Genomic DNA, 455929 nt, shown 5'->3' with positions numbered 1-455929 from the left:
GTCGCCGAGCTCGGCGACGGCCGCGGCCAGGGCCGCGGCCTCCCGCTCCCGGACCTCCGCCGTCAGGGCCTTGCGCGCCGCGAGGATCTCCGCGCGCCACGCCTGCTTGTCCCGCTCGCCGACCGTCACGCTCCCACGATAGGGAGCGGGCTCAGCGGTCCGAACGCGGGCGGGTGAGGGTGAAGGTGTCGACCGCCTTCAGCTCGCTGGTCGGCCCGGTGAGCGCGTAATAGGTGCCGGTGATGGTGGTATTGCTGCCCGGCTGCCCCGGATCCACGTCGAAAGAGCAGAAACCGTAGGGATGTTCGGCGTCCTTGAACGCCGACCAGGGCGCGTCCTCGAGGACGTACACCGGGGCCTTCTTGCCGGTCGCCGGGTCCACCTCGCCGACGGCGGTGATGACCCGGCACCTGTCGCCGGGAAAGAACAGCTGATTCGACGGCGCGGAGGTGCCGCCGCCGCCGATCACCAGGTGCACGGTGCCCTTGGAGGTGTCCACGACGTCCTTGCGGGTGTCGACGGGCTTGGGGGTGAGGGTCTCCGAGCCGGTCACCCCGCGCACGGGATGTGAACGCTCGTAATGATGTTCGTGCCCGCACAGCACCAGATCGACCTGGTACTTGTCGAACAGCGGCAGCCAGTCCTGTCGGATGCCGAGGTCCGCGCCATTGAACTTGTCGGCCGAGGAGATGGCGACCTGGTGCATGAACACCACCACCCAGTCGATGCCGCGATCGGCCCGCGCCTTGGCCAGTTCGCTTTCCAGCCAACGCTTCTGGGCCCCGCCGGAATACCCCTTGACGTAGGTGTTGCCGCCGTCCTGCAGGCAGATGTCGTCATTGGCGACCGCGATCACCCGCACCCCGCCGACGGTGAACGAGTACCACAGCCCCTTGGCGTGGTCCTCGGCCCCGGCGTCGGGCACCGTGAAATAGGTCTGGAACGCCTGGTAGCCGATGGGCCCGTTGCCCGCCTCGTTCTCGTGATTGCCGGGTGCGGGCATCCACGGCCGGTAGCGGGCCGAGCGGGAGTTGTTGGCCCACCAGTCGTTCCAGGTGCGAATGCGGTCGGTGGCGATATTGGCGTAGCAGAGGTCGCCGTTGACCAGATTGAACAGCGGGGCCAGCGATTCCACCGCGGAGGTGACGTCGCCCGCGTACTGGGAGCCCAGATTGTCGTTGAGGGCCTTGCCGTCGACGATCTTCCCGACGGTCGGGGTGCCCTGGTCGCCGAAGCTGGTGAACCGGAACTTGGCGCGGCCGACGGGCGCGGTGCGAATGGTGCCGAGTTCGGGCGGCGCGCCGTCGTGCCCGGCGGCGTAGACGTAGTCGGTGTCGGGGGACAGGCCGGTGATGCGTGCATGGTGGGCCTGAATCTCGATGCCGGACTTGCCATCCCGATAGGTGCGCGTCTCGGCCTGAACGCTCTGGCCGAAGCCCGAATCGGCGGTGCCGTAGCGCACGGTGGGCTTGGTGACCGAGCCGACGGTGTGCCAGCTGACCACGACCTCGCGCCCGGCGTCGGCCCCGAACTGCAGGTGCAGACCCGAAACCCGCGGCGCGGCAGCGCGATCCGGGCTGGTCACCAATTCGGCCGAGCGCGGCCAGACCGGACCCGAGGAGCCGTTGCCGCGCAGCGCCACCGCGCCGCCCGCGCCGACCGCGAGCCCCGCCAGTCCGGCCACGGCCGACGCGCCGAACAACCGGCGGCGGCTGAGCCCGCGCCCCGGGTCCGGGGAGCTCACCGGCGCCGGATCGGGCGAGTTCGAGGCGGGTGTGGCGGAATCCTGGGTGGAATCGGGGCTGTGGGGATCCTCACGGTCGGTCATGGGTGTCAGCTAACAACCGTTGGGTACGACGGAGGTCACGGCGCGGCGAACATGAAATGAAATGAACAGGTCGGTCTCCCAAGATGGCCCTCGGTCCGGCGTTCGATGCGCCCTCGCGGCTCCGGACCCTTAGGCTCTCGGGGATATCGAGGCGGCCCACGAGCCACTTCGGGGGCAGATGACGGATGGATAGGGTGAATTCCATGACAGCTAATGGCGGCGGAACCGAGGCTTGCTTCCGCACCGCGGTGGTTCCCGCGGCGGGGCTCGGCACCAGGTTCCTGCCCGCGACCAAGACGGTGCCCAAGGAGCTGCTACCGGTGGTCGACACCCCGGGCATCGAATTGGTCGCCGCCGAGGCCGCGGAGTCCGGCGCCAATCGGCTGGTGATCGTGACCTCGCCCGGAAAAGACGGCGTGGTCGCGCATTTCGTCGAGGACCTGGTGCTGGAGAGCACCCTCGCCGAGCGCGGCAAGTTCCATCTGCTGGAGAAGGTGCGCAAGGCCCCGGCACTGCTGGACGTGACCTCGGTGGTGCAGGAGGAGCCGCTGGGCCTGGGTCACGCGGTGGCACAGGCGGAATCGGCGCTGGACGACGACGAGACCGCCATCGCGGTGCTGCTGCCCGACGACCTGGTGCTGCCCTCGGGTGTGCTGGAGCTGATGGCCAAGGTGCGCTCCACCCACGGCGGTTCGGTGCTGTGCGCCATCGACGTGCCCAAGGAACAGGTCAGCGCCTACGGCGTTTTCGACGTCGAGGAATTGCCCGACGGCCCCAAGGACGTGCTGAAGGTCAAGGGCATGGTGGAGAAGCCCGCAGTCGAGGAGGCGCCCTCCACCTTCACCGCCGCGGGCCGATACCTGTTGGACCGCGCCATCTTCGACGCGCTGCGCCGCATCACGCCGGGCGCGGGCGGCGAACTGCAGCTGACCGACGCCATCGCGCTGCTCATCGCGGAGGGCCATCCGGTGCACGTGGTCGTGCATCGTGGGTCGCGCCACGATCTGGGCAACCCGGGCGGTTATCTTCGTGCTGCGGTCGATTTCGCTTTGGAACGCGAGGAATACGGACCCGCCCTGCGCGAGTGGCTCGAGCAGCGGCTCGGGCCGAGCTGGAACCCACAGCTGACCTCGTACGAATAGACCTCGTACGGATAGAACAACCCCAACGGACGAACAGCGGTGGGCGAGACATACGGAAGGGCGGCATGCGCTCGGTTGAGGATCAGCAGATCAAGGTGACCGCTGCGGCTGTCGCGCCGCGGCCGGTTCGGGTCGCGATCAGCGAGGCCCAGGGACTGCTGTGCGCCGAAGACGTGGTGACCGAACGACCGCTGCCGGGCTTCGATCAGGCCGCCATCGACGGATACGCCGTCCGCAGTGTGGATGTCGCGGGCGCGGGCGCGAACATCCGCGACGAGGACGGCAATTCGGTGGACCTGAGCCTGCCCGTGGTGGGCGAGGTGGCCGCCGGTTCCCGGCAGCCCATTCGCCTGCAGCCCCGCCAGACCGTGCGGGTGGACACCGGCGCGCCGCTGCCCACCCTCGCCGATGCCGTACTGCCGCTGGAGAACACCGACGGCGGCCGGGCCCGGGTGAAGGTCTACGAGGCCGTGCGTTCGGGCGATTACGTGCGCCGCATCGGCGACGACGTGCAGCCCGGCGATCTGGCCGTGCGCGCGGGCACCATCATCGGCCCGGCCCAGGTGGGCCTGCTGGCCGCGGTCGGCAAGGACAAGGTGCTGGTGCATCCGCGCCCGCGGCTGTCGGTGCTGTCGGTGGGCGGCGAGCTGGTCGATATCGACCGCACCCCCGGACCGGGCCAGGTCTACGACGTGAACTCCTACTCGCTGGCCGCCGCCGCGCGCGACGCGGGCGCGGACGTGAACCGGGTCGGCATCGTCAGCTCCGATCCCAAGCGGCTGCGCGATGTGGTGGAGGGCCAACTGGTGCGCTCGGAGGTGGTCGTGATCGCGGGCGCGGTCGGCGGCTGGGCCTCCGAGCAGGTGCGCGAGGCCCTCGAGGGCCTGGGCGATCTGGAGATCACCCGGGTGGCCATGCATCCCGGGTCGGTGCAGGGCTTCGGCCTGCTGGGCCGCGACGAGGTGCCGACCTTCCTGCTGCCCTCGAATCCGGTTGGCGCGCTGGTGGTTTTCGAGGTCATGGTGCGTCCGCTCATTCGGATCGCGCTGGGCCGCCGCCATCCCATGCGCCGGGTGGTGCGGGCGCGCACCATCCTGCCCATCGCCTCGATCCCGGGTCGTCGCGGCTATCTGCGCGCGCAGCTCATGCGCGACGAGCAGACCGGCGACTATCTGGTGCAGCCGCTGGGCGGTCCGAACGGCGCGTCCTCGCATCTGCTGGCCACCATGGCCGAGGCCAACAGCCTGATCGTGATCGATCCCGATGTCACCGAGGTGCGCACCGGCGACGAGGTGCGGGTCGCCTTCCTGGCCCAGCGAGGGTAAGGCGTGGACATGAACGTCTTCCGGAGTGCGCAGCACCCGGGGTGGCCAGCGCATCTGGGGCCGGTGCGGGTGGCGGCGGGCACGGTGACCCTGCGGCCGATCCGGCTGCGCGATGCCTCGGCGTGGAGCCGGATTCGCATCCGCGACAAGGACTATCTGGAGAAGTGGGAGCCGACCGGCCGCGGTCCGTGGGAGGCCCGCAACCACTCCAGCAACTGGCCCGCGCTGTGGTCCTCGCTCAAGGCCGAGGCCCGGCGCGGGGCCATGATCCCGTTCGTCATCGAGGTGGACGGCGCGTTCAGCGGTCAGCTCACGGTGGGCAATATCGTGCGCGGGGCACTGCGTTCGGCGTGGATCGGCTACTGGGTGTCGAGCGAGCTGAGCGGGCAGGGCGTGGCCACCGCCGCGCTGGCGCTGGGGCTCGATCACTGCTTCGGTGAGGTGGGCCTGCATCGCGTGGAGGCCACCGTGCGCCCGGAAAACCTTGCCAGTCAGGCGGTTCTGCGCAATGTCGGCTTCCGCGAGGAAGGTTTGCTGCAGCGTTACCTGGATGTGGACGGGGCCTGGCGCGACCATCTGCTGGTCGGCATGACCGTGGAAGAGGTCTCGGGAACCGTGGTGGACAGGCTGATTCGCGCGGGGCGCGCCGCGAAAGCCTGATAACTCGCTGTGCACTGTACAAGCGCGGTTTCCTGTCCGAAATCGTGTGACTAGTGTTGCGGGTGTGGTCGGCGCGCCTTGGGGGAATATCCCTGCGGTGGAATTAACCTACGGACGTCGGTGGTGCGTCCGCCTACCAACGGGTAGGTGCTGCGGGGCACGTCGAAAGGACAACGATCTGGGCTGGACGGAGGTGTGACGGCAATGCCGAATTCGATCTTGTGGATCGGTTTGGTGGTGCTGTGGGTGTTCGTCCTGTTCCCGATGCTCGCCAACCGTCATCCCCGAATCCGTCAGCACACGGACGCCGCCCTGTCCACGCGGGTGTTGCATCGTGGTGGTGCCAAGCGACGCACCAGGAAAGGTCCGGCGACCGGACACGAGACCGACCCGGACTACGTGCCGGTTCGTAGGAAGCTTCAGCACCCGAGCGAGGATCCGGAGGATCGGATGACCAGATCGGACGATAGCCCCGCCGCATCGGACGAGAAGGAAGTCGAGACCGAGGGGTTCAGTGACGAAGCCCAGGTAAGTGCCGCGAGTGCCGAAGCGCCCGAGTCCGAGGCGGATTCGGTCGAGAGTACCGACGAGACACCGGAGGACACCGAATCCGATTCCGCGGCAGTGGAATCCGAGTCAGAATCCGAAACCGTCACCGCCGAGGACGAAGCCGAGCCCGAGGAGATCGAGGAGGAGCCCGAGCCGGTCGCCGCCAAAGCGGAGCCGGTCGCCGCCAAGGCGAAGCCCACCGCCGCGAAGACCGAGGCTCCCCGGCGCGCCAGCGTCCCCGCCCTGCGTGAACCCGACCCCGAGCCCGCGCCGGAACCCGAATCCGATTCCGAGGACGAGGATTTCGTGCCGTCCCGCCGCGGCCGCGGCGGATTCGACCCCGAGGCCGACGCCGCCGCCCGCGCGGCCCGCTACACCTTCCGTCAGCGCGCGAGCCTGGGCTTGGTGCTGGCCACCCTGATCCTGGCCGCCGCCGGTTTCGCCATCGCCCCCGTGCTGTGGTGGGCGTGCGCGGTGTCCGGCACGGTCCTGGTCGCCTATCTGGTCTACCTACGCAGGCAGGTTCGGATCGAGGAGGACATTCGCCGCCGCCGGGCCGCCCGGACGGTACGGAAGCGTACCGACCAGGCCGGTGCGGCGGCTCCCGCCCGCGAACGCCAGCGCCCGGATCGGGAGCAGACCCGCACCCAGTTGCGCCGCGCGGTGCTGGTGGAGCCCGACGACGAGGATCCGCTCTTCGAGCATCTGGAACTGTTCGACGCGGCCGAGGCCCGCGCGACCCGCCAGCGTGCCACGGGCGCTCGCGAACGCCGGGCGGTCGGCGAGTAGGACCCAACCGGTAAGGGACACACAAGGAGAGGGGCCCCGATTCGGATCGGGGCCCCTCTCCTTTGCCGCTGTCGGGCCGCGTGCCTCAGCCGGGAATCTGCCGTTCGATGAGTTCGGCGAGAGTGCGGAGTTTGGCGGCGAATTCGCGCGCCGCCGCCGGATGGTCGGTGGAGCCCTTCACCACCTTCTGGGTGAGCGCGGCCAGCCGCGTCTCGACCGAGCTGAACACGTCGGGGGTGTGCGACTGCTCCTCGACCAGATCGCCGCGCAGCCACGCCTGCAGCCGCCGCACGACCTCGCTCTCGTCGTAGTCCGCGGGCAGTACCGCGACCGCCTCGCGGAGCTTGCCCGCGGTGACCTTCACATCGGCGGCCAGCGTGGTGTACACGGTGACCGCCGCCTCCTCGCCGTGGGCGGCGGCCACCGGCAGCAGCTCCCGGATCTGTCCCTCATTGATGGCGGGCGCGACCGGATGCAGGCGCGCCGCCAGCGGCCAGGCCCGAATCAGCTTGTGCGCGTAGGACCGCTGCATGTCCCACCGCTTCTCCACGTACTCGTCGAAGGTGGCGTGGTCGGCGCGGTAGAGCCGTCCGTCGCGGACGATCTGCAAGGCCCGCCCGGCGGTCCAGAAGGCGATTCGCAGGGCATCGATGGAGGATTCGCAGACCGCGAGCTGATCGGCCTCCGAGCGGCTCAGCGGCCCCTCGCCCCCGGCGGTGGGCAGTGGCAGGTCGAGCACGGACGCTACCGACTCGGGTGCGGCGGGCTCGGGCGTGTCCGGAACCGAGGCGACCGGAACGGCTTTCACCGTCGGCGCCGCCGGGGCGTCGTCCTCCTCCGGCGGTTCCGCGACCGCCACCGATGTCGCGGGCGTCATGAGGACCGCGGTCGCGGCCTTCGACAGTTGCGGCGTGCGCGGCCATTTGGCGTCGCGCAGCGGCGACACCGGGGGAGTGTGCTCGGCCTCGTCGGAGAGCGGATTGCGGCCCAGGCCGCCGCCACCGATGGAACTCTTGCGGCGCTGCGGCGGCATCAGGCGGACACCTCCATCGCGACCCGGTCCTCGGCAATCGAATCCAGGTAGGGCTGGATCAATTCGTCGCCGACCGCCCGATATTCGCCGAGATCCTCGATCGGATTCTCGGCCCCGTCGCCGACCTCACCGTCGGCGGCCTCGCGATACCACTTCCACGCGCTGACGCAGGCTTCGAACACGTCGTATCCCGCGTCCTCCAGATTGCCGCGCTGCGTGCGGTATTCGGTGGAGACATTGACGCCGTTCTTCATGGTGACCGGGACCTTGGTCATGAGCACGCGCACGCGAATGGCGCGATCATTCTCGGCGGCCGCTTCCTCGGCGGCCCGATAGGTACTCGGCACGCGCTTGACTTCCGACGGGCTGACGCTGGTGACGAGAATCAATTCGTCGCTCACCGGCACCGCGGCCTTGAAGATGTCGGCGGATTCGCCACCGGCGTCGACAATGATCACATCGTAATTCCCGGAATTGTCGGCAATGCAGTCGTTCACGTGCCGGGACGGGAAGGCGAGCAGCTCGAAGGGGATCTCCACCCCGGCCTTCTGCAGCCGCCGATACCAGGAATAGCCGGTCTGACTGAGTGGATCGGCGTCGATCACCAGCACCCGAAGCTTGTGCACGCTGGCGAAATACGAGGCAAGGAAGAAGGCGGAGGTTGTTTTTCCCACGCCGCCTTTGAGATTCCCCAATGTCACCACGAGTGGCTCGGGGAGATTCGGTAGCACACCGGATTCGGTCATTGTTCATCCTCCTGATGATGGGGAGGGCAGGTTTTTCCGTCGGTCAGTCTCACACGTGCGTATGCCCGCGCGCGTGACGGCGCGCGCGAAGTCGTGGAATTCCATCGAAATCGGCTGTGTCCAATTGGACACAGCCGTCAATGGTTACCGTTTCGTAATGAATAACACGCATGTCATTCGTTGCACACCATGCACTTCGAGCGAAATATGCAATTTCGGATCTGCTGGCAGTACCGAGCTTCACGTGTGATGGACGGAAACCGAATAGCTTTCACGGCTTGATCGGAGGACGACCGCTCATGGAATCGATCGGTGATAGACAGAAGGTTCGAGTTCTACCGCGGCTGAGCCTGCGGGCCCTGGTGACAGGAGTCCTCGGTGCGGCGGCCATCGGAGCCGCCCTGCTGTTCACGGCGGGTGAGGCGCACGCGGCGCCGGTGACGGTCCCCGGGATCGGCGAGATCCAGATCCCGAACGAGATCGCCACCCAACTCGGAATTCCGGTTCCGGCACAGGAATCCACGGCTGGGGAAGCCGGGGATTTCCGTCCCGTGACGAATCCCGAGGCGGACGACCGGATCCCGGGTGTGGGCGAGGCGGACGCCTCGCGCATGGTCGCCATTCCGGAACGGGTCGCCATTCCGGAACGGGTTGCCATCGCCCCGGCCGACGCGACCCAGGATTCCCTTCCGGTGCAATCCCTTTCGCCGGAGCCCCTGCGTCCCGCCACCCCGGCCCCCGCGCCGGAGGTGCGTTCGGTCGTGGTGGCCGGGCTCGGCAGCTTCTCGATCCCGTCGGCGCTGCCCCCGCTGGTCGGCATCCCGGGCGTGACCGACACCTCGGCCGTGCCCGCGCCCATGCCCGCGGCCATGCCGAAGCGGACGACCGGACAGCGCGCGCTCGACGCGGCGCGCAGCAAGCTCGGCGCGTACTACCGCGCGGGCGGCAATGGACCGGACTCGTTCGACTGCTCGGGTTTCGTGCAATGGTCCTATCGCGAGGCCGGAGTCGAGTTGCCGCGCACCAGCTATTCGCAACTGGCCGCCGGAACCCCGGTGCCCCTGGACGATCTGCAGCCGGGCGATCTGGTCTCCTACTACGGCGGCGGCCATTCGGCCATGTACCTCGGCGACGGGAAGATCATTCACGCCAGCGATTACGGCTCGGGTGTGAAGATCTCGCCGCTGAACAATATGCCGGTGACCGGAGCTCGGCGCTTTTGACCGGATCGCCTCGATCGCTCAGGGCCACTCTGTTGCTCAAGGCCAGGAGACGTTGGCCAGGCGGGTGAGGAACTCCGCATACGAGATGCCGCCGGTGCCGGTCCACAAATGCTGGGCCATGATCGGCAAGCGGGCTCGCAAGGGAGTGACGATCTGCTCGGGAGTCAGGGCCGTCGGGTCATCGCACCAGACGAACACCAGGGATCCGCGCAGCAGGGATCGATCGGATTCGGGCAGACGCTGCCCGTTGACGAAGACCCTGGGGTCCCAGACCCACAGCAGTTCGGGCGGTGCGTTCAGGGCCGCCGCCGCACCACCGGTTGCGAAATACGTGGGCGTGAAGGCGGCATTGAGAATGGGATGTCCGGCCCGGGTGTACTCGTCCGGGGTGCGACCGCCGGGGAACCACGGCAGTCCACCGGCGCTCGAGGACCAATACTGCACCACCAGTTCGGGTTTCGGTGACAGCACGCCCGCGTGATCGAAGCCGTCGTTCCAGGCGCGCGGGGTCTTGCCGAAGGATTCGACAATATCGGCGGCCCAGTTGGCGAACCCGACGATGACGTCGCCCGGCACCGCGTCGGGGCCGAAAGTCTTTGTGGCGTAGTCGCTCAACTGCGGATACCGGGTGTAGTCGGAGACGTACTCGTCGCAGCCCAGATGCCAGTAGCGGCCCGGGAACTGGGGCACGAACTCGTGCAAGATATCGCTGATCAGTTGGTAGGCAGCGGGATTGGTGAGATCGATCTTGCCGCCCACGCCACCGGCGATCGTATTGTCGCTGGCCGCATCCTGTGCCGTGGTGCGCGCCGGGCGGAGCACCAGCTCCGGATGCTCGGCGAGAATCGCGTTCATATGGCTGGGCATATCGATCTCGGGCACGATCTCGATGCCGTAGGACCGGGCGTAGTCGAGGATCTCGCGCAGGTCCGCGGCGCTGTAGTGCTCGGGTGAGGTGATCTCGGGATGTGTGGTGCTCGCGAGCCGGAACCCCTGGGTGTCCGACAGGTGCAACTGCAGCATGTTCATGCGCAGGTACGCGGCATCGCGGATGCGCGCCTTCACCCAGTCGACCGGAAAGAACTCGCGACCGGTGTCGAGCATGAGCCCGCGTTCGGCGTAGTCCGGCCAGTCCTCGACCGTGCCGCCGGGTAGGGCGATGCGCTGGCGCAACCACTGCAGCGCGGTCTGGGTGCCGTGCACCAGACCCGCCGGGCTGTCGGCGGTGATCGTGAGCCGATCGGTAATCGCGATGTGATAGGACTCCGCGACCGGTATCGCGGTTTCGCCCCGGCGCAGCACGATATCGCCGGGTCGATCGCCGGTATCGGCCGTGGAAATGGGTTTTCCGGCCCGCGTCAGATCCGCGGCGAATCGTTGTGCGACCTCGCTCGAATTGCCGTCGGCGACAATGCGGGATTCCGTTCCGAGGGTGAATCCTGCCGTCCCCGTATCGGGTGTCCAGCGTTGAATACTCGGTACGGTAACCGGAAGTTGTTGTGCCGCAACAGGATTGGCATGCGCGATCGAAATATGGACAATCGCCCAACTAGCCGTGAGGGTGAGGCAGGCCGCCACCCGACGCGCATGCCGACCGAAACGCTGTGAATATCCGGGCACGGCGACCATTGAACCCGTCAAGCCCCGAAAACGTCATACGATAGCCAGAATCATCGGCCGATATTTCGAGGTGTGTCATGGGGATCAGGAAATCGGCGGCGGTCGCGTTCGCGACGCTCACCTTCGCCGCGCTGTCGCTATTCACCGCCTCTCCGGCCTCGGCCGCACCGGTCTGTCCGGGTGCGGGCCAGCCGACCTTCGTGGTCGCCTCCGTGCCGGGCGCGGCCTTCGAGGGCCTGACCTTCGACCCCGCCGGGCGGGCCTTCGTCACGGATCTGGTGAGCGGTCAGGTCTTCCGCATCGACGCCCCCGGCGCGCCAGCGATCCCGATCGCGCGCGTGCCCAGCGGCGGCGCGGGCGCCCTGGCCTGGCTGCCGGACGGCCGCCTGCTGGTCGGCTACGGCGCGGACGCGCGGGCCCTGTTCGGTGACGCCATTCGCTCGGCCGGGATCGTGACCGTCGATCCGGACACCGGTGCGGTCGCGCCCTTCGCCGCCGGACTCTCCGCCGCCGACGGCATGGACGTGGCCCACGACGGAACCGTCTACGCCACCAACGATTTCGGCTCCCTGGTGGGTCGGGTCTACCCGAACAGCGTGGTCCAGGCGGACTGGGCGAACTTCCCCAGCGCCAATGGCGCGGTGCTGAACCAGGATGACTCGTTCCTGTACGTGTCGCGCACCTTCGTCAATCCGGGCGTGAGCCGGATTCCCACCAATGCCCCGTGGGCCCCGCAGTCGCTGCTGGACCTGTCCGGCGGTGAGTTCTTCTCCGCACCCGACGGCCTGACCCTGGATTCGGTGGAGCGCCCGGTGGTTCCGTTCAACCCGTCCGGCCAAGTCGTGCGCATCGACGCCCCGGGTCAGTACTGCGTGCTGGGTTTCGGACCGCAGTTGACCAGTGAGGTGCAGTACGGCCGTGGCGGCCAAGGCTTCTCGGCCGGTCGGCTCTTCGGCATCACCTTCACCGGCGTGGTCTACGAGATCCCGGGCGGCTTCGACCCCGACGCCCGCACCGCCGCGCCCTGACGCGCGACCGGTTCGGTCAGCAGGCCTACGATCATGGCGATGATGTTGTCCTGCACGTCGTTTCGCTCCGCGGCGGTGCTCAGCTCCTGCCGCTCGTAGTCGGCGAGCAGGGCGAACATGACGGTGCTCATGGCCAGCAGCCGATACCGGCGCAGCGCCGGGGTGAGGTCGGGCATCGCCCGGTACAACCGCGCCACGATGACTCGCGTTGCGTGCCAGCGCTTCTCGTGCAGATCGGGTCCGCTCACCGCCGGATGCGAGCGCGCCTGCTCCAGGAATCGGGCGTAGTGGGTGGACCCCTCGGCATAGGGCACGTCGAACATGGGCCGCACCAGAATCGTCACCAGCGCGGCCACGCTGTCGGGCGCGCCCGAGGCCTCGTGGTCGGCCAGCAGTTCGGTGCGCCGATTCTCCAGGGCGGGCTGATGCCGTTCCAGGATCGCGGTGATGAGACCGTCGCGGGAGCCGAAGTGGTAGTGCACCGCGGAGTTGTTGCGTTGTCCCGCCGCCACCGCGATATCGCGCAGGGCCACATCCGGCCCCCGTTCGGCGATGGTGCGCTCACCGGCGAGCAGAATCAACTCGCGCGCGTCAGGACTGTTCACCGTGGTCACTATAGGGCCGGGTCGAATTCGCCTCGGAACGGTACTATCCTGCCCCTTCGGATGTACCGCGCCGTACCGGCGGGCGCGGCCGGACCCGACGGTGGTGATGATCGTGACGCCACGACCCTTCCGGTCCCGCCGGTCCACGGTGGACCTGGCCCTGGTGGTGCCGTCGAGCGGGCCTGCGGGCATCTTCGGGCCGTCGTGTGAGGCGTGCGCGACGCTGGCCGTCGAGGACATCAACGCCATGGGCGGCATTCTCGGCCGCCCGGTCCGGCTGCACACCGTGGACGCCGGGGCCCCGCTGCCGGTGCTGTCCGCGCAGATCGACCGCATGGTCGGCCTCGGCATGATCGACGGGGTGGTGGGCTGGCATCTGTCCAACGCCCGCAAGGTGATCACCCCGCATACCGCCGGGCGGGTGCCCTACATCTACACCACCTTCTACGAGGGCGGCGAGGACGCCGACGGGGTCTACATGGTGGGCGAGACCCCCGATCAGCAGCTGTTCCCCGCCCTGCGCTGGTTTCGCTCGGAGCTGGGTGTGCGGCGCTGGTGCGTGATCGGCAACGACTACGTCTGGCCGCGCGAAACCGCCAGGGCCACCGCGGAATTCGCGGCGCGAACGGACATCGACGTGGTCGGCGAGGTCTTCGTGCCGCTGGGCGGCCGCGATTTCGGTCCGGCCCTTGACCTGATCCGCCGCTCGCCCGCCCAGGGCGTGCTGGTCTTCATGGTCGGCGCGGACTGCGCGGCCTTCAATCGGGCGTTCGCGGCGGCCGGACTGGACGACGGCCGGGTGCGCCTGAGCATGATGATCGGCGAGGACGTGCTCTTGGCGGGTGGTCCCGACAGCGCGCGCGGATTGTTCACGGCCTGTGGCTATTTCGAGAGCCTGGTGTCGAACGAGGGCATGGCGTTCGGCAGCCGCTACACCGCCCGCTTCGGCCAGCTGGCTCCGGCGCTGAACAATATCGGCGAATCCTGTTACGAGGGTTTGCTGTTGTTCGCGTCCCTGGCCGAGGCGGCCCGCAGCCTGGATGTGCGTGCGATCGAGCGGGGCGCGGCACGAGTCAGTTACGGCGGCCCGCGTGGGGAAGTGCGGGTGCGTGGAGTGCACACCACCCAGCCGGTGTTCTTGGCCGGGGCCGACATCATGGACTTCAGTGTGATCGCCGATCTCTCACAGTCCCGGTCGTCTCGCTGAGCCGAAGCGGAACGTCCGCAATCGGTTCGAGGCGAACGCTACGTTGCGTTCACAAGATGGGTAATGAACGAATGCCGTGGGAAACGCGATAACGCCTGTTGGGCAAGGTGATTCGCAAGCTGGCAAGGCCGAAGCCTACTGCAATCACGCAGGTCGTGTGTTGCAATAGGTGGGAGCCTTGCCGCCGCGGCGGCACTCTGATGAAGGAGCCGCACAGGTGCCCGGAGGACGACTCAGCCAGGAGGATCGCCGTCTCATTGCCGCGGGTCTGTCCCACGGGCTCGGCTATGCCGATATCGCGCGACAGCTCAATCGGCCCACCTCGACCGTGAGTCGGGAGGTGACTCGCAATGGCGGGCCCGGCCGCTACCGCGCCGAGGTCGCGCAGGCCGCCACCGTCGTGCGCTCGCGGCGCCGCGCGCCCCGGCCCAAACGGGTCGAAAGTCCGTCCACCGCAGACGAATACGGCCGCAGCCCGGAACTGCTGTCGGATTTCAGCACCCGGATCGCGGAATTGTTCACGGTGACCGGCATGCCCAAAATGGCCGCGGCCGTGCTCGCCCGGCTCTACGCCGCGGATTCGGGCAGCCTGACGGCCGCGGAATTGGTGGCCCAGTTGCGGGTGAGTCCCGCGACCGTGTCGTCGGCGGTCGGCCACCTCGAAAAGCGGGCCCTCATTCGCCGGGATCGGGATCCGGGCACCCGCCGCGACCGCTATGTCATCGACGAATCCGCCTGGTATAGAGCAACTCTCGAGAACGCGCGCGCCAATGAGCGGCTCGCCGCCAGGGCTCGCGACGGCGCGGAGGCGCTGGGTTCGGACACGCCCGCCGGGGTGCGGCTGCTGGGCATGAGCGAATATCTCGAGCGGGTGGGCCTGGATATGCTGCGCTCCGCCGAGCGCTGGCGCGACCGGCTCGCCCGCTGAAAATCCCGCTCGCGTTCGGGAACTAGAGCGCGGGTGCCCCGGGCTGCGCGCCGCGGAATGGATTCGCGACGGCAATTCCGGGGAATCTGCGGTGTATGCGATCGACGTACCGGCGCACCGTGGAGAGTTCGGCATTGATGGTCTGCCGGGCGTCCGCGGTGGGCGCGGTCTGCAATCGCCGAGTCAGTTTGACTACATGCCTTTCCAATTCATCCAGGAAGATGCGAGCCTGTGCTAACTCGGGATCCTCGCCGGTGTCGGGATCGTCGAATCCCCTGTACTGCATAACGCGGAAGTATTCCACGCAGCCGGGTTCCGCGCCGCGCAAATCGATTGCGTCCAGGTGGAATTCACCGGACGCCCGAATGCGTGCGCCCCATTGAAAGCCACCTCGCGCACGGGCCGCGGATTTGTTCGAAAGCGACCGACCGGATTGACCAACCGGCCGCCGGGCCGGTCCGACCGCGTGTGAGCGGACCCCCGACCGATCGAGTAGCCTCGCGAAGCGAGCAGCCCGGCCCGGCCGGGTGTTCGGATCCCCCGCACCGCCCCCTCGACAGGAATTCGAATGGCCATCAGTTACCTGGAATCGATCGTCGTCGGCGCACTCCAAGGGGTGAGTGAGCTCTTCCCGGTCTCCAGCCTGGGCCACAGCATCCTGCTGCCCGCCTGGGTGGGCGGCAAGTGGGCCGATGATCTGAGCATGTCCGCCAAGGACTCCCCGTACCTGGCGCTGCTGGTGGCCATGCACGTCGCCACCGCGCTGGCCCTGGTCATCTTCTTCTGGCGCGATTGGGTGCGCATTCTGCGCGGCCTGTGGGATGTCGTACTGACCCGGCAGATCCGCACGCCGGAGGCCCGCCTCGGCGTGCTGCTGGTGATCGCCACCATCCCGGTGGGCCTGGCCGGATTGCTCCTGGAGAAGGCCGTCCGCAACTACCTCGGCACGCCCGTCCCGACCTCGATTTTCCTGGCCATCAATGGGTTCGTGCTGCTGTCGGCGGAGATCATGCGCAAGCGCGAGCACGAACCCGAGTACAGCCTCACCAGCCCGACCGGCCGCACCGGCGACCTCTCCATGGAGGACACCATCGTGCTGCCCATGACCGATCCGGACCGCGCCTCCGATGTGCGCCTGTCCCGCCTGAGCATTCGCGACGCCACCCTGATCGGCGCGGCCCAGATCGCCGCGCTCTTCCCCGGCATCAGCCGTTCGGGCAGCACCATCGTGGCGGGCCTGTTCAAGGGCATGCGCCACGAGGATGCCGCCCGCTTCGCCTTCCTGCTGGCCACGCCCGTCATTCTCGCGGCGGGCGTGCTCAAGATGCCCGAGCTGTTCAAGCACGAGAACCACGCCATTCTCGGTCCGGCCTTCGCGGGCAGCGTGGTCGCGGGCATCCTGTCCTATATCTCGGTCAAGTTCCTCACGGCCTACTTCGAGACCAAGACCCTGACCCCCTTCGCCATCTACTGCCTGGTCGCCGGGCTGGGCAGCCTGGTCTGGTTCACCATTCGCTGAGCGCCCCATAAAGAAATGCGCTGGCGCGCACCCCGGAAAAAGGGTGACGCGCCAGCGCATTTCTCGTGCTGTCAGTGACCCGCGGTGGTGGTCACCGGCGTCGTGGTGGTGGTCGGCGGAGTGGTGGTCGTGGGCGGCACCGTCGTCGTGGTCACCGGGGGAGTGGTGGTGACGGGCGACGTGGTCGTCGTCGGATCCGGGGTGACCGTGGTCGTCGTCGGCGGCACCGTGGTGGTGGTCGGCGGCGTCGTGGTCGTGGTGGTCGGCGTGGTCGATCCGGTCACCGTGGTGGAAGTGGTTGGGGGAGTGGTGGTTCCGGACGCGCTCGCCCGCGCCGCGGCCAGCACGTTGGGTGTCGTGGTGGTGGGCTTCGGCGTGGAGGTCAGCGTGTGCGGGTCCAGCTTCCCGGCCTGCGCCTCCTTGGCCAGTTCGGTCAGCCACGCGGCGGCGTAGTCGGCGGAGCTCACCGGCTTGCCATTGTCCGGATTCTGGTCGTGCCAGTAGTCGAAGTGGTGTCCGGTGCCATTGGGTCCGAGGGTCAGGTTGTACGGGTCGTTCAGCAGCACCGGAATCGTGTTCTGATTGCTGGTGATCAGCCCGATGACCTCGTTGAACACCTTCTGCGGCAGGTAGGCCAGCGGCGACATGTTCTCGGCCTGAATCGAATCCGCCGCGACCGGGGTCGGGTTGTCCTGATTCGGCTTGTAATCCGGCGCCGAGACCTTGAGCAGCACGTCGAGGAAGGTCTCCTTGCTGGTCCACCAGCCCGGATTGTGCGCGATATCGGCGAAGGCGTCGCCCGCGATCTTGCCCAGCACCTCGGCCACCTGGATGCCGGTGGTCGGGGTGAGGTTGTTGTCGTTCTGGATCTGATCGATATTGATCTGGCGGCCGACATTGATGGCCAGCTGCAGCAGCGAGATGTTCTTCGGCGCGGCGCAGGTGAGGTCGCCGTCGGAGCAGAAGGACGCGATCCGGCCGTTCAGCGCGCCGAAGTCACCCTGCTGATCGACCAGCGCGCCCTGACCACCGGCGACATCCTTGCCGGTCTGGTAGCTCTGACCGAAGTTGTCGGGGTGGCTGGGATCCTTGGCCCCGATGAACGGACCGTCCCCGGCCGAGCGGCCCGCGTCGGCGAGAATCACCACACCGGCCACATTGCCCGGATCCACGATCGCGTACTTGCCGTCCGCGCCCGCGGTCTGGTGGCCGATCTCCATGGCGACCTTGCGCGTGACGCTCGCGCCCTCGCTGTAGCCGACAATGGCGAACTTGGTGTTCGGGCAGGCCGCGGAGATATCGCGCATGACCTGCTCGGTATTGGCGACGCCCTGGTTGACCGAGTCCTCGTAGCTGTTCAGATTCGCCGGGTAGGAGACGTACACGGCCCAGTACGAATTGGAGTCGACCGATCCGCCGGGGGCGTTCACCACCGGATCCACCCAGTGGCTCTGGTAGTCGTCGGACAGCGCGGCGGGCAGCTCGTTGCCATTGGCGTCGACCAGCATCTTCGTGGTGCCCGGCTGCGGCGAGTCATTGCGCCCGGCGACCGAGATGGTCACCATGTCATGGCATTCCGTGACCGAGGCCTTCAGGGCCGGATCGGCCTGTTTCGAGTCCGGTGACGACGTGAGTGCGAAGGTTGCCGCGACCGCCGCCGCCACGCCCAGCACCGCGGGTGCCGCAACCGCAGAAGCAATGCGATGTCGCTTCATGAAGTCGCGAATATCCATGCCCGAATCCCCATTTCACCCCGACAGTGAATTGTCAGGCCCCCTTACGGTCGGGCCATCTACCACCGGAGACGTCGTCGCGGGAGATCCGAGCGTTACTTTCGCGAATGAGTCGTTATCGCAGCATGACTCGAGTGCGCCGCGCCGAAGTGGGCTGGGTCACAACGACGCGGCATTGCTATGAGTACCCGGGAGTGCGGTCGTCACGCTCCGATGGGCTTGCCGAAGAACGAGGCCAGGGTCTCCCCGATGGTGTCGCCGAGGGTCTGCAGTTCACCCGGCGTGCCGAGCATCGACGGCGAGTCGGTCGTCGAGCAACCCGCTTGCGCGGGAACGCCATTGAGCCGGTCGAACAGCCACATCAGGGCGGCCGGACCGCCGACGACCTCGGCGACAATGTGCTCGCTCGCCCAGTCCCGGGTGTAGGTCACCTGGGCCTTCGGGTCCTGGCAATAGGTGTCGACGAGCTGATCGGCCGAAGCGAGCGGCAGGATCTCGTCCCACCGGGAATGCCACATGAACACCGGCATGTCCGGCAGGCTCTTGCCCAGCCGGGTGTCTTCGAGCATGGCCCGCACCGCCGGTTCCCGCAGCGGGTCAGGGGAATTGATCATGCCGGTGATATTGAGGAACGGCAGCAGCGCCGACTGGTACTGCACGCAGAACGGGGCCTTCACGGCGCGCAGCACCTGGCCCACCGGATCGAGCTTCCGATCCAGCAGCGCGTTGAAGTCCGGATACTCGCGCGCGAGGCCGAGCACCGCGGCGAACACCAGCCCGGAGGTGGCCTGATTATTGGCCATGAGCAGGGCCGCGCCCAGATCCGCGCCGGTGCCGCCGGAGGCCGCGCCGACGATATTCAGTTCCGGCGCATAGGTTTTGCGCAATTCGGCGGCGTGCATGGTGGGCATGGACCCGCCCGAATAGCCGTACATGGCCACCGGCGCGCCCGCCCCGACGCCGAGCGGCGCGAAGGAGGTGGCGGCGCGAATGCCGTCGAGGGTGATCCGCCCGGCCAGCGGGCCCGCCGCATACGCCGAATTCGGGCCCTCGTGATCGGGAATCACTACCGCGTCGCCCTTCTGCAGGGCGGCCTGCGCGAACAGGAATTCGATGGGCGCGACGATCTGGCCGACGAACGGCGCGACCGAGAACTGTTGCAGCGCATAGGAAGGACTGCAATAGCCCGCGGTGGAATCCTCGGCGATCTGCACCGACAGCAGCTTGCGCGGGGTAGGGGAGACGCCGCGGGGTTTGAGCAGCGTGGCCACCGCCGCAATCGCCTCGTCGCGACTGTTGTTGGAGCGGTAGGAGACCTGCCACGCGTCCACGTTCAGCGGAATCAGGCCGAAATTGGCGATATTCACCTGCCGGGCGGCAAGGATCTCGCCGGGTGCGGCGGCCGCCACCACCTCGGCGGGCGGGTTGTAGAAGCCCGGATCGAGCTCCGGCGGCAGCGGCAGGATCCGCGCGGGCTGGATGGGCGGCAGCGCCGGATCCGCCGGATCGCCCTGCGCCGGGCTCGCGGTGAGTGTCGCGACCGTTACGGCGCTGAGGGATAAGAGTCCGAGCCGCACGATCCGGCCGGTCAACCGCCTGGTCCCCATTGACCTTCTTCCTCGCCTGAATTTGTGAGACTAGTCAGTCTCAATATTTGCCGTAACACTATGTCACGCGTGTGACCTGGCTCGCAATATCCATTCGTGGCGGAAAATGTTCATCCCGATGAGGGTAGATCGCGCTCTTGCTTGGAGCGCACTCCAACTCGCTAGGGTGGGAGAACATGAGCAAAGTGTGGTTCATTACCGGCGTATCAAGGGGTTTCGGGCGGGAATGGACGCTCGCCGCACTCGAGCGCGGCGACCGCGTGGCGGGCACCGCGCGCGACCTGAGCACCCTCGATGACCTGGTCGCCAAGTACCCGGACACCTTCCTCCCGATCCGGCTCGACGTCACCGACCGCGCCGCCGACTTCGCCGCCGTCCAGCAGGCCGCCGACCACTTCGGCCGCCTCGACGTCGTCGTCAACAACGCGGGCTACGGCCAGTTCGGCATGATCGAGGAACTCACCGAGCAGGAATTCCGAAACCAGTTGGAGACCAACGTCTTCGGCGCGCTCTGGGTCACCCAGGCCGCCCTGCCCATCCTGCGCGGCCAGGGCAGCGGCCACATCATCCAGGTCTCCAGCATCGGCGGCATCTCCGCCTTCCTGAACCTCGGCGCCTACCACGCCTCGAAGTGGGCCCTGGAGGGCTTCTCCCAGTCCCTCGCCCAGGAGGTCGCCCCCTTCGGCATTCACGTCACCCTCGTCGAGCCCGGCGGCTTCGACACCGACTGGGCGGGCCCCTCGGCCTTGCACGCCACCCCGATTCCGGCCTACGACGCCGCTCGCGCGGCCCGCGCCGCCCAGCGCAACAGCGTCAAGCGCGGCGACCCGACGGCCACCGCCCCGGCCATCTTCGCCATCGTCGACGCCGACGAGCCCCCGCTGCGCATCTTCCTCGGCGAGGTCCCCCTGGCCATCGCCACCGCCGACTACGAGTCGCGCCTGGAAACCTGGCGCAAATGGCAGCCGATTTCCGCTGCCGCCCAGGGCAACTGAGCGGTAGCGACACGGGCGGATGCCCTCGACCGAATGCGGTCGAGGGCATCGTTGTTTTCGAATCCCGCGGGTCCGCAATCAGACCCGACGGCGTCCCCAGCGGCTGCGTGAGCCCCATTGACGCGGAGACGAGACCCGCGCGCTGAATCCGGCCATGTGCAGGGCCAGGCCCAGCAGTCCGGCGATGACGAAAACACTCACTCCCACACCGGTGGTCCGGTCGGCGAGCTCGAGCAGGAGCGCGATCGCGAAGAGGATCGCGGCGATGATGGCGAACATGATGGTCGGATACCCGCATCCGTAGGCGGAACACACAAACGCGTGAGCGCTTTCGGATCGATTCTTCGTAGCTTCTGACAAAAGCATGTTTATTTGTGCGATAAACCGATTCGTTCGAAGGTCGCCGAAGCGGCGATCAGAGGTTCCTGCAAACTCTTGCGGAGCACCCCGGATCAGCTTGACCGATGTGCCGCACGCCACGTACTTTCGGGCGTACCGACACATGTGAGCTGCTTGGAAGGAGGCGAGTCGGATGTCGATCACTGTCCTGGCCGCCACCCCCGACCTGCGGCACCTGGCTCACCGGACCGCCTGGGTCCCGGGTCGTGTAGCGCACGGCTTCTGAGCAGCCAATTCCCGGCGCGCCCGCTAGCGGCCCCGGCGTCATCGCTCTCTGTCACCGCCTGCGGCATGTCTCCTGCGTGCTGATTCGCGCTCCGGGTTCTCGGGCTGCGTCACCGAAATAGAAAGCTCCTGAAATGGCGACTAGGATTATCAGATCGACCGCGCACCGAAATGAGGATGTGCCATGGTAGAAGCGCGGATCACGGTCAACGGGAAAGTCACCCCGATTTCCCCGGCGGCCCCTCACACGACCGTCCTGGATTTCCTGCGTGATCGCGGTTTCACCGGGAGCAAGGAAGGCTGTGCCGAGGGCGAATGCGGCGCCTGTTCGATCATGGTCGCCCGCCCGGGCGTGGAGGCGAAGACCGACTGGGTCGCCGTCAACGCCTGCCTGGTTCCGGTCGCCGCCCTCGATGGTCAGGAGATCGTCACCGCCGAGGGCCTCGCGACCCTCGACGGTTCCGGCACCCCCACCGAACTGCACCCCGTGCAGCAGGAGATGGCGGTGCGCGGTGGCTCCCAGTGTGGTTACTGCACACCGGGATTCATCTGCAGCATGGCCTCGGAGTACTACCGTCCCGGCCGCTGCGGCGGTGCCGCCGCGCAGACCAATGGTGCCGAGACCAATGGCGCGGCCAACGGTGCCGAGCCGCACTCGCACGAGGGCGATCACGAGCACGGCCCCAATGGCTTCGATCTGCACTCGCTGAGCGGAAACCTGTGCCGCTGCACCGGTTACCGCCCGATCCGGGACGCCGCCTTCGCGCTCGGCGCGCCCGCGGCCGACGACCCGTTCGCGCAGCGCCGCGATCAGGACGCGCCCGCGCCCGTCGCCACCGAGTACAGCCAGGACGGCCGCACCTTCCGTCGTCCCGAGACCCTCGCCGAGGCCGTGCAGCTGCTGCGCGAGCGCCCGGACGCGGTGCTCGTGGCCGGTTCCACCGACTGGGGCGTCGAGGTCAATATTCGTTCGCGCCGTGCGGACTACGCCATCGGCATCGATCGCCTGCCCGAACTGCGCGGCCTGAAGATCGAGTCCGATCACATCGAGATCGGCGCGGCCGTGCCGCTGACCGAGATCGAGCGTCGCCTCGACGGCAGCGTGCCGCTGCTGGCGCAGCTGTTCCCGCAGTTCGCCTCCCGGCTCATTCGCAACAACGCCACCTTCGGCGGCAACCTGGGTACCGGTTCCCCGATCGGTGACTCGCCGCCCGCGCTGCTCGCGCTGGGTGCGTCGGTGGTGCTCGCCTCCGCCGACGGTGAGCGCGAGGTCGAGCTGGCCGACTACTTCACCGGCTACCGGCAGAGCGTGCGTCGCCCCGACGAGCTGATCCGCGCCGTGCGCATCCCGCTGCCGCTGGCCAAGGTCACCGCGTTCCACAAGATCGCCAAGCGGCGCTTCGACGACATCTCCAGTGTCGCGGTCGCTTTCGCGCTCGACATCGAGGACGGCGTCGTGACCCGGGCCCGCATCGGCCTGGGCGGTGTGGCCGCCACCCCGATCCGCGCCCGCGACACCGAGGCCGCGCTGATCGGCAAGCCGTGGTCCACCGAGACCGTCGAGGCCGCCGCCGCCATCCTGCAGGGCGAGGGCACGCCGATGAACGATCACCGCGCCAGCTCCGAGTACCGCGCCGCGATGCTCGGACAGAGCCTGAAGAAGCTGTACGCGCAGACCACCGAGGCGGTGCTGTCATGAGCCATTTGTCCGAACGCCCCGAGAAGCCGGTTGTCGGCGTCCCGATGCCGCACGAGAGCGCGTCGCTGCACGTGACCGGCACCGCGCTCTACACCGACGACCTGGTGTACCGCACCAAGGACTGCCTGCACGCCTACCCGGTGCAGGTGTTCAAGGCGCACGGGAAGATCAAGTCGCTGAACACCGATGCCGCCTACGCGGTGCCGGGCGTCGTGCGGGTGCTCACCATCGCCGACGTGCCCGGCGTCAATGACGCGGGCATGAAGCACGACGAGCCGCTGTTCCCCGAAGAGGTCATGTTCCACGGCCACGCGGTCGCGTGGGTGCTGGGCGACACCCTGGAGGCGGCCCGGCTGGGCGCGGCGGCCGTCGAGGTGGAGCTCGAGGAGCTGCCCTCGCTCATCACCGTGCGCGAGGCGATCGAGGCCGAGAGCTTCCACGGCGCGCGCCCGACCATGATCCGTGGCGATATCGATGAGGGTTTCGCCAACTCGGTGCATGTGTTCGAGGGTGAGTTCGAGTTCAAGGGCCAGGAGCACTTCTACCTCGAGACCCACTGCGCGCTGGCCCAGATCGACGAGGCCGGACAGGTTTTCATCCAGTCCAGCACCCAGCACCCGTCCGAGACCCAGGAAATCGTGGCGCACGTGCTCGGTCTGCACAGCCACGAGGTGACCGTGCAGTGCCTGCGCATGGGCGGCGGCTTCGGCGGCAAGGAAATGCAGCCGCACGGGTTCGCGGCCGTCGCCGCGCTCGGCGCCAAGCTCACTGGTCGCCCGGTTCGCCTGCGGCTCAACCGGACTCAGGACCTCACCATGTCCGGCAAGCGGCACGGCTTCCACGCCTCGTGGAAGATCGGCTTCGACGCGCAGGGCCGCATCCAGGCCCTCGATGCCACGCTGACCGCCGACGGCGGCTGGAGCCTGGACCTCTCGGAGCCGGTGCTGGCCCGCGCGCTGTGCCACATCGACAACACCTACTGGATCCCGAACGCGCACGTCGCGGGTCGCATCGCCAAGACGAATACGGTCTCCAACACCGCTTTCCGCGGTTTCGGTGGCCCGCAGGGCATGATCGTGATCGAGGACATCATGGGCCGCTGCGCCCCGCTGTTGGGCCTGGATCCGGCGGAGCTGCGCGAGCGCAACTTCTACGCGCCCAACCAGACCACCCCGTACGGTCAGCCGGTCGGGCAGACCGATCGCATCGGCAAGATCTGGCACCAGACCCAGGACAACGCGGACTGGGCGCAGCGGCAGCGCGAGATCGCGGCCTTCAACGCCGCGCACCCGAACACCAAGCGCGCCTTGGCGATCACGAACATCAAGTTCGGCATCTCGTTCAACCTCACCGCCTTCAACCAGGGCGGTTCGCTGGTGCTGATCTACAAGGACGGCTCCGTCCTGATCAACCACGGCGGCACCGAGATGGGCCAGGGCCTGCACACCAAGATGATGCAGGTCGCCGCGACCACGCTGGGCATCCCGCTGCACAAGGTGCGGCTGGCCCCGACGCGAACCGACAAGGTGCCCAACACCTCCGCCACCGCCGCGTCCTCCGGCGCGGATCTCAATGGCGGCGCGATCAAGAACGCCTGTGAGCAGTTGCGGGCGCGCCTGGTCCAGGTCGCCGCGACCCAGTTGGGCGGCAATGCCTCCGACATCCGCATCATCGACGGTGTCGCAACACTTTTGGGCAGCGACAAGACCCTCGACTGGGACACGCTGGTGCACACCGCGTACTTCCAGCGCGTGCAGCTGTCGGCCTCGGGCTACTACCGCACCGAGGGTCTGCACTGGGACGCCAAGATCTTCCAGGGTTCGCCGTTCAAGTACTTCGCCTACGGCGCGGCCGCGACCGAGGTCGAGGTGGACGGCTTCACCGGCGCCTACAAGATCCGCCGCGTGGACATCGTTCACGATGTGGGCGACAGCCTTTCGCCGCTGATCGACATCGGTCAGGTCGAGGGCGGCTTCGTGCAGGGCGCGGGCTGGCTGACGCTCGAGGACCTGCGCTGGGACACCAGCGACGGCCCCAACCGCGGCCGGTTCCTGACCCAGGCGGCGAGCACCTACAAGCTGCCGAGCTTCTCGGAAATGCCCGAGGAGTTCAATGTGACGCTGCTCGAGGATGCCACCGAGGAGGGCGCGGTCTACGGCTCCAAGGCCGTCGGCGAGCCGCCGCTCATGCTGGCGTTCTCGGTGCGCGAGGCATTGCGGCAGGCCGCCGCGGCGTTCGGTGCCGAGGGCACCAGCGTCGATTTGGCCTCGCCCGCCACGCCGGAGTCGGTGTACTGGGCGATCCAGGCCGCGCGCCAGGGCGCACCGTCGGTGGCCGCGTACACCACCAACGGCCACGCCGCGAACGGTCACGCCGTGAACGGCAACGGCCACAACGGCAATGGCGTCAACGGCACCAATGGCAGCAACGGCAATGGCAGCAACGGTCACGCCGTCACCGGTGCGACCGCGTTGAGCGGAGTCTGACATGACCTGGATCGCCGCGGTCGAGCGGTTGCGAGCCCGTCGGGAACCCGGCGTGCTGGTGACCGTCGCGACCGTGCGCGGCCACGCGCCCCGCAAGGCGGGCGCGAAACTGGTTGTGGGACGGACGGAGTCCTGGGGTTCGATCGGCGGCGGCAATATCGAGGCCGTCGCCATCGACCGGGCGCGCGAACTGCTCGCCCAGCCCGATCCGGAGACGGAGATCATGGACTTCGCCCTCAACGACAAGGTCACCAACCGGCACGGCGTGCAGTGCTGCGGCGGCGCGGTCAGCGTGTTGCTGGAGCCGCTGCCGGTGGTGCCCGCGGTGGCCATCTTCGGGGTCGGGCATGTGGGCTACGAGCTGGCCCGCATCCTGGCCCGCCAGGAGCTCGATCTGCACCTGATCGATACCCGCCCGGAGCAGCTCGCGCCGGAACGGCTCACCGTCCTCGACGACGCGGTGGCGCAGGTGCACGTGCATCGGCCGCTGATGCTGCCGGAGGAAGTGATCGCCGAGCTGCCGCCGGGCACCCACGTGCTGATCATGACCCATGATCACGCCGAGGACGCGGCGCTGTGCGACACCGCCTTGCGCACACCGGAACTCGGGTCGATCGGACTGATCGGGTCGTCCGCCAAATGGGCGCGGTTCCAGAAGAAGCTGGCCACCGAGGGCGGGTTCGACGCGGCCACCATCGCGCGGATCAAGACCCCCATCGGGCTCACCGAGATCACGGGCAAGGAACCGGCGATCATCGCGGTCAGCGTCGCGGCGGATCTGATCATGACCTTCGAGCACGAGCGCCACGCGAAAAACACCGTGGCACCGGTGCATTCGATCGCGGACAGCGCCTAAGGCAAATCGGACAGCGCCTAGGGCAACACGGCGAGGCCCCGGTTCTCTGGAGAACCGGGGCCTCGTCCTATTGCGGGGGAGGGTGATTCAGCGCAGGTGTGAGGTGTCGTTGAACCAGCGCACCGAGGCGGACCCGTCGCCGTAGTACGACACCGCCGAAATCGACGCCGCCGCCAACTCCATGCGGAACAGCGACTCCGGGGGAGCGCCCAACGCCAATCGGATCAGGGTGCGCAGCGGCGCGACATGCGACACGACGAGCACCGTCTGGCCCGTATGCCGCGCCAGCAGCTGATCGCGGGACCACTCCACCCGGCGCGTCACCGAATCCAGCGATTCGCCCGTGCCGCCCGGCACCGCCGACGGCGACGCCAGCCAGGCCGTCCACTCCTCCGGGTAACGGTCCCGGACCTCGGCGAACGTCAGGCCGTCCCAGCTGCCGAAATCCGCCTCGCGCAGTCCCGCCGCGAGGCGGATGTCCAGGCCCAGCTTCCGGGCCGCGGGTTCGGCGGTCTCCCGGCACCGGCGCAGCGGCGAGGACACCACCGCGTGCACCGGGCCGAGCTCCGCGAGCAGGCGGGCGGCGGCCTCGGCCTGCCGCCGCCCGGTCTCCGACAGCGCCGGATCGGAACCGCCGCTGCCGGAGAATCGCTTCTCCGGCGTCAGCGCCGTCTCGCCGTGCCGCATCAGCAGCAGCGTTGTTGGCTCTCCCGCGGCGAATGTCATTGGTCCGTGGCGGCTTTCGTGACGAGATAGTTGCCGAGCACGACATAGTCGATCTCGGTGCCGAGGAAGCAGCGCAGCGCGTCGGCCGGGGTGCACACGATCGGTTCGCCCGCGACATTGAACGAGGTGTTGATCAGGCACGGCACGTCGGTGAGCGCGGTGAAGCGGCTCAGCAGCGCCGCCAGGCGCGGGGTGTCACGTTCGGTGATCGTCTGCACCCGCGACGTGCCGTCCACGTGGGTCGCGCCGGGAATCACGTCCCGGAACTCCGGCCGCACGGGAAACACGAAAGTCATGTACGGCGAACGAGTTTTGCGGCCCATCTCGAAGACCCGCGGCGCATCCGACTCCAGCACCAGCGGTGCGAACGGGCGGAACGGTTCGCGATGCTTGACCCGGGTGTTGATGACGTCCTTGATATCCGGGAACTTCGGGTTCGCCAGAATGCTGCGGTGCCCCAAAGCCCGTGGGCCGTGCTCGATCCGGCCCTCGAACCAGCCGATGACGACCTTCTCGGTGAGCAGTTTCGACACCTGGTCGACGATCTCGTCATCGCCGAGCCGGGTCCAGCCGACTCGATCGCCGAACTCGCGCAGGGCCTGCTCGATCGCGGCATCATCGTATTCCGGTCCGAGGTACGGGGTTACGCGCGGAGCGGGCCGATCCGTTCCGGCGCTGTCGGGGTGGTCGAGCCAGGCGCGCACCGCCGCCCCGATCGTGATGCCGGTATCGCTCGCGCCGAAGCTCACGTCCATCTCGGCGAAGCGTGACCCCTCGAACAGCGGGGTGTTGTTGAGGCAGTTCAATGCGACGCCGCCCTCGAACAACAGATGGTCGAGATCCGTTTTCGATTCCAGCGCGCGCAGTTGATGATTGGTGACCACGCCCAGCATCTCCTGCGCTGCCGCCGCGACCCGCGCCTGATACTCGAGGGTGCTCTCGAACGGGCCGAAGTATTGCTCGAACAGCGGATCCAGGCCGCGTGGGTTGTCTGTCTCCAGGGGCCTGCGGAAGGCGTACCGGCCGTCGGCGTGCAGTTCGAGCAGGTCCTCGACGAACGGATTCGGCACCGGCGGCTCGGCGTAGCCGGACAGTCCCATCACCTTGTATTCGTCATTGTTGGGAACGAATCCGAGGAAGCGGGTGATCGCGCTGAACAGAATGCCGATCGAGTACTCCGCACCGATCGTGGATTCCTCGAAGATGCGGACGCGGCCCTGCCGGATCTCGCCGAGCACCGTCGAGAACCGTTCCGCGCGACCGTCACTGACCAGGAACGCGCTGTCGGGCATCCCTGCCAGGTAGTAGCCGGTCATGGCGTGCGCGATGTGGTGCGGGACGAACACCACCTTGGCCGGGTCGGGGGTGAAGCCGGTGCGCGCCGCGAAATCGGCCAGGATCGCCTCGGGGCCGACGACTTCGGCTGCCAGCCCGCGGATTCCACGCAGCAGCTGCTGCCGCGCCACCTCGTCCATGGGTGCGGCGGAGATGTCGGCCAGCACCTCGTTCACGACCTCGGGTGACCAATTCCAGGGAATCGCAAGCAGATCGACGTCGGCGAAGTCGATTCCCGCGTGATCCAGGCACCAGCGCACCGAGTTGATCGGGAAGTCGGTGGTCTTCTTGTCCCGGTTGAGTCGCTCCTCCTCCACGGCCGCGACGAGTTCGCCGTCGATCAGCAGCGACGCGCCCGCATCGTGGCCCATGAGGTAGTGCTTGTCGATGCCGACCGCACCGAAGTTCTCAGCGAAGAATTCCGAGACTCGGCTGAAACCGTTGCACCCCAAGACGATCATTTTGATTTCCTTCTTTGCCGAGGACGAGATCGCGGACGAGCTCCCCGGCGGCGGGCGCCTGGCACAGCCCCTGGCCGGAGAATCCCGCCGCGTACAGGAATGGGCGGGCGGGATCGCGGCCGATGACGGCCATGCCATCGGGGCTGACATCGAGATCCCCGCTCCAGCCGTGGTCGACGCGCTGCCCCGCGAGCTCCGGGAAGGCGGAGCCGAGCTGATCCGACACCCGCCGCCGCCACTCGTCGTGCGATTCATCGGGTCCCGGGCGGCCCATGCCGATGAGAATGCGGTCTCCCCAGGAACGGATGCGCAGGCTCGACGGGTGCAGGGTCATGGGCAGCGTGTGCGGAGCGCCCGCGGGCGCGTCGGTCAGGAGCATGTCGACCGGATAGGTCGTGACCGGCAGCTCCACGTCGGCCATGGCGGCCACGGTGTCGGCCCAGGGACCGGCCGCGCAGACAATGGTTCCGGCCAGGATACTGCCGGAGGGCGTGTGCACCCGGCCGTCGGGATCGATTGCGGTGACCGGGGTTTGGGTGCGCAACACGGCCCCGGCCCGCTCGGCCGTCGCCGCGTAGGCGTGCACGATCGCGGCCGGATCGCACGCGTACGCCTCGGGCGACCAGGCGGCCGCCACGATGGTGCGCGGATCCAGCAGCGGGTTGTATCGTGCCGCCTCGGCGGCGGAAATCAACTCGACCTCTACGCCTGCAGCTCGCTGGGCCTCTTGCTCCCGGTGGAAGTCCGCCACCTGCCGCTGTTCGGTGAACAACACCAGGAAACCGACCCGCTGCGGCAGCAGGTCGGTTCCGGTGCGTTCGGCCAGCGCGTGATACGCGGCGAGACTGCGCACCGCGAGACCGCCGATCAGGGGATTGCCGGGGAAGTAGGTGCGCACGATCCCGGCGGTGGTGCCCGACGACCCGGACCCGAGATCGCCGCGCTCGAGCAGCACGACCCCGACCCCGGCCTCGGCCAGCTGACACGCGATCGAGGTGCCGATGACACCGCCGCCGATGACCAGGACCTCGGTGCGTTCCACCGTATCCGTGCGGTGCTCGCTCACGACTGCGAGCCCACTTCGGCCGGGCGGTGCTGACGCAGGTGATCACCGGTGTCCCACGGGTACAGGTGCAGGTTCCACGCGCCCAATGTGTTGACGTAGAGCGCGATTTGGCTCGTCACCGCCAGGAAGTCGTCGCGATCGAGGTGGTCGAGGCAGGCCAGGAAGCGCTGGGTGAACGCCCACAGCGGCTCCAGGCCGCAGTAGCCCAGGAACTCGGCCGGGACGCCGACCAGCAGGCGCGTCATGTGGCGCAGGGACTCCATCGGCATGCCCTGGACCGCGCCGCGCACCAGTCCGCCGTAGGAGGCGTACCCGAGTGGGCGGGTCTCGCCATTGACGAACAGCAGGGTGGGCAGCACCGTATCGAAACTGCCTGCCCCCGAGGCGATGACACCACGATGCAGCTCGGCCAGCTCAACCGGCTCGGTCAGCCAGATGCGCTCGGTCTCGGCGTGGACATCGTGGATCAGCCGGTTCGCATCGGCGTCGACGGCGGTCAGGTGTGGAATGCGATGGCCGCCTGCGGTTCCCGCCTTGCGGACCTCGACCAGGATCGGCTGCTTCGTCGAGTAGACCGAATCCCACACCGCCCGACCGGCTTCCAGCAGCGCGGGCAGATCCTCGGACCGGATCCGGCCCACCGGTGCGGCGGGCATGGGCTCGGTCAGCGTGCCGTACTTGATGCCCAAATGCTGCAGCGCGGACAGGAATACGGTGCCGTCGGGCGCGTCCCGCCGGTCCGGGATCTTGGTCTCGGCGGGCGTGTGCAGCAGCGAGGGGATCGGCGCGACGTGGTACAGATGCTCACCCGCGACCAGCGCGTGGCCCTGCAGGCTGCGGTAGGGCAGCGCCTCCCAGAGCGCGTCGGCCAGCTCCGGATTGCGGCCGTCGAGTTCCGCGGTGACGGTGATTCCCAGTTCGGGCCAATCGATTTCGATATGTCGGCCCGACAACGACTCTGACACGGTTGTTCTCCTTCGATGCGAGGTCGGCGGGCGTTACCGCTGGGCGAAGTGGTCGCGCACGGCGTCGACCTGCTTGGCCATCATGTCGATGATCGTTTCGACGACCTCGAGATCGGCGCCGGGCTCGATCGTCAGCTCGCGCTCCCAGTCGAAGAAGCAGCGAGTGGGATCATTGGTGATCTCCCGGACGCGAATGGTGGCGACATAGCGCTCCACACCCATGGTCGGCTCGATGGAGCGGTAGGTCTGCGACCGCTGCAGCTCGTCGCGACCCGCGATCTCCTGCTGCACCAGGCCGTCGCTGAACACCAGCGTGAAGTTGTAGAGCGCCGGAACCCGTTCCGGCCCGGCGTCTCCGACCCAGTGCACATCCTTGGCCGCGGGACCCGAGACGATCGACACCAGCTGCAACGCGTCGCGGACCACGGCCCACACGGCGGCCGGATCGGCATCGATGACACTCGAGTGATACATGGTGTGCTTGCGCTGAACAGCCACGAAAAATCCTTGTCCGGCAAGGTAATTGCCTCGAGATTGCGAACTTCGTAATGAAGTACACAGGCGGGCGAGTCGCGGCGGCCAGGCCAGGAAGCCACGAACTGTGCCCGGGGTCACAGGCGGGATTTCGTAGACTCCTACGAACGCATGTCCGCTCCGAAAGATGTTGTGCTGCAACGCGATAAATAGGGCATCGGAGGGACTTTCCATGACACGGCAAAGCAATGGCGAATTCGTTCGGGAGATGATGCGCTGGCACTTCGACCCCGAGACGGGATCGCCGTTCTGGCTGGAGCGCGCCAAGGCATTCGACTTCGATCCGCTCACCGACATCCGGGATTTCGACGATCTCTCGAAGTTCCCGAATATGGTCGACGAGCTGCGCGATGTCGCCGTCCGCGACCTGATTCCGCGCGGCTTCGGCGATGATCACCGCGCCAGCGTCTACGAAAGCGGCGGCACCACCGGGGCACCCAAGCGTGTGATGTTCACCGCGGAGTGGCAGCGCCGCAGCGTCGAATGGTTCAGCGAACGTCTGGACGCGCACGGCGTCCCCCGAAACATCGACTGGCTCAGCGCCGTTCCGACCGGGCCGCACAATGTCGGAGCCATGGCGGTCGACACCGCCGCGCTGCGCGGTGGACTGAACTACGCCATCGATCTGGACCCGCGCTGGGTCAAGAAGCTCATTGCCGACGGGCGGATGGACATGGTCGCCGCGTACACCGACCACCTGATCGAGCAGATCGGATTCATTCTGGCCAATCAGGAAGTGGGCCTGCTCTTCGCGACCCCGCCCATGCTGGAACGTCTCGCGGAACACGACGGCCTGGTCGAGCTGGTGAACCGGAAGATCCGCGTGATCATCTGGGGCGGAACGAGTTTGGACCCCGACACCCGAGACCTGCTGCGGGACGAGGTGTTCCCGGGCGTCAAGCTGGTCGGCGGCTACGGCAGCACCATGATGCTGGGCACCTCCGTGGAACGCCCCGGCCTCGGTCCCGACGAACCGTGCGTCTTCGACTCGTTCGCGCCGTACACCACCTTCCGGGTGATCGACCCCGACACCGGCACGGTCGTTCCCTACGGTGAGCGCGGCCAAATCGTCGTCAACCACCTGAGCCGAACGGCCCTGCTGGTCAACAATGTCGAGCGCGACTACGCCACGCGCATCGCGCCGCCGGAGGGCGGCCTCGGTGATTCCGTCGCCGATATCGCGCCCGTCGAATCCTTCAGCGGCGCGACGGTGATCGAGGGCGTGTACTGATGCTCGCCCTCGATACGCTCGGCCCCGGCGGCACCTATCGGTCCCGTCGGCTGGAAACCCTCCGCGACGTGACCGGAAACCCGGTCGCGACACTGAGTCTCGCGCCCTCGCTCTACGTCACCCGGGCCATGAAGGCGCTGCGCCGGGCACCCGAGCTGCCCCTCGACGCACGGATCGAAGCCATCGCGGCGGCGGGCTGGGCCTTCGCCACCGAACGGGTCGCGGGGCTCACGGTGCAGGAGTATCAGCACACCGTCAGCGTCAGCACCGGATTGCCGATCACCGTGGTACGCACCGCCACCGAGGACATCGCGCGGGCCGCCGAACGAATCCACCACAGCGTCGGGAACGCTCGCCCCACCGGTGCGGTCGGCTCCTGGCACGATCCGCTCACCCGGTCCGGCCGGGCGGTGTGGACCCGTCGCGGTGACGTCTTCGCGGTCCACGCCGCGGGCAATCACCCTGCGGTGCACCAGGGTTGGCTGGATGTGCTCGCGCTCGGCTACCGGGTAGCCGTTCGTCCCTCCCGGCGCGAGCCGTTCACCCCGTATCGCCTGATCACCGCCCTGCGCGAGGCCGGATTCGGAGAAGACCGAATAGTCCTGCTGCCCACCGATCACCGCGCGGCCGACGACATTCTGCGCCACGCCGACCTCGGGATGGTCTACGGCGGTGCCGACGTGGTGCGCAAATACGCGGGCGATCCGCGCATCCTGCCGCAGGGCCCGGGGCGTTCCAAGATCCTCATTACCGCCGAGGTCGACTGGGAACCGATCCTCGACACCCTGGTGGAATCGATCGCCGGTGGCGCGGGAGTCGGCTGCGTCAATGCCACCGGCGTCCTCGTCGAGGGCGATCCGGCACCCGTCGCGGCGGCGCTGGCCGAACGCCTGGCCGCGCTGCCCAGCCTGCCCCCGACCGACGACCGCGCCGTGCTGCCCGTCATGCCCCTCGAGCCCGCCCGGCGCTGGGACGAGCACCTGCGAAAACTCGCCGCGGGCACCAAGGCGTGGCTCGGCGGTGACGGCATCGTCGACGACCTCGGTGACGGCAGTGCCGTCCTGCGCCCGGCAATCCATCAGCTCGACAGCCCGTTCGCCGACCAGCTCGGCCGCGAATTGGGTTTCCCGTGCGCCTGGATCGCCCCGTGGGAGCCCTCTGCAGGGATCGCACCCCTGCGCGACAGCCTGGTCCTCACGGCCGTGACGAGCGATTCCGCCCTGGTCGACGCGCTGGTGGCCGAACCGAGCATTGCCAACGTCTATATCGGCGACCATCCGACCCCGTGGATGGCGCCCGGCCTGCCGCACGACGGATATATCGCTGAATTCGTCATGCGTACAAAGACCGTTCTGCGCTGATAGCCCATGGTCAGCAACCCGGAATAGCGGGCGCTTTGTGAGTCCCTACGAAAAGGGGGTCCTGCCCCCTACACGGGTTCATGTCTTCTTCCGTAGCTGATTCCCCTCATTTGGATGTGTACTGCTTCACACAAGTTGCACGAACGCAAGGGATGGGTGTCGCGACGTCCTCCCGACCGCCACACGGGCGGCGGCGCCGGTACGAAATCCGGCAGCCGGGATGTCCCCACCGTCGAACAAGGAGTGACCATGACCTCTACGCAGGAGATCGACGTTCAGGCGCTGGAGCGCGCCTGGATGGAAGAGGCGATCCGCCTGGCCACCACCAGCGTGGCGAACGGCGGCGGTCCGTTCGGCGCCCTGATCGCCAAGGGCAGCGACATCGTTGCGGTCGGCCACAACAAGGTCACCTCGACCCTGGACCCCACCGCCCACGGTGAGGTGACCGCCATGCGCAACGCCTGCAAGGAGCTCGGCACCTTCTCCCTCGAGGGCTGCGTCCTCGTCACCTCGTGCGAACCCTGCCCGATGTGCCTGTCCTCGGCGCTGTGGGCGCGCGTGGACCGCATCATCTACTCGGCGGATCGCCACGACGCCGCCACCGCGGGCTTCGACGATCGCGTCTTCTACGAGCTGTTCGAGGTGCGTCCGGAGGGCAACTGGCCGACCACCATCGAGCACCTCGACCTGCCGAACCGCACCGAGCCGTTCGAGGCGTGGCTGGCCAAGACCGACCGCATCGACTACTGAGTCGGCGAAAGTTTCACTCCCACAAGTGAATGCGCCGCTGGGCGGTGGACGACGATCGGGTCGTCCACCGCCCAGCGGTTTTTCGTGCGTGCGTCAGTAGGTGTAGAAGCCGCGGCCGGTCTTGCGGCCCAGGTAACCGGCATCGACCATGCGGCGCAACAGCACCGGCGGCGCGTACTGCGGCTCACCGAATTCCGCGTACAGGGATTCGGCCACCGCGAGGGTCACATCGAGGCCGACGGTGTCGGTCAGGCGCAGCGGACCCATCGGGTGGGCGCAGCCGCTGACCATGCCCTCGTCGATGTCCTCGGCGCTGGCGAAACCGGTCTCGAACATGCGAATCGCATTGCACAGGTACGGGATCAGCAGCGCGTTGACAATGAATCCGGCCTGATCCTTGGATTCGATGGTGCGCTTGCCCAGCACGTCGCGGGCGTAAGCGGTGACCTTGTCCACCACCTCGCGCTCGGTCTTGAGCGTCACCACGATCTCGACCAGCGGCAGCACCGGCACCGGGTTGAAGAAGTGCACGCCCACCACGCGGCCCGGATTGGCGGTGGCATTGGCCAGACGGATCACCGGGATCGAGGAGGTGTTGGTGGCCAGGATGGTCTCGGGGGAGACGATGGCGTCCAGCTTCGCGAAGAAATCGGTCTTGAGCGCCTCGATCTCCGGGGCCGCCTCGATGACGAGCTCGCGATCGGCGAAATCGTCGATGGAGGTGGTGAGGGTGACCCGGGCGCGGGCCGCGTCGGCGTCGGCCTGTTCGAGCCGACCGGACTTCACCGCCCGGGCCAGCGACTTCTCGATCCGCGCCACGGCCGCGTCGGCCGCCTCCTTGTCGCGCTCGAGGACCAGGACCGACCCGCCCGCGCGGGCAGCCACCTCGGCAATACCGGCACCCATGGTGCCGCCGCCGATCACGCCGATGCGTTGCACTTGCTTCTCCTTGTACTGGGATTATTCGCCCCCTATCTTGCTCGACGCCCCACCCGCCGAAGTCGGCGGCCAGCGGTTCCGCAAACGGCGAGCGAAGGAAACGAGAACGCGTTACAGTCCGCCCGTGAAATATCTTGTGGGATGCGCCATGGTGCTGTCGTTCGCGGCGGCCGGTTCACCGGTGGCGCAGGCGGATTCCGCACCGACCTGCACCGACACCCCGAATTCGTACACCCCGGGCTGGCAGGTCGGTTGGGCCGAATATCAGGCCGCGATGAAGAGTCCGTCGTCCGGCCAGTCCGGCTTCACGACGCGCACGGTCGATCTCCCGATCACCATCAACGCGCCCTTGGCAAAGGTGTGGACGGTCTACTCCAACCTCCGCAACGACATCGGCCGACATCCGTTCCTGCAGGACATCATCACCCACCGCACCTGCAATGACGGCGTCGTCGAGACCATCGACTTCACCGCCTTGGAAAACGTCCCCATGGGCTCGGTCGACTACCCCGCGAAAACCCAAGCCGAACAACGCCTCTACCCGGCCGACCACTACTACCTCACCGACAGCTACGACCAACCCGACGTCATCACCCACCAGAAAATCACCTTCACCGACAACGGCAACAACACCACCACGGTGAACGAACACATCACCTTCACCGCCGACCCCGCCCTGATTGGCTTCACCGCCGACAACGGCACCTCCTCCCACCGCGCCTACCAGGCCGCCCTCAAACGCGACATAGAAAACGGCACGCTCTGACGGCGGATATCGGGAAGCGGTGCCGATGCTAATGATCTTGAAAAGGAATGTCGCGCCCACGCTTTCTGTGGCCTGCCCGGTGGCGGTGGCGTCCGCAAGATTGCGGGGTGGGTAATCGTTCTGATCGGCTTGGCCTGATCGGTGGAATCGTGTTGACCGCAGGTCTTTTCGCGATCGGTGGGTGGGAGCGGCGGTGGATGGCCGACGACGGCTTGACCGTGTTGCGGACGGTGCGAAATCTGTTGGCGGGCAACGGCCCGGTATTCAATGTGGGGGAGCGCGTCGAGGTCAATACCAGCACGGCTTGGACGTATCTCATTTGGTTCGGCAGCTGGGTAACTCGGGCGCGGCTGGAGTACGTGGCGCTGGGCCTCGGGTTGATCCTGTCGGTCGTGGCCATGGTCGTCGCCATGCTGGGAACGGCCCGGCTGTGGGGTGGGGGCCGCGCCGGATTGCTGCTTCCGGCAGGCGCTCTCGTCTATATCGCGTTGCCTCCGGCCCGCGACTACGTCACCTCGGGGCTGGAATCCAGTCTGGTCGTCTGCTGGCTCGCGGTGTTGTGGTGGGGGCTGATCAGCTGGAGTCGATCGGAAAAGCCAAGGATGACAAGTTCTCGGTCTGGCATTCTTCGCGGGCCTGGCACCTTTGATTCGACCCGAGCTGGTAATGGTCGGTGCGCCAGCGGTTTTCATGATCTGCTGTGCGCGGATTTCGGAGGTTCGGTTGCGGCCGTGGATATTCCGTGCGTCGACTGTGCTGGCGGCGGGTCTCGTGCCGGTGGGCTATCAGATCTGGCGGATGGGCTACTACGCCCTGCCCTACCCGAATACGGCCGTCGCCAAGGATGCGGGCGGCGCGAAATGGCGACAGGGACTCGTCTACCTCTGGAATTTGGTCGGCCCCTACTGGTTGTGGGTTCCGTTGCTCATGCTGAGCGTGGCTTCCGCGTTCGCGCTGCGCTCCCGGCTCTCGGGTGGTGGCATCGCCTTTTCGCTCCGGTCCCCATCCGCTGTGGTCACCCTCATGCTCGGTGCCGGTCTTCTGTTGACCGTCTACGAGATTCGCGTCGGCGGCGATTTCATGCACGGCCGCATGCTGCTGCCGCCCCTTTTCTGCCTGCTCCTGCCCGTCCTGGTGCTACCGCTGAAATCGGCTGTCGAGCGGTCGAATTCGCATAAGCACCGTATGGTGGCGGCGGCTCTGTTCGGCATCGCGGGCTGGGCGCTGGCCGCATCGACCGTGACCGCCATCGAATCCGACAATGCGATAACCGCCTCCGGCATAGCGGACGAACGCCTCTACTACATCCGCACAACCGGCCACGCCCACCCCCTCCGCGCCGAGGACTACCTGGACTACCCCCGCATCCGCGCCATGCTCCACGAGGTCGCCAGCACCCCCAACGGCGGCCTCCTCATCAACACCCCGTCCTTCCAAGAGTGGCAAACCGTCCCGCCCCAAACCCCCGACGGCACCGCCCCGAACACCGTCTTCTTCGTGAATCTAGGCATGATCAGCATGAACCTGCCCCTCGAAGTTCGCGTCCTCGACCCCATGGGCCTGGCCTACCCCCTAGCCGCCCACACCTTCCGATTCCCCAACGCCCGCATAGGCCACGACAAAAACCTCGACTCCGACTGGGCCGTCGTAGACACCGGCATGCAAACCCGCCACCCCCACCTCCCTGCCTTCCTGGACGAAGGCTGGACCACCCGCATCCAAACAGCCCTAACCTGCCCCCAAACCCAAGACCTCCTCTCCTCCACCCGCTCCCCCCTGACCTTCACCCTCTTCCGCCACAACCTCCACCAATCCCTCACCTACGCCCACTACCGCATAGACCGAGTCCCCGAATTCGAACTAGCCCGCTGCCACCTCCCCATCCCCAACTAACCAACCCCACCCAGCCCCCGACATACGAAAAGAGCCCCGGACCATTCAGATCCGAGGCTCTTCGACTGTGGAGCTAAGGGGAATCGAACCCCTGACCTTCTCGATGCGAACGAGACGCGCTACCAACTGCGCTATAGCCCCGCGGGGTCGTTTCCGGCCCGCGCTGGAGAACTTTAGCAGGTGGAAGGGGGAGGGGACGAATCGGCTGGTTATGGGGGGTTTTGGGGGTCAGGTGGGTTCGCTGTAGGACTCGAGGACGCGGAGGAAGAGGTCCAGGCGGTGGGAGAGGACGGCGGGGTTGGCCGGTTCCAGCAGGCATTGGGCCATGGTGCCGTCGTGAACGGCGACGAGGGCGCGGCTCAGGGCGGCGGGGTCGGGGACGCGGCGGCCGTTGCGGCGCATGAGGGTCACCACGACCGGGATGAGGGCCGCACCGATTGCCTCCTCGCGGGCCACCATGACCTGCCGCAGGTCGGGGTTGCGCAGGGCGTGGGCGGTGAATTCGGAGGTGATTCGAAACCATTTGTCGTCCATGGGGACCGCGGCCAGGACCTGCTCGACGGCGCGCCGGGGGTCGCCCGCGACGGCGTCGGGAGTATCGAGAATGGCGGCGGCGTCGGTCAGCATGGCGGCCGAGCGCTGCTCCCACATGGCCAGGAACAGCTCCTCCAGGGAGGTGAAGTTCGAGTAGAAGGCTCCGCGCGTGAATCCGGCCCGCTCACAGACCTGTTCGACCGAGCACCGGCCGAACCCCTCCTCGGCGAACGCGTCGAACGCGGCGTCGAGCAGCCGCTGTCGAGTCTCGGCCCGGCGCGGCCGCGTCTTGACGCCGTTCACCCCGGCCCCGTTGTCCCCCGCTAGTCCGGACTCATCATCGCCCCTGCTCACGCCCGCATCGTAACCGGTCCACGCACTACCGACCGGCGCTCGCAACGCTATATATCCCTGCTCAATGCGGCAGGGGGAGTCCAGCGGCATGGGCGGCGGTGGTGAGGACTTGCTCGAGCATGGCGGGGGTGAGACGTCCGGTGAAGGTGTTCTGCTGCGACGGGTGATAGGTCCCGAACAGGTGTAGGGGAGACCGGTCGGCGTGGGCGGGAGCGAGTTCGACGTGTGCGCCGTGGCCGAACTTGGGTCTGGGTTTCGGTATCTCCCAGCCGGATTCGGCCAGCGCGGGGAGCAGCGCCTGCCAGCCCCAGCCGCCCAGGACGACGATCGAGCGGATCGTCGGTTCGAGCAGGTTCAGCTCGGCGATCAGCCAGTGACGGCAGTTGTCGCGCTCGGACGGGAGCGGTTTGTTGTCGGGTGGCGCGCAGTGCACTGGAGCGGTCATGCGCGCGCCGATCAACCGCAGCCCGTCGTCGGCGGACACGCTGGTCGGTTGGTTGGCGAGTCCGGCGGCGTACATGCAGGCGATGAGCAGGTCCCCGCTGCGGTCGCCGGTGAACATGCGCCCGGTGCGATTGCCCCCGTGCGCCGCGGGGGCCAGGCCGACGATCAGCAGCCGCGCGTCCCCGGGACCCAGGCTGGGAACCGGCCTACCCCAGTAATTTTCGTCACTGAACGCCGCCCGTTTCTCCCGTGCGACCCGCTCCCGCCAGGCCACCAGCCGAGGGCAGGCGCGGCACGCGGTAAGTTCCGCGTCGAGCTGGGCAATTGTGCGGCACACGGACAGATTCAAACGCATCGTGGCTCGATCCGTGCGGCGACGCGGCTGTGTCATGTGTCGGACATACCCAGACCGCGCGCCGGGCATACTGAGCGCCGGTAGCCGAGAGTTAGCGATCAGGAAGGGAACCGGCCACGCATGAGTGATCTCGTCGAGCTCGGCAACGCGGTGGACGCGGCGCAGAGCGCGGGAAACCTGCTGGGCGTGTTCGCATTCGGGCTGTCGGGTGCGCTGCTCGCGGTGCGGCGGCGCTTCGACGTGGTCGGCATCGCGGTGCTGGCCGTCGCCACGGCCACCGGCGGCGGCGTGATCCGCGATGTGATCATCGGCCGCACCCCGCCCGCGGCCTTCGTCGACGTCTCCTACGCGGGGGTCGCGCTGCTCTCGGCGGTGCTCATCTTCTTCTGGCATCCCCCGGTGCGCGTGGTCCGCACGCCGCTGAACATCGCCGACGCCATCGGCCTCGGCATCTTCTGCGTGACCGGCACCGTCACCGCCTTCCAGCACGGCATGTCGGCCACCTCGTCGGCAGCGCTGGGCCTGGTCACGGCGGTGGGCGGCGGTGTCATCCGCGACGTGCTGGCCGGTGTCACCCCGAGTGTCCTCAGCGACGGCGAGCTCTACGCGGTCCCCGCACTGCTCGGTTCGGCGGCCACCGCGATCCTGCTGCGCTACGGTCAATACACGTACTGGACAGGCGGTTTCGCCGGTGCCGGTGCGGTGGCGCTGCGTCTGATCGCCCTGTTCCGGCACTGGCACGCCCCGATGGCCCGCCCGCATCGCCGCCGCCGCGACGACGCCCCCTCCGCCTAGTCCGCGCTCCCGCCGACCGGAATCCCTCGGCCGCGCGGATGGGAGAGGTCGGCCTCTGTCGTGTCGCCGAGCACGGTCCGGGGTGATTGATAGCATGGCGAAGGCTTGGCCGACCGGCTGTGAATCACACCTCCGAAAGAGTTCCTTCCAATGCAGTTCGAGATCGTCGAGCGGGACGAGACGTGGGTGGCCGGGTTGCCGGTACGCAGCCCGAAACGTGCCCTCGGTGAACTGCGCGACCACGATCTGGAAGTGGCCTGGGCGGCCGTTCTGCACCAGGAGCTCGGTGGTCCGCTCGCCTCGGCCTACACCGACTACGCGGCCGAACTCGGCACCTACAACACCCAGATCGTGGGCTACCAGTGCGCCTCGCTGGACGAGGTGACCCGCGGCCACATCGTGGCCCGCCTCCCGCGCGGCACCTACGCCCGCTTCTCCTCGGTCGGCAACTTTCCGCAGGTCATGACCGATCTGTGGACCCAGATCGCGTACGCGGAAGAGCACAAGCAGATCCGGCGCATCCACACCGGCGACTTCGAGACCTACCCGCACGCCTACAAGATCGACCTCTACCTGGCGGTCGAGCCCTCATGACCTATTCGATCGTCGTCCGCCCCGGCGGCGTCTACGGCGGCCTCGTGGTTCCCCGCGTGCGCCCCAGCTTCAAGGTCTCCAACAGCGAGCTCATCGAGTTCCTGCGCGATCGTCTGCGCGACCGCGAAGGCGCCGAACGCCCCCTGGCCACGGTCTATGTCCCCGACCCCGCGGGCAACTACAACGTCCTGGTCTCCTACGAATACGCGGGCCCCGACGACGTCCCCGTCGGCGACGTCCTCATCCGCGTCCCCAAGGGCGTCTACGCCCGCTTCCGCCCCAACGGCGACTACCACGATCCCGCCGAAGACGTCTGGGCCCAGGTCGACGACGCGACCGCCTCCGCCGAGATCACCCGCGCCTACCGTGAAGAGATCGAGATCTGGTCCGGCCCAGCCGAACTGGAACTTTTCATCTCCATCCTGGTGTGATTGCTGAAAGATAACTGAGCGAAAACAGACCAGTCTTTAGGTTGTATTTGATAACTGATAGCAATGGTCTGACCTGGGTGAGTTTCTACACTCGCATCCGGGTTTCAGGCGGTTTGCCAGATGCCTGGACAATTCAGATTGGTTGACTGATACTCCTCTAGGTGCCTGCGCCGGGCCGGTCTAAGCATGGCCGTATCGGGTTAGGACTCGGGTAGTCGCGCGAATCTCGCGCAGCAACGGAGTAGGAACTTGTATGGCAGTCGAAGCGACCACGACGGTCCAAAATGGGCAGTGGGCGGGAGGCGGCCCCGTATACCGTGATGAGCGGTCCGGATGCTCGTTCCTCATCTGTACGCCACGGTCGCACCCTGAGCTCTGGCGCCAATTCATGGATGGGGCGCTGCGGTCCTACCGGCGGTTCGATGTCGAAGAGGCGCTGGCCTACGACGCGACGATTGATGGCAGCTCCACGACGGTTTTCGTGGTCGCGCTCGATGAAACCGGCCGGATGCTTGGCGGCACCCGCATTCAGGGTCCGTACCAGCATGTGGACGAGGCGCATGCCGTTACCGAGTGGGAGGGCCGCGTCGGTGAGGCGGCGATCCGGAAGTTGATCGCCGACCGAATCCCCGAGGGCCTGCTCGAATTCAAATCGGCGTGGGTCGAACACGATTCCGAGCACCGCATCGCGGTACGGGAGGGATTGGCCCGCAGCGCGATACACATCCCGCACCTGCTCGGTGCCCGGTATGCGTTGAGCACCGCCGCCGACAGCGTCGCGGAAGGCTGGCGAGTCAGCGGCGGCAGCGTGGTCTGGTGGATCCCGGCGGTGCCCTATCCGAACGATCGGTACCGCACCGTCGCGCTGCTGTGGGATACGTGCACCTTCCGCAGGCACGCTGTGGAGTCCCAGCTTCCGTTGCTCGAGGCGGAACTGGCGGAGTTGGCGGCCCAGGTAGGTATGCCGCCGCATGCGGGAGGGCTGGCATAGAGATGGGCGGGGAGTCTGTCGTGCCCGGCGTGTATCGGCCACAACTGCTGAACGAATCCGATCCGGACGATGCCGCCGTGCTGGCACGGTTGCGGGCCGACTCGCGGATCGAGTTCCGCGACCTGCGTGCGGTTTTACGCGCTGAGTTCGCCACGCTGCTCGCGCCGCCGGAATCGGTGGAGGGCCCCGAGGCGGATCGCTGGGTGTACTACCCGTGGCGGGCGTCGGTTGTCGGGCTCCCCGGGCCGGAGCTTTTTCGCGCAGTTCGCTTGGACCGCAATCGCAACAAGTTGACCCGCGACGAACAAAACATTCTGGCAAATCAGACAATTGGCGTTATCGGGCAAAGTGTCGGTCATGCGATCGCGCATACGCTTGCGTTGGAGGGCATCTGCGGCCGCATTCGTCTGGCCGATTTCGACGAGGTCGAGCTCAGCAATCTGAATCGATTGCCCGGCACCGTATTCGATATCGGGATCAACAAGGCGGTCGTCAGCGCGCGCCGGATTGCTGAGCTAGATCCGTATTTACCCGTAGAGGTTTTCGCCGACGGCCTGACCGACACCAACATGGATCGATTCCTGGACGGGATGTCGATCATCGTCGAAGTGTGTGATTCGCTCGATATCAAGCTCGCGGTACGCGAGGCCGCCCAGCGTCGCCGGGTGCCGCTGATGATGGAAACCAGCGATCGCGGGCTCCTGGACGTGGAGCGATACGACCTCGAACCGGAGCGACAGCCGTTCCACGGGCTCATGGGGGATGTCAGCGCGGCCGAACTGCGTGAACTCTCCACCCGGGAGAAGTCGGCCTACGGTGTTCGAATCGTGGACGGCACCAAGCTTTCCGGGAGCATGGCGGCCAGTTTGTTGGAGGTTGGCCGCACCCTGAACAGTTGGCCTCAACTGGGTGGCGATGTGCAGCTGGGCGGTGCGACGGTGGCGGCGGCGGTCCGCCGACTCGGGCTCGGGCGCAAACTCCCATCCGGTCAAACCCGCGTCGACCTCGAAGAACGATTGGACGCGTTGGCGGAGCCGGTTTCGTCGGCACCGGTGTGGCCTGCCGAACCGACCGTGGAGCCCGAGCCGGACGGTGACCTGGCGAAAATCCTGACGGCAGCGCAGCGGGCTCCCTCGGGTGGCAATGCGCAACCGTGGACACTGCGCGCGGATCCGGACGCGGTCACGATCGCGCTCGCGCCGGAGCGCAGTTCGCTCATGGATATCGGCTACCGCGCGAGCGCGCTGTCGGTCGGCGCCGCGCTCTACAACGCGCGGTCTGCAGCCGCCGCGCTGGGCCTGCTCGGTGCGAGCGAGCTGCACGCCGATGGCGACGCGCCGTTGACCGCGGTGCTGCGCCTCGGTACCGGCCGGGATGACGTCCTGGCGGCCGACTATCCAGCGCTGCTGGACCGGCACACGAACCGTCACTTCGGGGATGGCACACCATTGTCCGCCGAGGTCCTGGATGCGCTCGACTCGGCGGCGCTCGGCTCGGGCGGAACGTTGCGCACGATCACCGGCCGTGCCGATATCGATGCGGCGGCGGCGATTTTCGCGGAATCCGATCGGGTGCGTTACTTGACACCCGGCCTGCACGCCGAGATGTTCGCCGAATTACGTTGGCCCGGTTCCGATTTGCGGAGCGGACTAGATCTGCGGACACTCGGGTTGATGCCACCGCAACTGAGCACGCTGCTCGTGGTTCGCCGTCCCGAAGTAATGGAACGCATTCGTGCCTTCGATGGCGGGTCCGCGCTGGGGGACCCGACCCGCGCGCAACTGCAGTCGTCTTCGGCGCTGGTCGCGGTGACCTTCCCGGCCCCGGAGTCGGAGTCCTCGGAACTCACCGCCTACGCGCGCGCCGGTGCACCATTGCAGCGGGTATGGATCGAGGCGCAGCGGCACGGCCTCGCGGTTCATCCCATTTCTCCGGTATTCCTGTTCGCTCGACACCACGAGGAGCTGAAGAAGGTTTCCCCGGAGTTCGCCGATACACTAACGTCACTTCAGGGTCGACTACTGAACCTGCTGGGAGTGCCCGCCGACGAAACCGTGGCCCTGGTGCTGCGTTTGAGTCACGCGCCGGACGCGACGTATCGGAGTGGGCGGCTCCCGGTGCCGGAAGTCGCCCCGCGCGGCTAGTGCGATCGGAGACAGAGTGCCTCGTCGAACACTCGACTCGCTGGTGACTCAGGTCGCCGCCGAGTTGATGGGGGTCGACGCCACCACGATGGTGGCGGCGAGCGAGCGAGTGCTGTCCTGGTTGGTCGAGCACTTCGATGTCGATTTCTGCTATCTCCGACACACGGATTTCGAACGGCGAGCGTCGGTCCTGGTGGCGGAGTGGCCGCATCGCCCGCCGCTCGATCCCGATCCGCTGCGTGTCATCTATTTCGACGACCAGTCAGACAGCGTGTTCGCCCAGTTGGAGCACCGTATCGAGCCGATGATCGTGCGCCCCAACCCGGATAATGCCGACTATCAGCGCTCCATCGAGCGGTCGGCGGGCATTTCAGAGGTCTCCATGGCCGCTGTCCCGCTGGTCTCCCGCGACGTGCCGACCGGTGTGCTCGGCTTCATCAAGAAGGGCGACCGCGAGTGGAGCACGCGGGAGCTCAACGTGCTCAAGGCGATTGCCGCACTGTTCGCGCAATTGCAGGCGCGTGTGGTGGCCGAGGAGCGGCTGCGTTTCATTGCCATGCACGACGACCTGACCGGGCTGGCGAACCGGCGGGCCCTGCTCGAACATATGGAAGATCGGCTCAAGCCGGGGTGCGCGGGCCCGGTGGCGACGTTCTTTCTGGATTTGGACCGGCTCAAGGCGCTCAATGACTTTCTAGGGCATACGGCCGGGGACAACTTCATTCGCATGCTCGCCACTCGGATGCGCGAGAATCTGGACCCAGCCGACGTCATCGCTCGTCTCGGCGGGGACGAGTTTGTGATCGTGCCTGCCAAGCCGATGGATGCTGCCGCGGCGGAGCGGGAGGCCATGCGGATTCAGCAGCTTATTGCGCGGCGGGTGACCGTGGGGGAGGAGACGGTCAGTCGCGGGGCGAGTGTGGGTGTGGCGCTGGGGATTCCGGGGGAGACGACCGTGGCGGATGTGCTGCGGCGGGCGGATCATGCGCTGTTGAGTGCGAAGAGTAGTGGGGGGAATGGGGTTGCGGTTTTCACCGATGCCATGCGGGCGCAGTTCGAGTTGCAGGATGATGTCGAGCTGAATTTGCGTGGGGCCGTGTCGGATGGGTCGCTGCTGCTGCACTATCAGCCCGAGGTGGATTTGCGCACGGGGCGGGTGGTGGCGCTGGAAGCGCTTGTGCGGTGGCAACATCCGACGCGCGGGTTGCTGCCGCCCGGCGCGTTCGTCGGGGTGGCGGAGGCGACGAATCTCGCGGGTGAGTTGGGGCGCTGGGTGATTCGGTCGGCGGCCGAGCAGTTCGCGAGTTGGCGGCGGCGGGGGCTGGCGTCGAATGTGGTTATTCGCATCAATGTGTCGCCCGTGCAGTTGGTGAGCCTCGATTTCGTGGAGACCATGGAGGGGATTCTGCGGCGGTACGGGATCGACGGGTCGTCGGTGTGTCTGGAGATCACCGAACACGTTGTGGTGCAAGATCTCGCGCGCACCCAGGTGACCCTGCGTGGGCTCAAGCGGATGGGTGTGCAGATCGCCATCGACGACTTCGGGACCGGGTACTCCTCGCTGTCGCACCTGAAGGCGCTGCCGGTGGACGCGGTGAAGATCGACCGCGGTTTCGTACAGCGGCTGGGCGCCAGCGCCGACGATCTCGCGATCGTGAAATCCATTGTGGGCCTGGCAGGTTCGTTCGGACTCGGGGTGGTCGGCGAGGGTGTCGAGACGACCGTGGCCGCGCGCACGCTGGTGGCGCTGGGTTGCTATCGCGCACAGGGCTTCCTGATCGCCCGCCCGATGCCCGCCGAGGAGGTCGAGGAGCATCTGGCGGCCGGTCGCATCGCGCTGGATCTGGACCTACCGGGGACCAGCCGGTCGGTCATGCCCGGGTCGAATTGAGCCGCCGGGCCGAATTGAGCCGCGATCCGGCGACCGTCCGGGCACGACTCCCTAACGTTCCCGCACCCGGCGTGGAATCCCGGCCCAGGGCCCACATGCCCAGGAAAATGGGGGCGTAACGGGTACTCACCCGACTCGCGAACACTACTGTTCGCGTAGTAGCGTGCGGTCTGACAAGGCTGTCAATTTGAGGATGGTTCGGCGTGCGTAATCGTGGCCTGAGCGGCAAGAAGACCTTGATAACCGGCGCGGCGAGCGGCATCGGCCGGGCCACGGCGCTGGCCGCCGCCCGCAAGGGCGCGCGGCTGGTGCTCACCGACGTGAACGCCGACGGCCTGGACGCCACCGTCGAATCCATTCGCTCCGGCGGCGGCATCGTGGAGGTGGCCGCGGCCCTCGATATCAGCGACTACGACGCCGTCACCGCCTTCGCCGAGAAGGTGCACGACCAGCTCGGCGCGCTGGACGTGGTCATGAACATCGCGGGCATCTCCACCTGGGGCACGGTGGAGAATCTCGAGCATCGCCACTGGAAGCGCATGGTGGATGTGAACCTCATGGGCCCGATCCACGTCATCGAGAATTTCATCCCGCCCATGATCGAGGCGAAAAACGGTGGCGCGCTGGTCAATGTCTCCTCCGCGGCCGGTCTGCTCGCCTTCCCGTGGCATGCCGCGTACAGCGCCAGCAAGTTCGGCCTGCGCGGCGTCTCGGAGGTCTTGCGCTTCGATCTGAAGCGGCACGGCATCGACGTCCACCTGGTGGTCCCGGGTGCGGTCGACACCCCGCTGGTGCAGACCGTGGACATTGTCGGCGTGGACCGCGACGATCCGCGAATCCAGGCCTGGATCAAGCGTTTCCGCCGTCACGCCAAGTCGCCCGACGAGGTGGCCGAGACCATTCTGAAGGGTGTGGAGAAGGGCACCTACCTCATCCACACCCAGTTCGACATTCGCTTCGGCTACTGGTGGGCGCGCAAGTTCGCCTGGCCCTACGAGTTCGTCATGCAGCGCGCCAACGACCTGTTCACCACCTTCCTGCCCAGGGAGAAGGCGATTCCGGCCAACAGCACGCCGGAATGACGGGACCGACCCTGGACCGCTAGGCGGGATCGCTGCCCGCGGAGGCGCAGACCTCCGGTTTGGCGCACTTCTCGGCCGCGTGGGTATCGAGAACGCGCGCGCCCGGCCCCTCGTCGCCCAGGTGGTCGTGGGCATTGAAGATCTTGCACACCCCCAGCGAGAGACAGCCGCACCCGATGCAGCCGGTGAGGTTGTCGCGCAGCCGGATCAGCTGTTCGATGCGGTCGTCGAGATCCGCACGCCAGGTGGTGGACAGGGTTTCCCAGTCCCGGCGGGTCGGGTTGCGGCCGTCGGGCAGATTGTCGAGGGCGCGGCGGATTTCGGCGAGTGGAATGCCGACACGCTGTGAGATGCGGATGAAGGCCACCCGGCGCAGGGTTTCCCGGGGGTAGCGGCGTTGATTGCCGCTGGTTCGACGGGCTGTGATCAAGCCCTCACGTTCGTAGAAATGCAAGGCGGACACCGAAACTCCGGCTCGTTGCGCGAGCTGACCGGGGGTCAGCTCCTTCGCCTGCCACGACGCGGTCTGCATACCTGAACATTACTCCAGGTTTTTCGCGGGTGCGAATTGCATGCCATCCGTGCCGAAGGGAACTACCGTCGTGTCATGGGAACCAAGGCCGCACCCACGGCGCGACCGTTTTCCGTGACCTCGGAGGTCGGCGCGCTGCGCACGGTGCTGTTGCACCGTCCTGGCGACGAGCTGCGCCGACTCACCCCGCGCAATAACGACCAGCTGCTCTTCGACGCCATTCCCTGGGTCGAGCGCGCGCAGCAGGAGCACGACATCTTCGCCGAGGTGTTGCGCGGTCGGGGGGTGGAGGTGTTGCTGCTGGCGGATGTGCTCACCGAGACCATCCAGGCCAGCGGGGCGGCACGGATTCAGGGCATTTCGGGCGCGGTCGACGCGCGAAGACTCGGGCATGTGCTGGCCGACGAGCTGGCCGCGCATCTGAGACGGGTGCCCGCGCCGGAGCTGGCGCAGATCCTCATGTCCGGCATGACATTCGACGAACTGCCCTTCGATCCGGACGCCACCTCGCTGGTACGGCGCATGCACCACGGACACGACTTCGTCATCGACCCGCTCCCGAATCTGCTGTTCACCCGCGATTCCTCGTTCTGGATCGGCCCGCGCGTGGCCATCACCTCCCTGGCCCTGCCCGCCCGGGCCCGCGAAACCTCGCTCACCGACCTCATTTACGCCTTCCACCCCCGCTTCCTGGGCGTGCGCCGGGCCTACGAATCGCACCAGGCCCCCATCGAGGGCGGCGATGTGCTGCTGCTCGCGCCGGGCGTGGTCGCGGTCGGGGTGGGCGAGCGCACCACGGCCGCGGGCGCGGAAGCCTTGGCGCGCAGCCTCTTCGAGGACGATCTCGCCCACACCGTGCTCGTGGTGCCGATCGAGCAGACCCGTGCGACCATGCATCTGGACACCGTCTGCACCATGGTGGACGTCGACGCGGTGGTCATGTACCCGGCCATCCAGGATGAGCTGTGCGCCTTCACCATTCGCAAGGAGGAGGGCGGCGTGAGCATCTCCGGACCCGACCCCTTCCTGCGGGTGGTCGCGGAGGCCATGGGCATCGGCAAGTTGCGTGTGGTCGACACGGGTCTGGATGGCGTCACCGCCGAGCGGGAGCAATGGGACGACGGCAACAACACCCTGGCTCTGGCGCCCGGCGTCGTGGTGGCGTACGAACGCAATGAGAACACCAATGCGCGGCTCGAAGACGCCGGAATCGAGGTGCTGCGCATCCCCGGCTCCGAGTTGGGTTCCGGCCGTGGCGGTCCGCGCTGCCTGTCCTGCCCGCTGTCGCGTGACGAGGTGTGATGAAGCCATGCTGGACATCCCGGTCGACCACCACTCGACGGTCCCGCCGTACGAGCAACTGCGCCAGGGCATCATCGCCCGGGTCCGCTCGGGCGAGCTCGCCGCGGGAACCAAGATTCCCACGGTGCGGGCCCTGGCGGCGACGCTGAAGCTGGCTCCCAACACGGTGGCGCGCGCCTACCGTGAGCTGGAGCAGGACGGCGTCCTCGAAACCCGCGGGCGGCTCGGCTCTTTCATCGCCTCCTCCGGCGACCCGACCCGGGATCTCGCGGGTCGCGCGGCAACGGAGTACGTCGCGGTGATCCGCCGCCTCGGCCTCGACGACGACGCCGCCGTCCGCTACCTCCACGCGGCGCTCGGCGAAGTCAGTCTCTAACGCCAGCTGGGCAGCCACAGGTGGTCGTGCCAGCTGCCCGGGGTGATGGGCATGGCGGTCAGAATCGGCCACAGCCAGATGAAATTCGCTATGACCAGGGCCAGGTAGAGGCAGACCAGCAAGAGCCCCAAGCCTTGTCGCTCGCTCGGTGGCGCGAAGTATTGCCAGCCCGGTGCTCCGGACAGCCGTCGCCCGCTGGGCGGCGCGTGGCCGAGGATGTCGCCGAGTACCAGTGCCATGCCCATGGCCAGGAACGGCGCGAGCGGGACGGCGTAGAAGAAGTACATCTGCCGATCGAGCTCCAGGAACCAGGGCAGGATGCCCGCCCCGTAGCCGACCAGGACGGCCGCGTAGCGCCAGTCGCGGCGCACCGCGCTGCGCCAGATGGCCCAGGCGAGCATGGGGAAGCACAGCCACCACAGCGCGGGGGTGCCGATGGCCATCACGGCCTTCACGCACGTGGCTTGGCCGCAGCCGGTCACATTGGTGTCGGCGTAGTAGTAGAGCATGGGCCGCAGCCCCATGAACCAGGTCCACGGCTTGGATTCCCACGGATGGTGATTGCCCGCGGAGTTGGTGAGTTCCTTGTGGAAGGTGAGCACCTCATCGCCGTAGTACCAGAGCCCGCGCAGTGCGCTCGGCACCCACGAGAAGTCGCCGCCGCGCCCGACCTTCACCCCGACCGCGTACCGGTCGTAGCTGGTCTCGCTGGCGAACCAGCCCCAGAAGGAGGCCAGGTAGACCAGGACCGAAATCACGCACAGCGCGTAGACGGTCGGACCGAGGTCGCGGACCGCGAGGCCCGCCCACGGTCGCCGCACCTTGTAGCCGCGCCGCGCCGAGAGGTCGAAGGCCAGGGACAGGGCCGTGAATCCGATGATCCAGTACGCGCCGGACCATTTGGTGCCGCAGGCCAATCCGAGCAGGACACCCGCCCCGAACCGCCACCAGCGCACCCCGAACCGCGGCCCGTACTCGCTGTCGTCGATGCGGCCCTCGGCGGCGACCAGGGCGATGCGCGCGCGGATATCGTCGCGATCCACCACGAGACAGCCGAATGCCGCCGTCACGAAGAGCGCTTGGAAGATGTCGAGCATCCCGATTCGCGAGGACACGAAGGTGAGCCCGTCGCAGATCAACAGGATTCCCGCGAACGCCCCGATGAGCGTGGATCGCGTCATGCGCCGCACAATGCGAATCACCAAGAGCACCAGCAGCGTTCCCGAGACCGCGGCGGTGAACCGCCAGCCCCACGGCGAATACCCGAAGATCGCCTCCCCGAGGGCGATCATCTGCTTCCCGACCGGCGGGTGCACTACCAGCCCGTACCCGGGGTTGTCCTCGACGCCGCCGTTGGTGAGTACCTGCCACCCCTGCGGCGCGTAATGCTTCTCGTCGAAGACGGGCGTGTGCAGATCGGTCGGATAGTTCAGCAGCAGGAACCGGGTGATGGCCGCGATCGCGGTCAGGAATACCGTGACCACCCACCCCCGAGCCCAATCCGTGGGCCCGAAATCGGGTGAGGGCAACAGCGGCGCAGGACTGGACAGCGCCGCCGTCTCCGCCCCCGCCGCCGCCGGTCGCACGTCGGTCACCTGGGTCACGCCCCCGATCGTAAGCGCTCCCCGCCCCCGAGTCCCGCCCCGGTTGAGCGGCCCGCCGCCGGGAAGTCCTCCCCGCCGACATGTCCGGCCTCGCCCGCGCTCGGGAGCGCGCCCCCGCGGCCGAACCCGGCCCCACCTCCGCTCGCAACCGCCGAGTCCGATCGCGACCTGCGAATTGTGTTGCGCCGACCGGGCGCATCGCGCTGCCGCGCCGGTGGCGAGGGGCGGGGACAGGTGGTGGCGAAGTCTGGACCGGCGTCATCGATAGAGTCAGGGTGCGAGTTGGTCGTCTCTTCGGGCGATCGTCCATCCCCAGGCGAAGGAGTCACAGTGAGCGCGCAGCCGAGTACTGGCGGGCGGCTGGTCTTGGCGGCGACGCCGATGGGGGACATCGGGGACGCCTCGCAGCGGCTGCGGGATGCGCTGGGGACGGCGGATGTGGTGGCCGCCGAGGACACGCGGCGGACTCGGGCGCTGGCCAAGGCGCTGGAGATCGAGGTTTCCGGGCGGGTCGTCAGTTTCTACGACCACGTGGAGACGGCTCGGATTCCGATGCTGCTCGAGGAGATCCAGCTGGGGAAGACCGTGCTGCTCGTGACCGATGCCGGAATGCCGTCGGTCAGCGATCCCGGGTATCGCATGGTGGCGGCGTGTGTGGAGGCCGGGTTGCCGATCACCTGTCTGCCGGGGCCGTCGGCGGTGACCACGGCATTGGCATTGTCGGGGCTGCCGGTGGAGCGGTTCTGTTTCGACGGGTTCCCGCCGCGGAAGTCGGGGCAGCGCAAGGAGTGGCTGCGGACGCTGACCGCGGAACCGCGCGCGGTGGTGTTCTTCGAGGCACCGCATCGGCTGGCGGACTGTCTGGCCGACGCGGTCGAGGTGCTGGGGCCGAATCGGCGGGCGGCGGTGTGCAGGGAGCTCACCAAGACCTATGAGGAGGTCGTGCGCGGGACCCTGTCCGAGTTGGCGGGGTGGGCGGTCGAGGGGGCGCGCGGGGAGATCACCGTGGTTCTCGAAGGCGCGCAGCCGGTTTCGGCGGAGCCCGCCGACCTGGTCGGACAGGTGGAGGCGTTGATCGCCTCCGGGCTGCGGCTCAAGGACGCGTGCGCCGAGGTGTCGGCGGCCACCGGGGCCTCGCGACGTGAGCTGTACGACGCGGTGCTGGCCGCGCGTTCCGGCGACGGGGATTAGTTCTCGCACATGGTCGTTGGGCTTCGCGCTGTTAGAGTCCCGACCATGGTTCATGAGACCGCCGTCACGGCAAGCGAATTGGCGAGCTCGCCGTTCGAGTTGACCGAGGACTTCTATCAGCACCCCCACGCCGCCTACGACCGTCTGCGCGATCGTGGCCCGGCGCATTTCGTGCGCTTCCCGGACGGCGGAACCGGTTGGCTGATCACCGATTACGAGGCCGCCAAGGCCGCGTTCCTGAACCCGACCATCAGCAAGGCCCTGAAGTCGGCGGGCGCGCGGGCCGCGCTGGCCGGTGACGCCGCGGGCGCGCAGGTGGCCAGCGCCATGTTCGGCGACATGATGGTCTTCTACGACCCGCCGGAGCACACCAGGCTGCGCACCCTGGTGAACCGGGCCTTCTCCAGCCGCGCGGTGCGCGAGCTGGCCCCGCGCATCAGCGAATTGGCCGATACGCTGCTCGCCGAGCTGTCCGCGGACGCGACGCACGAGCTGGATCTGTTGGACCGCTACGCTTTTCCGCTGCCCATGCTCGTCATCTGCGAGCTGCTCGGCGTCCCGAACTCCGAGCGCGACAACTTCCGCGCCTGGTCCACCACGCTGGTCTCCAACGACGAGACCGTCGAGGCGCGCGGACTGGCGGTGCAGCGGTTCGTCGCCTACATCGATCAGCTGATCCGGACGAAGGCCGACGCGCCGTCCGAAGATTTGCTGTCCGAACTCATTTCGGTCAGCGAGGACGGCGACCGGCTCTCGCACCGCGAGCTGATCAGCATGGTGTTCCTGCTGCTGGTCGCCGGTTTCGAGACCACGGTCAATCTCATCTCCAACGCGGTCGCGATCCTGTTGCGCGACACGGAGGTTCGCGCGAAGCTGGCGCGCGACCCCGGGTGCGTGCCGGACTTCATCGAGGAGGTGCTGCGCTACGAGTCGCCCGCGAGCGAGGCCACCTTCCGCTACACCACCGCCCCGGTCACCCTGGGCGGCGTCGAAATCCCGGCCGGGCAACGCGTTCTGGTGTCGATGGCCGCCGCCGACCGCGACCCGGCCCGCTTTCCCGATCCGCACACCGTCGACCTGGACCGCGCCGACAAGAACCATCTGGCCTTCGGCCACGGCATCCATCGCTGTGTCGGAGCGCCTTTGGCGCGCATGGAGGCAGGGGTCGCGTTGACCCGTCTGCTGGCGACCTACCCGGATCTGGAACTGGCCGCGAATGCCGAACTGTTCTGGCGCAAATCCCTGATCGTGCGGGGTCTGACCGGATTGCCGGTGCGACTTCGCCCTTGAGCGCGGTTGCCGGGTCGGCCGCGCCACCGGAAGGTCACGGCGTGGCGGGCACCGGCTTCCGGAGGAAGTTTCCGATCTGTCGGACGGCCTCGGCCGCCTCGGGGTGGAACGACCAGTGGATCTGGAAGCAGTGCCCGTCCACGGCGAAGCTGTCGTGCTGGACCGCGACCTCGGCCGCCCGGAGCGTTGCGACCAGCCGATCTGTGTTGCGGCCGATCCCGTCGAACTCGCCGGATTGCACAAGGACGGGCGGTAGACCGGTGAGGTTCGCGAACATCGGATTCGCCTCCGGATCGCTCGCCGGGCGACCCGCCAGATACGCGTTCTGAAACCGCATGTGCTGCTCCACATCCGCGGGCGGGTCGTCCTCCGGCGCGTAGAAGTCGACGGCGGGGCAGATCAGGACGGCGGCGCTCGGCATGGGTAGACCGAGGTCGCGGGCGCGGACCAGTGCCGAGAGCACCAGCATGCCGCCGGTCGAGTCACCGACCAGCGCAACATGGTCTGGATTGCGGCCGTTACCCAGCAGCCAGCGGTACGCGATGACCACGTCGTCGAGTGCGGCAGGAAACGGGTGTTCCGGAGCGAGCCGGTATTCGGGAACCAAGACGCGGGTCCGTCCGGACTGCGCGACCGCGCCCGCCATGCCGCGGTAACCGTAGGCCGACCCCATCATGAAGCCGCCGCCGTGCACGTAGATCGCCGTGGTATCCGCGTCGCCGGTGGGGACGAGTTGAATCCCGGGAACGCCACCGGCATTCACCGGCTCCAGCGAAACACCCTCGGGCATGGGGCACTCCGCGTGCATCAGTTCGAAGGCCGCTCGCATCGGCGCGAGTTCGCCATTGAAGGTTTCCTCCACGGGACTCCACATCCGGTCCATCCGGGCGCTGAGCTCACCGCCCGCCGCGCGGGCGGCGGTCAGCGCGGAATCCAGATCGTTGAGCACGTCGCGGGTCCGATCCAGCAGTGCCACGCCTGCCGCGGTGAGGGTGACGCTGCGAGTGTTGCGATGGAACAGGTCGCAGCCAACCTGCTTCTCCAGTCCCCGAATGGTCCGGCTGAGCGCGGGCTGGGTGAGGTACAGCCGTTGCGCCGCACGCCCGAAGTTCAATTCCTCGGCCACCGCGACGAAGGCGCGCAGGTGCCGCAGTTCCACGCCCTCGGGAGTCTGAGGTAGCGGGTCGACCATGCGCAGAGTATGCCCCGCGCTCATTTATTCCGCAGCGGCATCGCTGTGTTGCCGACCCGGCAATTCCCTGGGCCTTCGGAAACTGCGACCGTATTCATATGGGAAAAATCATTGCAGGACAGTACCTTTCATTGGACGGCGTGACCGAGAGCGGCTGGACCGGGCTGAGCCCGGCGATTTCGCCGATGGACCCGATCACCGCCCCGTATTTCAACGACGCGCAGGTGCAGCAGGCCGTGGGCGAACTCATGGCCGGAAACGACGCCATGCTCCTGGGCCGCACCACCTACGAGAACCTGAAGGGTTTCTTCACCAGCCAGTCCGGCCCGTACTTCGACGCGGTCAACGCCATGCCCAAGTACGTGGTCTCCACCACCCTGGAGTCCTCGGACTGGAACAACACCACGGTGCTCAGTGACAACCTGGTCAAGGAGATCGCCGCCCTCAAGGATCGACACCGGCAGATCGGCATCGGCGGCAGCGGCACCCTGGTGCGCTGGCTGATCGCCGAAAACCTCCTGGACGAAATGCAATTGCTGGTGTTCCCGCTCATTCTGGGCGGCCCCGGCGCGCGGTTCTACGCCCCTGACCAGACCCCCGCCACCTTCACCCTCACCGACTGCCGCGCTCTGGACTGCGGTGTGGCGGCCCTGACCTACACCCGGCAGGAGGCGAACTGATGGAACCCACCAAAGGCTTCGTGGACTCCAAGGACGGCACCCGCATCGCCTACACCCGCTACGGGTCGGGCCCGGCGGTCGTGCTGGTCGATGGCGGGCTCGCCGCCCAGGACTTCGGGCCGAACAAGTCGCTGGCCGAGGCTCTTTCGAGCCGCTACACCGTCTACACCTATGACCGGCGCGGCCGGGGCGGCAGCGGCGAGACCCTGCCGGTCGATGTGGAACGCGAATTCGAGGATCTCGACGCGGTGGCCGATCTGGCCGGTGAACCCGTGATGCTGTACGGCATTTCCTCGGGCGGCGCGCTGATCCTGGATTACCTGCGCAGTGGCCGCACGGTCCGTAAGGTCGCGCTCTACGAGGTGCCGTTCGTGGTCGACGACGGCACCCGGCCACCGGCTCCGGACGACTACGTCGAGCACATCCATGCCCTGCTGGCGCAGGGGAAGAACGGTGAGGTGGTCAAGTACTTCATGCGTCAGGGCGTGCGCCTGCCCGCCCTCATGGTCGCCGCGTTTCCGTTGTTCCCGGGCTGGAGCCACCTCAAGAAGGTGGCCCCGACCATGGCCTACGACATCCAGTACGTGGAGCAGTTCCAGCGTGGCCGCAAGCTGCCCACCGATCGGTGGACCGACCTCGGTGCGCCGGTCACCGTCATTGCCGGGAGCAAGAGCCCGGCGTGGATGCGCAATGCCAATGCCGCACTGGCCCAGGCGATTCCGGGTGCGACGCACCAGGTCCTGCCCGGCCAGACTCACCTGGTCAAGGCCGCGGCACTGGCTCCGGCGCTCATCGAGTTCTTCGGCTGATTCTTGTTCCGATTGCCCGGGGCCCACCAGTTGGCGGGCCCCATCAGCTTGACCAGGGCCGGAACCAGCAGCATGCGGACCAGGGTGGCGTCGATGACCAGCGCGATCACCATGCCCAGGCCGAGGAACCGCATGGGTGTCAGCGGGGACAGGGTGAACGCGCCGGTGATGAGCACGAGAAGCGTTGCGGCGGCGGTGATCACGCGCGCGGTCTGCACCGTGCCGACGCGGACGGATTCCTCGGTGTCGGCACCGGCATTGTGTGCCTCCACCATGCGAGACAACAGGAACACCTCGTAGTCCGTGGAGAGCCCGAACACCACGGCGATGATGAGCACCATCATTCCGGCCGAGAGTGGGCCGACGCTGATATGCAGCACGCTGGCCAGATGTCCCTGATCGAAGATCCAGGTCAGCACGCCGAAGGTGGCGGTCAGGCTCAGGAACGCCATGAGAACGGCCTTGAGCGGCAGCACGATCGAGCGGAAGGCCACGGCCAGCATGAGCAGGGTCACCGCCACCATGACCACGATCATGAGCGGGAGCCGATCCAGGACGGCCGCGATGCTGTCGACGGTCGAGGCGCTCTCGCCGCCGACCCGCAAGTCGAGTCCGTCCAGGCGCAGGTCACGCAGATCGCGCACGATGTCCTGGGCGCGCGGGGAGCGGTCCGGGGCGGCCAGGGCGGCGTGAATGATGGTGGTGTTGTCCTTGGTGTCCAGGGCCGTGGCCTGGCGCACGCCGTGCAGGGCGCTGATTTCTCGCAGTGCCGTGCTGATGGCGGCCGGAGTCGGTGCGCTGCCGTCGCTTTCGCGGACGAGAATGGTCGCACCGCTGTTCGCGGCGGGGAAGTGGGCGCTCAATTCCTCGACGGCGACGCGGGTTTCATTACCGGCGGGCAAAGCTGTGTGGTCGATATCCCCGAGCCGTACGCCGCTCAGGGGTGCCGCCAACACCAGGAGGACGGCGCCGACCGCAAGGGCGACCGTGCCAGGACGGCGCATGACGGCGGTGACCACGCGACCCCAGAACCGTTGCGCCCGTTGCTCCGAGCGCTCGAACGCGTCCGCGCGCCAGCTCCACTTACCAATGCGATGACCGAGCAGGGCGAGAATCGCCGGGAGCGCGGTCACCGACAGTGCCGCGGCCAAGCCCACGGCCGCGATGGCCCCGAACCCCAGCGAGCGCAAGACCGACAGCGGGAAGACGAAGGTGCCCGCGAACGCGCACATGAGCAGTAGCGCCGAGAACATCACCGTGCGCCCGGCGGTCCGCAGGGTTCGGGTCACCGCCTCCTCGACGGACCGCCCCTGCCCGAGTTCCTCTCGGAATCGCCCGACGATGAATAGCCCGTAGTCGATGGCCAATCCGAGCCCCAGCAGCGACACCACATTCATGGCGAACACGCTGACCTCGGTGATCCGCGCGATGATTCCCACCGCGCCGAGCGCACCGACCACCGCCAGTGTCCCGATGAGTACCGGCAGCGAGGCGGCCACCACCCCGCCGAACACCAGCACCAACACAATGGCGGTCAGGGGAATCGAGATCGATTCGGCCAGCACCAGATCGTGCCGCGACTGATCGCTGATCGTGTCCGCGAGCGCGCTGTAACCGGTCAGCTTGGTATCGAGACCCGGAATGCGCAGTGCGGAAGCGATTTTCGGATACTCCGCGACCCGCTGATTGTCATTCCCGGCCGAGAAGACGACGGCCACCGCCTGCCGCCCGTCCGAGGAGCGCAAGTAGTTCGATCGCGGGCTGTTCCAATAGCTTTCGACCGGCCGATCCAACAGCGCCGCATCGATCTTCGCGATCGCCTCCGTCACCCGCGGCCCGATATCGGTCAGCGACTGCCCCTCGGGCGCGGTGTAAATGGCGATCACATCCGGATTCTGCGGCCCCAGTCGCTCGGTGACCCAGGCATCCACCGACGCCGACTCACCCTTGGGCACAACGAATCCCGCCGAACTCACCCGCTGCTGCAGCCCCGCCGCGAACAGCCCGCACCCCAGCGCGAACAGCACCGCCACCACGAGCACCGTCTTGGGTCGAGCCACGACGATCCCGGCCCATGCCGCGATGGGCCCGCGCGATTCCACCGCGGGGGTCGTCTCTTCGGAATTCTCGACGATGGTCACGGTTGCGCTCCGATCATTGTGTGCGCTGCGCGGTGGATGGTCAGCGAGCCGCGTCGGAATTGGTCGGCGTCAGTTCGGCTTCCAGCGTCCGAACGATCCGGTCCAGGAGCGCGTCCAGGCGTTCCGGAATGCCGCGTCCGCTGCGGGCGGAGACGGTGAGTTCGGTGCGGCCGCCGCATTCGGTCATGCCCAGCAGTAGCGGCATGGCGACGCTGTGCTGGGGCATCACCTTGATGGCGGTGGGTGTGAAGCCGGGCACCGCCAGCGCATCCAGGTCGTAGCGGCCCATGTGGGACACGGTGGCGGAGGCCAGATTCAGGCCGGTGCGCGCGCCGAGCACGTTCAGGGTGCGCAGGAGTCCGCGTCCGGCGGCCTGCGGCAGGTACTTCAGGCCGCCATTGTCCATCTGGTTGAGCTCGCGGTTCTCCTTCAGACCCGCGCGCTTGATCTCGTTGAGCTGCCGCCAGTCCATCCCGGGCTTGACGTCCAGGAACAGCGGCAGCGCGAGATTGGCGGTGGACCGCAATTCCGGGTCGTGCCGCCGGATGTCGACCGGAATCATGATGCGCGACACCGGCCCGCCCTCCTCGGCCAGTAGTGCCGCGACCCGCATGAGCGCGCCGGGCCCGGTCGCGTGAATGGTGCGGGTGCGCAACAGGTGTCGATGCTCGCCGGGCATTTGGCGGCCGTGCCCGGTCGCCGAGCGGAAGCGCGGCAGCATCAGCGTCGGCCGCCCGGGCGCGCCGACCTTGCGCACCAGTTCGGCATCCGCGATCGGATCGGGCGCGCCGAGGGGTTCCTCGCCGCGCAGCGCCCGCAGCACGTCGGTCGCCCACATGATCATGCCCATGCCGTCCATGACCCCGTGGAAGACCCGGAAGACCAGCGTGGTCGGTGCCGCCGTCAACAGCAGCACCTCCACGGTCGACTCCGGGGTCGGCCCGATCGGGCTGGTCAGCACCGGATCCGCCTCCAGCGCCGGGTATTGCAGCGCGTGGTCGACCACCCGCACGCGCGGCGCGACCCCGCTGTCCACCCAGTCCTTGCCGTCGCGGACCAGCCGCGCACCCGGATTCGCCTCGGCGGCGGTCTTCACCGCGCGCCGCAGCGCCTCCGCGTCGAGGGTGCCCGTACCCTCCACCACCAGCTGCATGAGGAACGGCGGAGCCAGATCCCGCATGGGGAAGTAGATGAGCTCGGTGGGGGAGATGGGACGGCGGAACATGGTTACAGCCCTTCGGTCAATGTCACTACGCCGCCCTGGGTTTCGAGCCAGGCCAGGAAGTCGGCCAGGCCGTCGTCGCGGGTGACGATCGGCCGATACCCGAAATCGCGGGTGGCGGCGGAGGTGTCGTAGGTGGCGGTGCGGGTCATGAGCGCGACCACGTACCGCGACAGCGGCGGCGACCAGCGGGTGGCCACGAACGGTATGCGCCACACGGTTTCGATGGCGGCCACCGCGGCGGCCAGCACCCGCGGATTCGGCTGCCGGGTGGGCTTGGCGTAGCCGAGGTCGGTGGCGACCTCGCCGAGGAAGCCCCACACGTCGGTCTGCTCGGCATCGGCGATGAAATACGCCTTGCCGCCGACATTTTCGGACCGGGCCGCCAGCACGCACGCCTCGACAATGTTCTCGACATGACACAGCGAGGCCCGGACCTGCTTGCCATAGGACAGGTCCGGCAGCGTGCCCGCCGCCGCCCGGCTCAACAGCCGCACGATCGGCCCGGACCGGTCACCCGCGCCCCAAATGGCCCGGGGTCGCAGCGCGCAGGCGCTGAAATCGGCTGTGTTCGAGGACAAGACGAACCGCTCGGCCGCCGCCTTGGTTTCCGAGTAGAGGTTCAGGTAGCGGGTCGGGTACGGCACCGATTCGTCGACATTCACCTGATCGCCGCCGTCACGATCCATGAGTGCGCTGGGGCTGGAGATGAAGACGAAGCGGCCGGTGCCATTGCGCTTGGCCGCGCGCACCAGATTCTCGGTGGCCGTGACGTTCTCGGCCACGAACTGTGCGCGGGTGCCGCGGTCGTCCACCCGGGCCGCGCTGTGGAACACCACGTCCACGCCCTTGGTGGCGCGTTCCAATGACACCTGATCGGTGAGGTCGCCGGTAATGACCTCGACCTGGTCGATCACCTCGGACAGGTCGCGCAGGTTGCTGGTGGCCCGGGCCAGAATCGCCACCTCGTAGTCGCCGTCGCGGACCAGGCGGCGTACCAATGCGCCGCCCAGGAATCCGGACGCGCCCGTGACCAGTGCCTTCACGCCGCCTCCTGAGTTTTCCACCAGGTGATTCCGAAAATCTGGGTCATCGCGGCCGTCTTCACCGCCGAATGTTCCGTGCCCGCCGTCGCTTTCAAGGCCGCCGGGATCTGCGCCGCGTGTACCACCAGGCTGAGGAACGCGTCGATCCAGAACACCGCGCGCAGCAGCCGATTGGCGGGTGCGCGATCCCCGGCCGCCAGCAGCAGACCCAAAGCCAGATACAGCCAGCCCAACACCGGAATCGCCCGCAGCACAGTCACCTTCATCGTCGATCACCCTTTCCGAGCCGCTCCGCCGCCCAGACCGCGAGCTGTTCGCGGCCGATCTTGGCATTGTGTCGGATATCGACCGGGAACTTCGGATGGAACAGGAAGGTGGAAACCGGTGCGGTGACCTCGAATTCGGCCGCGCGCTCCCGCAATTGCGTCGCGAGCTTGGTCGTGTCGACCCCGGATTCGGCCTCCACACACAGCACCGGCAACTGCGTGCCGCGCGTGCCCACACCGACCAGCGCGGTCCGCACCACACCGGGCACGGTATTGAAGACCTGCTCCACCTGCACCGAGAACATGGGCCCGTCGGAGGTCTGCACGCGCTGACTCTTGCGTCCGCAGAACCAGATTCGGCCCTCGTCGTCGATCCAGGCCAGATCCCCGGTGCGATGCCAGACGACCTCGCCCTCGTGGATCTTGCCCGCCAGGTTCGCCGACTCCGGCCAGTAGTAGCGGGTGCTCACATTCGGCCCCGACACCACGAGCTCGCCGATGCCGCGCGTGCCCACCAGTTCGCCCTCCCGTGCCTGCGCCTGTGCCCAGGTCGGAATCGGGTCATCGGTAATGGCGACCAGCCGCGCCCGCACACCCTCGGCGGGGCGTCCCACACAGGTACCGTCGCCGAGATGCGCCCGCTCCACCAAACCGTCGAGCAGTTCCCGCGATTCGATGGTGGACATGGGCAGCGCCTCGGTGGAGCCGTAGCCCGCGTACACCTCGGCGTCCTCGGCCAGCACCTGCCGCAGCCCGGCAATGCACCAGTCCGGGACGGGCGCGCCGCCGGAGTAGATGCTGTGCAGGGTGGGGATCGGCGTCCGGTGCCGCTCCAGATGTCGCAGCAGTGGGATCAGGACGGCGGGGGAGGCGAACATGGTCTTCACCCCGAACCGGTTGATGGCGTCCACCACGTGCGCCGGTTCGGTCGACCCGACCTTGCTCGGTACCAAAGGCGGTAGCACACAACGCGATCCGAGCAGCATGTCGAGAATCCCGACCAGCGGCAGGGTGATCAGCGAGGTGCCCGGCTCCACCCGGCCGCGCGCGGCGTGCACCTGCTCGACCATCGCGCTGAGATTCCCGTGGGTCATCTCCACGGCCTTGGCGGGCCCGGTGCTGCCGGTGGTGTACGCGATGAGCAGCGTCTCGTCGGCGGGCGCGGGCACCCGATCCTTCAGGGTGAACGCGTCGAAAGGCGCGCGGTGCTCGGTCTTTCGTGAGTCGGCCAGGGTCGTCAACAGCTCGTCGAGCCGCGCGGCCACCTTGGCGCTGACCGGACCGGCCGCGTCCAGATTGTTGCGAAGCCGGTTGCCGAGACGGCCCGACGTCACCGGTGCGCCCCAAGCGCGCAGTGTCGGACCGCCCCAGAACCAGCGCGGGCCGACGGTGAGAGTCACCCGCACATCCCGGAAGTATTTACCGAACAACACCCGCGCCGCATGCGCCTGCGGAATGCCGATGAAGGCCTCGGCATTGGCGGCGCGCAGGCAGTTGAGCATCTTGCGCAACCCCATGCCCGGGTCGATGACCACCGGGATCGCGCCGATCTTCAACAGCCCCAGCATGATCGCGTACAGCTCCGGGCTGGGCAGCACCAGCACGATGGTGCGGGTGCCCCGGCCCACCCCGGCGGCGGCCAGGTGCAGGCCGATGGTGTCGGACCACTCGTCGAGCTCACGGTAGGTGAGATGGCGGTAGTCCGGCAGGCCGGAGGCGGTCTGCCCGGCGGGGTAGATCACCGCCTCACGGTCCGGATCGGCGGCCACGACCGCGCGGAAGCGGTCGATGGCCTGCCAATAGGTCGCGGTGGTCACGCCGCGGCTCCCGCGAGGGCCGGAAGCCGGTAGACCACGGCGGCGGCCGACGGGCCCGCGCCCGCCGCCACGAACAGCACGTCGCGGTAGGCCGCGAGGGAATCCGACTCGGCGGCAGCGTGATACGCCAGCGGCAACGACGCGGTGTGCGGGTCGCCCTGGGACAGGTCCGGGGTGAACACGGCCTCGGGGGCGAGTCCCAGTTCGGCGGCCAGCAGCGCCGGGAACTCGCCGCTGGGCGTGGAGGCGATGAGGGCCGTGGTGGCCTCGTCGATATCGCTGCCCGCCAGCGCGGTGCGCGCGGCCTCGACGGCCACCGCCAGCAGCCGCTGCAGGTAGTCCGGATCGCGATCCACGGTCATGAGCCCGCGACCGCGGTTGCCCATGGTCTCGATGTCCACGTAGGACTCCAGGCCCGGCGCGCCCTCGGCGGCCCGGGTGACCACCCGGCCGAACCCCTCCGGCTCGTCGGTCTGCTCCAGCAGCAGCGCGGCACCCGCTGTGGCATAGGGGAATTCGTCGTCGGCGGCCGAGCGGGTGAGCGACGGGTGGGTGTCGCCCGACACGATCAGCACGTGCTCGGCGGTTCCGGTGGCCAGCACCGCCTGCGCCACCTGCACCGCGTTGAGCACGCCCGTGCCCGCGTTCATCAGATCGAAGGAGAACGACCGCGGGTCCTCCTTCACGTAGTCCAGGCCGATGCCCGCGGCCTTCTGGATGAGCGCCGAGACGGCGGGCTCGACGGTATTGCTGTCGCGGAAGATGCCCGCGTTGATCATGACCCCGACCTGCCCGGGCTCGATGCCCGCGCTCGCCATGGCCCGCTTCGCGGCCCGGCCGCTGAGCTCGACAATGCTGAAAGTGTCGGTGTCCCGGCTGATTCCGGTGGATTTGATGCGCACGCCCATGTTCGAGACCTCAGACCTTCAGCGACGAGATGGTGGTGGACAGGAAGCCGCCGACGACGCCGGAGGCGGCCGGGATCATCAGCAGCTTGGATCCGGCGGGAATGGCCTGCTGGCTGAGCTGATCGTGCAGCACGATGAAATGCGAAGTGCTGGAGGTGTTTCCGTACTTCTCGATCACATTCAGGTCCGGCGGCATCGGGTGGCCGAACTCGCGCTCGGCGATGGCGTTCATGAACGGAATCGCCGCCGCGCCGAACTGGTGGTGAATGATGTAGTCGAAACCCTCTTCGCCGAAGGTGATTCCGCGTTCCTCCATGAAGTTGCGCTGAGTGTCGGTCCACAGCAGGAACCGCGCCTCGTTGTGCATCTTCCGGTTGTCGGTGTAGAGCGCCACGCCATTGGTCTTGTCGCTGGGCATGCCCAGGCACAGGTGCGAGAACTCCGACGCGGTGGTCAGCTCGATGTAGTGGATCTTGTCGGCGTCGTCGACGGCCTCGTCGAGGACGACGGCGGCACCGGAATCGCCGACTGTCAGGGACGCGAATTGCAAATCATATTTGCTGGAAATCTCGTTCACGGCCGTTTCCGCAATGGGCGTAATGGCCTCACCGCTGACCACGATGCCGCGTTTCACGGCGCCACTGCGAATCATGCGGTCGAGAATGTAGACGCCACTCATCATGCCCGCGCAGGCATTCGAGAGATCGAATGCGATGACATCCTCGCGCGCCCCGATGGCGCGGCCGATGGCACCGGCGAAGGACGGCTCCATGTACATGCGGGTGCCGTGCTTGCTGCGGGTGATGGAGGTGGAGATGATGACGTCGAGATCGCCTGCGGCATAGGATGACCTGGACAGACTGTCCTCGACGGCCTTCATCGCCAGCACGAAGGAGTCTTCGCGGCTCTCCGGGCGGGTATCGCGGAAACGGCGTTCCTTGACGCCCGTGATCCGCTCGAGATCGAACTCCGGAACTTCCCGCAATTGGGAAAGCAATTCAGCTGTGGTAACGCGCTTCTCGGGTAGGTAAGCGCCAATAGACTCGAAACGAGATTGCGGCACGGGGACTCCTGAAGGGGGAACCGAAACATTGGAAGAACGTCATCGTCAAGCTCGGATGAACCGAGGCTACCCGAGAGTAACTAGCTTGGGGAACTAGAGCGTTCCGTGTATCTGTCTGAGACGAATCCTGCACGGAGGCTTGGTGTTACGTACGGTGCCGCACAGATTTCCGGCCCAGCCTGTCGCCCGACAGGTGAGCTGACATGGAGGTACGCCGATGGCCGGGCGTGGTGGTCAATACCTGGCTATCTGACGCTATGTGTCATTGATATGGCTCGGGGGTGACGAACAGCGGTCCTCGCTGTGAGTGAGTTCACCCCTGTACTGGGACGTACCGGCGCTCGGCGGACCCTCGGCGCAAACTGTCTGGGCGACAGGTGTTTTCGCTTGTCGATCAGGGCTGTTCGGGCAGGCCCAGCACCGCGACCACGAATTCCACGAACAGCGGGGCCAATTCGGGCACCCGGTGCGCGCCGTCGGCCACGATCACCCGGCGGGTGCGCTCGCCGATGGCGTCGGGGATCAGGGCGAACAGCGCGTCGGCGATCACCGGCAAGCTCGGATCGGTCGCGCGGGCCTGGGCGTAGAAGGCCCGGTACAGATCCGCGAACCGGTCCACCGCGAGATCGCGCAGCGCCACCGACTCCTGATCCACCTTGAACGCCTCGACGAGCATCAGCCGCGCGAAATCCGGTTCGGAGGCGACGGTTTCGCAGAAGGTCACCACGATGGACTCGATGCGCTCGTACGCCCCGGCGTCGAGCGGCAGCTGCGCGAGCTCCTCGGCGATGCGCTGCGCGATGATGTCGGATCCGGTGCGCACCGCCTCGACGAAACAGTGCTCCTTATTGCTGAAGTGCTCGTAGAACGTACTGCGCGAAACCCGCGCCCGCGCCACGATATCGGTCAGCGTGGTGGAGTGATACCCCTTGGCCTCCACGCATTCCACCATCGCCTCGATCAGCCGCCCCCGCTGCGAGGTGAGCACGGCCTCCCGCGCCGCCCGATGCCGCTCGTCGAAATTGGTGCGCTGCAACGCCGTCGATCGGACCTGCTTGTCGCGCATCCATTCCCTCTCTCACTGAACCGCGGGCACTTCAGATAGCCATTATCGATGGCCGGTCGAAGTCTGCACGGGGCGGGATTGCAGGCATGTGACTTCAGTCGACCGTCGACGGGCGCGGACTCGGGATCCGGCATGCCTTCGATTCCAGTGCGGCCGTAGTGTTGCCTGCCTGGAACTTGGATCCTCGCGAGAACATCATTGAAAGATTGCGGGAGGATAGCGGTATGGATGGGCGGTCAGGTGGTCGACGAGGTCAATGCGATTCCGGAGCAGCCGGTACTCGGGATGTACATGCGATACCGGCGTGAGATTCTGGGCCTGACGCAGGAAGAGGCCGCCAGGCGCATGTACGTCAGCGTCTCGCTCTACCGCAAGCTCGAGAACGGCGAGCGTGTGCTGTCCGGCGCCCGGCTCGAGGATTGGTGTGCCGCCGTCGGTGCCCCGATCTGGATGCTGGAAAAGATGGTCTCCCTGGCGATGCCGAAGATCTCGACCTTGGCCCGGGGCGCTTGGCCGCCGAGACTGCGCAAGGAAGATCTCGACCACCTGAACGCCCTGCCCTTCCCGGCCTACTTCCATCGCTTTCCCGAATACGAAGTGCTCGCAGCGAATCCGGCCGCCAACGCGGCGATGCCCTGGCTCGCCCCTGCGGCGCCCGATGCCGAGCGCCCGGTGAACGTTATCGAGCAGATGATGACCGTGCCCGAGGCTCGCGAAGTCCTGGTCAATTGGGACACCATCGTGCACCGCTTGCTGTTCAGCCTGCGCATACTCTCGCCCGGTGTCGTGGCTCCGGAACGGCTCGCACAGATCATCGAGACGTGCAGTGCGCATCCGGAATTCGAGCGCATGTGGAACACCCCGGTGGATGAGGATCTGTACAACGACTCCGCCATCCAGGTCCGGATTCCGGGAACCGGCGAGTTGATCACCCAGACCATGCGTGTCTACAACGTCTACCATCCATCGGTCGCGTCATACCAGCTGTTCATGCTCACGCCGCGTGCGCCCGGCACCCCTACCGTGGATCCGTTCGTGGTGACCTGACCGGATCGGTCTTCGCTGAATGATTGCTGGAGAGGTAGGTGGATAGTGGTCGGAGCGCTCGACCTGATTCCCGAACAGCCACTGGTCGGGATGTACATGCGATACCGGCGGGAAACCCTGGGCTTCACCCAGGAGGAGGCCGCCCGGCGCATGTTCATCAGCGTGTCGCTGTACCGGAAGCTGGAGAACGGTGAACGCGCGCTGTCGGTGGAGCGGCTCGAGGACTGGTGTGCGGCAATGGACGCGCCGCTCTGGCTGCTCGAGAAAATGATCTCCCTGGCCATGCCGAAGGTCGCGCGGTTCGCCAGGGGCGCCTGGCCACCCCAGCTGCGAGAGGAGGACCTGGAACACCTGGAGGCGCTGCCGTTCCCGGCCTACTTCCACAGCTTTCCCGAGCTCGATGTGCTCGGTGCCAACGCGGCTGCGCGGCAGGCGTTTCCGTGGCTGATTCCGGCCAGTCCGGGGGCCGAGCGTCCCGTGAACCTGCTCGAGACCTTCATGACCGTCCCCGAAGTCCAGGAACTGGTGGTGAATTGGGAGACGGTGGTTGGCCGACTGCTGTTCACCCTGCGCGTCATGTCGCCCGGTGTGGTCGCGGCCGAGCGGCTCGCGCAGATCCTCGATACCTGCCGAACCAACCCCGAGTTCGAACGGCTCTGGTCATCCGGCATCAGCCAGGAGCTCTTCAACGATTCGCTGGTGCTCGTTCGCCATCCCCTCACCGGTGAGCGGATGTCCTTCACCATCCGCTCCTACAACGCATTTCACCCGCAGGACTGCGATTACCAGCTGTTCATGCTCACGCCACGAGCGCCGACCACACCGACCATCGATCCCTGCGCGGACTAGTTGATCATGCTTGCCCGCATCGCGACCGCCCCAATTCGTGCCACCTCTCCGGGTTGACCGGGCCGCGACCGGATCGGATGCTGGATCGGCGAGATCACCCGCTGCCCGATCCGATCTGCGGATCGGGCAGTCGTGTGTTCGCTGCATTCCCGTTCCGATGGTGGAGTTCGGAGGGGAATCTCTACCCGCGGTAGGCGGGGTGTCGGTGGCCGCCCGCCGAAGGGGGGCGGGCGGCACCGGGTTTCAGTTCTTCGGAGCGACGTACTTCGGGAAGACCACTTCCGGCTCGGGGAGAGCCGTGCCCGCGGTGAGCGGGGTGGCCAGGTCGGCGAAGGTGCGGGCGGGGACGCCGAGCAGGTCGAGGATCTTGGCGGCCGAGGCGGGGATGACCGGCTGGACCAGGATCGAGACGATGCGCAGGACCTCCATGGTGACGTAGAGGATGGTGCCCTCGCGCGCGGTGTCCTCGGGCGTGCCCGACTTCGCCAGGGTCCACGGGGCCTGGGCGGAGAAGTAGCGATTGGTCTCGCCGAGGGTGAGCCAGAGCTGCTCCAGGCCGAGATGGATTTGCTGCTGGTCGAATTCGGCCCGCACCGCCGTCAGCAGACCGTTCGCGCGCTCGAGCAGCGCGGTGTCCTCCGCGGTGAACTCGCCCGGCGTCGGGACCACGCCGCCGAAGTCGCGGCCCACCATCTTCAGGCAGCGCTGGGCCAGATTGCCGTACTCGTTGGCGAGATCGGAGTTGATCCGGCCGATGATGGCCTCTTCGCTGTAGGAGCCGTCCTGGCCGTAGGAGATCTCCCGCAGCAGGAAGAAGCGCACGGCGTCCAGACCGAAGGTCTCGACGAGGTCCATCGGGTCCACGACATTGCCGACCGACTTGGACATCTTCTCGCCCTTGTAGTTCACGAAGCCGTGCACGAAAACCCGCTTGGGCAGCTCGATTCCGGCGCTCATCAGGAACGCGGGCCAGTACACGGTGTGGAACCGCGAGATGTCCTTGCCGATGATGTGCAGATCCGCGGGCCAGTACTTCTGGAACGCCGCCGAATCCGTGTTCGGGAAGCCCGCGCCGGTGAGGTAGTTGGTGAGCGCGTCCACCCACACGTACATCACGTGCTCGGGATGCCCCGGCACCGGCACACCCCAGTCGAAGGTGGTGCGGGAGATGGACAGATCCTTCAGCCCGGCCTTCACGTACGAGACGATCTCATTGCGCCGGGTCGCGGGCGCGATGAATTCCGGATGCGTTTCATACAGTTCGAGCAGCTTGTCCTGGTACTTGGACAGCCGGAAGAAATAGTTCGACTCCTCGGTCCACTCGACGGGGGTCTTGGTGTCGGTGGAGATGCGGGTGCCGTCGTCGAGGACGGTGGTCTCCTCCTCGGTGTAGAAGGCCTCGTCGCGCACCGAGTACCAACCCGAGTAGGTGTCGAGGTAGATGTCGCCCGCCTCGACCATCCGATTCCAGATGGCGACCGACGCGGCCAGATGGTCCTCGTCGGTGGTGCGAATGAAGCGGTCGAAGGAGATGTCGAGCGCCTTGTCCATGGCCTCGAAGACATCGGAGTTGCGCGAGGCGTACTCCTGCTCCGGCAGACCGGCGGCCTTCGCGGCCTGCTGCACCTTCTGACCGTGCTCGTCGGTGCCGGTCATATAGAACACGTCGAAGCCGTCCAGCCGTTTGAAGCGGGCCAGGGCATCGGAGGAGATGTACTCGTACGCGTGCCCGATGTGGGGTGCGCCATTCGGGTACGCGATGGCCGTGGTGAGGTAAAAGGCGGGGCGTTCGGATGCGCTCATGGTGTGTCTACTCTATCTGCGTGTCCTTCGTCGCTCGCGTGAATATCCCCGTGGCGGGTAGCGCCCATGAGTAGCCGTCGACCTGCGCCCGAGCCGCCGCAGCCGCTCTCGCCGCTCATCGACGCGCACACCCACGTCGACGCCTGCGGCGCCACGGACCCGGAATCGGTTGCGGCGCTGGTGGAGCGGGCCCGCGCGGTGGGCGTGCGCGAACTGGTGACCGTCGCCGACGATCTGGCGGCCGCGCGGTTCGCGGTCCAGGCGGCGAACTGGAACGACCGCGTCTACGCGGCGGTCGCGCTGCACCCGACGCGCGCCAACGCGCTCGACGATGCCGCCAAGGCCGAACTGGAACAGCTGGCCGCCGACCCGCGCGTGGTCGCGGTGGGGGAGACCGGTCTGGATTACTACTGGCCCGGCAAGCTCGACGGCTGCGCCGAGATCGAGGAGCAGATCGAGGGCTTCCGCTGGCACATCGATCTGGCCAAGCGCCTGGGCAAGCCGCTCATGATCCACAATCGTGAGGCCGATCACGACCTGCTCACCGTGCTGCTGGACGAGGGCGCGCCGGAAACCGTGATCTTCCACTGCTTCTCCTCCGACGCGAACATGGCGATGGCCTGCGTCGAGGAGGGCTATGTGCTGAGTTTCTCCGGAACGGTCAGTTTCAAGAATGCGCATGAATTGCGCGAGGCCGCGAAACTCGTGCCGGACGAACTGATTCTGGTCGAAACGGATGCGCCTTTCTTGACGCCGCATCCCTTCCGCGGCGCGCCGAACGAGTCGTACATGCTGCCGTTCACCGTCCGTGCGCTGGCCGAACTGCGCGAACAGGATCCGGCGCAACTCGCCAAGATCACCACGGCCAACGCCCGCCGCGTCTACGGAATCTGATCTACCGCACCTTTTTTCGTGTTCGCACCATAACTGCGTGTCGGGCGACACGAGTTGAAACGGTGTGGCTTGGCTCACTATGATCTGCCGCGATCGTGATTTACCAGCGGTTCGATATCGGGTCGTGATTTACGTCCGCGCAGTTCCGCCGGTAGTGGTTGTCAATCCCTGACCCCCTCGTTATCGTACTGTGACCATGCCGGGATTTCCGATGCACGCTTTGGCGAAGATCAACTCGTCGCGTTCCCCGATGCTGTACGGGGCCATCGCGGCGATGCTCGTCACGCTCATCGTCGGCGCGGGCGTGGCGATCATGAGCAAGAAGCAGGTCACCCTGGTCATCGACGGCAGCAAGATCGTCGAGAGCACCATGCGCGGTGATGTGCGCGGCGCGCTCAAGGACGCGGGGTACGCCCTCACCGGCCGCGACGACGTATCCCCTTCGGCCGGAGCGCAGATCAGCGACGGCAGCACCATCACCCTGAACCGGGCCCGCGAGGTCTCGCTCATCATCGACGGCACCCCGTCCAAGGCGTGGACCACGGCACTCAATGTGGCCGAGGCGATCACCAAGCTGAATCTGCCCAACGACGTCTTCACCTCGCCCGCGCGGCCCACCCCGCTGCCCCTCGAGGGCGCGCAGTTGCTGATCACCAACCCGCGCACCGTCGAACTCTCCGACAATGGCGCCCCCGCTTCGCTGGTTCGCCTGGCCGCCCCGACCATTGGCGAACTGCTCGAGGTGCAGGGGCATCCGCTGGTGAATCAGGACTTCGTGGAACCGGCGGCGAACACCCCGCTGCGCGACGGCATGAAGATCACCGTCACCCGCAAGATCGTTCAGAACCGCACCGAGCGGGTGCCGTTGGATCCGCCGGAGAACATCATCGAGGATCAGACGCTCAATATGAGCCGCACGATCGTCGAGAATCCGGGCGTACCCGGAACGCAGGACGTGACTTTCGCGGTATCCATCGTGAACGGCAAAGAGGCGGGCAAGGATCCACTCAAGTCGACGGTCATCGTGCCCGCCCAGCCCAAGACCATTCGCAAGGGCGCGAAGCCGGGCACCGAGGTCCCCGAGGTGCAGAACGGCGCGACCTGGGATGCGTTGGCCAAGTGCGAATCCGGCGGCAACTGGGCCATCAATACCGGCAACGGCTTCTACGGCGGCATCCAATTCGACCAGGGCACCTGGGAACGCCAGGGCGGCACCCGCTACGCGCCGCGCGCCGATCTGGCGACCCGCGAGGAGCAGATCGCCATCGCCGAGGTGACCCGCGCCCGCCAGGGATGGAACGCGTGGCCCGCCTGCACCGCGCGGCTGGGTATCAGCTGACGAATTCCCAACTCTCGGGAGCTCTCAGGGGTAAACCCCTGAAACCCCCTTCGCGGTGACGATTACATCAATGCGCCGCCTACATCAATGCGCCGCCGTCGACGCGTAGTTCGGTGCCGGTCATATAGCGGCCGTCGTCGGAGGCGGCCATGGCCACCACACCCGCGATGTCCTCGGGCTTGCCGAGCGCGCCGCCCTCGATCCAGCCGGGCAGTCGAGCCATGAGCGACCAGTCGGCATCCGCCGGAAGCGCCAGGCCGGAGGTGATGCCGGTGCTGATGCCACCGGGCACGATATTGACCGCGCGCAGACCCTTTTTCACGTACTCGAGGGCAATCGAGTGGGTCAGCGCGTTGACGCCCGCCTTGGACGCCGAGTATGCGGCCATGTACGGGTTGGAGCCGAAGGCCGCCGTGGAGGAGAAGTTCACGACCACGCCGTGACCCGATTCGACGAGCGCGGGCAGGTTGGCCTGGATCATGAGGAAGGTGCCGGTCAGGTTGACCGCGATGACCCGGTTCCAGTCCTCCAGCGGCATGTCGTGGGTGTGCGCGGCGCGCAGGATGCCCGCGGCGTTCACGAGAACGTCCAGGCCGCCGAGGAATTCGTGGGCCTGGGTGGTGGTCGTGCGAACGGCGTCCTGATCGGAGATGTCGAGGGTCAGCGTGCGCAGCCGATCCCGTTGCTCGGCGGGCACCGCGTCCACGGTCGCGGCGAGCCCGGCTTCGTTGACATCCGCGGCGACCAGCCGCGCTCCTTCGTCGAGCAGGCGCACGGCTACCGCCTGCCCGATACCCGATCCCGCTCCGGTGACTATGACGCGACGGCCTTCGAATCTGCTCGACATGGCGAGAAATTAGAACAAGTTTCAGAGAACGTCAACGGGTCGCCTTCCATTGCTCATGGCAGCTAATTGCCAGAGTCTTCTCATACCGGTCCGTCGGCTTAATGGATAAGCTTCAAAACCGTGCGCGGCTCGGATTTCGGGTCGGGAAGAAACCTGATGGAGGATTCATGCGGCTGGTTGGTTGGCGGGCGCGGATTTTCACCGCGGCCGTGGCGTCGACGGGTGCGTTGCTGGTGCTGCCGGGGATCCCGGCGCAGGCCGATCCGGCGGGCACCACCATCGCGACCACCGCGCTGCCGGATGGTTTCCGCGGCCTGAGCAACGGCACCATCATCGACTACTGGACCACGCGATCCAATGGCGAACCGGTGAAAGCCAGTGGCGCGCTGTTCGTTCCGTCCGGTCCGGCACCCGCGGGCGGCTGGCCGATCATGGCCTACGACCACGGCACCTCCGGCATGGGGCCCGGCTGCGGCGGGCAGACCGATGACACCAAGCTGCACCGGCCCGCCGAGGACCAGGTCATTCAGTACTTCGTGAACAAGGGCTTCGCCGTGGTCGCCCCGGACTACCTGGGACTGGGGCGTTTCGAGACCGGGCCGCATCCGTACCTGGAGATCGGCACCGAGGCCTCCGCGACGGTCGACCTGCTCGAGGCGGCCCGCGCGAGCCATCCGGAATTGGGCCGCACCTGGGCGGTCACCGGATTCTCGCAGGGTGGTCAGGCCGCGCTGGGCACCGCGCACCTGCAGTCCTCGAGCGCACCGGATCTCGACTTCCGCGGAACCATCGCGGTCGATCCGGAATCGGATCTGGAGAAGATCACGCCGTTCGTCGGACCGTGGGTGCCCGAAATTCCGGGACAGGCCGGAACCGCGGTGAACGGCTTCGTGGTCAGCATGCTGGCCGGGTTGCGCGCCACCCACCCGGAGGTGGATGTGGACAGCTACCTCACCCCGCGCGGCAAGCAGGCCGTGGACGCGTCGCAGAGCCTGTGCTTCGCCGACATCATGAAGGTGGTCGACGGGATGGGCATCGGCGACATGCTGTCCCGTCCGCTCAACGACCCGGTCTTCCAGAAGGCCATGACCGAGTACATGGCGGTGCCCACCAGCGGCTACGACGCGCCGATCCTGTTGCTGCTCAACACCAATGACACCACCGTGCCGTCCCCGCTGCACGCCGCGCTGGCCGCGCAGTTCGCCGCCAATGGCGTGGACTTTCAGACCGTGGTCGGCACCGGCACCCACACCCAGGTCAGCCCGCAGATGTGGGATGCCATCGGCGCGTTCACCGATCGGGTCCTCGCGGCCGCGAAGTAGCGCGAATTACTGAGGGAACCAGGAGAAGTCGGGTTCGCAGGTGACGTCCTGCGTGGGCCGCGCACCGGTGTCGAGGTAGGTGTTCACGATGCCGATCAGGCACGGGCTCAGCCCCGGCCGGAAGGCGCCGTGAACCCTGGTGTCCGCCAGGGTGACCAGTCGTGAGTCGGTCAGATCCCGGTGCAGCGCAAGCCCTTCCTGGTAGGCGGTGCGGGTGTCGTGGACGTTCGCCAGCATGAGCACCGGTGTGGCGTTGTGGATCTCGGCGGGCGGCTCCACCGGGTCGGGCCAGAACGCGCAGGCGGTGATGTTGTTGGCGAACGCGCCGAACACCGGCTGGGTCTTGCGCGCGGCATCGACATTGGCGTAGTACCAGGCGGGATCGCGCGGCGCGGCCTTGTCGCCGCACATGATCGCGGCCATGCTCGCGGCGTCCAGCGGCACCGCGGCGACGATCTTGGCCTTGAGCGCGGCCATATCGATGGGCCCGCCGGAAACCCCGACGTCGACCATGTGGACCACGTCGGCGAGATTGGTGTTCAGCTGCGGATTCGGCAGCAGGGCCAGCAGCATCATGGGGATGGTGTGCTCGTCGACAAGATAACCGCTGCCGTAGATTTCGTGCCCGGCGGAGCGGCGGATGAGGTCCTCGACGAAGCCGCGCACCTGCTCGGCGGTCGCGCCGAAGTGGTACTCGTCGTCGTGGCGGGCGGCCCAGGCCGCCCAGTCGTCGAGCGCGTACTCGTTGATCGGTCCCATGTCCTGGTACAGGCCGACGTAGTAGCGGTCCGGATCGATGGGGCTGTCCAGGATGACGCGGTCGGCGTGGTCGCCGAACATCTGCGTGTAGACCGAGCCCAGATAGGTGCCGTAGGACGCGCCGTAATAGTTGAGCTTCGCCTCGCCGAAAACGCTTCGGATGACATCCATATCGCGCGCGGTATTGCGAGTCGTGATGTGCCGGGCCTTCTCCGGGTCGGTGCCCACGCACGCGGTGGCCAGCGCCGCGGCCACCGCGGTGTCGCGCGCATAGCCGAAGATGTCGAATCCGGCCGAGAACAGCATGGTGGGCACGGGAATCGTGCAATTGACCGCGTCCGAACGGCCCACGCCGCGCGGGTCCATGCCGATCAGGTCGTACTGGGCGCGCACATCCGGGGTGAACATCTGGGCGATGGCATTGGTGTAGCGCAGGCCTTGCCCGCCCGGGCCGCCCGGATTGGACAGCAGGATGCCGCGGCGGCGGCTCGGGTCGGTGGCGGCAATGCGGGAGATGGCGACGGTCAGGGTGCGGCCGTTCGGATTGTCGTAGTCGAGCGGCACCAGCACGCCCGCGCACTGCGCGCCCGCGGCGTCGAGGGTGGCGTCGTCGCAGGGCTTCCAGTCCAGGCTCTGGTGATAGAACCGGTCCAACTCCGGAGCGGGATCCGCGCTCGTGGGCCCCGCGGGCAGCGCGACCGCGGCGGCGGTCAGCAGCGTCGCTCCCAGGACGAGCCGTCGAATCCGCTGGGCCGCCATGCGATCTCCTCCTCGGTCGGGGTTCCCGAGGGGCGACGCTACCGGCACCGCGCGTGAAAATTCGTGCGAGCTGGCGGATTTGGTCGGCGACGCGCGGATCCGCCACGCCCGACGGGGGCCTAGCAAATATCTGGCGATTCCAAGTCGATAGACTTGCCGACCATCGAAGGCCGCCGTCGCTGGAGGAACCATGCGGATCGTAGGAGCGTTTGGACTGACCGTCGCGACGGTGGCGGCCGGTGTGCTGCTGAGCGTTCCGGGCCCGGCAACCGCCGAGCCCGCGGGGGCCTTGATCACCGAAACCGCTCAGCCGGACGGGTGGCACAACCTGTGGGGCGGATCCTCGGTGACGTACTGGACCACCCGGTCCAATGGGGAGCCGGTCCAGGCCAGCGGCGCGCTGTTCATGCCGTCCGGTCAACCGCCCGCGGGCGGCTGGCCGATCATGGCCTGGGATCACGGCACCACCGGACTCGGTCCCGGCTGCGGCTGCCAGTCCGACCCGGAGCGCGAGGTGTTGCCGTACCGACGCCGCGAAGAGGACGCGGTCATGCGGTTGTTCCTCTCGAAGGGCTTCGCCGTGGTCGCCCCGGACTATCTGGGGCTGGGCGAGTTCGACACCGGGCCGCATCCCTATCTCGAGTTGCGTACCGAGGCCGGTGCGACGATCGATCTGGTCAAGGCCGTACGCAGCGCCCGACCGGAACTGTCGCGCACCTGGGCGGTGAGCGGACCCTCGCAGGGCGGTCACGCCGCCTTGGGCACCTCCAGTTATCAGGCCCGGCTCGCACCCGATTTGGACTTCCGCGGCACCATCGCCATCGACCCGGCCTCGGACGTGGAGAAGGTGCTGCCCATTGCCGGTCCCTGGGTTCCGGCGCTGCCCGGCCCCTCGGGGCAGGACACCGACGCCTTCTTCGTCTCCATCCTCATCGGCATGCGCGCGGCCCGGCCCGACGCGCAGGTCGACAGCTATCTCACCGACTACGGGCGGCAGCTGCTCGACAGCGTCCGGTACGACTGCCTCGGCGAGCTCACCGACAAGATGAAGGGCGTGGTCCCCGGGGCGATCCTGTCCCGCCCGCTCTCGGAGGGTCCGTTCTCGGCGGTGCTGCGCGACTACATGACCGTGGCGACCAGCGGGTACACCGCGCCGATCCTCTTGCTGCTCAATACGACCGACACCACCGTCCCGTCGCCGCTGCACGCCGCCCTGGCCGCGCAGTTCGCCGCCAATGGCGTGGACTTCAGCACCGTGCTCGGCACCGGCGACCACACCGAGCTCAACCCCGCCATGTGGGCCGCCATCGACGCCTTCACCGATCGCATCCTCGCGGTGCCGACCGTATCCTGAGCAGCCACCCCGACCGTGTCCTGAGCACGCGGGTTGATAGGTTTTCCAGAATGTCCGAACCCGAATCCGCCGGTCGAGGTAAAGCCGCCCTGCTGGGCCCCGCCGAAGTGCGCGAGCTGGCCGAGCGCTTCGGCATTCGCCCGACCAAGCAGCTCGGACAGAACTTCGTCCACGACGCCAACACCATGCGCCGCATTGTCGCCACCGCGGGTGTGGGCCGCGACGACACGGTGCTCGAGGTCGGACCGGGACTCGGGTCGCTGACCCTGGCCCTGCTCGATGTGGTCGACCGCGTGATCGCCGTGGAGATCGATCCGAGCCTGGCGCGGCACCTGCCCGAGACCGTCGGCGTGCGCGCGCCCGAACTGGCCGATCGGCTCACCGTCGTCCCCATGGATGCCATGAAGGTCACGCACGCGGACCTGCCCGCCGAGCCGACCGCGCTGGTGGCCAACCTGCCCTACAACGTGGCCGTCCCGGTGCTGCTCAACCTGTTGGCCGAATTCCCCAGCATCCGAACGACTCTCGTCATGGTGCAGCTGGAGGTGGCCGACCGGCTGTCCGCGACGCCCGGCGGCCGCATCTACGGGGTCCCGAGCGTGAAGGCGGGCTTCTTCGGCACCGTCCGGCGCGCGGGAACCGTTGGCCGCCAGATCTTCTGGCCGGTGCCGCAGGTGGAATCCGGTCTGGTCCGCATCGACCGGTTCACCGAAGCGCCTTGGCCGCAGGACGATTCGTTCCGCCGCCGCGTCTACGACGTGGTCGACGCCGCGTTCGCGCAGCGCCGCAAGACACTGCGTGCGGCGCTGGCGGGGTGGGCGGGCTCGGCCGCGGAAGCCGAGAAGCGCCTCGTGGCAGCCGGAATCGATCCGACCGCGCGCGGCGAGACCCTCGATACCGCGGCCTTCGTTCGCTTGGCGAGCGTGGACTGATTCGCTATCCCGGTGCCGCCATTCCGGATTGCTCGATGAGATGCAGCAGTCGATCGAGGGCGGCCAGCGAGGAATGCGGATCGCGGGTACGTAGATCGGGTTGTTGGGGTAGCCAGGCCAGATACGCGCCTTCGGTTTGGGACCAGCGGACTCGGATGCGCGAGAGCGGGAATCGATTGCGGGTCAGGGTCATCGCGAGTCCTTTCTCTGGGTGCCATCGCGTTTCTGGGTGCCCTTGCGGGTGGCGATCATCGCCTGGGTGACCTCGCCGATATCGACGCCGAGTTCGGCGGCGATCTCCGAGGCGGTCGGCATGCGCGAGAGGCGGCGTTCCAGCGCGTCGATGGTCGGATCGAGCCGCCGCGCGATCCGCTCCAGGCGCTGCGGAACCCGTTTCGACCAGTCCCGGCCGTGTAGGTAGCGGCGGGTCTGGCCCATGATGGCCGGTACCGCGAAGCAGAGGAACGTGCCGTCGCGGACGGGTTCGAAGCTGTCGACCGCGTCGATCAGGCCCAGGTACGCGACCCGGTACAGATCGTCGTAGTTCTCCCCGCGCCCGCAGTAGCAGCGGGCGATGTGCCGGGCCAGCGGCGAACAGCGACGCAGAATGTCCGCACGGAGGCGGGCGCGTTCGTCGCCGTCCGATTTCAGCCCCGCCAGCACCTTCAGTTCGGTGTCGATCGCGTCGTAGAGATCGGGGCGCGCGCGGCGTTCCGGATCAGGTGCGGTGGTGGTGAGGTCGTTCATGAGGAACCTCTCGCGGTACCTCTCGACGGGGCAAATGCTCGTGGTATGAACCGCCCGTTCGCTCTCGGGTACCGATACCAGTCCAGCGTGCCAGGCCGGTCCCGGGGGTGTCAGTACGGAAAGCGAAGCCGACGTTCCGGTTTCGGTACCCGAAGCGAATGCACGGACATACTCACCCGTTGAGCGTCGTGCTGGGCGCTTGTCCGTACGCGCGGCGGTACTCGATGGCGAAGCGGCCGGGGTGGGCGAAGCCCCAGCGCTGGGCGATCGAGGTGACCGTGTGCCCGTCCGCCGGGGAGGCCGCCCGCAGTTCCTCGTGGGCGGCGTGCAGGCGCAGTCGTCTCAGGTAGGCCGTCGGGGTGGTATTGAGGTGGCGGCGGAAGGCGAGCTGCACCGAGCGCGTGGTCACGAAGCAGGCCGCAGCGATGTCGGCGACCGAAATGTCCTGGTGTATATGGGTTTCGATATAGGCGATGGCACGGCGGGCCGTTTCGCCGTGCGCGTCGCAGCGGTCGGCGGCGGTCGGGTCGGTCTGCGCGTTGGTGGGCATGGTGTCGAGGACGATAGCGGCCAGATAGTCGGCGGCGGTGGTGGCGACCAGGCTGTTGGGTGTGACGTCCGGGTCGGCGGCGAGTTGATCCAGATGCGCCAGGGCCCGCGCCAGGCGTTTCGCGGCCGCGGTGTTCACGGGTCGATGCCCGGTGAATTCGATCTTCGCGTGCTCGCGGGCCGGGTCGCCGACTCGGTCCAGCAGTTCGGGATCGAACAGGGCGAGGCGGTATCGGGAGGATCGAATCATCCCTTGGTAGGGCAGATCCGGCGGTGTCAGCAACCCGACGTCGCCGGGCAGAAAGACATCGACGCCGGTGTCGCGGTAGGTCTCCTCGATCGCGCCGGTTTCCACCGCGCACAGGCACACCTTTTCCAGCGGGTCGGCGTCGTAGCGCATGGAAAATCCGAGATTCAGCCGGTCCATGTTCACCACGCCGAGCGTGTTGCGGCGGATGCGGGTGGACACGTCGCTTTCGCTGTCGTTGCCGATGGACATCTTCGTATAGACGCGATTGAGGAACTCCTCGGTCACGCCCAGGTCATCGCTGTCGAATATCAGGCTTCGCATGGATTCACCCCACTTCACGTCGTCGTTTCCTTGTCGCACTGCTTTGACGTATACCCAATTTGCGACCGAGTTTTCTTGGCGCGGTTAACTACCGACCGGATGGTTTTGTGTTAGCAATAGCTCTGCAATCGCTCTGAATGTATGTCCCCAATTCACGGATTTGTCGGGTCCTCATGGGGCCTGCGCATCCACACCGAATGAGAGGCGTGCACATGCAGTTCAGGAAATTTGCCGCGACCGCGATGCTGGCCATCGCCGCCACCGTCGTCGCGACAGCCACCGCCCACGGCGAAGCCGAACAGCCGTTGGTGGTGGGTGGCCAGGACCACGGTCTGGCCTACACCTCCACGCTGGCCGACGATCACCTCGGCGTGGTCACGCACTTGAACGAGGGCAGGTTCGCCTTCTCACCGGAGCGCGCGGTGGTCACCGTCTCCGCGCCCGACGGCACCGTGGTCGAGGAGATCCCCACCGAGTACACGCTCGCGGGCCAGCCCGTCAGCCTGCGCGTCGAGGTCGCCGAGGACGGCACCACCATGACCGCCTGGCCGACCCAGGACCACGCCGCGATCTCCACCGGCGACTACAACACCGGCGTCCGCGATGTCGCCCAGACGGCCCTCAAGGACATCGGCGTCCTCGGCTGCATCGCCGGTGGCGCGGTCGGCGTCGCCCTCTTCGGCGCCATCGGCACCGTGATCGGCCTGATCGCCCTCATCATCGGCGCGATCCCCGGCCTCTTCATCGGCATGGTGGCCGGAGCCGTAATCGGCTGCGTCGTAGGCTTCTTCGTCATCTGACGCCGCCCCACCCGAGGCCGCCGCGAACTCCCCGCGGCGGCCTCGGCCGTCGGTCAAGTAGCCGCTCAGCAGGGCCACCGTCTCGTCCTCGAGCTGTTGGGCGGGAACAGGATTCGTCGCCGTCATGAGGCGGTGGACCAGTGACTCGACGGTGGCTACCACCACGCGGGCGCTCAGTGCGTGGTCCGGGACCGAGACTTGGGGATGGTGTGCGAGCAGGTGCGTCACCATTGCGACCGCGAACTGTTCGGACTCGTGGAGGCGGGCGAGGAGGGCAGGGGCGCGCGGTGCCTCTTCGAAGAGGACGCGATGCAGGCGAGGGTTGTCCTGGTGGTTGTCGATGGTGGCTTTGATGATCAGCCGAAGGCAATCGTCCAGGGCCGGAGGCAAACCCGAGGACAGGCGTTCCTGATACAGGGCTGTTCCCGCGTCGAGGTGCTCGTCCATCAGTGCTCGCAGGATCGCGTCCTTGTTCGGGAAGTAGCGGTACAAAGAGCCGATCGAGATGCCCGCGCGCTCGGCAATGCGGTTGGTCGTGCCTGCGCCGTAGCCGAATTCGCCGAAAACCTGAGCAGCCGCGTCGAGGATCCAGCGGCGGGTGTCGGTGGATCGCTCTTGTTTGGGCTGTCTACGTGGTCGAAAGCGATCGGTGGGAGCCATGGCGGCCTCCTGGCGAATGCGAGTAGTCGGCTCGCTCATCCTTTCACAGAATTAGGTGACCCTAATTGCTCGAGGATGGGGAAATGTTGTGCGCACCATTGAGATTCATACGGACCTACCGGCTGACGCGCCGCGGGTATGGGCGGCGATGCAGTCACCGGCGACCTTTGTCTACGTCTGTCGCGGGTTGATCGGGATACCGGCGCTGCGCGGACGGGTCGAACCGTTCCAGGTCGGAGATCGCGGGACCGCGTGGCTGTTCGCCTTCCATGTCTTTCCGGCCTATCGCCACACCATCGAGGTCGTCGATGTCGACGAGTCCACCATGACGATCCGGACCCATGAGTACGGTGGCGTGATCAATTCGTGGGACCACACGCTGCACGTGGAAGCCTTGTCGCCCAGTCGGTCCCGCTACACCGACACGGTGGAGATCGATGCCGGTCGTTTCACCCCACTGGTCGCACTGCTGGCGAACGGCATCTACCGCTACCGGCACCGTCGTTGGCACAAGCTGGTCGGATGAGGCGGTCAGGCGGTGATGGAGAGGCCTTCGAGGAGGGTGGTGGGGGCGGTGCCGTCGCTGTCGGTGCGGGTGGTGATGGTGAGTTGGACGAGGTATTGGGCGGTGGGGGAGTCGACGATGATGTAGCGGTTGTAGGCCCAGAGGGTGAGGGGGTCGACGGTGTAGGTGCCCGTGATGCCTGCGGAGGGGTGGCCGTCGAAGTCTTCGGTGTCGGTTTCGAGGTCTTGCCAACCCGGGAGTTGGCGGGCGTCGGCGAAGGCGTGGGTGAGGAGTTCTCGGGCGTCGACCTTCGGGGTGAAGGTGGCCACGAGGAGGACGGCGTTGTCGGCCCAGCCGTTGACCGGGGGCTGGGTCCAGACGCCGTAGGAGCCGGGGAACATGCCCGCGGGAACCTGTTGCCAGCCTTCGGGGATGCCCACGGTGACCTTCGGCGCGCCGGGGGCCGAGGCGTCGACCGGGGTGGCCTGGATCTGGGCGTTGGCCAGGTATTCGGCGATCGTCGTCAACGTGGCTCCTGGGGAAGGGGGCGGAGGGTCAGCCGTCATTCAACACGATGGGTAAACGAGAAAGGGCCGCCCGGTCGTGTCGATCCGGGCGGCCCTACGCCGTGATGCGGTGTCGCTCATCCTTTGAAGCCGCGCAGGCGCAGGCTGTTGCTGACCACGAAGACGCTGGACAGCGCCATGGCGGCACCGGCGAGCATGGGGTTCAGGAGTCCGGCGGCGGCCAGGGGGATGGCCGCCACGTTGTAGCCGAAGGCCCAGAACAGGTTGCCCTTGATGGTGCGCAGTGTCGCGCGGGACAGCTTGATCGAGGTCGGCACGGCACGCAGGTCGTCGCGGACCAGGGTGATGTCGGCGGCCTGGATGGCCACGTCGGTGCCGGTGCCCATGGCCAGACCCAGATCGGCCTGGGCCAGGGCGGCGGCGTCGTTGACACCGTCGCCGACCATGGCGACGACCTTGCCCTCGTCCTGCAACTTCTTGACCACGTCCAGCTTGTCGCTGGGCAGCACCTCGGCGATGACCTCCTCGATGCCGACCTGATCCGCCACGGTGCGGGCGGTAGCGGCGTTGTCGCCGGTCAGCAGCACGGGGGTGAGGCCGAGGGCCTTCATCTCCGAGATCGCCTGGGCACTGGTGGTTTTCACCGCGTCCGCGATGACCAGCACCCCGCGCGCCCGGCCGTCCCAGGCCACCACGATGGCCGTCTTGCCCGCCTGCTCGGCACGAGTCTTGGCCTCCGCCAACGACTCCGGCAGCCGGATCGACCAATCCTCCAGCAGCTCGGTGCGTCCGATGACGACCGCCCGCTCACCGACCAGACCCTGCACGCCCTTGCCGCCGTGGCTGACGAACTGCTCCACCTGCTCGGTGTCGAGTCCGCGCTCGGCCGCACCGAGAACCACGGCCTTGGCGACCGGGTGTTCGGACCCGTGCTCGACCGCCGCCGCGACCGACAGCAGCTCGTCGACCTGAACGCCCGCGGCCGGAATCGCCTCGGCCAGCGTCATCTTGCCGGTGGTGACCGTGCCGGTCTTGTCCAGCACGACGGTGTCGATGCGCCGGGTCGACTCCAGCACCTGCGGGCCCTTGATCAGGATCCCCAGCTGCGCGCCGCGACCGGTACCCACCAGCAGCGCCGTGGGCGTGGCCAGGCCGAGCGCGCACGGGCAGGCGATGATCAGCACCGCCACGGCCGCGCCGAAGGCGGTCGCCACCGCCGCGCCGGTGCCGAGCCAGAAGCCCAGCGCCGCCACCGCGATCGCGATGACGATCGGAACGAACACGCCCGCAACCCGATCCGCGAGCCGCTGCACCGGAGCCTTGCCGTTCTGCGCCTCCTCGACCAGCGAAGCCATCTGCGCCAGTTGGGTATCCGCACCGACCCGGGTGGCGCGCACGGTCAGCAGCCCGCCCGCGTTCACGGTCGCGCCGACGACCGAATCGCCCGCCCCGACCTCGACCGGGACGGACTCACCGGTCAGCATGCTCATATCGAGCGCCGAATTGCCGCTCACCACAATGCCGTCGGTGGCGACCTTCTCACCGGGACGGACCAGGAACTCCTCACCGACCCGCAGATCGGCGGTGGGGATCCGGGTTTCGACGCCGCCCCGCAGCACCGACACCTCCTTCGCGCCCAGTTCCAGCAGCGCGCGCAGGGCCGATCCGGCCTTCTCCTTGGAGCGCACCTCGAAGTACCTGCCCGCCAGAATCGCCGTCACCAGGGTGGCCGCGACCTCGAAGTACAGCGCCGAGGACGAATCACCGCGCTCGATGGCGAAACTGAACGGGTGCTTCATGCCCGGCATTCCGGCATTGCCCCAGAACAGCGCGTACACCGACCAGCCGAACGCGGCCAGCGTGCCCAGCGAGATCAGCGTGTCCATGGTCGCCGCGCCGTGCTTGGCGTTCACCCACGCGGCCCGGTGGAACTGCGCGGCGCTCCACACCACGATGGGCGCGGTCAATGTCAGCGAAAGCCACTGCCAGTTGGTGAACTGGAACACCGGGAACATGCCCATGGCGACCACGGGCACGGCCAGGGCGAGCGTCACCAATAGCTTGTGCCGCAACAGATCCGCGGCCGACGGCCCCGAATCACCCTCCGCCACCTCGGTTTTCACCGGTTCGCTGTGGTGCACGGTGGCCGTGTAGCCGGTGTCGACCACTTTGGCGATCAACTCGTCCGGCGTCACCGACTCCGGGAAACTGACCTTCGCCTTCTCGGTGGCGTAGTTGACCGACGCGGTCACGCCGTCGATCCGATTGAGCTTCTTCTCGATTCGCGACGCGCAGGAGGCGCAGGTCATCCCACCGATATCGAGTTCGATCGAACGCTCGGGTGCCAGATTGTCTCCGAAGCTGACCGGGGCGCTCATGAGTGACCTCCTCCGTGGTGGGCGGGCGCGTCCGAATCGGATGCGGCGGTGAGTGCTTGGTCGGTGAACTCCGCGGTGTGCACCGCGCCGCCGTGCTGGAAGTCCAGATACAGGCGGTAGTCGCCGCCGCTCGGCGCTTGCGCGGCGAAGACGACCTCGGGGCCGGGTGCGGTCTTGCCGACCTCGCCCTCGGGATGAACGTGCAGGTAGGCCAGATCCGTTGCCCGCAGTGCCACCAGGTGAGCGTACGCGCCGAGGTAGGGCTGCAGGTCGGTCACGGGCTTGCCGTCCCGGGTGACGGTGAATGTGAGTTCGCTACCCGCGGTATTCAGATCGCCGGTGAGAGTGACACGGTAGCCGTCGACCTCGGCGGTCTTGGACGCCGACGGCAGGGGCTTGTCCGACACATTGCCCGCGACCACGAAGGTGCGGCTCAGGACCAGCTCGCCGGAACCGTCGGCGGGGGAGAAGTCGGCGAACACCCGGTAGCTGCCGGGCTCGGCCCAGTTCCAGTCGATGGACCAGGTGCCGTCGGCGGCCCGGGTGGGATGCACGTGCCGGTACTGGCTCGTGTCGTCGCGGACCACGATCAGGTGCAGGTCCTTCTCGTGCAAGTCGTTGTATCGGGTGACGGTGCCCTGTGGTCCGGTGATCCGGAACCGCAGTGCGCCTTGCTGATTCGGGACGGTGGGTGCGGTGATGTCGCCGAGGGTGTAACCGGATTCGGTGTCGCGCAACCCGGTCGCGGCGGCGCGGTGTTCGCTGTGGTCGGCCGCGGCCGGGGCCGCGCCGGACCGGTCCCCGACCAGGGCACCGATACCGAGCGCGGCTCCGAACAAGACGACCAGTCCGCCACCGAAGGCGGCGAACCGCAGTCGGTCGTTCACACCGCCACCTCGTAGCCCGCTTCGTCGACGGCCGCGATCACATCGGCATCGGCCAGCGGGCCGGCCGAGGTGACCTTGACCAGGCCGCTGGCGAGATCCACATCCACGGAGGTGACGCCGTCGATCTTGCCGATCTCCTTCTGCACCGAACCGACGCAGTGGCCGCAGGTCATGCCGGTGACGGTGTAGGTGCTGGTGGCCATGGCGGTCTCCTTAGTTCGTTGAACCATACGGTGTGGGGGTATCCCCGACATCCGGAAACATACCCCCCATGGGTACCTCGCGCAAGTACTCGAACGGGAAATCCGTCGACTAGGCTGTGCCCGTGCTCTCAGTTGTGCCCAGCCCCGTCGTGGTGCGCGCGCCAGCCAAGGTGAACCTGCACCTCGGGGTCGGCGATCTGCGCGAGGACGGCTACCACGACCTCACCACGGTGTTCCAGGCGTTGTCGCTCAGCGACGACGTCCAGCTCGCGCCGTCCTCGGCCCTGCGCGTGAAGGTCACCGGCGAGGGCGCCGACGAGGTACCCACCGACCGCGGCAATCTGGTCTGGCAGGCCGCCGTGAAGCTGGCCGACCTGGGTGGACGCGCGCCGCTGGTGGAAATCGCCATCAGCAAGGGCATTCCGGTGGCGGGTGGCATGGCGGGCGGCAGCGCCGACGCGGCCGCGGCGCTCATCGGGCTCAACGACCTGTGGGAACTCGGCCTCGGCCGGACCGAATTGTCCGAAATCGCAGCGGAACTCGGCAGCGACGTCCCCTTTTCCCTGCACGGCGGCACCGCCCTGGGCCGGGGGCGCGGCGAGAAGCTGCTTCCGGTGCTGTCCCGCAATACCTTTCACTGGGTGCTGGCACTGGCCAAGGACGGCCTGTCGACCCCGGCGGTCTTCCGCGAACTCGACCGACTGCGCGAGCTGGGTCAACCGCCCCGACTCGGCAGCCCCGAGGAGCTGCTGCAGGCCCTGGCCTCGGGCGAGGCCAAGCAACTCGCTCCGCTGCTCGGCAACGACCTGCAGGCCGCGGCGCTCTCGCTCAAACCCGAACTGCGCCGCACCCTGCGCGCGGGCGTCACCGCCGGAGCACTCGCGGGCATCGTCTCCGGATCGGGTCCGACCTGCGCCTTCCTCTGCGAGGACGAGGAATCCGCGGTCACCGTCGCCGCCGAACTCGCGGGCGCGGGGGTATGCCGCAGCGTGCGGACCGCCCACGGCCCGGTGCCCGGCGCGCGTCGAATCGTAAGCGACAGCTGATCTGGTAGCGGTGGGGGTAACTCGTCGGGTACGGGCTAAGTCTCGCCGTACGCGACCGCCGGTCCGCGACGCGGAGTGAGTAGGCTCCTACGGTTCGGCAAATGGCGCGGAGAGGCGGGCAGTTCATGGCCAACCTGATCAATCTGGAAGCTGTCTCCAAGAGCTTCGGCATCAAGCCGCTGCTCGACAATGTGTCCCTCGGGGTGCAGGAGGGGGAGCGGATCGGTGTCGTCGGTCTCAACGGTGGCGGTAAGACCACGCTGCTCGAAGTCCTGACCGGGATCGAGGACCCGGACTCCGGTCGCGTGAGCCGCCGCGGTGATCTGCGCATGGCCGTGGTCACCCAGCGCGGCGTGCTGCCCGAGGGCGCGACCGTCGGTGAAGTCGTGCTCGCGGGCCTGGCCGAGGATCAGCGCACCGACGGTGTGGCCGAGCACGAATGGGCCTCGAACCCGCGCATTCGTTCCGTGGTCGAGGGCATCGGCATCGCCGACCTCGGCATGGACACCCCCGTCGCCAATCTCTCCGGTGGTGAGCGCCGCCGCACCGCGCTGGCCGCCGCGCTGGTCCGCGATCTGGATCTGCTGGTGCTCGACGAGCCCACCAACCACCTCGATGTCGAGGGCGTGCAGTGGCTGGCCGAGCATCTGCTGAACCGCCGCAGCGCGCTCGTGGTCGTCACCCACGACCGCTGGTTCCTCGACACCGTCGCCACCCGCACCTGGGAAGTCCAGGGCGGCAAGGTCGAGACCTATGAGGGCGGCTACAACGACTGGATCTTCGCCCGCGCCGAGCGCTCCCGCCAGGCCGACGCCAGCGAGGCGCGCCGCCAGAACCTGGCCCGCAAGGAACTGGCCTGGCTGCGCCGCGGCGCACCGGCGCGCACCTCCAAGCCGAAGTACCGCATCGAGGCGGCCGAGGCGCTGATCGCCAATGTGCCGCCGCCGCGCGACACCGTCGAGCTGGCCTCCTTCGCGCGAAAGCGATTGGGCCGCGTGGTGATCGAGCTCGAGGACGCCACCCTGGCCACCCCCGACGGCCGCGAACTGGTGACCGATCTGACCTGGCGGCTCGCGCCCGGCGAGCGGGTCGGTCTGGTCGGCGTGAACGGCTCCGGCAAGACGACTCTCCTACGCGCGCTCGCGGGCGACGTGGAATTGCGGTCCGGCAAGCGAATTCAAGGTCAGACCGTCAAGATCGGCTGGCTGCGGCAGGAACTCGACGACCTGCCGCTGAACATGCGTGTGCTGGAGGCGGTCCAGGATGTCGCGCAGCGAATGATGCTGGGCGACAAGGAGATCTCCGCCGGTCAACTCGCCGAGCGCCTCGGCTTCAGCCCGGCCAAGCAGCGCACCCCCGTCGGCGACCTCTCCGGTGGTGAGCGCCGCCGCCTGCAGCTGACCCGAATCCTCATGGCCGAGCCCAATGTGCTGCTGCTCGACGAGCCCACCAACGACCTCGACATCGATACCCTGCAGCAGCTCGAGGACATGCTCGACGGCTGGGCGGGCACCATGGTCGTCATCTCCCACGACCGCTACCTGATCGAGCGCATCTGCGACACCACCTGGGCCCTGTTCGGCGACCGCAAACTCACCAACCTCCCCGGCGGCATCGACGAATACCTCCGCAAACGCGCCGCTCTCACCGCACCCCCGACCAAGGCCGCCGCACCCGCCGCGTCGAATACCACTGCCCCGGCGACGGATTCGGCCGCCTACCGCGCCGCCCGCAAGGAACTGGCCAAGCTGGAACGCACCCTGGAAAAGCTCACCGAGCGTGAGTCCAAGCTGCACGCCGCCCTCGCCGAGGCCGCCACCAACCCGGACAAGCTGGTCACCCTCGGAGCCGAACTCAAGCAGGTGCAGGCCGAGAAGGAAGCCACCGAGGAGCGCTGGCTGGAACTGGCGGACAGCTGACCCGTGGTCAGCCGTGCTGTTCGAGGTCGAGCGACGGCACCGGCAGACAGGTGCGGACGAAACCCGCGCCGAAGGAGCTCAATTCGATGGTGCGGTGCAGGATCTTGGTGCCGAAGGTGGCGCGCTTGAGCAGGCGGCGCACTTCGGGCTGGGCTTCGAGCAACTGGTAGCGGTTGGGGTTGCCGAGGGCTTCGCGCGTGATGTGGATGAGGCCGACCCGGTCGAGGTTGGCCAGGTACTCGCCGATCTGGTTCGGGTAGCGCAGTGCGGCGTCCTCGCCCAGCAGATTGAACGTGCCGCGGTAGGAGGTTCTTCCGGTGCGGACCTCCACCGCGGGCTGCGGCCCGTCCAGGTACAGGTGTCGCACGATGCGCGCCTCGTCCGGGGTGATCTCACCCAGGATGCGGGCGTAGGCGGTGTGGTGGTGGTCGACCTCGTCGGCGTGGAAATCGGCCGAGCGGCGGAGTAATTCGGCCCCGCGGGCGCGTAAGGCGGTGATCGGACTGGGCTCGACGGCCTCTTCGAGGGCCTCGGGCGCGGTGACACCCAGCGCCTGGCGCACCGAATGCCGCACCTGCGCACCGGCTTCGGAGAGGATCGCCCGCGGCGGCTGCCCGGCCATGCTGCCGCGCACCACCACCGAGGTCACCCCCAACGCGGTGTGCAGACCCCAGAAACTCGCCTCCACCGCCGCGGACACCGCCACCGCGACCACCCCGGCGGTCGCGCGCACCGGCCCGGCGGAGCCTCGACTCGCACTGTGGGACACCGGCACCGGCAGCCGCGCGGGTTCGCGAACAGCGATTTCGCCTTCGCGACCAGCGATTTCGCCCTCGACCCCGGCGGGATCGTCCGCGCTGCTGCCGGATTCGGTTATAGCCATGCGCTCGCCACTCCTGTTCCGAAGATCAGGAGATGAGCGTATCCGGCAATGAGCCCCAGCACACCGCCATGGACGAACAAAAGCCATTCGTCTTGTTTGATGGCCGATCGCAGCATGTCCACGAACTCCGGCGGCGGCAGCGCCGACATTTGTTTGGCGATGTACTCCTGCACCTGCTTGCCCTGGCGCACATTGAAGGCCGGGTCGGCGAAGGCGATGGGCGCGATGGTCATGGCCTCGGAGGTGAAAGAGTCCTGCAGCGAGTCGTATTCGCGACTGCCGAGGGCGAACTTGACCACCGAGCGCGCGGGCCCGAGCGCCCGATCGGCCGCGGGTTTGAGGGTGTCCTGCAGCATCTGCATGGTCCGATCCGCGCGCGGGCCGTTGAGCAGTTCGTCACCGATATTGGCCACGGTCATGATCTCGCTGGCCACCAGATCCGCGTAGCCCTCGGTGATCTCGTCCTGCCGCTTGATGAGCAGACCCTGCCGCCACGGGCACCACCACTTCGGATACGCCGGTTCGAAGATCAGATTGATGCCGATCCAGTTGACCACCCAGCCGATGATCACCCCGCCGATCGGCAGCACCACCAGCGACGACCACCCGGTCAGATGCAGAATGGCGACCAGCACCAGACCCATGGGCGCGCCGAAGTAGAAGCCGAAGTTCTGCATGAACCGCAGCTCCTTGGCCCCGAGCACCTGGAACACCGAGTTCAGCATCTGCGGGCGGGCCTGGAAGTAGCGGATCGTCATCGACTTCACGTCGAGCAGTTGATCGATGTTGTTGCCGAGTTCATCGGTCAGCTCGCGCAGAATGTCGGGCAGCTGCTCGCGCACCCGGGTGTGGATCATCTCCTTGACCCCGCCCGGCAGGTTGTACCAGAGCTGCGGATGCTCGCGTTTGAGGATGTCCTCGACAATGTCGCGGATCTGCAGGTCCGCGATTTCGACGAAATGTTCGGCCAGCTTGTCGGGCTCCAGCTCGCGATAGAAGTCGGCGACATTCCCGAGTTTCGCCAACCCCTTGTCCACCGCGATGCTGGCCATCTTGTCCGCGCGCGACGGCACGATCCCCTGCCAGCCGACGCGCCCGTCGTACTGCAGCAGCGGCAGCACCTGAATCCGCTTGGGCAGCAACGGAAACACCGCGGCCAGCCCCGGCAGTCGGAAGCCGTGGAACCGGATCGGTTTGAACAGCATGAGCACGCCGGTCCAGTTCGTGATGTAACCGATCACGCCCGTGAACAACGGGATGGTGATCAATTCCAAGAGGATTGTCGGATGTACCCCAAAGACACTCTCTAGCACGACACCCTCCTGCCGATCCCGCAACGCACCGCCGTCGGCGTTGACTACCCCATCGGCGATTCGGACCTTACTGGCTCTTTAGGAATCGAGTCCAGCCATGGAGTGTCTGAGTCGGAGATCTCGGTCACAGTGGATGGGCTCGATGTTCCTCTCTCTCGATGGGACCACGAGAATGGCCGGGACCACATCCATATGCCGCCCTGTGCGGGTTGTGTTGGGGGTCATGCGTGTCGCAGGGGCGCGCGGTGACTGGGGTAACCTTCGTCTGGCTTGCGGGTTCAACGTGCCCGAAGGTCCGTCGGGGGCAATAATCTTGTGGACGATTGGGTTCACCTGGCGATATTCGGAGATGGACGTGGCGGAAGACAGGATCCCGGGGCAGGACGTGGCCCGTCCGGGACCTCGTGCCGTGGAACGCAGTTCGGATGTGGAGAAGCGGCAGATCAGCAATGAGGCCCGCCTGATCCGCGGGGTCTTCCGGGCGGCGGGGTTGGCCGCGGGCACCGCGGTGCGGGGGACCGAGTGGGCGGTCGGCACCAGCTTCGAGATCACCAAACAGCTGACCCAGGCCGCGCTCGACGGCGAATCCTCGGCCGATATCGCGGAGCGCACGGGGGCGGCGCTGCGATCCATCGCCCGCAGCGCGCTCGGCGTCACCGAGGGCTCGGTGCGCGAGATCGTCAGCTACGTACCGACTCCCATGGGCGCGCCGCAGCAGGCCATCACCACCGGGCTCATGCGCTCGGCCACCACCGAGGAGCTGCGCCGCCGCGGTGACGCGCTGCTGGCGCGCTCGGCCGACGTCTACTTCACCGAGGACGTGCACCCGGCTTACGACCGCATCCTCGATCAGCTCGCGCCGGACGAGGCCCGCATCCTGCGCTTCATGGCCCTGCAGGGCCCGCAGCCCGCGGTGGACGTGCGCACCAACCGGCCGCTGGGCATCGGCTCCGAGCTGGTCGCGGGCGATCTGACCTCGGTGCCCGAGCAGTCCGGCGTCCGCTACCCCGACCGCGCGCGCCACTACCTGATCAACCTCAACCGCCTGGGCCTGACCATGACCTCGGAGGATCCGGTGGTGCTCTCGCGCTACATGGTGCTCGAGGTGCAGCCGGTGGTCGAGCAGGCGCTCAAGAAGGCCGGCCGCGTGCCCAAGATCGTTCGAAAGAGCCTGCGGCTGACCGAATTCGGCGAGGACTTCTGCAACACCTGCTTCACCATCAACGGGTAACCGGCGAACTTTCGGGTACTCCGGGTGCGTTCACCCTCGAGTCGTCATGCCTCTGTACCGGGCTGATAGCGATCCGGTACAGATCTGTGCCGATCTCTGAAGCTTTCCTACACCTGATGGGATTGTGGACGGTATGGATCCCGATGCGGTCGCGGCGATCAGCAGGCTCAAGTTCCGCTATCTGCGCGCCTTGGACACCAAGGCGTGGGACGAGTTCGCCGACACCATGATTCCCGAGGCCACCGCCACCTACAGCGAGTACCTCCAGTTCGAATCGCGCGACGCGTTCCTGGCCTTCATGCGCAACACCCTCGGCCCGCACGTCATCACCGAACACCGTTGCGACCACCCGGAAATCGACGTGGACGGCGACACCGCCACCGGCACCTGGTACCTGGCCGACACCGTCCTGATTCCGGGCCACAACATGCTGCTGCGCGGCGCGGCCTTCTACTCCGACCGCTACGTGCTCTGCGACGACGGCCGCTGGCGAATCGCCCACACCGGCTACGAACGCACCTACGAAGTGGTGTTGTCCCTCTCGGACCTACCCAGCCTGCGCCTGACCTCGAGCCGCTGGGGCCTCATCGCCCGCGACCCGGCCGACTCACCCCGCATCGAACCCAGCAGCCAGGACGGCACGGGCACGCTGGGGTGAACGCGTTTGAATGCGGCCGAATGCGCTTGCGCGTCAGTGCAGCTGATTCTGCGCGGTTTCCAGACCCACGCGCAGCAGGAGCTCGACCGCGTCCGCGGCCTGCTCGACGATCACCGGAACTTCTTTGCGCTCCGGCGCGGAGAAGGGTTTCAGGACGAAATCGGCGGGGTCCTGGCGGCCCGGCGGGCGGCCGATGCCGAAGCGGACGCGCAGATAGTCCTTGGTGGTGAGGGCCTGCGAAATCGACCGCAGCCCATTGTGTCCGCCCTCGCCGCCGCCGCGCTTGAGCCGCACGGCACCGAACGGGAGGTCGAGTTCGTCGTGGACGACGATCACCTCGGTGGCGGGGACGGAGAAGAATTTCGCCAGTGCGGCGATGGGCCGCCCGGACAGGTTCATGTAGGTGCGCGGCTTGGCCAGCAGCACCTTGCGCCCGTCCAGGCGAGCCTCGAGCAGATCCGCGCCGGACTTCTTGTGCACGGTGAAACGGCCGCCGACGCGCTCCGCGAGCACATCGGCGACCATGAAACCGACATTGTGCCGGGTGCGCTCGTATTCGGATCCGGGGTTACCCAGACCGACCACCAGCGCGGGCCCGGCCGTCATCTCTGTCATGGAGAGATTGCCTCGGTTGTCGAGAACCGTTGCCGTGGTGGGGAATTACTCCGCGGCGGCTTCCTCGGAAGCGGCCTCTTCGGTGGCCTCTTCCTCGGCGGCGGCGGCCGGGGCGGCGATGATGTTGACGATCAGGGTCTCGGTGTCGCCCGCCAGGGTGACACCCTTCGGCAGCGCGATCTGGCCCGCGAGGATCTGGGTACCGGCCTCGATGCCCTCGATGGAGACCTCGATGGACTCGGGGATGTGCAGCGCCTCGGCCTCGATGGAGAGGGTGGTGGTGTCCTGCTGGACCAGGGTGCCAGCGGCGGCCTCACCGACGAGGGCGACGTGCACGTCGGCGGTGACCTTCTCGCCACGACGCACGATCAGCAGGTCGGCGTGCTCGATGTAGCGGCGGATCGGGTGGACGACGACCGACTTGGTCAGCGCCAGCTGCTTCTTGCCGTTGATGTCCAGGTTCAGCACGGCGTTGGTGCCGTGCTCACGCAGGATGGCGGCGAAGGCCTGGGCGTTGACGGCCAGGTGCTGCGGCTCCTCGTTGTGGCCGTACAGCACGGCGGGAACATTGCCGTCGCGACGGGTACGGCGGGCAGCGCCCTTGCCGAACTCGGTGCGAACAGTGGCTTCGAGAAGGCTGGCGTCGGACATGTCTGTCTACTCCTACGGCTCGTCCGGGCTGTAATGTCAGCGGGTCGCCAGGCGACGGGGCCGCCCTGGCTGAGGTTGGTCTGCTCGTCGGCGAAGACCCACATGGACGGCCGAATAGGCCGAGCCGCGTCGATCACGGTGGGCAGCTGGGTGCCACACCCTCGCCGAGACAACCTGAAGACTCTAACATGCCGCCCGAAGGGCTCCGCGGCACCCCCCGGTTCGCGTTCCGCGGGCGCGCACTCCCAGAAATTACACAGGAATTATTCGCGGTCTTGTTCGAAAGATACTGACACACTAGCGTTCCGAACGATTCCCGAAACCCGCGGGAAAGTAAAAGGAACAGTATTTATGAACAACATTCGCCGGTTCGGCCTGAGCGCCGCGGGCATTGCCGCCATCTCCGCCACCGTCGCCCTCACCGCCCCGTTCGCCGCCGCGGACACCGCCAGCAATGGCATGACGGTGGTCGGCAGCAACTTCACGACCGGAAACGCGTACACCATCAACATTCTGACCGGTGTCACCGGCGTCACCGCGAATGTGTACGACACCGTCAATGGCAGCAATGCGCTCGTGGGCTCGGCCACCTCCACCGACACCGCGCAGGCCTCGGTCCAGTGGACCCCGACCACCGCCGGGTCGCACCACCTGTGGGTCGTGCTGACCGGTGGCTCGCAGTCGGTGCCGACCTCCGGCCCGGTCGACATCACCGTCGCCGACTCCTCGACCTCCACCACCGGAACCGGCAGCGCGAGCACCCTGTTCCCGCTGATCGCCAACCTGCTGGGCAGCCTGGCGGGCGGCAACGGCGCCAGCGTCGGCTGACGGATCGACGACGCGCGGCCGGTTGCCCGGATCCCCAAAGGGTTCGGCGCAACCGGCCGTTGCCGTTTCAGGGTCTTGAATCCTTCAGTCTGAAGCACTACCGTTTCGCATCATTCCCCGCCCCCAGGGAATGCCTTGCACCATAAGGACACTGCTTCATGAAGAGCATTCGCCGACTCGGCCTCAGCGCCGCGGGCATAGCCGCCATCTCCACCGCCGTCACCTTCGCCGCCCCGTTCGCCAGCGCGGACACCGTCTCGGGTAGCCCGCAGTTCGTCACCAACGCCAACGACTGCCCGCCGACCCCGACTCCGACGCCGACCCCCACTCCCACCCCGAAGCCCGGGGGGACCGGGACCGGTAGCTCGACCTCCGGGCTCACCTCCGTCATCGACGGCCTGCTGAAGGGCCTCGGCGGCGCGGGCGGCGGCGCTACCTCCAGCGGTACCGCCTCGAACGTCGGCTGAAAACCGACGGCCGGTTATTCGGATTCGCGCGGGATACCGAATAACCGGCCTTTCGGCTTACGCGGCCGTTTCCTTGAAAGTGGCCGCGTAGCAATCGACATAGGGACGACCCGAGCGACGCACGATATCGGCCATCAGGTCATCGGTGGCGCGACGCACCGCCTGTTGATCGGCGGGCGGGAAATAGCGGGGGTGTCCGAAGGAAATGCGCACCTTGGCCGGGCGCAGGAAACGCCGATTGCGCGGATTGACCCGATCGGTGCCGGACAGCACGACCGGAATCACCGGTGCGCCGGTCCGCATGGCCACTCGAATCACGCCGGTGCGTCCGCGATAGACCCGACCGTCGGGCGAGCGGGTGCCCTCGGGATGGATGCCCCAGACGCCACCCGACTCCAGAATCCGCACGGCCGCCGCCAGCGAATCGGATCCGGCGCTGCCGCCCGTGCGATCGACCGGGACCTGGCCCGTGGCATTCATGACGAAGCGATTGACGCGCCCCCGCATGCCGCCCTCGGTGAAGTACTCCTGCTTGGCCAGGAAGGTGACCTTGCGTCGCAGCACCAGGCACAGGTAGAGCGAATCCACCACGGCCAGATGATTGGCGGCGATGATCACCGGCCCCTCGGCCGGAACATGGTGCAGCCCTTCGACCTTCGGTCGGCCCAGCAGCCGCAGCACCGGCCCGACCAGCACTCGCTTGAGCAGCCAGTACCACATGAAACATCCCCTCCCGAGGGCCGCGTAGACACTGTCTACGTGTTTACCGCACCCCGGTAGACACTGTCTACCCCTGCCGGTGAGAATGTGAGGCATGACTTCGGTTGAGCCACTGCGGGAACGGTTGGTGACGGCGGGCGTCGCCATGCTCGAGGGCACCGGAGCCGCGCAATTGGGCCTGCGCGCGATCGCCCGCGAGGCGGGTGTCTCCCACGGCGCGCCGCGCCGGTACTTCCCCACCCACACCGCGCTGCTCGCCGCCATCGCCGCCGCCGGATATCGCGATCTGCGCGCCGAAATCGAAGCGGTGCAAGCGGATTCACCCCGCCGCCGAGTGGATCGTACCGGCCTGGCCTACGTGGAGTTCGCCGTCCGTCGCCCCGAGATGTTCACCCTCATGTTCCGCCATGACCTGCTCGAGGGCGCGGGCGAGAATCTGCGCGAGACGGTGACTTTGCCGCTGTTCCGGTATTGGCGCGAGTTGGTCGCCAGCGCTGTCCCCGATCCGACGGGCGAACGCGCCATGTGCCTGTGGACGAATCTGCACGGGCTCGCGGTGCTCGCCGCCAACCGCAGTCTCGAGGCGGTCGCGCCGGAGGCCGACCTGCGCGCGCTGGTCGTCCGATCCATCGCCCAGTACCTCGGGTCTCCCTCCTGACCTGGACCGGCCGGTCGGGCGACGGGGCCCGTCGCGTACCCTGGTCCGGTTGCCTCGTCCGCACAAAAGGAGTCCCCCGTGAGTTCCCCGACCGCCAGCGCGACCCCTGCTACCTCCGGGCGGCTGGCCGACGAGGCGGCGCGGCGGCGCACCTTCGCGGTGATCTCCCACCCGGACGCCGGTAAGTCGACGCTGACCGAAGCGCTGGCGCTGCACGCGAAGAAGATCTCCGAGGCCGGTGCCATTCACGGCAAGGCCGGACGCAAGTCCACCGTCTCCGACTGGATGGAGATGGAGAAGGCGCGCGGCATCTCGGTCAGCTCCACGGCGCTGCAGTTCGAATACGGCGACTGCGTCATCAATCTGGTGGACACCCCGGGTCACTCCGATTTCTCCGAGGACACCTACCGCGTGCTCACCGCGGTGGACGCCGCGGTCATGCTCATCGACGCCGCCAAGGGTCTGGAACCGCAGACGCTCAAGCTCTTTCAGGTCGCGCGCGATCGCGGCATCCCGGTCATCACCGTCATCAACAAGTGGGACCGGCCGGGTCAGGCGCCGCTGGAACTGCTCGACGAGATCGTCGAGCGCATCGGCCTGACCCCGACCCCGCTGTTCCTGCCGGTCGGCATCGCCGGTGACTTCCGCGGCCTGCTGCGCCGCGGCGCGGAGGGCGCGCCCGTCGAGTACATCCACTTCACCCGCACCGCGGGTGGCGCGACCATCGCCCCCGAGGAGCACTACACGCCCGAGCAGGCCGCCGAGCGCGAGGGCGAGGCGTGGTCCACCGCCGTCGAGGAGAGCGAACTGCTCTCGGCCGCCGGGCAGGACCACGATCAGGAGATGTTCCTGGCCGGGCAGACCTCGCCGGTCATCTACGCCTCCGCCATGCTGAATTTCGGTGTGCGCCAACTGCTCGACACCCTCGTCGAGCTCGCGCCGCCGCCGCGCGCCCGCAAGGACGTCAAGGGTGAACCGCGCGAGACCACCGCGCCGTTCAGCGCCGTCATCTTCAAGGTGCAGGCGGGCATGGACACCGCGCACCGCGACCGGCTGGCGTTCATGCGCATCGTCTCCGGCGAGTTCGAGCGCGGCATGGTGGTGACCCACGCCCAGACCGGGCGGCCCTTCGCCACCAAGTACGCGCTGACCGTGTTCGGCCGCGAGCGCACCACCGTCGACACCGCCTATCCGGGCGATGTGGTCGGTCTGGTGAACGCCACCGCCCTGGCCCCCGGCCACACCCTGTACGTGGACAAGAAGGTCGAGTTCCCGCCCATCCCGTCCTTCGCGCCCGAGCACTTCGCCACCCTGCGCGCCCAGAGCGCGGGCAAGTACAAGCAGTTCCGCAAGGCCATCGACCAGCTCGACTCCGAGGGCGTGGTGCAGGTGCTGCGCAATGACGCGCGCGGCGACCAGTCGCCGGTGCTGGCCGCGGTCGGCCCCATGCAGTTCGAAGTCGTCACCGCGCGAATGCAATCCGAGTTCAATGTCGAGACGCAGTTGGATCACCTGCCGTACCAGCTGGCCCGGCGCACCGACGCGGAATCGGCGGAGGAACTCAACCGTCAGCGCGGCGTCGAGGTCTTCACCCGCACCGACGGCGCGATCCTGGCCCTGTTCAGCGACAAGTGGCGACTGCAGTACATCGCCAAGGAAATGCCGAAGCTGACCCTCGAACTCCTGGTCGCCGGAACGGAATAGTCGCGGGTTCAGCGAGACAGCTTGCCGAGATCGATTTCGATCGGGAACGGGACACTCGAGGTGAGCTTGTTGCGGTGAATGCCGGTGGGGACGTATGTCTTTGTGACTTCATCCAGCTCATACGAGTGCACAACCGGCATCAGGTCCTCGTCCTCGATGCGCCAGAAATGGCGGATGCCTGCACCGGCGTACTTGAACGGCTTGATCTGACGATCGCGTTCTAGGGACTCGTCCGAGACGACCTCGACCACCAACGAGACTTGGTCTGCGAGAAAGCAGGTCCGTTCCGGGTCGTAGAGAACAGTGCCGACGATTACATCAGGCTCGGGTCGGCTTCTTCTGTCCAGCTTGACCGACATCCGTGTTCCGACGCTCTGTCCGGCGGGTGCCTGATCCTCCAATGCGGTGGCCAGGCGACGTATGACACTGCCGTGCCAGGATCGCTGCGGGGACACCATGAAAATCAGCGCTCCGTCGATCAGTTCGGTGTGGCGGGGCAGATCAGGAACTAGATCGAGGTCGTCCGCCTCCCAGCCGCTCGGCCTGGGCGGATACATCCACTCGGGCAGCGTGGCGTTCATCCGACGTCCTGTCTTCGTTGTTCGCGCTGATCGTCACCCGGGGTCAGTTTAGGTGAGGTGGGTAGCGGTGGCCGAGCGGCGCAGCTTTCCCGACGAGGTCTTGGGAAGCGCTCCTGGGCCCAGCACGGTGACGGAGCGGGGGCGTACTCCCACCTCCGAGAAGACCGCGTGGACGATGTCGTGTTCGATGCGGTGGACTTCTTCGGGGTTTTGGAAGTCGTTGGATTCGACTACGACGGCGAAGCTTTCGCGTTTCTGGCCCGCGTCTAGGCGGACCGCTACCGCGTTGCCGGGGCGAACGCCCTTGACGCGCAGGGCGGCTCGTTCGATATCGGTGGGGAAGATATTGCGGCCCGCCATGATGATGACGTCCTTGATGCGGCCGCAGACCACGACCAGGCCGTCCTCGGTGAAGTAGCCGATGTCGCCGGTGTCGAGCCAGCCGTCGGGGTCTTGGGCGGGGCGGAAGCCGTCGACGGTGACATAGCCGGAAGTGACCGCGGGGCCGCGCAATTCGATGACGCCGACACTGCGGACGGGCAGCGGCTGGCGTTCGGCGTCGACCACCCGGCCCTCGAGATTGTCGACCAGGTAGCCGAGGGTGGGCAGGCGGCGGACATTGCCGTGATGGTGTTCGGGATGGCGGACGGGGACCGCCTTGCCGAGGGCCTCGAGCAGGTCGGCGTCGACGACATCGAGAACCTGGCCCAGGCCCGGGTCGGGAATGCTCACCGCGAGCGTGGTTTCGGCCATGCCGTAGACGGGGGTCAGGGCCATCGGGTTGAGCCCGAAGCGTTTTCCCGCCTCGGCGAGAGCGTCCATGGTGTCGGCGTCGACGGGCTCCGCGCCGTTCCACATGTAGCGCACGCTGCTCAGGTCCACCGCGCCGTCGGCGGCGTTGCGCAAGCGGCGGGCCAGCAGGGAATAGGCGAAATTCGGTGCGGCGGTGACTGTTCCGCGATACTTCGAGATGAGTTCGGCCCACAGGATGGGTCGGGTCAGGAAGTCCAGCGGGGTCACGCAGACGACCTCCGCGCCGAATTGCATGGGGACACTGAGAAATCCGACCATGCCCATGTCATGGAACAGCGGCAGCCAACTGATCATCACGTCATCGTCGAGCTGGAACTTCACCCGATCGAACATGGCGTAGGCGTTGACGTAGAAGTTGCCGTGCGTGATCCGCACCGCCTTGGGTGAGCCGGTGGAGCCGGATGTCAACTGCTGCAGGGCGATATCTTCCTCGCCGGTCGGCACCGGATCGATCGGCGCGCCCGCCCGCATGGCGTCGATGGTGATGACCGCGATCCCGCGTTCGCGCAGCAGCGGTTCCGCGATCTCGAACGGCGCGCCCAGGATCACCGCTCGCGCCTCGATCATGCCCAGCACCGTTTCGGTGTCGCGCGTCCACACCGCGAGATCGGTGCGCGGTGTCGGCTGATGCAGCATGGTGATCGAGGCCCCGCGCATCCACACCCCCTGGCAGGCGGGCGCGATATCGACCGGCATGCCCGCCAGTACACCTACCGCGTCACCCGGTCCGATTCCGGCCGCGGCCAGACCACCCGCCATCCGCCGCGCGATCTCGTGAATCTCACCCCATCCCTGCCGCAGTGGCGCGTCCGGTTCCCCGGTCACCAGCCCCCGCCGGGAGACACGGGCGGTGGCATACATTTCCTCGGTGAAGCGGCTCACGGTGACTCCTCGAACGCGGCACCAGCACCACAAATATCCCGCGTCGGATGAAGGCTGTTAACCGTTTTCGCCAGTTCGCGTCGGCGAGGGGCGCCGCCGCTAGGTGAGCGCGCCGACCGCCCGCACGAACGTGTCGAGGTCCTCGAAGCTCACGAAGCAGTGCGGGGAGGCGCGCACCACCGAGTTCAGTTCGCGCGCGGACATATCCAGCAGTGTCGAGCCGCGGAAGCTGACCGTCACGGTAATGGCCTCGGCGGCCAGGCGGTCGCGAACCTGGACCGGTTCCAGGCCGTCGACGGTGAAGGACACGATGCCCGCGTGCTGGGTGCCGCGGTCGCGCACATCCACGCCCGGAATCTCCTGCAGCGCCTTGCGCAGGTATTCGGCGCGCTCGGCAATGGCCGCGTAGACCTGCGCCGGGCCGTGGTCGAGCAGATAGCGCACGGCCGCGCCGAGGCCGAGGCGGGCGGCCACGCCGCACTCCCAGAATTCGAAGCGGCTGGCGTCGGGGGCGAGGACGTAGTCGTCGGCGGCGGTCCATTCGGCGCCGTGCAGGTCCAGGCGGGTGGGTTCGAGGCTGAGCGCCAGCTCCGGGCGGACGTAGAGAAAGCCCGTGCCGCGCGGGCCGCGCAGCCACTTGCGGCCGGTCGCCGAGAGGGCGTCCACCTCGAGTTCGGCGACGTCGAGCGGCAGTTGACCGGCCGATTGGCAGGCGTCCAGCAGCACCAGCGCACCCACGCGATGCGCGATGCGGGCGGCCTCGGCGACCGGGTTGACCAGACCGCCATTGGTCGGAACATGAACCAGCGACACCAGTTTCACGCGCTCGTCCAGCATGGCCTCGAGCGCGTCCAGATCGAGCTGCCCGCTCGAGTCGCTGGGAATCGCCTCCACCGTCGCGCCGGACTGCCGGGCGCGTTGCAGGGCGGCGATGGCATTGCTGCCGTAGTCCACGCCGGAGATCAGGATGCGGTCGCCCGGGGACAGGGGCACCGAGTAGAAGAAGTCGCTCCACGAGCGGCTCGCGCTGTCGCTCAGGGCCAGGGCCGCCGGGTCGGCGTTGATCAGCTCGCCCAGTGCCGTCTTGACGCCGTGCAGGTCGTCGATGCGTTCGTTGGCCGCACGATAGCCGCCGATCTCGGCCTCGCGTCGCAGGTGGGCGATGGTGGTGTCGACGACGACCCGGGGCGGTAGCGAGGAGCCCGCACTATCGAGAAATACCAGATTTTCACAACCCGGTGTGTCGGCCCGTAACCCCGCGATATCCAGCATGGCATCGACCATATCGGTTGCGGTGTTCTCCATTTCGTCAGATTTGTTGTCATACGCCCTCGCTACTCTGGTTTGGGTCGCCGTCGAGCCCCTGGCGGTGACCGCATCAGACGGAGGTTGGCAATGGCTGTCACGGCGTCACCGACCGATGTGCTGCACAGTGGCCTGGCCGAATCGGAGCCCGGCGGCGAGTTCTCCTCACGCGCCGCCGCCGAGGCTTACGTCGGAAAAGTGTGTTTCAAACAGGGTCCACCGCTGCTCATCGGTGCCGAACTGGAGTGGCTCACCGCGCAGGGCGAGCCGTCGGCATCACATTCGCGTCCGGGCCTGCGGGCTCTCGCGGACGCACTCGGACCGCATGCGCCGCGGTCCATTTCCCCCGATTCCCCGGCCGTTCCGTTGCCGGGAGGCAGCCGGGTCACTCTCGAACCCGGCGGTCAGATCGAACTGTCCAGTGCCCCGTTCGGCACCGCCGCCGAACTGTGTGAGCGCTTGCGGGCAGACACGATCCGCCTGCGGGAATTGCTCGAATCCCGCGGTATCCGAACCTTTTCCGCCGCCGCCGACGCGGGTCGGCGACCGCTGCGTGTGCTGCAGCTGCCGCGGTACCGGGCCATGGAGCGATCCTTCGCCGGTATCGGGCCCTTCGGCGCGCTCATGATGTGCAATACGGCCGCCACCCAGGTCAGCGTGGACGCGGGCGCCGATCCCGCCGAGATCGCGGCCCGGTGGAATGTCCTGTACACCATGGGCCCGGCCCTGCTGGCCGCCTTCGCCTGCTCGCCCGACCTGCATTCCGCCCCGCCCGGTGACTGGGCGTCCCAGCGCATGCGGGCCTGGCAGCGGCTCGATCAGCTGCGGACCCGTCCGCCGGTGCGCGACTGGGCCGATCCCATTGCCGGATACGCACGCTGGGTGCTGGACGTGCCGCTGCTGTGCGTGCGTTCCCGTCTCCCCGACGGCGAGGCAGCCGCCGCCGATTGGACGGCCCCGCCCGGGGCCACCTTCGCCGATTGGCTGTGCGGGGCGCTGGACGCGGAGATCGGACGGCGGCCGGATCGCGAGGATCTGGATTACCACCTGACCACGGTCTTTCCGCCGGTCCGCGCGGCCGGGCACCTCGAGGTCCGCTACCTCGACGCGCAGCCGGGGGATGGGTGGACCGTGCCGGTGCATGCCTTCGACGCGCTGCTGTCCGATCCCGGAATCATCGCCGAGGCACAGGGTTTGGCCGCACCCACCGCGGCCGCCTGGTCCGAGGCGGCCCGGCACGGGCTGGCCGATCCTCAGCTGCGCGCCACCGCGGTCGCGCTGCTCGAGCTGGCCACCGCACACGCCGCCACACCGGAGGCCGCCAAGGAATTGGCCGCCGCCGCCGACCGATGTCGCAGCGGTCGGCCGCCCGCGCAGGGCGAACACGAATCGGGAGTTCTGTCATGACAATTCAGCACCTGCCCGGCACCGACCGGGCCGAGACCGAGCGGCTGCGCGAACACATCGCGGACACGCTCGAGCGGGCGCGGCGACGGACCATCGGTTTGACCGATTGCGTCGACGAGGCCGAACTGGTCGCCCAGCATTCGCGCATCATGAGTCCCCTGGTCTGGGACCTCGCGCACATTGGAAATCAGGAAGAACTGTGGCTGGTCCGCGATGTCGGCGGGCGGGAACCCGTGCGGCAGGACATCGACCATCTCTACGACGCCTTCAAACACGCCCGCGCGGATCGGCCCGCGCTGCCGCTGCTGAATCCGGGGCAGGCCCGCGAGTACGTCGGCACCGTGCGCGAGAAGGTGTGGGATGTGCTCGAGCACAGTCCATTACGCGGCAACGGGCTGGTCGAGGGTGGTTTCGCCTTCGGCATGATCGCCCAGCACGAACAGCAGCACGACGAGACCATGCTGGCCACCCATCAGCTTCGGGTCGGAAAGGCCGTGCTGTCCGCACCGCCGACGCCGCCCGCACAAGTGGCGGTCACGGGCGAAGTCGTCATTCCCGCAGGGGAATTCATCATGGGCACCGACGGTGACCCGTGGGCGCTGGACAATGAACGGCCCGCGCACCCGGTGCACGTCGACGGTTTCGCGATCGACGCCGCGCCCATCACCAATGAGCAGTACCTCGCCTTCCTCGACGACGGCGGCTACGAGCGCCCGGAACTCTGGTCCGAGCGCGGCTGGGCCCACCGCCTCGAGGCCGGGCTGACCGCACCCCAGTTCTGGGAGCAGGATGCCGGAGGCCGTTGGTGGCGGCGGGTTTTCGGCACCATGCGGCCGCTGCGCGCGCACCAGCCGGTGGTCCACGTGTGCTGGTTCGAGGCTGAGGCCTACGCGACCTGGGCGGGCAAACGCCTGCCCACCGAGGCCGAATGGGAGAAGGCCGCCCGCTTCGACCCCTTGACGGGCCGCTCGCGCCGATACCCTTGGGGCGATTCGGATCCCACCGAGGACCTCGCGAATCTCGGCCAGCAGCACCTGGAACCGGCCGATGTCGGCGCGTATCCGGCGGGTGCATCTCCGGCGGGCGTGCATCAGCTGATCGGCGACGTCTGGGAATGGACCGCTTCGGGTTTCGACCCCTACCCGGGTTTCCGCGCCTTCCCCTACCGCGAATACTCCGAGGTCTTCTACGGCGGCGACTACCGGGTTCTGCGCGGCGGCTCCTTCGGTGCCGATCAGGTCGCCGCCCGCGGCACCTTCCGCAACTGGGACCATCCCATCCGCCGCCAGATCTTCTCCGGCTTCCGCCTGGCCAGAGACCTGACCCCGGACGAGCGCTGATGTGCCGCCACCTCGCCTACCTGGGACCGCCGGTCCCGGTGGGCGAACTCCTGACCCGTGGCCCGCATTCGCTGCGCACCCAATCCTGGGCACCGCGCGACATGCGCGGCGGCGGCACGATCAACGCCGACGGCTTCGGCGTCGCCTGGTGGCACCACCCCGACGCCGCGTCCCCGGACCACGGCCCCGGCGTCATCTGGCACGGCGGCGCGACCCCGGACATCCGCGCCTCCGCCGACGCGGCCGAGACGGATTCCACCGCAGGCGATCTGGTGGTCAGCCGCTACCGCAATGCCGCCCCCATCTGGACGGACCCCGCCGTCGACGAGGTGCTACCCCAGATCCGCTCCACCGCGGTCCTCGCCGCAATCCGTTCCGCCACGGTCGGAATGCCGGTGGAGCGCGCCGCCTGCGCCCCCTTCACCCACGGCCGCTGGGCCTTCAGCCACAACGGCGCGATCCCCGACTGGCGACGCGTGCTGGCCGAGGTGGCAGCCGAATTCGGCTCGCCCTCACTGCTCGAGGCCGAGTCCCTCACCGACTCGGCCGCCCTCTGGGTGATCCTGCGCGGGCTGCTCGACGCTACGACAGCGCCACCGTCGCAGTCCGCGGGCCGGTCGGATGCCGAGGGGGCCGAATCGCGGAGCTTCGGGGCGGCGGTGGCGTTCGGGTCGTCGGTCAGCGTCACCTCGACTTCCGGTGCGCCACCGGATGTTCGGGCCTGGGGGTGGGCTACCACCGCCGAAGGAACCGACGCCCGGGCGAGTTCGTCGGCGGCGACCGCGCGGGCGGGGGAGCCGGGGGAGGCGTTGCGGCTGGTCATGGCCGCGGTGTTGCGGCGGTCGCCGAAGGCGCGGTTGAACCTGTTGGTGGGGGATGGGGTGGGGATTTGGGCCACTACGTGGCATCACTCTTTGTCGGTCCTGGCGGCCGACGGGTTCGTGGTGGTGGCCTCGGAACCGTTCGATGACGATCCGCGGTGGCGGCCGATCGGTGATCGGCAGTTGGTGCGGGTGCGGGGTGGACGGGTTTCGGTGGAGCCACTGGATATCGAGATCGGAAGGGCTGGTTCATGAATACGGCTACGGTGGAGATTCATCTCACCGATGAAGACCTGACCGCCGCGCTGCGGGACGACGTGCGGCGCGGGTTGACGGCGGAGCCGAAGTGGCTGCCGCCCAAGTGGTTCTACGACGCGCGGGGCAGCGAGCTGTTCGAGAAGATCACCGAGCTGCCCGAGTACTACCCGACGCGGACCGAGCGGGCGCTGCTGGAGCGGGTGGTGGCCGAGATCGCCCGGATCGCGCGGGCCGAGGTGCTGGTCGAACTGGGTGCGGGATCGGCGGCCAAGACGCGGCTGATCCTCAATGCCATGCAGGCCGAAGGGCCGTTGAAGAGCTATGTGCCGCAGGATGTCTCGGTGTCCGCACTGCGCATGGCGGCCGACGAGGTGGCCTCGGAGTTCCCGGGTCTGGGTGTGCACGGCGTGGTCAGCGACTTCACCGGCACGCTGGACAATCTGCCCGGGGGCGGGCGGCGCATGGTCGCGTTCCTGGGCGGCACCATCGGCAATCTGGTCCCGGCCGAGCGCGCCGAATTCCTCGGCGGCATCCGGGACGTCCTGGAACCGGGCGAACAGCTGCTGCTGGGTGCGGGCCTGGTCATCGACCCGGCGGTGCTGGTGCCCGCCTACGACGACGCCGCCGGTGTCACCGCGGAGTTCAATCGCAATGTCCTGCACGTGCTCAACACCCGGCTGGGCGCGAACTTCGAACCGGAGAAGTTCGCGCACGTCGCCATCTGGGATGCCGAGCGCGAGTGGATCGAAATGCGCCTGGAGGCCACCGAACCCATGACGGTCCACATCCAGGACCTCGACCTCACCGTCGAATTCGCCGAGGGCGAGCAACTACGCACCGAGATCTCCGCCAAATTCCGCCGCGAGACCCTCGAAACCGAGTTGGACGCCGCCGGTTTCACCACCGAACACATCTGGACCGACCCCGACGACCGCTTCGCCCTGATCCTGGCCGAGCGGCGGTAGCGCTACTTCTGGTCGGTGACCGCGGCCAGCCATTCGATCAGCGGCCGCATCTGCTCCCACGCCGCCCGGATCTCCCGGGCGGCGCGGGGCGTGGTCAGCCACTTGGGTGCGCCGAAATCCTTTCCGGCGGTGAGGGATTTGTGGCGGAGTAGCTCGATGCGAGGGTGGTCGATGTCGTAGCCCTTGGGCTTGGTGGCCAGTTTGTCGCCGCCGATGGTGTATCCGGCCGAAACCAGCTGGGCGATCAGGCCTTCCAGTTCGCCGCCGCGCACCTCGTCGTCGATGGCCGCCCGCAGCGCGGTCAGCTGCGCGGGGGAGGCGGCGTACATGCCGCCCGCCACCCGCAGCCCGGCCGCGCCGATCTGCACGTACCACCCGGAGTACTGCGCGCTGTACACCACCGCGCCCTGGTGGTTCTTGTAGGGCGACTTGTCCTTGGCGAAGCGCACATCGCGGTACGGCCGGAAGATCTTGGCCGCGCCGAAGTCCGGCTCCAGCTCGGCCACAAGGGCTTTCATCGGGTCCCGCACGGACTCTTCCCATACCTGCTTGTGGGCGTTCCAGAAGGCCTTGGAGTTATCGGCTTCCAGGTCCTCGTAGAAATCGAGTCCGGCGAGCGGGAACCCGGTGAATGCGGTCATGGCTAGCCATTATTCATCGCGACGAACCGACGACCGCCAGCCCTATCCCGATGCCGATGATCATGCACACGCCAGCCGCGATGGCCGCCCACTTGCCCAGCGGTTCGCCCTTGTTGTTGCCGACCACGCCCAGCACGATGCCGACGATCCCGAGGATCGGGCACAGCAGCAGGGCCAGGGCCGCGCAGACGAAGCCGATGATGGAGAAGGTCTGGGCACCGGTGCGCGGTGGCGCGCCGTATTCCGCGCCCCCGGGATATGGCTGGTACGGCTGGCCGTAGGGCTGCCCGTACTGCTGATCGCCGGGTCCGAACTGCTGTGGGTACGGCGGCGGGGAGCCCTGCGGATAGGGCTGGTGCGCGCCACCCGGTGGGGCCGCGTAGCCGCCGCCCGGTGGATACGCCGGTGGGGTGAGCGGGGGGAACGGTGTGGAGTCGCCCTGTGGGGGGTTGTCGGCGGCCGCCGCCTCGTCGTCCTGCTTGGACAGCTCGATCGGCTTCGCGTCGTCCTTACCGTGTGGTGTGCCTGATTCGTGTGGCGTACCGGGTTCGTGCGGCGTACCTGATTCGTGCGGTGGCGTGCTCATGTCGCGCCCTCCTCGGTCGTGGTGTGACGACTCTTCTAAGGTTTCCCGCTACCGGACTCGCTATGCAACTGTCCTAATCGCCTGGTTCGTCCACGATTTCCATGGCGGCCAACTCGGCGGGCCGATCGTCCTCGGCCACGTACTCCTCGCGCTGCCGTCGCCGCGTCCACTCCTGGTCCAGCTCGGCTCCTATACCGAGCCGACCGGTGTCGTCGTTCTCGCGATTGCGAATGACCAGATCCTCGGGCGGATCGGCGATGTACCGCTCGTATTCGCGGATGTCGTCTTCCTGATCGTCGTCGCCGAGGTCGTAGTCGAGGTTGTCGACGTCACTGTCGAAGACCTGATCGGTTTCGAAGACCTCGTCCATGAGTCGGGCGTCGTCCTCGTCGGGCCGGTCGGCCATTCGGCACCACCTCTCCGCGCGATCAGCGCACAAGTAGCAAACACCGAGTCCGCGTCCAACGCTACCGCTTGCGGGCCGAATCGGACATCCATTGCCACCCCCATTTCATACGACAGCGCCCCCTCCGAAACCCGGAAGGGGCGCTGTCGTGAGAGCGGTTACGCGTTGCCGTTGAAAAGCCCTGTGACGGAGCCGTTCTCGAAGACCTCGCGGATGGTCTGCGCCAGCAGCGGGGCGATCGAGAGCACGGTCAGCGTGGGGAACTTCTTCGACTCGTCGATCGGCAGGGTGTTGGTCACCACGACCTCCTTGGCACCGCAGCTCGCGAGCCGCTCGGCGGCCGGGGCCGACAGGATGCCGTGGGTGGCGGCGATGACCACGTCACCCGCACCCGCCTCCTTGAGCACCTTCACGGCTCCGGCGATGGTGCCGCCGGTGTCGATCATGTCGTCGATCAGGATGCAGGTCCGGCCTTCGACCTCACCGACCACGCGGTTGGAGACGGTCTGGTTGGGGACCAGCGGGTCGCGGGTCTTGTGGATGAACGCCATCGGCGCGTCAGCGAGGGAGTTGGCCCACTTCTCGGCGACCTTCACACGACCGGCGTCGGGGGAGACGACGGTGATGTTGGACAGGTCGTAGTTGTTGCGGATGTGCTCGGCCAGCTGCACCTGCGCGTGCATGTGATCGACCGGGCCGTCGAAGAAGCCCTGGATCTGATCGGTGTGCAGGTCGATGGTGATGATCCGGTCCGCGCCCGCGGTCTTGAGCAGGTCGGCGATCAGGCGGGCCGAGATGGGCTCGCGGCCGCGGTGCTTCTTGTCCTGACGGGCGTAGGGGTAGAACGGCAGCACCGAGGTGATCCGCTTGGCCGAACCGCGCTTGAGCGCGTCGATCATGATCAGGTGCTCCATGACCCACTGGTTCAGCGGCGCCGGGAAGCTCTGCAACACGAAAGCGTCGGAGCCACGCACCGATTCCTCGAACCGGACGAAGGTCTCGCCGTTCGCGAAGTCGCGCGCGGTCTGGGGGGTGACGTGGACATTGAGTTCCTTGGCCACCGCCTCGGCGAGCTCGGGATGAGCGCGTCCGGAGAACAGCATCAGGTTCTTCTGGTTATCGGTAGAGAACGCGGTCACTGACGTTCGCCATCCTTTTGCTCGGTGGATATCTCGGTGGTTCCCGGCTGATCCGGGAGAGCCGCGAGGGCCGCTTCGGCCGCGCGGGCTGCATCGGTGCCGGGGCGATTGCGCTGCACCCAGCCTTCGAGGTTGCGCTGTGCACCACCCGAGACCGCGAGCGCTCCCGGTGGAACATTTCTGCGCAGTACAGTACCCGCCCCCGAGTACGCACCGTCACCCACCGTGACCGGCGCGACGAACATATTGTCGCTGCCCGTGCGAACATGCGAACCCACGGTCGTGTGGTGCTTCTTGACCCCGTCGTAATTGACGAAAACGCTGGCCGCCCCGATATTGCTGTATTCGCCAATGGTGGCGTCGCCAACGTACGACAGGTGCGGGACCTTGGAGCCGGTGCCGATGGTCGCGTTCTTGGTCTCGACGAAGGTGCCGATCTTGCCGTTCTCGCCCAGCGAGGTGCCGGGCCGCAGGTAGGCGAAGGGGCCGACGCTCGCGCCCGGGCCGATCTTGGCCTTCTCGCCGTGCGTGCGCACCACCTTCGCGCCGTCGCCGACGGTGACGTCGGTGAGCGTGCAGTCCGGTCCGATCTCGGCGTCCTCGCCGATCACGGTGTCGCCCAACAGTTGTACGCCCGGGCGGATGATCGCGTCGCGGCCGATCACCACATTGCCGTCGATCCAGGTGGAGCCCGGATCGATGATGGTGACCCCGGCGCGCATGTGCCGTTCCAGGATGTAGCGGTTGAGGGTGCGCGCGGCCCCGGCCAGCTGCACCCGGTCGTTCACGCCGGTGACCTTGGCGGAATCGATCAGTCGCGCGCCGTGTACCGGATGCCCGGCCTCGCGGGCCAGTTTGAGCACATCGGTGAGATACAGCTCGTGGCGGGCGTTGGCGGTATCGATGCGCGAGATCATGACGCGCAACACGGCCGCGTCGAAGACGTAGACGCCGGAGTTGACCTCGGTGATGGCCGCCTGCTCGGGGGTGGCGTCGGCGTGCTCGACGATCTCCATCACCCGGTGCTGGGCGTCGCGCACGATGCGGCCGTAGCCGTTGGGGTCCTCGGGCTCGAAAGTCAGGACGGTGACCGCGGATCCGTCGGAGTAGCTGTTGTGCTCGTCGAGCAGCGCGTTGAGGGTGTGCCCGTCCAGCAGCGGCACATCGGCGTAGGTGACGAGCACATTGCCCGTGAAGTCCTCGGGCATCACCGCGAGTGCGCACTGCACGGCGTGCCCGGTGCCGCGCTGCTCCTCCTGCACCGCCAGGGTGATCTGGCGGCCCAGTTCCGCGCCCACCTTGCCGACCGCGTCGCCGACCGCTTCGCGGTCGTGGCCGATCACGGTGATGAGCGACGTCGGGTCGATCTCGTGCGCGGCATGCAGCGCGTGGGCGAGCATGCTCCGACCGGCGAGCGGGTGCAACACCTTGGGTGTCTTGGACCGCATTCGGGTTCCGGCTCCGGCGGCGAGAACGACGACGGCGGTCTGCTGTGGCATGGATCTCCCTCGGCTGCCGGTCATCGTGTGCTGAGTCAGTTCTTGCTGGGCCACAGGTGGTCAGCGATTCTGTGCGGGGCCAACCATATCGACCCTGCTCGCGAGCTCCGCCGCCAGGACTCGAACCTGGACAAACTGAACCAAAATCAGTTGTGCTGCCATTACACCACGGCGGATTGCAGCGTCATGCGGGTCTGATCCTCGCATGAAGTACCCCCGAACGTCGAACCGCTTACCGAGATTCGATCGTGTCTGTCGATAGGCTACTCATGACGGCGCGGCGGCCACCGGCCCCGCACCCCGGGCAACGGTGCCCGGGGTCAGGGCGAAAGGGCAGGTAAGCAATGACGGCTGGCGAGGGTAGACCGGCGCGGGCGCGCATGACCGGGACCCAGCGCCGTCAGCAGCTCATCGAGATCGGGCGGGCGCTGTTCGCGGAGCGGGGGTACGACGCGACCTCGATAGAGGAGATCGCGGCGCGGGCGCAGGTGTCGAAACCGGTGGTGTACGAGCACTTCGGCGGCAAGGAGGGGTTGTACGCGGTCGTGGTCGATCGCGAGATGTCGACCCTGCTCGAGATGATCACCGCCTCGCTCACCCAGAACCGGTCGCGGGTGCGGCTCGAGCAGGTGGCGCTGGCGTTGCTCACCTATATGGAGGAGCGCACCGACGGCTTCCGAATCCTCATGCGCGATCAGCCGGTGTCGGCCGCGGAGGGCACGTACTCGTCTCTGCTCAACGAGGCCGTGAATCAGGTGGCGCACATTCTCGCCGGGGATTTCGAGCGCCGCGGGCTGGACCCGAATCTGGCGACGCTCTACGGGCAGGCGCTGGTGGGAATGGTTGCGACGGCGGCGACCTGGTGGCTCGACGAGCGTCAGCCGTCCAAGGAAGTGGTGGCCGCGCACCTGGTGAATCTGTGCTGGAACGGGCTCACGCATTTGGAGGCGGACCCCAAGCTGGCGTCGGAATGGCCGAGCGGCAAAGGGTTATCGAACCCTGCAGTCTGAATTTTGGTCTGATATGTCTGTCCTAGCGGGGCAGAACTGGACAGTTAACCAGCGAATTGCGAAGGAGGACGGGTCGAATGCTCGAATCGGCTGGCAGCGCGCAGCCGGGTGGTACGGTTCACCCATCCTTCGAGTGCTGTTCGAACTGTGATGTCGGTCAACTTCGGGATGTCGGTCTACTTCAGGATGGCTGGTTTGATGACAGGCGGATCTGATGGCTAGGCAAGCGCGTGCGGAGATCACTCGCGATTCCGTGCTCGCGGGCGCGGCCGATGTCTTTCTTCGGCTGGGCTACGCGAACGCGTCTCTCTCGGAGATCATCGCGCAGTCGAATGTGACCAAGGGCGCCTTGTACTTTCACTTCGGCTCCAAGGAAGAACTGGCCCGCGCCGTCGTCGATCAGGGCAACGAGCGACTGGTCAGCGCCTGCCAGGGATTCTTCGATCCGCGGGTGCCCGCGCTGGAGGCGTGCATCGGGATCACCTATGTGGTCGCCGATCTCACCATGAACGATCCGATGGTCGGGGCGATGCTCAAGCTCACCCACCAGATCGGCGACTACCGCGGCGCGACCGGCGACAATATCGCCAAGACGTGGGGCGAGACGCATCGTTTGCTCGCCGAACGCGCCATTACCCAGGGCGATTTGAAGCCCGACCTGGATCCCGACACCATCGGCCTGCTGCTGCAGGAGATGACCACCGGCGTCCATATCGTCGCGGTCAGCACGGAATCCATCGACCAGATGGCCACCCGCATGGAACGCGCCTGGTACTTCCTGCTGCCCTCGATCGTCCCGGACGAGAAGGTGGCCTACTTCCGCGAATTCGCCGCCCGCCGCCTGCGCCGCTACGTGCAGTAGGACGGTTCGCCCGCCTGTCGGATCGGGTGATTAGACTCGGTTGGCCGTCTGAAACGCTGATCTGCGCCTAGGAGTCTGCCCCATGTCCACCCAACGTCCACCTTTGGCGGGCCTGGCTGCGGTGGCCGGTGCCGACGCGGCCTTGGCGCAGGTCAGGAGCCTGATCGGGCGGGACTCGGCCATGCTGATCGCGCCCTCGGCGGTGCGGCCGTTCGTGGCCTCGACGATTGCCGAGCAGCGGCCGCTGCTGGTGGTGACGGCGACCGGGCGCGAGGCCGATGATCTGACCGTCGAGCTCACGGAGATGCTGGGCGACTCCGTCGCGGTGTTCCCGTCCTGGGAGACGCTGCCGCACGAGCGGCTCTCGCCGGGTGCGGACACCGTGGGTCGCCGGTTGCAGGTGCTGCGGCGTTTGGCGCATCCGGAGGATCCGGGCTTCGCCGGGCCGCTGCGCGTGGTGGTGACCACGGTGCGCTCGCTCATGCAGCCGATGGCGGCGGGGCTGGGGGAGATCGAGCCCATCGTCTTGCGCAAGGGCGCGGAGTTCGATTTCGACGAATTGCTCACGCGGCTGGTGGAATTCGCCTACGAGCGGGTCGACATGGTCGGCAAGCGCGGCGAGTTCGCGGTGCGCGGCGGCATTCTGGACCTCTTCCCGCCGACGGCGGATCATCCGGTGCGCGTGGAGTTCTGGGGCGACGAGGTCGCCGAGCTGCGGGCGTTCTCGGTGCAGGATCAGCGCTCGATCCACGAGGTGCCGGTCGAGCTGGTGGTCGCGCCGCCGTGCCGGGAACTGTTGCTCACCAACGAACTTCGCGAACGCGCGGCCCGGGTGGCGGCCGAGAATCCGGCCGACGCCGCGCTGGTGGAGATGCTGGAGAAGATCGCCGAGGGCATCCCGGTCGAGGGCATGGAGGCGCTGCTGCCGGTGCTGCAGCCCGGTGAGCTGCAGCTGCTGGTGGATGTGCTGCCCGCGGAAACCCATGTGCTGCTGTGCGATCCGGAGAAGGTGCGCACCCGCGCGGCCGATCTGGTGCGCACCGGTCAGGAGTTCCTGGAGGCGTCGTGGACCGCGGCCTCCTTCGGCGGTGCCGCGCCGCTGGGCGCGTACGGCCTGGATCTGGCCGCCTCGGGTTATCGCAGACTGGATGTCGTGCACGCCGATGCCGAGCGCCGCGGGCTGCCGTGGTGGACGCTGAGCCCGCTGGCGGCCGACGATCCGAACGAGATCGTGCTGCCGGTGGTCGCCGCCGCCTCCGCGCGCGGCTCCGAGGAACTGGTCGCCACCATCTTCGCCTCGCTGCGCGCCCACGTCTCGACCGGCGGACGCGCGGTCATCGTGGTGGCCGGACACGGTACGGCGCAACGCATTCTGGAACGTCTGTCCGATGCCGAGGTGCCCGCGGCCGCCCTGGAGCCCGGTGCCGAGCCGGTGCGCGGGCTGGTCGGCGTGCTGTGCGGTTCGCTGCACGACGGCATCGTGTTCGACGAGTCCAAGCTGGTGGTGATCGCGGAATCCGATCTCACCGGCAACCGGGTCACCGCGCCCGGCGAGGGCAAGAAGCTGCCCGCCAAGCGGCGCAATCAGGTCGATCCGCTGGCGCTCACCGCGGGTGACATGGTCGTGCACGATCAGCACGGCATCGGGCGCTTCGTGGAGATGATCGAGCGGACCATCGCCGGTGCGCGGCGGGAGTACCTGGTCATCGAGTACGCGCCCGGCAAGCGCGGCCAGCCGGGTGATCGCCTGTTCGTGCCCATGGATTCGCTGGATCAACTCTCGCGCTACGTGGGCGGCGAGATGCCGTCGCTGTCCAAGCTCGGCGGCTCGGACTGGGCCAATACGAAACGCAAGGCGCGCAAGGCGGTTCGCGAGATCGCCACCGAGCTGGTGCAGCTCTACGCCGCCCGGCAGGCCGCCCCCGGCCACGCCTTCGCCCCGGACACCCCGTGGCAGCAGGAGATGGAGGACGCCTTCGCGTTCACCGAGACCGTCGACCAGCTCTCGGCCATCGCCGAGGTGAAGGCCGATATGGAGAAGGCGGTCCCGATGGACCGCGTCATCTGCGGCGACGTCGGCTACGGCAAGACCGAGATCGCGGTGCGCGCGGCGTTCAAGGCGGTGCAGGACGGCAAGCAGGTGGCCGTGCTGGTGCCGACAACCCTGCTGGCGCAACAGCATCTGCAGACCTTCACCGAGCGCATGGCCGGATTCCCCGTGGTGGTGAAGGGCCTGTCGCGCTTCACCGATCCGGCCGAATCGCGGGAGATCCTCGAGGGCATGGCGTCCAAGGACGTCGACATCGTGGTCGGCACGCACCGGCTGCTGCAGACCGGTGTGCGGTGGAAGGACCTGGGACTGGTCATCATCGACGAGGAGCAGCGCTTCGGCGTCGAGCACAAGGAGCACATCAAGGCGCTGCGCACGCACGTGGACGTGCTGACCATGTCCGCCACGCCGATTCCGCGCACCCTGGAGATGTCGCTCGCGGGCATTCGCGAGATGTCGACCATCCTCACCCCGCCCGAGGAACGACACCCGGTGCTCACCTACGTGGGCGCGTACAACGACAAGCAGGTGGCCGCGGCCGTGCGGCGTGAGCTGCTGCGCGACGGCCAGGTGTTCTACGTGCACAACCGGGTGGCCTCGATCGACAAGGCGGCCAAGCGGATTCGCGACCTCGTGCCGGAGGCACGCGTGGTGGTGGCGCACGGGCAAATGAACGAGGACATGCTCGAGAAGACCGTGCAGGGCTTCTGGGAGCGGGAATTCGATGTGCTGGTGTGCACCACCATCATCGAGACCGGTCTGGACATCTCCAATGCCAATACCCTGATCGTGGAACGCGCGGACGCCCTGGGTCTTTCGCAGCTGCACCAGCTGCGCGGCCGCGTCGGCCGGTCCCGGGAGCGCGGCTACGCCTACTTCCTGTATCCGCCGGAGAAGCCGCTCACCGAGACCGCCTACGACCGGCTGGCCACCATTTCCCAGAACTCGGATCTGGGCGCCGGTATGGCGGTGGCCATGAAGGACCTCGAGATTCGCGGCGCGGGCAATGTGCTCGGCGCCGAACAGTCCGGTCACGTGGCGGGTGTCGGCTTCGACCTGTACGTGCGTCTGGTCGGTGAGGCGGTGGAGGCCTATCGCGCCGCCGCCGACGGCCGCCCGATCACGGTGGACGAGGAGGTCAAGGAGGTGCGCATCGATCTCCCGGTCGACGCCCACATTCCGCCCGACTACATCGCCTCCGACCGCCTACGCCTGGAGGCCTACCGCAAACTGGCCGCCGCCCAGGACGATTCGGCGCTCTCGGCGGTGGTCGAGGAACTCGTGGACCGCTACGGCCCGCTGCCGGTCGAGGTCGGACGCCTGGTCTCGGTGGCCAAGCTGCGCCTGCTCGCCCGCGAGTACTCGATCGCCGAAATCGGCGTCACCGGAACCACATTGAAGGTCTCGCCGCTGCAGCTGCCCGACTCCAAGCAGCTGCGGCTCAAGCGCCTCTACCCGAACGCCACCTACCGCGCCGCCACGGGCATCGTGCAACTCCCGCTCCCGCGCGTCGAGGACAGCGTCGGTGCGGCCCGAGTCCGCGATGTCCAGGTCCTCCAATTCGTCGCCGACCTCCTCCTGGCCCTCGACGGAAAGGCCCCCGGCGCAGTCGATGTGAAGGTCGCCCCGGAGGTGTTGGCCCCGCGATGAGTTCCGACCGCCCGGTGGGCAATTCGCACGGTGACGCCGCCGACTCACCTCGCCATCCCGGCGGTCCCGCTCGTCAGTCCGGCGTGTCCGTGGCCGGAATCCACGGCGGCGAGGGGGATCCCGGCGAGCGGGCGTGGCCGTCGGGTGGTGAGGCCGGTGATATCGCCGCGATGACTCAGGCCCTGGGTGAGGCGGTCGAGGTGATGGATCGGCTGTGGAATTTCGGCGGGTGGGAGGTCACCCAGACGCATGATTCGTTGCGGCCGTATCTGCTCGAGGAAACCTACGAGCTGCTCGACGCGATTCAGGAGCAGGACGCCGAGACGATCAAGGAGGAGTTGGGGGATCTGCTGCTGCAGGTGCTGTTCCACTCCCGGATCGCCGAGGCGGCAGGGGAATTCACGGTCGCGGAGGTGGCGGCGGCGCTGGTGGCCAAGCTGGTGCACCGCAGTCCGCATCTGATCGACGACGGCATCGATCGCGACGCCGCGGTGGCCGACAAGATCGCGGCGCAGGAAAAGGCTTGGGAGGAGCGCAAATCCGCCGAGAAGGCACGGCGCTCCTGCCTGGACGGCATTGCCATGGCCCAACCCGCGCTGGCCCTCGCGGAGAAGGTTCGCTCACGAGCTATCAAGGCCGGTTTACCGGAGGATTCGATTCCCGACGCGCTGCGGTTCGTCGAACTCGGCGGTCCGGACAGCGCCGAAGAACGGTTGCGCAAGGCCACTCTCGTGTTCGCCGGTCGCATCCGCGCGGCCGAGGACGCCGCCGAAATCGCGCGCGGTGAACGCCGGGCGCTGACGGCGGGGGACTGGTGCGAATTCTGGCCGCGCGACTGACCCAATCCCGCACGGCGGGCCGAATCGGGCATAGCGGAGGCGATGCCGAACGATAACGGCGGTGTTGCCTTCGGCTCGTTTCGGCTAGCGTCTGAGGGGTGCATGCTTCGGGGCGCGAATCGATCACCGAGTACTACCCGCCGAAAGCGGGTGCGGTCGGCGCGCTGGTCTTCTTCCTCGTGATGACCGCGCTGCCCGGTTTCGTGGTGTTCGACGGTGATGAGCACGTATTCCTGCGGGTGCTGGGCGGTTTCGCCATGGCGTTGTTCGGCTTCGGGGTGTACGCCATGCTCGACGACCTGCTGCGCCCGCAGCCCACGCTGGTCATCAGCGATCAAGGCTTCACCTATCGCGGCTACCCGCATGTGGGCTGGGCGGAGGTGGAACGCCTACGCCTGGGCATCGGCCGCCTGCGCAAGGGTGGTCGCGCCGAGCGGTTCGCCGAGGTGGTGCTGCGCGACCCCGTCGAATTCCGCGACCGCGTCCACGCCCTCGGCGATGTCACCGCCCGCAAGAACGTGGACCGCCCCCTGTTCATCGTCCCCGAACGCCTACCGGTCCCGGTCGCCGCCGTCGTCGAGGTCATGCGCGAACACCATCCCGACCTGGTGGTCCGGGCCCTCGAGGACGAATCGTCGGAACCGCCCGCCGCCTCGCATTCCCCCGACCGCGACATGGTCGAGAGCGCCTTGGTCAGCGCCCTCACCGAATCCCTGCCCGACAACTGGAATCTGGCCGTGCTGTGGTTCTGCCTGGTGGGCGACGACGGCCACGCCGGAATCCAACTCGACCTCGCCGACTCCGATCCGGACGACCTGCAGCCCTCCGAGGAGATCCTCATGCTCCTCAACCGCCTCAAGGAGGTCTGCTACGACCAGATGACCGGCACCTGGCTCTCCGGCCAGGTCATGCTCCAATCCGCCTCCACCAAGGCCCAATTCACCCTCTCCTTCAAGGAGATCCCCGACTGGCTCCCCCTCCCCGACCCCGCCGAATGCCGCCGCGAACTCGCCACCTACCCCCGCGCGGGCGACGAAATCCCCACCTGGCTCCGCCAACGCATCTCGTGAGCGACCCGGTCCGCTGTGACCTGGGTCGCGGGTCCGGAAACGTCGAAACCGGTTCAGGCTGGGCCTGAACCGGTTGTGCGGGCGATGAAGAAATGAATCAGTCGATCTGGACGCTCATGCCGTAGTCGATGGTGGCGTGGCTCGGCGAGGTGACCTTCAGCTGGTAGGAACCGTTGACCGGCAGCACGACCCGGCTCCACTGACGCTGCCAGACCAGGGTCCCGGTGGGACCGGTGACGGTGACGACGGCGTCCGACCAGTTCGGGCTGGCCTCCACGATCATGACCTGGCCGCCGCGGGCGTCGACCTGGTAGGTCTCGTGACCGAAGCCCTGGATGTGGCCGTTCACGTACCCGTGGTCGGTGCCGTAGGCGAAGTAGATTTGGTGCACATCGTCGGCGGAGGCGGGGCCGGTGCCGAGGATGGTGGCGGTGGAAGCGGCGGCGAGAATGGCGGCGGCGAGGAATTTCTTCTGCATGGCACCAAGGTTCGGCGGCGCCACCAATCAGATTCCAACAGCGGACTATTGGGCCTCGTCACGACCGCTGTGGCGCCGATTCCGCCGGACCGGGAGGACCGGTCCGGCGGAATCCACCTCAGGCCGCGCCGGATTCGAAGGCCGTCATGGTCGCCGCGGTGGCATCCGGCTTCTCCCACGGGGCGGGTTCGGGGAAATAGGTTTCCAGGAACTCCGAGACGGCACGGACCCGTTCGGCCTCCGGGACCTCCGGGAAACTGCCGTCATTGAGGCAGAAGAAGTCGACGTTGCGGCGCTTGGCCAGGCCGTCGAGCAGGGCCAGACCGGTGTACATGGTGGTGTCCACGTAGCGCATCTTCGCCGCTTCCTGCGGCACCGCGCGGCCGGTGAGCAGCGCGTAGTAGTGGTAGAGCGAATTCGTCACCGAGATATCGGTGGCGGAGCGGAAACGGCTGGCCCGGGTGCGCGCGAAATCCTCCGCGAACACCTGCTCCATTTCCAGCAGGACACTGCGGCGCAAGGGCACCGGGGTGTGTTCCAGATGCCGGGTGATGACATGCCCGAACCGCTTCGCCAGCAGCGCGCGATTCACCCGGGCGGCGTTCTCGAAACCGCTGCGTCGCTCATTGTTCGCTCCGGGACCGATGCGCGTCCCCGCCTCGATGAAACGGCTGATCCCCGCGGGCGTGAAGAACATGGACGGACGCACGGGCCGCGCGAAGAACATGTCGTCGTTGGAGTACAGGAAATGCTCCGACAACCCCTCGATGTGCTGCAATTGGCATTCCACCGCATGGGAATTGAACACCGGCAGCACGCTGATGTCCGAGAAGTGGTCCACCGCACGGACAATGGTCACCTTCGGATCGTCGGCCAGCCAGTCCGGCACCCGGGAATCGGTGCAGATGAAAATGCGCCGAACCCACGGCGCGTTCTTGTGCACCGAGCGCAGGGCGTAGCGCAATTCGTCGATCTGGCGAATGCGGGCATCGGCCTCGTCGCCCTCGCCGACCACCACCTGCGCCATCATTCCCGCACGGCGCGCCCGGAATTCGGGATCGGAGCCGTCCACCCAGGAGAACACCAGATCGATATCGAAGCCGACATCGGTCGGGTTCGGGGTGAACATGCCCGCCAGGGTGGGCCAGCTGGCGTCGTAGAGCAGCACCGTCGTTGGCTCCACGTCCGCGACGTCGAAGACCATGCGGGTCAAGGCATTCGGGCGCGGGCATTCGACGGTGTCACCGTGGTACTCCCACAGCTCGACCTCGACGTGGTGGGCCGGATCCAGGTCCCGCCCGAGACGGAACACGTTGTGCTGCTTCTCATTGCAGGAGAATCCGGCGACCACCGCGGCCCCCAGCACCCGTCTCAGCGCAGCCCGATGACTACTGTCCACCGCCAATATCAGCCGATGGGCGGCGTCGCGAATCAGCAGGTACGGCACCTCGGCGAGGGTCAGCTCACCGCGCAGATAGCGCAGATCCTCGATCACCGCCTGGGATACCACGAGATTCGCCACGGTCGCCCGACCCATCAGCTCATCCACCATCACCGTCTCCGCTCTCTGATCGCACTTCACCTCACGCCTGTTCGCCTCGTGGCCCACGCCCGTCCGTCTCGCGGCCCCACGGCATCGCCGCCGACCCGGATGTTGTCCGTGTCGGCGCGCGCCGTGAATCCGGTTGAAAAACTGTTGCGTTCGTCGACGCCGCCGCGCTCGGGGAGGAGCAGCGTGGGCGGACGAGCTTCACCGGACGGTCATCGGCCGGTTACTCGCATGACCTCGGTTGGACGAGGGACTGTAACGAATGATGCAACCGTTATCGCTTCTCGTCAATCTGTTTCCCCGCAGGTCCGGGTATGTTTTCACGTTCGTAACCGACAAACCGGACACGGCGGCCGCCTCGGGTCCACAATTCTCGGGCCAGCGGGCCAGCGCGGCAACGGCATACACTTGCGGCAGCACAGTCCAGCCCGCTGTGCGCGAGCCGATGGTGAGGGGACGCGGATGGTAGCCGACGCGCGGGAACGTCAGGAGCCCTCGACAGTGAACCACCAGGATCACCCCGAATTGGATGTCCTGCCCGACTGGCCGCTCGACACCATCGCGGTCCTGGTGACCACCGATCCCGCACCGCACGCCATTCCGGTCTCGTGGCCGGTGCGCGCCGGGGACCGCCGAATCCTGCTCAGCCTCAAGTCCGATCGCGGGTCGCTGGCGCGGTTGCGGGAGCGCCCGGAGGTGGCGCTGCTGATTCTGGGCGGCGGCAATGTGGCGCTGTGCGCCCGCGGAAAAGCGGCCGTGCTCGCCGATCCCATGCCGGGCGCGGACGATTACGCGGCGGTGGAATTGACCGTCGAGGTGATCGACGATCACCGCCAATCGGCCTTCGCGGTGGCCACCGGAATTCAGCGCACCGTCCTCGACGACACCGAACTACGCTATCTGGAGAAACGGGTCGCGACGCTCAAAGCCATGGCGGCCGACCGTAACTGAGTATCGAAGGAGATCGCGTGTCTGTCAGCTTGGCCAAGGGCGGAAATGTCTCGCTGTCCAAACAGGCCCCGAACCTCACCAAGGTCGCGGTGGCCCTCGGCTGGGACGTGCGCACGACCACCGGCGCCGATTACGACCTCGACGCCAGTGCCCTGGCCTGCGGACCCAACCAGCGCGTGCTCTCGGACGCGCACTTCATCTTCTACAACAACCTGCGTTCGCCCGAGGGGACCATCGAGCACACCGGTGACAACCTGACCGGCGCGGGCGACGGCGACGACGAGGTCATCAATGTCGATCTCGCCGCCATGCCGCCGACCATCACCAATATCTTCTTCCCGGTCTCCATCCACGAGGCCGACATTCGCCGCCAGTCCTTCGGCCAGGTCCGCAACGCCTACATTCGCGTCATCGACGCGGTGACCGGTTCCGAGCTGGCCCGCTTCGACCTCACCGAGGACGCCTCCACCGAAACCGCCATGGTGTTCGGCGAGCTCTACCGCCACGGCCCCGAATGGAAGTTCCGCGCCATCGGCCAGGGCTACGCCTCCGGCCTGGCCGGTATCGCCCGCGACTACGGGGTGAACGTTTGATCGTCGCCTTCTCGGTCTCCCCGCTCGGCGTCGGCGCGGACGTGGGTCGCGCCGTCGCCGAAGCGGTCCGCGTCGTCCGGGCCAGCGGGCTGCCCAACGAGACCAGCGCCATGTTCACCACGATCGAGGGCGAATGGGACGAGGTCATGGCGGTCGTCAAACAGGCCACCGACGCCATCCTCGCCGTCTCCCCCCGCTGCTCCCTCGTCCTCAAGGCCGATATCCGCCCCGGCGTCACCAACGCCATGAAGTCCAAGGTCGAATCCGTCGAACGCTACCTCGCCGAAGACTGACCTTCTCTGGCGAGAATCATGGTCAGCGGGTGAACCATGATCGATTTCTCAGGCGGCGGAAGCGGATTCGGCTCCCGTCGCAGTACTCCCGACTAGAGGACTGTCTCGCCGTCGGATTCGGGGGCTTCGGTCCGGCGGCGGAGGACGTGTGGGATGCGGCCCGCGGGGGGTATCACGATTCCGGCGTCGGCGAGTTTGTTCGCGGCCTGCTCGGGATCCGACGGGTTGCCCACGGTCGGCCCGGTCCCGATCGGGACCACCGAGTGCACGATGGTGTCGGGGTAGATGTGCACGTAGTTGAAGGCCTGCGCGCCGTCGCGGCCGCGCTGGCCGCCCTCGGCGGCGGCCATGTCCTGGCTGTAGCAGGTGGCCGAGGCCACCGAGACCGGGATTCCGGCGAAGGTGGCGGTGCTCGAAAGGTGCAGGTGCCCGGCCAGAATCGCGCGGACATCGGTGCCGTCGAGGACATCGGCGAGGCGGCGCTGATCGCGGAGCTCGACCAGCACGGCCAGGTCCTGCACGCAGGGGATGGGCGGGTGGTGCATGGCGAGCACCGTGCCGAAGGGGGCGGGCTCGGCGAGAACCTCGCGGAGCCAATCCAATTGGGCGTCGGTGATCTGGCCCCAGTGGTGACCGGGCACCGTGGTGTCGAGGGCGACGATGCGTAGGCCGTCGAACATGTGCACGGCGTCGAACGGTGCGCCGGAAGGCTTTTCGTCGAGTAGGTGCTCGCGCAGGGTGCCGCGCTCGTCGTGGTTGCCCGCGACCCACACCACGGGCGCGCCGATGCGTTCGGCCCACGGCTCCACGAGGTCGCGCAGCTTGCGGTACGCGCCCGGCTCACCCCGGTCGGTGAGGTCGCCGGTGAAGACGATGGCGGTCGGCGCGATCGCGCTGGCCTCGGCCTGCCCCAGCAGGGTGGCCAGACGCGCCTCGGCGTCGACCGCGCCGTAGAGCCCGGTGTCGGCGGCGATCAGGTGGGTGTCGCTGAAGTGGAAAAGCACATGGTCAGGCTTCGGATACTCGGCGACTCGCGTGATGTGCACGGACATCCTCCCCGGCGTTGGTTTGGTGCGCCCTGGCTTTGCCGTTCTGTCGATAGCGCTTGCCGATATCGTCGCCAGAATAGCGAAAGCCGTTTCTTTCAGGTTGCCCGCGGTCAATGACGACATGCTTGCGGGAAGGTGAGTTTTGGGTGTCGGGCTAATGCCCGAGGCTACCGGCCAGCACTCTCGGATCTGCCTGCTCACGCACATGCACAAGGGTGAAGAAGCGACGCAGCATCAGAACAGCGGTGGTCGCGAGCCCGGCCGTGAGACCCCACCACACGCCCGCCGCGCCCATATGTGCCGGGAATGCAAGCAGCAATGCCGTGGGCAATCCCACAATCCAATAGCCAACCAAGGAGAGCCGGAATCCGGCCTTCGTGTCCTTGAGCCCACGCAACAATCCGACCGCTATGTTCTGGGCGGCATCGCAGAACTGCAGCACGATGGCGATCAACAACAGGGTGTGCGCGAGCGACTCCGTCGCGGCATCGCTGTCGACCAGGAACGGCCGCAGCACCCAATCCGGTGCGACCACATAGGCGATGCCGGTGACCCCCGCGACCAGTCCCGCGCAGCGCAGTGCCAGCCACGCCACCGACCGCGCGTGCGCGAACTCCTCGCGCGCCACCGCCCGGCTCACCAGGATCGACGCCCCGTGCGAGAGCCCGATCGCCACCTGGAACACGATGTAGACGATCTGATAAACGACATTGTGGGCGGCCAGCGCGGCGGCCCCGATGCCGCCCATGACCAGCGCCAGCACCGAGAACATGCCCGCCTCGGACCCGTAGGTGAGCGCGATCGGGGTACCCAGCCGCAGCTCCTCGCGCACCGTCGCCGCGTGCACCGGCCACGGGCGAAGCGGCAGTGTCGCACCGAGTTTCGTATCCCGGCGGACCATCGCCCAGAACACCCCGAAGGTGAGCAGGAAGACCAGCGAGGTGGCCACGCCGATCCCGGTCAGGCCGAGCGCGGGCAGACCCAGCCAGCCGTGCATGAAGGCCAGCGCCAGAACGAGATTCAGCACCACCGACCCCAGCGTCACCAGCAGCAGCGCCTGCGGTCGGCGCATCCCGACGGTGTACTGCCGCAGCACCTGAAACCACAGGCACGGCACCAATCCCGGGGCGAGCGCCACCATCATCGGCCGCGCCTGCGCCAGCACCGCCGCGTCCTGCCCGAGCCAGCGCAGCGCCCAGCCCAATCCGATGAGCAGTGCGCCACCGAGGATTCCGGCCACCGTCGCGATCAGGAAGCTGGACCGCACCACCGCCCGCACCTCGGCGTCGGCGCGCCGCCCGCGCTTCTCGGCCCGGCTCACCACGGTCGCCACCTGATTGCCGGTCCCGGTGATCAGGCCCACGCACATGGTGCGAATCTGGTTGAACAGCACCAGCGCGAGCCCGCCCGCGGCCACCTGCCGCACGCCGAGTGTCCCCATCAACGCGATATTGGTGGTGGACACCGCGACCTGGGCGAGCTGGGTCACCGCGATGGGTGTGGCGAGCGAAGTCAGCTGCCGCCCATCGGATTGGCGATCGCGCCGACCGGATTCCGGGTGCGCCCCGATCATTTCGCGGCAGCCCCGTCCATTTCCCTGGTGGCCCCGCTGATTTCCGGGCCCAGGTCCGGCATGAGAATGGCGTGCGTGTGCTCCCGCGCCCGCATACCCGCCAGCGCCTGCGCGACCAGCGTGGCCTGATCGGCCAGCCGCTGCCTATGCTTCTCCAGCGCGAGGTACACGTGATCCTCCCCGCCCGCCAGCAGTTCGCCGATCTCGTGCAGCGGCATGTCCACCAGATGCAGCAGATGGATCAGCTTGGCCTGCGGCACTTGCTCATCGGCGTAATCCTCGAGCGTCGCCCCGGTGAGCCCGTTCTCGATGGCGAAGGTGTCGGGCAGCGCGTAGTGCAGATGCCGCAGCACCTCGATCTCCCCGGGGTCCGGCCGATGCGGCGGCCGATGCCGCGCCAACAGGTGCGCGATCGCCTCCTCCCGCTCCTTGTCGAGCAGGTCGCGATCGCTCATCCAGTCGTCGTCGAACACGGTGTCGAGATACTTCTCCCCGTCGTCGTTGATGATCACCACCACCACCGAATGGTCCGGAAACTCCTCCAACCGGGTCAGCGCCGCATGCACCGAACTCCCCGACGACCCACCGATCATCAGCCCGATCTGCCCGGCCAGTGCCCGGGTGGTGGCGAACGCGTCCACATCCGACACCTTGATCCGATCCCGCTCGTCGATCAGCCGCAAATCCCGATCGACGTGCACCCCCGGCACCGCCCCTTCCGGCGTACCCGTCCCCGACTGCCAATAATCATGCGCCGGACCCCCGAACGCGATGGACCCCTCCGGCTCCACCCCCACCAACCGCGGCCGACACCCCTGACTCCGCAACCCCTCCGCCGTCCCGAACAACGACCCCCCGGTCCCCACCGCCCCCACCAAAATGTCGATCTTCGACAAATCCGTCAGCAGCTCCTCGGCCAGCGCGAAATACCCGACCCCATTGGCCAGATTCTCGTGCTGCGCCGGGAAATACGCGTCTGGGCCCTCCTGCTCGGCCAGTTGCGCCGCGCGCTCCTCGCGCGCCGAGGTGGAGAGTCCGTCATCGCCCTCGTCGGACACGAATTCCAGCTTCGCGCCCATGGCCCGCATGGCGTTCAGCTTCGCGGTGCACGCGTGATGGTCCACCACGGCGGTGAACCGGTATCCGCGCTCGCGCGCCACCACGGCCAGTCCCAGACCGGTGTTCCCCGAGGTGGATTCGATAATGTGCCCGCCCGGCCGCAACAGCCCGCGCCGTTCGGCGTCCAGCACCATGGAGCGCGCCATGCGGATCTTGGCGGCCCCGGTGGGATTCATGGTCTCCAGCTTCAGGAATAGCCGTGTTCCGGTCGTTCGGCTGACGGCCAGCTCGAACAATGGCGTCTGTCCGATCAGATCCGACACACGCCTGGCAATAACCGGCACGAGTGTTTCTCCTCGAGAGTCGATGGAGCGCTGGATGGGTGTGGTGAAGCCGGGGGTGGTGAAACGGTGTTTCAGCTGTCGCGCGGTTCGCGCGTCCACAGGAATTGTCGTCCGTCCGGCGATTTCCGCAACAGGATCTTGGGCGGTATGCCTAATTCGTGAAATTCCGACTCGTTGGAGTCCATTTGGTAACCGGCGGTATTGGGATAGATGAGTAAATCGTCCGTCGAGGCGGCGCGGGGGAGGGGGATGCGGCGTCGGCTGAGCATGTCTTCCTCGAGGCAGGAGGAGCCGCCTACGCAGGTGGGGGTCAGGGTGCCGGGGTATTCGGGCCAGAGGACGGGGTCGGGGAGGTATTCGGAGTCGAACCACTGTTCCGAGAGGCTGAGGCTGGTGCCGTTGACGGTGAGGATGACGTAGGGGACGTCGGCCGACTCGGGGACCTGGACGTGGCGGACCTTGACGCCCTGGACGCGGAAGACCGTGCAGCCCGCGCGGTCGAGCAGGGCGCGGCCGGGCTCGATGGCCAGGCGGATGCTCGCGGTGCGCAGGCGGCGGGCCAGGTCGTCGTGGGCCAGCACGGCGGCGAGCATGGCCGGACCGGGCAGCGGGCAGTGGTAGGGGTAGAAGGATTCGGGGCGGTGGGCGCGGTCGCCGTGGAACCAGCGGGGATTCACGCCGTCGAGGAAGGTGCGCCAGGATTCGGCCGAGACGTAGTCGACGCGGAAGCCGCCGCCGATGGAGATGGTGGTGGCGTGGTCGTGGCCGAGGGCGCGGGCCCGCTCGCACAGGCCGATCAGGTGCGCGGCCAGTTCGGCGCGCGGCGCGACCTCGTACCCGCGCAGATGAAAACTGAAGCCCTCCACGCGAATCGCGGTCGGATCGGTGAGGGTGAGGGCGAGGGCCAGTTCGACGTCGGTCATCCCGAAGCGGCTCGTCGAGCCGGGCGGCAGCACCCGCAGCACGACCCGGCTCGGGATGCCGAGCTCGGTCAGGCGGGCGAGCTCCTCGAGATCGTCGATGGCCACGAGCGCGCCGTAGGTGGCCGACATCTGCAGCAGCCGATCGGATTTGGCGGGACCGGTGACCATCAGCCGGGTGCCGCCGATGCCGCCCCGCAGTGCCGCGCGGAACTCCTCGCAGCTGGAAACATCCACACCCACACCGGTTTTCGCGCAGGCGCGCACGACACTCGGTGACTTGTTGGCCTTCTTGCCGTAGTAGATGTCGCCCATGATCCCGGTGTGGGCGAAGACCTGCTGGAACGCGTTGATATTGCGGACGACCCGCGCGGGGTACATGAGATGGAACGGTCCGTCGACCGCTGTGGCGATGTCGCGCAACAGATCCGGGTCGTCGAGCAGGCGTTGTTCCCAGTCGTCGCGGTGCGCGGGCATCGGTGTGGCCGTGTAGTCGGAGATGCCGGGCGGCACGGTGAGTGGCTGCACTGTGTCGGTCAGCGTGTTCTCCCTTCGCCGTCGGATTGCCTGTGCCTCAGTCCCATAGCGAAACCTCCGTACCCCGGCCCTCGGCGATGGCGCGATTGGCGAGCGCGTGCGCGACGGCGATATCGGTGAGCACCAGGCCGCTGTTGTAGACGAAGATCCGCTCGTCGTCGGTGCGGCGACCGACGGCGCGGTGGTCCAGAATCTGGGGGAGCTCGGCGTCCACCCTGCGTAATCGGCCGTCGGGACCGGCCATATCGGTGCCGGTCAGGGCCATTTGCTCGGCGCTGGTGGCGATCACGCGATCGGCCTCGACCAGGGTCGAGGGGGCCAGGCCGTAGCCGACCAGGACGGCGGTCGCGCCGGGTGCGAGATCCTTGGCCTCGATGGCGACGCGGGTCCCCGGTCCGGCCGTGGCGAGAATGACGTCCGCCTCGCGCGCCGCCGCGTTCGGATCATCGACCGTTTCGAGCTCGGCCCGCGGATAGTGGTGCAGCAGTTGCTGATACACCGCTTCCAGGCCTTCGGGGTGGGTGCCGTAGACCATTAATCGGTTCAGGTGCGGATTCACCGCCAGCAGGTGCGGTAGCGCATTGCGGCCCTGGGTCCCGGTCCCGATCAGCAGCACACTGCGGGCACCGGGCCGGGCGCATTCTCTGACCAGTAGCGCGGACACCGCGGGCGTGCGCAGCGCGCCGACGCGGGCGCAATCCATCAGGGCGATGGGTGTGCCCGTGGCGTCGTCGTAGAGCGAGATGGTGGTGAAGTACCGCTTGTTCGACCGATCGTGGTGCGGATCGAATTTGTAGCTGGTCTTCATGGCCACCACCCGGCGGCGGCCGTCGCGGCCCAGCATGGCGTAGGCCACCGACCAGCCGTCCGGATGGGCAACGCTGAGCTTGCGGGGGTTGTCCGAATCCCCGCCCGCCAGCGCGAGATACGCGTCCTCCACGGCGCGCACCACCTCGGCGGGGGAGATCGGGACGTCGGCTAGGTCGCTGCGGGACAGCACCCGCAGCGGGGTAGGTCGGGCATTCACGTGTTGTTTCCTCGGCTCGTGCGGAACGGTGCCACCACACGCTGGCCGTACCCGTCCTCGGCCGCCTCGGCCGCGTCGCACTGCCCTGCGGACAGATCGCGCTGCCCTGGAGGCAGGTCGCGCCGACGCTGCGGCAGCCGGATGTTCACCCGCTTGAGCCAGCGGTCGGTGCCGTCGTAGCGGGGGGTGAACGGCACCCGCCCGTGCACCACAACGTCATTGTCCACCAGTAGGAGTTCTCCGGGGGCCAAAGCGGCGGTGATGCAGACCCTTTCGAGTTCGCTCGCCAAATGCCGGTAGGCGGACTGGAATTCGTGATCGGCGGTGTCGAGCGGGGTGTACGCCGGGTCGAAGCGCAGGGTCAGCCCGCCCTCGTCGCTGCCGAGCGTGGCCACCGCCGGAGCGGGCCCGTCGCCGAATCCGGTGCCGTAGGAGACGTCCGGCAGGATCGGCAGCCGCGCGCGACTCAGTGTCTCCCGTTGTGCCGCAGACAGTTCCGTGCGCCGCACCGAGGACACGGTGGTCCCCACCCGGTCCGGATTGCGCAGGCAGCCCAGCATGAGCAGATTGGCGCGGTCGGGGTGGAAGGCGTCCTCGGTGTGCGGGCTGAGCAGGGTGGTGCTGCTGGCCCCGGACTGCTCGTGCTCGTGTCCGGGCGTCGGCACGATGTTGTTCACCAGCCGCCCGCCCTGCTGTCCCTCCCAGCCGAAAGGCTCACCGGCGCAGCGCGCCAGCAGCAGCATGGCGATATCGAGTTCGAACGACGCCGATCGGTGCCCGCGATCCCCGGCCTGCGCCGCGGCCTGTCGCCAGTCGCGCGGGGTGAGCCCGAGTTCCTCGTCACCGATCGACAGCGGGCCGATGACCGTGACGCCGGAATCGGTGGCGGGCGGGCGCATGGCCTCGTGCACGGCATCGGGCAGCCGCCCGTACTTGGCGTCGATGTGGCGCAGCAGGACCGGGTGGGTGAGCGTGGTGGCCGTCTCCGGATTCGGTCCGACTGTGACGGCGATCTCAGCGGCGAGGTGGCGAATCGCGCGGGCGGCGGATTCCGGCAGGTCGCGCCGTTCGATGTCCGAGGGGTGAAGCGTCTGACGTTCGGAGAGAACGCTTTTCACCAAGGGATGGGGCCTTCCTGGCTCTGTGGTGACCGGGGCGATCTTGCTTCGCAACGAACCTATTCGGCCCTCGTAATTTTGGCAAGGCTTACCTAAAGGTGTGTTGAGGCGATAGCCAGCGGGTATCAGGCGGTAGCGGCGAGATTAGCTCGAGCGAATCGACCCACGCGACTCGGGCAAACCACGTTCACGGTGTTCGCCGTCCGCGCGATCCATCTGGATGATGAGAGGGGTGCGAAACCGAATGGCCGATGTCCGGGCCCTGTCGACCCGCGTAGGCCTGGTCGCCACGGCGGCTGCCCTGGTGCTGCTGACGGGTTGCGGCGCAGAACATCTCACGCCCGTGCCCGACGATATGCCGCCGCCGGTCGGCGCACCCACCCCCGCCATCGATCTGGATGCGCCGGGGCGCAGCGCGATTCAGTTGCAAGCCTGGGCCGAGGAGCAGCACTCATCGACCGGCATTCCCGTGGTGGCGCTCGAGGCGTACGGCTATGCCGCGGCGGTGATGGCGCGCTCCAAGCCGGAGTGCGGCATCGGCTGGACCACCCTCGCGGGCATCGCGAGCGTGGAGAGCCATCACGGCGCGCACGGCGGCTCGCATCTGAATGACGACGGTACGGTGACCCCGCCGATTCGCGGTCTGGCACTGGATGGTTCGCCGGGCCGGGCGCGAATCCTGGATACCGGTTCGACCGAGGCGAATCCGGTCTACGTGCGCGCCATGGGCCCGTTCCAGTTCATCCCCGAGACCTGGCAGCGCTGGGGCGTGGACGCCAATGGCGACGGCAAGATCGATCCCGACAGCATCGACGACGCCGCCCTCACCGCCGCCCGCTACCTGTGCGCCATGGGCGGCGACCTCACCGGCGCACCCGGCTGGCAGCAGGCCCTGCTCACCTACAACCAATCGACCAGTTATATGAACACCGTCCGCTACCGCGCCGCCGCCTACAGCGTCGGCCGCCGCGTCTGATCCGGTCCCTGCGCGGGGGACGGTTTATATCTTGTGGCCACGCCGATGGGGGGCTGCGCCCGCAAGATCCCGGCACAGTAGGCTCGTCAGCGCACGGGTTCGCCGTGCGACCTGCCGAGTCAGCAGCCGAAGGAGTGTCGTTTCGTGGCCATCATCGAACAGGTCGGAGCTCGCGAGATCCTGGATTCGCGTGGCAACCCCACCGTCGAGGTCGAGATCGCTCTCGACGACGGCACCCTCACCCGCGCGGCCGTGCCCTCCGGCGCGTCCACCGGTGAGCACGAGGCCGTCGAGCTGCGTGACGGTGGCGATCGCTACCAGGGCAAGGGCGTGCAGAAGGCCGTCGAGGGCGTCCTCGACGAGATCGCCCCGGCCGTGATCGGTCTCGACGCCGTCGAGCAGCGCACCGTCGACCAGACCCTGCTGGATCTGGACGGCACCCCGGACAAGTCGCGTCTGGGCGCGAACGCCCTGCTGGGTGTCTCGCTGGCCGTGGCCCGCGCGGCCGCCGAGTCCTCGGGCCTGGAGCTGTTCCGCTACGTCGGCGGCCCGAACGCCCACGTGCTGCCCGTCCCGATGATGAACATCCTCAACGGTGGCGCGCACGCCGACTCCGGCGTCGACGTCCAGGAGTTCATGATCGCCCCCATCGGCGCGCCGACCTTCAAGGAGTCGCTGCGCTGGGGCGCGGAGGTTTACCACACGCTGAAGTCGGTGCTCAAGGCCCAGGGCCTGTCCACCGGTCTGGGTGACGAGGGCGGTTTCGCGCCGTCGGTCGCCAACACCCGCGCCGCGCTGGACCTGATCGCCTCGGCGATCGAGAAGGCCGGTTTCAAGCTGGGCAGCGAGATCGCCCTGGCGCTGGACGTGGCCGCCACCGAGTTCTACACCACCGGTGAGGGTTACAAGTTCGAGGGCAAGCTGCACTCCGCGGCCGAGATGAGCGAGTTCTACGCCGGGCTGCTCACCGCCTACCCGATCGTCTCGATCGAGGACCCGCTGTCCGAGGACGACTGGGACGGCTGGGTTTCGCTGACCGACCAGATCGGCGACAAGGTGCAGCTGGTCGGCGACGACCTGTTCGTCACCAACCCGGAGCGCCTGGAGGAGGGCATCGCCAAGGGCGCGGCCAACGCACTCCTGGTGAAGGTCAACCAGATCGGCACCCTCACCGAGACCCTGGACGCGGTCGACCTGGCCCACCGCAACGGCTACAAGACGATGATGTCGCACCGGTCCGGCGAGACCGAGGACACCACCATCGCCGACCTGGCCGTGGCCGTCGGCTCCGGTCAGATCAAGACCGGCGCCCCGGCCCGCTCGGAGCGCGTCGCCAAGTACAACCAGCTGCTGCGCATCGAGGACGCCCTGGGTGACTCGGCTCGCTACGCCGGTGACGTGGCGTTCCCGCGTTTCGCGTTCGAAGGCTGACATAGTCGAAGGCTGAGCCCCGAGAGTTGGGGCAATCGGCCGATATTCGAGGTGTGAGATGACAGAGCGACGGGCGCGCGGTTCCAGTCCTGCGGGACGAGGGGATCGGCGCCCGTCGCGCTCGTCTCGCTCCAAGAGCGCGTCGAGCGCTGCGAAACCGTCCGCCGCCGCGAAGAAGTCCACCAAGACGGCGCGGTCGGCGTCGGGATCCGGTCGGCGGACGGCCAAGCGTCGCCCGGCGGCCGCGAAATCCGAACGGCACGAACGCACGATCCTCGGCCTGTCCACCGGCCGCGCGGTCCTGCTGGCCGCGGTCCTGTGCGGCCTGGCGCTCACGCTGGCGGTGCCGCTGCGCACCTACTTCACCCAGCGCTCCGACGCCCAGGAGCTGGCCCTGCAGCATCGCCAGCTGGAGGAGGAGGTCGCGAACCTGCGCGATCGCCGTGCCCAGCAACAGGATCCGAACTACATCAAGGCCGAGGCCCGGGACCGCCTGCGCCTGGTGATGCCGGGCGATACGCCCTACATCGTGCAGATTCCGGACATCGAGCAACCGGCGATCCCCACCCAGGCCGCCAAGCCCAAGGCCCCGGACCCCTGGTACACCCAGGTGTGGCACAGCATTTCGTCGCCGCAGCCGGGCCCGCCCACCCCACCGCCCCCGCCGCTCCCCCTACCCACCATGGAAGGACAACCGAGGTGACCGCAGCCGAGAACGAACCCAGCGAGCGCGATCTCGCGATCGTCGCCGAGCAACTGGGCCGGACTCCGCGCGGCGTGCTGGCCATCGCCTACCACACCCCGGACGGCCTGCCCGCGGTCGTGAAGACCGCACCCAGACTGCCCGACGGCACCCCCTTCCCGACCCTGTACTACCTGACGGACCCGCGGCTGACCGCCGAGGCGAGCCGCCTGGAGACCACGGGCCTCATGCGCGAGATGAGCGAACGCCTCACGCGCGACCAGGAACTGGCCGCCTCCTATCGCGCCGCCTACGAGAGCTACCTGGCCGAGCGCAATGCCATCGAGGACCTCGGCACCGATTTCGCGGGCGGCGGCATGCCCGACCGCGTCAAATGCCTGCACGTGCTGATCGCCCACTCCCTGGCCAAGGGCCCGGGCCTCAATGTGCTCGGCGACGAAGCCGTCGCCCTGGCGGCCGATCACGGCTTGCGCGGCACGGCCATTCCGGCAGACTGGCCCAAGTCCTCGGAGTACCGCACCGAGTCGCCCGCGTAGGGCGATCGGCCGAGACGTTCAGCAGCAAAGGAATTCAGGGGTCAGCAATGAGTGAGGCAGAGTTCGCGCAGGGTTCGGCGGCTTCCGTCCCGGCCGAGGGCCACGAGCGGATCGCGGCGGTGGACTGCGGGACCAACTCCATCCGATTGCTGATCGCCGATGTCGCGCACGACGATTCGGGTCGGCCCAAGCTCACCGACGTGCATCGGGAGATGCGGATCGTGCGGTTGGGGCAGGGGGTGGACGCCACCGGTGCGCTGCATCCCGAAGCGATCGAACGGACTCGGGTGGCGCTGCACGATTACGTGGATCTCATGCTCGAGCACGGGGTTTCGCGGGTGCGGATGGTCGCCACCTCGGCGACGCGAGACGCCTCGAACCGCGAGGACTTCTTCACCATGACCGGCGTCGAGCTGGGTCGGGTGGTGGCCGGATCGCAGGCCGAGGTCATTACCGGTGACGAGGAGGCGCGGCTCTCGTTCGCCGGTGCCGTCGGTGAACTGTCCAGTGCCGCAGGGCCTTTCGTGGTCGTCGATCTGGGTGGCGGCTCCACCGAGGTGGTGCTGGGCGATGCCTCCGGGGTGCAGTCCGCCTACTCGGCCGACATCGGTTGTGTACGCATCACCGAGCGCTGCCTGCACGGCAATCCGCCCACTCGCGAGGAGGTCGCCTCGGCGCGATTCTTCGCCTCGGAGCGGCTGGCCCAGGCCTTCGGCGTGGTGCCGGTGGAGCGGGCGCACACCTGGGTGGGCGTGGCCGGAACCATGACCACCATCGCGGCGGTCTCGCTGGATCTGCCCGAATACGATTCGGAGAAGGTGCATCTCACCCGGCTGCCGCTGGAACAACTGCGCGCGGTCTGCGATCGGCTGATCGGCATGAATCACGACGAGCGTGCCGCGCTGGGTCCCATGCACCCGGGTCGGGTGGATGTGATCGGCGGTGGCGCGGTGATTGCCGAAGTGCTGGCCGATGAGCTGGCCCGCCGGGCCGGGATTACCGAACTGATCGTCAGCGAACATGACATCCTGGACGGCATCGCGCTCTCGATCGCCTGACAAGGCCGCTGCTCAAACCCGATTGAGGGCATTTGTCCCCCATCCCGGTCATCCTGAGCTTTCCCTGAGCAATTGTGACGTAGGTTAACTCCTGAGGTTGCTGTCAGATTGCCCTATATGGGAAGGTCTCCGGTATGTCAGGAGTAGCACACCAAGCGAAACCGGCCACTGAACGAACCCTGTTCGGCCACCCCATCGGTATCGCGAATCTGTTCGGCGTCGAGTTGTGGGAACGATTCTCGTTCTACGGCATGCTCACGATTCTCGGCTACTACCTGTACTACACGGCCTCCGACGGCGGGCTCGGCCTGTCCAAGGCGACCGCCACCGGCATCGTGGGCGCGTACGGCGGTCTGGTCTACCTCTCGACCGTGCTGGGCGCGTGGATCGCGGACCGGATCCTGGGTTCGGAGCGCACGGTCTTCTACGGCGGTGTCGTCGTCATGGCCGGTCACATCGCGCTGGCCGTGCTGCCCGGACTCACCGGTGTCGGCGTCGGTCTGGTGCTGGTCGCGCTGGGCTCGGGCGGGTTGAAGGCGAACGCCTCCTCGCTGCTGGGCACCCTGTACGACAAGGACGATCCGCGCGCGGACGGCGGCTTCACGCTGTTCTATCTGGGCATCAACCTGGGCGCCTTCGCCGGTCCGCTGATCACCGGTCTGCTGCAGGATCACGTCGGCTTCCACTACGGCTTCGGCGCGGCGGCCATCGGTATGGCCATCGGCCTGACCCAGTACGTCATCTTCCGGCGCAACCTCGGCCAGCACGGCCGCGATGTCCCGAACCCGTTGCCGCGCAACGCGATTCCGAAGGTCGTGGCGGCCTTCGCGGCGATTCTCGTGGTGGTCGCCATCGCGTGGGCGACCAAGCTGGTGACGCTGTCCAACCTGCCCGACGCCACCACCGTGGTGATCGTCGCGGCCTCCATCGCCTACTTCGCGATCATGCTGACCAGCGAGAAGGTCACCCCGATCGAGCGCACCCGGGTGCGCGCGTACATGCCGCTGTTCATTGCCAACGCGGTGTTCTGGTCGCTGTTCCAGCAGATCTTCACCGTGCTCGCGGTGTACTCCGATGAGCGCATGAACTGGTCCATCTTCGGCTGGACCGCGCCCTCGAACTGGATCGGTTCGATGGAGCCGGTGTGGATCATCGCGCTCTCGCCGCTGTTCGCCATCATGTGGACCCGGCTGGGCAAGCGCGCCCCGAGCACCCCGCGCAAGTTCGCGCTCGGCGTGGTCGGCATGGGCGCGGCGTTCCTGCTGTTCACCCTGTTCGCGGGCAGCCACGGCAAGTCGGTGTCGTTCGTGATCGTGTTCTTCATCCTGGGCGCGTTCGCGGTCTCGGAGCTCATGCTCTCGCCGATCGGCCTGTCGGTCACGACGAAGCTGGCCCCCAGGGTCTTCCGTTCGCAGATGATGGCGCTGTACTTCTTCTCCGTCGGTATCGGTACCTCGATGTCGGGTGTGCTGTCGAAGTTCTACGACCCCTCGCACGAACTCGCGTACTTCGGCATTACCGGTCTGGTGACGATGGTGGTCGGCGCGATCGTGTGGGGCATCGCCCCGTGGATCAGCCGCCACATGGAGGGCGTGCACTAATCCCGTACGCCGAAGCCGCCGGATCGCTCTCGATTCGGCGGCTTCGCTGTTTTTCGGGACCAGTCGCCGTTTTCGGGGACCGGTCGTCAGTACTTAAGTACGACAGATTCCGCGCCGTCGCGATCTCAATAACGTTCTTCTCATCAAGTTCGCAACACCGAGGAGAACACCATGAGCGACATGAACGAGCTGGTCGAGCGCTACCTGACCGCCTGGAACACCACCGACGCGAGCGCCCGGGCGGCCCTGGTGGCCGAGCTCTTCACCGAGGACGCCGAGTACACCGACCCGCTGGTGTCGGTGCGCGGCCACGCCGGACTCGACGCCACCATCGCCGCGGTCCAGGGTCAGTTCGCGGGGCTGGAATTCAGCCTGGGCGCGCCGGTCGACAGCAACCACCACATCGCGCGTTTCACCTGGCACCTGGGCGCTCCCGGCGCGGAGCCGCTGGTCATCGGCTTCGACGTGGCGGCGGTCGGCGCGGACGGGCGCATCGAGCGCGTCTACGGCTTCCTGGATCAGGTCCCCGCCGGTCTCTGACACCTTCCCCCTGAAACCTTCTCGCACACAGGGATTTCCGATGTTTTTCACCACACCCACCGACGGCACCACTCTCGCCTACGAGGATTACGGCGACGGCCCGGCCATCGTGTTCGTCGCCGGAGCCATGCTCAATACCGATATGTGGGAGTACCAGATTCCCTTCTTCGTCGAGCACGGCTACCGCTGCATCGCCCTGGACCGGCGCGGTCACGGCCGCTCGGACCGGCCGCGCGGCGGCTACGACCTCGACACCACCGCCGATGATCTGGCCGCGCTGCTCGAGCACCTGGACCTGACAGAGGTGACCCTGGTCGGGCATTCCACCGGCGGTGCGGAGATCGCCCGCTACCTGGCCCGGCACGGTGAATCCCGGGTCGCGCGTGTGGCTTTCGTGGCGGCCATCCTGCCGTTCCTGAAGCTGACCGACGACAATCCGGTCGGGGTTCCGGAAGCCATGCTCGAGGAGATGCTGCGCCGGATTCGCGCCGATCGGCCGAAGTGGTTGGCGCGGCAGTCGCAGCTGTACTTCGCCGAGCAGTTCGGCAACGAGGTGTCGCCGGAGATGTCGGATCTCACCTATCGGCAGTGCCTGTCGACCTCGCCGTGGGCTATCCTGAAGATCCAGGAGGCGGTGTTCCACTGCGACAATCGGGAAGCCTTGCGCGGCATCACCGTTCCGGCGCTCATCGTGCACGGCGACGCCGATTTCTCGGCTCCGATCGATATCACCGGTCGGCGCACCGCCGAACTGATGCCCTACGCCGACTACCGCGAATACCCAGCGGCCGGTCACGGTCTCTATGTCACGCATGCCGAGCGGCTCAATGCCGATCTGCTGGAATTCCTGAAGGCGTGATCGGTCAACCGAGCTGGTCGGCAAGGTCTTTCAGCTCGCCTCGGGAAGTGACACCGAGCTTCGGGTAGGCCTTGTACAGGTGGTAGCCGACGGTGCGGTGACTGAGGAACAGTTGGGCGGCGATATCGCGATTGGACAGACCCTGGGCGGCCAGCCGGACGATCTGCAGCTCCTGCGGAGTGAGTCCGGTGGCCGCCCTTCGGGTTTGGACGGGTGTGGTTACCGGGGCTTGGGCGGCTCCGGCGGCGGCGAGTTCGTGGCGGGCGCGCTGGGCCCAAGGGCGCAGGTCGAGGCGTTCGAAGACTTCGAGCGCCTCGTGTAAATGGCTGCGGGCCTCGGCCTTTCGGCGGGCGCGCCGCAGCCATTCGCCGTAGAGCAGTGCGGTGCGGGCGAATTCGGTGGGGCGGGCCTCGCGGTCGTGGGTTTCGATGGCCCGGGTGTAGAGGTCCTCGGCATGGTCCTCGTCGAGCAGGGCGCGGCAGCGCAGGGCGAGGGCGTCGGCCCAGGGCTGGCGGACCGATTCGGCCCAGCCCGCGAAATCCGCGAACGGCCGCGCGGCACGTTCGGGAGCGCCGATTCGGACCGCGGCCTCCACCAGATCGGGGATGGCGCGCGTCGCGCAGATGTGGTGGTTCATCGGCGGTCGGGTCAAGCGCTCGAAGCGCGAGAGCGCGGATTCGGCACGGCCCGCACCGAGTTCCAGCAGCCCCAGCGACCAGTGGGCCCAGGGCGCGCCGGGAGCGATCGCGCCCGGAGTGTCGCCGCCGAGCCCGATGTCGGCATGCGCTCGACACTCGTCTTCGTCGCCGTGCAGGGCGTCCAGATGGGCCAGCGCACTGCTGAGTTGACGCACCCATTGCTGTTGTCCGGTGTCGCGCGCCAGATCTCGGGCTTCGACGACGGTTGTCCGCGCATCGCGGAGTCGGCCGGTGAAGATATCGGCCTCGGCCGCGAAGAACAGGGTGGTCGGCAATCGCCCGGCCGCGCCCGAGGCGCGCTGCCGGGCCGCGATGGTGCGGGCCAGGTCGAAGGCCTGGTCATCCTGGCCGCGCGCCAGCGCGATACCGCAGACGATCAGCTCGACCTGCTCGGAAACATCGCCACGAGAACGGATCTCGCGCAACGTGTCGGTGAGCGCTAGCGGCGTTCCCGGACCCCGATCGAACAGACGGCTGATGAACCGGACGACCGGCGTCACGGCGAGATCATCGGAGAGCCGCAGCCCGCCAAGATGTTTCAGCACGTCGCTCAACTCCGGCTCGCCCAAGTACCAGCCTGTGTGCATGGCCTGCACCAGCATTGCCGCCGCCTGCTCCGGCTCGTTCTCGGCAATGCCCATGGCCGCATCGACCAGCAGGTGGTGCGCCTGCGGAAACTCGCCCTGCCAGAATCTGGCCAGTGCCTGCACCTGAGAGAGCCTGGCCCGCAGCACTTCCGAGTCGGGATGTTCGATGTCCGATGCGGCGTGGCCGGTTTCGCGGGCGGCGAGTTCGAGCTCGCGGGAGGTGCGGCGGGCCAGCTCTCCGGCCTTGGCCACATCACCCGATTCCAGGGCGGCCTGGGCGGCAAGGGCCTGGCGGCGGGTGCGGTCGGCCGGGCGATCGCTGAGGCGGGCCGCGCGATCGTAGGCCGCGGCGGCGGCCCGGTAACCGCCACGTTCGCGGGCGCGAACGGCATTGCGCTCCAGGGCTTCCGCGACCTCGGCATCCGGTCCGATGGTGGCGGCCGCCCGGTGCCAGGCCCGGCGATCGGCCTGGTCCGGCGCGTCCAAGGCATCGGCCAGGGCTCGGTGCACCGCCAAGCGCTGACCCATCGGGGTGCGCTGGTAGACGGCGGCTCGAATCAGTGGGTGGCGGAAGGTGATTCGGGTATCGCTGCCCGGCACGCGCTGTAGCAGACCGGCTGCCTCGGCGGGCGCGAGATCGTCGAGGCCGGTGCCCAGAGCCTCCGCGGCGCGCAGAATGACCGGCAGGTCGCAGCTTTCGTCAATGGCCATGATCGTCAAGGCGGTTTTGGTCGGCTCGGGGAGTCGGCTGATGCGGCCGTGGAAGGCCAGGCGCAGGCGATCGGTGAGGGGCAGCGCGCCCGCGGCGAGGTCGGCGGCGGGTTCGGCCGCCATGGCGAGGGGCAGTTCGCGCAGGGCCAGGGGATTGCCGCGCGCCTCGGCCAGGAGGCGATAGCGCACGGCCGGAGTGAGCGGATGTTCGTCGAGCAGGGCGGCCGATGCCTCGGGTGACAATCCGGTCAGCCGCTGTTCGGGCAGGCCGGTCGCCTCGAACGAACCCTCACCCTCGCGGACGCCGAACAGCAGGGCAATGCCTTCGGCGTGCAGTCGGCGGGCCGCGAACAGCAGCGCCTCCTGCGAGGCGCGGTCCAGCCAGTGCGCGTCATCGACGATGATGAGCAGTCCCTTGCCCTCGGCATGCTCGGTGAGCAGGGACAACACCGCCAGGCCGGTCAGCATGGGCTCGCCGCCACCGGGTCCGAGCCCGAGTGCGCCGGACAGGGCCGCGCGCTGCGGTTCGGGCAGGTCCGGGAGTCGGCCGAGGGCGGGTCGCAGCAGCAATTGCAGTCCGGCGTACGGCAATTCGGCCTCGACCTCGATGCCGGTGCCGCGCAGCAGCGGCAGCCCACCCGCGTGCGCGGCGGCGTAGTCGAGCAGTGCGGTCTTGCCGATTCCGGCTTCGCCGCGCAGTACCAGCGCCGCGCTGTGGCCTTCGCGCGCGCCCTCGATCAGATTGTCGAGCGTTTCCTGCTCACGCTCGCGTCCGCGCAAAGGCGGAACCGCGTCGGCCACGGTCGTTCTCGTATCCATCGACATCCATCATTACCGGTTGGCGAGAACCTGCGCGTGACCTGGCTCACCGAGCGATCTTGAGTGTGGTGATAAGCGCTGCTAGATGCCTGTTTTCGACCCTCTTACCGCCCGTCGTAGGCCCATTAATCGGATGAAATTTGTCGGACCCCGCCGGAATACTGAAGCGCGACCGATGAGTTGAGCGACTTGTCCCCGTCTGTACCGGTGTGGCTCCGGTGCAGCACAGTCGCCGACTCGGTATCGGACCCACGCGTCAACCCCTCGAACACAGAACACCGGAGGTCATTCCGATGCCCGATATATCCGCTAGCTCGACCAAGCAGCGGACGCCGACCGTCATCCGGTTGCTGGTGCTCGCGACCTTCACGGTGATCCTCAACGAGACGATCATGATCAACGCGATTCCGCGGCTCATGACCGATCTGCATGTGAGCGAGCGTTCCGCGCAGTGGGTCTCCACGGCGTTCATGCTGACCATGGCCGCGGTCATCCCGGTCACCGGTTGGTTCCTGCAGCGGGTCTCCACCCGCAACGCCTACGCCCTCGCCATGGGCACCTTCCTCGTCGGTACCGCGCTGGCCGCCATCGCGCCCTCGTTCGGCGTGCTGCTGGTCGGCCGCGTGATCCAGGCGGGCGGCACCGCGGTCATGATGCCGCTGCTGATGACCACGCTGATGACGGTCGTGCCCGAGAACGACCGCGGCCGGGTCATGGGCAATGTCACCCTGGCCATCTCGGTGGCCCCGGCCATGGGTCCGGTCATCTCCGGCCTGGTGCTGCAGATCGCGTCCTGGCGTTGGCTGTTCGTGCTGGTGCTGCCGATCGCCGGTGCGGTGACCGCGCTGGGCCTACGCAAGCTCGAGAATGTCGGTGAGCCGCAGGCCGGTTCGATCGACTGGCTCAGTGTCGTGTTCGCGGCCTTCGGTTTCGGCGGGCTGGTGTACGGCCTGAGCAAGTTCGGTGTGGGCAGCTCCGTCACGCCGTCGCTGATCGTGGCCGGTGGCATCGCGCTGATCGCCGTCTTCGCGTTCCGTCAGATCTCGCTGCAGCGCAAGGGAACTCCGCTGCTGGATCTGCGCGTGCTGCTGGCGCCGACCTACGCCAAGGCGCTGCTGCTGATGGCGGTCGCGTTCCTGGCCATGATGGGCTCGATGATCCTGCTGCCGCTGTACCTGCAGAACCTGCGCGGGCTGAGCCCGCTGGCGACCGGCCTGCTGGTCATGCCGGGTGGTCTGGCCATGGGTCTGCTCGGTCCGACCGTCGGCAAGGTCTTCGACCGGTTCGGTGCCCGCGTGCTGGTGATTCCGGGTGCCATCGGCATCGCGGTCGCGCTCGCCGGATTCACCCAGCTGTCGCTGACCTCGCCGTACGCGCTGCTGGTGGCGTTGCACGTGCTGCTCATGGTGTCGCTGGCCGCGGCCTTCACCCCGGTGTTCACGCTGGGTCTGGGTGCGCTGCCGATGCATCTGTACTCGCACGGTTCGTCCATGCTGGCGACCTTGCAGCAGGTGGCGGCCGCGTTCGGTACCGCCCTCGTGGTGACCGTCATGACCTCCCGGGCGACCCATCTGGCCGAGTCGGGTCACAACCCGCTGGATTCCGCGCTGTCGGGTATGCGGCTGGCGTTCCTGGTGTCGGCGGCGCTGTCGATCATCGTGATCGTCATGGCGGTGCTGCTGCCCAACCGCTCCGACGCTGCGGCGCACGGTGCGGCGGTCGCCGAGGTGGACGCGGTCACGCTGGACGCGGTCGACGAGGCCGAGCTGACCGTGGTGGAAGCCGAGCTGAGCACCGTGGAACTGATCAAGGATTGATGCTCGAACATGAAGGCACCCATGGCTCTTGGGCCGTGGGTGCCTTCGCGTTTTCTACACCGCGAACTTCACCGCGAGCGCGATCCCGCACCCGGCGGCGATGACGCGCAGACTGTTGTGTGGCAGCCGCCGCGCCACCACCGGGCCGACCCGACCGCCCAGCAGGAAGCCCAGGGCGAGGGGTACGACGAAGGCCCAGTGCACCGGGCCGTAGAACGCGAATCCGATCGCGGCCGCGCCATTGGCGCACATCGAGGTCACGCTCTTGACCGCATTGGCGCGCTGCGGCGACCACTCCGGGTACATGGCGGAGATGATCGCGAGGATCAGAATCCCGCCCGCCGCACCGAAATACCCGGCGTAGACGGCGGACGCGAACAGCAGGCCGCCCAGTAGCGCTGTCCGCCAAGCCTTTCCGCTATCGCTCGAATGCCGCCACCGCTTGGCCAAGGTTGGTTGCGCGAGCAGGAACACCGAGGCCCCGCCGATCAGGAACGGCACCACGACCTGAAAGGTCGACGCGGGCGCGACCAGCAGCAGCACCGCGCCGACCGCGCCGCCGACCGCCGCGACCACCCCGAGCCGCAGCACGGTCCGCCGCGTTCCCGCCAACTCCTGTCGCGAGCCCGCGGCCGCGCCGACACCGGTGAAGATCAGCGCCACGGTATTGGTGACATTGGCGGCCACCGGCATCAGACCCATGCCGAGCAGCGCCGGATACGACACCAGCGAGGCCAGGCTGACGAGCACGCTGACCAGCCCGGCCGCGAACCCGACACCGATCAGCTCGGTTGCCTCGAGGGCGGTCACCGCCGCTCACCGGCTCGGAAATCAGGACACCCGGCGCACACCCGGACATCCTACGAATTTGATTCGAGGGGTCGCGGCGGGCCCACCCGCTTCAGTGATAAGCGTTCCTTATCGCTATCGGTGCGAGCTGGCCGTTGGTCCGGCCGGTGTTTTCCAGTGAACTGGTGTCAGCCCGTCGAACGACGGAATCCACAGCCGGACACGAGGACCCGAGATGAGCACCACCGCCGAAACCCGCACCGTAATCGAGAACTACATCCGCGCCCTCCAGAGCGGCGAGGCCGTCGACCGCCGTCACGAATTCTTCACCGAGGACGCCACCTGGACCCTCGCCGGCGACCTCCCGACCTCGGGCACCTGGACCGGCCCCGACGGCATCTTCCACGGCTTCCTCCCCGCCATGCTCGAGCGCTTCGACACCACCCAGCCAATGAGCCAGGAGGTCCGCGCCGTCCTCGCCGACGGCGACCGCGCAGTCGCCGAATGGACCACCCGCGCCACCACCACGGCAGGCGAGCCCTACATCAACGACGTGGTAATCGCCTTCCGCGTCACCAACGGCCGCATCGCCGAGGCCCGCGAATACTTCGACACCGCCTACGCCCGCCGACTCCTGTTCGCCACCAACTGAATCCGCATCCCATCGGCACCAACCACTCGTCAGCCGAGGTGTGGAACGTGCTTTCTCGTGGTGGTAACGGGCGAGTTGGGGGTGAGAGCCAGCACCGTGACGGTGATATCGGTGGGCGAGCCCGACTGGAATTCGGCTGGCTCCCCAAAGATTCGGACAGGATTCACGGTCACCGTCGCCTGCTGGGTCTGCCCGACACAAACAGCGGGCGCAAGCGCAGTCCCATTCACCCCGGGCCCATTGACCCCGGGCGCGACATACGGCGTAGCCAGCACGGTAACCGACAACTCCGCCCCCAACCCCGGCGCACACTGATACGAAATATTCACCACCGCATCCCCATTGAACGCAGCAGCAGTATTGACGGTCAGCCCCGAGTCGGCATGCGCAGTGCCGACGCCGAGGGCCAGAGCAGCGCCAACCGCGCCAAAACCGGTGACAAGCTTGCGGGCGTGCACGATAAGTCCTCGCTCTCAAACGGATCCACTACCGCCCAACCAAACCAACCGCACCGATTTTTTGTCCCGTTTCCCCAAATCGAAGCAATTGCGTGACCTTCCCCACCGAAACCCCTGCCATGACGGGCGGACTGTCGGCTATCGACCGACCTGGGGCACAGGCGTAGGCCGGAACTCGACCGAGTTCCGGCCTACGCCTGTGCCCGTCACGTGGTCATGCGATGTGTACCGGCGTTCCGGGGAGGACCATGCGGACCTCGACGTTCGGTGCTAGGCGGGCGACTGCGTCGGCGTAGTGGCGGGGGTCGTTGTCCGACTTGGTGATCATGCGGTCGCCTAGGCGGCCGCTGTGGAAGGCGTAGTGGTGTGGGATTGCCAGGGTCGGGCGCAGTACGGCGGTCAGGGCGGCGGCCTCTTCGGCATCCATGACGACCTGGCGCATGTTGGCGGGGCGCACGCAGAGGCCGTTGGTTGGCAGGATTGTCAGGTCGAAGTGGCCGAAACGGGTTGGGAGGGTGTCGAGTTCGGGGACTCGTAGTGAATCGCCGCCGAAAAAGACGGTGCGGCCGCCGGATTGGAGCACGAAGGTGACCTCGTGGACGCCGTGCTCGCCGGGCGTGGCCGTCACCCGCAGGTCGCCGACTGTTGTCGACTCCCAGGCTTCGATGGTCCGGAGGTTGCGAAATCCCTTGCGGGCCGCGATGTCCGTTACGGTGCCCGGGCCGATCAGGGGCGTGTCGAGGTCGAAGCCGCCCGCGACCAGTGCGTCCAGGTCGCAGTGGTCATAGTGCTCGTGGCTGATCACCAGGGCGTCGATGCGGCCCAGGCCCGCGACGGTTGCGATGACCGGTTCGCCCGGGTGGTAGGTCGCGGTCTCGGTGAACCACGGATCGGTCAGGACCCGGAGGTCGCCGAATTCGATGAGCTGGCAGGCATGCCCGATGCGGGTCACCGTGAGCGGAGTGGTCATGACCCTGGTCCTTACTTCGAGATCTCGAAGTCGATGATCGCGCCGAGCAGTTCCTCGGGCGTCTCGACCTGCGGCAGGTGGCCGGTGTTGGGCAGCAGTGTGAAGGCCGCGCCGGGAATAGCTGCGGCATAAGCCCTTCCGTACTCCGGGTCGGCCATGCGGTCGCTCTCACCCCACAGCACGTGTACCGGCACGTGGATGTCGGCCAGGCGCGCGGCCAGGGTCGGGTCGGTCATGGCCGGGCCGGTGTAGCCGATCAGCGCCTGCACGTCCGGGCTCGGGCCGGTGCCGCCGTCGGGCGCGACCGGTGCCTTGCTCGGGTCGTGCCAGGACAGTGCGCGGATCTCGTCGATCGACATGCCGCTCACGTCGGTCATCGGGTGGCCCTCGACCTCGATGCCGATACCGTCGATGATCACCGCGCCGCTGACTCGCGGGCTGGCCTGCAGGGCGATCTCGGCGGCCAGCCACCCGCCGAAGGAGTTGCCGATCACGGTCACGTCGGCGAGGTCGAGGCGGTCGAGCAGTGCGACATAGGCGCGCGCCAGGGCGGTGACATCGGTCAGCCCGGCGGCCTTCGGGGTGCCGGAGAAGCCTGGGTGGGTGGGCAGCAGCACGCGGGAGTGGGTGCGCTCGGCCAGCAGGTCGGCGAACCCGGCCATGGTCGGGACTCCGCCGCCGCCGTGCAGCAGCAGGAAGGGCCGGGTGCGGTCGCGATCGGCGACGGTGATCTCGAGATTGCCTGCGAGCGTGTGGGTTTCGGTGACGACGGGCCGGAGGGTGCCGGCCGGAACAGAAGTGCTCATTGTCGTTCTTTCTGCGCTATCAGTGATATAAGAAACCTTATATCAGGAACCTTATATAAGCAACCTGTTTCGATCGGTTAGGATGAGTGACATGACCTATCGCCCGGCCGAGGTGGGCCTATCCGTCAAGCGCCTGCAACACCGTCACCATCGCGCCATGAACCAGGCCCTCGCACCACTGGGTCTGTCCCTGGTGCAGTGGGACACGCTGCGTCACCTGCACCGCAACCCGGATGCCTCGCTCCACGATCTGGCGGTGCTGACCTTCCAGACCGATCAATCCTTCGGCTCGCTGGCCACCCGAATGGCCGATCGCGGCCTGATCGAGCGCATCCCGGGCCCGGGTCGCGCTGTCCGCCACCGCCTTACGGCCGAGGGCGAGCGCCTGCGCGCCGAGGGCCAGGTGATCGCCGACGCGATCCTGAAGGAGTCCTTCCACGGCCTGTCGCCCGCCGAACTCGACCAGCTGGGAACGCTCCTCAACAAAGCCCTCGGCCCCGACGCGGTCCAGCTCTGACCACACTCACCGTCGAAAACACCCCTGGGCATGCAACTTCCAGAGGGGAAACGCTGTCGGTTTCGCGAAAGAGCAGCGACAGCTGGTAGCTCAGGCCCAGACGTACGGAATGTTCATACACCCGCTCCGAATCCCGTTCTCCACGTCGGGAATTGCGGATCCCAGCCCAGCGACCGGGCCAACGTGTTCGTCGCCCCGCGCTCCCAGCCCGCCCGGCCGCTCGACGGCTCGGGCGCCGGCGCGCCGACGGCGGCGGCCAACACCGGAACCCAGTCCCGGGCCGCCGCGGGCTCGTCATCGACGATATTCACCACGCCGTCGGACCATTCCAGTGCGGCCACGGCGGCGCGCGCGGCATCGGCGACATGCACGAACGAGGCGACCGCGGCGTTGGCGGGCAGCCCACCCAGGAACTTCGCCGCGGGATCACTCGAATCCCCGTGCAGCACAGCATCGGCGACTCCACCCCGCCGGTACCAGGTCCCCGGCCCATAGAGCTGCCCGTACCGCAGCATCACGTGGTGTTCGATCTCGGCGACCGTATGCTCCAGTGCCACAATCCCATTCACCGTGGTGAGTCGCGGCTCGTCCGCTCCGAGATCCAACGGCACGGACTCATCTGCCGGTTCGTCCCCCGGTTCGTAAACCCAGGCCACCGATTGCGCCACCATCCGCTCGACTCCCGCGCGCTTGGCGGCATCCACCAAATGCCGTGTGCCTTCCCGTCGAATCCTCCCGTTGTCAGCGGAAGTCCCGCCGCTCAACGAGGTCAACTGATGGATCACCGCATCGGGTGCGGCCGCCGCGACGGCGTCGGCGACGGCCTCGGCATCGAAGACATCGAGCACCACCCCCTCGGCGCCGGCAGCCCGCAGCCGCTCGACCCCTTCCGCTCGTCGAGAGGTCCCGACCACCTGATGCCCGTCACCGATCAGTTGCTCGACAAGAAAGCGTCCGACAGCGCCGGTCGCCCCGGCCACGAATACTCGCATGATCCCTCCTGATGTCCGGATCCACAGTCAACCCAAGACATCCGGACCGAGCAACGCGCTATTTCGCAGCACACCGATAACGAGCGCTTATGGCCTGATCGCCTTTCAGCCGAGGTGGGGGAGGTGCTTTCCCGGGCGCGATCGGCGGTGTCCAATGCGGCACTGAGCAATTCGCGACCATGCTCGACCATCTGCCGTCGCCAGCCGTCCATCCAGCGCATCCCAGAGCATCTCGACAACAAGCCACCGGCCAGCGCCTCCGGAATCAGGGCCTCGTCCCACTCTCTACGCACGCACGGATGCTAAACGGGATCGAGACCTTCGCGCGCAGATGAGATCATCCGCTCATACCGATGAGCCGAAGATCAACCAGCCGAGCCGATCTGAGGTCCAGCGGAACGCACGCAATTGCCGAATGCCGAGTGGCACATCCTGGAGGCTGAAACGGACAAATCCCCTCCAAACTGTGCCACTCGGTGACGAGACCTTCTGTGTTGCTGGGGATTACGAACGGTGGGTGGCAATCGAGCGCATCGGATGATCAGCTCTGGCGGGCATCCTGTCGTGCCGCATACAAGGCTGTTCCGGTCTGCCCGGCCGCAGCTGGTCGGATGTGCCATCACGGGCCTCGGCTGCGAGGATTCGCGGCATGATCTGGCCGATGCCGATACCCGCCGGTCGACTCGACGACGGCGGGGGTGTCGCTGCGTTTGTATTCCTCCACCGACGCTGAACGGATGCCGGTCGACGTCCGGTTGTTTCTCACCCAGGTTGGGTGAACCACATCCTGATGCGCACCGGTGTACGCAGCAGGCGGTATCAGGCCCCTCTGGGCCGTGTCATGCCACAGTGACCCGAATTGCTGGTTGGCAGAGCAGGCGATCCCCATCATCAGGCTTATGAGCTGGACTGGTCGCTTCGCCTGCTGATGGCTGCGCGGATCAGCGTCCGGGCTGCATCTCCCGTAACCGCCTGGCTCGCGAGAAGTTCAAATGCGCGGCTGAACGCGGCCACTTCCCGGGGCTGTGTGGTTGTCATGGCGGCGGTCACGCCTTCGGCAACGACAAGCCGGTTGTCGTAGATGACGAAATTCGTTGGTGAGACTAGGTATTGGGACATCATTGGGACGATTCCCAGCAGGGCACGAGGTAGAGACATTGCTGTCATCAGGCGATCCAGTTGGCCGTACATTACGCCGTCGTCGCCCACGGTCGTATAGAGCGCCTGCTCTCCGATGAGGTAGTGGACGCGCCGCTTTCCTCGGTACAGGTACTGCTGTTGCCGCTCCATGCGTGCGGCCACTGCTTCCTCTGCGTCGTTCGGCGTCTGATTGAACTCCGCCACGCGGTGGAACATGGCCTCGGCGTATTCGGGTGTGTGAAGAAGTCCAGGGATCAGGGCGGGGTCGTAACCGCGGATCAGGCTGGTCTCCGACTCGATTTGACTGACTTGCTGCTGCACTCGGCGCATGCCGGTTCCGAGCGAACGCCGCCATTCGAGGTGGGCGGCATCGATATTGCGGAGGGTGGCGACAAGATCCGATACGTGCCCCTCGGCGGCGGTGTGCTCGCACCACGTTCGTATGTCGTCCTCGGTCGGCGTCTGCTTGCCATACTCGATCTTCGAGACCTTCGAAGGATGCCAGGACGCCAAGTCGGCAAGCTGACGGCCGGATAGACCAGCATCCCTGCGAAGGTCTCGAAGTTGTTGCCCGAGCGCCTCCCGAGCTTTGTGGACGTTGGTCACGCAGTGACGGTAGTCCGGCGGTACTCGGCGTAGGGGATCGCTTTCCGCCACACCGCGTCGCGAACCTGCGCACATCGCTCCACTAATGCCGGGTCGGTCGTTACTGCTGCCCCAGCCGCCGCACCATCAGGGGTGAACAGCGTGTACGCGACGGTGCTGTCATCGAACAGCCAATAGTCGTCGGTTGTCAGGTCGTCGGCATCGACAAGATGACGCGGTAGGTACCGGATGTCCTCGCCTGCTTCGATATTCATCGGCGACACCACCAAACTCCAGCGGACGTAGTCAACGTGCGGCACTGTCACCACCCGCGCCCGCGTGAAAACGACTCCGCGCTCGGTTGATTCACGGACAAGCTCGAACCAGCCTTGCAGCCACGCATAGTCATCCGTCTCGCCGCTCAGGAACTTCTGGAACGGCTCCGATTCCTCCGGAGTCTCGTACACGTCTTGCACTTCGAGGTGAAACGCCGACCTCTGGCACGACCGGAACATGTCCGTGAACGCACGGTCAGTTACGTGGAGCATCGCGACGAATCTCTTTCCCTACGGGAACCTCGATGGCGCGCTCATGAGGCGGAAGATCCATCTGCGCCAACGCTTCCGGGTCGGTCACGGGTTCACCCGTCAGCGTGAACGTACCGTGCCCCGTGTCGTGCAGCAGCGTCCCGAGACAGGTACCGGGTTTGAGGAACGCGAGTAGGGGATGGGGAATTTCGATCAGTTCGGGCTGGTCGGGTACCCGCCAGCCCTGGGTCACGTAGGTGTCCCGATCCGAGGCCCACAGTGTGGGGGAATGGTCGCCCTGGGTGTTCTTGCCGAGGAATTGCAGCAACATGGCGTGCCTCCGTAGGAGAGTTCCAGACTCTCAGTATGACGAGAAATACCTCGCACAATCGCCAAATTTTGAAGCAATCTCAAGCAATCTCCTGTTCTTGCAACAGCTCTCGTCCCTAGCGTCATGACCAGGTGCTCAGGGGCGGCCGATCGTCGTGACCTCCCGCTCCTGAGCTGCCGCACCAACGGCGGACAGGGGCAGTCGTGACCGACGAACAAGACGGGGCAGAGGCCACACCACGTACTCGGCTGTTCCAGTTCCCGGGCGGCGTGCTGGAACTATCGCGCGGCGACGAGTTGGACGACTACTCCGGGTTCTACCTGGAGATCCGTGGACACATCGCGCTCGACGGCCACGAAGACAGAGGGGCGGAAATGCGCTACAAGGCAACGGCGCTGGGATACCTGCGAACCGATGTATCCGGGATCAGTCAGCAATGGGACGAGTCCGAGATACGCAGGCTCGCAACCAGGTACGGCTACGACTTCGCGGGCATGGTGATCTATGACCCGAACTCCGGTCGGCCTCCGTTGGCGCGACTGAAAGCACAAGCGACGCGGCTGGACGCTGAGGCGGTGTTCGTGCCATCCCTGGAGCACTTCGAGGGCGAAGCCCCGGGCTCGCTCGTGCAAAAGCTCGACGTGGTCACGATCCACCCCGAAGAGACCTACGCCCGGCGGGCGATGCCTCCGCTTCGGGATCTCCCGCCCGCCAAATCGGATGGCGCATAACCGGAAAGGCTGGTGTCTGTCTCGGACCCTCATGGATCGCGGAGCGGCTCCAACGATGCACCCAGGCCGCATCTCTGACGTCCGGTTCCCTTCCTGATGCCAACGACGCTGCGATCTACATCTATGTCTTCAAGAGATGTGTGAGCACTACGGCAAGTCGTTGGACAGCGAATACGACATGAGTTCCGAGTGGCTTGGTGAGGTCGAGGAAGCACTCGACGACGTTGGAGTGTGCTGCGAGCCGAGCGAGTACTTCGTGGCTGGGGACGACTTGCCGCTGCCTAGAGCGTTTCCGTACCCGATTGCTGGCTGCATCGACTTCGAGGTTCTGACCGAGCTGCGGGACGAGCTGGAACCAGCCTTGTCAGCGGATGTCGATTCTGACGTGCTCGAGACCGTCACCGAGCTCTCGGAATGGGCACATGAGTGCCTGCGGGAGCGTCGGGGTCTGGTCTGGTTCTTTTACTGACGGTCATGCCCCGCTGCTCACGACGCGGCCGAGCCTGGGCGACTTCTCTTCTGGACGCGGTGGCGGTGGCGCTGACCGCGGGTGCGCCCTTCGCTGCGGACGAATTACGGACCGAGATCGAGAAGGGTGAATCTGTGAACGCTGAAAATGGGGATCTGCCAGCCGTTTCCTGAGTGCCCCCGGGGTGGCACGTACAGCATCTACAACAACCCGGACCCGTCGTGAACTGCGAATTTCCGTCGAGATGGAGGTGGTGCGGCGTGTTCGTCGCCGATCGTAGCGGTGATCGGTCGACCGTCCTTGATTGCCTATGGCGAGGCCCTCCAGAGTGTTTCGATGGGGAGCGCGCGGAGGCGGATTTGACTTCGATGCCGATGCCGATGCCGATGCCGATGCCGATGCCGATGCCGCGACCGTCGGCGGCTTCGAGCACGGCGTCGACTTCGACTTTGTCCTTGGTGCGGTAGTGCCACAGCGTCGCACGCTCGTCATTCCAGGTGAGCTGGCGCGCCAACTCCATCAGGACGAAGTTCTCGAGAACGGGGCCGGCCGCGCCGCCCGGGTCTGCGAGTCGATCAAGTGGCGGTGAAGGGGGCGGTGAATCGGCGGCCGAAGGCGTCGATGTCCGAACGTATACTGCCCAGCGGGTCGGTCCAGGGAAGGGTGATTCGATGAGTGAGCCGGTCGGTGCGCGTCGCCCCCGCCGGCGGCGGGGGACGCGGGAGGAAACCGAGCAGGAGTTGTTCCGGGCGGTGTTGAACCTGCTGGAACGCGATGGTGTGCTCTCGGGGTTCACGCTGCGCGAGGTGGCCAAGGAAGCGGGAGTCAACCATGGACAGATCTATCAGTATTTCGGGACCCGGCGGGCGCTGCTGCGGGCCGCCATCTCGTATCTGGTTGAGCGCCGGCGACCGGAGCCGGAAAGCTATTGGGGACAACCGTTTCCGGAGCGTCGACTGGCGATGTGGCGGCTGGCCCTGGACAACCCGGAGCTGATCCGGCTGGAGTCGTTGCTCGCGCTCGACGGGGACGACGAGCTGCGGATGTTTCCGGAACTCGCTCGCACTCGCGCCGCGCTGGATCGGGATTGTGACACCGGCGTGCTGCCCTCGGACGCCGATGGTGAGGTCATGCACGCGCTCACGGCGGCCACGTATCTCGGCTACTGCGTCTTCCGGGAGGCGTTCGCCCGTGACCTCGGCATCCCGGTCGACGAACTCGACGGCCGCGCCGCCGCTGTCTACGAGCGCATGGTGAGCGGGCTGGCCGCCGACGAAGGGACCGCATCCGGCGACTGAATTCGGAACGGCCGGGTGGTTGATCCGTGGGCTTGCCTGTTGCGATCACAGTAATTAACGTTCCGTTAGTAACGGATTATTAATTACTGCGGGTTCAGGACCCGCGAGAAGGGGACCCGCATGGTTGACCAGGCATTGAGCGGCGTTCGCGTACTCGACGTATCCACCGTTCTGGCGGCGCCGGTGACCGCGACCCTGCTCGGCGACTTCGGGGCCGACGTGGTCAAGGTGGAAGAACCCGGCCGCGGGGACTTCACCCGGCTCGGGGCCGATCGGCCGGGTGGGCGCTCGCTCCAGTGGTCGCAGGAGGGCCGCAACAAACGATCCGTCACGCTGAACCTGAGAACCGAACGGGGACAGGAGATCCTGCGCGGTCTGGTGCCGCACTTCGATGTCGTGATCACCAATTACCGTCCGCCCACCCTGGAGGAATGGGGGATGGGACCCGAGGCCCTGCAGCGCGTCAACCCACGCGCGATCCTCGTGTATCTCACCGGCTACGGCTTGACCGGGCCGTACCGCGACCGCGGGGCCTTCGACCGGATCGCCAGCGCGTTCTCCGGCCTGACCTACGTCAGCGGCGATCCGGCCGGCCCGCCGGTGCGGTCCGGATACTCGGTGATCGACTTCATGAGCGCCTATCTGGCGGCCTTCGCCACCATGACCGCGCTCTACCACCGCGATGTGCACGGCGGGCCGGGTCAGGTGATCGACCTGGCGCTGTACGAGGCCGGATTCCGGGCCAGCGAGAACGCGCTGCTCAATTATTCCGCCCACGGCGTGGTGCGCGAGCGGCTCGGAAACAAGAATCCCTATATCGTCCCCGCGACCGATTTCGACACCGCCGACGGTCGGCGCGTCTCCATCCACGCCGGGACTGAACCGCTGTTCCTGAGACTCTGTGCGGTCATGGGCCGTCCGGACCTGGCTGAGGACGAACGATTCGCCAGCCCGATCGCGCGGATCGGGAATCAGGACGAACTCTATGCCGTCATCGCCGAGTGGACCTCGGGGATGACGGCCGACGACGTGGTGAAACTGCTCAGCGACAACGACATTCCGGCTTCTGTGATCATGTCGATCGCCGATATCGCCGCCGACCCGCACTATCGGACGCGGGGCACCGTGGTCGAGGTCGAGGACCCCGACCACGGCCGGATCAGCATGGCCGGGCCGCTGCCGCGGATGAGCGCCACCCCGGGCCGCATTCGCAGCCTCGGCCCCGAACTCGGGGCGAGCACCGCGGCGATTCTGGGTGAACTGCTAGGGCTCGACGCCGACGACCTCGCCGACCTGCGCACCGACGGCATCATCTGACCGTAGCCACCTTGAATCAGGTCAAATGCTGAGGAGGAGGGCCGGATCCGAGGATCCGGCCCTCCTGTCGCTGTACAACCGGATCGTCGAAGAATTCGCCGACGGCGGCGAATCGCGCATCAGCTGTTCAGGAGTGGAGGCGGGGTTTCTCCCGGCGTACCGATCGCCGCGGCGGCAGCCGGGCCGCCGAACCGATCCACCACCGCCGCCTGATCGGCTTTGGCTTGCTTATCGACCGCGACTGGATCGCAGATGGCAGCGAGTTCGTTCTCGAGGTCGGCCAGCACGCTCGCGTAGGCGGGGTCGGCGGCGAGATCTCTGGTCTGGTCCGGATCCGCGTCGAGATCGAACAGTTCGCTGTCGAAGCCGACGTAATGGTGCAGCACATGAGGTCCCTTGCGGATCATGAACGCGCCACTGATCGCGCCCATGGCATGGTATTCGCCGAAGACCACGCGTCCGGGATCGTCGGCGTCCGCGAGGTCGAGCAGCGAGCGGCCCGGACGCGGTGCCCCGATCGGGGTCACCGCGGCCGCTTGCAGGATGGTGGGATACAGGTCGACCAGACTGACTGGAGTGCGGCACACCGCGGATCCGGCAACTCCGGGTCCCGCCATGAGCAGCGGCACCCCCGAAGATTCGGTGTACATGAGGGATTTGCCCCACAAGCCGCGACTGCCCACCATGTCACCGTGATCGCTGGTGTAGATGACCAGGGTGTTGTCGGCCTGCCCGCTGGATTCCAGCGCCTCGAGGATGCGGCCCAGATTGTGGTCCAGGTAGCTGACCAGACCGAAATAGGCGGCGGCGGCGCGGCGACGCTCCTGCTCGGTATTGGAGTCGTCCAGACCGGGCAGCACACCGGCGAAAGCCTCCACCCAAGGATGCCGCACATGGCCGTGCTCGGGACGCATGGTGGGAGTGGGCATGTCGTCGGGGTCGTACATGTCGAAGAACCGCGGCGGCGCGAGATACGGGAAGTGCGGTGCGAGCAGACCGGTGTAGAGCACCCACGGTGCACGGTGATTGGCATCGTCGGACAGCCAGGCGCAGGCGCGATCGGTGACGGCGGCGTCGTAGCGGGTGTAATCACTGTCCGCGCCACCGGAGATCGAGACCATGAGCGGAGCGTTGTCCCGGCGTGGCAGCGGATCGCGCACCGAACCCCACACCTGCCCGATACCGTCCTTCAGATGCATCGGCAGATGCTGGACGTCGAATCCGGTGGGGTCCTGCTCGTTTCGGTAGTGGAGCTTGCCGATCGACTCGACTCGCCTTCCGGCGCGCTGCAATTCATGACCCCAGCCGTCCACCGCGCCGTCGTATCCCATGGCGTTGTCCCAATAGCTCGTCCGGTGCGGGTAGAGGCCGGTGGCGAACGCGGCACGGGAGGGCACGCATATCGGGCTGGCGCAATATGCGGAATCGAACCGGGTGCCGCGCGCGGCGAGCGCATCCATGTTCGGGGTTCGCACGACCGGATTGCCGGCGGCGCCGAGGATCTTCGGGTTGTGCTGGTCGGACATGATGACCAGCACGTTCATCGGTTGTTCGGACAAGGTGTCGTCCCCTTTCTCTCCGAGGCGCCGGGACGTGCCCGGTCGGCGGCGACGCGGAATCCGGTGTTGCCGCTGGTCGAATCGGGTGTGTTGTGGGTGCGGGCGGCGACGCGGTACCGGTTGCAGTAGCTGTCGTGACACAGATACGAACCGCCCCGCATCACCCTGGTGGTCCCGTCGGCCGGACCGCGCGGATCGACCCGCGGTTCGCGGCCGTGCTCGGTATGCCAGCGGTCCGCGCACCACTCCCAGACATTGCCCGCCATGTTGTGCAGTCCGAATCCGTTGGGCGCGAACGCGTCTACCGGCGCGGTGCCGCGATAGCCGTCGGTCGCGTCGTTGCGGGTGGGGAAGCTGCCTCGCCAGATATTGCAGCGATACTCACCGCCCGAGGCGGGCTCGTCGCCCCACGGGTAGCGAGCGTGCTCCAGACCGCCGCGCGCGGCGTACTCCCATTCGGCCTCGGTCGGCAGTCGCACGCCCGCCCACGCGCAGTATGCCCGGGCATCGCGCCAGGACACATGTACCACCGGATGATCCATGCGCCCGCCGATGTCGCTGCCCGGCCCCTCCGGCGCATGCCAGATCGCTCCCGGCACCGCGCACCACCAGGGCGTCGCGGCGGGCCGGCGGACCCCGCGACGCAAAGCGGCGGACAGGAATCCGGCGAAGACGAACGACCACCCGAAGCGCTCGGCATCGGTGAGATACCCAGTGGTGGAGACGAATTCGGCGAACTCGGCATTGGTCACCGCGTATGGGGCGATGGCGAAGGCGCTGATCCGCACGGGGCGCACCGGCCCCTCACCGTCACCGGGAACCGCGTCCGAATCGTCGCCGCCCATCAGAAATTGCCCGCCGGGCAGATCGACCAGCTTCGAGTCCAGGTGCTCACCCCGCTGTGGCACAACCAGTTTCGTTGCGGTCACGCCCTCTTCGCGCCGCGGAGCACAGCAGCCTCCCGGCGCGATCCCGATGTCGGTCGGGAGTGGCCACGGCAAGCCCGGGTCCATACGGCCTCCTCTTGGCGGTGGATGAAATGGTCAGCGAGCCAGGCTCATTGCCACAGTGGCCGCAGCGAAGAGAACCGCGGTCGACACGGTCGCCGTCACCGGCCCGATGGGGCGAGGGCGACGCGCGCGCAGGGCCGCGGTGCGCCGCGAACACGCCCAGGCGACCGTGCTCATGGCGGCCAGCGCCGCGACGGCAGCCAGGGTGCCCGGCCATGCCGCGGTGGTGATCGCGTAACGGCCGAGGAGGCCGAACACCGCCAGGGCTGACAGCGCGGTCCGCCGCCACGCCAATGCGGTGCGCTCGACCGCCAGCCCGGAGTCCTCCGCCCAGCGAGCCTTCTCGATCACGACACCAGCACCGCGGTTCCGGCGGCCAGCGCGACGGCCCCGACGCCGGTGGCCAGGACGGGCACGAGCACCGACGTCGGCAGCGTGTCGCCGCGATGCATGGCGGCCTCGGCCCGCCTCCACTGCCGGTACGCGACGGCCGCGATCACGACCGCCAACCCGGCGCACACCACCGCTATCGCCCGGCGAAAACCCCAGGTGGAGAAGTGCTCGGCCAGCGATTGCACGGCCACCCCACCGGCGAGCAGTCCAAGCGCGGTGCGGATCCAAGCCAGGAAGGTGCGCTCATTGGCCAGGCTGAAGCGGTAGTCCAGCGGTTCGGTGTCCTCGCTCGACATGGCAGGCCTCCTCGGCACCTCGCAATCAAACACGCATTCATGGACATGATGCATGTTATTGGACTCAGTGTCTAGAAACGGAGTGCTGTCACCACGTCATTGCCTCGGCGGAGGCGTGTGGCAACACCTTGGCATCTGTCGGCGGCCTCATCGGCGCTGGCGCGGGCATCGTCGGGTCCAGTGGCCGCTGACGATGCCGGCAGGGATTGAAATGCCCGGCCCTGTCCGGGAATTCGATCAGGCGGGCGGTTCGCCGTCGAAGCCGGTCGCCCAGTAACGGCCGCGCAGTGAGATATCGCGCAGTTGCTCCGCAATCCGTTCGGCGCTCGTCTGCGACCCCGATTCGAGCCACCACGACAGCGTGGAAACCAGCTCTCCGACCCATGCCCGCGCCAGGATCTCGGCATCGACACGCAGGGTGGTCCCATGCGCGGCCGAGCGGGCGGCGAAGATCTGCGCCGTGGCGGCGCTGCGATCCTCGACGAAGCGGCGCAGCGCTCGTCCGTCGCCTTCGCCGCGCAGGATCACGCGGTAGGCGTCAGGCTCTTGCGCGGCATGCCGGAACAACTCCAGCACGATTTCACCGCTGAACTCCTGGGCTGGAACGCCGGACAACGGTTCCAGCCGTTGCCGCATCTCCTCGATCAGCTCGGTGACGATGTGATCGAGGAGCGCGCCTTTGTCGGCGAAGTGGGTGTAGAAGGTCGCTCGCCCCAGATCCGCGCGTTCGGTGATGTCCTCCACGGTGATCGCGGCATACCCGCGCTCGAGCACCAAGGACAGAAATGCCTCCCGCAGCAGCCGCCGACTACGCCGCTTCCGGCGGTCTTCCGCTGCCACGACACCCCTTTCCGGGACCCCCGAATTGGGCCATATCCTAACCGGCTCTGGACTCCGAGAACGAATATGGACACCGCGTCCATGATCGGACGGTGACCGTGTCGCAGGGCTCAGCGTTCGGTGCGCGAATCGTGCTCGGCCACGGCGGTTTTCCAGGGATCGATCGCGACGCTGCCGATCCGATAGCCGTCCTCGTCGACCAAGTGACCGTTGATTTTCAACGAAGACAGCACAACCGACCGGTCGCCGATCACGATGCCGGGCGCCAACTGCGTCAGCCGGGTCTCGAAGCGCTGGATGTCGTCGGTCGAGCGCACCCACGCGATGATCAGCAGGTTGTGGCGGCCCGCGATGCCCGCGCACAGCCGGACGTCACGGTGACCGGCCACCGCCTGCGCCGCCGGTTTGAGCGCGTGTGACGGGATCTCGGCCCACAGCACGACGGTGATCGGCCGCTCGGTCAGCGGCTTGGCGATATCGCAGCGCAGCAGCACAGCGCCGGAGTCGATCAGGTGGGTCGTGCGCCGGCGAGCGGTGTCCACGCTGACGCCACACCGTGTCGCGAGGTCGGTGTAGGAGGCCCGGCCGTCGACGGACAGGGCCACCATAAGCTCCCGGTCCAGCGCCGACATCCGCAGCTCGCCGACCCGCCGCACCTGATTGACCGCGGCGAACTGCGCTGCCCGATCCGAGGGCAGTGCGTGCAGGCGCCACCGGCTGCCGTGGGTGTGGATCGCCGTGACCAGATGGGTTCGCCCGGCGGTGACGCCGCTGAGCGAACCGAGCACGCCGGTGATCCATCGGGACATGGCGTCGAAACTGGGGGCGATCACCGTGACCATCAGGTCCCGGCCGCCCGTGACGTGCTGGACCGTGACCACCATCGGTTGCTGCATCAAATGCTCGGCGGTCTCTAGCAGTCGCCCGTTCACACAGTCGATCTCGACAATGGCCATACAGCCCTGGCCGGAAGCCGCCAGCATCGGTCCCGGGTGGCCGCTGACCCACACCGCTCCGGCATCGGCCAGTCGCTTCCACCGCCGGGCGACGGTTACCGCGTCCAGTTGCAGCACCTGCGCTACGCGGGCCCAGCTCAACCGAGGGTTGATCTGAAGTGCGTTCACAATCGCGGCGTCCACATCATCGAGTCGGCCAAAATCCTTCATATTCGAGAGGATATTGCGGAATTCCAGCGCTTTCTAGCCAGCACCGATGCGGCGGCCCGAGGGTGGACGGAATGGCCGCGGTGCGACAGCCACGGCCGCCACCCATCGGAAAGGTCATGAGCGGATGTCGATACTCGAAGACGCCAAGGCTATGCACGAAGAACTCGTCGTGCTGCGCCGGTCCCTGCACCAGGAGCCCGAGCTGGGGCTGCGCCTGCCCCGCACCCAGGAGAAGGTGTTGTCGGCGCTGCAGGGACTGCCGCTGGAGATCACCCTCGGCGAGAACCTCAGCTCGGTGACCGCGGTGCTGCGGGGCGAGCGCCCCGGTGGCGCGGTGCTGCTGCGCGGCGACATGGACGCGCTGCCGGTGCAGGAGACCTCCGGCGTCGACTACACCTCCCAGGTGGCCGGGCAGATGCACGCCTGCGGCCACGACCTGCACACCGCCGGGCTCGTCGGCGCGGCCCGGCTGCTGTGCGAACAGCGTTCGAGGCTGCACGGCGATGTGGTGTTCATGTTCCAGCCCGGCGAGGAGGGCTACAACGGAGCCGGTTTGATGATCGAGGAAGGCGTGCTGGACGCGGCGGGCAAACCGCTGGACGCGGCCTACGCCATCCATGTCGCCGCGAACCGGCTGCCGCACGGCGTGCTGGCCAGCCGTCCCGGAACGGTGTCGACCGCTTCGGATGTCCTGCGCGTCACCGTGCACGGCCGCGGTGGTCACGGCTCCGCGCCGTTCTCGGCGCTCGATCCGATTCCGGCTGCCTGCGAGATGATCACCGCCATTCAGAACTGGGTGACCCGGACCTTCGACGTCCTCGACCCGGTCGTGGTGTCGGTGGGGTCCCTGCACGCCGGGACCCAGCACAACGTCATTCCAGACACCGCGACCTTCGAGGCCACGGTCCGCAGCTATTCCGAGCCCAACCGGGAACGTCTGGCCACGGGGCTGCCGCGGCTCGCGCGCGGCATCGCCGCGGCCCACGGGCTCGAGGCCGAGGCCGACTATCAACTGCTCTACCCGGTCACGGTCAACGACGCCGAGGAGACCGACTTCGCGCTGGACACGGCCCGGGAAATCATGGGCGCGGAACAGGTGTGGCTGGCCCCGCAACCGACATCCGGCTCGGAGGACTTCTCCTTTGTCCTGCAGCGGGTCTCGGGGGCGATGCTGCTGCTCGGCGCGGTTCCCGCCGGCAGCGACCACATGAGCGCGCCGATGAATCACTCGCCGCGCGCGGTCTTCGATGACGTGGTGCTGTCGCGTCAGTCGGCCGTGCTCGCCCAACTCGCCGTCGATCGCCTGGCCCGCACCGCGGCCTGACCGCCTTCCGCGCCCCGTCGCGCGAATTCGCTCCATCCCCCTGCAAGAAAGGTGCTGTCGATGAGTGTCGACCAGCCCGAATCCTCCGTCGCCGCGCCCCGGACGGGCGGCAATCATGTACGCGCTGTCGTCGGCCTGCTCGTATTCGTCGAGCTGACCAGCGGATTCATCCAGGGCGGCACCGTCCCGCTCGTTCCCGGCATTCGTAACATGCTCCAGATCAGCACCGCGGACGCGCAGTGGATCACTGCGGTCCAGTTTCTGGCCGCGGGCGTGTGTGTTCCGGTGTTCGGTAGGCTGGGGGATCTGTACGGCCACCGCCGGGTGCTGCGAATCGCCTTGGCGTCTATCACTATTGGCGCGATACTGATAGCTCTCGCGCCCGGCCTTCCGGTGCTGCTGATCGGCCGGATCCTGCAGGGACCGCTGGCCGCGCTGCTGCCGCTGGAGATCGGCCTGTGCCGAGATCGCCTGGACACCAACGCCAATCGGCGGGCGGTCGGGCTGCTGGTCTCCTCGCTGGCGCTGGGGTCGCTGCTGGGTTCGGTACTCTCCGGCCCGATCTACCACGGATTCGGCGAGATCCGGTACGCCCTCTGGACTCTGGTCGCGCTGGCCGTCGCCTGCCAGGTGCTGGTCTACACCGCTATTCCCGAGAGCCGGAATCGCGCGGCCGGTGGGATGGATTGGCGGGGTGCGGCATTGCTCGGCGTATCCCTCGTGCTCGTCCTGGCGGCCATCGCCAATGGCGGTTCCTGGGGCTGGGCTTCGGCGCTCACGCTCGGGCTGTTCGCGACGGCCCTGGCACTGTTCGCGGTCTGGGTCCGGGTGGAGCTGCGCAGTCCGGATCCGCTGGTCGACGTGCGCGCCGCCGCCGACCGAGCGGTCGCCCCACACCTGTTGTCCGCGTTCATTTTCGGCACCGTCGTCCTCGCCGCTCCGGTGGTCTCGATCTCCTATCTCGACGCCGATCCCGCGAAGACGGGCTACGGGTTCAACCTGTCGGCCGCGGAACTCGGCATCTGGGGCGGCCTGCCGCACATGATGGCCTTCGTCACGGCGGCGGTCGCGGCGGCGGTGGCGGCGCGAATCGGAATGCGCCGCATGCTCTTCCTCGCTTTTGTCCTCATCGTGGCCGGATACGCCGGAGTGATCGCCGCGCACAGCTCACTGCCGCTGTTCGCCCTGGCCTACGCGGTCGCCGGAGCCGGCATCGGCCTCGCCCTGGCCGGTCTCCCGACGGTCATCGTCGAATCCAGCGCGGCCGACCGATCCGCCAGCACGGTCGCCGTCTACAACAACATCAAGACCCTCGGCGCGAGCATCGCCGGCGCCGGATTCGCGGCACTGCTGGGCGCACTGGTGCGCACCGGCACCACGGTGCCGACGCTGGCGGCGTATCTCGTCATCTGGGGGCTGTGCGCGGCGGGAGCGGCGATCGCGGCGATCCTCACCCTGGTCTCGCCGCCGGGGACTGAGTAAACGAATCGAACCCACGGAGGAACTTCATGAATCCCACCGCTCAGGTCACCCCGATGCTGGCCGGGCTCGACGCCCGCCTGCCCGAACTGCGTGCCCGCTATGAGGATCTGCACGCTCATCCCGAGCTGTCCTTCCAGGAGTTCCGCACCGCGAGCATCGTCGCCGCGGACCTGAAGCAGCAGGGCTGGGACGTCACCGAGGGCGTCGGCGGCACCGGCGTCGTCGGGGTGCTCGCCAATGGTGCGGGTCCGGTCGTGCTGCTGCGCGCGGATATGGACGCGCTTCCGGTGGCCGAGGAGACCGGCCTGCGTTACGCGTCCACCGCGATCGGCACCGATGCCGAGGGCAATCAGGTGCCGGTCATGCACGCCTGCGGGCACGACATGCACGTGACCTGTCTGCTCGGCGCCACCGGCCAGCTGGCGGCCACCCGCGAAAGCTGGTGCGGCACAGTCGTCGCGGTGTTCCAGCCCGCCGAGGAGATCGGTGGCGCGCCCGCGATGATCGCCGACGGTTTCCTGGACCGGTTCCCGCGCGCGGAGGTGTGCCTAGGCCAGCATGTGCAGTCCGCACCGGTCGGCATGCTCGGTACCCGTGCCGGGGCTGTCATGGCGGCCAGCGACAGTCTGCGAATCCGGCTGTTCGGCCGGGGTGGGCACGGCGCGAGGCCGGATCTGACCGTGGATCCCGTGGTGATGGCCGCCGCGATCGTGCTGCGGCTGCAGACGATCGTCGCCCGCGAGGTGTCGCCGACCGACCCGGCCGTTGTGACGGTCGGCTCGATCCACGGCGGCAGCAAGGAGAATATCATTCCCGACACCGTCGACCTGCAGGTCAGCGTGCGCAGCATGAATCCTGTGGTGCGCGAACGCGTACTGAGCTCGATCGAGCGGATCGTACGGTCCGAGGCCGCGGCTTCCGGTGCCGAGCGGACACCGGAGATCACCCCTGTCTACTCCCTCCCGATGACCGTCAACGATATCGACACCACACTGACCGTCTTGGGCGCGCTCACCGAAACCTTCGGCGCCGACCGTGTTCTGACGCTCCCTCGGCCTTTCACCGGCGGTGAGGACTTCTCCACCTTCGGTACCGCGCTCGGCGTTCCGTCGGTGTTCTGGTACTTCGGCGGCACCGACCCCGCCCAGTTCGAGGGTGTCGATATGAAGTCCGTCCTGGAAAACGGCCTGCCCGACCACATTCCGGCGAACCACTCACCCCGCTACGCCCCGCTGCCCGACCCGACCATCCGGATCGGCACGATCGCCCTGCTCGCCGCCGCCGCGCCCTGGCTGCGCGAGATCCGACGCTGACGCGCCAACCGACCCGACCATCCCGATCCGATCACACCACAGTTCGAGGAGGCACTCCCACCCAGCACCCGCCGTAACACCGACGCAAAACGCCCCGCCGCGAATCACGCTGCGGCGGGGCAGATCAACGCTGCTCTCGCACTGAACCAACAGCCGAAAGAGCAGTTCGCAATCACGGTGCCAGGCCCGGCACCCCAATCGAGAGTACCCGGGCGATCCCGGATCACTCGCTTCGAAGGATCCATTGATGAGGAAGATCACCACCACCGGCGCGCTGCTCGTGACCGCGCTCGGCGTCTGCGCCGGAACCGCCGGTGCGACACCGGAAAACGGCAAGGTCGGCTACACCACCACGGTCACCGAGACCTCCACGACGATCACCACCGACGCCGGTTCGCTGGCCGTCGAAGACGGCACGTTCAAGATCAAGGCCGCCGACGGGACCGTACTCGCCGGCGCCGAGCTCTCGTTCCGCGTCGACGACTACATGTTCCCGATCGACGCGGACGTTCACGACCGAACCGCCACGCTCACACCGAAATTCGACGCCGCGCATGCGGTGTACAAGCCGGTCGCGCTGCCCTACGAGAACCAGGCTCCGTGGAAGACCGAGTACGAGCGTGAGCAGGCCGCCTGGAACCGCCTGGCGAGCACTCTCACCATGGGCGCGGGCATCGGCACGCTGGTCGGCGGCCTCGGTGGCGCGGCGGTCGGTTGTGTCCTGGGCGGTATCGCGGGCGCCACCGTGGCGGCCGCGGCCATCATCGGTCTGTTCGGAGCATTCCTGCCCGCCGCCGCGATCGGCTGCCTCGGCGGCATGATGGCCCTCGGCAGTCTCGGCACCATCGCCGGCAACCTGCTGATCACCGCACCGATCGCCATCATGGCCGCCGTCCAGTACTTCACCACCATCAACCAGCCCGCACCGAACCCCGCACCCGCGAAGTGATTTCACCGGAGATGCGGCGCGACGGCCAGCCCCGCCGCGCCGCATCTCCGTCGTGAGTCAGGCCTGGCCGGAATTATCTGTTGCGAGATCGAAACCGCTCGAGATGTCGCATTCGTGCCCCCGGACGGGCTCGAACCGTCACTGGGCGGATTTTAAGTCCGCTGCCTCTGCCAATTGGGCTACGGGGGCGTCTGGGTCAGACTACCGAGCCGTACGGTCGTGCTGGTAGCAGGTATTCGGGTGGGGTTAGGGAGTTGGGGCGATCATGATGGGGGTTTGGACCGAGAGCAGTAAGGATTGGCTGGTGGAGCCGAAGACTTTGGCGGCGAAGCCGCCTCGGCCTCGGGTGCCTACCACTAGGAGTTGGGTGGCGGTGGACATTTCGAGGAGGGAGCGTTCGGGGCGGTCGTGGGCGGTTTCGCGGTCGATGCGGACGTTGGGGTAGCGCTCCTGCCAGCCGGCGAGGCTCTCGGCCAGGACGTAGTCGTCGAGGGCGTCCATTTCGGGATCGTCGGAGGCGCCCTCGGCGTGTAGGGCGATGACGGCGACGCCGCGCACGGAGGCCTCCTCGAGGGCGGCTTCGATGGCGGGCTCACTGACTTTGGTGCCGTCCACGCCGACGAGGATGGGTCGGGTGGGCAGGTCGGGTGGGAGCGGGACGCCGTCGCGGACGACCACGAAGGGGCAGTGGGAGCGCCGGGCCAGGACCGAGCTGACCGAGCCGAGCAGGGCGCGGCGCAGGGTGCCGCCGCCGCGGGCGCCCGCCACGAGCATGCGCGCGGAGTGGGTGCGCTCCAACAGTGTGGGGACGACTGTGCCGGAGGCGAGTTCGGTGGTGACGGTGATGTCGGGCGCGGCCTTGGCGGCTTCCGCGGCCGCGGTCTCGAGCAGCCAGTTGCTGTGCTCCTCGAGCCGGGTGAAGTCCTCGGTGGTGAGGGCGGTGCCGAGCCCGAGTCCCTGATCGGGGGTGATCTCGAGGACGCGCAGCAGGTGCAGGGGCGCGCGGTGCAGGGCGGCGGTGTGGGCGGCCCAGGCCACCGCGGAACCGGCCGATTCGTCCACGGCCACGATGACGGCGTCGCCGGTCGACATGCTGAGTCCTCTCCTGCCGTGAATCATGCGGCGCTGCTATGGGATAGCTGAGCGGTCGCTATCGACCCTACGCCCAAGCGGCGGCGAAACGCCCGCGGCCTCGCCGACGGGTGTACGAGACTCGGCGAGGACGCGGGTCGGGCCGCAGGAGCCCGTGATTGCATCCTGGTACCTCAACCGCTGTTGAGGTCAAGCTCGCGATTGCTCGCCGGCGTCTCGCGATCACTCGAGGCCGCGATCGTTCAAGGCCGCGATCGTTCAAGGCCGCTCGGCCCCGTCCGGCCAGATCACCGTCACCGGCATGCCCCGCTCGCGCGCGATGGCCACCACATCGGCGGTGCCCCCGTACCCGCGGGCGGGCAGCCCGTCCCAGACCGCGAGCAGTTCATCGGACTCGTCGAGCATGCGCAGACTGCCCGCCTGATGCGCCTCGGAATCGGACTCCTCCCGATCCACTTCGATCACCCGATCCGCCTCGCCCAGCAGCCGGTCGTATACCTCGTGATGGAATTCGGGCAGGCTGGCCCGATAACGCCGCGCCGGAACGACCGCGACCAGCCGCCCGCCGATATCCAGAATCGCCTGGGCGAACAGCGAATCCGGCCCGTCCGCGAGACAGCTCACCCCGATCAGATCGGCCGGCCCGGGCCGCACCCGCAGCGCCGCCTCGACCCGCAGCGCCACCTCCAGCCGCAGCGCCCGGTCCACCAGCGCGAGCGTGCCCGCGGGCAGTCCGCGATGCCCGGTAATGGCGACGCTCGTCATTGATCGTCTCGTCCGTAGAGGGTCGCGAGGGCTTCGTCGAGCGCCCTCGCCTCGACGGTACGCGCGGGCAGGTCGGCGCGGAATGCCCTGGCCAGTCGGGTGATTCGCTCGCTGTGATAGGTGAGCCCGACCAGCAGCGCCTCGGCCGCGAGCGCGCACCCGCCCTCGACGTCGCCCGAGCGTGCCAGCACCCGGGCGTGCTCGACCTGGGCCAGGGCGCGCGGCTTCTCGGCGGTCAGCGCGGCGTCGGCGTTCTCGAAGGCGATGTGCGCGGCGCGATGATCGCCCAGCCGGGTGAGCGCGCTGGCCTGATAGCGGGCCGCCTTGGGCCCGTCGAAGACGAAGACCCACGGCCATTGCGGTTCTCCGCGTTGCCGATCCACCAGCCGCTCGGCCCGCCGCAGCGCGCCCAGCGCCCCCGCGCGATCCCCGGTCGCGGCATAGGCGACGGCCAACAGCGACGACATCCACGCCCCGGCGCTGTCGGGAGCCTCGCGCCCCAGCTGCGAGGCCGCGGTCCGCAACAAGGTCAAACCCGCTCGTGCATCACCCATTTCGACCGCGTAGTGCCCGAGGCTGGCCGTCATGTACGACACCAGCAGCGGATGATGCGTCCGCTCCGCGTGCCGGATCGCCTCCACGTATCGCCGCCGCGCCGCCGCGTCATCACCGCGATCGGCCGCCAACCACGCTGCCAGCCCGGCGATTTCGGATAGCGCGCGAAATCCCCCCGAGGTACGCAATCGATCCCGCACCACTCCCGCCACCAGATTCAGATGCGCGTCCACCACCGGTGCCAGCCGATCCGAGGGCACCGACGATTCCATGCGCCGATAGTTGGCGGTCGGTCCGGCCAGGGTCTCGATGAGCTCGGATTCGGTTGGCGCGGAATTCGACAGCACCACGTTGGTGGTCACCACCAGCGCGCTGGAAAGAAACTGCTTGCGGTTCACGCTCTCGTCATCCACCGCGCGATGCGGCGTGCGGAAGCCGAGTTCGGCATCGGTCGCCACATTCAGGACTGCTCGCAGGGCGGCTCGGTAATGCTTTCTGGGCCATGTCGTTTCGCCTCGCTCCCACTTGCCGACGTGTCGTTCGTCGACGGCCCCCCGCTTGCTGGTGGCCCGGAAGACCTGGTCGTTGACGGCGTCCGCCAACTCCCGGCGAGTCATCGATTGTCCCGGCGCTCCGGGTGATTCCATGCGCAGCCGAGCCTCGATGAGCAGCTCGTTCCGTCCGGTCACGGCATGCGGCCTCTCTGGTGGACCTATCCCGAGAATAGGTCTTCCACAGATTTGCCGTGCCGCCATGACCCCGATTTGCCCCGTACTTTCCCCATTGCACGCAATGGATCAATTCGGTCGTCCGGACCAACGTTGAAGTCGGCACAGTCGGCGACACCGGAAAGCCCAAAGGGATAGCCATGACATCGGAACCCAGCGCCATCGGATGGTTGCGGAGCGACATCTCCGGCGACCGGCGGGAATGGGATGAGGCCCGAATACGCGGTTTGGCCCACCGTCTCGGCTACGACCTGCGCAAGACGGTGGTCTTCGGTCCTTGGACCGACCGACCGGTCCAGCGCCTACGCGTGCTGGTCTCCCGGCTCGATCTGGAGGCCGTGATCGTGCCCAGCGTCGATCATTTCGAAGGAGGTCGCGTCCCGGCCGAATTGGTGGCCGTCACCGACATCATCACGGTGTTCCCGGAGAACACCTACGCCCGCTACGCGGCCGGGAATCTGCCGGAGCGATTCCAGGCCTAGCGGGCGGGCGTCGGCGAAAACTGCAGAGGGTCAGCGGCGAGTAAGCGGCGGGCGAAGACCGAGATGTTCGCGGAGGGTTGTCCCGGAATATCCCGTCCGGTACGAACCGCGGTCCTGGAGTTCGGGAATCAGTAGATCCACGATCTCGTCGAGACCGGTCGGGACCTTGTACGGGGTGATATTGAACCCGTGGCTCGCGCCGTGGCGGACCCACCGGGTCAGTTCGTCCGCGACCTGACCCGGCGTGCCCGCGAAGCCGAAACGGGCCGTGGTCTCGATGGCGACCTGGCGCAGCGTGAGCCGCTTCGAGTCGGCCAGGGCCCGCCACTGCGCCACGACGACCCCGCGATCCTGCCCGTCGCGCTGCGCGCCGCGCGTGGATGAAATCGGTGATGGCTCCGGGTCTTCCGCGGGCAGCGGCCCGTCCGGATCCAGATGCGAGAGGTCGCGTCCCCAGACCTGCCCGGCCAGGGAAAGCGCGGTCGCACCGGTGATCTGCTGTTCGAGCACCCAGCGCCGCTTGTCCTCGACCTCGGCGGCATTGTCGGCCAAGACGATCTGCGTGCCCGGCAGAATGCGAATGTCATCGGCCGGACGGCCCGCCGCCACCAGCCGGGCGCGAATATCGTTCGCGAATTCCAGGGCCGGATCGAAATGAGTTCCGAAGGGGGAGAAGATGACCTCCGCCTGCGCGGCCGCGAAATCCCGTCCGGCGGGGGAGACACCGGCCTGGAAGATCACCGGATGCCCCTGGGCGCTGCGCGGCACGGTCGGTCTGATCGCCACCCGGAAGTGCGCGCTGTCGCGTTCGACGGTCCGAATCTCGGTGTCCGACCAGCCATCCCAGATTTCCCGTGCGAGGCTGAGGAATTCGGCCGCCCGCTCATAGCGCAACGCGTGATCCAGGAAGCCGCCCTTCCGGAAATTCTCACCGGTCCAGGCATTGTCGGTGGTCACCACGTTCCAGCCCGCGCGCCCGCCCGAGAGCACATCCAGGCTCGCCAGCCGCCGCGCCAGATCGGCGGGTTCGTTGTAGGTCGCGTTCTGCGTGGCCACCAACCCGATTCGACGGGTGAGCCCGGCCAGCGCCGCCAATTGCGTGATGGCGTCGGGCCGCCCCGCGATATCGGTGTCCAGCAGCTGCCCGTCCTGCTCGCGCAGGCGCAGGCCCTCGCCCAGGAAGAAGGCGTCGAACAGTCCACGCTCGGCGGTGGTGGCGACGCGGCGGAAGCTCTCGAAGTCGATCTGTGAACCGCTGCTGGGATCCGACCAGATGGTGCTGTGATTGACGCCCTGGAAGAAAACCCCGAAATGCACCTGGGCGTCGGGGAAGGGGACCTCGGTCATCGGGCGAGCTCCTTGGCATAGCGGTTGACGGGGCGGGGCAGGCCCAGATTCGCGCGCAGCGTCGAACCGGGGACCGGGCGATGGGCGAGACCGGCGCGCAGCAGGGCGGGCAGGACATAGCGCGCGAGGATCGGGAGGTCGGCGTCGACGGCGGTCGGCCGCAGCCGGGCACCGTCGGCGACCGCGGCGAGCTCGGTGAGCCGGGCGACCAGGTCGGCGGCCGCCCCGGATCCGTCCAGGCCGATCTCGAGATCGACCAGCACACGCGGAATTCCGGCCGCGCGGGCGTTGTCGATCGTGGTCCGGATCTCGGACGGTGTTGCGCCACCCACCAAGGCGACGTCGATACCCTCGGATTCGGTTGTGCCGTAGCCGAACACGACAACCTGCCCTTGCGGCGGTCGCGGCACGATCGCCGGACCCTTCACCGAGAAGGTCTCCCCGATGAAGTCGATGTGGTGCAACTTCTCGCGATTCAAGAACTTCCCGGCCGCGTAGTCACGTACGACCGCGTCGTCTTCCCACGAATCCCACAGTCGCCGTGCGACTTCGATGGCGTCGACGCGCTCGCGTCGAATCTCGGACTCGGTCACGCGCGGTGTCGCACCCCAGGCCCGCGCCGTGCCCGGATCGTCGATGGCGAGCCATCCGGCCCGCCCGCGTGTGGCGTAGTCCAGGGTCGCCAGCTGCGAGGAGAGGTGGAACGGCTCGGCGTAGGTGGGTGCGAGGGCCGGGACCAAACCGAGGGTGCTGGTGGTGGCGGCCACGAAACCGGCTCGGACACCGGCATCGAGCCGGACCTCGGAGGGCCCCGGGGGCGGGTCGAGGGAGTCGCCGATGGTCGCGAAGGTGAACCCCGCGTTCTCGGCCGCGTGCACGCGCGCCTGCCAGTCGGCGGGGTGGCCTGCCCCGTCGAGTTCGATTCCCAACGCGAACAGGCCCGTTCGGTATTCGCTCTCACTCGCCATGGGTTTGACGATCGTCGAACTGTGCGAGGTGGGACATGGTTGCCGTCAGTGTGATCCGAACCCGGCGGCGGCTGGTGAGCCAGTTCACAGCAGGCCATCTTGCTTATACCCCTGGGGGGTATTAATTTGATCTTCCGTAAGGCACCGAAAGCAGTTGAGAGGAACTAGAAATGACCACCCAGGCACACGCCGGACATCACAACCACGCTGCTCACGGTGACCACGCCGCCCACGCCGACCATGCGGCGCACGCGGACCACGCCGCACACGCGGGACATGCGAATCACGCCGCGCATGCGGGCCACGCCGCTCACGAATCGCACGCCGCCCACGACGCGCACGGCAGCCATGACGCGCACGCTGGCCATGATGCGCATGCCGCGCACGGGGGTGGCTTGCCGGGTGGGTTGCAGATCACGCAGGACGGCTACACCCTCGAACTCGCCGAGAATGTCGTCGCCGCAGGCGAAATCGAATTCCGCTTCCGCATCCTGGGCCCGGACGGCCACGCCGTCACCGACTTCGACGCCATCCACGACAAGGAACTGCACCTGATCGTCGTGCGGCGCGAGCTGACCGGCTTCTGGCACGTCCACCCCGAGCGCGCCGCCGACGGCACCTGGTCGGTCACCCTGAACCTCCCCGAGGCGGGCGCGTACCGCGCATTCACCGACATCAATCCCACGGCGCTGGGCCAGACCATCACTCTCGGTGCGGATTTCGCCATCGCGGGTGAGTACCAGCCTCAGGCCGCCCCAGCGCCGGAGCGCACCGTCACCGTCGACGGCTACGAGGTCACCCTGGACGGCGATCTGGTGCCGGGCGAGGGCCGCCTGCTCACCCTCACCGTGCGCAAGGATGGCGAGCCGGTCACCGACCTGCAGCCCTACCTCGCCGCCTACGGCCACCTGGTGATCCTGCGCGCCGGTGATCTGGCCTACGTCCACGTGCACCCGAACGGCGCGCCCGGCGACGGCGTCACCGCCCCCGGCCCCGAAATCACCTTCCACACCGCGATTCCCGGCCGCGGCACCTACCGCCTGTTCCTGGATTTCAAGCACGGCGACCGGGTCCGCACCGCCGCGTTCACCCTGCCCACCACCCACTGATCCCACTCCCCGAACGGAAAAGCCATGTGCGCCTGTCGATGTCACCGCAGCCGTGATCCACCCCCTTCATTCCCGAAAGAAGTATCAGCAATGCGCACCCTGCCCCTGGCCGTCTGGGCCCTGGTCATCGCCGCCTTCGCCATGGGCGCCGACGAATTCGTCGTCGCCGGTGTGGTGACGGAGATGGCGGACTCCCTGCACGTATCCCTCGGCGCCGTCGGACGATTCGAGAGCGCCTACGCTCTCGGCGTCGCTCTCGGCGCACCCCTGTTCACCGCGATCGGCAGCCGCGTCAGCCGTCGGTTCATGCTGTTGGCCACCACCGGCGTCTTCCTCGCCGGAAACACCCTGTCCCTGCTCGGCCCCACCTACGACACCATCCTGGCCGGGCGCGTCATCGCCGCCCTGGCCCACGGAGCCTTCTTCGGCATAGCGGCCCTCTTCGCCGCAGAACTCGTCGCCAAGGCCAACCAAGGTCGAGCCATCGCCACGGTCTTCGCGGGCTCCACCGCCGCAACGATTCTCGGCGCGCCGATCGGCGCGGCCGTCGGCAAGGCCCTCGGCTGGCGCGCTACCTTCGGCACGCTCGTCCTCTTCGGCATCCTCGCCGCCATAGGCCTTATCCTCTTGATTCCCAAGTCGATCGGCCGGGAGCGTGCCCGAACCGTCGACCACGGCGGCCACGGCCACGACCATGCGGCGGCTGTCGCATCCGGCCACCCGCATGATCACGCGGTGGCAGAGTCTCACGCCCACAGCCACTCCCATGGCGAGGAGGCGGACGGCGTTGAGCTCGATGCGCACGCTCGGATGCATATGGCTGCCAATGGCAGTGCGCCGCTGCGGGATCAGGTGCGGGCGTTGCGGCGGCCCGCGGTGTGGATCGGGTTGTTGACCACGCTGTTGGGTTACGGCGGGGTGTTCACCGGCTACGTGTATCTCGCACCGCAGTTGACCGAGGTCACCGGGCTCGGAAAGCAGTGGGTGACACCGATGTTCCTGCTGTTCGGCATCGGACTGTTCGTCGGTAATCAGCTCGGCGGCAAGCTGGCGGACCGGAATTTGCGCCTGGCCCCGGTGGTTTCGATCGGCTCGCTGGCCGTCGCCCTCTTCGCGCTGACCCTGCTCATCCGCAATCCGATCACCGCGGCCTTGGGCCTGCTCGCCTACGGCGTGGCGGCCTTCTCGGTGGTGGCTCCGCTGCAACTGCGGGTCATGCGCAAGGCCGGTGATGCACCGGATATCGCCTCGGCCGCGAATATCTCCGCCTTCACCCTCGGTTCGGCCCTGGGCATCTGGCTCGGCGGCGCGGCCATCGACGGCGGCCTCGGCCTCATCTCGGTGAACTGGGTGGGCGGCCTCATCGCCACCGCGGGCCTGGCACTGAGCCTCGTCTCGCTCCGACTGGACCGGAACATCGCCCCCGAACCCTTCGAGAGCGAGCCGATCCACCTGACACACCACCACTGACCACCGACACGAACACGGTCGGCCGACACCGGCGACCAATCGGGACGGGCATCCGGATTCGGGTGCCCGTTCTTGTCGTTCGACCAGCTCATCGGCTTGCTCGCCCGCTCACAGGGAACTCGCAGCCGACGTGGAGCTCGGTTCGAATCCCGCGCCATAGGCTCCGCAGGTCAGTGGGAATCGGGTCGGGAACCAAGGAAGGCGGGTGGCATGACGGCCATCACCGGCGTCGAGGGTGACTCCGTGCCAATGGGCGACAGCGAGGTGGTGGTCGTCGGCCACGCGGAAGCGTCCACGAACGAGAGAACGGCCGGGTCCGGCGCGGGCGGGTCCACGCGGTGGAGCACCCTGCTCGCGCCGCCTGGCAAGCCGCGGTGGGAGCGTCCCGCGACGCTGGCGCTACTGGTCGCCACGGCCGTCGTCTATCTGTGGGGACTCGGCGGGGCGGGCTGGGGCAATGGCTATTACGCCGCCGCCGTGCAGTCCGGCACGCAGAGTTGGAAGGCGCTGTTGTTCGCGTCGTTGGATCCGCAGAACTCCATCACCGTCGACAAGCCGCCCGCCGCCATGTGGGTCATGGGCCTGTCCGGCCGGATCTTCGGCTTCAACTCCTGGTCCATGTTCGCGCCGCAGGCTCTCATGGGCGTGGCGGCGGTGTGGCTGCTGCTGGCCGCGGTGCGGCGCTGGGCCGGACCGGGCGCCGGACTCATCGCGGGCATCGGGCTGGCGGTCACCCCGGTGGCGGCCATGATGTTCCGCTTCAACAATCCCGACGCGCTCATGCTCCTGCTGCTGGTGGCCGCCGCGTACTGCACGGTGCGCGGCATCGACGCCCACGGCGAACGCTTCTGGTCGGCGAGCACCGGCTGGCTGGTCGGCGCGGGCGTGCTCATGGGCTTCGGCTTCCTCGCCAAGATGGGCCAGGCCTTCCTGGTACTGCCCGGCCTGGCGCTGGTGGTACTGGCGGCCGGTGCGGGCGGATGGCTCACGCGCCTGGCGCAAGTGGTGGCCGCGGGTGCGGCCCTGGTGGTGTCGGCCGGGTGGTATGTGGCCCTGGTCGAGCTGTGGCCCGCCGAATCCCGGCCCTACATCGGCGGTTCCAGCTCCAACAGCCTGTGGGAGCTGGCCGTCGACTACAACGGCCTGGGCCGCATCCTGGGCAATCACAATGGCGGCGGTCATCGACCCACCCCACCCGCGACACCCGCGGCGGATGCCGCCGCGCACGCCGATCCGAACCAGATGCACGGCGGCTTCGGCGGTTTCGGCTCGCAGCCCGGCCTCACCCGGCTCTTCACCGGTGAGCTCGCCACCGAGTTCTCCTGGCTGCTGCCCGCCGCCCTGATCGCCTTGATCGCGGGGCTGTGGCTGACCCGCAAGCTCCCACGCACCGACCGCCTGCGCGCCGGTTACCTGCTGTGGGGTGGCTGGCTGCTGGTCACCGCGGTCGTGCTCAGCACCATGAGCCGCAGCTTCCACTCGTACTATTCGATGGAACTGGCCCCGGCCATGGCCGCCCTCATCGGCCTCGGAGCCACCCAATTGTGGCGGCACCGTGCGCATTTCGCGGCCCGCCTCACCCTCGCGGCCATGTCCCTGGCGACCGGCATCTGGGCGTTCGTACTGCTGAACCGCACGCCCGAATGGCTCCCGTGGCTGCGCTGGATCCTGGTGGCGCTGGCCGTGATCGCGGCCGCCGCCCTGCTGCTCACCCCCAAGCTGCCCCGATTCGCCCTTGCGATAGGCGTTTTCGCCCTGCTCGCCGGACTGATCGGCCCCACCGCCTACACCCTCGAGACCGTGGCGCAGGTGCACAGCGGCGGCAGCCCCATGGCCGGTCCCGCCCGCGCGGGTCGCGATGGCGGCCCCGGCGGTCAGCGCGGCGGCGTGACCGATCCGGCCCTCGTCGACCTGATCAATGGCAGCACCGCCCGCTGGGCCGCCGCCGCGCAGGGCGCACAGGACGTCAGCACCCTCGAATTGACCACCGGCAAGGCCCTTCTCGCGGTCGGCGGCTTCAGCGGCCGCGACGACTCCCCATCCCTGGCCCAATTCCAGCAGTACGTCGCCGACCACCAGATCGGCTACTACCTGATTCGCCAGCGCCAGAACGACAATCAGCCCGGACAACCGAGCAACCCCCAGTCCGCTCAGCCGACCCCGCAGCCCGGCCACACGCCCCACAACGGCCGCGACCAGCAGGGCCAGGGCGGCAACAACTCTCAGTCGGGCAACCCGCAAGGTCGGGGCGGCAACAACTCTCAGCCGGGCAACCCGCAAGGGCAAGGCGGCACGCAGGGCCAGGGTGGCGACCAGGGCTACGGCGGCTGGAACGGCAACTCCGACCCCGCCTCCTCCTCCGCCCAGATCGCGGCCTGGGTCAAGGCCAACTACCCCGCCACCACGATCGGCAACGTAGAGGTCTACAACCTGAACCCGTAGCCCTCTCGGCGTCGGTCGCCCATCGCAATCCGACGAGCATGTACTCGTGCAGGCACCCTCCCGGGCCATGCCGCCCGAGTGCATGCTCGTCGTTACGCGACGCCGTATGGAACGAAATGGCGTCCGGGACCGACCAGTTCGGTGAGGAAATGTGGATGCGATGGGCGGGGCGGCCGTGGAAAGTTACAGTGACGGGCGAATGCCGAGGCCGGGCGGGAGGTCGGCGATGGGTGAGGTGCGAGCGCACGTGGGGGTGCTCGGGCCGGTGCAGCTGGCCATCGACGGGGTGGAGCAGCAGCTCGGCGGCCCCAAACAGCGTGCGGTGCTGGCCTATCTAGCCATCAATGCCAACCGGCCGGTGTCGGTGGAGGCCCTCGCCAGCGCCGTCTGGGAGGACAATCCGCCCCCCGACGTCCGGGTCAGCCTGCACGCCATCGTCTCCAACCTGCGAAAGCCTCTGCGCGACGGCGGCATCGACGCGCGCACCATGCTTCAGCACATGGGCACCGGCTACCGGATCGTGCTCGAGGACGCGGCCTGCGACGTCTTCCGGTTCCGCGCCCGCCGCGAGACCGGACTGCGCGCCCTGGCCGACGGGAAGTTCGCCGCCGCCACCGCCGCGCTCTCCGACGCCCTGGCCCAGTGGCGCGGCCCGGTGCTGTCGGATCTGCGCGGACTCGGTTTCGCCGACGCCTACGCCGTGGCCCTCGACGATGAGCGCATCGGCGTCATCGAGGCGCGCGCCGAGGCCGATATCGCCCAGGGACGCGCCGAGCACGTGGTCCCCGAACTGAATCTGCTCGTGCGCGATCATCCCCTGCGCGAATCGCTCTGGGAGCAGCTGATCACCGCCCTCTACATGACCGGCCGCCAATCCGATGCCCTGGAGGCGGCCCGCCGCCTGCGCGCCATTCTCGCCGAGGAGCTCGGCATCGACCCCGGCCATCGCATTCGGGAGCTGGAATCGCGCATCCTGCGCCAGGATCCGCTGAGCGTGCGCGCGGTCGCCGCGGCCTCGGCCACCCGCGCCACCACCATCGTGGACCGCAGCTGGCACGAACCGCAGGCGCTGCTGCGCGACCGCTTCGGCCACGTCTACCCGGTGGTTGGCTCCACCACCCGCATCGGACGCCTGTCCGACAACGACATCGCGCTGCCCGACGGCCGGGTCAGCCGTCACCACGCGCTCGTCATCGACAATGGCCACACCTGGGTGGTCAAGGATCTGCATTCGTCCAACGGCGTGTTCATCAATGGCCAGCGGGTCCTCGACAGCGGTCTGCTCTCCGACGGCGCGCTGCTCCGCATCGGCGATACGGAACTGGTATTCGTGCTGGTACGTACCGATGACGACAACACCCGCTGAACAGGAGTGAACCCCGCGTGACCGATCCGCGACGTCCGGAGCCAATGATTAACTGACACTTCATTGGTGAGCCCCCTCACCGCCACGAACCCCCAAGCTCGGTCGGCGATCCTCGGAGATAGCCGTTCCTATGCTCACAGGGGAGATCATGGATCGGAGGCGCTTTCTGAAGCACGCCGCGCAACTGGGTGGCGCGGCCGGAGCCATGTCGATGCTCCCGCCGAGCCTGGTTCAGGCGTGGGCGGAACCGGCCCCGCGCGGCGGGTGGGACAGCATCGAACACGTGGTGATCCTCATGCAGGAGAACCGGTCCTTCGACCACTACTTCGGCGGTATGCCCGGCGTGCGCGGATACGCCGACCTCAATGCGCTACAACTGTCCACTGGACGCTCGGTCTTCCACCAGCCCGACGGCGGCCGCACCGTGCTGCCCTACCTCACCACGCTGCAGAACATCGACGGCACCGATCACGGAACCCGCACCGGCCATGACGCTTTCGCCGACGGCCGCCACGATCGCTGGATCCCGGCCAAGGGCGACGGCACCATGGTCGGCTACGACCGCGACTGCCTCGGCTTCTACTACCAACTGGCCGAGGCGTTCACTCTGTGCGACGGCTACCACTGCTCGGTCAACGGTCCCACCGACCCCAACCGCATGTACCTGTTCACCGGCACCGTCCAGAATCCGCTGGCCCTGGACAATTACGCGGAGTCGCTGCAGACCTCGCTGTTCGCCGACGATCTGAAGCTGCGGTGGATGCGCGGGCTGCCGGTCTCCGAGATCGTGGACGCGGTGCTGGGCATGGTGCACGGCATGACCGGGGCGCTGCCGCAATCGGTCGCCCAGGCGCTGGCCGGGCTGGTCACCCCGCGCACCGGCAATCTGTTCCTCTATGACGCGCTGCTGAGCGCCGACGCCGGGCGCTACGTCAACGACGTGATCTTCGGCCTGCCCTGGACCACCTACGCGGAACGGCTCGAGCAGCGCGGCATCGGCTGGCGGGTCTATCAGGAGTGGGACAACTACACCGACAACGCGCTGGACTTCTTCCTGCCGTTCCGCGAGGCCGCGCGCTCGGCGTTGAAGTACACCAATGGCGGCGGCGGGCTCGCCTTCGAGAACTTCTTTCGGTTTTACAGTGACCTGGAACAGAATCCGAGCCTGGAGCCGACCTACACCGCCCTGCTGAAGCGGGGGATGGACGAGCTCGCGCCGGGGCAGCGGGCCTTGGTGGAGAAGGGATTGCTGCGGGCGCGGGCGGGCACGCTGGTGGAATCGTTCCGCACCGATGTGGCGATGGGGCGATTACCCACGGTGTCCTGGATCGTCGCGCCTTATGTCGATTGCGAGCATCCGGTCATGGGGCCGCGCAACGGTCAGGCCTTGGTGCACGGTGTCCTCGAAGCGCTGGCCGAACATCCGGACGTCTGGAACAAGACCGTCTTCATCCTCAATTACGACGAGAACGACGGGTATTTCGACCACATCCCGCCCCCGACCCCGCCGCCGGGTACGCCCGGTGAGTACTTCGGCCGCCACAATGTCGGGCTGGGCGCGCGGACACCGGCGATCATCGTGTCGCCATGGAGCAAACAGGCCGTGTGCTCCGAATTGTTCGACCACACCTCGGTTCTGAAGTTCCTGGAGCGGGTGACCGGTGTGGCCGAACCGAATATCAGCCCGTGGCGGCGACAGATGTGCGGTGATCTGTCCTCACTGTTCGACTTCGGCGCGAAACGCACCCTCATCCTGCCCACCGCCGCTCCGCGCGCCGATCAGTCGATGTCTGGTGTCGCGCAACCACTTCCGTTCGTGCAGCGGATGCCCAAGCAGGAGAGTGGACGCCGCGCCCGGGTTCCGCTGCCGTACCGGCTACAGGCGCGCTGCGTGCCGAATGGAAGCGGTGGGATCACATTCACGATCGACAATGGCGGGACCGGGGCCGTGCAGTGTGCGGTGTATCCGAATGCCTTCGCGAACAACTACACACCGATCCGATTCGATATCCCGGGCGGTGGCACTGTCACACAGGATCTTCCGGGCGTGAACGGACGCTACGACTACACGCTGTACGGACCCGACGGATTCCAGCGCCGCTTCGCCGGTGATCTCCAAGGGCCCTGTGGCGCGCTGCGAGTCGATGTGAAGGCCGCGACCTCGGGTAAGCGCACCCTCGCGTGGACATTCGAAAACGGTGGAAAGCAGCCGATTTCGGTGACGGTGTTCTCGAACGCCTACCGCAAGGACGGCCCCTGGACCATCGACATCGACGCGGGCAAGACCGAGCGACGGGACCTGTCCTGCGACAGCGACGCCGAGGGCGGCGGCTGGTACGACTTCACGGTGACGGCCGATGCCGACGCCGGATTCCGCTGCCGCGCACGCGGATTCGTGGAGACCGGGGCACCGGGCCTGACCGCCGACGATGCCGCCCTGTTCGATCGCCTGCTCTTGGACCGGTCCATGTACGAGCCCGGCCGCGACCTGATCGTCAGCTACGCCCTGGCCGCCGCGGTGGCCGGGCATCGGCTCGAGGTCCAGGCGGAGGATCCCGGCGGGCACATCCGCACCGTCGCGACCACGCCCGCCCCGGTGCGCACCCTGACCCTGGGCGACGGGGTGATGCGCGACGAGGTGGTCCTCCCCTCGGACGGTCTGACCAGCGGAACCTACGTGCTGCGGCACCTCGATGACACCGGCCGCGTCCTGGCCCACCCGGTACGGTTCCGTGTTTTGTAACAAGTTCTAGACAGAATCGGCAATTTGTCTTACCGTCACTTCATGAGTTCAACGGCGTCTCATGCGGTGCGATTCGAACTGCGGTCCGGCGCGACCTGGCGCGATCCCTACCCCATGTATTCCCAACTGCGCGACCATGATCCGGTCCACCGAGCGGTACCCGAGGGGCGCGAATCCGACGACTTCTATGTGCTCTCCCGGCATGCCGACGTGTACGCGGCCGCCCGAGACCCCGAGACCTTCTCCTCGGCCTCCGGCCTGACCGTCGACTACGCGGATCTGGTGTCCTCGATCCTGGGACCGGTCAAGCCCTTCGTCTTCATGGATCCGCCCGAACACACCGACTTCCGCCGCCGGGTATCCCCGGGATTCACACCGCGCCAGGTGAATTCGGTGGAGCCCGCGGTGCGCAAGTTCATTGTCGAGCGCATCGAGCGGCTGCGTGCGGCGGGCTCGGGCGATATCGTCAAGGACCTGTTCAAGCCCCTGCCCACCATGGTGGTGGCCCACTATCTCGGTGTGCCGGAACAGGATTGGGGCAGGTTCGACGACTGGACCGAGCGCATCGTCGGCGGCGCGGTCGAGGGTGCCGGGCTCGCCGCGGGCGGGCAGGACGGCTTCACGGCCGTCGGTGAATTGGCCGCCTACTTCGCCGAACTCATCGAACGGCGGCGCGTCGAACCCGGTGACGACACCATTTCCCACCTGCTCGCCTCCGGCCTCGGTGCGGACGGCGACAACGAGGGCATCGTCGCCATCCTCGGCTTCGCCTTCACCATGATCACCGGCGGCAATGACACCACCACCGGAAACCTCGGCGGCGCGGTGCAATTGCTCACCGCCAACCCGGACCAGCGCCGCATCCTGGTGGAGAATCCGGCCCTCATCCCCGACGCCATCGAGGAATTCCTGCGCATGACCTCCCCGGTGCAGGGCCTGGCCCGCTGCGCCACCCGCGACGTGGAATTGCACGGGGTCACCATCCCCGCAGGACGCAAGGTCCTGCTCCTCTACGGTTCGGCCAACCGCGACGAGCGCGAATTCGGCACCACCGCGGGCGAACTCGACGTTCGCCGCAATCCCAAGCGCATCCTGACCTTCAGCCACGGTCACCATCACTGCCTCGGCGCGGCCGCCGCCCGCATGCAGGCCCGGGTGGCCCTCGAGGAACTGCTCTCCCGCTGCCCGAATTTCACGGTCGACCTCGACAACGTCACCTGGTCCCACGGCAACTACGTCCGCTGGCCGGTCTCGGTACCCTTCCGCGCGGAGGGCTGAGACCACGCGGCAGTGCCATCGGCTGACTGCATGGCCGTCGGCGGACTCACGACTACGGAAGGGCTATCGCATGAGCCGAGACTGGCTGGCCGATGATCGCGCCGACCTGGCCGCCGAGCGGATCCTCGATGCCGCCGCGCGACTGTTCGCCGAGCGCGGGGTCGCCGCCGTCGGCATGGGCGATATCGCCAAGGCGGCCGGGTGTTCCCGCGCCACCCTCTACCGGTACTTCGAGAATCGGCAGGCGGTGCGGTTGGCGTTCGTGCATCGCGCCACCCGCCGCATTGCCGCGGAGGTGTTCGCACGGGTGGGCGCGATCGATGATCCGGCCGAGCGCATCGTGACCGCCATGCTCGGCGCGATCGAGGCGGTCCGCGCCGACCCGATGCTGATCGCCTGGTTCCGCCCCGGCGAGTCCGGGGCGGCCGGGCGCATCAGCCAGGACTCCGACGTCATCGAATCCATTGCGGCGGGCCTGTTCCCGCCCACCACCCTCACCGACCCCGAGCGCAGCCGCCTGGCCCGCTGGCTGACCCGCATCATCGTCTCCTTCCTCGCCGCACCCGGCCGAGACGCCGACGAGGAGCGCGCCATGCTCGACGAGTTCGTGGTCCCGGTGGTCAGTCGCGCCTTCGCCTGAGCGACATCACTTCCGGCTGTCCACGCGCTGACGCAGGTCGTAGTCCACGGGATTCGGGGTGCTGCGAATCAGCCGCTCGTACGCGCCCGGCGTCCACGGCCACAGCTCCGGCAACCCGTCCTTGCCGAGGTACCAGCTCTGGCAGCCGGTGGTCCACACCGTGCTCGGCGCGGCGGCCCGCATGCGCGCGTTGTAGCGGTCGGTGGCGGCGCGGGTCGGGGCGACGGTCGTGAATTCGCCCGCCTGCCAACGCTTCAGCCACCCCACGATGCGGGCGGACTGGGCCTCGGCGACGGCGGTGAGGGGATGGTTGGCGAAGGGGCTGTGCGGGCCGACCAGCATGAACAGATTGGGGAAGTCCGGCATCATGACGCCCTCGAAGGCGCGGGGACCCTCGGCCCACGCCTGATCCAGGGTGCGGCCGTCGAGTCCGGTGATCGCCATCGGCCGCATGAAGGCGTGCGAGTCGAACCCCGTTGCCAGCACCAGGATGTCGAGCTCGTGCAGCGTCCCGTCCGAGGTCACCACCCCGCGCTTCTCGATCTTGTCGATGCCCTCGGTCACCAGCCGGACATCTGGCCGCTGCACCGCGGTGTAGAAGCGATCCGACACCACCAGCCGCTTGCACATGGCCTGATAGTTCGGCGTCAGTTTGCGCCGCAGCTCAGGATCCTTGACGGAGCGTAGATTTCGCTCCACCACCCACTGGATGAACCGCCGCACCCGGCCGGGATGCACGAGCCCTTGGGAGAACACCGCGAAGGCCGCGCGATTGAACCAGTACGGCACGACACCCAGCGCGGGCACCGCCCGGTACAGCGCCTTCGAGATCGGACTGTAGGACCGGTTGACGGTCGGCAGGATCCACTGCGGAGTCCGTTGGAACAGCACGACTTCGGGCACCTTCCCCGCCAGCGCGCTCACCAACTGCGTCCCGGTCGAGCCGGTGCCGATCACGCCGACCCGCTTGCCGGTCAGCTCGACCTCGTGCTGCCAGCGCGCCGAATGCATGACGGTGCCGCCGAATTCGTCGACCCCCGCGATATCGGGCCAATTCGGGTGATGCAGGAAACCCGTTGCGCACAGCACGAAGTCGAACCGCTCGCGCTGCCCGTCCGAGGTGCCGACCAGCCAGGCCGTGCCGTCGAATTCCGCGCTCGTCACCTCGCTGCCGAAGCGGGTACGCCGGTGCAGCCCGTGCTCGCGCGCCACGCCGACCAGGTACTCCTTGATCTCCGGCCCGGCCGAATACAGCCGCGTCCATTCGGGATTCATGGCGAACCTGAATTGGTAGTACCGCGAGGGCACATCGCAGACCAGCCCCGGATAGCTGTTGTCACGCCAGGTGCCGCCGTAGTCGTGGGACTTCTCGAAGAGGGTGAACTCGGTGAATCCGGCCCGCTGCAGGGCGACACCCATGCAGATCCCGGAGATTCCGGCACCCACGATGGCGATCCGCGGTGTGTTCATGGGACGGCAGCCTAGACACGTGTCTTTCGCGAATGGAGGGGTTTCGTGGAAATCGGTAGACATTCCGTCATTCGCTAGACGCAGTGTAAAGCGAGTGTTACCGTGTGCGCCAGATCACAAGCTCGCGGCAGTAAGAGGCCCACCGCCTCGAAGACGAAGTAGGGAAGCACGATGCGCGCACTCCAGTGGACCGGCCCGGAAAAGGTGCAGATCAACGACATTCCGGTGCCCGAGATCGGGCCCACCGATCTGCTCGTCAAGGTGGGTGCCGCGGGCGTCTGCCACTCCGACCTGACCCTGGTGAACTTTCCCATCCAGCTGCGCGAGGACCCGCTCACCTTGGGGCACGAGATCGCCGGAACCATCGAGGCCGTCGGCTCGGACGTGAACGGTCGCGAGATAGGCGATCGCGGGGTCGTCTATCTCTTCTGGACCTGCGGCGTCTGCCGAGAATGCGTGAGCGGCAACGAGAATGTCTGCCTCGCCGCGGGCCGCGTCGCCATGCCGCCCTGTCCCGGCCTCACCATCGAGGGCGGGATGTCGGAATACGTGCGAATTCCGGCGAGTTCTTTCGTGCCCATCGGCGATCTGGACTGCCTGCAGGCCGCCCCCGTCGCCGATGCCGCGCTGACCGCCTATCACGCCATTCGCGGAGCACGAGAAGCCTTGCGCCCCGGCGGAACCGCGGTCGCCATCGGCATCGGCGGCCTCGGGCACGTGGCCGTGCAGATCCTGCACGCCATCTCCGGCGTGCGGGTGATCGCGGTGGACCAGGCCCGGGAAAAGCTCGACCTGGCCGCCGACTGCGGCGCGGAACTCGGCATCCTCTCCGGCGACGACACCGCCCAGCAGATCCTCGACCTCACCGACGGCCGCGGCGCGGACGCCGTCTTCGACTTCGTCGGCGTCGACTCCACCGCCAAGCTCGCCTGCGAGACCGTGGCCCCCAATGGCGCCTACCGCATGGTCGGAATCGGCGGCGGCGCACCGGAAATCACTGCCGGACCGGCCGGTGGGCCGGGCTGGCCCTGGGGCGCGACCGTCCGAAAGTCGCTCGGCGGCACCCGTAGTGACCTGCACGCCTGCGTCGCCCTCGCCCAGGCGGGCAAACTCCACATGGAGGTCGAACGCTTCGACCTCGCCGACGGTCCGGAAGCCTTCCGCCGCCTCGACGCGGGCCACATTCGCGGCCGCGCGGTCCTCGTCCCGTGAGGCCCCGCATCCCCTGACACGGCCGCGCCGACATCGACCTCCGCCGCAGCGACCGAGGGCCACGCTAATCTCCGCGGCATGAGCCGGTTTTGGCCGACAGCCGCCCTCGCGACGGGCGTATTGATCACGGCCGCCTGTGGACACAGCGACAAGGCCGACGGTGATTCGACGACGGCCCTCCCGCTGTGCGCCGACGTGCACACCACGAGCGGCGCACCACCGGACTGCCGCCTGGTGTCCCGCGACCGCGCCGGGCTCACTTTCGTGGTGCGGCATCAAGCCGCGACGCCCACCACGGGGGCGTACACCCAGCAGGCCGACGTCACGATCGAGGTGATCGGACGCGATGGCGCTGTGCGGCAGAAACTTTCCGAGTCCGGCACCCAGACCTTCGGCGAACCCCAGTTGGCGAACCTCGCCGACGACAATCGCGATCAGCTGGTGGTTCCGCTCTGGGTCGGGGCCAATGGGAACGCGACCCTGGCCGTCTATCGCGCGACCGATGCCGCCCCGGACTTCGTGCGCGCGGGGGAGATCGGCGGATTGTTCGGGGTGAACCGCTCGACGAACGGCTACATCGTGGGCTCGTCCAAGAGCGGTCCCGCCGACAAGTACATCGATTTCTGGCGATTCGACGGTTCGAAGCTGGTGCGGGTCGCCGGGATCATCGAGACCTACACGGTGGAGGGCAGCTCCACCTGCAAGGCCAATGATGAAGGGAACAACCAGAATTCGGGGATGAGCGACGACGAGGTAGCTCAGAAGTTCTGCGCCGAGAAGTACACCCGCGCCGATCCCGTGCACTGACCTACTGCGATCCCGCGACGCGGCCCTACTGCAAACCCGCGATGCGGCGCTGCAGCCAGCGGCGGGATTCGGCGTCTCGGGCGTGGGCGAGGATCTTGTGGCGGCCGGTGGGGGAGAGGGCGGAGAGCAAGGCGGCCAGCCGTTTTCGGGTGTCCCAGCTGAGCAGGTAGCGGACGGCCCCGGCGGTGGCGCGGGGGTCGGCCAGATCCACGGCGTGCGCGAAGTCGAAACGCTGTTCCAGGTCCAGGAATTGGGACGGGATGCGTTCGTGGACCGGATAGCCGGAGTACGCGCCGGTGCCCGCGGCATTCCAGGTGCACAGTCGCAGTATTCGATCGACCGGATTCGGGTATGCCGTCACCAGGAGCGCGCGGACCTCGGTGATCTGGGGATTGGTGAGGCCGCCGCCGGTGCTGGACGTATCGAGGAAGAGGCTGGCATAGGGCGTGAGGGGATCGGGTATTTCGGCCACCCAGCGACGGGCCGTGCGGTCGGCCTCGGCCTGGCGCTGCTCGGCCGCGCGGTATTCGCGCAGCGGCACGAAGACTCCGCGCACGGCCAGCCATTCCAGCGAGCGGACGCCGTCGGCCAGCAGCGCGTCCTGCGGCCAGCCGTTCCAACGGACCGAATAGCCATGGTGCAGGGTCACGGTCGTGAGTGCGCGCTCGGCGGCGTCGAAGAAGTCCAGGGCGACATCGCCCCAGCACATGCACACGAAACCGGGCAGATCCGCGATGCGTAGGGCCTCGCGCAGCGCCCGCACGGCAACCGGGTCCCGCTCCACCAGCAGGGTCGCCGAGTCGCCCGGCATCTCCCGAACCCGAACACCCCGGGCGTCCGCCAGCACTCGATCCAGCGCGTCCAGGTCGCCACCCGTGGACTCGCCCCCGAAACCCATACCGAAACATTAATCCGACCCGCCGGTTCCCGGCGTGGCGTCGATTCGGCACGCGGACCACCCGCGTTGTCCGGATGGTTGCTGAACTGGTACGTACCACCTGGTGATACGGTTCCGTGTGACGCCGATAACTCGGACCCCCATCGGGGACCGATCGCAGTGACAGGGCTGGAACCAGTGAGTCTGTCTGCAGGCCACTAGTGAAAGCTCACCGACCGGGAGCTGGATCGTGGCTGAACGGTGAGAACTGCATTGTTGCCGAGAAGCCAGATTTAGGAGAGACAGTGGCGATATCGGACTCACCGCGGGACGCTGCCGGTCCCGCTACCGCCCGCACCATCGGACTGTTCCGCACCAAGTCCGTCGAACAGTCCATTCGGGACACCGACGATCCCGATGCCAAGCTCCGCAAGGACCTGACCTCCTGGGACCTCACGGTCTTCGGTGTCGCGGTCGTGGTCGGCGCGGGCATCTTCACCCTCACCGCGCGTACCGCGGGCAACATGGCCGGACCCGCGGTCTCGCTGGCCTTCGTGTTCGCCGCCGTGGCCTGCGGCCTGGCCGCCCTCTGCTACGCCGAATTCGCCTCGACCGTGCCGGTCGCGGGCAGTGCGTACACCTTCTCCTACGCCACCTTCGGTGAGATCGTCGCCTGGATCATCGGCTGGGACCTCATCCTCGAATTCGCGCTCGGCACGTCGGTCGTGGCCAAGGGCTGGTCGCAGTACCTGGGCACGGTCATGGGCGGGCATCAGCCCATCTGGCACTTCGGCTCGGTGAAATTCGACTGGGGCGCGGTGCTGCTCATCGCCATCCTCGGCGTGCTGCTGGCCATGGGCACCAAGCTGTCCTCGCGCGTGTCGGCCGTGGCGGTCGCCATCAAGCTGGCCGTCATCGCCCTGGTGGTCGTGGTCGGCGCGACCTACTTCAAGGCCTCGAACCTGAAGCCGTTCATCCCCGAGTCGGTTCCCAACGCCGACACCGGTAGCTCGCACACCCTGCAGCAGACCCTGTTCCAGCTGGTCACCGGCGGCGGCAACAGCCACTTCGGCTGGTACGGCCTGCTGGCCGCGGCCTCCATCGTGTTCTTCGCCTTCATCGGCTTCGACGTGGTCGCCACCGCCGCCGAGGAGACCAAGGATCCGCAGCGCAATGTGCCGCGCGGCATCCTGGGCTCGCTGGCCATCGTGACCGTGCTGTACGTGGCGGTGTCGCTGGTGCTCACCGGCATGGTGTCCTACAAGGATCTGCAGGGCGACAATGCCACGCTCGCAACGGCTTTCGCGCTGCACGGCGTCACCTGGGCCAAGAACATCATCTCCATCGGCGCGCTGGCGGGCCTGACCACGGTCGTCATGGTGCTGTTCCTGGGCCAGACCCGCGTGCTGTTCGCCATGTCCCGCGACGGGCTCATGCCGCGCCAGCTCGCGCACACCGGTCGCAAGGGCACCCCGGTGCGGATCACCGCCATTGTCGGCGTCATCTGCGCGCTGCTGGCCGGGTTCGTGGACTTCGGGACCCTGGAGGAAATGGTCAATATCGGCACGCTGTTCGCGTTCGTGCTGGTGTCGATCGGCGTGGTCGTGCTGCGGCGCACCCGCCCGGATCTGCCGCGCGGGTTCAAGGTTCCGCTGGTGCCGATCATTCCGATCCTGTCGGTGATCGCGTGTGCGTGGCTGATGTTCAACCTGTCGGTGGAGACCTGGCTGCGCTTCGTCATCTGGATGGCGATCGGCATGGTCGTGTACTTCGCGTACGGGCGTCGGCACTCGCTGATGAATAGGAAGCAGTAGCCCGGCCGACCGAAATCGGTAGCTGATCGGCTGCTCGAGTTCGATGCTGGTGGTGTGTCGTCGCGATGACACACCGTGAAGTGCGGTTCAATTGCTCTGAATAGTGAGAGTTGTGCCACAAGTTCCGCCCATCAGCATTGCTTCAGCATCCCGAGAGGAACCGATCGTGAGCATGCTCCTCGCCGTGCATGACGCTTACAACACGGTTGTCGCGCAGATCGGCAACCCGACCCCGGAGACGCCGCCGGTGGCGGACAAGCTGATGAAGCTGGTCCGCTACTTCACCTGGTTCACCATGCTGTCGGGTGTCACCGCGATCACCTACGGTGGTGGCCGATTCGCATGGGAGAAGTGGAGCGGCGGCGGCCTCGAGTCCCCGAAGATGGTGGCCGGGGCCATGATCGGCGGCGCGACCGCCACCAGCGCCGGAACGATCATGAATGCCGTAATCGGCAGTTGAGACAACTCTCGTAGCTCTCAGGGGCTTCGCCCCCGAACCCCCTCGAGATTCCGGGGGCTCCGGGGCCGTGAACGGGTGCGCCGGGAACCGGCGCACCCGTTTCCTTTTCGATCGACTAGCTCTGGCCGAGCATGGTGTTCATCTGGTCGATCTCCTTCTGCTGCGCGGTCACGATGGACTGCGCCAGGGCCTTCGAGTCGGCGTTGGTGCCCTGTGCCAGTTCGGTATTGGCCATGGTGATCGCGCCCTTGTGATGGTCGATCATCATCTGCATCCACAGCTTGTCGAAGTCCGGGCCGGACAGGGACTCCAGCTTGCTCATCTGATCCTTCGACATGATGCCGGGCATGTCGTGATTCATCTCCGCCGCCGGTGCGGGCTTGCCGAAACTCTGGAGCAGCGTGGTGATCTGCTGCATTTCCGGCGACTGCGCCTGCTCCACGGCCTTGGCCAGGGTGATCAGCTGCTGATTCTGCGAGCGGCTGGGGACCAGCTTCGCCATCTCGACCGCCTGGGCGTGATGCGGGTACATCATGTCCAGGAAGGTCACGTCGGCGTCATTGAAATCGGTGCGCGTGGCGGCCTGCGCCGAGGTGCTGGTCTTGCCGTGATCCATGCCCGGCATGCTGCCGTGATCCATGGCGGCGGTCGTGGAAGAGGTTGCGGCCTTCGAAGAGTCGTCGCCATTGCCGCTACAGCCCGCGGCCAGCAGGGCGGTGGCGGAGGTGACGGCGATCAGGGCGAGCTTGGTGCGGGTGCTGAACATGGTTGAACTCCTTGGGGATTGTCGGTTGTCGTGCAATGGGCATGCGAAAACCCGCGTCCGCGTGCGAGATACGCGGAAGCGGCGGCCCATCAGATCCGCAGAATCGCCAGTTCGGCCAACGAGAGCACCGTCCACGGCGGTGGACGGGCGTGATTCGCGCGCGTGCGGCGCACCTTGCGGCTGGTCGTGCCGCGGCGGCCCATGCCGACCCACGCCAGCACCGCCAACCCGATCAAGAACAGCAGGCCGGTGAGCACGAACAGACAGCCGTGCATTCCCGCGTGGCCATTGCCGCAGTCGCCGCCGCAGCCGGGCATGGACATGCCTTCGTGCTGATCGGTCGTCGAGACCGCGGCGATCGGGGAGTCCATGCGGTGGTGCGACCCGTCGTGGCTCATGCCCAGCACGAGCGCGTGCATGGCCACGATTCCGGCCATGAGCGCGAGCAGCCCGAACACCCGGATGTACCGGGTGCCTCGCGACTGCTGTTCGACCACGAGGGCCATCCTACCCACTCCCCGGATACCCCCTCGCGGTATCACCACGCGTCGGGCTCCGTGTCGCACCTGGGACGCGCCCGATTCACCATCGCGAGGATCGGCGAGCCGGGCGGTAGCCTGGCGGCCGTGTCACAGCGCGAACTGGTCATCCTGGGAACGGCCAGCCAAGTACCGACCAAGCAGCGCAATCACAATGGCTACCTGCTGCGCTGGGATCGGGAAGGGCTGCTGTTCGACCCGGGGGAGGGCACCCAGCGACAGATGAGTTTCGCGGGCGTGGCCGCCAGCGGGATCACCCGCGTCTGCATTACGCACTTCCACGGGGACCACTGCTTCGGGCTGCCGGGGGTGCTCGGCCGCATCAGCCTCGACGGCGCGCTGCATCCGGTGGATGTGTACTTCCCGGCCTCGGGCGAGGTCTACTACGAGCGGCTCATCGACTCCTCGGCCCACAATCGCCAGGTCGAACTGCAACCGCACCCGATTGCCGAATCCGGTGAATTGCCGCCGCCGGGAGCCGATTTCACCCTGCGCGCCGCGCGGCTCTCGCACCCGGTGGAGGCCTTCGGCTATCGCCTGGACGAGCCCGACAGCCGCCGCTTCATCCCCGAACGCCTGCGGGAACTCGGGTTGTCCGGTCCGGTCGTCGGTGAATTGCAGCGGCGCGGCGAGGTCGAGATCGGCGGCCGCGTCATCACTCTCGACGAGGTGAGCGAGGCCCGCCCCGGTCAGAGCTTCGCCTTCATCATGGACACCCGGCTGTGCGACGGCGTCTACGACCTCGCCCACGATGTCGACATGCTGGTCATCGAGGCCACGTTCATCGACGCCGACGAACGGCTCGCCATCGAATACGGCCACCTCACCGCCGGTCAGGCCGCCCGCGTCGCCGCCAAGTCCGGTGCCCGCACCCTGGTGCTGACCCACTACTCCCAGCGCTACCGCACCCTGGACCAGCACCTGGCCGACGCCCGCGCCCACTTCGACGGCCACATCGTCGTCGCCGAGGACCTCATGCGCATTCCCTTGCCGCCGCGCCGCTGATTCCCGGCGTGGCGGCCGCGCCCTCGGCATGATGGTCGGCATGGACGCGCATCAGGAACTCATGACCCTCGCGGACCGCTACTGGGACGCCATGCTGGAGTCCGCGCCGAGCGAGGCGACGCTGTTGGGGGACAGGCGATTCGACGACCGGATCGAGGATCTGTCGATCGAGGCGGAGCAGCGGCTGCTGGGCACCTGGCGCGGGCTGCTCGCCGAGGTGGACGCGCTCGATCCGGAGCGGCTCACCGCCGAGGACAAGACCACGCACAGCCTGCTTCGCACCGAATTGGCTTCCGCCGTCTCGCATCTGGAGTGGCGACCGGTCGAGATGGCCTCGGATCAGATGACCGGCGTGCACGCGGGCATGCTGACCATGGCCCCGCAGGTGAACGCGCCCGAGCCGGAGAACGCGCGGAAACTGGTGCGGCGCTATCGCCAGTTCGGCGTGCTCATGAACCAGGCCGTGGAGCGCTTCCGCGCCGGTCTCGCCGCCGGGCGCACACCCGCGCGCATCACCCTGGAGCGATCGCTCAATCAGTTGGACGGCTACCTGGCCTCCGATCCGGCCGAGGACCCCTTCGCCACCTTCCCCGGTCCGGCGGACTGGGATGGTGAAACCGCCTGGCGCGCCGAACTGTCCGAGGTCGCCCGCGAGATCATCCGCCCCGCCTTCGCCGCCTATCGCGAGGCGTTGGCCACCGAACTCATGCCCGCCGCCCGCCCCGACGAGCGGCCCGGCCTGTGCTGGCTCGGCGATGACGGCGCGGACATCTACCGTCGCCTGCTGCGCCACCACACCACCCTGCCCGATCTGGGTGCGGACGAGATCCATCAGCTCGGCCTGGACGAATTGGCCGGTCTGCGTGCCGAATACGCCGAGGTCGGCGGCCGCCTGTTCGGATTGTCCGATCAGACCGCCGTCTTCGCCCGCCTGCGTGAGGATTCGGCACTGCGCTATGGCGACGGCGAGGAGATCATGGCCGATGCCCGCACCTACCTCGCCGCCGCCCAGGCCGAAATGGGCAACTGGTTCGGCCGCCTGCCCCGCCAATCCTGCGACATCCTCCCGGTTCCGGATTTCCTGGCCGCCGACGCTCCCGCCGCCTACTACTTCCCGCCCGCCGCCGACGGCTCCCGCCCGGGCGCGTACTTCGTGAACCAGCACGATCCCAAGGGGCGCAACCGTTTCGAGACGGCCTCGGTCGCCTACCACGAGGCCATCCCCGGCCACCACCTGCAACTCACCATCGCCAACGAGCTCGACCACCTCCCGCGCTTCCAGCGAATGTCGTTCTCCAACACCGCCTTCGTCGAAGGCTGGGCCCTCTACACCGAACGCCTCGCCGACGAAATGGGCCTCTACCCCGACGATCTCGCCCGCATCGGCATGCTCGCCGCCGACTCCTGGCGCTCCTGCCGCCTGGTCGTCGACACCGGCCTGCACGCCAAAGGCTGGACCCGCCAACAGGCCATCGACTTCATGGTCGCCAACGCCCCCGTGGGCCTCGACGAAATCCGAGTGGAAATCGACCGCTACATCGCCATGCCCGGCCAGGCGGTCGCCTACAAGGTCGGCCAACTCGAGATCCGCCGCCAACGCGCCGAAGTCACCCGACGCCTCGGAACGTCCTTCGACATCAAGGCCTTCCACGACACGATCCTCGGCTCCGGCTCCGTCTCCCTCCCCGTCCTCCGAGACCTCGCCGCCACCCTCTGATCCGGCCAGCGGGGTAGTTCCGAAGGCTGGCGGGTTCGGGTCAGCTTGCCGCTGCCAGGACCCGCCACACCCTTCGGGAGCGCGGGCGGGGCTGTGGGACCGAGCGGGGCTGTGGGGCCGAGTGTTCGATTCGGCGGCGGGCCTCGTGGGTACTGATCCGGAGGAGGTCGGTCAGGAGTTCTACGGTGTCCGGGTAGCCGGTGTCCGCGGCCAGGCCACGGCGTTCGGCCTCGGCGACGGCCGCGCGCATGGCGGCGTCCAGTTGCTTTCGGCGGCGTTCGGTTTCGACGAGGATGCGCAGAAGGTCGACGTCGGGGAGGTCCGGCCATCCACGGGCTGGGGCATTCGGCGCCAGCGCGGTCGAATGTGTGGTCACGGGAGGCAGCTTACCTCAGCCGTAGAACATATGTTCGATAATCGGCTCGCGTCGATCACTTCCCGGCGAGGGCGGCCACCACGGGTGCGAACCGCTCGGCGTAGTCGGCCCCGTACACGAAGTACGAGAAGCCCATCTCCTCGCGCCGCCGCTGAATCTCCTCGATGGCGGCCGCCGGATCATCCGGCAGCACGATCATGGCGTCCGCCGCGTTCAGCGCGGCGATATCGATGCCCGGCCCTGCCATGTGCGGCGCGACATAATCACCGATCACCGACACGTGCATCGCGAGTTCCACATCCGCGACGGCCCGGAAATCGCTTGCCATCCGGGCGACTTCGTCCCGAGACTGATCCCCGAGCACGAAGGTGACGGTATCGGCGACCTCGGCCGCCAACGCCCGCGACTTCGGACCGTAGACGGCCATGGCCACCGGCGTGTGACGGTCGGGGCCGTCGAGATCCCGCAGCCGCTCGACGGTCTCGCGGATCCGCGCCAGCCGCTCGTGCGGCCGCGGCACGTCGGGCACGCCCTTGTCGCGCAACTCGTCCTCGATACCCGGCCTGCCCGTGCCGATGCCCATCTCGAAGCGGCCGTCGGTCAGCAGCGACAGCGAGTGCCCCTCCCACGCCGTCAGCCACGCCGGACGAAACGGCGACGCGTACACCCACGTGCCCACCCGCAGCTCCGTCAGCGCCGCGACCGTGGCCAATACCGGCCCCGGCGCGGGCTGAGTCAGCGGGAAATCCGGCACCAGCAGTGTCGAATACCCGCTGTCGGCAATGCGGTGCACACGATCTCGCCACGTCGGCACATCGGGGATGATCGGGGCGACGACCCCGAATCGAAACGGCCTCGTCATGCCTGCACTCCTGTCTGTCGTCAGCTTCGGATGCGTTGACGAGTGATCTCCCCGAAATTCATCGGTCCGGCCGAGATCGTGTGCCCGCGCGTGCCGCTACGTCCGATAGCGGAACAGTATTCGACCTCGGGTGAGGTCGTACGGGCTGAGCTCTACGAGCACCCGGTCCTGCGGCACGATCTTGATGTAATTCTTTCTGATCTTGCCGCTGATATGGGCGAGGACCTGGTGCCCGTTGGGGAGCTCGACGGTGAAGGTGGCATTGCGCAGGCAGTCCACGACGGTGCCTTCGATTTCGATTCCTTTGCTGGTCTTGGTCATCGCAGCACCAACTCCACATTGCTGTTCACGCGGCGGGCCCCGATGCCCTCGAACAGGGCCGTGGCCGCTCGATTGGATTCGTTCACTTCGGCTGTGGCCGTGGTGATTCCGCGCGCGTGCAGCGCGCCCAGAGTTTGGGCGAGCAGCGCACGGGCGATGCCTCGTCGGCGCTGATCGGCCCGAACGGCGATCAGTCCGATCCGCGGCAGGCGGGTCACTTGGACCAGTCGCAGCAGACCCACGTACTCGTCATTCCATTGCGCCGCGGCATATTTCGACGGATCCACGATCGTGTCACCGTCGATGCCGGTCAGGATCTCGGCGGGCATCTCCTGCCAGCCGACCGTCGCCTCCACCTCGTCGCGAATCAGGCGATCCACGACGCGCAGCGGTTCCGCCTGCGCCCGGCCCACCGGTACGACGGTGATGTCCGCCGGAATCGGTGCCGACCCCAGCCCGGTGGTCCGGGGATCGGTGGGCACGAGGTACTCCCACTCGCGCCGTCGCGTCGTGAAACCGGCTCGCCCCCAACGGGACAGCAGCTCGGTATCGCATTCGTCGACGACGGTGTGCAGTGGCCTGCGGGTCCTGGCGAGCATTGCCGTCGCCAGCCGATCGAAGACCGCGTCGTGCCAGGCGTCGATGCTGACGAACAGCCGCCCGTCGGGCCGCGGTGAGATGTCGCCACGCCCGACCACGCGGTCGTCGTCCATGGCCTGCCATTGGGTCAATGCGACCCGGGTGATATCTAGAGAATTCATTGGTCGTCACCTTTCGGGATGCCTTGTGCCTCAGGCGCTCCCGGCGACGACTACGACGTCAGCCCATCCGTGACGACTGGAGAGGGAGCCCCCATATCGATACAACGTTCACGGGTCTCACCTCCTCGCTCGAAGTCACGGTAGGCAGCACGCTAACAGACCCGACGGAACGCGGCCAATCATTTATTCGGCCCGGTGGGGTGCGGGAATTGCGCCGCGGCCGGTGTGTTCGACTCTGGTGGATGAGTTGGGTCGAGGAGAGGGGTCGCCGGTGACGGCTACGGATGAGAAGTCGTCGATCGGATTTCGGTCGGAGCGAGGCCCGATTCTGGCGGCCATCATGCTCTCCACCTCGCTGATCGCCCTGGACTCCACCATTATCGCGACCGCGGTGCTCACCATCACCGATCAGCTCGGCGGATTCGCCCAGTTCCCCTGGCTGTTCAGCATCTACCTGCTCGCGCAGGCGGTGACCGTGCCGATCTACGGGAAGCTGGCCGACATGCTCGGCCGGAAACCGGTGATGCTGTTCGGCATCGGGGTGTTCGCCCTCGGTTCGCTGCTGTGCGGAGTGGCCACCAGCATGATCGGCTTGATCGTGTTCCGGGCGGTGCAGGGCATCGGCGCGGGCGCGGTGAGCCCGATGTCGATGACCATCGCGGGGGACATCTACACCGTGCGCGAGCGCGCCAAGGTGCAGGCGTACCTGGCCAGCGTGTGGGCGGCCTCCTCGGTGCTGGGCCCGCTGCTGGGCGGGGTGTTCTCCGAATACGTCAGCTGGCGCTGGATCTTCCTGATCAATCTGCCGCTGGCCGCGCTGGCCGGGTGGATGATCCTGCGGAAGTTCACCGAATGCACACCGCGGCAAAGCCATCGGATCGACTACGCCGGGGCCGGACTGCTCACGGTGGGCGCGGGCGCGCTGATCCTAGCGCTGCTCGAGGGCGGCCAGGCGTGGGCCTGGACCTCGCCCGTCAGCCTGGCGCTGTTCGCGGGCGGCGCGCTGGTGCTGGCCGCCTTCGCGCTGGTGGAGCGTCGCGCCGCGAATCCGATTCTGCCGCTGTGGGTTTTCACCCGCCGCATTGTCGTGGCGAGCAGCCTGGCCTCCCTGCTGGTCGGCGCGATCCTGCTGGGCCTGACCTCCTACGTCCCGACCTTCGCCCAGGGCGTGCTGGGCAGCGGGGCCTTGATCGCGGGCCTGACGGTCGGCGCGCTCACCCTGGGCTGGCCGGTGTCGGCCTCCCAAGCCGGAAAGGTCTACCTGCGCATAGGTTTTCGTGCCACCGGCGTGATCGGCGCGGTCCTTGCCGTCGCGGGCGCGGCCTCGCTGCTGTTGGTGGACGCGCATTCGAGCCTGCTGCGCTTGGCGATCGGCTGCTTCGTCATCGGCATGGGCATGGGCCTGGTGGCCAGCCCCACCCTGATCGCCGCCCAGGCCAGCGCCGAATGGTCCGAGCGCGGCGTGGTGACCGCCACCAATATGTTCGCGCGCTCCCTGGGCAGCGCGGTCGGCGTCGCGGTGTTCGGCGCACTGGTCAATGCTCGCCTGGGCAAGGTCGAGCATCCGGCCGCCGCCGAGCTGGCACCGGCAGTGCATCTGGTGTTCGTCGGCGTCGCGGCCATGGCGGTGGTATTGATCGGCGCGGCCGCGGTCATGCCCCGGCGAAGCGACGGCAACACCGGCTTCGCCGCGGTCGATTCGGAAAGCTCGCGAGAAAATCCCTCGGCCGAGCCGAATGGAATAGTGCGGCAATGATCTAGCACACTATAGGTGTGGTTGAGGTCGAGGACGTATTGCGCCGACTGCGGCGATATCCGGATGTCGAAGCGGTGAACCTGTTCGCGGTGGATGCCGCGGACCGGCTCATGCTGGATGTCGCCGCGGATTCGCTGGCAGCCGCCGGGAATGGCCGGGTGGCGGTCATCGACGACGGCTACGGCGCGCTCACGCTCGGCGCTATCGCCGCGCACGATTTACGTGATGTCCGCGTGCACCAGGATTTGCTCACCGGGGAATTGGCGCTCGCCAACAACGCCCGAATTGTCGGCCTTTCCGACCGGTATCGGACCCACGAATTGGGCCCGGCCCTCCTCGACAATGTCCGCGTGGTGTTGTGGCGGCTCCCACGCGCCCTGTCCGGCCTGGCCGAGACCGCCGAGGCCATCGCCCGCTACGCCGACCCGGAGGTCGAGGTCTTCGCGGGTGGCCGCGACAAGTACCTGACCCCCGCCATGAACGAGGTGCTCGCCGAATCCTTCGGCTCGGTGCGCGCCAGCCGCGGCCGCCAGAAGTCCCGCATCCTGCTCGCCTCCGAGCCGAAACCCATTGGCGAGCCCCGCTTTCCGGTCCGCAACCGGCTCGACGACCGCGACCTCGAGGTGGTCGCCCACGGTGCCGCCTTCTCCGGGCCACGCCTGGATATCGGCACCCGCTTCCTGCTCGACTATTTGAAGCGCATGAAGCCCGATGCCCGCGACGCCATCGATCTGGGTTGCGGCACCGGCATTCTCGCGGTGGCCCTGGCCAAGGCGCGCCCCGGCATTCGCGTGACCGCGACCGACCAGTCCGCCGCCGCCGTGGCCTCCACTCGCGCCACCGCCGCGGCCAATGGCGTCGCCGACCGGATCACCGTGCTCCAGGACGACGCCATGTCCACCGCGCCGGACAACAGCGCCGACCTGGTGCTGTGCAATCCGCCCTTCCATGTCGGCGCGGCCGTGCACACCGGCTCGGCCATCAAGATGTTCCAGCAGACCGGCCGGGTCCTGCGGCCCGGCGGCGAACTGTGGACCGTCTACAACACGCACCTCAACTACCGGGGCGTCATGGAGCGCATGGTCGGCAAAACCGATGTGATGGGCCGCAATCGCAAATTCACCGTGACCCGCTCGGTCCGCGGTCTGCACCACGCCGAACAATAGGGCGCATGGGACGAATCGATCTTCGAATCTTCACCGAACCCCAGCAGGGCGCGTCCTACGACACCCTGCGCACCGTCGCCAAGACCGCCGAGGACCTCGGCTACGACGCCTTCTTCCGCTCCGACCACTACCTGAAGATGGGCGACGCCGACGGCCTACCCGGCCCCACCGACGCCTGGATCACCCTGGCCGGTCTGGCCCGCGAGACCCGCCGCATTCGCCTGGGCACCCTGGTCACCTCGGCCACCTTCCGGCACCCGGGCGTGCTGGCTATCGAGGTCGCCCAGGTCGACGCCATGTCCGGCGGCCGCGTCGAATTCGGTTTCGGCGCGGGCTGGTTCGAGGCCGAGCACGCCGCCTACGGCATTCCGTTCCCGGCCCAGAAGTTCCCGCGCTTCGAGGAACAGTTGGCCATTGTCACCGGCCTGTGGTCCACCCCGGTGGGCGAGACCTTCTCCTTCTCCGGCGAGCACTACACCCTCGTCGACTCCCCGGCCCTGCCCAAGCCCGCGCAGGAGCGGATCCCGGTCATCATCGGCGGCATGGGCGCCAAGCGCACCCCGCGCCTGGCCGCGCGGTACGCGACCGAATTCAATGCGCCGTTCCAGTCGGCGCAGGACAGCGCCGAGCAGTTCGAGCGCGTGCGCCGGGCCGCCAAGGACGCTGGACGCGATCCGCACGACATCACCTTCTCCAATGCGCTCGTCGCGTGTGTCGGAGCCACCGATGCCGAGGTGGCAAAGCGGGCGGCGGCCATCGGTCGCGAGGTGGACGAGTTGAAGGCCAACGGTCTGGCGGGCAGCCCCGACGAGGTGGTCGCCAAGATCGGCCAGTACGCGGAAACCGCTGGTACGAGCCGCGTTTACCTGCAGATTCTGGATCTCGGCGACCTGGATCACCTGGAGCTGATCGCACACCGCGTGATGAGTCAGCTGGGCTGACGCGCCCGAAACCGGGCGGCGCGTTCAGTAAAGCTCAGGTAAAGTCCAGATGGTCCGATCTATGGGGGTTCGGGAACTTCGAACCCTCGTAGCGCGTTGGACGAGTAGCTTCACAGGCCACGACCTCCGTGAGCCGCGACTCCAGAAAGGGACGCACAGTGCGCTCCACATCCAACCCGGTTTTCCGGAACTTGCAGCCGCAGCAGGGTGGCTACGCGGGCTTCGGCCAGGCACCTGGAGCCGGACAGTACGCGAACAATCCGTACGGCCAGCAGCCGATGCAGTACCCGGGCGGCTACCAGCAGCCCTATCAGCAGCCCGCCGTACCCACGACCCGCCCGATGACCATCGACGATGTCGTGCAGAAGACCGGCATCACCCTGGCCGTCGTCAGCGTCGCGGCGATCATCTCCTACGCGCTCACCTCCGCCAATCACGCGCTGGCGCTGCCGTTCCTGCTGATCGGCGGACTCGGCGGCCTGGTGCTGGGCCTGGTCATCTCCTTCGGCCAGAAGTACGCCCCGGCGCTGGTGCTCAGCTACGCGGCGCTCGAAGGTCTGCTGCTGGGGTCGTTCTCGTTCCTGTTCACCAATGTGGCGTTCGGCGGCGTGGGCGGTTCCGGGCTGATCGCGCAGGCGGTGCTCGGCACCTTCGGCGTGTTCTTCGGCATGCTCGTGGTCTACAAGACCGGCGCGATCCGCGTCACCCCGCGCCTGACCCGCATGGTCGTGGGCGCGCTGATCGGCGTCATGGTACTCATGCTCGGCAACCTGGTCGCCAGCTTCTTCACCGCGGGCGGTCTGGGCCTGCGCTCGGGCGGTACCGTCTCGATCATCTTCAGCCTCGTGGTCATCGGCGTCGCGGCCTTCAGCTTCCTGCTGGATTTCGATGCCGCCGATCAGCTCATTCGGGCCCAGGCTCCGGAGAAGGCGGCCTGGGGCGTGGCGTTCGGTCTGACCGTCACCCTGGTCTGGCTGTACCTCGAGATCCTGCGCCTGCTGAGCTACTTCCAGGACAGGTAAACGGCTGACGCGCAGCTGAATACATGAGTGGGCGGGCACCGGAATCCGGTGCCCGCCCACTGCTGTGTAGCCAGCCTGAGAGCACTCAGTCGTTGGTCACCACCTCCTTCAGGACGTCCGTTGCGATGTGGTCTTCGCCGCAATGCGGGGCGAGAATGCCGATGCCGGAAGCGTTGTCGGTGCGCAAATGAACGATGGCCTGGTAGGCGGGGGAGTGGTACCAGTCCGAAGCCGCGGCGTAGTCCGGGAATTCGATGACGATGATGTTCGCGTCCTTCGGCCCCTCGAACACGTGCTGCGCGCCGCCGTGGACGATGAACTTGCCGCCGAAGGGCGCGAGGGTGCCGTCGATGCGCTCTAGGTATTCGACGATCTCGGCATTGACGTCCACGTTCCACAGGATGGCGGTGGCGTAGGCAGGCATTTCGGGCTCCAGACCTTGTGTTTCCTTGATGCCCTAGATGTTTCCCGGTTACGGGAACGAAAGCGATTACCTGCCAGGTAAAGCCGTCAGCCGAGGATCTCCGCGGCTGCCCGCCGGGCCGATCGCGGATCCGTGGTGTTCAGCACGGCCGCGGCGGCGCGTCGGCAATCGTCCATGGTGACGCTGGCCAGTCGCGCACCCACCGCGCGCACCGCCGAGGCGGCCGCCGAGACGGAGGTGATCCCGAAACCGGCCAGCACACAGGCCAACAGCGGATCCGCGGCGGCCTCGCCGCACACGCCCACCGGCTTGCCGAGTCGCTGTCCGGCTGCCGCCGTGGCCGCCACCAGACGCAGCACCGCGGGCTGCCACGGGTCGGTGAGCGCGGCCAGGCGCGGGGACATGCGGTCGGCGGCCATGGTGTACTGCGCCAGGTCATTGGTGCCGATCGACGCGAAATCGACATGCTCCAGCACCGCCTCGGCCAGCAGCGCGGCGGCCGGAACCTCGATCATGACGCCCGGTACCAGACCGCGGGCGCGGACCGTCGCCGCGAACGACTTCGCCTCCGCCACAGTGGAAATCATCGGTGCCATCACCCACGGCGCGTGGGCGCGGCCGTGTGCCGCGGCGACAATGGCGTCGAGCTGACGATCCAACAGTCCGCTGTCCTCTGCGGTGATCCGGATGCCGCGCACGCCCAGCGCCGGATTGGGCTCGTCCGCCTGGGCCGCGAAGCGCAGCGGCTTGTCCGAACCGGCGTCGAGGGTGCGCAGCACCACCTTGGCGTCCGGATAGGCCGCGAGCACCGCGCGGTAGCGGACGGCCTGTTCGGCGACCGTCGGCTCGGATTCGCGGTCCAGGAAACACAATTCGGTTCGGAACAGGCCGATACCCTCCGCCGCGTTGTCGCGGGCCGCGAGTGCGCCGGGGCCGTCCTGCACATTGGCGAGCACCTCCACGCGATGGCCGTCGGCGGTGGCGCCCGGACCGGTCCAGTGGGCGGCTCGCTCGGTACTCGCGCGATGGTCGGTGAGCGCGGCGGCGACGGCCTCGGGTTTCGGGCGGACCAGCACGTGACCCGCCGCACCGTCGATCAGCAGATCGGTCCCGGCGGGCACGTCGTCGAGTCCGGGGACCGCGACCACGCAGGGGATGCCCAGCTGGCGGGCGATGATGGCGGTGTGGCTGGTCGGCCCGCCGAGCGACATGGCAAGGCCGACAACGAGATCCGGGTTCAGCCCGGCGGTGTCGGCGGGTGCGAGATCATCGGCCAGCAGGATGGAAGGCCTTGTCGGAGTGGGTATTCCGGGCTCGGGCGCACCCAGCAGCTCGGCCACGACCCGATCGCACACGTCCCGCAGATCCGTCACGCGTTCGGCCATCAGCCCGCCGAGTTGGGTGAACAGCGCCGCGAACTGCTCGGTCGCCGCCGCGGCTGCGGCAACCGCGGGGTGTCCGTCCGCGATGGCGCGGTCGGCCGCGTCGAGCCAACCCGGATCGGCGGCCATGGCGGCATTCGCCGAGAGCACCTCCGCGGCCGCCCCACCCGCCTGCGCCGCACGTTCCCGCAACCGCTCGGCAACGGTCGCCGAGGCGCGCCGCAGCGCCTCTGACTCCGCAGCCCGATCGGACTCGGGAACCGACGTCGGCATGGTCTCGACGCGAACCCGCGGAATCGGCCGGATCGCCGGGGCCGCGACCACCCCGGGCACCGCCGGGGTGCCGATGAGCACGCTGGAAGCGCCTGTGATCATGGTCGATGCGGCTGCTTCCGGTAGTGCGCTCGTCATGAGACCTCTCCTCCAACTGTGACCCAGGCTACTCGCTCTTCTTGACAAAGCAACACATTCGGGCATAAAACAACATAAGTCAACAACGACCACGGAGGTTCGGATGTACGCCGAGGAGCGGCAGCAGGCCATTGCCTCGCTGATCGGGCAACGCGGCCGCGTATCGGTGATCGACCTCGCCGAGCAGTTCGAGGTGACCACCGAGACCGTGCGGCGCGACCTGGCCGCCCTCGATCGCATGGGTCTGGTCCGCCGGGTGCACGGCGGCGCGGTTCCGGCCGCGGCCCTCACCGCCATCGAGCTCGGCACCGGCGAGCGCGAGCACACCCGCGCCACGGAGAAGGATCGAATCGCCAAGGCCGCCTTGGCCTTCCTGCCGCCCAGCGGCGGTAGCGCGCTCTTCGACGCGGGCACCACCACGGCCCGCATCGCCGCCGCCCTGCCCGGCGATCGGGAACTGGTGGCCGTCACCAACTCCCTGCCCATCGCGGTCCGGCTCAGCGGCACCGCGGGCGTGCGGACCCACATTCTGGGCGGGCGGGTCCGCGGCGTCACCCAGGCCGCCGTCGGCGCGGACACGCTGCGCATGATCGGTGAGTTGCGCGTGGACGTCGCCTTCATCGGCACCAACGCGCTCACCGTCGGCCACGGCCTGTCCACCCCCGATCCCGATGAGGCGGCGGTCAAGCGGGCCATGGTGGCCAGCGCGCATCGCGTGGTGGTGGTCGCCGACTCCACCAAGGTCGGACGCGAGGATCTGATGCGCTTTGCCGCCATTACCGATATCGACGTTCTGGTCAGCGATGACCAACTGCTGCCCGCGGTGCGAAACGAACTGTCCGAGTACGGCATCGAGGTGGTGACCGCATGATCGTCACGCTGACCGCGAATCCCAGCATCGACCACACCGTCGCGCTGTCCGAACCGCTGCGGCGGGGCGATCTGCAGCGGGCTCGGGCCGCCACCTCGTATCCGGGTGGCAAGGGCGTCAATGTTTCTCGCGTCGTGGCGGGCGCGGGCGCTCGCACCGTCGCGGTGCTGCCCGGCAGCCCGGGCGACCCGTTGCTGCGCGCGCTCACCGAGACCGGCCTGGACTATCGAGCCGTCCCCTGCGGCGGCCCGGCGCGCACGAACCTCACCCTGACCGAGGCCGACGGCACCACCACGAAGATCAACGAGCCGGGTACGCCGCTGACCGATCTCGAGCGAAACGCGTTGGCGGACTTGCTGGTCGAGCTCGCCGACGAGGCCTCGTGGGTGGTGCTGTCCGGCTCGTTGCCGCCCGCGGTGCCGGTCGACTGGTATGTGGATCTGGTGCGGCGGTTGCGCGGCACCAGCGTCGCGGTCGATACCTCCGATGCCCCGCTGCTGGCCTTGGCCGAGCGATTCGATTCCGCCGCACCGCGATTGATCAAGCCGAATGCCGAGGAGCTGGCCCAGCTGACCGGCGGCGATCCGGCCGAATTGCACGACCCGGTGGCCGCCGCCCGCGCGGCGTCGGCCCTGGTGGCGCGCGGTGTCGAGGCGGTACTGGCCACGCTCGGCGCGGCCGGGGCCGTCCTGGTCACCGCCGCGGGGGCCTGGCATGCCACCGCGCCCGCCATTACCGCCCGCAGCACCGTGGGCGCGGGCGATTCCGCGCTCGCCGGATATCTGCTCGCCGACTTGGATAGCGCCGCACCGCAGGACCGTTTGCGCCGCGCAGTCGCCTACGGCAGTGCCGCGGCCGCTCTCCCGGGGACCGGACTGCCGGGCCCGCACCACACCGACCCGAGTGCCGTGGCCGTCACGGCCCTGGACTTCCAGCCCCACCACTGAAGGACCCGCGATGGCCGACTCGATCATCACCACCGACCTGATCGCTCTCGACGCCGACCTCGGCGGCGAGAAAGCCGACGTGATCGAGGCGCTGGCCCGGCGCCTCGCCGACGCGGGGCGCGCCACCTCGGCCGTGGCGTTGCGCGACGCCGCCCTCACCCGCGAAAGCCAGTCGGCCACCGGCCTTCCGGGCGGCATCGCCATCCCGCACTGCCGCAGCGGCTCGGTCCTCACGCCCTCACTGGCGTTCGCCCGCCTCGCGCACAAGGCCGATTTCGGCGCACCCGACGGTCCGGCCGACCTCGTCTTCCTCATCGCCGCGCCCGACGGTGCGGGCGCGGAACACATGAAACTGCTCTCGGCCCTGGCCCGCGCACTCGTCAAACCGGAATTCCTGTCCGCGCTCCGCTCGGCCGCGACCCCCGCCGAAATCGTCGCCCTGGTCGAGGATGTCGTCGCCCCGACCGAGACCTCCACCCCGACCGCGACCTCCGCCGGGTCTGCGACCGCTACTTCCGCTCAGGACGCGACCCCTTCTCCGGCTGGGACTTCCGTTCAGGTCGACGCTCCGACTCCGGCTGCGGCCACCGAACCGGTTGCTCAGCAATCGAATTCGGCGGTGTCGGCGCGGTCCATCGTGGCGGTCACCGCTTGCCCGACCGGTATCGCGCACACTTATATGGCCGCCGATTCCCTGGTCGCGGCGGGGAAGCGGGCCGGGGTCGCGGTGCGGGTGGAGACCCAGGGCTCCAGCGGCAGTACGCCTTTGAGTGCGGCGGAGATCGATCTCGCCGACGCGGTCATCTTCGCGACCGATGTCGGAGTGAAGGGCCGGGAACGATTCGCGGGGAAGCCCGTCATCGAATCGGGTGTGAAGCGGGCCATCAATGAGCCCGATGCCATGGTCGCCGAGGCTCTCGAAGCCGCGAAGGATCCCGGCGCTCGCGTCGTCTCCGGGGCTGCGAAGGTGGAGACGGGTTCTGCCGCACCGGATTCCGGTTCGCTCGGGTGGGGAACGCGGCTACGGCAGATCCTGCTCACCGGCGTCAGCTACATGATTCCGTTCGTCGCGGCGGGCGGCCTGCTCATCGCGCTCGGCTTCCTGCTCGGCGGTTACGAGATCGCCGGTAGTGCGAAGACTATCGTGCTGGACAACTCGCTGACCGATCTGCCCGCCGGTGGGCTGCCCACCTATCTCGGTGCGGTGCTGTTCCAAATTGGTTCGCTCGCATTCAGTTTCCTGGTTCCCGCGTTGGCCGGTTACATCGCGTACGCGATCGCCGACCGGCCCGGTCTGGCACCGGGCTTCACCGCCGGTGCGGTGGCGGTCTTCGTCGGCGCGGGCTTCCTCGGCGGTCTGGTCGGTGGTCTCATCGCGGGTTTCGCCGCGCTGTGGATTGCCAAACTCGGTGTGCCGCAATGGGCTCGGGGCCTGATGCCGGTGGTGGTGATCCCGCTGTTCGCCTCGCTCGTGGTCGGCCTGCTCATGTTCATCGTGCTCGGCAAGCCGCTCGCGGCCGTCACCAGCGGACTCACCCACTGGCTCAACAGCCTCTCCGGCACGTCGGCCATTCTGCTCGGCATCATCCTCGGCCTGATGATGTGCTTCGACCTGGGCGGGCCGGTCAACAAGGCCGCCTACTCGTTCGCCGTGGCCGGGCTCAATGTCAATGACACCGCCTCGCTGAAGATCATGGCCGCGGTCATGGCCGCCGGTATGGTGCCGCCGCTGGCCATGGCGCTGGCAACCACGGTGCGCCCCAAGCTCTTCACCACCGCCGAACGCGAGAACGGCAAGGCCGCCTGGCTGCTCGGCGCGTCCTTCATCTCCGAGGGCGCGATCCCGTTCGCGGCGGCCGACCCGCTGCGCGTCATCCCCTCCATGATGGCGGGCGGCGCGGTGACCGGTGCCCTGGTCATGGCCTTCGGCACCACCCTCAGCGCACCGCACGGCGGCATCTTCGTCTTCTTCGCCGTCGGCGGCATTGCCGGATTCCTGATCGCCCTCGTGGCGGGCACCGTCGTCGGGGCCGTCTGCGTCAGCGCCGCAAAGCAACTCCGCAAGCTGCCCGCCACCACCGAAACTCCCGCGGCACTAGCCGCCGCCTAACCCCCAAGAAGGAGTCGACCATGCCCAGCAAGACCGTCACCGTCGGTTCGTCCGTCGGCCTGCACGCCCGCCCCGCCGCCATCATCGCCGAAACCGCCGCGGCCGCAGGCGTTCCCGTCACCCTTTCCCTGGTCGGCGGCACCCCCGTCAACGCCGCCTCCGCCCTCATGCTCATGACCCTCGGCGCCACCCAGGGCACCGAAATCATCGTCACCACCGACGACGAGGCCACCCTCGCCAAGATCGCCGACCTGGTCGCCTCCGACCTCGACGCTTAGACAAACGAAAAGGGTCGCACAACCCGAAAGGTTGTGCGGCCCAATCACGTCAGAGCGTCAGCTCAGACGCTCGATGATCATTGCCATGCCTTGGCCGCCGCCCACGCACATGGTCTCCAGACCGAACTGCTTGTCGTGGGTCTGGAGGTTGTTGATGAGGGTTGCGGTGATGCGGGCACCGGTCATACCGAAGGGGTGGCCCAGCGCGATCGCGCCGCCGGACACGTTCAGCTTGTCCAGATCCATGTTCAGCTCACGGGCGGAGCCGAGCACCTGCACCGCGAACGCCTCGTTGATCTCGTAGAGATCGAGGTCGTCGATCGTCATGCCCGCGGTCTTCAGGGTGTTGCGGACCGCCTGGATCGGCCCGAGGCCCATGATCTCCGGCGACAGACCCGAGACACCGGTGGCCACGATGCGGGCCAGCGGGGTCAGGCCCAGCTCGCGAGCCTTGGTGTCGGACATGACGACCAGCGCCGCCGCACCGTCGTTCAGCGGGCACGCGTTACCGGCGGTAATGGTGCCGTTCGGGCGGAAGACCGGCTTCAGCTGCGAGATCTTCTCGTAGGTGGTCCCGGCGCGCGGGCCGTCGTCGGTGGTGACGATGGTGCCGTCGGGCAGGGTCACCGGGGTGATCTCCCGCTCGAAGAAACCGGCCTTGATGGCCTCCTCGGCGCGGTTCTGCGAGCGCACGCCCCAGTGGTCCTGGTCCTCGCGGGAGATGCCGGTGTAGGTGGCGACGTTCTCCGCGGTCTGGCCCATGGCGATGTAGACGTCCGGGAGGATGTCGTTCTCGCGCGGGTCGGTCCAGGTGGCATTGGACTCGGCGGTGGCGGCGGTGCGCGCCTCGGCCTCGGCGAACTTCGGGTTGTGGGTGTCGGGCCAGCCGTCGGCGGTGCCCTTCGGGAAGCGCGAGACGGTTTCGACACCGGCGGAGATGTAGACGTCGCCCTCGCCCGCCTTGATGGCGTGGAAGGCCATGCGGGTGGTCTGCAGCGACGAGGAGCAGTAGCGGTTGACGGTGACGCCGGGCAGGTAGTCGTAGCCGAGCTGAACCGCAACGGCGCGAGCCATATTGAAGCCGCCCTCACCGGCGGGCTGGCCGACGCCCAGGTGCAGGTCGTCGATGTCGGAGACGGCGAGCGAAGGCACCTTGTCGAGCGCGGCGCGCACCATCTGCGCGGCGAGGTCGTCCGGGCGCATGCTCACCAGGGAACCCTTGCCAGCGCGGCCGATGGGCGAGCGGGCGTACGAAACGATGACGGCCTCAGCCATGAGGACTCCTTAATTGCTGGGGTGATCCTCTTCGAATTTACGACGGGCATGTGGTGCGGCCTACATCCGGTGTGCCCGAATCCCAACCATTGAGCTGTGGGATATCGCACCTCTCACAACGTTCGCGGGTCAGCCCGGGACGTCGAAAGCGCTCTGCGCCGGGATGTTCGGCATATCGGTGAAGACGTTCACCACGATGTGGCCCGGACCGGTGTCCTGGAACACCGCGTAGTGCTCGCTGCCGTAGAACCCGGCCAGGATGGGAACCCGAAGTTCGCCCGCCGCACCGGTGTTGGTGTTGCGCCAGGCGACCGTGGCCACGGTCTCGCACATCGGGGCGAAGCTGTACTCGCCCGGGTCGAAGCCGCCGACCGGCAGCGCCTGCACATTGATGATGGCCCGCCCCGGCCACTTCGGGTCGGTGTCGGCCCAGGATCGAATGTTCCCGCCGCACAGTGCCGCATCGTGATACATGCTCTGGACCTGCGGAAATTCGACCGTCCCGGCGCGGGCGGGGGCAGCCGCGATGATCATGGTCGCGGCGCCGAGGGGCAGTAGTAGGGAGGCGGCGGGCAAGCTCGTCGGCATCCTCATGGGCCGATGGTAATTTCCGACAACCGGGATATGTCCGACGTGCGCGAAGGCGCGCATCTCCTTTCTGCAACGATGAGGGGTATGCGCATCGCTAACCATGTCGTCGATCTGATCGGAAACACCCCGCTCGTCCGGTTGAACTCCGTGGTGGGTCCGAACTCGGGACTGGTGGCGGCGAAGGTGGAATACCTGAACCCGGGCGGCAGCTCGAAGGACCGCATCGCCGTCAAGATGATCGACGCCGCCGAGAAGGCCGGGCTGCTGAAGCCCGGCGGCACGATCGTCGAACCGACCTCCGGCAATACCGGTGTGGGCCTCGCCCTGGTCGCACAGCAGCGCGGCTACAAGTGCGTGTTCGTCTGCCCGGACAAGGTCAGCGAGGACAAGCGGAACGTGCTGCGCGCCTACGGCGCCGAGGTCGTGGTCTGCCCGACCGCCGTCGCGCCCGAGGACCCGGACAGCTACTACAACGTCTCCGACCGTCTCGTGCGCGAGATCCCGGGCGCGTGGAAGCCCGACCAGTACTCCAACCCGGGCGGCCCCGAATCGCATTACGAGACCACCGGTCCCGAGATCTGGCGCGACACCGAGGGCAAGATCACCCACTTCGTGGCGGGCGTCGGCACCGGCGGCACCATCACCGGCACCGGTCGCTACCTCAAGGAGATCTCCGGCGGCAAGGTCAAGATCGTCGGCGCGGATCCGGAGGGCTCGGTCTACTCCGGCGGCACCGGCCGCCCCTATCTGGTCGAGGGTGTGGGCGAGGACTTCTGGCCCAGCGCCTACGATCCGGCCATCCCGGACGAGATCATCGCGGTCTCGGACGCCGACTCCTTCGACATGACCCGCCGCCTGGCCCGCGAGGAGGGCCTGCTGGTCGGCGGCTCCTGCGGTATGGCCGTGGTCGCGGCGCTCAAGGTCGCCGAGCGCGATCCCGACGCGGTGGTGGTCGTGCTGCTGCCCGACGGTGGCCGCGGCTACCTGTCCAAGATCTTCAACGACCAGTGGATGAGTTCCTACGGGTTCCTCCGCTCGCGCCTGGACGGCTCCACCGCCGAGGTGCATGTGGGAGAGGTGTTGCGCGGCAAGTCCGGTGAGCTGCCCGACCTGGTGCACACCCACCCGCAGGAGACCCTGCGCGACGCCATCGAGATCCTGCACGAGTACGGCGTCTCGCAGATGCCGGTGGTCGGCGCGGAGCCTCCGGTCATGGCGGGCGAGGTCGCCGGTTCGGTCAACGAGCGCGATCTGCTCTCGGCCGTCTTCGAGGGCCGCGCCAAGCTCACCGACCCGGTCTCCAAGCACATGAGCCCGGCCTTCCCGCTCATCGGTGCGGGCGAACCGGTTTCGGCGGCCACCAAGCTGCTCGAATCCACCGACGCTCTGATGGTGGTCGAGGACGGCAAGCCCGTGGGTGTCATCACCCGCCACGACCTGCTTGGTTTCCTGAGCACCGGGGCGCTCGCCTAGATCGCAGCCTCTGATTTGCGCCCATCGGATCCGATGCCCGGATCCGATGGGCGCAATGCATTTCAGCACCCCTGTTTTATGGCGTAGGACAAGCCCATACGGTTGCGCGGCCGAGATCACAGGGTCCGGATTGTCGAGATAACTGCGGCGTTACTCTGGGTTCATGGTTCGCGGGCAGGATCGGCTCGTATGAATCCGAGACAGGTGGTCGCCTGGATCGCGCTGCTTGCCGCGGTGCTGGGTGGCGCGGCCCTGCTGGACCGGGTGGGAGTTCCGGCGCCGCAAATGATTCTCGCCATTGTGGTCGGCGCGGGCCTGGCCTTGGCGGGGAAGCTGCCCGCGCCACTGCCGCGCGAGGTGAATCTCGGGGTGCAGGGCATGCTGGGCGTGCTCATGGGCAGCTATCTGCAGATCTCGCTATTGACCTCGGTCGGTTGGGGACTGTTGCCGGTCCTGGCCGTCACCGCGGCCACGGTGATCGTGAGTGTCTGCGTGGCAATGGTTTTCGCCCGCGCCACCCGGGTCGATCTGCCGACCGCCACGCTGGGGATGCTGGCCGGTGGTTCGGCGGCGGTGGTGGCGGCGGCCGATGAGCTGGACGCGGACCCGCGCCGGGTGGCCTTCATGCAGTACCTGCGGGTGGCGCTGGTCGCGCTGAGCGCACCGGCCGTCGCGGCACTGCTCGACGACGAAGAGGGAATCTCCTACGGCACAGCCACTCTCGGCGGTTCGGTCACCGATCCCACGCTGCCCTACTGGATGATCGTGGGGCGCGGCGATCAGCTGGCCGGACTGTCCATCGCGATCGTGTTGTGCCTCATCGGGATTCGCCTCGGCAAGTGGCTGCGATTGCCGAATGCCGCACTGCTGGGCCCGATGCTGATCACCGCGGTGGTGACGGCCCTGGGCCTCACTCACGGCTACGCACCGACGCATCTGTTCAAGGATCTGCTGTTCGTGCTCATCGGATTCGAGGTCGGCACCCGCTTCACCCGGGACGTGGTGCGGGAGATGGCGCGCATGCTGCCCGCCATGACCGCCGCCATCCTGGGACTGTCGGCGATCGTCGCCGCCATGGCCTTGGGCCTGGCCCTGCTGGTGGATCTGGAGATGTCGGATCTCTATCTGGCGACCACGCCCGGCGGCATCAACGCGGTCCTGGCCACCGCCGACAAGATGAACGCCAACCTGCCGCTCATCACCGGCGTCCAGACCATCCGGCTGCTGGTCATGATGGCCCTGCTGCCCCTGCTCATCTCGCGAATCCGACGGTACGGAACCACCAGAACGCCGCCAGCGTCCACGCCAGCACAAAGCTGGTGAACACCGTGGCTCCGAGCACCGGCAACAGCCAGCCCGGAGCCCGTTTCAACCGCAGCGTAAGCATTTTCGAGGCGAACGCGCCGTAGAACACCACACCCGCGACCGAGTGCGCCATGACCCGCTCCGTCGCGCCGCGGCCGAACTGGAAGCCGAAGCTGTAGAGGCAATAGAAGGCCACCGGCAGGCTCAGCAGGAACGCCAGTGCGCCCGACAGCCGGTGGAACAGGTGCACCGGTCTGGGTGCGTGAAAGCGGTAAATCCATACGGCCGTGAGCAATTGGCCGATGATCAGCACCAGGACCGCACTGCTCAGATACGCCTTGAAGATCTGCGGCGCGGAAAATCCCCACGCGGGCAGGGGCTGGGTGCCGGGCCAGAAATGGGTGCCCGCCACTCCCAGCGCCACCGCGACCGCGGCACCGGCGAGCAGCACCGGCACCGCGATCAGGTTGCGCCGAGAAGCGGTGAAAACATCTGTCAGCAAGGACATCTCGACTCTGTTCTAGGTCGTCGCCGGTCTCGCGCACGCGGTCGCGCGCGCCCGACGGTCTCGGCATGGGTGGTGTGGCAGGAGTGGTGTCGGCGGGAGGGGACATGGGAGATACCTCCCGGGGTTACAGCTGATGCGGTGCCGGAGGGACCGTGATGCCACGGTCAGAGGCTGATTCCGGATTCGTTACAGCGGGGCGTTCGCACCGGCGTGACAAATGTGGCAAATGTGATTTGAGTTAACAAATGTGATTTGCTGGAGCGTTACTTTCAGAATGCGAAACGCCGATGGATCGTTGGGAAATCGGGCAAATCTCCGCATATCGCGATCTTGCGGCTAAATTTCTCTGTGATCTGAAACACTTTGTGTTTCGAATTGAATGACCAGGTCAGCGCTTGTATTAATGCAGGTCCCGAAGTTGCCACTCGGGTCAGTTCACTGTCTGTTCATGTTTGATTCAGACTGTGTTAACAATGCGCAATCAAGCTGTGACCTTGTCGGAAACAGACCACAAGTCTGAATGGCGCAAGGAGATGTGAACACATATGCGGAACGTGATCACCACATCGGTGCGATGAGGCACGGCGGCCGGGAGGCCGCGACAGTCTCCACCGCTCTCCATGGAGTACGCCAATTCCATTGACCCGTAACGGGTTTCACAACAGCAACCACAACAGCCCGCAGTGCGCAGACGCGCGTCGTGAGACGCCCGTGTGGTAATGCGCTGCCTTCTTCAGGCCCGCGAGCCCGAAACCGAACAGGAATCCAAATTCGCCATGCCCACGAATGTTATGACTGCTCTCAGTGACCCTGCTAGACGTAGCAAGGTGGTTGCCGCCGTTCGCACGGCCGGTACCGCCGCCCTCGCCCTCGGGGTCTTCGGTTCCATCATCACCGCCGCCGGTGCCGCCAATGGCGACGTCGAGCCCGCCGCGCTGAAGGCGACGCTGAGCGCCGCGGCTCCGGCCAATGAGCAGCCTGCCGCGCCCGCTCCGGCCCCGGCCGCCGCCGCGCCCGTCCCGGCCCCGATGCCCGCCCCCGCGCCCGTCTACGCCGACAACCTCGACGGCTGGATCCGCCAGGCGCTGGACATCATGGCCAAGAACGGCATTCCGGGCACCTACGACGGCATTCTGCGCAACATCCTGCGCGAATCCAGTGGCAACCCGCAGGCGATCAACCTGTACGACTCCAATGCCGCCATGGGCATCCCCTCCAAGGGCCTGCTGCAGGTGATCGACCCGACCTTCAACGCGTACCACGTGGAGGGCACCTCCACGAATATCTGGGACCCGGTCGCCAACATCGTGGCTGCCTGCAACTACGCGGCGCACCGCTATGGCTCGATGGACAACGTCTCGAGCGCCTACTAGATCTTTCGGAGAGATCCGGACGCACAGCGCGATGGCCTACCTGATGAGGGGTGGGCCATCGCGTTTTCACGATGTCTGGCAAATCGCTCGCACTCAATTCCGCAACACTTTCGCAAACGTTCCGAATCGAAGATCAACTAGGCGTATAACGACCCCTTGGAGCGGTTTCCGGCACCCGGCCGGGACAGATAGCGAAGGGACGGGGTCATGCACACCTCGGTATCGGCTATCGATATCCAGACGGGACTCTCGGACGCGTGGAGTTCCATCGCCACCTGGGTGCCGAAGTTCGTCGGCTTCCTGGCGATTCTGCTCATCGGCTGGTTGGTGGCCAAGATCGTGGCCAAGCTGGTGACCCAGGTTCTGCATCGCGTCGGCTTCGATCGCCTCGTGGAGCGGGGCGGCATCAAGGACATGCTCGCCCGCGGGCGGTACGACGCCACCGGCATCATCGCCAAGCTGGCGTACTACGCGGTCCTGTTGATCACTCTGCAACTCGGCTTCGGTGTCTTCGGCCCGAATCCGGTGTCCACCATGCTGAACGGGATCGTGGCCTGGCTGCCGCGGCTGGCGGTCGCCATTGTCATCGTGTGCATCGCGGGTGCCATCGCGCGCGTGGTGCAGGACATGGTGTCGAACATGCTGAGCGGGCTGGAATACGGACGGATGCTGGGACGCATTGCGGCCGTGTTCATTTGGGGCATCGGCATTATCGCCGCGCTCAATCAGATCGGGGTCGGCACCTCGGTGACCATGCCGATTCTGATCACCGTGCTGGCCACCATCGGCGGTGTGCTGATCGTGGGTTTCGGCGGCGGGCTCATCAAGCCGATGCAGCAGCGCTGGGAGGGCTGGCTCGACACCATCGAGGGCGAGATGCCCGAGGTGAAGGGGCACGCCCAGGCGTATCAGCGCGGTCGCGAGGACGCGGCTCGGCAGCGGGCGGCGCAGGAGGCGGCCGCGATGGCTCAGCGCAACGCCATGATGGGGCAGCCGATGATGGCGGGGCAGGGCATGGGGCAGATGCCTCCGGGCAAGTGGGCCGAGCCCGAGGGGCGAATGGGGTACGGGCACACGGGATATGGGCAGCAGGGCGGGTATGGGCAGGGTGGTCCGATGCCTGGACAGCCGCCGCAGCCCGGACAGATGGGGCAGCGGTCCGACCAGATGCCCGGGCGCGGCGAGATGCCGGAGCATGGTGGGCATCCGATGCCTCCGGGACAGCAGCCTTCGCGGCCCGGTGGCCAGATGCCCAGGCCCGGCGGGCAGGCGGCCGGTGGGCAGTCGTCGGAGCCTCCCGGCGGAATGATCTAGTGCCGCTCGTCCTTCCGGCGTGACAGGAGAAAGAACCCAAACAGCCCCGGAGATTTCCTCTCCGGGGCTGTCTCATGTCGCTGATCAAGATCAGGGAGCTGTCGCTGCGGAATTTGGCCTTCTTCTCCGCGCTGAGTGCTCCCTGATCTTGTTGTCAGGAGGCGCGGGCGAGGGCGCAGACTCCGGCGAGGCGGAGGTGGAGCCAGTCGGCGTCCTGCCAGTCGAGCAGGGACATCGGGAAGTCGGCCTCGGCGTCGCGGAGGTCTTCGAGGATGCCTCGGGCGTAGCCGGCGAGCAGGACGCTGGCGGGGACCAGGCTGGAGTTCTCGACGCCCAGGTCGAGGATGTCGCGGACGGCCGCGGCGTGCTGGTCGATCGCGGCGCTGACGCCGGGGAAGAGCGCCGCCGCTTCCGCGGCGGGGGCTCCGTGGGTGCGCTGCAGGCGATTCAGGGTTTTGCGCGCCGAGACGACGAGCAACGCGGAGCCGGGCACGAACACCCGGTGATGCTAACAATCGACCGGCCCCGCGCGGACCCGCTGTGACATATCACGCATTCGTCCGAAGTGCTGGTCAGCGGAAGGCTTTCGCTCCCGTCAGGGCCTCGCCGAGGACCAGCTGGTGCACCTCCGCGGTGCCCTCGTAGGTGAGAACCGACTCCAGATTGTTGGCGTGCCGCAATACCGGGTACTCGAGGGTGATTCCGTTCGCGCCCAGAATGGTCCGGCACTCGCGCGCGATCTTGATGGCCTCGCGGGTGCTGTTCAGCTTCCCGGCGCTGATCTGTTCATTGCTGATCTCGTGCCGGTCCTTCAACCGGCCCAGGTGCAGCGCCAGCAGTTCGCCCTTGCCGAGTTCGAGCGCCATATCGGCGAGCTTGGCCTGGGTGAGCTGATAGGCGGCCAGCGGCTTGTCGAAGACCTCCCGGGTGCGCGCGTAATCGATTGCGGCGGAAAGGCAATCGCGGGCCGCGCCGAGCGCCCCGAAGACGATGCCGAAGCGCGCCTCCGACAGACAACCCAGTGGCGCGGCCAGCCCGCGCGCCTGCGGCAGTTGCGCGTCGGCGGGCAGGCGTACCCCGTCCAGTGACAGCTCGGCGGTGATCGAGGCCCGCAACGACAGCTTGTGCTTCATCTCCCGCGCGCTGAATCCCGGTGTGTCCGTGGGAACTATGAACCCGCGGATCACATCCCGCTCGCCCTCGCGCGACTGCGCCCACACGATGGCCACATCCGCCACGGACCCGTTGGTAATCCACATCTTCGACCCGTCGAGCACCCAGTCGTCCCCGTCGCGCCGCGCCCGGGTCCGCATCCCGCCCGGATTCGATCCGAAGTCCGGCTCGGTCAACCCGAAGCATCCGATCAACCGCCCGGCCGCCATCTCCGGCAGCCACCGCAGCTTCTGCTCCTCGGACCCGTACTTGTGAATCGCGGTCATGGCCAGCGACCCCTGCACCGAAACCATGCTCCGCACACCGGAATCCACCGCCTCGAGCTCCAAACACGCCAGCCCGTACGCCGTGGCCGACGTCCCCGCGCACCCGTACCCCTGCAGATGCATCCCCAACAGCCCCAGCTTCCCCAACTCCGGAGCCAACTCCCGAGCCGGAAACGTCCCCGCCTCGAACCACTCCGAAATATGCGGCCGCAACCGCTCCGCCGCGAACGCCCGCACGGTATCCCGAATCGCGCGCTCCTCCTCATCGAGTAGGGAATCGATGGCGAAGAGCTCGTCCACTGTGACCATTCGCCCACCATAGCTCCGCTGGAAACCCCGGAGCGGGGACCTTGCGGCGATATCCCTAGGCTGTTCGCATGAGCGATCAGCTGGGTTTCTCCACACGGGCGGTGCACGCCGGGTTCGATCCGGACCCTCAGACCGGTGCGGTGAACGTGCCGATCTACGCGAGTTCGACCTTCGCCCAGGATGGGGTCGGCGGGATGCGCGGGGGTTACGAGTACGCGCGCACCGGGAATCCGACCCGGACGGCGCTGGAGGCGAACCTGGCGGCGCTCGAATCGGGCACCTACGGGCGGGCTTTCGCCTCGGGCATGGCGGCCACCGACTGCGCGATTCGCGCGAACCTGCGGCCGGGCGATCACATGGTGATCCCGAACGACGCGTACGGCGGCACCTTCCGCCTGATCGACAAGGTCTTCACCCAGTGGGGCATCGAGTACTCGGTCGCGCCGGTCTCGGATGTGGACGCGGTGGCCGCGGCCATGCGCCCGAACACCAAGCTGGTCTGGGTCGAGACCCCCACCAATCCGCTGCTGAATATCGGCGATATCGCGGCGCTGGCCGAGGTCGCGCACGCGGGCGGCGCGAAGCTGGTGGTGGACAACACCTTCGCCTCGCCGTACCTGCAGCAGCCGCTGCTGCTGGGCGCGGACATTGTGCTGCACTCGACCACCAAGTACCTGGGCGGCCACTCCGACGTGGTCGGCGGCGCGCTCATCACCAATGACCAGGAGCTGGACACCAAGTTCGCCTTCCTGCAGAACGGCGCGGGCGCGGTCCCCGGCCCGATGGACGCCTTCCTCACCATGCGCGGCATCAAGACCCTGGCCCTGCGCATGGACCGGCACTGCGACAACGCGGAGACCATCGCCGAATTCCTGGCCAACCACCCGAAGATCGCCCAGGTCATCTACCCCGGCCTGCCCGAGCACCCGGGCCACACCACCGCCCAGAAGCAGATGCGACGCTTCGGCGGCATGATCTCGGTCCGCGTCCACGGCGGTAAGGAGGCGGCCCTGGACTTCTGCTCCAAGACCAAGATCTTCACCCTCGCCGAATCCCTCGGCGGCGTGGAATCGCTCATCGAGCACCCGGGCGCCATGACGCACGCCTCCACCGCGGGCTCCGCCCTCGAGGTCCCCGCCGACCTGGTCCGCCTCTCGGTCGGCATCGAAGACATCAGCGACCTGCTGGCGGACATCGAGCAGGCACTTTCCTAACTCTCAGGAGCTCTCAGGGGCTTCGCCCCCGAACCCCCAGGAGCACCTCGGGGGCTGCGCCCCGAACCCCCACAAGATTCCGGGGCTGCCCCCGGCCCCTGAAGTGGAAAGAAGCGCCGCACCAGATCTGGTGCGGCGCTTCTTTCTTTCGCGACCGGTTGGTCCCCGTCAAGCAATTCGGCCCCGGTCCGTGAGGACCGGGGCCGCTGCGATGACGGGAGGTCCTGATTAGCTGTGGTACGGCTCCGCCGATACCAGGGTCACCTTCATGACGTTGCCGTTGGGCAGCTGGTATTCGCGGGTTTCGCCGACCTTGGCGTTGATGAGCGCGCCACCCAACGGGGAGTTGGGGGAGTAGGTCTCGAGGTCGGCGCTGCCGAGGCCCTCTTCGCGGGTGGCGATGAGGAAGGTTTCGGTGTCGGACTCGTCGCCGTCGTAATAGACCTTGACGACCGAGCCGGGCAGGGCGATACCGGACTTGGTGGGCGCCACGCCGACCTTGGCGTTGTTCAGCAGCTCCTGCAGCTGGCGAATGCGCGCCTCCTGCTGGCCCTGCTCCTCACGCGCCGCGTGGTAACCGCCGTTCTCCTTGAGGTCACCCTCTTCACGGCGCTCGTTGATTTCGGCCGCGATGACAGGACGGTTGGCGATGAGCGCGTCGAGCTCGCTCTTGAGCCTCTCGTGCGACTCCGGGGTCAGCCAAGTCACGGTCTCAGTCATCTCGATCACTCCCTAGTAGTTGTCCCCGGCAAGCCGGGATTCCCTGATGCCCGCTACCGTGGCCATCCGGAGATGGGCACGACAGCAGTGGACAGCCAGAGCGATCCCTGGGGAGAGTCCCGACAGCGCCGGCCGTCAATGCAGCAAACACGGCTCCGAAGTCCGGAACCGTGTATCGCGTCATTTTAGCACGATTCGGAAAGGCGCAGGTAGAAGCATCAAAGCGGGTCGTGTACCGGACTTTTCACCCGGCGCGCAGGTAGCCCGGCACACGGTCGGTGCACCCGTACACATTGCCCGCCCCGGCGCGGCGGGAGGTCTTGATCTCGGTGACCACCCGGACGGTCCCGGAGTCGGAGCCGGGCACCAGCACCTCGCGGCGGCCGACCTCGTCGGTGTCGCCGTCCATGGCGCGCACGAAGCACACGACCGCTTTGCCCGGATCCTTGCGTGTCACTTTGAAATCCACGCTCACGGTGGAGTCGTCGACGATCGTGTAGCCGATCCGATCCGGCTCGATGGCCTGCGGCCCGTAGGTGCGATAACCCAGGTAGGACACCCCGAGACCGGCGAGAATGACGACCGCCCCGAGCGCGTACGGCAGCCAGCGGCGCTGCTTCCGAGGCGCGATCCCGTACCGGTCGGCCGGTCTTTCACTCATGTCGGGGACGCTCCCGGGGGGTAGGTCGGAACAAACAACGATCGGATGGAACTATAGGGAATGCATATCTGACGCCCGTGCCTGGACTCCGGCATATAGCTACGAGGTGAAAAACGTGATCGGTGAGGTGAACGAGAAGTGAGTGGTCTTCGCCTCATGGCGGTGCACGCCCATCCCGACGACGAATCCAGCAAGGGCGCGGCGACCACCGCGCGCTACGCCGCCGAAGGCAATGACGTGCTGGTGGTCACCCTCACGGGCGGGGAACGCGGCGACATTCTGAATCCCGCCATGGACACCCCGGGCATCAAGGACCGCATCACCGAGGTGCGCCGCGAGGAGATGGCCGCCGCCGCCGAGGCGTTGGGTGTGCGACAGACCTGGCTCGGATTCGTGGATTCCGGTCTGCCGGAAGGCGATCCGCTGCCGCCGCTGCCGGAGGGCAGCTTCGGGCTGGTGCCGCTGGAGGTGGCCACCGAGGCCCTGGTCCGCGTGGTGCGCGAGTTCCGCCCGCACGTCATGACCACCTATGACGAGATGGGCGGCTACCCGCACCCGGATCACATCATGTGCCACAAGGTTTCGGTCGCGGCCTTCGAGGCGGCGGGCGATCCCACGAAGTTCCCCGACGCGGGTGAGCCGTGGACGCCGCTGAAGCTGTACTACAACCACGGTTTCAGCCTCACCCGCCTCGAGGTCTTCGCCGACGAGTACGAGCGCATCGGCGAACCGTTCCCCATGCAGGAGTGGATGGACCGCATGCGCAAGTACGCCGCCGAGCGCGGCGACATCATGGCGCGGGTCACCACCCAGGTCGAGTGCGCCAAGTACTTCCCGCAGCGTGATGACGCCCTGCGCGCACACGCCACCCAGATCGATCCCAATGGCGCGTTCTTCGCGGTGCCGACGGAGATGCAGCAGCGGCTGTGGCCGACCGAGGAATTCGAGCTGGCCAAGACCCGGGTCAAGACCGCGATTCCGGAGACCGACCTGTTCGCGGGCATCGACGACGTGGACACCGAAGACGCTCAGGACACCGAGGACGCCGACCGATGATGCTGACGCTGCTCGCCCAGGGCACCAATTCGCCCACCGGCCCCGAGTTCGGCAAGGCCTCACCGCTGGGTCTGGTCATCGTGCTGGTGCTGTTGGCGGGCACGATCCTGCTCATTCGCAATATGAACAAGCACATCAAGAACCTGCCCGCCGAGTTCTCCCCGGAGCATCCGGAGCCGGACCAGGAGGCGGACGAGGGTACCGAGCACGGTATCGCCGGGCGCGAGGACGAGGACGGGGCCGAGGAGAAGTCCAAGCCCGAGGCCACCAACGGCAGCACCGCCTGAATCCCGAGACGGCCTGAGCTCCGAGACGGCTACGACCCCGGTCCGAATGGGCCGGGGTTGTCTCGTATTCGGGGCCGTCCACGCGGAACAATAAGTGGGTGAACCGAGTTCAGGCTTTCGAGACTGAACAGTTTGCAACTGAAGGGGAATCCCATGCCCAGCCCGGAAATCCAGGAAATCATCGCGCTGTTCGAACAGCGCAAGGCCAACCGCCCCGCCTCGCCGCCGCCGATCGAGGAGCTGCGTGCGAACTTCCTGCCCGGGGGCAAGCGCTACGACATGCCCGACGATGTTCGGGTGAGCGAGGTTTCGGCCGCCGGTGTCCCGTCCCACTGGGTGGACGCGCCGGGTGTCAGGACGGATCGGGTGCTGGTGTACGTGCACGGCGGCGGTTTCACGCTCGGGTCGCTGGCCAGTCACGGTGACCTGGCGTCCCGCCTGGGCCGCGCGGCCGGGCTGCGAGTGCTGTTCCCGGAGTATCGAATGGTTCCCGAGCACGTGTATCCGGCGGCGCTGGAGGACGTACGCGCGGTGTGGCGCTGGTTGCGCGAGGACCAGGGCCTGCCCGCGAGTTCGATTGCGCTGGCCGGTGATTCGGCGGGCGGCAACCTCATCACGGCTCTGCTGCTGGAGTTGCGCGACGCGGGCGCGGATCTCCCCGCCGCCGCGGTGCTGCTGTCGCCGCTGCTGGACCTGACCGGTTCGGGCGCGTCGATGACCGAACGCGATGGACAGGACGCGATCTTCACCCCCGCCATGCTCCGGGGCGTCTTCGCCGGATACCTGGCCGGTGCGGACCCGCTGAGCCCTTCGGCCTCACCGATTTTCGGTGATCCCACCGCGCTGCCCCCGCTCCTGATCCAGGTCGGCACCGCCGAACTGATCCTCAGCGACTCCGAACGCTTCGCCGACTCCGCCCGTTCCGCAGGTGTGGAGGTGACGTTGAACGTCGGCGAGGGCCTGCCACACGTCTACCAGACCATGCGCGACACCCCGGAGGCCGCCGCGGCCACCGACGAAATCGCGGCCTTCCTGCACAAACACCTCGCCTGACGCGGGCCCGGCGGCCGGACCGGTGCACCGCCCGCGCCGTCGATCAGGTCGGGTCGGCGATGAGGCCCAGGTAGGCGGTGTCGAGGGGGATGTCGACCGCGAACCAGGCGGCGGGACGGTCGTCGTCGCGGGGGCACCAGGCGGTGGCGATGCAGAGGCGGGCGGCCTGGTGGGTGGTCAGGCCGGGGAGGTGCCAGGCGATTCCGGCCGGATCGTGGTAGCGCACACCGTATTCCGTGCTGGTGTCGTAGTCGTCGGTGGGCAGCAAATCCGCCCAGTCGGCGGGCAGCAGGCGGCCGTCGGCGGCCTGCATGGCCAGCAATTCGGTGTCCGCGCCGCCGATCGACACCATGAGCCGCTCGGTCTCCACGCTGACGGCGGCCAGGCATTCGCCCGAATCGACGCCGCCGCGCGCATTGGCGGGCAGGTCGGTCATCTCGGCGGTGACGACGAGTCCCGGTATGGCGGTCTGTGCGGTCACCTGCCAGATGGCGGCCCACAGCGGTACCGGCGCGCCGCCGTCGAAGGCCGGAACGTCGATGCTTCCGATCAGCAGATCCACCGTCGCGCCGTATTGCCGCCAGCGGTGCAGGTGCGCGCCATTGGGCAAGCGCCACACGGTATCCGGAGTGGCCGGTAGCACGTCCGCGCCGAGTGCGACGGAGAACCCGACAATGCCCAGGGGCGTGTCGATCACGGCCGGGCGGCGGTCCGCCCGTTCCAGATGGTCGGTGGGAAGCATGCGTCCATCATGCGGGTCGGCTCCGACGGCCTTGCGGGACGGTGCGGTGGCGCGGCGGATGGTGGGCTGGTATACGGGAATTCGGCTTGTCGGCAATAGACGAAGTGACAGGGGCATCGGTGATGCGGCTCGATCCGGGAGCGGATTTCGCTGGTTACAGGATCGAGCGGGTTCTCGGCGCGGGCGGTATGGGCGTGGTGTACCTCGCGCGGCATCCGCGCCTGGACCGGGATGTCGCGCTGAAGGTGTTCGGCACGGCGGTCGGCGGCGCGCATCCGCTGGACTCGCGGGGGCGCGCGCGCTTCGATCGGGAGGCGGCCTTGGCGGCGCGCCTCGAGCACCCCGATATCGTGCCGATCTACGACCGCAGCGCTCCCGAGGACGAAATACCTTGGCTGTGCATGCGATACATCAATGGCGGCGATATCGGCGAGCTGCTGGCCGCGGCGGGCGGACGGCTGCGGGCGCAGGACGCGGTCCGCTTCATCACCGACGCGGGCAGTGCGCTGGACTACGCGCACCGGCGCGGAGTGCTGCACCGCGATGTGAAGCCCGCGAATATCCTGGTGGATCGGTCGGATCGGGCGGACGGCCGCGCGGCGCTCACCGATTTCGGCATCGCGCGCGCCTTCGACGACACCCTGACGCTGACCGGTACCACGGCCACCGTCGCCTACGCCGCACCCGAACGCTTCGGCGAGACCCCGGCCGACCATCGGGCCGACATCTACTCGCTCGGGTGCACGTTCTTCGAAATCCTCACGGGCAGTACGCCGTTCCCGCGACCGGATCAGGCCGCTGTCATTTCGGCGCACCTCACCGCGCCGCCGCCGCGTCCCTCGGAATTGGTGCCGGACCTGCCGCCCGGCCTGGACGAGGTGATCGAGATCGCCATGGCCAAGGATCCTGGCGATCGGTACCCCGACTGCGCAACCTTCGCCGCAGCCGCCCGTCGCGCACTCGACACACCAGCGCGGCCCGGACCGGCGGATTCGCCGCGTAATCCGCACTCGGACACGACGGTTCGATCGACCCAACTGCCCAGGATCGCCAGGCCGCGACTCGCTCGCGAGGGTGTGACGCCCGGATTGCGCGAACGCTTTCCGGATTTCATCACGCTGCTGGGCGGACTGCTCTCGATCATCGGTGCGGTACTGATCGGCTCGGGTCTGACAGCGCCCTTCGTCCATTACAACGAGGCCGATCAGGACCTGGATTCCGTTGTCTACGTGGGCCATTACGCCTTGCTGAGCCTGGTGGCGGCCGGGTGGATCGCGGGCTCGGTCGCCGGTTTCAAAGTGCTGTTTCCCGCACTGCCGCGCGAGATCTGCGCCGCCTTGATCATTGGCACCGCCGGGGCCGGGGCCTGGTGCACGGCGCTGCTGCTGCGCCTGAACCGCATCTGGACCCACGACGGTTACAACCTGGTCGGCGATACGATTCGGGGCGCGTCCGGGGAGCGGTTGACCGTCCTCGGAACCGGCACCCTGGTGCTCGCCGGGATCCTCGCGATCGCCGCCCTGATGCTCGGCGATTCGCTCCCTGTGCGCCCCCGCCTGCCCGCCGACGCCTTCTCGATTGCGACCCTGCTGCTTTCGCTGCTCGGCTGCGTGGCCGTGAGCTCGATCAGCCTGCCCTCCGAGGACGTCTGGCACTTCCTGCGCCACGACTACACCTGGCTGCTCGGCTCGGCCGCGACGCTGTCGATCCTTCCCGCGCTCACCTCGTTCCTGCACCCGCGCACCGTCTTCCGCGCCCTCACGGTGGGCTGGGCGGTGGGCGGCCTCGCCGTCTGCCTGTTCCTCTACTCGCAGGGGCAGACCATCGCGGATTCCGGGGTGGCGGCGGGTGGCAATTCCGCGGTCGCCCAGACCGTCCTGTTCGGGGCCAGTCTGCTCGGCCTGATCGTCGTGAATGCCGTGGCGCTGGCCAAGTCCGGACGCCCCCGGGTCTGACCCCCGGCCCTGACACCACCGCGACACCCCGAGCGCGCCATCGCGCCGATATGCGAGCACTGTTCGCAGATGCGCACACTGTGCGCTAGCCTGGCGGGGCGGGCTGTCGAACGCCTCGCGAGGAGGATTGTCGATGTCCGGAGTGCAGCCGAGTCCGACGGTGTGGGCGCGACCACGGCGTGAACGTCCGGCGCTGACGGTGGACCGCATTGTGGACGAAGCGGTTTCGCTGATGGACGCCGAGGGGCTCGACGCGCTGACCATGCGGACGCTGGGCGCGCGGCTGGGAGCGGGGGCCACCTCGATGTACCGGCACGTCGCCAATCGCGAGGAACTGCTGGAACTGGCGGTGGATCGCGTCTACGCCGAAATCGAGGTGCCGCACTGCGGTAGACCGGAGACCTGGCGTATGGCGCTGAACGCCAGTGCGCACAATATGCGATCGATGGTCGCGCGGCACGGGTGGATCGCGGCCGCGCTGCCCGCGGTGGGGCTGTACTACCTGGGGCCGAATGTGCTGCGGCTCAACGAGAGTCTGTACTGCGTCCTCGATATCGCGGGCTATCCCGCCGCCGAGATCGATACGGCCGTGTCGACCTTGCTCGGTTACGTGATCGGTATGAGTGTCGCCGAGTGCGCGTGGTTGACCAAGATCGCGCGCGGTGACAAGTCGGAGCAAGAGTTGCTGGCCGAGTTGCGACCGGTGGTCGAGCGGGCCGTGGCGGGCTATCCGAAACTCTCGAAAACGCTTGCCCTCCGCGGGGAATCCGATATCCGCGCGGTGCGATACGTCAAATTCCAATACGGGCTGGATCGCGTGCTGGACGGCTTGCAGGCCAGATTGGGCGGGCGAGTCGAGTGAGCGGGGCGCTGTACGGGCGGGACTCGGAGGTGGAGTCGATCGACGCCCTCATTCGAAACGCCGAGGCCGGGCAGCGAAATGGCGAGTGCGGGCACAGGTATGGCGAGGGTGGGCACAGGTGTGGCGAGGGTGGGCAGAGTGGCAGCCTCGCGCTGATCGGTGAGGCGGGGGAGGGCAAGACCGCGCTGCTCGACCACGCCGCCGCGAGGGCGGGTACGGGGTGGCAGATTCTGCGCTGCGCGGGTGTGGAATGCGAATCCGAGCTGCCGTTCGCGGGCCTGCAATGGCTGCTCGCCTCGGGCTCCGGCGGTGATCTGCCGATCGATGCCCTGCCGGAAAACCAGGGCGCGGCCCTGCGCAGCGCGATCGGCCTCGCGCCGCCCACCGCGCCGGTCGATCGCTTCCAAATCGGCCTGGCCACACTGTCTCTGCTGGCCGAACTGTCCGCGTCGGGACCGGTGCTGTGCCTGATCGACGACGCGCAGTGGCTGGATCAGGCGACGGCCGACGCCCTGCGCTTCGTGGCGCGGCGGCTGGGCAACGAGGGCATTGTCATGCTCTTCGCCGGACGCGGTGAATTCGCCGTGACCGGGATTCCCACGGTGCAGCTCGCGCCCTTGGATACCGACGCCTCACGCCGACTCCTCGCCGATCGTTGGCCGAACCTGGAAACCGAAGCCTCCGAACGCATTCTGCTCGAGGCCATGGGCAATCCGCTGGCCCTGCTCGAACTGCCGCGCATGGATCCCGACATCCTGCGCCTGGGTCCGCTCCCGCTCCCGGCCCGACTGCGCAGCGGGTTCGAACATCACATCGCCGGACTGAGTGCCGGGGTGCGGACCGTACTGCTGGTGGTCGCCGCGGAGGAGACCGGCGATCTCGGGCTGGTGCTGCGGGCATTGACCGAATTGGGGCTCGGCGAACCGGATTTGGCGCGGGCGGAGGCTTCGGGCATGGTCACCGTCGATCCCGGTCTCGTCCGCTTCCGCCATCCCCTGCAGCGGGCCGCCGCCTATCACAGCGCCGGATTCACCGAGCGGCGCGCGGTCCATGCCGCCCTCGGCGCGAGCCTGTCCCTCGAACCGGACCGTCGTGCTTGGCATCTCGCGGCCGCGGCCAGCGGTCCGGACGAAACCATTGCCGCCGCATTGGAAATCGCGGCCGAGAACGCGCGGGAGCGGGCCGGGTACTCGGCCGCGTCCACCGCCATGGAGCGGGCCGCCGGGTTCACGCCCGAACCCGCCCGGCGCGGTGAGCGTTTGGTGCGGGCCGTCGAGTGGGCGGCCGAGGCGGGCCGTTGCGATCGCGCGCAGCGTCTTGCCCAGGCCGCGGAGGCGCTGCCGCTGACGCCGGGTGCGCGGGCTCGGCTGGGCGCGGCTCGCGCCCTGATCGCCTTCGACGACGGTGAGCTGGGCAAGGCGCGAGAACTGTTGCTGGCCGCCGCGACCCAGGCCGCCGCGACCGAACCCGACCGGGCCGCGACCATGTTGGTCAATGCCGGGCGGGCCGCCTACACCCAGGGCGATCTGCGAGCCGTCCGGCAAGCGCGGGCGCGCATGGCGGAACTGGCCCTGCCCGAACCGAATCGGTCGACGCTGCTCGGCACCCTGGACGGTCCGCTGGCATTGGTTACCGGCGATCTCGAGACCGGGATAGCCACGGTCCGCGCGACGGTCGCCTTCAGCCGTTCCTTGGACACCCGGACACCGTCGGTCCTGCTGACCTTGGCCGGGCAGGCCCTGCTCGTCGGTGATCTGGCCGCCACCCGCGACGTCCTGCTGTGGGCCCTGGAGGAGGTCCGCTCGCGAGGGATGATCGGCTGGTTCCCGGCCGCCTCTGTGCTCCTGGGCAATACCGAACTCATGCTGGGCCACCTGCACGAGGCCCGCGACGCCCTGACCGAGGGCCTGCGCATCGCCCGCGATATCGATCAGCCGGGCGGGGTCGCGCACGCCGAGGGCCTGCTGGCGGTGCTGGCCGCCATCCAGGGCGACGAGGCACGCTGCCGCGAATTGGCCACGCGTGGACTGCGTTCCGCGTCCGCCGACGGCAACTTCATCGACCTGACCCATTGCGAATGGGCATTGGGGCTCCTGGATCTGGGTCTGGGAAACCATGAGTCGGCGCTGGATCGGCTCGAGGCGCTGTATCAGACCCCGGATCGAGTGCGCGGCCACTGGCTGCACCTGCTGCGCGATCTCGTGGAGGCCGCCGCCCGACTGCGCCAACCCGACCGCGCGGCGCAGGCACAGGCGGAAATCGAGCGCTGGGCCGATGCCCTGGGCTCCCCGTTCGCCGAGGCCATCGCGCTGCGCGGCCACGCCGCCCTGCACGGCGACGGTGACGCTTACGAAGGTGCCCTGAAACTACAAGCCGCCGAAGGACTCTGGTACGACCACGCCCGCACCGCCCTGCTCTACGGCGAATGGCTGCGCCGTGAACGCCGCCGCGCCGACGCCCGCGTCCAGCTGCGCCGGGCGGTGGAAACCTTCGAACGCCTGGGCGCCGAGCTGTGGGCCGAACGTGCCCGCACCGAACTCCGCGCCACCGGCGAAATCACCGACAGCACACCGACAACCGACCTGCGCGCCGCCCTCACCCCCCAGGAACTCCAGGTGGTCCGCCTCGCCGCCACCGGAGCAACCAACAAGGAAATCGCCGCCCGCCTGTTCCTGAGCCCCAAAACCGTCGGCCACCACCTGTATCGAGCCTTCCCGAAACTGGGCGTGGCCAGCCGCATGGAGCTGGCCCGCCTGTGTTTGGAGTGAATTCGCGAGCCTGGAGGCTCGAATTACGCGGTAGCGGTGATTATTTCGTGCCGGAGAGCCAGCGTCTGAAGCGTCCGGGCGAGGCGGGCTTCCGCCGGTTCTGCAGCGCCTGGTCGACCCAAGAGGGCAGTGGTTCGCGCGCGGCGAGCCACGGTTGCGGCGGCCCGCCTACATAGGTCGCGACAATCCCGCCGACGATGGCGGCGGTCGTGTCGGTGTCGCCGCCCGCCGCGATGCAGGTGGCTACGGCGGCTCGGTAGTTGTCGAGATGGGTTGCGGCGGACCAGATCGTGAAGGGGACGGTGTCCTGGGCGGTTACTCGGACGCCGTTGCCGAGTTCGGCGGCGGCCTGCTCGATGGAAGCGCCGAGGAGGGCGCGGGCACGGTGGATCAGGCGGGTTGTCTCGCTGGGATCGAGTCGGTCGAGCAGGGCGCTGATGAATTGCTCTGGGGTGGGGCGGACTTCGGTGCGACGGGCGTGCGCCGCCAGGGCGGCCGCGTGGGCGACGGCGAGCGCGCCGGAGATTCCCTCCGGATGGGCGTGGGTCACCTGGGCGGACCGGATCGCCTGGGCGGCAACCGTTTCCGGGTTGTCGAAGTAGTAGGCCCCCAGGGGAGCGACCCGCATGGCCGCGCCATTGCCGCAGGAGCCCTGGCCGCCGAACGCGGCCGCGGTGACCTCCCGCCAGGGCGTGCCGCGCCGGATGCGGCCCAGCGTGTCCACGGTCATGAAGCCGTAGTCGCGGCGCTGGTCGATGCGCTCGGCGAAGGCCGCGGCCAGTCGATCCTGGTCCAGTTCACCGTATTCGAGCAGTTCGGCGACGACGGTCGACGCCATCTCGGTGTCGTCGGTCCACTCCCATCGTCCGGGCGGCAGCTCGCCGGTGGCGAGTTCGGCGAGCGGGCGGCGCAGGACGGGGAATTCGGCCCCGACCGCGTCACCCACGGACAGTCCGTTCAACGCGTCGAGCATCAGGTCGGCATGCATCGGGTTCGATGGTAACCAACCGCGAAGTCTGCAAGGTTTTCGTAAGCCGATTGTGAGTGTCGGTGGCCAGGCTTACCGTGTGGATGGTCGGACATTGGCGGTTGCGAGGGTGGGTGTTGATGGCTGCGGACGTGATCGGCAAATACGCGCGGGTGACGGCCGCGATCACGCCCGGCCATCTCGGCGAGGTCGTGATCGAGGTGCGGTTCGGAACCGAACGGTTCCTGGCCCGCGCCGCCGACGGTGAATCGACGATCCCCAAGCACGCTCAGGTACTCGTGGTCGACAGCCTGGGCGGGCGCACAGTAGAAGTCGTTCTCGTGAAATAGAAGGTGCATCGTGGATGTCCTGGTCTTTGTGATGGTCGGGATCGCACTGCTCGCGCTGGTCGTGCTGGTCACGCTCTTCCGAATGGCCTGGCGGGTCGCCGAACCCGATGAGGCGCTGATCATCTCGGGCTTTCGAGCCGGAACCGGGCCGGGCGGGTCGGGTGAGAGCATGGGGTTCCGCATTGTCACCGGACGCGGCTGCCTGGTCGCCCCCGGGCTCACCAAGGTCCGCCGAATCTCGTTGGAGGCGCACGAATCCCAGATCGTGGTGCCGTGCGTGAGCCGCCAGAAGATCAACCTGCAGCTCACCGGCGTGGTCATGTACAAGGTCGGTGATGATTACGCCTCCATCGCCAATGCGGCCCGCCGCTTCCTGGATCGGCCCGCCGACGAGCTCGAGACCAAGGTGCAGAACGTCTTCATCGGTCACCTGCGCGCCATCGCGGGCTCGATGACCGTGGAGGACATGATCAGTGATCAGGACAAGTTCTCCGAACAGGTCCGGGATCGCTGCTCGCACGAGATGGAGTCCTTCGGTCTGGTGATCGACTCCTTCCAGATCCAGTCCATTGCCAGCGAGTCGAATTACATTGCCAACCTGGCGGTTCCGCATCAGGCGGAGGTCGAGCAGCACGCCCGCATCGCGCGCGCCCTGGCCGAGCGCGAGGCCATCGCGCAGGAGCAGGCCGCCCAGGCGCAGGTGGCGCTGTCGGTGCGCGACACCCAGATCAAGAAGGCGGGCTACCAGGCCGAGGTGGACCGGGCCACCAAGGAAGCCCAGCAGCAGGGTCCGCTGGCCGAGGCCACCGCGCGCCAGGCCGTGGTCGAGGTGGCCACCCGGGTCGCGCAGCTCGAGGCCCAGCAGAAGGAGCAGCAGCTCCAGGTCGAGATCCGTAAGCCCGCCGACGCCGAGGCCTACCGCCAGACCACCCTGGCCGCCGCCTCCCGCGACGCCCGCATCAGCCAGGCCGAGGCCGACGCCCAGGAAACCCGCCTGCGCGCCGAAGCCGCTGCGGCCCAGACGAAATTGCAGGCCCAGGCCGAGGCCGAGTCCATCAAGGTCCGTGCCGCCGCGCAGGCCGAGGCCACCCGCCTGACCGGTCAGGCCGAGGCCGACGCCATCCAGGCGCGCGGTCTCGCCGAGGCCGAGGCGGTCCGCGCCCGCATGGCGGCCGAGGCGGCGGGCATTCAGCAGCGTGCCGAGGCGATGAGCAAGAACCAGGAGGCGGTGATCGCCCAGCAGGTGGCCGAGAATCTGCCGGAAATCGTTGCGGCAGCGGCCAAACCGTTCGAGCACGTCGGCCAGTTCACCGTCCTCAACGGCGCGCAGGGCGTCACCTCGGCCCTGGCCGAAATCATCCAGCAGGCGGGCACCCTCACCTCGATGGCCCGCGAATCCCTGCTTCCCGCCCTGAAAACCGAACCGGCTACCAACGGCGAGGTGAAGCTCTCCTCGTAAACCCTTCGCGCACAGCCCGGTCACCACGCGATGGCGGCCGGGCTGTCGTGCGTACTACTCCTGGCTCCTGGTGGGCGCGGTTCGATCGGGTTCAGGCCTTGGTGGATTGGGGTGGGCTGCCTCTGGAAGCGGTCGAGGAGTCCGTGCACCGGCTCGGCGAGGAGATCGCACCGAGCCTGGGCGGCATTCGGTCGCGTCCGGAAGGGGGTGCGGTCACCGGTGCGACAAGGCTTCGAGTGACTCGACGAGGCCGTCCCAGCTCACGCGGTCGTTCTCGGTGTCGCCGTGGGGGTTTCGGAACGTGTGGAGGTAGAGGGCGACCTCGGTCAGATCCCAGCGGAGACGGTACATCTCGAGCAGGTCGGGGATTAGCGTGCGTCCGGTGCGGGCGGTGTATTCGCGCTGGGCGGTGCCGTCGGCGGGGGAGAGGTCCCAGAGGTCGCGCTCGGGTGGGGCGATGCGCGCGGACTCCCAGTCGATGAGGACGAATCCGGCGGGTGTGTGCATTGGTCCTGACCGTATGCGCATGGTGTTGGCGGCGTGCGGTTCACCGTGGGTGAGGACCGCGCGGTCGGGTCGGGAGCGCGCGAGGTCGGTGTAGCCGTCGTAGCGGTCGAGTGCGCGTCGGATGTGGTCGCGGTGTTCGGCGATCAGACGGACTGCGCGCAGGGTGTATGGACCGGTCACTTCGTCGGTGCCGCAGGGATTCTCGAGTTCCCGGTCGAGTTTCTTGCGGCGGTCGATCTCGAATTCGTCGATCGGCGCCGCCGACCACAACTCCGGTGGGGAGGTGTGCAGCGCGACGAGCATGTCCAACACGGCATTCAGATGGTCGCCGTCCCGGTATTCGCCGAAAGTGAAGCCCTCGCCGTCGATATGGGAATACAGCGAAACCGCGAACTCCATGCCGAGCGCCGCGATCGACCGCCCGTCGAGCGTCGGCTTCGGTGCGATGACGAACTCGAACCCGTTGTCGCGCAACCGGATAGCGGTCTCCAAAGCCCCCGCGAGCGCTTCGAAATCGACCGACCGCGCCTCGTCCACGGTGACGAACCACCGCGTGCCGCCGCTGCCCACCTCCCAGTGGTGGCTGCCGAACCCGACCGCCCGATACTCGAGTCGGTCCGCCACGATCCCCCAGCTCTCCCGCAATACCCGAGCCAGATCGTCCTCACGAAAGCCATCCGGTGGATTCAGCACGATTCCGACCCTAGCCCGTGCGTTTTGCACATCGAGGTCGTGACGCGCGCACTACGCCGCGCCCTCGGCGAGTGCGACGGTGTTCTTGTTCGAGATGACTCGCAAAGGAAAGAACACCATGAATATCGCGTACCACGTCGTCGGAGTCGTTGCGGCACTGTGGATTGGTTTCTCCGGCTTCTCCCTGTTCACCCGCAAGCAGTTCGTGGTCGAACCGCTCGAGCAGTACAGCGTCCCCGCCTCGTGGTGGAACTGGCTGGCCCTGGCCAAATCCGCTGGCGCACTGGGCCTGATCGTGGGCTTCTTCCTCCCACCGATCGGCATCGCGGCCGCCATCTGCCTCATTCTCTACTTCCTCGGCGCATCGGCCACCTCCATCCGCGCCGGTCACGCGGGCTCGGCCATCTTCCCGGTCCTCTACCTCGTCCCCGCTGCGGCGACCATGGCGCTCCAGTTCGCCAGATGAGGTCGGGCGCTCAGTTCACTGGTGTGGCATAGCCGCGGATGGTGTCCTCGATCGGTTGCCGAGCCCTCGGATCTCCGAAAGGTTCTGCGCCATCGAGGATTTCATCCAGAATGGCGGCATGGTCGAGCGTCGCCGGAACGCGATGCGCCTCCCGCGCGCTCACCACGACCGCCAGTAGAACCGCCGCGTAAACCCGCGAGCGCGGCACGGTCAATCGCCACCCGCACCGCTCCATCTCCCGAATGCGGGTCTCCACGGTGTCGAGCACATCCTCGATCACCTGCAACTCGATCGACTCGAGGTCATCGCACGGCATGGCGACCCTCGATCCGCTCGATAATCGACTGCACCGACCACGGGTTCTCGCCGGACATCGCGATCTTCCTCCCTGTCGCAGTGGAGCTTTCAGCACACCACCGGCACAGGACCGGGTGTCGCAAAATCGGGTACCCGATCGAAAGTCACCCGAAGACCCACCGCGATACCCGATAATGGTGTCCGCAGCACCCGATTTCGTGACCTGATCCACCCGGTTTCGATGATGAGGGAAGTCGGCATGGCCAGCGGCGATGACAACGACGAGACGGACGGTGCCTCGGGTTCTACCTTGCCCAGACGGCAACTCGGTCGCTTTTTGCGGGAGTGCCGGGAGGCGAACGGCTTCACGATCGCGGCGGCGGCCAAGCTCGCGGATCTCTCCGCGTCCGCATTGCAGCGAATCGAGGCCGGGCAAACGCAGAAAGTGCGCAAACAAGACGTGCGTGCGCTGTGCGAGGTCTACGGGGTCGGTTCCGGCGAACTGCGTGCCGCAATGGATTTGGCGGCGATCGCGCGGACTCAGAGTTGGTACCACGCATACGGCGGGCTGTACTCCGAGGCGTTCAATATGTACACCGGCCTCGAGGTCGCCGCGAGCCGACTGACCACCTATCACGAACACATACCCGGACTTCTGCAAACAGCCGACTACGCCAGGGCCGTGATCGGCGCGTATCCCGGATTCACCAGCCGCGCCGACATCGATCGCAGGGTTGAGCATCGAATGAGGCGGCAGGTCATCGTCACTCGCAAGACCCACCCCATCGAGTTGGAGGTGCTGTTGCACGAATCCGCGTTGCATCGGGTGATCGGTGGTCGGTCGATCATGGCCGCGCAGCTGCGGCATCTCGCCGAGGTCTCCAAGCTGCCCAACGTGCGGGTGCGGATCCACCCGTTCACGGCCGGGCTGACGTGGGGTATGCCGCGCGGTTCGTTCACCCTGCTCGAGTTCGAATCCGACGGTGAACGCGCCGAACCCCCGATCGTGTACATCGAAGGCGGTCCGACCCAGGACGTCTACCTCGAAAAGCCCGACGAGGTCCGGTTATACAGTGAACTTGCCGCGGCAATTCGCAGCGCCACGCTGGAGGACGGACCGACCCGGGAACTGATTCGTCGGGTCATCAAGGAGTACGAACATGGCCAACGCTGAGCTACACGAAGCCGCGTGGTTCAAGAGCAGTCACAGTGGGAGCCAAGGGGATTGCGTCGAGGTGGCGTGGCTCGGGGAAGGCGCTGTGGGGGTGCGGGATTCGAAGAATCCCACCGGTCCGGCGCTGGTTTTCGCGGCGGGCCAGTGGGATTCGTTCACGGCCGGAGTGGTGGCCGGGGCGTTCGAGCGTTAGCGGCGGCCGGTGAGCTTGCCGAGGATGAAGATCAGCAGCACCGCGCCGAGCAGGCAGGTGAGGAAGCTGAAGATCAGTCCGCCGCCGTGGACGTCCACGCCCAGCAGCTTGAGCAGGAATCCGCCCAGCAGGCCGCCGACCACGCCGACCACGATATTGAGGATCACGCCCTGCTGGGCGTCCGTTCCCATGATCTTGCTGCCGATCCACCCGGCCAGGCCGCCGATAATGATCCAGCCGAAGAATCCCAGTGCGAGCATTACGCCTCCTACCAGTTCCGACGCCGGTTGTCAGCCCCTATGGTCGCGCGTCCACCAGCGGGAATCGGCCAGTGACACGCCTGGGCCGCGAAACCGGCTTCACGCGGCCGCGGCGAGCGGGAGGTGAATGCGCAGCGTCGTTCCCTGATCGGCGGTGTGCAGGCGGACCAGATCGGCCAACTGGTTGATCAGCAGCAGCCCGCGCCCGCCGGGTGTCCGCAGCGGCGCGGGGAGGCGACCCGCCAGCGGATTGGTGATGTGGCCGGAATCGTGGACCTGACAACAGAATTGGGAGCCTTCGATCCAATAGGCGAGTACTCCCCGCCCGCCGCCGTGCAGCACCGAATTGGTGGTGGCTTCACCGATGATCAATTCCAGATCCATGACCCGCTGCTCGCTCATGCCGCGCTGCCGGGCGTAGGCGACCGCCGTGTGCCGTGCGGTGGCCACGGTGGCGGTGTCGAAGGCCAGGGTCTGCGCGGTCTCGGGCGGCGGCGGCAGCGGGCGGTTGTACTCGTCCACGACCCGGTCGGGATCGTAATCGCCACTGGCGGTCTCACCGATGTCCTCGATCACGGTCGGGTGGGTGAGGAAGGCGTCGGCGATGGCCCGCGCCGACAGTGTGGCCAGGTCGTAGGGGCACAGGATGGTCACGTCGCGACCGGCGAAGGCCGCGTTGATCAGCGCCTCGTGCTGCACACACGCCGGATACTCCAGCGGTGAGCGCTCGGCCCAGATCGGCTCGCCGATAATGCGGACCCGGGTGTCGGGGTGCGCGTCGGCGAAGGCGCGCAGGACGCCGGGAATGATCCGGCCCGGATTGCGACCCTCGACCGTCATGTCCAGCAGTCGCACCGAATCGGCGTCGTCGCCGAGCGCCGCGCGAATCAGCGCCAGATTGTCCGTGGGCACCGAGACCGCCACCGGCTCACCCTGGGCCAGACCCTCGCGAATGAAGCCGACGGTACCGCGCAGATACTCCTCGGACCCGCGGTAGAAATAGGCGGGGTGCACGAAACCGTCGGCGGTGTTGGGCGTTTCGTCGGAAGCGGTCATGAGGTGAGCACCTCCACGAGGGCACAGACGGACAACTCCCGCGACAGTTTACGCGCGGTCGCGCGGGCGAGCGGTTCGCGCCGGTCACGGCGATGATGGAGGAAGATCGCGCGGGGGACGCGTCGAACGTTCCGTCCTGGTTAATCCCTTGAAGAGCGACGGAGAGTTCGGACGCGCTGTAGGAGGCAGTGGCACCATGCAGGAACAGGAACGATATGACAGTGGCCCCGGCGATTGGGTTGCCCATCGCGGTGTGCCCGGGCAGGGGAAGGCGGAGATGATTCGCGGCGGAGCGGAGGCCGAACCGTCCCCACAGGTCGGGGCCGTGGGAGTGAGTGTGGCCGCGCAGGCCGGAATGCTGCCGATGCTGCGGTCGGTGGTCGAAACCGTGCTGTTGACGGCGGATTTCACCCTCGATGTGGTCACCGATATGCGGGTGGCGATCGACGAGGTGGCCACCGCGTTCGTGATGGCGTCGGCATTGGGCTCCGAGATCGCCTGCGAGCTGCGCTACGACCGACGCCGGATCGAGGTCGAGATCTCGGGGCTGACCAGAAGCCGCGTGCTGCTGCGCGGGGACAGCCTGAGCCGCAAGCTGCTGGAATCGGTGACCGATGAGCTGGACATCGGGGAGGGTACGGGTCGCGCCGACACGTATTCCTATCTGACAGTAGTACGTTTCAGTCGTCGGCGTAGTCGACGCGAGGGATGATGGTGACCGGGCCGATCGAGGGAGTGGGCGTTGACCGAAAGCGGGATGCCGCGATTGCTGACCGTGTCGCGTGCGAGCGCGAACGGAACCGCGGTGGTATCCGCGGTGGGCGAGATCGACATTACGTCGGTGGCGCGGCTGCGGGAGGTATTGGATGAGGTGCTGGCCGCCGCCGAGGAGCCGGTCATCGATTTGTCGGGTGTGCGTTTCATCGGGTCGGTCGGTCTGAACGTCCTGCTCGAGGCGGCGGAGAAGATCAGCCCGAAGCGGCTGCGCCTCGTGGTGTCCCCGCAGGTCCGCCGCCCGATCGAGATCACCGGACTGCACGAGCTGCTGCTGCTCAGCGACACCCTGGACGAGGCGCTGGCGCGCTAGCCGGGGCGCTCACGACGAGCCCGCGATTTGCTTGATATTCACTGTGATTGGACTGTGATAAGGCTCTCGAATGTGTGTTTCCGAGCGCGCAGGCCGGGTAACTCGAAGATCAACGAAATGCTGATAACTCGAAGTGAGGGAAAGCAATGTCGAGTGAACACGCGGGCGATTCCTACGACAACATCGAGCCCAAGCTGCGCGAGCTGGCCGAACTTCCCGCCGGAAGTGACGAGCGCGAGCGGGTCCGCGAGGAGATCATCGCCCGGTGTCTACCCCTGGGCGACCACATTGCCCGCCGGTACGCCGGACGCGGCGTGGACGCCGAGGACCTGGCCCAGATCGCCGCGGTCGGCGTGATCCTCGCGGTGGATCGCTTCGATCCGTCCCACGGCACCAGCTTCCTGTCGTTCGCCCTGCCGACCATCATGGGCGAGGTGCGACGCTACTTCCGCGACAGCACCTGGGCGGTGCGGGTACCGCGCCGGACCAAGGAATTGCAGCAGCGCATCACCCCGGTGATCGCCGAGCTGTCGCAGCGACTGGGACGCCAGCCCACCGCCCGCGAAATGGCCGCGGAACTGAAGGTCGATCTGGCCGAGGTCACCCAGGCGCTGATCGCGGGCAACTGCTATCACGCCGAATCACTCGACACCCCAACGGTTTCCCAGGACGACGGCGGCACCGCGCCGTCTCCGCTGGATCGGTACGCGACCGTCGAGCGCGGCTACGCGCTCGTCGAGGACGCTCTGGCCGCGGCGCCGGCGCTCGCGGCACTGCCCGAGCGGGAACGCGAGATCCTGGTCATGCGTTTCGGCGAGGAGCGGACCCAGGCCGAAATCGCCAGGGCCATAGGCGTTTCGCAGATGCACGTGTCACGCCTGCTGACCCGAACGCTCAGTGAGCTGCGCACCCGGGCCGAGGGCGAACAGCGGCGCAAGGCGCAGGTCGCCTGACCGGCGACGCCTTCGAACCCCTGGCCGAAAGTCGGCTCCCGGAGCGTGTTCGACCGGCCGGGCGACGGTCGTACACTTGAGCCGCCGTGGAGCTGACCCGACGGCACATGGAGGCGAGGCTTTCGAGGAGCGAGGGTGGCCGAGAGCGGAATGTCCTTACCATTGCTGACGGTGGCACGCAGTCGGATCGAGGGTGTCGAGGTGGTCTCGGCCACCGGCGAGATCGACAGCACCTCGGCCGGGCAGCTGGACACGGTGCTCGAGCAGCTCGCCGTGCCCGGCGCACAGCTGGTGGTGGATCTATCCGGGGTCGAGTTCATGGGTTCGGTCGGGTTGACCACCCTGCTGGTCGCGTCGAAATCCACCGGCCCCCAAGGGGTTCGCGTGGTGGCCTCGCCCCAGGTCCGCCGCCCGATCGAGGTGACCGGACTGGATGCGGTGCTGCCGCTGTTCGACACCCTCGAGGCCGCGATCGCGGGCGTGTTGCGCCCGGCCGGTGAAGGAGCCTGATCGGCTGGACCTGGCCGAATCGAGGGGTCTGCTGCGCCGTGGTGCGGTGACCCGTAGAGTCAATCTCGGTTGTGGTGTTCACAAAACCAGCACCTCGCCGCCCGCCCACGGCCGCACGGCCGTGCCGGTCAGAGTGGGATGTGATGACGAAAGACGTGTCACCCAACCGTCAGGCGTCGCAGCCGGTCGCTTGGTCTGCCGATCAGGTCGAACTGCGAAAGCTCTTGGCGGGGTTGACCGCTGTCCGGGACGGGGACTTCGGCACCCGGCTGCCGAACGACGCCGACGGGCTGCTCGGAGAGATCGCCACCGTGTTCAACGGCATGGTGGATCAGCTGTCGCTGTTCACCTCCGAGGTGACCAGGGTCGCGCGTGAGGTCGGCACGGACGGGCGCCTCGGCGGTCAGGCCGAGATCACCGGGGTGTCGGGGACCTGGAAGGACCTCACCGACTCGGTGAACGCCATGGCCGGCAACCTCACCAGTCAGGTGCGCGATATCGCCCAGGTCGCGACCGCCGTGGCGCGTGGTGACCTGTCGCAGAAGATCACGGTGAGCGCGCGGGGAGAGATCCTCGAGTTGAAGAACACCATCAATACGATGGTCGATCAGCTGTCGTCGTTCGCCGACGAGGTCACCCGCGTCTCGCGCGAGGTGGGCACCGAGGGAATCCTCGGCGGCCAGGCCGATGTGAAGGGCGTGTCGGGGACCTGGCGCGATCTCACCGATTCGGTGAACTTCATGGCGGGCAATCTCACCGCCCAGGTGCGCTCCATCGCTCAGGTCGCGACGGCGGTCGCGCGCGGTGACCTCACGCAGAAGATCAATGTCAATGCGCGGGGCGAGATTCTGGAGTTGAAGAACACCATCAATACGATGGTCGATCAGCTGTCGTCGTTCGCGGACGAGGTCACCCGCGTTTCGCGCGAGGTGGGCACCGAGGGGCGACTGGGCGGGCAGGCCGATGTGAAGGGTGTCTCCGGCACCTGGAAGGACCTCACCGAATCGGTGAATGTCATGGCCGACAACCTCACCGCGCAGGTGCGCTCGATCGCCCAGGTCACGACCGCGGTCGCGGACGGTGACCTGACCCAGAAGATCCGCGTCGACGCGCGCGGGGAGATCCTCGAGCTCAAGGAGACCATCAATACGATGGTCGACCAGTTGTCGTCGTTCGCCGACGAGGTCACTCGCGTCGCGCGCGAGGTCGGTACCGAGGGCAACCTCGGCGGGCAGGCGACCGTTCGGGGCGCGTCGGGCACGTGGAAAGACCTGACGGACAACGTCAATGTCATGGCGTCCAACCTCACCAGCCAGGTGCGCTCCATCGCCCAGGTCGCCACCGCCGTGGCGCGCGGCGATCTGGGGCAGAAGATCACGGTCGAGGCCAAGGGCGAGGTCGCGGCGCTGGCCGGGGTGATCAATACGATGGTCGACACGCTGTCGGCGTTCGCGGACGAGGTCACCCGCGTCGCGCGCGAGGTGGGCACCGAGGGCATGCTGGGTGGTCAGGCCCGGGTGCCGAACGTGGCGGGCACCTGGAAAGACTTGACCGACAACGTCAATTCCATGGCCAACAACCTGACCAACCAGGTGCGCAATATCGCCCAGGTCACCACCGCCGTCGCGCAGGGCGATCTGACCAGCAAGATCGACGTCGACGCGCGGGGCGAGATCCTCGAACTGAAGACCACCATCAACACCATGGTCGACCAGCTGTCGGCGTTCGCCGCCGAGGTCACCCGCGTCGCGCGCGAGGTGGGTTCCGAAGGGCGGCTGGGCGGTCAGGCCGAGGTCGAGGGCGTGTCGGGCACCTGGAAACGCTTGACCGAGAACGTGAACGAGCTGGCGGGCAACCTGACCCGGCAGGTGCGGGCGATCGCCGAGGTCACCTCCGCGGTCGCCGAGGGTGATCTGACGCGGTCGATCACCGTGGAGGCCTCGGGCGAGGTCGCCGATCTCAAGGACAACATCAACTCGATGGTGGAGTCCCTGCGCGAGACCACCAAGGCCAATCAGGACCAGGACTGGCTCAAGACCAATCTCGCCCGTATCTCCGGGCTCATGCAGGGCCCGCGGGATCTGCGGGTGGTCGCCGAGCTGATCATGGACGAGCTGGTGCCGCTGGTGTCGGCACAGTTCGGCGCGTTCTATCTCGCCGACGAGACCGCCGAGCCGCCCGAGCTGCGGCTGCTCGGTTCCTACGGCAGTCCCGACAAGCCGGACAGCGCAAGGCGTTTCACCTTCGGGCAGTCGTTGGTCGGGCAGGCCGCGCGCAGTCGTCGCACCATCGCCGTCGACGAGGTGCCGGGCGATTACGTCACCATCTCCTCCGGGCTGGGGCGGACCGCGCCGGTCAATCTGCTGGTGCTGCCGATCGTGGTGGAGGATCAGGTGCTCGGCGTCATCGAACTGGCGTCGGTGCATCGATTCACCCGCATCCACCGGGATTTCCTGGATCAGCTGATGGAGACGATCGGCGTCAATGTCAACACCATCATCGCCAATGCCCGCACCGATGAACTGCTCGTCGAATCCCAGCGCTTGACCTCCGAATTGCAGGCTCGCTCACAGGAATTGCAGGTCCGCCAGGAGGAGCTGCAGCGGTCCAATGCCGAAATGGAGGAGAAGGCCGCGCTGTTGGCCCGGCAGAACCGCGATATCGAGGCCAAGAACCTCGAAATCGAGCAGGCCCGACAGGAATTGGAGACCCGCGCCCAGGAGCTGTCGCTCGCCTCGAAATACAAGTCGGAGTTCCTGGCGAACATGAGCCATGAGCTGCGCACCCCGCTCAACAGCCTGCTGATCCTCGCGCAATTGCTGGCCCAGAACCCCAGCCGCAATCTGACCGCCAAACAGGTCGAATACGCGAGCATCATTCATTCGGCCGGTTCGGATCTGCTACAGCTGATCAATGACATCCTCGATCTGTCCAAGGTCGAGGCGGGCAAGATGGACGTCTCGCCGGAGCGGGTGCCGCTGCGCAAACTGCTGGATTACGTCGAGGCCACCTTCCGGCCCTTGACCACCCAGAAGAATCTCGGCTTCCGGATCGTGACGCTGTCGGGGCTGCCATCGGAATTGCTCACCGATGATTCGCGATTGCGGCAGGTGCTGAGCAATCTGCTGTCCAATGCGGTCAAGTTCACCGAAACCGGGTCGGTGGAACTGCGGATCGGTCCCGCCGAAGCGTCCGAGCTGCCCGCGGGCGTGCGCCGCCACGGCCCGGCCGTGGCTTTCCGGGTGGTGGACACCGGGATCGGCATCGCCGAACATCAGCTCGAATCGATCTTCGGCGCGTTCCAGCAGGCCGATGGCACGACCAGTCGCAAATACGGTGGCACCGGGCTCGGGCTGTCGATCAGCCGGGAGATCGCCTATCTGCTCGGCGGTGCGATCATCGCCGAGAGCACGGTCGATCAGGGCAGCACCTTCACGCTGTATCTGCCGGTGGCGCGCCCGGATTTTCAAGAGATGCCGCATGCGGAGTCCGATGCCGTGCCGACCGGGGTGGCCGAGGTGGTGGGTGGCTCGGGTCCGAACCCGCAGCGTCGGCTGCTGGTCATCGAGGAACGGCCGCACGGTTTGCTGACCCTGGTCGCCGAGAGCGCCGTCGCCGATCTCGCCTATCGCAATGATCCGCGCGGGCAGGTCCGGGTGGTGAGCGTGGTCGGCATGCGGGAGGCCGCCGCGGCCCTGGCGGGCGAGGTATTCCATTGCGTCGTCGTGGAATTGGATATGTCCAGCAAGACCGCCCTGCGCTTCCTGGACCTCCTCGACGATGATGCGGCCTCGGCGCGGGTGCCGGTGCTGGCGCACATCCGTCGCCTCGACGGCGACCAGGAGCGACGTGTGCGGGAGCGGGCGGCGCATCGGCCGCTGGAGCTGCTGACCAGTCTCGACGAGCTGCGTGAGCGCATCGCCCTGCATATCGCCGCGGACGCTCCGGACGATGTGCCGCCGCTGGTGCGGCGCGAGGAGGCCGTGGTTCCCGCGCCCGCGGTGCCCGATGGCGAGCTGTCCGGGCGGACCGTGCTCATTGTCGATGACGATGCCCGAAATCTGTTCGCGCTCAGCAGTATTCTGGAGCTGCACGGCGTGAAGGTGGTGCATGCCGAGAACGGTCGTGAGGGCATGGACATGCTGGTCGCCCATCCCGAGGTGGACCTGGTGCTGATGGACGTGATGATGCCCGAGATGGACGGGTACACCGCGACCGCGGCCATTCGCGAGATCCCGCGCTACGCCGAGCTGCCGATCATCGCCGTGACCGCCAAGGCCATGCTGGGGGATCGCGACAAGAGCCTGGCCGCGGGCGCCAACGACTATGTCACCAAGCCGGTCGACGCGAATCTCTTGCTGGCGTGCATCCGCCGTTGGCTGAGTGCTTGATGGCCGATTCCGAGCACGGCGGCGAACCGGTACCGGCGACCGCTGGTGAGGATCGACAAGGCGGCCCCGAAATCGGATCCGAACTCACCCGGATCGCCGCCATGGTGGAACGCTTGCGGTCCGAACTCCGGGCGGCACATGCGGGCGCGGATGCGCGCGCGGTGATCGAGATGGCCAAAGGCATTCTCGTGGAACGGTTTCGGTGTGCACCGGCGGATGCCGCGCGACAGCTGGACCAGCTATCCGAGCGCGCGGGGCTGACCCGGCTGGAGTTCGCCGCCGATCTGGTGAACCAGGTGGCGGGGGACGAGATCAGCACGGTGGTAGGCGAATTCACGCCGGGCACCGCACCGGAGCGGTCCGAGGCGGCGATACGGTTGCGCACCACCGAGAGTGGGGCGCTGGCCGCCGCGAACACCCGGCGGGTCGCGGAATCCATGCTCGCGCAGGCGGTCTCGCCCTTGGGTGCCACGGCGATCGCGATCTGGGGTGCGGGCGGCGACGGATCGCTGACCCTGCGGGGATTCGCCGGTATCGGCGAATCCGAGGCCCGACGGTGGCGATATGTGCCGCCGGGTGTGGACACCCCGGCCGGACGGGCGCTGCGTCGGCGGGATGCCCTGTGGATCGATGACCTCGACGAGACCGGCCTGCCCTCGATCGCCAGCGGCGGCGGGGGCCGGGTCGTGCTCCCGGTCGGTATCGGCGGGCGGCTGATCGGCATTCTCGAGGTGTGCTGGCCGCATCCGGTGCGCGACTATCCGCCGCGGATGCGCCGGCAGCTCGAGGCATTGGCCGAACTATGTTCCTACACACTGGATTCGGATCCGGCCGCGGAGCGCGGTCCCGGCGCGGAGGGGCCCGCCGAAGCAACGCGGTTGGCGGACGACCTCCTCGATCCGGCGCTGGTGCTGGTGCCCGCGTACGACGCCGAGCGCGCGCTCGTCGACTTCCGAATCCATCATCTCAATGCGTGTTTCCTGGATCCGGCGGGTCGACCCCGCGAGCTGATCCAAGGCGCGTCGCTGACCGAGGCGTATCCGATCTCCGTCGGCCGGGAGCGGCTGTTCGAGCGCATCGAGCGGGTCTATGCCACCGGGACGAGCTATCGCGCCGACCCCGTCACGCTCACCGAGCTGTCCGGGCGAATGCCGCGGTCGGTGTCGGCCGGGTTGAGCATCGGCCGCCACGGGGACGCGGTCCTGGTGGTGTGGCGCATTCGGGATGTGGCGGAACGTTCGGCCGCGCTCCTGCGGCATGCGCAGCGGCTCGGCCGGGTCGGCGCTTTCGAGGAGAACGCGACCAGTGGCGAGATCATCTGGAGCGAGCACCTTTTCGCGATGTATGGGCTGGAGCCGACCGCCGACCCGATTCCGTTCGGTCAATTGCCCCTCTATGTCGCGCCGTCGGACTCGCAAGCGGCGCAACGATTCCTGCGCGCGGTACTGCGTTATCGACGGGCGGACTCGGCCGCCTTCCGGATCGTTCGGCCGGACGGCGGCATCCGGCATGTGCGGATTGTCGCCGAGCCGGTGCTCGACCCCACGGGTAACCTGCTCGCCGTTCGCGGCGTGTACCAGGATGCCTCGACGCAACATTGGACCGAGATCGCCCTGTCGGCCACCCGCGACCGGCTCACCCGGACCGAGGAACAGGCGGCCGAACAGAGCCAGCTCGCCCGCCGACTCCAACTGGCGATCATGCCCGAGACCCAGCCCGCCACCGAGATTTTCGGGTTGCGGACGGCGGTGCGCTATCGGCCGACCGAGCAGGATCATCTGGTCGGGGGCGACTGGTACGACGTCGTCGTGCTCGCGTCGAAACAGATTCTGGTCTCGGTCGGCGACATTGTCGGGCACGGTATCGCGGCGGCGACCGGAATGGTGGTGCTGCGCAATGCCTTACGCGGTCTGGCTGCCACCGGCGTGGGGCCCGGCCACATGCTCAATTGGCTCAATCAGGTAGCCCATCAGCCCGACGACACCATATTCGCCACGGTCGTCTGTGGTCTCTACGATCCGGAAACCCGGGTCTTGCGCTGGGCGCGGGCCGGGCACCTGCCACCGGTGCTGGTGCGCGCGGGCGCGGCATCGACCCTCCCGGCCGTCGACGGCATGATCCTCGGCGCGGTGGCCGAAACACAGTACGAGGAAGGCGAAATGCGACTGGAGGCCGACGATGTCCTGCTGCTGTACACCGACGGCCTCATCGAACGGCGCGGCCGCGCCCTGGACGACTGCGTCCAGCGACTGCTGACCGAGTCGGCCCGCTTCGACGGTTGCCTGGGCGATCGACTGGACCATCTGCTCGGCAACAGCGACGCCGACAGCGACGACGACATGTGCGTCGTCGGCCTCGAAGTGTGCGGCAGCGCGCCGAGCAGCGGGATCGCGCAGTGAATCCGGGGCCGCCCCGGATTCAGGGTTCGACGGTCACCTTGATGGCCGCACCCTGCTCGACAATGCGGAAGGCATCGAGGATCTCGGGCAGGGGCACGGTGTGGGTGATGAGATCCTCGACCCGAACCTGACCCGTCGAGATGTATTCCAGCGCGCGCCTGTTGTGTTCGGGCGCGGATCCGTTGGCGCCATGAATGTGCAACTGGCGGTAGTGCACCACATTGGAGTCGCATTCGATGGTGGGTTTGGTCTTGGGCAGGCCGCCGAAGAAGGAGATGCGGCCATTGCGCGCGGCCATGGCGATGGCCTGCTCCTGGGTGATGTTGGCGGCGGTGGCCGTGATGACCACATCGGCCCCGCGGCCGCCGGTCAGTTCCATGACCCGGCGCACGACATCCACTGCGGACGCGTCGATCACCTCGTCGGGCTTGACCGCCTCAGCTGAGAGTTGCAACCGGTCGGTATTGACGTCCACGAGATAGACGGGGCCGCACCGGTGTACGCCCCGGGCGATACGAATGTGCATGCAGCCGATCGGACCCGCGCCGAAGACGACGACGGTGTCACCCGCCTCGATGCCGAGGAGTTCCTGCGCATTGATCGCGCAGGCGAGCGGCTCCGCCGCCGAGGCCTCGGCAAAGCCGACGCCCTCGGGAATCCGGTTGAGCCCGTTGATCTTCAACACCTGCTCCGGCACGAGAATGTACTCGGCGAACCCGCCGTCGTACTGGTAGCCCACCGAGGTCTGGTTCTGGCACACCGCCATCCAGCCCTTGCGGCACTCGTGGCATTCCCCGCACGGCACCGCCGCGATGACCTGCGCGCGATCGCCGACGCGCCAGTCGGTGCCGTGGCGCTCGTTCACCGCCGCGCCCACTTCGACGATCTCCCCGGCGATCTCATGGCCGAGAGTGCGTGGCGGCGTGAGGTTTTGGTGTCCGTTGTGACGAATCTTGACGTCGGTGCCGCAGGTCGAACAGTTGCGAACGCGGAGCTTGATCTCGTCCGGGGCGCAGACCGGTTCGGGGATCTCCTCGAGCCGGAGATCCTCGGGTGCGTAGTAGCGCAGCGCCTTCATGGCTGGTGTTCCTTCCGGGTGGCTGTCCGGCGGGGCGTGCCCCTCCGAGGTCACCGTAGCGCGAAACGGGCGTAAAGCCACATGAATTCGTGCCCATTTGTGCCCGATTGCTTGCCATTGTGTCCGATTCTGCGGTCTACTAATTGAAGGAATGTGGCCCGAGTCACATTGCCTTCGAGTTGTTCAGAGGAAGTCGTCACGATGTCCATCGCCTCACCGGAGTCCCGCATCGGCGCGCGGGTGCGCGTGCAGAGAGTCGGTTCGTTCCTATCGAATATGGTCATGCCGAATATCGGCGCATTCATCGCCTGGGGTTTGCTCACGGCCCTGTTCATCGAGAAGGGCTGGATCACTTCTCTCACAGGGCATTTGCTGGGCAAGGGCAGTTGGGTCGCGCACATCGGCGGTTGGGGGGACTACGCGCACGGCGGCATCGTCGCCCCGACCATCACCTATCTCTTGCCGATCCTCATCGGATACACCGGCGGCAAACTCGTCTACGACACCCGCGGCGCGGTGGTGGGCGCCATCGCCACCATGGGCGTGATCGCGGGCGCGGATGTGCCGATGTTCCTGGGCGCGATGATCATGGGACCGTTCGGCGGCTGGGTCATCAAACGGCTGGATGCCCTGTGGGACGGCAAGATTCGGCCCGGATTCGAGATGCTGGTCAACAACTTCTCGGCCGGTATCGCGGGCGGAATACTCGCCACCGGCGGGTTCTTCGGCGTCGGCCCGCTGGTCTCCGCGTTCAGCCGGGTGGCCAGCAATGTGGTGAACTTCCTCGTCGATCACGGCCTGCTGCCGCTGACCTCGATCTTCATCGAACCGGCGAAGGTGCTGTTCCTCAACAACGCGGTCAATCACGGTGTGCTGACTCCCTTGGGCACCACCCAGGCCGCGCAGAACGGCAAATCCATTCTGTTCCTGCTCGAGGCCAACCCCGGGCCGGGTCTCGGTCTGCTGCTGGCCTTTTGGATGTTCGGCAAGGGGATGGCCAAGAGCTCGGCGCCCGGTGCCGCGCTCATTCACTTCATCGGCGGCATCCACGAGGTCTACTTCCCGTACGTGCTGATGAAGCCGAAGCTGATCCTGGCCACCATCGCGGGCGGCATGACCGGCGTCTTCATCAATGTGGTGTTCCACTCCGGACTGCGCGCACCGGCCGCGCCCGGGTCGATCATCGCGGTCTTCGCGCAGACCGCGACCGGCAGCTACCTCGGCGTCACGCTGTCGGTGAGTTGCGCTGCGGCAGTGACCTTCCTGGTCGCCGCCCTGCTGCTGAAGACCGATCGGGCCACCGGCGAAGCGGATCTGGGGCGGGCCACCGTCGCCATGGAGGCCATGAAGGGCAAGCGATCCATCGCGTCCACCGCACTCCTCGGCGCATCGGGCGGTTCGGGTGGTGCTGGCGACTCGACGATTTCCACGATCGTTTTCGCCTGTGACGCAGGCATGGGATCGTCCGCCATGGGTGCGTCGGTGTTGCGCAAGAAGATTCGAGACGCTGGCCGCGGCGACGTCACGGTGGTCAATCGGGCCATCGCGAACCTCGACGACACCTACGATGTGGTGGTCACGCACCAGGATCTGGCCGACCGGGCGCGAGCGCGGACACCCTCGGCCCTGCACATCTCGGTCGAGGACTTCATGAACAGTCCGCGCTACGACGAGATCGTCACCCTGTTGACTCACGCGAACGGTGACGGCCCGGCCGAGGAGCCGGAACCCGTTGCGGCGGAACCGGAGCCGAGCGTCGACGTGCTGCCGCTGCGCTCCATCGTGCTCGACGGTTCGGCCGGTACCAGCGCCGACGCGATCACCGAGGCGGGTGAACTCTTGCTCGCCGCGGGCGCGGTCGACCGGTCCTACCTTCCGTCCATGCACGAACGGGAACGCCTGACCACGACCTATATGGGCAATGGGCTCGCGATTCCGCACGGCACCAATGAGGCCAAGGCCGGTATCCGCCGGGCCGGACTCTCGCTCGTGCGCTATGCCGAACCCATCGACTGGAACGGCAAGCCCGTCGAATTCGTCATCGGCATAGCCGGATACGGTGACGAGCATCGGGCGCTGTTGAATCGCATCGCCCAGGTGTTCATCGACAAGGAACAGGTCGAGCGCCTGCACACGGCGCGCACCGCGGCGGAGATCAAGTCGGTGCTGGACAGCCGGGCCTGAGTAGCGGAGGAGCGATATGTACGCCGAGGAGCGGCAGGAGGCCATCGCCACCCTGGTCGGGCAGCTCGGGCGCGTGGCGGTCACCGATCTGGCCGAACGGTACGACGTCACCGCCGAGACCGTGCGCCGTGATCTGGCCGTCCTCGACCGCATGGGCCTGGTGCGCCGCGTGCACGGCGGCGCGGTCCCGGCCGCCGCCCTGACCGCCCTCGAGCTCGGCACCACCGAGCGCGAGGGCAGCCGCTCCCCGGAGAAGGATCGAATCGCCAAGGCGGCCTTGGATTTCCTGCCGCCCTCCGGCGGCAGCGTCCTGTTCGACGCGGGCACCACCACCGCGCGGGTGGCCGCCCTGCTCCCCGCTGACCGGGAACTGCTGGCGGTGACGAACTCACTCCCGATCGCGACCCGGCTCTCCGCACACCCCGGGGCCCAGGTGCATCTGCTCGGCGGCCGCGTCCGCGGCCTGACCCAGGCGGCCGTGGGCCCCCAAACCCTGCGCGCCCTCGACGAATTGCGCGTCGACGTAGCCTTCATCGGCACCAACGCGCTCACCCTCGGCCACGGCCTCTCCACCCCCGACGTCGACGAGGGCGCGGTCAAACGCGCCATGATCAAAACCGCCCACCGCGTGGTCGTCGTCACCGACTCCAGCAAGCTCGGCCGCGAGGACTTCGTACGCTTCGCCGCCATCGAAGACATCGACGTCCTCATCACCGACGACGCGGGCCCGGCCACCCTGCGTAATGAACTGGAGCAGTACGGAATCGAAGTGCTGACCGCGTAACCGACTGCCCGCTGGTTGTCGGCGAAACCGGCGGCTCAGGACGCGGCCGCGAACGAATCCAGTTGCGCGCTCGCGTAAGTGTCGCGGATCTTCTCGTAGCGGAATCGGTTGTAGGCCAGCGGATCCAGGGTCAGGCGGCGGGGCAGATAGCGCCAGGCCAGGTGCAGCACCGCGCGGTAGAGCGCGTATTCGACCTGATTGGCGCGAGTCCAGCGGATACCGAGCAGCTCTCGCATCCTGGGGTGCTGATTGGCGTCGGAACAGACCTTCGCGGGCCGCGCGAACACCGGGATGGCCGCGCGCCAGAGCGGCCGTACGGCGGGGTGAATCACTCTGGGGAACAACAGCATCGGTACCGGCAGGTGGTCGAAATGCTGACGGGCCTGCTGGAGGAATCCATTGTCGGCCAGCTTCGTCGCGGCGACCTCGTCGTAGTAGGCGGTGAGCTCGGCGGCGGTGGCGGGCAAAGTGGTTGCGGAGCTGGGGAGTTCGAGGGTGGACAGGACCGACCGGAGCGTCTGGTAGACGATGTCACGCTCGGTCGCGTCCAGGTCTCGGCCCGCTATCTGCAGGTAGCCCTTGTACATGAGGTTCAGCCCACTGGCGGCGACCCATTTCCACAGCTCGGGATTCAGGGCGCTGTAGCGAGTGTCGGCGAATTCACCGGTTCCGCGGCCACGCACCGCGCCGTGCATCGACTTCAACTTGGCGGTGAACGCGGCCGCGTCGGTGGGATCGGCGAACAGGTACAGCGCGGTGAACGCGAAGCTGCGCAGCCCACGATCGGTGAAATTCGCGGCGAACTGCCCGCTGCGGTCGACCGCGGCGGCGATCTCCCGATAGGCCACCTGATCCAACGCCAACTGCCCGAAGAAGGGCCACAGCAGCGACCCACCGAACCACCTGACGTCCTCGATGAGCGCGGCATGCGGATTCTCCCGCGACACCGGGAACCTCGATCGCGATCCGTTTCCAACCGGATCGACCAGCTGCTGCGCTCCCACGGTGTTCACCGGAACCCCTCTCGACAGTGAGATGATTACACTCAAATCCTCTCATCATTTCAGTCGTGAGGTCAACGCCCTGTCCCTAGCCGTCTCGGCTCGGAACAAACGGGTGTCAAGGATCCATCAAATCGGGGCCGCAAAGCTTGCCCGGGGTTGCGGGGCGGGGTGATATCTCAGGTGTGACTGTGATCGTCGGCCTGCCGTCTGCTCTGGAGCTCTTCGGGTTCCAGAGTGAGGACGAGCCGCCGAGTTCGAGGTAATCGATCCCGTCATATCTCCTGCCGCGCAAGGTATTTGCGCGGATTCGTCGCCATTCTCGGCGCAACCACACCCCGCCCGATCGGAGAGCTATGTCCGCAACCCTGTCCAGCACCCGCGACGTCGTCGTGACCGGGGCCGATACCCGCCTCGGCTTCGCGACGGCGCAGCGGGTGATCGCCGATGGCGACACCGTCATCGCGCACATTCTGGACAAGAATCACGCCGATGAGACCGTGCAGCGATTGCAGGCCACGGCCAGACCCGGCCAAATACGCATGGTGCAGGCCGATTTCACGCGCTTGGCCGAGGTCGACGAGCTCGGCCGTACTCTTGCCGCGGAATTCGACCGGCTGGACGCGCTGATCAATGTCGCGTCGATCGCCGCGCCCGACGCGCGTACCCACACCGAGGACGGGCACGAATTGACCTTCCAGGTCAACTATCTCGCGCCGCAGCGCCTGACCATGGCACTGCTGCCCGCGCTCGAGGCCGCCCGGGGCCGGGTCGTCACCGTCACCTCGAAACTGCACGCCGCTGGCACGATCGACTACTCCGACCTGGACCGCAGGCGCGGAATCTACACTCCCCTCGCCATTTACGCGCAGTCCAAGTTGGCGCTGACCATGTTCAGCCGCTCGCTGGCCGAAACGGGCCCGGACGGATTGACCTCGCTCAGCGTGCATCCGGCCGACTTCGAGATCGACCTGCCCCGCTTGCGCAGCCACCGCGCCGCCCCCCTCGACGCCGCCGCCGCGCTCCTGGTCCACCTGGCCGCCCCCGGCACGCCGGTCACCAACGGCGGTTACTACGAGGGCGCCCAGCCCTCGAATGCGGCTGCGCTGGTGCGCAATTCGCGCGCCCGCACGCGACTGGCCGCGTGGAGCAACCAACTCGCCCACGTCGCCTGATGTATTCGACCACTCCCGAGAGGAAGTCCATGTCCAAACGTGCCAGCAAGAAGCGCGCCCGCCGCAAGAAGAAGGCGAATCACGGCCACCGGCCCAACCAGCGCTGACCGACCTCCGGCACACCTTTCACCGGCATGTCAGGGCGTGCCGAGGAGCGAAGCCGCCGCGAACCGAAATGGCTCGCGGCGGCTTTGTGCTGGTGAAGGGCATATTTATGGGCGAAATGCCCTTTTTGTGCGCCCGCGATGGCACGATCGGTTCAAGCAATCCGCAACATCGTCATGTGTCAGGCACCAGGTTCTCGACGCAGGAGGTGCGGTAATGCGTGTTCTGCTGGTCAAGGCTTCCGTGCTGGTGGCAAGCACCGCCGACTCGGCCAAGTCACCGGCGTATATCGCTGGCACCCTGCTGATCCCGGCGGCCGCGGTGATCATGCTGATCGTCGGACTCGTTCAACGCTCGAAGTCCGCGCCGAAGCCCATGGCACCCTCCCCGGTGCCCGCTCACCCCGGACCCCCAGCCGCTCCGGGATATCCGACCGCTCCGGTGTATCCCGGTCCTCCGGCCACCGCTAACCGCCCGAAGCGTCGCGGAACCGGGCTGATCATCGCGGGCGTCGTCCTGCTCGTTCTCTGGCTGGCCGGTAATGCCGCCCGCGCCGGAAAGTCATCGAGCCATGACACCGATCTCGTTGTCGGCGACTGCGTCTCGGCCTCCGACTACCGCCACGCCCGGCTCAACACCCTGCGTCCCACCCCGTGCGGCGACCGAGAGGCGGTCTACGAACTGGCGGCCAAGCCCGGTCCGGGCGGCACCTGCCCGGACGGGAAGAAACTGGCGGACTCCGACTACTTCGTGCTCACCGACGGTTCGAACGCACTGTGTTTCGCCGCCAACGTTGTTGTCGGCCAATGCCTTCGAGTCGATACCCAGAGCAATCCGATCACCCCCGTCGACTGCGCCGACCGTTCGGGTTCGGGCACCCTGGTGCGAGTCGCCGCCCGCTTCGACGGCACCACCGACCCCAGCCGCTGCCCCACACCACTGGAGTCGTTCATCACCGACCAACCGGCCCGCGTCATCTGCCTCGACGAGCCGAGCTGAGTGGAACGAAGCGGAGCTACTTGTCCTCGGGCGGAGTGTCCAGGCCGAGCATCTGGAGGAGGAATGCGCAGTCGGCGGCGTCGAGGGCGTGGCTCGCGACGGTGAGGGTTGCCGCGGCGTTCTGTTTCGCGCATGCGGCCTTCTCGGCCGCGCGGGCGGCGTTGAACTCGCTCTGCTCCTGACGAAGGGTGGTCTGTCCTGCAGAGTTCATGCGAATACTTCCCGCCGGTGGCGCCGGGTGACCGAATCCGAATGACTCGGGCCGACAGCCTCACCCTACGGTGTGCGCACCGATTCCGTGGTGATCTACGGCCCGGCCCGCCGGGTGCGGGGTCTCGGTTTTCGTAGTCTGGGCCGGTGGAGTATCGCGGAGCTGTGGCTTGGCCGGTGCGCCGTCTTGCCGTGGGTGCGTTGTGCGTGGTCCTGGCGTTGTTCTGGCTACTCGATCTGCAGAGTGTGTGGCCATTGACCTCGCATCGGCACCACATGGCGGACTTTGTCCCGATGGTCTCGGGCCCGGTGATGGCCGCGCTGGTGCTGGTGCCCGCCCGGAGTTTCCCCGTGGTGTGGCGGGCGGGGCTGGGGGCGCTCGGGTCGTGGTCGGTCAGCATATTTCTGGTGTTCGGCCACGGCGTGACCGGCTCGTGGGGCGCGATGGAGAGCTGGGCGCTGCTGGCGTTGCTGGTGCTGACCGCGTGGCGGGCCGAACCGCTTCGGGTCGCCGTCGGGCTGTGTGCGGTGCTGGGGTTGGCGGTGATCGTGGCTCCCCTGCGGCAGATCGGCTTCGGCTGGTGGATGGAGGCCGAGATCATCGCCTTCGCGGCGGCGGTGGCCGCCGCGCTGACATTCGGTGGTTACCTGCGGTCGCTGGACGTGCGCCGGGGTCGGGCGATCGCGCAGGTGCGGCAGACGCAGCGCCTGGAACTCGCCCGCGACCTGCATGATTTCGTGGCCCACCATGTGACCGGAATCGTGGTGCAAGCCCAAGCGGCGCAGACGATTTGGCGTAGCCAACCCGAGCAGGTCGCCGGGATCCTGGCCGCGATCGAGAAGTCCGGAGTGGAGACCCTGGACTCGATGCGGCGTCTGGTCCAGGTGATGCGTGAGGAAGAGAGCGCCACCGTCCGTCCCGGCGAGCTGCATGCCGACTTGGCGGATCTGGTCGCCGATTTCGGCCGCCTGGGTGGGGTGCACGCCACCATCACGGTGACCGACGCGGCGCGCCGGGCTCACCTGGCACCCGAGGTGGCGACCTCCGTGCACCGCGTCGTGCAGGAGGCATTGACCAATGTCCGCCGCCACGCCGCGTCGGCCGAGGTGGTCAGCGTCGAGCTGGACCGGTGCGAGGACACCCTGAACGTGCTGGTGCGCAACAGCAGCGCGAGGGAGCGGGCGATACCGGTCGGCGGTTCCGGTGGCCTGGGGTTGTTGGGGCTCCGCGAACGGGTCGACGCGGTCGGCGGGTCGCTGACCGCCGGGCCGATGGTCGGGGGCGGCTGGAATGTGCTCGCTCGCTTCCCGATTCTCGGGCCGGATCGCGACCCCGTGGCAGCGCCGGAAACCGGAACCGGTGTGGCACGATCGGATTCGTGAGCACTCCCGGGGCACCGGAGGCCCGCACCGATCCGGCGTCGATTCGCGTGCTCATCGCCGACGATCAGGAGATGGTGCGCAGCGGCTTTCGGCTCATCCTGCAGGCGCAACCCGACATCGAGGTCGTCGGTGAGGCGGGCGACGGCCTGGCCGGGGTGGAGATGGCCCGGCGGTTGCGGCCCGATGTGTGCCTGGTGGATATCCGGATGCCCGTGCTCGACGGCCTGGAGGTCACCCGCGCCTTGGCCGGGCCCGAGGTCGAGGACCCGCTGCGGGTGGTCGTGGTGACCACTTTCGACCAGGACGACTACGTATTCGGTGCGCTGCGGGCCGGTGCCTGCGGATTCCTGCTCAAGGACGCGGGCTCCGCGCTGCTGGTGGAGGCGGTCCGGGCGGCGGCGCGCGGTGACGCGTTGGTCTCCCCGTCGGTGACCGTGCGCCTGCTGCGGCACCTGACGCTGGGGGAGTCGCACACGCCGGAGACCGCCGGTTCGGAGCAGCCGCTCACCGAACGGGAGCTCGATGTCGCCCGGCTGGTCGCCCAGGGACGAACCAACCAGGAAATCGGGCAACAGCTGTACATCTCGCTGGGGACCGTGAAGACCCACCTGGGGAGCATTCAGTCCAAGCTCGGAATGCGGAACCGCGTCGAGATCGCGGCGTGGGCCTGGTCAACCGGTCAACTCTCCGGTCTCTGATCGTCGGCACCTCGGCCATTCGGCCGAGCCACACCGCGCGACTCCGGCCGAACGGCCGATGCCCACTCCCATGCGCCGCGACGACCATGGTCGTGCGTACCTCCACAGTCACTTCTACCGCCAGGGAAGAAGGAGCGATGGGTATCAAACGGTTCACGGCGATCGCGGTGCTCGCGATCGCGACCACGCTTTCCGCGGTCGGCACGGCGAGTGCGGAATCGATCTCGACGCCCACCAAACAGGACGGCGTCCCGCTCACCAGCGATCCCACACCTCCCACGAGCGTCGACGCGGACCCGAACCTCTCGATTCGAGAGTGCAACGGCCTCATTGGAGCGCTCATCGGCGCAATGGTCATGGGCTCCGGCAGCGCCTTCCCCGGTGCCCTCCTCGGCGCGGGCATCGGCTACGGAATCGGTTGGCAGGTAACAAATCCCCCGGACCCCTCCCTGGGCTGCGGCCAACCCCAACCCAACCCGGCCCCGCCAAGCTGACACCACCACTTGCGGGGCCGAGGCCCCGTCCCAGAACCGACGGGAGCCTGTGTTCGCGTCGGAACAGGTAGCGGCGGTGGCAACGACGCCGCCGCCGCTACCGTCCATCCGTTCCGGGCCAGCGTCGTCGCACCGCGCCCGGAAGTGGTGCGGCGACAACCAGAATCAGCAGGGACCACAGGCCGATGCTCGGCACGGCGACCGCGACCACCAGGGCGAGGAGGGCGGCGGCGACCGTCAGCCACCGGCTGGCCAGGTAGGTCGGTGTCAGTTCTTCGGCGTCGGTGAGCAGCCCGCCGCGGTAGAGCAGCAGTTCCTCCAGCCGAGCGATCGCCATGGCGAAAACGATGACGCCGACATAGATTCCGATGGCGAGCCGATCGTCATGATGGGAATAGACGTCGAGCACCGTCGCCACCGGAAGCGCGACCATCGTGAGGAGCCACAGCATGTTCACGCGAATCAACAGCGAGGTGTAGCCGGTAGCCCGCTCGAACAGGCGGTGATGCTCGCGCCAGAAAGCACTGATCACCAGAAAGCTGATCCCGGCGGCAGTGAGCGCATAACTATTGTCCGCCAAGAACTTCGACGTACTCGATTCGGCGACCCCGCGCGCCGTGTCGACCAGCGGCAGTGCGATCAGGGTTATGGCGATAGCGACCACCGCATCGCTGAAGAAAACCAGCCGCTCCAGCCCGCGCTCGGTGTGCGCCGGTCCCCCGGAGGCCTGTTCCCGCTCGCTCACTCCGCCGACTGTAGAACAACTTCGATGCCGCCGCGGGCCGGATCGGCCGCGCAGGCCTGACAACCGGGTCCTGAGGCACGCCGATGCACAGAATGCCTTGTCCCGCAACAGGTTGGTTCACAGCGGGTTCTCAGTGGTGGGGGCGCACAGTGTCGGGGTGACAAACCATGCGACACTTGCCGATTCGTCTTCATCCTCGCTGCTGGTGAAGGTTCCTCGGATCACGGTTCTGTTCTGGGTGATCAAGGTGCTTTCCACCGGGATGGGGGAAACATTCTCCGACTTCCTCGTCAAGCATCTGCCACCGGCGTTGGCGGTGGGTGGTGCGTTGTTGGCGTTCGTGCTCAGCTTGGTCGCCCAGTTCCGCGCTCCCGGTTATCGCGTGTGGGTTTACTGGACGGCCGTGGTCATGGTGGCCATTTTCGGCACCATGGTCGCCGACATCGTGGACTTCGTGGTCGGCATTCCGCTGGGCATCTCCACCGCGATTTTCGCGGCCTTGCTCGCGGGCGTCCTCGGGCTCTGGTATCGCAGCGAACGGACGCTGGATGTGCACACCATCAATACCCCTCGGCGCGAGGGCTTCTACTGGACCACGGTCGTGATCACCTTCGCCCTCGGGACCGTCGCGGGCGATTTCACCGCCGCGACACTGCATCTCGGCTTCCTGCTCTCGTCGGTATTCTTCGCGGTCGCCATCGCGATACCCGCGCTGGCCTGGCGCCGGGGACTCAACCCCGTGATCGCCTTCTGGGCCGCCTATGTGGTCACCCGACCGCTGGGTGCGTCGGTGACCGACTGGCTCGCCTCCGATCGCAATGACGGCCTGAACCTCGGCACCGGCTGGGTCACCCTGGTTTCGGCGATTCCCATGCTCATCCTCATCGCGATCCTCGCCCGCCGCACGAGCCAGGAGGGGTGACCACCGCACTTTGGCACAGGGCACTATTGCCCGGGGCAGGTGGACGCGGTCTTGCGGTAGCGGGAGAAGAAGTTCCAGGTGGCTTCGGCGGCGCTCGGGCCGGAGGGATCGGTGAACTTCGCGTACAGCGGGTCGGCGGTCCCACCGGACCAGTAGTGGTTCATGCCGTGGATTACCCAGTGCTCGCCGATCGGGCAGTTGGCCCAGGCGTAGGTCGAAACCTCGTAGGAGCGTAGCCCGGCCGGTGAGTACGCAGTGGTCGAGGACGGTGTCGTGCTGATCGGTGTGTCCGGGTTGCCGCCGATCACGCGATTGTCGGTACGGGTCCACTGATCGACGGCATCGGTGCCGCATTGGGGCGAGACGGTCGTGTCCGCGTCGCCGTGGAGTTCGATGAACGGCATGACATGTGCCTGCGGTTGGGCGGCCGCGGTGAGTTCGGCGGGCTGGTTGACCGGAGTTGCCGCTCCGCTCAGGCAAATCGACGAACCGAAGGGCCCGCCCGCCATGAGTCCCGCCGCGGCGAATATGTCCGGATAGGCGGCGGCGGTCGCTCCGGCCATGAACGCCCCCGAGGACATCCCCAGGGCGTAGACGCGGTTCTGGTCGATCGGATCGGCGGCGATCACCGCCTTGGTCATCCCGGCGATGAGGGCGACATCGCCGGAGTCGCGGCGCTCATCGCTCGCGTTGTAGAACCGCCAGCATCCGCGCGGGTGGAGGCCGTCGTCATTATCGACGTACAGGACCTCGAATCCGAACCGATCGGCGACGTCGTCATAGCCCGAGGCGGCCTGCTGCTGCGCGGCGGTGGCACTGCACCCGTGGGCGAAGACGACCAGCGGAACCGGAGCGCCGGTCCGCGCACTCGGCGGTGTGTACACCCGATAGTGCACTGTTCCTATGGTGGAGGGGAATTCGTAGACCTGAGTCGTCCCGGTCGCCGCCGACGCGGGCGCATCGGGCAGGGCCAGCGCGGTGCCCGCGATCGACGCCGCAAGTGTGGCAATAAGTTTCAGCACAACGGTCTCATCTCTGCACGCGGCTACTTGCCCGAGCCGCTCGAGGAACCGCTCATCAGCGGCTTGAGTGGAATCGACGGCAGCCGCGGGATCGCGTCGGGCACGCCGGTGCCATTCGGGTCGAGCAGGCCCCCGTGGTCGGCGTAGGCGCTCTCGCCGGGTGCGGCCTGCAGGGTCCTGACGTACTTCCAGACGCCGTCCACCAGTGCGGCTCCACCGAGCGCCAGCGTGCCGACCAGACCGCCCGCGCTCGCGAAGGCCGCGATCGCGGCCGGTGTCGTCGCCAGGCAACCCGGGCCGACGATCAGGCACGAACCCAGGCCGACGACAGCGCCCACCAGGGCGCCGACCACGAAGCCTCCGATCGTGCCGACCAGCGTGCCCGTGGACATGTGAGACGCGAATTCCGTGAGGGCCATTTGGTTTTCGAGCGGAGACGCGACGGGACGAACTCCGGTATCCGGTGTGAGGGCGAGCGTGCGGCCGTCGGCGCTGATGCGCTGGAGAATCGGGTGCCGCACGCCGTCGATCTCGTAGGCCAGGGGCAGCGTGTCGAGCTGTGCGCCATCAACGGCCCGGATGATCACCGACCCTGCGTCAGGGGCGAGGGCGAAGGTCGCGCCATCGAGCATGGTTACGACCGAATCCCCCTGTACACCAGCGTGATACGTGGCGGTCGTGGTCGGATCGGCGGTGGCCGGGACCGCCGCGAAGGTGATGGCGCCCGCGGCGGTGATCGCCGCGAAAGCCGTTGTGCGAAGCTTCATTCCGGATATTCCGTTCTCGCGCAGATCAGTTCTCGACGGGAGCGGGCACCCCGCCCGGCTTGCCTTGGACATTGGGGGCGTACTTGCTCTGTCCGGGATCGGTGCGCAGGATGCTGAAGTACTCGAAAGCCGCTGCGGCAGCGGTGGGTCCGCCGCCCAGGACCAAACCGGCGAGCCCACCGGCCGCGGCCACCACGCCGATGATCGGCAGCACGGTCACCACGCAGCCAAGTGTCAGCACCAGACACGACGCGCCAGCCAGCGCCACGCCGACCCCGATCCCGGCCACCGCGCCGATGGCCGTTCCGACCAGGCTGCCGATCGAGGTGCCCAGGCTGACCGAGTTGATCAGGTCGTTCATGGCCAACTGGTTCTCCAGCGGCGAGGCGACCGGTCGCAGCGCGGCGCGGTCGAAGCGGGTGAGATCGGGCAGCAGTCGCAGTGTGTGGCCGTCGTCGGCGATCTGCTGAATGAGCGGTAGCCGTTGACCGTCGAGGCTGACCGACAGCGGGACCGAGTCCAGCGCCTGCCCGGAGGTGTCGCGGACGGCGATGGACCGCTTGTCGTCCGCCAGCACGAAGACGCCGTTCTGAAGCGTCGTGACCACGGCGTTGTCAATGATGTTCGCGCGGTAGGAGACAGAGGCCGGGACGGTGTCGGGGGAAGCGGTGGCGGTCGCGGTGCCGGTAATACCGACGGCCACGATGGCCGCGGTGAGGGTCGCTCGGCGAATGTTCATCGGGGTGGTTTCCTCATCGAAACGGGGGAGATCGGTTGCACGAGGCGGACATTCGCGAGGTCCGAGAATTGGGCCGGGGTGTGACCCGCATCGCACGGTGCCTCCTTCGTGATCCAGGACACTAACCTACTAAATACTCGGTACGCTAGTGCTGTTCTCACATACCTACCATCTGTTCAGTAGGCGGGAGGGTGAGTGCGATTCAATCCAGTTCGCGAGGAGTAATCATGGGCCTGACCCGGGCAGTCGGAACCGAACAGCATCCTGGGGGCCGGTTCGGCGCCACACTCGGGGGAGCGGCCTTCGGCCAACAGCTCGTGGTGAACTCGGTCCCGAACATCCTGCTGGCGGTGCAGATCGAGCAAATCGATCCCGCCGATAAGGCGCTTCGGCTGGGAATCGCCACCGGGATCGCCGGGCTCCTCGTCTGCCTCGCGCAACCGACCTGGGGAATGGTGTCCGACCGATCCCGAAGCCGATTCGGCCGTCGCGCACCCTTCATCCTGGGCGGGGCGATCGTGACCGCGGTCGGCCTGCTGTCCTTGGCCGTGACCGACACGTTCGTGGGGCTGCTGATCATCTGGTGCCTCACCGCGACGGCGGTCACCGCCGGGCAGGCCGCGCTCGGTGCGGTGCTGCCCGACCGCGTGTCGGCATCGGCGCGCGGGGTTTTCGCGGCGGTCATCGGTCTCGGCGGGGTGATCGGCACGCTGGTCGGTCAGATCGCCATCGCGAAGCTCGTGCGCGGCGGCTTCCTGCTGCCCTACGCGGTGCTGGCCATCGTCCTGGTCGGCAGCGCCCTGCTGTTCGTGATCGTCAATCCGGAACCCAGAGCCGATGTGCCCGCCGCGGGCAGGATCTCGTTGCGGGCCTTGTGGATCGACCCGCGCCGACACCCCGATTTCGCATGGGTGCTCGTCAGCCGTTTTCTGGTGATGACCGGGTTCCTGATGATCAACGGCTACCTGCTGTATGTCCTCAGCGACTATGTCGGTCTGGGCCGTGATCGCGCGTTGCATCAGATACCGCTGATTTCCGCGATCAGCCTGGTCTTCGTCATCGCCTCGCTGGTCGGCGGCGGCATCTGGTCCGACCGGGCGGGACGTCGTAAACCGTTCGTGTTCTGGTCCGCGCTGGTCCTCGGGGCGGGGTTGATCCTGCCGCTATTCGTCGGGACCGTGCCCGGAATGCTCGCTTCGGCGGCGGTCATCGCATTGGGTTACGGGACGTTTCGGGCCATCGACATGGCGGTGGTCACCTTGGTGCTGCCTTCGCGGGAGGCCGCCGCGCAGCACATCGGGATCGCTTATCTGGCCGAGCATTTGGGTGCCGCGGCCGGTCCGGTGCTCGCGGGAGTGGTCATTACCGCCGGTGGCGGCTACGCCGCGTTGTTCGGCATCGCGGCCGCCTGCGCTGTGGGCGGCGCGCTGTGCATCCTTCCCGTCCGATCGGTGCGGTGATCCATCTGCTTATCAGCCGAGTGACAGATACCAGGTCCAGGTGAAAGTGCCTGGGCCGATCCGGAATTCAGGCAAGACGTCGGGGCCGACGGAAGCCGTCCCGAGACCGCGGTGGGCGACATCGCAGTGCACCACGGTTTCGGTTCGCCGGGGAAGTTCCCACTCGTGAGCATGGGAACTCAGGTCGGCGATGGTATTGCGGCTCACCGAGATATGCATGGGCCGATCGAAACCCATTCCCACGGAATCGATTCCGCGCAGTCGCAGCTCGGTGACGCCGCCGCGTCCACCGCTGTCCTGCGGGCGCAGATAGGGAACGGACATCTCGTCGATGGCCGCGTCCCAGCGCCCGAGCAGGGCGGCGGCCCGGCGGTCCGGATAGTTCTCGTGGGGGCCATCGCCGAACCAGCTGACGTGTTCGAAGCCGGGGGTCAGGCGTAGTTCGATGCCGACACGCGGTAGTTCGGTGATCCGGTCGGGCACCGTCACGTGCTCCTCGAAGCGCAGGATGCCGTTGTCCAGGAGGGTGATTCGTTGGGTGTGGCCGATCCCATCGCCGTGCGGCGTTCGGTACAGGGCCGTGATGTCGGCGCTCGTTGCCGTGGTCTCGAGCTTTTCGCAACTGCGGGTGAGGTTTTCGAGGCCGGTGCGCCGCAGCCGTCCGCGCACGAAGCGCGACAGGTCGTTGTCGGTCAGGGCGCGCCACAGGCACAGGCGCGGCGGTGCGGCGAGCAGCGGATGTCGCAGCAGCCCGTCCTCGTCGAGGTCGAGCCGCACCGGAGTGGTCGGGGGCGCTGGCCGAGTGGCGCGCCGCTCCCGGATGACGAGCTGGCGGACATCGAGTTCGGTACCCGGCCGCGCCCACGGGGTGGCCGTTCCGGTTCGAACATGGAGGTGCAGCGCGGCCGGTCCGGTACCCGCGAGCTCGGCCCGCGTCTCCGAAGGCAAAGTCACCGTGGCGGTTTCACCCGGCGTGAGCGTGGGAAGGGCGATCGGCCGGGCCACGCCGATACCGGCCTCGGTGGAGACGGCGACGGTGATCCGGAGATCGTCGAGATCGGCGAACACGCGCTCGTTGCGCAGGGTGACCCGGCCGTCGAGCGCGTCCTCGACGCCGTTGGTGAGAGTGAGCGGGCCGAAGATATGACGGACCTCGAGCATGGCCGGATGCGCGGTGCCGTCCGGGAAAAGCAGTCCGTCGATACAGAATTCACCGTCGTGGATCGTCTCGCCGAAGTCGCCGCCGTAGCGGTAATGGCCGTCGCCGTCGGGGTCGAGGCCGTGGTCGTGCAGCTCCCAGATGAATCCGCCCTGCAGATAGGGTTCGCTGCGAATGACCCGCCAGTACTCGTCGAGTGATCCGGTGGAATTGCCCATGGCGTGCTGGTATTCGCACATGATGAGCGGTCGGCGGGTGTGGGGGTTGTTCGCGTAGAGCCGTAGCGATTCCGGTGTCGGGTACATCGGGCACACGATGTCGGTGGCGTGGTGCCCGCCCTGCCAGTCCCGGGCGATGGCGCCCTCGTAGTGCAGCGGCCGGGTGGGGTCGGTGCGGCGGACCCAGCCCGCGGCGGCATCGTGGTTGGCACCGTATCCGGATTCATTGCCGAGCGACCAGGCGATGACGCTGGGATGGTTCTTGTCGCGCAACACCATTCGCGCGACTCGGTCGACGAAGGCGTTCAGGTACCGGGGTCGTCGCAGAGGGTGCTCGCGAAATCGTGGCATTCTATATCGGCCTCGTCGAAGACGTAGAAGCCGTATTCGTCTGTCAGTTCCAGGAATTCGGGCTGATTCGGGTAGTGCGCGGTGCGGATCGCGTTGACGTTGTGCCGCTTGAGCAGTGCGAGTTCACGTTCGAGATCGGCGCGGGTGAGGGTGCGTCCGGTGCGCGGGTGGAAGTCGTGGCGGTTGACCCCGGCGATCCAGATGCGGCGGCCGTTCACCAGGAGATCTCCGTCGCGAATCTCCACGCGGCGGAACCCGATTCGCTCGGTCACCGTCTCGAGGACCGTGTCGTCGGCGTCGAGCAGTTCGATCACGAGTTCATGCAGTGCGGGTGTCTCGGCCGTCCACGGCGTGATCGCGGGCAGATCCATGCGCAGGGTCACTCGGCCCGCGGGTGCGGGAAACATTCTGGCCCGCAAGGCATCGGCGACCGGCCGTAGCTGCTCGGGCATCGGTTGTCCGGCGAGCGCGGCATAGTGCAGTCCGAACGGATCTAGGCCCTCGAGTTCCGGTGGGATGTCGTCACCGGCTGGGAGTTCACGCGCGCGGCGCTCGGGCACCGGTCCCGTTGCCGTGACATCGCGAATCCGGGCTCGCACGGTCAGTTCCGCGCGTGGTTGCCCGGCGACGTGCACGGTCAGATCCAGTGCGCCGTGCCCGGTCTCACTGTCGTAGTCGGCCACCGCGGTCAGATCGCCGAGATAGGTGGGGCCGGTGGCGTAGAGGTACACGTCGCGGGTGATGCCGCCGTGCCACCACTGATCCTGGTCCTCGAGATAGCTTGCCGCCGACCACTTCACGACGGTCAGCACCAGCTCGTTGCCGCCGGGACGCAATGCGTGGGTGATGTCGAATTCCGCGGCCAGATGGCTGTCGGTGCTCGTGCCGATCTCTCGCCCATTGACCCGGACGAGCAGCAGGCTCTCCGCCGCGCCCACGTGCAGCACGACGCGGCGGCCCGCCCACGACTCGGGCACGGTGAACGCGCGGCGGTGCACGCCGGTCGGGTTCTGCGCGGGAACCTGCGGTGGCAGCTCGGCGAAGGGCATCCGAACATTGGTGTAGATCGGCAGGTCGTCGAATCCCTGCATGGTCCACGCCCCCGGCACGGTGATCGACGACCAGCTCTCGCCGAGCGTTGACATGGGGGTGGGAAGCAGCTGAAAGTCCCAGCGGCCGTTGAGATCTACCCGATCGCGATGGGTGATGGCGTGGGCGGGTACCCGGCCGGTTCCGGTGTGCTCGGGAACGGTCCAGACAGCAGGCATCGATGGGGCCCTTTCGGCTCGTGACCGGGTATTCGATCGACCACGGTAGCTTACCGAATGGTTGGTAGGTCAGTATGCCCAGGGCGGCGCGGTCGCCCGCGATCGCGGCCGTCTACGCGGGACCGGGCACGCCGAGCTCTCCGGCGAGCATGCGGGTGAAGGCGCGCATCCCACCCACCATGTCGAAGTTCTCGTCCAGTAACCACTGGTGTTCGAGTCCCAGAAACGCGGCAATGATGACCGAGGCCAGGTTCTCGACGTCGACGGTGTCGGCGATTTCGCCGGTTTCCTGTGCGGCGGTGCCGCGTTCGAGTATCTGGGCGCGCATGCGTGCCAGGCGCCGTCGCGACCATTCCGATGCGGCCTCGGCGCCCTCGCCCGAGGCGAGCCCGCAGACATGTGCCAGCCGAATGGCATCCCGATTGCCCAGGTTGCGTTCGGTGGACCGGACCATCTGCTCCAGGGTCTGCGCGATGGTCAACCCGTCGTACAGACCGTGCTCATCGGCCTGGCCGTCCTGACGATCCCGCTCCTCCAGCACCGCGATCAGCAGCGACCGCTTGTCCGAGAAGTGGTGCAGCAGACCGGGTTGCGACAGTCCCACCCGCTTCGCGATGGCCGCCAGCGACGTACCCCCGTAGCTGCGCTCGGAGAACAATTCGAGCGCCGCCTGCAGGATCCGTTCGCGCGCCAGCCGCCCGGACTGATCCGCGACAAGCGTGCGTGCCATCCCTCGCCCCTCTCTCGACCGTCGAACCTCGGCCATCATGCCTGCCGACTATTCGGTAGGCAGGTGGCCGAGTCTACCCCTGGGGCCCAGGTGATCTCGCGGACCTGGTGAGCGCCTTCACCACGAAGCGATCAGCGGTGCGGCATGCTCTTGTCGCCGCCACTCCTCGGTGAGGCGAGCGAGGCGGTGCGGGGTGGCGATGCCGCGCACGCCTGCGATCTTGTTGTCGCGGATCTCCAGGATCGTGACGCCCAGGACCCGGGCGTCGAGCGCGACCAGCATGGCCGGGCAGCCATTGACCACGACGGCATGGATCGAGGGCGAGCCGCCCACGAGATTCCGTTTGGCCGGGGAGGGCTCGAGACCGATCCGCACCGCGCGGGCGATCTGTTCCGGATTCGCGTAGTGGATCAGCCTCGCGCCCAGTCCCAGTCCGGCGCTGTCGGAGATGCCGGTCGCGTCGTCGGTCAGCAGCGTCACCAGCCGTTCGGTCCGGCCCGAGGACGCGGCGGCGACGAACGCCTCCACGATTCGATGCGCGGAAGCGCAGTCGACGTCACTGTTGTTGCCGTCCACGGTGATTCGACGCCGGGCGCGGTGTGCGTGCTGCTGGCTCGCGGATTCGGTGATGCCGAGAATATCGGCGATCTCGGCGTGACTGTACGAAAAGGCTTCGCGCAGAACATAAACGGCGCGTTCGACCGGCGACAGCCGTTCCATGAGCGTCAGCACCGCCAGGGTCACCGATTCGCGCTGCTCGATGGTGTCGGCCGGACCCAGCATGGGGTCGCCGTCGAGGAGTGGTTCGGGCATCCAGGCGCCGACCGCGCGTTCGCGCCGCGCCTGCGCCGAACGGAGCCGGTCTAGCGCCAGATTGGTGACGACCTTGGTCAGCCAGGCCTCGGGCACCCTGACATACCCCCGATCGGTCGCCTGCCACCGCAGGAACGCGTCCTGCACCGTGTCCTCGGCATCGGCGGCCGAGCCGAGCAACCGATAGGCGAGGGAGGCCAGCCGATGTCGGCTGGCCTCGAAATGCGCCACGGTGGCCGAGTCCATGGGCGCGAATCTATCGGGCGACCAGAGCGGGCGAGTGCGCGCGGGCAGTGGTCGCGCGGTATTTGTGAATCGGTTTCCCCATGGTCGGGTGACTGATCGCCCAGCCGCTGGTCGCCACGATCGCCGATTTGATCCGGGTCGCCGATCGGCCGCACAGGGCCCCGGGCTTCGCGCGCGCGTCGTCATCGACCAGTTGGAAGATCGCGTCCTTGCGGCCGAGGCTGATGTGGTTGCCGAAGTAGGTGAGCGCGGTCGTCTTGATCTTGCGTCCGGTCCGGTCGCCGATGATCGCGGCCGTGGCCTGCGCGCTGGTGTATCCCGCTGAAGCGCACGACATTGGCAAAGGATGACCGTTTTCGCCGATGATGAAGGCGCTGTCACCGGCGACGTAGACGTCCGGGTGCGAGACCGACCGCAGCTGCCGGTCGACCGTGATCTGACCGTTGGGCATCACCTCGAGTCCGCTGGCGGCGGCGATGGGAGGGACGGCGAACCCGGCGGCCCACACGATCGCGTCCGCGGCGAAGGCCGTGCCGTCGGCCGCGATCGCCGCATCCTGTTCGACGCGCGCGATGGTGGTGTGCTCGTGGACCGCGATATCGAAGCGGTCGAAGGCGCGTAGCAGGTGGCGTCGGGCCTTCGGACCCAGCCAGCCGCCCAGTTCGCCACTGGTGGCGACGCCGACCCGAAGTCCCGCACGGGCTTCGGCGATTTCGGTGGCGGTCTCGATCGCGGTCAGGTTGCCGCCGACCACCAGTACCGTCGCACCCTCGCCCAGCTCATCGAGGCGTGCGCGCAGGCGCAACGCGGCCGGTCGCTGCGCCACGTGGAAGGCGTACTCGGCGACGCCCGCGACACCGTGATCGGCGGCGGTGCTACCGAGCGCATAGAGGAGGGTGTCGTATTCGATCCTGTCGATGACCTCGCCGTCATCGATCGTGACGGTCCGGTGCTCGACATCGACGCCGGTTATCCGCGCCACCCGCAGCCGGATCCCGGTGCCCGCGAACACTTTCGCGAGCGGTCGCTGGCGTAGCTTGTGCCCGGCGGCGAGCTGATGCAGGCGCAGCCGCTCGACGAAATCGGGTTCGGCATTGACGACGGTGATCTCGAAGTCGTCGGTATGCAGTTGGCGGGCAAGGTATCCGGCGGAGAAGGCTCCGGCGTATCCGGCCCCGAGGACGACAATGCGGTGCGGCATGGTTCGCTCCTGTCTGTTCGCGTGCTCCCTGAACGAGAGAGCCCGCGATTTCCTGACAGCCTCGCCCGGTGATGTGGATCACGCCTCGCGGCTGTCAGAAATCTCCCCGCTCCGGCGTCTAGTGCTCGAGCCCCTCGAAGCGAAGGAGACACCGTGAACGAGAACACCGAGGTGAGCACCGGCCACAGCCCCAATGTCCAAGGAGCAGTAATGAATACCCCGGCGGCGCTCGCCTCCGATGTACCCGCGTCTCGATGGTCGGCGGTGGCAGGGACGGTCCTGCTGCTCACGGCGGTCATCGGTGTCCTGCTCGTCGCCTTCGCCTGGCCCTCCGTGCGGTCGTCGGTGCACGATGTGCCGATCGCGATCGCGGGGCCACCCACCGCGGTAGATCGGGTTCGCACCGCGTTGGAACAGCGGGTGCCGGGCGGGTTCGAGATAACCGCGGTCGACGACACCGCCGCGGCCGAGAAACTCATCGGTGATCGGCGCGTGTACGGGGCGATCGACCTGAGTTCCGGTGCCCCGCAGGTCATTATCGCCTCCGCCGCGAGCACCGCGGTCGCCCAGACCCTGCAGGCCACGACCGGCCTCGGCCAGACGGGCGGTACGCCGGTCGCCGTCCGTGATCTCGCGGCCCTGCCCGCCCACGATCCCCGTGGCGCCGGACTGTCCGCGGGCGCGCTGCCTCTGGTCATGGGCGGTCTGCTGTCCGCGGTGCTGCTGACCAGACTCGTGCACGGCACCGCCCAACGGGCCACCGGCGCAGTCGCTTTCGCGCTCACCGGCGGCCTGACGGTAGCCGCCATCCTGCAATTCTGGCTGGGCTCACTGAGCGGTTCCTACCCGGCCAACGCCGGTGCCGTCGGCCTGACCATCGCGGCCACCTCACTGACCGTTCTCGGCTTGGAATCACTACTCGGATACGCCGGAATCGGCATCGGCGCAGTGCTCATGATGCTCATCGGCAACCCCCTCTCGGGTACCGCGACCGCCCCGGAAATGCTCCCCGGATGGTCCGGCACCCTCGGCCAACTCCTGCCGCCCGGTGCCGGAGCCCGCCTCCTGCGATCAACCGCCTTCTTCGACGGCCGCGGCGCCACCCACGCCCTCTTCGTACTCGCCACATGGGTCACCCTCGGCGCCATCTTGTGCCTGGTCGGCGGATTGCGTTCGGCCCGTTCGACTGTCGTGTCAACACGATGACGGAGGTGGGTGTCTACGAAGCCGTACGGAGCAGACAGCATGGTGTCGTCTCAGGTTCTCAGGGCCCGGGTCATCGGCGCGACCTCGTTGATCCATCGGCGTAGCTGGGTCTCGTCCGGGGATTCGGGCCAGTAGACGAAGGTGTCGAAACCGGTGCCGTCGGCGAGGTCGGCCAGGATGCGGGCCCAACCGGCGGCGTTGGTCCGGATGGGTGCCTCGCCACGCAGGTCGACCGGGCCCGGGGCGTCGGTGATGTGCCCGACCAGCTGCGCGATCCTGGTGATGCTCGCCGGGTCACGGCCCGCGTCCGTGGCGGCCGCCGAGATGATCTGTTGCGCGGCAGCCCATTTCTCGTATGGCAGGTAGTGCGGGATCGGCGCCGCCCAGCCATCGGCGATGCGACCGGTCAGTGCGTGAGCCTTCGGCCCGACGCTGCCGAACCAGATGCCGACCGAATGTGCTGGGGCAGGACCGGATTGCACGCCGTGCACGGCGTAGTAGGAACCGTCCTCGTGCGCCTTCCGCCCGGGTATCCACATCGCGCGGATGATGCGGGTGGCCTCCTCGAGCGCTTGCAGCGCTTCGGGATTCGTCCGTGCCGGGCCGCCCATGGCCGAAATCCCTTGCCAGAAAGCACCCGCGCCCAGCGCCAGCTCGAACCTGCCCGCGCTCAACAGATCCAGGGTGGCGGCCTGCTTGCCGAGCATCGCTGGACCGCGCATTGGCAGGCTGGCCACGTCCGGGAACACCCGCAGCCTCTCGGTGTCGGCCAGCACGGTGGCGATGACCGCGAAGGTGTCGGCCAAGGATCCCGCATAGGGGTGGTCCTGGATGCCGAGTAGATCCAATCCCTCCCGGTCGGCCAGCCGGGCGAGCTCACGTAGTTGTTCGAGCTCGGACGCGGTGGGTGCCAATTGCATCCCGAATCGGAGGGTCATGAGGGCTCCTGTGCGTTCACCATGATCGCGGCCTTGCCGAAGCCGCGCCGATGCTCGACCCAATGCTGGGCAGCGGAGGCATCGGAGAGACCGAACTCGGCGCCGACCACAATCCGCACCGCGCCTGCGTCGACCAGTTCCGTGATCGCCGCGAGAGCCATTGGATCGGGTTCGACCAGGCACGAGGCCACCCGGATACCCCGCTCCGCCGCGGCGTCCCGGTATCCGTTGATCGACCACGCGGTCGCCAATGCGATCCCCCCGCCGGGCCGTACGCGGTCGAAAAGGGAAGCGCCGAAATCGGATCCCACCAGATCGAGCACCGCGTCGACCTTGCCGATCGCCGCGACGGCGTCCGGATCGGTGTAGTCCACGCAGCTGTGCGAACCCAATTCGCGCAGTGCGGTGTGGTTTTCGGGACGGGCCAACGCGGTGACCACGGCCCCGCGCGCGGCCGCCAGTTGCACCGCGACATGCCCCACGCCGCCGGAAGCACCGCTGATCAGCACGTGCTGACCCGCCCGGGTGCCGAGTGCGTCGAGCATCTGCCACGCCGTCAGCGCGGCCATCGGCAAGCATCCCGCCTCCGCGAAGGACGCCGATTTCGGCATGGGTACAAGGTGATACGCGGGGACTGTCAGGTATTCGGCGTACGTGCCCGCAGGGTAGGGAAACCAGGCCAGACCGTACACGCGGTCGCCCACCGCGTGGCGAGTCACGCCGTACCCCACCGCGTCCACCACGCCCGCGACATCCCACCCGGGGATGCAAGGCAGCCGCATGGATTGCTCATAGCCGGAATTGCGGCCGGTGTGCATGTCGATCGGGTTCACGCTTGTCGCCCGTACCGCGACGCGCACCTCCCCGGCGGCAGGCTCGGGCCGCGCGACCTCGGCGATCTCCAGCGGTGATCCCCATTCCCGGTGTAGCGCCGCACGCATGGTGGCACTGCTCGCCCGGCGAGCACCGACGATCATGCGGCCCACACCAAAGCCGTGGTGGCGACGCCACCGATCGCCGCGAGTTCGAGGCCCTCGGAAACCGCCCATATCGTCGCATTCGTTTCCATCATGGTCGTGAATGCTGTCCGACGGCGCTGTCAACCCACTGGCAGCACCTGCCAGCGGGCGAGCGTGCGAACCGGTCACTCGATCGAGGTCGGGTTGCAGCATCCCATCCGGCTGGGCGGCATCCGCGACGAGAACGTCGATGTCGCCCAGCAATTCGGTCACCTGGCCAACCAAGAGCCGGGACCGTCCAGCAGCTGGAGCCTGCGGGCCAACGCCGGGGCCGTGATCCGCTAGCGGTAAGAGCCGTCCAGCATTTCGACGATCGGGGTCGGGCCATCGGGTCGCCAGCCCAGCCGGTCCCGCGCCGCGGCACCGCTCACCGACTGGTCCAGCGCGAGCGCCTCGGCGAACGGCGCGCCCAGCTCGGCCGCCGCCTCCGCGACCGGCCACACCACTGGCTCTGTGGTGACCCCGGCGACCGCGCCGGCCGCCGCGACCAGATCCTTGACGGCGACTGCCGGATGCGCGACACCGTGCCAGAGGGTGTCGGCCGACGCGTTGGTGACAACCCGGACGTATAGATCGGCCAAGTCCTCGATGTACACCATCGGCCAGCGCACTCCGAGGTCGCCGACGATCCGGGGTGCGCCGAACTTGCGGGCCAGATCCACCAGCAGCGCCGGAATGCCCCCACCGTGGCCGTAGATGAGACCCGGACGGATCACGGTGGCGCGCACCGCCTCGTCGGCCAGTGCGAGCACCTGTCGCTCGATAGCGGGCCGGTAGCGAACGATCTCGATCGCATTGACCGGCGACTGTTCGTCGGCCGTCCGATCCTCGGTCGCGCCCAGTACCCAGACGCCGCTGGTATAGACGAATCCGCGGCCGGTGCCCACCAGCGGCGCGGTCAGCGCGGCGATCGCCGCCGCGTCGGCGGCCTGGTCCCCCAGGGGCGTGGCCACATCGATGACCGCGTCGATATCCGGTGTGACCGCGGCGGTCAGGGTCGGGGGGTCGAGCAGATCACCGATGCGGCACTCGTACGCGCCGACCACCTCGGCCTCTTCGGGCCTGACCAGGGCGACGACCTCGTGCCCGAGGTGCAGCAACCGCTCGGACACGGCCGTGCCGAGGTAACCGCTGGCACCGATGAGCAGAATTCGCATTGTCGAATCACCTTTCCTGGGAGCCGAATCGACTGCAACGGCAGTTGACTGGCTCGGTGCCGTTCGGGTCATGGGTCTGCTCCGTTCGTCGTTCCCGCCCTGCGGAGACCGACTCTGCCCGGCGGCCCTGGCAGCGCGATGGCAGCGGCTGCCAGCCGGGTGACAGCCATGCGCGACAGAGTCGATGTCATGGAGGAGGTGGCTGCCGCCACCGACATGCTCTGCCGCCATGCACACGACGCTCGACTTGGCCTGAGGCCGAGGGTATCTCGAACGAATCGAAGGGAATTTCTCAGTGGTACAGCAAGATCCGAAGATCAAGGCGATCGGCGAGTTCTTCGAGGCCTATGCTCGCTACGACCTGGACGGCATGAAGGCGGTCCTGGCCGAAGACATAGCGTGGACGATCCCCGGCCATCACGCGCTCTCGGGTACGAAACACGGAGTGGACGAGGTGGTCGCCTTCTTCGACCAGTTGGCGAAGGCGGGCATGAAGGCCGAGACCTTCTTCCTCGAAGCCAACGAGGAATACGTCGTCGACATCCATCGTGGCTATTCGACCGAGGGCGAAGGCAAGGTCGACACAACGTGGGCGCTGGTGTGGCACTTCGATCCCGACGGCAAGGTGGACCGCGTCCTGAACCTTTCCGGCGACCAGCATCAAATGGACGACTACATCTGGCGCAACTACACCCTCGCGCCGCTGCCGACCCGGCTGGCCTGAGATCGGTGCGGCCGTTGAGCCGCTAGCGGCGTGCGCACGACTCTTCATGTGTGATGGCGCACGAGCCGGGAAGGGGCAGCCGACGCACTACGCTTTGGGTATGAACCAGTTGGCTCGTGCGACATCGCCTTACCTGCGTCAACATGCCGATAATCCGGTGGATTGGCGGGAGTGGGATGCCGCGGCGCTGGGGGAGGCGGCGGAGCGGGATGTGCCGATTCTGTTGTCGATCGGGTATGCGAGTTGCCACTGGTGCCATGTGATGGCGCATGAGTCGTTCGAGGATGTGGCTACTGCGGAGATCATGAATGCGAACTTTGTTTGCATCAAGGTGGATCGGGAGGAGAGGCCGGATCTCGACGCGGTGTATATGAATGCGACCGTGGCTATGACGGGGCAGGGTGGGTGGCCTATGACCTGTTTTCTGACTCCGGAGGGGGAGCCGTTTTATTGCGGGACGTATTACCCGAAGACGCCTCGGCATGGGATGCCCTCGTTCACGCAGTTGTTGACGGCGGTCAATGACACCTGGCGGAATCGGCGGGATGAGGTGAATGCGGCTGCGGGGCAGGTGGGGGAGGCGTTGCGGCAGCAGACGGTGGGGTTGCCGGATTCGGAGATCGGGATCGGGGTCGAGCTCGTTCAGCATGCGGTTTCGGCGGTGTTGAAGGATGTGGACGCGCAGCACGGCGGGTTCGGGGGTGCGCCGAAGTTTCCGCCTTCGGCGCTGTTGGAGGGGCTGCTGCGGCACTATGAGCTGACCGGGGATCTCGGTGTGCTGCAGGCTGTTTCGTTCACGTGCGAGGCGATGGCCCGGGGTGGGATCTATGACCAGTTGCGGGGTGGGTTCGCTCGGTATTCGGTGGATGCCGCCTGGGTGGTGCCGCATTTCGAGAAGATGCTCTATGACAATGCGCAGTTGCTGAGGGTCTACGCGCATCTGGCGCGGCGCAGCCCGGAATCGCTGGCGCTGCGGGTGACTCGGGAAACCGTGGAATTCCTGCTCGCGGATCTCGGTACCGAGCAGGGCGCCTTCGCGTCGGCGCTGGATGCCGATACGCACGTGGAACCGGGGAAGCCCGGTGTCGAAGGCGCCACCTACGTGTGGACCCCCGCCGAGCTGAACGGCGAGTTGGGTGCGCTCGACGGGGCCTGGGCCGCAGAGCTTTTCGGCGTGACGACGGCGGGCACCTTCGAACACGGAACCTCGGTGCTGACCCGCTACACCGATCCGAGCCCGGCCGATCGCGAACGGTTCGAGGCCATTCGGGCGCGGCTGTCCGACGCCCGCTCGCGTCGGCCCCAGCCCGAACGGGATGACAAGGTGGTCACCGCCTGGAATGGGATGGCCATTGTCGCGCTCGCGGAAGCCGGTGCCGCACACGGGTATTCGGAGTGGGTCGCGGCCGCCGCGCGCTGTGCCCGCTACCTGATCGACACCCATGTCACCGAGGGGCGAGTGTGCCGCGCCTCCCTGGGCGGGGTGCCGGGGTCCGCTCCGGGCGTGCTCGAGGACTACGCCTGGCTCGCCCTGGGGCTGCTCGCGCTGCATCAAACCGCCGAGGGGGACTGGCTGACCGAGGCGCAGCGCCTGCTCGATGCCGCCATCACCCACTTCGCCGACCCGGAGACCCCCGGCAGCTGGTTCGACACCGCCGACGACGCCGAAACCCTGCTCACCCGCCCCCGCGACCCCCTGGATGGCGCAACCCCGTCCGGCACTTCGGTTCTCGCCGAGGCGCTGCTCACCGCCTCGGCGATCGCCGAGACCGATAGGGCCTCTCGCTACCGCCAACTGGCCGACCTGACCCTTGCCCGCGGCGCGGTCCTGCTGGCTCGCGCGCCCCGCTCGGCCGGACACTGGCTCGCCGTGGCCGAGGCCGCCCTGCGCGGCCCCATCCAGGTGGCCATTGTCCACGGCCCGGAAAGCGAATCCGGCAGCGCCGCAACCCTACTGGCCGCCGCCCGCACCGCTGCCCCCGGTGGTTCGGTCGTCATCTCGGGCGAACTCGACTCCCAACCCCTGCTCGCCGACCGTCCACCGGTCCGCGACACCTCCGCCGCCTACATCTGCCGCGGCTCGGTCTGCGACCTCCCCGTCACCACCGCAGAGGAAGTGCGAGCCGGACTGCTGCCGCCGCTCTCGGCCTGACCAACCCCTCCACCGTTCTCGAGGCCTGAATCTCTTGTGCCAAGCGAGATCCCGGGAGTTAGCGGTGGTCGGTGCGGTGGCCTGCCGTGATGGCGGCGGGGACGAAGACGAGGACGGCGATGATGTGGGCGGCGCGGAACAGACCGAGGATTACGGTGTTCGGGTTCCAGCCGGTGAAGAGGTGGGCGAGGTGAGGCGAGGATAGGGCTGCGGCGATCGGTTCCATCACCAGCGAGGCCAAGCCGACCGTGCCCAGCCCGACCACGAGAACCGCTCGTGCCAGCTGACTTCCAGTCAGCATGCGGGCCGCGAGGGCGAAGACCGTCACGTATATCGCCCCTCGGATCGCCAAAGCCAATGCGAGGCTTGGTATTCGCACGTCGGAGTCGTCCAGCGCGAGGGCCGCGTGCCCCAGCGTCTCACCCACCCCGGCCACCAGCGCGACCACGACGGCGCGATAGGCCAGGATGGCCCGCTCGGGCCGCTCCCACACCGCCGCCGACGTCCGCTCGAACGCGCCAATCTCAGTCATGCCGTTAACTGTCCGACTTCGCACCGCCACTTCGAATCCCCCACGAGTACGAGATACCCCCGGTCCCCAGGTATGACACCGCGTTGTGACTGGTTAATGCGTTGCCGGGCGCAGGCGGGCGGCTCTACAGTCCGGGTGTGTTCAGACCACTGTTCTCGTTCGAATATTGGCAGGTCGCGGCGGGTGCGCGGACAACTCCGAAGCGGCTCGAATGATCAGCGATCGGCGGCCCGGTCGGCGGCGGGCTCCGGGGGTGCGGCCGCGGCCCGGTCGGCCCGCGGGGCACTGCCGTTGCGGTGGGTTGGCGACGGGACGTCGGTCCAGCAGGGAGTGGGCTCTTTGCGGCCGCGGAGCTGGAGAGTGTCGAAGTGGGTCCAGTTCGTGCGCTCGGAATCGGAGGCGGCGTCTATGACCGCCTGACTCGCGAGAATGCGGCGCGGGACCAGCTTGGCCTCGGTGGTCAAGCGCGCGGCCTCGTTCACCGCATCGCCGATGACGGTGAACTCCAGCCGGGTGTCGGTCCCCACGTCCCCGGCGAACACCAGCCCCCGCGCGATGCCGATGCCCACGTCGAGTTCGCCGAGCACCGCCACCTCGTCCCGAATCCGGCGCGCGGCCAGCAGTGCGGGCGTCGCATTGTCCGCCAGCGCGATGGGCGCGCCGAAAATGCACAGCGCCGCATCGCCTTCGAACTTGTTGACCAGCCCGTGGTTGTCCTCGGTGGCCGCCACCACGGTGGACAGCAGCCGATTCAGCTTGGCCACGAAATCGTGCGGCGCGAGCTCGGTGGCCATGGCGACCGATCCGGTCACATCCACGAAAAGCGCTGTCACCACCCGCATATCGCCACTCAGGTCGGTGGTGGTGCCCGACAGCGCCCGCTCGGCCACCTCGGTGCCGACGTGCCGCCCGAACACGGTCCGCATGCGTTCGCGCTCACTGAGATTGGCGGCCAGTTCGTTCACCGAATGCTCGAGCCGCCCGATCTCGCTGGTGCTGTTGATGGTCACCCGGGCATCGAGATCGCCGCGCGCGATCCGATCCAACGCCTCCCGCAGCGTGTGCATGGGCGTGGCCACCGCCCGCGCCAGCGCGGCCGTCGCCACCACACCCGCGGACAGTCCGACAATCGCCATGTAGATGCCGGTCCGAATCCGGTCCTGGGTATCGGTCGTCGGATCGGCCAGCACCGTGATCAGCATGAACAGCGGCACCGCCCCCGCCACCGCGAAGGTGACCAGCACCCGGGCCAGCACGGTATTGCTCCAGTGCGCGGTCTCGTCGAGCACCTCCGCGACCACCGGAATCGTCGGCCGAATGAGCCGATCCACGATCAGGAAAGTGAGCGCCGCCGACTCCAGCCCACCGAGGGTGAACATGGACAGCACCACCGGGAAGCTGCGTTCCTCGGTGGCGTGCGAGAAGATCGCCGCCGCCACCACCACGCCGGGCAGCCAGATGGCCAGCGCCCGCAGCGTGATCGAGAGTGGCAGTTGCAGTAGCCGTTTCGCCTCACGGTCGGTGGGCGGTCGGCGCTGATCCAGCCAGCCGAAGTAGTGACCGCGGTCCCGCACCGCCAGGACGATGCCGACCAGCGCGCCGATCGCCGGATAGATCGACACGTAGACGAAGGTGCTCATCCAATGCGGCCCGAGTCGGCTCAGGAATCCGCTCAGGAACAGTTCGGTGGTGATCACCGCGAGGCCGCCGAGGTTGCACGCCATGACGACAGCCGACAGACCCCCACGCGCACGCAGCGCCCACAGGATGAGTCTGCTGGTCACGTCGCAGACTCTAGAGACCTTTCGGCCGGGATTGCACGTTTGTGGGTAATTGCTCAGAGATCAACGGAGCAACGGGAGATCAGCTGAGCAAGACCATCCATACCGCGATGTAGTGGCACAGGGCCGCGACCACCGTTGCGGCATGGAAGAACTCGTGATGCCCGAAAACCTCCGGCCACGGATCCGGCCAGCGCGAGGCGTAGAGGACCCCGCCCACGCTGTAGGCGATGCCGCCCACGAGCAGCAGAATCACCGGCGTCCAGCCGACATTGCCGATGAGGGTCCCCGCCACCGGCACGATGGCCCAGCCCAACAGCAGATACAGCGGCACCCCGACCCAGCGAGGGGCGGTGGGCCACAGCATCTTCAGCGCGACCCCGGCCAGCGCACCCGCCCACACCATGGACAGCAGGATCGTGCCCGCCGTACCGCGCACGCCGAGCAAGGCGAACGGTGTGTAGCTGCCCGCGATGAAAAGGAAGATCATGCTGTGATCAGCCCTTTTCATGGAAAGGCGCGCTCGATCGGTCTTCCAATTCACCCGGTGATAGGTCGCGCTGATGCCGAACACTCCGCACACCGTGATCGCGTACACCAGCGTCGACCACGCCGCCGTCGCCGACACCGTGCTCGCGACCGACACCAGCACGACCCCCGCGATCGCGGCCACACCCACGGCCCACGCGTGAATCCACCCCCGCATCCGGGGCTTGATCAACGCCAGCTCGTCCCGAACCGCCCCGATCTCCTCGCGGACCGTCTCGAGCACCCCCGCCACCGAATCGACGGGCGGCACCGCCTGCGCACTGTCGGACATAAGTTTCCTCCTCGGTAACCTACGGTACCGTAGGTTGTCGGGTCTCGGCCCGTCGAGTGGGTGTCGTCACGAAGTCTCCCCCGTGTTTCGGTCCTGTGTCCCGGTCGCTCCGCTATTCGTTGCGGGGGCGTAGGGTTGCGGCCGTGAAGGTTGCGAGTCAGGTGCGTGGGCTCCCATATCGCATATACGAGAAGCGGCTGGCCCAGCAGCTGGCGGGCAAACAGCATCCGCGGCATGTTGCCGTCATGTGCGACGGTAATCGGCGCTGGGCTCGGGAGAACGGGTTCAGTGATATCAGCCACGGCCATCGGGTCGGCGCGCTGAAGATCGCCGAACTCGTCGGGTGGTGCGGCGAGGCGGGCATCGAGATGGTGACCCTCTACCTGCTCTCCACCGAGAACCTGCGGCGCGACTCCGACGAACTCGAGACCCTCTTCGAGGTGATCACCGATGTCGTCGACGAACTGTCTGCGCCGGAACAGAATTGGAGCGTCCGCATTGTCGGGGCGCTCGACCAGCTGCCCGCCGAGATGGCCCGGCGGCTGAGCGAGGCGGCCAAATCCACCGAGGGTCGCACCGGCGTGCACGTGAATGTCGCCATCGGCTACGGCGGCCGCCAGGAGATCGCCGACGCGGTGCGCTCGCTGGTCCGCCAGGAGATGGACGCGGGGGAGACCGGCGAGGATCTGGTGCAGTCCATCACCGTGGACGCCATCGGCCAGCACCTCTACACCTCCGGCCAACCCGATCCCGATCTCGTCATCCGCACCTCCGGCGAGCAGCGCCTCTCGGGATTCCTGTTGTGGCAGAGCGCCTATTCCGAGATCTGGTTCACCGAGGCGTACTGGCCGGAATTCCGACGCGTGGATTTCCTGCGGGCCCTGCGTGATTACGCGGCCCGGCACCGCCGCTTCGGGGTCTAGAACACAGCCGTTCAACGGTTCCATTGCAGTGCAATGTGATCCGGGTTCGCCGTAACCTTGCTCGCGTACCGTCGGAATGCATGAGCGAGCTGTACGAGGGGCAGGGTGGCCCCGCGGAAACCCAGGTCGCGGCGGTGCCGTACATCAGCTACGAGGCGTTCGGGCGCGCCTTTCTCGAATACGCCGCCTCGACCGAACGGATAGCCGGGGCCTTCGAGAAACTCACGGGGGAGGCCTTCGAATTCGGGCCCATCGGGGCCGGGCCGGGCAAGCTCGCCAAACTCTCGGCCACCGTGCGGCTCGGCCAGCCCCGCCTGAAACGCGAAGTGGACGACATCATTTCGTTCGACCTGGTGATCCCGCTCAAGGTGGATCTGCTCATCGATCTGGCGGTGGATCGCTATCCGTTCCGCGTGGACGGCACCATTCATCTGCACCTGACCGTGCGAACCGCCGAACCTTTGCGAGTGCTCATCGAAATCGACGAGCCGCAGCCGAGCAATGTGCGCATCAATGTCGCGAGCGCTACCCGACGCGGGGAGATACTGCGCATCGTCGCCAGCGTCGACCACGAGATTCGCCGTTTCGTGGCGCGCTACATAGCCACGGAGATCTGCAAACCGCACATTCAGGCCGCGACCGATATCGATGTCGCCGCCAGACTCGATGCGGCCTGGCGGCTTTAGAGCTTGCCGGGAAGCTCCTACAACTTGCGCAGCCGCAGCCGGTTGATGGAGTGGTCGGCGTCCTTGCGCAGCACCAGGGTCGCGCGCGGCCGCGTCGGCAGGATGTTCTCCACCAGGTTCGGCCGGTTGATGTTGTGCCAGATCTCCTTGGCCTGGTTGACCGCTTCCTGCTCGTTGAAGTTCGCGTAGTGGTGGAAGTGCGAATTCGGGTCCTGGAAGGCGGTCTTCTGCAGCGACAGGAAGCGCTGCACATACCAGTTCTCGATGTCCTCGATGCGCGCGTCCACGTAGACCGAGAAGTCGAACAGGTCCGAGACCATGAGTCGCGGACCGGTCTGCAGCACATTGAGGCCCTCGACAATGAGAATGTCGGGCTGGCGCACGCAGTGGTATTCGCCGGGCACGATGTCATAGGCGATGTGCGAGTACACGGGCGCGCACACCTCGTGCGCACCGGATTTCACCTCGGTGACGAAGCGCAGCAGCTTGCGGCGGTCGTAGGACTCCGGGAAGCCCTTGCGGTGCATGATGCCGCGCCGGGTGAGTTCGGCTGTCGGATAGAGGAATCCGTCGGTGGTGACCAGATCCACGCGGGGATGGTGATCCCAGCGCGCCAGCAGTGCCTGCAGCACACGGGCGGTGGTGGACTTGCCCACCGCCACCGAGCCCGCCACGCCGATGACGAATGGCACCTGCCGGTCGGGATGGGTCTCGCCGAGGAAGGTGGCGGTGGCGGCGAACAGGCGCTGCCGCGCCGCGACCTGCAGATGGATGAGACGGGCCAGGGGCAGATAGACCTCCGCGACCTCCTCGAGGTCGATCTGCTCACCGAGGCCGCGCAGGCCGATCAGTTCTTCCTCGGTGAGCACCAGGGGAGTCGACTTTCGCAGGGTGCGCCACTGCTTGCGGTCGAATTCCACATACGGGCTGGGCTCGCTCATCCGTGCCATTACTCGTGTCCCCGCGTCCGGCGTGCTCGGGTCGGCCGACAACAACAGCTCTCGGGAAGCCGCATCGTCGCCGTGCCCGGCGATCCGGCCAACACTCCACGCATAGCCGAATTGTGCTCGGCCTCAACATCCGGGTGAACACCAGGTATTGCTACTCGCGGGTAACCAGAGTGGGATGGGCCACATTGCAACCGTGCGGTTGCTCCGGTGAGCCTGCGCGACAGGACGATTCGGCCGCGATAACCCCCGGGGAGAGGAGTGATCGGATGACCCGGCGGTAAGGGGCGGGGATCGCATAGGGTCGGGGGATGGCAGCGCATCCCTTGGTCACCGAATATCTGCGGCTCGGACTGGCATTCGATCGGCTCGAAGAGGGCTTCGTCGACGCCTATACCGGTGATCCGGCGCTGCGGCGCGAGGTGGAGAACGCGCCCGCGCCGGAGCCGCGCGACCTCGCGCATCGGGCGGCCGCGCTACGGAAGGAACTGCCCGAGGCGGGACTGTCGGCCGAGCGGGTGGAATTCCTCGACGCGCATCTGCGTGCCCTCGAATGCTCGGGCCGCAAATTCGCGGGGGAGGACATCAACTTCATCGACGAGGTGCGGGCCTACTTCGATGTGGATATCGCGCCCGGTGACACCGAGGATTACCGCGAGGCGCACCGGCAGCTGGACGAGGTGCTGCCCGGGGACGGGCCGCTGCTGGATCGCATTACCGCGCACCGGCGTCAGGACGAGATTCCGCCGGAGCGGCTGAAGGAATGTGTGGCCGCGTTCTCGGGCGCATTGCGTGAGTTGGTGCGCGAGCGCTATCCGCTGCCGGACAACGAGCACGTGGAATACGAAGTCGTGGGCGACAAGCCGTGGTCGGGCTTCAACTACTACCTGGGCAACTACCAGTCCCGGGTGGCCATCAATTCCGATCTCAAGCAGCACATGTCGCAGTTGCCGCACCTGATCGCGCACGAGTCCTACCCGGGCCATCACACCGAGCACTGCCGCAAGGAAGCCGGGCTGGTCGGGGCCGGGCAGGACGAGCAGACCCTGTTCGTGGTCAACACCCCGCAGTGCCTGATGGCCGAGGGCCTGGCGGATCTGGCCCTGAAGTCGATCGTCGGCCCGGGCTGGGGACGCTGGGCGCAGGAGATCTACGCCGATCTCGGCCTGCGCTTCGATGGCGAACGCGCCGAACGGATTTCGATCGCCTCGGCGAACCTGCTCGGCGTGCGCCAGGACGCGGCCCTGCTGCTGCACGACCGCCGCCGCGGCGCCGACGAAGTGGCCGAGTTCATGCAGCGCTGGAGCCTGGTCACCCCCGAGCGCGCCACCCAATCCCTGCGCTTCCTGTCCTCACCGCTGTGGCGCGCCTACATCTCCACCTACGTCGAGGGCTACCGCCTGCTCGGCGGCTGGCTCGATCAGGCCGTCGATGCCGATGCCCGGTCCGAGCGCTTCCGCCGCCTCCTCGACGAACCCCTCACGCCGGGCGCGATCCGTCGCATGTGAGGCGGTCCGCTCGAAGCCGCCCGAAGGTCCTCGCCCGTGCCGCTCGTGGTCGTCTCCGCGTTGCTCCGGGATGGCCGGTGTCGCTCCGGAATTGGTAGCGGGCGGCCGCGTTCGGTCACCGCTTCGTGTGGTCGCGGCAGCCGTGGCGTGCCTTTGGGCGAAGCCCTCCCCGACGCCTCGTGGACCGTCGGCCCGCCGCGGTCCGTGCCGCGGGCACCATGGGTGGTGCAGGTGCTGCGCTGCCCGACTTGCCCGCGCGGACCGCGTTGATCGGGCTCGTACTAGGATGGGCGGACCGCGACTGGCGCACTCGAGGTGGAAGTAACCACCGGGAAGCACCGAAGTCCGGCACCGCGCGCCTGGGTGCCTGGCGATCCCCGATCACATTCGGGGTACCCGGAAGACGGAGGTGCTGCGCCATGAGCGACACACACAACCCCTTGATCGGCGCGTCCGCATCGGACAATAGACTCGGCGGCGTGACCCAGACGAGCGCCTCTGTCAACAGCCAGTCCCTCGCCGAACTCGATCCCGAAGTCGCTTCCGCGATGGGCGGCGAGCTCGCTCGCCAGCGCGACACCCTCGAGATGATCGCCTCGGAGAACTTCGTGCCGCGCGCGGTGCTGCAGGCGCAGGGCAGCGTGCTCACCAACAAGTACGCCGAGGGCTACCCGGGTCGCCGCTACTACGGCGGCTGCGAGAACGTCGACATCGTCGAGGATCTGGCCCGCGCCCGCGTCACCGAACTGTTCGGCGCGGAATACGCCAACGTGCAGCCGCATTCGGGTGCGCAGGCCAATGCCGCGGTGCTGCACGCGCTCATGACCCCGGGCGAGAAGCTGCTGGGCCTGGACCTCGCGCACGGCGGCCACCTCACCCACGGCATGCGCCTGAACTTCTCGGGCAAGCTGTACGAGGTGCACGCCTACGGCGTCTCCAAGGAAGACCACCGCGTCGACATGGACGAGGTGCGCAAGCTGGCCAAGGAGACCCGCCCGAAGGTGATCGTCGCCGGTTGGTCGGCGTACCCGCGGCACCTGGACTTCGCGGCCTTCCGCGAGATCGCCGACGAGGTCGGTGCGTACCTGTGGGTCGATATGGCGCACTTCGCGGGACTCGTTGCCGCGGGCCTGCATCCGTCGCCGGTCCCGCACGCGCACGTGGTGTCCTCCACCGTGCACAAGACCCTCGGCGGCCCGCGCTCCGGCCTGATCCTGGCCAAGGAGGAGTTCGCCAAGAAGCTGAACTCCGCGGTGTTCCCGGGCCAGCAGGGCGGTCCGCTCATGCACGCCATCGCCGCCAAGGCCGTGGCCTTCAAGATCGCGGCCGGTGCCGAGTTCGCCGAGCGTCAGCAGCGCACCCTGTCCGGCGCGAAGATCATCGCCGAGCGCCTGACCCAGGCCGACGCCCAGGCCAAGGGCGTCAATGTGCTCACCGGCGGCACCGATGTGCACCTGGTCCTGGTCGACCTGCGCAACTCGCAGCTCGACGGCCAGCAGGGTGAGGACCTCCTGCACGAAATCGGAATCACCGTGAACCGCAATGCCGTTCCGTTCGACCCGCGCCCGCCGATGGTCACCTCCGGCCTGCGCATCGGCACCCCGGCGCTGGCCACCCGCGGCTTCGGCGACGAGCAGTTCACCGAGGTCGCCGAGATCATCGCCGCCGCCCTGACCGGCTCCGCCGACCTGGATTCCCTGCGTCAGCGGGTCTCCAAGCTGGCCCAGGAGTTCCCGCTCTACGACGGTCTCGAGGACTGGAAGCTGCTCGGCTGACCCTTCCGCCGAAAGACGAAGAGCCCGCCGCGATCCCACGATCGCGGCGGGCTCTCGCCTTTGCGGGGAAGCTGACCGAATCAGCGGTGCTGGCCGCGATCTTGGCCGCGTGGTGGGTGTATTGACCTTCTCGGTGCCCGGAATCCGCAGCAGCTCATTGCGCCGATGACGAGGCAGCATGCCGGGATGACGAGGCGACATCACATCCTCGATCTCGGGCGATCGGTGTCAGCCGGGTGTCAGGTGGAACTCCTCTGGGGATGAAGCGTCTACGGAGGAGGAGTGGTCATGGCCGAGGCGGTCAGGTTCGACGAGTACGGCGATCAGAATGTGCTGCGGGTCGTGGAAATTCCGGAACCGCACGCGCGGGCCGGGGAGGTGGTGGTGCGGGTCATCAGCGCGGGGATCAATCCGGGGGAGGCGGCCATTCGGTCCGGGGCGTTGCGCGACCGGTGGCCGACCACGTTCCCGTCGGGGCAGGGCAGTGATTTCGCCGGGCGGGTGGCGGAGGTCGGGGACGGGGTGAGCGCGATCGCGGTGGGGGACGAGGTCATCGGGTTCACCAACGAGCGCGCCTCGCATGCGACGCATGTGCGGGTTCCGGCGGATCAGGTGACACCCAAGCCCGAGGCGGTGCCCTGGGATGCGGCGGGTGCGCTCTTCGTCGCGGGCACAACGGCTTTGGCGGCGGTGCGTGCGGTCGAGGCGGGCCGGGGTGATGTGGTGGGTGTTTCCGGCGCGGCCGGTGGCGTGGGATCCATTGTGGTGCAATTGCTTCGCGAGCGCGGCGCGTCCGTGATCGGCATCGCTGGTCCCTCGAACCAGGATTGGCTGCGCGAAAAAGGCGTGATTCCAGTCGTTTACGGTGACGGTTTGGCCGAGCGTCTGCATGCCGCCGCGCCGGGTGGACTGGACGCCTTCATCGACACCTACGGTTCGGGCTACGTCGAACTGGCCATCGATCTCGGCGTGAAACCCGAGCGCATCGACACCATCATCGATATCGACGCCGTCCGCCGCTTCGGGGTCAAATTCGAGGGCACCGCGGCCGCCGACACCATCGACGTGGTGGCCGAACTCGCCGACCTCATCGCCGCGGGCCACCTCGAAATCCCCATCGCCGCAACCTATCCCCTCGCCGAGGTGCGCGACGCCTTCCATGACCTGGAACGCCGCCACACCCGCGGCAAAATCGTGCTCCGCCCCTGATCGGCTACAGGCGAGCCAGGCGGGGGATCTGCCCGAACTTGCCGCGGCGCAGGTCCAGGAACGCCTGCTCGATCTCGTCGCGACTGCCCATGACGAAGGGGCCGCCGAAGACGACCGGTTCGCGAATCGGCTTGCCGGAGAACAGCATGACCGTCGTCGGCCGTTCCGGATCGGTGCCGCGCAACTCCAAGCTGCTCGCGTCGGAGCCGCTCGTCGGATCCGACCAGGCGATCCGGCCCTCGGAAACCGTCGTGCCGCCGATGCTCGCCTCGCCCTCGATGACGTAGGCGAACGCCCGATCCGCCGCGGGCAGGATCGGGGTGTAGCCGCTCCCCGGCTCCAGTGTCACGATGAGACCCGTGATGGGCCAATGGTTCTCGGCCGGTCCGGTGACCGTACCCGCCTTGCCCGACACGACTCGCACGAGCACTCCGGGCGCTTCGACGCGGGCTTGATCCGCCTGCCGCACATCTTGATAGCGGGTGTCCACCATCCGCTTGTCCGCTGGCAGATTCAGCCACAGCTGCAGCGTGTGCGCGTGCTCGTTGCGGAATGCCAACTCGCGGTGAATGATTCCGCGTCCGGCGGTCATCCACTGCACGTCGCCCGGTTCCAGCGCACCGGCGTGCCCCAGGCTGTCGCCGTGCTCCAGGACGCCGTCGAGCACCACGGTGACCGTCTCCAGTCCCCGGTGCGGATGCCATTCGAAGCCCGGCGTGGAGAACCAGTCCTCGGCCATCAGCAGGAACGGGTCCGTCCGGGTGATGTCGTCGGGCGCGATGACCAGCGCGTTGTTGTCGACCTGATCGGTCGGCCCGCCCATCGCCTTGGTCCGGACGCGGTCGACCTTCCGCGGAACCGTCGTAGTCGCCGCCATGAGCGCTCCTCCTCGTCCGAAAAAGTTGGTGACGCGTCAACCAACGTCGAGGGGCGGGGAGCTATTCCCCGGGCTAGAACGGCCAGAACTTGCGCGGCCCGCCGGTGAGTTCCGGCGCGTCCGCGGTCACGGTCGAGATCAGCTGCTTGGGATGCGGATTCACCCAGTTTCGTTCGGACCTGCCGTCGCGCAATACCACCGTGGGCACGGTCTCATTGCCGTCCGCCACCGACCGCACGAAGGCCGCCGCCTCCGGGTCCGCCCAGATGTCGACCTCGCGGTGGACGATGCCGTGCCGGTTGAGCACCCGGCGCATGCGCATGCAGTAGGGGCAGCCCGGGCGTCGGTAGACGACCAGCTCGGGCGCGGCATCGGCGGTCATGCCCCGAGTCTAGGGCCGTGACGGGACTGTGCCGCAAGGACATTGGCGGTGAACTCAGGCGTGCTTGTTCAGGTAGTCGAGGTACATCGGGCGCAGCACCTCCCCGATCTCGCCCTCGCCCGCGTGGAAGTAGTCGTCGAGCAGGGCCGCGGTGTTCCAGATGTCGACCTCGCCCTCGCCCTGGTTGCCCGCGGCGACCTCGGCGCCCGGGATGGACTTCAGCAGTTCCCACAGGAACTTGATGTCACCGCGCCGGGCCGCCAGCTTCACGGCACGGTCGTGTAGTTCCTTGGTGGGGAGGGTTGCCAGATCCGCGGTTTCGGCCATGGGCTCGACTGTAATGGAGGACATGGCACAGCAACCGAGGTACCGGGTCAAGCGCGTGTACGACGCCCCCGACGCGGCCGACGGTCGGCGGGTGCTGGTGGATCGGCTCTGGCCGCGCGGGATCAGCAAACAGCAGGCGGGCATCGATGACTGGGTCAAGGAGGTGACCCCGTCGAACGAGCTGCGGAAGTGGTATCACGCGGATCCGGAGACACGCCGTGCGGAGTTCGAACGGAAGTATCGAATCGAACTCACCGACCACGCCGCCCGACAAGGTTTGGCGCGTCTGCGCCAGGAGGCCGCCGAGGGGCCGTTGACGCTGGTCACGGCGACAAAGGACCCCGAGCACAGTCACGTTCCGGTGTTGATCGAGGAATTGCGCGAAACACCCAGAGCGGACAGGCGTTAACGCGATCTTCACCAATGCGCCCGACAGTCGGGGAGCCGGATCGCGATTTCGGCGGTAGCGTCGGGAGTGCGGGCCGCGTAGGTGTGGCTCGTACGGGAGGTCCTGATCGTGACTGAGCAACTCAGTGCGAGGGGGCCGGTACCCGGCCCTCGGGTCGTACGACCCCAAGGCTGACCGGCCCAGCGAGAACGCTCGCGCGGTGCCGCGCGAGTGGCAAAGGAGCCCACCGTGACTGATGCACGCTCCGCTACCGCTCCCACCGGGGACGCAGGCCCTGACCAGGGCCGGACGTCCAAAAAAACGGGAGTTCGCGCCTCGCAGTCCGATTCCGGACCGAAAACCTTCGTAGTCGACACGTCGGTGCTGCTGTCCGATCCTTGGGCGCTGACCCGATTCGGCGAGCACCACGTGGTGTTGCCGCTGGTCGTGATCAGTGAACTCGAGGCCAAACGCCATCACCACGAACTCGGCTGGTTCGCTCGCGAGGCCCTGCGCATGCTGGACGACATGCGTCTGGCACACGGTCGGCTCGATCAGCGGGTGTCGGTCGGCACCCAGGGCGGGACACTCCAGGTGGAGTTGAACCACACCGACCCGAATGTCCTCCCCGTCGGATTCCGCACGGACACCAACGATTCCCGCATCCTGGCCTGCGCGCTCAACCTGGCCGCCGAGGGGCAGCGGGTCGTGCTGGTGTCCAAGGACATTCCGCTACGCGTCAAGGCGAGCTCGGTGGGCCTGCAGGCCGACGAGTATCACGCCCAGGACGTGGTCACCTCCGGGTGGACCGGCATGGTGGAACTCGAGGTCGCGACGACCGTCGTCGACAAGCTCTACGCCGAGACCGTCATCGATCTCGACGAGGCGCGGGACATGCCCTGCCACACCGGGATCCGCATGCTGAGCCCGCGCGGCAGCGCACTGGCCCGGGTGACGCCGGACAAGCGGGTGCAGCTGGTCCGCGGCGACCGGGAGGCGTTCGGGCTGCACGGCCGCTCGGCCGAGCAGCGCATCGCGCTGGATCTGCTGCTGGACGAGTCGGTCGGCATCGTTTCGCTCGGCGGCCGGGCCGGAACCGGCAAGTCGGCGCTGGCGCTTACCGCCGGGCTCGAGGCGGTGCTGGAACGCCGCTCGCATCGAAAGGTGGTGGTGTTCCGTCCGCTCTACGCGGTGGGTGGACAGGAGCTCGGCTATCTGCCGGGCTCCGAGAGCGAGAAGATGGGGCCGTGGGCGCAGGCCGTCTTCGACACCCTGGAAGGGCTGGCCAGCCCGGAGGTGATGGAGGAGGTGCAGGCGCGCGGCATGCTGGAAGTGCTGCCGCTCACCCACATTCGCGGCCGCTCGCTGCACGACTCCTTCGTGATCGTGGACGAGGCGCAGTCCCTGGAACGCAATGTGCTGCTCACGGTGCTGAGCCGACTGGGCAGCGGTTCGCGGGTGGTGCTCACCCACGATGTCGCCCAGCGCGACAACCTCCGGGTCGGACGGCACGACGGCGTGGCCGCCGTGATCGAAAAGCTCAAGGGGCACCCGCTGTTCGCGCACGTGACCCTCACCCGCAGTGAGCGGTCGCCGATCGCGGCACTGGTGACGGAGATGCTGGAGGAGTTCGGTCCCAACTCCTGAGGTCAGGTAGGACCCGCCCGGCCGGAGAGCGACTCGCCCTCCGGCCGGGCGATCTTTGTGGCGTGTGTTTCAACCCTTCGGCGGCAGGGTAGTTTTCGGTGAAATTCCAGCTCGGCCGCGGTTCCCGAATCAATTCAGCCCGAATCAATTCAGCTCGAATGACATTCAGTCGGGAGGTTGGACCATGCACCATTTCGCTCGACGCACGGCTGGCATCATCGCGGCGCTCGCGGTTGTGACCGCACTCGGCGCGGCGTGCAACGACAAGGACAAGAACTCCTCGTCATCCACGACCACCACGGCGGCCTCACAAACCCATACCGCCGAAACGAAGATCTCCACTCCCAATGGTGAAATCACCCTCAGCGGAGCGGTTCTCGAAAAGTACGAGCAGATGGGCGGGGCCAACAGCCCGCTCGGCCTGCCGACCGGTCCGGCCAAGGACGCGCCCGACGGCGGCTCGGTCCAGGAGTTCACCGGCGGGGCGATCTACGCCAGCTCGGTGCACGGCACCCACGTGGTGTGGGGCGAGATCCGCAAGGCCTGGGAGGAAGACGGCGGCCCGAGCGGCAAACTCGGCTACCCGACCAGCGACGAGTTCGACATCCCCGGCGGCAAGCAGAGCGATTTCAGCGGCGGCTCCATCACCTGGGTCGACAACAAGATCACTGTCACCGAGAAGTAGCGGCACCGCCTCCCCGGGCCGTCGGAAGCCAATTCCCGACATGCCCGGGGAGCTGGCCCTCGGTCACGAAACCGGTTGTCACGAGGGTCTCTCGGATCCAGTCCGGGTCATAGCCGATGGCAATACAGGGCGAAGGTCACCATGGTTGCCGGATTACCGCTAGGTTGTCTGCGTGCAGAACGCTTTGTCGGATCGGGACCTGCTGGAGTCGCTCGCGGGTGAGGTGGAGAAGAACCTCGCGCGGCACATCGCCGTCGCCGCCGAGTGGCAGCCCCACGATTACGTGCCGTGGGACGACGGCCGCAACTTCGCCTTCCTCGGCGGAACCGATTGGGATCCGACGCAATCCGAGCTCAGCGAGGTCGCCAAGACCGCGCTCACGGTCAGCGTGCTGATCGCCGACAACCTGCCCGCCTACCACCGCGAGCTCGGCAAGTACCTGCGCACCGGTCAGTGGTGGCGCTGGGTCGGCCGCTGGACCGCGGAGGAGAACCGGCACGAGATTCTCATCCGCAACTACCTCATGGTGACCCGCGCCGTCGACCCGATCGAACTCGAGCGAATGCGCATGGCCCACATGACCGCCGGGTTCCGCCGACCGGCCATGCGGCTGCTCGAGGTCCTGGCCGCCAGCGCCTTCGAGGAGGCCGCCGCGGCCGTGCGCCACCGGACCACCGCGCGCGTGGCCGACGATGTCGTCGTCGCCACCATCGCCGACCGCCTGGCCGCCGACGACGAGTTGCAGACCGTCTTCTTCGCCAATCTGGTCTCGGCCGCGCTCGACCTGGCCCCCGATCAGACCGTGCGCGCCATTGCCGACCGCATTGCCGATTTCCACGTGCCGACGGTCCAGCTGGCCGACGGCCGCACCAGCGATGAGGTGCTCGCCGAGGCGGGCATCTACGACCGCGCCAAGGAACCCGAACTGGTCTTCGGGCCCCTGCTCGAGCAGTGGAACATCTTCACCCGCACCGACTTCGGTGAGGAGGGCGAGAAGGCCCGGGCCGAACTGGCCCACCTGCGCCCCTGACCCTCGACTCCCACGTTTTTCAGCGTGGTCTCGATGCCGACGCCCGCTGCGAAACCGCCGCGGGCGTCGCGCTTTCCGGAGCCCGGTGACTCTGTTTCCAGAGCTCGGTGTGGGTACCGGCGGATGCGTCGGTGGTCACTGCAAGAATCGGTGTGGTGACCACCGAGACGCCCGCGAAGCCGCCGAGCTCCTCCGCCGAGAACCCGATGCCGGTGCGGACCGTCTCCATGAAGGTCGCGCAGTGGATCGACCGGCTGGGCGCGGTGTGGGTGGAAGGCCAGATCACCCAGATGAACCTCCGCCCGGGCACCCGCACCGCCTTTCTGGTGCTGCGGGATACGGCCGCGGACATGTCGCTGTCGGTGACCTGTGACCCGGACCTGCTGCGCAATGCCGCGGTGCCGCTGCAGGAGGGGAGTCGGGTCGTCGTCTACGGCAAGCTCTCGTTCTTCACCGGCCGCGGCACGGTGTCCTTGCGCGTCACCGAGATTCGCCCGGTCGGCATCGGTGAGCTGCTGGCCCGCATCGAGCGGCTGAAGGCGCTGCTGGCCGCCGAGGGCCTGTTCGATCCGCGGCTCAAGCGCCCGATTCCCTTCCTGCCCAATCGGATCGGCCTCATCACCGGCCGCGCCAGCGCCGCCGAACACGATGTGGTGACCGTCGCCACGCAGCGCTGGCCCGCGGTGCGCTTCGAGATTCGCAATACCGCCGTGCAGGGTCCGACCGCGGTCCCGCAGATCCTCGAGGCCATTGCCGCGCTGGATGCGAATCCCGAGGTGGATGTGATCGTGCTGGCCCGCGGCGGCGGCAGCGTGGAGGACCTGCTGCCGTTCTCCGACGAAACCCTGTGCCGGGCCATCGTTTCCGCCACCACCCCGATCGTGAGCGCCATCGGACACGAGCCCGACAATCCGATCTCGGACTATGTGGCGGACCTGCGCGCCGCGACACCCACCGACGCCGCCAAGCGCATCGTCCCCGACGCGGCCGCCGAAACCGCGCTGCTGCAGGAACTTCGCTCCCGCGCCGCCGCCGCGCTGCGCGGCTGGGTCGATCGCGAGTCCCGCGCCCTGGCCCAATTGCGTTCCCGCCCGGTCCTCGCCGACCCGCTGCGACTGCTGGATCAGCGTCGCGACGAGATCGAGCGGCTGCGCACCGCGGCCCGGCGCGCCATCGACCACCACCTCATGGTCGAATCCACCACGACCCGCCACCTGCGCGAAAAGCTCTCGGCGGTGGGTCCGGCCGCGACGCTGGCCCGCGGTTACGCGGTGGTCCAACGCGTCAATGGCAAGGATCGAGAAGTGGTCCGGGCCATCGAGGACTCCCCGCCCGGCACCCAGCTCCGCATCCGCGTCGCCGACGGCGCGATCACCGCCGCCGCCCTCGGCGCGCAATCCCTGGCTCCCACCCGAAAGGACGCTTCATGAGCGAGACGACCGACGACCGCGCCGAGATCGCCACCTTCGGCTACGAGCGCGCCCGCGACGAACTGGTCAATGTCGTGAAGATGCTCGAGCAGGGCGGCATGGATCTGGACGACTCGCTCGCGCTGTGGGAACGCGGTGAGGCCCTCGCCAACCGGTGTGAGCAGCATCTCGCCGGTGCCCGCAAGCGCGTCGAAGACGCCCTGGCCCACCGCGACTCGCAGGAGTAGGCGGTACCCCCGGGGCAGAGGGGAACTCAGCCGCGCGGCAGCGGCTGGGCCTGGCCCACGGCGGTCGAGAGCGTATTGAAGGCGTTGGCATTGCCCGCGCCCTTGATGAGCACCCGCACATCACCGAAGTCGGTGATCCACGCCGGTTCCGAGCCCTGCTCGGCATAGACCGTCCACTTGTGGTCGGCGCGCACCTCGGATCCGGAGGGCGCGCGGCCGTTCGCGTACTTCTTGGCCAGCGCGTCCACCGACGCATTGGACTGCGTCAGCTGCATGTACGTGCCCTCGGGCGTGATGAACCCGACGGTGCTGGTGTCGCCGCCGCCGTTCCCGGTGATGGTGTCGTGGCTGCCCGAGTTCGGCGTCCACTTGTTCGGGTCCTGATCCGGCAGCGCGGGCAACCGGATTGGGAACGACATGAGTCGCGCGTCGTCGGTGAGTGCCGCCTTGGCGTCGAACTTCGGGATGGCGCCCTGGGTCGGACCTCCGGTGGAGAACGAGCACTGACTTGCGATGCCCGCGATGACCAGGCAGATCAGCACCAGCGGAGCCAATGACCAGAACAGGTCCTTGTAGTCGTGCTGAGTGCGCGGCTTTTGGTACGACACGTCCCCAAGTATCCACGGGCCGCGGGTGCGACCGAGCTCACGGTGTCGCGAAACGTAAGTACGTGCCGGAGGTGGGAAACCGCAATGCGACAATTCACGCAGCAGTAACCGACCAAGGAGGCTCCCGTCATGACCGCATCCAGCCGCCGAGAGGCGCCGGACCGCAACCTAGCTCTCGAGTTGGTCCGGGTCACCGAGGCCGGGGCCATGGCCGCGGGCCGGTGGGTCGGCCGGGGTGACAAGGAGGGCGGCGACGGCGCGGCCGTGGACGCCATGCGGCAGCTGGTCGCCACCGTCTCCATGCGCGGCATCGTGGTGATCGGTGAGGGCGAGAAGGACGAAGCGCCCATGCTCTACAACGGCGAGCTGGTCGGCGACGGCACCGGCGCGGAACTGGATTTCGCGGTCGACCCGATCGACGGCACCACCTTGATGTCGAAGGGCTCCCCGGGCGCGATCTCCGTGCTGGCGGTCGCCGAGCGCGGCGCCATGTTCGATCCCTCGGCCGTGTTCTACATGGAGAAGATCGCCGTCGGCCCGGACGCCGCCGATGTCATCGACCTATCCGCCCCGATCGCGGAGAACCTACGCCGGGTCGCCAAGGCCAAGAACTCCGCGGTCTCCGACCTCACGGTCTGCATCCTGGACCGTCCCCGGCACGCCGAGCACATGAAGGCCGTGCGCGACGCGGGCGCCCGCATTCGCCTCATCTCCGACGGTGACGTCGCGGGCGCGATCGCCTGTGCCCGTCCGGAATCCGGCGTCGACATGCTCATCGGCATCGGCGGCACCCCCGAGGGCATCATCGCCGCGGCCGCCATGCGCTGCCTGGGCGGCGCGCTGCAGGGCAGGCTCGCCCCCAAGGACGACGCCGAGAAGCAGAAGGCCATCGACGCGGGCCACGACCTGGACCGCATTCTGTCCACCACCGACCTGGTCTCCGGCGACGACGTCTTCTTCAGTGCCACCGGCGTCACCGACGGCGATCTGCTCAAGGGCGTGCGCTACTACGGCGGCGGCGCGTACACCCAGTCCATCGTCATGCGCGCCAAGTCCGGCACCGTCCGCATGATCGACGCCTACCACCGCCTGACCAAGCTCAAGGAATACGCCTCGGTCGACTTCATCGGCGACGAGCACGCCACCCCGCCGCTGCCCTGATTGACTCCGCTGCCCTGATCGGCGAAAAGCCTTGTGTGGCCGGGTAGTCGACCGACTGCCCGGCCACACCCGTATTCCCGGCGCGCGGTGTGCTGATTCCCTCAGGCGTGGCACCCCCACGGGGTTCGCGGCGGGCATAGGGTCGAAATCATGACCGAGACCGAATACCGGATCGAGCACGACACGATGGGCGAGGTTCGCGTCCCCGTCGACGCCCTGTGGCGAGCGCAGACGCAACGCGCCGTGGAGAACTTCCCGATCAGCGGACGGGGCCTGGAGCGCGCCCAGATTCGCGCGCTCGGCCTGTTGAAGGCCGCCTGCGCGGCGGTGAATCGGGACCTGGGGCTGCTGGACAAGACCAAGGCGGACGCCATCATTGCCGCCGCGCAGGAGATCGCGGACGGTCGGCACGACGACCAGTTCCCCATCGATGTGTTCCAGACCGGCTCCGGCACCAGCTCGAACATGAACGCCAACGAGGTGATCGCGAGCATCGCCGCCCGCGACGGCGTGACCGTGCACCCCAACGACGACGTGAACATGTCGCAGTCGTCGAATGACACCTTCCCCACCGCAACGCATCTCGCGGCCACCGAGGCCGTGGTCAAGGATCTGGTCCCGGCGCTCGAGCATCTGCGGCTGGCGCTGCTGGACAAGTCGAACGAGTGGAAGTCGGTGGTCAAGTCCGGCCGCACCCACCTCATGGACGCCGTCCCGGTGACCCTGGGCCAGGAGTTCGGCGGCTACACCCGGCAGGTGAGCGCGGGCATCGAACGCCTGCTGGCCACCCTGCCGCGGGTGGGTGAGCTGGCCATCGGCGGCACCGCGGTGGGCAGTGGGCTCAACGCACCCGCCGGGTTCGGCGCGAAAGTCGTTGCGGAACTGGCGAAGGCGACCGGCCTGGACCACTTGTCCGAGGCGCGTGACCATTTCGAGGCGCAGGCCGCCCGCGACGGGCTGGTCGAGCTGTCCGGCGCACTGCGCACCGTGGCGATCAGTTTGACCAAGATCGCCAATGACATTCGCTGGATGGGTTCGGGTCCGCTGACCGGCCTGGGCGAATTGCAGCTGCCGGATCTGCAGCCCGGCTCCTCGATCATGCCCGGCAAGGTGAATCCGGTGCTGCCGGAAGCGGTTACGCAGGTGGCCGCGCAGGTCATCGGCAATGACGCGGCCATTGCCTGGGGCGGCGGCAACGGGGCGTTCGAATTGAATGTCTACATTCCGATGATGGCCCGCAATGTGCTGGAATCGATTCGCCTGCTGGCCAATGTTTCTCGGTTGTTCGCCGATCGGTGCATTGTCGGTCTGGTGGCGAATGTCGAGCACCTGAAACAACTTGCGGAATCGTCGCCGTCGATCGTGACACCGCTGAATTCCGCCATTGGATACGAAGAGGCGGCGGCGGTTGCCAAGCAGGCGCTGAAAGAGAAGAAGACGATCCGGCAGACCGTCATCGACCGGGGTTTGATCGGCGACAAACTGTCCGTCGAGGAACTCGACCGGCGTTTGGATGTGCTGTCGATGGCGCAGGTCGACGACAAAAAGTAGTAGGCCCCCGATCGGGAGCCAACTTTTCCGATTTTGGATTTTCTGTGAAACGGGTCACTCATTGCGCGCGATTAGCTGAGTGTCCGCAACTGCGGATGATCCAGGAAAGGAAAGAACAATGTTGATCGCACTTGCTATCGCACTGGCGGGCCTCGGCTTCGTGGGACTCGTCGACGTCCTGACGACTCTGGGTGTCATTGTTTGAACATCGCGGTCGGTGGATATGGCGGCGGATCGGCCGCCATATCCACGCCAGGACCCATCCGGCGGCTCAGTTCGCCGACACCAATTCCGGGTAGTTCTTCAAATCGATGTCGTTCTTGGCGTTCTCGGCGTACTTCGCCATCATCTTGAAGCCGCGTGAGCGCACGAACCAATTGCGAAGCCGCAGGCCACGAGCCGTCCGCGGAGCCATGAACCGCCCCGGGTTCGCGTCGTCGGTCTTGCGCAGCAGCCGCTTCATGATTTCCTCGTAGCGTGCGAACGCCACGGTGTAATCCCCTTCGGCCGCGGCCAATTCACCGGCGAGCACATAGGCTCCGACAATGGCCGAACCGGTGCCGAATCCATTCAGCGTGTGACCGTGCGCCGAATCACCCACCAGCGCGACGCGGCCCTTCACGAAATTCTTCATCTTCACCTTGGCGATGGCGTCCAGGTAGAACCCGTCCAGGTACGGCAGTTCGGCGAGCATGCCCGGGACCTCCCAGCCCATTCCGGCGAAATGGTCCACCACGATCGCGCGCTGCTGATCGAAATCGTCACGCGAGTAATCGAGTTCGGGCGAGGCGAACAGGTACATCTGCGCGGCCTTGTTGCCGCCGAGCTGGGCCAGTCGGCCGGGGGTATTGCAGGTCAGCGCTTGGGCCCGCATGCGATTTCCCTCGGGCGCGCCCTCCCATACCGAAGTCCCCGCGATCGCGTAGTAGTAGCCGTCGTGCGTGACGAAGTCGGATTCCGGTCCGAAGGCCAGTTTCCGCACCCGTGAGTGAATGCCGTCGCAGCCGAAGACGAGGTCGAAGACACGGGCGGGCGAGTTCTGGAATTCGACATACACGCCGTCGGCGGTCTCCCGCAGCCCGGTGACGGTGTCGCCGAACAGGTATTCGCATTCTCCCGCCGTGCGGCGGTAGAGGATCTCGGCCAGATCGCCGCGCAGGATCTCGATATCGCCGCCGAGGAAGTCGCCGGACATGACGGCCTGTTCCGTGCCGCTCTCGTCGATCAGGACCCAGTCGGTCTTGCCGGTCTGCCGCCGCTTGATGTCGTCGAGCACGCCCATCCGCTCGAGCACGGTCATGTGGGTCTCGCCGGTGAAGTCGATGGCCTGCCCGCCGGTGCGCAGGGCCGGGGCCTTCTCGACCACGGTCACCTGGAAGCCGTAGCGGTTGAGCCAGTAGGCGAGGGCGGGTCCGGCGACGCTGGCTCCGGAGATGAGGACGGTGGTGTTGCGCATGGCGGTGACTCCTTCGGTAACTGCGTCCGATGGACGCTGTTGATGGTTATTAGAGTATGGTGGACGCAGTTTCGTGTCAACCCCGAAATCCGGAAGGATGGCGACCATGCCTTCACCGACCACCCTCGAACTGCTCTGGGGCACTCCCGACCGCCCGCGTCGTGGGCCGAAACCCTCCCTCACGCTGGAGCGCATCGTCGGCGAGGCCATCGAGCTCGCCGATGCCGAGGGACTGGCCAACCTATCCATGGCGCGGCTGGCCGAACGGGTGGGCTGCGCCAAGATGGCGCTGTACCGCTACATCCCCGGGCGCACCGAACTCACCGCGCTGATGCTGGACAGCGCGCTGCGCGAACCGCCGACAATCGAGGCGATCCAGGCCGATTCACCGGAGCCGTGGCGCGCCTACCTGCGCCCGTGGACCGAGGCCTTCTACGAGCGGGTGCGCGCGCACCCGTGGGCCCACGAGGTGGCCACCGGCATTCGTCCCATGGGACCCAATGAATTGGCCTGGGTGGACGCGGCTTTGACCGTGCTCGCCGATACCGGGTTGAGCGTCTCCGAACAGTTCGACACCGTCGTCCTGCTGCTGAGCCATGCCCGTGCCATCGCGCTGCAGACCGTGGCCTCCCCGGGCGATGATCCCGCCGAGGAGCAGCTCGCGCGGGAACTCGGCGAGGTGCTCTCGGCCCAGGCCGAGCGCTTCCCGCATGCCATCGCGGCCTTCGCGGCGTCCATGGGCGGCAAGCCCGACGACACCGAGGGCAGTGCGCTCACCTTCGGCATCGACCGCATTCTCGACGGCCTCGGCACGCTGATCGCGGCGCGTCGCGAGTCCGCGTAATTCCTTCTCCCCGGGTCGAGTTCGGCCTACTCTCGGCTCATGTCCGAGCTACCCGAGTTGAAGCAGGATCCGGTCACCACGGTCCGCGAGTTCTTCGCCGCGATGGAAATGAAGATCGTCGACGAAGCCCTGGACCTGGTCGATCCGGGCATTGTCTGGAAGAACACCTCGCTCCCGGATATCCGGGGCGTCGATCGCGTCCGCTGGGTCCTGACCCAGCTCAACAGTCCGCGCTTCGGCTTCCGCGCCGATATGCATCACATCGCGGCGGCCGAGGACGGCACCGTCCTCACCGAGCGCACCGACTACCTGCGCATGGGGCCGGTGGAGATCTCCTTCTGGGTCTGCGGCACCTTCGAATTCCGCGACGGCCGAATCTCGCTGTGGCACGACCACTTCAGCTGGGAGAACTTCCTGCGCGGCACGGTGACGGGCCTGTTCCGCGCGCTGCTGCCGCGCTGAGACCGGAGCAGAACCGGCGACGGGACTCACGCGGTGCCCATTCGCGCGAGTCCCGTGAACGAAGTCGCCGGTCGCCCGGGATGATTCCTGGCCGACCGGCGCTGGTCGAATCTCGAGGGTTTCAAGAGCGAAGCCCTGAGAGTCTCGAGGGGTTTCAGGGGCGAAGCCCCTGAGCGTCAACGAGAGTTGTTGTTACTCAACGAGAGTTGCTGTTAACCGTGGCGATCCGGTTCGTCAGCATGGTGACGAACGGAGCGCGGTCCTGGGTCTGCTGTTCGTAGGCGAGCAGGGCGGCCAGATCCTCCACCGACAGCTGTCGCAGGCGAGCGCGCAGCTGCGCGATGCTCAGGTCCGCGTAGCCGAAGCGGGTTGCGACTTCGGGTTCGGCGACGGCGCTGCCGTTTCCGTTGTGGCCGTTGGTCGAGGCGGTGGAAGACGGTGCGGCGGCCGGGGTTTCGGAGGCCTCCGATTCGGCTGCCTCCTGCGCGGCCGATTCGGCGACTACCGGTTCGGATTCGGCCGGTTCGGGCTCCGTGGCGGGCTCTTCGACGGCCGGTTCGGCGTCCGTAAAGAGGTCGAAACGGCTCTGCCGTACCGAATCGGAGGCGAAGCTCGGCGTTTGCTCGTCGTCTTCATCCTCGTCGAAGGTGGCCCAGGCGGGCTGCTCCTCCGGCTGGTTGAGCAGGCGGTCGAATACGGCGTCGCCCTTGAGAGCGAGGCTGGTCACGAACTGCTGGAGGTGCATGGTGGTCTGCAGCATCTGGCTGATCGCGGTGATCGGGAAATTGATTGCGGTGGTCGGTAGCCGACGAGTTTCCTCGAGGGCATAGACGGCAGCCCCGGCGGCGACCCGGGCCAGGAACGGAGGTCGGAACATGCCCCTAGCCTGCCCGAAACGCGGTGTGATGCAAAGGTGAGCGGGCACGAAAAGTGATTGTGACCCTAGCCTCCGGCCGAATGCGCGCGGAGAGCCACACGTATTCTTGGTGCCATGTCCTCGGCTATCCCTTTGAACGTCGGAATCGTCCGGTCGGCGGCGGGTGATGCCGACGCACCCAAGCGAGTCCTGCTCGCGGAACCGCGCGGCTATTGCGCCGGTGTGGACCGGGCGGTCGAAACAGTGGAAAAGGCGCTCGAAAAGCACGGCGCCCCCATCTATGTCCGCAAGGAAATCGTGCACAACCGGCACGTGGTGGAAACGCTGCGCGAGCGCGGTGTGATCTTCGTCGACGAGACCGACGAGGTGCCCGAGGGCGCGCTCGTGGTGTTCTCGGCCCACGGTGTCTCCCCGGCGGTGCACGAGTCCGCCGCCGCACGCAACCTGCACACCATCGACGCCACCTGCCCGCTGGTCACCAAGGTGCACCAGGAGGCCAAGCGCTTCGCGCGCGACGACTTCGACATCCTGCTCATCGGGCACGAGGGCCACGAGGAGGTCGAGGGCACCGCGGGTGAGGCGCCCGACCACGTGCAGCTGGTGGACGGGCCCGACGCCGTGGACAACGTCACCGTGCGCGATGAGAACAAGGTGATCTGGCTCTCGCAGACCACGCTGTCGGTGGACGAGACCATGGAGACGGTCAACCGGCTGCGCCAGCGCTTCCCGAAGCTGCAGGATCCGCCGAGCGATGACATCTGCTACGCCACCTCCAACCGCCAGACCGCGGTGAAGGCCATGGCTCCCGAATGCGATCTGGTGATCGTGGTCGGATCGCGCAACTCCTCGAATTCGGTGCGGCTGGTCGAGGTCGCGCTCAGCGCCGGTGCGCGGGCGGCGCACCTGGTGGATTTCGCGCGCGAGGTCGATACCGCGTGGCTGGAAGGGGTGCGCACCGTCGGTGTCACCTCCGGCGCGTCGGTTCCGGAGATTCTCGTGGAGGGTGTGCTGGAACTGTTGGCGGAGCACGGGTTCGGTGAGGTCGTGCCGGTGACCACCGCCAATGAGACGCTGGTCTTCGCGCTGCCGCGGGAGCTGCGGGCCGCGCGGGCTTAGCATCCCGTTCGAACGGATTCGCGCCCTCCACATTCGATGTGGAGGGCGCGAATTGCTATCCGGGTGATCTTATTTCGTGTGATATTCCCGGATTGCCGGAAATCTACGGTGCGTAACGCTCGTGAGTCGCCGAGCTTCAACGCTCGATGCGGCCCGAATCGCGTTCGCGATAGCGCACATTCGGGCGGGGGTGCGGCGGCACCTCACCCGGCTGCGCGCGACGGCGACGGCCACCCTCGGGCTGGGCCGCGGTGCGCTCGGGTGCTGCGGTGCGCTCGGGGGCGGCGTGCCGCTCGGTGCCGCGGGCGGCGGCCTGCTCGGGGCTCTGCGCGCGGCGACGGCGGCCCTCGGTCGGCTCGGGCGGGGCGGCGCGGCGGTCGGTCGGGACGGCCCGGCGCTCACCGGTGCGCGGACGGTCCGCGCGGGCGGCGCGGCGCTCGCCGGTGGGTGCCGCGCCGCGTTCGCCATGGGGGACCGGATCGCCGTACTGGGCGCGGCGACGGCCACCGGCCGGGGCGCTGCCGTTCTGGTCGGGGCGCGGGGCGCGGCGGCGGCCCTCGGGCGCACCCGGAGTGCGGTCGGCGGCGGCCTGATCCGGGTCCTGGGCGCGGCGACGGCGGCCGACGCGGCCCTCGCCGGGCTGGCGGTCCGCGCCTACCCGCGGCGGTCCGGCGGCGACCCGGCCGGTGGCGCGGCGGGACGGGCGGGCGGCATCGGGCTCGGGCGTGTCGGTGGTGGTGTCCGCGGCGGGACGGAAGCGTCGTCTGGCCGGGTCCTTGGGATCGGTGGAGCGGGTGCGCTGGCCGCGGGCGGCGGCCGGGCGGGTGGTGCGGGCGCGGGGCTTGCGCGGCTCTCCGCCGGTGGCCTTGCTCTCGCGGCGGTGCAGGGCGATGCGGGCCGCGCCGATGATCAGCACCAGGACGGTGGCCACGGCCATGGTGGGGAACCGATTCACCAGGGGGATGGCCAGGTTCAGCAGGATGTCCTTCAGTTTGAGACTTCCGGCGGACCCCAATAGGAGCTGGTAGCACAGCGGCACCGCGAGGAACAGCAGCAGCGGCGGCAGCACCAGCGTGGTGAACAGACCCCGGTAGCGGACCGCGAGCACGGCCAGCACACAGCCGATCACGTACAGGGTCGCGAAGGTGCCGGTGAGGTCGTCACCACCGCGAGCATCGATCAGGAACCCGATGAACGTGCACGTCACGGCGATCAGTACCGCGGCTCCGGCCGGGACGCCGGGAACCGACGGCAGGATCGAACGGTGCGACGGGGGCACCTCGGTTCGCTCGCGTTGGGTAACTGCCACGTCAAGCACACTAAGGCATATCGGTGTTTCGCGAGGCAGGCGACATCACGCGGGTATGCGGAATCGCACGAACCCGGTGATAGCTATTGCGCAACTGCGCGGAGACCAAGCGGTTGCTCAGGCATCGCCCCCGTCCGCGCCGAAACGATGATCGGCCCCGGCTCCGAACCGCTGTTCGCCGCCGGTGCCGAACCGCTGTTCACCCGCGAAACCGACCGCCCGTGGCCACGATTCGACCGGATGGATCTCCGGCACCGGGGCGTCGGCGATATCCAGATCGTGCAGCTTCCGCGCGGTCACCATGACCCGCGACTCGACCGAGGCGACGGTGTGGTTGAAGGCGTCGACCGCCTTGCCGAGCTGCGAGCCCAACCGGTCCAGGTGGCGGCCCGTGGTGCCGAGTCGGGTATAGAGCTCGCGGCCCAGCTGCTGTACCAGCGCCAGGTCCTCCGAGATCGCCTCCTGCCGCCAGCCCAGCGCGACCGTGCGTAGCAGGGCCATGAGTGTGGTCGGCGTCGCGAGGACCACATTGCGACCGAAGGCGTATTCGAGCAATCCGGAGTCGGTGTTCAACGCGGCGTCCAGGAACGGGTCACCGGGGACGAACAGCACCACGAATTCGGGGCAGGGGTCGAAGGCCGCCCAATACTCCTTGGCGGCGAGCTGATCCACGTGGTTGCGCAGATGCCGGGCGTGGCGGGCCAGGTGACCCTCGCGCTCACGCGGGTCCTCGGTGGCGGCCGCGTCCAGGTAGGCGGTGCACGGCACCTTGGCGTCGACCACGAGCTGGCGGCCGCCGGACAGGCGCACGACCAGGTCCGGGCGCACCACGGTGTCGCCGCGGCGGGTGACCTGGGTGTCGAAATCGCAGTGCTTGGTCATACCGGCCAGCTCGACCACGCGCTCGAGCTGGATCTCGCCCCAGCGGCCGCGCACCTGGGGCGCGCGCAGGGCGGCCACCAATTGGCCGGTCTGCGTGGACAACTGGTGCGAGGTCCGCTGCATGCCCGCGACCTGTTCGCGCAGGCCGGAATACGCGTTGATGCGGTTGTGCTCGACCTCCTGGATATGCCGGTTCAAATTCCCCACCGCCTCCCGCAGCGGTTCCACCAGCGACCCGATGGCATGCGACTGTCGCCGCGCCGCATCCTCACTCGCCGCCCCGAGTGACTGCCGCAACAATCGCTCGTTGTCCCGCATGGCCGCCAATCTCGCCTCGGCCACCGCCGCCCGCTGCCCCGCCCGCGCGGCATGCCCCAGCCACCCCACGGCCAGCCCTGAAACGAACACCAAAAGCAGCGCGAACAGCATCGGTGCGGTCATGGCACGAGATAGTGCCGCATGCCACCGACAAAGATGTGAATCCGGCACCGGTGCGGCGTCTTTGGGTGCGAAGTTCCCCTTGACGCGCCGAGGGCGGATGAATTTGTCGGGGCAATCGCCTAGCGTTCTTCGGCATGCGGATCCTGCACACCTCCGACTGGCATATCGGGCGCACCTTTCACGGTGTCGACCTGTTGGCCGATCAGGAGTGCTCGTTGCGGGCCATTGCCGAATTGGTGGCGGCCGAGGGGGTGGATGTGGTCGTGTTGCCGGGGGATGTGTACGACCGTTCCATTCCCAGTGCGGATGCGATTGCGGTGTGTAATCGGGGATTCGAGGCAATTCGGGCGGCGGGGGCCGTGATTGTCGCGACATCGGGCAATCACGACTCGCCGACTCGGTTGGGGGCGCTCGGGAGTTTCGCTGCGGCGGGCGGATTGCATTTGCGGTGTCGGATCGCGGATGTGGCGCGGCCGGTCGTGCTCGCCGACGAGTTCGGGGATATCGCGTTCTATGGGATTCCGTACCTGGAACCGGAGATCACCCGGGTGGAATTGGGCGTGCCGCAGGCGCGTTCGCACGCCGAGATCCTGGACGCGGCAATGGGACGGGTGCGCGCGGATCTGGCCGAGCGGGCCGGGACCCGCTCGGTGGTGCTCGCGCACGCCTTCGTGGTGGGCGGGGAGGCCACCGGATCCGAGCGGTCCATTTCCGTGGGCGGGGTGGAGACCGTGCCGCGGGCGGCATTCGACGGGATCGACTACGTGGCGCTCGGGCATCTGCACTCGCCGCAGACGCTCTCCGAGTCGGTGCGGTATTCCGGTTCGCCGCTGCCGTATTCGTTCGGCGAGCGCTCGCATCGCAAGGCGGTGTGGATCGTCGATCTGGACGCCTCGGGTCTGGCCGACGTGCGGCGGCGGGAACTCCCCGTGGTGCGCGGCCTGTCGCAACTCGTGGGCCCTCTCGAAGACCTCCTGGAATCCCCGGAGCACGCCGAGGCCGAATCCCACTATGTCTCGGCCACCCTCACCGACGAGGCGCGCCCCGTGGACGCCCTCCGTCGCCTGCGCGAGCGATTCCCGCACGCCGTCCACGTGGAATGGCAGCGCCCCGAAGGCAATCCGGAACTCCGCTACCGCGAGCGGGTGCACGGCCGCCGCGACACCGAGATCGCCCAGAGCTTCCTCACCGACGTCCGCGGCACCCCCACCCCGGGCGAGCTGACCTGGCTCGAACGCGCCCTCTCCGCCGCCACCCGTGAAAAGGACGGCCCCCTCCGGATTTCCGCCGCGAAAGGTACTGCCGCGCCCGCGGGCGACGACGTTCCCGCGTCCGCTGGTGACCCGGTCGCCGCTCCTGCCGGTAACGAGACCGCCGACGTCGCTCGGAGCGGACTACATCCGGTCGCCGCGGACGCGGTCTTGCCGGTGGCGCGTGCGGTTGTCACGGAGACGGATGGGGAGGATCTCGGCGATCGGGTGGCTCCCGGTGCGGCCGAGGCGGAGCGGGTGGTCAGCGCCGCCGGGTTCGACGGGTCGGTGCGCGGGGTCGATGCCGCCGACGCGGATGCGGCGCTCGGGCTGTTCGATATGGCCGAATTCGGGTTGGAATCGGGCGAATCGGATGGTGCGGTCGGTGGGATGACCGCGTGAGTCGGAATGATCGCGTGCGCCGGGATAACCGCGCACGCGTAGTTGTGCGGGGCTCTGCTCTTGGGACGCAGGGTGTTTCGGCGTGTCCTGCCGAGGCCGGAGCGCGTCGCGCTGTTGGATGGGGTGTGGCGTTGAGGGAAGGGGACGCTGCGTGAGGCTGCATCGGTTGGAGCTGACGGCGTTCGGGCCGTTCGCGGAGACCGCGGTGGTGGACTTCGACGAGCTTGGGGCCGATGGGCTGTTTTTGTTGCACGGGCAGACCGGGGCGGGGAAGACCACGGTGCTCGATGCGATTGCCTTCGCGTTGTACGGGAGCGTGCCCGGGGCGCGGGGGGAGAGCAAGCGGCTGCATTCGGATCACGCGGATGAGCAGACGCCCCCGCGGGTGCTGTTGGAGGCCACGATCGGCGGTCGGCGGTTGCGGTTGATTCGGTCGCCGGAATTCCAGCGGCCGAGCAAGCGGGCCAAATCCGGTTGGGTCAAGGAGAATTCGGTCGCCACACTGGAGTGGTTGGACGGGCGCGGCCAGAACCTGTCCCGCATTCCCGATATCGGTGACGAGGTGCTGCGCCTGCTCGGCATGAGCGCCGACCAGTTCTTCCAGGTGGTGCTGCTGCCGCAGGGCGACTTCGCGCGATTCCTGCGGGCCGACAACGAGGATCGCGAGAAGCTGCTCGAAAAGCTCTTCGACACCGAGCGTTTCGGCACCGCGGAGCAATGGCTCATCGACAAGCGCCGCGCCGGAGCCGCCGACCTCGACACCCGTAAGCAGGGCATAGACCGCCTCATCGCCCAGGTCGGCACCGCCGCGGGCCTGCCCGCCACCGAGACCGTCAGCTCCCTGGAATCGGTCGGCTGGTCCCAGTCCCTGCTGGCCGCCGCCCGCACCCACGTCACCGAGACCGCCGCCGATCTCGCCCAGCGTCAACAGGATTCGTCCCGCGTGCGCGCTGCCGCCGAGGCCGAGCGCCGCCGCCACGACCTGTACCGCCGCCGCACCGCGGCCCGCACCCAACTCGCCGATTTCGCCGCCACCGCCGACCGCCGCACCGCCCGCCACACCGAACTGGACCGCGCCCGCCGCGCCGAACCGGTCGCCACCGCCCTCGCCGAGGCCCGCGCTGCCGCCGTCACCCTCCGCCGCCGCACCGACGAAGCCACCCGCGCCGCCGAACAACTCGCCGACCGCCTCCTCGAACCCGCCAGCGCGGAACTCCCCGGAACAGCCTGGGCCGCAGCAGATCTGGCCGCGGCCGAGCTCGCCGACACAGAGTTCGCGATGGATCTGGAGGATCTAGCGACGGAGGACCCTGGCCGCTTCGCCGCCTTGGGAATGCCCGCACCGGCCGACAGGGAAGAGTCGGTCGATGCCGAGTTGGGTCATGGCGGCAGCCAGTTCGCTCCCGCTCGATCGTCCGGGCGCGACCGGCTCGGCGGTGCAGGTCCTTCCGGGATGGGTACCGCCGACCTCGGGGCTACGCCGACCTCTCCGGTCGGTCGTGCCTCTGGTCTCGAGACCGCCGTGCAGAGTTGGAGTGCGCAGATGGGTGCGCTCGATGAGGTGCGGGCCGACGCGGAGTCGGCGACTCGGTTGACGCGGGAGTTGGCCGGGTTGCGGGCCGAACAGGCCGAGGTGGACGCGCGCGCCGCGCAGCTGGCCCGGCGGCTGGCAGAACTGCCGGAAACCGTTGCGGGGGTCGAGGTTCGGCTGCGCGGGGCCGCCGACGCGGCTGCCGCCTTGCCGGGGCTGGAGGCCGAATGCCAGCGGTTGCGCACGTCCGCCCAAGCGGCCGTGGAGCTCGAACAGCGGCGTAGCGAGCTGACCCGGGCGAGCGGGGCGTTCGAGCGGGCGCGCACGGCGCACGCGGAGGCGTGGAAGCGGACGCAGTCGCTGCGGGAGCAGCGGATGGCGGGGATGGCGGCGGAGCTGGCGGGTGCGTTGGTGGAGGGCGAGCCCTGTGCGGTGTGCGGGTCGCTCGCGCATCCGAATCCGGCGCAGCCGACCGATCACGCGGTGTCCAAGGAGGATGAGGACGCCGCCCTGGCCGCCGAGCGCGAGGCCGAGGCCGAGCGGGAACGGGCCGGGCAGGCGGTGGCCGAGTTGGAGCGGGCCGTCGAGGTATTGGTCGAGCGGGGCGGCGATGTCGACAAGGCGGAACTCGCTGCCGCGCTGAATGATTCGACTCGCCGGTACACCGAGGCGCAGCAGGCGGCCGGGCTGGTCGACACGCTCACCGCCGAGCTGAACAAGCTGCGGGCGGATCAGACTCGCGTGCAGGAAGAGGCGCGCGAGTGTGAAAGCCGGGGCAGCGCAACGCTGGAGCGGATTGTCGCTACCGATCGGCGGCTGGCCGAGCTCACCGAGCGGCTGTTGGCGGCGGCCGGTGCGGACGGCACCGTCGAGCGGCGTCGGGCGCGGCTGGTGGCGCTGGTGGAGGAGGCCACGGCCGTGCGTACCGCCCGGGTCGAGGCGGCCACCGCCCGCGAACAGGTGGCCGCGGCGGCCATGCGGGTCGAAAAGCTGTCCTACGACGCGGGTTTGGTGGATTCCGCACCGCCGGTCATGGGGGAGTCCGGCCCGGATTACGCCGTGCTCGGCGAATACGCCAAAGCGGTCGATGCCGCCTCGCGCACCGCCGCGGAGCAAGCCGCCATCGAAGAGGAACTGGTCGCCGCCGACCGGGCCCGCGCCCACGCCGAGGCGGTGCTGGCCGAACCCGAGATCCAGGCCGTCGGTGAGGCCGAGCCCGGCGCTCTCGACGAGCTGGAAAAGGCTGTGGCACAGGCGGAATCGGAGTTGGCCCGCGCCGTCGCCGCGCACGCCGAGGCCACCCGCCGCGTCGACGACCTCGAGAAGCTGTGCTCACAGCTGTGGGCGGCCGTGGATCGCATTGCCCCGTTGCAGCGCGCTCACGACGAGCTGGCCCGCCTCGCCGAGGTGGTGGCGGGTCGTGGTGAGAACAACCGCCGCATGTCCCTGCGCTCGTATGTGCTGGCCGCCCGTCTGGAAGAGGTCGCGGTGGCCGGATCGGTGCGTCTGCGCCGGATGTCCGGCGGCCGTTACGAATTCGTCCACACCGACGCGGCGGGCCCGCGCGGTCGCCGCGGCGGCCTCGGCCTCGACATCCGCGACGACTACACCGGCGCCATCCGCCCCGCCAAAACCCTCTCCGGCGGCGAAACCTTCATGGCGTCCCTGGCTCTCGCCCTCGGCCTGGCCGACGTGGTCTCGGCCGAATCCGGCGGCCTGGTCATGGACACCCTGTTCATCGACGAGGGCTTCGGCAGCCTCGACGCCGACACCCTCGACTCCGTCATGGGCGTCCTCGACGAACTCCGTTCCGGCGGCCGCGTGGTCGGCGTCGTCAGCCACGTCGACGAAATGCGCCAACGTATCCCCAGCCGCCTCCACGTCATCCGCGGCCGCACCGGCTCCCGCCTCGAAACCTCCCTCGGCGCATAGAAGATCGCGCCGGGATGCCCAGGGCCCGGTCAGCTCAGGCGGGCGTAGCGGATTTGGGCTCGGGCCTTGGCCTTGGCGGCTTCGACCTCGCGGTCCTTGGGTGGGGCGGTGGTGGTGAGACCGGCCAGGAGGCGGGTGGTGGCGGCGGCGATTTCCTCGACGGCGCGGTCGAAGGGTTCCTGGTTGGCCTGGGAGGGTTTGGTGGTTCCGCTGATCTTGCGGACGTATTGCAGGGCGGCCGCGTGCACCTCGTCCGGGGTGGCGGGCGGCTCGAAGTTGTGCAGGGTGTGGATGTTGCGGCACATGGTTGCGAGGGTACGCCCGGGCACCGACGGCACCCGCCGCTCAGGCGGACTCGTGGTCGAGGAGCCAGCGTTTGATGGGCAGGCCGTAGCGGAAGCCGCCGAGGGTGCCGTCGGTGCGCAGGACGCGATGGCAGGGGACGAACAGGGCCGCCGCATTGCGGGCGCAGGCATTGGCGGCGGCGCGGGTCGCGGTCGGGCGGCCGGAGACCACCGCGAACTCGGTGTAGGTGATCGGATCTCCGGCGGGGACCTTGCGCAGGACCTCCCACGCGTGGGTGAGGAACGGCCCGGAGACCTGGCGGACGGTGATGGCGTCGATGGCGGTGAGATCGCCCTCGTGATAGGCCGCGATGGCCCGCGAGACCGGTCCCAGCGAGTCGCGTGCGCGCAGCGTCGCGGGCCGGATGGTCGGGTGCACGAGGACGCGCAGGGCCTCCGGCTCGGCGATCCAGCCCGAGGCCAGGACCGCGCCGTCGGCGTCCACGAGGGCGGTGAACGGCCCCGCTGGCGTCTCGAGAGTGGCGAAATCTGCTGTCGGGTTACGGTTTTCGGAGCTCATCGCGGTGTCCTCCCGGTCTGGGTGGATGGCTTGGGTGTGCCCTCGGCCGGGCGGGCGAGCGCGTATTTCCAGAGGTGCATGGTCAGGTAGGAGCGCCACGGCGAGAAGCGCGCGGCGTCGGCGAGATCGATGCCGAGCAGTCCCGCGCCCCGGCGTACCACCAGGTCGGAGTGCAGCAGCACGTCCGGGTCGGCGAGCAGGCGCATGGTGACGTAGTCCGCGGTCCACGGGCCCACGCCATCCAGGGCGAGCAGATCCCGCCGCAGGTCGGCGGCGGTGCGCCCGGAGTGCAGGACCAGGTCGCCGGTGGCGAGCGCCTTGGCCGCGCCGACAATGGCGTCCACCCGCCGCCCCGGACCGGTCAGCACCTCGGATCCGCGTTCAGCGATCGTCTCGGCGGTGGGGAACAGGTGCGGGATCGGCCCGGTGATGGTCTCGCCCAGGCCCTGCACCAGCCGTGCGGTGTGGGTATTGGCCGCCGCCACCGAGATCTGCTGGCCGATCATGGTGCGCAGCAACAACTCCGGGCCATCCAGGCAGCCCGGCACGCGAATTCCGGCCGGGAGCGTGATCCCCGGGTCCGTGTCGCCCGAAACATGCGGGTGCAGTGGACTTCCCGCCATGCCCGCGGTCAAGGCCTCGTCGATACCGACCGGATCGGCGTCCAGGTCGAGGAAGTGTCGAATGCGCGCCACGGTGGGCGCGAGATCGCGCATGTCCTGCAGCGATAGCGAGGCACGCACGTGCCCGGGCTGGATCGACAGCCGAATGGTGGTGTGGCCGTGCGGTGTTCGCAGGCTGCGCGTGTAGATCCCGTTCTCCCACAGCTCCAGCCCGGGAACGACGTGCGCGGCCAGGAACCATTCCAGCCACGACTGGTCGAGCGGCTCGCGGTAGGGCAGGCGCAGGGTGAGCAGCCCATTGGTGGCCGGAAGCGTGTCGCCATTGCGGCGGCGCGACTCCTCGCGCAATGTCGTCGGGCTCACCGCGAAGACCTCGCGCACGGTGTCGTTGAACTGCCGAATGCTGGCGAAGCCCGCCGCGAACGCGATATCCGACATCGATAATCGCGTGGTCTGGATCAGCAGTCGCGCGGTGTGCGCGCGATGGGCCCGCGCCAGGGCCAGTGGGCCCGCGCCGAGTTCACTGGTCAGCACGCGGGTCAGCTGCCGCTGGGAGTAGCCGAGCGCGTCGGCCAGCGCGGGCACCCCGCCGCGTTCGATGACCCCGTCGCCGATCAATCGCATGGCCCGGGACGCCAGGTCCGCGCGGGTGTTCCAGAGCGGCGACCCGGGCGCGGCATCGGGCAGGCAGCGTCGGCAGGCGCGGAAACCGCTCTGTTGCGCGGCCGCGGCGGTCGGCAGGAAGGTGACGTTGGTTCGTTTGGGGGTAATGGCCGGACAGGAAGGGCGGCAATAAATTCCGGTGGTGCGCACCGCGGTGACGAAATGCCCATCGAACCTGGCATCGCGGGTCGCCACGGCGCGGTAGCAACGCTCGAAATCCAATTCGTTCGCACTCACGGATACCACCTTGTCAGCCGTGAGCACGCGCCGCTAGCGGAAAACGGACACCGCCTCCCCGAATCTTCAGCGGACGGCCGCGAGCCGCCTACTCTCGCGCACCCGTGCCGACGGTTGGGAGCCGAACCGATTCTGGGCGTACCCGACGAGTTACCCCGAGCGTTCCGAGATCAGTCGACGCGTTGGCATACGCCCTCAGCAGCAGCGATTGCCGGGATTCCGGGTCGCGGCGGCGTGGCGGTCGCGCCAATAGTCCCGCTCGGAGGGGATCTCGCAGCCCGGATGCCGGAGCCGCAGGTGCTGGACATAGCGCTGGTAGTCGTTGCCGCCCAGGATCGAGTTGAACCACCAGACAAGGGCTTTCAGGGCCCGGACCAGGACGAGTCCCGCCGACCGCAGGGGGCCTGCGGTCGGCGGGGCGTCGAAGGTGCTCATCGGCACGTCAGTGACCCGGCTCGGTACATCAGTGACTCAGCACCGAGGCCGCGCCCGGCGCGCGGACCTTGCCCTCGGCGATCAGGGTGTTCCACTGCTCCTGGACCTCCTTCTCCGCCGTGGTGGCCACGAAGCCGCTGGGACCGAAGATCTTCGACGGCTCCTCCGGCGATTCGGTGGTCTCGCTGCCGCCCGAACGGATGGCCTTGGCGCACACCCACACTCCGACCAGCGCCACGATCAGCACCATCACCGCGAACACGATGGAGAGCGTGCCCTGGATGAAGGTATTGCGGATGATCTTGTCCATATCGTGGATCGCCTGATTCAACGCCGCGGCGTCCTTGACGCCCTTCGGCAGCTGATTCGCATCGCGGGCCGCGATATAGGTGTTCTGCTTGTCGATGGTGTTGTAGTGCAGCGTCCAGTAGCCGATCTTCGGGTCGCCGGAGAAGATCTTCTGGAACGAGGCGGTCATGGTCACGATCAGGTCCCAGACCAGCGGAATCGCCGGAATCCAGGCCCATTTCACCAGGCCCTTCTTGACCACGATCACCAGCACCACCGTCAGGGCGATGGCGGCCAGCAACTGGTTGGAGATGCCGAACAGCGGGTACAGCGTGTTGATGCCGCCCAGCGGGTCGGTGACGCCCATGAGCAGCACCGAACCCCACGCCGCCACCACGATGCCCGAGCAGATGAACACGCCCGGCCACCAGGACGGATCCCGGAACTTCTTGGCCGCGCCGCCCAGATTGCCGAGTGAATCCGAGAGCATGAACCGCGCGACCCGGGTGCCCGCGTCGATGGTGGTGAGGATGAACAGCGCCTCGAACATGATGGCGAAGTGGTACCAGAACGCCTTGAGGCTGTTGCCGCCGATGAACTTGTGCATGACCTCGGTCATGCCGATGGCCAGCGTCGGCGCGCCACCGGTGCGCGAGTAGACGCGGGATTCGCCCACGCCCTGGGCGATTCCGTTCAGGTAGTTCGCGTCGATCGGATCGCCGCCCACACCCAGCTTGTTCACGCTGTCGGCCGCGGCCTGCGCGGTGGTCAGGCTGGGGCTGTTGATGGCGAAGTACAGGTGCTGATCCAGGATCGAGGCGGCGATGATCGCCATGACCGCCACGAACGACTCCATGAGCATGCCGCCGTAGCCGATCATGCGCGCCTGCGACTGCTTCTCCAGCAGCTTGGGCGTGGTGCCCGAGGACACCAGCGAGTGGAAGCCGGACAGTGCGCCGCACGCGATGGTGATGAACAGGAACGGGAACAGGCTGCCCGCGAAGGACGGACCGTTGGAGTTGCTGGCGAACTGGGAGACCGCGGGGGCCTTCAGCACCGGCATGGTGACCAGCACGCCGACCGCCAGCAGGGCGATGGTGCCGATCTTCATGAAGGTGGACAGGTAGTCGCGCGGGGCGAGCAGCATCCACACCGGCAGCACCGAGGCGATGAAGCCGTAGATGATCAGCATCCAGGAGATGGTGGTGCCCGACAGCGTGAACGCGTCACGGCCCCAACCGGATCCGGCCACCCAGTTGCCGGAGATGATGGCCAGCAGCAACAGCGCGAAGCCGATGATCGACACCTCGCCGACCTTGCCCGGGCGCAGGAAGCGCAGGTACAGGCCCATGAACAGGGCGATCGGGATGGTCATGGCGATGGAGAAGACACCCCACGGGCTGCCGCCCTCGAGCGCGCCGGTGGACTTGTTCGTGGTGGCCGCGAGGGCGTTCACCACGACGATGCCGAGCACCGCGAGCAGGATCATCATGATGACCAGCACCGCGATGATGGCCGCGATGCCGCCGACCACGCCGAGCTCGTCGCGGGCCATCTGGCCCAGCGAGCGGCCGCGGCGCTTCACCGACGCCCACAGCACCAGGTAGTCCTGCACCGCACCGGCCAGCACCACGCCGACAATGATCCAGATGGTGCCGGGCAGGTAGCCCATCTGCGCGGCGAGCACCGGGCCGACCAGCGGGCCCGCGCCCGCGATGGCGGCGAAGTGGTGGCCGAACAGGACCCGGCGGTCCATCGGCATGTAGTCCTTGCCGTTCTCCATGGCCTCGGCCGGAGTGGCGACGTCATCGCGCGGCTTGGTGATCTTGTATTCGATGAGCCGGGCGTAGAACTGATACGCGAGCACATAGGTGCAGATGGCGGCGACCACGATCCACACCGCGTTGACGTTCTCCCCGCGCGCGAAAGCGAGGATCGCCCAGGCGATCGCGCCGACCACCGCGATCGCGGCGAAGATGCCCTTCTTCCTGGGCGACAGGGGCGTCCGGTCCACGACGCCTACCGGAGGTAGGTCGGGATCCGTCCGGAGATATTCAATGGTCGCCATGCGACAACTCTCCCGTGCGGTACAGCGGTTTCTAACTGAATTGTGGACAACGTAGCTCAACCGACACGAGCCCGAATCGGCTTTGAAACAGCCGATTTGTACGTATCGGACCGCCGGGTACGGGTGGCCCGGGGGACGCTGCGCCGGGCGCGACGGGGTGGTGCGGTCCGGAAAGGCACCCGCGAGTTCGCGTGTTCTCCACGTGTCGCGGGTTGCTCCCCGTATGCTGCCATGCTGTTCGAGATCCAGGTCACGGCGAGTGTGATTAGTTCATTTAGTTCACGGAGATATATCTTCTTCGGCCGCCGTCGCCGCCCCATCGCCCCGTCGCGCCCGCCGCGACCACCCGCGACCTGAGGAGACGCGATGCCGCAGCCGTTACGCTCCACGCCCGCGCGGGAGCGCGGCGGGCCCGGGCGGGAAAACGACGGCGCGCGCGGCGGATTCGATCGGCGTACCCTGCTGCGCTCGGCCGGACTGGCGGGGCTGCTCGGGGTCTCCGGCGGCCTCGGGGCGACCGCATGCGCGGGCGGGGACGACGACGCGGTCACCTTCTTCTTCCAGGCACGGCCCGAGGAGGCGCGGGCGCGGCTGCGCATCATCGACGAATTCCAGCGGCGGCGACCCGATATTCGGATTCGCACCATCATGTCGGGGCCGGATCCGTTGCAGCAGATGCTGACCTACTGTGCCGGGGGAAAGTGCCCGGACGTGCTGATGGCGTGGGAGCTGCTGTACGCGGGGCTCGCGGATCGCGGTGTGCTGGTGGATCTGCGCGAATTCCTCGATCGGGATCCGGAGTACGCCGCGGACTTGCGGGCGGACGGGTATGCGACGCTGCGCGATACGTTCGTGTGGGACGGCGGGCAGTACGCGCTGCCGGAGCAGTGGTCGGGAGTGTTTCTCTACTACAACCGGAAGCTGTTCGACGAGGAGGGGATTCGGCCGCCGGTGCGGTGGTCGCAGGCTTGGACGTTCTCCGAATTCCTCACGGCCGCACAGCGGTTGACTCGCCGCGATGCGGATGGGCGGACCCGGCAGTGGGGTTTCGTCGACGCCTGGGTGCCGTACTTCTCGGCGGCCTGCTTCGGAATGAACAATGGCTGCGAATGGTTCAGCCCGCCGGTGCGACCGACCCGGACCAACCTCGGTGATGCGCGGTTCGCGGAGGGGTTGCAGTTCTATGCCGACCTCGCCGTGCGGCACGGTGTCGCGCCCAGTGTCGGTGACCGGCAATCGGTTTCGGCGCAGGACCTGTTTCGGAGCGGGCGTGCGGCCATGCTCATGGGCGGGCATTGGCTGTACTCGGAATTCGCGGGACGCGACGATCTGGACGTCGATGTGACGGTGTTGCCGGTCGGGCCGCACGGCGGGCCCGGGGCGATCACCGATATCGGCAGTACCGGGCTGGCGATCGCGGCGGCCAGTCCGCGGCGCGAACAGGCTTGGGAATTCGTGAAATTCGCGACCGGGCCGGAGGGGCAGGCGATCATCGCGGAGTCCGGACTGTTCGTGCCGGTATTGCGTTCGGCCATGGGTTCACCCGGTTTCGCCGCGGCGCATCCAGGGTTGCGCAACCTCGAGGTGTTCACCGAGGGGCCGGAGAATTCGCGGCCGCTGGCGGTGACGCCCTTGTGGGGCAAGGTCGAGGCGCTGCTGGAACGCGGGTGCAATCGGGTGCTGCGCGGTGCGGCGACGGCGGCCTCCCTGGGCGGGCAGACCAGCGCCGATATCGATCAGCTGTTGCGGGCGGCGGTATGAGAGGGTCGGCGCTGGATCGTCGGCGGGCTCGTGCCGGAAGACTGTTCGTCGCACCGAATCTGGCGTCTATTCTGGTGTTTCTGCTTTTCCCGCTGGGGTTTTCGCTGTATTTGAGCTTTCACTCGTGGGATCTGTTCAGCCCGCCCCGCTACATCGGGATCGACAATTATCGCCGACTGGTCTCCGAGGACCCGCTGTTCTATATCGCGCTGCGGAATACGGCGGTCTTCACGGTTCTCACCCTGGTGCCGACCATTGCGGTCAGTCTCGCGGTGGCGGGCCTGTTGAATCGAAAACTGCGCGGCATTGGCCTGTTTCGGACCCTGGCCTTCCTGCCGCTGGTGGCATCGACCGTGGCCATGGCGGTGGTGTTCCGCTTCATTTTCGCCAGTGACGACGGTCTGGCCAATATCGTGCTGGGTTGGATCGGTCTGGGCCCGGTGCCCTGGCTGACCGATCCGCACTGGGCCCTGGTCTCGCTGAGTCTGGTCACGGTCTGGAAGTCGGTGCCCTTCGCCACCGTGATTCTCCTGGCCGCCATGCAGGGCGTCCCCGAAAACCTCTACGAGGCAGCCAAAATCGACGGTGCGAGCGCGTTCCGCCGCTTTCGGTCGATCACCGTCCCCTTGATTCGCGGTGCCCTGTCGTTCGTGCTCGTCATCACCATCATCAATTCCGTGCAGGCCTTCGACCAGGCCTACGCCCTCACCGGCAGCAACGGCGGTCCGGAAACCGGCACCTACGTCCTGGGAATCATGTTGTTCCAGATCGCCTTCCGCTTCTACGAGGTCGGCTACGCCTCGGCCCTGGCCTGGGTGATCTTCGCAATCCTGCTGGCATTCACCGTCATCCAGCAGTGGCTGGCGCGCCGATCGGAGGCCGACCTGTGACCGCGCCGCGCCGTCTGATCTTCGGCCTCCTCACCTACCTGGCCCTCGTCACCGTGGCCTGGTGTGCCCTGACCCCCATCCTCTGGTCGATCTCCGCCTCCCTGAAACCCGACGGCGAACTGCTCGACGCGGCCCCGCTCCCGTCCCATCCCCAATGGTCCAACTACCGTGAGGCTTTCGAGGTCATCCCCCTGGGCCGCATGCTCCTCAACACGGTCCTCTACGCCGCCTGCGTGACCGCGGGGCAGGTCTTCTTCTGCTCCCTCGCGGGCTACGCCTTCGCCCGCCTCCGCTTCCCCGGCCGCGAGGCCCTCTTCCTCGGCTACCTCGCCACCCTCATGGTCCCCCTGACCGTCACCGTCATCCCGCAGTTCTTGCTCATGCGGGCCTTCGGCTGGATGGACACCCCCTGGTCCATGATCGTCCCCGGCCTCTTCGGCAGCGCCTTCGGCACATACCTCATGCGCCAGTTCTTCCGAACCCTCCCAAGGGAATTGGAGGAAGCGGCCACCCTGGACGGCTGCACCCCCTGGCAAACCTATTGGCGAGTCCTGCTACCCCACACCAAGCCCGCCGTCATGGTCCTGGCCGTCCTCACCTGGATCACGGTCTGGAACGACTTCCTCTGGCCCCTGATCATGATCCAACGCAACTCCTACGCCACCGCGACCCTCGGCCTCGTCCGCCTTCAGGGCCAATACACCACCAACTGGCCCCTGCTCATGGCCGCCGCCACCCTCATCCTGCTGCCCCTCCTGCTCATCTATGCCCTGGCCCAGCGCTCCTTCATCCAGGGCATAGCCCTCTCCGGCCTCGGCGGCCGGTGATTTCACGGCACGTGTCCGAATTGCGGGGTTGGCGGTCTGGGCGGGTTTACGTTGGTTCGTATGACCAACTTCGTGTGGGGGCGGTTGGGGATTGTCGTGGTGGCAATGGTCGCGGGGGTGGCGGCCGTGCCGGTCCGGGGCGGGGCCGCGGGGCCCGGTGACGAGTTTCCGCCGGGATTGGTCGCGGCGATCGGGCGGGACCTGGGTATCGATGTCGGGGAGTATTCACGCTGGGCGGAAACGGCGCAGCGGTGGGCGGGCGCCGGGGCGGCGACGCCGGGCGCGCCTGTGGGTTCGGCAATGGTGGATGGGGGTGATCGGTTTGTCACCGATGCGGGGTACGCGTGTTCGTGGGCGTTCAATGCCGTTGCGGGCGACGGGGATTCGGTGGCGTTGACGGCGGGGCATTGCGATGCCGCGACCGAGGATGATCCGCCGAGCGGTGTGGAGGGGCGGACCTTCGAGGTCACCTCGGCGATGAAGGCCGGTTCGCAAGTCGGCGTGTTCGAGAAGTCGGTGATGGACGGGGTGCGGGACTACGCCATTGTGCGAATCGCGGACGACAAGCGGGACTCGTTCGGTAACAACATGGTTCGCACTTCCGGCGGCGCGATCCCGATCACCGGCGTCGGCATTCCCGTGGTCGGCGCACCGGTGTGCAAGTACGGCTCCACCACCGGATTCACCTGCGGCATCATTCTCGCGGTCGACCGGCCCGACCCGGGGCGGCCACCGATCCGCTTCACCCACACCGCACTATCCCTCCCCGGCGACAGCGGCGGGGCGCTGTTCTCGGGGACGCTCGCGATGGGCATTGTGAGCCGGGGCGGCTACACCGATGACCCGTACCAATTTCCCACGGACAAGCCGGATCCCGTGCGCACCGTGCCTCTTCCGCCTCCGCTGGACCAGATCGGGAAGCGCTTTCTGGCCGGTGATGGTAGACCCGCCTTCGAGCAGCTCGCGCCGCTGGTCGACGCGATCATGCGGGCCTATCCGCAACTCACGATGATCGCGCAATCGGTTGCCGACGTGATCGCCGAGAACCCCGGCCTCCAACTACGTACCGGCTGAGATGGCCCGGACCCTACGAGTGTCACTCGGGTGCGGTGGCGGCGGCATAGCGGCGGGCGAGGGTGCGGATGTGGGCGACCAATTCCGGGGGATCGTCCACGCGGAAGTCCATCATGAGCATGGATAGGTAGATGGCGATTGTTTCGAGGCGGTCGGCACCGGTCAGCAGGAGGCAGGATTCCTCGTCGAGGGGTTCGACGACGCCGACCGTCGGGTTGATGCGGGCGATCACGGTTTCGGCGGGGGCGAGGATCGTCACGCGGGCGTGGACTTGCCAACCGGTGGAGGCTATTTCGCGGATGACGAAGGCGACCAGGTCGGAATCGGGGAGCGGGCGCGGGGCGAAATGGCGGTCACCCGAGGTGATTTGGGTGAAGGTGGCCACGGGGAGGGCCTGCCAGGCGTGTGAGTCGAGCGAGTAGGCGACGAGGTACCAGCGGCGCTGCCAGCTGATCAGGCGGTAGGGCTCGAGGTCGCGGTCATCGGCGCGGACGGTGGTGGTGGCGCGGATGGCGGTGGCCAGGGTGGCGAGGGTTTCCGCGGGGACGGGGGCGTCGGGTTCGCGCGAGGCGGTGACGGCGGGCCCGATATCGGTGACCGAGCGCAGGGCGGTCACCTTGCGCTGCAGGCGTTTCGGGAGGATGCGGTCCATTTTGGCCTGGGCGCGTTCGAGATTGGCGTGAATGTCCGCGATGCCGGTGCTGCCGTCGGCGGCGATGTTCATGGCGACCGCCACGGCCACCGCCTCCTCGTCATCGAGCAGCAGCGGCGGCATGGTCGCGCCGTGCCCGAGCCGGTAGCCACCGATGGGACCGCGGGCGGCCTGCACCGGGTAGCCCAGTTCGCGCAGCCGGGCAATGTCCTGGCGGAGGGTGCGGTCGGTGACGGAAAGGCGTTCTGCCAGGTCGCGGCCCGTGTGGGTGCCGTTCTGGAGGAGGGAGAGCAGGCGCAGCAGACGCGTTGTGGTGGAGGTCACAGCTACGCCTTTCCTTTGGCTGATCTATTAGGAAGAAAACAAGCCTAATCGGGTCATACCTTTATCTCAACGGATCGAAACGACCTGAGAGGCAAGAACAATGAGCACCAACCCGCAGACCGAGACCACCCCCGCCGCCCTCCTGGCCCCGGTCTGGCGCGAAGCCGTCGCCGCCGCCCACCGCGCGCTCGCCGACGTGGTCGCCGGTGTCGCCGCGGACCAGTGGAACAACCCCACCCCCTGCTCGGAATGGACCGTGGCGCAGGTGGTTCAGCACGCCGCGGGCGATCAGCTGGCCTACGCCAAGTTCCTCGGCATCGGCGACGGCCCGTCCTACAACCCCTTCGAGCCGTCCGGCGTCATCGAGGGCGGCGCGGTCGAATTGGTCACCGCCGCAATCGAACCCACCGAAACCGCCTGGGCCACCGTCTCCGACGACACCGAATCCGTGCCCACCCCGCTCCCGCACGGCGAGTTGCCGACCCCGGTCGCCGCGGTCATGTGCGCCCTCGACGCCGCCGTACACGCCTGGGACATCGCCATCGCCACCGGCCAGCCCTCCCCCCTGACCGACGAGCTCGCGCGCCACCTCCTGACCGCCGCCCGCGGCCTCATCGAGCCGCTGCGCGACTACGGCGTCTTCGCCCCGATCGTCACGGAGATCCCCGAGACCGACACCCCGGTGGTCGCCGAACTGCTGGCCTACCTCGGTCGCGCGCCTCGGGTCTGAACCCGGCGCCCCAGGTCTGAACCCAGTGCCCGGACCTGCGGTGATGGAGTGGGCCGACGGTCCGGGTAGACTCCCACTCTCGTGAGTCTCACCCTCGGAATCGTCGGCCTGCCCAACGTCGGAAAGTCGACGCTGTTCAACGCCTTGACGCGCAATGACGTGCTGGCCGCGAACTATCCCTTCGCCACCATCGAGCCGAATGTCGGCGTGGTGCCGCTGCCGGATCCGCGGTTGAACAAGCTGGCCGAGATCTTCGGTTCCGAGCGTATTGTCCCGGCCACCGTGTCGTTCGTCGATATCGCGGGCATTGTGAAGGGCGCGTCCGAGGGCGCGGGCCTGGGCAACAAGTTCCTGGCGAATATCCGTGAGGCCGATGCCATCTGCCAGGTGGTGCGCGTCTTCGCCGATGACGACGTGATCCACGTCGACGGCAAGGTCGATCCGCTCTCCGATATCGAGGTCATCGAGACCGAGCTCATCCTGGCCGACCTGCAGACCCTGGAGAAGGCGGTCGTCCGCCTCGACAAGGAAGCCAAGGTCAAGAAGGACCGTAAGCCGGTCGCCGACGCCGCCAAGCAGGCGCAGGAGATCCTCAACAGCGGCAAGACCCTGTTCGCCGCGCGGGCCCAGGTGGATACCGAACTGCTGAAGGAACTCTCGCTGCTCACCATCAAGCCGTTCCTCTATGTCTTCAACGCCGACGAGTCGATCCTCACCGATGAGGCCAAGAAGGCGGAGCTGAAGGCCGCCGTCGCCCCCGCCGACGCTGTCTTCCTCGACGCCAAGGTCGAGGCCGAACTCCTCGAACTCGACGAGGAATCCGCCCTCGAACTCCTGGAATCCATCGGCCAGACCGAGCCCGGCCTGCACGCCCTGGCCCGCGCCGGTTTCCATACCCTCGGCCTGCAGACCTACCTCACCGCCGGTCCCAAGGAAGCCCGCGCCTGGACCATCCACCAGGGCGACACCGCCCCCAAGGCCGCCGGAGTCATCCACACCGACTTCGAACGCGGCTTCATCAAGGCCGAAATCGTCGCCTTCACCGACCTCGTCGAAGCAGGCTCCATGGCCGCCGCCAAGTCCGCGGGCAAGGTCCGCATGGAAGGCAAGGACTACATCATGTCCGACGGCGACGTAGTCGAATTCCGCTTCAACGTCTGACCGTTCGCGCAGAAGTCAGGCAGCGCACCCATCGCTGCTGGTAGAGACTCTGCAGAGCCCCCGTCCGGTGTCCGGGTGGGGGCTCTGTCGTTTCGTCGGCCGTCAGGACGAGCGCGTTCGTAACGATTGTCTACACCGTAGCTAATAGTCGGCAACATTCTGATACCGTGGCGTCTCACTCTGACAAACGGAGAAGCCATGAAGCGCCCCATTATCGCGGCGGTTGCCGTGTCGTTATTGCCGCTGTTCACCGTGATTGGCTGTGCGAGTACCGATTCCGGTCCCGCGGCGCAGGCATCGAGTGCCAACCAGCCCACACAGTCGAAGCCCGAGGCGCCGTTGACGCGGCACCAAGCGCTGCTGCTGATGAATCTCACCGACACGTGCGGTGCGGGCCCGGACGACAAGATCGACCACCCGTGCACCGTGGACATTGCCAACCCGGACAGCGCAAACCCCGTGGTCACCGTCACTTTCGACGTGCCGCAGGACGACTCGGTCCGCGCGGTGCGCCAGCAATCCACATTCACATACAACGGCAAACTCTGGAAGCCCGGAGCTGTCGAGTGGTCCTACCGTTGCAACAGGCAAGGCAGCAGTCCAGACTTCCACGAAGCGCTGTGTCAGTAGCCCCTCCGGAGATGTGAAACCAGCGAATTTCGTCGTCCCACGACACCTCGAATGCTGGGGTGTTGGCTCGAGTCTCCATCTGAGGGAGACGGCAGGGTTGAGGCATGGACGACGAGATGCTTTTCACGATCGGGGCGCTGGCCGAACGGACGGTTTGACGGTCAAGACGATTCGGTTCTACTCCGACAAGGGGATCGTCCCGCCGACCTGTCACAGCCCGGTCGGCTACCGGCTCTACGACGTCGATGCGCTGGCACGTCTGGAGCTGCTGCGCACCAGCATGCCCGATCTGCCCGAGGACCCGACCCCCGAGCAGGTGCAGGCGTGGATGGAACTCGTGCAACTGGTGCGGGACAGCGACTTCCGGCTCGTGGTCCGGCGGATGGCCGAATATCAGGAACGGCAGCGCGCGCAGGGCGACGACACCGGCCTGCATCACGACCTGACCGAGGCCGTGCGCGACCAGGTCGGCCAAGCCCTGGCCGCCGGGACCGCACCTGCCAGCCCCGAGGCCGCGACCATCTGGCCTCGAGCAGGGCGTAGTAATACCTTCCAGCGCATAGGTATTCGCCTATTTCGGGCCCGGGAAGTGGGTCGCCCCGGGGGTGCGGGGATGGTCGGCGGGACCGGCTGAATGACACCTGGGAAATAAGTGCGCGACGCGCGGGTTGAGCGCATGAAATTTACATGCCGCCTGCGGCGCGGTGCGCTGGTGTTCCGCTATCGTTCATCCCACTATCCGATGCTGCTACTGGCGCGCCAGGGCTGGTTCGTCGATTCCGGAGTGTGTGGCCGGGGCGGCCACTGCCTGACGCGGGCCCCTCACCGACCTGAAAGATCGAGGGAACGTGCCCGTACCCGTAACCCTGACCGGCCGTCTGGTACGGCTGGAACCCCTTGCGCCGCAGCATGCCACGGGGCTTGCGGAGGCTGCCGCGGGGAATCGTGACGACTACGCGTTCACGCCTGTCCCGCACGGAGTGGACGAGGCGCTGGAATATGTGGCTCAGGCGTTGTCCGGGCATGCCGCGGGCACCTCGCTGGCCTTCGCCATCATCGCCGTCGCCAGTGGGCGGGTGCTGGGGTCCACCCGGTTCACCCGGTTCGACTACTGGCAGGGCCCGGTGGTGTGGCCGCTGGTGCACGGCACCCCGAACGGCGACCCGCTGCTCGCGGTGCCCGACGCCGCCGAGATCGGCAATACCTGGCTGTCCCGGGAGGCTCGCGGCGCGGGCATCAACCTGGAGTCCAAGCTGCTGCTGTTGCAACACGCCTTCGAGGTGTGGCGGGTCAAGCGCATAGCCATGCGGGCCGATGTGCGAAACCTCCGCTCCCGCATGGCGATCGAGCGGCTGGGCGCCACCAGCGACGGGGTGCGCCGGGCGCATTCGCGCGGGCTGGACGGCGAGGTGCGCAGCACCGCCTTCTACTCGATCCTGGACGAGGAGTGGCCGACTGTCCGGGCCACCATCGAGGGCCAGCTGGCGACCCAGCCGACCCGGCAGGGCTCTCGGGGCAGGCTGGTCGGGGCGTAGAATTCCGAGTGTTGCAACGGTCGGGCGTCGAGGAGAGATCTGTCCGAGTCTGCCAACTCGACGCCGCGGCACAATTCGGATGACGACGCCAGCAACCCTCTCCTGATAAGGAGCGGCGCATGCCCGACCCCATGCGCACCAAGGTCTGCCTCTGCGACAGCGACTCCGGCACACCGGTGCTCAGCCTCTTCCTCGTCCCCGAACCCCGGGTGCCCGGCGCGAGCGTGCTGCACGTGGTGGAGCAGACGCCGCTGTCCGGTAGGTCGATTCCGCACCGCAACCCGTATCTCGTGGACTGGTTGCAGGCGCATGGCTCACCCGCCATTCGCACCCGGTTCCTGGCGCTGCGCGTCGGGCGGCACGATCCGCACGCCGTGCACGCGGTGCTGCACGATCACTTCATCGTCGATCCCGGACCCGTCGGGCTGGACATGGACGACCCGGACGAGATGACGCGCCTGGACCTGCTGCCCGAACACTGGCTCGGCGCGCGCCGCATCGACGACTTCCACGATCACGCCGTGCGCACCGCCATGCTCGCGGTGTACCGGCATTTCGGGGTCGACCGCCGTATCCCGCTCATGTACCACGGCTTCGCCGAGCCCGAAGACGGCTGGTTCGAAGTGCCTGCTGCGCAAGCCTGACCGACCGCGCAAGCCCGACCGGCCGTCAGTCGAACGGCACGACCGTCAACATCCACCAGGGCCGCCGCGGCGCCTGAAACTCGAAGGTCTGCACATACATCCGGCGCTCCTTGCGGGTCACCGGATCGTTCATCAGCACCGTGCGCTCGCGCGGGATCGACACCACGTCCTCGTTGTGCCAGAGCCGATCCCAGTCCGGCGACCGGCGGGCCAGATTGACGATCTCCTCCACCCGTTCGGGCCGCAGTCCGGGCGCGGCCGCGCGGAAGGTCGAAACCATCACCTGCGCTTCGGCTTCCCAGTCGCCGAGCCGGTAGCGGGCCATGGGTTCGAGCAGGATCGCGGTCATGAGGTTCGCGCCCGCGCCCGTCCCGGGGAACAGTTTGCGGAAGGGGTCGTTCGCGGCGACCACGTCGTAGCCGCCGTCGTGCAGGCAGGCCGGATGCGGAAGGCTGTGCAACACCGTGAGATCGGCGTCCGGCGGCGGAGTGGATTCGAACACCCTGGGCAGTGTGCGGGACAACTCTTCACAGCGACTTCGTATCGAGTTAAGCCGGATCACAAGACAGCGCGATCTAGCAGAATTTCTGCCATATTGAGAGGATCCTGTTTGGTTTTATTCGAAGTGGGCTTTGGGGGTCGCACGGCGGCATGGCACTCATACGGATCGGGGTGCTGGGCCCACTGCACATCAGCATCGACGGACAGCGCGTGCCCCCGGGCGCGCCCATGCAGTGCGCGGTGCTGGGACGGCTGGTCGCGGCCGGTGGCCGGGTGGTGCCCACCGAACGACTCATCGACGATCTGTGGCACGGCGACCCGCCCGCCAAAGCCGTTGCCGCCCTACAGGTCTACATCCACAATCTGCGCCGGGTGTTCGAGCCGGACCGGCCGCGGCGGGCGCATTCGCGCGTCATCGTCTCCGAATCGCACGGGTACGCGCTCAATCTCGAGCCGTCACAAGTGGATTCCTGGCACTTCGAACAACTGCTGCACGGGCACGAGGCCGCCATGCGCGACCCGGCCGGGCGGCCCGACCCCCTCGAACAGGTGCGGGTGCTGGACGCCGCCCTGGCGTGCTGGCACGGCACCGGCTTCGAATCCTTCCCCGGAATGCCGTGGGCGGCACAGGAAGCCGCTCGACTGCAGGCCCTGCGCCTGACCGCGGCCGAACTGCGGGCCCAGGCGGCGCTGGAGCTGAACCGGCCCGCCGAGGTGGTGCTGGCGCTGCGGCCCATTCTCGAGGAGCATCCGGGACGCGAGGAGTGCGCGCGGCTGCTGGCCGTCGCCCAGTACCGACTGGGACAGTCGCTGGACGCGCTCGCCACCGTCCGCCGCAGCCGCGAATTCCTGACGCTGGAGTTCGGCGTGGATCCCGGTCCGGGACTGCGGGATTTGGAGACGGCCATCCTCACCCACTCGGTGGACACCGAGATCGTGGTCCCGCTCGCCCCCGTCCGGCCACCCGAACCCGAGCCCCGACCAGAGCCGGAACCGGTGCCCGACACCGGATATGGGGCACAGCGCCAGGCCATCCTGGCCGCCGCAGAGACCGCGGCCACCGGGCAGGTGCGGCTGGTCTGGGTGTCCGGCGAGGCCGGTGCCGGGAAGACGACCCTCGCCACCGGCATCACCCAGCAGCTGGGCGAACGCGGCTGGGCCACCGTGTTCGGGCGCTGCCCCGAGGTCGAATCCGCGCCACCCGCCTGGGCGTGGGCCGAAGTGCTCACCGGACTCGACGCCGCCGACCCCGAAACCTTCACCGCCGCCGACGCTTTCACCCTGGCCCGGCGCGTGGTCCGGTCCTGTCGCGAACGCTCGGCGGGCACACCCGTCGCCATCGTGCTCGAGGACGTGCACGGCGCGGACACCGCCACCTTGCAGGTACTGCGGCAAGTGGTGAACTGGCTGCGGGACCGCCCCATCCTCATCGTCGCCACCTTGCGCGGCACCGAGGCGGGCACCGGCGTCCGCGATACCGCCGCGGCCCTGGCCCTGTTCACCGCCGACCGCATCGACCTCGACGGCCTGGACATGGCCGGAACCCGCCGGGCCGCGGCCGCCGCCGGTCTCACCACCCTCGACGACCGCACCGTCGAACTGCTGCGCCGCCGCACCGGCGGCAATCCGCTGTTCGTACGTGAACTCGCCAAACTCGTTGCCACCCAGGGCACCACCGACGCGCTCCCCGACAGCGTGCGCGATCTGCTCGGCCGCCGCATCGCCCAACTCCCCGACGATGTCGTGGATCTGCTGCGCCACCTGTCGGTGTGGGGCGAGGACAGCGATATCGCCACCCTCACCGCCTCGGCCGACCTATCCGCCGACACCGTGATCGACCTCATCGCCACCGCGGAATCCGCGCGCCTGCTGCGCACCGACCGCGCGGGCCGCGTCACCTTCGATCACGCCCTGGTGCGCGAGACCGTCTACTACGACCTACCCACACTGCGCCGCGCCCGAATGCATTGGGCCGCCTTCGAATACCTGCGCCGCGATCCCGAGCCGACCGGCAACCGGACCCTGAACGCACTGTGGGGCGCCGATCACCTGGTCGCCGCGCTGCTCGGCAATCCCCGGCCACCGGCCGACCGCACCCTGTCCGCCCTCCGGGGCGCGGACGAGGTCGCGGTGGCCGCGGACGGCGGTCCGCATGCGCCGGAATCCGACGATGAGGTGTACATCCCGCGCGGGCGGGACATCGATGCGCTGGCGCATCACGCCGCACTGGGGGCGGATGCCGAAACCGCCACGGTCGCACTGCCTTACGTGCGGGCCGCCGCCCGGCGGTGCGTGGAGCGGCGGATGCGGGCCGACGCGGTGCGACGGTGGCGGTCGGTGCTCGCCCTGCACGAGCTGGCCGGGCACGCCGACGGCGCCGCCGCGCTCGCGGATCGGCTGGCCGTGCTGGAGGCGCGGTGCGAGCTGGTGGTGGCGCTGGCCTACGACGGTCAGCACATCGCCGCGCGGTCGGCCCGGGAGCAGGCCCTGGATCTGGCCGAATCGATCGGGGGCACCGAGTCCATCAGGGGCACCCAGTCCATCAGGGGCGCAGAGCTGCTCGCGCGGGCGGCGACCTGCTGGCCTACACCGCTGATCTGGTCGGTGCACGACTGGCACACCCCGGACCCGCGGATTCGGGAGCCGCTGCGGGTGGCGTCCGCGGACCCGGACCTCCCGGCGCGGACCCGAATTCACTTGCACGTCACCGCCGTCTTCGATCGCGCCGTCGAGGATCCCTCGACCGCCCGGATCATCGCCGCCACGGCCATGACCATGGCCGAGGAGCTCGACGACCCGGATCTGCTGTGCACCGTGCTCAACGCGCAGGCCTTCGCCGCCTTCGCCGCGGGCGGATTCCTGCGGGCACACGACCTGAAAAGGCATGCGGAACAACTGCTCCGGGTGTCGACTGCGGCACAGCTCACCGAATTCCGGGCGCTGGCGCACTATCTGCTGTTCCGCGCCACACTCGCCGACGCCGATCTGGTCGAGGCCGCCGAACACGCCCGCAAGGCCAGCGAATACGCCACCGACGGCCAACTGCGGCACCTGCTCGACGCCATCGCGCCGTTCGGGATGGTGCTGGAGTTGTTGCGCGGCAATACCGATGAGGTCATGCGCCTGCTCGCCGAGGGCGCGGCGGATCTGGACGATCTGGTCGCGCACTCCGGCGAGGGCGCGGCCGAGCCGACCCGCGATCCCAACGCGCTGCACGTGGGCATCGCCGTCTCCATCGGCTGGCTGCGCAACGATATGTCGGAGTATCTCGAGGATCTGCGCGAACGCACCGCTATCAAACCCGAGCTGTTCGTGCACGGGTACGCACTGGCCCTGGTGCATTCCGGCAGGGCGGACGAGGCCCGGCGCGTGCTGGCCGCCGCGCCCGCGCTGGCCCCGCAGTTCTGGTCGACCTTCACCGCGGTGAAGGCCCGGCTCGCCGTCGCCCTCGAGGATCCCGCGGGCGCGCTGACCATCTATCGCCAGCTGCTGCCCTATTCGGGCACGGTCTGCGGCCTGGAGACCGGGGCGGCGGTGCTCGGGCCCATGGACTACGTCCTGGCCGAACTCGCGAGCTACCTCGGCGACCACGAGCAGGCCGCCCGTCACCGGGCCGAGGCCGAAGCGCTACAGGCCCGGCTGCAAGCCGACCTGGTCGAACTCGCCCCGCCCGGCGTGGGTCTCATGCAGGCCAGCCGCCTGGGTCCAATGGGTCGCAGCCGCCTGGTGCGCCGATCCTGAGGGAACTTCGCGGTCTGTTGGCGCGTCCTAACTGGTGAGGGCCGAGGGACGGCCGGGATGGGGAGGATCGCATGACAGTCGAGGCCGAGCGCGGACCACGCCGCCGTCGCCGCTGGTTGACAGTGGGAACCGTTGCGCTGGTGGTGATTTCGGCGTTGACCGTCGGGGGAGTGGTCGGGCTGCGCTGGTGGCAGCACCACCGGCACGAGGAGCCCTACGGCCCGCGCGCCATGGACGGTCGGCTGCTGCACGATTTTCCCGACATCGACACCGCCGCGCTGAGTCCCGAGCAGGCGCGGGTGGTGGAGGTCCTGCGTCAGCAATTCGACGAACAGAGCGGACGGGACAAATACTCCGAGGGCATTGACGAGCCGTGGTGCGCGGACTTCGTCAGCTGGGTGATGCGCGCCGCCGGACAGCCTTTGAGCAATCCGAATTCCGGATCCTGGCGAATCCCCGGTGTATACACCTTGGAGGAGTACTACCGGGGCCAACAGCGTTTCGAGCAGGCGAACAACGGATATCTACCCCGGGTCGGCGACGTGATCATGTACGCGGATTCCAGTGTGTTCCATCAGCACACGAATATTGTGATTGCCGTAGATTCGGATATCATCACCACGGTAGGTGGCAATGAAGCCGGAGAATCCGGTGGTGTCGCCATCCACAAATTCCGCCCATCCGGCACCGTGGGGCTGGTCGGATTCGGGCGATTGGGAACACGCTGATTCCACATTCTGGAAACACGCGGGGCGGGGTGTACTCCTGGGCGCATCTTCCGCTTACGATGGGTTTCGGCGGCGCCCGGCAGCGTCGTCGATCGATCCCTGTCCTGCTGCCCCCTCATCGGCAGGACAGGGGTCCCCGCCCGACGAAAGAAGCTGGATGACGTCGTCCGACGAACCGACCTGGATCGATTACGCCGAATTCGGCGAACGTTTCGTGGCGGCGGCGGTGACGGAATCCCGGATCGAATCCGCGGTCTCCAGCGTGGCCGGGCGCGGTATCACCATCGGCCCCTTCGGAATCGGACCCGCCGGACTCGCCCGCTTCGTGGCCAAGGGCAGCATCGGCAAACCCACCGTCATCCGGCGCGGGCCGCACGTGCACTTCGACGTCATGCTCCCGGTGAAACTGCGGGTCGACGTCACCCTGGGCGGCCAGCGCCTGCGCCTGGAGGCGGTCGTGGAAATCGACCTCACCATGCACGCCCGCACCGCCGACCCGCTGCTCATCGTCATCGACATTCCCCCGGTCACCGGCCGCGACGTCAGCTTCGTCATGCGCGCGCAGGCCATCGGCACCGCGTGGGAGCTGCTGCTCAACCCGATCGCGCAGCTGGTGCAGCGCGAGGTCGCCAACCGCATCAACGGGATTCTGTCCGATCCGGATTCGCAGCGCGGCCGCACCTTCGACGTGGAGGCCATCCTCAACAACACCCGCTCGCCCTACCGTGGGCGGCCCACCCACGACTGGATCGGCTACGACGAGTTCGGCCGCCGCTTCTTCACCCGCATCGTCACCGCGGAACGGGTGCAGGAGGTGGTCGAGTCCATGGCGGGCAAAACCATCGAGGTCGGGCCGCTGCGCACCGGACCCGGCGACAAGGCCGAGGTGCGCGTGCAGGGCAGCGTGCGGCTGCCCCGGGTGGCCGCGGCCGCGCCGGTGACCGCGACGGTGCCGCCGGAACCGCGGATCGCCGAATTGCCCAGGGCCGCGGCCGAATCGGCGCAGGCCGCCGCCGCTGCGGCCAAATCGCACGCCGAGGATCCCGCCCTGGTGCGCTTCGATCTCACCATTCCGGTGAGCCTGGACATTGCCGTGGATGTGCTGAAGACCAATCGCTATCGCGCCGAGGTGCAAGTGCCGGTGGCGCTCACCGCGCGCGCCGCGGACCCGCTGCTGATCGTCATCGACGCGGTGCCGCCGCGCGCGGACGATATCGATCTGGAGATGACCGCCGAGGGCTGGCGGGCGGCCGCGCTGGGCAAGCTGGCCGGAATGCGCAAGCAGATCGCCTCGCAGGTGGCCAGGGTGGTCCGCACCGAGGTCGCCGACGTGTCGCGCCGGACCATCGACGTGGGCGCGCGGCTGGAGTCGACTCGGGTCTGAGCCCATCGAGTAGCTGATTGCCCATCGAGTAGCTGATTCTTCGCTACTTCGGCGCGGCTGCCCGGTTTCACCCCGATGTGACATATGGTGCCGCTGTGTTCGATGAGTCTGGCGATTCCAATGTGAATATGGTGAAATGAGGGCACGTTCAGGGCTCCCGGCGCACGGATGATCTTGTTGTTCATCGGGGAAGGTGCGCCGGGCACGCCGCTTTCGCTCTTGATGGCTCATGTTCCGAATGGATCGACCAGCGAGTGTGTGCGAAGGAGCCTGCGATGCGTAATACCCATGTCAATCGACGCGACTTCCTCTCCGGCGCAACGGTTCTCGCCGCCGGGATCACCGCGGGATTGACCCTCCCGCCCGCCACCGCCAGTGCGAAGAAGCAATCGTTGGGCACCCTGCTCGACTACGCCGGAGGCGTGCCCTCACCCCAATCCATCAGCGACGATGGCCATCTCGGTGTCATTCGCTACGTCTCGGACCGCCGCCCGGGCGCGGAATGGATGGAAGGCAAACCCCTGCAGGCCCGCGAGGTCGACGCGCTGCGCGCCGCGGGCCTGACCGTGGTGTCCTGCTATCAGTTCGGCAAGGGGCCGACCGCGGACTGGCGCGGCGGCTACGAGGCCGGATTGCGGCACGCCGCACGGGGATTGGTGCTGCACAAGGCGGCCGGTGGGCCCGATAGCGCGCCGATCTACGCCTCCATCGACGACAACCCCAGCGATGAGGAATTCGAGACGTTGATCGACCCGTACCTGCGGGGGTGGGAAACGGTCATAGGCCGCGCGCGAACCGGCGTCTATGCCAACTCGCCGACCATCGACAACATTCGCGACGTCGGCCTGGGTTCCTACTACTGGCAACACAATTGGGGCACCCCGAAGGGCTACGTCCACCCCGCCGCCCACCTGCACCAGTTCGAGATCGACAAGCGCGAGGTGGGAGGCATCTCGGTGGACGTGAACTCCGTCCTGGCCCCCCAGTACGGCCAGTGGTGGTAGTTACGTCTGGCAGTGGCAGGTCGGGTCGAATGCCAGGTCGGGTTCGTCCGGGACCACGCGCAGCGTGAAGTGGCGGTCGGGCTCCTCGTCCCGGCCGTCGCTGAAGCTTTGACGGTCGCCCGCCCAGGAGAACAGGGACCAGCGCGACAGGCCCGAGAAGGCGGAGCCGAGGCTGCCGAACGAGGCCGACGAAACAATGGAGCCGAAGGAGCCCACCGACCCGATCGACAGCACCGAACCCACGCTGCCGATGGACAGGATCGAATAGGCCGAGCCGATCGACAGGATCGATCCCTCCGAACGAATCGAGAGGATCGATCGGCGCGAATGCAGTCCCCGCACAGGGTGAGTCACAGCGGCCATAGCCCCGGTCTACCACAGGCACCGTGCCCTACCAACGATTTCGCCCCCGCTTTCCCTCAATGATCATGGGGGAGAACGGGGGCGAAATTCTTCGCTATCGGCGGTCGACTGCTACGTGACCGTGAAGAAGCCGATGGTGGGGAGGAAGGAGCAGGTGATGGGCTGCGACTCCGGGTCGGCCTGGGTGGTCAGCGAACCCGAGACCACGGCGACCACGCGGCCGGTGCCGGTGTTCGCGATGGCCGAGAGGGTGGCCGGGCCGTCGGGGTTGATGTGCTGCTCATTGGTGAGGTTCATGGTGCCGCTGGCGCGGGTATCCAGGTTCAGCCACTGCACCGTCATGGGGGTGGGCTGAACATCGGTGGGCTGCTTGGTGCCCAGCGCGGTGAACACGAAACCGGCCTGGCCCTGGGCCGGTCCGGGCGGGGGCAGCTGGGCCGGGCCGGGGACGGCCAGCGCGGTGCCCACCGAGTCGGCGGAGGAGGAGATGCAGCCCTTGCCGATGGTCGGCCACAGGAACTGGGCGATGACCGGGCCGTCCTTCGGAATGTCCGGGCCGCCACCGCCGCTGCCGTCCAGGAAGGTGATGACCGCGAGCAGCGTGGTCTTCACCTGCGCGGGCAGGTTGCTGTTCTCGAGCAGCTGCTTGGCCTGGGCGAGGATGGCGTTCTTGGGGCCGGGATCGGCGATATCGGCGGGACCGGCGGCCGCGCCGACGATGGCGGGAACCAGCGAGGCCAGGGCGTCGACCGGAACCCCTTCGGGGATCATCGGAATCGACGAGATGGGCTGTGCCGTCGCGGGCTTCGCGTACGCCGTCGGCACGGCGACGGTGGCGCAGGCCGCCAGGGCCAGCGCGGACATTGCGAACCGCGATCCTCGGGTGCGAAGCACTGGTGTAGCCGTCCTTACCTTCAGGGACATCTAGCGGCGATGGAGCCATCGCTCCGCGCCACTCTAGGGACCGGGCTGCCAAGTTGTACAGCCACGGCGCGATCTTGGCGAACTAGATCAGCTGACGGTATCGAACAGGCGACCAGAAGAGGTGTTACTCCTGTGGTCGGTGATGCAAATGTTACAGGGTGTGAGCGGTGATACATGGGAGATGCGCGAGACGCTCCGCGGTACGACTACGCTCAGTCCTGCCCGCGGTCCGCCCGAGCCGAAAGCCCGTGCCGTGAATCGACACGTCCTGTGAATCCCCTGCATCGACACCGCCGCCTGGCGGTCGCGGCCCTCGCGCTCTCCGTGCTGGCCCGCCTGGCCTGGGTGCTGCTGCTGCCCAATGGCATGAACTTCGTGGACCTGCACGTCTACGTCGACGGCTCGGCGAACTTCGGCAGCGGACACCTCTACGACTACACCGATTCCAGTAAGACGCCGGACTTTCCGCTGCCGTTCACCTATCCGCCGTTCGCGGCGCTGGTCTTCTATCCACTGCACTTCCTGCCGTTCACGGTGGTAGCCATCGGTTGGCTGTTGGCCACCATGGCGGCGCTGTTCGGCGTGGTGTGGCTGTCGCTCGAGATGCTCGTCGGCACCGAGGGCATGCGCGAGGCGAACTGGCGCACCGCCGCCATCGCGTGGACCGCGATCGCCATGTGGCTCGAGCCGGTGCGGTCCACCTTCGACTACGGCCAGGTCAATGTGTTCCTGGTGCTGCTGGCCATGGTCGCCGTGCGCAGCGCCTGGTACGTGGGCGGGACGCTGGTGGGCATCGCGGCGGGGGTCAAGCTGATTCCGGCGGTCACCGGGCTGTATTTCCTGGCCCGCAGGCGCTGGCTCGACGCGGTCTGGGCGGCGGTCGTCTTCGTCACGACCATCCTGCTGACCTGGTTGATCTCGCCGAGCGAGACGAACAAGTACTTCAGGGAACTGCTCGGCGACGCGCGCCGCATCGGCCCGGTCGCCTCCTCGACCAATCAGTCGCTGCGCGGCGCGCTCAGCCGCCTCCTCGGCCACGACGTGGTGTCGGGCCCACCGTGGATTGCCGCGGTATTGCTCACAGCCGTGCTCGCCTTCTTCGCCTGGCGCGCACTGGATTCCGACGACCGCCTCGGCACGCTCATCATCGTGGAACTGTTCGGGCTCATGGTGTCGCCCATCTCCTGGTCCCACCACTGGATCTGGCTCATCCCGGTGATCCTGTGGCTGCTCTACGGCCCGCTGCGGCAGGCCGCGGGAGCGCGGTTGCTGGCCGGGTACTGGTTGGTGGTCACACTCGTCGGGGTGCCGTGGGTGCTCGGATTTTTCCAAAAGTCGATCTGGACCATCTCCCGCCCTGGCATCCTGTCCTGGCTGGGTGCTGTGGATGTGCTGGGTGTGCTGGCGCTCTACCTGTGGATCATCCGGGTCGGGCGGGCGCGCCTCAATCGGTCACTGAATCGGTCATATGACCATCAGTCCTCCGGCCGGTGATATAAGTATTCGAGCGGGGGGTTCCGCAATGCCCTCATTTTTGGGGTGACGCGGGTAATCCATTGTGCGACTACGGTTGTCGACACTCCGCAAGCCGCATTCGCCACCGTGAACTTCGGTCGGTGATCCATCCGACTCGAAAGTCCATGCTGTGAACAGACGTTTCCACCTTGCCGTTGCCGCGCTGGTCTTCTCGGTGCTGGTCCGCGTGGCGTGGGCGCTGTTCTGGCCGAGCAACCTGATTCTGGTGGACTTGCACGTCTATGTGGAGGGGTCCGCGAATCTTTTCAACGGAACCCTCTACGACTGGACGGATTCCAGTCGGTCACCACAATTTCCGCTGCCGTTCACCTATCCCCCTTTCGCGGCATTTCTGCTGTATCCCCTGCATTTCCTGCCCTTCGACGTGGTGGCCACGGGATGGCTGATAGCGACCGCGGCGGCGCTGTTCGGCATCGTGTGGATCGCGCTCGAGCTGATGGTCGGCCGCGACGCCATGCGCGAACAGAAGTGGCGCACCGCCGCGGTCGCGTGGACCGCGGCCGGAATGTGGCTCGAGCCGGTGCGATCCACGCTCGACTACGGCCAGGTCAATGTGTTCCTGGTGCTCCCGGCCATGCTCGCGGCGCGCAGTGCGCGGTGGTGGGTGCAGGGCCTGCTGGTCGGTCTGTCCGCGGGCGTCAAGCTGACCCCGGCCGTGACCGGGCTGTATTTCGTGGCCCGTCGGCAGTGGCTCGCGGTGGTCGCCTCGGTGGTGGCCTTCGTCGCGAGCATCGGCCTGACCTACCTGCTGGTGCCGAAGGAGACCAACAGGTACTTCGGGGAGCTGGTCGAGGATCCGCATCGCATCGGACCGGTCGGCTCGGTGATCAACCAGTCGCTGCGCGGCGCGCTCACCCGCCTGGCCGGGCACGATATCGGCTCCGGGCTGCTGTGGAAGTCGGCGGTGCTGGTCACGGCCGTGCTCGCCTTCTGCGCCTGGCGCGCACTGCGTTCCGACGACCGGCTGGGCGCGCTGATCATCGTGCAGCTCTTCGGCATGATGGCCGCGCCGATCTCGTGGTCGCACCACTGGATCTGCCTCATCCCGCTGGTGCTCTGGCTGCGCTACGGCCCCTTGAAGGATGCCGTGGGCGCGCGCCTCATGGCCGCGTTCTGGCTGTTCAATACGGTGATGGGCATCTCCTGGTTCCTGGGCACGCTCCAGAAATCCATGTGGGACATCTCGCGTCCGTGGTACCTGGCCTGGCTGGGCGCGGCCAACGCGCTCGGCGTGCTGGCGTTGTTCGTCTGGATCATCGCGGTCGGCCGACTGCGGCGGGTCAGCCCTGAGCGTGCAGTCGATCGATCTCGTGAGCTAGAGCCAAGTCCAGTGGCGTGAGGCCACCGGCGGAGTGGGTCGAGAGGGTGAAAGTGACCCGGCGCCAGCGGATGTCGATGTCGGGGTGGTGGTCGGCGGCCTCGGCGGCGGTGGCCACGCGGCGCACCAGCTCGATGCCCGCCAGGAACGAGGCGGCCTCGATGGTGCGGGTGATGCTGTCGCCCTCCCGGGTCCAGTCGGGCAGTTCGGTGAGGGCCTTGGCGATGTCGTCTTCGGAGAGCAGCGCGGGACTCATAACCCCGGTCTACTCCGGATTCAGGCGGCGCGGGCGGCTTTCAGGCACTTCTTGAGCTCCTTGCCGCAGCAGCCCTGGGCCTCGGCCTTTTTCATGCGCATGATGACGACGGGGCATTTCACGCACCGCGTCTTCTTGCGGCAGCACTTCTTCTTCGGCTTGAGACCCGAGACGTCCTTCGCCTTCACCTTGCCCATGTTGGTTAGCTTAACCTAACCTCAGCCCGTTAAACGTGTGACTTCGTACTCCCGGTAGTGTGTAGCTCGCCGCATGCCCGGTGGAGTTCGCCATGTCTCGAAGTAGGCAAACCCACGCATGAGACCCACCCGGGTCGGCATCAGACTTTTTCACCAGGAGGAATCAAACGTGTCGTCTGTCGAGTTCCGCAACGTCGCCATCGTGGCGCACGTCGACCACGGCAAGACAACACTGGTCGACGCCATGCTCCGGCAATCCGGCGCGTTCGCCGAACGCGCCGAGCTCGTCGACCGAGTGATGGACTCCGGTGACCTCGAGCGCGAGAAGGGCATCACCATTCTCGCCAAGAACACCGCTGTTCACCGGCACAATGCCGATGGTTCGGTCACCGTCATCAATGTCATCGACACCCCCGGCCACGCCGACTTCGGCGGTGAGGTCGAGCGCGGTCTGTCCATGGTGGACGGCGTCGTGCTGCTCGTCGACGCGTCCGAGGGTCCGCTGCCGCAGACCCGCTTCGTGCTGCGCAAGGCCCTCGCCGCCTCGCTGCCGGTGATCCTGGTGGTCAACAAGACCGACCGCCCGGACGCCCGCATCGAGGAGGTCGTCGAGGAATCGCACGACCTGCTGCTGGACCTTGCCTCCGACCTCGACGACGAGGCCTCCGAGGCCGCCGAGCTGGCCCTCGATCTGCCGGTGCTCTACGCCTCCGGCCGCGCCGGTGTGGCCTCCACCAAGCGCCCCGACAACGGCCAGGTGCCCGACGCCGAGAACCTCGACGAGCTGTTCGAGGTCCTCATGAAGTACGTGCCCGCCCCCAAGGGCGACGCCACCGCGCCGCTGCAGGCGCACGTCACCAACCTCGATGCCTCCCCGTTCCTGGGCCGAATCGGCCTGGTGCGCATCCACAACGGCACCCTGCGCAAGGGACAGAGCGTGTCCTGGATGCACGGTGACGGCGTCAAGCAGGTCAAGATCACCGAGCTGCTCAAGACCATCGGCGTCGAGCGTCAGCCCGGCGAGGAGGCCGTGGCCGGTGACATCGTCGCCGTCGCGGGCATCCCGGACATCATGATCGGCGACACCCTCGCCGATCTGGAGAACCCGGTCGCGTTGCCGCGCATCACCGTCGACGAGCCCGCCATCTCGGTCACCATCGGCACCAACACCTCGCCGCTGGTCGGCCGCGTGCAGGGCCACAAGCTGACCGCCCGCATGGTGAAGTCGCGCCTGGACCAGGAACTGGTCGGCAATGTGTCGCTGCGTGTGCTCGACATCGGCCGCCCGGACGCCTGGGAGGTGCAGGGCCGTGGTGAGCTGGCCCTCGCGATCCTGGTCGAGCAGATGCGCCGCGAGGGCTTCGAGCTGACCGTCGGCAAGCCGCAGGTGGTCACCAAGACCGTCGACGGCAAGGTGCACGAGCCCTTCGAAGAGCTGACCATCGACTGCCCGGACGAGTACCTGGGCGCTGTCACCCAGCTGCTGGCCGCCCGCAAGGGCAAGATGGTCCAGATGAGCAACCACTCGGCCGGGTGGGTGCGCATGGAGTTCATCGTGCCGTCGCGCGGTCTGATCGGTTTCCGCACCGACTTCCTCACCGAGACCCGCGGCACCGGCATCGCCAACGCGGTGTTCGACGGGTACGCGCCGTGGGCCGGTGAGATCCGCGCCCGCCACACCGGTTCGCTGGTCTCCGACCGCGCGGGTTCGGTCACCCCGTTCGCCATGATCCAGCTGGCCGACCGCGGTCAGTTCTTCGTGGAGCCGGGTGCCGACACCTACGAGGGTCACGTGGTGGGCATCAACCCGCGTGCCGAGGACCTCGACATCAATGTCACCCGCGAGAAGAAGCTGACCAATATGCGGTCCGCGACCGGTGACGTGCTCGAGACCCTGGCCAAGCCGCTGCAGCTGGATCTCGAAGGGGCCATGGAGTTCTGTGCCGCCGACGAGTGTGTCGAGGTGACGCCGGAGATCGTGCGCGTGCGCAAGGTCATCCTGAACGCGAACGACCGGCAGCGTGAGATCTCCCGCCGCAAGGCGCGGGACCGGGCCGCCCAGTAAGAATCCCAACTCTCGGGGGCTCTCAGGGGTGATGCCCCTGAAACCCCAACCGCCCACCCGGTCAGCCCGGGTGGGCGGTCCAGTCTTGACGGGTCTCGTGCATCGGTAGCCGGGTGGCGCGAAAGGGTTCCAGTAGAGTGCCGAACGTGAGAACAGGGGCCCGGAAGCGCGCATCGTTGCGTGCGGTGTTGGTTCTGGTAGCGGCCCTGTTGGCGGTCGCTACCGGATGCACCGCCAATCCGCCGCCGCCGATCGAGTCGACCGACAGTCCCAAGACACAGCCCGCCAAGCCGGGGAAGAACTCCGTCACGGTGGCCGTCGACGACATCGGCATCGGGTTCAATCCGCATCTGCGGTCGCAGCAGTCGCCCGCGACGGCGGCCGTGGCGTCGATGGTGCTGCCGAGTCCGTTCCGCGCGGTCCCCACGCCGGGCGTGCCGGGCGGCACGGACTGGGTGCTGGATCCGGCGCTCATGGTCTCGGCGGATGTGACGGCGCAGGAGCCGTTCACCGTCACCTACCAGATCAAGAACGAAGCGTCCTGGTCCGACGGCGCGCCCATCGCGGCCGAGGACTTCAAATACCTGTGGCAGCAGATGATCACGCAGCCCGGCGCGGTGGATCCCGCGGGCTACCGGCTCATCTCGGACATCAGTTCGTCGGCGGGCGGCAAGACCGTGACCGTCACCATGACGCAGCCGTATCCGGCCTGGCGGCAACTGTTTTCGGATCTGCTGCCCCAGCACTTGGTGAAGGACTCCGGTTTCGAGCAGGGGCTCATCGACACCATTCGGATCTCCGGCGGCCAGTTCCGCATCAAGCAGGCCGATCGCGGCCGCGAGGAGATTCTGCTGGAACGCAATGACCGGTATTGGGGTCAGCCCGCGGTGCCGGATCAGATTCTGTTGCGCCGCGGTGGAACTCCCGCGCAGATCGCCGAATCGCTGCGGGTCGGGGACGCGCAGATGGCGCTGGTGCACGGCGGTGTGGCCTTGCAGGCGCAGCTGGGCGCGATCCCGTCGGTGCGCACGGCCATGATGGCGCAGGCGCGGGAAATGCAGCTCGTACTCAATGGCCGCAGCGGCGATCTCGCCGATGTGCGGGTGCGGCGCGCGGTGCTGGGGCTGCTGGATCCGGTGCTGCTGGCCACGGTCGGCGCGCAGACCGGCAGCTGGGTGGAGCCGGTGCGGGCGCAGGTGCTCGCGCCCTCGGATCCCGGGTACGCGGCCACCGAGCCGCCGCGCCTGAGCCAGGAGGAGGCGTTCGGGCTGCTGGCCGAGGCCGGATTCGCCCGTGCGGCGGAGACTCCCGCCGCGCAGTCGGCGACTTCGCCCGCGCCGCAACCGCGTTCGCTGGCCAAGAACGGAAAATCGTTGACCGTGCGGCTGGGCGCGGTCGATGGCGACACCACCACCTTGGCGGTGGCCAATACCGCGGCCGACCAATTGCGCAGTGCCGGAATCGATGTGATCGTGCGCAGCGTGACCGCCGCGCAGCTGTACGGCAAGGAGCTGACCGACGTCGGGATCGACGCGGTGGTCGGCTGGGAGCGCACCGGTGAGGATCCGGCGACGGTGCTGGCCTCGCGCTACGGGTGCGCGCCGGTGCCACTGCCCGGCGACGGCAGTGATTCGACCGTGGTGGACGGTGCGAAGAAGGCCCCGTCGAATCTGTCCGGCGTCTGCGATCCGACCCTGCAGCCCGCCATCGACGCGGCGCTGCGCGGCATCGACGTGGGCAAGATCATCGCCGATGCCGAGCCCAAGCTGTGGGACCTGGCGACGGTGCTGCCCATCGTGCAGGACACCCAGGTCGCCGCGGCCGGACCGCGCGTGGACGGCGCGTCGCTGAGCGGTGCCATTCAGACCGGCATCTTCGGCGACGCGGCCAACTGGCGGAGGCTGCCGTGAGCACTCCCGCGTTCCCGGGCACCGCGACGCACGGCATGCTGCTGGTGCACGCGCACCCCGACGACGAGTCCATCACCACCGGCGGCACCATCGCCCACTACCGCAAGCGCGGGGTGCCCGTCACCGTGGTGACCTGCACGCTCGGGGAAGAGGGCGAGGTCATCGGTGACGAGTACGCGCAACTGGTGGCCGGGCAGGCCGATCAGCTGGGCGGTTACCGGATTCTCGAATTGACCAGGGCCCTGGCCGAATTGGACGCGGGGCCGCCGCATTTCCTGGGCGGCGCGGGCCGTTGGCGCGACTCCGGGATGGCCGGGACGCCGTCGGCGCGCAATCCGCGCGCGTTCGTCAATTCCGGTACCGCCGCGGTCGACGCGCTCGTGCAGGTGATTCTGGAGCTGCGTCCGCGCGTGGTGGTCGGGTACGACCCGCGCGGCGGCTACGGGCATCCGGATCACATTCGCGCGCACGAGATCACCATGGCCGCGGTCGATGCCGCCTCGGACTGGGGTTGGACGGTGCCGAAGCTGTACTGGACCGTCACCGACGCGGCGGTGCTGGCCATGCACACCGAGGCACTCAAGCGCCGCACCGTGGATCAGCTGCCGGGTGCGCTGCCGCGCGGCTGGCGACTGCCGCACACCGGCGAATTGGCTTGTGTCCCCGCCGAATCCGTGACCACCACCCTCGACGTCTCCGATGTGCTGGCGGCCAAGCGCGCCGCGCTGCGGGCACACGCCACCCAGGTGACGGTGGCCCCGTCGGGGCGGGAGTTCGCGCTGTCGAACGATATCGCCCAGCCGGTGTTGCCGGAGGAGCATTACATTCTGGTGCGCGGTGAGCGCGGCCCGGTCGGTCCGGACGGGCGCGAACATGATCTCTTCGCCGGGCTGGAATGAGAGACTGAGGCTATGTACAACTGGGACCTCCAGAACGCCATCGCGGCGTTCGTCGAGAGCCAGCGGCCCTACTTCGAGTGGCAGCACGATCTCTACCTGTCGGTGCTGTACGGCTTCGTGGACATGCAGAGTCAGCTGCTGACCCTGCTCGGATTCCCGCCGGTGCCGTGACGGCGGCCGTCGGCGCGCACGCGCGCGAGGTGGCGATCGAGCCGAGTCCGGCGCGCACCGCGTTCAATGCGGTGATCGTCGGGCTGCTGCTGATCGACACGGTGATCACGCTCGGGCTCGAGGTGCTGTTCCTGCCGATCTACGCCGGGCACGCGCACCTGCCGGAGGTGTCGCCGGTGATGGCGGCGGGTTCGCTGGCCTCGGGCACGACCTCGGGCGCGATCGCGTTGCCCTTCACGGCGCTGGCCGCAGCCGTGATCAATGTGTTGCTAGTAATGGGCATGGGCGTTGTGACACAGCGGATTCCGGTGATGGCGTCGCCGTTGCTGCTGTGGGCGGTCGGCTTCCTGGTGTGCGCGGGGTTCAGCCCGTGGTCCGCGCTGCTGATGGGGGACTGGCCCACCATGCTGCTGCTCATCTGCGGTCTGCTGCCCGCGGGCATGTACCTGTACTACCGGGCCACTGTGCGCCTGGCCGCCACGGGGGCGTGACCTAGATCACGGCCCGGGGCGGCCCGTCGGCTGTCACCTTTTTCCGTTCCGTCTCGTCATCAGAGTGAACGATCACCGATGACGAGCGAGGGATGACGATGGGATTCGACGAACTGCGCACTGCCGTCCGGGGACGCGTATTGGCGTCCGGCGACGCCGAATTCGAGCAGGTCGCACGGCCGTGGAGCCTGGCGGTGACGCAGCCGGTGGCGGCGGTGGTCGAGGTCGCCGACGCCGCGGAGGTGGCGGCCGTGGTGCGCTACGCGGGCGGCGCGGGGTTGCCGGTGGTGACCCAGCCGACCGGGCACGGTGCCGCGGGCGGGGTCGAGAACGCGATCCTGCTGCGCACCGGGGCATTGAAAGGGCTGGAGATCGACCCGGTGGGTCGGGTGGCCCGGGTCGGCGCGGGGGTGAAGTGGGGGCAGGTGCAGGCTGCGGCGGCCGGGTACGGGCTGACCGGTCTGGCGGGCAGCAATCCAGTGGTCGGCGTCACCGGGTACACACTGGGCGGCGGCAAAGGCTGGTTCGGGCGCAAGTACGGCTGGGCCTCGAACGCGGTGCGCGCCTTCGAGATCGTGGATGCCGAGGGCCGGTCGGCGCGGGTGACCGCGGACAGCGATCCCGATCTGTTCTGGGCATTGTCCGGTGGCGGTGGCGATTTCGCCGTGGTGACCGGTCTGGAATTCGAACTGTTCCCCGCGCCAGGGCTGTACGGCGGTCGCATCATGTGGCCCGCCGCGCGGCTCGCGCAGGTGTGGGATGCGTTCCGCGAGTTGACGTCCGGGGCGCCCGACGAGTTGTCGGTGTGGTTCAGCCGATTCCAGTTCCCGCAGGCACCGGAAATGGTCGGGCTGGATCTGGCCTATCTCGGCGATCCCGAGCGGGGGCGGGCCCTGGTCTCGGTTCTGGATGGCATCGGGGACGCGGTCGCCGATACGCGGACCGCCATGTCGGTCGCCGATCTCGGCGACATCACCACCGAACCCACCGATCCCAGTCCGGCCATCACGCGCGGCGAGCTACTCGCCGAGCTGACCCCGGAGGCCGAGAAGATCCTGCTCGGTGAGACGCTCGCGCCGATCATCAGCATTCAGGTCCGGCATCTCGGCGGCGCGCTGGCCGGGCCCGCGGCGGGTGCGCGGGGCGCGCTCGCCGAGCGCTACCTGGTCTCCACCCTCGGGATCGGGCTACCGCATCTGCGAGACGCGGTGTGCGCCAAGCTCGATGCCGTGTCGGCGGAGCTCGCGGAGCATGCCACCGGAAAGAAGCCGTTCACCTTCCTGGCTCCGGGCGAATCGGCCGCCGCGGCATTCGACGCGGTGACCCTGGACCGGCTGCGCGCCATCAAGCGAGACCGTGACCCGCGCAATGTGATTCGCTCCAACTACCCGGTGCTCGGCTGACCGGCGCTCAGCGCGGTGTGCCGAGCTGGCCGGGCGTCACCGCCTCGATGAGGGCCCAGGCCTGAGCGAGGGGCAGGTCGATGACGTGGTAGCGCTTCTTGCCCGCGGCCGACGCCGCTACCACGGTCGCCACCCCCACCCGACGCTGAAAGAAGGTCTGCCGCACCGTCCATCCGATAATGCCCGGCGCTTCGAGGCAGTCGCGATCGCGGTCGAGACAGCCGCTACGGGTGATGAGCCAGGCGGGATTGCCATTCGCGGCGGGAATGACGGCATGCCCGAGTCCGCGGTACCGATCCCACCCGAGCGCGACGGCGAACGGCACCGCGACCGCGAGCACGATCCACACCCACAACGGAATATGACCGCCCGCAAGGGAAATCACCAGCAGCGCGACCGCGACCGCCGCGAGCGGACCCAGTGCACGGGTATAGCGGCGACGCCGAGCGGCCGCGCCGTGCGGCACCAGCGGCACGGCGACAGGCGGCGGCACAGGGGTCGGCGGCAGATAGGCCGGATTCACCCGCGCGGCGGCAGGTTCGCCTGTCGTCGCGGCGGCGGGCTCACGCGTCGTCCCGGCATGGTGCTGGACGGAATCCACTGTGCCGTTCTCGATTCCGGGCGAAGGTGCGCCGGAAGGACCGGGGGAGGTGCGGAGTTGGTTGTCGTCTGGGCGCGGGGAGTCGAGTGTGGTGGATGGGCGCGCCACGCCCGCGGTGGTGCCGAGGAGGTGGGCGAGGGTGCGGTCGATGGCGGGGCGGGGTGCCTGGGGGAGGATCTTCTGGCGGGGGCTGGTGCCGACCATGATGGCCTCGAGTTCGGCGGCACCGGCAAGTCGGAGCAGGAGGGGTTCGTTGACGGTGGCGCCGCGCAGGCGGGCCAGGTCGAGCGTGGTTTGGCGGGTGGTGAACAGGCCGTGGCGGATGGTGAGGGTCTTGCCGTCGTCGTGGACGTTCAGGGCGAACCAGGTCATGAGGTAGCGGGCGCAGGCGGCAATGCTGACCACGATGACCAGGACCACCAGGAGCAGGGCGATGACGGCGGCAATGACGCCCGCGCTGCGCTGGCCCACGTCCTGGACGGTGCCGGACTTCAGGAAGATCTGGGCGAAGCCGTACTGGAAGGCCAGACCCACGACCGGGGCGACAATGGCGAAGCCGGTCAGGGACAGTGGGGCGTAGCGGACCCAATCGGCCTGCCAGTGCGCGATTTCCACGCCCGGACGGCTATCGGCCGTCGCGGCGCTTCCCTCGCCTGGCGTCGTATTCGACTGGGCGGCAGCGGATTCCGATCCCGCCCGGGTGTGCGCCAGCAGGTCTGCCCGCAGTTGCGGCACCAGCTTCGCGTCCAGCGAGTCCAGCTTGAACCGGTCGCCCTTCTCCGCGTGCTGTCCGGTGCCGATCGACAGCACCGCCAGCCCGAGGGCCCGGTGCAGCAGGTCGGCCTGCACGTCCACCGACCGCACCCGATTGCGCGGCACCGAAAGCCGTTTGCGCTGAATCAATCCCGTGCGCAGTTCCACGTTCTCGGGGGTGATGCGATAGGTCGTGGTGAACCAGCGGGTGAGCGCGAAGGCCACGATGACCGCGACGACCGCGAGACTCCAGGTGGGGTTGTCGGCGCGCGCGCCCGCGATCAGCGAGGCGATCAGCACCGGGATGTAGCGGACGAGTTCGGTGACGGGGTGCACCAGCAGCATGCGCCGGTCGAGCCGCTGCCAGGTCTCGGCGCCGAGGGGCCCGGTGATCGGCGAAAGCACTTCCGTCGGATAGGAATCCGAGAAGACCTCGGACTCGGGCTCGGGTGTCTGGCTCACGTGGCATCCCCCCGATGCCGCGCGGCAATGGCGGTGAGCTGCGCGACGGTGTCCCGCGCGTCGGCCAGTGCCAGCGCGCTGATGTGCACCGCCCCGGCCGAGGACGCGGTGGTGACGGTGACGGTGGCCAGCCCCAGCAGCCGTTCCAGCGGCCCCCGATAGGTGTCCACGGTCTGCACGCGGGTGATCGGCGCGACCCGGCTCTCCTGGGTGAACCACCCGGTCCGCGTGTACACGGCCTCATCGGTGATCTCCCACCGGTGCACCGCGTACCGCCACAGCGGTATCACCACAATGCTGAAAACCGCTGCCAGCAGCACGATTCCGAGCACCAACCCCTGGATCCCGCGCCGGTGGGTATCGAACAGCGCCCAGATCCCGACACCGACGACCGGTACCACCCAGGACAGCGCGGCACTCAACGCCCACAGCAACTTGGCGCGCGGGCTGGGCCGTCGGGCCGGTTCGGCCAGAATGCCGCCGGAAACGAGAGGCTGGGACATGCCGCCCATGCTTCCATGAAACCTCCCGCGGAGGCGGTTGATCCACGGCCCCAACCAGCCGTCCAGTCCCACGGACCCCGACCGGTCCCGCCGATCCCGTGGCCTGCGGCCTACTTCGGGGTGATGCGGTAGAGGCCGGTGGTGGTGCCCTGGTACTGGATTCGGCCGGGGGCTATGGTGCCCACCATTTGTAGGGTGTCGTTCACCGTGGTGGCCCCGACGAACTGTTCGGTATCGAGGTGGCCGGTATTGGCGTCGACCACGGCGAAGCTGTAGTTGTCGGTGAAGCCCGCGCTGCCGCTGCCGAGCAGGGAATGCCGGGTGAAGGTGTAGATCTTGCCGTCCGCCACGGACAGTCGCGGCACCGCCGAGGACGGGACGCTATTGGTCCAGACGACCGTGCAGCCCGATCCGGTCACGTCGATGCGGGTCATGCCGCCCGAAATCGGTGCGCTGGCGGGCTGACTCGGACCGGCGTTGGGCGGCAGCGCCGGGTACGGGTAGCCGTAGGTGCTGGCCACGAACACGCTGTTGCCCGACCCGATGGGCGAGTTCTCGGTGCCGTCGATGGCGGGTATCGAGCAGATCTGATGTCCGGTCGCGGTATCGAAGACCAGCAGGTTCTCCTTGGTCGCCGCATTGTCGGTAATGGCCAGGTACTCGGTGCCATTGCCCGGCCCGAAGAAGGTGGGCGTCGCGCCGGTGCCCCAACTCAATTGGCCGGGCTTGCGCGCGGGCCCGCGGTCGTAGGCCTGCCGCCAGGCGATCTGCGGATTGCCGCTGCCGTCCACGGTGAGCAGGTACAGCGCGTGATCGGTGGCCACCGCCATGCCCTGGGGTGCGGTGGCGATGCTGTTGGCCACGTTCTCCCCGGGCGCGAGCACGATCGAGTGCGCGCTGCCGTCGGTGGCGACGAAGCCCGCCGCCGCGGCGTCGGTGGCGAACCACACCCGGCCCTGGTAATCGGGGGAGACCGAGCTGACCGCATCGCAGCTGCCGCCGCCGCAATGCCCGGTGACCGCCTGCGACACATCGGTTTTCGAGGCGATCGACAGCGACCACGACCCGTCGGACCCGCGCTGGTGCCCGATGCGCAGCAGGTTCCCGGACCCGTCGACGGTGACCATGCGGTCGTTGTTGTCGAGGTAGGCGTACACCCCGCCGAGCAGGCTGCCCGCGGTGAGGTCGAGGCGGGCGAGGGTATTGCCATTGCTCGGATCCAGCAGCAGCACCTCCGGCGACCGGTCGGTCACCTTGGTGCACAGCGCCTGCGGGAGTCCGTCCGCGCCCTGCAGGATGGTCGGGCAGGCGGCGGCCTCCTCGTGGAAGTCCGCGTGCACGCCGCCGGTGCCGACGCCGGGCAGCGGCGTGGTGTCGGAGGCCTCGGAATCGCCGTGCATGGTCGCGGTGCCCTCCGGTCCCAGATAGGGATTGGCGGGCGGCACCGGCCCGTAGGCGGCGGCGGTTCCGCTGACGACGGTCAGAAAGGCGGTGGCGCCCAGTCCGGCGACGACGGCCGCGCGGCGGAGTTTCCCGAGCACGTGGGGTCTCCCTCTTCTGCTCCTGCGAAGTGATCACGCGAGGCTATTGCATCGATACTGAAATTTGAATAGATGAACTCGAGGATGCGAGTAATTGCATCGCCCGCCATCTTCGATCCAGGGCACCGGAATACAACCAGACGCGACCCGGTTGCGACGTTCCATGGCACCCGAGTCGGATAAGTCGGATGGATGGCGCATGATCGATGGCGTGACGGATCTAGCGAACCCGAGCCTGCCGCCGAAACCGCCGAGCGAGTCGGCCATGCGCCGGGCCCTGCGCCGGGCGCGGGACGGCGCGACGCTCAACCTCGACGAGGCCGTGGTGCTGCTGCACGCCCGCGGCGAGCAGCTCGAGGATCTGTGCGCCTCGGCCGCGCGGGTGCGTGACGCCGGGCTGCGCGAGACGGGGTACGCGGGGGAGACGCTCCCGATCACCTACTCGCGCAAGGTGTTCATCCCCATTACGCACCTGTGTCGCGACAAGTGCCACTACTGCACCTTCGTCACCGTGCCCGGCAAGCTGCGCGCGCAGGGCAAGGGCATGTACATGGAGCCCGACGAGATTCTCGAGGTCGCCCGCCAGGGCGCGGAATTGGGTTGCAAGGAGGCCCTTTTCACTCTCGGTGACCGCCCCGAGGACCGCTGGCCCGAGGCCCGGCAGTGGCTCGACGAGCGCGGCTACGACTCCACCCTGGATTACGTGCGCGCCATGGCGATTCGCGTGCTGGAGGAGACCGGCCTGCTGCCGCACCTGAATCCGGGCGTGATGACCTGGGAGGAGCTCTCGCGGCTCAAGCCGGTGGCCCCGTCCATGGGCATGATGCTCGAGACCACCTCCACCCGGCTGTTCACCGAACCCGGTCGGGCGCACTACGGTTCGCCCGACAAGGATCCGGCCGTGCGCCTGCGTGCCCTCACCGACGCCGGTCGCCTGTCGGTGCCGTTCACCACGGGCATCCTGGTGGGCATCGGCGAGAACCTGACCGAGCGTGCCGAGTCCATTCTGGCGATTCGCAAGGTGCACAAGGCCTTCGGGCACGTGCAGGAAGTCATCATCCAGAACTTCCTGGCCAAGCAGAACACCGCCATGCGCGACACCCCGGACGCCGATCTGGCGGAGTTCCGGGCCACCATCGCGGTGGCGCGGCTGCTGCTGGGTCCCAAGATGCGCATTCAAGCCCCGCCGAACCTGGTGTCGCTGGAGGAGTGCCGGGCGCTCATCGCGGCGGGCGTGGACGATTGGGGCGGGGTCTCCCCGCTCACCCCCGACCACGTGAATCCGGAACGGCCCTGGCCGAATCTGGAGACCCTCGCCCAGGTCACCGCCGAGGCCGGATACGTGCTCACCGAGCGCATTACCGCGCACCCGAAGTACGTGCTGGCGGGTCACCCGTGGATCGATCCGCGCGTGTCCAAACATGTTGCGGCGCTGATGGATCCGGAGACCGGCCTGGCCGCCGACGTGAAGCCGGTCGGCCTGCCGTGGCAGGAGCCGGACCACGACTGGGAGTCGGTCGGCCGCATCGACCTGAACACGGCCATCGACAGTGAGGGCCGTCTCACCGAATCCCGCAGCGACTCCGGCATTGCCGATGATTCGCTGGGTGCCTTCGGTGACTGGGAGTCCATTCGCGAGCAGGTGCACGAGCTGGCCGCCGCCGCGCCCGAGCGCTTCGACTCCGATGTCATGGCCGCCCTGCGCGCCGCCGAGAAGGATCCGGCCGGACTCTCCGACGACCAGTACCTGGCGCTGGCCACCGCCGACGGCCCGGCCCTGGAGGCGATCACCGCCCTGGCCGATCAGCTGCGCCGCGACACCGTGGGCGAGGACGTCACCTACATCGTCAACCGGAACATCAACTTCACCAATATCTGCTACACCGGCTGCCGCTTCTGTGCGTTCGCGCAGCGCAAGGGCGATGCCGATGCCTTCAGCCTGAGCCCGGCCGAGGTCGCCGACCGCGCCTGGGAGGCGTGGGTCGAGGGCGCGACCGAGATCTGCATGCAGGGCGGCATCGATCCGGAGCTACCGGTCACCGGGTACGCGGATCTGGTGCGGGCGATCAAGGACCGCGTCCCCGACATGCACGTGCACGCCTTCAGCCCCATGGAGATCGTGAACGGTGCGTCGCGCGGCGGCCAGTCCGTGCACGACTGGCTCTCGGCGCTGAAAGAGGCCGGGCTGGGCAGCATTCCGGGCACGGCCGCGGAGATTCTCGACGACGAGGTGCGCTGGGTGCTCACCAAGGGCAAGCTGCCCACCTCGGCCTGGATCGATGTCATCACCACCGCGCACAAGCTGGGCATTCGCTCCAGCTCGACCATGATGTATGGGCACGTGGACAATCCCAAGCACTGGGTGGGGCACCTGCGCGTGCTGCGCGGAATCCAGGATGAGACAGGTGGTTTCACCGAATTCGTGCTGCTGCCGTTCGTGCACCAGAGCGCCCCGCTCTATCTCGCGGGCGCGTCCCGCCCCGGCCCGACGATTCGCGACAATCGCGCCGCGCACGCCCTCGCGCGCATCATGCTGCACGGCCGTATCGAGAATATTCAGACCAGCTGGGTCAAACTGGGAATCAAGGGAACCCAACTGATGCTGAACGGTGGCGCCAACGACCTCGGCGGCACCCTCATGGAAGAGACCATTTCCCGCATGGCCGGTTCCGAACACGGATCCGCCAAGACGGTCGAGGAACTGACGGAGATCGCGTCGGGCATCGGCCGCCCGGTCCGGCAGCGCACCACCACCTACGGTGTGCCCGCCAACCGAGCGCTCACCCAGCTCTCGGCGACGTTGCTGAAGAGCTGAAGGGCCGCCGGACTCGCAGCGTTCGCAACGTGACAACTGATTTCGCTGCGCTGGGGGTACCTCATCGGGTACGTCCAAAATCGGTTCGGCTCTTACCGCTGGCACGGGTCGCCACCGGTAGGCGGCTCCTAGCCGCCCGCTAAAGGCGCGGGGAGGCGGGGGAGCCGTGAGTTAGGGCAGGCTGTGCGGTAGTAATGTTGGCTGGCCGGGATAGGGTTTTCGCCGGGCGGAGTTCATCCCGCATGTGAGGACAGACTAGGAGAGCGGCAGTGCCGTACATCATCGCTGAACCGTGCGTTGACGTGAAGGACAAGGCGTGCATCGAGGAATGCCCCGTGGACTGCATCTACGAGGGCGGCCGCATGCTGTACATCCAACCGGACGAGTGCGTGGACTGTGGTGCATGTGAACCGGTCTGCCCGGTGGAAGCGATCTTCTACGAAGACGACACCCCGGATCAGTGGGCCGGTTACGTGAACGCGAACGTCGACTTCTTCGACGACCTGGGCTCCCCGGGCGGCGCCACCAAGGTCGGCAAGGTCGACTACGACCCGCCGTTCATCGCCGCGCTACCGCCGATGGCCAGCGAGTAGGACGAGATTTGACCGCGCGTGGCCGGGTCAGCGCACTGCTGCCCGATTTCCCCTGGGACACCATCGCTTCCGTGAAGGCGAAGGCCGCTTCGCACCCGGACGGCATTGTCGACCTCTCGGTCGGCACCCCGGTCGATCCGGTGGATCCGCTGATCCGCGAGGGACTCTCGTCGGTGGCGGAGGTGCCCGGGTACCCGACCACGCACGGCACGCCCGAATTGCGCGAAGCCGTTGTCGCGGCGCTGAAGCGGCGTTTCGGGATCACCGGCGTGGATCCGGCCGCCGTGCTGCCCGCCATCGGCACCAAGGAGCTGATCGCGGGACTGCCGCGACTGCTCGGCCTGGGCTCGCAGGATCTGGTCGTCATCCCCGAGGTCGCCTACCCGACCTACGAAGTGGGCGCGCTGCTCTCGGGTTCGCGCTACCTGCGCGCCGACAGCACCGTCCAGCTCGGTCCCGAGCGGCCCGCGCTGATCTTCCTCAATTCGCCGTCCAACCCGACCGGCAAGGTGCTCGGCGTCGACCACCTGCGCAAGGTGGTGCGCTTCGCCCGCGAGCGCGGCGCGATCGTCGCCTCCGACGAGTGCTACCTGGGCCTGGCCTGGGAGGGGCGCGCGGTCTCCATCCTCGATCCCGAGGTGTGCGACGGCGATCACACCGGCCTGCTGGCCATTCACTCGCTGTCCAAGACCTCGAATCTGGCCAGCTACCGGGCCGGTTTCGTGACCGGCGACCCGGAGCTGATCGCGGAGCTGCTCGAGGTGCGCAAGCACTCGGGCATGATGCTGCCGTACCCGATCCAGGCGGCCATGACCGCCGCCCTCGGCGACGACGCGCACGAGATCGAGCAAAAGGACCGCTACCGGGCGCGGCGGGTGGTGCTGCGAGATGCCCTGCAGCGCGCGGGATTCCGCATCGACGACTCCGAGGCCGGGCTGTACCTGTGGTCGACCCGCGGCGAACCGTGCCGCACTACCCTGGACTGGCTGGCCGAGCGTGGCATCCTGGCCGCGCCGGGCGAGTTCTACGGCCCGCGCGGCAATCAGCATGTGCGCATTGCCCTTACCGCCACCGATGAGCGCATCGCGACGGCCGCTGATCGCCTGACCAGCTGATTTCCCGTTACCACCGGGCCCGTGATAGCGTCTACGACGTTGCAAGGCCCGGTGGCCGAGCAGTTTTGCAAGGCCCTGTGGCGCAGTTGGTTAGCGCGCCGCCCTGTCACGGCGGAGGTCGCGGGTTCGAGTCCCGTCAGGGTCGCCTCTCATGTCGAAGCCCTCCACGCGGAGGGCTTTTTCTTTTTTCTGATCTTCTTCCTGATCTTTCCCAAAACTGACCCGTAGGTTCTTCACACCGCCTATAACAGGTTCTCATCGCATCTCGATGAGGAGTCTTTCAGTGCGTGGTCTGTCTTATGAAACCCCCGGTAAGAGTGTCTATGGCAGCAATGTCAGCCGACGCGGGTTCCTAGCTGCAACAGGTGTCATTCTGGGGGCGGCTGCGCTACTACCGAAGATGCCCTCGGCGCGCGCGTTACCCACCGGCTCGATCAATGACGGCGACACCATGCCGATCCTGGTCATCGGCACCGGCTACGGCGGCGCGGTCGCGGCCCTGCGACTCGCGCAGGCCGGGCAGAGCGTCGTCATGGTCGAGAAGGGCATGTCCTGGACGCAGCCCGGCTCCGACGGCAAGGTCTTCTGCAACATGCTCAACCCGGACGGGCGGTCCTACTGGCTGCGCACGGAGACCGTGCAGCCGATCAACCACTTCATGGGCGCGCCCTACGACAAGTCCATCTCCAAGTACACCGGTGTGCTGGATGCCGAGCAGTTCAGCGGTATTCGCATCTACCAGGGCCGCGGCGTGGGCGGCGGCTCGCTGGTCAACGGCGGCATGGCGGTGACGCCCAAGCAGGAGAACTTCGCCAGCATCCTGCCCTCGGTCGACGCGGCCTCGATGTACAGCACCTACTACCCGCGGGCCAATGCCGGGCTGAAGGTGAACAACGTCGACCAGACCTGGTGGCAATCCGCCGACTGCTATCAGTTCGCGCGGGTCGGAAAGAAAACGGCCGAGAATTCCGGGTTTTCGACAACCTTCGTGCCGAACGTCTACGACTTCAACTACATGAAGCAGGAGCAGGCCAACACCGCGCCGCGCTCCGCGCTCAACGCCGAGGTCATCTACGGCAACAACTACGGCAAGAACTCCCTCGACAAGACGTATCTGGCGGCGGCGTCGGGCACCGGCAAGGTGACCATCGTGCCGCAGCACAATGTCACCACGGTGGCCCCCGCCAATGGCGGCGGATTCTCGGTGTCCATGAACCAGATCGACACCAGCGGCAATACCGTGAAGACCAAAACCGTTACGGCGCAGAAGGTCTTCTTCGCGGCGGGCAGCGTGGGCACCAGCAAGCTGCTGGTCACGCAGAAGGCCACCGGCAAGCTGCCCAACCTGCCCGACTCGGTCGGCACCGGCTGGGGCAACAACGGCAATGTCATGGTGGCCCGGCAGAACCAGGCGTGGGATGCCACCGGCAGCCTGCAGTCCTGCATCCCCACCGTCGGCATCGACAATTGGTCCGACAGCGGCGGTCCGGCCTTCGCGGAGATCTCGCCGTTCCCGGCGGGCATCGAGACCTTCGCGAGCCTGTACCTGGCGATCACGAAGAACCCCAATCGCGGTACCTTCACCTACAACTCGGCCACCGGCGGTGTGGACCTGAACTGGCAGACCGCGTGGAACCAGCCCAGCATCGACTGCGCCAAGCGCATTTTCGACAAGATCAACAGCAAAGAGGTCACCATCTATCGGACCGACCTGTTCGGCGAGTACAAGACCTGGGGTGACGACTTCGCCTACCACCCGCTGGGCGGCTGCGTGATCAATGTGTCCACCGACAACTACGGGCGGCTCACGTCCTACCCGGGTCTGTACGTCATCGACGGTTCGCTGATCCCGGGCCTCACCACCGTCAACCCGTTCGTGACGATCACCGCGCTGGCGGAACGCAATATCGAGAACATCATCGCCAACGACTTCCACTGACGGGGGTCCCAGACCCGAGGGCGGTCCGGTGTGCTCCGCCGCCCTCGGCCCGGCCGGGGCGTGTCCCTCCGCCCCGGCCCAGGCGCTCGCGTTAGCCTGGGATATGGACGCTGTCACGGTTGTCCCTGCTCCCGGCAACGAACCGGTGCACACCTACGCACCGGGCAGCCGCGAACGTGAGGTGCTGACCGGCAAGCTCGCCGAACTCTCCGCCGAATCCGTCGATGTGCCCTTGGTGATCGGTGGCGAACATCAGCCCGGCGGCGGGGAACGGCTGCAGATCGTCATGCCACACCGGCACCGGCACGTACTCGGGACCTACACCAATACCACCCACGACGAGGCCCGCGCCGCGATCGCCGCCGCCACGGCCGCCGCACCCGGCTGGCGGGCCCTGCCATTCGAGGAACGCGCGGCGGTGCTGCTGCGGGCCGCCGACCTGCTGGCCGGGCCCTGGCGAGAGACCCTCGCCGCCGCCACCATGCTCGGGCAGTCGAAATCGGTGCAGCAGGCCGAAATCGACGCACCCTGCGAGCTGGTGGACTTCTGGCGATTCAATGTCGCGTTCGCCCGGCAGATTCTGCGAGAGCAGCCGGAATCCGCTGCGGGCGTGTGGAATCGGATGGATTATCGGCCGCTCGAAGGATTCGTCTACGCCATCACGCCATTCAATTTCACCGCCATCGCCGGAAACCTGCCCACCGCGCCCGCCTTGATGGGCAATACCGTCGTGTGGAAACCCTCACCGACGCAGACGCTTTCGGCCTACTACACCATGAAGCTGCTCGAGGAGGCGGGCCTGCCGCCCGGGGTCATCAATATGGTGACCGGGGACGGCGCGAAGCTGTCGGAGGTGGCGTTGGCCGATCCCAAGCTGGCGGGCATCCACTTCACCGGATCCACCCGCACCTTCCAATTCCTGTGGCAGAGCGTCGGATCGAATATCGGCCGCTACCACGGGTATCCGCGGCTGGTGGGGGAGACCGGCGGCAAGGACTTCATCCTCGCCCACCCGTCGGCCGACCCGGATGCCCTGCGTACGGCCCTGATTCGCGGGGCCTACGAGTATCAGGGCCAGAAGTGCTCGGCCGCCTCGCGGGCCTATATCGCCAAATCGGTGTGGCGGCGGATGGGGCAGGATTTCCTGTCCGAGGTCGAATCGCTGACCTACGGTGATGTGGCCGACCTGTCGAATTTCGGTGGGGCCGTGATCGACAGCCGCGCGTACGCCAAGTGCGAGGCCGCCATCGACCGGGCCAAGGGCGCCGGAATCGACATCATCGGCGGCCGGTGCGACGACGGCACCGGCTGGTTCGTCCACCCCACCGTGCTGCTCGGCGACGATCCGGGTGACGAGGCGTTCGCCACCGAGTACTTCGGTCCGATCCTGTCGGTCTACGTCTACGACGACACCGCGCCCGACTCGTTCACCGACATCCTCGATATCGTCGACTCCACCTCGCCCTACGCCCTGACCGGCGCGATCTTCGCCCGTGACCGCCGGGCCGTCGAAACCGCCACCACCGCCTTGCGATTCGCGGCGGGCAACTTCTACATCAACGACAAACCCACCGGCGCGGTCGTCGGCCAGCAGCCCTTCGGCGGCGCCCGCGCCTCCGGCACCGACGACAAGGCGGGCTCCTACCTCAACCTGCTGCGCTGGGTGGCCCCGCGCACGCTCAAGGAAACCTTCGTTCCCCCCACCGATTTCCGCTACCCCCACATGGAGGTGCGATGAACCCGCTGCGCCCCGCGATCCTGGCCGCGGCCGGATCGTCCCGGATGAAGAACGCCATCACCCGGATCCCGGTCACCGCGGCCGTGGTGCGCCGCTTCGTGGCCGGTGAGGCCCGGGCCGAATTGCTGCCCGTGGCCACCGCGCTGCTCGAGAGCGGCCGCTCGGTCAGCGTCGACTTCCTGGGCGAGTACACCACCGAGCGCGCCCAAGCCGATGCCGCTGTGACGGAATATCTTTCGCTCATCGACGATCTCGCCGAGGTCGATCTCGCCGTGCCCGGATCGCACACCGACATCCCGCGCGTGGAGGTCTCGCTCAAGCTGTCCGCGCTCGGCCAGTTCCTGGACCGGGACGGGCCCGCCATTGCCGCGGAGAACCTGCACAAGCTGTGCACGAAGGCGGTCGAACGCCACGTCTGGGTCACCGTGGACGCCGAGGACCACACCACCACGGCCGACACCCTGCAGGCCGTCCGCACCGCCCGCGCGGAATTCCCTTGGCTGGCCGTGGCTTTGCAGACCTACCTGCACCAGGCCGAGGCCAACGCCCGCGACCTCGCCGCCGACGGCACCCGAATCCGCCTGTGCAAGGGCGCGTACCAGGAACCCGCCACCGTCGCCTACCAGCGCCGCTCCGACGTCGACGCCTCCTACCTGCGCTGCCTCGATGTCCTCATGCGCGGCGCCTGGTACCCCATGGTCGCCTCCCACGATCCGGCCATGATCGCCGCCGCCCTCACCCTGGCCGACGAAAACAACCGCGCCCCTGGCGATTTCGAATTCCAAATGCTCTACGGCATCCGCGACGCCGAACAACGACGCCTCACCGCCGAGGGCCACAACCTCCGCGTCTACGTCCCCTACGGCACCCAGTGGTACGGCTACCTCATGCGCCGCCTCGCCGAACGCCCCGCCAACCTCGGCTTTTTCCTGCGTGCCCTGGCAGATCGCTAGACGAGCCGAGCGCTAGACCAGCGGTCGCCCGAAGCGGCGGCGCAGGCGCATGTCGGCCAGGTAGAAGTTGAAGGGGAACAGGCGGATCAGCGCGGGCATGCGGGTCCACACCATGGAGATCACTCGCAGAAAGCCCGCGAAAATGCGCTCCTCGCGGGCGCTCCAGGTCATGGACATCTCGTCGCGCAGGTGCGGGGGCAGTAGGGCGGTGACGATGAAGCGGTGCAGGCCGCCGAAGACGATCTGTAGCGGCCACGGGAGCATCTTCAGGTCGATGAGGTCGTTGAAGTACTTACGGGTCGGCGCGTCGATCCGCTTGGTCGCGAGGTTCTCCTCCCAGTACGAGTAGAACTCGTCGCGCGTGGCGGGCCACATGTCCTCTCGCATTTGCAAGGTGGTGCCCAGGCGTGCGCCGTACTGGTAGAAGGCTTCCGCCACTTCGGGAGTCATGGGTCCGCGCATGCGGTGGTAGAGGTCGTCGATGCCCCAGTACAGACAGGCCGCCACCCACAGCTGGAGTTTGGGGTCGAAGGCGTTGTACTTGACCTCGGCGCCGGGCTTGGAATGGATCGAGCGGTGGGAGCGATTGACGGCCTCGCGGTAGTCGCGACGGTCGTCCTCGTTGCCGAGCAAGGCGACCGAAATGTAGGTGAGGGTGGTTCGCAGCCGCTTGATCGGATGCAGCATGACCTTGCCGCTGTCCACATCGCTCTCCATGACGCCGTAGGCGACGGGCTTCAGTGACAACTGGATGACGACATTGGCCGCGCCGCCGAGGAAGGCGGCGATGCCGTCGAGGTGCTCGCGCACGGTTTCCGGGGTCATCGGCTCGTAGGCCGGTGCGAACTCGTCGAACTTGCGAAGCGGTGCGGTCATCGTTGACTCGGCTCCTCGTCGTCACTCCTCGCCCATGAGGAGAGTGTGAGAAATTTCGCTACTCACCTTCTCATCGCGGTTTGGTCGTGTCAATGTGCGAAGATTAGTGCCTCACCGTTTCACCGCGACCGGAAAGGGCTCGGACCATGGCCAAGTTGGCCAAACTGTTGCCGCTCGTCCGCGGATCCGGCCCCGAGGACCGCAATCAGGCGAAGGTCCTCGACGCCGCGCTCATGGCCTTCCTGGACTTCGGCATCAAACGCACGTCCATGGTGGAGGTCGCCCGGCGCGGCGGACTCTCCCTGGCCACGCTCTACCGCCGCTACGCGGGCAAGAACGACCTGATCCAGGCGGTCGGTCTGCGGCAGGCCCGGCAGTTCATCACCGATGTGGACGCCGCCGTGCAGGGCCCGATCGAGGCCGACGCCAGCGCCGAGGAGCAGATCGTCGCCCTGTTCGTCGCCTTCATCGAGGGGCTGCGCGGCAATCAGTTGCTCGACCGCCTGCTCAAGACCGAACCCGAGATCGTGCTGCCCTACCTCACCGTGCAGGGCGCGCCGGTCATCGAGCTGGGGCGCGACTATCTGGCCGAATTCATCACCCGGCTGCAGTCGGAAGGCAAACTGCCGCAGTACGATCCGCTGCCGCTGGCCGAGATGATCGCCCGCGCGGCACTGTCACTGGCGCTGACCCCGCAGACCGTCATCCCGATCGGCGATCCCGAGGCGCTGCGGCGGTTCGCCCGCGACCACGTCATCCCGGGATTCCGAATCCTCTGACCCGCACCGAATCCTCTGACCCGCACCGGGATTCACACCAGCCGCAGGCCCAGCCTGCGGCGTAGGCGCATATCCAGCAGATAGGCATTGAGCGGAAACGCGCGGATCGGCGTCGGCACCACGCTCTCGGCCACGCCGACCACGCGCAGCATGCGGGCCAGCGCGCGATCCTGACGTGGTGTCCAGGTCATGCCCATCTCGTCGCGAAGATGTTGCGGCAGTAGGCCGGTCACGAAGAAGCGGTGCACGCCGCCGAAGGCGAGCTGGAACGGGCGGGGCAGCATCTTCAGGTCGATGAGGTCCTCGAAGTAGGCCTTGATCTTCGGATCGATGCGGGTTTTCGCGAGGTTCTCCTCCCAATAGCGGTCGAAGGCAACGCGATCGGCGGGCCACATGTCCGGGCGCATCTGGAGCGTGGTACCGAGCCGGGCGGCGTAGTGGTAGAAGGCGTCGGCGTCGAACTCGTCCATGGGGCCGTGCATGCGCTCGTAGAGGTCGCGCGCGCCCCAGTACAGGCAGGCCGCCACCCACAGCTGGAGCTTGGGATCGAAGGCGTTGTACTTCACCGTGCTGCCCACGCCGGAGCGAACGTACTTGTGCACCGAGTCGACGGCCTCGCGATAGGCCGCGCGGTCCTCCTCGCTGCCGAGCAGCGCGACCGCCAGGTAGGTGAGGGTGGTGCGCAGGCGTTTGAGGGGATGGATCATGACGTTCCCGGATTCCACCGGGCTCTCCACCACGCCGTATCCGACCGGGCGGTTGGCGAGTTGCATGATCACATTCGCGGCCGCGCCGAAGAAACCGGCCGCGCCGTCGAGGTATTGCCGAATATCGATCTCGGGTTCGGGGGCGTGCTGGTCGAACGGATCGTGAAGCGGCCTGGTCATCATTGACCACATCCTCTGGTGAGAAGGTTATACAGAAACTTTCTTACCCGCTCGGGTCGCCTGTCAACCGACTTGGCAGGTTCGCAAGCGATTCGTTGCCGGTGAGCCTCCGGTAGCGTGGCCGCCGTGTCGCCGTTGTTGCTGAGCTCGCTGAACCCGGCCGCCATTGCCGCCGGGGACGATATTCCGAACGCCGTCACCATCGAGGGGGAGACGCTGTCGCGCGGTGATCTACTCGGTGCGGCCACCTCCGTCGCCGAACGGGTCGCCCAGGCGCGGCGGGTGGCGGTGCTGGCCGAGCCGACCGTCACCACCGTGCTCGCGGTGGTCGGCTGCCTGCTCGCAGGGGTGACGGTGGTGCCGGTGCCGCCGGACGCGGGCAGCGCGGAACTGGCGCACATTCTGAAGGATTCGGGCGCGCAGGCGTGGCTGGGCAAGGCTCCCGCGGGGACGGAGCTGCCGGTGGTGCCGGTGCGCAAGCACGCGCGGTCCTGGCATCGATACGCCGAACCGCCCGGCAAATCAACGGCTTTCATTCTCTACACCTCGGGCACGACCGGTGCGCCCAAGGGTGTCGTGCTCAGCCGCGACGCCATTGCCGCCGGACTGGACGCCTTGATCGAGGCGTGGGGGTGGACCTACAAAGACGTTCTGGTGCACGGTCTTCCGCTGTTCCACGTGCACGGTCTGATCCTGGGCGTGCTCGGTCCGCTGCGGGTCGGCAGCCCGCTCGTGCACACCGGCAAGCCGACGCCCAAGGCCTACGCCGAGGCACACGGCACCATGTATTTCGGGGTGCCGACCGTGTGGTCGCGGGTGGTCGAAGAACCCGCGGCGGCAAGGGAATTGGCGAAGGCGCGGATTCTGATCTCCGGCAGCGCGCCGCTGCCCGTGCCGGTGTTCGAGCGGCTGGCCGAACTCACCGGCCACGCGCCGATCGAACGCTACGGCATGAGCGAAACCATGATCACCATTTCCACCCGGCCGGACGGTGAGCGTCGCCCGGGGTGGGTCGGCCTCCCGGTCGCCGGTGTCGAGACCCGGCTGCGCGACGAGGCGGGCCACCCGGTGCCGCACGACGGGGAAAGCGTTGGCGGACTTCAGGTGCGCGGCCCGATGCTGTTCGACGGCTACTTGGACAAACCCGAGGTGACCGCGGCGAACTTCACCCGCGACGGCTGGTTCAAGACCGGTGATGTGGCCGTCATCGATGCCGAGGGTTTCCACCGCATTGTCGGCCGGGAATCGGTGGATCTCATCAAGTCCGGCGGCTACCGCATCGGCGCGGGCGAGATCGAGACGTCACTGCTGGGCCATCCGGCGGTGGCCGAGACGGCCGTCATCGGCGTGCCCGACGAGGATCTCGGCCAGCGCATCGTCGCCTTCGTCGTCCTGCGCGACGGTGCCGCCGCATCGATCGCCGACGATCTCATCGCCCATGTGGCGGGCGAACTTTCGGCTCACAAGCGTCCGCGCGAGGTGCGTGTGGTCGACTCCCTGCCGCGCAATGCCATGGGGAAGGTGCAGAAGAAACTGCTGTCTTGACCTCGAGTGCACTCGAGGTCCTACCGTGAAGCCATGACCGCATCCCTGTCGCCCGCCCAGATCGAATACCTGAACAGCCAGCGATTGGGGCGGCTGGCCACCATTCGCCCCGACGGCTCCCCACAGAACAATCCGGTCGGCTTCCGCTACAACGCGGCGCTGGGCACCATCGATATCGGCGGGCGAGACCTCGGCGCCAGCCAGAAGTTCCGCAATCTGCTCAAAGATGAGCGTGTCGCCTTCGTGGTCGACGACATCAAATCCGTGCAGCCGTGGGAAGTGCGGTGCCTCGAAATCCGAGGCACCGCACAGGCTTTGCGCGATGTCGAACCGTTCTATCCGGGGCTGTCCCCGGAACTCATCCGGATCACCCCGGAACGGGTTATCGGGTTCGGTATCTAGTCGTTGGCGTGCAGGGCGGCCTAGTCGTTGGCGTGCAGTGCAGCATTGAGCTCGACGCCGGTGCCCTTGCGGGGCCGGACCTCGACCGCGCCGGTCACCGAGTTGCGGATGAACAGCAGGTTCGACTGCCCCGACAGCTCACCGGCCTTGATGACGGTGCCGTCCGGCCCGGTCACCTTGGTGCCCGCGGTGACGTAGAGGCCCGCCTCGACCACGCAGTCGTCGCCGAGCGAGATGCCCAGGCCCGAGTTCGCGCCGAGCAGGCAGCGCTCGCCCAGCGAGATGACCTGCTTGCCGCCGCCGGACAGGGTGCCCATGATGGACGCGCCGCCGCCGACGTCGGAGCCGTCGCCGACCACCACACCGGCCGAAATGCGGCCCTCCACCATGGAATTGCCGAGCGTCCCGGCATTGAAGTTCACGAAGCCCTCGTGCATGACCGTGGTGCCCGAGGCCAGGTGCGCGCCCAGGCGCACGCGGTCGGCGTCGGCGATGCGCACGCCCGAGGGCAGCACGTAGTCGACCATGCGCGGGAACTTGTCCACGCCGTACACGGTGACCGGGCCGCGGGCGCGCAGCTTCAGGCGGGTCAGCTCGAACTCTTCGAGCGAGCACGGGCCGAAGTTGGTCCAGACCACATTGGCGAGCAGACCGAACTGGCCGTCCAGGTTCGCGCCGTGCGGGCGGATCAGACGGTGCGAGAGCAGGTGCAGGCGCAGATACACATCGTGCGTGTCGACCGGTGCGGCGGACAGGTCGGCGATGGTGGTGCGGACCACGACCGTCTCGACCCGGCGGGCCTCGTCCACGCCGACCGCATCGGCGAACTTGGCGTACTCGACATCGGAGGCATCCAGGCGCTTGGAGCCGGTATCGCTGAATTCACCGAGCTCCGGGTACGGATACCAGGTGTCGAGCACCGTTCCGTTCGCGGTGATGGTGGCGAGGCCGACTGCTGTTGCTCCCTGAGTACTCACGTCCCATTACGTTACCGGTCTGTGAATTCGTACCGCATGCGGTGTCTATTCGTGCCAGAGCAACCACCGTGCGAAGAGCGGAGGTAAAACCTCCCTTAAGGTGGATCAAGTGACCACCATCGATCTGAGTGCCGATCCCATTTCACTCACCGCCGCGCTCGTGGACATTCCGAGCGTGTCGAAGGACGAGAAGGTCATCGCCGACATCGTCGAAAAGGCGCTGCGCGAACAAACCACCGGATTCGAGATCGTGCGCCACGGCAATACCGTGCTGGCCCGCACCAACCGCGGCCTGCCGACGCGGGTCATTCTCGCCGGGCATCTGGACACCGTGCCCATCGCCGACAATGTGCCCAGCCATTTCGAGACCGCCCCGGACGGGGAACGGCAGCTGTGGGGTTGCGGCACCGTCGATATGAAGTCCGGCGACGCGGTCTTCCTGCACCTGGCCGCCACCGTGGCCGAGCCGGTGCACGATCTCACGCTGATCTTCTACGACTGCGAGGAGATCGCCGCCGAATTCAATGGCCTCGGCCGCATCGAACGGGAATTGCCGGAATGGCTCGAGGGCGATCTCGCCATTCTCGGTGAACCGTCGGGCGGGTGGATCGAGGCGGGCTGCCAGGGCACCCTGCGGGTGCGGCTCACCACCGCGGGCGTGCGCGCGCACACCGCGCGAGCCTGGCTGGGAGACAACGCGATTCACCGGCTCGCGCCGATCCTGGAGCGGTTGGCCAACTACCGGGCGCGCGAGGTCGAGATCGACGGCTGCACCTACCGCGAGGGCCTGTCCGCGGTCCGCGTCGAGGGCGGCGTGGCGGGCAATGTGGTGCCGGACGTGGCCTCGGTGGACGTGAACTTCCGCTTCGCTCCCGACCGCACCCTGGATCAGGCCACCGAGCACGTGCGCGAGGTATTCGCCGGGCTGGAACTGGATTTCGAGCGCACCGACGGCGCGCCCGGTGCGCTGCCCGGCCTGTCCAATCCGGCCGCCAAGGACCTGATCGAGATCGTGCACGCGCACGGCAGCGGCGGCGTCCGCGCCAAGTACGGCTGGACCGATGTCTCGCGATTCGCCGCGCGCGGCATTCCGGCCGTCAACTTCGGCCCGGGCGACCCGAACCTGGCGCACAAGCGCGACGAGCACCTGCCGGTGGACCAGATCACGCAGGTCGCGTCGATGCTGCGCAGTTACCTCACCGGGGCCAAAGACTGATCGGATGTTCAGCACCGCGCTGGTCAAGCGACCGGCGCGGGTAACCGGTGCCCTGTACGGTTGGCTGCATGTCTGCTGACGAAGAGGTGAGGTCGCCGAAGACACCGCGATTCCGCGGGCCGATCATGCTGCGGCGGGATCGGAAAAAGGGGATAGGGACCACGGATCAGCATCTGCTGGACGAACGCGGCCAGGCCGACTGGGTGCACACCGACCCCTGGCGCGTGCTGCGCATCCAGGCCGAATTCGTCGAGGGCTTCGGCGCGTTGGCGGAGGTGCCGCGCGCGGTCGCGGTCTTCGGCTCCGCGCGCACGCCCGCCGACTCCGCCGAGTACCAGGCCGGGATGGCCATCGGAAGTGCCTTGGCCCGTGCGGGTTTCGCGGTCATCACCGGTGGCGGCCCGGGTGCCATGGAGGCGGCCAATCGGGGTGCGTCCGAGGCGGGCGGCTACTCCATCGGCCTGGGCATCGAGTTGCCGTTCGAGCAGCACCTCAACGAGTGGGTCGATCTCGGCATCAACTTCCGGTACTTCTTCGCGCGCAAGACCATGTTCGTGAAGTACGCCCAGGCCTTCGTCTGTATGCCGGGTGGGTTCGGCACCCTCGACGAGCTGTTCGAGGCGCTCACCCTGGTGCAGACCCACAAGATCACCCGCTTCCCGATCATCCTGTTCGGCACCAAATACTGGGCGGGACTGATGGATTGGATGCGCGACTCGCTGCTCGGCTCGGCCAAGATCGCGCCCGGCGACCTCGGGCTGCTGCACCTGACGGACAGCGTGGACGAGGTGATCCAGATCGTCACCGCCGCCGCGCACGCCCGGCACGAGATGGAAGAGTCCGGTGGCGTGGAGGACCAGTGGTGAGCGAGCCGTACTCGGTCTGCGTGTATTGCTCCGCGTCCGTGGACGATCCGCGGGCGCTGGAGCTGGCCGCCCGGGTGGGCACCGAAATCGGGCGTCGCGGTTGGCAATTGGTGTCCGGCGGCGGAAACGTCTCCATGATGGGCGCGGTCGCGCGGGCCGCGCGGGAGGCCGGGGCCAAGACCGTCGGCGTCATTCCCAAGAAGCTGGTGCACCGCGAGGTCGCCGACACCGACGCCGACGAGCTGATCGTCACCGACTCCATGCGCGAGCGCAAACAGGTCATGGACGATCGCGCCGACGCGTTCTTGACCCTGCCCGGCGGCATCGGCACCCTCGAGGAGCTGTTCGAAACCTGGACCGGGGCCTATCTGGGCGTGCACGAGAAGCCGGTGGTGATTCTCGATCCGCTCGGGCACTACGCGGGGCTGTTCGCCTGGATCGAGGAGTTGGGGCGGCGCGGCTACGCCGGTCGCGAGGCCGTGGACACCGCGGTGGTGACCGCGGACTTCGACGCCGCCTTCGCGGCGCTGCGGCCGGGTTACTGATCTTCCGGACGGGTATTTCGGCGACGGTTCTTGACCGAATCCGCCGATATGGCCGGAATTCGCGCCGAATCAAGCGAAACCATGTGGTTTCACTCGACAAGATCGGGTGGATCGACAAGGGTGGGCGTACGGCGTGAGCACGACCCGTGAGGAGCACAGCAAGTGAATACGGATGCCCGTTCGACGGTGAGCCTGTTCGATTTGGCCCGCAGTCTGCCCGGCATGGCGACGTCGGCCCCCGGCATGATCCGCAACGCCGTGCACATGCTGGTGAAATCCGGCGACAAGGCGTCCATCGGACTGTTCTTCCAGCGCGGCGCGGCCAAGCACCCGGACCGGCCCTTCCTGAGATTCGAAGGGCGACAGTACACCTGGGGCGAGGCCAATGCCGAGGTCAACCGGTACGCGAATGTGCTTGCCGCGCACGGCGTCCGGCGCGGCGACGTGGTCGGCATCCTGTTGGCCAATCGGCCCGAGGCGCTGTTCACGGTGCTGGCCACGGTGAAACTCGGTGCGACCGCGGGCCTGCTCAATCACAATCAGCGAGATACGGTGCTGCAGCACAGTTTCGGGCTGCTGAACTCGGTGCTCGACGTCATCGGCGAGGAATGCGCCGACGCGCTCGAGACGCTCGATGAGCCCCGGCCGAATGTGCTCTGGTCGGAGGAGCTCGCGGCCCAGGCCCGCATCGTGGACGACGCGAATCCGGCTGTGACCGAACAGATCACGGCCAAGGAGCGTGCCTATCTGATCTTCACCTCCGGCACCACCGGCCTGCCCAAGGCCAGCGTCATGACCCATCAGCGCTGGACCAAATCCATGGCCGGGATCGGCGGTCTGGGTGTGCGGCTCAACGGCCGGGACACGCTGTACTGCTGCCTGCCGCTCTATCACAACAACGCGCTCACGGTGGCGCTGTCCTCGGTCATCGCGGGCGGCGCGACCTTCGCGCTCGGGCGCAAGTTCTCGGCCACCCGCTTCTGGGACGAGGCCATCGCCAACCAGGCCACCGCCTTCGTCTACATCGGCGAACTGTGCCGCTATCTGCTCAATCAGCCGCCCCGACGCACCGATCGCGCGCACACGGTCCGACTGTGTGTCGGCAATGGTCTGCGGCCCGAGCTGTGGGACGAGTTCCAGAACCGCTTCGGTCTCGAGCGGATCGTCGAGTTCTACGGTGCCAGTGAGGGAAACGTCGCCTTCATCAATGCCTTCAGCATCGACAAGACCGCCGGATTCACCCCGCTGCCCTTCGCCATCGTGGAATACGACGACGCCACCGGCAAGGCGCGGCGCGGTCCGGACGGCCGACTACGCCGGGTCGCCCACGGCGGCGTCGGCCTGCTGCTGGCCAAGGTCACCGACAGCTCGCCGTTCGACGGCTACACCGATGCCGAGGCCACCGAATCCAAGCTCGTGCGTGACGGTTTCAAGAAGGGCGACTGCTGGTTCGACACCGGCGATCTGGTGCGCGATCAGCGTTTCGGCCACATCGCCTTCGTCGACCGCCTCGGCGACACCTTCCGCTGGAAGGGCGAGAACGTGGCCACCACCGAGGTCGAGGGCGCCTTCGGCGGCATCGACTCCGTCACGCAGGCAGTCGTTTTCGGCGTCGACATCCCCGGCGCCGACGGCAAGGCGGGCATGGCCGCGGTCACCCTGCACGAGGGCGCGACCTTCGACGGCAAGGTGGCCGCCAAGGCCCTCTACGAACGCCTCCCCACCTACGCCGTCCCCCTCTTCATCCGCGTGGTCGACGAACTCGAGCAAACCTCCACCTTCAAGAGCCGCAAGGTGGAACTCCGCAAACAGGGCTACAACCCCGACGCCGAGGGCACCCTCTACGTCCTCGCGGGCCGCACCGACGGCTACATCCCCGCCTACCCCGACTACCCCGCCGACGTCGCCGCCGGGCGGGTGCCTGCCAACTGAACCGTCTCGCTTACCTCACCTGCTCGTACACCCGGACGTAGTCGACGACCAATGCGGCTGGGAACACGGTGGTTTCGTCCGGCGGGCCCGGCCAGGTCCCGCCGACCGCGAGGTTCAGCAGCGCGTAGAAAGGGTGGTCGAACACCCACTTCTCGCCCGCCTTCAGCGTCTTCTTGTCGATGCTGAAGTAGCGGTGGTCGTCCAGGAACCAGCCGATGCGGTCGGGCGTCCACTCCACCGCGTAGAGGTGGAAGTCGTCCGAGAGCCGTCCGTCCCATTCGTAGTCCTCGGTATATCCCGGATCCTCGAACCCCGGGCCGTGCGCCGAACCGTGCACGGTGCCGGGATCGTCGCCGACCGTCTCCATGACGTCGATCTCGCCATTGCCCGGCCATGGCCGCCGCTCGAGATTCGCGCCCATCAGCCAGAACGCGGGCCAGAAGCCCTTGCCCGCGGGGACCTTCATGCGCGCCTCGAACCGGCCGTAGGCCTGGTCGAAACGGTCGAGGGTGGTGATGCGGCCGGAGGTGACATCGCACGGCCCGAACGCGCAGCCGCTCATCCCCGGCAACCGTTCGCGGCGGGCCGTGATCACCAGGTGCCCCTGACCGTCGGTGGACACGTTCTCGGGGCGGTCGGTGTAGTACTGCCATTCCTCGTTGCCCCATTGCGGTTCACCTCCGCGGTCGTACACCCACTTCGCCGGATCGGGCCGCCCACCGGCCGGGCCGTCGAACTCGTCCGACCAGGTCTGCCGCCAGTGGAGCGCGACATCGGTCGCGGTATCACGACTTTCGTGCGGCGAACAACCCGCGAGCAGGATCGTGGTGGCGGCGGCGAATGCGGTGGCGCGAAGGATTCTCATCGTGCGGCAGCTTGACTGTCGGAGGGTGAGGAATTCGTGAGGGTGCGGGCGCGGGTCGCCGCGGTGTCGAGCGCGGCGGAGTTTCCGGCAACTGAACAGCAGCCGGTCGGACGCCGGTTCCGGTCGGCTGCCCAGCAGGTGCGCCACAGCGCTCGGTACAGTCGAGGGCATGTGTGCGCCGTTGCCGACATTGTGCGGGAAGCCGGTGGCGACGGATCGGGCGCTGGTCATGGCGATCGTGAACCGGACGCCGGATTCCTTCTATGACCGCGGCGCGACGTTCACCGACGACGCCGCCATGAGAGCGGTGGACCGGGCCGTCGCCGAGGGGGCGGATCTGGTCGATATCGGCGGGGTGAAGGCCGGGCCGGGGTCGGAGGTGGATGCCGCGGAGGAGGCGCGGCGGGTGGTGCCGTTCGTGGCGGCCATTCGCGAGCGGTATCCGGATCTGCTCATCAGCATCGACACCTGGCGGGCCGAGGTGGCCCGGGCCGCGGTGGCCGAGGGGGCGGATCTGATCAATGACACCTGGGCGGGAGCGGATCCCGAGCTGGTGAGCGTGGCCGCCGATCTGGGCGTAGGAATCGTGTGTTCCCACACCGGGGGTGCGATTCCGCGGACCCGTCCGCACCGGGTGCGGTACGCCGATGTGGTGACCCAGGTCACCGAGACGGTGGTGGCCGCGGCCGAAAATGCTGCGGCGGCCGGGGTGGCCAAGGACTCGATTTTGATCGATCCGACCCATGATTTCGGCAAAAACACCTATCACGGGCTCGAATTGTTGCGTGCGATAGACGTTCTTGTGAAAACCGGATGGCCCGTCTTGATGGCGCTGAGCAATAAGGATTTCATCGGAGAGACTCTTGGTGTCGGACTGACCGAACGATTGGAGGGCACATTGGCAGCGACTGCTTGGTCGGCCGCCGCGGGTGCTCGCGTCTTTCGTGTGCACGAGGTCGCCCACACGCGCCGGGTGGTGGACATGATCGCCGCCATCCAGGGTCTCCGCCCACCCGCCCGTACCCTGCGAGGTCTCGCATGAAAACAGACTGGGTGCATACCAACACCTTCGATCGCCCCGAATGGACCGTCGAGGAACTGATCGCGGCCAAGGGTGACCGCACCGTCTCCGTGGTTCTTCCGGCCCTCAACGAGGAAGCCACCGTCGCCGCGGTGGTGGCCAGCATCCGGCCCCTGGTCGGCACGCTGGTGGACGAACTCGTCGTCCTGGACTCCGGGTCCACCGACGCCACCGCCGCCCGCGCACGAGCCGCCGGAGCCGAGGTGGTGACCCGCGAACAAGCCGTCCCCGAACTCGAACCCGTTCCCGGCAAGGGCGAGTGCCTGTGGCGCTCACTGGCCGTCACCACCGGCGACATCATCGCCTTCGTGGACTCCGACCTCATCGACCCGGACCCGAACTTCGTGCCGAAGCTGCTGGGCCCCTTGCTGACCGTGGACGGCATGCACCTGGTCAAGGCGTACTACCGCCGCCCGCTGCGCACCGGCGAGGCGGTCGACCACCACGGCGGCGGCCGCGTCACCGAACTGGTCGCCCGCCCGCTGCTGGCCGCCCTGCGCCCGGAACTCTCGAATGTCCTGCAGCCCTTGGGCGGTGAGTACGCGGGTACGCGCGAGTTGCTCACCTCCGTCCCCTTCGCCCCCGGCTACGGCGTCGAAATCGGTCTGCTCCTCGACACTTACGACCTGTTGGGCCTGTCCAGCATCGGCCAGGTGAACCTGGGCGTCCGCCAGCACCGCAACCGTCCCCTGGCCGACCTCGGCGTCATGAGCCGCCAGATCCTGGGCACCGTCCTGGGCCGCAGCGGAATTCAGGACTCGGGTGCGGCGCTGACCCAATTTCCCCTGGTGGCAGGCGAATTCATTGCGAACACCACCGAGGTTTCGCTGGCGGATCGCCCGCCGATGAACACCCTCCGCCCCGAAGAGGCCGCCGCCTGAGGCTGTTTCAGCGATCGTGGCGGTAGATCGGGGTCAACAGGTCCGCCTCGATCGGTTCGCCGGTCGACCGGTCGTAGCGGACGCCCACCACGGCCGAGAACGGGTGGGTGCCCGCGCGTTCGTGCAAGGTGGCGAGTCTGGTTGCCAGCAGGCGGATTGCGCCGAGGGAAGCCGGTGGGTGCAGGCCGTCGATGACCAGGACGCTGCCCTTGCCGTCGGGGCGGGGTAGGCGCGCCAGGTAGGCGATGTCGTAGGGCTCCGTGCCGCCCGGTCGGTAGACGCGGCGGGCGGCCCGGTCCTCGATGCCGCGGCGCACCCGGCCCGCGCGCGCCACGGTGCGGCGCAGGCGGGGGTCGGCGGCCACCAAATAGCGCAAACTGGGCGACAATTCGGGCCCGCCGAGCACGATCAGGCCGTCACGGTCGAGGTCGAGCGGGCGGCCCGGTAGGAACCGCTGGACATTGGCGGTGAAGCCGAGTTCACGCAGGAGTTCTACGAGCCGGTGCGGCGCTGCGGCATCCGGCGCGCCCACCAGCGCGATGGCGCGGGTGGTGCTGCGCACGTCCGGGGTGAGGATGGTCAGCGGGCCGTGCCCAAAGAACAGACCCTCCGGTACCGGCCCCTGCGTGCTGACCTGATGGATGCGCGCGCGGGAAAGTCCCGCGGCCGCACCGATTCTCGCGAACGTCCACCCTTCGGCATGCAGTTCACGGATGACGGCGCGGCGGATGCGAGTCAGCTCATTGATCTGCTGCTGCGCAGCGGCCACGCCTTCGGTGGCGGCTTTCAGGCGTTCGACCTTGTCCTCGATCGCGAATACCCGTGCCACCTCGTCGGCCGACATGTGCGCAGTCTAGATAGCTGGACAGCATCATGCGTCAAGCCCGGTCGACAGAATTGATCTCGGGCACGGCCCGGATTGCCGTCAGGTGGCGTCGGGATCCACCGGTGGACGCTCGTTGCGCTCCAGCGGTTTTTGTACCTTGGGTATCGAAATCGGGCCGGATCCCGTATTGGTGGAACCGTTTCCGCTGTTCGGGGAGCTGAGCGGCTTGTCGAAATTGGTCAGATCGTTGAAGCTGTTCAGCACCGAATCGTCGCCGTCGAGCAGGTGTTTGGTGACCATCGACCGCGGATTCATACTGCGCAGTTCGTTCAACTGCTCCAACGGTTTCCGGATCTCGTCGAATTCCGGGCCGAGCTCATTGCGCAATTGCTGTGTCGCGCCGGTGGCGTAATCGCGGGCCTGCTTCAACGCGTGCGCGGTCCAGCGCACGGCACCGGGCAAGCGCTCCGGGCCGAGAATGACGAGTGCGGCGACGAGGAGAATGAGCATCTCGCCCCAGCCGATATTGCTGAACACGGATCCAGGCTACCTTTGTCCGATTCGGGCGTTTTCGCCGCCGCACCTGCGCCGATTCATAACCGACTAGTCCGATTCCAGGGTGACCGGCACGTCCACCTCGCGGCCGTCGCGAATCAACCGCACGGTCACCGTCTGTCCGATCTCGTGCGACTGCACCGCCACCGTGAGCTCCTCGGGCCCCGACACATCCCGGTCGCCGACCTTCACGATCACATCGCCCTCGACGATGCCCGCCTTGGCCGCCGGGCTCCCGGCCTGCACATCGGCCACCGCCGCACCGCTCATCACGTCATTGGCGACGATCTTGGTCTTGGCGCTCACGCCCAGTCGCGGGTGGTGCACCGAGCCGTCCCGAATCAGCGCCTGCGAGATCCGCTTCACCTGATCCACCGGAATCGCGAAGCCCAGACCCACCGAACCGCCGCTCTCGGACTTGATGGCCGAGTTGATGCCGATCAACCGACCCTGCATATCCACCAGCGCGCCACCGGAGTTGCCGTGGTTGATGGCCGCGTCGGTCTGCACCGCGTCGAGGGTGGCGTCGGTGTCGGTGCCCTCGCCGCCGACCTTCACCGGCCGGTGCAGTGCCGACACGATGCCCGAGGTGACCGTCTTCTCCAGGCCCAGAGGCGAACCCAGCGCCACCACGTCGTCACCGACCTGCACGTCATTGGAATTGCCGAGCTGAATCACCGACAGGTTCTTCACATCGACCTTGAGCACCGCCAGATCCGACTTGGTGTCGCGGCCGACGATCTGGGTCGGCACCCGCTGCCCGTCGGAGAACACCACGTCCAGCTTCGCCTTGCCCGATTTGTCATTGGCGGCCAGCGAGATCACGTGATTGTTGGTGACGATGTATCCGGCCCCGTCGATGACCACGCCCGAACCCGTGGATCCGGTGTCGCCCAGCCACGCTCGCACGGTGACCACCGCGGGCATGACGGCATTGACCACCTTGGTGAGCTGGTTGTGTCCCGCGCTGCCCGCGGGCGCGGACTGCAGCGTCACCTTGCGCGAGGTGAGCGCGGACGCCGACGAACCGGTGAACGCGCCGACGAAACCACCCAGCAACCCGATCACCGCCGCGATCGCGGCCAGCGTCGCGAGCGCCTTCCAGGACACCCGGCCGCCGAAGAGCACCTCGCGCGCGCCCAGTTTCGGGCCGGGGGTCAGCGATTGCGGCTGGGGTTGCGCGACGGCCGGGGTACCCAGCCGCGCGGGCGAATTCGGGTCCCGCCACGGATCGGCGGGCGCGGCCGGGGCCGCCGCCTCACCCTTGGCCTCCGGATCCCGTTGCAGGACTTCGGTCGAACCCTCCGGGCGGCCGAAGGCCTCGGCCAGCACCGCGTCGGGCGGACGATTCTGAATCTCGGAGTCCCCGGGCGCGGCCTGCGGCGCGGCACCGGCGGGACGCGCGGCGAAGGATCCGTGCTGCCCGTTCGGGCGGCGGAAGGCGCGCGCGGTGTGATTGTCGACATGCGGCCGGTAGACCGGGCGCGGCCCCAGCACCGGTGCGTCCGACGGCCTCAGGTTCCCCCGATCGGCCGCCGAATCGGATTCCCCGGACAACGGTGAATTCGCCGCGGGCCCGCTGTCCTTGCCGGGACCCGTGTTCTTCGATTCGGTGGTCACGCTATGGACTCTACTTGCGCCACCACGAGGTCCACCGTCTGCTGTCGAACGAATCCGCCGGGTGGTTGCCGCATTCTTGAATGAGGGCACGCGGAATCCGGCTGAGCGTGTCGTGCAGGCTCAGGGGCGCGGAGATCTGATCCGAGGACTGTCGCAACGCGATCCGCGCCTGCTGCTGTGCTTCGACCTCCGCGGCACACTCCCGGCACACGGAAATGTGGTGGGCGGCACGCAGGTAGGCGTTCATGCGCAATTCGCCGTCCACGTAGGCGGCGATGGCCTCACTGGCCAGATGCTCGGTGGGGGCGAAACGCGGGGGACGACGGTGCGGTCGGTCCTCGCCACTCATACGCTGCACACCCTTCCGGACGATTCGAGCCACGGGCGAGCCCCGCGAGCGGACACGAAGTCCGCGGGCTCACCCGACCTTTTCGGTGGCGGCGAAACGCCGCTCCACCCCATTATGCTCGAGGTGCTCACGCAGTGCCTGACGTCCACGATGGATGCGGCTGCGCACGGTACCCAGCTTGACGCCCAGCGTCGCGCCGATCTCCTCGTACGACAGACCCTCGATGTCACAGAGCACGACCGCGGCGCGGAACTCCGGGGCCAGCGAGTCCAGCGCGGACTGCAGATCGGGATCCAGGTTGGCGTCGTGATAGGCCTGCTCCGGGCCGGGACCCTCGGAGGGGACGCGGTCGTAGTCCTCCGGCAGCGCCTCCATGCGAATGCGATTGCGGCGGCGGACCATGTCCAGGAACAGGTTGGTGGTGATGCGGTGCAGCCAGCCCTCGAAGGTGCCGGGCTGATAGTTCTGCAGGGAACGGAAGACCCGGATGAACGTCTCCTGGGTCAGATCCTCGGCGTCCTGCGGATCGCCGGTGAGGCGGTAGGCCAGGCGATACACGCGATCGGCGTGCTCGCGGACCAGTTCGTCCCAGGTCGGCATGACGGAGCGGTCACCGGTCGCGTCGAAGGCCGCGGTGCCGGTCAGGGGGCCCTCATCGTCGGTAAGCTGGGCCTCGGGGGACACGAAGAGCTCACTGTTCAGCGGGGTGTCGCTGTCCAGCGGCTGGATCTGCGGGTGCAGAGTGTTGGCGTGTTCACGCGCCGCGTCGACCATGTGGATGGGATTACCTCCTACTCGGGACCGTGAACGTCGGTACCGATGACAGTGACAACCACTCGGTTGGTTCAGCTGTTCCCGGTGCCTGGTTCACGATCGCTGGCCTGGCGTGAGGCTTACTCTCGTCGGTCGTGATGAGCCATCCGTATGGGGAGGCTGAGGGACACCTGAGAAAAATCGCCACCACGGCCGGTCACCGCCACGCCTTACCGGTGTATCGCCATTAGCCTCTACTTCGTGAGCCAGACTCCCGCGGCACAGAACCTGCAGCGCAACCTCGCCTACGTGGAGGAATCCGTCGCCGAGGACGACATCCTCGTGGGCGCGCGCGAACGCGCCCTCGAACTCGGCGCGGCACCCATCGCGCCCGCGGTCGGCGCGCTGCTCAGCATGTACGCCCAATTGCTGGGGGCGCGGGCCGTGGTCGAGGTCGGGACCGGGGCCGGGGTCAGCGGGCTGTGGCTGCTGGACGGCATGCGCGAGGACGGGACGCTGACCACCATCGACTCCGAACCCGAGCATCAGCGCGCGGCGCGGGAGGCGTTCCGCTCGGCCGAGATCGCGCCCGCGCGCACCCGGCTCATCAATGGGCGGGCCCTGGATGTGTTGCCGCGCTTGGCCGATGGGGCCTACGACCTGGTTTTCATCGACGCCGCGCCGCTCGAGCACCCGCAGTATGTGGTGCAGGCCGTGCGCCTGCTACGCGAGGGCGGGGCGATTCTGCTGCACAATGCGCTGCTCGGGGGTCGGGTGCCGGATCCGGCGCAGCGCGATCCGCAGACCGTGGCGGTGCGGGCCGCGACCCGGGCGATTGCCGAGGATCCGGATCTGACCAGCGTGCTGATCCCGGTGGGGGACGGGTTGCTCTGCGCTTCGCGCGGGTGAAATAGCAAGCCCTGGTTTCTGTTTCGGTTCGTCCGGGAGTGCTCCACCTGGGGATGGTCCGCGTCGCAATCATTGCGCCGGACCGGTTTTCCGCGCGCGGAAAGTTGTCGATGTCCGAATGTCCCGCTGCCCTGATTTCGCCGTTCCCGCGACTCGGGGACCAAGGACCCTTGCCCTTCGGTTGAACACGCGTTTAAGCTATTAAACATGCGTTCAACCGACGATCTGACGACCCGGGCCCGGATTCGCGATGCCGCGATCACCGTGTTCGGGGAGCAAGGGTTCGGGGTCGGCGTGCGTGCCATCGCGGCCGCCGCGGGCGTGTCTCCCGGGCTGGTCAATCACCATTTCGGCTCCAAGGACGGCCTGCGGGAGGCGTGCGACGAGCGGGTCCGGGAAACGATCTGGACCGCCAAGATGCAGTACGTCGAGAACCCTTCGCCGGGCGCGCTCATGCGGCAGTTGGCCGAGATCGAGGAGTTCGCGCCGCTCATGGCCTACGTCATGCGCAGCTTCCAGTCCGGCGGGCCGCTGATGCGGACCTTCTTCGAGCACATGGTCGAGGACACCGAGCAATACCTGCGGGCGGGGATCGCGGCGGGCAGCATCAAACCGCTGCGCGACGTGCCCGGCATGGCGCGCTACATCGCCACCAACAATGGCGGCGGCATGATGATGTTCCTGCAGCTCTACGCGGCCGAGCAGCCCGGACCGATGGACTTCCGCAAGGCACTACGGGAGTACGCCGATCGCATGATGCTGCCCGCCCTGGAGATCTACACCAACGGCCTGCTCACCGATTCCACGGCCCTGGACGCACTCGCCGCACAGACCGACTTGACCGCACAGACCGAGCAATAACCACCACCGTCGTTTTCCTCCAAGGAGATTCGATGAACGTTCCTGCCACCCCGGTGATTCAGGTCCGGAATCTGCACAAGCATTTCGGGCAGGTGCGCGCCCTGGACGGCCTCGACCTCGAGGTCGCCGAGGGGGAGGTGCACGGCTTCCTCGGGCCGAACGGGGCCGGGAAGTCCACCACCATTCGCGTCCTGCTGGGCATCCTCTCCCGCACCTCCGGTGAGGCGGTGGTGCTGGGGCGCGATCCCTGGTCGGACGCGGTGGCACTGCATCGCGATATCGCCTATGTCCCAGGCGATGTCACGCTGTGGCCGTCGCTGTCCGGCGGCGAGACCATCGATCTGCTGGCGCGCATGCGCGGCGGCATCGACACCGAGCGGCGCGCCGAGCTGATTCAGCGCTTCGAGCTGGATCCGAGCAAGAAGGCGCGCACCTACTCCAAGGGCAATCGGCAGAAAGTGGCTCTGGTATCGGCGTTTTCGTCGAACGCGCGCCTGCTCATGCTGGACGAGCCGACCTCGGGTCTGGATCCCCTGATGGAGCAGGTGTTCAACGAATGTGTGGCCGAGGCGGTGGCGCGCGGCACCACCGTGCTGCTGTCCAGCCACATCCTGTCCGAGGTGGAGCGGCTGTGCCAGCGGGTCACCATCATTCGCGCCGGTAAGACCGTGGAGTCCGGCACGCTGGCCGAGATGCGGCATCTCTCGCGCACCTCGATTACCGCCGAAATGCTCGGCAGCCCAGGCGATCTCAGTCGAATTCCGGGGGTCGAGGACATCAGCGTGGACGGCAATACCCTGCACTGCCAGGTCGACAGCGAGCATCTCGGCGAGCTCATCCGGGTGCTCGGCGACGCCGGGGTGCGCAGCCTGGTCAGCCAGCCGCCGACCCTGGAAGAGCTTTTCCTGCGCCACTATTCACTCGACGGCGAGGCACCGGCCGACGAGCGGGAGAAGGTGTCGAAATGACCGCCGTCACCGCCGCCGCGCCGCGCTCCTTCGAAATCCCGTCGTTCACAGCGGATTTCACCGGTACCGGGAAGCTGCTGCGGTTGTATCTGCGGCGCGACCGGATCGTGCTGCCGCTGTGGATTCTGGTGCTGTCGCTCCCGCTGGGCAGTGTCTACGTCAAGAGCATTCAGAAGCTCTACCACCAGCCTTCGGACTTCCACGACTTCGCCGCCGGTGTGCTGTCCAACCCGGCCGAATTGGCCATGTACGGGCCTGTCTACAACGACGACAGCCTCGGCGCGGCGGGCATCTGGAAGGCGGGGATGTTCTACACGCTGATCGCCATCGCCACCATCCTCACCGTCATCCGGCACACCCGCGCCGACGAGGAGACCGGGCGCAGCGAACTGCTGGCCTCCACCCGGGTCGGGCGCTTCGCCGGGCTGACCGCCACGTTGATCGTGGCCTACGGTGGAGCCCTGCTCGCCGGACTGATCGGATACGCCAGCATTGCCAGCACGTCGGTGCCGAAGGCGGGCTCGTTGGCCTTCGGGCTGGCCATGGCCGGGTCGGGCATCGTCTTCGCGGCGGTGGCGGCGGTCGCCGCCCAGCTGTCCGCCAGTGCCCGCACCTCGCGCGGCATCGCCTTCGCGGTCCTGGGCGTGACGTTCACGCTGCGCGCCATCGGGGACGTGCGCTCCGGCGCGGGGCCGACCAGCCCGCTCACCTGGATGGCGCCGCAGGGGTGGTCGCTGCAGGTGCGGCCGTTCGCGGGCGACCACTTCGCGGTGCTGTGGCTGCACGTGCTCACCGCCGTCGTGCTGACCGCGATCGCGTATTACCTGCTGGCACACCGCGATACCGGTGCCGGGCTGATCGCCGAACGGCCGGGCGCCCTGGCCGCCGGGCCCGCGCTGGCGGGTCCGCTGGGGCTGGCGTGGCGGCTGCAACGCGGGACGCTGCTGGCCTGGACGGTCGGACTCGGCCTGTACGGCTTGATGATCGGCAGCATCACCCACGGTGTCGGCGATCAGCTGGGCAGCAATCAGACCATCCGAGACCTCATTACCCGCATGGGTGGTTCGGCCTCGCTGGAGAAGTCGCTGATCAGCTACGCCTTCACCATGGTCGCGGTGGGCGCGGCCGCCTACGCGGTCTCGGCGGCCCTGCGGCTGCACGCCGAGGAGAGCACCGCCCACGCGGAAGCCGTGCTCACCGGTGAGGTCTCCAGAACCCGTTGGGCGACCTCGCATTTGATCTTCGCTCTACTCGGTCCGGTACTGGCACTGGCGGTTTCGGGCCTGCTCGCGGGTCTGGTCTACGGCCGCGCCGCGGGGGATGTCGGCGGCAAGGTGGGCTGGACGCTCGGTGCCGCGCTGGTTCAGGTCCCCGCCGTGTGGACCTTCGTAGGGCTCACGATCGTGCTGTTCGGGCTGCTGCCGCGCTTCACGACCGTCGCGTGGGGACTGCTGAGCGCCGCGGTGGCGGTGTTCCTGCTGGGCTCGCTGTCCGGTTCGCCGCAGTGGTTCCGCGATCTGAACCCCTTCGAGCACGCGCCGAAGGTGCCCGGCGCGGCCTTCACGGCCACTCCACTGATCATCCTGCTGCTGGTCGACGTGGCATTGATCACCCTGGGCCTCATCGCCTTCCGCCGCCGCGACCTCCGCTCCGCCTGACCCCACCCACCGCAAACGGCCCGCACCGACCCGTCGGTGCGGGCCGTTCACGCGTGATGCCCGACCACTTCGACGCAGCGCTAGGCAGGTACGAGTACCAGCGGAAACGGCTGTCCGGACCGACTATTGGCCGCCACGGCGGAGGTATTTCGAGGCCGGGGAGGAATTGTGTGGGGCGCACGGTTCGCGGGACGGGGCCGAAACGTTCCTGCGGCGTGTGTCCGGCAGCGCTCGCTGGGCTGGCACGCGGGGGTGCTCCGGCGGTGGGGTGCGCGGTAGCGGCGTGATGGGTGGGGCGGGTGGGAAAGTGAAGGCGGGGTGGCGAATTCGTAGTAGACGCGGTGGGGCGGGGGATGGGCACAGGGGCGGTGGAGGGGCAGTGGGGAGGGGTGGATTCGGGGGTGCGGGGGTGGTAACTCAGTAAGGGGATCGATTTTTCAGCGAGGAGGTGGGGGACATGTACGAGGGGCTTGCCCTCGGGATTCATCTGCCCGCGGGATGGCTGTGGCCGACCTTGATTTTCTTCGGCCTCATCATTTTCGGGGCCCTGCTGGTATTGCTGCTGGTGAGCGGGGCTCGATTCGATGACGGCGCGTCGCATTACGTGCCCACGACCACCGGAACCTGTGAACCGTTCTGCGGTGCCCGCACTCCGGTGCCCGGCTACCCGAACTGATCGGTCGCGTCGAGGTTTCCGGACCGCGTGGGCGGTTACTCCACCGGAGTGGTTCGACGAGTGGGGGTTCCCATGGGGCAGCGGATCCCGGCCGTGGTCGGGTTGTATTTCCGCGAGGCCGGGCCGGGTGCGCGGGAAGCGGCGCAGTGGCGGCGCATTGCCGAATTCCGGCTGACCGCGGAGGGGCACGCCACCTTCCGAGCGGTCGATCCGGTGGAAGGGCTGGTCGCCCGCGTCTGGTATCACCAGGGCGTCGACATTCTCGGCGAGCACCGCACCGTGCCGCCGAGCGAGGGCGCGGCCTTCCTGCGGGCGCTGCTGCAGCCGTTCGGTTTTCGCGACTACTGGTTCCGCGACGACAGCTCACCGCGCAGCGGATTCACCCGCACGGGTCACGCGCTGTCGCGGCGCACGCCCGTCGTGAGACCGGATAGCGTTGAAAGCGACTGGCCCGCAGACGAATCCGAGTGCGATGGTTGCGAAGACGGGCAGCCGGTCCAGCATGGGGCGCGGCGTCTTCCGTCGACCAGGCCCGCCGCGTGGCGGGTCCTGGACGCGGAGACCGTCCGTTTCTGAGCCCCCGCGTCGTTCTCGACTCACTCGGATTGCACTGCTGCGCAGCCTGATTCGCTAGAGACTGTTGGCCAGCAGCGCGTACTGTGCCGCCGCCTTCTTCTGCGCGTCGGAGTCGCTGGTGCCGCCCACCACGCCCACGTAGCGCTTGTAGCGCACGTAGCAGCGGCTGGGCGTCTTGTCCGACTGCCGGTGTACGCACTTGGTGTCGGGCACCTTGTCCGGCGCGGGCGCCGCGGTCTCCTGCAGATTGCTGATCATGCGGGTCACATAGTCCTCGCCCGCCTTGGCGTCGCGGACCCGCGTCACGAAATTGCCGTCGGCGGAGGCGGTTTCGTCGGCTCCGGTATCGGCCACCAGCTTGACCCAGTAGCCCATGTCATCGGCGAACAGGACCTGCCAGTTGCCCGGGAACACCGCGAAATTGTCCTGGTCCGGGGTCAGGTTGTCGCGGTCGGACACCAGCGTGCGGGCCAGCATGCGATCGGGATCCACCGGAAGCCCGGCGATCTTGTCGGCCGGGGTCTCCTGAAACGCGTCCACCATGGGGACATCCGCGTCCAGGGTCTTCTTGGCCCAGGACAGCAGGTCCTTCTGATCGGCGCTGGGCCGAATGATGAACAGGGAGATCACGAAGTCCTTGCGCGCCATGGTGACACCGATGTTCGGCACGCCCGGCCGCCAGTGCGCGTACGCGTCCGGATAGTCCGGCAGCGTGAGCTTCTGGTTCACGTTCAGCGCCACATTGAAGTCGGCGTCCTCGAGCTCCCGGGCCGCCAGCTTGGCGCTGTCGACGGTGGGGAAGCGCAGCACCCGGGTGGTGATGGTGGTGCCCTTGGGATCCGGCTGATCGTTGATATCGGTGCGATCCGACCCGCTGGCCGCGTAGCCGGTGATGAAGCCGCGATTGCTCAGCACATTCTTGACCGCGCTGGACAGGTGGCTGACGTTCACCACATCGTCGACCGTGGACAGCACCACGCCGCCGCGGCCGATGTTCAGGGAGGAGTCGACGTTCACCGTCGGCGCGACGGCCGCGGCCATGCGCATGCCCTCGAGGGTGTTGCCCTTGCCGCCGTTGTTGCTGTCGTAGGTGTAGCGATTCACCGGATACGTCCCGGTGTCGAGGGTGCGGACATCCATTTCGCCGGGCACGGCGGTGCCGGACTTGCCGCATCCGGCGAGTAGGGCGGTCAGTGCGAGGCAGGTGATGGCGGTAGCGACACGTGCCGGATGGCCCATGATGATCCCTCCCGCGCGGCCCGGGTGCGGCGGCGCTCCAGATGCACAAGATTTTCCGACCGATATCGGCGGACTGTCCACCCTTATCCGTGTCGGCTGGGCGGGTTGTTAACGCGGGCACCCTTTGGGCTACACCCGGACGCCCTATACCCAGACGCCCTTGCCGACGGTTACCACCCCACCATTGCTGACCGCGAAACGCTCACGGTCGCGATCCAGATCCACGCCGATGATCTCGCCCTCGGAGACCACCACGTTCTTGTCCAGAATGGCGTGACGCACCACCGCGCCGCGGCCGATGCGGGTGCCGGGCATGAGCACGCTGCCCTCCACCGTCGCCCCGTCCTCCACCATCACATTCGAGAACAGCACCGAATTGCGCACCGTGGCCGCCGACAGAATGCTGCCCGCGCCCACGATGGACTCCTGGGCCAGGCCACCGCGGCCGAACTTGGCGGGCGGAAGGTTCTCGGCCGCACCGCGAATCGGCCAATGCTTGTTGTAGAGATCGAAGACCGGGTCCACCGACACCAGATCCATGTGCGCCTCGTAGAAGGCGTCGAGGGTCCCGACATCGCGCCAGTAGCCGCGGGCGCGGTCGGTGGTGCCGGGCACGATATTGGTCGAGAAGTCGTAGACCGCGGCCGCGCCCGAGCGCACCAGGCCCGGAATGATGTCGCCGCCCATGTCGTGGTCGGAGTCGTTGTCGTCGGCGTCGGCGCGGATGGCGTCCACCAGGACCTTGGTGGTGAACACGTAGTTACCCATGGACGCGAAGGTCACGTTCGGGTCGTCGGGGGTGCCCGGCGGGTGCACGGGCTTCTCCAGAAAGCCGATGATGCGGCCGGATTCATCGGAATCGATGCAGCCGAAGGCGCTGGCGCTGCTGCGCGGCACCCGGATTCCGGCCACGGTGACGCCCGCCCCGGACTCGATGTGCGCCTGCACCATCTGCTCGGGATCCATCCGGTACACGTGGTCCGCGCCGAACACCACGATGTACTCGGGGTCCTCGTCGTAGATCAGGTTCAGCGATTGCATGATGGCGTCGGCGCTGCCGGTGTACCAGCGTGGGCCGAGCCGCTGCTGCGCCGGAACCGGGGTGATGTACTCGCCGCCGAATCCGGATAGTCGCCAGGTCTGGGAGATGTGACGGTCCAGCGAATGCGACTTGTACTGCGTCAGCACACAAATGCGCAGATACCCCGCATTGACCAGATTCGACAGGACGAAGTCGATGAGGCGGTAGGCGCCGCCGAAGGGAACCGCGGGCTTGGCGCGGTCCTTGGTGAGCGGGAAGAGTCGCTTGCCCTCGCCACCGGCGAGCACGATCCCGAGTACGTGCGGCTGGCTCCTCACACCCTTGAAACTACCGGGTGCGAGCGAACCCCGAATGTCCAGCATGTGCCGTGTTCATCGCGATCTTGGCAGCCCCGTCGATTGGTTAGCCGCCGGGCTAACGTCTAGTTTGAACCCGTGAGTTACGCCGCGGACGGAACTCGCGGACTGCGAGTGGCCATGATGACCCGCGAATACCCTCCCGAGGTGTACGGCGGGGCGGGCGTGCATGTCACCGAACTGGTGCCGCGACTACAGCAGCTGTGCGATGTCACCGTGCACTGCATGGGTGTGGTGCGCACGGATGCCGTGGTGCATCAACCGGATCCGATGCTCTACGCCGCCAATTCCGCGCTGCAGATGATGTCGGCGCAGCTGCGCATGGCCGATGCGGCGAGCTTCGCCGATGTGGTGCACTCGCACACCTGGTACACCGGGCTGGCCGGGCACCTGGCCGCGCAGCTGTACGGGATTCCGCATGTGCTGACCGCGCATTCGCTGGAACCGCGACGACCCTGGAAGGCCGAGCAGCTGGGCGGGGGATACCGGCTCTCGTCCTGGTCGGAACACAATGCCGTGACCTACGCCGACGCCGTGATCGCGGTGAGCGAGGGCATGCGCGCCGACGTGTTGTCCGCCTACCCGGACATCGATCCGGCGAAAGTCCATGTGGTGCACAACGGCATCGACGCCGACGTCTGGCATCCCGGCGGGCCCGTGCCCGGCGTGCGGGATGTGCTGGGTGAGCTGGGCGTCTCGCGGGAGCGGCCCATCGCGGCGTTCGTCGGGCGCATCACGCGGCAGAAGGGCGTCTCGCATCTGCTGGCCGCCGCCCGGCATCTGGATCCGGACATCCAGTTGGTGCTGCTCGCCGGGGCCGCCGATACGCCCGCCATGGAGGCCGAGGTGGCGTCCGCGGTGCGCGCGCTGCGGGCCGAGCGGGACGGCGTGTTCTGGATCAAGGAGATGCTGCCCACCGAGCTGGTGCGCCAGGTGCTCGCGGCCGCAACGGTTTTCGTGTGCCCGTCGGTGTACGAGCCGCTGGGCATCGTGAATCTGGAGGCCATGGCGTGCGGGACCGCGGTGGTGGCCTCGGACGTGGGCGGGATTCCCGAGGTGGTGGTGCACGGGGAGACCGGGCGACTGGTCCACTACGACGAGACCGCGCCCCGGGACTACGAGCGGGCGCTGGCGCGGGCCGTGAATGTGGTTGCCGCCGACCCGGTCACGGCCGCCGCGATGGGTGCGGCGGGCCGCGACCGGGCGATCGGCGCGTTCGACTGGAACCGGATCGCGGCTCAGACGGCGAGCATCTACGACCGGGTCCGCAAGGGCTAGCCGAGCGCGCCCGTCAGAGGGGATAGCGCATGAACACGTCGGCGCGGTCGTAGGGGCTGGGCGGCAGCTCCGACGGCGGGACGTGCACGAAACCGATGGACTCGTAGAGGTGCACGGCGGGGGCCAGCCGGGCATTGCTGGCCAGGAACAACTCCTTCGCGCCCAGAGCGCGAACCCGCTCGATGGCCTCGGCCAGGATGACCCGGCCGATGCCGCGGCCCTGAAAACGCGGCGACACCGCCATTTTCGACAGCTCGAAGACGCCCGGGTGCTCCTGGACGAGGGCCACGCAGCCGACCGCCTCGCCGTCGATGCGGGCGATCAGCACCTCGCCGCCGCCGTCGACGATGTCCTGCGGATGGTCGAGGGTGACGCGGTCGGCGGGCTCGACCGAGAAGAACTTCTCGATCCACTCCATATTGAGGTCTTTGAAGGCGCGGGCGTCGGCGGGCGAGGACATGGGCGCGACAACGATTGCCTCGGCCGTGGCCACGATCGCTTCGGCTTCGGGGGTGCGGGCTTCCGTCTGCTGAGTCACCCCGAAAGCATGTCGGACATCGAACCATAACGTCCAATACTTGATAACTGTGATCGATATGATCAACTTATGAACCCCGGGGTGGAGCTACGGCACCTGCGCTATTTCCTGGCCGTCGCCGACGAACTGCATTTCGGCCGGGCCGCCGCGCGGTTGCACATCGCCCAGCCCGCGCTGACCCAGCAGATCCAACGACTCGAATCCCTGCTCGAGACCCGGCTTTTCGACCGCACCTCGCGCACGGTCGCCCTCACCCCGGCCGGTGCCGTGCTGCGTGACCGCGCCATCGCGCTGCTCGGACACGCGGATCGCGACCTCGCCGAGGTCACCCGCATCGGTCGGGGCAGCCAGGGCACGCTGCACCTGGGCTTCGTGCCCTCGGTGCTGCCGCTCGAACCCCTGCGCGGGGTCCGCGAATTCCGTGATCGGTATCCGCTGGTCGATGTGGATTTGGTGGAGGGTTTCACCAGCCACCTGATGGAACGCCTCGCCAGCGGCACCCTGGACATGGCCATCGTGCGCGATCCGGACTCGCTGCCGGGCACCGGCACCGTGCCCCTGATGACCGAGCCGTTCATGGCGGTCCTGCCCGCCGATCATCCACTGGCCGAACGGGATTCGATCACCGGCGCGGAACTCGCCGACAATCCGCTGGTCTTCTTCCCCCGCGCGGCCGGTGGACTCGCCCACGAGAAGAACCTGTCCCCGCTGTTGGAATCGGGTCGCCGTCCCCGAATCGTCCAGGAGGCCACCAACTGGACGATCATCCTGTACCTGGTCGCCGCAGGTCTGGGCGTCACCATCGCCCCGCGCAGCGCCACCTTCACCGCCCCGGCCTCGGTCCGCATCATCCCGGTCACCGACACCGACGCCGACACCACGATCTACCTCGCCACCCGCGCAGGCGACGACCGCCCCATCGTGCACAACCTGCTCGAGCTACTCCCGAACCGATCCCGCGAATAGCCCGGCCGGATACCGGATTCAGCGCGGCCGATACACCGACACCGTGACCGACGCGGTCACCGACATCGGATCGGGCAGCGCCGCAATCGCTTCCCGCCTCCGCTCGGCCGCGTGGAACGCCGACGGACCCATGCCGACGACATTCGCCACATCCTCGCGGGAAAGCCGCATCGCGTACTCGACCGAGTCCCGCTCGACCAACTCGAACCGCCCCCCGAGCGACTCCGCCAGCCGATCCTGCTTGCCCTCGTCCACACTCACCATCCCGAGCGGCCCGATGAGCTCCCGCAAATGCCGCGCGGTAGGCGTCACCACCACGAACCGCCCACCCGGCCGCAACACCCGCGCCACCTCCTCCGCATTCCGCGGCGCGAACACGCACACCACCACATCCACCACCCCGTCCCGAACCGGCAACCCCCGCCACGCATCCGCCAACACCGACCCGGCCCGCCCATGCGCCCGCGCCGCCCGCCGCGCCGCCGCCTTCGACACATCCACCGCGATCCCCCTGGCCCCCGTGACCGCATCCAACACCGCCGCCAGGTAATACCCGGTCCCCGCCCCGATCTCGAGGACACTCGGCAGCGCCGACCCGGAGACAGCTGTCGGGACCGAGTCCGCGGCCAACAACGTTGCCGTGAGGCGTGCCGCGGAGGATGCGGCGACGGATCGTCCGGGAGTGGCGATTCCGGTGTGCGCGGTCGTGATGGCAGCCGCGGGCGACTCCGCTCCGAATACTGCTGTGTCTCCGAATACTGCTGTGTCGGAGTGTGGTGGTGCGGATTCCGCGACGGTTTCGGCCAGGGCCTCGGCGATGGGTGCGAAGTGGCCCGCGGATTGGAAGGCGGCGCGGGCGTCGAGCATGGCCGGGGTGTCGCCGGTCATTTTGGTGGAGGCGCCGGTGAGGAGGCTGACGTAGCCCTGTTTGGCCAGGTCGAAGCTGTGTCCGTGGGGGCAGCGCAGGGCACGTACGGGAGCGTCGCCGACGGGTTGGTCGGCGACGGGGCATGCCAGAGGATGGCCGCACTGCGGGCAGGCCAGTAGATCGGCGCAGGCCAACAGCCGCTCCGCGGGGGAGGGCTCGGCCGGGCCGAGAGAGGATCGGGTTGTCTTCACCGAGGTGCCGGTGAGCCGGTTCACCGGTTCGGTGCGGCGGCTCACCGGCACGGGCAGGTCAGGGTGCTAACTGGTGACTTCGGTGAGTTCTTTGCCGAGCGCCGCGGCCTCGTCCGGGGTGAGCTCGACGACCAGACGCCCGCCACCCTCGAGTGGAACCCGCATGACGATTCCACGCCCTTCCTTGGTTGCCTCGAGGGGACCGTCCCCGGTGCGGGGCTTCATGGCCGCCATCCTCTGCTCCCTCCAGATCTGCGCGGTCTGCTGCGCACTTTCATGGAACTCCAGTTGTCACCAACCAGGCAGCCCGCCGTATGTGGCGGGCCGCACCATGCCCATTCTTCCCTATCGCGGATCGGGGCGGGTACCTGAGTTCCAAAAACCGACCGTCGTGGCGTTCAGCGAGTACTCACATTCACCCAGCAATCGGCGATGTGATCGTCTACCATCCCCGTCGCCTGCATGAGTGCGTAGGCGGTCGTGGGCCCCACGAATTTGAACCCGCGCCGCTTGAGTTCTTTTGCGAGAGCGGTGGATTCGGCGGTGACAGCGGGCACATCGGACAGGCTCCGGGGCCGTTTGCGCGGGGCCGGAGCGTAGGACCAGAGCAGGGTGTCGAGGCTCTCCCCGAGGTCCCGGGCAACCCGCGCATTGTGGACGCTGGCCAGTATTTTGGCACGATTGCGAACAATGCCCGGATCCGCCATGAGGCGTTCCACATCCGCCTCACCGAACTCCGCGACCCGTTCGATCGAGAACCCCTCGAATGCCGTCCGGAACGCGGGCCGCTTCCGCAAAATCGTGATCCACGCCAAACCCGACTGAAACGCCTCCAGGCACATTCGTTCGAAAAGCGCGTCATCACCGTGGAGCGGTTGTCCCCACTCCAGATCGTGGTAATCCCGATAAAGCTGGGAGCCCTCCGACCAGCCGCAGCGAATCCGGCCGTCGCCGTTCGTTTCGACCTTCGCAGCCGACGAATCCGGGCTCATCGCGCACCCGGTTCCTCGCCGCGCTCGGCCGGGGCGGCCGCATTCCCGGAAGGCCCCGGATGTTCGCCGGGGAGCACCTGGGGGATGGGGGCCTCACCGTCGGACCCGACCCGGCGTGGCTGGGGCGTGTCGCCGATGCCGCGTGCCATGGGCTGCGCGGCGCCGTTGGGCGACGGTGCGCCCGCGACCCCGGCCAGCGGACCGCCCACCGTGGTCTCGGGATTCGTCGCGGTTCCCGCTTGCCCCGCCGTGGGTTGAGTCGCGGTCGCGGGTGCGGTCCCCCCGGCGCTCGCCTGGGCCAACTGGGCCTCGAGTTCGTCGATGCGGGCCGCGAGGCGGGTCAGCGCCCAATCCACCTCGCCCGCCTTGTAGCCGCGGAAGACCTGCTGGAAGCGCAGCGCCCGCACATCGCAGCCGCTGATGCCCGTCGCGGGCAGCACGGTGACGGTCGTCCCCTCCGGTAGCGGCCCGAGCTCCTCGGACCGCCCGAAGATCGCACTGGCCACCAGGAACAGCAGCGCGGCCACCAATCCGACGATCAGCACGTACAGCAGCATCGTGAGCATGCGTCCGAGCTTAGGCGGAGCGCGCGCCCGCGACCGCCCTAGCCCCTGGCGGAAACCGGCCCTCCAACCCGCCTCTCCGAGCCTTTGGCGGGCGGCTGAGAGCCGTCGCCCGTTGGCAACCCGTGCTGGCGGATGGGAGCCAACCCGATTCTGGACGTACCCGACGAGTTACCCCCTCGGGTGCGAAATCAGTTGTCGCCTTTACAAATGGCGGGTGGTGTCGATGCTGAGGGACATGCCCGCGAGACCGCGGCGGCGGACCGCCAGCTTGTCGGCAATTTCCAGCAGGGCCTTGCCGGAGGCGCTGTCGGGGGCGCGTAGGACGATCGGGGTGCCTTCGTCGCCCGCTTCGCGCAGCTGCTGCTCGATCGGGATCTGGCCCAGCAGCGGCACATTCGCGCCGATCGCCCGGGTCAGGTTCTCCGCCACGGTCTGGCCGCCGCCGGAGCCGTAGAGCTCCATGCGGGAGCCGTCGGGCAGGTCCAGCCAGGACATGTTCTCGATGACACCGGCAATGCGCTGGCGGGTCTGCAGGGCGATGGAGCCCGCGCGTTCGGCCACCTCGGCGGCGGCCAGCTGCGGGGTGGTGACGACCAGGATCTCCGCGTTCGGGATGAGCTGGGCCAGCGAGATGGCCACGTCGCCGGTGCCGGGCGGCAGGTCCAGCAGCAGGATGTCGAGGTCGCCCCAGAAGACGTCGGCCAGGAACTGCTGCAGCGCGCGGTGCAGCATCGGGCCGCGCCACACCACGGGCGTGTTGCCCTGGGTGAACATGGAGATCGAGATGACCTTCACGTCGTGCGCGATGGGCGGCATGATCATGCGCTCGACCTGGGTGGGGCGCTGATCGGTGCCCAGCATGCGCGGCACGGAGTGGCCGTAGATGTCCGCGTCGAGGACACCGACCGAGAGGCCCTTGGCGGCCATGGCGGCCGCGAGATTCACGGTGACGGAAGACTTTCCGACGCCACCCTTGCCGGAGGCGACCGCGTACACGCGGGTCAGCGAGCCGGGCTGGGCGAACGGGATGACCGGTTCGGCGGCGTCGCCGCGCAGCTTGCGGCGCAGTTCGGTGCGCTGCTCGTCGTTCATGACGTCGAGCTCGACGGTGATCGCGCCGACCCCGGCCACATCGGCCACGGCCTTCGTGACCCGTTCCTGGATGGCGGTTTTCATCGGGCACGCCGACGTCGTCAGGTAGATCACAACGTGGACACTGCTATCCGCGCCGACCTCGACGCTCTTCACCATGCCCAGTTCGGTGATCGGTTTCCGGATCTCCGGGTCGTTCACCTTCGCGAGCGCGCCCCGCACATCCGATTCCGTTACCACTGGCATGCGGCCAGTCTAGGAGCGGCCGCGACGGACCTCCGATGCGGGGGAGAGCCTCAGATCCGGGGGAGAGCCCTCAGATCCGGGGCAGCGCAGCCGCCGAGGGCGAGATGCCGGAGCCGTAGGCGGTTTCCCACGCCATGACGTTCGCGACGTAGGCCATGGAGTTGTTGTAGCGGAGGATGGCCCGGGTCTGCTGGCCCGGATCGCGCATGTCGAGCCCGCCCTCGCAGAGGTACTTGCCCGCGGTGAGCGTGGCGTCGTAGATGTTCTGCGGGTCGGCGATGCCGTCGCCATTGCCGTCGGCCGCGTACTTGCGCCAGGTCTCGGGCAGGAACTGCATGGGGCCCACGGCACGGCGGTAGCTGCCGGACAGACCGTCGAGGTCGCCGCCGTCGGAGGTGGCGATCACGTTGTTGCCGTACAGACTTCCGTCCAGGACCGGTCCGTAGACGTTCTGCAGCGGGTAGCCGTTGTCGTCGATCTTGCCGAAGCCGTGGGTGGATTCGACCCGGCCGATTCCGGCGAGCAGGTTCCACGGCATATTGCAGGTCGGATTCTCCACCGCCAGAACCTTTTCCGCGTTCTGGTAGGCGTCGTAGGCCACGCCCGGCATGCCGAGCGGTCCGGCGGGACGCGCCGAGGGAACCCGGCCTTCGGGCTGGGTGACGGTCTTGACTTCCGGCGGACCCACGGGCGCAACCTGTTTGGCCTCGTGCAGCAGCGGTTCGGGGGCGGCGGCGGGTAGGGCCGCCTCCGGTCTGGGTAGCTGCTCGTCGCCGTCGTTCGACAGTTGTTGCTGGACAGTCGCTGTCAGTTTGTCGGCGATGCTCCCGTCGCCCGCTCCGGTAACTGTGGCCAGACCAGCGGGCACCAGCCCGGTTAATGCGATGACCGATCCACGGCGAACTTTCAGGACCGGGGGTTTACGGTGACGACCCACTGTGTGGTGACCCTCCATTGCCATCGGTTGATACCGGGGTGATGCAGTGAGGGCCACGTTACCTTATCCGAGACCTTCCCGTTACCCCTTCGTGACCAACTCTCAGGTTTAGAAGGAATCCCTAGTCAAAACGTCGCGAAACACGAGTTCCGGAGCGGCGCTCCGAAACTCGCGAATCACACATTCGTTACGGAGCGGGCGCGGGGGCCGGAGCGGGCAGCGGGATCGTAATGCCGAACGGCAGCGTGATGCCCGGGGCCGGAGTGGTGGTGTCCGCGGTCTCCGGGGTGTTCTCCGCGGGTGCCATCGGCTCGGCTTCGGGCGTCTTGGTCGGGGTGACGATTTGCTGATCCTGCGGTTGCTGGACCGCCTGCTGGGGCTGGTCCTGCTTCGGATCCTGTTGCCCCGCCTGGGTGCTGCACCCGGCGGCCGTCTGATCCTTGACCATCGGCTTGCCGTCGGGGCCGAAGATGATCGGCTTGCCCTCGGCGGTCATGATCGGCTGACCGTCGGACCCGAGCACCTGCTCGCCGGGCTGACCGCTCTCGGGCAGCTTCTGATCCGGCTGTGCCGGAACCGCCGCCTGCTCACAGGGATTCGCGGGCTGCGCGGGGGCCGGGCAGAAAATGCCGCACGGGATCGGCGGCAGACCCGGGATGGTGATCATCACCTGGGTCGGCGTGGGCGTGGTGGTGACCGGCTGGGTCGTGGTCTCCGGCTCGGTGGTGGCCGGAATCTGGGTGGAGGCCACCGTGATGTCCGGGCCGCTGACCGGAACGTAGTTATTGCCCACCAGATCCGGCGAAATGCTCACCTGCTGCGGCGTGCCGCCGGTCTTGTAGGCATTGGCCCAGCTGAGCACATTGGCCGCGTAGGAGACCGAGTTGTTGTAGCGCAGCACGGCCCGCAGCTGCTGCTGCGGATCGGACAGGTCCATGCCGCCCGAGCACAGGTACTTGCCCGCCGCCAGCGCGGCGTCGAAGACATTGTTGGGATCCGGTGTGCCGCTGCCCTTTCCATTGGCGGCGTACACCGACCAGGTGCTGGGCAGGAACTGCATGGGCCCGATGGCGCGCACATAGCTGCCGTCGGCGGCCTTGATGATCTCGTTGCCCGGCAGTGTCCCGTCCAGGGCCGGGCCGTAGATGGGCGTGACGGTGGTGCCCGCGGCGTCGGTGCGGCCATTGTTGGCGTGATTGGACTCGATGCGGCCGATTCCGGCCAGCAGGTACCAGGGCAGGTGGCAGTTCGGGTCCGAGGACTGCAGCGCCAGTTCGGCATTGCGGTAGGCCGCCAGCACGATCTCGGGAATGCCGAGTACGCCGTTGCCGCCGGGCAGCGCGATGTCCTGCAGCGGGACGGTGCCGCCGAAGAGCGGATTGCCGTCCGCGGGCGGGGTCATTGCGCTGAGTTTGCGGGGAGCCTCCGGGGCCGCCGGAACCAGGCCCACGGTCTGATCCGAGGGCGTGTCGGCGGAGGTCGCGAGGCTCGCGTTGTGGGCCTGGGCGGCCGATAGCAACGCGTCCGGCGCGGCCTGCGGAGCCGCGGTGTGAACGGTCGTGTTGGTGGTCGAACCGGCGGTGACCAGGCCCGCGATCAAGAGCGCCGACGCTGTCACCGGTGCAGATATTCTCTTCGCCACCACACAATCCCCTCAGTCGTGCGGCCGGTGCCCGGTAGTGACACTCATACTGCGGCAGTGTCTGGGTCGGTCGCTCGGAACAACGTGATCCAGGTTACCCATGAGTCAGCTCGTTCGGTACAACTTCAGTGGTCAGTCGCCATCATTTTGTGCCAAATTTGCGACCTCGGGGGCCTTTCGATCGGTACTCTTCTTGGTTTTCTTGACCTTGACGACCTCGCCGCCGACGGCCAGTTTCTCCAATCTGACCAGGGTTTCCTTGATGTCGTCCAGTTCCCTGCGCACGTAGTCGCGCGTGGCGACCTCGCCCACGGCCAGCCGCACCGCGGCCAATTCCCGTGCCAGGAATTCCGTGTCGGCCTTCGTCTGGGCCGCCCGGGTCCGGTCCTCCTCCAGCGACACGCGGTCGCGATTGTCCTGCCGGTTCTGCGCCAGCAGGATCAGCGGCGCGGCGTAGGCGGCCTGGGTGGAGAAGGCCAGATTCAGCAGGATGAACGGGTACGGGTCCCACTGCAGGCTGACGGCGAAGACATTGAGCAGGATCCACACCGCCACGATGACGGTCTGGATCACCAGGTAGCGGCCGGTGCCCAGGAAGCGCGCGATCTGTTCGCTGGTGCGGGCCATGGCCTCGGCGTCCCAGTCCAGGCCGCGGAAGCGACTCTCGACCGGGGTCTCCAAACGCTGGCGGGCGCTGAGTTTCTCGAGCCGTTCGCTCATGCGCGGCCTCCCGTCCCCTCGACCACGGGCAAGCCGTGCACATCGTGTTGATCTTCGTCCTGCTCGCGCCAATCCTCGGGCAGCAGGTGGTCGAGCACGTCATCGACGGTGACGGCTCCCAAGAGATGATTCTCCGCGTCCACCACCGGTCCGCACACCAGGTTGTAGGTGGCGAAATATCGGGTCACCGCGGTGAGGGGCGCATCGGGCCGCAATTGCACCAGATCGGTGTCGACAATGCCGCCGACCAGGTTCGCGGGCGGCTCCCGCAAAAGTTGTTGGAAGTGCACACAACCGAGATAGCGACCGGTCGGTGTGGCGGTGGGCGGGCGCACCACGAACGCCATGGACGCCAGCGCCGGGGTCAGCTCGGGATCGCGAATGCGGGCCAGCGCCTCGGCGACCGTCGTCGAGGCGGTGAGCACCACCGCGTCCGGGGTCATCAGACCACCGGCGGTGTAGGGCGCGTGCTCGAGCAGGCGGCGCACCGGCTCGGAGTCCTCCGGATCCATCAGTGCCAGCAGCGATTCCGCCTCGCCCGCGGGCAGCTCGCCCAGCAGGTCGGCGGCGTCGTCGGGGTCCATGGCCTCGAGCAGGTCGGCGGCGCGTTCCACGCCGAGCTGTTCGAGCAGTTCGACCTGGTCGTTCTCGGGCAGCTCCTGGACCACGTCGGCGAGGCGCTCGTCGTCGAAGGCCGAGGCCACCTCGATGCGGCGCTTGCGCGGCAGTTCGCGCAGCATGTGCGCGACGTCGGCGGGCCGCATGCCCTCGAACTGCTCGAGCAGCTGGGTGACGTCCTGGCCGGGCAGGTTGAGTTCGGTCTGGGTGAGGCCGCGCACCTGCGCCCAGTCGACCACGTGCACCGCGCCGCGCCGACCGAAACCCACGCCGAGGCGGCGACGTTCGCGCACCGCGACGCGCGAGACCACCCAGTCGCGGGTGCGGCCCTGCTCGATGCCGAGGTCGACCACCACCACGTCGGCGTCGGCCAGCTGCGGCAGCTCGGGATCGGCGACCCGGACCGTGGAGTCGAGAATCTGCGCGACGGCCAGCAACTCGCCGGGGCGCTGTTCGAAGCGGCGCACGCTGATGGTCCCGGTGGTGAGGGTGATCGCGCCCGGCTCGATGGCCTGTACGCGCAGCATGGGCACGAAAATGCGCTTGCGGGTTGGCAGTTCGACCAGGATGCCCAGGACCCGGGGCTGCTGCCGGTCGTACCGTATCGAAATCACTATGTCGCGGAGGCGGCCGATAGACTCGCCGTCCGGTCCCAGTACTACCAAGCCCGCCAACCGGGCGGCGAAAACCTTCGTCGCTGCCATGTTTGATAAGGCTAGTGGGTCGAACGCGTCCGAAATGTCGCGCCACGTGAAGGAGTGACTCATGACATCAGCCGGCCGAATACTCGGGTGCGCCGATCCGTCTTGGCGGTGCCCGGCAGCAACCCGCGCATGATCGAGAAGGCCAAGGGATTGGCCGCCGACGAGGTGTTCCTGGACCTCGAGGACGCGGTCGCGCCCGCGGCCAAGGCGGCGGCGCGGGCGAATATCGTGGCGGCGTTGAACTCCGGGGGCTGGGGTGCCCAGATTCGCGTTGTGCGGGTCAACGATTGGAGCACCGAGTACACCTACGCCGATGTCATCACGGTGGTGGAGGGCGCGGGCTCCGAGCTGGACGCCATCCTGCTGCCGAAGGTGATCGACGCCGGGCAGGTGCGGGCCCTGGATCTGCTGCTGACGCAACTGGAGAAGGCCAATGGCCTGCCGGTCGGTCGGATCGGGATCGAGCCGCAGATCGAGAACGCGCTCGGGCTGCGCAATATCGACGCCATCGCCACCGCGAGCCCGCGCGTGCAGACGCTGGTGTTCGGGCCCGCCGACTTCATGGCCTCGATCAATATGCGGACGCTGGTGGTGGGCGAGCAGCCCGAGGGCTACGAGCCGGGTGACGCTTATCACCACATCTATATGACGATCTTGCTCGCGGCGCGGGCACACGGCCTGCAAGCCATCGACGGGCCGTACCTGGCGGTGCGCGACATCGACGGATTCCGCCGCAACGCATCACGTACGGCCGCACTGGGTTTCGACGGCAAATGGGTCTTGCACCCGGATCAGATCACCGCCTGCAACGAGATCTTCAGCCCACGTCAGAGCGATTACGACCGGGCCGAGGAGATTCTCGACGCGTACGCCTTCCACACCTCGGTCGACGGCGGGGCGCGCGGCGCGGTCATGCTGGGCGACGAGATGATCGACGAGGCGAGTGCGAAAATGGCGCAGGTCATAGCGGATAAGGGGCGCGCCGCCGGAATGGTGCGAACCACGCGTTTCGAGGCACCGAAGGTGGACGCGAACTAGCATGATGGAGTCATGACTAATCCCATGGGGAATGCGAACCGGGGCCGCCCGGGCCTCCCGACGCCACCGTCGGGCTGGCCGATCGGCTCCTACCCGACCTATGCGGAGGCGCAGCGGGCGGTCGACTATCTGGCCGACAACCAGTTCCCGGTGGAGGGCGTGACCATCGTCGGCGTGGACCTCATGCAGGTCGAGCGCGTGCTGTACCGGCTGACCTGGGGCAAAGTCATTGGCGGCGGCATGGTTTCGGGCGCCTGGCTGGGCCTGTTCCTGGGCCTGCTGCTGAGCATGTTCACCTCGGGCGGGGCCATCGGCCCGCTGGTGGTGGGTCTGGTCGGCGGCATCATCTTCGGACTCATCTCCGCGACCATCCCGTACGCGGCCACCCGCGGCCAGCGTGACTTCGCGTCCACCATGCAGTTGGTGGCCGGACGCTACGACGTGCTGTGCGATCCCAAGACCGCCGAACAGGCGCGGGACATGCTCGCCAGGTTGGCCATCTGAATTCATGAATGTTCTGGACAAGGTCCGAGCCGGGGTGCTCGGTCATTTCGGTGTGGAATCCGCGGACGCGGCGTCGGTGACGTTCCTGGGCCTCGAGCCCATCGACATCCTGCGCATCCCCGACGGCGAATTCGTGCATTACGCGACGCTGGGCGGCTCCCGGCACCCCATGACGGATCCGGCCGCCGCGCTGGCCGATCCGGTGCGCGGGCCGCGCGCGGAACTGGTGCTGACCCTGCGCGGCGGCGTGGGCGCGGGGTCGGGGCTCACCCGCACCTTGGGCGTGCTGGTGGCGGCTCCGTCGGTGGAAGGCGTTGTGCTGCAGGCGGATGCGCTGCTCGACCTCGGAGAACCCTTGTGGGCCAACGCACCCTTCACGGCGGTGCTGCTGGGCGACAGCGAGATTCCGGCGGTGGATCTGCCGGAACCCGCCGAGGCCGTGCGGTTTCTGACGGTCGTCCCGATCACGGCCACCGAGGCCGCCTGGGTCCGCATTCGCGGCGCGGCGGCGCTCCGCGAGGCCTGGGCCGAGGCGGGCATCGACATCCGCGACCCCGCCCGCTCCGCCGCTCAGCTCTGACGCCCCCGCCCCAGCCCCGGTGAGAGGGGGCGGGCCGAGGGGTGCTGGAGGAGAAGGATCTAGCTGAAGGGGTTGCCGTCGATTGCGCAGGTCGCCCCGGCGGCCGGAAGCGTTCCCGCGGTGAGGTATTCGCGCTTGGCTGCCTCCGCGCAGGTGCTGTGGACGTACATGCTGGTGTGGCCCGCGCCCTCCACGACAAGGAGGTGGGCGTTCGCCAATTCCGCTGCGCCCGAGGCTGCTCCGGCCAGCGGTGTCGCGGGGTCGTTGCGGCTGTTGATGATCAGGATCGGGGCCGTGGGGCGGTTCAGCGGGCCGGTGTAGGGGTGAACGGCCGACTGCGGCCAGTAGGCGCAGGACAGGGTGTCGAAGACGCCCAGGCGGCCGAATACGGGCACCCGCTGGTCCTCGCTCGTCGCGAGCGCGCTGTAGCGGCGCTCGTCGCGCGGCACCGTGCTGTCGGCGCACTGGGTGCCGTAGAAGGCCTCGGTGTAGTTGTCGTCGTAGGTGTTCGCGCCGGTGCCGCCCAGGCCTTCGGCGCTGCCGGTGCCGATCTCGGCGTCCTGACGCACCAGCGCCGCGGCCTCGGCGAGGACGTCGGTCGGCAGGTAGGGCGTCTCGCGCAGGTCGTAGAGCTGCTGGAGGGTGGCGGCGACCCGCGACCAGGCGGCCGGATTGGACAGCTCGCCCGCCGCCGCGACCACGGTGCCGTAGTCGTAGCGCTTGCCGTCCCACGAGATCGGTTCGCGCCGAACGCGTTCGAGTATCCGCTGCCACTTCTCGCGCGGATTCCCCTCGGAGAAGGCGCATCCGGGACCGGCCGCCACGCAGGCATCGAGCATGGCGTCGAAGGTGCCCGCGATGCCGGTCGCGACATCCTGGCGGGTGTCGAGGGGCAGGTCGGTGTTCACCGGCCCGAAGGCATTGCCGCGGAAGTCCATCGACCCGTCCAAGGCCATGGCGCGCACCCGGCCGGGAAACATGTTGGCGTACAACGCGCCCAGATACGTGCCGTACGACATCCCGTGATAGGTCAGCTTGTCGTCGCCGACGGCCCGGCGCAGGAGATCCAGGTCGCGGGCGGTGTTCTCGGTGGACAGGTGCGGCAGCAGGTCGGCCGCGCGCTGGGCGCAGTTGTCGGCGAGGGTCTTGGCGGCGGCGAAGAACGGCGCTTCGGTGCCGGGCGTGCCGGGCATGGCCGGATAGGTGGCGAAGAACTGCCCTTGCACGGTCGCGTCCGGAAAGCAGTGCACCGGTGCGCTGTTCGCGACGCCGCGGGTGTCCCAGGACACCAGATCGAAGCGCTCGCGCAGGGCGTCGGAGAACAGCCACGGCCAGTGCGCGCGCTGCCGCAGGCGGTCCACCCCGGAGCGGCCGGGGCCGCCGAAATTGACGAAGAGGGTGCCGATGCGGTGGGCCGGATCGGTGGCGGGGAGTTTGATCAGCGCCAGATCGATGGAACGGTCTGCGGGGTGTGCGTAATCCAGGGGTACTCGCGCTGTGGCGCAGGAGAATCCGGAATCGCAGTCGGTCCATTGCAGCGTCGGGGTCGGGACCGCCTCCGCGAGCGCGTCGACGTAGGGGTCGACGGTCGCATCCGCCGAGACGGGCACGGGCATGGCCAGGAGCAGTCCGAATATCGCTGTACACCAACCGATCCGGCGTCGAACCGGTGAGTTCCTCATCGCGAGCACTCGGAATTCATAGCAACGCGGCGGGCCGCGCGTCGAGGCGCTCAGCAACGCCCCTGGTGGGGCGGGGTGCTCACAACCAGTTGTTGCGATGGAAGTTCGCGTACAGCAGCGCGCACAGACCCACCATGAGCACGATCACGACCGGATAGCCGTAGGTCCACGAAAGTTCCGGCATGTGCTCGAAATTCATGCCGTAGACGCCCGCGATCATGGTCGGCACCGCGGCCATGGCGGCGTAGGCGGAGATCTTGCGCATATCGGTGTTCTGCTGCACGCTCACCTTCGCCAGCGCGGCATTGATGAGGGCCGAGAGGGATTCGTTGAAGTCGAGGATCTGCTCGGTCACCGCCGTGTGGTGATCGGTGACGTCGCGCAGGTAGCGCCGAATCTCCTTGGGCAGTGGCAAAGTCGTGTCGTGGGTGAGGACCTGCAGCGGCAGTTGCAGCGGCTTCACCGCCCGGCGCAGTTCCACCACTTCGCGTTTGAGCTGATAGATGGCTTCGATCCGGAGCTTGGTGGTCGGGGTGAAGACCGCCTCCTCCATGGCGTCCACGTCCTCCTCGATGGCGGCGGTCACGCTCACGTACGAGTCGACCACCCGGTCGGCGACCGCGTGCAGGACCGCGCCGGGCCCGAGTGCCAGCTGCTGCGGGTCGGACTCCAGATCCTTTCGGACACCGGCCAATTCGGTGTGGTCGCCGTGCCGCACGGTAATGGCGAAGTCCGGTCCGACGAAGACCATGATCTCGCCGGTGTCCACGATCTCGGCGACGGAGTTGAGTTCGTGCTCGTGATACCGCACGGTGCGCAGGACCAGGAACAGGATGTCGTCGTAGCGCTCGAGCTTGGGGCGCTGGTGCGCCTTCACCGCGTCTTCGACGGCGAGCGAATGCAATCCGAAGGTCTGCGCCACATCCGACATCAGCTCGACGCCGGGTTCGAGCAGGCCGAGCCAGACGAAGCCTTCCTTGCGTTCGCGAACCTCCGCCAGCGCGTTCTTGTACGTGCACTGCTCCCACAGCCGCCGCCCGTCGACATACACCCCGCAATCGACGATCCGGCCCTGCCGCGCGGGCTTCGACGCGTCCGGTGCCGGACCGGACCGCCCGGGCCAGTGGAGGGAGGACAGCGGCGAATTCGAGGACACATCAGCGATGCTAATCGTCCCGACACCCGGTGATCGTCCACGGCGCAGGCAATATAGGGGGCGTGCGTATCGATCTCCACACCCATTCCACCGCGTCCGACGGCACGGACACCCCGGCCGAACTGATCGCGAAGGCCGCCGCCGCGGGCCTCGACGTGGTGGCCCTCACCGACCACGACACCACCTCCGGCTGGGCGGAGGCGGTGGCCGCGCTGCCGCCGGGGCTGACACTGGTGCGGGGCATGGAGATGTCCTGTGTGGGTTTGGGGGAGGACGGGTACCCGGTGCCGGTGCACCTGCTGGCCTACCTGTTCGATCCCGAGGACGAGTCGTTCGCCCAGGAGCGTGAGCGGCTGCGCGCCGAGCGCGTGGTGCGGCTGCGGTCCATGGCCGAGCAGATGGCCGCCGACGGGCTGCCCATCGATCCGGACGAGGTGATGGCCTCGGTCGGTCTGTCCGCGGGTCGCCCGCATCTCGCGCGGGCGCTGGTGCGGGCGGGCGTGGTGCCGACGGTCGACGCGGCCTTCCAGGATCTGCTCGCCCCGCACGGCCGCTACTACGTCGAGAAGGCCGACACGCCGCTGCGGCGCGCGGTGGAAATGGTGGCCTCGGCGGGCGGGGTGAGCGTGGTGGCGCACGCCCGGGCCCGTAAGCGTGGCCGCCTGCTGGCCCTCGACGATATTCGCGCGCTGGCCGAGATCGGGCTGGGCGGTTTGGAACTCGACCACCCCGACCACAACGCCGCCGATCGCGCGATTCTGGCCGACCTGGCCGCCGAGCTGGGTTTGCTGACCACCGGCTCCTCGGACTACCACGGCACGAACAAGACCATTCAGCTCGGTGAATTCACCACCGACCCAACGCAATTCGAGGAAATCGTGGGCAAAGCAACGGGGGTTCCGGTGATCACGGCATGACCGGTCGGTTGGGCGCGGCATGAGGGTGATCCGGGGTCTGAGCGGAATCGTCGCGGGGGGCACCGCGGTACTGGCGGCCACGGTCGTCGGGGCCGCCATCATGGGTGCTCGGCGTGGGTTTCCGGGCCCCGGATGGCTGGATGTGACATGGCATGTGGGCGCGGCGGTAGCGGTTGTTACGGCCCAGATATATGCGGATAGGCGTCACGGTTTGACCGCATTTTTCGGATGCCTGGTCGTTTTCGCGGTAGCCGGATATCTGCTCTGGGCACAGTGGTGGAATTGAAATACGCATAACGGTTGCGGGCAGTTGAACTGTCGTCGAACATTTGTCGATATGACCGAATTCGACGCCGATGTGCTGGTGCTGGGAGGTGGTCCGGCCGGGGCCTGGGCCGCCCTTGCCGCGGCCGCCGCGGGCGCGCGGGTCGTGGTCGTCGACAAGGCCCGCTGCGGGACCAGCGGTCCGACCGCGCGCGGCGGGGTCACCCTGTGGAATCTGCCCGCGGGCGAGGCGCGCGAGGAGGCCGTGCGGCAGACCCTCGCGCACGGCGGCGGGCTCGGGGATCCGGAGTGGATGTATCGGGTGCTGGAGGAGACCCACCGGCGGGTCGGTCAGCTGGTGCGGGGCGGATTCCGATTCCAGGGCGAACACGCCGAGCGCCCGGCGCGGGTCTACCTCGACGGGGCCAAATACCTCGGTCGATTGCGACGCAGCATGGTGGTCGCCGGGGTGCGGATTCTCGACCACCATCCGGCCCTGCAACTGCTCGCCGACGGCGACGGCGTCGTCTCCGGCGCGTCGGGTGTGGCGGTGCAGGGCGAGGTCCACGGCTGGACCGTGAAGGCCCGCGCGGTGGTGCTGGCCACCGGCGGCTGCGCCTTCCTCTCCGGCGGCGCGGGCACCGATGTGGACACCGGTGACGGCCTGCTCATGGGCGCGGAGGCCGGGGCCGAACTGTCGGGCATGGAGTTCTCCAACGCGTATTCGCTGGCCCCCGTGGCGGATTCGCCGCAGTGGGGCGACCGTCCGGTGTCGGCCGTCTTCGCCTCCGACCAGGTCATGCACTTCGCCACCCTCTACGACGAGTCGCGGGCGGTGCTGTGGGGGCGGGGATGCGGTTCGCGGGCACAGGCTTTCGCGGCCATCGCCGACGGCCGCCGGGTCTACGCCGCCCTGGACGAACTGCCCGAATCGGTGCGGGTCGAACTGCAGCGGCTCGGGCCCAACCCCTCGGGCCGGGTGCCGCTCTCGGCGGTGCTGCAGGGCACCGTGCGCGGCACGGGCGGCCTGCGGCTGGCCGGACCCGATTGCGCCACCACGGTTCCCGGGCTTTACGGCGCGGGCGATGTCACCACCCGCGAGCCGATCACCGGGGCGGTCAGCGGTTTCGGCGGCCAGAACGGCGCGTGGGCCATCTCCTCGGGCGTGTGGGCGGGCGCGGGCGCGGCCGGTTTCGCGGCGGCCCGCCGCAAGATCGGCAAGGCGCGTCCGGTGCCCGGCGCGGGGCTGGGCGACAAGGCGCGGCTGGATCCGCGCGCGGTGGTCGGGCTGGTGCAGGAGCACACGCTGCCGCTGCGGCGCAGCTACTGGCGCAGTGACGGCAGTCTGCGCGACAGCATCGCCGAACTGGACGGGATCTGGCCCGGGGCCGAATTGGCGCTCGGCGGAAAGGGACCCGCACGCGTGCGCGCCCGCCAGGCCGCGGCGCTGCTGGCGGTGGCCCGCTGGACCAAGTACTCGGCGCTGGCCCGCACCGAGACCCGCGGCATGCATCGCCGTACCGACCACCCCGGCGCGGGAAGTGACTGGCGGGTACGTTTGATCTCGGGCGGACTCGAAAGCGTCTGGGTCCGACCGGACCTCACACCCGCCTCCGCCCGCCCGGCTTGACAGCTCACCGCGCCCGGTGCGACCGGGTTGTGACAGTTCTCCCGGTTCTCTTCCCCACCAGGGAGTTTTCGTTCATCTCGGTGTGATTCGGGTGGCCTACGCTGCAACGATGTGGAGGCGACGCGACGGACCCGGGGGCGATTTGGCAGGCCGTCGCAGCGACTGGCAGAATGATCCGATCCTGGCCGTCGCCACCGCCCGGCCCGGGACACTCGGTGATCACGCACCCCGACTCGTGGGTCCGCACGGGATCACCCCGCTGTATCGGACACACCCCTCCGGTTCTCGCTCGACGATCTGCGCTGTCGCCATGCCTTCTCCGCAATGTCGTAATACTTTGTGTGCGTTGCCACGATGAGGTGGCGAGACGGCTGCGGCAAAAGATATATGAGCACCGAAACCATAAATTCCGCTATTACCGAACGGTAACCGTCAAACGGTTGAGTCCGAACCGATCAGGAGTGAAATCGTGTCACCCGTGACTGAAGCAGTGAATGCCACCAAGGCTCCGGCGTCCAATGGCGCGAACCTGTCCGACATCACCAACGAAGAAATTTTCGCCGGGCACCTTGGCGGCAAGCTCTCGGTCGAACTCACCGCTCCGCTGGAGACCCAGCGCGACCTGTCCATCGCCTACACCCCGGGCGTGGCGAAGGTCTGCCTCGGCATCGCCGAGGACGAGTCCCTCGCCAAGACCTACACCTGGGCCGAGCGCCTGGTCGTGGTCGTGTCCGACGGCACCGCGGTGCTGGGCCTGGGCGATATCGGCGCGCGCGCCTCGCTGCCCGTGATGGAGGGCAAGGCGGCACTGTTCAAGAAGTTCGCCGGGCTGGACTCCATTCCGATCGTGCTGGACACCAAGGACCCCGACGAGATCGTCGAGACCCTGATCCGGCTGCGTCCGAGCTTCGGCGCGGTCAACCTGGAGGACATCTCCGCGCCGCGCTGCTTCGAGATCGAGAAGCGGGTCGTCGAGGCGCTGGACTGCCCGGTCATGCACGACGATCAGCACGGCACCGCCATCGTGGTGCTCGCCGCCCTCAAGGGCGCGGCCGCGGTGACCGGCCGTGACATGTCCGGCCTGAAGGTCGTGGTGTCGGGTGCGGGCGCGGCCGGTGTCGCGTGCACCGACATCCTGCTGGCCGCAGGCGTTTCCGACATTGTCGTGCTCGACTCCAAGGGCATCGTGAGCCGGGACCGCGGCGACCTGAACGAGTACAAGACCGCGCTGGCCGCCCGCACCAACCCGCGCGGCGTGACCGGTGGCGCGGCCGAGGCGCTGGCGGGCGCGGACGTGTTCCTGGGGCTGTCGGCGGGCACCATCGCCGAGGAGCTCATCGCGTCCATGGCTCCCGGGTCCTTCGTGTTCGCCATGTCGAACCCGAACCCGGAGATCCACCCGGAGGTGGCGGCCAAGTACGCCGCCATCGTGGCCACCGGCCGCAGCGACTTCCCGAACCAGATCAACAATGTGCTGGCCTTCCCGGGCGTCTTCAAGGGCGCGCTGGACGCCGGTGCGCGTCGGATCACCGAGGGCATGAAGGTGGCCGCCGCCGAGGCGATCTTCAATGTGGTGGCGGGTGAGCTGTCCGCGGACAAGATCATCCCCAGCCCGCTGGACCCGCGGGTGGCTCCGGCCGTCGCCGAGGCCGTGGGCAATGCGGCGCGCGCCGAGGGCGTCGCGTAGTAGCTCGCTCGCTGAGCCAGGCCTGCCTCACGAATGGGCGCTTCATCGAAAGATGAAGCGCCCATTCGCTTTTTCTCTCACGCTATCGCAGGGGCCTTTTTCGGCTCCGGTGTGGCGGGATTCTCCGACCAGCCGGGCGGGCCGAAGACATATCCGACGCGGCCGCGCCAGGTCCGCGCGGAACGCACATCTCGGACCAGATCCAGCAACTCCGTGTAATTGACCTTGATCGGATTGTCGGTGTCGATGTCCTTGGTCAGTCCGTAGCGAATCGGCTCGGTCTCGGCGGCGAAGCTGCCGAACAGCCGATCCCAGATGATCAGGACGCCACCGTAATTCGTATCCAGGTACGGCTGGTTCGAGCCGTGATGCACGCGGTGGTGTGCCGGGGTGTTGAACAGGAATTCGATCGGCCGCCACAGGGTCTGCACCCGCTGGGTGTGGATGGGGAACTGGTAGAGCAAACCGATCGACTGCAGCACGAAGATCATCCATGCCGGGAAGCCGAGCAGCGCCGCGGGCACCCAGCACAGGCCGCGCAGGATATTGGCGACCGGATGCGCCCAGGGCAGCCGGATGGCGGTCGAGAAATTGAAGAACCGGCTGGAGTGGTGGACGCTGTGCGAGGTCCACAGCAGGCGAATGCGGTGGTCGGCGCGATGCGCCCAGTAGTAGCAGAAATCGGTGACGATCAGGCCCAGCACCCACACCCACCAGTGCCGCGGCGAGAGGTGCAGCGGGGTGAAGTGCGCCGCCAGCACCACGCCGGAGAACGGGATCACCTGCGCCAGGAGCGGTTTGGCGATGCGGCCGAGCACGAAGGTGGCGATATTGGAGGTGGTGTCGCGCCGATCGATGCCATTGGCCGGGCGGTCCGGGTCGCGGCGGTTGTCGATCCACTCGATCACCATCAGGAGCGCGAACGCTGGCAGGGCGTAGATGAACAGGTCGGACATGGTTTCGACGCTAGTTCCGGGCGCGGGCCGAATCGTCGCGCCGACGGGGGATTCCGCGTCCCCCACACGGGGGACGGGGGTGCCGCGCGGTAGCGTGCGGCCATGGATGTGACCAGGTCGCTGGCTCGGCAGTCGCTGCTGGTGGCCGCCGTGGCGGCGGTGCTGGACGGGGCGCAGATGATCATGTGCGGGGCCTTCGGGTTGGCTCCGGTGCTCGCCACGGTGCTGACGGTGGCGACGGTGGCCGCGGACCTGGCCCTGGCCGCACCCGCGTCGACGGCGGCGGCCGTGGTGGTGGCGCAGGTGGCGGTGAAGGTGTCGGTGGCCTGGTTCGCCCACCATTACGGGATCACCGCACGGGTTTTCGACGTCGGGTACCTGGTGGCCGGGTATCAGGCGGGGGCATGGCTGAGCGGGGCGGTGTCGGTTTTCACGGTCGTGCTGCTGGCCGGGGGTGCGGTGACGGTCAATCTGGCGGCGGCGCTCGCGGGCACGAACAAGCCGGTTCGGCTGGTGGTCTTCACCCTCGGGGCGGGCGTGGTGCCGTGGCTGGTGGGTCGGTACACGGCGGCGCGCGGGGCCTATATCGCGGAGTTGGAACAGCGGGAACGGCTGCGGCAGCAGGAACATCGGGCGGCCTTGGATCGGGCACTGGCCGATGAGCGCGAGGCCATCGCGCGGGACCTGCACGATGTGATCTCACATCACGTGAGCGCCATCGGGATTCACGCCGGAGTGGCGCGAATGGCGTTGTCGCGCACCGACACCGAGACGGCGGTGCGTTCGGTGACGGCGGTGGAGTCGAGCAGCCGCGCAGCCATGGTGGACCTGCGGCGGCAACTGGATCTCCTGCACGGGCGCGACGAGGCGGGCGAGCGGCAGCCCGGACTGATTGACATCGAGGACCTGGTACAGCGCGTCCGAGACGCCGGATTGACTGTGCACGTGACGGTTTCAGGTGAACCTCCAGTGCTGCCGGAGTCACTGGACGTCATGCTCTACCGTGTCGTCCAGGAACTGCTGACCAACGCGCTGCGGCACGGCCGCGCCCCAGCGGAACTGGAGATCAGCTACCGCCCGGGCCGAGTCGAGATCCACGAAACCAATCCCATCGCCGCGACCGACTCGGGCGAGGACGCACACCGCGGTCCGGGCGGGGACACGCGTCGGGGTTCGGGCCAGGACGCGCGTCGGAGTTCTGGCGAGGACGCGCGGCAGGGCGTGGGCAAGGATGCGCGGCGGGGTTCGGGCGAGGATGTGCACCGCGGCCTGGAGGGCATCCGCCGCCGCGTCGAATTGTTCGACGGCACCGTGGAATACGGTGCGACCGGACCCCGCTGGGCCATCCGGATTTCCGTACCGATCGGAGCCGCATGACCATCACCATCCTCATCGCCGACGACCACACCGTCTTCCGCTCCGGCCTACGCGCGGTGGTCGACTCCCACCCCGACCTCGAATGCGTGGCCGAGGTCGGCGACGGCCGCGCCGCCATAGAAGCGGCCGCCCGCACCCACCCGGATGTGGCCATCCTCGACGTCCGCATGCCCAAGCTAGACGGCCTAGCCGCCACGGAAGCCATCGTGGCCGCAGGCGGCACCCGAGTCCTGGTCCTCACCACCTACGACAGCGAAGCCAACCTCCACCGCGCCCTCTCGGCCGGAGCCAGCGGCTTCCTCCTGAAAAGCCTCCCCCCGGAAGAACTAGTCGCCGCCATCCGGGTCGCGGTCCGCGGTGACGCCGTCATCGATCCCTCGATGACCCGAAGGCTCGCACCGCGTTTCGCGATCGGTATAGCACCGCCCGTGGAGCCGCCCGAGCTGTCCCACTTGACCGCCCGCGAGCGGGAGGTGTTGCTGCTCCTGGCCGACGCCCGCAGCAATAGCGAGATCGCCACCGACCTGGGCGTAGGCGAGGAGACGATCAAGACCCACGTCTCGCGAATTCTCGCCAAACTCGGTGTGCGCGACCGAATTCACGCCGTTGTCTACGCCCACCAGCACGGCCTCGTCCAGCCCCGAGCCGCGCGATCGGAAGGAGGCCCTGTCAAGCCCCCGGCGTGAGGACGGTGCGGTCGAAGGGCCCGTTGTGTTTCGCGGCGTGCGCGACCGCGTCGTTGGCCTGGTCGAGGCCGAAGCGGGTGAGGCGATCACGGCTGAGGTCGAGGGCACCGGATGCGACGAGGCGGATCATGCCCACATTCGCCGTGCGGGGAAACATCCACTGTCCGCGGATGGTCACCGAGTTGCGCATGATCCAGGGGTAGGGCAGGGCCAGGTCCGCGCCGCCGAGCGTGCCGACGCCGCCCATCAGCACGACCCGCCCGTACTCGCGCACGGTCATGGCCGCCGCGCGGGTGGCGGAGGCGGGCGCTTCGGGCGGCAGCAGATCGAGGACGAGATCGATCGGGCCCTCGGCGGCCGCGCCCATGGCGGCGCGGTCGGTCTCCTCGTCGCCGCCGAGTCGAACCGGGCGCACCCGCGACCCGAAACCATCGGCAAGCAGGTCGAGGACGGCGCGGTTGCGCCCCGGAACTACCACCTGCCCCGCGCCCATGGCGAGTGCGACGGCCACCGCGCTGCTGCCGAAATTGCCAGTCGCGCCGCTGACCAGCACCGTCTCGCCCGCCTCGAGCCCACCGGCCAGCAGGCCGCCGTAGGGAACGGAGTACACGGTCATGCTCGACCACCGGGCGGGGTCGGCGGCCGCCCGTGCGGGCAGTGGATAGACGTTCTCGGTGGGGACACGCATGAGTTCGGCGAAGGGTCCGTCATGCAGGTACCGGGCCAGTCGTGCCCCGCCCGCACCGCGAGAACTCCACCCCTGCAAGGTTATATCCGGCGTCAGGGCGTCGTCGCGGGATCGCACGGTCGCATCGCACCAGACCAGATCCCCGACGCGCAGCCTGGTCGCATCCGGACCGATCCGCACGATTCTCCCGATGCCACCGACACCGGGCACCACCGGTGGTTCTAGTGGATAACGCCGTGCGCCACTGAAGATCTCGGCGGCGTACGGCAGCACACAGGCGGCCAACACCTCGACCAGCACCTCGCCGGTGCCGGTTTCCGGGTCTGGCACGTCCTGAATTTCGAGCGGTGAACCGAACGCGGTCAATGTCGCTGCGCGCATGGGAAAGCCTTTCCGTTCGTCTCCCCCCACGCTAGGCGCGGTTTACGCCCATCGGAACGGGCCGGTCACCGCGCTTTGACCTAGTACATTCCGCGACCGGATTCGGCATCCAAAGCCGAAGGTGCTCATACGACGCCGAAATGGCCTCGAACCGCGCGCTCGAATCGGCGGCGAATACTTCTATGTCACCGACTCCCTAGGCCCTCGCCTCAAAGCCACCGCCTACCAGCGCAAACGGGCTCCCCGCCCCCGATCCCGGATTGTGCGGCTCCTGCTCGGCTGACCCAACCCTGGGCACCGGGCATCCGGGAATCCACGAGCATGCAATTGGGCAGGGGTCTTCTCGGCGTTTGCCTGCTGGATTGCATGCTCGTGGGGTTGCGACCGTGCGGGCTAGCGGTGCTTGACCCAGATCATTCCGCGGCCGGATTCGGCGGGGGCGCGTTTCTTGCGGGGGGATATGCGAGCGAGGTGGTAGCCGAGGCGCTGGGCGACTGCGGCGCTGCGTATATTGGCTGCGTCACAGTGTATTTCGACCCTTTCGACACCTGGCAGGGCCAAGGCGGCCTCGGTTAGCGCGCCCGCGCAGCGAGTTACCACCCCTCGGCCGGTGTGCGCGGCGTGGCACCAGTAGCCGATCTCGACCGCTGGGGGGCCGAGCCGGTCGTGCAAGCCGACTGCGCCGAGAACGGTTCCGTCGCTATCGAACATGCCGTAGTTGAAGCTGCCGCTCGCGCTGGGCCAACTCTCCGCGACGGACTCTCCGAACGCCCGCTGCTGCTCCAGTGTGATCGGCTCACCAGCCCACTCCATCCAGGGCCGAAGATACTCATACGACGCCGAAAGAGCCGCGAACCGCGCCGCCAAATCTTCCCGCTCCCACCTGCGAATCACCAATTCCCCCAAATCGATTCGCTCCGGCGGTCCAGTTCCCGGGCCCAACGCGGCCAACCCGTCACCCTCCATGTCCCGATAGTGGCGACCACTTACCGCCCCAGCAACCCATTAAAGGGACAGCTGATTGCCCGCTCGCCGACGGCTCGCGGCCAGCCTCAGCCCGAATCCGACCATGACAGCGCCGCTCAGAGTGGATTCGCCCCCCCCGCGACGTGCGCCGAAGTCCACGAGCATGCACCTGGGCACTGTTGCGGGTTAGTTGATTGTGCCCATGCCGGGGATGTAGATCTCGGCGGCTTCGACGAAGGCGGAACCGGTCAGTTCGGCCAGGGCCAGGGCCTCGTCCAGTTTGCGGAGGGCCTTGCTGACGTATGGGCGGTCGTCCCATTGGTCGCCCACTGCGGTGAGATCATCGAGGTTGCGGGACAGCCAGGTTCGCAAGGGGTGGATGTTCGAGGGTGCGGCGTAGCCGCCGATCGCGTAGTTGGAGGGGATGGTCCAGTTGGACGGCCAATCCAGCGAAGGGAATTCGGTCGGGAGGGATCCGAACAGCGCGGAATTGTCCGACAGTGGCGGATTGCCCTCGGTCGCGGCTTGCTCGGCCAGTTCGGTGGGCCATACCCGGCCGCGCTCGATCCAGCCGGGCAGAAGGGCGGCGAGGAATTCGATCAGTACGAAGTGGGCATTGCCGGTCAGCGCGCTCGCGGCGGAGATCTCGTCGCCATCGCCATTGCGGATGGTGGTGCGTCCGGCGCGGATCGCCGACGCTGCCTCCCGCAGCAGGTCGAGCTTCCAGCGAAAACCCTTGGCCAGCAGGTGATCATCGGGCAGGGTGCCGTTCATGTCGGGCTCGACGTACTTGGCCAGCGTCGGATCGAGCAGCGCGATCTGGCCGCGGGCCAGATCGTCGACCTCGTCGAGGTGCGAATCGCAATAGCGGACAACGGTTTCGGCGACGGTTGCCGGATCCTCGGCGGTGACGAAGAAGGGCCGCCCCCAAATGAAGAGGCCGCTGTCGAAACCCTCACGTCCATACGCCTTCATGGTGCCCAGCCCCCAAGCATTCGCCCGAAACCGAACCTTCGCCTGCCGTACCGCGTCGGCGATCAGATCATCCAGATCATCGTCACCACCGCGGGCGGCCAGAAACGGAACGACCCGCTCCTCGACCAGGCGCATGTTCACCGGATGAAAGCTGATGTCATAACCCATTGTGATCCCCCGTAAGTGCTGTGTACCAAAGACTGTAGCGGCCAGGTCCGACATCTCCGCGACCTGAGAAGTGCCGAGTGGGACATACCGGAGGCGAATTCGGGTAGATCCCCATCCATGATGTGCCACTCGGTGATCGGCAGACCGGCAGGTTATGGCTGGTGGCGATATGCGTAGGGGGCCGGTCGGATCGACCGGCCCCCTACGCGGGCGGCGTTACTTCTGCTTGCCGCAGGACTTGTGGTAGTCGATGACCGCTTGGTGGGCGGCCTTCAAGTCTTGGGCTTCCTGGGGGTTGGACTGGCGCCAGGATTTCAGTTCGGCGCGGCGTTGGTCTTTGGGGAGGGACTTGACCTTCGCGAGTTCGGCGGCGACGTCGGGGTGGGCGGCGAGGTAGGCGGCTACCTTGGGGGCGGAGTCGGCGCGGGCCGCGGCGGCGGCCGCGGGGCCGCAGGTGGGGGTGTCGGCGGAGGCGGTGGTGGGGATCGCGAGGGCGATTGTGGCGGCTCCGGCGGCGGCGACCAGCGTCGCGGCGAGGGGGCGTTTCATGCTCACTCCATCTTCGGGGGGTTGGTTCCCCACCGAATTTGCCCGTGGTGGCTGAAGTTGCCCTGAATCCGGTCGCCATCTTCAGCCGATCTTCAGACACGGACCAGCAAATCCCGGCTCCGCTCAGTTCGGTGCGATGGGGAGGGTGAGGGCGAAGACGGCGCCTGACCGGCCGGGTGGGGGTGCGACGCAGGTCAGGTCGCCGCCGTGGGCGCGGGCCAGGCCGCGGGCAATGGCGAGGCCGAGGCCGGAGCCGTCGGGGCGGTGGTCGCGGGCCTGATCGAGGCGGACCAGGCGGTCGAAGATGCGCTCGCGGTCCTCGGGAGGAATGCCCGGACCGGTGTCCGAGACCGTGAGTTCGACACTGCTCGAGCCGGATTCGGTGCGGAGGGCGACGGTGATGGTGCCGTGGTCCTTCATTGCCTGGCAGGCATTGGTGAACAGGTTGGTGAGGATTTGAGTGATGCGCTCCGGGTCGGCCGAGACCGTCACCGGGTCGCCGGTGAGGTGGAAGTCGATGTGCGGGTGCAGTATTCGCATGCGGTCGAGGTGGGTGGCGGTGAGGGTGCGCAGGTCGACGGGCTCGCGGCGGAGGTGGAGACCGGCGTCGATGCGGGCCAGGTCGAGGAGGTCGTCCACCAGGCGGCCCGCGCGCTGGGTTTCGCGGACCAGGAGCAGGAGCATGCGTTGGCGGTCTTCGGGATTGGTGTCGGCGGGCTGGTGGAAGACGGCCTCGGCGAGGGAACGGACCCCGGTGATGGGGGTGCGCAGTTCGTGGGCGGCGTCGCCGACGAAGACGCGGATCTGCTGCTCGGAGGCGCGGGCGCGGGCCTCGGCGGCCGCGGTGTCGCGCAGCGCGCCCTCGAGGGCATCCAGCATTTCATCGAAAGCGGCTGCGGTGCGGCCCAATTCGGTGTCGGTGCGAGAAGGATTGAGGCGGCGGCCGAGATGGCCGTGGGCGATATCGCGGGCCAGGCGGGTCATGGTGTCCAGCGGGGCGAGAGCTCGCCGCACGAGAAACCAGAGACCGACCACGATCACCGCGATCGCACCCGCGGTGGCCAGCACGAGCAGCAAGGCCAGCCGCGATTGCACGCGAGCCAGCAGCGGCGTGTCGATCTGCATGGTCAGCCGCGAATCGTTGATCGCCCCAGGCCCACTGAGCCGCAGAAACCGCGTCTTGGTGGTGCTGTCCTCCGCGAGCCGATGATCGAGACTCCCGAACGTCCGCCCATCCGCCAACACCAGCCGCGCTCGCACCGAATGCGTATCCACCCGCGCCACCAAATCCTCCGGCGAAACCCCTTCCTGCGCCAACTGTTTCGCCAACTGCACCCGATCCGTCAACACGGTGTTCTCGCTGTGATTCACCACCAGCCCGAACAACCCATGCACCAGAAACGCGACCAACACCAGCACAACCCCGGAAACCAGTGCGGCCGTGAGAGTCACACGCCCCCGCAGTGAGACTGTCTTCATCGTGGCGCCCGGAGGGTGTAGCCGAGGCCGCGGACGGTGTGGACTACGCGGGCGCCGTGCTCTTCGAGTTTGCGGCGGAGGGCGCTTACGTGGACCTCGACGAGGTTGGGGTCGTAGTCCTCGTATCCCCAGACGGCGGTGAGGATTTGGGTTTTGGTGAGTACTCGGTCGCGTTGGGCGGCCAGGTAGGCGAGGAGTTTGAATTCGGTGGCGGTGAGGGTGAGTTCGTGGCCTGCGCGCCGGGCGGTGGCGGCGTCCACGTCCACTTCGAGGTCGCCGATCACTATGCGGCTCTGTAGTTTTCCCATGCGCCGCAGCAGGGCTTCGACTCTCGCCACGAGTTCGGTGAGGTCGAAGGGTTTGACCACGTAGTCGTCGGATCCGGCGCGGAGGCCGCGCACCCGGTCCTCGACTCCGTCGCGGGCGGTGAGCATGACGACACCCGCCGCCGAGCGCGCCCGCACCGATTCCAGCAGGGCGAAGCCGTCGCGGCCGGGCAGCATCACGTCCAGGACCACCACGTCGGGCCGGAACTGGGCCAGGTCCTGTTCAAGTAATCCGCCGTCCGCGCGCCCGAGCACCTCGTGCCCGGCGGCGGACAGTCCGGCTCCCACCGCGGCCCGAATGGCCTCGGCGTCTTCGATCACGAGAATGCGTCCCGGTTGCACCCGGCAATCATGCGGGCCCGGGCTGTGAATTCGCTGCGAACCGGGACGCTTACCGGCTCAGTCGGGACGCCCAAGAGCTCAGTGCGGGACGCCCAAGAGTTCAGTGCGGGACCGCGATGGCGGTAATGAACTCCGCGAGCTGCTTGTCGCTGAGGTTCTTGGCCAGGTCGGACTCGCAGATCATGCCGACCAGCCGATTGCCCTTGCGCATATCCAGCACCGGCATGCGCTTGATCTGGTTCTGCTCCATGACGTCGAGGACCGTATTCATCTCGGTGTCCACATCCACCGACCAGACCCGCCCCTGCGCGAGGTCCCCGGCGCGGACCCGGCTGGGATCGTGTCCCATGGCCACGCAGTGCACGACGATGTCGCGATCGGTGAGCATGCCGATCAATTCCTCGCCATTGCAGATGGGCAGCGCGCCGACATCCATGTTCCGCATGAGCTGAGCGGCGCGGTCGAGGGTCTCATCGGCGGGGATACATTCCGCACTCCGGTGCATGATGTCGCGAGCCTTCACAGCATCGACCTCCTGTCTCGGGTGGATGTGCCACCAGACATCGTGACCCCGGTCACAGTCGAAGGTCAATGCGGGTGGTTCGAACCCGCTCGCGACGGGGACTCACGCCCGGCCGACCACCCGGCGCAACCGCCCGGTCCCCGGCACGCTCAGCCACACCACGAACGCCAGCAGACCGTCCAGGAACAAGGCCAGCGCGGCCACCAGAATCGCGCCCACCAGCACCTTGTCGTAGCGGTAGAGGCTGATCCCGTCGAAGATGTAGCGGCCCAACCCACCGAGATTCACGTAGGCGGCAATGGTCGCGGTCGCCACCACCTGCAGCGTGGCCGCGCGCAGCCCGCTCAATAGCACGGGCAGCGAATTGGGCAGTTCGACCTGGAACAGCACCCGCGGTTCGCTCATCCCCATGGCCCGCGAGGAATCCACCACCAGCGGATCCACATTGGCGATTCCGGCGTAGGCACCGGCCAGCAGCGGGGGAATGCCGACGGTCAACAACGCCAGCAGCGGCGGTGTCAGGCCCAGCCCGAGCAGCAGCACCACGAAGGTCAGCACGCCCAGCGTCGGCAGCGCGCGCATGGAGTTGGCGAACCCGACAATGAGCGCCGACCCGCGTCGGGTATGCCCGATGAGCAGCCCGATCGGCACCGCGATGAGCGCCGAGAGCCCCACGGCCAGTGCGCTGTAGTACAGATGCTCGAGCAGCCGCCGCCCGATGCCGGTGGGCCCGGACCAGTTCGCGCCGTCGGTGAGGAAATGCCAGGCGTCGAGGAAAAGGTTCATGCCGCACGACCTTTCAGCCACGGCGTCGCGAATCTGCCCAGCAGGAACAACACTCGGTCCACGATCAGCGCCAGCGCCAACACCACGATGATGCCCGCCACGATCTCGTCGGGATAGTCCCGCTGATAGCCCTGCGTGAACAGCTTGCCCAGCCCGCCGACGCCGATCAGCGCGCCCACGGTCACCATCGAGATATTGGTGACGGCCACGACGCGCAGATTGGCGATGAAAACCGGTAGGGCGAGCGGAAAGTCGACGGTGAGCACGCGCCGCAGCCGGGTGTAGCCGATGGCGTCGGCCGCGTCCAGGGTGTCGGCGGGCACCGAGTCCAGTGCCGTCGGCACCGCCGTCACCAGCAGCGCCACCGAGTAAATGGTCAGGGCGATAACGACATTCAGCGGATCGATGACGCCGATGTTCAGCAGCGGCGGCAGAATCACGAACAGCGCCAGCGACGGAATCGTGTAGGCGATGCTGGCCGCCGTGGTGGTGACCCGCCGCAACCACCGCGCCCGATGCGCCAGTGCCCCTATGGGAATCGCGATGGCCAATCCCAGCAGCAGTGGCACCAGCGCCAGATACAGGTGCGTGCGCGCGTATCCGGCGATCTCGTCGAAGTTGTCGAGGAGGTACCTCACCTCGACTCCTCGAAGAAGACCCGATTGCGTTCGGCGTCCTCGGCCTCGCGCTGGCGATGCAGCTGTTCGAGCACGTCGCGGGCGTAGAGCGCGCCCCGCACCGCCCCCGAATCATCGATGGCCACACCGATTTCCGACGGCGAGGAGATCACGGCGTCGAGTGCCTGCCGCAGATCACCGCCGGGCGGGAAGAGCGAGCCGCCCGCGGCCACGCTGTCGGCGAGCGGGTGCCCGGCGCGCACGCCCTCCACGCCGGTGGTGTCGATCCAGCCCAACGGCTTCTTGGCCTCGTTGATGACCAGCCGCCATTCGCCCTTCTCCAGCCGGGTGCCGTGCACCTGATCCGGCGTGATCGTCGAAAGCTCGTGCAGGGGAACGGCATCGGCGGGCCGGAAGGACAGTTCGCGGTAGCCGCGGTCGCGTCCCACGAATCCGGCCACGAAATCGGTTGCGGGCTGGGCGAGTACGGTCTGCGGTACATCGTGCTGCTGCAGGAAGCCGCCCGGCCCGAAGACGGCGATATGGTCGCCGAGCTTGATGGCCTCGTCGATATCGTGGGTCACGAAGACGATGGTCTTGCGCAATTCGGCCTGCAGCCGCAGCATCTCGGTCTGCAGTTCGGTGCGCACCACCGGGTCCACCGCGCTGAACGGCTCGTCCATGAGCAGAATCGGCGGATCCGCCGCCAGCGCCCGGGCCACACCCACGCGCTGCTGCTGACCGCCCGAGAGCTGCGAGGGATACCGCCCCGCCAGCCCGCGATCCAGCCCGACGCGATCCATGACCTCCAGCGCCGCCTTGCGGGCCGCGCGGCGGGACTGCCCCCGCAGCACCGGCACGGTGGCCACATTGTCGACCACGGTGCGGTGCGGCAGCAGTCCCGCGTTCTGGATCACGTAGCCGATGCCGAGCCGCAGCTTGACCGGGTCGATGCGCGAAATATCCTGCCCGCCAACGGTGATCCTGCCCGCGGTCGGGCTGATCATGCGATTGATCATGCGCATGGAGGTGGTCTTGCCGCAGCCCGACGGGCCGACGAACACGGTGAACGACCCGGATTCGATGCGCAGGTCGAGGTGGTGGACGGCGGTGGTGCCGTCCGGATACGTCTTGCTGACGCCGCTGAATTCGATGTCGGACACCGTGTTCCCCTCCGTCAGGCGATCGGCTTGTCGAGCCCCTGCGTGCTCACCCACTGCTTGGCGGCCGCGGCGGGCTCGGTCTTGCTGCTGCCGGACACCGCGGTGTTCAGCGAGATCAGTTCGGCCGTGGTCAGTTTCGCGGACACCGCGTTGAGCACCTTGGTCAGCTTGTCGCTCTTCTTGGCGCTGTTGTAGAGCGGCACCACGTTCTGTGGCGGGAAGTTGTGCTTGGGGTCGGTCAGCACCACCAGGTTGTTGGCGGTGATGGCCGGGGAGGTGGTGAAGATATCGGCCGCGGTGACCTGACCGTCGACCAGCGCCTTCACCGTCGCGGGGCCGCCGCCGTCGGCGATCGGCACGAAGTTGGCGGTGGGGATGTCCAGGCCGTAGTTCTTCTTCAGGCCCGGCAGGCCGCCCGGGCGTTCGGAGAACTCCGCGGGCGCGGCCAGTTTCACCTCGGCCGAGTGCGAGGCCAGATCGGCGATGCTGGTCAGATTCCACTTGTCGGCGGTGGCCTTGGTGACCACGACCGCGTCGGAGTCCTCACCCGGCGCGGGGGTGCCGATGGCGAGCTGATCACCAAGCGCCTTGGTCAGCGCCGCGTTCACCTCGTCGGGGGTGGTGGCGGTGCTGGACTTGTCCAGGTACTGCAGCAGGTTGCCGGTGTAGTCCGGGATCAGCGAGATCGAGCACTGCTTCAGCGCGGGCACGTACGCCTCGCGGCTGCCGATGTTCAGCTTGGTGTCGATGCCGAAACCATTGGCGCGCAAGGCTTCCGCGTACACGTCGGCGACGGTCTCGGATTCCGGGAAGTTGGCCGAGCCGACGGTGAGCTTGTTGGTGTCGCCGCCGCAGTCGCCTCCGCCGCCGAGCGGATTGGACTTGGAGCCGCCGCAGGCGGACAGCGCCATGGCCGCGGCAAGCGCGACGGAGGCGGCGAGAATCCTGACGAGGGTTCGGGCGGTGCGCCTGCCGTCGGCGCGCGTGGTGGTGAGCGTGTGCACTGTCGTCCTTCCGAGCGGTGTGCGGCCAGGCGAGCGGGGCTACTTTCCACCCCGAAACAGACCTAACTGTCCATATTGCCTGTTCCATTCCTCGAACGTTGCCTACCCGGGGTTGGTTTCGGCATTTGGCGGATGGTGCCGCGCCATCCTGCCGGGGTGTTTCCACCCTGCGGAAGCACTGGGATCAGCCTGCGGCAGACTGTTGCGCGTGTCCGCCCGAACTGACTCCCTCGCGCGTCGCCTCTCGCGTCCACTGCTGGCCATCGCGGTCACGGCGGTCCTCGCCGCCTGCGGAAGTCACGAGACCGGGCCGGTTTTGACCGTGGGGGCCGGGGACTCGGCCGAGTCCATGATGATCGCCGAGATCTACGCGGGCGCGCTGGCACGGACCGGGCTGCGCACGCAGACCAAGGAGCGCATGGGGCAGCGCACCGATCTGCTCGCGGGACTGGACTCCGACACCATCGCGCTGTTCGGTGACGTCAGCGGTGACCTGCTGACCGCGCTCGATTCGACGGCCACCGCCACCAAACCGGATGCGGTCAATGCGGCACTGTCCAAGGCGCTTCCGGAAGGGGTCGTCGACTCCGACCCGGCCGACGGCACCGATCTGCGACCCACCGTGGTCGCGGCCGCGACCCGGAACGCGGAGTACCCGTCCTCGCTGAAGGAGCTCGCGCCGCGGTGCGCGGAGCTGACCGTCGGCATCACCACCGGGCCGCCGCTGGATGCCCTGCGCGCGCCGCTCGACCCGCAACGTGATGTGGTGGAGCCGCTGCGGACGGTCTACCACTGCGACATCGTGCACCCGGTGACCTACACGAACGACACCGACCTGCGAAAAGCGCTGTCCGACGGGGAAATCCAGCTCGGCGTCCTGGGCGGACCGCCCGCGTTGCTGCCCGACGGCGGTGTCGGCCTGACCTCGCTCGCCGACCCGGACTACGCCTTCCGCGCCGCGAGCGTGCTCCCGGTCCTGCGCAAGGGCGCGCTCACCGACCAGCAGATTCGCAAGCTCAATTATGTTGCGGGCGAACTCACCACGACCGACTTCGCCGATATGGTCCACCAGGTGCGCGATCAGGGCGCGGTGCCGTCCTCGGTCGCCCGCGACTGGCTCGACGCGCACGCGCTCTGAGTCTCTACGTCCACGCGCTCTGGGTGCCAACGTCTCTGTGAACCGGGTAGGGCTCCCCGATCCGGGCACACCGATCGGTTCGGACGAGTAACCTGAACTGATCATCCATGCCGTCCCGTCGATCCGGGGAGGACGAGGCATGTCGAAGCGTATTCGCTCCCAATCGATTACCCCCTGGGCGCTGAAAGCCCTTGCGCTGTGCGCGCTTACGGTGCTCGCGGTGGGCGCGTGCGGAGTCTCGGGCAAGGAACCCAAGACCACCCACGTCACCACCGCCGCCGGGGCGGACACCGCGCTCACCCAGGCCGTCACCGACGTCTATCAGAAGTTCTTCGACGGCGGCACGTCGGCCGATCAGAAGATCGCGCTGCTGGAGAACGGGCAGGCGTTCGCCGACACCATCAAGGCCCAGGCGGATACGCCGATCGCCAAGGGCACCAAGGCGACCGTGTCCAGCGTGACCGCCGCGGGCTCCGACCACGCGGACGTGGTGTTCACGGTGTCGCTGAATGGCACTCCCGCACTACAGGATCAGCCGGGTAGCGCCGTGCTCACCGCCGGTGCGTGGAAGGTGGCGGCCGCGACCTTCTGCAACCTGCTCTCCCTCGAGACGCAGGGCAAACCACCCGCGCCCTGCACGGCCGGGTCGGTCGTACCCACCAGCTGATATGCGCGAGACGGCCTGACATGCTGGGGACCGCACAGCGACCGCGCATCGCCTTGGCCACCGTCACGGCGGTGCTGTTCGTGACCTTCCTGGACACCACGGTCGTGAGTGTCACGCTCGGGAACGTCCAGTCCGATCTGCACGCGGGCGTGGTGTCGCTGCAGTGGGTGGTGAACGCGTACACGCTGGTGTTCGCGAGCCTCATGTTGACCGCCGGATCGCTGGGCGATCGGTGGGGGCGCAAGCGCGTCATGATCGCCGGGCTGGCGGTTTTCGCGGCGGGCTCGGTGTTGTCCGCGCTCGCGCCGACCGTGGCGGTGCTCATCGCGGGCCGGGCCGTCATGGGTCTGGGTGCGGCGGCCTCCGAACCGGGCACGCTGTCGGTCATCCGGCACGTGTTCCCCGATCGCGCCGAACGTGCTCGCGCACTGGGTGCTTGGGCGGCCGTCTCGGGTTTGGCGCTCGCGCTCGGGCCGGTCATCGGCGGTGTCCTGGTCGGGGCCTTCGGCTGGCGCTCGGTGTTCTGGTTCAACCTGGCCGTGGCCGCCGTCGTGCTGGCCGCCGCCCTCCGCTACGTGCCCGAATCCGCCGACCCGCAACCGGGTCCGGTCGATGTGGCCGGATTCCTCACGGGCTCGGCGTTTCTCGGCTGCGTGATCTACGCGGGCATCTCGGGGGAGGAGTCCGGGTACGGCGCGACGTCGGTAATCACCCTGTTCGTCCTCGGCGGCATTGCCTTCGCCGCGTTCCTGGCCATCGAATTGCGTGCCCGCAACCCGATGTTCGACTTCCACTACCTCAAACGCCCCATGGTGCGCAGCGCCCTGATCGTCGCCTTCGCCGTCTACTTCGGCATCTTCTCGATCTTCTTCTTCACCGCGCTGTATCTCCAAGAGGTGGTGGGCTATTCGGGCTGGCGCACCGCCGCGGTCTTCGCTCCCATGGCCGCCGCCATCATCCTCGGCGCCCTCTACGCGGGCTACTGGGTCGCGCGCCGCGGTTCCCGCACCCCCATGGTCACCGGCTGCCTCCTGGGTGCCGCGGGCATCCTCCTGACCCGCCAAATGTTGAGCGTCTCACCGGAATTCGGCCCCCTGGCCCTCGCCCTGGCCCTGGCCGGACTGGGTTTCGGCATAGCCGTGGTCCCCCTGACCTCGGCCGTCCTCTCCGGCGTCCCCGCCGAACACTCCGGCATGGCCGCCGCCGCCACCAACACCATGCGCCAGGTCGGCGCGGTAGTCGGCGTAGCCGCCCTCGGCTCCCTGGTGAACTCCTTCCTCAACTCCGACCTCACCGACCGCCTCAACCAACTCGGCATCCCCGCCAACTTCCAATCGATAGTCATCGACGCCATAGAAACCGGCAAGGTCCCCACCGGCGGCGACGCCGCCGCCTCAGCCGCCTACGGCCCCATAGTCGACCACGTCATCAACGCCACCTACGCCGCCTTCCACCGCGGCCTGGACGTAGCCCTCGAAGTCTCCGCCGCCATGATCCTCCTAGCCGCCCTCCTAACCCTGATCTCCTCCCGGGGCGACCATTCGGGCTACGAGTACGAGACCTAGTCCTGCGGCGCGCCCAACAGCGTGCGCGTGAGACCCGACGCCGAGTCGTTCATTTCGCCTAGGGCCGCGATCAGGTCCGCGTCGTCCACGGTCACCGGCTGCTGCTCCGGGCATGTGGTGATCGCCCGTAAAGCCGCGCGCCGCAATAACTCTTTGATGAAGGAGGCGGTCTGCCCGGCGGTGGCGGCCACGATCGGCTCGAGGTCGGCGGTTACCGTCAATCCCTTGCTGTAGAGCGCGAACAGTGCCGCCCGCCCGCGTGCGTCCGGCCGCGGGATCTCGACCGCGAGATCGACCCGGCCCGGCCGGTCGGCCAGCGCGGTTTCCAGCTCCCCGGCCCGGTTGGTGGTGAGCAGGAAGGTGACATCCGCGTCCCCGCCGATGCCGTCCATGGCGTCGAGCAGACTGAACAGCAAGGGATTTCCGGCCGGACTGTAGCTGCGATCCTTTGCGATGAGATCCACGTCCTCGACCACGACCACGCTCGGCTGCAGCCGCCGCGCCAGCGCGGCCGCGGCGTTGATCATGCGCATGGCGGAACCGCTGATGACGATCACCGTGGTTTCCGGCAGCCGCCCCATGAGATAGCGAACCGTGTGTGTCTTCCCGGTGCCGGGCGCACCATGAAGCAGCAGACCGCGTTTCACATGCTGCCCGGCCGCCCGCAAGCGTGCGCCGTGCGTGGCAATACCGACGGTGTGGCGCTCGATCAGATCCAGGACACCGTCGGGCAGCACCACATCCGCCGCGCCCAGATGCGGACGTGGCAGGAAGGTGACCAGCTCGTTCCCGCGATGCTCACTGACACCGAACGCAAGCACCTGTCCCCGGTAGACGTCATGCTCGACCATCAGCTCTTCGATGCGTTCGCGCGCCGCGGTGGCGGTAACCCGTTCCGCCGCAAGCACTGTCAGCTGACAATTCTGATTCCCGTAGCGCGGATCCGCGCCCCGCAGGCACAGCACAATCGGTGCGCCATCGGGAGCCGCGGTGTTCACCAGCCCAAGCTTCACGACCTCGGTGGATTTGTCCGGACCGATGGCGACCGTCGCGTAATCGACCGTACCGAGCTCATAGAATCCATGGCGGCGGGCATGCGTCAGCAGACCCATCAGATCATCGCCGGACCGCTGCGCCCCCGCGATCCCGAACCACTCGGGCGCGGATCCGCGCTCGGCCACATAGGCATCCACCCCACGCTGAACATTCACATGCTCCCAGTTCGGCCAGTCCGCAGTCACCATCGTGACCGCCGTCGGCTCCACGGCAAGATGCCCAAAGATCTTCTCCACCAGCGGATTCACCTGCCCATCGGTGGACACGGCATCCGCCGTCGCCTTGACGATCCGCTGCAGTTCCGCCGCAAACTCCCCGGCGTCGAAACGCTCACTCCCCATCCCGCCAAGCATCCTCGCCCACCCCCACCCCCGCAACGACTTTCGGTCGCTACCGTGGAGGTTCGGGGACAGTTTCCAACGGCGGTACGGAACTGGATACAACGGTGAACCCACAGAGTGGCGGGTATCTCGCCAATTGGCCATGGCCTACGGGGACTTTCATGGAGCGGTTGTGTCCGCGGTCGCGGGAGGATCTGCTGCGGCTCGGTGTGCAGACCCCATGTGAGCCGGGGAGGGTATTGATGCGGCAGGGGGAGCCGGGGAGCATGGTTTATCTGCTGCGCTCACGCGACCGGAGACTGTCGGCCTGCGTGAAGATCACCTCCGATGACGGCAAGTTGATCGCCATTCGGGTCAGCGGTGATGTGATCGGGGAGCTCGGTGCGCTGGTGCCGGATTCGCCGCGCTCGAATACCGCGACGGTCTGCACGGCGACGATCGCGCATCGAATACCGGGCGTTGTCTTCATGGCGTTCCTCGAATCGCATCGGGATGCGCTGCTGGTGCTGTGCCGCACGCTGGCGGACCGGTTGGCCTGGTCCGATCAACGCCGCCTCGATTTCGCCGGTTGTCCAGTGCCGATTCGATTGGCGCGGCTGCTGGTGGAATTTGTCGAGTCCTGGGGGCGTCGCGTCGACGAGGGGTGGGAGATCACCGTGCGGCTGTCGTACGAGGAACTCGGCAACCTCATCGGCGCCGGGTCCGACGCTGTCGGGCTCGCGATGCGGGAGATGCGGGATCGAAAGGCGGTGTGCCTGTACAACCGCCATGTGATCGTGCGAGACGTCGAATGTTTGCGCCGATTCACCGAATTCGACAAGAACTCCACGAAAGACCCTCGGGAGACCTGATTTTTCAGGCGTCCTTGCATTCGGGCCGTGTCACCCTCGGGAAATCCCCTCAGTTGTATCGGGGCACAACCCCGGAAGGTGTGATCAATGTCAGCACCCGAGAAGCCGCCCGGATCGCGCACGGTCGACGAGCTCTACCGAACCCTGTTGCTCGTGCACAGTCCGCTGGCGGCCACGCTCATCGTCGTCGCCGTGACCGGGGAGTTGCCGCCTGACGTCACTGTTGCAGGGCCGCGGTGAGATCCGCGTTGAGGGCTAGGGCGGGGAGGGAGGCTACGAGCATGTCCACGAGGGCTTCTCGGGTGATGGGTTGGTCGCGGAGCCAGGTGAGGACTACTTCTTCGACGAAGGCGATCCAGCCTCGGATGGCCAGGGAGAGGCGGGGGTGGTCGGGGTTGTCGGGGGGGATGGGGGCTTCGGCGAGGATGCGGTCGGCGGTGGCTTGGCGGGCGTCGGCGACGAGTTCGGCCATTTCGGGGCGGGCGCTGACGGGGCCGCGGAGCAGGGCGTGGTAGCCGGAGCTGTTCTCGCTGACGTAGTCGATGTAGCGCTCGATGGCGTCGCGCAGCATGGAGAACAGGTCCAGGTTGCGGTCGGGGGCGGTGCGTTCCAGGAAGTCGGCGTTGGCCTGACGCACGATGGCGACCTGGAAGTCCTGCTTGGAGGCGAAGTAGTGGAACAGCAGGCCGCGGGAGATGCCCGCGCGGTCGGCGATCTCGGTGATGGAGATGTCGTCGAGATCGTGTTCGCGCAGCATTTCCACCCCGAGTGTGATGAGCTGCTGGCGGCGTTCGGCCGGGCTCAGGCGCACCCGTTTGCCATTCGGCGCTGGAGCCGAGTTGTCCGGTCTGCTCACGCTGCGCTCCTTGGTCACGGGTCCACTTTACTGAACATGAGTCAATACTGTTGACTGGTGCTCAATAAGACCCTACTCTCGCTTATATGAGTCGCAAGGTTACAGACAAAGCTGTCCGCAACGGCGCTGCTCGGGAAGCCAATGGTGCTGCTCGGGAAGCCAATGGTGCTGCTCGGGAAGCTCGGCACGCCCACGTGATCATCGTCGGCAGCGGGTTCTCGGGCCTGGGGCTGGCCGTTCGGCTGCGCCAGCAGGGCCGCACCGACTTCCTCGTGCTCGAGCGCGGGAACGATGTCGGCGGCACCTGGCGCGACAACACCTACCCGGGCGCCGCCTGCGACGTGCCCTCGCAGCTGTACTCGTACTCCTTCGCGCTCAATCCGGAGTGGTCGCGTTCGTTCTCCAAGCAGCCGGAGATCCAGCGCTACATCCAGGGCGTGGCCGACAAGTACCAGGTGCGAGACAAGCACATCTTCGACTGCGAGATGACCGGCGCGCAGTGGAACGCCGAGGACGCCCGTTGGGAGATCCAGACCAGCCAGGGGCCCTTCACCGCCGACATCCTGGTCTCCGCGGTCGGCGCGCTGTGCGAGCCCAACCTGCCGGACATCAAGGGCATCAACGATTTCCAGGGCGAGATCTTCCACTCTGCCCGCTGGAACCACGACTCCGACCTGACCGGCAAGCGCGTCGCCGTCATCGGCACCGGCGCCTCCGCCATTCAGATCGTCCCCAGCATTGCCTCGAAGGTCGCGCACCTGGACGTCTACCAGCGCACCGCGCCCTGGCTGCTGCCGCGCGTGGACCGCGAATACCTGGGCCCGGAGAAGTTCGCGCTCAAGCACATTCCGGCGCTGCGCGCGCTCTACCGCGCGGGCATCTACGCCTCCCGCGAGACGCAGGTGGTGGGCCTGGCCAAGTTCCCGCCCGCCATGCTGATTCTCGAATCCATTGCCCGCGCCAAGCTTTTCGCCGAGGTGCGCGACCCGGAGCTGCGCCGCAAGGTCACCCCGAACTTCCGCATCGGCTGCAAGCGCATGCTCATCTCCAACGACTACTACCCGGCCCTGAGCCGCGACAATGTCGATGTCGTGACCGAGGGCATCAAGGAGATCCGCGCGAATTCCGTTGTCACCAAGGACGGCACCGAGCGCGAGGTCGACGCCATCATCGTCGCCACCGGCTTCCACGTCACCGACTCGCCGGTCTACGACACCGTCTCCGGGCGCGACGGCCGTACCCTGGCCGAGGTTTTCGACGCCATCGGGCAGCAGGGCTACAAGGGTTCGGCCATCCACAACTACCCCAATATGTTCTTCATGCTGGGGCCGAACGTGGGTCTGGGCCACACCTCCATGGTTTTCATGATCGAATCGCAGATCAACTACATCGCCGACGCGATCGCACAGTTCGACAAGCTGGGCCTGCGCACCGTGGAAGTCCGCAAGGACGTGCAGGACGAATTCAATACCGAACTGCAGCGCAAACTCGAGGGCGCGGTGTGGAGCACCGGCGGCTGCGCCTCCTGGTATCTGGACAAGCACGGCAACAACACCACGCTGTGGCCGGACTTCACCTTCCGGTTCCGCAGCCTGCTCGAACACTTCGACGTCTCGGCCTACGACACGACGACCGAGCGTGTCGCCCAGGCTGTTTAGTCCATCCCATCGACCGAAGGCGGTAATCGTGAGCAACGACGCTTACTTCAAGGACAAGGTCTGCGTGATCACCGGCGCGGGTTCCGGCATCGGCCGGGCGCTGGCGGAGAACCTGGCCCGGCGCGGCGCGCACCTGGCGCTGTCCGACATCGACGCCGAGGGTCTCGCCGAAACCGTGCGGCGCTGCGAAAAGTACGGCGTGAAGATCAAATCCGACCGGCTCAACGTGGCCGAGCGGGAGTCGGTGCTGCTCTATGCCGACGAGGTGAAGAAGTACTTCGGCAAGGTCAATCAGATCTACAACAATGCCGGAATCGCCCACCACGGCGATGTGCTCGACACCTCCTTCAAGGACGTCGAGCGCATCATGGACGTCGACTTCTGGGGAGTCGTCAACGGCACCAAGGCCTTCCTGCCGTACCTCATCGAATCCGGTGCGGGCCACGTCGTGAACATCTCCAGCCTCTTCGGCCTGATCGCGGTCCCGGGTCAGAGCGCCTACAACGCGGCCAAGTTCGCGGTGCGCGGCTTCACCGAGGCGCTGCGTCAGGAAATGCTCATGAACGGGACGCCGGTCAAGGTCACCTGCGTGCATCCGGGCGGCATCAAGACCGCGGTGGCCCGCAATGCCACCGTCGCCGAGGGGCTCAACCAGAAGAATCTGGCCGCCCTGTTCGACTCCAAGCTGGCGCTGCACACCCCGGAAATGGCCGCGCAGACCATTACCGAGGCGGTCCGCAAGGGTCACGGTCGGGTGCTGATCGGTTGGGAGGCAAAGGCTCTCGACCTGTTCGTGCGCACCACCGCCTCGTACTATCAGCGCATCTCCGCCGTGGTGCAGAAGCGCTTCCTGCCGTAAGGATTTCCCCGGTCATGCCCGATATGACACCGCGGTCGCTCGATATGACACTGCCATTGCCGCTCGCCCGCGCCGCGCTCGGTCCGGTCTTCCGGATCATGCTCAACCACCGCCTGCCCTTCACTGTGCAACGGGCACTGATGAATTGGGGCGCACCGGCCCAGCGCGGGCCGCGCGGTGTCCACGTGGAGCGCGTTCGGCTGGGCGGTCGCCCGGCTGAACGGGTGACGGTGGGCCCGGTCTCGGATGCCGCGACCGTGCTGTACCTGCACGGCGGCGGCTACACCGTCGGTTCGCCCGCCACGCACCGCGCCCTGGCCGCCTTCCTGGCCCGCGAAACCGGTTGTGCCGTCCAGGTTCTGGACTACCGGCTGGCTCCCGAGCACCCGTTCCCGGCCGCGCTCGAGGACGCCGAGGCCGCCTTCCTGGAGCTGGTCTCGCTCGGCTATCGGCCGGAACGCATTGCGGTGGCGGGTGATTCGGCCGGTGGCGGGCTCTCGCTCGCGCTGGCCGAACGACTGCGCGACCGGCACGCCATGATTCCGGCCGCGCTCGGGCTGATCGCGCCGTGGGGCGACCCCAACGAGGTGCCCGCCCGCGATCGCGATCTGGTCATCAACCGGCCGTGGTCGCGGGCCTGCGCGGCGGCCTACCTGGGCACCGGCGACGGCTCGGACACCGGCTACGCCCCGCTGCTCGGCGATCTGCACGGCCTGCCGCCCACCTACGTCCAGGCCGATGTGGACGAGTTGCTGCACGATCAGTGCGTGCGCCTGGTCGCCGGACTGCGGGCCGCCGGGGTGCCGACCGAGTTCACCGAGACCGAGGGTCTCTGGCATGTGTCCCAATTGCAGGCCGGACTGGTCGGCCCGGCCGCGCGGATCACCGTCGAGCTCGGCGAATTTCTGCGACGGGCCCTTCGACCTGCGCAAAGCCGGTCAATAGGATAGGGACAAGACACAACGCGGGACGGTGCGGAAACCGGTTCGGACGGTCCGCCGGGAGTTACCTGTGCGCGTGGCGTAAATTACCCGCGAGTAAACCCACTGTGGAAGGGCAGCGATGCGAGAGTTCGAAGTCCCGGCTACCTACACCATTCCGGAAACCGCCAATATGTCGGACGGCGCGTTCCGGCATGCGGAGCAGACGCCCGATCTGGTCGTCTTCAACACCCCGGACGGTAAGGGCGGCTGGAACGACGTCACGGCGACCGAATTCGCCAAGGCCGTGACCGACGTGGCGAAGGGTCTCATCGCCTCGGGCATCGAACTCGGTGACCGCGTCGCCATCATGGCCGCCACCAGCTACGAGTGGGTCGTGCTGGACTTCGCCATCTGGGCCGCGGGCGGCTGCACCGTCGCCATCTTCGACAGCTCCTCGGCCGAGCAGGTGCGCTGGATCCTGTCGGACTCCGGCACCAAGGTCATCGTGGTGCAGAACGACAAGCACCGGGCCACCGTCGCGGAAATCGAAGGCGGACTGCCGGATCTGAAGGAAGTCCTGCAGATCGACAAGGGCGCGGTCGCCGAGCTGGTCGCCCGCGGCAAGGACATCGACGACGCCGTCGTGCACGAGCGCCGCGCCCAGGTGAAGGCCGCCTCCCCGGCGACCCTCATCTACACCTCCGGCACCACCGGACGCCCCAAGGGCGTCATGCTCTCGCACTCCAACCTGTACGCCGAATCGGCCGCCGACCGCTCGGCCATGAGCGAGTTCCTGCAGCCGGGTCGCAAGTCGCTGCTGTTCCTGCCGCTGGCCCACGTCTTCGCCCGCGCGGTCGCGCTGGCCGCCTTCGACGCCGGTGTCACCGTCGCCCACACCTCGGACTGGTCCACGCTGGTCGACCAGTTCGGCCAGTACAAGCCGAATTTCATTCTCTCGGTGCCGCGCGTGTTCGAGAAGGTGTTCAACGGCGCGAAGCAGAAGGCGCACGACGGCGGCAAGGGCAAGATCTTCGACTACGCCACCGAGATCGCCATCCAGTACAGCCAGTCACTGGAAAAGGGCGGCCCCGGCCTGCTGCTCAAGCTGCAGCACACCGTGCTGGACAAGCTCGTGTTCAGCAAGCTGCGCGAGGCCATGGGCGGACAGTGCTCCTCGGCCGTCTCCGGTGGCGGACCGCTGGGTTCGCGCCTGGGCCACTACTTCCGCGGCGCGGGCGTCACCATCTACGAGGGCTACGGTCTGACCGAGTCCACCGCGGCCGTCAGCGTGAACACGCCCAAGTTCATCAAGGTCGGCTCGGTGGGCCGCCCGTTGCCCGGCCACGGCGCGAAGGTCGCCGAGGACGGCGAGCTGCTGATCCGCGGCCCGGTCGTGTTCGCCGGGTACTGGAAGAACGAGGAAGCCACCAAGGACGCCTTCGACGCCGACGGCTGGTTCAAGACCGGCGACCTGGGCGCGATCGACGACAACGGCTTCATCTCCATCACCGGCCGCAAGAAGGAAATCCTGGTCACCGCGGGTGGCAAGAACGTCTCCCCGACCATGCTCGAGGACTCGCTGCGCCAGCACCCGCTGGTCAGCCAGGTCATGGTGGTCGGCGACGGCCAGCCCTTCATCGGCGCCCTCATCACCCTCGACCAGGACACCCTCCCGGCATGGCTGGAGCGCAACGGCATCGGCGCCGACACCCCCATCGAGCACGTCATCGAAAACCCGGCCCTGGTAGCCGAAATCAACGACGCGGTCGCCGCCACCAACAAACTGGTCTCCCACGCAGAGGCAATCAAGAAGATCCGCATCCTCCCGGTCGACTGGACCGAAGAGGGCGGCGAACTCACCCCCAAGCTCTCCCTCAAGCGAGCCGTGGTCATGAAGAAATACGCCGCCGACGTAGACGCGATCTACAACTCCTGACGGAGTCGCGGGGTTCGGGGCCTAGCCCTGCCGCTCTGGTGAAATGGTAAGGGGCGCACGGATTCTCCCGTGCGCCCCTCTCATTTTCAACGCCTGGATCGCGACAAAGGCGGTGTGTCAAGGTGGGTGGGTAGCGGTTGGGTGGGCGATGGGGAGTGTGTGATGGAGTTTCGAGGTCGGGGTCTAGCTGAGCGGTGGGATGGGCGGCCGACGTTCGTGTTGGTGCATGGGGCTCACGCGAACTCCTCGGCTTGGGCTGGGGTGGTGCGGGAACTCGCGCTGCTCGGGCATCGGGCGGTGGCGGTTGATCTGCCCGGGCATGGGATCGATGCGTGCTTTCCGGTGTCGTATCAGTCGCCCCAGGATTTGGTCGCGCTCGCTGGGCAGGTGTCGCCGCTGGCCCATGTGACGCTCGATGACAATGTGGACCATGTGGAGGCGGCGGTGCGGCGGGTGGCGCAGTACGGGCCCGTCGTCCTGGCCGGGACCAGTGGTGGGGGCGCAACGATCAGTGGAGTCGGGAATGCGGTACCCGAGCTGCTGGCCCGGATCGTGTACATCTCCGCCTGGTGCTGTGTGTCCTTGCCCAGTGTCGCTGCGTATTTGGCGACCCTGGGGCATTACGACGTCGCCGCGACCATGGTGAATTGGCGTACCGCCGATGCGTCGACCCTCGCGGCGCTCAAGGAGGGGCTGATGGCGGATGCGAGCGACGATCAGTTCCGGGCTTGTTTGAATACCCTCGAACCGGCTGACTCCGTGCAGGTGCTCACCGCGGATTCCCGGGTGCGGGCGCAGACTTGGGGGCGGATCCCGCGCACCTACATCCGGTTCGCGCGCGATCGGGCGATCCCAATCGACGTGCAGGACAAGATGATCGCCGAAGCCGACGCGCTCACCCCGGACAACGTGTTCGACGTCCACACCATCGACACCAGCCACATGGGCACCTACCTGCGCCCCAGGGAGATCGCCGCCATCCTCGATGGTCTCGCGGTGATCGAAGGATCTCCCCGTGGGACTGTCGTTAGGTGAGGCGTTCGAGGAAATCGGCTATGAGGGGGGCGATTTCGGGGAGGTGGGTTTCGAGGGCGAAGTGGCCCGTGTCGAACAGGTGGAGGTCGGCATCGGGGAGGTCTGCGAGGTAGGCGTGTGCGCCGGGCTCGGGGAAGAAGGGGTCGTTCGCGCCCCAGGTGATGAGGGTGGGGGGAGTGTGTTTGCGGAGCCAGGATTGCCATTCGGGGTAGCGGGCGACATTGGATTTGTAGTCGAAGGCCAAGGCCACTTGGGCTTCCTTGCGGCCGGGGAGGTCCAGGTAGTGCTGGTCCAGGGTCCAGGCGTCGGGGTTGAGGAGGGTGGGGTCGGGGACGCCGGTTTCGTATTGGCTGCGGGTGCCTTCCAGGGTGAGGAGGCCGCGGACGATGTCCTCGTCGCCCTCGTGGTCGGGGCGTAGGGCGATGAAACCCTGTGCGGCTTCGGATAATCCGGCTTCGTAGGCGTTGCCGTTCTGGATTATCAGGCCGGTGATCCGGTCCGGGTGGCGGGTGGCCAGGCGTAGGCCGATGGGGGCACCGAAGTCGAAGATGTACATGGCGAAGGCGGTCAGGCCCAGGCGTTCGACGAAGCCCTCGGTGATATCGGCCAGGCGGTCGAAGGTGTAGTCGAAATCGGGGGGCGCGACGGTGTTTCCGAAGCCGGGGTAGTCGGGGGCGATGAGTCGGTAGTGGGTGCCCAGTGCGTCGATGAGGCGGCGGAACTGGTGCGAGGCGGTGGGAAAACCGTGGAGTAGCAACAGGACCGGGGCGTCGGGGCGGGTGGGGACTGACTCGCGGTAGAAGACCTCGACGCCGTCGACATCGATGCGACGGTGCTGGACGAGGGGCAGGCTGCTCATGGCTCACATGCTTTCAGTAGGCGATGATGCATTAGTTCTACGTCAACCGTTTCTAACGTGTCAATGGCCTCATGTACCATTAGAACCGTGGCTGATCTCGAACCCCTGATCGGTGAACCCCTCGCCTTGGACCTGGTGAACACCCGGCCCCTCGGTGCCGACCTGCTGGAAACCCCCGCACAGCTGGCTGATTGGCTGCACCTGGAGGCCGACCGGCTACCCGAGCCGCCGCCCGCGCATCTCACCGCCGGGGATCTGACCGCCGTCCGTGAGGTGCGCGAGTGCACGGCCACCGCCCTGGACGCCCTCCGGCGCGGCCGCCGCCCGCCCGCCGCGGCGCTGCGTGGGCTCACCGCCGCCCAATCGGCCGCACCCGCCATCCGCCGCCTGGACTGGAACGGCGACGCCGTCACCGAAACCTTTGTGCGCCTCGGTGATCCGGGCACCCGCCTGGCCGCTCACCTGGCCGATGCCGCCGCGACCCTGCTCACCGATCCCTCGGTCTCCCGAATCAAACAGTGCGGTGCCGAGGACTGCGTCATGCTGTTCCTGCCCGCCCATCCCCGACGCCAATGGTGCTCACCCGATCGCTGCGGCAATCGCGTCCGCGTGGCCCGCTACTACCAGCGCCACAAGGCCGTCGACTGATCCGATCGAGGAGGAAATCTCGTGCCCGCTTCCGCGATATGGGCGACAGCCCGGCCGATATGCCCGACGAGGTACTCGACCGCATTGCCAATGCGCAATTCCCGCTGAGCGACACCAATATCCTCATGCTCTCCGACTGCCCGCCCGGCACCGAGATCGACAACTCCAAGCCCGGTTTCACCGTGCAGCTCGAGACGGACTCCGCCGCCGAGGCCGAGCGCTTCTTCAACGCGCTCGCCGTGGGCGGCAAGGTGGAGATGGCGTTCGGTCCGGTGCAGTGGGCCGAGGCATTCGGCATGCTCACCGACAAGTTCTCGGTGCCGTGGATGATCAATTACACCGGCAACGCCCAGATGTGAATCACTCCGGACCGGGGCGTCCCGGTTGGCTGCGCGCGAACCGCTCGGCCGCCATTTCGCGAAAACGACCGGCCGCCAACGGTAGATAGGCGTCCTCACGCCAGCACACGTGCAGGGTGCGGCGGCAGTGGACATCGTCGATGTGCAGCCAGGCGACCGGCGGCCCCGGATACTCGCTCGCCATGCTCGGCAGCAGCCCGACACCGAATCCGGTGGCGACCAGATTACGGATCGCCGCCGGTTCGTCGCCCTCGCAGGCGATGTTCGGGCGCAGCCCGGCCCGGCAGAAGACGCGATCGAGCACCCGGCGCTGCCAATAGTCGGGCGAGGTGGTGATGAAGGGCTCATCGGCGAGCTCCGCGACCGTGACCCGATCCCGGTTCGCGAGCCGATGCCGGGGCGAAACCGCCAGCAGCACTTCCTCGTCCAGCAGTTCGCGCACGGCAATGCCGGGTTCGGCGATCGGCCGCGACACCAGCCCGAGGTCGATCTCACCCGCCGTCAACCGGGCCACCACCTGCTCGGTGGTGCCGGAGAACAGCTGCACCCGCACCCCCGGGTACGCCTGCACGAAGTCGGCGACCACATGCTGGACGACCATCAGATTCTCCGCGCCGACCGCGACCGAACCCCGTTCTTCCTCGGCGAGATCCGCGAGTTCCCGGCGCGCGCTGTCGAGTTCGTCCAGGGCGCGATCCACCCGCGCCAGGAAGGCCGTCCCGAATCGATTGAGCCGCAGCCTGCGACCCTGCCGATCGAACAGCGGCACCCCGAGTTCGCTCTCCAACCGGGTGATGGTGCGGCTCAGCGACGGCTGCGCGACCCGCAGTTCCTCGGCGACCCGGGTGATGTTCTCGGTACGCGCGACCATCCGGAAGTACCGCAGCTGCAACAGGTCCATGCATATAACTCTAAAGGCATTGCGATATAGCGATTTTGGTCGTGGAAGCTATCAACCAACGCTTTTACCGTTCGAGTATGACCGCTCTGCACCCCGCCGAACCGGTGGCAAAGCCTGGTGACGCAACGACAGTGCCCACCGCGGACGCGCCCGCGCGCAACCCGTGGCTCACCATGATCGCCATTACCGGCGGCCAATTTCTGGCCGTCCTGTCCACCACCGTGATCAGCGTGGCACTGCCGACCATCGGCCGCGACCTGCACGCGAGCCCGACCGCCACCGAATGGATCGTCAACTCCTACGTGCTCGTCTACGCCAGCCTGCTGATGCTCAGCGGCGGCCTCGGCGACCGTTACGGCCGCAGGGGCGTGTTCCTCACCGGCATGGTCGTCTACGGACTCGGCGCACTCGTCGCCGGGCTGGCACCGAGCCTGCCGATCCTGTTGGCGGGCCGCGTGATTCAGGGCATCGGCCCCGCGCTCCTGGTGCCGACCGGGCTGGCCATTCTGCGCGCGTCCTTCCCCGATGAGCGGGAGCGCGCCATCGCGATCGGCACCTTCTCGACCGCGTCGGGCCTGTCGCTGGCCCTGGGACCGGTGATCGGCGGGATCGTGGTGAACGGGCTCGGCTGGCGCTGGGTGCTGCTGCTCAATGTGCCGCTGGTCGCCGTGTTCACCGCCGTCTCCGTGCTGGTCGTGCCGCGCCTGCCGCGCCCGTCCGTCAGCGGCCGATTCGATTGGCAGGGAGCCGTGCTGACCATGGTCGCCGTCTCGGCCCTGTCCTTCGGGCTGATCGAGGGCCGGGCGCGCGGCTGGCATTCCGCCCCGATCCTGGCCGCGTTCCTCGGCGCGGCAATCGCTTTCGCGGTCTTCGCGCTCTGGGAGCGACGCCACGCCGACCCGCTGGTCGACTTCGAGCTGTTCCGCAGCCGCCACTTCACCGCGGCGAACTCGGCGGGCCTGGTCGCCTTCTTCGCCTTCATCGGTCTGATCGTCTACCTCAGCGCGTATTTCCAACAGGTGCAGGGACATTCGGCGATCCGCGCCGGATTCGACGTGTGCGCCATCGGCATCGCATTCGCCGCGGCCACCCCGATCTCCGGCCGCCTGGTGGGCCGGGTGGGCGCGCGCCTACCCATGGTGACTGGGCTGGCGGTGGCCGGACTCGCCACCCTCGGCCTGCTCGGCGTGCAGCGCGACACCGGGCTCGGTGCGATCTGGTGGTTGTTGGCGCTCGGCGGCTTCGGCATCGGACTGTGCCTGACCCCGATGACCGCGACCGCGCTGGCGGCCGTGCACCCGCACCGGGCGGGTATGGCCTCCTCGGTGCACAACGCCTTGCGGCAGCTCGGGCAGGTGCTCGGCGTCGCGGTGCTGGGCACCCTGGTCTACAACGGACCGGTGCCTGCCATGGGCGGACTGCACCATGCCTTCGTGCTGGCAGGCGGAAGTCTGCTGGTGATGGCCGTGATCGCGGCGGTCGCGCTGCGCGGGGAAGCCAACCGAGCGCGGTGAGGCCAGCCGAGGGCGGTGACGCCAACCGGGTCGACTAAAGCTGACCGACCGAGCGTCACGGTTCCGTAATTTCCCGATCGGGCTCACGGGCCGACCCGCGCAGTAGGGTCGGTTTCGTGGCCGATCGGGAATTGCGCATTGCCGCGGGAATCGTTGCCGGTGGGGTCACGCTCGGCGTGGCCGAACTGCTGTCGGTGCTGGTCAGCCCCGACAGCACGCCCCTGCAGGCGGTCGGGGCGTGGATCGTCGACCACACGCCCGACGGATTCCGCGAATGGGTGATCGGGCTGGTCGGGACGAACGACAAACTGCTGCTGTTCGTCTCGATGGGAGTGGTCGCCTTCGTGCTGGCCGGTGTCGCCGGGGTCGTCGAACGCGAGAGGCGGCCGCTCGGATCGGTGCTGTTCGCGGTCTTCGGGCTGCTGTCCATCCTGGCCGCGCTGGGTCGGCCCAATGCCGCGTGGACCTGGGCGCTGCCGTCGCTGCTCGGCGTGATCGCCGGAATCCTGCTGCTGCGCAGCCTGACCGAGAAGATCACCCGGCTCGATGCGGGTGCCGGGGCGGACATGTCCGTCGAACGGCGGCAGGTCATGCGCGGGCTGCTCGTCGCGGGCGGGGCGGCGCTGGTCGGCGGTGTGGCCGGGCGGCTCATCGGTTTGCGGTCGCGCGACGTGTCGGCCGAGCGCGCCGACGTGCAACTGCCGACCCCGAGCGAACCGGAGCCATCGGTGGAACCCGGTGCGGACCTGAAGATTCCGGGCCTCACCCCGTATGTCACCTCGAACTCCGACTTCTACCGCATCGACACCGCGCTCACCGTGCCGCAGGTCAGCAAGGACGACTGGTCGCTGCGCATCCACGGCATGGTCGACCGCGAGATCCGGCTCACCTACGCCGATCTCGCCGCCAAGACCCCCATCGAGCGGCTGGTCACCCTGGCCTGCGTCTCCAATCCCGTTGGCGGCGACCTGATCAGCAATGCCCGCTGGCTCGGCTACCCGCTCAAAGACCTGATCGAGGCGGCCGGACCGCATCCCGACGCCGATATGGTGCTCTCCCGCAGCGTCGACGGCTTCACCGCGGGCAGTCCGCTGGCCGTGCTCACCGACGGCCGCGACGCCATGCTGGCCGTCGGCATGAACGGCGAACCGCTGCCCACCGCGCACGGGTATCCCGCCCGCCTGGTGGTGCCCGGGCTCTACGGATACGTCTCGGCCACCAAGTGGGTCTCCGAACTGGAGATCACCAGATTCGATCGCGCCGAGGCGTTCTGGACCAAACGCGGCTGGTCCGCCTACGGACCCATCAAAACCGAATGCCGCATCGACGTGCCGCGCGGCCACGGCACCATGCCGCCCGGCACCATCACCATCGCCGGGGTGGCCTGGGCCCAGCATCGCGGCATCAAGGGCGTGGAAGTCCGCATCGACCAAGGCGACTGGCAGCCCGCCCGCCTGGCCGTCGCCCCCTCCATCGACACCTGGGTGCAGTGGTCCTTCGACTGGAACGCCACCGCCAGCGGCCCCCACACCATTTGGGCGCGCGCCACCGATGGCACCGGCGAAACCCAAACCGACAAGCAACAGGACGTCGTTCCCGACGGGGCCACCGGATACCCCTCCCTCACAGTGCGAATCGGCTGAGATCCCCGCGTCCGCTCGGCCGGTCGCGCACGGCTCGCCGATGGTGCGCGGGGGAAAGTTCCGAACGGCTCGTTTGTCGGCGCGGGCGGTTTAGGATCGGCGCGGCACGTCGCCCAGTTCGCCCGTCCAGGAGCCGAGGGAGCGCGCATGACCGGAGTACTCGAGTGGGCACGGGCGGAAAACCTGCAGCCCGAACCGATCACGCTCGATGTCTGGAAGAAGCTACCCCGCGATTTCTGCCGTCTGGTGGAGGTCGTGAACGGCGATGTGGTGCGCGCCGAGTCGCAGCCGCTCGCGCACCGCAATGCCGCCCGCCGCCTGGCCTCCATGCTCGAGGCCGCCGCGGAAAACCATATGAGCCGCTACAACGACGGCTGGCTCTACGTCGGCGTCGACCAGGACGTGCTGCTCTGGGAACACCCGCGGGTCACCGTCCGGCGTCCCGACGTGGTGCTGTTCTCCTGTGCCCCAGCCGATGTCGGGCCCCTGCAGGCCCCGCGGGTGAAGGTCGCCATCGAGGTGGTGTCCCCGGCCACCGAGCGCGTGGACACCGCCGACAAACTGGCCGAGTACGCGCTCGCCGGAATCCCTTGGTACTGGCTGGTCTACATGGATCGCGACCGCGTGCACGCCATTCAGACCCATGTGCTGGTGCTGGGTCAGTACCGCCTGCACCGCCGCCTCACCCCGTTTGTGGGGGAGACCCTGGTGGATATGCCCATCGAGATCCGCGTCGATTGGACGCGTCTCATCGGGCTGATTCTCTGACACTTTGCTCAGAGAATGGAAAGCGCCGCCCACCGGGAGATCCCGGCGGACAGCGCTTTTCGTCGAGTGATCGGTCAGTGCGCGCCGATATTGGCTTTCGCCATATCGTCGGCCCGACCACCGGCCGACTTGCCGTGCCCGACGAACAGCGCCGAGGCGACGACACCGATCAGCAGGATCAGCGCGGGCAGATACATGGACTCGCTCAGCGCCGTGCTGATCTTCTCCAACAGCGGATCTCGCACCTGCGCGGGCAGATCGTGCAGGCTCTTGCCGCCCGCGCCCTCGCCGATCGGACCGCTCTGCAGGCCCTGCGCCGAGATGCGCGCCGTGAGCAGCGCGGAGATGGCGGCCGAACCCAGCACCGAACCGACCTGTCGGGTCGTGTTGTAGATGCCCGCACCCGCACCGGCCTGCTGCACCGGCAGATTGTGGGTGGCGGTGGAGGCCAACGGGGCCCAGATGCAGGCGTTCGCGATACCTGCCAGCCCGCCGACGATCATGAAGATCGGGATCGAGCCGTCCGGCTTCATGAGCGCGGCGAACCCGAACAGCGTCGCCGCGAAGACGGCGAATCCGACGGTCGGAATGACCCGCGGCGCGACCTTGTCGGAGATCTTGCCGATGACGGGCGCGAACACACCGGTCAGGATCGCCATCGGCGCGAACACCAGGGCCGAGCGGGTCGGCGACATGCCGTGCACCTGCTGCAGGTAGAAGTAGGCGGGCACGAACACGCCCGTCACCGCCGCGCCCATGGACGCGATGGCCAGGTTGGACAGTCCGAAGTTGCGGTCGCGGAACAGGCTCAGCGGCACCAGTGGCTCACCGGTATTGGTGGCCTGGTTCCAGATGAACAGGCCCAGCACCACCAGACCGGCGATGATCATGGACCAGATCCAGGCGTTCCAGTGGTGGGTATTGCCCTCCTGAATGCCGAAGACCAGCAGGAACATACCGATGGCCGAGAGCGCCACGCCGACCAGATCGAACTTGTGCTCGTGCGTGGGCAGCGACGGCACCAGCCAGAACGCCAGCGCGAAGGCGATGATGCCGATCGGCACGTTCACGTAGAAGATCCACTGCCAGCCCTGCCAGTCCACCAGCACGCCGCCCAGGATCGGGCCCACCAGCGTCGCGAGTCCGGCCACGCCGCCCCACAGGCCCATGGCCGCGCCGCGCTTGTCCGGCGGGAAGGTGCGGGTGATGACGGCCATGGTCTGCGGCGTCATCAGCGCCGCGCCCAGGCCCTGCACGGCGCGCGCCGCGATCAGCATGTCGATGGTGGTCGACTCGGCACACCACAGCGACGCCAGGGTGAACACGGTCAAGCCGACGAGATAGATGTTCTTGGGGCCGAAGCGATCTCCGAGTCGACCGGTGACCAGCAGCGGCACGGCGTAGGTCAGTAGATAGGCCGAGGTCACCCAGATGACGCTGGAGACATCGGCGTTCAGGTCCTTCATGATCGCCGGGTTGGCCACCGCGACGATGGTCATGTCCAGCAGGATCATGAAGAACCCGACGACCAGCGCGTAGAGCGCCAGCCACGGATTGCGTTGAGTAGTCATGGATTCCGATTCCTGTCTCGGAAGGGCGGCCGGGCACGGCCACCGGGGAAATCATCGATGGGCAAACCGCCGGGGCGGTGGTGAGTTATCGGGCACCACCCCTCCGGACGGCGGCGATGTCCTCGTCGGTGAGGGCCGCGGCCCAGTCGGAGCCCATGGTCGCGGCGGGCTGCGCGCTGCGCTCGCCGGTGTCGGGGCAGAAGTCCTCCCAGGCCAGCTCGCCGCTGGTCAGTTCGGCGATGAAGCCGTGCAGCCAGGCGACCTCCGCGGCCTGGACCGCGCGTACGTAGTCGATCTCGATCCAGAAGCGCCGGGGCACCTGCCGGGCCGAGACCATGCCGCGCAGCGCGTCGAGCTCCGCGATGCGGCTTTCGATCCAGGTGACGCGTTCGCGCACGAGCGCGACGACATCGTCCACGGGGAGATTGTGCGCCTCGGCCAGCGCCACCGGAAAAATCGGGTACTCGTTGACCGGTTGCCGCAGTAGCTCCGCGACACGGGCACGCAAGGCCTCTCGACCTGCGGATTTGATGCGGTAGATGGTTCGCTCGGGCCGGTTCCCGGCCCGGTCGGTGCCCTCGGCGACGACCAGTTCCTGCTCCGCCAGGCGGGCCACGGTGTGGTACAGCGACCCGGGCTTGATCTTGACCAGTTCGTCCTCGTGGCGGTGCAGGAGCACCTGATACATCTCGTACGGATGCATCGGGCCCTCCTCGAGCAGGGCCAGCACCGCGATCGCCAAGGGCGTCAGCATGGGTACCGCCTGCTTCCTGATCATCGCCGCCTCCTCCGCGCCAAATATTCCACGTGGAATATACGACGCGGAGGATTCCCGCACAACCCCCGCCCGGTCCCGCCCGTCGAAGTGTGAGGCCGGTCACCGACCGGTGAAATGCCTTGTCGTGGAGCAGTTCCCGACAAGCCACATTCAAAACTGGTCGGTAGCATCACCTTTCGCTAGGGAAGTAGTAGAAAGAGGTAACCCCCATGTCCGATCAGGATTCGAACACCCAGGACGCCGCCGCGGCGGGCATCGCCGCCATGATGGCCGCCTGGGACATCAAGGGCTCGGACGAGGCCAAGGCCGACGGGGACGCCCCGGAAAAGTAGCCACCCCCACCTACCGCCTCGCCCGAACTTCGATGTCTTCGGGCGAGGCGGTAGTGGTTGTCACCAGCTGTGCCGCAGCGCTTTTCGCGGGCTTGGACCTCGCGAGCCACAGGCCGGTGAAGACGGCGGTGGCCAAGGTGATGGCACCGGCTACGAGGAAGGCGCTGTCGAGACCGGTTTCGAATGACGCGCCACTGGATTGGCGCGTGCGGACGATGGCTCCGAGGACTGCGACGCCGAGGACCGCGCCGATCTGGCGGGTGGTGCTGCTGATGCCCGAGGCGAGGCCGCCCTCCTGCGGGCTGACCGCTTGAATGGCGGCTCCCGTCAGCGGGGACATGGTCAGGGCGAAGCCGGTGCCGACGATTCCCAGCCGCCACCACACGCTGTCGTAGCCGGTGTCGGCATGCACCATGCCGAGTGCCAGCAGTCCCAGCCCGGCCAGGGCCAGGCCCGCGGTGACGACGATGCGGAAGCCGTAGCGGGCGGCGAGCCGACCCGCGTACGGACTGACGACCACCATGGCCAGCGATACCGGCAGGGTTTGCAGCCCGGCGCGCAGGATCGAGCTGCCCTGCACGGCAACGAAGAACTGGGAGAAGAAGAACGACGAACCCATGAGCGCGAACCCCACCACGACCATGGCGGTGTTGGACACGGTGAACAAGCGCTCTCGGAACAGTCGCAGCGGCAGCATCGGCGCGGAACGACGCCCTTCGACGGCGACGAAGGCGGCCAGGACGAGCACCCCGGCGGCGAAGCTGCCCAGGATCACCGGCGAGGTCCAGCCGCGCGCGCCACCCTCGATCAGACCGTAGGTCAGCAACCCCACACCCAGGACGGACAACACGGTCCCCGGGACATCGATCGCGGGAGCGCTCGGATTGCGGGACTCCTCCAGGCTGCGCAGCCCGACCAGCAGCAGGATCGCGCCGATGGGCAGATTCACCAGGAAGATGGCGGGCCAGCCGAAGGCATCGGTCAGCACACCGCCCGCCACCGGGCCCGCGGCCAGACCGATTCCGCTGAATCCGGCCCACAGGCCGATCGCCTTGATCCGTTCCTGCGCAACGGGATAGGCGGCGGCGAGCAGGGCCAGCGAGGTGGGGGCTAGTGCGGCGGCTCCTATGCCTTGCAGCACCCGGCCGACGATCAGCCAGCCGAGCGAGGGTGCGAGGCTGCACAGCAGCGACGCGGCGGTGAACACCACGACGCCGGTCAGATACACCCGCTTGCGGCCGAACCGATCGGCGAAGATGCCGCCGGACAGCAGCAGCATGGCGACCCATAGGACGTACGCGTCGACGATCCATTGCAGACCGGTCAACTGGGTGTGCAGCCGCTGCTGCATATCGGGCAGCGCCGCTCCGACGATCGTGTTGTCGAGCAGGACCATGAATTGGCCGAGGCCGGTCACCGCCAGCAGGACGGCCCGGCTCGAGCGACTGCCTATGGATGCATGCGATAGGGCCAAGGGGATTCCTCTCGATCGATCTGCGCCCGAAAGGGATTGGCGCGCAGGGCGCTACACCTATCGGGCTTAACGCAATCAATGACTGCGTTAAGAGACTGTAGGGGCGGTGTCGCGTAAACGCAAGTGCTGACTGCGTTAAGGTGTCGGGTGTGAACGAGCGAGAGCCAGTCCGGCGGCCCGGTGGCCGCGCCGCCCGCGTCGGAGCGGCCGTGCACCAGGCCGTGACCGACCTGATCAGCGAGCGCGGCTACGGCAACTTCACCGTCGGCGAGGTCGCGGCCCGCGCGGGCGTGGCCGACAGCAGCATCTACCGCCGCTGGGGGAACCTGGAAAACCTGCTCGGCGACGTTGCGCTGCATCGCCTCAACGCTCAGTCGCCGATGCCCGACACCGGGAGCCTCGAGGGCGACCTGCGCACGTACGCGGCCCAGGTGGCCCGCGAGATCACCGGACCCGACGGACTGGCGGTGGTGCGCCTGGCCGTCGCCCTGTCGAGCAACGGTCAGGGCCTACAGGCTGGCGAGCACGTACTCGTCGAACGCACGCGACAACTACAGTCCATGCTCGATCGCGCCCACGACCGCGGCGAGCCCGCACTCGACGCATTGGACGTGCTCGACCACATCCTGGCCCCGATGTACATCCGTGTCCTCTTCGGCCTGGTCCCCCTCACCCCGGACTACATCGACGGTTTGGTCGACCGATTGTTCTGGCCCCGGCCCGAATAGGGCGGCCTGATCCGCCGGGGTTTGGATCGATAGCAAATTCGATTGGGGGACAGCCGATTCGCCGTGGGGTTACGGTTATTGATCGGAGATCGAGTGGGAGGGGTGCGGATGTTGAGCGTCATGCGATCTGAGGGGCATCGGGGGTTTCGCGGTGTGTTGAAGCGGGCCGTTACCGTCCTCGCGGCGGCCGCGATGGTGTCAGCCCTCGGGGTGGCGCAGGCGACGGTTGGCACCGGTAGGGCCGTGGCTGCGCCGTCGGGTGGGTACGAGGAATTGTGGGTGCCCTCCAGCATGGGGCCGATCAAGGTGCAGGTGCAGTGGGCCGCCCACGGTGGCAGCGCCGCGCTGTATCTGCTGGACGGGTTGCGGGCTCCCGGCGACCACAGCCAGTGGACGTCCGATACCGACGCGTTCCGCCAATTCGTCGGCGACGACGTCACTCTGGTGTTCCCGGTCGGCGGGCACTCCAGCTTCTACACCGACTGGCTGCGCCCGAGCAGCACCAACGGGCAGACCGTCACCTATCGCTGGGAGACCTTCCTCACCGAGGAGCTTCCCAACTTCCTTGCGGGCTACGGCGTTTCGCGCACCAACGACGCCATTGTCGGACCATCCATGGGCGGCAACGCCGCGCTGGTCCTGGCCGCCCACCATCGTCATCAATTCCGCTTCGCCGGATCGTTCTCCGGCTACGTGAATCCCACCTTCCCGCTGTGGAGCGAGGGCATGCGCGCCGCCATGCGCGACGAGGGCAATTTCAATCTCGACGACATGTGGGGCCCGGTCACGAGTCCGGCCTGGGCTTGGAACGACGCCACCGTTCAGGCCGAACTCCTGCGCGGTCTGCCCATGTACATCTGGAGCGGCAATGGCGTTCCGACCGCCGCGGACCTCCCCAGCGGCGCCGGCAACACGGTCAACGCCATGGCCTTGGAAGCCATGACCCAGACCGCCGCCCAGATCCTGCGAAACCGCCTCGCGTCCTTGGGAATCCCCGCCCGCGTCGACATCGGCCCCGGCACCCACACCTGGCCCTACTGGCAGGAAGCCCTCCGCACCGCCCGCCCGATGATCCTCGACGCCCTTTCCGCTCACTAACCTGCCGAAACGGCGCGGGGCCGGATCTCGTGAGAGATCCGGCCCCGCACTGGGTTTCGTGACAGTTAGGCCGTCGGGGTGAAGGCCTCTTCGATGATCTCGGCCTGCTCCACGGCGTGCACCTTGGACGAACCCGAGGACGGGGCCGACATGGCGCGGCGGGAGATGCGGCGCAGCTTGCCGAAACGGGCCGGGAGGATCTCCGGGAGGTTGAGGCCGAAGAAGGGCCAGGCGCCCTGGTTGGCCGGTTCCTCCTGGACCCACGCCAGATCGGTGGCGTTGGGGTACTGCTCCAGGGCCTCGTTGAGGCGGAACTTCGGGATCGGGTACAGCTGCTCGACGCGCACGATGGCCACGTCGTCGCGGTTGTGCTTGTTCTTCTCGGCCACCAGCTCGTAGTAGATCTTGCCGGAGGTGAGCAGCACGCGCTTGACCTTCGAGCGGTCGCCATTGCCCGACTCGTAGGTGGGCTCCTCGAGCACGGTACGGAACTTGTTGTCCGTGAAGTCCTCGACCTCGGAGACCACGGCCTTGTTGCGCAGCATGGACTTCGGGGTGAAGACCACCAGCGGGCGGCGGATGCCGTCCAGCGCGTGGCGGCGCAGCAGGTGGAAGTAGTTCGACGGGGTGGAGGGGACCGCCACCGTCATCGAACCCTCGGCGCACAGCTGCAGGAACCGCTCGATACGACCCGAGGTGTGGTCGGGACCCTGGCCCTCGTGACCGTGCGGCAGCAGCAGCACGACCTCGGAGAGCTGACCCCACTTGGCCTCACCGGAGGAGATGAACTCGTCGATGATGGACTGCGCGCCGTTGACGAAGTCACCGAACTGCGCCTCCCACAGCACGAGTGCGTCCGGGTTGCCCAGCGAGTAGCCGTACTCGAAGCCGACCGCCGCGTACTCCGACAGCGCCGAGTCGTGCACCGCGAACCAGCCCGGGTTCTTGGACCCGATGTTGTGCAGCGGGGTGTACTCGTTGCCGTTCTTGCGGTCGATGATCACCGAGTGGCGCTGCGAGAAGGTGCCGCGACGCGAGTCCTGACCGGTCAGGCGGACGGCCTTGCCCTCGTCGATGAGCGTGCCGAAGGCCAGCAGCTCGGCCATGGCCCAGTCGACCTTGCCCTCGTAGGCCATCTCGCGGCGCTTCTCCAGCACCGGCTTGACGCGCGGGTGGACCGTGAAGCCTTCCGGCACATTGACGAACGCGTCGCCGATGCGCTGCAGCACCGTCTTGTCCACCGACGTCACGAGGTTCGGCGGCAGCTGCTGCTCTTCCTCGATCGACTCCGAGGCCTCCGGCGGGAACTTCTCCAGCTCGCGCACCTCGTTGAAGATTCGCTCCAGCTGACCCTGGTAGTCGCGCAGGGCGTCTTCGGCTTCCTTCATGGAGATGTCGCCACGGCCGATCAGCGATTCGGTGTACGCCTTGCGGACCGAACGCTTGGTGTCGATCACGTCGTACATGCCCGGCTGGGTCATCGACGGGTCGTCGCCCTCGTTGTGGCCGCGGCGGCGGTAGCAGATCATGTCGATCACGACATCGCGGTTGAACTTCTGGCGGTAGTCGACGGCCAGCTTGGCCACCCACACGCAGGCTTCCGGATCGTCGCCGTTCACGTGGAAGATCGGCGCGCCGATGAACTTCGCGATATCGGTGGAGTATTCGGTGGAGCGCGAGAACTCCGGCGCGGTGGTGAAGCCGATCTGGTTGTTCACCACGATGTGCACGGTGCCGCCGGTGCGGTAGCCGCGCAGGCCCGACAGGTTCAGCGTCTCGGCCACGACACCCTGGCCCGCGAAGGCCGCGTCACCGTGCAGCATGAGCGGCACGACCGAGAACGACCGCGCCTCTTCACCCTTGGTGACGATGTCTTCCTTGGTGAGCAGATCCTGCTTGGCGCGAACCAGACCCTCCAGCACCGGGTCCACGGCCTCGAGGTGCGACGGGTTGGCGGTCAGCGAGACCTCGATCTCGTTGTCGCCGAACATCTGCAGGTAGGTGCCGCGCGCGCCGAGGTGGTACTTCACGTCGCCGGAGCCGTGGGTGGCGGCCGGGTTCATATTGCCCTCGAACTCGGTGAAGATCTTCGAGTAGGGCTTGCCCACGATGTTCGCCAGCACGTTCAGGCGACCGCGGTGCGGCATACCGATGACGACCTCGTCGAGCCCGTACTCGGCGCACTGGTCGATCACGGCGTCCATCATCGGAATGACCGACTCCGCGCCTTCCAGCGAGAAGCGCTTCTGGCCAACGTATTTGGTCTGCAGGAAGGTCTCGAACGCCTCGGCCGCGTTGAGCCGGGACATGATGTACTTCTGCTCGGCCACAGACGGTTTCGCGTGCTTCTGCTCCACGCGCTCCTGAATCCACTTGAGCTGCTCGGGATCCAGGATGTGGGTGTATTCCACACCCACGTGGCGGGCGTAGGCGTCGCGCAGGATGGACAGCACGTCGCGCAGCTTCATGCGCTCCTGGCCGTGGAAGCCCGCGACATTGAATTCGCGGTCCAGGTCCCACAGGGTCAGGCCGTGCTGGGTGACATCCAGGTCCGGGTGCGAGCGGAACTTGTCCTTCACCAGCCGCAGCGGATCGGTGTCGGCCATCAGGTGGCCGCGGCTGCGGTAGGCGTTGATCATCTCCTGCACGCGGGTCGACTTGTCGATGCCGCGTTCCTGAATGTCCTTGCGCCAGCGCACCGGCTCGTAGGGGACACCCATGCCGTGGAAGATCTCGTCGTAGAACTCGTCGGAGATCAGCAGGTTGTGGATGGTGCGCAGGAAGTCGCCGGACTCCGCGCCCTGGATGATGCGGTGGTCGTAGGTCGAGGTCAGGGTCATCAGCTTGCCGACGCCCAGCTCGGCCAGCTGGCCGTCGCTCATGCCCTGGAACTCGGCCGGGTACTCCATGGCGCCCGCGCCGATGATCGCGCCCTGGCCCTGCATCAGACGCGGCACCGAGTGGTTGGTGCCGATGGTGCCCGGGTTGGTGAGCGAGATGGTGACGCCGGAGAAGTCGTCATTGGTGAGCTTGCCGTCGCGGGCGCGGCGCACGACATCCTCGTAGGCGCTGTGGAACTGCGCGAACGTCATGGTCTCGCAGTTCTTGATGGCCGCGACCGCGAGCGAACGGTTGCCGTCCTTGCCCTTGAGGTCGATGGCCAGGCCGAGGTTGGTGTGCGCGGGGGTGACCGCGTTGGGCTTCCCATCGATCTCGGCGTAGTGCCGGTTCATGTTCGGGAAGGCCTTGATGGCCTGCACGATCGCGTAACCCAGCAGATGGGTGAAGGAGATCTTGCCGCCGCGGGTACGGGCGAGGTGGTTGTTGATGACCAGACGGTTGTCGATCATCAGCTTGGCCGGAATGGCGCGCACCGAGGTGGCGGTGGGGATGGCCAGCGACGACGACATGTTCTTGACGATCGCCGCGGCGGGGCCACGCAGCACCTTGGTCTCGTCCTCGGCGGCGGGCTTCGGACCGCCGGAGGTCGGGGCCGCGTTGGAGGTCGGGGCCGGGGTGGTCTGGGGGGCTCGAACCTGAGCGGGAGCCGGAGCCGGGGCGGGCGCAGCGGGGGCGGCCGGAGCGGGAGCGGGGGGAGCTACAGGGGTGGAGTTGGCGGCGGGTGCGCTCTGGGTGGTTCCGGGGGCAGATGGAACTGCGGCGGGGGCCGGAGCGACGGCGGTGGCCGCCTGGCTGTTGTTACCGTCGGCAGTGTTCTCCGGCGTGTAATCCGCCAGGAACTCGTGCCAGCTCTCGTCGACGGACGAGGGGTCTTGCTTGTACTTCTGGTACATCTCGTCGACAAGCCACTGGTTCTGTCCGAACTGGTCTGTTGAGCTGCTCACAGCAGGTGTTCGCCTCATTTCGTTCTTCGCGCTGCGACGTTTGTGACGTGCCCGGCACGGGTAATCGGCGGATGCGCGCCGATGCGCCCCCACTGAGGATATGCCCACCCCTGTTCGCCTTTGGGCATGGCTACCACCGAGCGGACACATTCTCTCGTGACGACTCGTCCTCAGCCGAGAATATTCCTTCCATCGCCTGGGCCGCAGCCCACAGTCGGTAGTACGCGCCGCGGGCCGCGAGCAGTTCCTCGTGCGCGCCGATTTCGCTGATCGTGCCGTGCTCGACGACGGCGATCCGATCGGCCTGCGCGGCCGTGGCGAGCCGGTGCGCGACGATCACCGAGGTCCGCCCGCGCGTGACGGATTCGCTCGCGACCAGCACCGATGCCTCGGCGGCCGGGTCCAGCACGGCGGTGGCCTCATCGAGCAGGAGTAGGTCGGGCCGGACCAGTTCGGCGCGGGCGAGGGCGATGAGTTGACGCTGCCCGGCCGACAGTCCGCGCCCGCGTTCCCCGACCGGCTGCCGCATGCCGCGCGGCAATGCCTGGATGGTTGCCAGCGCGCCCACCGCCGCGGCCGCCGCCTCGATCTCCGCGGGGCTGGCAAATGGTTTGCCAAATGCAATGTTGCTGGCGATGTCACCGGTGAACAAGTGAGCTTCCTGGGGCACCACACCCAGTCGGGAACGGAACTCGGTGAGGCGATAGTCGCGAATATCCACGCCGTCCACGCGGATTGCGCCGGTAAGGCTCGAATCGTGGTCGGCATCATGCGTTTCCGCTATGGAGAACGGGGTAACAGCATGGGGAATTTCGTGATTCCGATCACCTGACACCGGTTCTCGCGGCATGTCGTAGAGCCGGGCCAACAGCTTCACGATGGTGGACTTGCCCGCGCCGGTCTCACCGACCAGCGCCAGGCTGCCGCCCGCCGGAATGGTCAGGCTGACGCCGTCGAGCGCGGGCTGATTCGCACCGGGGTATTGGAAGCGGACATTGTCGAACTCGACCTCGCCGCGCAGGCGGCCGTCGATGACGGCCGGGGCGGCCGGATCGGGGGAGATGGACGAGGGCGTGCGCAGCAGTTCCCCGATGCGCCGCAACCCGACCCGCGCCTGCTGATATCCGTCGAACAGCTGCGAGAGCTGCATGATCGGGCCGAACAGCAGCTGGAGATAGAGGACGAACGCCACCAGCGTGCCCGGTGTGGTGGACCCGTGCGCCACCGCCCACGCGCCGGTGAACACCACCGTCGCCAGGGCCAGATCGGCCCACATGCCGACGAAGGCGAAGAAGGTGGCGATGGCCCGCTGCGCCCGCATCCGGCTGACCCGGAAGTTGTCGGAGTAGCCCGCGAAGCGGGTGGCGGACGCGGCCTGGTGCCGGTTGGCCTGAATGACCCGCAGACCCGCCACGTTCTCGGCGAAGTCGGCGTTGACGGTGGCCGAATGCTCGCGCGCGGCACTGTAGGCCGCATCGGAGACCTTGCGGAACCACCAGGTGGCGAGCAAGAGCGGCGGCAGCGTCACGAAGACGATGAGCGCGAGCCGAATATCGATCACCATGAGCGCCACCGCGATTCCGGCCACCGTGAGCAGCGCGACGAGCGCGTCCGGCAGGCCGGTCTGCATGAAGGTGGACAGGGCGTCGATGTCGGTGGTCATCCGGGTCATGATGCGGCCGGACAGTTCGCGTTCGTAGAAGTCCAAGCCGAGCCGTTGCAGATGCGCGTAGCTGCGCACCCGCAACCCGAACAGGACGCGCTCGCCCGCCCGGTTGCTCCACACCAGCGCGGTCGCGGCGACCAGCCAGCCGAGCAGCACCAGCGCCACCCCGATCACGGTGGCACGCACCAGCGCCGCGCCGTCGTGCCGTCCGACACCGGAGTCCACCGCGTAGCGCACGATGGACGGGAAGCCCACGCCGACAAGGGCGTTCAGGGCCAGCAACACCATGGTTCCCGCGACCAACCACTTCACCAGCCGCAGGGCGTGCCGCAGCCGGAATCCCGGATCCGGCTCACGCAGCCGCGCGGCATCCAGGCCGGGTTGCTCGGTGGCCGGAGGCAGATCGCCCAGCACCCGGCGAACCTCCTCGGGCGTATCCCGATCGGGTTCCCCGTCGGTGGCGGTCACCACTCCGGCGGGCAGGGATTCGACCCCGGCGGGCAGGGAGGCAAGGGCCGCGGATTCGGGTGCGGGAAGCCGGATTACGCGGTCGGCGTGGGCGAGGGTGGATTCGCGGTGGGCCAGGATGAGGGTGGTGCGGCCGGAGTCGGTGGGGAGCGAGGCGAAGATGGCGGCCTCGGTGACGGCGTCCACCGCGGAGGTGGCGTCGTCCAGGACGAGGACGCGCGGGTCCGCGAGCAGGGCGCGGGCCAGGGCAATGCGCTGGCGCTGCCCGCCCGACAGGGTCAGTCCGCGCTCGCCGACGACGGTGTCGTACCCGTCGGGCAGGGCATTGATGAAGTCATCGGCGGCGGCCTGTTTCGCCGCCGCGTGAATCTCGGCCTCGGTGGCATCGGGCCGCCCGAGCGCGATGTTCGCGGAAATGGTGTCGGAGAGCAGGAACGCTTCGTCGAACACCACCCCGACGGCCGCCCGCAGTTCGTCGGCCCGCAGGTCGGCGATATCGGCGCGGGAGTCCTTGCCGTACAGGCTGATCCGGCCGGAGTCGGGGGAGTAGAAGCGCGGCAGCAGCAGGCTCAGCGTCGACTTGCCCGATCCGGCGGGCCCGATAACGGCCACCGTCTCGCCCGGTGCGATGTTCACCGAGAAGTCCCGCAGCACCGGCCGCCCGGGCTCGAATCCGAAGCTCAGATCCTCGATCTCGATGCCCAGCGGCCCGCGCGGTACCGCCACCGGATGCTCGGGATCGATGCGTTCGGGCGCGCTGTCGATGACCTGGTGCACGCGTTCGGCCGCCGCCCGCGTCAACTGCGCCATGACCACCACGTACGACACGATCCGCGTCGAATTGGTCATGGTGGAGACGTAGGCGACGAAGGCCAGGAAGGTGCCCAGCCCGATGCTGCCGTGGAAGGCGAGCAGCCCGCCCACCGCGATCACCGCGACCAGTCCGGCCTGCGGGATGGACGCCAGCGTCGGGCTGAACCGGGCGTCGATGTGGGCCGCGCGCATGCGCTCGGCGTACAGCTTGCGCCCGTGGCGCTCGAGCACGTCGACCATGCGGGCCTCCTGCCCGAAGCCCTTCACCACGCGCACGCCGGTGACGGTCTCCTCGACGTGCTGCGCGAGATCGGCGGCCCGCTGCTGCGCCGACCAGGTGGCCGCGTACAGCCGGGGCCGCACCCGGTAGACGACCAGCGCCAGCACCGGCACCACCAGCAGCGCGGCCAGCGCCAAAGGCGGTGAGAGCCACAGCATCACGCCCGCGGCGAGCAGGAATTGCAGGGCCGCCACCGAGGACCACGGGCCCATGGCGAGCAGTCCCTGCACCAGGGTCAGGTCACTGATCGAGCGCGAGATGACCTGCCCGGTCCGCAGGGCGTCCTGTCCGGGACCGTCGAGACGCTGCAATGCGCCCAGCAGATCCACACGCAGTTCGTGCTGCACGTCCAAGGCGAGCCGCCCGGCGAGCATCCGGCGTCCGAAGGAGGCGAGAAATCGTCCGACCGCGAGCCCGCCCAGGGCCCCGGCCATGGCCGCGATGATTCCGGTGTTCCCGGCGGTCGCGCCGTCGAGGGCGTGCTTGGCCAGCAAGGGCCCGGTCACCTCGACGATCGCGCCCAGCGCGATGGCCAGGCCCAGCCCGGCCAGCATCCACGGATGCCCTTTGCACCGCTGCCACAGCCGACGCAACCAGCCGTTATTTCTCCGCACATCCATCGAATTCATTCCGGATGAACACAAGTCTTCCCACCCCCGCTTTGTTCCCGACTTCGTTCCGCACCTCCAGTGTGCCGGGATGGGCCGACACCTTGTGCCGCGCGGACAGGCGTGGTCGGCTGGAGGCATGCCGATTCAGCGTCTCAATCACGCCGTCCTATTCGTCTCCGACGTGGAGCGCTCCGCCGCCTTCTACTCCGAGGTGCTGGGCTTCCGGCGACTGCCCGGCGGCTTCCCGGGTGCGGTGTTCCTGCAAGCGGAGGGGTCTGCCAACGACCACGATCTGGGGCTGTTCCAGTCGCCGGATCCTTCGGTGGCGCACCGCACCGGCCGGGTCGGTCTCTACCACCTGGCGTGGGAGGTGGACACGCTCGCCGAATTGCAGCGCGTGCGTGCGGCTTTGACCGCGGCCGGGGCGCTCACCGGAGCCTCCGACCACGCCACCACCAAGGCGCTCTATGTCGCCGATCCGGACGGCATCGAATTCGAGGTCTGCTGGCTGGTTCCCGACGCGGCGGTGGAGGCCGAGCTCGCCGCCATGACCGTGCCCAGCGTCCCGCTGGATCTGCCCGCCCTCATCGAGAAGTACGGCGCGGACACCCCCGGCGGCCCGCGCACCGATCACGAGGTGTGGCGGCGCGCGTTCGCCGACCGGGCCTGATCAGATATCGCGGCGGGTGAAGAACCACCAGCCCGCCGCGCCCGCGGCGGCCGTCCACAGCACCAGCAGCGCCATGGCGGCCGGGGTGGGCGCGATGAGCGCGCTCTTGGCGTAGCGTCCGCCGCTGATCGCCCCGACGGTCGAGGCGACCGGAAGCACGGCCGCCAGCCCGCCGAAGCCGATGGCGCGCGCGGTGATCCAGATCAGCGGCTCCAGCACCGCCCAGCCCAGCACGGCGGCCAGCGCCTGCGTCGGCGAGCGCAGGACGAAGCCCAGCGCGGTGCCGATCACCGCCCAGCACAGCGCCGCCAGCGGGACACCAATGAGCACGCCGAAGAATCCGCTGTCCATGGGCACCCGCGAGCCGCCCGCGATCCGCATGGCCGCCCCGCCCAGCACCTCCATGAACAGCACCGTGCCGAGCGAGAACGCCGCCGCCACCGCCAGTTTCGACCCGAGCAGCAGGGTGCGGTCGGTCGTGAACAACGAACCGATCGCCATCGACCCGTACCGGAACTCCGAGGCCGACCCCAGCGCCCCGAACGCGGCGGCCGCCGCCACGATCGACACCAGCACCCAGGTGGTCAGCAGCATCGCCCACCCGGACCCCGTGCTGAATCCCTCCTCGTGCTGCCCGCCCGACTGAAACCCCGTCCCCAGCGCCACGAACGCCGCGATGCCCGCGAGCACGACCCCGCCGCCGATCACCCAGTTGATCCGCACCGAAGTAACCTTCCGCACTTCGGAATTCGCGGCCCGCGCCACCACCGGCGGCACCGTGAGCTTCATCGAGCGTCCTCTCGTCGAACCAGGCTGGGGGACAACGGCGTCAACGATAGGTGCCGTAGGGAGCCGGGGCCGGATAGGTGGGTGCGGGGGCTCCGGTGTGGGTGAGGGCGGCCAGGACCTGGTCGGGGTGGATGTGTTCCTGGGTGACCTCGGTGAGTTGGACGCGGGCGGTGGAGGCGGCCGATTCCAGTTGCGACAGCGAGGCTTCCGCGACCGCCAGGCGACCGTCGGGGCGCATCACCGCGTCGGTGAAGCCCTGCGCGGCCAGGCTGGTGGCCAGGGCGATCGGGCTGGAGGCCTTGACCAGCAGCCGATCCGGGTGGCTGCGGCGCAGTCGGGCGGGGCTGCCCTGGTAGGCGATGGCGCCGCGGTCCAGGACGATGAGCTCGTCGGCGATGGGCAGCACGGTACTCAGGGTCCGGGAGGTGAGCAGCACGGTGCCGCCGCGGCGGGCGTGTCCGCGCAGAAAGTCGTTGAGCCAGGCGGTTTCCCGCACATCGAGCCCGGCGGTCGGATCGTCGAGCACCAGCAGCGGGGGATCGCCGAGCAGGGCGACGGCCAGCGCCAGCCGGGTCCGCATGCCCTCGGTCAGGCCGCCGATGCGTCGATCGGCGACATCGGTGAGTCGGACCAGGGTCAGCAGCTCCTCGACGCGGGTATCGGAAACCCCTGCGGCGGAAGCGAACACGCGCAGCTGCGCGGCCACCTTCCGGGCCGGATGCAGCCCGCGCGGGTTCAGCATGGCCCCCACGACCTGTCCTCCGGCCTTCGCCCCCGACCCGGGGCCGCCCACGCTCGCGGTGCCGGAGGTGGGGGTGAGCAATCCGAGCAGCATGCGCAGCACGGTCGATTTCCCGGACCCGTGCGGACCCACCAGGGCGGCCACGGTGCCCGCGGGCACCACGAAGCTCACCTCGTCGACCGCGGTCACGGTGTCGAAGGTCTTGGTCAGCCCACCGGCGGCGAAGGCGAGCGGCCGCGTCACGGCTGCTTGTCCCAGCTCGGCGCCTCCACGGCGGGCAGCGGGTCGGCGTCGATGACCAGCGGCTGCGGCCAGGTCAGCGGCGGCGCGCCGAAGGCCTTGCGGGCATTGTCGACCACGCCGTGGCCCAGCGCCCGGTTGCCGAATCCGCCGATGGCCGCGCCGATTCCGGCCGGAATGATCTTGCCGACCATGAGCGCGCTGCGTTTGGCTATGAACTGCACCAGGAACCGTTTGAGCAGCGAGTCGTTCATGGCGCTGATGCCGGGGATCTTGGTGGCCAGCAGCCCGCCCCAGTTCTTGGCCGAATGCCCGACGCTCTTCTGCACGATCTCCATGCCGGACTCGCCGAGCACCACGGCCAGCACCAGCGCGCGGCGGCGCTCCTTGTCCTCCGGCGCGACCCCGTGCACGGCCGCCACGGCGAGGGTGAACACCGCCGACGCCTCCAGGAAGAACGCGGTCTCGGCGCTCATGGCCGCCAGCGAGGCGACCGTGCCGACGCCCGGCACCGCCGCGGTCGCGCCGACCGCCGTGCCCGAACTGGTGACGGTATTGAGGTACAGCTTCTCGATGCGCGCGATGATCTGCGCGGGCGATTCGCCCGGATGCGCGTCCCGCAGCTTGCCGACGTACTTCGCGACGGCCGGAGCCTGCACCTGCGACCCATTGTCGAGCAGGGAGACGACAGCCTTCTCGAGCCCGGCCTTGAACATCGACAACCCCTTCTCCGTGCGGTCCTCCGAAACTCTATGGCACCTCGACAACGATTCGCGAGATAGACCGGTTCCGGATGGGAGGGTCCCGCGTGGCGTGAGATCAGGCCCCCGCGTAGCTCGAAATCAGCTTAGGGTGGGATGCGTGGCAGGCGTGTCCGAAGGCGCGTCGGGACTGCCCGATCCGCGACTGCGCCCCTACGTGCACGGGTACCAGGGCTACCTGCTGCACGGCTTCGCGCCGGGTCAGCACATCGGCATGCCGGGGATCGCGCTGACCGTGATCATCACCATCGACGAGCCGATCGACGTGCCCGTGTCCTCCCATCCCGACCAGGCGGGCGGCCGCTGGGACATGCTGGCCAGCGGACTCACCGTGCACCCGGCGGTGATCGCGCACAACGGGTTCCAGCACGGGGTGCAGATCGATCTGACGCCGCGGGGCTGCCGCGCGCTGTTCGGCATGCCCGCCGCCGCGCTCGGCTCCTGGATCGTGGACCTGACCGATGTACTCGGTCCGCGGGCTATCGAACTGCGGGAACGGCTGTCGCTGCTGTCGACCTGGCCGGAGCGTTTCGCCGTCATCGACGAGATCCTGCTGCGGCGGGTGGCGCCCGTACCGTGGGATGCCGAACTGACCCATGCTTGGGATCTGCTATCGGGCCCGGATCCGACCGTGCGGGTGGCCGCCGTCGCCGACGAGATCGGCTGGAGCCGAAGGCATCTCGGCAATCGTTTCAGCGCCGAGTTCGGCATCACCCCCAAGGACGCGGTGCGGGTGGCCCGGTTCGAACGCTCGCACCGGCTGCTGCGCGAGCCGACCCTGCCGCCGCTGGCCGAGGTGGCCGCGGCCGCCGGGTACTACGACCAGGCGCACATGGCCCGGGAATGGCGCGAGCTGGCGGGCATGCCGCCCTCGGTCTGGCGGGAACGCGAGGAGTTCCCATTCGTCCAAGACCAACAAACTGCCACGGCGGGAGGCTAGACGCATGAGCGAATCGACAACTTCCGTATCGACCGGCACGGTCATCTGGCCGACCTTCGTCTACCGCGACGCCAAGGCCGCCATCACCTTCCTCGAGCAGGCCTTCGGCTTCGAGACCAAGGCCTGCTACTCCGAGGGCGACGTGGTCCACCACGCCGAACTCGCCTGGCCGGGTGGCGGCGGCATCATGCTCGGCGGCATCCGCGAGGGCATGGCGCTGGAATGCCAGCCGCCCGGCGTCGGCTCCGCCTACATCGTCGTCGACAACCCCGACGCCCTCTACGACCGCGCGAAGGCCGCGGGCGCGAACATCACCCGCGAACTGCGCGACGAAACCGATTACGAATCACGGGGTTTCACCTGTCGCGACCCCGAGGGCGTCTACTGGAGCTTCGGCACCTACCCGGGCGTGACGGGCGAATAATCCTCAGACTGAGCCGTATAACTCTCAACCCGCGCCGTGGCCGACGGGGACGCGCTCGGACTCGAGCGGCGGGGGTGGCGGGGTGCCGTTGCCGAAGGGGCTGCCGCCCAAGGCTTCTCGACCGTGCGGGGTCAGCCAGTTGGCCAGTTCCGGGCCCTTGGGGACGACGCGCGTCGGGTTGATGTCGGTGTGGACGATGTAGTAGTGCTGTTTGATCTGCACGAAGTCGACGGTGTCGCCGAAGCCGGGGGTCTGGAACAGGTCGCGGGCGTAGGCCCACAGCACGGGTAGCTCGGTGAGTTTGTCGCGGTTGCACTTGAAGTGCCCGTGATACACCGGGTCGAAGCGGACCAGGGTGGTGAACAGGCGGACGTCGGCCTCGGTAATGGTGTCGCCGACCAGGTAGCGCTGGGTGGACAGCCGCTCCGAGAGCCAGTCCAGCGCGGTGAAGAGCCGATCGTAGGCGGCCTCGTAGGCCTGCTGGTCACCGGCGAAACCGCAGCGGTAGACGCCATTGTTGACCTCGGTGTAGACCCGGCGGTTCACCGAATCTATTTCCGCGCGAAGGTCTTCCGGATACAGCTGCGGTGCGCCCGGCCGGTGGAACTCGCTCCACTCGGTGGAGAAGTCGAGGGTCATCTGCGCGTAGTCGTTGGTGACCACCGCGCCGCTGCGCTCGTCCACGAGGGCGGGCACGGTGATGCCGCGCGGATAGTCCGGGAAGCGCTGGAAATACGCGTCCCGCAGGAAGTGGATGCCCAGCACCGGATCCACCCCGCCGGGATCCAGATCGAAGGTCCAGCTGCGCTTGTCGTGGGTGGGCCCGCACAGTCCCAGCGACAGCGCCGATTCCAGCCCGAGCAGCCGTCGCACGATGAGCGTGCGATTGGCCCACGGGCAGGCCCGCGCCGCCACCAGCCGATACCGCCCGGCCTCGACGGCATACCCGTCGCGCCCGTCCGCGGTGATCCGCGTCTGGATGTAGTTCGTGTCCCGCTTGAATTCGCCGGGCTCCACATAACTCCCCGGCTCGGATTTCGAGGTGGTCACCTGGCCAGTCTGTCAGAAAACGTCCATGCCCGGTCTGTACCGAAAGTGAGCGGGCGCATACATTCGCATTCATGACTGACTCGAAGCCCACCCGCCTGGAACGCATCGTCACCGCGGGCGGCGCGGACGCGGCGATCCTCACCATCGACCACCCGCCGCTCAACCTCTTCGACAAGGCTCTGCTGGAGGCGCTCTCGGCCGATATCGAGGAGCTGTCGGCCAATCCGCCGCGGGCGTTGCTGCTGCGCGCCGAGGGCAAGCTGGTGTCCGGCGGCGTCGACGTGCACACCTTCCAGGGGCTCACGGTCGAGGAGGGTGCGCAGCTGTGGCAGACGCTGTTCGCGCGCATCATCCATCCGCTCGAGGCGCTGCCCTGCCCGGTCGTCTTCGCGGCCCATTCGCTGTGCCTCACCGCGGCTTTCGAGATGGCGCTGGCCTGCGACATCATCCTGGCCGCCCCGAAGGCCAAGTTCGGCCTGGTGGAGACCGTGGTCGGCCTGACCCCCTCGATGGGCGGCCCGCAGCGGCTGGCCGAGCGCGCGGGCTCCGGCCGGGCCCGCGAGTTCGTCATGACCGCCGACCTCTACGACGCCGCCACCATGGCCGACTGGGGCGTGGTGAACGCCGTGCACGAGGATGTCGACGCCGCGGCCCGGGCCCTGCTGGCCAAGCTCGCCGACGGGCCGACCCGGGCGCACGCCGCCACCAAGGCGATCATCGGGGCCTGGCGTTCCGGCGGTGTGGCGCACGCGGATTCGGTGACCCCCGAGGTGTCCGGGCAACTGTTCGGCACCGAGGATCTGCAGAACGCGGTGCGGAGCTTCCTCGAGGTCGGGCCCGGAAAGGCCACGTACACAGGCAAGTAGGCGGCAACCCCGGATGTCGACCATCCGGTCGCCTTGTGCGGCCGGGTGTGTCGGCGTATTTCGGGCGTGTCAAGCCCCTCACCTGCGATGGTGTGGGATAGGGGGTAGGCCGAGACCGCTCGGCAGGGAAACCCGGTGTGGCTCTGCGAAAGGCACCGCAATTACGACGTTTCCGCAGGCTCTTACGGGGGAACACGGGGTTCACCGGGCGGCGGTCTGTTTCCGTCGTGTCAAACCCTGACATCCGTTTGCCGACAATCCGCCCATGGCTGTGATCTGCATCATATAGTCACTCATGCCTGGCAGGGCGAACGAGGCACTCGGAGGGACGATGTCGCAGTTACTCGTGGAATATCCGCTGTCGCGAAACGGTCGGCGCGACAACCCCCTTGCGCGCGCCGCGGACGGCATCCTGCGCTACGGCAATCTCACCCCGGCGCTCACCGAGCTACTCGACATCCAGGTGCACACCTTCGCGGCCCGCGAGGCCGTGGTGGAGATCGGCGGCCCCCGGCTCACCTACCGCGAACTCTGGTACTCGGCCTCCCGCATCGCGGGCGGCCTGCAGGAGCACGGCATCGGCTACGGCGACCGGGTGGCGGTGCGCATGCCCGTCGGCGCGCGCTGGGTACAGGCGTTCCTGGGCGCGCTGCTGTCGGGCGCGGTCCCGGTCCTGGTGCACGACGGGCTCCCGGATGCGGTGGCGGACCGCGTGATTCGCGACGCCTGCGCCGACTTCGTGCTGGACGGCGGCGGCCGCGCGGCGGGCTTCGGCGAGGCGCTGCCCGATGCCGCGGCCTTCATCGACGACGGCGCGTCGCTCGGCGAGTTGGCGCTGCTCTGCTACACCACCTTCGGCCCCGGCGCGGGCCCGCGCGGGGTGGAGCTGACCAACGAGAACCTGCTCTCGGCAATCCATTCCGTGGTCGGCGCGCTGGATCTGCCCACCGACGGCCTGCGCAATCTGGTGCTGCTGCCGCTCGCGCACGCCAGCGGCTGCGTCGATCAGCTACTGCCCACCTTCGCGGTCGGCGGCACCGTGGTGCTCACCCCCGACCGGTCCGCGGTGCCGGAAGCCCTTGTCGCCGAACGCATCGACATGGTCTCGGCCACCCCGCGCATCTTCGCCGGACTGCTGCCGGAGCTGGCCGGGCTGCGCGTGGAGCAGGTGCGCCAGGTGTGCAGCGCCGGGCACCGCGCCGAACTGGCCGCCGCCGACCGGACCACCTCCGACGCGGTCACCGCCGGTCTGCGCGAGGTCTTCCCGGCCGCGCGCCAGTGGTCGGTGTGGGGTGCGACCGAGACCTCCGGCATCGGCCTGGCCCACGACGACACCGCCGCCTGCGACGGCAGCGCCTGCGACACCCTCGGATTCGCCTTCGGCGGAACCGAACTCGCCCTCTGGGGCCCGGGCGCCGACACCGGCCGCGGCGAACTCCTCTGCCGCGGCCCCAACATCACCCCCCGCTACTGGAACGACCCCCAAACCACCCGGTCCCGCTTCACGGGCAGCTGGTTCCATACCGGAAACCAGGTGAGCATCGACGCGGACGGCCTGGTCCGCCGGGCCGCCGCCGACTGATCACTCCAACAGGCGGGTCTACTGATCACTCCAACAGGCGGGCCTTCAGTGCGTCCCGCAGGCCCGGCGTGATGCCGATTTCGTCGAGGTAGCCCGCGAGGCCGCCGTACATGTCGTTCATCGAATTGGTCGCGGACGCCAGGTATTCGGGCTTGACGCCGAGCAGGTCGTCGGAGAGTTCCTCGTCGGAGTCCGCGGTCATGAAGGCGCGCAGGGTCGGGACGGCGTCATTGCTGAGCAGGTAGTCGGCGTAGATGTCCTCTTCGGTGACGTCGACCGCGCGCAGCAGGGTTGCCACGGCCCAGCCGGTGCGGTCCTTGCCCGCCGCGCAGTGCACCAGGGCGGTGCCCGCCAGCACCGATTCGGCCAGCGCCCGGATCGCCACGTGCGCCTCGGGCAGCGCGGGGAAGAGCCGGTACACCTCGAGCATGTGGCTCGACGCGGTGACGTGGCGGCGCGCCTCGTGGGGCGGGGTCTCGCCCATGCGCGAGTCGAAGGGGGTGACCTGCAGGCGAACCCCGTCCGGCACCACGTCGTGGCCGATGAAGTCGATTTCCGCGAATCCGCGCAGGTCGTGCACATCGGTGACGCCCAACTCGCCGAGGGTGCCCAGTCCGGCCTCGTCGAGTCGGCTGAGCTGGGCCGACCGTAGGAGCACACGCTCGCGAACCTTGCGGCCGTCGAGGGTGCGGGCACCGCCGAGGTCGCGGAAATTGAAGGTGCCGGAGATCAGGAATTGGTCGTGGCGCGCTGAAGTCACCCCGTCAGGCTATCGGTGAGCGGGTATCGCCACGGTGTCGGCGATCGATCGAACCGGCGAATTCGCGGTCGGTGAGTGGGGCCGGAATGCGTGTCGAGAGTGTGGGCTCGCGCACACGGACTATGTTTCACCGCACAGGGCTCCGTAATATACCGATTGGTCCTATCAACGGCTTTACCAGGCGATCGTTCAATTTGATCATTCCCATCGGATCGCAGCTCCGTTCCGATTAGGTAACGAAACATTCTTCCGGTACGGAATCGGCTATCAAAGCTGGTTACCGAGCCAGAAAACGACGTAACATCGATACCCGTTGAACGGGTACGCCGGTGTACTGACCGGAGATCAGCGCCGATCTGCAACCCGTTGAGCGAACCGCGCACGCTGCTTCGCGACCACCGTCGCGAGCCGTCCGCGCGAGTTCTTTCGCCAAAGGGAGTTGTCGTTGAGCGCAAGTGGAGAAATCACCCAGGTCGGACTTCGTCCGGCCATGACCGAGGCCATCGAAAGCACGGCCGCGTCGCTCGACATCACCGGTAATCGTGCCTTGCGCATCCTGCTGCACGCCGGTGTCAGCACGCTGTGGCCGATCTTGAAAGCCTCGCCCGACCGTCAGCTGCGCGCCTATGAATCCACCCTGGCCGTGCTGCGGGCGCGTTGGGAGAATCAGGCGGCATGCGTGCCGGACCCGATGGCCACGGCCATGTTCCGGGATCTGGACGCCGATGTCACCGATTTCCTGGAGCTGTGTGCCCGTCGCTCGGGCACCCAGTGGCTGGAACCGGTCGACGCCATCGCCGCCTATCTGCTGGCCGTCATCCAGGGCATGGTGCTGCGCTGGCTCGCCGATTGCGATGACGAGATCTCGCTCGTCGTCCTCGACGATCTGGTCTCCTACCTGTCCACGAAGGCCGTCGACCTGCCCTGAGCACTTAATGCTGGACGCCTGACCAAGTTCGTGGTCGAATGATCTGGTGACCGATCCGTCGCCGATCAGCGGGCTGCACGCGGCCACCGCCGACCTGGACCCGCCGCTGGCCGCGGTCAGCCTGACCGCCCTGCGCGCCAATGCCGCCGACCTGGTGAGCCGCGCCCGCGGCGTGCCGATCCGGGTGGCCAGCAAGTCCGTGCGCTGCCGCGCGGTGCTCGAAGAAGTGTTGGGCCCCAAGCTCACCGCCTCCGGCGGGTTCGCGGGCATCATGGGTTACTCACTGCGCGAAGCCATCTGGCTGGTGCGCGAGGGCGCGCGCGATGTGTTGCTGGGCTATCCCACCGCCGACCGGCACGCGCTGGCCGAACTAGCCGCCGATCCGCTGCTGCTGGACTCCATCACCCTGATGATCGACGACACCGATCAGCTGGATCTGATTCGCGCGGCCGTCGGCAGCGAAAAGATCGCTCCGCGTGTGTGTCTGGATGTCGATGCCTCGCTGCGGATCGGGCCGCTGCACCTGGGTGTGCGCCGCTCGCCCATTCGCACGCCGGAGCAGGCCGCCCGGCTGGCCGCCGAAACCCGTTCGCGCGGTTTCCGAGTCGTCGGCGTCATGACCTACGAGGCGCAGATCGCGGGCCTGCCCGACACCAATCCCGCTGTGCGCCTGGTGAAGAAGCTGTCGGCCGACGAGATCGGCAGGCGTCGCCGCCGGGTGCTGGACGCGGTGCGGTCGGCGGTCGGCGAGCTGGAGATCGTCAATAGCGGCGGCACCGGATCGATCGAGGTCAGCATCTCCGATCCGAATGTCACCGAGGTGACGGCCGGATCCGGCCTCTACCTGCCGACCCTCTTCGACGGCTACCGCAATCTCGCGCCCCGCCCGTCCATGTATTTCGCCACGCCCGTGCTGCGGCATCCCGCGCCGGGCATTGCCACCGTCTTCTCCGGCGGCTACATCGCCTCCGGTCCGGCGGGGGCCTCGCGGGTC

General features: G+C 67.8%; 425 protein-coding genes, 4 tRNA genes, 4 pseudogenes and 1 riboswitch (2 of these 434 only partly in view). Of the genes and pseudogenes, 234 read left to right on the top strand and 199 right to left on the bottom strand.

Translation table 11 applies throughout. The annotated features are described in order from the left end of the window. Positions 1-129 carry the 5' portion of a 5-formyltetrahydrofolate cyclo-ligase gene (locus VMT40_RS20760; protein ID WP_326360074.1) on the bottom strand. It extends 459 nt beyond the left edge of the window, so 129 of the gene's 588 nt are visible here — the first part of the coding sequence; its start codon is at positions 127-129; its stop codon lies off the left edge, out of view. A gap of 22 nt (positions 130-151) precedes the next feature. Beyond that, complete coding sequence (locus VMT40_RS20755) at positions 152-1744, bottom strand: purple acid phosphatase family protein (RefSeq protein ID WP_442790027.1); 1593 nt, start codon at positions 1742-1744, stop codon at positions 152-154. A 287-nt stretch (positions 1745-2031) separates the two neighbouring features. Between VMT40_RS20755 and VMT40_RS20750 the strand changes: the two genes are divergently transcribed. The 4 genes from VMT40_RS20750 to sepX all read left to right on the top strand — a co-directional run bounded on the left by VMT40_RS20750 (position 2032) and on the right by sepX (position 6293). Continuing rightward, a complete protein-coding gene (locus VMT40_RS20750; RefSeq protein WP_326360072.1) occupies positions 2032-2970 on the top strand; it encodes a UTP--glucose-1-phosphate uridylyltransferase in 939 nt (312 codons plus the stop codon). A 65-nt stretch (positions 2971-3035) separates the two neighbouring features. Continuing rightward, entirely contained in the window at positions 3036-4295 is a 1260-nt protein-coding gene (gene glp / locus VMT40_RS20745; RefSeq protein WP_326306175.1) for a molybdotransferase-like divisome protein Glp, read from the top strand. Positions 4296-4304: 9 nt separating this feature from the next. Beyond that, positions 4305-4955 (top strand): GNAT family N-acetyltransferase, encoded by a 651-nt coding sequence (locus VMT40_RS20740; protein WP_326306176.1) that lies wholly within the window; start codon positions 4305-4307, stop codon positions 4953-4955. A 204-nt stretch (positions 4956-5159) separates the two neighbouring features. Beyond that, on the top strand, positions 5160-6293 hold the full coding sequence (sepX, locus tag VMT40_RS20735) for a divisome protein SepX/GlpR (RefSeq protein ID WP_326360071.1): 1134 nt from the start codon (positions 5160-5162) through the stop codon (positions 6291-6293). Positions 6294-6378: 85 nt separating this feature from the next. Here sepX and VMT40_RS20730 read toward each other — a convergent pair whose 3' ends face one another. Both VMT40_RS20730 and VMT40_RS20725 read right to left on the bottom strand, forming a co-directional pair. Beyond that, on the bottom strand, positions 6379-7326 hold the full coding sequence (locus tag VMT40_RS20730) for a hypothetical protein (protein ID WP_326360070.1): 948 nt from the start codon (positions 7324-7326) through the stop codon (positions 6379-6381). Beyond that, the gene (locus VMT40_RS20725; protein ID WP_326360069.1) at positions 7326-8072 is read right to left on the bottom strand and encodes a ParA family protein; all 747 of its coding nucleotides are present in this window, start codon (positions 8070-8072) and stop codon (positions 7326-7328) included. The genes VMT40_RS20730 and VMT40_RS20725 overlap by 1 nt, the downstream gene beginning before the upstream one ends. 362 nt (positions 8073-8434) lie before the next feature. Here VMT40_RS20725 and VMT40_RS20720 point away from each other — a divergent pair, with 362 nt between their 5' ends. Further along, positions 8435-9295 carry a C40 family peptidase gene (locus VMT40_RS20720; RefSeq protein WP_326360068.1) on the top strand — a complete coding sequence of 287 codons (861 nt, stop codon included), beginning with the start codon at positions 8435-8437 and terminating at the stop codon, positions 9293-9295. A gap of 36 nt (positions 9296-9331) precedes the next feature. On the opposite strand, the gene VMT40_RS20715 is transcribed toward VMT40_RS20720, so the two are convergent. Beyond that, positions 9332-10915: a beta-N-acetylhexosaminidase gene (locus tag VMT40_RS20715; protein ID WP_326360067.1), complete on the bottom strand. Its 1584-nt coding sequence runs from the start codon at positions 10913-10915 to the stop codon at positions 9332-9334. A 77-nt stretch (positions 10916-10992) separates the two neighbouring features. Here VMT40_RS20715 and VMT40_RS20710 point away from each other — a divergent pair, with 77 nt between their 5' ends. Then, positions 10993-11943 (top strand): SMP-30/gluconolactonase/LRE family protein, encoded by a 951-nt coding sequence (locus tag VMT40_RS20710; protein WP_326360066.1) that lies wholly within the window; start codon positions 10993-10995, stop codon positions 11941-11943. Here the strand turns inward: VMT40_RS20710 and VMT40_RS20705 are convergent. Then, the gene (locus tag VMT40_RS20705) at positions 11892-12548 is read right to left on the bottom strand and encodes a TetR family transcriptional regulator (protein ID WP_326360065.1); all 657 of its coding nucleotides are present in this window, start codon (positions 12546-12548) and stop codon (positions 11892-11894) included. The two genes, VMT40_RS20710 and VMT40_RS20705, sit on opposite strands and share 52 nt — an antisense overlap. A 106-nt stretch (positions 12549-12654) precedes the next feature. Between VMT40_RS20705 and VMT40_RS20700 the strand changes: the two genes are divergently transcribed. Together VMT40_RS20700 and VMT40_RS20695 are read left to right on the top strand one after the other, a co-directional pair. After that, positions 12655-13755 (top strand): substrate-binding domain-containing protein, encoded by a 1101-nt coding sequence (locus tag VMT40_RS20700; RefSeq protein ID WP_326360064.1) that lies wholly within the window; start codon positions 12655-12657, stop codon positions 13753-13755. A gap of 217 nt (positions 13756-13972) precedes the next feature. Then, a complete protein-coding gene (locus tag VMT40_RS20695; protein ID WP_326360062.1) occupies positions 13973-14683 on the top strand; it encodes a GbsR/MarR family transcriptional regulator in 711 nt (236 codons plus the stop codon). Between the two features lie 22 nt (positions 14684-14705). Here VMT40_RS20695 and VMT40_RS20690 read toward each other — a convergent pair whose 3' ends face one another. Then, positions 14706-14969 carry a hypothetical protein gene (locus tag VMT40_RS20690; RefSeq protein WP_326360061.1) on the bottom strand — a complete coding sequence of 88 codons (264 nt, stop codon included), beginning with the start codon at positions 14967-14969 and terminating at the stop codon, positions 14706-14708. A gap of 276 nt (positions 14970-15245) precedes the next feature. Between VMT40_RS20690 and VMT40_RS20685 the strand changes: the two genes are divergently transcribed. Then, a complete protein-coding gene (locus VMT40_RS20685) occupies positions 15246-16202 on the top strand; it encodes an undecaprenyl-diphosphate phosphatase (protein ID WP_326307410.1) in 957 nt (318 codons plus the stop codon). Positions 16203-16273: 71 nt separating this feature from the next. On the opposite strand, the gene VMT40_RS20680 is transcribed toward VMT40_RS20685, so the two are convergent. Both VMT40_RS20680 and VMT40_RS20675 read right to left on the bottom strand, forming a co-directional pair. Beyond that, a complete protein-coding gene (locus tag VMT40_RS20680) occupies positions 16274-17935 on the bottom strand; it encodes a cutinase family protein (RefSeq protein WP_326360060.1) in 1662 nt (553 codons plus the stop codon). Positions 17936-18138: 203 nt separating this feature from the next. Beyond that, a complete protein-coding gene (locus VMT40_RS20675) occupies positions 18139-19542 on the bottom strand; it encodes a lipase family protein (protein WP_326360059.1) in 1404 nt (467 codons plus the stop codon). A gap of 176 nt (positions 19543-19718) precedes the next feature. Between VMT40_RS20675 and VMT40_RS20670 the strand changes: the two genes are divergently transcribed. Continuing rightward, on the top strand, positions 19719-20537 hold the full coding sequence (locus VMT40_RS20670; protein ID WP_326360058.1) for an SDR family oxidoreductase: 819 nt from the start codon (positions 19719-19721) through the stop codon (positions 20535-20537). A 78-nt stretch (positions 20538-20615) separates the two neighbouring features. Here the strand turns inward: VMT40_RS20670 and VMT40_RS20665 are convergent, their stop codons facing one another. Next, entirely contained in the window at positions 20616-20816 is a 201-nt protein-coding gene (locus VMT40_RS20665; RefSeq protein WP_326360056.1) for a hypothetical protein, read from the bottom strand. Positions 20817-21345: 529 nt separating this feature from the next. Here VMT40_RS20665 and VMT40_RS20660 point away from each other — a divergent pair. Genes VMT40_RS20660 through xdhC form a run of 3 tightly spaced genes read left to right on the top strand, consistent with a single transcriptional unit; the run spans position 21346 to position 26202 of the window. Next, positions 21346-22860 (top strand): xanthine dehydrogenase small subunit, encoded by a 1515-nt coding sequence (locus VMT40_RS20660; protein ID WP_326360054.1) that lies wholly within the window; start codon positions 21346-21348, stop codon positions 22858-22860. Beyond that, positions 22857-25346: a xanthine dehydrogenase molybdopterin binding subunit gene (gene xdhB / locus VMT40_RS20655; RefSeq protein WP_326360052.1), complete on the top strand. Its 2490-nt coding sequence runs from the start codon at positions 22857-22859 to the stop codon at positions 25344-25346. Before VMT40_RS20660 ends, xdhB begins: the two co-directional genes overlap by 4 nt. Before the next feature lies 1 nt (position 25347). Then, positions 25348-26202: a xanthine dehydrogenase accessory protein XdhC gene (gene xdhC, locus VMT40_RS20650; protein ID WP_326360051.1), complete on the top strand. Its 855-nt coding sequence runs from the start codon at positions 25348-25350 to the stop codon at positions 26200-26202. Between the two features lie 87 nt (positions 26203-26289). Here the strand turns inward: xdhC and VMT40_RS20645 are convergent, their stop codons facing one another. Genes VMT40_RS20645 through VMT40_RS20625 form a run of 5 tightly spaced genes read right to left on the bottom strand, consistent with a single transcriptional unit; the run spans position 26290 to position 31253 of the window. Then, positions 26290-26928 (bottom strand): histidine phosphatase family protein, encoded by a 639-nt coding sequence (locus VMT40_RS20645; RefSeq protein ID WP_326360050.1) that lies wholly within the window; start codon positions 26926-26928, stop codon positions 26290-26292. After that, positions 26925-28724: a carbamoyltransferase family protein gene (locus VMT40_RS20640; RefSeq protein WP_326360048.1), complete on the bottom strand. Its 1800-nt coding sequence runs from the start codon at positions 28722-28724 to the stop codon at positions 26925-26927. The genes VMT40_RS20645 and VMT40_RS20640 overlap by 4 nt, the downstream gene beginning before the upstream one ends. Further along, positions 28672-29790, bottom strand: coding sequence for an NAD(P)/FAD-dependent oxidoreductase (locus VMT40_RS20635; RefSeq protein WP_326360047.1), 1119 nt, complete (start codon positions 29788-29790; stop codon positions 28672-28674). Before VMT40_RS20635 ends, VMT40_RS20640 begins: the two co-directional genes overlap by 53 nt. Beyond that, on the bottom strand, positions 29787-30755 hold the full coding sequence (locus tag VMT40_RS20630) for a hypothetical protein (RefSeq protein WP_326360046.1): 969 nt from the start codon (positions 30753-30755) through the stop codon (positions 29787-29789). Before VMT40_RS20630 ends, VMT40_RS20635 begins: the two co-directional genes overlap by 4 nt. Positions 30756-30788: 33 nt before the next feature. After that, positions 30789-31253, bottom strand: coding sequence for an SRPBCC family protein (locus VMT40_RS20625; RefSeq protein ID WP_326360045.1), 465 nt, complete (start codon positions 31251-31253; stop codon positions 30789-30791). Between the two features lie 208 nt (positions 31254-31461). Here VMT40_RS20625 and VMT40_RS20620 point away from each other — a divergent pair, with 208 nt between their 5' ends. The 3 genes from VMT40_RS20620 (at position 31462) to VMT40_RS20610 (ending at position 34631) form a co-directional block, all read left to right on the top strand. Continuing rightward, positions 31462-32520, top strand: a complete 1059-nt coding sequence (locus VMT40_RS20620) for an AMP-binding protein (RefSeq protein ID WP_326360044.1) — start codon at positions 31462-31464, stop codon at positions 32518-32520. Further along, positions 32520-33881 (top strand): aldehyde dehydrogenase family protein, encoded by a 1362-nt coding sequence (locus VMT40_RS20615; RefSeq protein WP_326360043.1) that lies wholly within the window; start codon positions 32520-32522, stop codon positions 33879-33881. The genes VMT40_RS20620 and VMT40_RS20615 overlap by 1 nt, the downstream gene beginning before the upstream one ends. A gap of 249 nt (positions 33882-34130) precedes the next feature. Continuing rightward, complete coding sequence (locus VMT40_RS20610) at positions 34131-34631, top strand: nucleoside deaminase (RefSeq protein WP_326360042.1); 501 nt, start codon at positions 34131-34133, stop codon at positions 34629-34631. 93 nt (positions 34632-34724) lie between these two features. Here the strand turns inward: VMT40_RS20610 and VMT40_RS20605 are convergent, their stop codons facing one another. Then, entirely contained in the window at positions 34725-35570 is an 846-nt protein-coding gene (locus tag VMT40_RS20605; RefSeq protein ID WP_326360040.1) for a 3-hydroxybutyryl-CoA dehydrogenase, read from the bottom strand. Positions 35571-35694: 124 nt separating this feature from the next. Here VMT40_RS20605 and VMT40_RS20600 point away from each other — a divergent pair, with 124 nt between their 5' ends. Next, complete coding sequence (locus VMT40_RS20600; protein WP_326360038.1) at positions 35695-36336, top strand: hypothetical protein; 642 nt, start codon at positions 35695-35697, stop codon at positions 36334-36336. Positions 36337-37002: 666 nt separating this feature from the next. Further along, complete coding sequence (gene zomB, locus VMT40_RS20595; protein ID WP_326360037.1) at positions 37003-38229, top strand: flagellar motor control protein ZomB; 1227 nt, start codon at positions 37003-37005, stop codon at positions 38227-38229. 68 nt (positions 38230-38297) lie between these two features. Here the strand turns inward: zomB and VMT40_RS20590 are convergent. The 3 genes from VMT40_RS20590 to VMT40_RS20580 form a co-directional block, all read right to left on the bottom strand. Continuing rightward, positions 38298-38370 (bottom strand) — tRNA-Ala (locus tag VMT40_RS20590). A gap of 87 nt (positions 38371-38457) precedes the next feature. Beyond that, the gene (locus VMT40_RS20585; protein ID WP_326360277.1) at positions 38458-39066 is read right to left on the bottom strand and encodes a TetR/AcrR family transcriptional regulator; all 609 of its coding nucleotides are present in this window, start codon (positions 39064-39066) and stop codon (positions 38458-38460) included. A 112-nt stretch (positions 39067-39178) separates the two neighbouring features. Then, the gene (locus VMT40_RS20580) at positions 39179-39916 is read right to left on the bottom strand and encodes a uracil-DNA glycosylase (protein ID WP_326360036.1); all 738 of its coding nucleotides are present in this window, start codon (positions 39914-39916) and stop codon (positions 39179-39181) included. A 120-nt stretch (positions 39917-40036) separates the two neighbouring features. Here VMT40_RS20580 and VMT40_RS20575 point away from each other — a divergent pair, with 120 nt between their 5' ends. The 7 genes from VMT40_RS20575 (at position 40037) to VMT40_RS20545 (ending at position 47844) form a co-directional block, all read left to right on the top strand. Then, positions 40037-40711, top strand: a complete 675-nt coding sequence (locus VMT40_RS20575; RefSeq protein WP_326360035.1) for a trimeric intracellular cation channel family protein — start codon at positions 40037-40039, stop codon at positions 40709-40711. Positions 40712-40861: 150 nt separating this feature from the next. Then, positions 40862-41305 carry a GyrI-like domain-containing protein gene (locus VMT40_RS20570; protein WP_326360034.1) on the top strand — a complete coding sequence of 148 codons (444 nt, stop codon included), beginning with the start codon at positions 40862-40864 and terminating at the stop codon, positions 41303-41305. Then, on the top strand, positions 41302-41736 hold the full coding sequence (locus tag VMT40_RS20565) for a GyrI-like domain-containing protein (RefSeq protein WP_326360033.1): 435 nt from the start codon (positions 41302-41304) through the stop codon (positions 41734-41736). Before VMT40_RS20570 ends, VMT40_RS20565 begins: the two co-directional genes overlap by 4 nt. Before the next feature lie 388 nt (positions 41737-42124). Then, positions 42125-42727: a hypothetical protein gene (locus tag VMT40_RS20560; protein ID WP_326360032.1), complete on the top strand. Its 603-nt coding sequence runs from the start codon at positions 42125-42127 to the stop codon at positions 42725-42727. A gap of 2 nt (positions 42728-42729) precedes the next feature. Continuing rightward, positions 42730-44871 (top strand): Rv1355c family protein, encoded by a 2142-nt coding sequence (locus VMT40_RS20555; RefSeq protein WP_442790018.1) that lies wholly within the window; start codon positions 42730-42732, stop codon positions 44869-44871. 67 nt (positions 44872-44938) lie between these two features. Continuing rightward, the gene (locus tag VMT40_RS20550) at positions 44939-46762 is read left to right on the top strand and encodes a putative bifunctional diguanylate cyclase/phosphodiesterase (RefSeq protein WP_326360276.1); all 1824 of its coding nucleotides are present in this window, start codon (positions 44939-44941) and stop codon (positions 46760-46762) included. Positions 46763-46965: 203 nt separating this feature from the next. Next, positions 46966-47844, top strand: coding sequence for an SDR family oxidoreductase (locus VMT40_RS20545; protein WP_326360030.1), 879 nt, complete (start codon positions 46966-46968; stop codon positions 47842-47844). Positions 47845-47863: 19 nt separating this feature from the next. Here VMT40_RS20545 and soxR read toward each other — a convergent pair whose 3' ends face one another. After that, positions 47864-48376, bottom strand: coding sequence for a redox-sensitive transcriptional activator SoxR (gene soxR / locus VMT40_RS20540; protein WP_326360029.1), 513 nt, complete (start codon positions 48374-48376; stop codon positions 47864-47866). 75 nt (positions 48377-48451) lie between these two features. Between soxR and arcA the strand changes: the two genes are divergently transcribed. Both arcA and VMT40_RS20530 read left to right on the top strand, forming a co-directional pair. Then, on the top strand, positions 48452-49678 hold the full coding sequence (arcA, locus tag VMT40_RS20535; RefSeq protein ID WP_326360027.1) for an arginine deiminase: 1227 nt from the start codon (positions 48452-48454) through the stop codon (positions 49676-49678). 7 nt (positions 49679-49685) lie between these two features. Further along, positions 49686-50054 (top strand): GntR family transcriptional regulator, encoded by a 369-nt coding sequence (locus VMT40_RS20530; protein ID WP_326306213.1) that lies wholly within the window; start codon positions 49686-49688, stop codon positions 50052-50054. On the opposite strand, the gene VMT40_RS20525 is transcribed toward VMT40_RS20530, so the two are convergent. Continuing rightward, entirely contained in the window at positions 50051-51658 is a 1608-nt protein-coding gene (locus tag VMT40_RS20525) for a dolichyl-phosphate-mannose--protein mannosyltransferase (protein ID WP_326360026.1), read from the bottom strand. The genes VMT40_RS20530 and VMT40_RS20525 overlap by 4 nt on opposite strands. A 330-nt stretch (positions 51659-51988) precedes the next feature. On the opposite strand from VMT40_RS20525, the gene rsmI reads away from it, so the two are divergent. Further along, positions 51989-52849: a 16S rRNA (cytidine(1402)-2'-O)-methyltransferase gene (rsmI, locus tag VMT40_RS20520; RefSeq protein WP_326360025.1), complete on the top strand. Its 861-nt coding sequence runs from the start codon at positions 51989-51991 to the stop codon at positions 52847-52849. A 45-nt stretch (positions 52850-52894) separates the two neighbouring features. Further along, positions 52895-54139, top strand: coding sequence for a cytochrome P450 family protein (locus VMT40_RS20515; RefSeq protein WP_326360024.1), 1245 nt, complete (start codon positions 52895-52897; stop codon positions 54137-54139). 34 nt (positions 54140-54173) lie between these two features. Here VMT40_RS20515 and VMT40_RS20510 read toward each other — a convergent pair whose 3' ends face one another. After that, the gene (locus VMT40_RS20510) at positions 54174-55331 is read right to left on the bottom strand and encodes an alpha/beta hydrolase fold domain-containing protein (RefSeq protein ID WP_326360022.1); all 1158 of its coding nucleotides are present in this window, start codon (positions 55329-55331) and stop codon (positions 54174-54176) included. 98 nt (positions 55332-55429) lie between these two features. On the opposite strand from VMT40_RS20510, the gene VMT40_RS20505 reads away from it, so the two are divergent. Beyond that, entirely contained in the window at positions 55430-56011 is a 582-nt protein-coding gene (locus tag VMT40_RS20505; protein WP_326360021.1) for a dihydrofolate reductase family protein, read from the top strand. After that, on the top strand, positions 56011-56820 hold the full coding sequence (locus VMT40_RS20500; RefSeq protein WP_326360019.1) for an alpha/beta fold hydrolase: 810 nt from the start codon (positions 56011-56013) through the stop codon (positions 56818-56820). Before VMT40_RS20505 ends, VMT40_RS20500 begins: the two co-directional genes overlap by 1 nt. Here VMT40_RS20500 and VMT40_RS20495 read toward each other — a convergent pair. The 8 genes from VMT40_RS20495 to VMT40_RS20460 form a co-directional block, all read right to left on the bottom strand. After that, complete coding sequence (locus VMT40_RS20495) at positions 56766-58904, bottom strand: MMPL family transporter (protein ID WP_326360275.1); 2139 nt, start codon at positions 58902-58904, stop codon at positions 56766-56768. The two genes, VMT40_RS20500 and VMT40_RS20495, sit on opposite strands and share 55 nt — an antisense overlap. A 97-nt stretch (positions 58905-59001) precedes the next feature. Beyond that, on the bottom strand, positions 59002-60186 hold the full coding sequence (locus tag VMT40_RS20490; RefSeq protein ID WP_326360018.1) for a peptide synthetase: 1185 nt from the start codon (positions 60184-60186) through the stop codon (positions 59002-59004). A 2-nt stretch (positions 60187-60188) separates the two neighbouring features. Next, a complete protein-coding gene (locus VMT40_RS20485) occupies positions 60189-61229 on the bottom strand; it encodes an SDR family NAD(P)-dependent oxidoreductase (RefSeq protein ID WP_326360017.1) in 1041 nt (346 codons plus the stop codon). After that, positions 61226-61495 (bottom strand): hypothetical protein, encoded by a 270-nt coding sequence (locus VMT40_RS20480; protein ID WP_326360015.1) that lies wholly within the window; start codon positions 61493-61495, stop codon positions 61226-61228. The genes VMT40_RS20485 and VMT40_RS20480 overlap by 4 nt, the downstream gene beginning before the upstream one ends. Beyond that, complete coding sequence (locus VMT40_RS20475) at positions 61492-63312, bottom strand: fatty acid CoA ligase family protein (protein WP_326360014.1); 1821 nt, start codon at positions 63310-63312, stop codon at positions 61492-61494. The genes VMT40_RS20480 and VMT40_RS20475 overlap by 4 nt, the downstream gene beginning before the upstream one ends. Beyond that, positions 63309-64220, bottom strand: coding sequence for a hypothetical protein (locus VMT40_RS20470; protein WP_326360013.1), 912 nt, complete (start codon positions 64218-64220; stop codon positions 63309-63311). Before VMT40_RS20470 ends, VMT40_RS20475 begins: the two co-directional genes overlap by 4 nt. Before the next feature lie 10 nt (positions 64221-64230). Then, positions 64231-65283 carry a 3-oxoacyl-ACP synthase III family protein gene (locus VMT40_RS20465; protein ID WP_326360012.1) on the bottom strand — a complete coding sequence of 351 codons (1053 nt, stop codon included), beginning with the start codon at positions 65281-65283 and terminating at the stop codon, positions 64231-64233. A 394-nt stretch (positions 65284-65677) separates the two neighbouring features. After that, complete coding sequence (locus tag VMT40_RS20460) at positions 65678-66349, bottom strand: TetR/AcrR family transcriptional regulator (protein ID WP_326360011.1); 672 nt, start codon at positions 66347-66349, stop codon at positions 65678-65680. 228 nt (positions 66350-66577) lie between these two features. On the opposite strand from VMT40_RS20460, the gene VMT40_RS20455 reads away from it, so the two are divergent. Then, a complete protein-coding gene (locus VMT40_RS20455; protein WP_326360010.1) occupies positions 66578-67396 on the top strand; it encodes a helix-turn-helix domain-containing protein in 819 nt (272 codons plus the stop codon). Positions 67397-67441: 45 nt separating this feature from the next. Further along, the gene (locus VMT40_RS20450; RefSeq protein ID WP_326360009.1) at positions 67442-68245 is read left to right on the top strand and encodes a helix-turn-helix domain-containing protein; all 804 of its coding nucleotides are present in this window, start codon (positions 67442-67444) and stop codon (positions 68243-68245) included. Positions 68246-68488: 243 nt separating this feature from the next. Here VMT40_RS20450 and metG read toward each other — a convergent pair whose 3' ends face one another. After that, the gene (gene metG / locus VMT40_RS20445; RefSeq protein ID WP_326360007.1) at positions 68489-70048 is read right to left on the bottom strand and encodes a methionine--tRNA ligase; all 1560 of its coding nucleotides are present in this window, start codon (positions 70046-70048) and stop codon (positions 68489-68491) included. A 66-nt stretch (positions 70049-70114) separates the two neighbouring features. On the opposite strand from metG, the gene VMT40_RS20440 reads away from it, so the two are divergent. Then, positions 70115-70942 carry a TatD family hydrolase gene (locus VMT40_RS20440; protein ID WP_326360005.1) on the top strand — a complete coding sequence of 276 codons (828 nt, stop codon included), beginning with the start codon at positions 70115-70117 and terminating at the stop codon, positions 70940-70942. A gap of 211 nt (positions 70943-71153) precedes the next feature. Then, positions 71154-72281: a transglycosylase family protein gene (locus VMT40_RS20435; protein ID WP_326360004.1), complete on the top strand. Its 1128-nt coding sequence runs from the start codon at positions 71154-71156 to the stop codon at positions 72279-72281. Between the two features lie 79 nt (positions 72282-72360). On the opposite strand, the gene VMT40_RS20430 is transcribed toward VMT40_RS20435, so the two are convergent. Beyond that, a complete protein-coding gene (locus tag VMT40_RS20430) occupies positions 72361-73128 on the bottom strand; it encodes an SDR family NAD(P)-dependent oxidoreductase (RefSeq protein ID WP_326360003.1) in 768 nt (255 codons plus the stop codon). 167 nt (positions 73129-73295) lie between these two features. Here VMT40_RS20430 and VMT40_RS20425 point away from each other — a divergent pair, with 167 nt between their 5' ends. Then, positions 73296-74450, top strand: a complete 1155-nt coding sequence (locus VMT40_RS20425; RefSeq protein WP_326360002.1) for an alpha/beta fold hydrolase — start codon at positions 73296-73298, stop codon at positions 74448-74450. Positions 74451-74456: 6 nt separating this feature from the next. Here the strand turns inward: VMT40_RS20425 and VMT40_RS20420 are convergent, their stop codons facing one another. Further along, complete coding sequence (locus VMT40_RS20420) at positions 74457-75968, bottom strand: alpha/beta fold hydrolase (RefSeq protein WP_326360001.1); 1512 nt, start codon at positions 75966-75968, stop codon at positions 74457-74459. A gap of 190 nt (positions 75969-76158) precedes the next feature. Between VMT40_RS20420 and VMT40_RS20415 the strand changes: the two genes are divergently transcribed. After that, positions 76159-77322 carry an alpha/beta hydrolase family protein gene (locus VMT40_RS20415; RefSeq protein ID WP_326360000.1) on the top strand — a complete coding sequence of 388 codons (1164 nt, stop codon included), beginning with the start codon at positions 76159-76161 and terminating at the stop codon, positions 77320-77322. 50 nt (positions 77323-77372) lie between these two features. After that, on the top strand, positions 77373-78254 hold the full coding sequence (rsmA, locus tag VMT40_RS20410; RefSeq protein WP_326359999.1) for a 16S rRNA (adenine(1518)-N(6)/adenine(1519)-N(6))-dimethyltransferase RsmA: 882 nt from the start codon (positions 77373-77375) through the stop codon (positions 78252-78254). Positions 78255-78258: 4 nt separating this feature from the next. Here the strand turns inward: rsmA and VMT40_RS20405 are convergent, their stop codons facing one another. The 3 genes from VMT40_RS20405 to VMT40_RS20395 all read right to left on the bottom strand — a co-directional run bounded on the left by VMT40_RS20405 (position 78259) and on the right by VMT40_RS20395 (position 80121). Next, positions 78259-78447 carry a hypothetical protein gene (locus VMT40_RS20405; RefSeq protein WP_326359998.1) on the bottom strand — a complete coding sequence of 63 codons (189 nt, stop codon included), beginning with the start codon at positions 78445-78447 and terminating at the stop codon, positions 78259-78261. Further along, positions 78444-79001, bottom strand: coding sequence for a sigma factor (locus VMT40_RS20400; RefSeq protein WP_326359996.1), 558 nt, complete (start codon positions 78999-79001; stop codon positions 78444-78446). The genes VMT40_RS20405 and VMT40_RS20400 overlap by 4 nt, the downstream gene beginning before the upstream one ends. Before the next feature lie 172 nt (positions 79002-79173). Further along, complete coding sequence (locus tag VMT40_RS20395; RefSeq protein ID WP_326359995.1) at positions 79174-80121, bottom strand: helix-turn-helix transcriptional regulator; 948 nt, start codon at positions 80119-80121, stop codon at positions 79174-79176. Between the two features lie 212 nt (positions 80122-80333). On the opposite strand from VMT40_RS20395, the gene VMT40_RS20390 reads away from it, so the two are divergent. Then, positions 80334-80921: a hypothetical protein gene (locus VMT40_RS20390; protein ID WP_326360283.1), complete on the top strand. Its 588-nt coding sequence runs from the start codon at positions 80334-80336 to the stop codon at positions 80919-80921. Between the two features lie 51 nt (positions 80922-80972). Here the strand turns inward: VMT40_RS20390 and VMT40_RS20385 are convergent. After that, positions 80973-81581 (bottom strand): annotated as a pseudogene (locus tag VMT40_RS20385) (TetR/AcrR family transcriptional regulator); the annotation flags it as partial. Between the two features lie 148 nt (positions 81582-81729). Between VMT40_RS20385 and VMT40_RS20380 the strand changes: the two are divergent. Further along, complete coding sequence (locus VMT40_RS20380) at positions 81730-82107, top strand: hypothetical protein (RefSeq protein ID WP_326359993.1); 378 nt, start codon at positions 81730-81732, stop codon at positions 82105-82107. Between the two features lie 5 nt (positions 82108-82112). Here the strand turns inward: VMT40_RS20380 and VMT40_RS20375 are convergent, their stop codons facing one another. From VMT40_RS20375 to VMT40_RS20360, 4 genes are all read right to left on the bottom strand, one after another. Beyond that, positions 82113-82613: an LpqN/LpqT family lipoprotein gene (locus VMT40_RS20375; protein ID WP_326359992.1), complete on the bottom strand. Its 501-nt coding sequence runs from the start codon at positions 82611-82613 to the stop codon at positions 82113-82115. 116 nt (positions 82614-82729) lie between these two features. Beyond that, positions 82730-84991 (bottom strand): heavy metal translocating P-type ATPase, encoded by a 2262-nt coding sequence (locus VMT40_RS20370; protein ID WP_326359991.1) that lies wholly within the window; start codon positions 84989-84991, stop codon positions 82730-82732. After that, positions 84988-85878, bottom strand: a complete 891-nt coding sequence (locus VMT40_RS20365) for a hypothetical protein (RefSeq protein ID WP_326359990.1) — start codon at positions 85876-85878, stop codon at positions 84988-84990. Before VMT40_RS20365 ends, VMT40_RS20370 begins: the two co-directional genes overlap by 4 nt. Then, on the bottom strand, positions 85875-86081 hold the full coding sequence (locus tag VMT40_RS20360) for a heavy-metal-associated domain-containing protein (RefSeq protein WP_326359988.1): 207 nt from the start codon (positions 86079-86081) through the stop codon (positions 85875-85877). The genes VMT40_RS20365 and VMT40_RS20360 overlap by 4 nt, the downstream gene beginning before the upstream one ends. A 122-nt stretch (positions 86082-86203) precedes the next feature. On the opposite strand from VMT40_RS20360, the gene VMT40_RS20355 reads away from it, so the two are divergent. Next, positions 86204-87127: a 4-(cytidine 5'-diphospho)-2-C-methyl-D-erythritol kinase gene (locus tag VMT40_RS20355; RefSeq protein ID WP_326359987.1), complete on the top strand. Its 924-nt coding sequence runs from the start codon at positions 86204-86206 to the stop codon at positions 87125-87127. A 125-nt stretch (positions 87128-87252) separates the two neighbouring features. Next, a complete protein-coding gene (locus VMT40_RS20350; protein WP_326360274.1) occupies positions 87253-89046 on the top strand; it encodes an ABC-F family ATP-binding cassette domain-containing protein in 1794 nt (597 codons plus the stop codon). 7 nt (positions 89047-89053) lie between these two features. On the opposite strand, the gene VMT40_RS20345 is transcribed toward VMT40_RS20350, so the two are convergent. Beyond that, positions 89054-89929, bottom strand: a complete 876-nt coding sequence (locus VMT40_RS20345) for an Abi-alpha family protein (protein ID WP_326359985.1) — start codon at positions 89927-89929, stop codon at positions 89054-89056. Next, positions 89920-91197, bottom strand: a complete 1278-nt coding sequence (locus VMT40_RS20340; RefSeq protein WP_326359984.1) for a hypothetical protein — start codon at positions 91195-91197, stop codon at positions 89920-89922. The genes VMT40_RS20345 and VMT40_RS20340 overlap by 10 nt, the downstream gene beginning before the upstream one ends. Positions 91198-91591: 394 nt before the next feature. Here VMT40_RS20340 and VMT40_RS20335 point away from each other — a divergent pair, with 394 nt between their 5' ends. Beyond that, on the top strand, positions 91592-92473 hold the full coding sequence (locus tag VMT40_RS20335; RefSeq protein ID WP_326359982.1) for a DUF4393 domain-containing protein: 882 nt from the start codon (positions 91592-91594) through the stop codon (positions 92471-92473). 133 nt (positions 92474-92606) lie between these two features. Next, positions 92607-93131: a nuclear transport factor 2 family protein gene (locus tag VMT40_RS20330; protein ID WP_326306251.1), complete on the top strand. Its 525-nt coding sequence runs from the start codon at positions 92607-92609 to the stop codon at positions 93129-93131. Positions 93132-93164: 33 nt separating this feature from the next. On the opposite strand, the gene pth is transcribed toward VMT40_RS20330, so the two are convergent. Together pth and VMT40_RS20320 are read right to left on the bottom strand one after the other, a co-directional pair. After that, the gene (gene pth / locus VMT40_RS20325; protein ID WP_326359980.1) at positions 93165-93746 is read right to left on the bottom strand and encodes an aminoacyl-tRNA hydrolase; all 582 of its coding nucleotides are present in this window, start codon (positions 93744-93746) and stop codon (positions 93165-93167) included. A gap of 45 nt (positions 93747-93791) precedes the next feature. Then, entirely contained in the window at positions 93792-94397 is a 606-nt protein-coding gene (locus tag VMT40_RS20320; RefSeq protein ID WP_326359978.1) for a 50S ribosomal protein L25/general stress protein Ctc, read from the bottom strand. A gap of 351 nt (positions 94398-94748) precedes the next feature. On the opposite strand from VMT40_RS20320, the gene VMT40_RS20315 reads away from it, so the two are divergent. Together VMT40_RS20315 and VMT40_RS20310 are read left to right on the top strand one after the other, a co-directional pair. Continuing rightward, complete coding sequence (locus tag VMT40_RS20315; RefSeq protein ID WP_326359976.1) at positions 94749-95225, top strand: hypothetical protein; 477 nt, start codon at positions 94749-94751, stop codon at positions 95223-95225. A gap of 158 nt (positions 95226-95383) precedes the next feature. After that, the gene (locus VMT40_RS20310; protein WP_326359974.1) at positions 95384-95692 is read left to right on the top strand and encodes a hypothetical protein; all 309 of its coding nucleotides are present in this window, start codon (positions 95384-95386) and stop codon (positions 95690-95692) included. A 57-nt stretch (positions 95693-95749) separates the two neighbouring features. On the opposite strand, the gene VMT40_RS20305 is transcribed toward VMT40_RS20310, so the two are convergent. Further along, positions 95750-96412, bottom strand: coding sequence for a lysophospholipid acyltransferase family protein (locus VMT40_RS20305; protein ID WP_326359972.1), 663 nt, complete (start codon positions 96410-96412; stop codon positions 95750-95752). 94 nt (positions 96413-96506) lie between these two features. Here VMT40_RS20305 and VMT40_RS20300 point away from each other — a divergent pair, with 94 nt between their 5' ends. Next, entirely contained in the window at positions 96507-97070 is a 564-nt protein-coding gene (locus tag VMT40_RS20300; protein ID WP_326359970.1) for a TetR/AcrR family transcriptional regulator, read from the top strand. Between the two features lie 78 nt (positions 97071-97148). Then, complete coding sequence (locus VMT40_RS20295; protein ID WP_326359968.1) at positions 97149-98774, top strand: peptide chain release factor 3; 1626 nt, start codon at positions 97149-97151, stop codon at positions 98772-98774. A gap of 8 nt (positions 98775-98782) precedes the next feature. Here VMT40_RS20295 and VMT40_RS20290 read toward each other — a convergent pair whose 3' ends face one another. The 3 genes from VMT40_RS20290 to VMT40_RS20280 all read right to left on the bottom strand — a co-directional run bounded on the left by VMT40_RS20290 (position 98783) and on the right by VMT40_RS20280 (position 102322). Then, on the bottom strand, positions 98783-99355 hold the full coding sequence (locus VMT40_RS20290; protein ID WP_326359967.1) for a Uma2 family endonuclease: 573 nt from the start codon (positions 99353-99355) through the stop codon (positions 98783-98785). Positions 99356-99403: 48 nt separating this feature from the next. Then, entirely contained in the window at positions 99404-101050 is a 1647-nt protein-coding gene (locus VMT40_RS20285; RefSeq protein ID WP_326359966.1) for a fatty acyl-AMP ligase, read from the bottom strand. 99 nt (positions 101051-101149) lie between these two features. Then, on the bottom strand, positions 101150-102322 hold the full coding sequence (locus VMT40_RS20280) for an aminotransferase class V-fold PLP-dependent enzyme (RefSeq protein WP_326360273.1): 1173 nt from the start codon (positions 102320-102322) through the stop codon (positions 101150-101152). Positions 102323-102445: 123 nt separating this feature from the next. Between VMT40_RS20280 and egtA the strand changes: the two genes are divergently transcribed. From egtA to egtD, 4 genes are read left to right on the top strand one after another with little or no spacing between them, the layout of a single operon-like run. Next, positions 102446-103762: an ergothioneine biosynthesis glutamate--cysteine ligase EgtA gene (gene egtA / locus VMT40_RS20275; protein WP_326359965.1), complete on the top strand. Its 1317-nt coding sequence runs from the start codon at positions 102446-102448 to the stop codon at positions 103760-103762. Then, on the top strand, positions 103759-105102 hold the full coding sequence (gene egtB, locus VMT40_RS20270; protein WP_326359964.1) for an ergothioneine biosynthesis protein EgtB: 1344 nt from the start codon (positions 103759-103761) through the stop codon (positions 105100-105102). Before egtA ends, egtB begins: the two co-directional genes overlap by 4 nt. Beyond that, entirely contained in the window at positions 105102-106178 is a 1077-nt protein-coding gene (locus VMT40_RS39410) for an ergothioneine biosynthesis protein EgtC (protein ID WP_442790017.1), read from the top strand. Before egtB ends, VMT40_RS39410 begins: the two co-directional genes overlap by 1 nt. Beyond that, positions 106175-107146 (top strand): L-histidine N(alpha)-methyltransferase, encoded by a 972-nt coding sequence (gene egtD, locus VMT40_RS20260; RefSeq protein WP_326359963.1) that lies wholly within the window; start codon positions 106175-106177, stop codon positions 107144-107146. Before VMT40_RS39410 ends, egtD begins: the two co-directional genes overlap by 4 nt. Positions 107147-107148: 2 nt before the next feature. Here the strand turns inward: egtD and VMT40_RS20255 are convergent, their stop codons facing one another. The 6 genes from VMT40_RS20255 to VMT40_RS20230 form a co-directional block, all read right to left on the bottom strand. After that, positions 107149-107787, bottom strand: a complete 639-nt coding sequence (locus VMT40_RS20255) for a DUF2461 domain-containing protein (RefSeq protein ID WP_326359962.1) — start codon at positions 107785-107787, stop codon at positions 107149-107151. Positions 107788-107800: 13 nt separating this feature from the next. Further along, entirely contained in the window at positions 107801-108373 is a 573-nt protein-coding gene (locus VMT40_RS20250; protein WP_326359961.1) for a DUF4190 domain-containing protein, read from the bottom strand. Between the two features lie 73 nt (positions 108374-108446). Then, positions 108447-108779 carry a hypothetical protein gene (locus VMT40_RS20245; protein ID WP_326359959.1) on the bottom strand — a complete coding sequence of 111 codons (333 nt, stop codon included), beginning with the start codon at positions 108777-108779 and terminating at the stop codon, positions 108447-108449. Between the two features lie 158 nt (positions 108780-108937). Beyond that, entirely contained in the window at positions 108938-109918 is a 981-nt protein-coding gene (locus VMT40_RS20240) for a ribose-phosphate diphosphokinase (RefSeq protein WP_326359958.1), read from the bottom strand. Next, a complete protein-coding gene (glmU, locus tag VMT40_RS20235; protein WP_326359957.1) occupies positions 109915-111417 on the bottom strand; it encodes a bifunctional UDP-N-acetylglucosamine diphosphorylase/glucosamine-1-phosphate N-acetyltransferase GlmU in 1503 nt (500 codons plus the stop codon). The genes VMT40_RS20240 and glmU overlap by 4 nt, the downstream gene beginning before the upstream one ends. Positions 111418-111522: 105 nt before the next feature. Beyond that, positions 111523-111593: transfer RNA gene (locus VMT40_RS20230), tRNA-Gln, on the bottom strand. A gap of 204 nt (positions 111594-111797) precedes the next feature. Here VMT40_RS20230 and VMT40_RS20225 point away from each other — a divergent pair. From VMT40_RS20225 to VMT40_RS20205, 5 genes are all read left to right on the top strand, one after another. Then, the gene (locus VMT40_RS20225) at positions 111798-112427 is read left to right on the top strand and encodes a TetR/AcrR family transcriptional regulator (protein WP_326307416.1); all 630 of its coding nucleotides are present in this window, start codon (positions 111798-111800) and stop codon (positions 112425-112427) included. Positions 112428-112641: 214 nt separating this feature from the next. Beyond that, positions 112642-113289, top strand: coding sequence for a TetR/AcrR family transcriptional regulator (locus tag VMT40_RS20220; RefSeq protein WP_326306269.1), 648 nt, complete (start codon positions 112642-112644; stop codon positions 113287-113289). Between the two features lie 82 nt (positions 113290-113371). Next, positions 113372-116989, top strand: coding sequence for a transcription-repair coupling factor (mfd, locus tag VMT40_RS20215; protein WP_326359956.1), 3618 nt, complete (start codon positions 113372-113374; stop codon positions 116987-116989). Positions 116990-117159: 170 nt separating this feature from the next. Beyond that, positions 117160-117828 carry a MazG family protein gene (locus VMT40_RS20210; RefSeq protein WP_326360272.1) on the top strand — a complete coding sequence of 223 codons (669 nt, stop codon included), beginning with the start codon at positions 117160-117162 and terminating at the stop codon, positions 117826-117828. Between the two features lie 98 nt (positions 117829-117926). After that, positions 117927-118898, top strand: a complete 972-nt coding sequence (locus VMT40_RS20205) for a hypothetical protein (protein ID WP_326359954.1) — start codon at positions 117927-117929, stop codon at positions 118896-118898. Between the two features lie 97 nt (positions 118899-118995). Here the strand turns inward: VMT40_RS20205 and VMT40_RS20200 are convergent, their stop codons facing one another. Together VMT40_RS20200 and VMT40_RS20195 are read right to left on the bottom strand one after the other, a co-directional pair. Then, a complete protein-coding gene (locus VMT40_RS20200) occupies positions 118996-119376 on the bottom strand; it encodes a hypothetical protein (protein ID WP_326359953.1) in 381 nt (126 codons plus the stop codon). A gap of 118 nt (positions 119377-119494) precedes the next feature. After that, a complete protein-coding gene (locus VMT40_RS20195; RefSeq protein WP_326359952.1) occupies positions 119495-120928 on the bottom strand; it encodes a stealth family protein in 1434 nt (477 codons plus the stop codon). A 498-nt stretch (positions 120929-121426) separates the two neighbouring features. On the opposite strand from VMT40_RS20195, the gene VMT40_RS20190 reads away from it, so the two are divergent. From VMT40_RS20190 to VMT40_RS20180, 3 genes are read left to right on the top strand one after another with little or no spacing between them, the layout of a single operon-like run. Continuing rightward, on the top strand, positions 121427-121876 hold the full coding sequence (locus VMT40_RS20190; RefSeq protein WP_326359951.1) for a hypothetical protein: 450 nt from the start codon (positions 121427-121429) through the stop codon (positions 121874-121876). Positions 121877-121893: 17 nt separating this feature from the next. Then, positions 121894-122469, top strand: coding sequence for a TerD family protein (locus VMT40_RS20185; RefSeq protein ID WP_326359949.1), 576 nt, complete (start codon positions 121894-121896; stop codon positions 122467-122469). Next, complete coding sequence (locus VMT40_RS20180; protein ID WP_326359948.1) at positions 122466-122762, top strand: MTH1187 family thiamine-binding protein; 297 nt, start codon at positions 122466-122468, stop codon at positions 122760-122762. Before VMT40_RS20185 ends, VMT40_RS20180 begins: the two co-directional genes overlap by 4 nt. Positions 122763-122854: 92 nt before the next feature. On the opposite strand, the gene VMT40_RS20175 is transcribed toward VMT40_RS20180, so the two are convergent. The 6 genes and pseudogenes from VMT40_RS20175 to VMT40_RS20150 form a co-directional block, all read right to left on the bottom strand. Then, complete coding sequence (locus VMT40_RS20175; protein ID WP_326359946.1) at positions 122855-123808, bottom strand: phosphodiesterase; 954 nt, start codon at positions 123806-123808, stop codon at positions 122855-122857. Positions 123809-123965: 157 nt separating this feature from the next. Further along, entirely contained in the window at positions 123966-125384 is a 1419-nt protein-coding gene (locus VMT40_RS20170) for an MATE family efflux transporter (protein ID WP_326359945.1), read from the bottom strand. Between the two features lie 365 nt (positions 125385-125749). Further along, positions 125750-126787 (bottom strand): annotated as a pseudogene (locus VMT40_RS20165) (PLP-dependent cysteine synthase family protein); the annotation flags it as partial. 71 nt (positions 126788-126858) lie between these two features. Further along, positions 126859-128235: a Y4yA family PLP-dependent enzyme gene (locus tag VMT40_RS20160; RefSeq protein WP_326359943.1), complete on the bottom strand. Its 1377-nt coding sequence runs from the start codon at positions 128233-128235 to the stop codon at positions 126859-126861. A 46-nt stretch (positions 128236-128281) separates the two neighbouring features. After that, positions 128282-129244, bottom strand: a complete 963-nt coding sequence (locus VMT40_RS20155) for an ornithine cyclodeaminase family protein (protein WP_326360271.1) — start codon at positions 129242-129244, stop codon at positions 128282-128284. 23 nt (positions 129245-129267) lie between these two features. Continuing rightward, positions 129268-130389: a TauD/TfdA family dioxygenase gene (locus tag VMT40_RS20150; RefSeq protein ID WP_326359942.1), complete on the bottom strand. Its 1122-nt coding sequence runs from the start codon at positions 130387-130389 to the stop codon at positions 129268-129270. Positions 130390-130633: 244 nt separating this feature from the next. On the opposite strand from VMT40_RS20150, the gene VMT40_RS20145 reads away from it, so the two are divergent. The 8 genes from VMT40_RS20145 (at position 130634) to VMT40_RS20110 (ending at position 138093) form a co-directional block, all read left to right on the top strand. Beyond that, on the top strand, positions 130634-131365 hold the full coding sequence (locus tag VMT40_RS20145; protein ID WP_326359941.1) for a lytic transglycosylase domain-containing protein: 732 nt from the start codon (positions 130634-130636) through the stop codon (positions 131363-131365). A gap of 144 nt (positions 131366-131509) precedes the next feature. After that, positions 131510-132796 carry a phosphopyruvate hydratase gene (gene eno / locus VMT40_RS20140; RefSeq protein WP_326359939.1) on the top strand — a complete coding sequence of 429 codons (1287 nt, stop codon included), beginning with the start codon at positions 131510-131512 and terminating at the stop codon, positions 132794-132796. A gap of 58 nt (positions 132797-132854) precedes the next feature. Beyond that, entirely contained in the window at positions 132855-133499 is a 645-nt protein-coding gene (locus tag VMT40_RS20135; protein ID WP_326359938.1) for an FtsB family cell division protein, read from the top strand. Then, on the top strand, positions 133496-134035 hold the full coding sequence (locus tag VMT40_RS20130; protein WP_326359937.1) for a DUF501 domain-containing protein: 540 nt from the start codon (positions 133496-133498) through the stop codon (positions 134033-134035). The genes VMT40_RS20135 and VMT40_RS20130 overlap by 4 nt, the downstream gene beginning before the upstream one ends. 47 nt (positions 134036-134082) lie before the next feature. Beyond that, on the top strand, positions 134083-135093 hold the full coding sequence (locus VMT40_RS20125; protein WP_326359936.1) for a Ppx/GppA phosphatase family protein: 1011 nt from the start codon (positions 134083-134085) through the stop codon (positions 135091-135093). A gap of 134 nt (positions 135094-135227) precedes the next feature. Then, on the top strand, positions 135228-136694 hold the full coding sequence (locus VMT40_RS20120; RefSeq protein WP_326359935.1) for a peptide MFS transporter: 1467 nt from the start codon (positions 135228-135230) through the stop codon (positions 136692-136694). A gap of 171 nt (positions 136695-136865) precedes the next feature. After that, positions 136866-137234 carry a nuclear transport factor 2 family protein gene (locus VMT40_RS20115; RefSeq protein ID WP_326359934.1) on the top strand — a complete coding sequence of 123 codons (369 nt, stop codon included), beginning with the start codon at positions 136866-136868 and terminating at the stop codon, positions 137232-137234. 40 nt (positions 137235-137274) lie between these two features. Beyond that, positions 137275-138093 carry an alpha/beta fold hydrolase gene (locus tag VMT40_RS20110; protein ID WP_326359933.1) on the top strand — a complete coding sequence of 273 codons (819 nt, stop codon included), beginning with the start codon at positions 137275-137277 and terminating at the stop codon, positions 138091-138093. Between the two features lie 4 nt (positions 138094-138097). Here VMT40_RS20110 and VMT40_RS20105 read toward each other — a convergent pair whose 3' ends face one another. Then, positions 138098-140908 (bottom strand): helix-turn-helix transcriptional regulator, encoded by a 2811-nt coding sequence (locus tag VMT40_RS20105; RefSeq protein ID WP_326359932.1) that lies wholly within the window; start codon positions 140906-140908, stop codon positions 138098-138100. A 293-nt stretch (positions 140909-141201) separates the two neighbouring features. Between VMT40_RS20105 and VMT40_RS20100 the strand changes: the two genes are divergently transcribed. Next, a complete protein-coding gene (locus VMT40_RS20100; protein WP_326359930.1) occupies positions 141202-142725 on the top strand; it encodes an MDR family MFS transporter in 1524 nt (507 codons plus the stop codon). 54 nt (positions 142726-142779) lie between these two features. Here the strand turns inward: VMT40_RS20100 and VMT40_RS20095 are convergent, their stop codons facing one another. Continuing rightward, on the bottom strand, positions 142780-143535 hold the full coding sequence (locus tag VMT40_RS20095; RefSeq protein ID WP_326359929.1) for a sulfite exporter TauE/SafE family protein: 756 nt from the start codon (positions 143533-143535) through the stop codon (positions 142780-142782). Between the two features lie 214 nt (positions 143536-143749). On the opposite strand from VMT40_RS20095, the gene VMT40_RS20090 reads away from it, so the two are divergent. Next, positions 143750-144166 (top strand): nuclear transport factor 2 family protein, encoded by a 417-nt coding sequence (locus VMT40_RS20090; RefSeq protein WP_326359927.1) that lies wholly within the window; start codon positions 143750-143752, stop codon positions 144164-144166. Positions 144167-144195: 29 nt separating this feature from the next. On the opposite strand, the gene VMT40_RS20085 is transcribed toward VMT40_RS20090, so the two are convergent. The 3 genes from VMT40_RS20085 to VMT40_RS20075 form a co-directional block, all read right to left on the bottom strand. Continuing rightward, a complete protein-coding gene (locus tag VMT40_RS20085; protein ID WP_326359926.1) occupies positions 144196-144624 on the bottom strand; it encodes a hypothetical protein in 429 nt (142 codons plus the stop codon). Positions 144625-144838: 214 nt separating this feature from the next. Further along, positions 144839-145594 (bottom strand): MBL fold metallo-hydrolase, encoded by a 756-nt coding sequence (locus VMT40_RS20080; RefSeq protein ID WP_326359924.1) that lies wholly within the window; start codon positions 145592-145594, stop codon positions 144839-144841. Between the two features lie 11 nt (positions 145595-145605). Next, positions 145606-146400: an alpha/beta fold hydrolase gene (locus VMT40_RS20075; protein ID WP_326359923.1), complete on the bottom strand. Its 795-nt coding sequence runs from the start codon at positions 146398-146400 to the stop codon at positions 145606-145608. A 91-nt stretch (positions 146401-146491) separates the two neighbouring features. Between VMT40_RS20075 and VMT40_RS20070 the strand changes: the two genes are divergently transcribed. Continuing rightward, positions 146492-146917, top strand: a complete 426-nt coding sequence (locus VMT40_RS20070; RefSeq protein WP_326359921.1) for a MarR family winged helix-turn-helix transcriptional regulator — start codon at positions 146492-146494, stop codon at positions 146915-146917. A 113-nt stretch (positions 146918-147030) separates the two neighbouring features. On the opposite strand, the gene VMT40_RS20065 is transcribed toward VMT40_RS20070, so the two are convergent. From VMT40_RS20065 to VMT40_RS20050, 4 genes are all read right to left on the bottom strand, one after another. Further along, positions 147031-147909, bottom strand: a complete 879-nt coding sequence (locus VMT40_RS20065; RefSeq protein ID WP_326359920.1) for an NAD-dependent epimerase/dehydratase family protein — start codon at positions 147907-147909, stop codon at positions 147031-147033. Between the two features lie 897 nt (positions 147910-148806). Beyond that, entirely contained in the window at positions 148807-149655 is an 849-nt protein-coding gene (locus tag VMT40_RS20060) for a helix-turn-helix domain-containing protein (RefSeq protein ID WP_326359919.1), read from the bottom strand. After that, complete coding sequence (locus VMT40_RS20055) at positions 149652-150149, bottom strand: DUF6879 family protein (protein ID WP_326360270.1); 498 nt, start codon at positions 150147-150149, stop codon at positions 149652-149654. The genes VMT40_RS20060 and VMT40_RS20055 overlap by 4 nt, the downstream gene beginning before the upstream one ends. Positions 150150-150165: 16 nt before the next feature. Continuing rightward, the gene (locus VMT40_RS20050; RefSeq protein WP_326359918.1) at positions 150166-150492 is read right to left on the bottom strand and encodes a hypothetical protein; all 327 of its coding nucleotides are present in this window, start codon (positions 150490-150492) and stop codon (positions 150166-150168) included. Between the two features lie 203 nt (positions 150493-150695). Here VMT40_RS20050 and VMT40_RS20045 point away from each other — a divergent pair, with 203 nt between their 5' ends. Both VMT40_RS20045 and VMT40_RS20040 read left to right on the top strand, forming a co-directional pair. After that, the gene (locus VMT40_RS20045; RefSeq protein ID WP_326359917.1) at positions 150696-151223 is read left to right on the top strand and encodes a hypothetical protein; all 528 of its coding nucleotides are present in this window, start codon (positions 150696-150698) and stop codon (positions 151221-151223) included. Between the two features lie 136 nt (positions 151224-151359). After that, positions 151360-151692 carry a DUF7691 family protein gene (locus VMT40_RS20040; protein ID WP_326359915.1) on the top strand — a complete coding sequence of 111 codons (333 nt, stop codon included), beginning with the start codon at positions 151360-151362 and terminating at the stop codon, positions 151690-151692. Here VMT40_RS20040 and VMT40_RS39405 read toward each other — a convergent pair. Continuing rightward, a complete protein-coding gene (locus VMT40_RS39405) occupies positions 151622-152212 on the bottom strand; it encodes a hypothetical protein (protein WP_442790016.1) in 591 nt (196 codons plus the stop codon). The genes VMT40_RS20040 and VMT40_RS39405 overlap by 71 nt on opposite strands. Before the next feature lie 151 nt (positions 152213-152363). Here VMT40_RS39405 and VMT40_RS20030 point away from each other — a divergent pair, with 151 nt between their 5' ends. Together VMT40_RS20030 and VMT40_RS20025 are read left to right on the top strand one after the other, a co-directional pair. Continuing rightward, positions 152364-152990: a TetR/AcrR family transcriptional regulator gene (locus VMT40_RS20030; protein WP_326359913.1), complete on the top strand. Its 627-nt coding sequence runs from the start codon at positions 152364-152366 to the stop codon at positions 152988-152990. A gap of 120 nt (positions 152991-153110) precedes the next feature. Then, positions 153111-154307, top strand: coding sequence for a CaiB/BaiF CoA transferase family protein (locus VMT40_RS20025; RefSeq protein WP_326359912.1), 1197 nt, complete (start codon positions 153111-153113; stop codon positions 154305-154307). Between the two features lie 119 nt (positions 154308-154426). Here the strand turns inward: VMT40_RS20025 and VMT40_RS20020 are convergent, their stop codons facing one another. From VMT40_RS20020 to VMT40_RS19995, 6 genes are all read right to left on the bottom strand, one after another. Further along, positions 154427-155866 carry a sulfatase-like hydrolase/transferase gene (locus VMT40_RS20020; protein ID WP_326359910.1) on the bottom strand — a complete coding sequence of 480 codons (1440 nt, stop codon included), beginning with the start codon at positions 155864-155866 and terminating at the stop codon, positions 154427-154429. Further along, a complete protein-coding gene (locus VMT40_RS20015) occupies positions 155848-156879 on the bottom strand; it encodes a formylglycine-generating enzyme family protein (protein ID WP_442940793.1) in 1032 nt (343 codons plus the stop codon). Before VMT40_RS20015 ends, VMT40_RS20020 begins: the two co-directional genes overlap by 19 nt. A gap of 30 nt (positions 156880-156909) precedes the next feature. Beyond that, the gene (locus VMT40_RS20010) at positions 156910-157227 is read right to left on the bottom strand and encodes a DUF202 domain-containing protein (RefSeq protein ID WP_326359907.1); all 318 of its coding nucleotides are present in this window, start codon (positions 157225-157227) and stop codon (positions 156910-156912) included. After that, on the bottom strand, positions 157224-157565 hold the full coding sequence (locus VMT40_RS20005) for a YidH family protein (protein WP_326359906.1): 342 nt from the start codon (positions 157563-157565) through the stop codon (positions 157224-157226). Before VMT40_RS20005 ends, VMT40_RS20010 begins: the two co-directional genes overlap by 4 nt. Before the next feature lie 237 nt (positions 157566-157802). Continuing rightward, positions 157803-158339, bottom strand: coding sequence for a TetR/AcrR family transcriptional regulator (locus VMT40_RS20000; RefSeq protein WP_326360269.1), 537 nt, complete (start codon positions 158337-158339; stop codon positions 157803-157805). 176 nt (positions 158340-158515) lie between these two features. Next, positions 158516-159571 (bottom strand): Lrp/AsnC family transcriptional regulator, encoded by a 1056-nt coding sequence (locus VMT40_RS19995; RefSeq protein WP_326359905.1) that lies wholly within the window; start codon positions 159569-159571, stop codon positions 158516-158518. Between the two features lie 124 nt (positions 159572-159695). Between VMT40_RS19995 and VMT40_RS19990 the strand changes: the two genes are divergently transcribed. The 4 genes from VMT40_RS19990 (at position 159696) to VMT40_RS19975 (ending at position 164639) form a co-directional block, all read left to right on the top strand. After that, positions 159696-160895 (top strand): M20 metallopeptidase family protein, encoded by a 1200-nt coding sequence (locus VMT40_RS19990; RefSeq protein ID WP_326359903.1) that lies wholly within the window; start codon positions 159696-159698, stop codon positions 160893-160895. Positions 160896-160955: 60 nt separating this feature from the next. Then, complete coding sequence (locus VMT40_RS19985) at positions 160956-162377, top strand: MFS transporter (protein WP_326359902.1); 1422 nt, start codon at positions 160956-160958, stop codon at positions 162375-162377. A 26-nt stretch (positions 162378-162403) separates the two neighbouring features. Then, complete coding sequence (locus VMT40_RS19980) at positions 162404-163690, top strand: amidohydrolase (protein ID WP_442790015.1); 1287 nt, start codon at positions 162404-162406, stop codon at positions 163688-163690. 247 nt (positions 163691-163937) lie between these two features. Beyond that, entirely contained in the window at positions 163938-164639 is a 702-nt protein-coding gene (locus VMT40_RS19975; RefSeq protein ID WP_326359900.1) for a hypothetical protein, read from the top strand. Positions 164640-164754: 115 nt separating this feature from the next. Here the strand turns inward: VMT40_RS19975 and VMT40_RS19970 are convergent. From VMT40_RS19970 to VMT40_RS19955, 4 genes are all read right to left on the bottom strand, one after another. Further along, positions 164755-164828: transfer RNA gene (locus VMT40_RS19970), tRNA-Leu, on the bottom strand. A gap of 57 nt (positions 164829-164885) precedes the next feature. Continuing rightward, positions 164886-165731 (bottom strand): universal stress protein, encoded by an 846-nt coding sequence (locus VMT40_RS19965; RefSeq protein ID WP_326359899.1) that lies wholly within the window; start codon positions 165729-165731, stop codon positions 164886-164888. A gap of 258 nt (positions 165732-165989) precedes the next feature. Beyond that, positions 165990-166496 carry a hypothetical protein gene (locus tag VMT40_RS19960; protein ID WP_326359898.1) on the bottom strand — a complete coding sequence of 169 codons (507 nt, stop codon included), beginning with the start codon at positions 166494-166496 and terminating at the stop codon, positions 165990-165992. Further along, positions 166493-167740, bottom strand: coding sequence for a hypothetical protein (locus VMT40_RS19955; RefSeq protein ID WP_326359896.1), 1248 nt, complete (start codon positions 167738-167740; stop codon positions 166493-166495). Before VMT40_RS19955 ends, VMT40_RS19960 begins: the two co-directional genes overlap by 4 nt. Before the next feature lie 179 nt (positions 167741-167919). Between VMT40_RS19955 and VMT40_RS19950 the strand changes: the two genes are divergently transcribed. Next, positions 167920-168261 (top strand): hypothetical protein, encoded by a 342-nt coding sequence (locus VMT40_RS19950; protein WP_326359895.1) that lies wholly within the window; start codon positions 167920-167922, stop codon positions 168259-168261. A 30-nt stretch (positions 168262-168291) separates the two neighbouring features. On the opposite strand, the gene VMT40_RS19945 is transcribed toward VMT40_RS19950, so the two are convergent. The 3 genes from VMT40_RS19945 to VMT40_RS39400 all read right to left on the bottom strand — a co-directional run bounded on the left by VMT40_RS19945 (position 168292) and on the right by VMT40_RS39400 (position 170926). Further along, positions 168292-169608 carry an NtaA/DmoA family FMN-dependent monooxygenase gene (locus VMT40_RS19945; protein ID WP_326359894.1) on the bottom strand — a complete coding sequence of 439 codons (1317 nt, stop codon included), beginning with the start codon at positions 169606-169608 and terminating at the stop codon, positions 168292-168294. Beyond that, the gene (locus VMT40_RS19940) at positions 169605-170576 is read right to left on the bottom strand and encodes an LLM class flavin-dependent oxidoreductase (RefSeq protein WP_326359893.1); all 972 of its coding nucleotides are present in this window, start codon (positions 170574-170576) and stop codon (positions 169605-169607) included. The genes VMT40_RS19945 and VMT40_RS19940 overlap by 4 nt, the downstream gene beginning before the upstream one ends. A gap of 164 nt (positions 170577-170740) precedes the next feature. After that, positions 170741-170926, bottom strand: a complete 186-nt coding sequence (locus tag VMT40_RS39400; RefSeq protein WP_442790014.1) for a hypothetical protein — start codon at positions 170924-170926, stop codon at positions 170741-170743. Positions 170927-170983: 57 nt separating this feature from the next. On the opposite strand from VMT40_RS39400, the gene VMT40_RS19935 reads away from it, so the two are divergent. The 7 genes from VMT40_RS19935 (at position 170984) to VMT40_RS19905 (ending at position 181624) form a co-directional block, all read left to right on the top strand. Beyond that, positions 170984-171685: a hypothetical protein gene (locus tag VMT40_RS19935; protein ID WP_442790013.1), complete on the top strand. Its 702-nt coding sequence runs from the start codon at positions 170984-170986 to the stop codon at positions 171683-171685. A 90-nt stretch (positions 171686-171775) separates the two neighbouring features. Beyond that, a complete protein-coding gene (locus VMT40_RS19930; protein ID WP_326359891.1) occupies positions 171776-173155 on the top strand; it encodes an MFS transporter in 1380 nt (459 codons plus the stop codon). A 210-nt stretch (positions 173156-173365) separates the two neighbouring features. Continuing rightward, the gene (locus VMT40_RS19925; RefSeq protein WP_326359890.1) at positions 173366-175597 is read left to right on the top strand and encodes a glycosyltransferase family 39 protein; all 2232 of its coding nucleotides are present in this window, start codon (positions 173366-173368) and stop codon (positions 175595-175597) included. A 226-nt stretch (positions 175598-175823) separates the two neighbouring features. Continuing rightward, positions 175824-176963 carry a BTAD domain-containing putative transcriptional regulator gene (locus VMT40_RS19920; RefSeq protein WP_326359889.1) on the top strand — a complete coding sequence of 380 codons (1140 nt, stop codon included), beginning with the start codon at positions 175824-175826 and terminating at the stop codon, positions 176961-176963. A 148-nt stretch (positions 176964-177111) separates the two neighbouring features. Next, a complete protein-coding gene (locus tag VMT40_RS19915) occupies positions 177112-179706 on the top strand; it encodes an alkaline phosphatase family protein (RefSeq protein WP_326359888.1) in 2595 nt (864 codons plus the stop codon). Between the two features lie 42 nt (positions 179707-179748). After that, entirely contained in the window at positions 179749-180984 is a 1236-nt protein-coding gene (locus VMT40_RS19910) for a cytochrome P450 (RefSeq protein ID WP_326359887.1), read from the top strand. A gap of 70 nt (positions 180985-181054) precedes the next feature. Next, positions 181055-181624 carry a TetR/AcrR family transcriptional regulator gene (locus VMT40_RS19905; RefSeq protein ID WP_326359886.1) on the top strand — a complete coding sequence of 190 codons (570 nt, stop codon included), beginning with the start codon at positions 181055-181057 and terminating at the stop codon, positions 181622-181624. A gap of 6 nt (positions 181625-181630) precedes the next feature. Here the strand turns inward: VMT40_RS19905 and VMT40_RS19900 are convergent, their stop codons facing one another. Then, positions 181631-183094, bottom strand: a complete 1464-nt coding sequence (locus VMT40_RS19900) for a flavin-containing monooxygenase (RefSeq protein ID WP_326359885.1) — start codon at positions 183092-183094, stop codon at positions 181631-181633. Between the two features lie 171 nt (positions 183095-183265). Here VMT40_RS19900 and VMT40_RS19895 point away from each other — a divergent pair, with 171 nt between their 5' ends. After that, a complete protein-coding gene (locus tag VMT40_RS19895) occupies positions 183266-184306 on the top strand; it encodes an NAD(P)-dependent alcohol dehydrogenase (protein ID WP_326359884.1) in 1041 nt (346 codons plus the stop codon). A gap of 78 nt (positions 184307-184384) precedes the next feature. Further along, positions 184385-185113 (top strand): hypothetical protein, encoded by a 729-nt coding sequence (locus tag VMT40_RS19890; RefSeq protein WP_326359882.1) that lies wholly within the window; start codon positions 184385-184387, stop codon positions 185111-185113. A gap of 25 nt (positions 185114-185138) precedes the next feature. Here the strand turns inward: VMT40_RS19890 and VMT40_RS19885 are convergent, their stop codons facing one another. Beyond that, positions 185139-186011: a hypothetical protein gene (locus VMT40_RS19885; protein WP_326359881.1), complete on the bottom strand. Its 873-nt coding sequence runs from the start codon at positions 186009-186011 to the stop codon at positions 185139-185141. 284 nt (positions 186012-186295) lie between these two features. Here VMT40_RS19885 and VMT40_RS19880 point away from each other — a divergent pair, with 284 nt between their 5' ends. Both VMT40_RS19880 and VMT40_RS19875 read left to right on the top strand, forming a co-directional pair. Continuing rightward, on the top strand, positions 186296-187804 hold the full coding sequence (locus VMT40_RS19880; RefSeq protein ID WP_442790012.1) for an amino acid permease: 1509 nt from the start codon (positions 186296-186298) through the stop codon (positions 187802-187804). 172 nt (positions 187805-187976) lie between these two features. After that, positions 187977-188264, top strand: a complete 288-nt coding sequence (locus VMT40_RS19875) for a hypothetical protein (protein WP_187703184.1) — start codon at positions 187977-187979, stop codon at positions 188262-188264. A 115-nt stretch (positions 188265-188379) separates the two neighbouring features. Here VMT40_RS19875 and VMT40_RS19870 read toward each other — a convergent pair whose 3' ends face one another. Further along, a complete protein-coding gene (locus VMT40_RS19870) occupies positions 188380-189030 on the bottom strand; it encodes a DUF305 domain-containing protein (protein WP_326359879.1) in 651 nt (216 codons plus the stop codon). Between the two features lie 89 nt (positions 189031-189119). Then, positions 189120-189536, bottom strand: coding sequence for a DUF6153 family protein (locus VMT40_RS19865; RefSeq protein ID WP_326359877.1), 417 nt, complete (start codon positions 189534-189536; stop codon positions 189120-189122). 120 nt (positions 189537-189656) lie between these two features. Here VMT40_RS19865 and VMT40_RS19860 point away from each other — a divergent pair, with 120 nt between their 5' ends. Further along, positions 189657-190574: a ribonuclease Z gene (locus VMT40_RS19860; RefSeq protein WP_326359876.1), complete on the top strand. Its 918-nt coding sequence runs from the start codon at positions 189657-189659 to the stop codon at positions 190572-190574. A gap of 40 nt (positions 190575-190614) precedes the next feature. Beyond that, the gene (locus VMT40_RS19855; RefSeq protein ID WP_326359874.1) at positions 190615-192291 is read left to right on the top strand and encodes a DUF885 domain-containing protein; all 1677 of its coding nucleotides are present in this window, start codon (positions 190615-190617) and stop codon (positions 192289-192291) included. Between the two features lie 40 nt (positions 192292-192331). Here the strand turns inward: VMT40_RS19855 and VMT40_RS19850 are convergent, their stop codons facing one another. The 4 genes from VMT40_RS19850 to VMT40_RS19835 all read right to left on the bottom strand — a co-directional run bounded on the left by VMT40_RS19850 (position 192332) and on the right by VMT40_RS19835 (position 194611). Beyond that, the gene (locus tag VMT40_RS19850) at positions 192332-192667 is read right to left on the bottom strand and encodes a DUF222 domain-containing protein (RefSeq protein ID WP_326359873.1); all 336 of its coding nucleotides are present in this window, start codon (positions 192665-192667) and stop codon (positions 192332-192334) included. 55 nt (positions 192668-192722) lie between these two features. Further along, positions 192723-193529: an LLM class flavin-dependent oxidoreductase gene (locus tag VMT40_RS19845; protein ID WP_326359872.1), complete on the bottom strand. Its 807-nt coding sequence runs from the start codon at positions 193527-193529 to the stop codon at positions 192723-192725. A 96-nt stretch (positions 193530-193625) separates the two neighbouring features. Next, positions 193626-193850: a translation initiation factor IF-1 gene (gene infA / locus VMT40_RS19840; protein ID WP_326359871.1), complete on the bottom strand. Its 225-nt coding sequence runs from the start codon at positions 193848-193850 to the stop codon at positions 193626-193628. Then, a complete protein-coding gene (locus VMT40_RS19835; RefSeq protein ID WP_326359870.1) occupies positions 193847-194611 on the bottom strand; it encodes a GNAT family N-acetyltransferase in 765 nt (254 codons plus the stop codon). Before VMT40_RS19835 ends, infA begins: the two co-directional genes overlap by 4 nt. A 271-nt stretch (positions 194612-194882) precedes the next feature. Between VMT40_RS19835 and VMT40_RS19830 the strand changes: the two genes are divergently transcribed. The 4 genes from VMT40_RS19830 to VMT40_RS19815 all read left to right on the top strand — a co-directional run bounded on the left by VMT40_RS19830 (position 194883) and on the right by VMT40_RS19815 (position 199496). Next, positions 194883-196367, top strand: a complete 1485-nt coding sequence (locus VMT40_RS19830; RefSeq protein WP_326359869.1) for an MDR family MFS transporter — start codon at positions 194883-194885, stop codon at positions 196365-196367. A gap of 17 nt (positions 196368-196384) precedes the next feature. Further along, positions 196385-197533 carry a class I SAM-dependent methyltransferase gene (locus VMT40_RS19825; protein ID WP_326359868.1) on the top strand — a complete coding sequence of 383 codons (1149 nt, stop codon included), beginning with the start codon at positions 196385-196387 and terminating at the stop codon, positions 197531-197533. A gap of 14 nt (positions 197534-197547) precedes the next feature. Further along, positions 197548-198474 (top strand): LLM class F420-dependent oxidoreductase, encoded by a 927-nt coding sequence (locus tag VMT40_RS19820; RefSeq protein WP_326360264.1) that lies wholly within the window; start codon positions 197548-197550, stop codon positions 198472-198474. Positions 198475-198632: 158 nt separating this feature from the next. Then, positions 198633-199496, top strand: a complete 864-nt coding sequence (locus VMT40_RS19815) for a Bax inhibitor-1/YccA family protein (RefSeq protein ID WP_326359866.1) — start codon at positions 198633-198635, stop codon at positions 199494-199496. Between the two features lie 85 nt (positions 199497-199581). Here VMT40_RS19815 and VMT40_RS19810 read toward each other — a convergent pair whose 3' ends face one another. Both VMT40_RS19810 and VMT40_RS19805 read right to left on the bottom strand, forming a co-directional pair. After that, positions 199582-199920, bottom strand: coding sequence for a DUF1330 domain-containing protein (locus VMT40_RS19810; RefSeq protein WP_326359865.1), 339 nt, complete (start codon positions 199918-199920; stop codon positions 199582-199584). An 86-nt stretch (positions 199921-200006) separates the two neighbouring features. Beyond that, positions 200007-201713 (bottom strand): phosphoenolpyruvate--protein phosphotransferase, encoded by a 1707-nt coding sequence (locus VMT40_RS19805; RefSeq protein WP_326359864.1) that lies wholly within the window; start codon positions 201711-201713, stop codon positions 200007-200009. Between the two features lie 103 nt (positions 201714-201816). On the opposite strand from VMT40_RS19805, the gene VMT40_RS19800 reads away from it, so the two are divergent. Genes VMT40_RS19800 through VMT40_RS19785 form a run of 4 tightly spaced genes read left to right on the top strand, consistent with a single transcriptional unit; the run spans position 201817 to position 205919 of the window. Continuing rightward, on the top strand, positions 201817-202584 hold the full coding sequence (locus VMT40_RS19800; protein WP_326359863.1) for a DeoR/GlpR family DNA-binding transcription regulator: 768 nt from the start codon (positions 201817-201819) through the stop codon (positions 202582-202584). Beyond that, a complete protein-coding gene (locus VMT40_RS19795) occupies positions 202581-203531 on the top strand; it encodes a 1-phosphofructokinase family hexose kinase (RefSeq protein ID WP_326359862.1) in 951 nt (316 codons plus the stop codon). The genes VMT40_RS19800 and VMT40_RS19795 overlap by 4 nt, the downstream gene beginning before the upstream one ends. A 10-nt stretch (positions 203532-203541) precedes the next feature. Beyond that, entirely contained in the window at positions 203542-205641 is a 2100-nt protein-coding gene (locus VMT40_RS19790) for a PTS fructose transporter subunit IIABC (RefSeq protein WP_326359860.1), read from the top strand. 20 nt (positions 205642-205661) lie between these two features. Further along, positions 205662-205919, top strand: a complete 258-nt coding sequence (locus tag VMT40_RS19785) for an HPr family phosphocarrier protein (RefSeq protein WP_326306335.1) — start codon at positions 205662-205664, stop codon at positions 205917-205919. A gap of 57 nt (positions 205920-205976) precedes the next feature. On the opposite strand, the gene VMT40_RS19780 is transcribed toward VMT40_RS19785, so the two are convergent. Then, positions 205977-207194 (bottom strand): acetyl-CoA C-acetyltransferase, encoded by a 1218-nt coding sequence (locus VMT40_RS19780; protein ID WP_326359859.1) that lies wholly within the window; start codon positions 207192-207194, stop codon positions 205977-205979. A gap of 129 nt (positions 207195-207323) precedes the next feature. Further along, positions 207324-207788, bottom strand: a complete 465-nt coding sequence (locus VMT40_RS19775) for a hypothetical protein (RefSeq protein ID WP_326359857.1) — start codon at positions 207786-207788, stop codon at positions 207324-207326. Between the two features lie 81 nt (positions 207789-207869). On the opposite strand from VMT40_RS19775, the gene VMT40_RS19770 reads away from it, so the two are divergent. Beyond that, the gene (locus VMT40_RS19770) at positions 207870-209258 is read left to right on the top strand and encodes a cystathionine beta-synthase (protein WP_326359856.1); all 1389 of its coding nucleotides are present in this window, start codon (positions 207870-207872) and stop codon (positions 209256-209258) included. Positions 209259-209447: 189 nt separating this feature from the next. After that, positions 209448-210581 (top strand): AbrB family transcriptional regulator, encoded by a 1134-nt coding sequence (locus VMT40_RS19765; RefSeq protein ID WP_326359855.1) that lies wholly within the window; start codon positions 209448-209450, stop codon positions 210579-210581. On the opposite strand, the gene VMT40_RS19760 is transcribed toward VMT40_RS19765, so the two are convergent. Next, positions 210511-211071 (bottom strand): DUF6529 family protein, encoded by a 561-nt coding sequence (locus tag VMT40_RS19760; RefSeq protein ID WP_326359854.1) that lies wholly within the window; start codon positions 211069-211071, stop codon positions 210511-210513. The two genes, VMT40_RS19765 and VMT40_RS19760, sit on opposite strands and share 71 nt — an antisense overlap. An 827-nt stretch (positions 211072-211898) precedes the next feature. Between VMT40_RS19760 and VMT40_RS19755 the strand changes: the two genes are divergently transcribed. Both VMT40_RS19755 and VMT40_RS19750 read left to right on the top strand, forming a co-directional pair. After that, positions 211899-212444, top strand: coding sequence for a transglycosylase SLT domain-containing protein (locus tag VMT40_RS19755; RefSeq protein WP_326359853.1), 546 nt, complete (start codon positions 211899-211901; stop codon positions 212442-212444). Positions 212445-212651: 207 nt separating this feature from the next. Continuing rightward, on the top strand, positions 212652-213758 hold the full coding sequence (locus VMT40_RS19750) for a mechanosensitive ion channel family protein (RefSeq protein WP_326359852.1): 1107 nt from the start codon (positions 212652-212654) through the stop codon (positions 213756-213758). Between the two features lie 154 nt (positions 213759-213912). On the opposite strand, the gene VMT40_RS19745 is transcribed toward VMT40_RS19750, so the two are convergent. Both VMT40_RS19745 and VMT40_RS19740 read right to left on the bottom strand, forming a co-directional pair. Next, positions 213913-214257, bottom strand: a complete 345-nt coding sequence (locus tag VMT40_RS19745; RefSeq protein ID WP_326359851.1) for a DUF6401 family natural product biosynthesis protein — start codon at positions 214255-214257, stop codon at positions 213913-213915. A gap of 73 nt (positions 214258-214330) precedes the next feature. Beyond that, entirely contained in the window at positions 214331-215506 is a 1176-nt protein-coding gene (locus VMT40_RS19740; protein ID WP_326359849.1) for an acyl-CoA dehydrogenase family protein, read from the bottom strand. A gap of 68 nt (positions 215507-215574) precedes the next feature. Here VMT40_RS19740 and VMT40_RS19735 point away from each other — a divergent pair, with 68 nt between their 5' ends. Beyond that, on the top strand, positions 215575-216720 hold the full coding sequence (locus tag VMT40_RS19735; protein WP_326359848.1) for a cystathionine gamma-synthase: 1146 nt from the start codon (positions 215575-215577) through the stop codon (positions 216718-216720). A gap of 228 nt (positions 216721-216948) precedes the next feature. On the opposite strand, the gene greA is transcribed toward VMT40_RS19735, so the two are convergent. Together greA and VMT40_RS19725 are read right to left on the bottom strand one after the other, a co-directional pair. Continuing rightward, a complete protein-coding gene (gene greA / locus VMT40_RS19730) occupies positions 216949-217440 on the bottom strand; it encodes a transcription elongation factor GreA (protein ID WP_326359847.1) in 492 nt (163 codons plus the stop codon). Between the two features lie 244 nt (positions 217441-217684). Then, the gene (locus VMT40_RS19725) at positions 217685-218101 is read right to left on the bottom strand and encodes a DUF4307 domain-containing protein (RefSeq protein WP_326359845.1); all 417 of its coding nucleotides are present in this window, start codon (positions 218099-218101) and stop codon (positions 217685-217687) included. A 156-nt stretch (positions 218102-218257) separates the two neighbouring features. Between VMT40_RS19725 and mca the strand changes: the two genes are divergently transcribed. The 3 genes from mca (at position 218258) to VMT40_RS19710 (ending at position 220497) form a co-directional block, all read left to right on the top strand. Further along, a complete protein-coding gene (mca, locus tag VMT40_RS19720) occupies positions 218258-219157 on the top strand; it encodes a mycothiol conjugate amidase Mca (RefSeq protein ID WP_326360263.1) in 900 nt (299 codons plus the stop codon). After that, positions 219157-219444, top strand: a complete 288-nt coding sequence (locus tag VMT40_RS19715) for a hypothetical protein (protein ID WP_326360261.1) — start codon at positions 219157-219159, stop codon at positions 219442-219444. Before mca ends, VMT40_RS19715 begins: the two co-directional genes overlap by 1 nt. A 153-nt stretch (positions 219445-219597) precedes the next feature. Beyond that, positions 219598-220497 carry an alpha/beta hydrolase gene (locus VMT40_RS19710; RefSeq protein ID WP_326359844.1) on the top strand — a complete coding sequence of 300 codons (900 nt, stop codon included), beginning with the start codon at positions 219598-219600 and terminating at the stop codon, positions 220495-220497. 43 nt (positions 220498-220540) lie between these two features. Here the strand turns inward: VMT40_RS19710 and VMT40_RS19705 are convergent, their stop codons facing one another. After that, a complete protein-coding gene (locus VMT40_RS19705; protein WP_326359843.1) occupies positions 220541-221239 on the bottom strand; it encodes a hypothetical protein in 699 nt (232 codons plus the stop codon). A 104-nt stretch (positions 221240-221343) separates the two neighbouring features. On the opposite strand from VMT40_RS19705, the gene VMT40_RS19700 reads away from it, so the two are divergent. The 3 genes from VMT40_RS19700 to VMT40_RS19690 all read left to right on the top strand — a co-directional run bounded on the left by VMT40_RS19700 (position 221344) and on the right by VMT40_RS19690 (position 226824). Beyond that, the gene (locus tag VMT40_RS19700; RefSeq protein ID WP_326359841.1) at positions 221344-223194 is read left to right on the top strand and encodes a serine/threonine-protein kinase; all 1851 of its coding nucleotides are present in this window, start codon (positions 221344-221346) and stop codon (positions 223192-223194) included. Positions 223195-223327: 133 nt separating this feature from the next. After that, positions 223328-224056, top strand: coding sequence for a TetR/AcrR family transcriptional regulator (locus VMT40_RS19695; protein ID WP_326359840.1), 729 nt, complete (start codon positions 223328-223330; stop codon positions 224054-224056). Beyond that, a complete protein-coding gene (locus VMT40_RS19690; protein WP_326359839.1) occupies positions 224053-226824 on the top strand; it encodes a helix-turn-helix transcriptional regulator in 2772 nt (923 codons plus the stop codon). Before VMT40_RS19695 ends, VMT40_RS19690 begins: the two co-directional genes overlap by 4 nt. A gap of 40 nt (positions 226825-226864) precedes the next feature. Here the strand turns inward: VMT40_RS19690 and VMT40_RS19685 are convergent, their stop codons facing one another. Beyond that, positions 226865-227812, bottom strand: a complete 948-nt coding sequence (locus VMT40_RS19685; RefSeq protein WP_326359838.1) for an ADP-ribosylglycohydrolase family protein — start codon at positions 227810-227812, stop codon at positions 226865-226867. A 119-nt stretch (positions 227813-227931) separates the two neighbouring features. Here VMT40_RS19685 and VMT40_RS19680 point away from each other — a divergent pair, with 119 nt between their 5' ends. Both VMT40_RS19680 and VMT40_RS19675 read left to right on the top strand, forming a co-directional pair. Continuing rightward, positions 227932-228141 carry a hypothetical protein gene (locus VMT40_RS19680; protein WP_326359837.1) on the top strand — a complete coding sequence of 70 codons (210 nt, stop codon included), beginning with the start codon at positions 227932-227934 and terminating at the stop codon, positions 228139-228141. A 10-nt stretch (positions 228142-228151) separates the two neighbouring features. Continuing rightward, entirely contained in the window at positions 228152-229600 is a 1449-nt protein-coding gene (locus VMT40_RS19675; RefSeq protein ID WP_326359836.1) for a flotillin family protein, read from the top strand. A 213-nt stretch (positions 229601-229813) separates the two neighbouring features. Here the strand turns inward: VMT40_RS19675 and VMT40_RS19670 are convergent, their stop codons facing one another. After that, positions 229814-230800, bottom strand: coding sequence for a phosphotransferase (locus VMT40_RS19670; RefSeq protein ID WP_326359835.1), 987 nt, complete (start codon positions 230798-230800; stop codon positions 229814-229816). A gap of 118 nt (positions 230801-230918) precedes the next feature. On the opposite strand from VMT40_RS19670, the gene VMT40_RS19665 reads away from it, so the two are divergent. Then, a complete protein-coding gene (locus VMT40_RS19665) occupies positions 230919-231266 on the top strand; it encodes a DoxX family protein (RefSeq protein WP_326359834.1) in 348 nt (115 codons plus the stop codon). 10 nt (positions 231267-231276) lie between these two features. Here VMT40_RS19665 and VMT40_RS19660 read toward each other — a convergent pair whose 3' ends face one another. Beyond that, entirely contained in the window at positions 231277-231582 is a 306-nt protein-coding gene (locus VMT40_RS19660) for a hypothetical protein (protein ID WP_326359833.1), read from the bottom strand. A 240-nt stretch (positions 231583-231822) separates the two neighbouring features. On the opposite strand from VMT40_RS19660, the gene VMT40_RS19655 reads away from it, so the two are divergent. Then, complete coding sequence (locus VMT40_RS19655) at positions 231823-232737, top strand: helix-turn-helix domain-containing protein (protein ID WP_326359831.1); 915 nt, start codon at positions 231823-231825, stop codon at positions 232735-232737. Then, positions 232724-232930: a DUF397 domain-containing protein gene (locus VMT40_RS19650; protein WP_326359830.1), complete on the top strand. Its 207-nt coding sequence runs from the start codon at positions 232724-232726 to the stop codon at positions 232928-232930. The genes VMT40_RS19655 and VMT40_RS19650 overlap by 14 nt, the downstream gene beginning before the upstream one ends. Here the strand turns inward: VMT40_RS19650 and VMT40_RS19645 are convergent. Together VMT40_RS19645 and VMT40_RS19640 are read right to left on the bottom strand one after the other, a co-directional pair. Further along, positions 232927-233190 (bottom strand): GlsB/YeaQ/YmgE family stress response membrane protein, encoded by a 264-nt coding sequence (locus VMT40_RS19645; protein ID WP_326306399.1) that lies wholly within the window; start codon positions 233188-233190, stop codon positions 232927-232929. The genes VMT40_RS19650 and VMT40_RS19645 overlap by 4 nt on opposite strands. Before the next feature lie 99 nt (positions 233191-233289). Beyond that, a complete protein-coding gene (locus VMT40_RS19640; protein ID WP_326359828.1) occupies positions 233290-234246 on the bottom strand; it encodes a sensor histidine kinase in 957 nt (318 codons plus the stop codon). A 196-nt stretch (positions 234247-234442) separates the two neighbouring features. Here VMT40_RS19640 and VMT40_RS19635 point away from each other — a divergent pair, with 196 nt between their 5' ends. The 6 genes from VMT40_RS19635 to VMT40_RS19610 all read left to right on the top strand — a co-directional run bounded on the left by VMT40_RS19635 (position 234443) and on the right by VMT40_RS19610 (position 243586). Continuing rightward, positions 234443-234958 (top strand): anti-sigma factor, encoded by a 516-nt coding sequence (locus VMT40_RS19635; RefSeq protein WP_326359826.1) that lies wholly within the window; start codon positions 234443-234445, stop codon positions 234956-234958. 30 nt (positions 234959-234988) lie between these two features. Continuing rightward, a complete protein-coding gene (locus VMT40_RS19630) occupies positions 234989-235333 on the top strand; it encodes an STAS domain-containing protein (protein ID WP_326359824.1) in 345 nt (114 codons plus the stop codon). A gap of 146 nt (positions 235334-235479) precedes the next feature. Then, complete coding sequence (locus tag VMT40_RS19625; protein ID WP_326359823.1) at positions 235480-236286, top strand: SigB/SigF/SigG family RNA polymerase sigma factor; 807 nt, start codon at positions 235480-235482, stop codon at positions 236284-236286. 171 nt (positions 236287-236457) lie between these two features. After that, positions 236458-236796: an STAS domain-containing protein gene (locus VMT40_RS19620; RefSeq protein WP_326359822.1), complete on the top strand. Its 339-nt coding sequence runs from the start codon at positions 236458-236460 to the stop codon at positions 236794-236796. Between the two features lie 143 nt (positions 236797-236939). After that, on the top strand, positions 236940-241187 hold the full coding sequence (locus tag VMT40_RS19615) for a HAMP domain-containing protein (protein ID WP_326359821.1): 4248 nt from the start codon (positions 236940-236942) through the stop codon (positions 241185-241187). Next, a complete protein-coding gene (locus VMT40_RS19610) occupies positions 241187-243586 on the top strand; it encodes a SpoIIE family protein phosphatase (RefSeq protein WP_326359820.1) in 2400 nt (799 codons plus the stop codon). The genes VMT40_RS19615 and VMT40_RS19610 overlap by 1 nt, the downstream gene beginning before the upstream one ends. Positions 243587-243605: 19 nt before the next feature. On the opposite strand, the gene VMT40_RS19605 is transcribed toward VMT40_RS19610, so the two are convergent. Beyond that, a complete protein-coding gene (locus VMT40_RS19605; protein WP_326359819.1) occupies positions 243606-244664 on the bottom strand; it encodes a zinc-dependent dehydrogenase in 1059 nt (352 codons plus the stop codon). Positions 244665-244865: 201 nt separating this feature from the next. Here VMT40_RS19605 and VMT40_RS19600 point away from each other — a divergent pair, with 201 nt between their 5' ends. Next, positions 244866-246848: a PTS mannitol transporter subunit IICBA gene (locus VMT40_RS19600; protein ID WP_326359817.1), complete on the top strand. Its 1983-nt coding sequence runs from the start codon at positions 244866-244868 to the stop codon at positions 246846-246848. 16 nt (positions 246849-246864) lie between these two features. After that, the gene (locus tag VMT40_RS19595; RefSeq protein ID WP_326359815.1) at positions 246865-247632 is read left to right on the top strand and encodes a DeoR/GlpR family DNA-binding transcription regulator; all 768 of its coding nucleotides are present in this window, start codon (positions 246865-246867) and stop codon (positions 247630-247632) included. 35 nt (positions 247633-247667) lie between these two features. On the opposite strand, the gene VMT40_RS19590 is transcribed toward VMT40_RS19595, so the two are convergent. Then, a complete protein-coding gene (locus tag VMT40_RS19590; RefSeq protein ID WP_442790026.1) occupies positions 247668-248636 on the bottom strand; it encodes an oxygenase MpaB family protein in 969 nt (322 codons plus the stop codon). Between the two features lie 353 nt (positions 248637-248989). On the opposite strand from VMT40_RS19590, the gene VMT40_RS19585 reads away from it, so the two are divergent. The 3 genes from VMT40_RS19585 (at position 248990) to VMT40_RS19580 (ending at position 250912) form a co-directional block, all read left to right on the top strand. Further along, entirely contained in the window at positions 248990-249808 is an 819-nt protein-coding gene (locus VMT40_RS19585; RefSeq protein WP_326359813.1) for an SDR family NAD(P)-dependent oxidoreductase, read from the top strand. Then, entirely contained in the window at positions 249808-249915 is a 108-nt protein-coding gene (locus VMT40_RS39395; RefSeq protein ID WP_442790011.1) for a 50S ribosomal protein bL37, read from the top strand. The genes VMT40_RS19585 and VMT40_RS39395 overlap by 1 nt, the downstream gene beginning before the upstream one ends. Positions 249916-250129: 214 nt before the next feature. Beyond that, positions 250130-250912 carry an LppU/SCO3897 family protein gene (locus tag VMT40_RS19580; protein ID WP_326359812.1) on the top strand — a complete coding sequence of 261 codons (783 nt, stop codon included), beginning with the start codon at positions 250130-250132 and terminating at the stop codon, positions 250910-250912. Between the two features lie 16 nt (positions 250913-250928). Here the strand turns inward: VMT40_RS19580 and VMT40_RS19575 are convergent, their stop codons facing one another. Beyond that, entirely contained in the window at positions 250929-251123 is a 195-nt protein-coding gene (locus tag VMT40_RS19575; protein WP_326359810.1) for a hypothetical protein, read from the bottom strand. Positions 251124-251269: 146 nt separating this feature from the next. Between VMT40_RS19575 and VMT40_RS19570 the strand changes: the two genes are divergently transcribed. The 3 genes from VMT40_RS19570 to VMT40_RS19560 all read left to right on the top strand — a co-directional run bounded on the left by VMT40_RS19570 (position 251270) and on the right by VMT40_RS19560 (position 253697). Continuing rightward, entirely contained in the window at positions 251270-252505 is a 1236-nt protein-coding gene (locus tag VMT40_RS19570) for a sensor histidine kinase (RefSeq protein ID WP_326359808.1), read from the top strand. Continuing rightward, complete coding sequence (locus VMT40_RS19565; protein WP_326359806.1) at positions 252502-253203, top strand: response regulator transcription factor; 702 nt, start codon at positions 252502-252504, stop codon at positions 253201-253203. Before VMT40_RS19570 ends, VMT40_RS19565 begins: the two co-directional genes overlap by 4 nt. 137 nt (positions 253204-253340) lie before the next feature. Beyond that, positions 253341-253697 (top strand): hypothetical protein, encoded by a 357-nt coding sequence (locus VMT40_RS19560; RefSeq protein WP_326359804.1) that lies wholly within the window; start codon positions 253341-253343, stop codon positions 253695-253697. Positions 253698-253794: 97 nt separating this feature from the next. Here the strand turns inward: VMT40_RS19560 and VMT40_RS19555 are convergent, their stop codons facing one another. Then, entirely contained in the window at positions 253795-254442 is a 648-nt protein-coding gene (locus tag VMT40_RS19555) for a TMEM175 family protein (RefSeq protein ID WP_326359803.1), read from the bottom strand. Positions 254443-254647: 205 nt separating this feature from the next. Here VMT40_RS19555 and VMT40_RS19550 point away from each other — a divergent pair, with 205 nt between their 5' ends. Further along, a complete protein-coding gene (locus VMT40_RS19550; protein ID WP_326359801.1) occupies positions 254648-255364 on the top strand; it encodes a COG4705 family protein in 717 nt (238 codons plus the stop codon). A 23-nt stretch (positions 255365-255387) separates the two neighbouring features. Here the strand turns inward: VMT40_RS19550 and VMT40_RS19545 are convergent, their stop codons facing one another. Genes VMT40_RS19545 through VMT40_RS19535 form a run of 3 tightly spaced genes read right to left on the bottom strand, consistent with a single transcriptional unit; the run spans position 255388 to position 257892 of the window. Beyond that, positions 255388-256386 (bottom strand): extracellular catalytic domain type 1 short-chain-length polyhydroxyalkanoate depolymerase, encoded by a 999-nt coding sequence (locus tag VMT40_RS19545; RefSeq protein ID WP_326359800.1) that lies wholly within the window; start codon positions 256384-256386, stop codon positions 255388-255390. A gap of 23 nt (positions 256387-256409) precedes the next feature. Beyond that, positions 256410-257153, bottom strand: a complete 744-nt coding sequence (locus tag VMT40_RS19540; protein ID WP_326359798.1) for a hypothetical protein — start codon at positions 257151-257153, stop codon at positions 256410-256412. A gap of 25 nt (positions 257154-257178) precedes the next feature. Next, complete coding sequence (locus tag VMT40_RS19535) at positions 257179-257892, bottom strand: hypothetical protein (RefSeq protein ID WP_326359797.1); 714 nt, start codon at positions 257890-257892, stop codon at positions 257179-257181. 227 nt (positions 257893-258119) lie between these two features. Between VMT40_RS19535 and VMT40_RS19530 the strand changes: the two genes are divergently transcribed. Further along, positions 258120-259352: an MFS transporter gene (locus VMT40_RS19530; RefSeq protein WP_326359795.1), complete on the top strand. Its 1233-nt coding sequence runs from the start codon at positions 258120-258122 to the stop codon at positions 259350-259352. A 12-nt stretch (positions 259353-259364) separates the two neighbouring features. On the opposite strand, the gene VMT40_RS19525 is transcribed toward VMT40_RS19530, so the two are convergent. From VMT40_RS19525 to VMT40_RS19505, 5 genes are all read right to left on the bottom strand, one after another. Continuing rightward, a complete protein-coding gene (locus tag VMT40_RS19525) occupies positions 259365-261008 on the bottom strand; it encodes a glycoside hydrolase family 2 TIM barrel-domain containing protein (protein ID WP_326359794.1) in 1644 nt (547 codons plus the stop codon). A 26-nt stretch (positions 261009-261034) separates the two neighbouring features. Further along, positions 261035-262348: a sugar-binding domain-containing protein gene (locus VMT40_RS19520; RefSeq protein ID WP_326359793.1), complete on the bottom strand. Its 1314-nt coding sequence runs from the start codon at positions 262346-262348 to the stop codon at positions 261035-261037. A gap of 112 nt (positions 262349-262460) precedes the next feature. Continuing rightward, entirely contained in the window at positions 262461-263078 is a 618-nt protein-coding gene (locus VMT40_RS19515) for a helix-turn-helix domain-containing protein (protein ID WP_326359791.1), read from the bottom strand. 117 nt (positions 263079-263195) lie between these two features. Beyond that, a complete protein-coding gene (locus VMT40_RS19510; protein ID WP_326359790.1) occupies positions 263196-264137 on the bottom strand; it encodes a sigma-70 family RNA polymerase sigma factor in 942 nt (313 codons plus the stop codon). A 10-nt stretch (positions 264138-264147) separates the two neighbouring features. Next, positions 264148-265338, bottom strand: a complete 1191-nt coding sequence (locus tag VMT40_RS19505; RefSeq protein ID WP_326359789.1) for an NAD(P)/FAD-dependent oxidoreductase — start codon at positions 265336-265338, stop codon at positions 264148-264150. Positions 265339-265491: 153 nt separating this feature from the next. Here VMT40_RS19505 and VMT40_RS19500 point away from each other — a divergent pair, with 153 nt between their 5' ends. Continuing rightward, positions 265492-266544 (top strand): hypothetical protein, encoded by a 1053-nt coding sequence (locus VMT40_RS19500; RefSeq protein ID WP_326359788.1) that lies wholly within the window; start codon positions 265492-265494, stop codon positions 266542-266544. A gap of 50 nt (positions 266545-266594) precedes the next feature. Here the strand turns inward: VMT40_RS19500 and VMT40_RS19495 are convergent, their stop codons facing one another. Continuing rightward, positions 266595-267482, bottom strand: coding sequence for an LLM class flavin-dependent oxidoreductase (locus tag VMT40_RS19495; RefSeq protein WP_326359787.1), 888 nt, complete (start codon positions 267480-267482; stop codon positions 266595-266597). Further along, entirely contained in the window at positions 267479-268459 is a 981-nt protein-coding gene (locus tag VMT40_RS19490) for an NADP-dependent oxidoreductase (RefSeq protein WP_326359785.1), read from the bottom strand. Before VMT40_RS19490 ends, VMT40_RS19495 begins: the two co-directional genes overlap by 4 nt. Before the next feature lie 156 nt (positions 268460-268615). Here VMT40_RS19490 and VMT40_RS19485 point away from each other — a divergent pair, with 156 nt between their 5' ends. Then, a complete protein-coding gene (locus VMT40_RS19485; protein WP_326359784.1) occupies positions 268616-268786 on the top strand; it encodes a hypothetical protein in 171 nt (56 codons plus the stop codon). Here the strand turns inward: VMT40_RS19485 and VMT40_RS19480 are convergent. Further along, positions 268783-269658: an NAD-dependent epimerase/dehydratase family protein gene (locus VMT40_RS19480; protein ID WP_326359783.1), complete on the bottom strand. Its 876-nt coding sequence runs from the start codon at positions 269656-269658 to the stop codon at positions 268783-268785. The two genes, VMT40_RS19485 and VMT40_RS19480, sit on opposite strands and share 4 nt — an antisense overlap. Before the next feature lie 295 nt (positions 269659-269953). On the opposite strand from VMT40_RS19480, the gene VMT40_RS19475 reads away from it, so the two are divergent. Beyond that, positions 269954-270382, top strand: a complete 429-nt coding sequence (locus tag VMT40_RS19475) for a nuclear transport factor 2 family protein (protein ID WP_326359782.1) — start codon at positions 269954-269956, stop codon at positions 270380-270382. A 100-nt stretch (positions 270383-270482) separates the two neighbouring features. Then, the gene (locus VMT40_RS19470) at positions 270483-272534 is read left to right on the top strand and encodes a thioredoxin domain-containing protein (protein ID WP_326359780.1); all 2052 of its coding nucleotides are present in this window, start codon (positions 270483-270485) and stop codon (positions 272532-272534) included. 58 nt (positions 272535-272592) lie between these two features. Here VMT40_RS19470 and VMT40_RS19465 read toward each other — a convergent pair whose 3' ends face one another. From VMT40_RS19465 to trhA, 3 genes are all read right to left on the bottom strand, one after another. Continuing rightward, on the bottom strand, positions 272593-273066 hold the full coding sequence (locus VMT40_RS19465) for a hypothetical protein (RefSeq protein ID WP_326359779.1): 474 nt from the start codon (positions 273064-273066) through the stop codon (positions 272593-272595). 215 nt (positions 273067-273281) lie between these two features. Then, entirely contained in the window at positions 273282-274850 is a 1569-nt protein-coding gene (locus tag VMT40_RS19460) for an adenylate/guanylate cyclase domain-containing protein (protein ID WP_326359778.1), read from the bottom strand. A 79-nt stretch (positions 274851-274929) separates the two neighbouring features. Next, on the bottom strand, positions 274930-275667 hold the full coding sequence (trhA, locus tag VMT40_RS19455; RefSeq protein WP_326359777.1) for a PAQR family membrane homeostasis protein TrhA: 738 nt from the start codon (positions 275665-275667) through the stop codon (positions 274930-274932). Between the two features lie 143 nt (positions 275668-275810). On the opposite strand from trhA, the gene VMT40_RS19450 reads away from it, so the two are divergent. Beyond that, positions 275811-276590: an isoprenyl transferase gene (locus VMT40_RS19450; protein WP_326306417.1), complete on the top strand. Its 780-nt coding sequence runs from the start codon at positions 275811-275813 to the stop codon at positions 276588-276590. 80 nt (positions 276591-276670) lie between these two features. After that, a complete protein-coding gene (locus VMT40_RS19445) occupies positions 276671-277276 on the top strand; it encodes a hypothetical protein (protein WP_326359776.1) in 606 nt (201 codons plus the stop codon). Positions 277277-277293: 17 nt separating this feature from the next. On the opposite strand, the gene coaA is transcribed toward VMT40_RS19445, so the two are convergent. Further along, entirely contained in the window at positions 277294-278226 is a 933-nt protein-coding gene (coaA, locus tag VMT40_RS19440; RefSeq protein ID WP_326306419.1) for a type I pantothenate kinase, read from the bottom strand. Between the two features lie 308 nt (positions 278227-278534). On the opposite strand from coaA, the gene VMT40_RS19435 reads away from it, so the two are divergent. The 3 genes from VMT40_RS19435 (at position 278535) to VMT40_RS19425 (ending at position 282715) form a co-directional block, all read left to right on the top strand. Beyond that, complete coding sequence (locus VMT40_RS19435) at positions 278535-279731, top strand: DUF885 domain-containing protein (RefSeq protein WP_326359775.1); 1197 nt, start codon at positions 278535-278537, stop codon at positions 279729-279731. A 287-nt stretch (positions 279732-280018) separates the two neighbouring features. Continuing rightward, positions 280019-280103: riboswitch (ZMP/ZTP riboswitch) on the top strand. Positions 280104-280210: 107 nt separating this feature from the next. After that, positions 280211-281506: a serine hydroxymethyltransferase gene (glyA, locus tag VMT40_RS19430; protein ID WP_326360259.1), complete on the top strand. Its 1296-nt coding sequence runs from the start codon at positions 280211-280213 to the stop codon at positions 281504-281506. 288 nt (positions 281507-281794) lie between these two features. Continuing rightward, on the top strand, positions 281795-282715 hold the full coding sequence (locus tag VMT40_RS19425; protein WP_326359774.1) for an NADP-dependent oxidoreductase: 921 nt from the start codon (positions 281795-281797) through the stop codon (positions 282713-282715). A gap of 4 nt (positions 282716-282719) precedes the next feature. Here the strand turns inward: VMT40_RS19425 and VMT40_RS19420 are convergent, their stop codons facing one another. From VMT40_RS19420 to VMT40_RS19410, 3 genes are all read right to left on the bottom strand, one after another. After that, on the bottom strand, positions 282720-283592 hold the full coding sequence (locus VMT40_RS19420; RefSeq protein WP_326359773.1) for a pirin family protein: 873 nt from the start codon (positions 283590-283592) through the stop codon (positions 282720-282722). Positions 283593-283665: 73 nt separating this feature from the next. Continuing rightward, positions 283666-283974 carry a glutaredoxin domain-containing protein gene (locus tag VMT40_RS19415; protein ID WP_326359772.1) on the bottom strand — a complete coding sequence of 103 codons (309 nt, stop codon included), beginning with the start codon at positions 283972-283974 and terminating at the stop codon, positions 283666-283668. A gap of 54 nt (positions 283975-284028) precedes the next feature. Beyond that, positions 284029-284301 carry a hypothetical protein gene (locus tag VMT40_RS19410; protein WP_326359770.1) on the bottom strand — a complete coding sequence of 91 codons (273 nt, stop codon included), beginning with the start codon at positions 284299-284301 and terminating at the stop codon, positions 284029-284031. Between the two features lie 22 nt (positions 284302-284323). Here VMT40_RS19410 and VMT40_RS19405 point away from each other — a divergent pair, with 22 nt between their 5' ends. The 6 genes from VMT40_RS19405 (at position 284324) to VMT40_RS19380 (ending at position 289708) form a co-directional block, all read left to right on the top strand. Then, a complete protein-coding gene (locus VMT40_RS19405; RefSeq protein WP_326359769.1) occupies positions 284324-284710 on the top strand; it encodes a DUF488 domain-containing protein in 387 nt (128 codons plus the stop codon). A 228-nt stretch (positions 284711-284938) separates the two neighbouring features. After that, positions 284939-286336, top strand: a complete 1398-nt coding sequence (locus VMT40_RS19400; protein ID WP_326359767.1) for a PhoH family protein — start codon at positions 284939-284941, stop codon at positions 286334-286336. Between the two features lie 184 nt (positions 286337-286520). Beyond that, entirely contained in the window at positions 286521-287021 is a 501-nt protein-coding gene (locus VMT40_RS19395) for an LGFP repeat-containing protein (protein ID WP_326359766.1), read from the top strand. Between the two features lie 172 nt (positions 287022-287193). Continuing rightward, a complete protein-coding gene (locus VMT40_RS19390; protein ID WP_326359765.1) occupies positions 287194-288051 on the top strand; it encodes an acyl-ACP desaturase in 858 nt (285 codons plus the stop codon). A gap of 206 nt (positions 288052-288257) precedes the next feature. Continuing rightward, complete coding sequence (xseA, locus tag VMT40_RS19385) at positions 288258-289481, top strand: exodeoxyribonuclease VII large subunit (protein ID WP_326360258.1); 1224 nt, start codon at positions 288258-288260, stop codon at positions 289479-289481. Continuing rightward, complete coding sequence (locus tag VMT40_RS19380) at positions 289478-289708, top strand: exodeoxyribonuclease VII small subunit (protein ID WP_326359764.1); 231 nt, start codon at positions 289478-289480, stop codon at positions 289706-289708. The genes xseA and VMT40_RS19380 overlap by 4 nt, the downstream gene beginning before the upstream one ends. Before the next feature lie 26 nt (positions 289709-289734). Here the strand turns inward: VMT40_RS19380 and VMT40_RS19375 are convergent, their stop codons facing one another. Further along, entirely contained in the window at positions 289735-290316 is a 582-nt protein-coding gene (locus VMT40_RS19375; protein ID WP_326359763.1) for a DUF4245 domain-containing protein, read from the bottom strand. 129 nt (positions 290317-290445) lie between these two features. On the opposite strand from VMT40_RS19375, the gene glpX reads away from it, so the two are divergent. Both glpX and VMT40_RS19365 read left to right on the top strand, forming a co-directional pair. Further along, positions 290446-291477: a class II fructose-bisphosphatase gene (gene glpX, locus VMT40_RS19370; protein ID WP_326359762.1), complete on the top strand. Its 1032-nt coding sequence runs from the start codon at positions 290446-290448 to the stop codon at positions 291475-291477. A 150-nt stretch (positions 291478-291627) separates the two neighbouring features. Further along, positions 291628-293028 (top strand): class II fumarate hydratase, encoded by a 1401-nt coding sequence (locus VMT40_RS19365; protein ID WP_326359760.1) that lies wholly within the window; start codon positions 291628-291630, stop codon positions 293026-293028. Between the two features lie 271 nt (positions 293029-293299). Here VMT40_RS19365 and VMT40_RS19360 read toward each other — a convergent pair whose 3' ends face one another. Continuing rightward, positions 293300-294484 carry an FAD-dependent monooxygenase gene (locus tag VMT40_RS19360; protein ID WP_326359759.1) on the bottom strand — a complete coding sequence of 395 codons (1185 nt, stop codon included), beginning with the start codon at positions 294482-294484 and terminating at the stop codon, positions 293300-293302. Positions 294485-294590: 106 nt separating this feature from the next. Between VMT40_RS19360 and VMT40_RS19355 the strand changes: the two genes are divergently transcribed. Both VMT40_RS19355 and VMT40_RS19350 read left to right on the top strand, forming a co-directional pair. Then, positions 294591-295328 carry a TetR/AcrR family transcriptional regulator gene (locus VMT40_RS19355; RefSeq protein WP_326359758.1) on the top strand — a complete coding sequence of 246 codons (738 nt, stop codon included), beginning with the start codon at positions 294591-294593 and terminating at the stop codon, positions 295326-295328. A 39-nt stretch (positions 295329-295367) separates the two neighbouring features. After that, positions 295368-295790 (top strand): limonene-1,2-epoxide hydrolase family protein, encoded by a 423-nt coding sequence (locus tag VMT40_RS19350; protein ID WP_326359757.1) that lies wholly within the window; start codon positions 295368-295370, stop codon positions 295788-295790. 196 nt (positions 295791-295986) lie between these two features. Here VMT40_RS19350 and VMT40_RS19345 read toward each other — a convergent pair whose 3' ends face one another. Continuing rightward, positions 295987-296667, bottom strand: coding sequence for a lipid droplet-associated protein (locus VMT40_RS19345; RefSeq protein ID WP_326359756.1), 681 nt, complete (start codon positions 296665-296667; stop codon positions 295987-295989). 114 nt (positions 296668-296781) lie between these two features. Between VMT40_RS19345 and VMT40_RS19340 the strand changes: the two genes are divergently transcribed. Continuing rightward, positions 296782-297783, top strand: a complete 1002-nt coding sequence (locus VMT40_RS19340) for a 4-hydroxy-3-methylbut-2-enyl diphosphate reductase (protein ID WP_326359754.1) — start codon at positions 296782-296784, stop codon at positions 297781-297783. 136 nt (positions 297784-297919) lie between these two features. On the opposite strand, the gene VMT40_RS19335 is transcribed toward VMT40_RS19340, so the two are convergent. Continuing rightward, positions 297920-299092, bottom strand: a complete 1173-nt coding sequence (locus VMT40_RS19335; RefSeq protein ID WP_326359752.1) for a DUF6542 domain-containing protein — start codon at positions 299090-299092, stop codon at positions 297920-297922. Between the two features lie 117 nt (positions 299093-299209). Then, the gene (locus tag VMT40_RS19330; protein WP_326359751.1) at positions 299210-300415 is read right to left on the bottom strand and encodes a DNA recombination protein RmuC; all 1206 of its coding nucleotides are present in this window, start codon (positions 300413-300415) and stop codon (positions 299210-299212) included. A gap of 134 nt (positions 300416-300549) precedes the next feature. Between VMT40_RS19330 and VMT40_RS19325 the strand changes: the two are divergent. Together VMT40_RS19325 and VMT40_RS19320 are read left to right on the top strand one after the other, a co-directional pair. Beyond that, positions 300550-301683: pseudogene (locus VMT40_RS19325) on the top strand (exonuclease SbcCD subunit D); the annotation flags it as partial. 535 nt (positions 301684-302218) lie between these two features. After that, positions 302219-305530: an SMC family ATPase gene (locus VMT40_RS19320; RefSeq protein ID WP_326359749.1), complete on the top strand. Its 3312-nt coding sequence runs from the start codon at positions 302219-302221 to the stop codon at positions 305528-305530. A 29-nt stretch (positions 305531-305559) separates the two neighbouring features. Here the strand turns inward: VMT40_RS19320 and VMT40_RS19315 are convergent, their stop codons facing one another. From VMT40_RS19315 to VMT40_RS19295, 5 genes are all read right to left on the bottom strand, one after another. Then, positions 305560-305835 (bottom strand): DUF2277 domain-containing protein, encoded by a 276-nt coding sequence (locus VMT40_RS19315; RefSeq protein WP_326306439.1) that lies wholly within the window; start codon positions 305833-305835, stop codon positions 305560-305562. Positions 305836-305875: 40 nt separating this feature from the next. After that, entirely contained in the window at positions 305876-306394 is a 519-nt protein-coding gene (locus tag VMT40_RS19310) for a methylated-DNA--[protein]-cysteine S-methyltransferase (protein ID WP_326359747.1), read from the bottom strand. After that, positions 306391-307917, bottom strand: coding sequence for a DNA-3-methyladenine glycosylase 2 family protein (locus tag VMT40_RS19305; RefSeq protein ID WP_326359746.1), 1527 nt, complete (start codon positions 307915-307917; stop codon positions 306391-306393). Before VMT40_RS19305 ends, VMT40_RS19310 begins: the two co-directional genes overlap by 4 nt. A 195-nt stretch (positions 307918-308112) precedes the next feature. Further along, a complete protein-coding gene (locus VMT40_RS19300) occupies positions 308113-308283 on the bottom strand; it encodes a YbdD/YjiX family protein (protein ID WP_326360257.1) in 171 nt (56 codons plus the stop codon). A gap of 97 nt (positions 308284-308380) precedes the next feature. Beyond that, positions 308381-310708, bottom strand: a complete 2328-nt coding sequence (locus tag VMT40_RS19295; protein WP_326359744.1) for a carbon starvation CstA family protein — start codon at positions 310706-310708, stop codon at positions 308381-308383. 366 nt (positions 310709-311074) lie between these two features. On the opposite strand from VMT40_RS19295, the gene VMT40_RS19290 reads away from it, so the two are divergent. From VMT40_RS19290 to VMT40_RS19275, 4 genes are read left to right on the top strand one after another with little or no spacing between them, the layout of a single operon-like run. Continuing rightward, the gene (locus VMT40_RS19290; RefSeq protein WP_326359742.1) at positions 311075-312469 is read left to right on the top strand and encodes an ABC transporter substrate-binding protein; all 1395 of its coding nucleotides are present in this window, start codon (positions 311075-311077) and stop codon (positions 312467-312469) included. Further along, the gene (locus VMT40_RS19285) at positions 312466-313359 is read left to right on the top strand and encodes a carbohydrate ABC transporter permease (protein ID WP_326359741.1); all 894 of its coding nucleotides are present in this window, start codon (positions 312466-312468) and stop codon (positions 313357-313359) included. Before VMT40_RS19290 ends, VMT40_RS19285 begins: the two co-directional genes overlap by 4 nt. Continuing rightward, positions 313356-314186 (top strand): carbohydrate ABC transporter permease, encoded by an 831-nt coding sequence (locus tag VMT40_RS19280; protein ID WP_326359740.1) that lies wholly within the window; start codon positions 313356-313358, stop codon positions 314184-314186. The genes VMT40_RS19285 and VMT40_RS19280 overlap by 4 nt, the downstream gene beginning before the upstream one ends. A 60-nt stretch (positions 314187-314246) precedes the next feature. Further along, the gene (locus VMT40_RS19275; RefSeq protein ID WP_326359738.1) at positions 314247-315260 is read left to right on the top strand and encodes a S1 family peptidase; all 1014 of its coding nucleotides are present in this window, start codon (positions 314247-314249) and stop codon (positions 315258-315260) included. 22 nt (positions 315261-315282) lie between these two features. Here the strand turns inward: VMT40_RS19275 and VMT40_RS19270 are convergent, their stop codons facing one another. Further along, the gene (locus VMT40_RS19270) at positions 315283-316236 is read right to left on the bottom strand and encodes a helix-turn-helix transcriptional regulator (protein WP_326359736.1); all 954 of its coding nucleotides are present in this window, start codon (positions 316234-316236) and stop codon (positions 315283-315285) included. Between the two features lie 100 nt (positions 316237-316336). Between VMT40_RS19270 and VMT40_RS19265 the strand changes: the two genes are divergently transcribed. The 6 genes from VMT40_RS19265 (at position 316337) to VMT40_RS19240 (ending at position 320936) form a co-directional block, all read left to right on the top strand. Next, positions 316337-316966 carry a TIGR03086 family metal-binding protein gene (locus VMT40_RS19265; RefSeq protein WP_326359735.1) on the top strand — a complete coding sequence of 210 codons (630 nt, stop codon included), beginning with the start codon at positions 316337-316339 and terminating at the stop codon, positions 316964-316966. A gap of 81 nt (positions 316967-317047) precedes the next feature. Beyond that, positions 317048-318127 carry a redox-regulated ATPase YchF gene (gene ychF / locus VMT40_RS19260; protein WP_326359734.1) on the top strand — a complete coding sequence of 360 codons (1080 nt, stop codon included), beginning with the start codon at positions 317048-317050 and terminating at the stop codon, positions 318125-318127. Positions 318128-318325: 198 nt separating this feature from the next. After that, complete coding sequence (locus tag VMT40_RS19255; protein WP_326359733.1) at positions 318326-318757, top strand: hypothetical protein; 432 nt, start codon at positions 318326-318328, stop codon at positions 318755-318757. 154 nt (positions 318758-318911) lie between these two features. Next, positions 318912-319391, top strand: a complete 480-nt coding sequence (locus VMT40_RS19250) for a MerR family transcriptional regulator (protein ID WP_326359732.1) — start codon at positions 318912-318914, stop codon at positions 319389-319391. 214 nt (positions 319392-319605) lie between these two features. Continuing rightward, positions 319606-320292, top strand: coding sequence for a GNAT family N-acetyltransferase (locus VMT40_RS19245; protein ID WP_326359731.1), 687 nt, complete (start codon positions 319606-319608; stop codon positions 320290-320292). 119 nt (positions 320293-320411) lie between these two features. Continuing rightward, positions 320412-320936, top strand: coding sequence for a hypothetical protein (locus VMT40_RS19240; RefSeq protein ID WP_326359730.1), 525 nt, complete (start codon positions 320412-320414; stop codon positions 320934-320936). Positions 320937-320961: 25 nt separating this feature from the next. On the opposite strand, the gene VMT40_RS19235 is transcribed toward VMT40_RS19240, so the two are convergent. Continuing rightward, complete coding sequence (locus VMT40_RS19235; protein WP_326359729.1) at positions 320962-321438, bottom strand: MmyB family transcriptional regulator; 477 nt, start codon at positions 321436-321438, stop codon at positions 320962-320964. A gap of 149 nt (positions 321439-321587) precedes the next feature. Between VMT40_RS19235 and VMT40_RS19230 the strand changes: the two genes are divergently transcribed. The 4 genes from VMT40_RS19230 to VMT40_RS19215 all read left to right on the top strand — a co-directional run bounded on the left by VMT40_RS19230 (position 321588) and on the right by VMT40_RS19215 (position 328294). Beyond that, positions 321588-325178, top strand: a complete 3591-nt coding sequence (locus VMT40_RS19230) for a BTAD domain-containing putative transcriptional regulator (protein ID WP_326359728.1) — start codon at positions 321588-321590, stop codon at positions 325176-325178. A 71-nt stretch (positions 325179-325249) separates the two neighbouring features. Continuing rightward, the gene (locus VMT40_RS19225) at positions 325250-325906 is read left to right on the top strand and encodes a CHAP domain-containing protein (RefSeq protein ID WP_326359727.1); all 657 of its coding nucleotides are present in this window, start codon (positions 325250-325252) and stop codon (positions 325904-325906) included. Positions 325907-326063: 157 nt separating this feature from the next. Then, the gene (locus VMT40_RS19220; protein WP_326359725.1) at positions 326064-327290 is read left to right on the top strand and encodes a hypothetical protein; all 1227 of its coding nucleotides are present in this window, start codon (positions 326064-326066) and stop codon (positions 327288-327290) included. 275 nt (positions 327291-327565) lie between these two features. Further along, positions 327566-328294 (top strand): DUF1906 domain-containing protein, encoded by a 729-nt coding sequence (locus VMT40_RS19215; protein WP_326359723.1) that lies wholly within the window; start codon positions 327566-327568, stop codon positions 328292-328294. Here VMT40_RS19215 and VMT40_RS19210 read toward each other — a convergent pair whose 3' ends face one another. Together VMT40_RS19210 and VMT40_RS19205 are read right to left on the bottom strand one after the other, a co-directional pair. Further along, complete coding sequence (locus VMT40_RS19210) at positions 328295-328657, bottom strand: hypothetical protein (protein ID WP_326359722.1); 363 nt, start codon at positions 328655-328657, stop codon at positions 328295-328297. It abuts the gene before it with no gap. Between the two features lie 111 nt (positions 328658-328768). Next, complete coding sequence (locus VMT40_RS19205; protein ID WP_326359721.1) at positions 328769-329521, bottom strand: Rv1157c family protein; 753 nt, start codon at positions 329519-329521, stop codon at positions 328769-328771. Between the two features lie 234 nt (positions 329522-329755). On the opposite strand from VMT40_RS19205, the gene VMT40_RS19200 reads away from it, so the two are divergent. Then, positions 329756-331075: a mannosyltransferase gene (locus VMT40_RS19200; RefSeq protein WP_326359720.1), complete on the top strand. Its 1320-nt coding sequence runs from the start codon at positions 329756-329758 to the stop codon at positions 331073-331075. Between the two features lie 151 nt (positions 331076-331226). Beyond that, positions 331227-332456: a mannosyltransferase gene (locus VMT40_RS19195; RefSeq protein WP_326359718.1), complete on the top strand. Its 1230-nt coding sequence runs from the start codon at positions 331227-331229 to the stop codon at positions 332454-332456. Here VMT40_RS19195 and VMT40_RS19190 read toward each other — a convergent pair. Then, positions 332398-332691: a 4a-hydroxytetrahydrobiopterin dehydratase gene (locus VMT40_RS19190; RefSeq protein WP_326359716.1), complete on the bottom strand. Its 294-nt coding sequence runs from the start codon at positions 332689-332691 to the stop codon at positions 332398-332400. The genes VMT40_RS19195 and VMT40_RS19190 overlap by 59 nt on opposite strands. A 20-nt stretch (positions 332692-332711) precedes the next feature. Next, positions 332712-332888: a hypothetical protein gene (locus tag VMT40_RS19185; protein WP_326306465.1), complete on the bottom strand. Its 177-nt coding sequence runs from the start codon at positions 332886-332888 to the stop codon at positions 332712-332714. 169 nt (positions 332889-333057) lie between these two features. On the opposite strand from VMT40_RS19185, the gene typA reads away from it, so the two are divergent. From typA to VMT40_RS19155, 6 genes are all read left to right on the top strand, one after another. Next, positions 333058-334953: a translational GTPase TypA gene (gene typA, locus VMT40_RS19180; RefSeq protein ID WP_326359715.1), complete on the top strand. Its 1896-nt coding sequence runs from the start codon at positions 333058-333060 to the stop codon at positions 334951-334953. Positions 334954-335138: 185 nt separating this feature from the next. Further along, positions 335139-336863 carry an ABC transporter family substrate-binding protein gene (locus tag VMT40_RS19175; protein WP_326359713.1) on the top strand — a complete coding sequence of 575 codons (1725 nt, stop codon included), beginning with the start codon at positions 335139-335141 and terminating at the stop codon, positions 336861-336863. Between the two features lie 35 nt (positions 336864-336898). Continuing rightward, positions 336899-337762, top strand: coding sequence for an N-acetyl-1-D-myo-inositol-2-amino-2-deoxy-alpha-D-glucopyranoside deacetylase (gene mshB, locus VMT40_RS19170; RefSeq protein WP_326360256.1), 864 nt, complete (start codon positions 336899-336901; stop codon positions 337760-337762). Between the two features lie 12 nt (positions 337763-337774). Continuing rightward, the gene (locus tag VMT40_RS19165; protein ID WP_326359711.1) at positions 337775-337933 is read left to right on the top strand and encodes a hypothetical protein; all 159 of its coding nucleotides are present in this window, start codon (positions 337775-337777) and stop codon (positions 337931-337933) included. Beyond that, positions 337930-338424 (top strand): hypothetical protein, encoded by a 495-nt coding sequence (locus VMT40_RS19160; protein ID WP_326359710.1) that lies wholly within the window; start codon positions 337930-337932, stop codon positions 338422-338424. The genes VMT40_RS19165 and VMT40_RS19160 overlap by 4 nt, the downstream gene beginning before the upstream one ends. A gap of 92 nt (positions 338425-338516) precedes the next feature. Beyond that, entirely contained in the window at positions 338517-339827 is a 1311-nt protein-coding gene (locus VMT40_RS19155; RefSeq protein ID WP_326359708.1) for an FAD-binding oxidoreductase, read from the top strand. A 7-nt stretch (positions 339828-339834) separates the two neighbouring features. On the opposite strand, the gene VMT40_RS19150 is transcribed toward VMT40_RS19155, so the two are convergent. The 3 genes from VMT40_RS19150 to VMT40_RS19140 all read right to left on the bottom strand — a co-directional run bounded on the left by VMT40_RS19150 (position 339835) and on the right by VMT40_RS19140 (position 343687). Continuing rightward, the gene (locus tag VMT40_RS19150) at positions 339835-341643 is read right to left on the bottom strand and encodes a PH domain-containing protein (protein ID WP_326359707.1); all 1809 of its coding nucleotides are present in this window, start codon (positions 341641-341643) and stop codon (positions 339835-339837) included. Continuing rightward, complete coding sequence (locus tag VMT40_RS19145; protein ID WP_326359706.1) at positions 341640-342146, bottom strand: PH domain-containing protein; 507 nt, start codon at positions 342144-342146, stop codon at positions 341640-341642. The genes VMT40_RS19150 and VMT40_RS19145 overlap by 4 nt, the downstream gene beginning before the upstream one ends. Before the next feature lie 110 nt (positions 342147-342256). Next, entirely contained in the window at positions 342257-343687 is a 1431-nt protein-coding gene (locus VMT40_RS19140) for a hypothetical protein (protein WP_326359705.1), read from the bottom strand. Positions 343688-343886: 199 nt separating this feature from the next. On the opposite strand from VMT40_RS19140, the gene VMT40_RS19135 reads away from it, so the two are divergent. The 7 genes from VMT40_RS19135 (at position 343887) to VMT40_RS19105 (ending at position 352840) form a co-directional block, all read left to right on the top strand. Then, positions 343887-346502, top strand: a complete 2616-nt coding sequence (locus VMT40_RS19135; protein WP_326359704.1) for a bifunctional FO biosynthesis protein CofGH — start codon at positions 343887-343889, stop codon at positions 346500-346502. 269 nt (positions 346503-346771) lie between these two features. Beyond that, positions 346772-347095: a ferredoxin gene (gene fdxA / locus VMT40_RS19130; RefSeq protein WP_040812194.1), complete on the top strand. Its 324-nt coding sequence runs from the start codon at positions 346772-346774 to the stop codon at positions 347093-347095. 8 nt (positions 347096-347103) lie between these two features. Further along, a complete protein-coding gene (gene dapC, locus VMT40_RS19125) occupies positions 347104-348210 on the top strand; it encodes a succinyldiaminopimelate transaminase (RefSeq protein ID WP_326359702.1) in 1107 nt (368 codons plus the stop codon). Between the two features lie 71 nt (positions 348211-348281). Then, positions 348282-348355, top strand: a tRNA-Asp gene (locus VMT40_RS19120). Between the two features lie 255 nt (positions 348356-348610). Beyond that, positions 348611-350149, top strand: a complete 1539-nt coding sequence (locus VMT40_RS19115; protein WP_326359701.1) for a GMC oxidoreductase — start codon at positions 348611-348613, stop codon at positions 350147-350149. Between the two features lie 103 nt (positions 350150-350252). Next, on the top strand, positions 350253-351887 hold the full coding sequence (gene pruA / locus VMT40_RS19110) for an L-glutamate gamma-semialdehyde dehydrogenase (RefSeq protein ID WP_326359699.1): 1635 nt from the start codon (positions 350253-350255) through the stop codon (positions 351885-351887). Then, positions 351884-352840 carry a proline dehydrogenase family protein gene (locus tag VMT40_RS19105; protein ID WP_326359697.1) on the top strand — a complete coding sequence of 319 codons (957 nt, stop codon included), beginning with the start codon at positions 351884-351886 and terminating at the stop codon, positions 352838-352840. Before pruA ends, VMT40_RS19105 begins: the two co-directional genes overlap by 4 nt. A gap of 12 nt (positions 352841-352852) precedes the next feature. Here VMT40_RS19105 and VMT40_RS19100 read toward each other — a convergent pair whose 3' ends face one another. Then, positions 352853-353716: an oxygenase MpaB family protein gene (locus tag VMT40_RS19100; RefSeq protein ID WP_326359696.1), complete on the bottom strand. Its 864-nt coding sequence runs from the start codon at positions 353714-353716 to the stop codon at positions 352853-352855. A 146-nt stretch (positions 353717-353862) separates the two neighbouring features. Here VMT40_RS19100 and VMT40_RS19095 point away from each other — a divergent pair, with 146 nt between their 5' ends. Further along, positions 353863-354495, top strand: coding sequence for a TetR/AcrR family transcriptional regulator (locus VMT40_RS19095; RefSeq protein WP_326359694.1), 633 nt, complete (start codon positions 353863-353865; stop codon positions 354493-354495). 32 nt (positions 354496-354527) lie between these two features. Here the strand turns inward: VMT40_RS19095 and VMT40_RS19090 are convergent, their stop codons facing one another. Beyond that, complete coding sequence (locus tag VMT40_RS19090; RefSeq protein WP_326359692.1) at positions 354528-355382, bottom strand: oxygenase MpaB family protein; 855 nt, start codon at positions 355380-355382, stop codon at positions 354528-354530. Between the two features lie 135 nt (positions 355383-355517). Between VMT40_RS19090 and VMT40_RS19085 the strand changes: the two genes are divergently transcribed. Continuing rightward, positions 355518-356927 (top strand): acyl-CoA synthetase, encoded by a 1410-nt coding sequence (locus tag VMT40_RS19085; RefSeq protein ID WP_326360255.1) that lies wholly within the window; start codon positions 355518-355520, stop codon positions 356925-356927. A 33-nt stretch (positions 356928-356960) separates the two neighbouring features. Then, entirely contained in the window at positions 356961-357329 is a 369-nt protein-coding gene (locus VMT40_RS19080) for a PPOX class F420-dependent oxidoreductase (protein WP_326359690.1), read from the top strand. A gap of 20 nt (positions 357330-357349) precedes the next feature. On the opposite strand, the gene dapD is transcribed toward VMT40_RS19080, so the two are convergent. After that, positions 357350-358306 carry a 2,3,4,5-tetrahydropyridine-2,6-dicarboxylate N-succinyltransferase gene (dapD, locus tag VMT40_RS19075; protein ID WP_326359689.1) on the bottom strand — a complete coding sequence of 319 codons (957 nt, stop codon included), beginning with the start codon at positions 358304-358306 and terminating at the stop codon, positions 357350-357352. A gap of 109 nt (positions 358307-358415) precedes the next feature. On the opposite strand from dapD, the gene dapE reads away from it, so the two are divergent. From dapE to VMT40_RS19055, 4 genes are all read left to right on the top strand, one after another. After that, positions 358416-359522 carry a succinyl-diaminopimelate desuccinylase gene (dapE, locus tag VMT40_RS19070; protein ID WP_326359687.1) on the top strand — a complete coding sequence of 369 codons (1107 nt, stop codon included), beginning with the start codon at positions 358416-358418 and terminating at the stop codon, positions 359520-359522. Positions 359523-359590: 68 nt separating this feature from the next. Further along, complete coding sequence (locus VMT40_RS19065; RefSeq protein ID WP_326359686.1) at positions 359591-360388, top strand: TIGR00730 family Rossman fold protein; 798 nt, start codon at positions 359591-359593, stop codon at positions 360386-360388. Further along, on the top strand, positions 360382-360933 hold the full coding sequence (locus VMT40_RS19060; RefSeq protein ID WP_326359684.1) for a TIGR00730 family Rossman fold protein: 552 nt from the start codon (positions 360382-360384) through the stop codon (positions 360931-360933). Before VMT40_RS19065 ends, VMT40_RS19060 begins: the two co-directional genes overlap by 7 nt. 162 nt (positions 360934-361095) lie before the next feature. Beyond that, positions 361096-362865, top strand: coding sequence for a long-chain-acyl-CoA synthetase (locus tag VMT40_RS19055; RefSeq protein WP_326359683.1), 1770 nt, complete (start codon positions 361096-361098; stop codon positions 362863-362865). A gap of 10 nt (positions 362866-362875) precedes the next feature. Here VMT40_RS19055 and VMT40_RS19050 read toward each other — a convergent pair whose 3' ends face one another. Further along, a complete protein-coding gene (locus VMT40_RS19050; protein WP_326359682.1) occupies positions 362876-363730 on the bottom strand; it encodes a glycoside hydrolase family 16 protein in 855 nt (284 codons plus the stop codon). 169 nt (positions 363731-363899) lie between these two features. Between VMT40_RS19050 and folP the strand changes: the two genes are divergently transcribed. Together folP and VMT40_RS19040 are read left to right on the top strand one after the other, a co-directional pair. Beyond that, positions 363900-364772 (top strand): dihydropteroate synthase, encoded by an 873-nt coding sequence (folP, locus tag VMT40_RS19045; RefSeq protein ID WP_326359681.1) that lies wholly within the window; start codon positions 363900-363902, stop codon positions 364770-364772. After that, positions 364769-365692, top strand: a complete 924-nt coding sequence (locus VMT40_RS19040) for a glucosyl-3-phosphoglycerate synthase (RefSeq protein WP_326359680.1) — start codon at positions 364769-364771, stop codon at positions 365690-365692. The genes folP and VMT40_RS19040 overlap by 4 nt, the downstream gene beginning before the upstream one ends. Before the next feature lie 7 nt (positions 365693-365699). Here VMT40_RS19040 and VMT40_RS19035 read toward each other — a convergent pair whose 3' ends face one another. From VMT40_RS19035 to sigE, 5 genes are all read right to left on the bottom strand, one after another. After that, the gene (locus VMT40_RS19035) at positions 365700-366536 is read right to left on the bottom strand and encodes a hypothetical protein (RefSeq protein ID WP_033088195.1); all 837 of its coding nucleotides are present in this window, start codon (positions 366534-366536) and stop codon (positions 365700-365702) included. Between the two features lie 81 nt (positions 366537-366617). After that, positions 366618-367055: a Sec-independent protein translocase protein TatB gene (gene tatB / locus VMT40_RS19030; protein WP_326359679.1), complete on the bottom strand. Its 438-nt coding sequence runs from the start codon at positions 367053-367055 to the stop codon at positions 366618-366620. 66 nt (positions 367056-367121) lie between these two features. After that, positions 367122-368693 carry a S1C family serine protease gene (locus VMT40_RS19025; RefSeq protein ID WP_326359678.1) on the bottom strand — a complete coding sequence of 524 codons (1572 nt, stop codon included), beginning with the start codon at positions 368691-368693 and terminating at the stop codon, positions 367122-367124. A 10-nt stretch (positions 368694-368703) separates the two neighbouring features. Continuing rightward, positions 368704-369042, bottom strand: a complete 339-nt coding sequence (locus VMT40_RS19020) for a hypothetical protein (RefSeq protein ID WP_326359676.1) — start codon at positions 369040-369042, stop codon at positions 368704-368706. Between the two features lie 69 nt (positions 369043-369111). Beyond that, positions 369112-369816, bottom strand: coding sequence for an RNA polymerase sigma factor SigE (gene sigE, locus VMT40_RS19015; RefSeq protein ID WP_326359675.1), 705 nt, complete (start codon positions 369814-369816; stop codon positions 369112-369114). Positions 369817-370056: 240 nt separating this feature from the next. Here sigE and VMT40_RS19010 point away from each other — a divergent pair, with 240 nt between their 5' ends. The 6 genes from VMT40_RS19010 to VMT40_RS18985 all read left to right on the top strand — a co-directional run bounded on the left by VMT40_RS19010 (position 370057) and on the right by VMT40_RS18985 (position 375443). After that, on the top strand, positions 370057-370704 hold the full coding sequence (locus VMT40_RS19010) for an O-methyltransferase (RefSeq protein WP_326306494.1): 648 nt from the start codon (positions 370057-370059) through the stop codon (positions 370702-370704). 207 nt (positions 370705-370911) lie between these two features. Next, the gene (locus VMT40_RS19005) at positions 370912-371565 is read left to right on the top strand and encodes a TetR/AcrR family transcriptional regulator (protein ID WP_326359674.1); all 654 of its coding nucleotides are present in this window, start codon (positions 370912-370914) and stop codon (positions 371563-371565) included. 32 nt (positions 371566-371597) lie between these two features. Further along, entirely contained in the window at positions 371598-372533 is a 936-nt protein-coding gene (locus VMT40_RS19000; RefSeq protein ID WP_326359673.1) for an ABC transporter ATP-binding protein, read from the top strand. Beyond that, complete coding sequence (locus VMT40_RS18995; protein ID WP_326359672.1) at positions 372530-374191, top strand: ABC transporter permease; 1662 nt, start codon at positions 372530-372532, stop codon at positions 374189-374191. The genes VMT40_RS19000 and VMT40_RS18995 overlap by 4 nt, the downstream gene beginning before the upstream one ends. A gap of 457 nt (positions 374192-374648) precedes the next feature. After that, positions 374649-374867 carry a hypothetical protein gene (locus tag VMT40_RS18990; protein ID WP_326306498.1) on the top strand — a complete coding sequence of 73 codons (219 nt, stop codon included), beginning with the start codon at positions 374649-374651 and terminating at the stop codon, positions 374865-374867. Positions 374868-374939: 72 nt separating this feature from the next. Beyond that, positions 374940-375443 (top strand): hypothetical protein, encoded by a 504-nt coding sequence (locus tag VMT40_RS18985; protein ID WP_326359671.1) that lies wholly within the window; start codon positions 374940-374942, stop codon positions 375441-375443. A 54-nt stretch (positions 375444-375497) separates the two neighbouring features. Here VMT40_RS18985 and VMT40_RS18980 read toward each other — a convergent pair whose 3' ends face one another. Continuing rightward, the gene (locus tag VMT40_RS18980; protein WP_326359670.1) at positions 375498-376682 is read right to left on the bottom strand and encodes a DUF7373 family lipoprotein; all 1185 of its coding nucleotides are present in this window, start codon (positions 376680-376682) and stop codon (positions 375498-375500) included. Between the two features lie 144 nt (positions 376683-376826). Further along, positions 376827-378041: a glucose-1-phosphate adenylyltransferase gene (gene glgC / locus VMT40_RS18975; protein ID WP_326359669.1), complete on the bottom strand. Its 1215-nt coding sequence runs from the start codon at positions 378039-378041 to the stop codon at positions 376827-376829. A gap of 147 nt (positions 378042-378188) precedes the next feature. On the opposite strand from glgC, the gene glgA reads away from it, so the two are divergent. Next, positions 378189-379358: a glycogen synthase gene (glgA, locus tag VMT40_RS18970; RefSeq protein ID WP_326360254.1), complete on the top strand. Its 1170-nt coding sequence runs from the start codon at positions 378189-378191 to the stop codon at positions 379356-379358. Between the two features lie 13 nt (positions 379359-379371). Here the strand turns inward: glgA and VMT40_RS18965 are convergent, their stop codons facing one another. Beyond that, positions 379372-379896, bottom strand: coding sequence for a GNAT family N-acetyltransferase (locus VMT40_RS18965; protein ID WP_326359667.1), 525 nt, complete (start codon positions 379894-379896; stop codon positions 379372-379374). 69 nt (positions 379897-379965) lie between these two features. Here VMT40_RS18965 and VMT40_RS18960 point away from each other — a divergent pair, with 69 nt between their 5' ends. Further along, complete coding sequence (locus VMT40_RS18960) at positions 379966-380862, top strand: LysR family transcriptional regulator (RefSeq protein ID WP_326359666.1); 897 nt, start codon at positions 379966-379968, stop codon at positions 380860-380862. Positions 380863-380880: 18 nt separating this feature from the next. Here VMT40_RS18960 and VMT40_RS18955 read toward each other — a convergent pair whose 3' ends face one another. From VMT40_RS18955 to VMT40_RS18915, 9 genes and pseudogenes are all read right to left on the bottom strand, one after another. Next, positions 380881-382032 carry a methyltransferase domain-containing protein gene (locus VMT40_RS18955; RefSeq protein ID WP_326359665.1) on the bottom strand — a complete coding sequence of 384 codons (1152 nt, stop codon included), beginning with the start codon at positions 382030-382032 and terminating at the stop codon, positions 380881-380883. 15 nt (positions 382033-382047) lie between these two features. After that, positions 382048-382215: a DUF3117 domain-containing protein gene (locus VMT40_RS18950; protein WP_326306505.1), complete on the bottom strand. Its 168-nt coding sequence runs from the start codon at positions 382213-382215 to the stop codon at positions 382048-382050. A 164-nt stretch (positions 382216-382379) separates the two neighbouring features. Further along, positions 382380-382973: a DNA-3-methyladenine glycosylase I gene (locus VMT40_RS18945; protein WP_326359664.1), complete on the bottom strand. Its 594-nt coding sequence runs from the start codon at positions 382971-382973 to the stop codon at positions 382380-382382. A gap of 260 nt (positions 382974-383233) precedes the next feature. Continuing rightward, a pseudogene (locus tag VMT40_RS18940) lies at positions 383234-383539 on the bottom strand (DivIVA domain-containing protein); the annotation flags it as partial. Between the two features lie 201 nt (positions 383540-383740). Continuing rightward, positions 383741-384877, bottom strand: coding sequence for an Mrp/NBP35 family ATP-binding protein (locus VMT40_RS18935; RefSeq protein ID WP_326359663.1), 1137 nt, complete (start codon positions 384875-384877; stop codon positions 383741-383743). A 70-nt stretch (positions 384878-384947) separates the two neighbouring features. After that, positions 384948-385814, bottom strand: coding sequence for a lytic transglycosylase domain-containing protein (locus VMT40_RS18930; RefSeq protein ID WP_442790010.1), 867 nt, complete (start codon positions 385812-385814; stop codon positions 384948-384950). A gap of 187 nt (positions 385815-386001) precedes the next feature. Beyond that, a complete protein-coding gene (locus tag VMT40_RS18925) occupies positions 386002-387432 on the bottom strand; it encodes a lytic transglycosylase domain-containing protein (RefSeq protein WP_326359661.1) in 1431 nt (476 codons plus the stop codon). 156 nt (positions 387433-387588) lie between these two features. Continuing rightward, positions 387589-388176: a DUF1003 domain-containing protein gene (locus VMT40_RS18920; RefSeq protein WP_326359659.1), complete on the bottom strand. Its 588-nt coding sequence runs from the start codon at positions 388174-388176 to the stop codon at positions 387589-387591. Beyond that, entirely contained in the window at positions 388173-389498 is a 1326-nt protein-coding gene (locus VMT40_RS18915) for a magnesium transporter MgtE N-terminal domain-containing protein (protein ID WP_326359657.1), read from the bottom strand. The genes VMT40_RS18920 and VMT40_RS18915 overlap by 4 nt, the downstream gene beginning before the upstream one ends. An 87-nt stretch (positions 389499-389585) precedes the next feature. Between VMT40_RS18915 and VMT40_RS18910 the strand changes: the two genes are divergently transcribed. Genes VMT40_RS18910 through VMT40_RS18900 form a run of 3 tightly spaced genes read left to right on the top strand, consistent with a single transcriptional unit; the run spans position 389586 to position 391620 of the window. Then, positions 389586-390536, top strand: a complete 951-nt coding sequence (locus VMT40_RS18910; protein WP_326359656.1) for an HpcH/HpaI aldolase/citrate lyase family protein — start codon at positions 389586-389588, stop codon at positions 390534-390536. A 12-nt stretch (positions 390537-390548) separates the two neighbouring features. Then, positions 390549-391040 carry a general stress protein gene (locus tag VMT40_RS18905; protein ID WP_326306512.1) on the top strand — a complete coding sequence of 164 codons (492 nt, stop codon included), beginning with the start codon at positions 390549-390551 and terminating at the stop codon, positions 391038-391040. Positions 391041-391044: 4 nt separating this feature from the next. Then, positions 391045-391620, top strand: a complete 576-nt coding sequence (locus VMT40_RS18900; RefSeq protein ID WP_326359655.1) for a suppressor of fused domain protein — start codon at positions 391045-391047, stop codon at positions 391618-391620. A 59-nt stretch (positions 391621-391679) separates the two neighbouring features. On the opposite strand, the gene VMT40_RS18895 is transcribed toward VMT40_RS18900, so the two are convergent. Beyond that, positions 391680-393236, bottom strand: coding sequence for an alpha/beta hydrolase (locus VMT40_RS18895; RefSeq protein WP_326359654.1), 1557 nt, complete (start codon positions 393234-393236; stop codon positions 391680-391682). A gap of 145 nt (positions 393237-393381) precedes the next feature. After that, positions 393382-394458 (bottom strand): magnesium/cobalt transporter CorA, encoded by a 1077-nt coding sequence (gene corA / locus VMT40_RS18890; protein ID WP_442790009.1) that lies wholly within the window; start codon positions 394456-394458, stop codon positions 393382-393384. A gap of 62 nt (positions 394459-394520) precedes the next feature. On the opposite strand from corA, the gene VMT40_RS18885 reads away from it, so the two are divergent. The 3 genes from VMT40_RS18885 to VMT40_RS18875 all read left to right on the top strand — a co-directional run bounded on the left by VMT40_RS18885 (position 394521) and on the right by VMT40_RS18875 (position 398956). Then, entirely contained in the window at positions 394521-395375 is an 855-nt protein-coding gene (locus VMT40_RS18885) for a PHP domain-containing protein (RefSeq protein WP_326359653.1), read from the top strand. Positions 395376-395712: 337 nt separating this feature from the next. Then, a complete protein-coding gene (locus tag VMT40_RS18880) occupies positions 395713-397269 on the top strand; it encodes an FAD-binding protein (RefSeq protein WP_326359652.1) in 1557 nt (518 codons plus the stop codon). Between the two features lie 478 nt (positions 397270-397747). Continuing rightward, positions 397748-398956 (top strand): NAD(P)-dependent malic enzyme, encoded by a 1209-nt coding sequence (locus VMT40_RS18875; protein WP_326359651.1) that lies wholly within the window; start codon positions 397748-397750, stop codon positions 398954-398956. Positions 398957-399033: 77 nt separating this feature from the next. Here VMT40_RS18875 and VMT40_RS18870 read toward each other — a convergent pair whose 3' ends face one another. Beyond that, positions 399034-399912 carry a sterol desaturase family protein gene (locus tag VMT40_RS18870; RefSeq protein WP_326359649.1) on the bottom strand — a complete coding sequence of 293 codons (879 nt, stop codon included), beginning with the start codon at positions 399910-399912 and terminating at the stop codon, positions 399034-399036. Positions 399913-400014: 102 nt separating this feature from the next. Here VMT40_RS18870 and VMT40_RS18865 point away from each other — a divergent pair, with 102 nt between their 5' ends. Continuing rightward, positions 400015-401289 carry a sensor histidine kinase gene (locus tag VMT40_RS18865; protein WP_326359647.1) on the top strand — a complete coding sequence of 425 codons (1275 nt, stop codon included), beginning with the start codon at positions 400015-400017 and terminating at the stop codon, positions 401287-401289. Further along, the gene (locus VMT40_RS18860) at positions 401286-401975 is read left to right on the top strand and encodes a response regulator transcription factor (protein ID WP_326359646.1); all 690 of its coding nucleotides are present in this window, start codon (positions 401286-401288) and stop codon (positions 401973-401975) included. Before VMT40_RS18865 ends, VMT40_RS18860 begins: the two co-directional genes overlap by 4 nt. Here the strand turns inward: VMT40_RS18860 and VMT40_RS18855 are convergent. From VMT40_RS18855 to VMT40_RS18805, 11 genes are all read right to left on the bottom strand, one after another. Beyond that, on the bottom strand, positions 401959-403044 hold the full coding sequence (locus VMT40_RS18855) for a zinc-binding alcohol dehydrogenase family protein (RefSeq protein ID WP_326359645.1): 1086 nt from the start codon (positions 403042-403044) through the stop codon (positions 401959-401961). The genes VMT40_RS18860 and VMT40_RS18855 overlap by 17 nt on opposite strands. 393 nt (positions 403045-403437) lie before the next feature. After that, a complete protein-coding gene (locus VMT40_RS18850; protein ID WP_326359643.1) occupies positions 403438-404010 on the bottom strand; it encodes a GNAT family N-acetyltransferase in 573 nt (190 codons plus the stop codon). Positions 404011-404196: 186 nt separating this feature from the next. Further along, positions 404197-405153, bottom strand: coding sequence for a hypothetical protein (locus tag VMT40_RS18845; protein WP_326359642.1), 957 nt, complete (start codon positions 405151-405153; stop codon positions 404197-404199). Positions 405154-405369: 216 nt separating this feature from the next. Next, positions 405370-405702, bottom strand: a complete 333-nt coding sequence (locus VMT40_RS18840; protein ID WP_326359640.1) for a hemophore-related protein — start codon at positions 405700-405702, stop codon at positions 405370-405372. Positions 405703-405825: 123 nt separating this feature from the next. Next, positions 405826-407181, bottom strand: a complete 1356-nt coding sequence (locus VMT40_RS18835; RefSeq protein ID WP_326359639.1) for a sensor histidine kinase — start codon at positions 407179-407181, stop codon at positions 405826-405828. Next, on the bottom strand, positions 407178-407849 hold the full coding sequence (locus VMT40_RS18830; RefSeq protein WP_326359637.1) for a response regulator transcription factor: 672 nt from the start codon (positions 407847-407849) through the stop codon (positions 407178-407180). Before VMT40_RS18830 ends, VMT40_RS18835 begins: the two co-directional genes overlap by 4 nt. A 100-nt stretch (positions 407850-407949) precedes the next feature. After that, a complete protein-coding gene (locus VMT40_RS18825; RefSeq protein WP_326359636.1) occupies positions 407950-408372 on the bottom strand; it encodes a CBS domain-containing protein in 423 nt (140 codons plus the stop codon). A 102-nt stretch (positions 408373-408474) separates the two neighbouring features. Beyond that, positions 408475-409158, bottom strand: coding sequence for an ABC transporter permease (locus VMT40_RS18820; RefSeq protein WP_326359634.1), 684 nt, complete (start codon positions 409156-409158; stop codon positions 408475-408477). Continuing rightward, positions 409155-409796 (bottom strand): ABC transporter permease, encoded by a 642-nt coding sequence (locus tag VMT40_RS18815; RefSeq protein ID WP_326359633.1) that lies wholly within the window; start codon positions 409794-409796, stop codon positions 409155-409157. Before VMT40_RS18815 ends, VMT40_RS18820 begins: the two co-directional genes overlap by 4 nt. Then, the gene (locus VMT40_RS18810) at positions 409793-410938 is read right to left on the bottom strand and encodes an ABC transporter ATP-binding protein (RefSeq protein ID WP_326359632.1); all 1146 of its coding nucleotides are present in this window, start codon (positions 410936-410938) and stop codon (positions 409793-409795) included. Before VMT40_RS18810 ends, VMT40_RS18815 begins: the two co-directional genes overlap by 4 nt. A 14-nt stretch (positions 410939-410952) precedes the next feature. Continuing rightward, positions 410953-411849: an ABC transporter substrate-binding protein gene (locus VMT40_RS18805; RefSeq protein ID WP_326360251.1), complete on the bottom strand. Its 897-nt coding sequence runs from the start codon at positions 411847-411849 to the stop codon at positions 410953-410955. 301 nt (positions 411850-412150) lie between these two features. On the opposite strand from VMT40_RS18805, the gene VMT40_RS18800 reads away from it, so the two are divergent. The 3 genes from VMT40_RS18800 to VMT40_RS18790 all read left to right on the top strand — a co-directional run bounded on the left by VMT40_RS18800 (position 412151) and on the right by VMT40_RS18790 (position 415312). Further along, positions 412151-413080, top strand: coding sequence for a glycine betaine ABC transporter substrate-binding protein (locus VMT40_RS18800; RefSeq protein WP_326359631.1), 930 nt, complete (start codon positions 412151-412153; stop codon positions 413078-413080). 139 nt (positions 413081-413219) lie between these two features. Beyond that, on the top strand, positions 413220-413747 hold the full coding sequence (locus VMT40_RS18795; protein WP_326359630.1) for a hypothetical protein: 528 nt from the start codon (positions 413220-413222) through the stop codon (positions 413745-413747). 20 nt (positions 413748-413767) lie between these two features. After that, the gene (locus tag VMT40_RS18790; RefSeq protein WP_326359628.1) at positions 413768-415312 is read left to right on the top strand and encodes an MFS transporter; all 1545 of its coding nucleotides are present in this window, start codon (positions 413768-413770) and stop codon (positions 415310-415312) included. Here the strand turns inward: VMT40_RS18790 and VMT40_RS18785 are convergent. Continuing rightward, positions 415309-416709 (bottom strand): ATP-binding protein, encoded by a 1401-nt coding sequence (locus VMT40_RS18785; protein ID WP_326359626.1) that lies wholly within the window; start codon positions 416707-416709, stop codon positions 415309-415311. The two genes, VMT40_RS18790 and VMT40_RS18785, sit on opposite strands and share 4 nt — an antisense overlap. Before the next feature lie 161 nt (positions 416710-416870). On the opposite strand from VMT40_RS18785, the gene VMT40_RS18780 reads away from it, so the two are divergent. Next, positions 416871-417560, top strand: a complete 690-nt coding sequence (locus tag VMT40_RS18780) for a Crp/Fnr family transcriptional regulator (protein WP_326359625.1) — start codon at positions 416871-416873, stop codon at positions 417558-417560. Positions 417561-417647: 87 nt separating this feature from the next. Next, complete coding sequence (locus tag VMT40_RS18775) at positions 417648-417800, top strand: hypothetical protein (RefSeq protein WP_326359624.1); 153 nt, start codon at positions 417648-417650, stop codon at positions 417798-417800. Here the strand turns inward: VMT40_RS18775 and VMT40_RS18770 are convergent. Next, the gene (locus tag VMT40_RS18770) at positions 417778-418416 is read right to left on the bottom strand and encodes a TetR/AcrR family transcriptional regulator (protein ID WP_326359623.1); all 639 of its coding nucleotides are present in this window, start codon (positions 418414-418416) and stop codon (positions 417778-417780) included. The two genes, VMT40_RS18775 and VMT40_RS18770, sit on opposite strands and share 23 nt — an antisense overlap. 86 nt (positions 418417-418502) lie before the next feature. Between VMT40_RS18770 and VMT40_RS18765 the strand changes: the two genes are divergently transcribed. The 5 genes from VMT40_RS18765 (at position 418503) to VMT40_RS18745 (ending at position 424827) form a co-directional block, all read left to right on the top strand. After that, complete coding sequence (locus tag VMT40_RS18765; protein WP_326359621.1) at positions 418503-420074, top strand: flavin-containing monooxygenase; 1572 nt, start codon at positions 418503-418505, stop codon at positions 420072-420074. A gap of 28 nt (positions 420075-420102) precedes the next feature. Continuing rightward, positions 420103-420933, top strand: a complete 831-nt coding sequence (locus VMT40_RS18760; RefSeq protein ID WP_326359620.1) for an SDR family NAD(P)-dependent oxidoreductase — start codon at positions 420103-420105, stop codon at positions 420931-420933. A 14-nt stretch (positions 420934-420947) separates the two neighbouring features. Next, the gene (locus tag VMT40_RS18755; protein WP_326359618.1) at positions 420948-421883 is read left to right on the top strand and encodes an alpha/beta hydrolase; all 936 of its coding nucleotides are present in this window, start codon (positions 420948-420950) and stop codon (positions 421881-421883) included. Between the two features lie 112 nt (positions 421884-421995). Further along, positions 421996-423792, top strand: a complete 1797-nt coding sequence (locus VMT40_RS18750) for an AMP-dependent synthetase/ligase (protein WP_326359617.1) — start codon at positions 421996-421998, stop codon at positions 423790-423792. A 162-nt stretch (positions 423793-423954) separates the two neighbouring features. Further along, a complete protein-coding gene (locus tag VMT40_RS18745) occupies positions 423955-424827 on the top strand; it encodes an alpha/beta fold hydrolase (protein ID WP_326359615.1) in 873 nt (290 codons plus the stop codon). Here VMT40_RS18745 and VMT40_RS18740 read toward each other — a convergent pair. Then, positions 424820-425686 carry an alpha/beta fold hydrolase gene (locus VMT40_RS18740; protein WP_326359614.1) on the bottom strand — a complete coding sequence of 289 codons (867 nt, stop codon included), beginning with the start codon at positions 425684-425686 and terminating at the stop codon, positions 424820-424822. The two genes, VMT40_RS18745 and VMT40_RS18740, sit on opposite strands and share 8 nt — an antisense overlap. 87 nt (positions 425687-425773) lie before the next feature. On the opposite strand from VMT40_RS18740, the gene VMT40_RS18735 reads away from it, so the two are divergent. Both VMT40_RS18735 and VMT40_RS18730 read left to right on the top strand, forming a co-directional pair. Next, positions 425774-426334: a CGNR zinc finger domain-containing protein gene (locus tag VMT40_RS18735; RefSeq protein ID WP_326359613.1), complete on the top strand. Its 561-nt coding sequence runs from the start codon at positions 425774-425776 to the stop codon at positions 426332-426334. A 38-nt stretch (positions 426335-426372) separates the two neighbouring features. After that, a complete protein-coding gene (locus tag VMT40_RS18730; protein ID WP_326359612.1) occupies positions 426373-426693 on the top strand; it encodes a hypothetical protein in 321 nt (106 codons plus the stop codon). Between the two features lies 1 nt (position 426694). Here VMT40_RS18730 and VMT40_RS18725 read toward each other — a convergent pair whose 3' ends face one another. Then, positions 426695-427594: a LysR family transcriptional regulator gene (locus tag VMT40_RS18725; protein WP_326359610.1), complete on the bottom strand. Its 900-nt coding sequence runs from the start codon at positions 427592-427594 to the stop codon at positions 426695-426697. Positions 427595-427671: 77 nt separating this feature from the next. Between VMT40_RS18725 and VMT40_RS18720 the strand changes: the two genes are divergently transcribed. From VMT40_RS18720 to VMT40_RS18710, 3 genes are all read left to right on the top strand, one after another. Further along, a complete protein-coding gene (locus VMT40_RS18720) occupies positions 427672-429108 on the top strand; it encodes a DHA2 family efflux MFS transporter permease subunit (protein ID WP_326359608.1) in 1437 nt (478 codons plus the stop codon). A gap of 116 nt (positions 429109-429224) precedes the next feature. Beyond that, on the top strand, positions 429225-430751 hold the full coding sequence (locus VMT40_RS18715) for a molybdopterin-dependent oxidoreductase (protein ID WP_326359607.1): 1527 nt from the start codon (positions 429225-429227) through the stop codon (positions 430749-430751). Positions 430752-430898: 147 nt separating this feature from the next. Next, a complete protein-coding gene (locus VMT40_RS18710) occupies positions 430899-431519 on the top strand; it encodes a Uma2 family endonuclease (protein WP_326359606.1) in 621 nt (206 codons plus the stop codon). A gap of 74 nt (positions 431520-431593) precedes the next feature. On the opposite strand, the gene VMT40_RS18705 is transcribed toward VMT40_RS18710, so the two are convergent. Both VMT40_RS18705 and VMT40_RS18700 read right to left on the bottom strand, forming a co-directional pair. After that, complete coding sequence (locus VMT40_RS18705; protein WP_326359605.1) at positions 431594-433090, bottom strand: DHA2 family efflux MFS transporter permease subunit; 1497 nt, start codon at positions 433088-433090, stop codon at positions 431594-431596. A gap of 85 nt (positions 433091-433175) precedes the next feature. After that, positions 433176-433868: a PadR family transcriptional regulator gene (locus tag VMT40_RS18700; RefSeq protein ID WP_326359604.1), complete on the bottom strand. Its 693-nt coding sequence runs from the start codon at positions 433866-433868 to the stop codon at positions 433176-433178. A gap of 209 nt (positions 433869-434077) precedes the next feature. Here VMT40_RS18700 and VMT40_RS18695 point away from each other — a divergent pair, with 209 nt between their 5' ends. Then, positions 434078-434200, top strand: coding sequence for a hypothetical protein (locus VMT40_RS18695; RefSeq protein ID WP_326306546.1), 123 nt, complete (start codon positions 434078-434080; stop codon positions 434198-434200). A gap of 10 nt (positions 434201-434210) precedes the next feature. On the opposite strand, the gene VMT40_RS18690 is transcribed toward VMT40_RS18695, so the two are convergent. Further along, positions 434211-435674: an MFS transporter gene (locus tag VMT40_RS18690; RefSeq protein WP_326359602.1), complete on the bottom strand. Its 1464-nt coding sequence runs from the start codon at positions 435672-435674 to the stop codon at positions 434211-434213. A 149-nt stretch (positions 435675-435823) separates the two neighbouring features. On the opposite strand from VMT40_RS18690, the gene VMT40_RS18685 reads away from it, so the two are divergent. Then, the gene (locus VMT40_RS18685; protein ID WP_326359601.1) at positions 435824-436402 is read left to right on the top strand and encodes a TetR/AcrR family transcriptional regulator; all 579 of its coding nucleotides are present in this window, start codon (positions 435824-435826) and stop codon (positions 436400-436402) included. A gap of 120 nt (positions 436403-436522) precedes the next feature. After that, the gene (locus VMT40_RS18680) at positions 436523-437500 is read left to right on the top strand and encodes an alpha/beta hydrolase (protein ID WP_442790008.1); all 978 of its coding nucleotides are present in this window, start codon (positions 436523-436525) and stop codon (positions 437498-437500) included. Positions 437501-437565: 65 nt separating this feature from the next. On the opposite strand, the gene VMT40_RS18675 is transcribed toward VMT40_RS18680, so the two are convergent. Then, positions 437566-441363 (bottom strand): multifunctional oxoglutarate decarboxylase/oxoglutarate dehydrogenase thiamine pyrophosphate-binding subunit/dihydrolipoyllysine-residue succinyltransferase subunit, encoded by a 3798-nt coding sequence (locus VMT40_RS18675; RefSeq protein ID WP_326359599.1) that lies wholly within the window; start codon positions 441361-441363, stop codon positions 437566-437568. A 112-nt stretch (positions 441364-441475) separates the two neighbouring features. Next, positions 441476-445201 carry an ABC transporter ATP-binding protein gene (locus tag VMT40_RS18670; protein ID WP_442790007.1) on the bottom strand — a complete coding sequence of 1242 codons (3726 nt, stop codon included), beginning with the start codon at positions 445199-445201 and terminating at the stop codon, positions 441476-441478. A 118-nt stretch (positions 445202-445319) separates the two neighbouring features. Here VMT40_RS18670 and VMT40_RS18665 point away from each other — a divergent pair, with 118 nt between their 5' ends. Then, positions 445320-445853: a VOC family protein gene (locus VMT40_RS18665; protein WP_326359597.1), complete on the top strand. Its 534-nt coding sequence runs from the start codon at positions 445320-445322 to the stop codon at positions 445851-445853. Here VMT40_RS18665 and VMT40_RS18660 read toward each other — a convergent pair whose 3' ends face one another. Genes VMT40_RS18660 through VMT40_RS18650 form a run of 3 tightly spaced genes read right to left on the bottom strand, consistent with a single transcriptional unit; the run spans position 445854 to position 448340 of the window. Further along, a complete protein-coding gene (locus VMT40_RS18660) occupies positions 445854-446642 on the bottom strand; it encodes a hypothetical protein (RefSeq protein ID WP_326359595.1) in 789 nt (262 codons plus the stop codon). A gap of 40 nt (positions 446643-446682) precedes the next feature. Continuing rightward, complete coding sequence (locus VMT40_RS18655; protein WP_326359593.1) at positions 446683-447627, bottom strand: ABC transporter ATP-binding protein; 945 nt, start codon at positions 447625-447627, stop codon at positions 446683-446685. Next, positions 447624-448340: a hypothetical protein gene (locus VMT40_RS18650; protein ID WP_326359592.1), complete on the bottom strand. Its 717-nt coding sequence runs from the start codon at positions 448338-448340 to the stop codon at positions 447624-447626. The genes VMT40_RS18655 and VMT40_RS18650 overlap by 4 nt, the downstream gene beginning before the upstream one ends. A 145-nt stretch (positions 448341-448485) precedes the next feature. On the opposite strand from VMT40_RS18650, the gene VMT40_RS18645 reads away from it, so the two are divergent. Both VMT40_RS18645 and VMT40_RS18640 read left to right on the top strand, forming a co-directional pair. Continuing rightward, entirely contained in the window at positions 448486-449325 is an 840-nt protein-coding gene (locus tag VMT40_RS18645; protein WP_326359590.1) for an AraC family transcriptional regulator, read from the top strand. 4 nt (positions 449326-449329) lie between these two features. Further along, entirely contained in the window at positions 449330-449749 is a 420-nt protein-coding gene (locus VMT40_RS18640) for a VOC family protein (RefSeq protein WP_326359589.1), read from the top strand. A 24-nt stretch (positions 449750-449773) separates the two neighbouring features. Here VMT40_RS18640 and VMT40_RS18635 read toward each other — a convergent pair whose 3' ends face one another. Then, the gene (locus tag VMT40_RS18635; RefSeq protein ID WP_326359587.1) at positions 449774-450799 is read right to left on the bottom strand and encodes a glutathione S-transferase family protein; all 1026 of its coding nucleotides are present in this window, start codon (positions 450797-450799) and stop codon (positions 449774-449776) included. Positions 450800-450870: 71 nt separating this feature from the next. Here VMT40_RS18635 and VMT40_RS18630 point away from each other — a divergent pair, with 71 nt between their 5' ends. Next, a complete protein-coding gene (locus VMT40_RS18630; protein WP_326359585.1) occupies positions 450871-451665 on the top strand; it encodes an enoyl-CoA hydratase/isomerase family protein in 795 nt (264 codons plus the stop codon). Between the two features lie 331 nt (positions 451666-451996). After that, entirely contained in the window at positions 451997-453247 is a 1251-nt protein-coding gene (locus VMT40_RS18625; protein ID WP_326359584.1) for a class I adenylate-forming enzyme family protein, read from the top strand. A gap of 25 nt (positions 453248-453272) precedes the next feature. Here VMT40_RS18625 and VMT40_RS18620 read toward each other — a convergent pair whose 3' ends face one another. Then, positions 453273-454007 (bottom strand): tyrosine-protein phosphatase, encoded by a 735-nt coding sequence (locus VMT40_RS18620; RefSeq protein WP_326359583.1) that lies wholly within the window; start codon positions 454005-454007, stop codon positions 453273-453275. 445 nt (positions 454008-454452) lie between these two features. On the opposite strand from VMT40_RS18620, the gene VMT40_RS18615 reads away from it, so the two are divergent. Both VMT40_RS18615 and VMT40_RS18610 read left to right on the top strand, forming a co-directional pair. Continuing rightward, on the top strand, positions 454453-454935 hold the full coding sequence (locus VMT40_RS18615) for a TetR family transcriptional regulator (protein WP_326359581.1): 483 nt from the start codon (positions 454453-454455) through the stop codon (positions 454933-454935). A gap of 46 nt (positions 454936-454981) precedes the next feature. Continuing rightward, positions 454982-455929 carry the 5' portion of an amino acid deaminase/aldolase gene (locus tag VMT40_RS18610; RefSeq protein ID WP_326359580.1) on the top strand. It continues 231 nt past the right edge of the window, so 948 of the gene's 1179 nt are visible here — the first part of the coding sequence; its start codon is at positions 454982-454984; the stop codon falls past the right edge of the window.

The organism is Nocardia sp. CDC160, from assembly GCF_035818795.1.
Lineage (GTDB): Bacteria > Actinomycetota > Actinomycetes > Mycobacteriales > Mycobacteriaceae > Nocardia.
Note: the sequence above shows the minus strand (reverse complement) of the source record. Positions and strands in the feature narration are given on the sequence as shown.

Excerpts from the sequence above, each read along its gene's own strand:
- VMT40_RS19230 (WP_326359728.1), top strand. The coding sequence starts at position 321,588 with ATGGCACTCATACGGATCGGGGTGCTGGGCCCACTGCACATCAGCATC.
- VMT40_RS18785 (WP_326359626.1), bottom strand. The coding sequence starts at position 416,709 with ATGGGGAGTGAGCGTTTCGACGCCGGGGAGTTTGCGGCGGAACTGCAG.
- VMT40_RS19910 (WP_326359887.1), top strand. The coding sequence starts at position 179,749 with ATGAGTTCAACGGCGTCTCATGCGGTGCGATTCGAACTGCGGTCCGGC.
- VMT40_RS19780 (WP_326359859.1), bottom strand. The coding sequence starts at position 207,194 with ATGGCTGAGGCCGTCATCGTTTCGTACGCCCGCTCGCCCATCGGCCGC.
- VMT40_RS19465 (WP_326359779.1), bottom strand. The coding sequence starts at position 273,066 with ATGACTGAGATTGGCGCGTTCGAGCGGACGTCGGCGGCGGTGTGGGAG.
- VMT40_RS20310 (WP_326359974.1), top strand. The coding sequence starts at position 95,384 with ATGAAGAGCATTCGCCGACTCGGCCTCAGCGCCGCGGGCATAGCCGCC.
- VMT40_RS39405 (WP_442790016.1), bottom strand. The coding sequence starts at position 152,212 with ATGGAGTTGGCGCGCCAGCTCACCTGGAATGACGAGCGTGCGACGCTG.
- VMT40_RS18865 (WP_326359647.1), top strand. The coding sequence starts at position 400,015 with ATGGATGTGACCAGGTCGCTGGCTCGGCAGTCGCTGCTGGTGGCCGCC.
- VMT40_RS18960 (WP_326359666.1), top strand. The coding sequence starts at position 379,966 with ATGAACCCCGGGGTGGAGCTACGGCACCTGCGCTATTTCCTGGCCGTC.
- VMT40_RS19380 (WP_326359764.1), top strand. The coding sequence starts at position 289,478 with ATGAGCGAGACGACCGACGACCGCGCCGAGATCGCCACCTTCGGCTAC.
- glmU (WP_326359957.1), bottom strand. The coding sequence starts at position 111,417 with ATGCCACAGCAGACCGCCGTCGTCGTTCTCGCCGCCGGAGCCGGAACC.
- VMT40_RS19410 (WP_326359770.1), bottom strand. The coding sequence starts at position 284,301 with ATGGCCGAAACCGCGGATCTGGCAACCCTCCCCACCAAGGAACTACAC.
- VMT40_RS18680 (WP_442790008.1), top strand. The coding sequence starts at position 436,523 with ATGCGATCTGAGGGGCATCGGGGGTTTCGCGGTGTGTTGAAGCGGGCC.
- VMT40_RS19040 (WP_326359680.1), top strand. The coding sequence starts at position 364,769 with ATGAAAACAGACTGGGTGCATACCAACACCTTCGATCGCCCCGAATGG.
- mshB (WP_326360256.1), top strand. The coding sequence starts at position 336,899 with ATGCTGCTGGTGCACGCGCACCCCGACGACGAGTCCATCACCACCGGC.
- VMT40_RS19895 (WP_326359884.1), top strand. The coding sequence starts at position 183,266 with ATGCGCGCACTCCAGTGGACCGGCCCGGAAAAGGTGCAGATCAACGAC.
- VMT40_RS18665 (WP_326359597.1), top strand. The coding sequence starts at position 445,320 with ATGCCGATTCAGCGTCTCAATCACGCCGTCCTATTCGTCTCCGACGTG.
- VMT40_RS20210 (WP_326360272.1), top strand. The coding sequence starts at position 117,160 with ATGACTCAGGCCCTGGGTGAGGCGGTCGAGGTGATGGATCGGCTGTGG.
- VMT40_RS19425 (WP_326359774.1), top strand. The coding sequence starts at position 281,795 with ATGGCCGAGGCGGTCAGGTTCGACGAGTACGGCGATCAGAATGTGCTG.
- VMT40_RS20250 (WP_326359961.1), bottom strand. The coding sequence starts at position 108,373 with ATGAGCACGCCACCGCACGAATCAGGTACGCCGCACGAACCCGGTACG.
- VMT40_RS19795 (WP_326359862.1), top strand. The coding sequence starts at position 202,581 with ATGATCGTCACGCTGACCGCGAATCCCAGCATCGACCACACCGTCGCG.
- VMT40_RS20580 (WP_326360036.1), bottom strand. The coding sequence starts at position 39,916 with ATGCGTTTGAATCTGTCCGTGTGCCGCACAATTGCCCAGCTCGACGCG.
- VMT40_RS19480 (WP_326359783.1), bottom strand. The coding sequence starts at position 269,658 with ATGCGAATTCTGCTCATCGGTGCCAGCGGTTACCTCGGCACGGCCGTG.
- sigE (WP_326359675.1), bottom strand. The coding sequence starts at position 369,816 with ATGGTCGACGCGGCGCGTGAACACGCCAACACTCTGCACCCGCAGATC.
- VMT40_RS19190 (WP_326359716.1), bottom strand. The coding sequence starts at position 332,691 with ATGAGTCCCGCGCTGCTCTCCGAAGACGACATCGCCAAGGCCCTCACC.
- VMT40_RS19350 (WP_326359757.1), top strand. The coding sequence starts at position 295,368 with ATGTCCGAGCTACCCGAGTTGAAGCAGGATCCGGTCACCACGGTCCGC.
- VMT40_RS19340 (WP_326359754.1), top strand. The coding sequence starts at position 296,782 with ATGTCCTCGGCTATCCCTTTGAACGTCGGAATCGTCCGGTCGGCGGCG.
- soxR (WP_326360029.1), bottom strand. The coding sequence starts at position 48,376 with ATGCAGACCGCGTCGTGGCAGGCGAAGGAGCTGACCCCCGGTCAGCTC.
- VMT40_RS19810 (WP_326359865.1), bottom strand. The coding sequence starts at position 199,920 with ATGCCTGCCTACGCCACCGCCATCCTGTGGAACGTGGACGTCAATGCC.
- VMT40_RS20025 (WP_326359912.1), top strand. The coding sequence starts at position 153,111 with ATGGTTGACCAGGCATTGAGCGGCGTTCGCGTACTCGACGTATCCACC.
- VMT40_RS18945 (WP_326359664.1), bottom strand. The coding sequence starts at position 382,973 with ATGAGCCCGGATTCGTCGGCTGCGAAGGTCGAAACGAACGGCGACGGC.
- VMT40_RS18740 (WP_326359614.1), bottom strand. The coding sequence starts at position 425,686 with ATGAGCAGCCTGCCCCTCGTCCAGCACCGTCGCATCGATGTCGACGGC.
- VMT40_RS19095 (WP_326359694.1), top strand. The coding sequence starts at position 353,863 with ATGGCCAAGTTGGCCAAACTGTTGCCGCTCGTCCGCGGATCCGGCCCC.
- VMT40_RS19185 (WP_326306465.1), bottom strand. The coding sequence starts at position 332,888 with ATGGGCAAGGTGAAGGCGAAGGACGTCTCGGGTCTCAAGCCGAAGAAG.
- VMT40_RS19865 (WP_326359877.1), bottom strand. The coding sequence starts at position 189,536 with ATGGCCCTCGTGGTCGAACAGCAGTCGCGAGGCACCCGGTACATCCGG.
- mfd (WP_326359956.1), top strand. The coding sequence starts at position 113,372 with ATGTCCACCCAACGTCCACCTTTGGCGGGCCTGGCTGCGGTGGCCGGT.
- VMT40_RS19420 (WP_326359773.1), bottom strand. The coding sequence starts at position 283,592 with ATGGCGGCGACTACGACGGTTCCGCGGAAGGTCGACCGCGTCCGGACC.
- VMT40_RS18780 (WP_326359625.1), top strand. The coding sequence starts at position 416,871 with ATGGAGCGGTTGTGTCCGCGGTCGCGGGAGGATCTGCTGCGGCTCGGT.
- VMT40_RS19525 (WP_326359794.1), bottom strand. The coding sequence starts at position 261,008 with ATGGTGTTGCGCGACAAGAACCATCCCAGCGTCATCGCCTGGTCGCTC.
- pruA (WP_326359699.1), top strand. The coding sequence starts at position 350,253 with ATGGACGCTGTCACGGTTGTCCCTGCTCCCGGCAACGAACCGGTGCAC.
- VMT40_RS19295 (WP_326359744.1), bottom strand. The coding sequence starts at position 310,708 with ATGGCGACCATTGAATATCTCCGGACGGATCCCGACCTACCTCCGGTA.
- arcA (WP_326360027.1), top strand. The coding sequence starts at position 48,452 with ATGGGAACCAAGGCCGCACCCACGGCGCGACCGTTTTCCGTGACCTCG.
- VMT40_RS20615 (WP_326360043.1), top strand. The coding sequence starts at position 32,520 with ATGCTCGCCCTCGATACGCTCGGCCCCGGCGGCACCTATCGGTCCCGT.
- VMT40_RS19145 (WP_326359706.1), bottom strand. The coding sequence starts at position 342,146 with ATGTCCCAGCCTCTCGTTTCCGGCGGCATTCTGGCCGAACCGGCCCGA.
- VMT40_RS19615 (WP_326359821.1), top strand. The coding sequence starts at position 236,940 with ATGACGAAAGACGTGTCACCCAACCGTCAGGCGTCGCAGCCGGTCGCT.
- VMT40_RS19920 (WP_326359889.1), top strand. The coding sequence starts at position 175,824 with ATGGGTGAGGTGCGAGCGCACGTGGGGGTGCTCGGGCCGGTGCAGCTG.
- VMT40_RS19845 (WP_326359872.1), bottom strand. The coding sequence starts at position 193,529 with ATGACGAGGCCGTTTCGATTCGGGGTCGTCGCCCCGATCATCCCCGAT.
- VMT40_RS18840 (WP_326359640.1), bottom strand. The coding sequence starts at position 405,702 with ATGAAACGCCCCCTCGCCGCGACGCTGGTCGCCGCCGCCGGAGCCGCC.
- VMT40_RS20660 (WP_326360054.1), top strand. The coding sequence starts at position 21,346 with ATGGTAGAAGCGCGGATCACGGTCAACGGGAAAGTCACCCCGATTTCC.
- VMT40_RS19855 (WP_326359874.1), top strand. The coding sequence starts at position 190,615 with ATGGACGCGCATCAGGAACTCATGACCCTCGCGGACCGCTACTGGGAC.
- VMT40_RS19490 (WP_326359785.1), bottom strand. The coding sequence starts at position 268,459 with ATGATCGTCGGTGCTCGCCGGGCGAGCAGTGCCACCATGCGTGCGGCG.
- VMT40_RS20370 (WP_326359991.1), bottom strand. The coding sequence starts at position 84,991 with ATGAGCGCCCCGGTCAGCTTCGGAGACAATCTGGCACCCGAGCGTTCG.
- VMT40_RS39400 (WP_442790014.1), bottom strand. The coding sequence starts at position 170,926 with ATGGCTGCCGTGCGCGTCGTGGGCGGCGTGCGATTCGTGAGCGGCGTG.
- VMT40_RS19725 (WP_326359845.1), bottom strand. The coding sequence starts at position 218,101 with ATGAGTGAAAGACCGGCCGACCGGTACGGGATCGCGCCTCGGAAGCAG.
- VMT40_RS20425 (WP_326360002.1), top strand. The coding sequence starts at position 73,296 with ATGCGGCTGGTTGGTTGGCGGGCGCGGATTTTCACCGCGGCCGTGGCG.
- VMT40_RS20040 (WP_326359915.1), top strand. The coding sequence starts at position 151,360 with ATGTGTGAGCACTACGGCAAGTCGTTGGACAGCGAATACGACATGAGT.
- VMT40_RS20560 (WP_326360032.1), top strand. The coding sequence starts at position 42,125 with ATGGATGGGGCGCTGCGGTCCTACCGGCGGTTCGATGTCGAAGAGGCG.
- VMT40_RS20220 (WP_326306269.1), top strand. The coding sequence starts at position 112,642 with ATGGCTAGGCAAGCGCGTGCGGAGATCACTCGCGATTCCGTGCTCGCG.
- VMT40_RS18870 (WP_326359649.1), bottom strand. The coding sequence starts at position 399,912 with ATGTCCGACCTGTTCATCTACGCCCTGCCAGCGTTCGCGCTCCTGATG.
- VMT40_RS20280 (WP_326360273.1), bottom strand. The coding sequence starts at position 102,322 with ATGCTGGATATCGCGGGGTTACGGGCCGACACACCGGGTTGTGAAAAT.
- VMT40_RS20420 (WP_326360001.1), bottom strand. The coding sequence starts at position 75,968 with ATGGCGGCCCAGCGGATTCGACGGCTCGTCCTGGGAGCGACGCTGCTG.
- egtD (WP_326359963.1), top strand. The coding sequence starts at position 106,175 with ATGAATACGGCTACGGTGGAGATTCATCTCACCGATGAAGACCTGACC.
- glp (WP_326306175.1), top strand. The coding sequence starts at position 3,036 with ATGCGCTCGGTTGAGGATCAGCAGATCAAGGTGACCGCTGCGGCTGTC.
- folP (WP_326359681.1), top strand. The coding sequence starts at position 363,900 with ATGTGTGCGCCGTTGCCGACATTGTGCGGGAAGCCGGTGGCGACGGAT.
- VMT40_RS20665 (WP_326360056.1), bottom strand. The coding sequence starts at position 20,816 with ATGTTCGCCATCATCGCCGCGATCCTCTTCGCGATCGCGCTCCTGCTC.
- VMT40_RS18640 (WP_326359589.1), top strand. The coding sequence starts at position 449,330 with ATGAGCGAATCGACAACTTCCGTATCGACCGGCACGGTCATCTGGCCG.
- VMT40_RS18700 (WP_326359604.1), bottom strand. The coding sequence starts at position 433,868 with ATGATCAGGAAGCAGGCGGTACCCATGCTGACGCCCTTGGCGATCGCG.
- VMT40_RS18745 (WP_326359615.1), top strand. The coding sequence starts at position 423,955 with ATGGAGTTTCGAGGTCGGGGTCTAGCTGAGCGGTGGGATGGGCGGCCG.
- VMT40_RS19505 (WP_326359789.1), bottom strand. The coding sequence starts at position 265,338 with ATGCCGCACCGCATTGTCGTCCTCGGGGCCGGATACGCCGGAGCCTTC.
- VMT40_RS20550 (WP_326360276.1), top strand. The coding sequence starts at position 44,939 with ATGGGGGTCGACGCCACCACGATGGTGGCGGCGAGCGAGCGAGTGCTG.
- VMT40_RS19405 (WP_326359769.1), top strand. The coding sequence starts at position 284,324 with ATGGCACAGCAACCGAGGTACCGGGTCAAGCGCGTGTACGACGCCCCC.
- VMT40_RS19975 (WP_326359900.1), top strand. The coding sequence starts at position 163,938 with ATGAGGAAGATCACCACCACCGGCGCGCTGCTCGTGACCGCGCTCGGC.
- VMT40_RS19290 (WP_326359742.1), top strand. The coding sequence starts at position 311,075 with ATGCCGCAGCCGTTACGCTCCACGCCCGCGCGGGAGCGCGGCGGGCCC.
- VMT40_RS20430 (WP_326360003.1), bottom strand. The coding sequence starts at position 73,128 with ATGTCGAGCAGATTCGAAGGCCGTCGCGTCATAGTCACCGGAGCGGGA.
- VMT40_RS19090 (WP_326359692.1), bottom strand. The coding sequence starts at position 355,382 with ATGACCAGGCCGCTTCACGATCCGTTCGACCAGCACGCCCCCGAACCC.
- metG (WP_326360007.1), bottom strand. The coding sequence starts at position 70,048 with ATGAGCGCATCCGAACGCCCCGCCTTTTACCTCACCACGGCCATCGCG.
- VMT40_RS19640 (WP_326359828.1), bottom strand. The coding sequence starts at position 234,246 with ATGACCGCTTCCGACGAAACGCCCAACACCGCCGACGGTTTCGTGCAC.
- VMT40_RS20055 (WP_326360270.1), bottom strand. The coding sequence starts at position 150,149 with ATGTTCCGGTCGTGCCAGAGGTCGGCGTTTCACCTCGAAGTGCAAGAC.
- VMT40_RS18805 (WP_326360251.1), bottom strand. The coding sequence starts at position 411,849 with ATGGCGCTGTCCGCCTGCGGCGGCTCCAAGTCCAATCCGCTCGGCGGC.
- xdhC (WP_326360051.1), top strand. The coding sequence starts at position 25,348 with ATGACCTGGATCGCCGCGGTCGAGCGGTTGCGAGCCCGTCGGGAACCC.
- VMT40_RS19275 (WP_326359738.1), top strand. The coding sequence starts at position 314,247 with ATGACCAACTTCGTGTGGGGGCGGTTGGGGATTGTCGTGGTGGCAATG.
- VMT40_RS19930 (WP_326359891.1), top strand. The coding sequence starts at position 171,776 with ATGCGCACCCTGCCCCTGGCCGTCTGGGCCCTGGTCATCGCCGCCTTC.
- VMT40_RS19645 (WP_326306399.1), bottom strand. The coding sequence starts at position 233,190 with ATGCTCGCACTGGGATTCTTCGGCTGGATCATTATCGGCGGCCTGGCC.
- VMT40_RS19575 (WP_326359810.1), bottom strand. The coding sequence starts at position 251,123 with ATGAACTCTGCAGGACAGACCACCCTTCGTCAGGAGCAGAGCGAGTTC.
- xdhB (WP_326360052.1), top strand. The coding sequence starts at position 22,857 with ATGAGCCATTTGTCCGAACGCCCCGAGAAGCCGGTTGTCGGCGTCCCG.
- VMT40_RS19310 (WP_326359747.1), bottom strand. The coding sequence starts at position 306,394 with ATGAGCTCCGAAAACCGTAACCCGACAGCAGATTTCGCCACTCTCGAG.
- VMT40_RS20455 (WP_326360010.1), top strand. The coding sequence starts at position 66,578 with ATGGGCGGTCAGGTGGTCGACGAGGTCAATGCGATTCCGGAGCAGCCG.
- VMT40_RS19900 (WP_326359885.1), bottom strand. The coding sequence starts at position 183,094 with ATGAACACACCGCGGATCGCCATCGTGGGTGCCGGAATCTCCGGGATC.
- VMT40_RS19660 (WP_326359833.1), bottom strand. The coding sequence starts at position 231,582 with ATGCCGTGCGATGACCTCGAGTCGATCGAGTTGCAGGTGATCGAGGAT.
- VMT40_RS18710 (WP_326359606.1), top strand. The coding sequence starts at position 430,899 with ATGACCGGAGTACTCGAGTGGGCACGGGCGGAAAACCTGCAGCCCGAA.
- VMT40_RS19665 (WP_326359834.1), top strand. The coding sequence starts at position 230,919 with ATGAATATCGCGTACCACGTCGTCGGAGTCGTTGCGGCACTGTGGATT.
- VMT40_RS18765 (WP_326359621.1), top strand. The coding sequence starts at position 418,503 with ATGAGTCGCAAGGTTACAGACAAAGCTGTCCGCAACGGCGCTGCTCGG.
- VMT40_RS19515 (WP_326359791.1), bottom strand. The coding sequence starts at position 263,078 with ATGGCACGCACGCTTGTCGCGGATCAGTCCGGGCGGCTGGCGCGCGAA.
- VMT40_RS20255 (WP_326359962.1), bottom strand. The coding sequence starts at position 107,787 with ATGACCGCATTCACCGGGTTCCCGCTCGCCGGACTCGATTTCTACGAG.
- VMT40_RS19435 (WP_326359775.1), top strand. The coding sequence starts at position 278,535 with ATGGCAGCGCATCCCTTGGTCACCGAATATCTGCGGCTCGGACTGGCA.
- VMT40_RS19950 (WP_326359895.1), top strand. The coding sequence starts at position 167,920 with ATGACATCGGAACCCAGCGCCATCGGATGGTTGCGGAGCGACATCTCC.
- VMT40_RS20080 (WP_326359924.1), bottom strand. The coding sequence starts at position 145,594 with ATGACCACTCCGCTCACGGTGACCCGCATCGGGCATGCCTGCCAGCTC.
- VMT40_RS20120 (WP_326359935.1), top strand. The coding sequence starts at position 135,228 with ATGTCAGGAGTAGCACACCAAGCGAAACCGGCCACTGAACGAACCCTG.
- VMT40_RS20470 (WP_326360013.1), bottom strand. The coding sequence starts at position 64,220 with ATGGGCGTGCGCATCAAATCCACCGGAATCAGCCGGGACACCGACACT.
- VMT40_RS19750 (WP_326359852.1), top strand. The coding sequence starts at position 212,652 with ATGCACACCTCGGTATCGGCTATCGATATCCAGACGGGACTCTCGGAC.
- VMT40_RS19875 (WP_187703184.1), top strand. The coding sequence starts at position 187,977 with ATGCTCCTCGCCGTGCATGACGCTTACAACACGGTTGTCGCGCAGATC.
- VMT40_RS19540 (WP_326359798.1), bottom strand. The coding sequence starts at position 257,153 with ATGAAGCTTCGCACAACGGCTTTCGCGGCGATCACCGCCGCGGGCGCC.
- VMT40_RS19135 (WP_326359704.1), top strand. The coding sequence starts at position 343,887 with ATGATCGATGGCGTGACGGATCTAGCGAACCCGAGCCTGCCGCCGAAA.
- VMT40_RS20570 (WP_326360034.1), top strand. The coding sequence starts at position 40,862 with ATGCAGTTCGAGATCGTCGAGCGGGACGAGACGTGGGTGGCCGGGTTG.
- VMT40_RS20305 (WP_326359972.1), bottom strand. The coding sequence starts at position 96,412 with ATGTGGTACTGGCTGCTCAAGCGAGTGCTGGTCGGGCCGGTGCTGCGG.
- VMT40_RS20640 (WP_326360048.1), bottom strand. The coding sequence starts at position 28,724 with ATGATCGTCTTGGGGTGCAACGGTTTCAGCCGAGTCTCGGAATTCTTC.
- VMT40_RS19165 (WP_326359711.1), top strand. The coding sequence starts at position 337,775 with ATGTACAACTGGGACCTCCAGAACGCCATCGCGGCGTTCGTCGAGAGC.
- VMT40_RS19705 (WP_326359843.1), bottom strand. The coding sequence starts at position 221,239 with ATGCTTCCCACCGACCATCTGGAACGGGCGGACCGCCGCCCGGCCGTG.
- VMT40_RS20700 (WP_326360064.1), top strand. The coding sequence starts at position 12,655 with ATGATCGTGACGCCACGACCCTTCCGGTCCCGCCGGTCCACGGTGGAC.
- VMT40_RS20610 (WP_326360042.1), top strand. The coding sequence starts at position 34,131 with ATGACCTCTACGCAGGAGATCGACGTTCAGGCGCTGGAGCGCGCCTGG.
- VMT40_RS20740 (WP_326306176.1), top strand. The coding sequence starts at position 4,305 with ATGAACGTCTTCCGGAGTGCGCAGCACCCGGGGTGGCCAGCGCATCTG.
- VMT40_RS19365 (WP_326359760.1), top strand. The coding sequence starts at position 291,628 with ATGACCGAGACCGAATACCGGATCGAGCACGACACGATGGGCGAGGTT.
- VMT40_RS19600 (WP_326359817.1), top strand. The coding sequence starts at position 244,866 with ATGTCCATCGCCTCACCGGAGTCCCGCATCGGCGCGCGGGTGCGCGTG.
- VMT40_RS20005 (WP_326359906.1), bottom strand. The coding sequence starts at position 157,565 with ATGTCGAGCGAGGACACCGAACCGCTGGACTACCGCTTCAGCCTGGCC.
- VMT40_RS19965 (WP_326359899.1), bottom strand. The coding sequence starts at position 165,731 with ATGTCGACCGGCGACGCCGTCATCGTGGCCGTGGACGAATCGGCCGGT.
- VMT40_RS19740 (WP_326359849.1), bottom strand. The coding sequence starts at position 215,506 with ATGGTCACAGTGGACGAGCTCTTCGCCATCGATTCCCTACTCGATGAG.
- VMT40_RS20620 (WP_326360044.1), top strand. The coding sequence starts at position 31,462 with ATGACACGGCAAAGCAATGGCGAATTCGTTCGGGAGATGATGCGCTGG.
- VMT40_RS20330 (WP_326306251.1), top strand. The coding sequence starts at position 92,607 with ATGGATCCCGATGCGGTCGCGGCGATCAGCAGGCTCAAGTTCCGCTAT.
- VMT40_RS19695 (WP_326359840.1), top strand. The coding sequence starts at position 223,328 with ATGTCCGGAGTGCAGCCGAGTCCGACGGTGTGGGCGCGACCACGGCGT.
- VMT40_RS18835 (WP_326359639.1), bottom strand. The coding sequence starts at position 407,181 with ATGAAGACAGTCTCACTGCGGGGGCGTGTGACTCTCACGGCCGCACTG.
- VMT40_RS19985 (WP_326359902.1), top strand. The coding sequence starts at position 160,956 with ATGAGTGTCGACCAGCCCGAATCCTCCGTCGCCGCGCCCCGGACGGGC.
- VMT40_RS18775 (WP_326359624.1), top strand. The coding sequence starts at position 417,648 with ATGTCAGCACCCGAGAAGCCGCCCGGATCGCGCACGGTCGACGAGCTC.
- VMT40_RS20170 (WP_326359945.1), bottom strand. The coding sequence starts at position 125,384 with ATGATCGGGGCGCACCCGGAATCCGGTCGGCGCGATCGCCAATCCGAT.
- VMT40_RS19255 (WP_326359733.1), top strand. The coding sequence starts at position 318,326 with ATGAAGCGCCCCATTATCGCGGCGGTTGCCGTGTCGTTATTGCCGCTG.
- xseA (WP_326360258.1), top strand. The coding sequence starts at position 288,258 with ATGCCGGTGCGGACCGTCTCCATGAAGGTCGCGCAGTGGATCGACCGG.
- VMT40_RS18950 (WP_326306505.1), bottom strand. The coding sequence starts at position 382,215 with ATGGCGGCCATGAAGCCCCGCACCGGGGACGGTCCCCTCGAGGCAACC.
- VMT40_RS20415 (WP_326360000.1), top strand. The coding sequence starts at position 76,159 with ATGCGGATCGTAGGAGCGTTTGGACTGACCGTCGCGACGGTGGCGGCC.
- VMT40_RS19345 (WP_326359756.1), bottom strand. The coding sequence starts at position 296,667 with ATGTTCCGACCTCCGTTCCTGGCCCGGGTCGCCGCCGGGGCTGCCGTC.
- VMT40_RS20290 (WP_326359967.1), bottom strand. The coding sequence starts at position 99,355 with ATGAACGCCACGCTGCCCGAGTGGATGTATCCGCCCAGGCCGAGCGGC.
- VMT40_RS19770 (WP_326359856.1), top strand. The coding sequence starts at position 207,870 with ATGCGCATCGCTAACCATGTCGTCGATCTGATCGGAAACACCCCGCTC.
- VMT40_RS18985 (WP_326359671.1), top strand. The coding sequence starts at position 374,940 with ATGGGGCAGCGGATCCCGGCCGTGGTCGGGTTGTATTTCCGCGAGGCC.
- VMT40_RS19285 (WP_326359741.1), top strand. The coding sequence starts at position 312,466 with ATGAGAGGGTCGGCGCTGGATCGTCGGCGGGCTCGTGCCGGAAGACTG.
- trhA (WP_326359777.1), bottom strand. The coding sequence starts at position 275,667 with ATGTCCGACAGTGCGCAGGCGGTGCCGCCCGTCGATTCGGTGGCGGGG.
- VMT40_RS19995 (WP_326359905.1), bottom strand. The coding sequence starts at position 159,571 with ATGAAGGATTTTGGCCGACTCGATGATGTGGACGCCGCGATTGTGAAC.
- VMT40_RS18880 (WP_326359652.1), top strand. The coding sequence starts at position 395,713 with ATGACCGAATTCGACGCCGATGTGCTGGTGCTGGGAGGTGGTCCGGCC.
- VMT40_RS20440 (WP_326360005.1), top strand. The coding sequence starts at position 70,115 with ATGAGTAGCCGTCGACCTGCGCCCGAGCCGCCGCAGCCGCTCTCGCCG.
- VMT40_RS18795 (WP_326359630.1), top strand. The coding sequence starts at position 413,220 with ATGTCGAAGCGTATTCGCTCCCAATCGATTACCCCCTGGGCGCTGAAA.
- VMT40_RS18860 (WP_326359646.1), top strand. The coding sequence starts at position 401,286 with ATGACCATCACCATCCTCATCGCCGACGACCACACCGTCTTCCGCTCC.
- VMT40_RS20315 (WP_326359976.1), top strand. The coding sequence starts at position 94,749 with ATGAACAACATTCGCCGGTTCGGCCTGAGCGCCGCGGGCATTGCCGCC.
- VMT40_RS19355 (WP_326359758.1), top strand. The coding sequence starts at position 294,591 with ATGCCTTCACCGACCACCCTCGAACTGCTCTGGGGCACTCCCGACCGC.
- VMT40_RS19890 (WP_326359882.1), top strand. The coding sequence starts at position 184,385 with ATGAGCCGGTTTTGGCCGACAGCCGCCCTCGCGACGGGCGTATTGATC.
- VMT40_RS19535 (WP_326359797.1), bottom strand. The coding sequence starts at position 257,892 with ATGAACATTCGCCGAGCGACCCTCACCGCGGCCATCGTGGCCGTCGGT.
- VMT40_RS20350 (WP_326360274.1), top strand. The coding sequence starts at position 87,253 with ATGGCCAACCTGATCAATCTGGAAGCTGTCTCCAAGAGCTTCGGCATC.
- egtA (WP_326359965.1), top strand. The coding sequence starts at position 102,446 with ATGGCTGTCACGGCGTCACCGACCGATGTGCTGCACAGTGGCCTGGCC.
- VMT40_RS19495 (WP_326359787.1), bottom strand. The coding sequence starts at position 267,482 with ATGACCCTCCGATTCGGGATGCAATTGGCACCCACCGCGTCCGAGCTC.
- VMT40_RS18750 (WP_326359617.1), top strand. The coding sequence starts at position 421,996 with ATGCGAGAGTTCGAAGTCCCGGCTACCTACACCATTCCGGAAACCGCC.
- VMT40_RS19835 (WP_326359870.1), bottom strand. The coding sequence starts at position 194,611 with ATGAATTCTCTAGATATCACCCGGGTCGCATTGACCCAATGGCAGGCC.
- VMT40_RS19315 (WP_326306439.1), bottom strand. The coding sequence starts at position 305,835 with ATGTGCCGCAACATCCACACCCTGCACAACTTCGAGCCGCCCGCCACC.
- VMT40_RS19715 (WP_326360261.1), top strand. The coding sequence starts at position 219,157 with ATGCTGACGCTGCTCGCCCAGGGCACCAATTCGCCCACCGGCCCCGAG.
- VMT40_RS19680 (WP_326359837.1), top strand. The coding sequence starts at position 227,932 with ATGGCTGCGGACGTGATCGGCAAATACGCGCGGGTGACGGCCGCGATC.
- VMT40_RS19790 (WP_326359860.1), top strand. The coding sequence starts at position 203,542 with ATGGCCGACTCGATCATCACCACCGACCTGATCGCTCTCGACGCCGAC.
- VMT40_RS19885 (WP_326359881.1), bottom strand. The coding sequence starts at position 186,011 with ATGGGTTTCGGGGGCGAGTCCACGGGTGGCGACCTGGACGCGCTGGAT.
- VMT40_RS20730 (WP_326360070.1), bottom strand. The coding sequence starts at position 7,326 with ATGCCGCCGCAGCGCCGCAAGAGTTCCATCGGTGGCGGCGGCCTGGGC.
- VMT40_RS19870 (WP_326359879.1), bottom strand. The coding sequence starts at position 189,030 with ATGTTCAGCACCCGCACCAAGCTCGCCCTGATCGCCGTCACCTCCGCC.
- VMT40_RS18905 (WP_326306512.1), top strand. The coding sequence starts at position 390,549 with ATGACTAATCCCATGGGGAATGCGAACCGGGGCCGCCCGGGCCTCCCG.
- VMT40_RS18995 (WP_326359672.1), top strand. The coding sequence starts at position 372,530 with ATGACCGCCGTCACCGCCGCCGCGCCGCGCTCCTTCGAAATCCCGTCG.
- VMT40_RS18755 (WP_326359618.1), top strand. The coding sequence starts at position 420,948 with ATGCCCGATATGACACCGCGGTCGCTCGATATGACACTGCCATTGCCG.
- VMT40_RS19220 (WP_326359725.1), top strand. The coding sequence starts at position 326,064 with ATGACGTCGTCCGACGAACCGACCTGGATCGATTACGCCGAATTCGGC.
- VMT40_RS20435 (WP_326360004.1), top strand. The coding sequence starts at position 71,154 with ATGCACGCTTTGGCGAAGATCAACTCGTCGCGTTCCCCGATGCTGTAC.
- VMT40_RS20490 (WP_326360018.1), bottom strand. The coding sequence starts at position 60,186 with ATGTTCCGCCGTCCCATCTCCCCCACCGAGCTCATCTACTTCCCCATG.
- VMT40_RS19100 (WP_326359696.1), bottom strand. The coding sequence starts at position 353,716 with ATGACCGCACCGCTTCGCAAGTTCGACGAGTTCGCACCGGCCTACGAG.
- VMT40_RS20195 (WP_326359952.1), bottom strand. The coding sequence starts at position 120,928 with ATGGTGGATGAGCTGATGGGTCGGGCGACCGTGGCGAATCTCGTGGTA.
- VMT40_RS19625 (WP_326359823.1), top strand. The coding sequence starts at position 235,480 with ATGTCGAGTGAACACGCGGGCGATTCCTACGACAACATCGAGCCCAAG.
- VMT40_RS20405 (WP_326359998.1), bottom strand. The coding sequence starts at position 78,447 with ATGACCCTGACCCGCAATCGATTCCCGCTCTCGCGCATCCGAGTCCGC.
- VMT40_RS19580 (WP_326359812.1), top strand. The coding sequence starts at position 250,130 with ATGCGTGTTCTGCTGGTCAAGGCTTCCGTGCTGGTGGCAAGCACCGCC.
- VMT40_RS18920 (WP_326359659.1), bottom strand. The coding sequence starts at position 388,176 with ATGAGCGAACGGCTCGAGAAACTCAGCGCCCGCCAGCGTTTGGAGACC.
- VMT40_RS20710 (WP_326360066.1), top strand. The coding sequence starts at position 10,993 with ATGGGGATCAGGAAATCGGCGGCGGTCGCGTTCGCGACGCTCACCTTC.
- VMT40_RS20680 (WP_326360060.1), bottom strand. The coding sequence starts at position 17,935 with ATGGATATTCGCGACTTCATGAAGCGACATCGCATTGCTTCTGCGGTT.
- VMT40_RS19050 (WP_326359682.1), bottom strand. The coding sequence starts at position 363,730 with ATGAGAATCCTTCGCGCCACCGCATTCGCCGCCGCCACCACGATCCTG.
- mca (WP_326360263.1), top strand. The coding sequence starts at position 218,258 with ATGGCGGTGCACGCCCATCCCGACGACGAATCCAGCAAGGGCGCGGCG.
- VMT40_RS19395 (WP_326359766.1), top strand. The coding sequence starts at position 286,521 with ATGCACCATTTCGCTCGACGCACGGCTGGCATCATCGCGGCGCTCGCG.
- VMT40_RS20390 (WP_326360283.1), top strand. The coding sequence starts at position 80,334 with ATGCAGTTCAGGAAATTTGCCGCGACCGCGATGCTGGCCATCGCCGCC.
- VMT40_RS19415 (WP_326359772.1), bottom strand. The coding sequence starts at position 283,974 with ATGACCGCCGATGCCGCGCCCGAGCTGGTCGTCTACCGACGCCCGGGC.
- VMT40_RS18855 (WP_326359645.1), bottom strand. The coding sequence starts at position 403,044 with ATGCGCGCAGCGACATTGACCGCGTTCGGTTCACCGCTCGAAATTCAG.
- VMT40_RS19905 (WP_326359886.1), top strand. The coding sequence starts at position 181,055 with ATGAGCCGAGACTGGCTGGCCGATGATCGCGCCGACCTGGCCGCCGAG.
- VMT40_RS19940 (WP_326359893.1), bottom strand. The coding sequence starts at position 170,576 with ATGGCGAGTGAGAGCGAATACCGAACGGGCCTGTTCGCGTTGGGAATC.
- VMT40_RS19520 (WP_326359793.1), bottom strand. The coding sequence starts at position 262,348 with ATGCCTGCTGTCTGGACCGTTCCCGAGCACACCGGAACCGGCCGGGTA.
- VMT40_RS20750 (WP_326360072.1), top strand. The coding sequence starts at position 2,032 with ATGACAGCTAATGGCGGCGGAACCGAGGCTTGCTTCCGCACCGCGGTG.
- VMT40_RS20110 (WP_326359933.1), top strand. The coding sequence starts at position 137,275 with ATGTTTTTCACCACACCCACCGACGGCACCACTCTCGCCTACGAGGAT.
- VMT40_RS19510 (WP_326359790.1), bottom strand. The coding sequence starts at position 264,137 with ATGGACTCGGCCACCGTGGCGCATTTCGAGGCCAGCCGACATCGGCTG.
- VMT40_RS20505 (WP_326360021.1), top strand. The coding sequence starts at position 55,430 with ATGGGAAAAATCATTGCAGGACAGTACCTTTCATTGGACGGCGTGACC.
- VMT40_RS19210 (WP_326359722.1), bottom strand. The coding sequence starts at position 328,657 with ATGGCCGCTGTGACTCACCCTGTGCGGGGACTGCATTCGCGCCGATCG.
- VMT40_RS18845 (WP_326359642.1), bottom strand. The coding sequence starts at position 405,153 with ATGGGTTATGACATCAGCTTTCATCCGGTGAACATGCGCCTGGTCGAG.
- VMT40_RS19265 (WP_326359735.1), top strand. The coding sequence starts at position 316,337 with ATGAGCACCAACCCGCAGACCGAGACCACCCCCGCCGCCCTCCTGGCC.
- VMT40_RS19005 (WP_326359674.1), top strand. The coding sequence starts at position 370,912 with ATGCGTTCAACCGACGATCTGACGACCCGGGCCCGGATTCGCGATGCC.
- egtB (WP_326359964.1), top strand. The coding sequence starts at position 103,759 with ATGACAATTCAGCACCTGCCCGGCACCGACCGGGCCGAGACCGAGCGG.
- VMT40_RS19225 (WP_326359727.1), top strand. The coding sequence starts at position 325,250 with ATGACAGTCGAGGCCGAGCGCGGACCACGCCGCCGTCGCCGCTGGTTG.
- VMT40_RS18675 (WP_326359599.1), bottom strand. The coding sequence starts at position 441,363 with ATGAGGCGAACACCTGCTGTGAGCAGCTCAACAGACCAGTTCGGACAG.
- VMT40_RS18725 (WP_326359610.1), bottom strand. The coding sequence starts at position 427,594 with ATGGACCTGTTGCAGCTGCGGTACTTCCGGATGGTCGCGCGTACCGAG.
- VMT40_RS20500 (WP_326360019.1), top strand. The coding sequence starts at position 56,011 with ATGGAACCCACCAAAGGCTTCGTGGACTCCAAGGACGGCACCCGCATC.
- VMT40_RS19650 (WP_326359830.1), top strand. The coding sequence starts at position 232,724 with ATGGCCAACGCTGAGCTACACGAAGCCGCGTGGTTCAAGAGCAGTCAC.
- VMT40_RS20030 (WP_326359913.1), top strand. The coding sequence starts at position 152,364 with ATGAGTGAGCCGGTCGGTGCGCGTCGCCCCCGCCGGCGGCGGGGGACG.
- VMT40_RS19800 (WP_326359863.1), top strand. The coding sequence starts at position 201,817 with ATGTACGCCGAGGAGCGGCAGCAGGCCATTGCCTCGCTGATCGGGCAA.
- VMT40_RS18915 (WP_326359657.1), bottom strand. The coding sequence starts at position 389,498 with ATGGCAGCGACGAAGGTTTTCGCCGCCCGGTTGGCGGGCTTGGTAGTA.
- VMT40_RS19635 (WP_326359826.1), top strand. The coding sequence starts at position 234,443 with ATGCAGGAACAGGAACGATATGACAGTGGCCCCGGCGATTGGGTTGCC.
- VMT40_RS20675 (WP_326360059.1), bottom strand. The coding sequence starts at position 19,542 with ATGGGGACCAGGCGGTTGACCGGCCGGATCGTGCGGCTCGGACTCTTA.
- VMT40_RS18895 (WP_326359654.1), bottom strand. The coding sequence starts at position 393,236 with ATGCCCGTGCCCGTCTCGGCGGATGCGACCGTCGACCCCTACGTCGAC.
- VMT40_RS19215 (WP_326359723.1), top strand. The coding sequence starts at position 327,566 with ATGCGTAATACCCATGTCAATCGACGCGACTTCCTCTCCGGCGCAACG.
- VMT40_RS19785 (WP_326306335.1), top strand. The coding sequence starts at position 205,662 with ATGCCCAGCAAGACCGTCACCGTCGGTTCGTCCGTCGGCCTGCACGCC.
- VMT40_RS18695 (WP_326306546.1), top strand. The coding sequence starts at position 434,078 with ATGTCCGATCAGGATTCGAACACCCAGGACGCCGCCGCGGCGGGCATC.
- VMT40_RS19560 (WP_326359804.1), top strand. The coding sequence starts at position 253,341 with ATGGGTATCAAACGGTTCACGGCGATCGCGGTGCTCGCGATCGCGACC.
- VMT40_RS19925 (WP_326359890.1), top strand. The coding sequence starts at position 173,366 with ATGACGGCCATCACCGGCGTCGAGGGTGACTCCGTGCCAATGGGCGAC.
- VMT40_RS19065 (WP_326359686.1), top strand. The coding sequence starts at position 359,591 with ATGTCTGCTGACGAAGAGGTGAGGTCGCCGAAGACACCGCGATTCCGC.
- VMT40_RS19760 (WP_326359854.1), bottom strand. The coding sequence starts at position 211,071 with ATGTCCTTGCTGACAGATGTTTTCACCGCTTCTCGGCGCAACCTGATC.
- VMT40_RS20115 (WP_326359934.1), top strand. The coding sequence starts at position 136,866 with ATGAGCGACATGAACGAGCTGGTCGAGCGCTACCTGACCGCCTGGAAC.
- VMT40_RS18820 (WP_326359634.1), bottom strand. The coding sequence starts at position 409,158 with ATGAACCTTTTCCTCGACGCCTGGCATTTCCTCACCGACGGCGCGAAC.
- VMT40_RS20090 (WP_326359927.1), top strand. The coding sequence starts at position 143,750 with ATGAGCACCACCGCCGAAACCCGCACCGTAATCGAGAACTACATCCGC.
- VMT40_RS18660 (WP_326359595.1), bottom strand. The coding sequence starts at position 446,642 with ATGAAGCTCACGGTGCCGCCGGTGGTGGCGCGGGCCGCGAATTCCGAA.
- VMT40_RS19945 (WP_326359894.1), bottom strand. The coding sequence starts at position 169,608 with ATGACCGAGGTCCCCTTCCCCGACGCCCAGGTGCATTTCGGGGTTTTC.
- VMT40_RS20515 (WP_326360024.1), top strand. The coding sequence starts at position 52,895 with ATGGTTCATGAGACCGCCGTCACGGCAAGCGAATTGGCGAGCTCGCCG.
- VMT40_RS19035 (WP_033088195.1), bottom strand. The coding sequence starts at position 366,536 with ATGTCGGCCGACGAGGTGGCACGGGTATTCGCGATCGAGGACAAGGTC.
- VMT40_RS19080 (WP_326359690.1), top strand. The coding sequence starts at position 356,961 with ATGACCGCATCCCTGTCGCCCGCCCAGATCGAATACCTGAACAGCCAG.
- VMT40_RS19330 (WP_326359751.1), bottom strand. The coding sequence starts at position 300,415 with ATGACCGCACCGATGCTGTTCGCGCTGCTTTTGGTGTTCGTTTCAGGG.
- VMT40_RS19155 (WP_326359708.1), top strand. The coding sequence starts at position 338,517 with ATGACGATGGGATTCGACGAACTGCGCACTGCCGTCCGGGGACGCGTA.
- VMT40_RS19000 (WP_326359673.1), top strand. The coding sequence starts at position 371,598 with ATGAACGTTCCTGCCACCCCGGTGATTCAGGTCCGGAATCTGCACAAG.
- VMT40_RS19655 (WP_326359831.1), top strand. The coding sequence starts at position 231,823 with ATGGCCAGCGGCGATGACAACGACGAGACGGACGGTGCCTCGGGTTCT.
- coaA (WP_326306419.1), bottom strand. The coding sequence starts at position 278,226 with ATGGCACGGATGAGCGAGCCCAGCCCGTATGTGGAATTCGACCGCAAG.
- VMT40_RS19205 (WP_326359721.1), bottom strand. The coding sequence starts at position 329,521 with ATGTCCGCGCTGGCCCTGGCGGCCTGCGCCACCGTCGCCGTGCCGACG.
- VMT40_RS20645 (WP_326360050.1), bottom strand. The coding sequence starts at position 26,928 with ATGACATTCGCCGCGGGAGAGCCAACAACGCTGCTGCTGATGCGGCAC.
- VMT40_RS20400 (WP_326359996.1), bottom strand. The coding sequence starts at position 79,001 with ATGAACGACCTCACCACCACCGCACCTGATCCGGAACGCCGCGCGCGC.
- VMT40_RS20530 (WP_326306213.1), top strand. The coding sequence starts at position 49,686 with ATGCTGGACATCCCGGTCGACCACCACTCGACGGTCCCGCCGTACGAG.
- VMT40_RS19990 (WP_326359903.1), top strand. The coding sequence starts at position 159,696 with ATGTCGATACTCGAAGACGCCAAGGCTATGCACGAAGAACTCGTCGTG.
- infA (WP_326359871.1), bottom strand. The coding sequence starts at position 193,850 with ATGACCAAGACCAGCAAAGGAATCGAAATCGAAGGCACCGTCGTGGAC.
- VMT40_RS18670 (WP_442790007.1), bottom strand. The coding sequence starts at position 445,201 with ATGAATTCGATGGATGTGCGGAGAAATAACGGCTGGTTGCGTCGGCTG.
- VMT40_RS19115 (WP_326359701.1), top strand. The coding sequence starts at position 348,611 with ATGCCCTCGGCGCGCGCGTTACCCACCGGCTCGATCAATGACGGCGAC.
- sepX (WP_326360071.1), top strand. The coding sequence starts at position 5,160 with ATGCCGAATTCGATCTTGTGGATCGGTTTGGTGGTGCTGTGGGTGTTC.
- VMT40_RS19105 (WP_326359697.1), top strand. The coding sequence starts at position 351,884 with ATGAACCCGCTGCGCCCCGCGATCCTGGCCGCGGCCGGATCGTCCCGG.
- VMT40_RS18980 (WP_326359670.1), bottom strand. The coding sequence starts at position 376,682 with ATGGGCCATCCGGCACGTGTCGCTACCGCCATCACCTGCCTCGCACTG.
- VMT40_RS20395 (WP_326359995.1), bottom strand. The coding sequence starts at position 80,121 with ATGCGAAGCCTGATATTCGACAGCGATGACCTGGGCGTGACCGAGGAG.
- VMT40_RS20225 (WP_326307416.1), top strand. The coding sequence starts at position 111,798 with ATGACCGGGACCCAGCGCCGTCAGCAGCTCATCGAGATCGGGCGGGCG.
- VMT40_RS18850 (WP_326359643.1), bottom strand. The coding sequence starts at position 404,010 with ATGGAGGGTGACGGGTTGGCCGCGTTGGGCCCGGGAACTGGACCGCCG.
- VMT40_RS18705 (WP_326359605.1), bottom strand. The coding sequence starts at position 433,090 with ATGACTACTCAACGCAATCCGTGGCTGGCGCTCTACGCGCTGGTCGTC.
- greA (WP_326359847.1), bottom strand. The coding sequence starts at position 217,440 with ATGACTGAGACCGTGACTTGGCTGACCCCGGAGTCGCACGAGAGGCTC.
- VMT40_RS18720 (WP_326359608.1), top strand. The coding sequence starts at position 427,672 with ATGACCGCTCTGCACCCCGCCGAACCGGTGGCAAAGCCTGGTGACGCA.
- VMT40_RS20075 (WP_326359923.1), bottom strand. The coding sequence starts at position 146,400 with ATGAGCACTTCTGTTCCGGCCGGCACCCTCCGGCCCGTCGTCACCGAA.
- VMT40_RS39410 (WP_442790017.1), top strand. The coding sequence starts at position 105,102 with ATGTGCCGCCACCTCGCCTACCTGGGACCGCCGGTCCCGGTGGGCGAA.
- VMT40_RS19200 (WP_326359720.1), top strand. The coding sequence starts at position 329,756 with ATGGGAGATGCGCGAGACGCTCCGCGGTACGACTACGCTCAGTCCTGC.
- VMT40_RS20100 (WP_326359930.1), top strand. The coding sequence starts at position 141,202 with ATGCCCGATATATCCGCTAGCTCGACCAAGCAGCGGACGCCGACCGTC.
- VMT40_RS20360 (WP_326359988.1), bottom strand. The coding sequence starts at position 86,081 with ATGGCCACCAGCACCTACACCGTCACCGGCATGACCTGCGGCCACTGC.
- VMT40_RS39395 (WP_442790011.1), top strand. The coding sequence starts at position 249,808 with ATGTATTCGACCACTCCCGAGAGGAAGTCCATGTCCAAACGTGCCAGC.
- VMT40_RS18650 (WP_326359592.1), bottom strand. The coding sequence starts at position 448,340 with ATGTTCAAGGCCGGGCTCGAGAAGGCTGTCGTCTCCCTGCTCGACAAT.
- VMT40_RS19735 (WP_326359848.1), top strand. The coding sequence starts at position 215,575 with ATGAGCGATCAGCTGGGTTTCTCCACACGGGCGGTGCACGCCGGGTTC.
- VMT40_RS19605 (WP_326359819.1), bottom strand. The coding sequence starts at position 244,664 with ATGAAGGCGCTGCGCTACTACGCACCCGAGGATCTCCGGCTCGAGGAG.
- VMT40_RS20050 (WP_326359918.1), bottom strand. The coding sequence starts at position 150,492 with ATGTTGCTGCAATTCCTCGGCAAGAACACCCAGGGCGACCATTCCCCC.
- VMT40_RS20105 (WP_326359932.1), bottom strand. The coding sequence starts at position 140,908 with ATGGATACGAGAACGACCGTGGCCGACGCGGTTCCGCCTTTGCGCGGA.
- VMT40_RS18935 (WP_326359663.1), bottom strand. The coding sequence starts at position 384,877 with ATGCCAGTGGTAACGGAATCGGATGTGCGGGGCGCGCTCGCGAAGGTG.
- VMT40_RS19240 (WP_326359730.1), top strand. The coding sequence starts at position 320,412 with ATGCCCGACCCCATGCGCACCAAGGTCTGCCTCTGCGACAGCGACTCC.
- VMT40_RS20460 (WP_326360011.1), bottom strand. The coding sequence starts at position 66,349 with ATGCGCGACAAGCAGGTCCGATCGACGGCGTTGCAGCGCACCAATTTC.
- VMT40_RS19915 (WP_326359888.1), top strand. The coding sequence starts at position 177,112 with ATGGATCGGAGGCGCTTTCTGAAGCACGCCGCGCAACTGGGTGGCGCG.
- rsmA (WP_326359999.1), top strand. The coding sequence starts at position 77,373 with ATGTCCGAACCCGAATCCGCCGGTCGAGGTAAAGCCGCCCTGCTGGGC.
- VMT40_RS20725 (WP_326360069.1), bottom strand. The coding sequence starts at position 8,072 with ATGACCGAATCCGGTGTGCTACCGAATCTCCCCGAGCCACTCGTGGTG.
- VMT40_RS20510 (WP_326360022.1), bottom strand. The coding sequence starts at position 55,331 with ATGGTCGACCCGCTACCTCAGACTCCCGAGGGCGTGGAACTGCGGCAC.
- VMT40_RS19530 (WP_326359795.1), top strand. The coding sequence starts at position 258,120 with ATGGGCCTGACCCGGGCAGTCGGAACCGAACAGCATCCTGGGGGCCGG.
- VMT40_RS18625 (WP_326359584.1), top strand. The coding sequence starts at position 451,997 with ATGTCGCAGTTACTCGTGGAATATCCGCTGTCGCGAAACGGTCGGCGC.
- zomB (WP_326360037.1), top strand. The coding sequence starts at position 37,003 with ATGGTCGGTGCGCCAGCGGTTTTCATGATCTGCTGTGCGCGGATTTCG.
- VMT40_RS19610 (WP_326359820.1), top strand. The coding sequence starts at position 241,187 with ATGGCCGATTCCGAGCACGGCGGCGAACCGGTACCGGCGACCGCTGGT.
- VMT40_RS20065 (WP_326359920.1), bottom strand. The coding sequence starts at position 147,909 with ATGCGAGTATTCGTGGCCGGGGCGACCGGCGCTGTCGGACGCTTTCTT.
- VMT40_RS19445 (WP_326359776.1), top strand. The coding sequence starts at position 276,671 with ATGAGCGAGCTGTACGAGGGGCAGGGTGGCCCCGCGGAAACCCAGGTC.
- VMT40_RS20145 (WP_326359941.1), top strand. The coding sequence starts at position 130,634 with ATGGCCGATGTCCGGGCCCTGTCGACCCGCGTAGGCCTGGTCGCCACG.
- VMT40_RS20345 (WP_326359985.1), bottom strand. The coding sequence starts at position 89,929 with ATGGCTATAACCGAATCCGGCAGCAGCGCGGACGATCCCGCCGGGGTC.
- VMT40_RS20135 (WP_326359938.1), top strand. The coding sequence starts at position 132,855 with ATGACAGAGCGACGGGCGCGCGGTTCCAGTCCTGCGGGACGAGGGGAT.
- VMT40_RS20380 (WP_326359993.1), top strand. The coding sequence starts at position 81,730 with ATGCAGTCACCGGCGACCTTTGTCTACGTCTGTCGCGGGTTGATCGGG.
- VMT40_RS19765 (WP_326359855.1), top strand. The coding sequence starts at position 209,448 with ATGAATCCGAGACAGGTGGTCGCCTGGATCGCGCTGCTTGCCGCGGTG.
- VMT40_RS19980 (WP_442790015.1), top strand. The coding sequence starts at position 162,404 with ATGAATCCCACCGCTCAGGTCACCCCGATGCTGGCCGGGCTCGACGCC.
- VMT40_RS19470 (WP_326359780.1), top strand. The coding sequence starts at position 270,483 with ATGAACCAGTTGGCTCGTGCGACATCGCCTTACCTGCGTCAACATGCC.
- VMT40_RS19710 (WP_326359844.1), top strand. The coding sequence starts at position 219,598 with ATGCCCAGCCCGGAAATCCAGGAAATCATCGCGCTGTTCGAACAGCGC.
- VMT40_RS19360 (WP_326359759.1), bottom strand. The coding sequence starts at position 294,484 with ATGCGCAACACCACCGTCCTCATCTCCGGAGCCAGCGTCGCCGGACCC.
- VMT40_RS20320 (WP_326359978.1), bottom strand. The coding sequence starts at position 94,397 with ATGTCCGACGCCAGCCTTCTCGAAGCCACTGTTCGCACCGAGTTCGGC.
- VMT40_RS20480 (WP_326360015.1), bottom strand. The coding sequence starts at position 61,495 with ATGAAGGTGACTGTGCTGCGGGCGATTCCGGTGTTGGGCTGGCTGTAT.
- VMT40_RS20300 (WP_326359970.1), top strand. The coding sequence starts at position 96,507 with ATGACTTCGGTTGAGCCACTGCGGGAACGGTTGGTGACGGCGGGCGTC.
- VMT40_RS20070 (WP_326359921.1), top strand. The coding sequence starts at position 146,492 with ATGACCTATCGCCCGGCCGAGGTGGGCCTATCCGTCAAGCGCCTGCAA.
- VMT40_RS19805 (WP_326359864.1), bottom strand. The coding sequence starts at position 201,713 with ATGACGAGCGCACTACCGGAAGCAGCCGCATCGACCATGATCACAGGC.
- VMT40_RS20335 (WP_326359982.1), top strand. The coding sequence starts at position 91,592 with ATGGACGTGGCGGAAGACAGGATCCCGGGGCAGGACGTGGCCCGTCCG.
- pth (WP_326359980.1), bottom strand. The coding sequence starts at position 93,746 with ATGACAGAGATGACGGCCGGGCCCGCGCTGGTGGTCGGTCTGGGTAAC.
- VMT40_RS19585 (WP_326359813.1), top strand. The coding sequence starts at position 248,990 with ATGTCCGCAACCCTGTCCAGCACCCGCGACGTCGTCGTGACCGGGGCC.
- VMT40_RS20555 (WP_442790018.1), top strand. The coding sequence starts at position 42,730 with ATGGGCGGGGAGTCTGTCGTGCCCGGCGTGTATCGGCCACAACTGCTG.
- VMT40_RS18790 (WP_326359628.1), top strand. The coding sequence starts at position 413,768 with ATGCTGGGGACCGCACAGCGACCGCGCATCGCCTTGGCCACCGTCACG.
- VMT40_RS20125 (WP_326359936.1), top strand. The coding sequence starts at position 134,083 with ATGAGTGAGGCAGAGTTCGCGCAGGGTTCGGCGGCTTCCGTCCCGGCC.
- VMT40_RS18630 (WP_326359585.1), top strand. The coding sequence starts at position 450,871 with ATGACTGACTCGAAGCCCACCCGCCTGGAACGCATCGTCACCGCGGGC.
- VMT40_RS18730 (WP_326359612.1), top strand. The coding sequence starts at position 426,373 with ATGGGCGACAGCCCGGCCGATATGCCCGACGAGGTACTCGACCGCATT.
- VMT40_RS19960 (WP_326359898.1), bottom strand. The coding sequence starts at position 166,496 with ATGACGAGCGTCGCCATTACCGGGCATCGCGGACTGCCCGCGGGCACG.
- VMT40_RS18900 (WP_326359655.1), top strand. The coding sequence starts at position 391,045 with ATGAATGTTCTGGACAAGGTCCGAGCCGGGGTGCTCGGTCATTTCGGT.
- VMT40_RS20690 (WP_326360061.1), bottom strand. The coding sequence starts at position 14,969 with ATGCAGTACAGGGGATTCGACGATCCCGACACCGGCGAGGATCCCGAG.
- VMT40_RS19775 (WP_326359857.1), bottom strand. The coding sequence starts at position 207,788 with ATGAGGATGCCGACGAGCTTGCCCGCCGCCTCCCTACTACTGCCCCTC.
- glpX (WP_326359762.1), top strand. The coding sequence starts at position 290,446 with ATGACCGCATCCAGCCGCCGAGAGGCGCCGGACCGCAACCTAGCTCTC.
- VMT40_RS20245 (WP_326359959.1), bottom strand. The coding sequence starts at position 108,779 with ATGGCCGACCGGCCCGACGAGGACGACGCCCGACTCATGGACGAGGTC.
- VMT40_RS20565 (WP_326360033.1), top strand. The coding sequence starts at position 41,302 with ATGACCTATTCGATCGTCGTCCGCCCCGGCGGCGTCTACGGCGGCCTC.
- VMT40_RS20670 (WP_326360058.1), top strand. The coding sequence starts at position 19,719 with ATGAGCAAAGTGTGGTTCATTACCGGCGTATCAAGGGGTTTCGGGCGG.
- VMT40_RS20015 (WP_442940793.1), bottom strand. The coding sequence starts at position 156,879 with ATGGACCCGGGCTTGCCGTGGCCACTCCCGACCGACATCGGGATCGCG.
- VMT40_RS18990 (WP_326306498.1), top strand. The coding sequence starts at position 374,649 with ATGTACGAGGGGCTTGCCCTCGGGATTCATCTGCCCGCGGGATGGCTG.
- VMT40_RS20200 (WP_326359953.1), bottom strand. The coding sequence starts at position 119,376 with ATGCAGAAGAAATTCCTCGCCGCCGCCATTCTCGCCGCCGCTTCCACC.
- VMT40_RS19685 (WP_326359838.1), bottom strand. The coding sequence starts at position 227,812 with ATGCATGCCGACCTGATGCTCGACGCGTTGAACGGACTGTCCGTGGGT.
- VMT40_RS20575 (WP_326360035.1), top strand. The coding sequence starts at position 40,037 with ATGAGTGATCTCGTCGAGCTCGGCAACGCGGTGGACGCGGCGCAGAGC.
- VMT40_RS19020 (WP_326359676.1), bottom strand. The coding sequence starts at position 369,042 with ATGAGTGGCGAGGACCGACCGCACCGTCGTCCCCCGCGTTTCGCCCCC.
- VMT40_RS19595 (WP_326359815.1), top strand. The coding sequence starts at position 246,865 with ATGTACGCCGAGGAGCGGCAGGAGGCCATCGCCACCCTGGTCGGGCAG.